General features: G+C 72.1%; 417 protein-coding genes, 13 tRNA genes, 1 other RNA gene, 3 pseudogenes and 2 riboswitches (1 of these 436 running past the window's edge). Of the genes and pseudogenes, 238 read left to right on the forward strand and 196 right to left on the reverse strand.

The window, feature by feature from the left end:
- Positions 1–74: 74 nt before the first annotated feature.
- Positions 75–929: a hypothetical protein gene (locus ACIRNI_RS03315; RefSeq protein WP_355352627.1), complete on the reverse strand. Its 855-nt coding sequence runs from the start codon at positions 927–929 to the stop codon at positions 75–77.
- Positions 930–1083: 154 nt separating this feature from the next.
- On the opposite strand from ACIRNI_RS03315, the gene ACIRNI_RS03320 reads away from it, so the two are divergent.
- On the forward strand, positions 1084–2166 hold the full coding sequence (locus ACIRNI_RS03320) for a Leu/Phe/Val dehydrogenase (protein WP_403547888.1): 1083 nt from the start codon (positions 1084–1086) through the stop codon (positions 2164–2166).
- A 331-nt stretch (positions 2167–2497) separates the two neighbouring features.
- Entirely contained in the window at positions 2498–2746 is a 249-nt protein-coding gene (locus ACIRNI_RS03325) for a DUF3073 domain-containing protein (RefSeq protein WP_361423838.1), read from the forward strand.
- 140 nt (positions 2747–2886) lie between these two features.
- On the opposite strand, the gene purM is transcribed toward ACIRNI_RS03325, so the two are convergent.
- From purM to purS, 9 genes are all read right to left on the reverse strand, one after another.
- A complete protein-coding gene (gene purM / locus ACIRNI_RS03330) occupies positions 2887–3963 on the reverse strand; it encodes a phosphoribosylformylglycinamidine cyclo-ligase (protein WP_403547890.1) in 1077 nt (358 codons plus the stop codon).
- Between the two features lie 46 nt (positions 3964–4009).
- Complete coding sequence (purF, locus tag ACIRNI_RS03335) at positions 4010–5536, reverse strand: amidophosphoribosyltransferase (RefSeq protein WP_356648344.1); 1527 nt, start codon at positions 5534–5536, stop codon at positions 4010–4012.
- Positions 5537–5706: 170 nt separating this feature from the next.
- The gene (locus ACIRNI_RS03340) at positions 5707–6573 is read right to left on the reverse strand and encodes an META domain-containing protein (RefSeq protein ID WP_403547892.1); all 867 of its coding nucleotides are present in this window, start codon (positions 6571–6573) and stop codon (positions 5707–5709) included.
- Positions 6574–6639: 66 nt separating this feature from the next.
- Positions 6640–7446 (reverse strand): sterol carrier family protein, encoded by an 807-nt coding sequence (locus ACIRNI_RS03345; protein ID WP_403547893.1) that lies wholly within the window; start codon positions 7444–7446, stop codon positions 6640–6642.
- Entirely contained in the window at positions 7418–8278 is an 861-nt protein-coding gene (locus ACIRNI_RS03350) for a M23 family metallopeptidase (RefSeq protein ID WP_403547895.1), read from the reverse strand. The genes ACIRNI_RS03345 and ACIRNI_RS03350 overlap by 29 nt, the downstream gene beginning before the upstream one ends.
- Positions 8279–8306: 28 nt before the next feature.
- Complete coding sequence (locus ACIRNI_RS03355; RefSeq protein WP_403547897.1) at positions 8307–8810, reverse strand: ArsR/SmtB family transcription factor; 504 nt, start codon at positions 8808–8810, stop codon at positions 8307–8309.
- A gap of 176 nt (positions 8811–8986) precedes the next feature.
- Positions 8987–11236 carry a phosphoribosylformylglycinamidine synthase subunit PurL gene (gene purL / locus ACIRNI_RS03360; RefSeq protein WP_403547898.1) on the reverse strand — a complete coding sequence of 750 codons (2250 nt, stop codon included), beginning with the start codon at positions 11234–11236 and terminating at the stop codon, positions 8987–8989.
- Positions 11233–11916, reverse strand: coding sequence for a phosphoribosylformylglycinamidine synthase subunit PurQ (gene purQ / locus ACIRNI_RS03365; RefSeq protein ID WP_403547900.1), 684 nt, complete (start codon positions 11914–11916; stop codon positions 11233–11235). The genes purL and purQ overlap by 4 nt, the downstream gene beginning before the upstream one ends.
- Positions 11913–12158: a phosphoribosylformylglycinamidine synthase subunit PurS gene (gene purS / locus ACIRNI_RS03370; RefSeq protein WP_215092426.1), complete on the reverse strand. Its 246-nt coding sequence runs from the start codon at positions 12156–12158 to the stop codon at positions 11913–11915. Before purS ends, purQ begins: the two co-directional genes overlap by 4 nt.
- 334 nt (positions 12159–12492) lie before the next feature.
- Here purS and ACIRNI_RS03375 point away from each other — a divergent pair, with 334 nt between their 5' ends.
- The 8 genes from ACIRNI_RS03375 to ACIRNI_RS03410 all read left to right on the forward strand — a co-directional run bounded on the left by ACIRNI_RS03375 (position 12493) and on the right by ACIRNI_RS03410 (position 17138).
- Positions 12493–12861, forward strand: a complete 369-nt coding sequence (locus tag ACIRNI_RS03375) for an Lsr2 family protein (protein ID WP_403547902.1) — start codon at positions 12493–12495, stop codon at positions 12859–12861.
- 102 nt (positions 12862–12963) lie between these two features.
- Positions 12964–13035, forward strand: a tRNA-Gly gene (locus ACIRNI_RS03380).
- Between the two features lie 117 nt (positions 13036–13152).
- Positions 13153–13225, forward strand: a tRNA-Gly gene (locus tag ACIRNI_RS03385).
- A 139-nt stretch (positions 13226–13364) separates the two neighbouring features.
- On the forward strand, positions 13365–14315 hold the full coding sequence (locus tag ACIRNI_RS03390; RefSeq protein ID WP_403547904.1) for an ABC transporter ATP-binding protein: 951 nt from the start codon (positions 13365–13367) through the stop codon (positions 14313–14315).
- Between the two features lies 1 nt (position 14316).
- The gene (locus ACIRNI_RS03395; RefSeq protein ID WP_403547905.1) at positions 14317–15081 is read left to right on the forward strand and encodes an ABC transporter permease; all 765 of its coding nucleotides are present in this window, start codon (positions 14317–14319) and stop codon (positions 15079–15081) included.
- Between the two features lie 14 nt (positions 15082–15095).
- Complete coding sequence (locus ACIRNI_RS03400; protein ID WP_403547907.1) at positions 15096–16367, forward strand: sensor histidine kinase; 1272 nt, start codon at positions 15096–15098, stop codon at positions 16365–16367.
- A 59-nt stretch (positions 16368–16426) separates the two neighbouring features.
- Complete coding sequence (locus tag ACIRNI_RS03405; RefSeq protein WP_403547909.1) at positions 16427–17041, forward strand: response regulator; 615 nt, start codon at positions 16427–16429, stop codon at positions 17039–17041.
- Between the two features lie 21 nt (positions 17042–17062).
- Positions 17063–17138, forward strand: a tRNA-Gly gene (locus tag ACIRNI_RS03410).
- Positions 17139–17186: 48 nt separating this feature from the next.
- On the opposite strand, the gene ACIRNI_RS03415 is transcribed toward ACIRNI_RS03410, so the two are convergent.
- From ACIRNI_RS03415 to ffs, 6 genes are all read right to left on the reverse strand, one after another.
- Positions 17187–18089, reverse strand: coding sequence for a phosphoribosylaminoimidazolesuccinocarboxamide synthase (locus ACIRNI_RS03415; RefSeq protein ID WP_403547910.1), 903 nt, complete (start codon positions 18087–18089; stop codon positions 17187–17189).
- A gap of 85 nt (positions 18090–18174) precedes the next feature.
- Positions 18175–19638 carry a N,N-dimethylformamidase beta subunit family domain-containing protein gene (locus ACIRNI_RS03420; protein WP_403547912.1) on the reverse strand — a complete coding sequence of 488 codons (1464 nt, stop codon included), beginning with the start codon at positions 19636–19638 and terminating at the stop codon, positions 18175–18177.
- Between the two features lie 212 nt (positions 19639–19850).
- Positions 19851–21710 carry a hypothetical protein gene (locus tag ACIRNI_RS03425; RefSeq protein ID WP_403547914.1) on the reverse strand — a complete coding sequence of 620 codons (1860 nt, stop codon included), beginning with the start codon at positions 21708–21710 and terminating at the stop codon, positions 19851–19853.
- Positions 21711–21966: 256 nt separating this feature from the next.
- Positions 21967–23229, reverse strand: coding sequence for a phosphoribosylamine--glycine ligase (purD, locus tag ACIRNI_RS03430; protein WP_403547916.1), 1263 nt, complete (start codon positions 23227–23229; stop codon positions 21967–21969).
- 61 nt (positions 23230–23290) lie between these two features.
- Positions 23291–25522, reverse strand: a complete 2232-nt coding sequence (locus ACIRNI_RS03435; protein WP_403547917.1) for a DNA polymerase III subunit gamma and tau — start codon at positions 25520–25522, stop codon at positions 23291–23293.
- Between the two features lie 61 nt (positions 25523–25583).
- Positions 25584–25682, reverse strand: an RNA gene (gene ffs / locus ACIRNI_RS03440) — signal recognition particle sRNA small type.
- A gap of 108 nt (positions 25683–25790) precedes the next feature.
- Between ffs and ACIRNI_RS03445 the strand changes: the two genes are divergently transcribed.
- Positions 25791–25878 (forward strand) — tRNA-Ser (locus ACIRNI_RS03445).
- A 66-nt stretch (positions 25879–25944) separates the two neighbouring features.
- Here ACIRNI_RS03445 and ACIRNI_RS03450 read toward each other — a convergent pair.
- Positions 25945–26100, reverse strand: a complete 156-nt coding sequence (locus tag ACIRNI_RS03450) for a hypothetical protein (RefSeq protein ID WP_403547919.1) — start codon at positions 26098–26100, stop codon at positions 25945–25947.
- Between ACIRNI_RS03450 and ACIRNI_RS03455 the strand changes: the two genes are divergently transcribed.
- The gene (locus ACIRNI_RS03455; protein WP_403547921.1) at positions 26081–26347 is read left to right on the forward strand and encodes a hypothetical protein; all 267 of its coding nucleotides are present in this window, start codon (positions 26081–26083) and stop codon (positions 26345–26347) included. The genes ACIRNI_RS03450 and ACIRNI_RS03455 overlap by 20 nt on opposite strands.
- Positions 26348–26438: 91 nt before the next feature.
- Here ACIRNI_RS03455 and ACIRNI_RS03460 read toward each other — a convergent pair whose 3' ends face one another.
- Positions 26439–27734: a peptidase gene (locus tag ACIRNI_RS03460; RefSeq protein WP_403547923.1), complete on the reverse strand. Its 1296-nt coding sequence runs from the start codon at positions 27732–27734 to the stop codon at positions 26439–26441.
- 338 nt (positions 27735–28072) lie between these two features.
- On the opposite strand from ACIRNI_RS03460, the gene ACIRNI_RS03465 reads away from it, so the two are divergent.
- Positions 28073–28486, forward strand: coding sequence for a YciI family protein (locus ACIRNI_RS03465; protein ID WP_403547924.1), 414 nt, complete (start codon positions 28073–28075; stop codon positions 28484–28486).
- Positions 28487–28496: 10 nt separating this feature from the next.
- Here ACIRNI_RS03465 and ACIRNI_RS03470 read toward each other — a convergent pair whose 3' ends face one another.
- Entirely contained in the window at positions 28497–29948 is a 1452-nt protein-coding gene (locus tag ACIRNI_RS03470) for a DHA2 family efflux MFS transporter permease subunit (RefSeq protein WP_403547926.1), read from the reverse strand.
- 84 nt (positions 29949–30032) lie between these two features.
- Between ACIRNI_RS03470 and ACIRNI_RS03475 the strand changes: the two genes are divergently transcribed.
- From ACIRNI_RS03475 to ACIRNI_RS03495, 5 genes are all read left to right on the forward strand, one after another.
- Positions 30033–30740, forward strand: coding sequence for a TetR/AcrR family transcriptional regulator (locus ACIRNI_RS03475; protein ID WP_403547928.1), 708 nt, complete (start codon positions 30033–30035; stop codon positions 30738–30740).
- A gap of 91 nt (positions 30741–30831) precedes the next feature.
- Positions 30832–31491 carry an HhH-GPD-type base excision DNA repair protein gene (locus ACIRNI_RS03480; protein ID WP_403547930.1) on the forward strand — a complete coding sequence of 220 codons (660 nt, stop codon included), beginning with the start codon at positions 30832–30834 and terminating at the stop codon, positions 31489–31491.
- A gap of 138 nt (positions 31492–31629) precedes the next feature.
- Entirely contained in the window at positions 31630–33186 is a 1557-nt protein-coding gene (locus ACIRNI_RS03485) for a M28 family metallopeptidase (RefSeq protein ID WP_403547932.1), read from the forward strand.
- Positions 33187–33351: 165 nt separating this feature from the next.
- Complete coding sequence (locus ACIRNI_RS03490; protein WP_289921192.1) at positions 33352–33648, forward strand: type II toxin-antitoxin system VapB family antitoxin; 297 nt, start codon at positions 33352–33354, stop codon at positions 33646–33648.
- A gap of 118 nt (positions 33649–33766) precedes the next feature.
- On the forward strand, positions 33767–34408 hold the full coding sequence (locus tag ACIRNI_RS03495) for a LytR C-terminal domain-containing protein (protein ID WP_403547934.1): 642 nt from the start codon (positions 33767–33769) through the stop codon (positions 34406–34408).
- Positions 34409–34436: 28 nt separating this feature from the next.
- On the opposite strand, the gene upp is transcribed toward ACIRNI_RS03495, so the two are convergent.
- Complete coding sequence (gene upp, locus ACIRNI_RS03500; RefSeq protein WP_355352541.1) at positions 34437–35072, reverse strand: uracil phosphoribosyltransferase; 636 nt, start codon at positions 35070–35072, stop codon at positions 34437–34439.
- A gap of 92 nt (positions 35073–35164) precedes the next feature.
- Here upp and ACIRNI_RS03505 point away from each other — a divergent pair, with 92 nt between their 5' ends.
- From ACIRNI_RS03505 to ACIRNI_RS03540, 8 genes are all read left to right on the forward strand, one after another.
- Positions 35165–35416, forward strand: a complete 252-nt coding sequence (locus tag ACIRNI_RS03505; RefSeq protein ID WP_403547937.1) for a hypothetical protein — start codon at positions 35165–35167, stop codon at positions 35414–35416.
- Between the two features lie 170 nt (positions 35417–35586).
- Positions 35587–36117 carry a hypothetical protein gene (locus ACIRNI_RS03510; protein ID WP_403547939.1) on the forward strand — a complete coding sequence of 177 codons (531 nt, stop codon included), beginning with the start codon at positions 35587–35589 and terminating at the stop codon, positions 36115–36117.
- A gap of 47 nt (positions 36118–36164) precedes the next feature.
- On the forward strand, positions 36165–36674 hold the full coding sequence (gene tadA / locus ACIRNI_RS03515) for a tRNA adenosine(34) deaminase TadA (protein ID WP_403547941.1): 510 nt from the start codon (positions 36165–36167) through the stop codon (positions 36672–36674).
- A gap of 101 nt (positions 36675–36775) precedes the next feature.
- Positions 36776–36860 (forward strand) — tRNA-Ser (locus ACIRNI_RS03520).
- A gap of 137 nt (positions 36861–36997) precedes the next feature.
- Complete coding sequence (locus ACIRNI_RS03525; RefSeq protein WP_403547943.1) at positions 36998–37162, forward strand: hypothetical protein; 165 nt, start codon at positions 36998–37000, stop codon at positions 37160–37162.
- A 9-nt stretch (positions 37163–37171) separates the two neighbouring features.
- Positions 37172–37465, forward strand: a complete 294-nt coding sequence (locus tag ACIRNI_RS03530; protein ID WP_355352526.1) for a Dabb family protein — start codon at positions 37172–37174, stop codon at positions 37463–37465.
- Between the two features lie 200 nt (positions 37466–37665).
- On the forward strand, positions 37666–38505 hold the full coding sequence (locus ACIRNI_RS03535; protein ID WP_403547945.1) for an RNA polymerase sigma factor SigF: 840 nt from the start codon (positions 37666–37668) through the stop codon (positions 38503–38505).
- 234 nt (positions 38506–38739) lie between these two features.
- Positions 38740–39729, forward strand: coding sequence for an RNA polymerase sigma factor SigF (locus tag ACIRNI_RS03540; protein ID WP_403547947.1), 990 nt, complete (start codon positions 38740–38742; stop codon positions 39727–39729).
- An 83-nt stretch (positions 39730–39812) separates the two neighbouring features.
- On the opposite strand, the gene ACIRNI_RS03545 is transcribed toward ACIRNI_RS03540, so the two are convergent.
- Positions 39813–40031, reverse strand: a complete 219-nt coding sequence (locus ACIRNI_RS03545; protein WP_403547948.1) for a hypothetical protein — start codon at positions 40029–40031, stop codon at positions 39813–39815.
- A 196-nt stretch (positions 40032–40227) separates the two neighbouring features.
- On the opposite strand from ACIRNI_RS03545, the gene ACIRNI_RS03550 reads away from it, so the two are divergent.
- From ACIRNI_RS03550 to ACIRNI_RS03560, 3 genes are all read left to right on the forward strand, one after another.
- The gene (locus tag ACIRNI_RS03550) at positions 40228–40683 is read left to right on the forward strand and encodes a MarR family transcriptional regulator (protein WP_355352517.1); all 456 of its coding nucleotides are present in this window, start codon (positions 40228–40230) and stop codon (positions 40681–40683) included.
- An 8-nt stretch (positions 40684–40691) separates the two neighbouring features.
- Positions 40692–43136, forward strand: coding sequence for an MFS transporter (locus ACIRNI_RS03555; RefSeq protein WP_403547950.1), 2445 nt, complete (start codon positions 40692–40694; stop codon positions 43134–43136).
- Between the two features lie 98 nt (positions 43137–43234).
- Positions 43235–44053, forward strand: coding sequence for a YceI family protein (locus ACIRNI_RS03560; RefSeq protein WP_403547952.1), 819 nt, complete (start codon positions 43235–43237; stop codon positions 44051–44053).
- A 12-nt stretch (positions 44054–44065) separates the two neighbouring features.
- On the opposite strand, the gene ACIRNI_RS03565 is transcribed toward ACIRNI_RS03560, so the two are convergent.
- The 5 genes and pseudogenes from ACIRNI_RS03565 to ACIRNI_RS03585 all read right to left on the reverse strand — a co-directional run bounded on the left by ACIRNI_RS03565 (position 44066) and on the right by ACIRNI_RS03585 (position 48646).
- The gene (locus ACIRNI_RS03565) at positions 44066–44869 is read right to left on the reverse strand and encodes a TetR/AcrR family transcriptional regulator (protein WP_403547954.1); all 804 of its coding nucleotides are present in this window, start codon (positions 44867–44869) and stop codon (positions 44066–44068) included.
- 35 nt (positions 44870–44904) lie between these two features.
- A complete protein-coding gene (locus ACIRNI_RS03570) occupies positions 44905–46422 on the reverse strand; it encodes an MFS transporter (RefSeq protein ID WP_403547956.1) in 1518 nt (505 codons plus the stop codon).
- A 129-nt stretch (positions 46423–46551) separates the two neighbouring features.
- Positions 46552–46845, reverse strand: a pseudogene (locus ACIRNI_RS03575) (winged helix-turn-helix domain-containing protein); the annotation flags it as partial.
- A gap of 107 nt (positions 46846–46952) precedes the next feature.
- Positions 46953–47810: a DUF2797 domain-containing protein gene (locus ACIRNI_RS03580; protein WP_403547958.1), complete on the reverse strand. Its 858-nt coding sequence runs from the start codon at positions 47808–47810 to the stop codon at positions 46953–46955.
- Positions 47807–48646, reverse strand: coding sequence for a carbon-nitrogen hydrolase family protein (locus ACIRNI_RS03585; RefSeq protein ID WP_403547960.1), 840 nt, complete (start codon positions 48644–48646; stop codon positions 47807–47809). Before ACIRNI_RS03585 ends, ACIRNI_RS03580 begins: the two co-directional genes overlap by 4 nt.
- A 53-nt stretch (positions 48647–48699) precedes the next feature.
- On the opposite strand from ACIRNI_RS03585, the gene ACIRNI_RS03590 reads away from it, so the two are divergent.
- A complete protein-coding gene (locus ACIRNI_RS03590) occupies positions 48700–48969 on the forward strand; it encodes an SMI1/KNR4 family protein (RefSeq protein WP_403547962.1) in 270 nt (89 codons plus the stop codon).
- Positions 48970–49123: 154 nt separating this feature from the next.
- Complete coding sequence (locus ACIRNI_RS03595; RefSeq protein ID WP_403547964.1) at positions 49124–49396, forward strand: hypothetical protein; 273 nt, start codon at positions 49124–49126, stop codon at positions 49394–49396.
- Between the two features lie 53 nt (positions 49397–49449).
- Here the strand turns inward: ACIRNI_RS03595 and ACIRNI_RS03600 are convergent, their stop codons facing one another.
- Positions 49450–49962 carry a hypothetical protein gene (locus ACIRNI_RS03600; protein ID WP_403547966.1) on the reverse strand — a complete coding sequence of 171 codons (513 nt, stop codon included), beginning with the start codon at positions 49960–49962 and terminating at the stop codon, positions 49450–49452.
- A 312-nt stretch (positions 49963–50274) separates the two neighbouring features.
- Between ACIRNI_RS03600 and ACIRNI_RS03605 the strand changes: the two genes are divergently transcribed.
- Positions 50275–50781: a hypothetical protein gene (locus ACIRNI_RS03605; RefSeq protein ID WP_403547968.1), complete on the forward strand. Its 507-nt coding sequence runs from the start codon at positions 50275–50277 to the stop codon at positions 50779–50781.
- A 1333-nt stretch (positions 50782–52114) separates the two neighbouring features.
- Here ACIRNI_RS03605 and ACIRNI_RS03610 read toward each other — a convergent pair.
- Positions 52115–52187: transfer RNA gene (locus tag ACIRNI_RS03610), tRNA-Arg, on the reverse strand.
- A gap of 342 nt (positions 52188–52529) precedes the next feature.
- Positions 52530–52623, reverse strand: a tRNA-Ser gene (locus ACIRNI_RS03615).
- Between the two features lie 245 nt (positions 52624–52868).
- Between ACIRNI_RS03615 and ACIRNI_RS03620 the strand changes: the two genes are divergently transcribed.
- Both ACIRNI_RS03620 and ACIRNI_RS03625 read left to right on the forward strand, forming a co-directional pair.
- Positions 52869–53336 carry an SSI family serine proteinase inhibitor gene (locus ACIRNI_RS03620; protein ID WP_403547970.1) on the forward strand — a complete coding sequence of 156 codons (468 nt, stop codon included), beginning with the start codon at positions 52869–52871 and terminating at the stop codon, positions 53334–53336.
- A gap of 147 nt (positions 53337–53483) precedes the next feature.
- Positions 53484–57098, forward strand: coding sequence for a PAS domain-containing protein (locus ACIRNI_RS03625; RefSeq protein WP_403547972.1), 3615 nt, complete (start codon positions 53484–53486; stop codon positions 57096–57098).
- A 232-nt stretch (positions 57099–57330) separates the two neighbouring features.
- Here ACIRNI_RS03625 and ACIRNI_RS03630 read toward each other — a convergent pair whose 3' ends face one another.
- The 5 genes from ACIRNI_RS03630 to ACIRNI_RS03650 all read right to left on the reverse strand — a co-directional run bounded on the left by ACIRNI_RS03630 (position 57331) and on the right by ACIRNI_RS03650 (position 61526).
- Entirely contained in the window at positions 57331–58986 is a 1656-nt protein-coding gene (locus ACIRNI_RS03630; RefSeq protein WP_403547974.1) for a long-chain fatty acid--CoA ligase, read from the reverse strand.
- A 112-nt stretch (positions 58987–59098) separates the two neighbouring features.
- The gene (locus ACIRNI_RS03635) at positions 59099–59644 is read right to left on the reverse strand and encodes a SigE family RNA polymerase sigma factor (protein WP_403547976.1); all 546 of its coding nucleotides are present in this window, start codon (positions 59642–59644) and stop codon (positions 59099–59101) included.
- Positions 59645–59818: 174 nt separating this feature from the next.
- Positions 59819–59893, reverse strand: a tRNA-Trp gene (locus tag ACIRNI_RS03640).
- 102 nt (positions 59894–59995) lie between these two features.
- Positions 59996–60082, reverse strand: a tRNA-Ser gene (locus tag ACIRNI_RS03645).
- A 79-nt stretch (positions 60083–60161) separates the two neighbouring features.
- A complete protein-coding gene (locus ACIRNI_RS03650) occupies positions 60162–61526 on the reverse strand; it encodes a S1C family serine protease (RefSeq protein ID WP_403547977.1) in 1365 nt (454 codons plus the stop codon).
- A gap of 177 nt (positions 61527–61703) precedes the next feature.
- Between ACIRNI_RS03650 and ACIRNI_RS03655 the strand changes: the two genes are divergently transcribed.
- The 3 genes from ACIRNI_RS03655 (at position 61704) to ACIRNI_RS03665 (ending at position 64311) form a co-directional block, all read left to right on the forward strand.
- On the forward strand, positions 61704–62507 hold the full coding sequence (locus tag ACIRNI_RS03655) for a glycerophosphodiester phosphodiesterase (RefSeq protein ID WP_403547979.1): 804 nt from the start codon (positions 61704–61706) through the stop codon (positions 62505–62507).
- A gap of 62 nt (positions 62508–62569) precedes the next feature.
- Complete coding sequence (locus ACIRNI_RS03660) at positions 62570–63196, forward strand: ATP-binding protein (protein WP_403547981.1); 627 nt, start codon at positions 62570–62572, stop codon at positions 63194–63196.
- Between the two features lie 140 nt (positions 63197–63336).
- Entirely contained in the window at positions 63337–64311 is a 975-nt protein-coding gene (locus tag ACIRNI_RS03665; protein WP_403547983.1) for a DUF5926 family protein, read from the forward strand.
- A 223-nt stretch (positions 64312–64534) separates the two neighbouring features.
- On the opposite strand, the gene ACIRNI_RS03670 is transcribed toward ACIRNI_RS03665, so the two are convergent.
- Together ACIRNI_RS03670 and ACIRNI_RS03675 are read right to left on the reverse strand one after the other, a co-directional pair.
- Complete coding sequence (locus tag ACIRNI_RS03670; protein ID WP_403547985.1) at positions 64535–65041, reverse strand: hypothetical protein; 507 nt, start codon at positions 65039–65041, stop codon at positions 64535–64537.
- Positions 65042–65180: 139 nt separating this feature from the next.
- Complete coding sequence (locus tag ACIRNI_RS03675) at positions 65181–65870, reverse strand: bifunctional DNA primase/polymerase (protein WP_403547986.1); 690 nt, start codon at positions 65868–65870, stop codon at positions 65181–65183.
- A 587-nt stretch (positions 65871–66457) separates the two neighbouring features.
- Here ACIRNI_RS03675 and ACIRNI_RS03680 point away from each other — a divergent pair.
- Both ACIRNI_RS03680 and ACIRNI_RS03685 read left to right on the forward strand, forming a co-directional pair.
- Positions 66458–68017 (forward strand): PP2C family protein-serine/threonine phosphatase, encoded by a 1560-nt coding sequence (locus tag ACIRNI_RS03680; RefSeq protein ID WP_403548797.1) that lies wholly within the window; start codon positions 66458–66460, stop codon positions 68015–68017.
- Between the two features lie 88 nt (positions 68018–68105).
- Entirely contained in the window at positions 68106–69566 is a 1461-nt protein-coding gene (locus tag ACIRNI_RS03685; RefSeq protein WP_403547988.1) for an aminopeptidase P family protein, read from the forward strand.
- 54 nt (positions 69567–69620) lie between these two features.
- On the opposite strand, the gene ACIRNI_RS03690 is transcribed toward ACIRNI_RS03685, so the two are convergent.
- Positions 69621–70061 (reverse strand): ATP-binding protein, encoded by a 441-nt coding sequence (locus tag ACIRNI_RS03690; protein WP_403547990.1) that lies wholly within the window; start codon positions 70059–70061, stop codon positions 69621–69623.
- A 191-nt stretch (positions 70062–70252) separates the two neighbouring features.
- Between ACIRNI_RS03690 and ACIRNI_RS03695 the strand changes: the two genes are divergently transcribed.
- From ACIRNI_RS03695 to ACIRNI_RS03735, 9 genes are all read left to right on the forward strand, one after another.
- Entirely contained in the window at positions 70253–71050 is a 798-nt protein-coding gene (locus tag ACIRNI_RS03695; protein ID WP_403547992.1) for a hypothetical protein, read from the forward strand.
- Positions 71051–71135: 85 nt separating this feature from the next.
- Complete coding sequence (locus tag ACIRNI_RS03700) at positions 71136–71906, forward strand: YcnI family protein (protein WP_403547994.1); 771 nt, start codon at positions 71136–71138, stop codon at positions 71904–71906.
- 42 nt (positions 71907–71948) lie between these two features.
- Positions 71949–72656: an SCO family protein gene (locus ACIRNI_RS03705; RefSeq protein ID WP_355352373.1), complete on the forward strand. Its 708-nt coding sequence runs from the start codon at positions 71949–71951 to the stop codon at positions 72654–72656.
- The gene (locus ACIRNI_RS03710; RefSeq protein WP_403547996.1) at positions 72653–73147 is read left to right on the forward strand and encodes a copper chaperone PCu(A)C; all 495 of its coding nucleotides are present in this window, start codon (positions 72653–72655) and stop codon (positions 73145–73147) included. Before ACIRNI_RS03705 ends, ACIRNI_RS03710 begins: the two co-directional genes overlap by 4 nt.
- Positions 73148–73168: 21 nt before the next feature.
- Entirely contained in the window at positions 73169–75055 is a 1887-nt protein-coding gene (locus ACIRNI_RS03715) for a copper resistance protein CopC (protein ID WP_403547998.1), read from the forward strand.
- A 2-nt stretch (positions 75056–75057) separates the two neighbouring features.
- Positions 75058–76299 (forward strand): iron uptake transporter deferrochelatase/peroxidase subunit, encoded by a 1242-nt coding sequence (gene efeB, locus ACIRNI_RS03720; protein ID WP_403548000.1) that lies wholly within the window; start codon positions 75058–75060, stop codon positions 76297–76299.
- 55 nt (positions 76300–76354) lie between these two features.
- On the forward strand, positions 76355–77290 hold the full coding sequence (gene pheA / locus ACIRNI_RS03725; protein ID WP_355352361.1) for a prephenate dehydratase: 936 nt from the start codon (positions 76355–76357) through the stop codon (positions 77288–77290).
- 539 nt (positions 77291–77829) lie between these two features.
- Positions 77830–79107 carry a serine--tRNA ligase gene (gene serS, locus ACIRNI_RS03730; RefSeq protein ID WP_403548002.1) on the forward strand — a complete coding sequence of 426 codons (1278 nt, stop codon included), beginning with the start codon at positions 77830–77832 and terminating at the stop codon, positions 79105–79107.
- Positions 79104–79931 carry an HAD family hydrolase gene (locus ACIRNI_RS03735; protein ID WP_403548004.1) on the forward strand — a complete coding sequence of 276 codons (828 nt, stop codon included), beginning with the start codon at positions 79104–79106 and terminating at the stop codon, positions 79929–79931. Before serS ends, ACIRNI_RS03735 begins: the two co-directional genes overlap by 4 nt.
- A gap of 172 nt (positions 79932–80103) precedes the next feature.
- Here the strand turns inward: ACIRNI_RS03735 and lpdA are convergent, their stop codons facing one another.
- The 5 genes from lpdA to ACIRNI_RS03760 form a co-directional block, all read right to left on the reverse strand.
- Positions 80104–81507, reverse strand: a complete 1404-nt coding sequence (gene lpdA / locus ACIRNI_RS03740; protein WP_403548006.1) for a dihydrolipoyl dehydrogenase — start codon at positions 81505–81507, stop codon at positions 80104–80106.
- Positions 81508–81598: 91 nt separating this feature from the next.
- Positions 81599–82318 (reverse strand): ABC transporter permease subunit, encoded by a 720-nt coding sequence (locus ACIRNI_RS03745; protein ID WP_403548008.1) that lies wholly within the window; start codon positions 82316–82318, stop codon positions 81599–81601.
- Between the two features lie 16 nt (positions 82319–82334).
- Positions 82335–83246: an ABC transporter ATP-binding protein gene (locus ACIRNI_RS03750; protein ID WP_403548009.1), complete on the reverse strand. Its 912-nt coding sequence runs from the start codon at positions 83244–83246 to the stop codon at positions 82335–82337.
- Positions 83243–84151 carry an ABC transporter permease gene (locus ACIRNI_RS03755; protein ID WP_403548011.1) on the reverse strand — a complete coding sequence of 303 codons (909 nt, stop codon included), beginning with the start codon at positions 84149–84151 and terminating at the stop codon, positions 83243–83245. The genes ACIRNI_RS03750 and ACIRNI_RS03755 overlap by 4 nt, the downstream gene beginning before the upstream one ends.
- The gene (locus ACIRNI_RS03760) at positions 84148–85116 is read right to left on the reverse strand and encodes an ABC transporter ATP-binding protein (RefSeq protein ID WP_403548799.1); all 969 of its coding nucleotides are present in this window, start codon (positions 85114–85116) and stop codon (positions 84148–84150) included. Before ACIRNI_RS03760 ends, ACIRNI_RS03755 begins: the two co-directional genes overlap by 4 nt.
- Positions 85117–85357: 241 nt before the next feature.
- On the opposite strand from ACIRNI_RS03760, the gene ACIRNI_RS03765 reads away from it, so the two are divergent.
- The 4 genes from ACIRNI_RS03765 (at position 85358) to ACIRNI_RS03780 (ending at position 89686) form a co-directional block, all read left to right on the forward strand.
- Positions 85358–86200 (forward strand): M24 family metallopeptidase, encoded by an 843-nt coding sequence (locus ACIRNI_RS03765; RefSeq protein WP_403548013.1) that lies wholly within the window; start codon positions 85358–85360, stop codon positions 86198–86200.
- Positions 86200–87972, forward strand: coding sequence for an SDR family oxidoreductase (locus ACIRNI_RS03770; RefSeq protein ID WP_403548015.1), 1773 nt, complete (start codon positions 86200–86202; stop codon positions 87970–87972). Before ACIRNI_RS03765 ends, ACIRNI_RS03770 begins: the two co-directional genes overlap by 1 nt.
- Positions 87973–88043: 71 nt before the next feature.
- Positions 88044–88991, forward strand: a complete 948-nt coding sequence (locus ACIRNI_RS03775; protein ID WP_403548017.1) for a MerR family transcriptional regulator — start codon at positions 88044–88046, stop codon at positions 88989–88991.
- Between the two features lie 146 nt (positions 88992–89137).
- Positions 89138–89686 carry an RNA 2'-phosphotransferase gene (locus ACIRNI_RS03780; protein ID WP_403548800.1) on the forward strand — a complete coding sequence of 183 codons (549 nt, stop codon included), beginning with the start codon at positions 89138–89140 and terminating at the stop codon, positions 89684–89686.
- A 50-nt stretch (positions 89687–89736) separates the two neighbouring features.
- On the opposite strand, the gene ACIRNI_RS03785 is transcribed toward ACIRNI_RS03780, so the two are convergent.
- Positions 89737–90636: an LLM class flavin-dependent oxidoreductase gene (locus ACIRNI_RS03785; protein ID WP_403548019.1), complete on the reverse strand. Its 900-nt coding sequence runs from the start codon at positions 90634–90636 to the stop codon at positions 89737–89739.
- A 164-nt stretch (positions 90637–90800) separates the two neighbouring features.
- Between ACIRNI_RS03785 and ACIRNI_RS03790 the strand changes: the two genes are divergently transcribed.
- A complete protein-coding gene (locus ACIRNI_RS03790; protein ID WP_403548021.1) occupies positions 90801–91661 on the forward strand; it encodes an HAD family hydrolase in 861 nt (286 codons plus the stop codon).
- 45 nt (positions 91662–91706) lie between these two features.
- On the opposite strand, the gene ACIRNI_RS03795 is transcribed toward ACIRNI_RS03790, so the two are convergent.
- The 5 genes from ACIRNI_RS03795 to ACIRNI_RS03815 all read right to left on the reverse strand — a co-directional run bounded on the left by ACIRNI_RS03795 (position 91707) and on the right by ACIRNI_RS03815 (position 100787).
- Entirely contained in the window at positions 91707–92798 is a 1092-nt protein-coding gene (locus ACIRNI_RS03795) for a M23 family metallopeptidase (RefSeq protein WP_403548023.1), read from the reverse strand.
- 173 nt (positions 92799–92971) lie between these two features.
- Positions 92972–94501, reverse strand: a complete 1530-nt coding sequence (locus ACIRNI_RS03800; protein ID WP_403548024.1) for a GAF domain-containing sensor histidine kinase — start codon at positions 94499–94501, stop codon at positions 92972–92974.
- 37 nt (positions 94502–94538) lie between these two features.
- Positions 94539–98201 carry a thiol reductant ABC exporter subunit CydD gene (cydD, locus tag ACIRNI_RS03805; RefSeq protein WP_403548026.1) on the reverse strand — a complete coding sequence of 1221 codons (3663 nt, stop codon included), beginning with the start codon at positions 98199–98201 and terminating at the stop codon, positions 94539–94541.
- A gap of 31 nt (positions 98202–98232) precedes the next feature.
- Positions 98233–99237 (reverse strand): cytochrome d ubiquinol oxidase subunit II, encoded by a 1005-nt coding sequence (cydB, locus tag ACIRNI_RS03810; protein ID WP_403548028.1) that lies wholly within the window; start codon positions 99235–99237, stop codon positions 98233–98235.
- Positions 99238–99269: 32 nt separating this feature from the next.
- Positions 99270–100787 (reverse strand): cytochrome ubiquinol oxidase subunit I, encoded by a 1518-nt coding sequence (locus ACIRNI_RS03815; RefSeq protein ID WP_403548030.1) that lies wholly within the window; start codon positions 100785–100787, stop codon positions 99270–99272.
- Between the two features lie 196 nt (positions 100788–100983).
- Between ACIRNI_RS03815 and ACIRNI_RS03820 the strand changes: the two genes are divergently transcribed.
- On the forward strand, positions 100984–101358 hold the full coding sequence (locus tag ACIRNI_RS03820) for a cyclophilin-like fold protein (RefSeq protein ID WP_403548032.1): 375 nt from the start codon (positions 100984–100986) through the stop codon (positions 101356–101358).
- A 25-nt stretch (positions 101359–101383) separates the two neighbouring features.
- Here ACIRNI_RS03820 and hisC read toward each other — a convergent pair whose 3' ends face one another.
- Positions 101384–102457: a histidinol-phosphate transaminase gene (gene hisC / locus ACIRNI_RS03825; RefSeq protein ID WP_403548802.1), complete on the reverse strand. Its 1074-nt coding sequence runs from the start codon at positions 102455–102457 to the stop codon at positions 101384–101386.
- A gap of 437 nt (positions 102458–102894) precedes the next feature.
- Here hisC and ACIRNI_RS03830 point away from each other — a divergent pair, with 437 nt between their 5' ends.
- From ACIRNI_RS03830 to ACIRNI_RS03840, 3 genes are all read left to right on the forward strand, one after another.
- Positions 102895–104001 carry a LacI family DNA-binding transcriptional regulator gene (locus ACIRNI_RS03830; RefSeq protein ID WP_403548034.1) on the forward strand — a complete coding sequence of 369 codons (1107 nt, stop codon included), beginning with the start codon at positions 102895–102897 and terminating at the stop codon, positions 103999–104001.
- Positions 104002–104194: 193 nt separating this feature from the next.
- Positions 104195–105292: a metallophosphoesterase gene (locus ACIRNI_RS03835; protein WP_403548036.1), complete on the forward strand. Its 1098-nt coding sequence runs from the start codon at positions 104195–104197 to the stop codon at positions 105290–105292.
- Positions 105293–105451: 159 nt separating this feature from the next.
- Positions 105452–106306 carry a hypothetical protein gene (locus ACIRNI_RS03840; RefSeq protein ID WP_403548038.1) on the forward strand — a complete coding sequence of 285 codons (855 nt, stop codon included), beginning with the start codon at positions 105452–105454 and terminating at the stop codon, positions 106304–106306.
- Positions 106307–106375: 69 nt separating this feature from the next.
- Here ACIRNI_RS03840 and thiC read toward each other — a convergent pair whose 3' ends face one another.
- Positions 106376–108157 (reverse strand): phosphomethylpyrimidine synthase ThiC, encoded by a 1782-nt coding sequence (gene thiC / locus ACIRNI_RS03845; protein ID WP_355352302.1) that lies wholly within the window; start codon positions 108155–108157, stop codon positions 106376–106378.
- Positions 108151–108285, reverse strand: a riboswitch (TPP riboswitch). Its footprint overlaps the gene before it by 7 nt.
- Before the next feature lie 72 nt (positions 108286–108357).
- Between thiC and ACIRNI_RS03850 the strand changes: the two genes are divergently transcribed.
- Positions 108358–109713: a YibE/F family protein gene (locus tag ACIRNI_RS03850; RefSeq protein WP_403548040.1), complete on the forward strand. Its 1356-nt coding sequence runs from the start codon at positions 108358–108360 to the stop codon at positions 109711–109713.
- A gap of 14 nt (positions 109714–109727) precedes the next feature.
- Here ACIRNI_RS03850 and ACIRNI_RS03855 read toward each other — a convergent pair whose 3' ends face one another.
- The 3 genes from ACIRNI_RS03855 to ACIRNI_RS03865 all read right to left on the reverse strand — a co-directional run bounded on the left by ACIRNI_RS03855 (position 109728) and on the right by ACIRNI_RS03865 (position 111141).
- A complete protein-coding gene (locus ACIRNI_RS03855; RefSeq protein ID WP_356646343.1) occupies positions 109728–110162 on the reverse strand; it encodes an SsgA family sporulation/cell division regulator in 435 nt (144 codons plus the stop codon).
- 280 nt (positions 110163–110442) lie between these two features.
- Complete coding sequence (locus tag ACIRNI_RS03860) at positions 110443–110661, reverse strand: DUF5326 family protein (RefSeq protein WP_403548042.1); 219 nt, start codon at positions 110659–110661, stop codon at positions 110443–110445.
- 162 nt (positions 110662–110823) lie between these two features.
- A complete protein-coding gene (locus ACIRNI_RS03865) occupies positions 110824–111141 on the reverse strand; it encodes a cupin domain-containing protein (protein ID WP_355352293.1) in 318 nt (105 codons plus the stop codon).
- Between the two features lie 52 nt (positions 111142–111193).
- Here ACIRNI_RS03865 and ACIRNI_RS03870 point away from each other — a divergent pair, with 52 nt between their 5' ends.
- The 4 genes from ACIRNI_RS03870 to ACIRNI_RS03885 all read left to right on the forward strand — a co-directional run bounded on the left by ACIRNI_RS03870 (position 111194) and on the right by ACIRNI_RS03885 (position 114370).
- Entirely contained in the window at positions 111194–111574 is a 381-nt protein-coding gene (locus ACIRNI_RS03870) for a phage holin family protein (protein WP_403548044.1), read from the forward strand.
- Complete coding sequence (locus ACIRNI_RS03875; RefSeq protein ID WP_403548046.1) at positions 111574–112719, forward strand: cystathionine gamma-lyase; 1146 nt, start codon at positions 111574–111576, stop codon at positions 112717–112719. The genes ACIRNI_RS03870 and ACIRNI_RS03875 overlap by 1 nt, the downstream gene beginning before the upstream one ends.
- Positions 112720–112952: 233 nt before the next feature.
- A complete protein-coding gene (locus ACIRNI_RS03880; protein ID WP_403548048.1) occupies positions 112953–113849 on the forward strand; it encodes a LysR family transcriptional regulator in 897 nt (298 codons plus the stop codon).
- Positions 113850–113890: 41 nt separating this feature from the next.
- On the forward strand, positions 113891–114370 hold the full coding sequence (locus ACIRNI_RS03885; RefSeq protein WP_403548050.1) for an NUDIX domain-containing protein: 480 nt from the start codon (positions 113891–113893) through the stop codon (positions 114368–114370).
- A gap of 11 nt (positions 114371–114381) precedes the next feature.
- Here ACIRNI_RS03885 and ACIRNI_RS03890 read toward each other — a convergent pair whose 3' ends face one another.
- The 3 genes and pseudogenes from ACIRNI_RS03890 to ACIRNI_RS03900 all read right to left on the reverse strand — a co-directional run bounded on the left by ACIRNI_RS03890 (position 114382) and on the right by ACIRNI_RS03900 (position 117655).
- Complete coding sequence (locus ACIRNI_RS03890; RefSeq protein ID WP_403548052.1) at positions 114382–115956, reverse strand: globin domain-containing protein; 1575 nt, start codon at positions 115954–115956, stop codon at positions 114382–114384.
- 280 nt (positions 115957–116236) lie between these two features.
- Positions 116237–116338 (reverse strand): annotated as a pseudogene (locus ACIRNI_RS03895) (hydrolase); the annotation flags it as partial.
- 102 nt (positions 116339–116440) lie between these two features.
- Positions 116441–117655 carry an MFS transporter gene (locus ACIRNI_RS03900; protein ID WP_403548054.1) on the reverse strand — a complete coding sequence of 405 codons (1215 nt, stop codon included), beginning with the start codon at positions 117653–117655 and terminating at the stop codon, positions 116441–116443.
- A gap of 141 nt (positions 117656–117796) precedes the next feature.
- On the opposite strand from ACIRNI_RS03900, the gene ACIRNI_RS03905 reads away from it, so the two are divergent.
- On the forward strand, positions 117797–118264 hold the full coding sequence (locus ACIRNI_RS03905; RefSeq protein ID WP_403548056.1) for a MarR family winged helix-turn-helix transcriptional regulator: 468 nt from the start codon (positions 117797–117799) through the stop codon (positions 118262–118264).
- A 9-nt stretch (positions 118265–118273) separates the two neighbouring features.
- Positions 118274–118726 (forward strand): GNAT family N-acetyltransferase, encoded by a 453-nt coding sequence (locus ACIRNI_RS03910; protein ID WP_403548057.1) that lies wholly within the window; start codon positions 118274–118276, stop codon positions 118724–118726.
- A 54-nt stretch (positions 118727–118780) separates the two neighbouring features.
- On the opposite strand, the gene ACIRNI_RS03915 is transcribed toward ACIRNI_RS03910, so the two are convergent.
- On the reverse strand, positions 118781–120157 hold the full coding sequence (locus ACIRNI_RS03915; RefSeq protein ID WP_403548059.1) for a serine hydrolase domain-containing protein: 1377 nt from the start codon (positions 120155–120157) through the stop codon (positions 118781–118783).
- Between the two features lie 491 nt (positions 120158–120648).
- On the opposite strand from ACIRNI_RS03915, the gene ACIRNI_RS03920 reads away from it, so the two are divergent.
- The 3 genes from ACIRNI_RS03920 (at position 120649) to ACIRNI_RS03930 (ending at position 123131) form a co-directional block, all read left to right on the forward strand.
- Complete coding sequence (locus ACIRNI_RS03920) at positions 120649–121377, forward strand: dienelactone hydrolase family protein (protein ID WP_403548061.1); 729 nt, start codon at positions 120649–120651, stop codon at positions 121375–121377.
- Positions 121378–121451: 74 nt separating this feature from the next.
- On the forward strand, positions 121452–122123 hold the full coding sequence (locus ACIRNI_RS03925) for a HEAT repeat domain-containing protein (RefSeq protein WP_403548063.1): 672 nt from the start codon (positions 121452–121454) through the stop codon (positions 122121–122123).
- A gap of 3 nt (positions 122124–122126) precedes the next feature.
- Positions 122127–123131, forward strand: coding sequence for a MerR family transcriptional regulator (locus ACIRNI_RS03930; protein WP_403548065.1), 1005 nt, complete (start codon positions 122127–122129; stop codon positions 123129–123131).
- A 13-nt stretch (positions 123132–123144) separates the two neighbouring features.
- Here the strand turns inward: ACIRNI_RS03930 and dnaB are convergent, their stop codons facing one another.
- The gene (gene dnaB, locus ACIRNI_RS03935) at positions 123145–124635 is read right to left on the reverse strand and encodes a replicative DNA helicase (RefSeq protein WP_403548067.1); all 1491 of its coding nucleotides are present in this window, start codon (positions 124633–124635) and stop codon (positions 123145–123147) included.
- Positions 124636–125058: 423 nt separating this feature from the next.
- Here dnaB and ACIRNI_RS03940 point away from each other — a divergent pair, with 423 nt between their 5' ends.
- Positions 125059–126396 carry an MATE family efflux transporter gene (locus ACIRNI_RS03940; RefSeq protein WP_403548069.1) on the forward strand — a complete coding sequence of 446 codons (1338 nt, stop codon included), beginning with the start codon at positions 125059–125061 and terminating at the stop codon, positions 126394–126396.
- A 110-nt stretch (positions 126397–126506) separates the two neighbouring features.
- Here the strand turns inward: ACIRNI_RS03940 and rplI are convergent, their stop codons facing one another.
- The 4 genes from rplI to rpsF all read right to left on the reverse strand — a co-directional run bounded on the left by rplI (position 126507) and on the right by rpsF (position 128226).
- The gene (gene rplI, locus ACIRNI_RS03945) at positions 126507–126953 is read right to left on the reverse strand and encodes a 50S ribosomal protein L9 (RefSeq protein WP_355352246.1); all 447 of its coding nucleotides are present in this window, start codon (positions 126951–126953) and stop codon (positions 126507–126509) included.
- 18 nt (positions 126954–126971) lie between these two features.
- Positions 126972–127208, reverse strand: a complete 237-nt coding sequence (gene rpsR / locus ACIRNI_RS03950; protein WP_005315025.1) for a 30S ribosomal protein S18 — start codon at positions 127206–127208, stop codon at positions 126972–126974.
- Between the two features lie 77 nt (positions 127209–127285).
- Entirely contained in the window at positions 127286–127864 is a 579-nt protein-coding gene (locus ACIRNI_RS03955) for a single-stranded DNA-binding protein (RefSeq protein WP_355352243.1), read from the reverse strand.
- A 71-nt stretch (positions 127865–127935) separates the two neighbouring features.
- A complete protein-coding gene (gene rpsF, locus ACIRNI_RS03960) occupies positions 127936–128226 on the reverse strand; it encodes a 30S ribosomal protein S6 (protein WP_003956532.1) in 291 nt (96 codons plus the stop codon).
- Between the two features lie 271 nt (positions 128227–128497).
- On the opposite strand from rpsF, the gene ACIRNI_RS03965 reads away from it, so the two are divergent.
- The 3 genes from ACIRNI_RS03965 (at position 128498) to ACIRNI_RS03975 (ending at position 131147) form a co-directional block, all read left to right on the forward strand.
- Positions 128498–128812: a hypothetical protein gene (locus tag ACIRNI_RS03965; protein ID WP_403548071.1), complete on the forward strand. Its 315-nt coding sequence runs from the start codon at positions 128498–128500 to the stop codon at positions 128810–128812.
- Positions 128813–128924: 112 nt separating this feature from the next.
- Positions 128925–130043, forward strand: a complete 1119-nt coding sequence (locus tag ACIRNI_RS03970; protein ID WP_355352237.1) for a peptidoglycan bridge formation glycyltransferase FemA/FemB family protein — start codon at positions 128925–128927, stop codon at positions 130041–130043.
- Positions 130044–130115: 72 nt separating this feature from the next.
- Positions 130116–131147 (forward strand): alanine racemase, encoded by a 1032-nt coding sequence (locus tag ACIRNI_RS03975; protein ID WP_403548073.1) that lies wholly within the window; start codon positions 130116–130118, stop codon positions 131145–131147.
- Between the two features lie 48 nt (positions 131148–131195).
- Here the strand turns inward: ACIRNI_RS03975 and ACIRNI_RS03980 are convergent, their stop codons facing one another.
- Positions 131196–132716, reverse strand: a complete 1521-nt coding sequence (locus tag ACIRNI_RS03980; protein WP_403548075.1) for a glycosyltransferase family 87 protein — start codon at positions 132714–132716, stop codon at positions 131196–131198.
- Positions 132717–132909: 193 nt separating this feature from the next.
- Positions 132910–135300 carry a transglycosylase domain-containing protein gene (locus tag ACIRNI_RS03985; protein ID WP_403548077.1) on the reverse strand — a complete coding sequence of 797 codons (2391 nt, stop codon included), beginning with the start codon at positions 135298–135300 and terminating at the stop codon, positions 132910–132912.
- 24 nt (positions 135301–135324) lie between these two features.
- On the opposite strand from ACIRNI_RS03985, the gene ACIRNI_RS03990 reads away from it, so the two are divergent.
- The 4 genes from ACIRNI_RS03990 (at position 135325) to ACIRNI_RS04005 (ending at position 139184) form a co-directional block, all read left to right on the forward strand.
- On the forward strand, positions 135325–135474 hold the full coding sequence (locus ACIRNI_RS03990) for a hypothetical protein (RefSeq protein ID WP_403548079.1): 150 nt from the start codon (positions 135325–135327) through the stop codon (positions 135472–135474).
- 509 nt (positions 135475–135983) lie between these two features.
- On the forward strand, positions 135984–136676 hold the full coding sequence (locus ACIRNI_RS03995; RefSeq protein WP_355352222.1) for a helix-turn-helix transcriptional regulator: 693 nt from the start codon (positions 135984–135986) through the stop codon (positions 136674–136676).
- Between the two features lie 50 nt (positions 136677–136726).
- Positions 136727–137809 carry an inositol-3-phosphate synthase gene (locus ACIRNI_RS04000; RefSeq protein WP_355352219.1) on the forward strand — a complete coding sequence of 361 codons (1083 nt, stop codon included), beginning with the start codon at positions 136727–136729 and terminating at the stop codon, positions 137807–137809.
- 88 nt (positions 137810–137897) lie between these two features.
- Positions 137898–139184 carry an MFS transporter gene (locus ACIRNI_RS04005; protein WP_403548081.1) on the forward strand — a complete coding sequence of 429 codons (1287 nt, stop codon included), beginning with the start codon at positions 137898–137900 and terminating at the stop codon, positions 139182–139184.
- Positions 139185–139266: 82 nt separating this feature from the next.
- Here ACIRNI_RS04005 and ACIRNI_RS04010 read toward each other — a convergent pair whose 3' ends face one another.
- On the reverse strand, positions 139267–140748 hold the full coding sequence (locus tag ACIRNI_RS04010) for a CCA tRNA nucleotidyltransferase (RefSeq protein ID WP_403548083.1): 1482 nt from the start codon (positions 140746–140748) through the stop codon (positions 139267–139269).
- Positions 140749–140910: 162 nt separating this feature from the next.
- On the opposite strand from ACIRNI_RS04010, the gene ACIRNI_RS04015 reads away from it, so the two are divergent.
- The 7 genes from ACIRNI_RS04015 to trxA all read left to right on the forward strand — a co-directional run bounded on the left by ACIRNI_RS04015 (position 140911) and on the right by trxA (position 150512).
- A complete protein-coding gene (locus ACIRNI_RS04015) occupies positions 140911–143190 on the forward strand; it encodes a DUF6049 family protein (protein WP_403548085.1) in 2280 nt (759 codons plus the stop codon).
- 46 nt (positions 143191–143236) lie between these two features.
- On the forward strand, positions 143237–145486 hold the full coding sequence (gene murJ / locus ACIRNI_RS04020; RefSeq protein ID WP_403548087.1) for a murein biosynthesis integral membrane protein MurJ: 2250 nt from the start codon (positions 143237–143239) through the stop codon (positions 145484–145486).
- 129 nt (positions 145487–145615) lie between these two features.
- Complete coding sequence (locus ACIRNI_RS04025; RefSeq protein WP_403548089.1) at positions 145616–147343, forward strand: protein kinase family protein; 1728 nt, start codon at positions 145616–145618, stop codon at positions 147341–147343.
- 27 nt (positions 147344–147370) lie between these two features.
- Entirely contained in the window at positions 147371–148075 is a 705-nt protein-coding gene (gene sigM / locus ACIRNI_RS04030; protein ID WP_403548092.1) for an RNA polymerase sigma factor SigM, read from the forward strand.
- A gap of 473 nt (positions 148076–148548) precedes the next feature.
- Positions 148549–149016: a hypothetical protein gene (locus ACIRNI_RS04035; RefSeq protein WP_403548094.1), complete on the forward strand. Its 468-nt coding sequence runs from the start codon at positions 148549–148551 to the stop codon at positions 149014–149016.
- A 126-nt stretch (positions 149017–149142) separates the two neighbouring features.
- Positions 149143–150117 carry a thioredoxin-disulfide reductase gene (trxB, locus tag ACIRNI_RS04040; protein ID WP_403548095.1) on the forward strand — a complete coding sequence of 325 codons (975 nt, stop codon included), beginning with the start codon at positions 149143–149145 and terminating at the stop codon, positions 150115–150117.
- Between the two features lie 50 nt (positions 150118–150167).
- Entirely contained in the window at positions 150168–150512 is a 345-nt protein-coding gene (trxA, locus tag ACIRNI_RS04045; protein ID WP_403548096.1) for a thioredoxin, read from the forward strand.
- Between the two features lie 62 nt (positions 150513–150574).
- Here trxA and ACIRNI_RS04050 read toward each other — a convergent pair whose 3' ends face one another.
- The 9 genes from ACIRNI_RS04050 to rpmH all read right to left on the reverse strand — a co-directional run bounded on the left by ACIRNI_RS04050 (position 150575) and on the right by rpmH (position 157379).
- Entirely contained in the window at positions 150575–151192 is a 618-nt protein-coding gene (locus ACIRNI_RS04050; RefSeq protein ID WP_355352189.1) for a GNAT family N-acetyltransferase, read from the reverse strand.
- 304 nt (positions 151193–151496) lie between these two features.
- Positions 151497–152609 carry a ParB/RepB/Spo0J family partition protein gene (locus ACIRNI_RS04055; RefSeq protein ID WP_403548098.1) on the reverse strand — a complete coding sequence of 371 codons (1113 nt, stop codon included), beginning with the start codon at positions 152607–152609 and terminating at the stop codon, positions 151497–151499.
- On the reverse strand, positions 152606–153682 hold the full coding sequence (locus ACIRNI_RS04060) for a ParA family protein (protein WP_355352714.1): 1077 nt from the start codon (positions 153680–153682) through the stop codon (positions 152606–152608). Before ACIRNI_RS04060 ends, ACIRNI_RS04055 begins: the two co-directional genes overlap by 4 nt.
- Positions 153683–153936: 254 nt before the next feature.
- Positions 153937–154647, reverse strand: coding sequence for a 16S rRNA (guanine(527)-N(7))-methyltransferase RsmG (rsmG, locus tag ACIRNI_RS04065; RefSeq protein ID WP_355352183.1), 711 nt, complete (start codon positions 154645–154647; stop codon positions 153937–153939).
- Between the two features lie 122 nt (positions 154648–154769).
- A complete protein-coding gene (locus tag ACIRNI_RS04070; protein ID WP_355352180.1) occupies positions 154770–155279 on the reverse strand; it encodes a R3H domain-containing nucleic acid-binding protein in 510 nt (169 codons plus the stop codon).
- Between the two features lie 14 nt (positions 155280–155293).
- Positions 155294–156523 carry a membrane protein insertase YidC gene (yidC, locus tag ACIRNI_RS04075; protein WP_403548101.1) on the reverse strand — a complete coding sequence of 410 codons (1230 nt, stop codon included), beginning with the start codon at positions 156521–156523 and terminating at the stop codon, positions 155294–155296.
- A 3-nt stretch (positions 156524–156526) separates the two neighbouring features.
- Positions 156527–156853 carry a membrane protein insertion efficiency factor YidD gene (gene yidD / locus ACIRNI_RS04080; RefSeq protein ID WP_355352174.1) on the reverse strand — a complete coding sequence of 109 codons (327 nt, stop codon included), beginning with the start codon at positions 156851–156853 and terminating at the stop codon, positions 156527–156529.
- Positions 156850–157221, reverse strand: a complete 372-nt coding sequence (gene rnpA / locus ACIRNI_RS04085) for a ribonuclease P protein component (protein ID WP_403548102.1) — start codon at positions 157219–157221, stop codon at positions 156850–156852. The genes yidD and rnpA overlap by 4 nt, the downstream gene beginning before the upstream one ends.
- Positions 157222–157241: 20 nt before the next feature.
- Complete coding sequence (gene rpmH, locus ACIRNI_RS04090) at positions 157242–157379, reverse strand: 50S ribosomal protein L34 (protein WP_018846094.1); 138 nt, start codon at positions 157377–157379, stop codon at positions 157242–157244.
- A 370-nt stretch (positions 157380–157749) separates the two neighbouring features.
- On the opposite strand from rpmH, the gene dnaA reads away from it, so the two are divergent.
- The 11 genes from dnaA to ACIRNI_RS04145 all read left to right on the forward strand — a co-directional run bounded on the left by dnaA (position 157750) and on the right by ACIRNI_RS04145 (position 171957).
- Positions 157750–159495 carry a chromosomal replication initiator protein DnaA gene (gene dnaA / locus ACIRNI_RS04095; protein WP_403548104.1) on the forward strand — a complete coding sequence of 582 codons (1746 nt, stop codon included), beginning with the start codon at positions 157750–157752 and terminating at the stop codon, positions 159493–159495.
- A gap of 875 nt (positions 159496–160370) precedes the next feature.
- A complete protein-coding gene (gene dnaN / locus ACIRNI_RS04100; RefSeq protein WP_355352164.1) occupies positions 160371–161501 on the forward strand; it encodes a DNA polymerase III subunit beta in 1131 nt (376 codons plus the stop codon).
- Positions 161502–161637: 136 nt separating this feature from the next.
- Positions 161638–162516: a phosphogluconate dehydrogenase (NAD(+)-dependent, decarboxylating) gene (gene gnd / locus ACIRNI_RS04105; RefSeq protein ID WP_403548107.1), complete on the forward strand. Its 879-nt coding sequence runs from the start codon at positions 161638–161640 to the stop codon at positions 162514–162516.
- A gap of 69 nt (positions 162517–162585) precedes the next feature.
- Positions 162586–163707 (forward strand): DNA replication/repair protein RecF, encoded by a 1122-nt coding sequence (gene recF / locus ACIRNI_RS04110; protein ID WP_403548109.1) that lies wholly within the window; start codon positions 162586–162588, stop codon positions 163705–163707.
- Between the two features lie 11 nt (positions 163708–163718).
- A complete protein-coding gene (locus ACIRNI_RS04115) occupies positions 163719–164306 on the forward strand; it encodes a DUF721 domain-containing protein (protein WP_403548111.1) in 588 nt (195 codons plus the stop codon).
- 303 nt (positions 164307–164609) lie between these two features.
- A complete protein-coding gene (gene gyrB, locus ACIRNI_RS04120) occupies positions 164610–166682 on the forward strand; it encodes a DNA topoisomerase (ATP-hydrolyzing) subunit B (protein ID WP_403548803.1) in 2073 nt (690 codons plus the stop codon).
- Between the two features lie 41 nt (positions 166683–166723).
- Positions 166724–169390 carry a DNA gyrase subunit A gene (gene gyrA, locus ACIRNI_RS04125; protein WP_403548113.1) on the forward strand — a complete coding sequence of 889 codons (2667 nt, stop codon included), beginning with the start codon at positions 166724–166726 and terminating at the stop codon, positions 169388–169390.
- 3 nt (positions 169391–169393) lie between these two features.
- Complete coding sequence (locus ACIRNI_RS04130; RefSeq protein WP_403548115.1) at positions 169394–169978, forward strand: DUF3566 domain-containing protein; 585 nt, start codon at positions 169394–169396, stop codon at positions 169976–169978.
- A 93-nt stretch (positions 169979–170071) separates the two neighbouring features.
- A tRNA-Ile gene (locus tag ACIRNI_RS04135) sits at positions 170072–170145 on the forward strand.
- A 167-nt stretch (positions 170146–170312) separates the two neighbouring features.
- Positions 170313–170447 carry a DLW-39 family protein gene (locus ACIRNI_RS04140; RefSeq protein ID WP_003958712.1) on the forward strand — a complete coding sequence of 45 codons (135 nt, stop codon included), beginning with the start codon at positions 170313–170315 and terminating at the stop codon, positions 170445–170447.
- Positions 170448–170631: 184 nt separating this feature from the next.
- Entirely contained in the window at positions 170632–171957 is a 1326-nt protein-coding gene (locus ACIRNI_RS04145; RefSeq protein WP_403548117.1) for a hypothetical protein, read from the forward strand.
- On the opposite strand, the gene ACIRNI_RS04150 is transcribed toward ACIRNI_RS04145, so the two are convergent.
- Entirely contained in the window at positions 171958–173160 is a 1203-nt protein-coding gene (locus ACIRNI_RS04150) for a serine/threonine-protein kinase (RefSeq protein WP_403548119.1), read from the reverse strand. It lies immediately after the preceding gene.
- Between the two features lie 59 nt (positions 173161–173219).
- A complete protein-coding gene (locus ACIRNI_RS04155) occupies positions 173220–173768 on the reverse strand; it encodes a DNA-binding protein (protein ID WP_355352137.1) in 549 nt (182 codons plus the stop codon).
- 150 nt (positions 173769–173918) lie between these two features.
- Here ACIRNI_RS04155 and ACIRNI_RS04160 point away from each other — a divergent pair.
- Positions 173919–173991, forward strand: a tRNA-Ala gene (locus tag ACIRNI_RS04160).
- A 55-nt stretch (positions 173992–174046) separates the two neighbouring features.
- Here the strand turns inward: ACIRNI_RS04160 and ACIRNI_RS04165 are convergent.
- From ACIRNI_RS04165 to ACIRNI_RS04185, 5 genes are all read right to left on the reverse strand, one after another.
- The gene (locus tag ACIRNI_RS04165; RefSeq protein ID WP_403548121.1) at positions 174047–175348 is read right to left on the reverse strand and encodes an MFS transporter; all 1302 of its coding nucleotides are present in this window, start codon (positions 175346–175348) and stop codon (positions 174047–174049) included.
- A 41-nt stretch (positions 175349–175389) separates the two neighbouring features.
- Entirely contained in the window at positions 175390–177297 is a 1908-nt protein-coding gene (locus ACIRNI_RS04170) for a carbamoyltransferase C-terminal domain-containing protein (RefSeq protein ID WP_403548123.1), read from the reverse strand.
- A complete protein-coding gene (locus ACIRNI_RS04175; RefSeq protein ID WP_355352128.1) occupies positions 177294–178019 on the reverse strand; it encodes a hypothetical protein in 726 nt (241 codons plus the stop codon). Before ACIRNI_RS04175 ends, ACIRNI_RS04170 begins: the two co-directional genes overlap by 4 nt.
- A complete protein-coding gene (locus tag ACIRNI_RS04180) occupies positions 178012–178746 on the reverse strand; it encodes a hypothetical protein (protein WP_403548125.1) in 735 nt (244 codons plus the stop codon). Before ACIRNI_RS04180 ends, ACIRNI_RS04175 begins: the two co-directional genes overlap by 8 nt.
- 72 nt (positions 178747–178818) lie before the next feature.
- Positions 178819–179133 carry a hypothetical protein gene (locus ACIRNI_RS04185; protein ID WP_355352122.1) on the reverse strand — a complete coding sequence of 105 codons (315 nt, stop codon included), beginning with the start codon at positions 179131–179133 and terminating at the stop codon, positions 178819–178821.
- Between the two features lie 198 nt (positions 179134–179331).
- Here ACIRNI_RS04185 and ACIRNI_RS04190 point away from each other — a divergent pair, with 198 nt between their 5' ends.
- On the forward strand, positions 179332–179895 hold the full coding sequence (locus ACIRNI_RS04190) for a GNAT family N-acetyltransferase (protein ID WP_403548805.1): 564 nt from the start codon (positions 179332–179334) through the stop codon (positions 179893–179895).
- A 524-nt stretch (positions 179896–180419) separates the two neighbouring features.
- Here the strand turns inward: ACIRNI_RS04190 and ACIRNI_RS04195 are convergent.
- Positions 180420–180851, reverse strand: a complete 432-nt coding sequence (locus ACIRNI_RS04195) for an arsenate reductase ArsC (protein WP_403548127.1) — start codon at positions 180849–180851, stop codon at positions 180420–180422.
- Positions 180852–180903: 52 nt separating this feature from the next.
- On the opposite strand from ACIRNI_RS04195, the gene ACIRNI_RS04200 reads away from it, so the two are divergent.
- From ACIRNI_RS04200 to ACIRNI_RS04210, 3 genes are all read left to right on the forward strand, one after another.
- Positions 180904–181212 (forward strand): metalloregulator ArsR/SmtB family transcription factor, encoded by a 309-nt coding sequence (locus ACIRNI_RS04200; RefSeq protein ID WP_366128215.1) that lies wholly within the window; start codon positions 180904–180906, stop codon positions 181210–181212.
- A complete protein-coding gene (gene arsB / locus ACIRNI_RS04205; RefSeq protein WP_403548129.1) occupies positions 181209–182291 on the forward strand; it encodes an ACR3 family arsenite efflux transporter in 1083 nt (360 codons plus the stop codon). The genes ACIRNI_RS04200 and arsB overlap by 4 nt, the downstream gene beginning before the upstream one ends.
- Before the next feature lie 151 nt (positions 182292–182442).
- Positions 182443–182778 carry a DUF6344 domain-containing protein gene (locus ACIRNI_RS04210; protein WP_403548131.1) on the forward strand — a complete coding sequence of 112 codons (336 nt, stop codon included), beginning with the start codon at positions 182443–182445 and terminating at the stop codon, positions 182776–182778.
- 10 nt (positions 182779–182788) lie between these two features.
- Here the strand turns inward: ACIRNI_RS04210 and ACIRNI_RS04215 are convergent, their stop codons facing one another.
- Positions 182789–183481, reverse strand: a complete 693-nt coding sequence (locus ACIRNI_RS04215; RefSeq protein ID WP_403548132.1) for a DUF5324 family protein — start codon at positions 183479–183481, stop codon at positions 182789–182791.
- Positions 183482–183644: 163 nt separating this feature from the next.
- On the opposite strand from ACIRNI_RS04215, the gene ACIRNI_RS04220 reads away from it, so the two are divergent.
- Complete coding sequence (locus ACIRNI_RS04220) at positions 183645–184178, forward strand: peptidylprolyl isomerase (protein ID WP_403548134.1); 534 nt, start codon at positions 183645–183647, stop codon at positions 184176–184178.
- 77 nt (positions 184179–184255) lie between these two features.
- The gene (locus ACIRNI_RS04225) at positions 184256–185119 is read left to right on the forward strand and encodes a rhomboid family intramembrane serine protease (protein WP_403548136.1); all 864 of its coding nucleotides are present in this window, start codon (positions 184256–184258) and stop codon (positions 185117–185119) included.
- A 244-nt stretch (positions 185120–185363) separates the two neighbouring features.
- On the opposite strand, the gene crgA is transcribed toward ACIRNI_RS04225, so the two are convergent.
- Entirely contained in the window at positions 185364–185621 is a 258-nt protein-coding gene (crgA, locus tag ACIRNI_RS04230; protein ID WP_355352097.1) for a cell division protein CrgA, read from the reverse strand.
- A gap of 151 nt (positions 185622–185772) precedes the next feature.
- Here crgA and ACIRNI_RS04235 point away from each other — a divergent pair, with 151 nt between their 5' ends.
- The 5 genes from ACIRNI_RS04235 (at position 185773) to ACIRNI_RS04255 (ending at position 189240) form a co-directional block, all read left to right on the forward strand.
- Positions 185773–186540, forward strand: a complete 768-nt coding sequence (locus ACIRNI_RS04235) for a DUF881 domain-containing protein (RefSeq protein ID WP_356646225.1) — start codon at positions 185773–185775, stop codon at positions 186538–186540.
- A gap of 113 nt (positions 186541–186653) precedes the next feature.
- A complete protein-coding gene (locus ACIRNI_RS04240; protein WP_355352091.1) occupies positions 186654–186815 on the forward strand; it encodes a hypothetical protein in 162 nt (53 codons plus the stop codon).
- Positions 186812–187450 (forward strand): aminodeoxychorismate/anthranilate synthase component II, encoded by a 639-nt coding sequence (locus ACIRNI_RS04245; RefSeq protein WP_355352088.1) that lies wholly within the window; start codon positions 186812–186814, stop codon positions 187448–187450. The genes ACIRNI_RS04240 and ACIRNI_RS04245 overlap by 4 nt, the downstream gene beginning before the upstream one ends.
- Entirely contained in the window at positions 187369–188526 is a 1158-nt protein-coding gene (locus ACIRNI_RS04250; protein WP_403548807.1) for a class E sortase, read from the forward strand. The genes ACIRNI_RS04245 and ACIRNI_RS04250 overlap by 82 nt, the downstream gene beginning before the upstream one ends.
- Positions 188527–188562: 36 nt before the next feature.
- Positions 188563–189240 (forward strand): class E sortase, encoded by a 678-nt coding sequence (locus ACIRNI_RS04255; RefSeq protein ID WP_403548138.1) that lies wholly within the window; start codon positions 188563–188565, stop codon positions 189238–189240.
- 90 nt (positions 189241–189330) lie between these two features.
- Here the strand turns inward: ACIRNI_RS04255 and pknB are convergent, their stop codons facing one another.
- The 6 genes from pknB to ACIRNI_RS04285 all read right to left on the reverse strand — a co-directional run bounded on the left by pknB (position 189331) and on the right by ACIRNI_RS04285 (position 197410).
- Positions 189331–191328 carry a Stk1 family PASTA domain-containing Ser/Thr kinase gene (gene pknB, locus ACIRNI_RS04260; protein WP_403548140.1) on the reverse strand — a complete coding sequence of 666 codons (1998 nt, stop codon included), beginning with the start codon at positions 191326–191328 and terminating at the stop codon, positions 189331–189333.
- A gap of 145 nt (positions 191329–191473) precedes the next feature.
- Positions 191474–192934: a peptidoglycan D,D-transpeptidase FtsI family protein gene (locus ACIRNI_RS04265; RefSeq protein WP_403548142.1), complete on the reverse strand. Its 1461-nt coding sequence runs from the start codon at positions 192932–192934 to the stop codon at positions 191474–191476.
- On the reverse strand, positions 192931–194361 hold the full coding sequence (locus tag ACIRNI_RS04270; protein ID WP_403548144.1) for an FtsW/RodA/SpoVE family cell cycle protein: 1431 nt from the start codon (positions 194359–194361) through the stop codon (positions 192931–192933). Before ACIRNI_RS04270 ends, ACIRNI_RS04265 begins: the two co-directional genes overlap by 4 nt.
- Positions 194362–194388: 27 nt before the next feature.
- Entirely contained in the window at positions 194389–195882 is a 1494-nt protein-coding gene (locus tag ACIRNI_RS04275; protein ID WP_403548146.1) for a Stp1/IreP family PP2C-type Ser/Thr phosphatase, read from the reverse strand.
- 138 nt (positions 195883–196020) lie between these two features.
- Positions 196021–196530 carry an FHA domain-containing protein gene (locus ACIRNI_RS04280; RefSeq protein ID WP_355352067.1) on the reverse strand — a complete coding sequence of 170 codons (510 nt, stop codon included), beginning with the start codon at positions 196528–196530 and terminating at the stop codon, positions 196021–196023.
- Positions 196531–196540: 10 nt separating this feature from the next.
- Positions 196541–197410, reverse strand: a complete 870-nt coding sequence (locus ACIRNI_RS04285; RefSeq protein WP_403548148.1) for an FhaA domain-containing protein — start codon at positions 197408–197410, stop codon at positions 196541–196543.
- Positions 197411–197765: 355 nt separating this feature from the next.
- On the opposite strand from ACIRNI_RS04285, the gene ACIRNI_RS04290 reads away from it, so the two are divergent.
- Positions 197766–197852, forward strand: a tRNA-Leu gene (locus ACIRNI_RS04290).
- Positions 197853–197968: 116 nt separating this feature from the next.
- Here ACIRNI_RS04290 and nhaA read toward each other — a convergent pair.
- Entirely contained in the window at positions 197969–199267 is a 1299-nt protein-coding gene (gene nhaA, locus ACIRNI_RS04295; RefSeq protein ID WP_403548150.1) for a Na+/H+ antiporter NhaA, read from the reverse strand.
- A 262-nt stretch (positions 199268–199529) separates the two neighbouring features.
- Positions 199530–201074: an alanine/glycine:cation symporter family protein gene (locus ACIRNI_RS04300; RefSeq protein WP_403548152.1), complete on the reverse strand. Its 1545-nt coding sequence runs from the start codon at positions 201072–201074 to the stop codon at positions 199530–199532.
- 416 nt (positions 201075–201490) lie between these two features.
- Between ACIRNI_RS04300 and ACIRNI_RS04305 the strand changes: the two genes are divergently transcribed.
- Positions 201491–203401: an NAD-binding protein gene (locus ACIRNI_RS04305; RefSeq protein ID WP_403548809.1), complete on the forward strand. Its 1911-nt coding sequence runs from the start codon at positions 201491–201493 to the stop codon at positions 203399–203401.
- Here ACIRNI_RS04305 and ACIRNI_RS04310 read toward each other — a convergent pair.
- Complete coding sequence (locus tag ACIRNI_RS04310) at positions 203393–204454, reverse strand: PucR family transcriptional regulator (protein ID WP_403548154.1); 1062 nt, start codon at positions 204452–204454, stop codon at positions 203393–203395. The two genes, ACIRNI_RS04305 and ACIRNI_RS04310, sit on opposite strands and share 9 nt — an antisense overlap.
- 262 nt (positions 204455–204716) lie before the next feature.
- On the opposite strand from ACIRNI_RS04310, the gene ACIRNI_RS04315 reads away from it, so the two are divergent.
- The 3 genes from ACIRNI_RS04315 to ACIRNI_RS04325 all read left to right on the forward strand — a co-directional run bounded on the left by ACIRNI_RS04315 (position 204717) and on the right by ACIRNI_RS04325 (position 212363).
- Positions 204717–205322 (forward strand): hypothetical protein, encoded by a 606-nt coding sequence (locus ACIRNI_RS04315; protein WP_403548156.1) that lies wholly within the window; start codon positions 204717–204719, stop codon positions 205320–205322.
- Between the two features lie 66 nt (positions 205323–205388).
- Positions 205389–207368 (forward strand): SPFH domain-containing protein, encoded by a 1980-nt coding sequence (locus tag ACIRNI_RS04320; RefSeq protein ID WP_403548157.1) that lies wholly within the window; start codon positions 205389–205391, stop codon positions 207366–207368.
- 114 nt (positions 207369–207482) lie between these two features.
- Positions 207483–212363 carry a DNA repair ATPase gene (locus ACIRNI_RS04325; protein WP_403548158.1) on the forward strand — a complete coding sequence of 1627 codons (4881 nt, stop codon included), beginning with the start codon at positions 207483–207485 and terminating at the stop codon, positions 212361–212363.
- Positions 212364–212493: 130 nt separating this feature from the next.
- On the opposite strand, the gene ACIRNI_RS04330 is transcribed toward ACIRNI_RS04325, so the two are convergent.
- Complete coding sequence (locus tag ACIRNI_RS04330) at positions 212494–212820, reverse strand: hypothetical protein (RefSeq protein WP_403548160.1); 327 nt, start codon at positions 212818–212820, stop codon at positions 212494–212496.
- A 92-nt stretch (positions 212821–212912) separates the two neighbouring features.
- Here ACIRNI_RS04330 and ACIRNI_RS04335 point away from each other — a divergent pair, with 92 nt between their 5' ends.
- Positions 212913–213953, forward strand: a complete 1041-nt coding sequence (locus tag ACIRNI_RS04335; RefSeq protein WP_403548162.1) for a LuxR C-terminal-related transcriptional regulator — start codon at positions 212913–212915, stop codon at positions 213951–213953.
- A gap of 4 nt (positions 213954–213957) precedes the next feature.
- Here the strand turns inward: ACIRNI_RS04335 and ACIRNI_RS04340 are convergent, their stop codons facing one another.
- The 14 genes from ACIRNI_RS04340 to ACIRNI_RS04405 form a co-directional block, all read right to left on the reverse strand.
- Entirely contained in the window at positions 213958–214413 is a 456-nt protein-coding gene (locus ACIRNI_RS04340; RefSeq protein ID WP_403548811.1) for a YbaK/EbsC family protein, read from the reverse strand.
- Between the two features lie 110 nt (positions 214414–214523).
- Positions 214524–217187, reverse strand: coding sequence for an alanine--tRNA ligase (alaS, locus tag ACIRNI_RS04345; RefSeq protein ID WP_403548164.1), 2664 nt, complete (start codon positions 217185–217187; stop codon positions 214524–214526).
- A gap of 93 nt (positions 217188–217280) precedes the next feature.
- Positions 217281–218498, reverse strand: a complete 1218-nt coding sequence (locus ACIRNI_RS04350; RefSeq protein ID WP_403548166.1) for a cytochrome P450 — start codon at positions 218496–218498, stop codon at positions 217281–217283.
- A 5-nt stretch (positions 218499–218503) separates the two neighbouring features.
- Entirely contained in the window at positions 218504–219679 is a 1176-nt protein-coding gene (locus tag ACIRNI_RS04355; RefSeq protein ID WP_403548168.1) for a hypothetical protein, read from the reverse strand.
- 49 nt (positions 219680–219728) lie between these two features.
- On the reverse strand, positions 219729–221048 hold the full coding sequence (locus ACIRNI_RS04360; protein WP_403548170.1) for an MFS transporter: 1320 nt from the start codon (positions 221046–221048) through the stop codon (positions 219729–219731).
- On the reverse strand, positions 221036–222130 hold the full coding sequence (locus ACIRNI_RS04365) for a S66 peptidase family protein (RefSeq protein ID WP_403548171.1): 1095 nt from the start codon (positions 222128–222130) through the stop codon (positions 221036–221038). The genes ACIRNI_RS04360 and ACIRNI_RS04365 overlap by 13 nt, the downstream gene beginning before the upstream one ends.
- Positions 222127–223704, reverse strand: coding sequence for a GNAT family N-acetyltransferase (locus tag ACIRNI_RS04370; protein WP_403548173.1), 1578 nt, complete (start codon positions 223702–223704; stop codon positions 222127–222129). Before ACIRNI_RS04370 ends, ACIRNI_RS04365 begins: the two co-directional genes overlap by 4 nt.
- Before the next feature lie 52 nt (positions 223705–223756).
- The gene (locus ACIRNI_RS04375; protein WP_403548175.1) at positions 223757–225181 is read right to left on the reverse strand and encodes a His/Gly/Thr/Pro-type tRNA ligase C-terminal domain-containing protein; all 1425 of its coding nucleotides are present in this window, start codon (positions 225179–225181) and stop codon (positions 223757–223759) included.
- Positions 225178–225987 (reverse strand): hypothetical protein, encoded by an 810-nt coding sequence (locus tag ACIRNI_RS04380; RefSeq protein WP_403548177.1) that lies wholly within the window; start codon positions 225985–225987, stop codon positions 225178–225180. Before ACIRNI_RS04380 ends, ACIRNI_RS04375 begins: the two co-directional genes overlap by 4 nt.
- 145 nt (positions 225988–226132) lie before the next feature.
- Positions 226133–227149, reverse strand: a complete 1017-nt coding sequence (locus tag ACIRNI_RS04385; RefSeq protein ID WP_403548178.1) for an amino acid--tRNA ligase-related protein — start codon at positions 227147–227149, stop codon at positions 226133–226135.
- Between the two features lie 302 nt (positions 227150–227451).
- Positions 227452–228510: a branched-chain amino acid aminotransferase gene (locus ACIRNI_RS04390; RefSeq protein ID WP_403548180.1), complete on the reverse strand. Its 1059-nt coding sequence runs from the start codon at positions 228508–228510 to the stop codon at positions 227452–227454.
- Positions 228507–229757, reverse strand: a complete 1251-nt coding sequence (locus ACIRNI_RS04395; protein ID WP_403548182.1) for an ATP-grasp domain-containing protein — start codon at positions 229755–229757, stop codon at positions 228507–228509. The genes ACIRNI_RS04390 and ACIRNI_RS04395 overlap by 4 nt, the downstream gene beginning before the upstream one ends.
- 52 nt (positions 229758–229809) lie before the next feature.
- Positions 229810–229986, reverse strand: a complete 177-nt coding sequence (locus ACIRNI_RS04400) for a hypothetical protein (protein WP_403548184.1) — start codon at positions 229984–229986, stop codon at positions 229810–229812.
- A 157-nt stretch (positions 229987–230143) separates the two neighbouring features.
- On the reverse strand, positions 230144–231526 hold the full coding sequence (locus ACIRNI_RS04405) for an NAD(P)-binding domain-containing protein (protein WP_403548185.1): 1383 nt from the start codon (positions 231524–231526) through the stop codon (positions 230144–230146).
- Positions 231527–231605: 79 nt separating this feature from the next.
- Between ACIRNI_RS04405 and ACIRNI_RS04410 the strand changes: the two genes are divergently transcribed.
- The gene (locus ACIRNI_RS04410) at positions 231606–231992 is read left to right on the forward strand and encodes an ArsR/SmtB family transcription factor (RefSeq protein ID WP_403548187.1); all 387 of its coding nucleotides are present in this window, start codon (positions 231606–231608) and stop codon (positions 231990–231992) included.
- A gap of 33 nt (positions 231993–232025) precedes the next feature.
- Here ACIRNI_RS04410 and ACIRNI_RS04415 read toward each other — a convergent pair whose 3' ends face one another.
- A complete protein-coding gene (locus ACIRNI_RS04415; RefSeq protein WP_403548189.1) occupies positions 232026–232520 on the reverse strand; it encodes a MarR family winged helix-turn-helix transcriptional regulator in 495 nt (164 codons plus the stop codon).
- A gap of 168 nt (positions 232521–232688) precedes the next feature.
- Here ACIRNI_RS04415 and ACIRNI_RS04420 point away from each other — a divergent pair, with 168 nt between their 5' ends.
- The 3 genes from ACIRNI_RS04420 to ACIRNI_RS04430 all read left to right on the forward strand — a co-directional run bounded on the left by ACIRNI_RS04420 (position 232689) and on the right by ACIRNI_RS04430 (position 235492).
- The gene (locus ACIRNI_RS04420; RefSeq protein WP_403548191.1) at positions 232689–234140 is read left to right on the forward strand and encodes a DUF2252 domain-containing protein; all 1452 of its coding nucleotides are present in this window, start codon (positions 232689–232691) and stop codon (positions 234138–234140) included.
- 55 nt (positions 234141–234195) lie between these two features.
- Positions 234196–235062: a hypothetical protein gene (locus ACIRNI_RS04425; protein WP_403548813.1), complete on the forward strand. Its 867-nt coding sequence runs from the start codon at positions 234196–234198 to the stop codon at positions 235060–235062.
- Between the two features lie 85 nt (positions 235063–235147).
- Complete coding sequence (locus ACIRNI_RS04430; RefSeq protein WP_403548193.1) at positions 235148–235492, forward strand: rhodanese-like domain-containing protein; 345 nt, start codon at positions 235148–235150, stop codon at positions 235490–235492.
- Between the two features lie 95 nt (positions 235493–235587).
- On the opposite strand, the gene ACIRNI_RS04435 is transcribed toward ACIRNI_RS04430, so the two are convergent.
- From ACIRNI_RS04435 to paaA, 5 genes are read right to left on the reverse strand one after another with little or no spacing between them, the layout of a single operon-like run.
- A complete protein-coding gene (locus ACIRNI_RS04435) occupies positions 235588–236649 on the reverse strand; it encodes a 2Fe-2S iron-sulfur cluster-binding protein (protein WP_403548195.1) in 1062 nt (353 codons plus the stop codon).
- Complete coding sequence (gene paaD / locus ACIRNI_RS04440; protein WP_403548197.1) at positions 236650–237174, reverse strand: 1,2-phenylacetyl-CoA epoxidase subunit PaaD; 525 nt, start codon at positions 237172–237174, stop codon at positions 236650–236652. It abuts the gene before it with no gap.
- Positions 237168–237893: a 1,2-phenylacetyl-CoA epoxidase subunit PaaC gene (paaC, locus tag ACIRNI_RS04445; protein ID WP_403548199.1), complete on the reverse strand. Its 726-nt coding sequence runs from the start codon at positions 237891–237893 to the stop codon at positions 237168–237170. Before paaC ends, paaD begins: the two co-directional genes overlap by 7 nt.
- On the reverse strand, positions 237890–238177 hold the full coding sequence (paaB, locus tag ACIRNI_RS04450; protein WP_355352013.1) for a 1,2-phenylacetyl-CoA epoxidase subunit PaaB: 288 nt from the start codon (positions 238175–238177) through the stop codon (positions 237890–237892). The genes paaC and paaB overlap by 4 nt, the downstream gene beginning before the upstream one ends.
- Positions 238174–239190: a 1,2-phenylacetyl-CoA epoxidase subunit PaaA gene (gene paaA, locus ACIRNI_RS04455; RefSeq protein ID WP_403548202.1), complete on the reverse strand. Its 1017-nt coding sequence runs from the start codon at positions 239188–239190 to the stop codon at positions 238174–238176. The genes paaB and paaA overlap by 4 nt, the downstream gene beginning before the upstream one ends.
- Positions 239191–239291: 101 nt before the next feature.
- Here paaA and ACIRNI_RS04460 point away from each other — a divergent pair, with 101 nt between their 5' ends.
- Genes ACIRNI_RS04460 through ACIRNI_RS04470 form a run of 3 tightly spaced genes read left to right on the forward strand, consistent with a single transcriptional unit; the run spans position 239292 to position 242091 of the window.
- Positions 239292–240185 carry a DUF5819 family protein gene (locus tag ACIRNI_RS04460; protein ID WP_403548204.1) on the forward strand — a complete coding sequence of 298 codons (894 nt, stop codon included), beginning with the start codon at positions 239292–239294 and terminating at the stop codon, positions 240183–240185.
- Positions 240182–241435: an HTTM domain-containing protein gene (locus ACIRNI_RS04465; protein ID WP_403548206.1), complete on the forward strand. Its 1254-nt coding sequence runs from the start codon at positions 240182–240184 to the stop codon at positions 241433–241435. The genes ACIRNI_RS04460 and ACIRNI_RS04465 overlap by 4 nt, the downstream gene beginning before the upstream one ends.
- Positions 241432–242091: a TrmH family RNA methyltransferase gene (locus tag ACIRNI_RS04470; RefSeq protein ID WP_403548208.1), complete on the forward strand. Its 660-nt coding sequence runs from the start codon at positions 241432–241434 to the stop codon at positions 242089–242091. The genes ACIRNI_RS04465 and ACIRNI_RS04470 overlap by 4 nt, the downstream gene beginning before the upstream one ends.
- A gap of 9 nt (positions 242092–242100) precedes the next feature.
- On the opposite strand, the gene paaN is transcribed toward ACIRNI_RS04470, so the two are convergent.
- Positions 242101–243795, reverse strand: a complete 1695-nt coding sequence (gene paaN, locus ACIRNI_RS04475; RefSeq protein ID WP_403548210.1) for a phenylacetic acid degradation protein PaaN — start codon at positions 243793–243795, stop codon at positions 242101–242103.
- Positions 243796–243918: 123 nt separating this feature from the next.
- Here paaN and ACIRNI_RS04480 point away from each other — a divergent pair, with 123 nt between their 5' ends.
- Positions 243919–245451 carry a 3-hydroxyacyl-CoA dehydrogenase gene (locus ACIRNI_RS04480; protein WP_403548212.1) on the forward strand — a complete coding sequence of 511 codons (1533 nt, stop codon included), beginning with the start codon at positions 243919–243921 and terminating at the stop codon, positions 245449–245451.
- The gene (locus ACIRNI_RS04485; RefSeq protein WP_403548214.1) at positions 245448–246038 is read left to right on the forward strand and encodes a TetR/AcrR family transcriptional regulator; all 591 of its coding nucleotides are present in this window, start codon (positions 245448–245450) and stop codon (positions 246036–246038) included. The genes ACIRNI_RS04480 and ACIRNI_RS04485 overlap by 4 nt, the downstream gene beginning before the upstream one ends.
- Positions 246039–246055: 17 nt before the next feature.
- Here the strand turns inward: ACIRNI_RS04485 and ACIRNI_RS04490 are convergent, their stop codons facing one another.
- On the reverse strand, positions 246056–246607 hold the full coding sequence (locus ACIRNI_RS04490; protein ID WP_403548216.1) for an Lrp/AsnC family transcriptional regulator: 552 nt from the start codon (positions 246605–246607) through the stop codon (positions 246056–246058).
- Positions 246608–246790: 183 nt separating this feature from the next.
- On the opposite strand from ACIRNI_RS04490, the gene pdhA (ACIRNI_RS04495) reads away from it, so the two are divergent.
- The 7 genes from pdhA (ACIRNI_RS04495) (at position 246791) to ACIRNI_RS04525 (ending at position 254553) form a co-directional block, all read left to right on the forward strand.
- Positions 246791–247924: a pyruvate dehydrogenase (acetyl-transferring) E1 component subunit alpha gene (gene pdhA, locus ACIRNI_RS04495; protein WP_403548218.1), complete on the forward strand. Its 1134-nt coding sequence runs from the start codon at positions 246791–246793 to the stop codon at positions 247922–247924.
- Positions 247924–248949, forward strand: coding sequence for an alpha-ketoacid dehydrogenase subunit beta (locus ACIRNI_RS04500; RefSeq protein WP_403548220.1), 1026 nt, complete (start codon positions 247924–247926; stop codon positions 248947–248949). The genes pdhA (ACIRNI_RS04495) and ACIRNI_RS04500 overlap by 1 nt, the downstream gene beginning before the upstream one ends.
- Complete coding sequence (locus tag ACIRNI_RS04505; protein WP_403548223.1) at positions 248949–250271, forward strand: dihydrolipoamide acetyltransferase family protein; 1323 nt, start codon at positions 248949–248951, stop codon at positions 250269–250271. Before ACIRNI_RS04500 ends, ACIRNI_RS04505 begins: the two co-directional genes overlap by 1 nt.
- Before the next feature lie 91 nt (positions 250272–250362).
- Entirely contained in the window at positions 250363–251205 is an 843-nt protein-coding gene (locus ACIRNI_RS04510; protein WP_403548224.1) for an NTP transferase domain-containing protein, read from the forward strand.
- Positions 251202–252431, forward strand: a complete 1230-nt coding sequence (locus tag ACIRNI_RS04515; RefSeq protein WP_403548226.1) for a molybdopterin molybdotransferase MoeA — start codon at positions 251202–251204, stop codon at positions 252429–252431. Before ACIRNI_RS04510 ends, ACIRNI_RS04515 begins: the two co-directional genes overlap by 4 nt.
- A 20-nt stretch (positions 252432–252451) precedes the next feature.
- Positions 252452–253510, forward strand: coding sequence for a potassium channel family protein (locus tag ACIRNI_RS04520; RefSeq protein ID WP_403548228.1), 1059 nt, complete (start codon positions 252452–252454; stop codon positions 253508–253510).
- Positions 253511–253563: 53 nt separating this feature from the next.
- Entirely contained in the window at positions 253564–254553 is a 990-nt protein-coding gene (locus tag ACIRNI_RS04525; protein ID WP_403548230.1) for an NAD(P)H-quinone oxidoreductase, read from the forward strand.
- A gap of 76 nt (positions 254554–254629) precedes the next feature.
- On the opposite strand, the gene ACIRNI_RS04530 is transcribed toward ACIRNI_RS04525, so the two are convergent.
- The 6 genes from ACIRNI_RS04530 to ACIRNI_RS04555 all read right to left on the reverse strand — a co-directional run bounded on the left by ACIRNI_RS04530 (position 254630) and on the right by ACIRNI_RS04555 (position 262299).
- On the reverse strand, positions 254630–255172 hold the full coding sequence (locus tag ACIRNI_RS04530; protein WP_403548232.1) for a bacterial proteasome activator family protein: 543 nt from the start codon (positions 255170–255172) through the stop codon (positions 254630–254632).
- 88 nt (positions 255173–255260) lie between these two features.
- Positions 255261–258113 (reverse strand): FtsX-like permease family protein, encoded by a 2853-nt coding sequence (locus ACIRNI_RS04535; protein WP_403548234.1) that lies wholly within the window; start codon positions 258111–258113, stop codon positions 255261–255263.
- Positions 258110–258853, reverse strand: a complete 744-nt coding sequence (locus ACIRNI_RS04540) for an ABC transporter ATP-binding protein (protein ID WP_355351960.1) — start codon at positions 258851–258853, stop codon at positions 258110–258112. Before ACIRNI_RS04540 ends, ACIRNI_RS04535 begins: the two co-directional genes overlap by 4 nt.
- Before the next feature lie 103 nt (positions 258854–258956).
- Positions 258957–259604 (reverse strand): PadR family transcriptional regulator, encoded by a 648-nt coding sequence (locus tag ACIRNI_RS04545; RefSeq protein WP_403548236.1) that lies wholly within the window; start codon positions 259602–259604, stop codon positions 258957–258959.
- Positions 259605–259720: 116 nt separating this feature from the next.
- Complete coding sequence (locus ACIRNI_RS04550; RefSeq protein WP_403548238.1) at positions 259721–260479, reverse strand: hypothetical protein; 759 nt, start codon at positions 260477–260479, stop codon at positions 259721–259723.
- Positions 260480–260661: 182 nt separating this feature from the next.
- Complete coding sequence (locus ACIRNI_RS04555) at positions 260662–262299, reverse strand: protein kinase (RefSeq protein ID WP_403548240.1); 1638 nt, start codon at positions 262297–262299, stop codon at positions 260662–260664.
- 501 nt (positions 262300–262800) lie between these two features.
- Here ACIRNI_RS04555 and ACIRNI_RS04560 point away from each other — a divergent pair.
- Positions 262801–264450: a protein kinase gene (locus tag ACIRNI_RS04560; protein WP_403548815.1), complete on the forward strand. Its 1650-nt coding sequence runs from the start codon at positions 262801–262803 to the stop codon at positions 264448–264450.
- Between the two features lie 11 nt (positions 264451–264461).
- Here ACIRNI_RS04560 and ACIRNI_RS04565 read toward each other — a convergent pair whose 3' ends face one another.
- The 3 genes from ACIRNI_RS04565 to ACIRNI_RS04575 all read right to left on the reverse strand — a co-directional run bounded on the left by ACIRNI_RS04565 (position 264462) and on the right by ACIRNI_RS04575 (position 266666).
- On the reverse strand, positions 264462–265490 hold the full coding sequence (locus ACIRNI_RS04565) for a phosphotransferase (RefSeq protein ID WP_403548242.1): 1029 nt from the start codon (positions 265488–265490) through the stop codon (positions 264462–264464).
- A 15-nt stretch (positions 265491–265505) separates the two neighbouring features.
- The gene (locus ACIRNI_RS04570) at positions 265506–265895 is read right to left on the reverse strand and encodes a pyridoxamine 5'-phosphate oxidase family protein (RefSeq protein WP_403548245.1); all 390 of its coding nucleotides are present in this window, start codon (positions 265893–265895) and stop codon (positions 265506–265508) included.
- Positions 265896–266009: 114 nt separating this feature from the next.
- On the reverse strand, positions 266010–266666 hold the full coding sequence (locus tag ACIRNI_RS04575; RefSeq protein ID WP_355351942.1) for a response regulator transcription factor: 657 nt from the start codon (positions 266664–266666) through the stop codon (positions 266010–266012).
- Positions 266667–267005: 339 nt separating this feature from the next.
- Between ACIRNI_RS04575 and pdhA (ACIRNI_RS04580) the strand changes: the two genes are divergently transcribed.
- From pdhA (ACIRNI_RS04580) to ACIRNI_RS04600, 5 genes are all read left to right on the forward strand, one after another.
- Positions 267006–268175, forward strand: coding sequence for a pyruvate dehydrogenase (acetyl-transferring) E1 component subunit alpha (gene pdhA, locus ACIRNI_RS04580; protein ID WP_355351939.1), 1170 nt, complete (start codon positions 267006–267008; stop codon positions 268173–268175).
- Positions 268176–268177: 2 nt separating this feature from the next.
- Positions 268178–269158 carry an alpha-ketoacid dehydrogenase subunit beta gene (locus ACIRNI_RS04585; protein WP_403548247.1) on the forward strand — a complete coding sequence of 327 codons (981 nt, stop codon included), beginning with the start codon at positions 268178–268180 and terminating at the stop codon, positions 269156–269158.
- 29 nt (positions 269159–269187) lie between these two features.
- A complete protein-coding gene (locus ACIRNI_RS04590; RefSeq protein ID WP_403548817.1) occupies positions 269188–270633 on the forward strand; it encodes a dihydrolipoamide acetyltransferase family protein in 1446 nt (481 codons plus the stop codon).
- A 97-nt stretch (positions 270634–270730) separates the two neighbouring features.
- Complete coding sequence (locus ACIRNI_RS04595; RefSeq protein WP_403548249.1) at positions 270731–271384, forward strand: GntR family transcriptional regulator; 654 nt, start codon at positions 270731–270733, stop codon at positions 271382–271384.
- Positions 271381–272691, forward strand: a complete 1311-nt coding sequence (locus ACIRNI_RS04600) for a nitrate/nitrite transporter (RefSeq protein WP_403548251.1) — start codon at positions 271381–271383, stop codon at positions 272689–272691. The genes ACIRNI_RS04595 and ACIRNI_RS04600 overlap by 4 nt, the downstream gene beginning before the upstream one ends.
- Before the next feature lie 23 nt (positions 272692–272714).
- Here the strand turns inward: ACIRNI_RS04600 and ACIRNI_RS04605 are convergent, their stop codons facing one another.
- The gene (locus ACIRNI_RS04605) at positions 272715–273539 is read right to left on the reverse strand and encodes a maleylpyruvate isomerase family mycothiol-dependent enzyme (protein ID WP_355351928.1); all 825 of its coding nucleotides are present in this window, start codon (positions 273537–273539) and stop codon (positions 272715–272717) included.
- Positions 273540–273675: 136 nt separating this feature from the next.
- Between ACIRNI_RS04605 and ACIRNI_RS04610 the strand changes: the two genes are divergently transcribed.
- The gene (locus ACIRNI_RS04610) at positions 273676–274461 is read left to right on the forward strand and encodes a carbon-nitrogen family hydrolase (protein WP_355351925.1); all 786 of its coding nucleotides are present in this window, start codon (positions 273676–273678) and stop codon (positions 274459–274461) included.
- 66 nt (positions 274462–274527) lie between these two features.
- The gene (locus ACIRNI_RS04615) at positions 274528–276357 is read left to right on the forward strand and encodes an NHL domain-containing thioredoxin family protein (RefSeq protein ID WP_403548253.1); all 1830 of its coding nucleotides are present in this window, start codon (positions 274528–274530) and stop codon (positions 276355–276357) included.
- A 21-nt stretch (positions 276358–276378) separates the two neighbouring features.
- Here ACIRNI_RS04615 and ACIRNI_RS04620 read toward each other — a convergent pair whose 3' ends face one another.
- Both ACIRNI_RS04620 and ACIRNI_RS04625 read right to left on the reverse strand, forming a co-directional pair.
- Positions 276379–276609, reverse strand: coding sequence for a hypothetical protein (locus ACIRNI_RS04620; RefSeq protein ID WP_355351920.1), 231 nt, complete (start codon positions 276607–276609; stop codon positions 276379–276381).
- Positions 276610–276687: 78 nt separating this feature from the next.
- Positions 276688–277986 carry a M18 family aminopeptidase gene (locus ACIRNI_RS04625; RefSeq protein ID WP_403548255.1) on the reverse strand — a complete coding sequence of 433 codons (1299 nt, stop codon included), beginning with the start codon at positions 277984–277986 and terminating at the stop codon, positions 276688–276690.
- A gap of 157 nt (positions 277987–278143) precedes the next feature.
- On the opposite strand from ACIRNI_RS04625, the gene ACIRNI_RS04630 reads away from it, so the two are divergent.
- Positions 278144–278398, forward strand: coding sequence for a hypothetical protein (locus tag ACIRNI_RS04630; RefSeq protein WP_356645043.1), 255 nt, complete (start codon positions 278144–278146; stop codon positions 278396–278398).
- Between the two features lie 124 nt (positions 278399–278522).
- Here ACIRNI_RS04630 and ACIRNI_RS04635 read toward each other — a convergent pair whose 3' ends face one another.
- On the reverse strand, positions 278523–280349 hold the full coding sequence (locus ACIRNI_RS04635) for an acyl-CoA dehydrogenase (RefSeq protein ID WP_403548258.1): 1827 nt from the start codon (positions 280347–280349) through the stop codon (positions 278523–278525).
- Positions 280350–280601: 252 nt separating this feature from the next.
- Here ACIRNI_RS04635 and ACIRNI_RS04640 point away from each other — a divergent pair, with 252 nt between their 5' ends.
- The 3 genes from ACIRNI_RS04640 (at position 280602) to ACIRNI_RS04650 (ending at position 282291) form a co-directional block, all read left to right on the forward strand.
- A complete protein-coding gene (locus tag ACIRNI_RS04640; protein WP_031072101.1) occupies positions 280602–281054 on the forward strand; it encodes an SseB family protein in 453 nt (150 codons plus the stop codon).
- A 90-nt stretch (positions 281055–281144) separates the two neighbouring features.
- Complete coding sequence (locus ACIRNI_RS04645; RefSeq protein ID WP_403548260.1) at positions 281145–281726, forward strand: hypothetical protein; 582 nt, start codon at positions 281145–281147, stop codon at positions 281724–281726.
- 67 nt (positions 281727–281793) lie between these two features.
- Entirely contained in the window at positions 281794–282291 is a 498-nt protein-coding gene (locus ACIRNI_RS04650; RefSeq protein ID WP_403548262.1) for a GNAT family N-acetyltransferase, read from the forward strand.
- On the opposite strand, the gene ACIRNI_RS04655 is transcribed toward ACIRNI_RS04650, so the two are convergent.
- Positions 282263–283558: a DUF4241 domain-containing protein gene (locus ACIRNI_RS04655; RefSeq protein WP_403548264.1), complete on the reverse strand. Its 1296-nt coding sequence runs from the start codon at positions 283556–283558 to the stop codon at positions 282263–282265. The genes ACIRNI_RS04650 and ACIRNI_RS04655 overlap by 29 nt on opposite strands.
- A 180-nt stretch (positions 283559–283738) precedes the next feature.
- Here ACIRNI_RS04655 and ACIRNI_RS04660 point away from each other — a divergent pair, with 180 nt between their 5' ends.
- Positions 283739–284719, forward strand: coding sequence for a pirin family protein (locus ACIRNI_RS04660; protein ID WP_403548265.1), 981 nt, complete (start codon positions 283739–283741; stop codon positions 284717–284719).
- A gap of 96 nt (positions 284720–284815) precedes the next feature.
- Positions 284816–285862 carry an AI-2E family transporter gene (locus ACIRNI_RS04665; RefSeq protein ID WP_403548267.1) on the forward strand — a complete coding sequence of 349 codons (1047 nt, stop codon included), beginning with the start codon at positions 284816–284818 and terminating at the stop codon, positions 285860–285862.
- Here the strand turns inward: ACIRNI_RS04665 and ACIRNI_RS04670 are convergent.
- Entirely contained in the window at positions 285835–287970 is a 2136-nt protein-coding gene (locus ACIRNI_RS04670; protein WP_403548269.1) for a SpoIIE family protein phosphatase, read from the reverse strand. The two genes, ACIRNI_RS04665 and ACIRNI_RS04670, sit on opposite strands and share 28 nt — an antisense overlap.
- Positions 287971–288090: 120 nt before the next feature.
- On the opposite strand from ACIRNI_RS04670, the gene aspS reads away from it, so the two are divergent.
- Positions 288091–289857, forward strand: a complete 1767-nt coding sequence (aspS, locus tag ACIRNI_RS04675) for an aspartate--tRNA ligase (protein WP_403548271.1) — start codon at positions 288091–288093, stop codon at positions 289855–289857.
- A 128-nt stretch (positions 289858–289985) separates the two neighbouring features.
- Here aspS and ACIRNI_RS04680 read toward each other — a convergent pair whose 3' ends face one another.
- The 3 genes from ACIRNI_RS04680 to ACIRNI_RS04690 form a co-directional block, all read right to left on the reverse strand.
- Positions 289986–290756, reverse strand: coding sequence for a hypothetical protein (locus ACIRNI_RS04680; protein ID WP_403548273.1), 771 nt, complete (start codon positions 290754–290756; stop codon positions 289986–289988).
- Positions 290757–290760: 4 nt separating this feature from the next.
- The gene (gene metG, locus ACIRNI_RS04685) at positions 290761–292368 is read right to left on the reverse strand and encodes a methionine--tRNA ligase (RefSeq protein ID WP_403548275.1); all 1608 of its coding nucleotides are present in this window, start codon (positions 292366–292368) and stop codon (positions 290761–290763) included.
- Positions 292369–292455: 87 nt separating this feature from the next.
- On the reverse strand, positions 292456–293289 hold the full coding sequence (locus ACIRNI_RS04690; RefSeq protein WP_403548277.1) for a VWA domain-containing protein: 834 nt from the start codon (positions 293287–293289) through the stop codon (positions 292456–292458).
- Positions 293290–294018: 729 nt separating this feature from the next.
- Between ACIRNI_RS04690 and ACIRNI_RS04695 the strand changes: the two genes are divergently transcribed.
- A complete protein-coding gene (locus tag ACIRNI_RS04695) occupies positions 294019–296067 on the forward strand; it encodes a PhoX family protein (RefSeq protein WP_403548279.1) in 2049 nt (682 codons plus the stop codon).
- Positions 296068–296086: 19 nt separating this feature from the next.
- On the opposite strand, the gene ACIRNI_RS04700 is transcribed toward ACIRNI_RS04695, so the two are convergent.
- The 5 genes from ACIRNI_RS04700 to ACIRNI_RS04720 form a co-directional block, all read right to left on the reverse strand.
- Entirely contained in the window at positions 296087–297097 is a 1011-nt protein-coding gene (locus tag ACIRNI_RS04700; RefSeq protein ID WP_403548281.1) for a hypothetical protein, read from the reverse strand.
- Positions 297097–298575, reverse strand: coding sequence for an APC family permease (locus ACIRNI_RS04705; protein ID WP_403548283.1), 1479 nt, complete (start codon positions 298573–298575; stop codon positions 297097–297099). The genes ACIRNI_RS04700 and ACIRNI_RS04705 overlap by 1 nt, the downstream gene beginning before the upstream one ends.
- 57 nt (positions 298576–298632) lie before the next feature.
- Positions 298633–300591 (reverse strand): FUSC family protein, encoded by a 1959-nt coding sequence (locus tag ACIRNI_RS04710; RefSeq protein ID WP_403548818.1) that lies wholly within the window; start codon positions 300589–300591, stop codon positions 298633–298635.
- A gap of 64 nt (positions 300592–300655) precedes the next feature.
- Complete coding sequence (locus ACIRNI_RS04715) at positions 300656–300883, reverse strand: DUF2630 family protein (protein WP_403548285.1); 228 nt, start codon at positions 300881–300883, stop codon at positions 300656–300658.
- An 18-nt stretch (positions 300884–300901) separates the two neighbouring features.
- Positions 300902–301915 (reverse strand): endonuclease/exonuclease/phosphatase family protein, encoded by a 1014-nt coding sequence (locus tag ACIRNI_RS04720; protein ID WP_403548287.1) that lies wholly within the window; start codon positions 301913–301915, stop codon positions 300902–300904.
- Positions 301916–302051: 136 nt separating this feature from the next.
- Between ACIRNI_RS04720 and ACIRNI_RS04725 the strand changes: the two genes are divergently transcribed.
- On the forward strand, positions 302052–302447 hold the full coding sequence (locus tag ACIRNI_RS04725; protein ID WP_403548289.1) for a hypothetical protein: 396 nt from the start codon (positions 302052–302054) through the stop codon (positions 302445–302447).
- A gap of 25 nt (positions 302448–302472) precedes the next feature.
- Here ACIRNI_RS04725 and ACIRNI_RS04730 read toward each other — a convergent pair whose 3' ends face one another.
- Positions 302473–303540: an LLM class flavin-dependent oxidoreductase gene (locus ACIRNI_RS04730; protein WP_403548291.1), complete on the reverse strand. Its 1068-nt coding sequence runs from the start codon at positions 303538–303540 to the stop codon at positions 302473–302475.
- A 109-nt stretch (positions 303541–303649) separates the two neighbouring features.
- Between ACIRNI_RS04730 and cbiE the strand changes: the two genes are divergently transcribed.
- Both cbiE and cobM read left to right on the forward strand, forming a co-directional pair.
- On the forward strand, positions 303650–304918 hold the full coding sequence (gene cbiE, locus ACIRNI_RS04735) for a precorrin-6y C5,15-methyltransferase (decarboxylating) subunit CbiE (RefSeq protein WP_403548293.1): 1269 nt from the start codon (positions 303650–303652) through the stop codon (positions 304916–304918).
- The gene (gene cobM / locus ACIRNI_RS04740; RefSeq protein ID WP_403548295.1) at positions 304915–305664 is read left to right on the forward strand and encodes a precorrin-4 C(11)-methyltransferase; all 750 of its coding nucleotides are present in this window, start codon (positions 304915–304917) and stop codon (positions 305662–305664) included. The genes cbiE and cobM overlap by 4 nt, the downstream gene beginning before the upstream one ends.
- A gap of 9 nt (positions 305665–305673) precedes the next feature.
- On the opposite strand, the gene ACIRNI_RS04745 is transcribed toward cobM, so the two are convergent.
- Positions 305674–306789 carry a cobalt-precorrin-5B (C(1))-methyltransferase gene (locus tag ACIRNI_RS04745; RefSeq protein WP_403548297.1) on the reverse strand — a complete coding sequence of 372 codons (1116 nt, stop codon included), beginning with the start codon at positions 306787–306789 and terminating at the stop codon, positions 305674–305676.
- A 12-nt stretch (positions 306790–306801) separates the two neighbouring features.
- Between ACIRNI_RS04745 and ACIRNI_RS04750 the strand changes: the two genes are divergently transcribed.
- Complete coding sequence (locus ACIRNI_RS04750; RefSeq protein WP_403548299.1) at positions 306802–307560, forward strand: cobalt-precorrin-6A reductase; 759 nt, start codon at positions 306802–306804, stop codon at positions 307558–307560.
- A 49-nt stretch (positions 307561–307609) separates the two neighbouring features.
- On the opposite strand, the gene ACIRNI_RS04755 is transcribed toward ACIRNI_RS04750, so the two are convergent.
- The 3 genes from ACIRNI_RS04755 to ACIRNI_RS04765 form a co-directional block, all read right to left on the reverse strand.
- Positions 307610–308662, reverse strand: a complete 1053-nt coding sequence (locus tag ACIRNI_RS04755) for an HTTM domain-containing protein (RefSeq protein WP_403548820.1) — start codon at positions 308660–308662, stop codon at positions 307610–307612.
- A gap of 88 nt (positions 308663–308750) precedes the next feature.
- A complete protein-coding gene (locus ACIRNI_RS04760) occupies positions 308751–309404 on the reverse strand; it encodes a DUF5819 family protein (RefSeq protein WP_403548301.1) in 654 nt (217 codons plus the stop codon).
- A gap of 182 nt (positions 309405–309586) precedes the next feature.
- Complete coding sequence (locus tag ACIRNI_RS04765) at positions 309587–310738, reverse strand: ice-binding family protein (RefSeq protein WP_403548303.1); 1152 nt, start codon at positions 310736–310738, stop codon at positions 309587–309589.
- Positions 310739–311111: 373 nt separating this feature from the next.
- Between ACIRNI_RS04765 and ACIRNI_RS04770 the strand changes: the two genes are divergently transcribed.
- A complete protein-coding gene (locus ACIRNI_RS04770) occupies positions 311112–311633 on the forward strand; it encodes a DUF5994 family protein (protein WP_403548305.1) in 522 nt (173 codons plus the stop codon).
- Between the two features lie 28 nt (positions 311634–311661).
- On the opposite strand, the gene ACIRNI_RS04775 is transcribed toward ACIRNI_RS04770, so the two are convergent.
- The 4 genes from ACIRNI_RS04775 to ACIRNI_RS04790 form a co-directional block, all read right to left on the reverse strand.
- Positions 311662–313155 carry an alpha/beta hydrolase gene (locus tag ACIRNI_RS04775; protein WP_403548307.1) on the reverse strand — a complete coding sequence of 498 codons (1494 nt, stop codon included), beginning with the start codon at positions 313153–313155 and terminating at the stop codon, positions 311662–311664.
- A gap of 279 nt (positions 313156–313434) precedes the next feature.
- Positions 313435–314946, reverse strand: coding sequence for a precorrin-2 C(20)-methyltransferase (locus ACIRNI_RS04780; RefSeq protein ID WP_403548308.1), 1512 nt, complete (start codon positions 314944–314946; stop codon positions 313435–313437).
- Positions 314943–315590, reverse strand: coding sequence for a precorrin-8X methylmutase (locus ACIRNI_RS04785; protein ID WP_403548310.1), 648 nt, complete (start codon positions 315588–315590; stop codon positions 314943–314945). The genes ACIRNI_RS04780 and ACIRNI_RS04785 overlap by 4 nt, the downstream gene beginning before the upstream one ends.
- Positions 315587–316630 carry a cobalamin biosynthesis protein CobG gene (locus tag ACIRNI_RS04790; protein WP_403548311.1) on the reverse strand — a complete coding sequence of 348 codons (1044 nt, stop codon included), beginning with the start codon at positions 316628–316630 and terminating at the stop codon, positions 315587–315589. Before ACIRNI_RS04790 ends, ACIRNI_RS04785 begins: the two co-directional genes overlap by 4 nt.
- Between ACIRNI_RS04790 and ACIRNI_RS04795 the strand changes: the two genes are divergently transcribed.
- The 4 genes from ACIRNI_RS04795 (at position 316619) to ACIRNI_RS04810 (ending at position 322605) form a co-directional block, all read left to right on the forward strand.
- Entirely contained in the window at positions 316619–316780 is a 162-nt protein-coding gene (locus tag ACIRNI_RS04795) for a hypothetical protein (protein WP_403548313.1), read from the forward strand. The two genes, ACIRNI_RS04790 and ACIRNI_RS04795, sit on opposite strands and share 12 nt — an antisense overlap.
- Before the next feature lie 36 nt (positions 316781–316816).
- Positions 316817–316952: riboswitch (cobalamin riboswitch) on the forward strand.
- Positions 316953–316987: 35 nt separating this feature from the next.
- Positions 316988–320581, forward strand: a complete 3594-nt coding sequence (cobN, locus tag ACIRNI_RS04800; RefSeq protein ID WP_403548315.1) for a cobaltochelatase subunit CobN — start codon at positions 316988–316990, stop codon at positions 320579–320581.
- Positions 320578–321291: a GNAT family N-acetyltransferase gene (locus tag ACIRNI_RS04805; protein ID WP_403548317.1), complete on the forward strand. Its 714-nt coding sequence runs from the start codon at positions 320578–320580 to the stop codon at positions 321289–321291. The genes cobN and ACIRNI_RS04805 overlap by 4 nt, the downstream gene beginning before the upstream one ends.
- A gap of 138 nt (positions 321292–321429) precedes the next feature.
- A complete protein-coding gene (locus ACIRNI_RS04810) occupies positions 321430–322605 on the forward strand; it encodes a DUF418 domain-containing protein (protein ID WP_403548319.1) in 1176 nt (391 codons plus the stop codon).
- Here ACIRNI_RS04810 and ACIRNI_RS04815 read toward each other — a convergent pair whose 3' ends face one another.
- The 3 genes from ACIRNI_RS04815 to ACIRNI_RS04825 form a co-directional block, all read right to left on the reverse strand.
- On the reverse strand, positions 322606–323544 hold the full coding sequence (locus tag ACIRNI_RS04815) for a nucleoside hydrolase (RefSeq protein ID WP_403548321.1): 939 nt from the start codon (positions 323542–323544) through the stop codon (positions 322606–322608).
- An 84-nt stretch (positions 323545–323628) separates the two neighbouring features.
- The gene (locus tag ACIRNI_RS04820) at positions 323629–324015 is read right to left on the reverse strand and encodes a hypothetical protein (RefSeq protein WP_403548323.1); all 387 of its coding nucleotides are present in this window, start codon (positions 324013–324015) and stop codon (positions 323629–323631) included.
- Between the two features lie 62 nt (positions 324016–324077).
- Entirely contained in the window at positions 324078–325283 is a 1206-nt protein-coding gene (locus ACIRNI_RS04825; protein ID WP_403548325.1) for a D-alanyl-D-alanine carboxypeptidase family protein, read from the reverse strand.
- A gap of 210 nt (positions 325284–325493) precedes the next feature.
- Here ACIRNI_RS04825 and ACIRNI_RS04830 point away from each other — a divergent pair, with 210 nt between their 5' ends.
- The 4 genes from ACIRNI_RS04830 to ACIRNI_RS04845 all read left to right on the forward strand — a co-directional run bounded on the left by ACIRNI_RS04830 (position 325494) and on the right by ACIRNI_RS04845 (position 327611).
- Positions 325494–325916, forward strand: a complete 423-nt coding sequence (locus tag ACIRNI_RS04830; RefSeq protein ID WP_403548327.1) for an SsgA family sporulation/cell division regulator — start codon at positions 325494–325496, stop codon at positions 325914–325916.
- 20 nt (positions 325917–325936) lie between these two features.
- A complete protein-coding gene (crcB, locus tag ACIRNI_RS04835; RefSeq protein WP_403548328.1) occupies positions 325937–326371 on the forward strand; it encodes a fluoride efflux transporter CrcB in 435 nt (144 codons plus the stop codon).
- Entirely contained in the window at positions 326368–326712 is a 345-nt protein-coding gene (crcB, locus tag ACIRNI_RS04840) for a fluoride efflux transporter CrcB (protein WP_403548330.1), read from the forward strand. The genes crcB (ACIRNI_RS04835) and crcB (ACIRNI_RS04840) overlap by 4 nt, the downstream gene beginning before the upstream one ends.
- Positions 326713–326828: 116 nt before the next feature.
- Complete coding sequence (locus tag ACIRNI_RS04845; RefSeq protein WP_403548332.1) at positions 326829–327611, forward strand: (2Fe-2S)-binding protein; 783 nt, start codon at positions 326829–326831, stop codon at positions 327609–327611.
- Positions 327612–327614: 3 nt separating this feature from the next.
- Here ACIRNI_RS04845 and ACIRNI_RS04850 read toward each other — a convergent pair whose 3' ends face one another.
- The 4 genes from ACIRNI_RS04850 to ACIRNI_RS04865 form a co-directional block, all read right to left on the reverse strand.
- A complete protein-coding gene (locus ACIRNI_RS04850) occupies positions 327615–328205 on the reverse strand; it encodes a hypothetical protein (protein WP_403548334.1) in 591 nt (196 codons plus the stop codon).
- Positions 328202–329431: an MAB_1171c family putative transporter gene (locus ACIRNI_RS04855; RefSeq protein ID WP_403548336.1), complete on the reverse strand. Its 1230-nt coding sequence runs from the start codon at positions 329429–329431 to the stop codon at positions 328202–328204. Before ACIRNI_RS04855 ends, ACIRNI_RS04850 begins: the two co-directional genes overlap by 4 nt.
- Entirely contained in the window at positions 329428–329997 is a 570-nt protein-coding gene (locus ACIRNI_RS04860) for a toxin (protein WP_403548338.1), read from the reverse strand. Before ACIRNI_RS04860 ends, ACIRNI_RS04855 begins: the two co-directional genes overlap by 4 nt.
- 75 nt (positions 329998–330072) lie before the next feature.
- The gene (locus ACIRNI_RS04865; protein WP_403548340.1) at positions 330073–330516 is read right to left on the reverse strand and encodes a hypothetical protein; all 444 of its coding nucleotides are present in this window, start codon (positions 330514–330516) and stop codon (positions 330073–330075) included.
- A 448-nt stretch (positions 330517–330964) separates the two neighbouring features.
- On the opposite strand from ACIRNI_RS04865, the gene ACIRNI_RS04870 reads away from it, so the two are divergent.
- A complete protein-coding gene (locus ACIRNI_RS04870) occupies positions 330965–331774 on the forward strand; it encodes a VOC family protein (RefSeq protein WP_403548341.1) in 810 nt (269 codons plus the stop codon).
- 21 nt (positions 331775–331795) lie between these two features.
- Here ACIRNI_RS04870 and ACIRNI_RS04875 read toward each other — a convergent pair whose 3' ends face one another.
- Positions 331796–332974: a serine/threonine-protein kinase gene (locus ACIRNI_RS04875; RefSeq protein ID WP_403548343.1), complete on the reverse strand. Its 1179-nt coding sequence runs from the start codon at positions 332972–332974 to the stop codon at positions 331796–331798.
- A 260-nt stretch (positions 332975–333234) separates the two neighbouring features.
- On the opposite strand from ACIRNI_RS04875, the gene ACIRNI_RS04880 reads away from it, so the two are divergent.
- The 5 genes from ACIRNI_RS04880 to ACIRNI_RS04900 all read left to right on the forward strand — a co-directional run bounded on the left by ACIRNI_RS04880 (position 333235) and on the right by ACIRNI_RS04900 (position 339410).
- Positions 333235–335211, forward strand: a complete 1977-nt coding sequence (locus ACIRNI_RS04880) for a hypothetical protein (RefSeq protein WP_403548344.1) — start codon at positions 333235–333237, stop codon at positions 335209–335211.
- A gap of 37 nt (positions 335212–335248) precedes the next feature.
- The gene (locus tag ACIRNI_RS04885) at positions 335249–336025 is read left to right on the forward strand and encodes a hypothetical protein (RefSeq protein ID WP_403548346.1); all 777 of its coding nucleotides are present in this window, start codon (positions 335249–335251) and stop codon (positions 336023–336025) included.
- A gap of 21 nt (positions 336026–336046) precedes the next feature.
- Entirely contained in the window at positions 336047–336541 is a 495-nt protein-coding gene (locus ACIRNI_RS04890; protein ID WP_403548348.1) for a flavoprotein, read from the forward strand.
- 67 nt (positions 336542–336608) lie between these two features.
- Complete coding sequence (locus tag ACIRNI_RS04895) at positions 336609–338747, forward strand: SpoIIE family protein phosphatase (RefSeq protein WP_403548350.1); 2139 nt, start codon at positions 336609–336611, stop codon at positions 338745–338747.
- 39 nt (positions 338748–338786) lie between these two features.
- Positions 338787–339410 carry a DUF1326 domain-containing protein gene (locus ACIRNI_RS04900; RefSeq protein ID WP_403548352.1) on the forward strand — a complete coding sequence of 208 codons (624 nt, stop codon included), beginning with the start codon at positions 338787–338789 and terminating at the stop codon, positions 339408–339410.
- A gap of 64 nt (positions 339411–339474) precedes the next feature.
- On the opposite strand, the gene ACIRNI_RS04905 is transcribed toward ACIRNI_RS04900, so the two are convergent.
- The 4 genes from ACIRNI_RS04905 to ACIRNI_RS04920 all read right to left on the reverse strand — a co-directional run bounded on the left by ACIRNI_RS04905 (position 339475) and on the right by ACIRNI_RS04920 (position 343569).
- Entirely contained in the window at positions 339475–341442 is a 1968-nt protein-coding gene (locus ACIRNI_RS04905; RefSeq protein ID WP_403548353.1) for a protein-arginine deiminase domain-containing protein, read from the reverse strand.
- Between the two features lie 148 nt (positions 341443–341590).
- The gene (locus ACIRNI_RS04910; RefSeq protein ID WP_403548355.1) at positions 341591–342241 is read right to left on the reverse strand and encodes an NADPH-dependent F420 reductase; all 651 of its coding nucleotides are present in this window, start codon (positions 342239–342241) and stop codon (positions 341591–341593) included.
- Between the two features lie 57 nt (positions 342242–342298).
- Positions 342299–343099, reverse strand: coding sequence for a DUF72 domain-containing protein (locus ACIRNI_RS04915; protein ID WP_403548357.1), 801 nt, complete (start codon positions 343097–343099; stop codon positions 342299–342301).
- Between the two features lie 41 nt (positions 343100–343140).
- Positions 343141–343569, reverse strand: coding sequence for an ATP-binding protein (locus ACIRNI_RS04920; protein ID WP_403548359.1), 429 nt, complete (start codon positions 343567–343569; stop codon positions 343141–343143).
- Positions 343570–343770: 201 nt separating this feature from the next.
- On the opposite strand from ACIRNI_RS04920, the gene ACIRNI_RS04925 reads away from it, so the two are divergent.
- The 3 genes from ACIRNI_RS04925 (at position 343771) to ACIRNI_RS04935 (ending at position 345659) form a co-directional block, all read left to right on the forward strand.
- Positions 343771–344622 (forward strand): helix-turn-helix domain-containing protein, encoded by an 852-nt coding sequence (locus tag ACIRNI_RS04925; RefSeq protein ID WP_403548361.1) that lies wholly within the window; start codon positions 343771–343773, stop codon positions 344620–344622.
- 10 nt (positions 344623–344632) lie between these two features.
- Positions 344633–345001 (forward strand): DUF397 domain-containing protein, encoded by a 369-nt coding sequence (locus ACIRNI_RS04930; protein WP_403548363.1) that lies wholly within the window; start codon positions 344633–344635, stop codon positions 344999–345001.
- Between the two features lie 133 nt (positions 345002–345134).
- Positions 345135–345659 carry a GNAT family N-acetyltransferase gene (locus ACIRNI_RS04935; RefSeq protein ID WP_403548822.1) on the forward strand — a complete coding sequence of 175 codons (525 nt, stop codon included), beginning with the start codon at positions 345135–345137 and terminating at the stop codon, positions 345657–345659.
- Between the two features lie 45 nt (positions 345660–345704).
- Here the strand turns inward: ACIRNI_RS04935 and ACIRNI_RS04940 are convergent, their stop codons facing one another.
- Positions 345705–346391, reverse strand: a complete 687-nt coding sequence (locus ACIRNI_RS04940; RefSeq protein ID WP_403548365.1) for a DUF4232 domain-containing protein — start codon at positions 346389–346391, stop codon at positions 345705–345707.
- A gap of 373 nt (positions 346392–346764) precedes the next feature.
- Between ACIRNI_RS04940 and ACIRNI_RS04945 the strand changes: the two genes are divergently transcribed.
- Positions 346765–348045: an extracellular solute-binding protein gene (locus ACIRNI_RS04945; protein ID WP_403548367.1), complete on the forward strand. Its 1281-nt coding sequence runs from the start codon at positions 346765–346767 to the stop codon at positions 348043–348045.
- 106 nt (positions 348046–348151) lie between these two features.
- On the opposite strand, the gene ACIRNI_RS04950 is transcribed toward ACIRNI_RS04945, so the two are convergent.
- A complete protein-coding gene (locus tag ACIRNI_RS04950; protein ID WP_355363645.1) occupies positions 348152–348517 on the reverse strand; it encodes a PH domain-containing protein in 366 nt (121 codons plus the stop codon).
- A gap of 150 nt (positions 348518–348667) precedes the next feature.
- Here ACIRNI_RS04950 and ACIRNI_RS04955 point away from each other — a divergent pair, with 150 nt between their 5' ends.
- From ACIRNI_RS04955 to ACIRNI_RS05000, 10 genes are all read left to right on the forward strand, one after another.
- The gene (locus ACIRNI_RS04955) at positions 348668–349114 is read left to right on the forward strand and encodes a MarR family winged helix-turn-helix transcriptional regulator (RefSeq protein WP_403548369.1); all 447 of its coding nucleotides are present in this window, start codon (positions 348668–348670) and stop codon (positions 349112–349114) included.
- Positions 349101–349604, forward strand: coding sequence for an aspartate carbamoyltransferase (locus ACIRNI_RS04960; RefSeq protein ID WP_403548371.1), 504 nt, complete (start codon positions 349101–349103; stop codon positions 349602–349604). Before ACIRNI_RS04955 ends, ACIRNI_RS04960 begins: the two co-directional genes overlap by 14 nt.
- 8 nt (positions 349605–349612) lie before the next feature.
- Positions 349613–350671: a saccharopine dehydrogenase family protein gene (locus ACIRNI_RS04965; protein WP_403548373.1), complete on the forward strand. Its 1059-nt coding sequence runs from the start codon at positions 349613–349615 to the stop codon at positions 350669–350671.
- A gap of 54 nt (positions 350672–350725) precedes the next feature.
- Positions 350726–350971 carry a hypothetical protein gene (locus ACIRNI_RS04970; RefSeq protein WP_403548375.1) on the forward strand — a complete coding sequence of 82 codons (246 nt, stop codon included), beginning with the start codon at positions 350726–350728 and terminating at the stop codon, positions 350969–350971.
- 95 nt (positions 350972–351066) lie between these two features.
- Positions 351067–351924 carry a GNAT family N-acetyltransferase gene (locus ACIRNI_RS04975; protein WP_403548377.1) on the forward strand — a complete coding sequence of 286 codons (858 nt, stop codon included), beginning with the start codon at positions 351067–351069 and terminating at the stop codon, positions 351922–351924.
- Positions 351925–351944: 20 nt separating this feature from the next.
- Positions 351945–353300: a TrkH family potassium uptake protein gene (locus ACIRNI_RS04980; RefSeq protein WP_403548379.1), complete on the forward strand. Its 1356-nt coding sequence runs from the start codon at positions 351945–351947 to the stop codon at positions 353298–353300.
- Positions 353293–354063 (forward strand): potassium channel family protein, encoded by a 771-nt coding sequence (locus tag ACIRNI_RS04985; RefSeq protein WP_403548381.1) that lies wholly within the window; start codon positions 353293–353295, stop codon positions 354061–354063. Before ACIRNI_RS04980 ends, ACIRNI_RS04985 begins: the two co-directional genes overlap by 8 nt.
- Positions 354064–354082: 19 nt before the next feature.
- Complete coding sequence (locus tag ACIRNI_RS04990) at positions 354083–355480, forward strand: dihydrolipoyl dehydrogenase family protein (RefSeq protein ID WP_403548383.1); 1398 nt, start codon at positions 354083–354085, stop codon at positions 355478–355480.
- Between the two features lie 44 nt (positions 355481–355524).
- Positions 355525–356106 (forward strand): YdeI family protein, encoded by a 582-nt coding sequence (locus ACIRNI_RS04995; RefSeq protein ID WP_403548385.1) that lies wholly within the window; start codon positions 355525–355527, stop codon positions 356104–356106.
- Positions 356107–356280: 174 nt separating this feature from the next.
- Positions 356281–357165, forward strand: coding sequence for a universal stress protein (locus ACIRNI_RS05000; RefSeq protein ID WP_403548387.1), 885 nt, complete (start codon positions 356281–356283; stop codon positions 357163–357165).
- 7 nt (positions 357166–357172) lie between these two features.
- Here the strand turns inward: ACIRNI_RS05000 and ACIRNI_RS05005 are convergent, their stop codons facing one another.
- The 4 genes from ACIRNI_RS05005 to ACIRNI_RS05020 form a co-directional block, all read right to left on the reverse strand.
- A complete protein-coding gene (locus tag ACIRNI_RS05005) occupies positions 357173–357613 on the reverse strand; it encodes a hypothetical protein (protein ID WP_403548389.1) in 441 nt (146 codons plus the stop codon).
- A gap of 48 nt (positions 357614–357661) precedes the next feature.
- Positions 357662–357832: a hypothetical protein gene (locus ACIRNI_RS05010; protein WP_403548390.1), complete on the reverse strand. Its 171-nt coding sequence runs from the start codon at positions 357830–357832 to the stop codon at positions 357662–357664.
- Between the two features lie 33 nt (positions 357833–357865).
- Positions 357866–358222 carry a PRC-barrel domain-containing protein gene (locus tag ACIRNI_RS05015; protein ID WP_403548392.1) on the reverse strand — a complete coding sequence of 119 codons (357 nt, stop codon included), beginning with the start codon at positions 358220–358222 and terminating at the stop codon, positions 357866–357868.
- 162 nt (positions 358223–358384) lie between these two features.
- A complete protein-coding gene (locus tag ACIRNI_RS05020; protein WP_403548394.1) occupies positions 358385–358816 on the reverse strand; it encodes a hypothetical protein in 432 nt (143 codons plus the stop codon).
- Positions 358817–359068: 252 nt separating this feature from the next.
- On the opposite strand from ACIRNI_RS05020, the gene ACIRNI_RS05025 reads away from it, so the two are divergent.
- The 5 genes and pseudogenes from ACIRNI_RS05025 (at position 359069) to ACIRNI_RS05045 (ending at position 364054) form a co-directional block, all read left to right on the forward strand.
- Positions 359069–359887, forward strand: a complete 819-nt coding sequence (locus ACIRNI_RS05025; RefSeq protein WP_403548396.1) for an ABC transporter ATP-binding protein — start codon at positions 359069–359071, stop codon at positions 359885–359887.
- Between the two features lie 61 nt (positions 359888–359948).
- The gene (locus ACIRNI_RS05030) at positions 359949–360953 is read left to right on the forward strand and encodes an ABC transporter substrate-binding protein (protein ID WP_403548398.1); all 1005 of its coding nucleotides are present in this window, start codon (positions 359949–359951) and stop codon (positions 360951–360953) included.
- Positions 360953–363052 carry an iron ABC transporter permease gene (locus ACIRNI_RS05035; protein ID WP_403548400.1) on the forward strand — a complete coding sequence of 700 codons (2100 nt, stop codon included), beginning with the start codon at positions 360953–360955 and terminating at the stop codon, positions 363050–363052. The genes ACIRNI_RS05030 and ACIRNI_RS05035 overlap by 1 nt, the downstream gene beginning before the upstream one ends.
- A gap of 123 nt (positions 363053–363175) precedes the next feature.
- A pseudogene (locus ACIRNI_RS05040) lies at positions 363176–363738 on the forward strand (DinB family protein).
- 1 nt (position 363739) lies between these two features.
- Positions 363740–364054 (forward strand): hypothetical protein, encoded by a 315-nt coding sequence (locus tag ACIRNI_RS05045; RefSeq protein ID WP_403548402.1) that lies wholly within the window; start codon positions 363740–363742, stop codon positions 364052–364054.
- 47 nt (positions 364055–364101) lie between these two features.
- Here ACIRNI_RS05045 and ACIRNI_RS05050 read toward each other — a convergent pair whose 3' ends face one another.
- Both ACIRNI_RS05050 and ACIRNI_RS05055 read right to left on the reverse strand, forming a co-directional pair.
- Entirely contained in the window at positions 364102–364686 is a 585-nt protein-coding gene (locus ACIRNI_RS05050; protein ID WP_403548404.1) for an HD family hydrolase, read from the reverse strand.
- A gap of 13 nt (positions 364687–364699) precedes the next feature.
- The gene (locus tag ACIRNI_RS05055; protein ID WP_403548824.1) at positions 364700–365806 is read right to left on the reverse strand and encodes a helix-turn-helix domain-containing protein; all 1107 of its coding nucleotides are present in this window, start codon (positions 365804–365806) and stop codon (positions 364700–364702) included.
- Between the two features lie 352 nt (positions 365807–366158).
- On the opposite strand from ACIRNI_RS05055, the gene ACIRNI_RS05060 reads away from it, so the two are divergent.
- The 4 genes from ACIRNI_RS05060 to ACIRNI_RS05075 all read left to right on the forward strand — a co-directional run bounded on the left by ACIRNI_RS05060 (position 366159) and on the right by ACIRNI_RS05075 (position 367510).
- Complete coding sequence (locus tag ACIRNI_RS05060) at positions 366159–366620, forward strand: hypothetical protein (RefSeq protein WP_403548406.1); 462 nt, start codon at positions 366159–366161, stop codon at positions 366618–366620.
- Entirely contained in the window at positions 366617–366787 is a 171-nt protein-coding gene (locus ACIRNI_RS05065; protein ID WP_403548408.1) for a hypothetical protein, read from the forward strand. Before ACIRNI_RS05060 ends, ACIRNI_RS05065 begins: the two co-directional genes overlap by 4 nt.
- Before the next feature lie 150 nt (positions 366788–366937).
- Complete coding sequence (locus ACIRNI_RS05070) at positions 366938–367081, forward strand: hypothetical protein (protein WP_403548410.1); 144 nt, start codon at positions 366938–366940, stop codon at positions 367079–367081.
- 60 nt (positions 367082–367141) lie between these two features.
- Positions 367142–367510, forward strand: coding sequence for a hypothetical protein (locus tag ACIRNI_RS05075; protein WP_403548412.1), 369 nt, complete (start codon positions 367142–367144; stop codon positions 367508–367510).
- On the opposite strand, the gene ACIRNI_RS05080 is transcribed toward ACIRNI_RS05075, so the two are convergent.
- Positions 367511–369028, reverse strand: a complete 1518-nt coding sequence (locus ACIRNI_RS05080; protein WP_403548414.1) for an MFS transporter — start codon at positions 369026–369028, stop codon at positions 367511–367513. It abuts the gene before it with no gap.
- A 211-nt stretch (positions 369029–369239) separates the two neighbouring features.
- Here ACIRNI_RS05080 and ACIRNI_RS05085 point away from each other — a divergent pair, with 211 nt between their 5' ends.
- From ACIRNI_RS05085 to ACIRNI_RS05105, 5 genes are read left to right on the forward strand one after another with little or no spacing between them, the layout of a single operon-like run.
- Entirely contained in the window at positions 369240–371063 is a 1824-nt protein-coding gene (locus ACIRNI_RS05085; RefSeq protein ID WP_403548416.1) for an IucA/IucC family protein, read from the forward strand.
- A 9-nt stretch (positions 371064–371072) separates the two neighbouring features.
- A complete protein-coding gene (locus ACIRNI_RS05090; RefSeq protein ID WP_403548418.1) occupies positions 371073–372611 on the forward strand; it encodes a pyridoxal phosphate-dependent decarboxylase family protein in 1539 nt (512 codons plus the stop codon).
- A complete protein-coding gene (locus ACIRNI_RS05095; RefSeq protein WP_403548420.1) occupies positions 372608–374392 on the forward strand; it encodes an IucA/IucC family protein in 1785 nt (594 codons plus the stop codon). Before ACIRNI_RS05090 ends, ACIRNI_RS05095 begins: the two co-directional genes overlap by 4 nt.
- Positions 374389–374976, forward strand: a complete 588-nt coding sequence (locus ACIRNI_RS05100; RefSeq protein ID WP_403548422.1) for a GNAT family N-acetyltransferase — start codon at positions 374389–374391, stop codon at positions 374974–374976. The genes ACIRNI_RS05095 and ACIRNI_RS05100 overlap by 4 nt, the downstream gene beginning before the upstream one ends.
- Positions 374973–376292, forward strand: coding sequence for a lysine N(6)-hydroxylase/L-ornithine N(5)-oxygenase family protein (locus tag ACIRNI_RS05105; RefSeq protein ID WP_403548423.1), 1320 nt, complete (start codon positions 374973–374975; stop codon positions 376290–376292). Before ACIRNI_RS05100 ends, ACIRNI_RS05105 begins: the two co-directional genes overlap by 4 nt.
- A gap of 29 nt (positions 376293–376321) precedes the next feature.
- On the opposite strand, the gene ACIRNI_RS05110 is transcribed toward ACIRNI_RS05105, so the two are convergent.
- On the reverse strand, positions 376322–377839 hold the full coding sequence (locus ACIRNI_RS05110) for a SulP family inorganic anion transporter (RefSeq protein ID WP_403548425.1): 1518 nt from the start codon (positions 377837–377839) through the stop codon (positions 376322–376324).
- 140 nt (positions 377840–377979) lie between these two features.
- Here ACIRNI_RS05110 and ACIRNI_RS05115 point away from each other — a divergent pair, with 140 nt between their 5' ends.
- Complete coding sequence (locus ACIRNI_RS05115; RefSeq protein WP_403548427.1) at positions 377980–379116, forward strand: hypothetical protein; 1137 nt, start codon at positions 377980–377982, stop codon at positions 379114–379116.
- A 28-nt stretch (positions 379117–379144) separates the two neighbouring features.
- Here ACIRNI_RS05115 and ACIRNI_RS05120 read toward each other — a convergent pair whose 3' ends face one another.
- Positions 379145–379267 (reverse strand): hypothetical protein, encoded by a 123-nt coding sequence (locus tag ACIRNI_RS05120; protein ID WP_403548429.1) that lies wholly within the window; start codon positions 379265–379267, stop codon positions 379145–379147.
- A gap of 182 nt (positions 379268–379449) precedes the next feature.
- Between ACIRNI_RS05120 and ACIRNI_RS05125 the strand changes: the two genes are divergently transcribed.
- The 3 genes from ACIRNI_RS05125 (at position 379450) to ACIRNI_RS05135 (ending at position 383555) form a co-directional block, all read left to right on the forward strand.
- Positions 379450–380385, forward strand: a complete 936-nt coding sequence (locus ACIRNI_RS05125; RefSeq protein WP_403548431.1) for a F510_1955 family glycosylhydrolase — start codon at positions 379450–379452, stop codon at positions 380383–380385.
- Positions 380386–380646: 261 nt separating this feature from the next.
- Positions 380647–382092, forward strand: coding sequence for an MFS transporter (locus ACIRNI_RS05130; protein WP_403548433.1), 1446 nt, complete (start codon positions 380647–380649; stop codon positions 382090–382092).
- Between the two features lie 164 nt (positions 382093–382256).
- Positions 382257–383555 (forward strand): MFS transporter, encoded by a 1299-nt coding sequence (locus ACIRNI_RS05135; protein WP_403548826.1) that lies wholly within the window; start codon positions 382257–382259, stop codon positions 383553–383555.
- A gap of 94 nt (positions 383556–383649) precedes the next feature.
- Here ACIRNI_RS05135 and ACIRNI_RS05140 read toward each other — a convergent pair whose 3' ends face one another.
- The 3 genes from ACIRNI_RS05140 to ACIRNI_RS05150 all read right to left on the reverse strand — a co-directional run bounded on the left by ACIRNI_RS05140 (position 383650) and on the right by ACIRNI_RS05150 (position 386334).
- A complete protein-coding gene (locus ACIRNI_RS05140; protein WP_403548435.1) occupies positions 383650–384378 on the reverse strand; it encodes a DUF2470 domain-containing protein in 729 nt (242 codons plus the stop codon).
- Between the two features lie 209 nt (positions 384379–384587).
- Positions 384588–385370, reverse strand: coding sequence for a YhjD/YihY/BrkB family envelope integrity protein (locus ACIRNI_RS05145; protein WP_403548437.1), 783 nt, complete (start codon positions 385368–385370; stop codon positions 384588–384590).
- Between the two features lie 49 nt (positions 385371–385419).
- Complete coding sequence (locus ACIRNI_RS05150; protein WP_403548439.1) at positions 385420–386334, reverse strand: DUF1206 domain-containing protein; 915 nt, start codon at positions 386332–386334, stop codon at positions 385420–385422.
- 478 nt (positions 386335–386812) lie between these two features.
- Between ACIRNI_RS05150 and ACIRNI_RS05155 the strand changes: the two genes are divergently transcribed.
- Positions 386813–387562 (forward strand): hemolysin III family protein, encoded by a 750-nt coding sequence (locus tag ACIRNI_RS05155; RefSeq protein WP_403548441.1) that lies wholly within the window; start codon positions 386813–386815, stop codon positions 387560–387562.
- A gap of 192 nt (positions 387563–387754) precedes the next feature.
- On the opposite strand, the gene ACIRNI_RS05160 is transcribed toward ACIRNI_RS05155, so the two are convergent.
- Both ACIRNI_RS05160 and ACIRNI_RS05165 read right to left on the reverse strand, forming a co-directional pair.
- Complete coding sequence (locus tag ACIRNI_RS05160; RefSeq protein ID WP_252547627.1) at positions 387755–387910, reverse strand: DUF6131 family protein; 156 nt, start codon at positions 387908–387910, stop codon at positions 387755–387757.
- 337 nt (positions 387911–388247) lie between these two features.
- Positions 388248–388321 (reverse strand) — tRNA-Gly (locus ACIRNI_RS05165).
- Between the two features lie 487 nt (positions 388322–388808).
- On the opposite strand from ACIRNI_RS05165, the gene dcd reads away from it, so the two are divergent.
- Positions 388809–389384 carry a dCTP deaminase gene (dcd, locus tag ACIRNI_RS05170; protein WP_355359988.1) on the forward strand — a complete coding sequence of 192 codons (576 nt, stop codon included), beginning with the start codon at positions 388809–388811 and terminating at the stop codon, positions 389382–389384.
- 2 nt (positions 389385–389386) lie between these two features.
- Complete coding sequence (locus ACIRNI_RS05175; protein ID WP_355359986.1) at positions 389387–389884, forward strand: phosphoribosyltransferase; 498 nt, start codon at positions 389387–389389, stop codon at positions 389882–389884.
- Positions 389885–389950: 66 nt separating this feature from the next.
- Here ACIRNI_RS05175 and ACIRNI_RS05180 read toward each other — a convergent pair whose 3' ends face one another.
- The 3 genes from ACIRNI_RS05180 to ACIRNI_RS05190 form a co-directional block, all read right to left on the reverse strand.
- Positions 389951–390835, reverse strand: a complete 885-nt coding sequence (locus ACIRNI_RS05180; protein ID WP_403548444.1) for a YIP1 family protein — start codon at positions 390833–390835, stop codon at positions 389951–389953.
- Between the two features lie 173 nt (positions 390836–391008).
- A complete protein-coding gene (locus ACIRNI_RS05185; RefSeq protein WP_403548446.1) occupies positions 391009–393264 on the reverse strand; it encodes a heterodisulfide reductase-related iron-sulfur binding cluster in 2256 nt (751 codons plus the stop codon).
- A gap of 83 nt (positions 393265–393347) precedes the next feature.
- The gene (locus ACIRNI_RS05190; RefSeq protein WP_403548448.1) at positions 393348–393893 is read right to left on the reverse strand and encodes a sugar transferase; all 546 of its coding nucleotides are present in this window, start codon (positions 393891–393893) and stop codon (positions 393348–393350) included.
- Between the two features lie 250 nt (positions 393894–394143).
- Between ACIRNI_RS05190 and dnaK the strand changes: the two genes are divergently transcribed.
- The 5 genes from dnaK (at position 394144) to ACIRNI_RS05215 (ending at position 399041) form a co-directional block, all read left to right on the forward strand.
- A complete protein-coding gene (dnaK, locus tag ACIRNI_RS05195; protein ID WP_403548450.1) occupies positions 394144–395991 on the forward strand; it encodes a molecular chaperone DnaK in 1848 nt (615 codons plus the stop codon).
- Positions 395988–396725: a nucleotide exchange factor GrpE gene (gene grpE, locus ACIRNI_RS05200; RefSeq protein ID WP_403548452.1), complete on the forward strand. Its 738-nt coding sequence runs from the start codon at positions 395988–395990 to the stop codon at positions 396723–396725. The genes dnaK and grpE overlap by 4 nt, the downstream gene beginning before the upstream one ends.
- Before the next feature lie 30 nt (positions 396726–396755).
- Positions 396756–397940, forward strand: a complete 1185-nt coding sequence (gene dnaJ / locus ACIRNI_RS05205) for a molecular chaperone DnaJ (RefSeq protein WP_403548454.1) — start codon at positions 396756–396758, stop codon at positions 397938–397940.
- Positions 397941–397947: 7 nt separating this feature from the next.
- Positions 397948–398400 (forward strand): heat shock protein transcriptional repressor HspR, encoded by a 453-nt coding sequence (locus tag ACIRNI_RS05210; protein ID WP_355359965.1) that lies wholly within the window; start codon positions 397948–397950, stop codon positions 398398–398400.
- A gap of 68 nt (positions 398401–398468) precedes the next feature.
- Positions 398469–399041, forward strand: coding sequence for a DUF4232 domain-containing protein (locus ACIRNI_RS05215; protein WP_403548456.1), 573 nt, complete (start codon positions 398469–398471; stop codon positions 399039–399041).
- Positions 399042–399054: 13 nt separating this feature from the next.
- Here ACIRNI_RS05215 and ACIRNI_RS05220 read toward each other — a convergent pair whose 3' ends face one another.
- Positions 399055–400071, reverse strand: a complete 1017-nt coding sequence (locus tag ACIRNI_RS05220) for a helix-turn-helix transcriptional regulator (RefSeq protein WP_403548458.1) — start codon at positions 400069–400071, stop codon at positions 399055–399057.
- Positions 400072–400166: 95 nt separating this feature from the next.
- On the opposite strand from ACIRNI_RS05220, the gene ACIRNI_RS05225 reads away from it, so the two are divergent.
- Together ACIRNI_RS05225 and ACIRNI_RS05230 are read left to right on the forward strand one after the other, a co-directional pair.
- Positions 400167–400448, forward strand: coding sequence for a hypothetical protein (locus tag ACIRNI_RS05225; protein ID WP_355359959.1), 282 nt, complete (start codon positions 400167–400169; stop codon positions 400446–400448).
- Positions 400445–400762, forward strand: a complete 318-nt coding sequence (locus tag ACIRNI_RS05230) for a (2Fe-2S)-binding protein (RefSeq protein ID WP_073756807.1) — start codon at positions 400445–400447, stop codon at positions 400760–400762. The genes ACIRNI_RS05225 and ACIRNI_RS05230 overlap by 4 nt, the downstream gene beginning before the upstream one ends.
- A 105-nt stretch (positions 400763–400867) precedes the next feature.
- On the opposite strand, the gene ACIRNI_RS05235 is transcribed toward ACIRNI_RS05230, so the two are convergent.
- Complete coding sequence (locus ACIRNI_RS05235; RefSeq protein WP_403548461.1) at positions 400868–401281, reverse strand: pyridoxamine 5'-phosphate oxidase family protein; 414 nt, start codon at positions 401279–401281, stop codon at positions 400868–400870.
- A 115-nt stretch (positions 401282–401396) separates the two neighbouring features.
- Here ACIRNI_RS05235 and clpB point away from each other — a divergent pair, with 115 nt between their 5' ends.
- Positions 401397–403997 carry an ATP-dependent chaperone ClpB gene (clpB, locus tag ACIRNI_RS05240; RefSeq protein ID WP_403548463.1) on the forward strand — a complete coding sequence of 867 codons (2601 nt, stop codon included), beginning with the start codon at positions 401397–401399 and terminating at the stop codon, positions 403995–403997.
- A gap of 39 nt (positions 403998–404036) precedes the next feature.
- Here the strand turns inward: clpB and ACIRNI_RS05245 are convergent, their stop codons facing one another.
- Complete coding sequence (locus tag ACIRNI_RS05245; RefSeq protein WP_403548465.1) at positions 404037–404489, reverse strand: hypothetical protein; 453 nt, start codon at positions 404487–404489, stop codon at positions 404037–404039.
- 106 nt (positions 404490–404595) lie between these two features.
- Here ACIRNI_RS05245 and ACIRNI_RS05250 point away from each other — a divergent pair, with 106 nt between their 5' ends.
- Entirely contained in the window at positions 404596–405147 is a 552-nt protein-coding gene (locus ACIRNI_RS05250; RefSeq protein WP_403548467.1) for a YbjN domain-containing protein, read from the forward strand.
- 9 nt (positions 405148–405156) lie between these two features.
- Here ACIRNI_RS05250 and ACIRNI_RS05255 read toward each other — a convergent pair whose 3' ends face one another.
- Together ACIRNI_RS05255 and ACIRNI_RS05260 are read right to left on the reverse strand one after the other, a co-directional pair.
- Positions 405157–406335 (reverse strand): hypothetical protein, encoded by a 1179-nt coding sequence (locus ACIRNI_RS05255; protein WP_403548828.1) that lies wholly within the window; start codon positions 406333–406335, stop codon positions 405157–405159.
- 150 nt (positions 406336–406485) lie between these two features.
- Positions 406486–407691, reverse strand: a complete 1206-nt coding sequence (locus ACIRNI_RS05260) for a pyridoxal phosphate-dependent aminotransferase (RefSeq protein WP_403548469.1) — start codon at positions 407689–407691, stop codon at positions 406486–406488.
- A gap of 68 nt (positions 407692–407759) precedes the next feature.
- Here ACIRNI_RS05260 and ACIRNI_RS05265 point away from each other — a divergent pair, with 68 nt between their 5' ends.
- The 15 genes from ACIRNI_RS05265 (at position 407760) to ACIRNI_RS05335 (ending at position 422466) form a co-directional block, all read left to right on the forward strand.
- Positions 407760–408062, forward strand: a complete 303-nt coding sequence (locus ACIRNI_RS05265; protein WP_403548471.1) for a hypothetical protein — start codon at positions 407760–407762, stop codon at positions 408060–408062.
- A 651-nt stretch (positions 408063–408713) separates the two neighbouring features.
- Complete coding sequence (locus tag ACIRNI_RS05270; RefSeq protein WP_403548472.1) at positions 408714–409232, forward strand: DUF2617 family protein; 519 nt, start codon at positions 408714–408716, stop codon at positions 409230–409232.
- Between the two features lie 53 nt (positions 409233–409285).
- Entirely contained in the window at positions 409286–410869 is a 1584-nt protein-coding gene (locus tag ACIRNI_RS05275) for a polyamine aminopropyltransferase (protein WP_403548474.1), read from the forward strand.
- Positions 410870–410902: 33 nt separating this feature from the next.
- The gene (locus ACIRNI_RS05280) at positions 410903–411709 is read left to right on the forward strand and encodes an SRPBCC family protein (protein ID WP_403548476.1); all 807 of its coding nucleotides are present in this window, start codon (positions 410903–410905) and stop codon (positions 411707–411709) included.
- Positions 411710–411728: 19 nt separating this feature from the next.
- On the forward strand, positions 411729–412535 hold the full coding sequence (locus ACIRNI_RS05285; RefSeq protein ID WP_403548478.1) for an aldose 1-epimerase: 807 nt from the start codon (positions 411729–411731) through the stop codon (positions 412533–412535).
- 34 nt (positions 412536–412569) lie between these two features.
- Complete coding sequence (gene pyrE / locus ACIRNI_RS05290; protein WP_355359927.1) at positions 412570–413118, forward strand: orotate phosphoribosyltransferase; 549 nt, start codon at positions 412570–412572, stop codon at positions 413116–413118.
- 194 nt (positions 413119–413312) lie between these two features.
- Entirely contained in the window at positions 413313–414335 is a 1023-nt protein-coding gene (gene fbaA, locus ACIRNI_RS05295; RefSeq protein WP_403548480.1) for a class II fructose-bisphosphate aldolase, read from the forward strand.
- A gap of 65 nt (positions 414336–414400) precedes the next feature.
- Positions 414401–414814, forward strand: coding sequence for a DUF3151 domain-containing protein (locus ACIRNI_RS05300; protein ID WP_403548482.1), 414 nt, complete (start codon positions 414401–414403; stop codon positions 414812–414814).
- A 134-nt stretch (positions 414815–414948) separates the two neighbouring features.
- A complete protein-coding gene (locus ACIRNI_RS05305; protein WP_403548483.1) occupies positions 414949–415926 on the forward strand; it encodes a DUF3152 domain-containing protein in 978 nt (325 codons plus the stop codon).
- 280 nt (positions 415927–416206) lie between these two features.
- Entirely contained in the window at positions 416207–417052 is an 846-nt protein-coding gene (gene kynA / locus ACIRNI_RS05310; RefSeq protein WP_403548485.1) for a tryptophan 2,3-dioxygenase, read from the forward strand.
- The gene (gene kynU / locus ACIRNI_RS05315) at positions 417045–418241 is read left to right on the forward strand and encodes a kynureninase (RefSeq protein WP_403548487.1); all 1197 of its coding nucleotides are present in this window, start codon (positions 417045–417047) and stop codon (positions 418239–418241) included. The genes kynA and kynU overlap by 8 nt, the downstream gene beginning before the upstream one ends.
- A 90-nt stretch (positions 418242–418331) precedes the next feature.
- Positions 418332–419207 carry an alpha/beta hydrolase family protein gene (locus ACIRNI_RS05320; protein ID WP_403548488.1) on the forward strand — a complete coding sequence of 292 codons (876 nt, stop codon included), beginning with the start codon at positions 418332–418334 and terminating at the stop codon, positions 419205–419207.
- 138 nt (positions 419208–419345) lie between these two features.
- Entirely contained in the window at positions 419346–420590 is a 1245-nt protein-coding gene (locus ACIRNI_RS05325; protein ID WP_403548830.1) for a sensor histidine kinase, read from the forward strand.
- Positions 420587–421246, forward strand: coding sequence for a response regulator (locus tag ACIRNI_RS05330; RefSeq protein ID WP_403548490.1), 660 nt, complete (start codon positions 420587–420589; stop codon positions 421244–421246). Before ACIRNI_RS05325 ends, ACIRNI_RS05330 begins: the two co-directional genes overlap by 4 nt.
- A gap of 20 nt (positions 421247–421266) precedes the next feature.
- Positions 421267–422466: a cytochrome P450 gene (locus tag ACIRNI_RS05335; protein WP_403548492.1), complete on the forward strand. Its 1200-nt coding sequence runs from the start codon at positions 421267–421269 to the stop codon at positions 422464–422466.
- Positions 422467–422470: 4 nt separating this feature from the next.
- Here ACIRNI_RS05335 and ACIRNI_RS05340 read toward each other — a convergent pair whose 3' ends face one another.
- Both ACIRNI_RS05340 and ACIRNI_RS05345 read right to left on the reverse strand, forming a co-directional pair.
- Positions 422471–424030, reverse strand: a complete 1560-nt coding sequence (locus tag ACIRNI_RS05340; RefSeq protein ID WP_403548494.1) for an ABC transporter permease — start codon at positions 424028–424030, stop codon at positions 422471–422473.
- Positions 424027–424917 (reverse strand): ATP-binding cassette domain-containing protein, encoded by an 891-nt coding sequence (locus ACIRNI_RS05345; RefSeq protein ID WP_403548496.1) that lies wholly within the window; start codon positions 424915–424917, stop codon positions 424027–424029. The genes ACIRNI_RS05340 and ACIRNI_RS05345 overlap by 4 nt, the downstream gene beginning before the upstream one ends.
- 63 nt (positions 424918–424980) lie before the next feature.
- Between ACIRNI_RS05345 and ACIRNI_RS05350 the strand changes: the two genes are divergently transcribed.
- Positions 424981–425466 (forward strand): GbsR/MarR family transcriptional regulator, encoded by a 486-nt coding sequence (locus ACIRNI_RS05350; protein WP_403548498.1) that lies wholly within the window; start codon positions 424981–424983, stop codon positions 425464–425466.
- A 12-nt stretch (positions 425467–425478) separates the two neighbouring features.
- A complete protein-coding gene (locus ACIRNI_RS05355; RefSeq protein ID WP_403548500.1) occupies positions 425479–425730 on the forward strand; it encodes a hypothetical protein in 252 nt (83 codons plus the stop codon).
- A 15-nt stretch (positions 425731–425745) separates the two neighbouring features.
- Here ACIRNI_RS05355 and ACIRNI_RS05360 read toward each other — a convergent pair whose 3' ends face one another.
- The gene (locus tag ACIRNI_RS05360; RefSeq protein ID WP_403548501.1) at positions 425746–426567 is read right to left on the reverse strand and encodes a diacylglycerol kinase; all 822 of its coding nucleotides are present in this window, start codon (positions 426565–426567) and stop codon (positions 425746–425748) included.
- 144 nt (positions 426568–426711) lie between these two features.
- Between ACIRNI_RS05360 and ACIRNI_RS05365 the strand changes: the two genes are divergently transcribed.
- Positions 426712–427995 (forward strand): adenylosuccinate synthase, encoded by a 1284-nt coding sequence (locus ACIRNI_RS05365; RefSeq protein ID WP_403548503.1) that lies wholly within the window; start codon positions 426712–426714, stop codon positions 427993–427995.
- Between the two features lie 43 nt (positions 427996–428038).
- Here the strand turns inward: ACIRNI_RS05365 and ACIRNI_RS05370 are convergent, their stop codons facing one another.
- Positions 428039–429865, reverse strand: a complete 1827-nt coding sequence (locus tag ACIRNI_RS05370; protein WP_403548505.1) for a serine/threonine-protein kinase — start codon at positions 429863–429865, stop codon at positions 428039–428041.
- Between the two features lie 115 nt (positions 429866–429980).
- Here ACIRNI_RS05370 and ACIRNI_RS05375 point away from each other — a divergent pair, with 115 nt between their 5' ends.
- The 4 genes from ACIRNI_RS05375 to ACIRNI_RS05390 all read left to right on the forward strand — a co-directional run bounded on the left by ACIRNI_RS05375 (position 429981) and on the right by ACIRNI_RS05390 (position 432804).
- Positions 429981–430871 (forward strand): glycoside hydrolase family 19 protein, encoded by an 891-nt coding sequence (locus ACIRNI_RS05375; protein WP_403548506.1) that lies wholly within the window; start codon positions 429981–429983, stop codon positions 430869–430871.
- Between the two features lie 300 nt (positions 430872–431171).
- Complete coding sequence (locus tag ACIRNI_RS05380; protein WP_403548508.1) at positions 431172–432020, forward strand: hypothetical protein; 849 nt, start codon at positions 431172–431174, stop codon at positions 432018–432020.
- A 56-nt stretch (positions 432021–432076) separates the two neighbouring features.
- A complete protein-coding gene (locus ACIRNI_RS05385) occupies positions 432077–432397 on the forward strand; it encodes a hypothetical protein (RefSeq protein ID WP_403548510.1) in 321 nt (106 codons plus the stop codon).
- Positions 432394–432804: a hypothetical protein gene (locus ACIRNI_RS05390; protein WP_403548512.1), complete on the forward strand. Its 411-nt coding sequence runs from the start codon at positions 432394–432396 to the stop codon at positions 432802–432804. The genes ACIRNI_RS05385 and ACIRNI_RS05390 overlap by 4 nt, the downstream gene beginning before the upstream one ends.
- Before the next feature lie 306 nt (positions 432805–433110).
- Here the strand turns inward: ACIRNI_RS05390 and ACIRNI_RS05395 are convergent, their stop codons facing one another.
- Positions 433111–433929, reverse strand: coding sequence for a DUF2182 domain-containing protein (locus tag ACIRNI_RS05395; protein ID WP_403548832.1), 819 nt, complete (start codon positions 433927–433929; stop codon positions 433111–433113).
- Between the two features lie 122 nt (positions 433930–434051).
- Between ACIRNI_RS05395 and ACIRNI_RS05400 the strand changes: the two genes are divergently transcribed.
- Positions 434052–434726 carry a DUF1326 domain-containing protein gene (locus tag ACIRNI_RS05400; protein WP_403548514.1) on the forward strand — a complete coding sequence of 225 codons (675 nt, stop codon included), beginning with the start codon at positions 434052–434054 and terminating at the stop codon, positions 434724–434726.
- A 33-nt stretch (positions 434727–434759) separates the two neighbouring features.
- Here ACIRNI_RS05400 and ACIRNI_RS05405 read toward each other — a convergent pair whose 3' ends face one another.
- The gene (locus ACIRNI_RS05405) at positions 434760–435200 is read right to left on the reverse strand and encodes an SRPBCC family protein (protein WP_355359868.1); all 441 of its coding nucleotides are present in this window, start codon (positions 435198–435200) and stop codon (positions 434760–434762) included.
- 37 nt (positions 435201–435237) lie between these two features.
- The gene (locus tag ACIRNI_RS05410; RefSeq protein ID WP_403548516.1) at positions 435238–435363 is read right to left on the reverse strand and encodes a hypothetical protein; all 126 of its coding nucleotides are present in this window, start codon (positions 435361–435363) and stop codon (positions 435238–435240) included.
- A gap of 56 nt (positions 435364–435419) precedes the next feature.
- Here ACIRNI_RS05410 and ACIRNI_RS05415 point away from each other — a divergent pair, with 56 nt between their 5' ends.
- Positions 435420–436700 carry a hypothetical protein gene (locus ACIRNI_RS05415; RefSeq protein ID WP_403548518.1) on the forward strand — a complete coding sequence of 427 codons (1281 nt, stop codon included), beginning with the start codon at positions 435420–435422 and terminating at the stop codon, positions 436698–436700.
- Positions 436701–436737: 37 nt separating this feature from the next.
- Here ACIRNI_RS05415 and ACIRNI_RS05420 read toward each other — a convergent pair whose 3' ends face one another.
- From ACIRNI_RS05420 to ACIRNI_RS05430, 3 genes are all read right to left on the reverse strand, one after another.
- Positions 436738–437568, reverse strand: a complete 831-nt coding sequence (locus ACIRNI_RS05420; protein WP_403548520.1) for a putative protein N(5)-glutamine methyltransferase — start codon at positions 437566–437568, stop codon at positions 436738–436740.
- 154 nt (positions 437569–437722) lie between these two features.
- Positions 437723–438214: a MarR family winged helix-turn-helix transcriptional regulator gene (locus ACIRNI_RS05425; protein ID WP_403548522.1), complete on the reverse strand. Its 492-nt coding sequence runs from the start codon at positions 438212–438214 to the stop codon at positions 437723–437725.
- Positions 438211–438837 (reverse strand): type 1 glutamine amidotransferase family protein, encoded by a 627-nt coding sequence (locus ACIRNI_RS05430; protein ID WP_403548524.1) that lies wholly within the window; start codon positions 438835–438837, stop codon positions 438211–438213. Before ACIRNI_RS05430 ends, ACIRNI_RS05425 begins: the two co-directional genes overlap by 4 nt.
- Positions 438838–439035: 198 nt before the next feature.
- Here ACIRNI_RS05430 and ACIRNI_RS05435 point away from each other — a divergent pair, with 198 nt between their 5' ends.
- From ACIRNI_RS05435 to ACIRNI_RS05450, 4 genes are all read left to right on the forward strand, one after another.
- Positions 439036–440418, forward strand: a complete 1383-nt coding sequence (locus ACIRNI_RS05435) for an aspartate aminotransferase family protein (protein ID WP_403548526.1) — start codon at positions 439036–439038, stop codon at positions 440416–440418.
- Positions 440419–440484: 66 nt separating this feature from the next.
- On the forward strand, positions 440485–441207 hold the full coding sequence (locus tag ACIRNI_RS05440) for a GntR family transcriptional regulator (protein ID WP_403548528.1): 723 nt from the start codon (positions 440485–440487) through the stop codon (positions 441205–441207).
- Complete coding sequence (locus tag ACIRNI_RS05445; protein ID WP_403548530.1) at positions 441204–443609, forward strand: dolichyl-phosphate beta-glucosyltransferase; 2406 nt, start codon at positions 441204–441206, stop codon at positions 443607–443609. Before ACIRNI_RS05440 ends, ACIRNI_RS05445 begins: the two co-directional genes overlap by 4 nt.
- A gap of 54 nt (positions 443610–443663) precedes the next feature.
- Positions 443664–444314, forward strand: coding sequence for a hypothetical protein (locus tag ACIRNI_RS05450; protein ID WP_355359835.1), 651 nt, complete (start codon positions 443664–443666; stop codon positions 444312–444314).
- 42 nt (positions 444315–444356) lie between these two features.
- On the opposite strand, the gene ACIRNI_RS05455 is transcribed toward ACIRNI_RS05450, so the two are convergent.
- Positions 444357–445073 (reverse strand): SLATT domain-containing protein, encoded by a 717-nt coding sequence (locus ACIRNI_RS05455; protein ID WP_403548532.1) that lies wholly within the window; start codon positions 445071–445073, stop codon positions 444357–444359.
- A gap of 296 nt (positions 445074–445369) precedes the next feature.
- Here ACIRNI_RS05455 and ACIRNI_RS05460 point away from each other — a divergent pair, with 296 nt between their 5' ends.
- The 3 genes from ACIRNI_RS05460 (at position 445370) to ACIRNI_RS05470 (ending at position 447038) form a co-directional block, all read left to right on the forward strand.
- Positions 445370–445705 (forward strand): YbaB/EbfC family nucleoid-associated protein, encoded by a 336-nt coding sequence (locus ACIRNI_RS05460; protein ID WP_355359829.1) that lies wholly within the window; start codon positions 445370–445372, stop codon positions 445703–445705.
- Positions 445706–445786: 81 nt separating this feature from the next.
- Positions 445787–446386, forward strand: coding sequence for a recombination mediator RecR (recR, locus tag ACIRNI_RS05465; RefSeq protein WP_403548534.1), 600 nt, complete (start codon positions 445787–445789; stop codon positions 446384–446386).
- The gene (locus ACIRNI_RS05470) at positions 446379–447038 is read left to right on the forward strand and encodes a DUF5063 domain-containing protein (RefSeq protein WP_355359825.1); all 660 of its coding nucleotides are present in this window, start codon (positions 446379–446381) and stop codon (positions 447036–447038) included. Before recR ends, ACIRNI_RS05470 begins: the two co-directional genes overlap by 8 nt.
- Positions 447039–447063: 25 nt before the next feature.
- Here the strand turns inward: ACIRNI_RS05470 and ACIRNI_RS05475 are convergent, their stop codons facing one another.
- On the reverse strand, positions 447064–447960 hold the full coding sequence (locus ACIRNI_RS05475; protein WP_403548536.1) for a LysR family transcriptional regulator: 897 nt from the start codon (positions 447958–447960) through the stop codon (positions 447064–447066).
- Between the two features lie 152 nt (positions 447961–448112).
- Between ACIRNI_RS05475 and ACIRNI_RS05480 the strand changes: the two genes are divergently transcribed.
- Positions 448113–448814, forward strand: the 5' portion of a protein-coding gene (locus ACIRNI_RS05480; RefSeq protein ID WP_403548538.1) for a YncE family protein. 330 nt of this gene lie beyond the right edge of the window; the window shows 702 of its 1032 coding nt (coding positions 1–702); the start codon lies at positions 448113–448115; its stop codon lies beyond the right edge, outside the window.

The following is a 448814-nucleotide window of genomic DNA, read 5'->3' on the forward strand; positions in this document are numbered from 1 at the left end:
ATCGGGACCTAGGGCCCGATCGGCCCGCACGACCGGTCAGTCGACGGTCGGCCGACCGGTCGGCCGAGATCATCTCAGTTGGCGAACTGCCGGTCGCGCACCGACCGCCACCGCTCCATCAGCCGCTCGTACGCCGCACCCGCGCCCGCCGCGTCGTCGGCCCGCAGCGCCGCGATGCCCTCGGCCACATCCGCCGCCGACCGGTCCGAGGCGAGCTGCTCGGCGGAGAGGGCGTGCACCAGCCCGCCGTAGTCGAGCTCCACCAGCGAGCGCGGGTGGAACTCCTCCAGCCACCGCCCCACGTCCACCAGGCCCTCGATCAGCGGGCCCTCGTCGATCGACTCGCGCAGGGTCTTCAGCGCCCGCGCCACCCGCCGCCGCGCCTGCACCATCGGCGTCCGGTAGCGCAGCACCGGCGCCTTGTCGGGACCGGCGGCCGCCGCGTACTCCCGCTCCTCGTCGGAGAAGAGCGCGAACCAGCGCACCGGCACCTGCCACACCGAGGTGCGGATCCACGGCCGCGCGTCCGGGTTCTGCTCGCGCCACCGCTCGTGGTCGGCCTCCGCCTGCCCGCGCACCACCGGCGGCAGCGCCGCGTCCAGGACCACCGCCGGCAGCAGGCCCGGCAGCTCCTCCAGCGCCAGCCATCCGCGCATCCGCGTGCGCCACGGGCACACGCACACCACGCCGTCCACCTCCACCACGAAGGCGTCGGCGCTCTCGTGCACCGGCACCGGGACCGGCGGCGTGCCCACGAGCCCGGCCAGCGAGCGGCGCAGCTCGTCCTGCGCCGTCGGGGCGGTCCCGTCGGCGACACGGCGCGCGTAGTGGGCCCAATGGCCCCGCTCCGGCTCCGGGAAGGCCGCCAACGGCTCGTACACGCGCAGGTAGGAGGCGTACGGGACGAGGACCGAAGTGACCGCTGGCATGTCGCAAATCCTTCCACGCCGGTACTCCGGGAGGGGGTGATCCTCGGCACTGGGTCCCCTCTACGCACAGGTAGGACTTACTCTCTTGCCGTCAAGGCCCTCCCCCACCCGCCGGGGGGCCTCCTTCGCCGCTTCGTACTTGGGAGTCACCACCGTGACCGATGTGACCGACGGCGTCCTGCACACCCTGTTCCACTCGGAGCAGGGGGGCCACGAACAAGTCGTGATCTGCCAGGACCGTGCCACCGGCCTCAAGGCCGTCATCGCCCTCCACTCGACCGCCCTGGGCCCGGCCCTCGGCGGTACCCGTTTCTACCCGTACGCCTCCGAGGCCGAGGCCGTCGCCGACGCGCTCAACCTCTCCCGGGGGATGTCGTACAAGAACGCCATGGCCGGTCTGGAGCACGGCGGTGGCAAGGCCGTGATCATCGGCGACCCGGAGAAGATCAAGACCGAGCAGCTGCTGCTGGCGTACGGCCGGTTCGTCGCCTCGCTCGGCGGCCGGTACGTCACGGCCTGCGACGTCGGCACCTACGTGGCCGACATGGACGTCGTCGCGCGGGAGTGCCGCTGGACCACCGGCCGCTCCCCCGAGAACGGCGGCGCCGGCGACTCCTCCGTCCTCACCGCCTTCGGCGTCTTCCAGGGCATGCGCGCCTCCGCCCAGCACCTGTGGGGCGACCCGACGCTGCGCGGCCGCAAGGTCGGCGTCGCGGGCGTCGGCAAGGTCGGCCACTACCTGGTCGAGCACCTGCTGGAGGACGGCGCCGAGGTCGTCATCACGGACGTGCGCGCGGAGTCGCTGCGCCGCGTCACCGACAAGTTCCCGCAGGTCACCGTGGCCACGGACACGGACGCGCTGATCCGTACCGAGGGCCTGGACATCTACGCGCCGTGCGCGCTCGGCGGCGCGCTCAACGACGACACCGTGCCCGCCCTGACGGCGAAGGTGGTGTGCGGCGCGGCCAACAACCAGCTCGCGCACCCCGGCGTCGAGAAGGACCTCGCCGACCGCGGGATCCTCTACGCGCCGGACTACGTCGTCAACGCGGGCGGCGTGATCCAGGTCGCCGACGAGCTGCACGGCTTCGACTTCGACCGGTGCAAGGCGAAGGCCACGAAGATCTTCGACACCACGCTGGCAATATTCGCACGTGCGAAGGAAGACGGTATTCCGCCGGCCGCGGCGGCCGACCGGATCGCCGAGCAGCGGATGGCCGAGGCGCGCCGCCGGTAAGGCCGGAATTCCCGCGTTCATGTGAGTTGACAGGGGTGCCCCGCCGACGGGGCGTGAGCCGCTCGCCGGGAGGACCGGAGAGAGACAAGACTCACGCCGGTCGGCGGGTCGCCCGCCGCGAAGAGGTTAAAATCGCAGCTGACCAGCGAGGACAGGGCACCTCGTCGGTCCGGCTCCGAGGCGCCTCGTGCGGGCGACGTACCGTATGGCGGCGGAAGCAGGTACCGTTGAAGCCCTACGGGCCGGTCTCTCCACGGAGAGCCCGTTCCGAATCATGAACGCGTGTCAAGACTCTGGGGCCGTCGAGCCCCGTCACCGAGGGGGTCGAGCCATGGGGCGCGGCCGGGCCAAGGCCAAGCAGACGAAGGTCGCCCGCCAGCTGAAGTACAACAGCGGTGGGACGGACCTCGCACGCCTGGCCAGCGAGCTGGGCGCATCTTCGAGTCAGCCACCGAACGGCGAGCCGTTCGAGGACGACGACGAGGAAGACGACCCGTACGCCCGCTACGCGGAGTTGTACAACGACGACGAGGACGAGGACGAAGAGTCCGGTCCGTCGTCCCAGCGTCGCGGCGCTTGACGCCTGCACTCTTCTTCACCCGGTCCGGGACCCTGTCCCGGACCGGGTTCTGTGCTGTCCGCCGTCTGAGACGTCTCGGCTGACCGGCGACTCCGAGCTCGGCCGCCCGAGGGAGTCGCCGGTCCACAGCCGTGCCGCCGTCAGGCCGTGGCGTACTCCCCGACCAGCTCGGCGCCGGTCGCGCGGTCACCGCGGTCGGTGATCTCGCCGGCGACCCAGGCGTCGACGCCCCGGTCCGCCAGGGTGGTCAGCGCCACGTCGACGGAGTCGGCGGGGACGACGGCCATCATGCCGACGCCCATGTTCAGCGTCTTCTCCAGCTCCAGCCGCTCCACCTGCCCGGCCTTGCCGACCAGGTCGAAGATCGCGTCCGGGGTCCAGGTCGCGCGGTCCACCGTGGCGTGCAGCGCGTCCGGGATCACCCGGGCCAGGTTGGCGGCGAGACCGCCACCGGTGATGTGGCTGAAGGCGTGCACCTCGGTGGTGCGGGTGAGCGCGAGGCAGTCCAGCGAGTAGATCTTGGTGGGCTCCAGCAGCTCCTCGCCGAGCGTCCGGCCGAGCTCCTCGACCCGCTGGTCCAGGCTCATGCCCGCGCGGTCGAAGAGCACATGGCGGACGAGCGAGTACCCGTTGGAGTGAAGGCCGGAGGACGCCATGGCGATGACGGCGTCACCCGTACGGATGCGATCGGGGCCGAGCAGCCGGTCCGCCTCGACCACGCCCGTACCGGCGCCGGCGACGTCGAAGTCGTCCGGGCCCAGCAGGCCGGGGTGCTCGGCGGTCTCGCCGCCGACCAGGGCGCAGCCGGCCAGGACGCAGCCTTCGGCGATGCCCTTGACGATGGCGGCGACCCGCTCGGGGTGCACCTTGCCGACGCAGATGTAGTCGGTCATGAAGAGCGGCTCGGCGCCGCAGACGACGATGTCGTCCATGACCATCGCGACCAGGTCGTGGCCGATCGTGTCGTACACGCCCATCTGACGGGCGATGTCGACCTTCGTGCCGACGCCGTCGGTGGCGGAGGCGAGGAGCGGTCGCTCGTAGCGCTTGAGGGCGGAGGCGTCGAAGAGGCCGGCGAAGCCGCCCAGGCCGCCGAGAACCTCGGGGCGCTGCGTCTTCTTCACCCACTCCTTCATCAGCTCGACGGCGCGGTCGCCCGCTTCGATGTCGACGCCCGCGGCTGCGTAGCTGGCACCGGTGGTCTCAGTCTCAGACATGACTGTGAGAGCTTTCGTGTCGTACTGCAGGGATTGCGGGGTGCTGTTACGGGCGGCGGAGGGCATCGGCCGCGGCCGTGGCGGCGGGGCCGGCGGCCAGCTCGGTCTCCAGCAGCTGCTTGCCGAGCAGCTCGGGGTCCGGCAGCTCCATCGGGTACTCACCGTCGAAGCAGGCGCGGCAGAGCTTCTGCTTCGGGATGGTGGTGGCCTCGATCATGGCGTCGATGGAGATGTACGAGAGGGAGTCGGCGCCCAGCGACGTGCCGATCTCCTCGACCGACATGCCGTTGGCGATCAGCTCCGCGCGGGTGGCGAAGTCGATGCCGAAGAAGCAGGGCCACTTCACCGGCGGCGACGAGATCCGGATGTGGACCTCGGCGGCGCCCGCCTCGCGGAGCATCCGGACGAGTGCGCGCTGGGTGTTGCCGCGGACGATCGAGTCGTCGACGACCACCAGGCGCTTGCCCTTGATGACTTCCTTGAGCGGGTTCAGCTTCAGGCGGATGCCCAGCTGGCGGATGGTCTGCGAGGGCTGGATGAAGGTCCGGCCGACGTAGGCGTTCTTGACCAGGCCCGCGCCGAAGGGGATGCCGCTGGCCTCCGCGTACCCGATGGCGGCGGGGGTGCCGGACTCCGGGGTCGCTATGACCAGGTCGGCGTCGACCGGGGCTTCCTTGGCCAGGCGTCGGCCCATCTCCACGCGGGAGAGGTAGACGTTCCGGCCGGCGATGTCGGTGTCGGGGCGCGCCAGGTAGACGTACTCGAAGACACAGCCCTTGGGCTTCGCTTCTGCGAATCGCGAGGTGCGGATGCCGTTCTCGTCGATGGCGATCATCTCGCCCGGCTCGACCTCGCGGACGTACGCGGCGCCGCAGATGTCGAGGGCGGCGGACTCGGAGGCGACGACCCAGCCCCGCTCCAGGCGGCCGAGGACCAGCGGGCGGATGCCCTGCGGGTCACGGGCTGCGTAGAGGGTGCCCTCGTCCATGAAGACGAGCGAGAAGGCGCCCCGGACCTCGGGGAGCACCTTGGCGGCGGCTTCCTCGATGGTCAGCGGCTTGCCGTCGTCGTCGACCTGGCCCGCGAGCAGTGCGGTGACGAGGTCGGTGTCGTTGGTGGCCGCCACCTGCGTGGCGCGGCCGTCCATCTTGGGGAGGTCGGCGACCATCTCGGCGAGCTGCGCCGTGTTCACCAGGTTGCCGTTGTGGCCGAGCGCGATGGAGCCGTGGGCCGTGGCCCGGAAGGTCGGCTGCGCGTTCTCCCACACGGAGGCACCGGTGGTCGAGTAGCGGGCGTGTCCGACCGCGATGTGGCCCTGGAGGGAGCCGAGGGAGGTCTCGTCGAAGACCTGGGAGACCAGGCCCATGTCCTTGAAGACGAGGATCTGGGAGCCGTTGCTGACCGCGATTCCCGCGGATTCCTGACCCCGATGCTGGAGGGCGTAGAGCCCGAAGTACGTGAGCTTTGCGACCTCTTCACCCGGAGCCCAGACACCGAAGACGCCACAAGCGTCCTGGGGGCCTTTTTCGCCGGGAAGCAGATCGTGATTGAGTCGACCGTCACCACGTGGCACGCCTCCGAGTGTAGGCGAGATCGACCACTGGTCCGAATTGGTGAAGGGGCCGCCGGCCCGAAGCGGAGCCCGGGGTTTCGGCGGGCACCGCGCTGACCAGCGGGCTTTGCCGGATGGCGCGGCGCACGGGGTGTGACGGACCTCGCAGTCGGCCCCGCAGTCGGCCCGAGCTACTTCTCGCTCGCCCGAGCGGCGAAGCCCGTGCCGTCAGGGGCGGTGAGGGTCAGGGTGCGGTGGTCGATCGTGTACGTGGCCGTCCCTTCCATCACCTTGAGCAGGGCACGTTCGACGTCCATCGCGGGTCCGGGGCAGAGCTTGCGGGTGGAGGTCACGCGGCCGAAAGTGATCGTCTGGCCCTCGGTGGTGACGGTCGCGGTGAAGCTGTTGCAGCCCAGGTTGCCGCGGATGGAGCCCTCCTTGCCGCGCACCCTGCCCCCGTTCGTGCCGCCGTCCTTGCCGCCGTCCTCCGTCACGGTGAAATGGGCCTTGCCCTCGGCGCCGGCGGGCAGGGAGGAGGCCGCCTGGCCCGAGGTGAGGGATTCGACGGTCCAGGTGGTGCCGGTGAGCGGCGCCGGCCGCCGCTCGGACAGCACCACGGTGTCGCCCTGAGCGGTGGTGAGGGTCAGCCGGCCCTTGTCGAGCGCGGCCTTGAGCGGCCCGTCGAGCGCGGACCTGAGGGCGTCCTCGAAGCTTTGGACGTTCCCCTCGCAGGCCATCTCGGTCATGCCGGGGTCGCTGATGGTGATGGTGTCGCCGTCGATGTCGGCCCTGGCGTTGAAGTGGTTGCAGCCGTAGTTGCCCGTGACCTTGCCCTTGGCGTCGACCTGGACGTGCGCCCGGGCCGGGGCGGTGTGCTCGCGGCCGTCGACGGTGACGCTGTCGACGGCCCAGTGCACGCCGGTGACCGGCACGTCCGGACGCCCGGAGCCGCCGCCGTCACTCGCGCCGGACCCCGGTTCGGTGCCGCAGGCGGTGAGGGCGAGGAGCGCGACGAGCGCGGCTGACGCGGTGAGGTTGTGCTTGTGCGTGGTCGGCATGCCTCTGGGACGGGCCAGGCCCCGGACCGGTTCCGCTCCGGCGCCCTCCACCGCCGGCGCCCCTGCTCAGCCCAGGAGCGGCAGCAGCGCCGCCAGGTCCGCGCGCTCGCCACTGGCCCGCACCTGGGCGGCCGAGAGGGCCTCCTGCCAGGTCGTACGGCCCGTGGCCAGGCGGATCCAGGTCAGCGGGTCGGTCTCCACGACGTTCGGCGGGGTGCCCCGGGTGTGCCGGGGACCCTCGACGCACTGCACCACCGCGTACGGAGGCACCCTCACCTCCACGGAGCCGCCCGGGGCCTTCACCGCGAGCGCGTCGGCGAGCAGCCGGGTGCAGGCGGCCAGGGCCTGGCGGTCGAACGGGACGGCGAGTCCGGTGGCGTCGTTGAGGTCGTCGGTGTGAACGACCAGCTCGACGGTGCGGGTGACCAGGAAGTCCGCGAGGCGCACCCCGCCGAACCGCGTCTCGATCAGCCGCTCGTCCGGGGCCGCCGCCAGCGCGTCCGCGAACTTCCGCCCGGCCTCCTCGTACAGCGCCGCGAGCCCGGCCGGGTCGACCGCCGCCGCCTCGGCGATCTCGCGCGCGGCCGCGTCGACGTCCTCGGCGTACTGCCGGGTGGCGGGCGCCCACTCCATCAGCTCCAGATCGCGGCTGGCGGGCTCGGGCGCCGCCACGCCCCGGATGATGGAGCCCAGCCCCATGCTGATGTGCGCGGCGAGCTCCCGTACGGTCCACTCCCCGAGCCGGGTCGGCAGGGCGAGCTGCTCGGGCGTGAGGGTGAGGACCGCGTCCCGGACGTGGCCGAACTGCGCGAGGACGGCGGCGCGGGTCTTGGCGGGGTCGTAACTACGGGTGCGCTTCTTGGCAGTTGGCATGGGCCGAGGTTAGTTCAGGGCCGACGGTGAAGACCTCGCCGTTTTTGGGCACGCCCACGCCCCGCCAGGTCCAGGGCACACCCCGCGCGGTGCGCGCGTCGGGACCGTCCATGAGCTGGAAGTGGAGGTGCGGCTCGGTGGAGTTGCCGGAGTTGCCGCAGCGGGCGAGCTCCTGCCCCGCGGTGACCCGGTCGCCCGCGCGGACCGCGAGCGAGCCGCGCCGCAGGTGCGCGTAGACCGCGTACGTACCGTCACCGAGGTCCAGCACCAGGTGGTTGCCCACGATGCGGCGGGCGCCGCCCAGGGAGCGGAACAGGCCCTCGACCACTATGAAGTACAGGAGCGCGGGCAGGGAGGTACGGCTCAGATGGTCGCGCTGGCCGTCCTCGGCGTGCACCACCGTCCCGTCCGCCACCGCGCGGAGCGGCGCCCCGAAGGCCGGGAAGTCGCGGTTGGCCCGGGCGACTGGCCACAGCCACGCGAACCCCGGGCGGGGTCGCTGCTCCGACTCGGCCACGATGTCGATGGCGTACGTCTGGCCCAGCTGGTGGGTGCCGTGGCTGGGCACCGTGTCGGCGGGGCTGTTCAGCGCGGTCCAGCTCCCGGTCACGGGCGGCTCGACCTCGACCGCCTCGCGGCCCTCGGCGGCGAGGCGGCCCGTCTCCGTGCGGTGCAGCGCGACCCGGAGGGCGATCGCCGCGACGGCCGGCAGCCAGCCCAGCCAGTAGTTGTACGGAAGCTCCACCCAGATCGACGCCAGCGCCTGGACGATGAAAGCGAGCCACAGCAGGCGCACGAGCGCCGCGGCCCCCCTGCGGGTGCGTACGGACATGGTTGTTCCCCCCGATGGTCGTGGTCGGTTACGGTCGCGCCGCGGCCAGCGCCACCAGCAGCGGCACCACGCGGCCCGCCGGGACCTCGTAGCGGCCGCGTCCGGCGGTGTGCAGCCAGCCGGCGCCGGTGAGCTGGCGCAGGTGGTGGTAGATCTGGCCGGTCGTGCCGATCTCCTCCAGGAGGGCCAGCTCGGCGGCGGTGCGCCGGCCCCCGACGATCTCGCGCAGCAGCCGGAGCCGTAGCGGATGGCCCAGCGCCGCGAAGGACTCGGCCGCCTCCGTCCAGTCCTCCCCCAGCTGGCGCTCGGTCAGGGCGCCGTCCTGCCACTCGTACTGCTCCCCCGTCGGCAGCCGTATGGCCCCGGTGAACAGCACCCCGCCATCGGGCGCGCCCGCCTCCGCGAGCTGCGCCTTGAGCCCCTCCAGGGCCCAGAAGTCGCTCTCTTGCGGCGGTCGCGGTGACGGCGGGTCGGTGCGCTCGAGGGCGGCGAGCCGCCGTTCGAGCGCGGTGAGGCGTTCCTCCAGCTCCATGCCGTCCATTGTTACGTAATTACGTAATCCCGTGCAAGAGCTTGGCGCGCGGGAATTTCCGTACGCGCGGACACCCGGACAAGACAAAGCCCCCGACCGGAACCCTCAGGGGTCCGGTCGGGGGCTTCGCGCGGACGCGGCGAACGTCAGGCCGGCAGGTTGGCAGACCGTCAGACTCAGGCCAGCAGACCCGGGATCGTCGCCTCGTGGGCCGTGCGGAGCTCACTCAGCGGGATGCTGAACTCGCCCTGGACGTCGACCTCTTCGCCGTCCACCACACCGATGCGGGTCGCGGGCAGCCCCCGCGCGCCGCACATGTCCGTGAAGCGGAGCTCCTCGCTGCGCGGGACGGCCACGACCGCACGGCCGGCCGACTCGCTGAACAGGAAGGTGAAGGCGTCCAAGCCGTCCGGGACGATCAGCCGCGCCCCCTTCCCGCCGCGCAGGCAGGACTCGACGACCGCCTGGATCAGGCCGCCGTCGGACAGGTCGTGCGCCGCGTCGATCATGCCGTCGCGGGAGGCCGAGATCAGGATCTCGCCCAGCAGCTTCTCGCGGTCCAGGTCCACCGCCGGCGGCAGACCGCCCAGGTGGCCGTGCACGACCTCGGACCACGCCGAGCCGCCGAACTCCTCACGCGTGTCGCCCAGCAGGTAGAGGAGCTGGCCCTCTTCCGCGAAGGCGATCGGCGTGCGGCGCGTGACGTCGTCGATCACGCCGAGCACCGCGACCACGGGCGTCGGGTGGATGGCCACGTCACCGGTCTGGTTGTAGAGGGAGACGTTGCCGCCCGTCACCGGCGTACCCAGCTGCAGGCAGCCGTCCGCCAGACCGCGCGTGGCCTCGGCGAACTGCCACATCACACCCGGGTCCTCCGGCGAACCGAAGTTCAGGCAGTCGGAGATGGCGAGCGGCTTGGCGCCCGAGGCGGCGACGTTGCGGTACGCCTCCGCCAGCGCCAGCTGCGCGCCCGTGTACGGGTCGAGCTTGGCGTACCGGCCGTTGCCGTCCGTGGCGATCGCGACGCCGAGGTTGGTCTCCTCGTCGATGCGGATCATGCCGGAGTCCTCGGGCTGCGCGAGGACGGTGTTGCCCTGCACGAAGCGGTCGTACTGGTCGGTGACCCACGCCTTGGAGGCCTGGTTCGGGTGCGCGACCAGCCGGAGGACCTGCTCGCGCAGCTCGTCGGCGGAGGACGGCCGGGGCAGCTTGTTCGCGTCGTCGGCCTGGAGGGCGTCCTGCCACTCGGGGCGCGCGTACGGCCGGTGGTAGACCGGGCCCTCGTGCGCGACCGTGCGCGGCGGCACGTCCACGATCTGCTCGCCGTGCCAGAAGATCTCCAGCCGTTCGCCGTCCGTCACCTCACCGATGACGGTGGCGATGACGTCCCACTTCTCGCAGATCTCCATGAAGCGGTCGACGTGCTGCGGCTCGACGATCGCGCACATGCGTTCCTGCGACTCGCTCATGAGGATCTCCTCGGGCGAGAGCGAGGAGTCGCGCAGCGGCACGGTGTCCAGCTCGACGCGCATGCCGCCGGTGCCGGCGGAGGCGAGCTCGCTGGTCGCGCAGGACAGGCCCGCGCCACCGAGGTCCTGGATGCCCGCGACGAGCTTCTCCTTGAAGATCTCAAGGGTGCACTCGATGAGGAGCTTCTCCTGGAACGGGTCGCCGACCTGGACCGCCGGGCGCTTCGTCGGCTTCGTGTCGTCGAAGGTCTCCGAGGCCAGCACGGACACGCCGCCGATGCCGTCGCCGCCCGTCCGGGCGCCGTACAGGATGACCTTGTTGCCGGGGCCGGACGCCTTCGCGAGGTGGATGTCCTCGTGCTTCATCACGCCGATGCAGCCGGCGTTGACCAGCGGGTTGCCCTGGTAGCAGGAGTCGAACACGACCTCGCCGCCGATGTTCGGCAGGCCCAGGCAGTTGCCGTAGCCGCCGATGCCCGCGACGACGCCCGGCAGGACGCGCTTGGTGTCGGGGTGGTCGGCCGCGCCGAAGCGCAGCGGGTCGACGACCGCCACCGGACGGGCGCCCATGGCGAGGATGTCACGGACGATGCCGCCGACGCCGGTGGCCGCGCCCTGGTAGGGCTCGATGTACGAGGGGTGGTTGTGCGACTCGACCTTGAAGGTCACCGCGTACCCCTGGCCGACGTCCACGACGCCGGCGTTCTCGCCGATGCCGACGAGCAGGGCGTCGTTCTCGGGGGCCTTCTCGCCGAACTGCTTCAGGTGGACCTTGCTGCTCTTGTACGAGCAGTGCTCGGACCACATGACGGAGTACATGGCGAGCTCGGCGCCGGTCGGCCGGCGCCCGAGGATCTCGCGGATGCGCTCGTACTCGTCCTGCTTCAGGCCGAGCTCGGCCCACGGCTGCTCGACGTCCGGCGTCTCGCCGGCGTGCTTGACGGTGTCGAGGGTCATGAGGCGCTGACCAACTTCTTGAGGATCGAGGTGAAGAAACCGAGGCCGTCGGTGCGGCCGGTGCCGACGAGCGGCTCCACGGCGTGCTCGGGATGCGGCATGAGGCCCACGACGTTCCCGGCGGCGTTGGTGATGCCGGCGATGTCGCGCAGCGAGCCGTTGGGGTTGCCGTCCAGGTAGCGGAAGGCGACCCGGCCCTCGGCCTCCAGCTCGTCGAGCACGCGCTCGTCGGCGACGTACCGGCCGTCGATGTTCTTGAGGGGGACGGAGATCTCCTGGCCCTCGGTGTAGTCGCTGGTCCAGGCCGTCCCGGCGTTCTCCACCCGCAGCTTCTGGTCGCGGCAGATGAAGTGCAGGTGGTTGTTGCGCAGCATCGCGCCCGGCAGCAGGTGCGACTCGGTGAGGATCTGGAAGCCGTTGCAGATTCCCAGGACCGGCATACCGGCCTTCGCCTGCTCGACGATCGTCTCCATCACCGGCGAGAACCGCGAGATGGCTCCGGCGCGCAGATAGTCGCCGTAACTGAAGCCGCCCGCGAGAACGACCGCGTCGACCTGCTTGAGGTCCTTGTCGCGGTGCCAGAGTGAAACGGGCTCGGCGCCCGCGAGCCGGGCGGCGCGCAGCGCGTCCCGGTCGTCGAGCGTGCCGGGGAAAGTGACGACTCCAATACGAGAGGTCACGACTCCACCTTTACGACGAAGTCCTCGATGACGGTGTTGGCGAGGAAGGTTTCGGCCATCTCGTGGATGCGGGCGAGGGCGGCGTCATCGACCGGCCCCTCCACTTCGAGCTCGAAGCGCTTTCCCTGGCGGACGTCGGCGATCCCGTCGAAACCGAGGCGGGGCAGTGCACGCTGCACCGCCTGTCCCTGCGGGTCGAGGATCTCCGGCTTGAGCATGACGTCGACTACGACGCGTGCCACTGGCACTCCCGGTGGTGTGTTGCGTGGGCGGTTCCCTCAGCGTACCTGTCTCCAAATTCTACGCGGGTAGAAGTCTGGAGGACCCTACAAGCGCGCCACTCCGGCACACCCCGCGACACCCTCACAACACCGACGCATCAGCGCGGAAAAATCCCGGAAAAGAAACGTCCACGACATTGCGGCCAACACGCTGATGCAATTGGCTGGGCTTCACAATGTGACACCTTTCGCTGTACAAAGGAAACCAGAGGAAAGCGGCATTGCCTCTCAACAGCCGTAAAGTCGGTATCGCCGCACGTCAGCGCGGCGATACCGCAGGAAAGGACCGATATCCGTGGCTCAGCGCGTAGTGGTCACGCTCTTCGACGACATCGACGGAGGCGAAGCGACGGAAACGGTCATGTTCGGCGTCGACGGTAAGACGTACGAGATCGACCTCAATGCAGCCAACGCAAAGAAACTGCGCAAGGCGCTCGCCCCGTACGTCGCGGCCGGCCGCAAGCACTCGGGCGGCGGCGGAGCCGGTGCGGGCGCGGGGGGCTCGGGCAAGGCGAGGGCCGCGCGCTCCGCCTCGTACACGCACACCTCCCTCGAACCCGACCCGGCGGCCGTACGCGCCTGGGCGCAGGCCCACAAGATGGACGTGCCGGCCCGGGGCCGGATCCCCAAGCGGGTGTACGAGGCCTTCCGCGAGGCCAGCTGAGGCCGCCCGACGATCTTCGACTTGCGCGACACCCCGGGTGATCCGCTAGAGTCTGGATCACGCCGAGGGGCGAGGCCGGAAAGGCCCCACCTCACGGAGCGTGCGGGTGTAGTTCAGTAGTAGAACATCCCCCTTCCAGGGGGAAGGCGCAGTGTGCGATTCCTGTCACCCGCTCTACATCACTTACCGACCTCTTTGGGGTCCCCCCAGCTCGAGACGGAGTCGAGAGCCAGGGGAAGGATCAGGTACAGTGGTGTTCGCACCGCCCGGTGAAAGCCGGTCGGGAGCACTGCGGACGTGGCTCAGTTGGTAGAGCATCACCTTGCCAAGGTGAGGGTCGCGAGTTCGAATCTCGTCGTCCGCTCAGACTACGAAGGCCCCGGTCATCACGACCGGGGCCTTCGGCGTATATCTGCCCGCGGCCCGGCCCGATGACATTTGTCATCGAGGACCGGTGACAGCGCGGCCTGACCGCGCGCGCCCGGCGGCGACAGCCTTGAGGCATGACCACCCACGTGATTGAGGCGGCGGACCTCCAACGCCGGTACACCGGCGGCTTCGAGGCTGTGAAGGGGATCACCTTCTCCGTGGCGCGCGGCGAGATCTTCGCCCTGCTCGGAACGAACGGCGCCGGCAAGACCTCCACCGTCGAGCTGCTGGAGGGCCTCGCCGCCCCGAGCGGCGGCCGGGTGCGGGTCCTCGGCCACGACCCGTACCGCGAACGGCCCGCCGTACGGCCCCGGATCGGCATGATGCTCCAGGAAGGCGGCTTCCCCTCCGACCTGACGGTCGCCGAGACCGTACGGATGTGGTCGGGCTGCACCAGCGGGGCCCGGCCCGCCGGGGAGGCGCTGGAGATGGTGGGCCTGTCCGCCCGCTCCCGCGTACGCGTCAAGCAGCTGTCGGGCGGTGAGCGGCGGCGGCTGGACCTGGCGCTGGCGCTGCTCGGGCGGCCCGAGGTGCTGTTCCTGGACGAGCCGACGACCGGGCTCGACGCCGAAGGGCGCCGCGACACCTGGGAGTTGGTACGGGCGCTGCGCGAGGACGGTACGACCGTGCTGCTGACCACGCACTACCTGGAGGAGGCGGAGACGCTGGCGGACCGGCTGGCGATCCTGCACCAGGGGCGGATCGTGACGGCCGGCACCCCGGCGGAGGTCACCGCCTCCCGCCCGGCCCGCATCCGCTTCGTCCTGCCCCACGGCGTGCCCGCCGGGCGGCTCCCGCTGTCCCTGCTCGCGGCCGCCGACGGGCGCCGCGTCGAGATCCGGACGCATTCCTTGCAGGACGCGCTCGGCGAACTGCTGCTGTGGGCGCGGGAGCACGACGTACGGCTGGAGGGACTGGACGCCCGGTCGGCCTCGCTCGAAGAGGCCTTCCTCGAGATCGCTTCCCAGAACGCCTCGCAGGACGCCTCACAGAGCGTCGCTTCCGCGGAAAAGGTAGGTGCGTGACATGACCACGATGACCGATCGCATGGGCGCGCTGGGCCGCGCCGAGCTGACCCTCCTCGTACGCAACCGGTACGCCCTCTTCGTCGCGCTCGGCATGCCGCTGCTCATGGTCGGCTTCATGCGCAGCTCGCTCGACCAGGTCGGCCTCGAGAAGACCGGCATGAGCGCGCTCGAAGCCTCCCTGAGCGGCGGCATCGTGATGGCGCTGCTGCTCGTCGTGTATCTCAACCTCGTCTCGGCGTACGTGGCGCGGCGCGAGGAGCTGGTGCTCAAGCGGCTGCGTACGGGCGAGGCGTCGGACCGGGAGATCCTCGCCGGGACCGCGCTGCCGGCGGCGGTGCTCGCGGTGGCGCAGTGCGCGCTGATGGTGGCGGCGGGGACGGCGTTCCTCGACGTACGGGCCCCGCAGCGGCCCGATCTGCTGGTGCTCGGCACGGTGTTGGGGGTGGTGCTGCTGACGGGGCTCGCGGCGGCGACGGCAGGGTTCACCCGGACCGTGGAGAGCGCGCAGATCACGACGATGCCGCTGTTCGTGGTGACGTCGATCGGGTCCGGGCTCTTCCTGCCGCTGGAGGTCTTCCCGGAGAAGGTGGCCTCGGTGTGCGAACTGCTGCCGCTTACCGGCGTGATGACGCTCGTACGCGCCGGGTGGCTGGGCGGCGGCGACGCGGGCGAGCTGGCCGGCGCGGCCGCCACCGCGCTGGTCTGGATCGCCGTCTCGGTGTTTGCTGTGCGGCGGTGGTTCCGCTGGGAGCCGCGTCGCTGAGGGGGCGAGGACATATGAAGCTGACGGGGTGGTGGAGCCGGCGCAGCAATCCGGAGAAGGTCGAGCTCTACACCCGTTGGTCGTACCACGCCTTCGCGGTGATCGAGGTCCTGTCGATCGGGCTTGGGGTGATGGGCGGGGCGCCGCGGCCGCTGGGCGGGTGGCTGTTCCTGCTGGTGTGCGGGCATTCCGCACTGGGCGGGGTGCTCGCCTCGCGGGCCTTCGACTGGACCGTGGGGCGGCGGGCGCGCCCGTACCGGCTGATGGTGGCGCACGGGGTGGCGTCGTGCCTGCTCGCCGCGGGTGGGTTGGCGCTGCGGCGGTTCGGCGCGCTGGACGACGTGGGGGCCACCGCGTATCTGGTGGTGGGAATGCTGGGCTTCGGCATCGGCGGCGTGGTGCTGGGCCTGACGAAGGTCCGGCACATGCTGTACCTGGTGCTGGCGGCCGCCGTCGGCGCCGGGCTCGTCGCGTCCGCGCTCGGGATGCCGCTCCCGGACGTCGTCGGCTTCTCGGTCGGGAGCGCGATCGGGGGACTGCTGCTGGCCTTCACCAGCGGCTTCTCGGGGTGGCTGCTGCGCGCGGTGTGGGAGCTCGACGCGGCGCGTGAGCTCCAGGCCCGGCTGGCGGTGGCGGAGGAGCGGCTGCGCTTTGGGCGGGACCTGCACGACGTGATGGGGCGCAACCTGGCGGTGATCGCGCTCAAGAGCGAGCTGGCGGTGCAGTTGGCGCGGCGGGGCGTGACCGAGCACGCGGTGGAGCAGATGGCGGAGGTCCAGCGGATCGCGCAGGACTCCCAGCGGGAGGTGCGGGACGTGGTGCGCGGCTACCGGGAGGCGGACCTGCACACCGAACTGGACGGCGCGCGGAGCGTGTTGGCGGCGGCCGGGATCGTGTGCCGGGTCGAGGCGGCGGACACGGCGCTTCCGGAGCTCCCGGTCCTTCCGGCGCGGGCGCAGTCGGCGCTGGCGTGGGTCGTACGGGAGGCCACGACGAACGTGCTGCGGCACGGGGACGCGCGCCACTGCACGGTGGTGGTGCGCGCGGAGGAGGGGTGCGCGGTGCTGGTGGTCGAGAACGACGGGGCGGGGACGGGGCCGGGGGCCATCCCGGGGGCCATCGCGGGAACCGGCTCGGCAGCCGGTTCGGGCCTGGCGGGGCTCCGGGAGCGGCTCGCGGCGCTGGACGGCACGCTGGACGCCGGCTGGGTGCGGGGCGGCCGGTTCCGGGTGACGGCCCGGGTCCCGGCGGTCGCGGGCGCCCCGGAGGAGGTGCCCTCACCGTGACAGGGACAGGTGCAGAGACAGGGACAGGTGCAGAGACAGGGACAGGGACAGGGACAGGGATGGGGTCGCCCGTGCGCGTGCTGCTCGCCGATGACGAGCACCTGATCCGGGGCGCGCTGGCCGCGCTGCTCGGGCTGGAGGACGATCTCGTGGTCGTCGCCGAGGCGGCCTCCGGTCCCGAGGCGCTCGCCATGGCGCTGGCCCACCGGCCCGACGTGGCGGTGCTGGACCTCCAGATGCCGGGCGCCGACGGTGTGAAGGTCGCCACATCACTGCGGACCGAGCTCCCGGCCTGCCGGACCATGATCGTGACGAGTCACGGCCGCCCGGGGCACCTGAAGCGGGCGCTCGCGGCGGGTGTGCGCGGCTTCGTGCCGAAGACCGTCAGCGCCCAGCGGCTCGCCGAGATCATCCGTACCGTCCACGCGGGAAACCGTTATGTGGACCCGGAATTGGCGGCCGACGCGATCTCCGCCGGGGACTCGCCGCTGACCGCGCGGGAGGCCGAGGTGCTGGAGCTCGCGGCGGACGGGGCGCCGGTCGCGGAGATCGCGGAGCGGGCGTCGCTGTCGCCGGGGACCGTACGGAACTACCTCTCCTCCGCCGCGTCGAAACTGGGTGCCGAGAACCGTCATACGGCGGTGCGTCTCGCACGCGAGCGAGGTTGGGTATAGTGGTTCCGCGCGACAGCGCATGCGGACGTAGCTCAGTTGGTAGAGCGCAACCTTGCCAAGGTTGAGGTCGCGAGTTCGAGCCTCGTCGTCCGCTCCAGTGAAACAGTGAAAGCCCCCGGCCGGTCGGCCGGGGGCTTTCGCGTGCTCACGCCCAGGTGGTGCCGGTCAGCCGCTCGTACGCCTCGACGTACTTGCCGCGCGTCGCCGCCACGACCTCCGCCGGAAGCGCGGGGGGCGGGCGCTCGCTCGTGCGGTCCCAGCCGGAGGCCGGGGAGGTCAGCCAGTCGCGTACGTACTGCTTGTCGTACGAGGGCTGGGCGTGGCCCGGCTCCCAGGTCTCGGCCGGCCAGAAGCGGGAGGAGTCCGGGGTCAGGACCTCGTCGGCGAGGACCAGGCCGCCGTTCGCGTCGTGGCCGAACTCGAACTTGGTGTCGGCGAGGATGATGCCCCGGTCGCGGGCGATGTCGCGGGCGCGGGAGTAGACGGCGAGCGTCGTCTGGCGCAGCTGGGCGGCGGTCTCCGCGCCGACCTGGCGGGCGACCTCCTCGTACGACACGTTCTCGTCGTGGTCACCGACGGCCGCCTTGGTGGCGGGCGTGAAGATCGGCGCGGGGAGCTCGGAACCGTCACTGAGGCCCTCGGGGAGCGCGAGGCCGCAGACCGTGCGGCTCTCGACGTACTCGGTGAGGCCCGAGCCGGTGAGGTAGCCGCGGGCCACGCACTCGACGGGGATCATGCGCAGCGAGGTACAGACCAGGGTGCGGCCGGCCCAGTCGGCGGGGGCGCCGGCGGGGAGCTCGGTCGACAGCACGTGGTTCGGGATCAGGTCGGCGAGCTGGTCGAACCACCACAGCGACAGCTGGGTGAGGACGCGGCCCTTGTCCGGGATCTCGGTGGGGAGCACCCAGTCGTACGCGGAGATGCGGTCGCTGGCGACCATGACGAGGTCGCCCGCCTCGTTCTGGTACAGGTCGCGCACCTTGCCGGTGTGCAGGTGCACCAGGCCCGGAACCTCGACTGGCTCGGGCTTTTCTACGAATCCGGACACGGTTCCTCCCCGTGGTTTGGTCCCAACGCTCCGATTGTCCCGCATGCGGAGGCGCCGGCCTCGGCCAGGGGGTTCAGGGGGCTGTTTAGTCCCGTTTGCAGATCCGGTCCAGGAGGTTGGCCGTGGCGCGCTGGACGCGGAGGTCGACATGACCCGGGCGGTCCAGGGCGGGTGACCAGGCGAAGGTGCCGGAGGCGAAGACGAGGGCGCCGGAGGGGGCGCGGTAGAGGGATGTCTCCTGGTGGCGCAGGGAGTCGTCCCTGTCGCGGTAGGGGGAGTGGGCGAGCAGGATGCGGCGCTGGTGCTCGGGAAGGGCGGTGCGCGGGAAGTAGCGGTCGGCCTCGCCGGCGACCAGGCCCGGCAGCTCGTCGCCCTCTCCGGCGCCGGTGGCCTCCCAGAGCCAGTGGTCGGCGTTGCGCACGACCATGGGGTGCGGCTCGGGGACGTGGCCCGCGTACTGGATGCCGAGGAGCTGCTGCTCGGGGCGGTCGACCTCGCGCCAGAGGGCCGGTTTGCCCGGGCCGCGGCGTTTTCGGCAGGTGAGGAGGCGGTCGGGGACTCCGGAGGGGGACGGGCCGAGCTCGACCTGCCAGTACATGGTGTTGGCGGAGAGGAAGACGAGCGAGGTGCCGTGGTCGCGGGCGGACTCGACGGTACGGCGCATGGGGACCGACCAGTACTCGTCGTGGCCCGGGAAGACCAGGCCGCGGTAGCGGGTCGGGTCGACGCGGCCGGCGTGCAGGTCGCGGGCGTCGGCGTAGGCGAGGTCGTAGCCGTACCGCTCGGCCCAGCGGATGAAGTCGTAGGCGTGGCCCACGTGGAGCGGGAGCCCGGCCCCGGCGTACGGGCGGTCGAAGGAGACCGTCGTCGCCGCGTCCTCCTCGCCGAGCAGGCGGCCGTCCTCGTCCCAGGCGTGGTAGAGGCTGGCGCCGGTGCGGCCGTCCTCGGGGTAGAGGTTGTAGGCCTGCCAGGTGATGTCGGGGAGGAGCAGGAGCAGGTCGGCGGGGTGCTGGTCGCGGACCGTGAAGGGGATGTGGGAGCGGTAGCGGCCGTCGACGGTGGTCAGGACGGCGACGTACGCGCCGACCGACCAGTACGACGGCACCTGGAGGCGCCAGGAGAGCCACCAGTGGTGGCAGGAGACCGTGCGGTCGGCGGTGAGCGGGTCGGGCTGGACGATGCCGGGCAGGCGCGGGCTGGTGATGATCTTCGAGGCGCCGTCCCCGGCGTAGTGCCCGATGCGATAGATGTCGACCGAGAACGGCTGGGGCGGGTCCACGGTGATGTGGAAGTCGATCGCCTCGCCGGGCGCCACGGCACCGGTGGAGGCGAAGCCCTTGATCTGGCGGTGTACGTCGTCGGCGGAGCGCGGTCCGCCGTGGCCGCCGCGCGCGAGGGCGGGGTCGGCGTACCAGGGAACGACCTGGCCGGTGTCCCCGATGTACTGCTCGCTGCCGCGCAGCCAGGGCAGCGGGCCCTGACCGAACGGATCGGTCACGGCGTGGGCGAGCGCTCCCGATTCCCACCGCCGAATCTGTTCCGCCCCCATGCTGCGCCCCTCCCTTGATTCCCCCGTGGTCCGATGATCGATTCGTGCACCGCTGGCGCGGTGGCTGTCAGTGCCGATCCCCAGCACATCACATACCGCACGCAGTCCGTCACCGTTCGTCGTTAATTGGCGGGAACGGAGCATGGCATTCCGGTCGTACGGGGGTGATCCGGGCGCCATCGGTGCTGTGGTGGGTGCCGTGGCCGCCGTCGTCAGGCGAGGCGGACGGGCTTTTCGGGGCGTACGCCGACGGCGGCGAGCCAGGCGCGCAGAGGCTCGGGGTCGGCGTCCTCGACGAGCGTGAGGACCGGCCCGGCGAGGTCGGCACGCCGCTTGCCGTCGACGAGCAGGGCGGGCCCGTCCAGCCAGTCGAGCCCGGGCGCGGCACCCGCCGTGTCGACGGCGGCGCAGCAGACCATGGCCGTGACGTGATCGACGAGCAGCTCACGCCCGCTGCGAGGCGGCTGGAGCGGGAACAGCGGCAGCTGTTCGCCGCCTGCCCCGGGCCAGCCGAGCGCGAGCTCGGCGGAGGCGGAGAGGGCGGGTGCGAGAGCGGGTGCGGCGGGCTCGGGGGCCACGACGGGTCCGGCGGGTCCGGGCTCCTCGGCGGGCCTGTCCGGCGCTTGTGCGCCGACGGGGGCCGCCGCGGCGCCGGAAGGGAGCGGGGAGTCGTCCGGTCCCGCAGCACCGGCGTGATCCGGCCACGCGGCTGCGGCGTCGGGCGCCGGGGGCTCCAGAGGCTCTTGGGGCGGCGCCTGAGGCGCGGTCTCCTCGGCGGTGAGGGCCGCGGTGATGGCCTCCGCCAGGGGATCGGCGGTCTGCGGGGCCGTCAGGTGGTCGAGGACGCGCGCCAGCGAGGGCTCGGTGGCACCGCGGCGGACGCCCAGGCCGTCCAGGGCGCGGTGCAGGCGGGCTGCCTCGGTGCGCCATTTCCGGTCGACGACCTCGTCCGGATACTGCTGCCAGTCCACCGGGGCCCAGTCGGGGCCCGGCACCGCCGGACCGCCGTGAAAGAGGCGGGCGGCGAGCAGCGAGGCGGCCTCGTCGACGAGCCCGGGCTCCTCCAGCAGGTCGCACGCGGGCCGCTCGCCCAGCCGGGAGGTGAACCCCTCCGCGAGCCGGTCGCGCCGGGACAGCTCGGTGAGCGCGGAGACCACGCCCGCGTCCAGCCGGCACGGCCAGCGGCCCATGCGCCAGGCGGGCAGCGCGACCCGCGTCAGCAGCCGGTCCCAGCCCGCGTACGCGAGCCCGACCTGCTCCTGGGCGACGATCCGCAGGCCGTAGTCCACCGCCTGTGCGCGCTCGGACGCGGCGGCCGCGACCCCGCGCTCCATCTCCGCGACATGCGCCTGGCAGCCCCGCAGCAGCAGCCGGGCGACCGCCCCCACGAACCGCGCCCCCGCCCTCCGTACCGGATCGAGCCCCGGCCGGGCCGCGACCGCGACGGCCGCGTCCAGGCCCCGTACGAAACGGCGCGCGGCGGCTATGTCGGGGTGGGCCGACGGCCCCGTACCGGCCACGACCGGCGCGAGCACCGCCCGCAGCTCGGCCACGCGCATCCACCACAGGAACGGCGAGCCGATGACGAGGACGGGGGCCGCGCCCGGGCGGTTGCCCTGACGGTTGCCCTGGCGGTGGGCGGTGGGTATGCCGTGCGCCCGGTGCGTGCGGTCCTCGAGCCAGCTGTCGCAGTCGGGGGTCAGCGCTATCGCCGACGGCACGGGCACGTCCAGCCGGGCGGCGAGGTCCTCGACCAGCCGGTACAGATCGGGCGCCGACTCCTCCGCGATCTCCACCGTCGGGCTCAGCGCGGGCCGGGCCCGGGCGATCACGGCGCCGACGGTCACGGCCGCGAGCAGCACGATCGCCGCGACGGCCGTCACTACCCACCGCACCGCGTCCCAGCCGCCGCCGGCCAGATGCCCGGTGGCGGCCCCGGACCACAGGACGACCGCGAGGGCCGCGGGCAGCAGCGCGACGGCCACGGCCCGGCCGCGCAGGCGCAGCACGGCGAGGGCACGGGCGCGTGCGGCCCGCGCACCCCGCTCCTCACCCATTCCGGCATCGGACATGGACATGGCCGTACGTCACCCCCTCCTGCCCTGCGGCGGACTGCCCTGCGGTGGCGTTGCTCATTCCCCCACTGTGGCACCCGCCACTGACATCGCAATGTCGGTGGGCCAAGTGCCGGAACGCCTGCGCGGCACCCTAGTTGGGGTGTCGGCAGGCGTCATCCGGATGGCCCCGCCGTCACTCGATGGAATGGCTTTGGGCAAAGGTGTGGACGGCTCGGGCCGTCCCGGGGTTCACTGCGCGGTTGCTCCCGGGCTACTGCCCGGCCGGGTGTTCGGCGGCCTTGCGTGCGATGTCCGTACGGTGCTGGGCGCCCTCCAGGCGGATGCGCCCGACCGCCGCGTACGCCCGCTCGCGCGCCTGCGCGAGGTCCTTGCCGGTCGCGGTGACCGACAGCACGCGCCCACCGGCGCTCACGACGGCGTCCCCGTCCCGCTTGGTCCCGGCGTGCAGGACGTACGCGTGCGGCGCGTCCTCGGCCGCGACCTCGTCCAGGCCCTCGATCACATCGCCGGTACGCGGCGTTCCGGGGTAGTTGTGCGCGGCGACGACCACGGTGACGGCGGCGTCGTCGCGCCAGTTCAGCGGCGGTTCGGTGTCGAGGGTGCCCTTGGCGGCGTTCAGCAGGACGCCCGCGAGCGGCGTCTTGAGGCGGGCGAGCACGACCTGCGTCTCGGGGTCGCCGAAGCGGGCGTTGAACTCGATGACCCGTACACCGCGCGAGGTGATGGCGAGCCCCGCGTACAGCAGCCCGCTGAAGGGCGTGCCGCGGCGGCGCAGCTCGTCGACGGTGGGCTGGAGGACGGTCGCCATGACGTCGTCGACCAGCTTGGGGTCGGCCCAGGGCAGCGGCGAGTACGCGCCCATGCCGCCGGTGTTCGGGCCCTCGTCGCCGTCGAGGGCGCGCTTGAAGTCCTGCGCCGGGGTGAGCGGCAGGACGGTGCGGCCGTCGGTGATCGCGAAGAGGGAGACCTCGGGGCCGTCGAGGTACTCCTCGATGACGACGCGGTCGCAGGAGAGCGCGTGCGCGCGGGCCTGCTCGATGTCGTCGGTCACGACGACGCCCTTGCCCGCCGCGAGGCCGTCGTCCTTGACGACGTACGGAGCGCCGAAGGCGTCGAGCGCCGCGTCGATCTCGTCGGGCGTGGTGCAGACGTACGAACGGGCCGTGGGCACACCCGCGGCGGCCATCACGTCCTTGGCGAACGCCTTGGAGCCCTCCAGCTCGGCGGCCTCCTTGGAGGGGCCGAAGCAGGGGATGCCGGCCGTCCGTACGGCGTCGGCGACGCCGGCGACGAGCGGCGCCTCCGGGCCGACGACGACCAGGTCGGCCGCCAGGCCGGTGGCGAGGCGGGCGACGGCGGCGCCGTCGAGGGCGTCCACCTGATGGAGCTCGGCGACCTCCGCGATTCCGGCGTTGCCGGGCGCGCAGTGCAGAGCGGTGACGTCGGGATCGAGGGAGAGGGAGCGGCACAGGGCGTGTTCGCGGGCGCCGCCGCCGATGACGAGGACCTTCACGCCAGCCAGGGTAGCCCGCGGGGGCGGGTGCCCCTTGTGCGGGATGCCGAGCCGCTCTCCCCTACTCGTTCGTATATTCCTCCACCACGGTGGCGCCGAGCTCGCGGACGATCAGCTCGTGGCCGGAGAGGGCCGAGTCGACGAGGTCGGGATCGTCGTCCTCCGGCATGTCGTCCTCGGGCGCGACCGACCGCGGCGCGGACGGGGGCGCGGCGGCCTGCTGCGGCGGGGGCGAGGAGGCCCGGCCCTGCGAGGCGGGCGCTCCGGTCCCCGCGGCCGGGGCCTGCGGCGACTGCTGTACGGGGCGGGGGGCCGAGGCCTGCGGGGCGGGCGCGGCGGGGCCCGGCGCCTGGGACGGGCGGCCGCCGTAGCCGCCGCCGGCGCCACCGCCGCTGCCGTACGCCGGCGGGGGCGCGGAGCCGCCCGACGGGTCGATGATCGCCTCGATCTTCCACTGGACGTGGAACTGCTCGGCGAGCGCCTGCTTGAGCACCTCCTCGCTGCCGCTGCTCGCGAAGTTGTCCCGGGCGCCGGCGTTGAGGAACCCGAGCTGGAGGGTGGTGCCGTCGAACCCGGCGACCTGGGCGTTCTGACTCAGGAGGATCCAGGTGAAGCGGCGGCGGTTCTTGACCGCTTCGAGGATGTCGGGCCACATGTTCCGCACCTGGGCGGCGCCCTGGGCCGTACCGACGGGCGCTGGAGCGGGAGCTCCTGGCGCGGGGGCGGGGGCGGCCGGGGCGGGGGCCTCGGGCTGCTGCTGGGCCGCCTGAGCGGTGGGCCAGCCGCCGGGGCGCCGGGCCTCGCCCTGCGAACCGGGCGCGGAGGCGGTCGGCCAGGCGCCGGGCCGCGAGCCGGACTCCCGGGAGCCGGGGGCCGCGGCGGAGGGCCAGGCGCCGGGGCGGGCCTCGGCGGGGGGCTGGGGCGCGGGGGCGTGCTCGGGCTCGACCGGCGCGGCGGGCGCGGGGGCATCCCCGCGTACCGCCGCGCGGGCAGCGGCCGGCCCGCCGCCCGGGGGGACGGAAGCGACCGGGGGTACGGGGGCGACCGGCGCGGCCTGCGCGTGGGCCTCGGGGCCGGGCACGTACCCCATGGCGGGTGCCGGTCCGCCCGGCTGGAAGGCGGTCGCGGGGACGACGGAGCCCCGCTCCAGCCGGTCGAGCCGGGCCATCATCGCGCGCTCGTCGCTGAACGCGGCGGGCAGCAGCACGCGCGCGCAGATCAGCTCCAGCTGCAGCCGCGGCGAGGTGGCGCCGCGCATCTCGGTCAGCCCGGTGTTGACGATGTCCGCCGCGCGGCTGAGCTCGGCAGCCCCGAAGACGGAGGCCTGCGCCTGCATGCGCTCGACCACGTCGGCGGGCCCGTCGATGAGCCCCTTCTCGGCGGCGTCCGGCACGGCGGCCAGGATCACCAGGTCGCGCAGCCGCTCCAGCAGGTCGGCGACGAACCGGCGGGGGTCGTTGCCACCCTCGATGACCCGGTCCACGATCTCGAACGCCGCCGCGCCGTCCCCGGACGCGAAGGCGTCCACGACCGCGTCGAGGAGCGAGGCGTCGGTGTAGCCGAGGAGGGCCGTCGCCATGGCATACGTCACACCCTCCTCGGTGGCCCCGGCCAGCAGCTGGTCCATGACGGACATCGAGTCACGCACCGACCCGGCCCCGGCCCGCACGACCAGCGGCAGGACGCCGTCCTCGACGGGAATCTGCTCCTTGCCGCACACCTCGGCGAGGTAGTCCCGCAGGGTGCCGGGCGGTACGAGCCGGAACGGATAGTGGTGCGTACGCGAGCGGATCGTCCCGATGACCTTCTCGGGCTCGGTCGTCGCGAAGATGAACTTGAGGTGCTCCGGAGGCTCCTCGACCACCTTCAGCAGGGCGTTGAAGCCCGCCGGGGTGACCATGTGGGCCTCGTCGATGATGTAGATCTTGTACCGGCTGCTCGCAGGGCCGAAGAAGGCCTTTTCCCGCAGGTCACGGGCGTCGTCCACGCCACCGTGCGAGGCGGCGTCGATCTCGATGACGTCGATCGACCCCGGCCCGTTCCGCGCGAGGTCCCGGCAGGACTGGCACTCGCCGCAGGGCATGGGCGTGGGCCCCTGCTCGCAGTTCAGACACCGGGCGAGGATGCGCGCACTGGTGGTCTTGCCACATCCCCGCGGCCCGCTGAACAGGTACGCGTGATTGACCCGGTTGTTCCGCAGGGCCTGCTGCAGCGGGTCAGTGACATGCTCCTGCCCGATGACCTCGGCGAAACTCTCGGGACGGTAGCGGCGGTACAGCGCAAGGGACGACACCCTTACGACGATATCGGGCCCCACCGACAACCGACCCGCCCCGCGAAGGCGAGGAACCGCACACGCAAGCGCCCCCCACGCACCCGCCAGAGCCGACCTACCCTTGCTGCCTTCCGGCCCTGGGGGAGTTCAGTCAGATAGCGCCACGTGAGGGGCTGCGCCCAGCGTACCCGATCCCACGGGCCCGCGGTCCACCCCGGGCGCCTCTCCGAGAGGGCCTCGGGATCGGGTTCGCGAGCACTCCTCAACGTCTTGTATTGTTTGCGGCGGAGGATTCGCCTAGAGGCCTAGGGCGCACGCTTGGAAAGCGTGTTGGGGGCAACCCCTCACGAGTTCGAATCTCGTATCCTCCGCCAGTGCCTCACCGGGCACGATGTCGAAGGGCCCCACCGTTCGCGGTGGGGCCCTTCGACGTTGTCCGCTCAGATCCCGGTGACGGCCAGGGCCGCCAGGGCCAGCGCGGAGGCGCCGAAGACGGTGACGTGGCGGACGGTCTGGAGCGTCCAGGTCCAGGCGGGGAAGCCGGCCTCGGCGGCCTTGAGCAGGGCCGGGACGTCGATGCGCGCCGACGTACGCACTCGGCAGCGCCCTCGCCGAGTCCGCGCCACCACACTGATCAAGCGCCTCACCCGTACCGGCAAGAACCCGGAGGAGGTCCTCCGGGACGCCGAGGCCAAGGCCGGCGAGGGCGCCGCGGGCTTCCCCCGTCTGCGGGCCTGCCTCGACACCCCGGCGGCCGCGGACAACGCCGCGCCCGACGGCACCTTCGTCCGCGGGCTGGAAGCGCTCCTCGACGGGCTCGCGGCCCGGCTGGAAACCGCGTGAGCGCCACGGCAAAAGACCGGCGGGGGGCCGGAGAGATCCGGCCCCCCGCCGGGGGGGTTCAGCTGGTACGCGTGCGGCTTGGCGTCAGCCGTCAGCCGTTCGCGTCGGCCTTGCGGCGGCGGACGATGATCATCGCGCCCGCGCCCAGGGCCACCGCGACGCCGCCCGCGAGGGCGATCTGCGGCACGGCCGAGGAGGAGCCGGTCGCGGCGAGGCTGCCCGTGGTGGCGTTCACCGGCTGGGTGGACGTCACACCCTGCGGCGTCGTGGCCGGGGTGCGCGGGGTGGTGCCGCCGGGCTTGGCGTCGTCGACCTTGCCCGGCTTCGTGCCCGCGGGGGCGATCGTGAAGGGGTACTCCTCGAGCTCCGGGGTGAACCCGCAGGTGTCGTCGTTGTAGTAGTCGCCGGCGGCCAGGGCGATGCCGTCACCGGCCGGGGCCTTGGCGTCGACGGTCAGGCGCAGCTTGATGTCGGCGTGGGCGCCGGCCTTCAGCGGGCTGATGGTGTCGAGGACGTCGAAGCCGTCGACGGTCTTCCACGCGGGGGACGTGGCGGAGGACCACTGCAGCCGCAGCAGGTCGTCGATCGACTCGAAGTCGGCCTTGTCCGTGGCGTGGACGCCGAGGAGCGGGTCCACCTCGTCCATCGTCTTGTCGGTGCCGTTGGTGACGCGCAGGGTGAAGTTCACCGTCGTACCGGCGACGACCTTGGACGGCAGACCGGTCACCACGGTGGTCAGCTTCGGCTCGGGGACGCAGTCGCCCAGGTCCTCGTCGTCACCCTCGTCGCCCTCGTCGCCCTCCTCCGCCTTGGCGTCGGCGAGCGCCTTGTCGGCGGCCTCCTTCGCCTTCAGGGCGTCGGCGGTGGCCTTCTGGGCCTGGCCGTAGGCGCGGAAGGCGGCGACGTGGGCGTCGCTCTCCGCCTTGCCGGCGTCCGCGGCCTTGGTGTCGGCGGCCGTCTTGGCCTCGGCGGCGGCCTTGGCCGCGGCCTCGGCGTCGTCGACGGCCTTCTGTGCGGCGGCCTTCTCCTCGTCCGTGGCGTCCGCGGGCAGCGCCTGCTGCTTGGCCTTCGCGGCGGCGAGCGCCTCGTCGGCGGCGGTCTGCGCGGCAGCGGCGTCCGCCGCCTCCTTCGCGGCGGCCTTGGCGGCGACGGTGTGCGGGGCGGTGTCGGACAGCGCCGCCTCCAGGGCGGCGTAGGCGGCCTTCTCCGCGACGACAGCGGCGTCGTACGCCTTCCGCGCCTCGGCGGCGGCCTTCTCCAGCTCCTTGATGGAAGCGTTGGAGGGCTTCGCAGCCTGGGCGGCCTTGGAGTCCTGGGGCTGCGACGCCGTCGGCTTGGTGTCGGCGTACGCGGGGGTGACGGACAGCATCACGACGGGCGTCGTCACGGCAGCGGCGACGGCCGTTGCGAGAATGCGTCGGATCTTCACTAGAGCCCTTTTCTGGGTCCGAAAGAGTGGGAGCGGCCACGGCGGGGTGGAGCTCACGCAACGCGGCCGACGATGGGGTGATCGTATGACCGCGATAAAGGCGCGGGAAGCTCAATTCCCTGGGGATGTACGGCCGGACGCGCCGCCGTCGACAGACAGAGAAGGACAACAGGGGCAGTTGCCCACAGTTTCTGCAAATTCTCTGTGACTCATGTCACAAAGTGCGCTCGCCGGAGCCGGGCTTCCCTGTGAGAGTGGCCCTGAGGGGGGCGGCACCGCATCCGAGGAGCGACGACATGAAGTACCTGGTCATGGTGCAGGGCTCGCAGGCCGACTACGACGCGATGAACGGCAAGGCCTCCGAGCGGTATCCCGCCTGGACCGAGGACGACGTGCAGGCGATGTTCGCCTTCATGGAGAAGATCAACGAAGGTCTCGTCCGCTCGGGCGAGATGCTGGACGGCCACGGCCTGGCCGAGCCCGCCCGCACCCGCTTCGTCACGGCGGGCGAAGACGGGCGGCCGGTGGTCGCCGACGCCCCGTACGACCGGACCGAGACGCTGATCGCCGGCTACTGGGTGCTCGACTGCGACAGCCTCGACCGCGTCACCGAGATCGCCGCGCGCATCGCGCAGTGCCCGGTGCCCGAGGGCTCGCCCGACTATCCGGTGGTCATCCGGCCCATCCTGGAGAGCGGCCGCGACATCTGAGCCCCGCGCGTCAGTGCGCGTGCACGCCCGTCATCCGCGGTTTCGCACGCGGTACGAGGACGAGGGCGACGGCCGCGCTCGCCGCGCCCACCGCCGCGCAGACGGCGAACGCGGTGGCGAAGCCTCCCGCCGCACCGCTCACCGCACCACCCGCCGTACCGCTCACCGCACCGCCCCCGATACCCGCCGCCGCGACGGTCGACAGCACCGCGACGCCGACCGAACCGCCCACCTCGTGGAAGGTGTTGACGACGCCCGACGCCAGCCCGGCCTCGTGAGGGGCCGTCAGCGCGAGTGCCGTGGCCGTGGCGGTGACGAAGACGGCCCCGATGCCGAACGACGCGACGACCAGCCCCGGCAGCAGCCCCGCGTACACGCTCGGACGGTCGCCGAGCCAGGTCAGCGGTACACACCCGGCGGCGGCGACCAGCAGCCCGGCGACCGCCGTCGGCCTGCTGCCGAGCCGCCCCACCAGCCGCGACCCGAGGTGCGCGCCCAGCCCGGTGGCGAGGGCGACCGGCAGGAAGACGAGCCCGGTGCGCAGGGCGCTGAAGCCCCGCACGTGCTGGAGGTAGACCGAGCCGAGGAAGAAGAACCCGATCAGCAGCGCGGTCGCGACCAGCATCAGGAACGCGCCCGCGACCACCGGGCGCCGCCCGAACATCCGCAGGTCCATCAGCGGCGCCCGGCTCGCCCGCTCGACCGCGGCGAACGCCCCGTACAGCACGAGCGCCCCGAGCAGCGGCACCAGCGTGGCGGCCGCGCCCCAGCCGGAGTCGCCCGCCTCGACCAGGCCGTAGATCAGGGCGCCGGTACCGGCGGTGACGAGCAGGGCGCCCGGCACGTCCACCCGCGCGGGCCGGGCCGGGCGCGGCGGTACGACGGCGGGCAGCGTCACCAGCAGCGCGAGGCCGACCGGGACGTTGACGTAGAAGACCCACGGCCAGCCCGGCCCGTCCGTCAGGGCGCCGCCGAGCAGCACCCCGGCGGCGGAGCCGGTGCCGCCGATCGCCGCCCACACGCCGAGCGCCTTGTTCCGCTCGGCGCCGTGGAAGGCGGTGGTGACGAGGGACAGCGCGGCGGGCGAGAGCACGGCCGCGCCGACGCCCTGCGCGACGCGCCCGCCGATCAGCGTCGCCGCGCTCTCCGCGAGCCCGGTGACCAGCGACGCGGCGGTGAAGAGCGCCAGCCCGGCGAGGAGCGTGCGGCGGGCGCCGAGCACGTCGGCGAGTCGGCCGCCGAGCAGCATGAGGCCGCCGAAGCACAGCGTGTACGCGGTGACGACCCAGGTCAGGGTCGTACGGTCCAGGCGCAGGTCGGCGGCCATGTCGGGGAGGGCGACGTTCACGACGGTGACGTCGAGGATCAGCATGAACTGCGCGAGGCAGATCAGCGCGAGGGCGGCCCAGCGGCGGGGGTGGGGCGGCGCGGCGGTGGGTGAAGGGGAGCAGGCATGCGTCATGAACTGAACTGTACGACCGAGTTCATCTGAACTCAATAGTTCAGATGAACTCGGTCGTACAGTTCCCGGTGCTAGCCTCACCGCATGCCACCCGCACCCGACGCGAAGCAGCCCCAGGCGAAGCAGCCCAAGACGAAGCCCGAGGCAAAGCAGCCCGACGCGAAGCAGCCCCCCACCGGCCCGCGCGCCGCCCGCAAGCGGCAGTCCATCGTCGAGGCCGCCCGCGCGCTCTTCCTGCGCGAGGGCTTCGGCGTCGGCATGGACGCCATCGCCGCCGAGGCGGGCGTGTCCAAGGTGACCGTCTACAACCACTTCGGCAGCAAGGAAGCGCTCTTCACCGCCGTCATCGCGGGCGCGCTCGACGAGACGCTCGACGACGACTCCTCCGCCGCCCTCGCCCGGCTGGCCGACACCGAGGACGCCGGCGACCTGCGCGCCGCCTTCCTCGACGCCGCGCGCGGCTGGGTCCACGCCGTCCGCGCCAACCAGGACGTCGCCGCCCTGCGCACTCTCGTCGCCACCGAGCTCCACCGCTTCCCGCAGCTCGGCGAGGCCTGGCGCACCCACGGCCCGGCGGGCCACCACCCCGCCGTCGCCGACGCCCTGCGCACGCTGGCCGACCGGGGCCGACTCGCCGTCCCGGACCTGGAGGCGGCGGTGGTCCAGCTGTACGCGCTGCTGGTCTTCCCGCACATGGTGTTCGGCCAGTACGGCGCCGACCTCGACGAGGACCTGACCGAACGGCTCCTCGCGAGCGGTGTCGACATGTTCCTGACGTACTACGGCACCTGACCGCGCTCCCGACGGCGCTCTCGCCCGTACGGCGTACGCCGTAAGCCGCCCCCGCCGTGCGGCCGCCACGCCCGGGCGCGATCATCGGGCCATGACGACCACCATCCGCCTCGCCCAGCAGCCGGAGGCCGACGCCCTGCTGGCCCGCAGCCCCCTCGCCGCACTCGTCGGGATGCTGCTCGACCAGCAGGTGCCCATGGAGTGGGCGTTCTCCGGCCCGTACACGATCGCCCAACGGCTGGGCGCCGACGACCTCGACGCGCACGAGATCGCCGCGTACGACCCGGAGGAGTTCGTCGCGCTGCTGTCCGCCAAGCCGGCCGTGCACCGCTACCCCGGCTCGATGGCCAAGCGCGTGCAGCAACTGTGCCAGTACCTGGTGGAGGAGTACGGCGGTGACGCGAGCGCCGTCTGGTCGGACGCCGCCACCGGCCGGGAGCTGCTCGACCGGCTCCTCGCGCTGCCCGGGTTCGGCAAGCAGAAGGCGCAGATCTTCCTGGCGCTGCTCGGCAAGCAGTACGGCGTACGGCCCGAGGGGTGGCGGGAGGCGGCGGGGGCGTACGGCGACGAGGGCTCGTACCGTTCGGCGGCCGACATCACCGGGCCGGAGTCGCTCGCCAAGGTCCGCGCGTACAAGCAGGAGGCGAAGCGCGCGGCCAAGACCGCCAAGAGTGCCAAGACCGCCGAATCCGCCGAATCCGCCGAGTCCGCCAAACCCGGCACGGCCGCCGGAAGTTCAGAGGCGGAGTGACATGTTCCGCAGCGAATCGTACGGAATAACCCGTGAGTTCTGGCACATCTGTTCACAGACGGGGCGGAGATCGCTAGCTTCCCTTCAACCTCGTTCCCACCGGGAAGGACCTCTGTGAAGGCAACCCATCGCAGAGCCGTGGCCACCCTGGCCGCAGCCGCACTCGCGACCCCGCTCCTGCTGGCCTCCGCCTCCCCCGCTTCCGCCGGCCGCCTCACGCCCGACGCGGGCGCCGGCGCGGCCAAGGACGCCGCCAAGCTCTCCAAGAAGCTGGTCCGGGAGGCGTCCGCCAAGGACGCCTACAAGCACCTGGAGATGTTCCAGCGCATAGCCGACTCGGCCGGGGGCCACCGCGCCGCCGGCTCGCTCGGGCACGACGCCTCGGCGGCGTACGTGTACCAGCAGCTGAAGAAGGCCGGATACCAGGTCGAGTACCAGAAGTTCGACTTCGTCTACACCGAGACCCAGGCCGAGAAGCTCGCGGTCGTCTCGCCCTCGCCCCGCGCCATCGACATCAAGGCGATGACGTACACCGCGTCCACGCCCGTCGGCGGCGTCAAGGCGGCCGTGGCCGCCGTCCCGGCCCCGGCGACCGACACGACGCCCGGGTGTGAGGCCACCGACTACGCGACCGGCGCCTTCACCGGAAAGATCGCCCTGATCAAGCGCGGCGGCTGCACCTTCGCCGACAAGCAGACCCAGGCCGCCGCCGCGGGCGCGATCGGCGCGATCATCTACAACAACACCGAGGGCGCCATGTCCGGCACCCTCGGCGACCCGGCCGTCGGCAAGATCCCGACCGGCGGCATCACCAAGGCGGACGGCGAGAAGCTCGCCGCCGACGCCGCGGCCGGGACGGTGGAGGTGAACTTCGAGATCCGCCAGCTCCGCGAGACGCGCTCCACCAACAACGTCATCGCCGAGACGCAGCGCGGCAACGCCGCCAACACCGTGATGCTCGGCGCCCACCTGGACTCCGTGACCGCCGGCCCCGGCATCAACGACAACGGCTCCGGCTCCGCCGGCCTGCTCGACGTCGCCCTGAAGTTCGCCAAGTCCAAGGAGAAGGACCGCACCACCAACAAGGTGCGCTTCGCCTGGTGGTCGGCCGAGGAGAACGGCCTGCTCGGCTCCGAGCACTACGTCGAGCAGCTCAGCGAGCTCGACCGCAAGGAGATCAGGCTCTACCTGAACTTCGACATGATCGCCTCGCCGAACTACGGCCTGTTCGTGTACGACGGCGACAACTCCGACGCCGTCGGCGCGCCCGCCGGCCCGACCGGCTCGGCGCAGATCGAGCGCGACATCACCACCTTCATGGACGCGCGCGGCCTGCCGCACGAGGGCACCGACTTCACCGGCCGCTCCGACTACGGCCCGTTCATCGCGGTCGGCATCCCCTCCGGCGGTACGTTCACGGGCGCCGAGGGCACCAAGACCGCCAAGCAGGCCGAGAAGTTCGGCGGCACGGCGGGGGTCGCGTACGACGCCTGCTACCACGCCGCGTGCGACGACATCGACAACATCAGCATGGCGGCGTTCGACGCGAACATCGACGTCATCGCCCACAGCGTGGGCACGTACGCCCACGACCTCAGCTCGCTGCGCAAGCCGGTCGAGTCCGTCCCGACCGACGGCGACGCGGGCAGCGGCGGCGGTCTGCACGAGGACCACGACCACGAGGTGACGGAGTAACCTCCATCGGATCCATCGGATCCAGCCGACGAGCCCCCGCGTGCGCGGGGGCTCGTTTTTCCGGCACCCGTTTTCCGGCACTCGTTTTTCCGGCACCCGTTTTTTGGGCACCACATCGGCCCCACGTGGCTGCGCCCGGCACCGCTCGCCCGGTAGGCTTTCCGTGTGATCTTCAAGCGCATCGGTAACGGGCGGCCGTACCCCGACCACGGCCGGGAATCCACCCGCGCGTGGGCGGACGTCGCGCCGCGCCCGGTCCGCCTCGACCAGCTCGTGACCACCAAGGGCCAGCTGGACCTGGAGACGCTCCTCGCCGAGGACTCGACGTTCTACGGCGACCTCTTCGCGCACGTCGTGAAGTGGCAGGGCGACCTCTACCTCGAGGACGGACTGCACCGCGCCGTACGCGCGGCCCTCCAGCAGCGGCAGGTCCTGCACGCGCGCGTGCTGGAGCTGGACTGAGCCTTCCGCCCCCGAACGGCCGCGGCGCCCTCAGCCTTTCGGGGGCAATCACACCCATCCGGCCGCATCGGTTGATCGTTTAGTAGGCATAGTCACCGGGCCGCATTACGCTGCGCCCATGAGCATGCTCACTCCCCCGGGTATGGGCGGAAAGTACCGCATCACGGGTAACGCCTACCCGCGCATGCGCCGCCCCCGTCGCCGCCGCCGGATCGTGCTCGCGGCGGTCGCCGCGGTGGTCACCCTCGGCCTGGCCGGCTGGGGGACGCTCCAGCTCATCGAGGTCTTCGGTGGTGGTGGCTCCGGCCCCGGCGGCACGAAGCGCACCACGGCCGCCGGCGCCGCCTGCAAGCCGCGCAAGAGCCCCGCCGCGGTGGTGCGAGTCCCGCTCCAGCCGGCCCAGATCACGGTGAACGTCTACAACGCGACCCCGCGTGCGGGCCTCGCCAAGACGACCGCGGACGAGCTGAAGAAGCGGGGCTTCGCCATCGGCAAGGTGGGCAACGCGCCGGCGGCGTACGACAAGAAGGTGCCGGGCGCGGGCCTCCTGCTGGGCGCCGCGGACGCCACCAAGGGCGCCTTCCCGGTCCTCGGTACGCAGCTGAAGGGCGCGGTGCTGAGGACGGACGCCCGCCAGACGGCGGACGTCGACCTCATCATCGGCACGGCGTTCACGGCGCTGACGCCCCCGCAGGACGCCACGGCCGCGCTCACCGCCCTGTCCCGCCCCGCCCCGGCGCCCTCCGGATGCCCGGCGTAGGAACTGCCCGGCGTAGGACCGGCGGACGTCAGTCGGCGGTGCCGTACATGCGGTCCCCGGCGTCGCCGAGGCCCGGCACGATGTAGCCGTGCTCGTTGAGCCGCTCGTCGACCGAGGCGGTGACGACGGTGACCGGCGTGCCCGCCAGCTCGCGCTCCATCACCTCGACGCCCTCCGGCGCCGCCAGCAGCACGACCGCCGTCACATCGTCGGCGCCGCGCTTGATCAGCTCCCGGATCGCGGCGACCAGCGTGCCGCCGGTGGCCAGCATCGGGTCGAGGACGTACACCTGGCGGCCGGAGAGGTCCTCCGGCATCCGGGTGGCGTACGTCGACGCCTCCAGCGTCTCCTCGTTGCGGATCATGCCGAGGAAGCCGACCTCGGCGGTGGGCAGCAGCCGCACCATGCCGTCGAGCATGCCCAGACCGGCCCGGAGGATCGGCACGACCAGCGGCTTGGGGCTCGACAGCTTGACGCCGGTCGTCCGGGTCACGGGGGTCTCGATGTCGACCTGCTCCGTGCGCACGTCCCGGGTGGCCTCGTACGCGAGCAGGGTGACCAGCTCGTCGGCGAGCCGCCGGAAGGTCGGGGAGTCGGTGCGCTTGTCGCGCAGCGTGGTGAGTTTGTGCGCCACCAGCGGGTGGTCGACGACGTGGATCCGCATGGACTCCACAGTAGCCCGCACTGGCATCAACCCCGTCCGTGGAGGGAAGGTGGGGAGGTCAGGACGTCAGACACCTGGGGGTGGTGGTCGCGATGCCGGACCCGGAAGAGCCGGAAGGACCGGAACAGCCCGACGCCCCGGACGGACGCGTGGACGGACGCGCGGGCCGACACCCGGACGGACGCGAGAGCAAGGGCGAGACCGACGCCGAGCGACGCCGCCGCCGCGCCCAGTTCCTCCGCGAACTGCACGAGGCCAAGGCCCTGCGCGACCGCGTCCAGCCGCGCCGCGCCAGGGCCGCCAGGATGCGCCAGGCGATGCGGATGCGGACCTTCCGCTGGTGATGCCCGGTGATGCCTGGTGACACGGACCGGCGATCGGGCTCAGACTGGTGCACGACGCAAGAGCGGAACACCTCTCCTGAAGCCCTCGCATCTGCCACGATGCCGAGTGGGCGGGGCATTCTGGAGCGTGCCGCCCGATCGTCACACCTCTGATCAGTGGGAGAGTCACGGTGTACTTCGCCGCACTGCTCGCGCGCACCGAAGACGGGTGGGAAGCGAGCGACACAGAGCTCGACGATGTGGAGACCTTGTCGGATCTGACCGAGCTTGCCCGCGAGGCCTCGGTGGACGACGACACAGTGCTCGTCTTCATCGAGCAGGAGGACGCATGGTTCGGCATCGTCCGCGTGGAGGGTGAGGACGACCCTCGCATCTTCATCTCGGACGGCGCGGCCGCCGCCCGCTCCTCGTACGGGGAGATCCTCACCAAGGAACTGCTCGGCGACGACCTGGACGACGACACCCCCGACCTGGACGCGCTGGACCTCGACGGCACCGAGGACGGCGAACCGGCCGAGGACGAGGACGAGGAGGAAACGGAGCCCGCGGGCGAGACCGTGCCGGCCGAGCCGCTCGGCGACCTGCTGATCCTGGACGATCTGGGCATGTCCGAGAAGGAGCTGCTGAAGCTCGACACCGACGCGCTGTCCGAGATCGCGGACGCGCTCGGCGCCGCGGAGGTCCTGGAGGCGGTCCGCTAGTGCGGCACCCGCACCACCCCGCGGAGCCCGCGAACCCCGCGACGACCATGACCGCCCTTCCCGACCCCGACCCCGACCCCGGCTTCGACCCCGGCCCCGATCCCGTACGGGATCCCTGGCGCAGCGCGATGCGCCGGGCGCTGGAGGAGGCCGAGCGCGCCGCGCTGGCCGGCGATGTGCCGGTCGGCGCGGTCGTGCTGTCCCCGGACGGCACGGAGCTCGCCGCAGGGCACAACGAGCGCGAGCTGACCGGCGATCCGACGGCGCACGCCGAAGTGGTGGCGCTGCGCCGGGCCGCCGAGCGGGTCGGAGAGTGGCGGCTGCCCGGGTGCACGCTCGTCGTCACGCTGGAGCCGTGCGTGATGTGCGCCGGCGCGCTGGTGCAGTCGCGCGTGGAGCGGGTGGTGTTCGGGGCGCTGGACGAGAAGGCCGGCGCGGTCGGCTCACTCTGGGACCTCGTACGCGACCGACGGCTCAACCACCGGCCCGAAGTGGTCCACGGGGTGCTGGCGGACGAGTGCTCGGAGCTGCTGACGCGCTTCTTCCGCGATCGCTGACGGGTCGCTGGCGGATCGCCGGCGGATCGCCGGCGGATCGCTGACGACGATCGCGACTATCGATTTCAGCGAACCGGCACCCTTGGGCTAAGCTCTCTCTCGGTAGCGTGTCCGAGCGGCCGAAGGAGCTCGCCTCGAAAGCGAGTGTGGCGCAAGTCACCGAGGGTTCAAATCCCTCCGCTACCGCTCTCTTGTGAAGGGCCCCGTGCGCAGGACGCGCCGGGGCCCTTCGCCATGCGCTCGGTTAGACTCACGCGACCACTGGGGCGATCACCTGAGGTCATCTGAAACGATCACAGAGGAAGACGGGGGAGACCGGGCCGATGGCGCAAGCGAAGAAGGTTACGCTCTACATCCTCGTCGTCTTCGTGCTGTACTCGATCATCAACTCCCCCCAGCGCTCGGGCGAACTCGTGAAGGTAGGGTTCGAAGGCATTTCGAGCGCCGCCCAAGGTGTCGGCGACTTCATGACCGAGCTCATCAAGTAGGAGTCCGCTGTGATCCGCCACCTGGTCCTCTTCAAGCTCAACGACGGCGTGCAGCGCGACGAGCCGCGCGTGGTCGAGGCCGTGAAGGCGTTCGAGGAGCTCGGCGGCCTCATCCCCGAGCTGAAGTTCTGGGAGTGCGCCTGGAACATCACCGACCGGCCGATCGCGTACGACTACGCCATCAACTCGGCGGTCGAGGACACGGACGCACTGAAGCGGTACATCGAGCACCCGGCCCACCAGGCGGCCGCCGGCCAGTGGCGCGAGTTCGCCACCTGGGTGATCGCCGACTACGAGTTCTGAGCCCGCCTCAGCCCCGGATCCCCGCATCCCCTGATCCACCGAGCCCCGTACCGGTCACTTCCGGTGCGGGGCTTGCCGTATGCCCCCGCCCGCGCGCTCAACACGGCGTTAGCGGGTGCTTGCACACAGTGGACATGTCTTGTGATGCTATGACCGCTTTTGACGGATCAGTTGACCGTACTTGATCGCGAAGGGGTGGCGTGAACGTGCCGGCCAGTACGACGCCTCACCAGGTGCCGCCCCAGAACGAGTCCGAGCCCCGCCCCCGGCCGTCGGGGCGGGCCGCCGACACCCGTGCGCTCACCCAGGTGCTCTTCGCCCAGCTGAAGGAGCTCCAGCCCGGCACACCGGAGCACAACCGGGTCCGCGGGGCGCTCATCGAGGCGAACCTCCCCCTGGTGCGCTACGCCGCCGCCCGCTTCCGGTCCCGCAACGAGCCCATGGAGGACGTCGTCCAGGTCGGCACGATCGGACTGATCAACGCGATCGACCGCTTCGACCCGGACCGGGGCGTGCAGTTCCCGACCTTCGCGATGCCCACCGTCGTCGGCGAGATCAAGCGGTACTTCCGCGACAACGTACGCACCGTCCACGTCCCGCGCCGACTGCACGAGCTGTGGGTGCAGGTGAACGGCGCGACCGAGGACCTGACGACCGCTCACGGACGCTCGCCGACGACCGCCGAGATCGCCGAGCGGCTGAAGATCTCCGAGGAGGAGGTCCTCTCCTGCATCGAGGCCGGGCGCTCGTACCACGCCACCTCGCTGGAGGCCGCCCAGGAGGGCGACGGGCTGCCGGGGCTGCTGGACCGGCTCGGGTACGAGGACCCCGCGCTGGCGGGCGTCGAGCACCGCGATCTCGTACGCCATCTGCTCGTACAACTGCCCGAGCGCGAGCAGCGGATCCTGATGCTCCGGTACTACAGCAACCTGACGCAGTCCCAGATCAGCCAGGAGCTCGGCGTCTCGCAGATGCACGTGTCAAGGCTCCTCGCACGGAGCTTCGCCCGATTGAGATCCGCAAACAGGATCGAGGCGTAGCTGAAACGGGTAGACCCTTTCAGCCCCACTTCAGGCGGCGGAAAAGCCGCACACCCCCTGTTTCCTGCGCAGATTTGCCCCCATCTTGTCGACAAGTCACTACAGCGTGTTGCCGACATGTGACATTCTGCTGGAACCGCGTTTGCCGCAGTCTCGGCTCCGGTATTCAGGTGGAGGCTGCGTTCCTCCGATGGTCGCGGCCCACGCGACCGTCCGCGACCTCAAGGGGGTGGCATGTCCGCAGAACAGGGCAGCTCGAAGGTGCTCACGCTCACGCCCGTGCCGGAGCTCATGTCCGTGCCCGAGCTCGCGTCGGTGCCCGCACAGGTCGGGATCGCCGAGATCGCCGAGATCACCGGCATCCCGGACGCTCCGGACGCCCCGCAGCCGGTCGCGGAGGTCGCCGACGCCGCCGAGGTCGCGGAGCTCGCCGCCGTCTCGCACGCCACGAGCGCGCCGGAGGCCATCGACACCCGCACGCTGTCCCGCTCCCTGTTCCAGCGGCTCGCCGTCCTCGGTCAGGACAGCCCCGAGCGCACGTACGTCCGCGACACGCTCATCGAGCTGAACCTGCCGCTCGTGCGCTACGCCGCCGCCCGCTTCCGCAGCCGCAACGAGCCGATGGAGGACATCGTCCAGGTCGGCACGATCGGCCTGATCAAGGCGATCGACCGGTTCGACTGCGAACGCGGCGTGGAGTTCCCGACGTTCGCGATGCCGACCGTCGTCGGCGAGATCAAGCGCTTCTTCCGCGACACCTCGTGGTCCGTGCGCGTACCGCGCCGGCTCCAGGAGCTGCGCCTGGCGCTAACGAAGGCGAGCGACGAGCTGGCGCAGAAGCTCGACCGCTCCCCGACCGTCCCCGAACTGGCCGCCGTGCTCGGCGTATCGGAGGAGGACGTGGTCGACGGCCTCGCGGTCGGCAACGCCTACACGGCCTCCTCGCTGGACTCCCCGTCCCCGGAGGACGACGGCGGCGAGGGCTCCCTCGCGGACCGCCTCGGGTACGAGGACACCGCCCTGGAGGGCGTCGAGTACCGGGAGTCGCTCAAGCCGCTCCTCGCCAAACTCCCGCCCCGCGAGCGGCAGATCATCATGCTGCGGTTCTTCGCCAACATGACGCAGTCGCAGATCGGCGAGGAGGTCGGCATCTCGCAGATGCACGTCTCGCGGCTGCTGACGCGCACGCTGGCGCAGCTGCGCGAGGGCCTCATCTCCGACTGAGCAAACCCGCCCGACGACGAAGGGGGCTCACCGGCGCCGAGCGCACCGGTGAGCCCCCTTCTCCATGCGTAGGGGTACGCGGATCAGGCCAGCGCCAGCCAGGCCACCGCCGCGACGACCACCACGACCGCCACGACGCCGGCGATCAGGCCGACCCGGGGGCCGGACGAGGTCGCCGCCGCCGCCGGCTGCTGCCGCTGCGGCGTGCCCTCGTCGACGAAGGCGCGGAACATCTGGGTGGAGCCCGCCGGGTCGTAATTGCCCTCGGGGCTGCCCTGCGGGGCGTGGGGGTTGTGTGCCATGGGGCAGGACCCTAGCGAACCGGAGCCCGCCGCCCAACCTCCGCCCGGCCAACGCCCCACCTCCGCCCGGCGTCCGTGCCGGAGCCGCTCGCCTTTGCCAGGACTTTAGGCGCCTTCGCCCCTTTTTAGTTTGCCTGTAGCAACCAACCTTGTTTATGGTTGCTCTAAGCAACAAGATGTTCGGGGGTGCCTGCCCATGGCCGAGTGGAGTCAGTACGAGGAACTGGCCCGGCAACTGAGCGCCATCGGCGCGGTCAAGCGCGGACTCTCGCGGCTTCTGCCCGCCGAGTGCCCCGCCGGCTCCGCCGCCGTCCTGGCGCTGCTCGACCGGTACGGAGAGATGCGGATGAGCCGCTTGGCCGAGCTGCTCGCCGTCGACATGTCGGTGACCAGCCGCCATGTGGCCCACGTCGCCGACCGCGGCTGGATCGAGCGGCTGCCCGACCCGGGCGACCGGCGCTCCCGCATCCTGCGGCTGACGGGCCCGGGCAAGGAGCTGCTCGACGACCTCGGCCGACGGTCGGCGGACCTGTTCGCCCACCACCTCAAGGACTGGTCCGACGACGAGGTCGGACAGCTCAACGCGATGCTGGCCCGCCTCCGGAGCTCCTTCGGAGACTGCCGGCCCCACGCCACTCGTACACAAGCGTAAGGAAGTTCATGGCTACGACCACACCACCCGGTGTGCGGGGCGGCCACCACGCCAAGACCCGAGACGGTGGCGGCGACGGCACGCCCATGACGCACCGGCAGATCATGGAGGCGCTGTCCGGGCTGCTGCTCGGCATGTTCGTCGCCATCCTGTCCTCGACGATCGTCTCCAACGCCCTGCCGGAGATCATCTCCGACCTCGGCGGCGGCCAGAGCGCGTACACCTGGGTCGTCACGGCGGCCCTGCTGTCGATGACCGCCACCACACCGCTCTGGGGCAAGCTCTCCGACCTCTTCTCCAAGAAGCTGCTGGTGCAGCTCGCCCTCGTCATCTACGTGGCGGGCTCGGTCGTGGCCGGTCTGTCCCAGAACACCGGCATGCTCATCGCCTGCCGCGTCGTCCAGGGCATCGGCGTCGGCGGTCTGACCGCCCTCGCCCAGATCATCATGGCCGCGATGATCTCCCCGCGGGAGCGCGGCCGTTACAGCGGCTACCTCGGCGCCACCTTCGCCGTCGCGACCGTCGGCGGCCCGCTGCTCGGCGGCGTGATCACCGACACCGACTGGCTCGGCTGGCGCTGGTGCTTCTACGTCGGCGTGCCCTTCGCCGTCATCGCGCTCATCGTGCTCCAGAAGACGCTGAAGCTGCCCGTGGTGAAGCGGCAGGTCAAGGTCGACTGGGCGGGCGCCCTCTTCATCAGCGCGGCGGTCTCGCTGCTGCTGGTCTGGGTCACCTTCGCCGGTGACAAGTACGACTGGCTGTCGTGGCAGACGTACGTCATGGTCGTCGGCTCGGTCGTCCTCGGCGCGGTCTTCCTCTTCGTCGAGTCCCGCGCGAGCGAGCCGATCATCCCGCTGCGGCTGTTCCGCAACCGCACCATCGCGCTCGCCTCGCTCGCCTCGCTCTTCGTCGGCGTCGCGATGTTCGCGGGCACGGTCTTCTTCAGCCAGTACTTCCAGCTGGCGCGCGACAAGTCGCCGACGATGTCCGGCGTCATGACCATCCCGATGATCGCCGGCCTGTTCGTGTCGTCGACCGTCTCGGGCTGGATCATCACGCGGACCGGACGCTGGAAGGCGTGGCTGGTCAGCGGCGGTGTGCTGGTGACGGCGGGCCTCGGCCTGCTGGGCACCATCCGGTACGACACCGAGTACTGGCACATCGGGGTCTTCATGGCCGTCCTGGGCCTCGGCATCGGCATGATGATGCAGAACCTGGTCCTGTGCACCCAGAACCAGGTCGCCCCGGCGGACCTCGGCTCCGCGTCGTCCATGGTCACCTTCTTCCGCTCGCTGGGCGGTGCGGTCGGCGTCTCCGCGCTGGGCGCGGTCATGGCCAACCGGGTCACCCACTACGTCGAGGACGGCCTCGCCGACCTCGGCCCCAAGGCCGCGGCCCTCGGCCACGGCGGCACGGGCGGCGGCGGCATCCCGGACCTGGACGCGCTGCCCGCCCCCATCCGCACGGTCATGGAGAGCGCGTACGGACACGGCGTCGGCGACGTCTTCCTCTACGCGGCGCCCTTCGCGCTCATCGCGTTCCTCGTGACCCTGTTCATCAAGGAGGTCGCCCTGAAGAGCAACGCGACGCCGGCGCCCGAGCCGGCCGCTGCGACCGCCGCCGCGGCTCCGGCGCCCGAGGCCGCCGCTTCCCCGGCGGCCGCCGCCCCGGCCGCGGCCACCACCGGCGGGACCCCCGTCACCGGCACCGTCCGCACCGCCGACGGCACGGCCGTCGCCCGCGCCGCCGTCACCCTCATCTCCCTCGGGGGCCGGCAGCTGGGCCGCTCGGTCGCCCACGCCGACGGCACGTACGCCCTCGAGGCGCCGGGTTCCGGCTCGTACGTCCTGATCGCCTCCGCCGACGGCTACCAGCCGCAGGCGTCCACGGTCGTCGTCGGCGAGGAGCCGCTGGCCCACGACATCCTGCTCTCCGGTACGAGCGGCCTCGCCGGCGCGGTCCGGGCCGCCGAGGGCGGGGAGCCCGTCGAGGGCGCGATGGTCATCGTCACCGACGTACGCGGCGACGTCCTCGCCTCCGGTACGTCGGCGCAGGACGGCTCCTTCGCCTTCGGCGAGCTGGTGCCCGGCACGGTGACCGTGGCGGTGAACGCCGACGGCTACCGGCCGCTCGCCCTGCCGGCCGAGATCGGCGGCCAGGGCGTGACCCGCGTCGAGGCGCTGCTGGAGGCGGGCGCCCGGCTCCAGGGCACCGTACGGGCCGGGGCGGACCGCCGCCCGCTGGCCGACGCGCGCGTGACGCTCGTCGACGCGGCCGGCAACGTCGTCGCCACGGCCACGACCGGCGAGGACGGCGCGTACGGCTTCGCCGACCTGAACGCGGGCGAGTACACGCTCATCGCGACCGGCTACCCGCCGGTGGCCGGCGCCCTCACCGTGACCGGCCGCGGCCTCGACGGCCACGACATAGAGCTCGCCCACCCCGGCGAGTGACCCACAGCTCGGGTGGATCGAGCGGAGACACCCGATGAAGGGGGCGGCAGGCAGGGGACGGCCTGCCGCCCCGCTTTTCGTACGAGGAGAGAAACCGCATGCCACTGCACGCACACGTACGCACCCGCGACGGCTGGCCGGTCCAGCACGCGGTGGTGACCGTGACCGACATGACGGGCGCCCAGGTGCTGCGGGCCGACGCCGACCCGGACGGAGCCGTCGTCTCCGAGGCGCCGCTCGCGCCGGGCCCGTACACCGTGGTCGTCACGGCGCTCGGCTATGCCCCGGCCGCGCGCACCGCGCTGGTCGCCGGGCACGGCCGGGCCGAGCTCGGCACGGTGGTCCTGGCCCGCGCGGGCGGCGTGGAGCTGCCGCCGCCGGGTGCCTGGACCCTGGACCCGGCGCATTCGTCGGTCGGCGCGGTGGCGCAGCACCTGGGCATCTCCAGCGTGCACGGCCGCTTCACCGACTTCGGCGGCCGTGTCGAGATCGCACCGGACCTGGCGGCGTCGCGCGTGGACGCGGTGATCTCGGCGGCCTCCATCGACACGGGCAACGGCCTGCGCGACAAGCACCTGAAGTCGCCCGACTTCCTGGACGTGGAGACGTACCCGGAGATCACCTACCGCAGCCACGGCCTGACCCCGGCGGGCCCGGACCGCTGGACCGTCCACGGCTCCCTCACCCTGCGCGGCATCGCCCGTGAGGTGGACCTGTCGCTGACGTACCTGGGCACGGGCCCGGACCCGTGGGGCGGCACGCGCGCGGCCTTCCACGCGACGGCGGAGCTGCGGCGCGAGGACTTCGCGATGAACTACAACCAGGTGGTGCAGGCGGGCATCGCGGCGATCGGCACGACGGTGCGGGTGGAGCTCGACATCCAGGCGGTACGCGGCGAGCAGTTGCCCCAGGCCTAGCCAGGGCTGGGGCTAGGCCTGGGTGCCGGGCGTGGCGGTCATCGCCTCGATGCCGGCGATCAGGAGCTTGAGCGCGAAGTCGAAGTCGCGCTCGCGCATCTCGTCGACGGTGTCGCCGCCACGGGCCTCCATCAGCTCGGTGGCCGTCCGGAAGTCCTCCTCCAGGCCGGGCTGTTCCTGGATCGCGGCCAGCGCCTCGCGGTAGTACTCGTCCTGGCTCATGCCCGCGCTCGCGCACCGCTGCATGAACTGGCCCTCGACCGTGCCGAATCCGTACACGAACTGGAAGACCGCCTGCGTCGCGCCCGTCTGGGCGTACGGGGGCAGGCCGGTGCTGCCGATGAGGCGCTGGACGCGGAGGGCGAAGGCGGTCGAGTGCGGGCCGATGTTGAGGAACCGGCCGACCAGCGGCGACACCCAGGGGTGGCGGACCAGCAGGGCGCGGTAGCCGGCGGCGAGAGCGCGCAGCTCGCCGCGCCAGTCCTCGCCGCCGGCCGGGTCGGGGAGCTCCAGCTCGCCGAAGACCGCGTCGATCGCGAGCTCCAGCAGGTCGTCCTTGGTGTCGACGTACCAGTAGACCGACATCGCCGTGACGTTCAACTCCGCCGCGAGCCGCCGCATGGAGAACTTCGCGAGGCCCTCGGCGTCCAGCAGCCGGACCGCCGCGGCCGTGATGCGGTCCCGGTCGAGCCCGGAGGGCTGCTCGGCCTCGGTCTTGCGGGCCGCCTTGCGCCCGGCCGCCCGCGCGGTCCTGCCGCCCTCCAGCCACACGCTCGCACGGGCCGGGTGCTTCGCGCGGTCGGCTGCCGACACCATGGGCGTTCTCCTCCTCGGTTTCCGGGCCCTTGATGCTATGCCCGGTCCCGTTCGGCCCGGTGCAGCAGCACCGCCGCCAGCAGGCCGCCCGCCAGCACCGCGGCCGCGCCCACCAGCTGGCTTGTCTCGAGGCTGGCGGCGAACGCGTCCGCGATGCGCGCCCGGTCAGCCGGTCCGTCGGCCGCCGCGAGCGCCGCCGGGAGCGAGACGGCCGTGACGCCCGTGACGCCCGCCACGGCGACCGCCGACGTGAACCGCGCGTTGAGGACGGCCCCGAGGACCGCGACGCCGAGCCCGTTGCCGAACTCGCCGAGGGTGCCGTTGATGCCGGCGCCCACGCCCGCCTTCTCGGGCGGTATCGCGCTCATGATGGCGTTGGCCATGGCAGGCATCGAGACCGCGACGCCCGCGCCCATGACCACGAGCCCGAGCAGCATGCCACCGTACCCGTGTGCCCCGCCCAGGACGGCGATCGCGGCGAGCCCGGCCGCGACCATGGCCATGCCGAGCGCGATGGTCACCGGCGTACCGAGCTTCGACAGCAGCCGGGCGCCGACGCCGGTCAGGTTGAGGACGACGATGGTCAGCGCGAGCGGCGCGGTCCGCAGGCCCGCGTCGAGCGGCCCGTACCCGAGGACGAACTGCAGGTGCTGCGTCAGCAGGAAGAGTGAGCCGGTCATGCCGAAGGCGACGAGGATCGCGCCCGCGATGGCGCCGACGAAGCGCTGGTTGCGGAAGAAGTGCATGTCGAGCATGGGGTGCGGGGTGCGCAGCTCCCACACCGCGAAGACGCCCAGGACGACCGCACCGAGCCCGGCGGCGGCCAGGACGCGGCCGGAGGCCCAGCCGTGCTCGGGCCCGGCGATGATCGCGTACACGATCGCGGTCATGCCGATGGTGGACAGCACGGCGCCGAGCACATCGGGCCGGTCGCCCTGCTTGTGCTTCGACTCCGGTACGAGCGCGGCGACGGCGGCGAGCCCGAGGACCGCGACCGGGATGTTCACGAGGAAGATCGCGCCCCACCAGAAGTGGTCGAGCATGAACCCGCCGATCAGCGGCCCGGCGGCGAAGCCGAGCGAACTGACCGTCGACCACAGGGCGATGGCCTTGACCCGCTCGCCCTCGTCGAAGATCTGCACGACGACGGCGAGGGTCGTGGTCATCAGCAGCGCTCCGCCGACGCCCATGCCCGCGCGGGCGGCGATCAGCTGGGCGGACGACTGCGCGAGCCCGGCGGCGAGCGAGCCGACGCCGAAGAGGGCGAGGCCGATGAGGAGCATCTTCTTGCGGCCGTAGCGGTCGGCGGCGTTGCCGGCGGTGAGGAGCAGGCCGGACTGGACGAGGGAGTACGCGTTGATCATCCACTGCACGTCGGAGGTCGAGGCGTCGAGCTCGGCGGTGAGGGAGGGGATCGCGACGTTGAGGACGGTGTTGTCGAGCAGCACGGTGAGCTGGGCGAGGCAGATGACGCCGAGGATCAGCCAGCGCTGCGGGTGGCCGCCGCCGACGGGCGGCGCGGTGGAGGAGTGATCGGCGCTTGTCGCCGTCATCGCGGGTACTCCTTGTACGGTGTATGGGAGTGGCTTCCGGTGCACCGTACAAGCCGCTCCTATACGGCGTACAACGATTTACGCCCGCGGACACGCCCCCGTGCCCACCCCCAGGTCGGCCGCCGGGTCGGCCGCCGGCTTGATGAGGTATCCCGCCCCCCGCCGGGTGTGGATCATCGGCGGGCGCCCGGCGTCGATCTTCTTGCGCAGGTAGGAGATGTAGAGCTCCACGACGTTGGCGTGTCCGCGGAAGTCGTAGCTCCAGACCTGGTCGAGGATCTGCGCCTTGCCCAGCACGCGCCGCGGATTGCGCATCAGGTAGCGCAGCAGCTCCAACTCGGTGCCGGTCAGGTGGATGGCCTGACCGCCGCGTGACACCTCGCGGCTGTCCTCGTCCAGGACCAGGTCCCCGACGACGAGGACCCTGAGTCCGGTCTCGGTAGGCATGAGTCCACGATCGCGACCGCGCCTGAGAGGAACCTTGCCCGTCCCTGTGATTTCCCTGAGAAAGGACCTGAGCGGTACGCCCTTTAGAACAGCCCGCCCTGCTCCCCCCGCGGCATCCACACGACGGGCATCGTCACATCGTCCTCGGCACCGCCCGGCACGAGGTCCCACCCACTGGTCAGCCGGGTGTCGAGCACCACGCGGCGCCCGTCCCCCGTCAGGAGGTGCAGGTCCGGCCCCGCGACGGCCACGACGGCCCCGCGCACGCTCCCTCCGGCGACGAACTCGCTGACGACGCCGTCCACGGCGTCCACCCGTTCCAGGCCGAACACCTCCGCGTGGTCGACGACCCGCGGCTCGGCCGCCCGTTCCAGCGTCTCGCCCCAGCCGGGCACCTCCGCGGCACGCCGGTACAGCGCCACCACCTCCGCCGCCCGCTCGGACGCGTCCGGCAGCCGTACGCGCGCGGCGCGCTTGGCGGCGTACGGGATCCGGTCGGGCACCCCCAGCGCCGTACCGAGCACCTCCTCGGTCCGCCGCGCCGCCATCAACGGCCCGCGCCCGAGCCAGGTGTACGCCACGGCCCCCTGCTCCAGCAGCCGCGCGTCGCCCCGCTCCTCCGCGGTGATGCCGACCTTGACCATGCCGGGCCCGAACCACGCGAGGTACACGCGGTACGTCCTCGGGTCCTCCACCGCGGTGTCCGCCGCCACGGAGTGCGCCCGGTCCAGGCGCGCGCACTCGGCGCAGCGGCCCCCGGTACTGCGCCCGGCCACGACGGCCCCCACGACACACGGCCGCCCGCGCGCCCCCACGCACCGCCGCTCCCCGACGGCCCGGAAACCGATCTCGCGCCCGTACGACAGCGGACTGACCCGCCCCCGCTCCCACACGAGCACGGGCCGGCGCTCCTGCCACCGCAGCCCGACGGCCCTGGTCACCCCCGGTACCGCAGGCGCGGCGCCGACCCGGTGTCGTGCAGGTCCCGCAGCACGGGGCGCGCCTCCCGCGCCTCGCGCAGCACCTCCGGATCGAGGTCCGCCGCGACGATCTCCCGCTTCTCGGGCCCGGCCTCGGCCACCAGCCGCCCGTCGGGCCCCCACACTCCGCTGCCGCCGCAGGTGTGCCAGCCGCCCGTCACTCCCACGTGGTTGGCGAGCACCGTGTACATGGTGTTGTCGAACGCCCTGGCCGGGAACCACATGCGCGACTCGTGGTACCCGTTCCCCACCCCGAACAGCGCCCCGACGACGTACGCGTGACATCCGTCGAGCGCGGCGGCCCTGGCGTGTTCCGGGAACCCGGAGTCGTAACAGACCCCGATCCCGAGCCGCCACCCGTCCACCTCGACCGTGCACCCGGCCGCCCCCTGCCGGTACACGTCCCGCTCCCCGGCGAACAGCGTCTGCTTGTCGTACCGCCCGGCGAGCCGCCCCTGGTCGTCGACGACGAGCGCCGACACGTACAGCTCCCCCGCCTCGTACACGGCGGCCCCCACCACCCCCACGACCCCAGCGTCCCGACAGGCCTCCCGCACCGGCTCCAGCCGACCGTCCTCCCTCTGCACGGCGCAACGCCCCGGCTCGGCGGCGATCAGCCCGGGCTCGTACCCGGTCAGAAACTTCTCCGGAAACACCACCACCCGCGCCCCGCTCTCGGCGGCCTCCCGCACCATGTCCGCGACGACCGCGGCATTCGCCTCGACATCCCCGGCGACGGGGCACGCCTGCGCGGCGGCGACACGCAGGACCTGGGACGGCAGCTGATCACTTCGCATGCCGGCCAACCTAACCGCCTGAGCTGTCACACCCCTCCCTTAGGCTGCGCCCCATGTGGAAGGAAGCCGCTGCCGCATCCCTGCCCGACGCCCGGTTCCGGCCACCCGTCGAGCCGCCGGCCCTCGCCGAGGCGGAGCGGCGCCTGGGGCGGAGCCTGCCGCCGCGGCTGATCGCGCTGTTGAGCGAAACGGACAGGATCACCGATCCGCAGGGAACGGACGTCGTCTGGGACCACGAAACCGACAGCCGCATGTGGGCGGCCGGAGGGCTGAAGGACTACGTGGGCCGCGCTCTCGCGGGCGCGGGTGATCGGTGGCGGTAGTACCGCCCCTGACGACACCAGAGGCCCCGGACTTTCGTCCGGCGGCGCCTCCGGATGGCCCAGCTGCACGGGTTGACGCAGTCCAGGCCATGATCCTACGGTCCGCCTTGCGCGTGGTCGCGGCCGACAGCAACGAAAGTAAGTGAGGGTGGTCGTGGGGGTGCTGCTCTCGTACCTGCTTCTTTTCCTGATTGCCTGCGGCTTGATGGTGTTGCAGCTCGTCGGCGCGTTCCTGCTCATGTTGAGTGCCGCTCTGTTCATCCGGCGCTTCGCGACTGCGCGCAAGCGTCGACCCGGCCGCTTCCCCAGAACGATGCGCGTGGCGCCCTATGTGCTCGGCGGCATCGGCATGTGCTTGCTGGTTCCTGCTTCGGCAGCGCTCTTCATCGGCCGGAAGTGGGGCATTTTTGAAGCCTGGGCGATATAGGCCGACCCCGTGTCCGCGACCGCACCCGACTGACCGCGACTTTGCCGGCGCCTCTAGTCAGCCATGGGGCCGCTCGGCATCTCACCTCGGTACGGTATCCAGCGGTATCCGGGCTGGAACGGCACGTAAGCGTCACCGAGGCCGAGCTCGCCGTGGAGCGTGTCGCTGACCACGAGCCCGTGCAGGCTGCCCTCGACCAGCTCCTCCGACCACTCGGCCTTGAGCTCGGCCGGGTCCACGAACGCTTCGGGCTCCCAGCCGACCTGTGCCGCGACGTATCCGTCGAACTTCGCGAGCAGTGCGTACAGCTGGTGCCCCAGGTCCGTGAGCTCTGCTCCGGTGAGTTCGAGCTTGGGGAGGCCGCGATCCGCGGGAACGCCCCAGCCGACGGCTACCGGCACGATGGACAGCTGGGTGTACGCGCCCACCGTTCTCGGCATCGACCGGTGGAGAGGGACGCGATGGTCGCCCGCACGCAGAACCCATCGGATGGATTCGGCAGCCGCGTCCCGTGCGGCCTGGATGTTGTCGCCGAAGTTCACCACGAGCTCGAAGTAGATCGCCACGGTTCGGCCCTCCCCCCTGACATCAGCGCTTCGACCCTCTGCGGTCCAGGGTCGTCCCCGCGCACTGCCCGTACGGATCAACGCGAGAGGCCCCGGACTTTCGTCCGGGGCCTCTCGCCTGCTGTGCACTCGGCAGGATTCGAACCTGCAACCTTCTGATCCGTAGCTCAATGTAGGTCGGTCAGCCTCAGTCATTCCGGGCAGTAGACGGCCACTCCGGACGCCTACAGTCCATGGATGGTCAGCATGGTTGCTGTGCTTCTCTGCTGTACCGCATCTCCGTCTGTCAGTGCTGCATGGCACTGTGCCGCCATGACGACCACGACAGATCTCACCCTCTTCGCCGACTACTTCCAGATACACGTATCCGATGCGGATTCGGACGGTGATCTGAGCGACGCATGGACGGCCCAGGCCGTTGCCGATCACCTCGCAGTGGCACAGGATGCGCTGGGCATCGGCACGGCTGTCAATGTCAACGTATCCGTCACGGTTGTCGTCCTGCCCCAGGAGCCGGGTGATGACAGCTCAGAGTTTGATCACGTGGTTGAGGCCAGCCTCGATGTGTCGTTGGGTCGCATGGTGGTTCTGGGCTGCACGGATTACGCCCCCGACGCAGCTACGTTCGAGGTCCCGGCAGGCTGGAACCGCGTCCGCGTTTCCCGGAGCAACTTGGCTCGGGCAGTTCAGGCCGACATCGACTCTGACGAGAGCCCCGACACCATTGAGAAGATCCGCATCCAGGTGTGGCCAGCCCCGGAATTTCCAGCAAAGATCATCAAGCGGTGGTCGCAGCCCGACGACGAGCTCGACGCATAGGCCGGCGGAGTCTTTGACGGCTGGCTCGTGCGCCCGTCCTTCGAGCCGCACTGTCACCACGATCCGTTACCCATCACCCTCCCCAACTCCCATCCCGTGTGCCGTCGACCCACACGTATGTGAAGCGGGCGCGGTGCCGGGCGTCCAGGTGGAGCGCGCCACTGTACGAACGACCTGGACGCCCGGTGCCGTGTCTGCTCGGCTTGTCCTGGGTCGATGGCGGACGGGATGGGAGTTCCCCGCCTCAGCACCCCACCGGCCGGCGCCCGCGAACGGTCCCCCCTCCCGGAGTCGGAGCGCCCCCGCCGGAGGCATGTCGGTGACAGAGGGAACCGCGGCGGTTGGGGCTCGACTCATGCCCTTGGGCCTATCCCGCCAGGAGGGGCGGGCGTCGGCGCAGCGCGCGCGGAGCGGAGCCGGGAAGCCCGCCCGGCGGAGCGGAGCGCAGCCGGGTGCTTGATGAAGTAGAGAAAGTTCTACCGCGCCAGCTTCCGAACGGGCCGCTCTCCAACGACAGATGCCCCCTGACCAGCGCGTTTGCGTGCGTCCCAGACTGGCACATGCGTCTTGTGCGGGACTACTTGTCTCACATGAGACGGATCGGGAACATGAATGCATGGCCAGTCGACGGAACAGGACCCGGAGCAAGAGCACAGCATCACCCCGCCACGGGCAGACGACACCCCAGAGGCAAGCCCCCCCGGTCACGCCCGAAGATGCCCGAGCAAAAGCCGTGCAGCAGCTTCTGGCCCCTGGCGCAGAGCGGACGCGCATCGCTTCCGAACTGGAGCGGCTGGATACCGCACTCCGCCCCCTCGTCCTCTCCGCTGTCGAGGCTGGGGTTCCGTACCGCCGCATCGCCGAACTGACCAGCCTTTCACGGGCCACGGTGGCCCGCTGGAGTAAGTCCGAAGCCCCACTCGCCCAAGAGACAGCGCGGGCCGCACCCGAGAGCAGCGGGCACGGCCCTGCCGATCCGGAGGAGTCGACGACATGACGAATCGGCTTACCACCATCCTGCCCGAGACTGTCTGCATGGACTGTGACGGGACGGAACGAACAAGGGACGACGGATCAATCAGCGGGGTCCCGGGAGCCGACATCCCGTGCGGATGCACTGCACCATGCCCATGTGGGGGAACCGGGTGGATCACGCTTTGGGGGCCCGACCCTGAGAGCACGGTGCGCCACACCCTGCTACTGCGAGAAGGGCAAGCGCCAGGCCATGGCCCACCGGATGTTCCGGCACGACGCCTGACGGTTGCTGTACTTCGCTGCTGTACACCCCGGCAACGCAAGAGGCCCCGGATCTCTCCGGGGCCTCTCACCTGTGTGCACTCGGCAGGATTCGAACCTGCAACCTTCTGATCCGTAGTCAGATGCTCTATCCGTTAAGCTACGAGTGCTTGTGCTTCCCGGGTTTTTCTTCCCGGTCGGCGTTGCGGGAACAACATTACATGACCTGCGCCGTGACGCGAAATCCATTACCCAAACCGCCTCTGACCTGGGCAAATCACCCCGCCCCAAGATCCACAGGGCTGTAGATCGGGGGTCCGCGCGCCCGGGATCGGGGGCGAAGAGGGCCGCACGGGCGCTCCCCGCGGCCACCCGGCCGACAGGCGATCGGGTGAACCGGTCGCGAGCCGGGCGCGAGCCCGTCGCGAACCGGGGTGTCGCCGGGAAAGCCGGTGATCAGGGGCCGGGAACGGCCGAAGCCCCGGCCGTGGGGCCGGGGCTTCGGGTGGAGCTGGCGGAGGCGGAGGGATTTGAACCCTCGATGGGCTTTAAGGCCCAAACCGCATTAGCAGTGCGGCGCCATAGACCGGACTAGGCGACGCCTCCATAGCTGCACACCCACGCGAGCGCGAGTGGTGCGTGCGTGCAGATGATGACACAGCCCAGGGGGGTGTCACCAATCGCTCCTCACGGTACTAGGCGCGCAGGGCGCAGAGCAAAGGCTTACGGGTTGCGCAACGCGCGGTGTGGTGGAGCGTTAGTGACGTGAGGGATGCCAGGGCTTCCGGACCTCCGGGTGCCGTGGGCCGGGCATCCCGACGGTCTCGTGGTTCCGTACCCCTGGAGTTCGTATGCTGCGCCGTCTCGTCCTCACCACCGCCGCGTCCCTCGCCGCCCTCGGCGCCGCCGCGCCCGCCGCACTGGCCGGTACGACCGGGCCCCTGGTCCCCGACCTGCCGACGGTGCCGCTGCTCGCGGCGGCGACCGACAAGCTCACCGTCACCGTGGCCGACTCCGGGAACGCCGCGCTGGACGGCACCTTCGAGCTGGAGTGCGGCACGCGCACCGCCAGCGGCACCCACCCCAAGGTGCAGGGCGCCTGCAACCGGCTGGAGGAGCTGTCACAGGAGGGCAAGGACCCGTTCGCGCCCGTCGGCAAGGGCCAGATGTGCACGATGCAGCACGGCGGCGACGCGACCGCGCACATCACCGGCACCTGGCGCGGAGAGCAGGTGGACGCCCACTTCCGGCGGACCGACGGCTGCGAGATCCAGCGGTGGGACGCCCTCGAACCCGTACTGCCGAAGCCCGGCGCATAAGGGCGTTATAGGGGCGACAATCGTGCCGGTCCTGGCCGGAACCCGCACAGAACCTCCGCCGCGCCCGTCGCGCCTGCCTTTAGACTCCCTCCAGTGACAGGCCCCGGCCCGGGGGGTGGCAGTAGGTCAGTGGGAGGAAGCGTCGTCGTGAGCAGCAGGCCATCCCGAGGCGCTGCTCGCCTCGCAGCCATACTCGACGCGCTGCCGGACGGGCTCGTGCTCGTCAACGCGAACGGCACGGTCGTCAACGCCAACACCATCGCCCTGGAGATGTTCGAGACCCCGGGGACCGCGCTGGTGGGGCGCGGGTTGCTGGACCTGCTGCCCGCCTTCGACTCCCGGCTCATCCCCGGATCCATGCGCCGCCCGGAGGCCGCCGACGCGCGCGGACGGACCAAGCCGGCCCGCATGATCGCGCGGCGTACGGACGGGAGCGAGTTCCCGGTCGAGGTCACCAGCGCGAACCTCGAGGACGGGCGCGAGGCGTACGACTCGTACGGCGCCAACCCGCGGCCGTACACGGGCGACGAGCTGCTCATGCTCGTCGTCCGCGACCTGTCCGGGACCGTCGACACCGAGGCCGAGCTGGCCCGTTCGCAGCGCCAGACCGAGATGATCCTGCGCGCCGCGTCCGAGGGCGTCGTCGGCACGGACACCGACGGGCGGATCGTGCTCGTCAACCCGGCCGCCGCGCAGATCCTCGGCTGGCGCGCCAGCGACCTGGGCGGCAAGGAGCTGCACCCGCTGATGCTGCACTCGCGTGCGGACGGCGAGCCGTTCCCGTACGACGAGTCGCCGCTCGCCGACACGCTCCGCTCCGGGCGCAAGCACCGGGTGCGCGGCCAGGTGGTGTGGGCGAAGGACGGTTCGCCGGTGCCGGTGGACCTGACGACGGCGCCGGTGCGGGACGGGGACCAGCTCGTCGGCGCGGTGATGACCTTCACCGACCGGCGGCCGTACGAGGAGCTCGTCGAGCAGCACACGGCCGAGGTCACCGAGCTGACCGAGAAGCACGCCACCGAAATGGCCAATCTCAGCGAGCGGCTCTCCGTCGAGGTCGAGCGGCGCGAGGAGCGGTACGCGGCGCTGGCCGCCCGCCACGCCCAGCTGGCCGCCGTGCTCGGCGAGTCGCTGCGCGGGCCGCTGGAGGAGCTGCGCACCGAGCTGGGCACGCTCGCCGCCGACCCGGCCGGGCAGCTGTGGCCGGAGGCCAACCAGATCCTGCACCACCTGGCCGCCGGGTACGCCCGGATGACGACCCTGGTCGACAACGTGCTGGGCTACCAGCGGCTGGACGTCGGCGACGAGGAGCTGCGCAAGGACAAGGCGCTGCTCGACGCGGTCGTCGCGGCCGGTGTCGAGGGCGCGGTGGAGCTCATCGGCCCCGGGCGCGTGCAGTTCGCCGTGCACGCGCCGCCCATCGAGGCCGAGGTCGACGGCGTACGCATCTCCACGGCGCTCGCGCACCTGATCGCGGACGTGGCCGGGGTCGACTCCACCGGCAAGGCCCGGGTCCTGCCGGGCTCGGGCGGCGGTTACGTCGACTCGACGATCGTCGTCGCCGCCGCTCAGCGCGGTGATGTCGTACGCATCGAGGTGCGCGGGCCGTACGCCGGGGGCGACCCGGTGCACGAGCCGATCGTGCGCGGGATCGTCCGGGCGCACGGCGGTGTGCTCCAGACGCACGACGTGCCGGGGATGAGCGGGCACGCGTACGTGCTGGAGGTGCCGCTGGGGGCCGGGGCCGGGGCGGTGAAGCCGACGTCGTCTGCGCTGGCGATCGCGGGGCCCGAACCCGCGGAGACGGGCCCTGCGGAGGCCGAACCCGCCGAAACCGAAGCCGACACCAAGGCCACGGCGGAGGCCGGGGCCGAGACCGCGCCGACTGGTCCGGCACCCGCGCCCGCTCCCGTCCTGCCGGCTCAGCAGTCCGGTGACACTTCCGCGGGCGGTGCCTCCGGCGGCGGGCGGCGGCGGGCTCGGCGCGCTTCGACGGACGCGTTCCTGGAGAGTCCGGTGCGCGCCGAGGATCCGGTGGCCGGGCAGCCGACCGGACGGCGGCGCGGGAAGCCGAGCCCGGCGGAGGCCGAGGCCCCGGCCGAGGGCGCGGTCATGACGGCCGCCGAGAGCGCCCAGGGGCGCGCGGCGCGCGGGCAGACCGTGCCGCCGCAGGGCGTGCCCGTGGAGGCGGCGCCGGTCCCGGCGGCGGGGCTCCCGGCCCTGCCCGCGCCCGGCGGCACCCAGCCCGCCCAGCACCCGCAGGCCCCGCAGGCCGCTCCGACCGGGCGCCGTGCCCGGCGGGCGCTCGGCACCGCGCAGGAGCGTCCGGCGACGCCGCCCGAGGGCGCGCGCGCGGCGTTCGCGCTGCCGCCCGCCCAGGCGGACCGCCGCGCCCACGACGAAGGCCGCCACGACGCGGTGCGCGACGCCGCCGACGTCGACGCCGCCGCGCCCGTACGGACCGCACCGGACGCCGCACCGGACGCCGACCACACGCCGCCGCAGCCGCACCCGGTGCAGCCCCCGGCGCCCGCGCCGTCGGGTCGGCGCCGCGCGGCGCCGGAGACGGCCCCCGGGACGGCGACGGGAACCGGCACCGGTTCCGTACCGCTGCCGCCTGAGGCGCCGACCGGTGCTTCCGGTGCTTCCGGTCCTGCGGCCGGTCCTGCCGGCGAGGACAGCGGCAGCTCGACGCTGGGGCGCGCGTTCAGCGTGCGCACGCTCGGGCAGGGCGTGCCGTTCGCGCAGCAGATCGCCCAGCCGCAGGGCAACGCCCAGCCCGCCGCCACCCCCGCCACTCCGTCCGGGCGCCGCCGCAAGCTGGCGACGCCGCCTCCGGAGGGCGAACGCCCCGTACCCCCGCAGCCGCAGCCGCAGGCCCAGCCGCAGCCGTTGCTGTCCCCGCCCGCCGAGGGCCGCGCCTACGAGATAGGAGCGCCCGACGCGAACGCGGCCGAGGGCCCCGAGCCGCTCGACGGCCCTGGTGGTGCGGTCGAGGTGGCCAACCAGCCCGTCCCGCAGCCCGTCGACGACGAGTTGCCGCCCGAGCCGCTGGACAACCCGCGCCGGCTGCTGGTCTGGCCCGCGCCGGACGTCTCCACGCAGGAGGCGCTGAGCGAGCGCGGCTACCGGCCGGTGATCGTGCACTCGCGCGAGGAGGTCGACGCGCAGATCGCCGCGTTCCCGGCGGCGCTGTTCGTGGACCCGCTGACCGGGCCGATCACGCGCACAGCCCTGCAGTCGCTGCGCCAGGCGGCGGTGGCGGCCGAGGTGCCGGTGCTGCTCGCCGCGGGGCTCGGGCAGGCGACGCGGGAGGCGGCGTACGGCGCCGATCCGGCCGTACTGCTCAAGGCCCTGGCTCCGCGCGACAGCGAACAGCATCCGTCGCGCGTCCTGCTGATCGAGCAGCAGGAGGAGATCGCGCTCGCGCTGACGGCGGCGCTGGAACGGCGCGGGATGCAGGTGGCCCGGGCGGACGCCGACACCGACGCGGTCACGCTCGCCGCGCAGATGCGGCCGAACCTGGTCGTGATGGACCTGATGCAGGTACGTCGCCGGCGCGCCGGGATCATCGACTGGCTGCGCGCGAACGGGCAGCTGAACCGCACCCCGCTCGTCGTCTACACCTCGGCCGGTCTGGACGAGGCCGAACTGCCGAAGCTGGCCTCCGGCGAGACGGTGCTGTTCCTCGCGGAGCGCTCGACGAGCCCCGAGGTGCAGTCGCGGATCGTGGACCTGCTGGCGAAGATCGGTACGAACTAGGGGGTGTCTTGCCGATCAGGCCGGATCAGCGAGCGGGGTCTGGTGCGTGCGATCGCAAGGCGGAGGAGGGAGCCACTGCGGAGCATTGGCGACCGACGACAACGCGGCTGGGGGCACCCCCAGGCGAAGCTCTGGGGGAGCGCGTGCCAGGCGTCGCGAGCCCGGCAAGATCGGCAAGACACCCCCTAGAGCCAGGGGCGCCCCCCCCGAGTGGGGGCGCCCGGTTCGTGCGTCAGAGCTCGGTGACGTCCAGTTCCCCGGCCGCGTACTGGCGGCGGATGACCTTCTTGTCGAACTTCCCGACGCTCGTCTTCGGGACCGCGGGGACCGTCGCCCACCGCTCCGGCAGCTGCCACTTGGCGATCGCCATCTCGTCGGCGAGGAAGGCGCGGAGCGCCGCGTAGTCCGCGCTCGCGCCGTCCTTCAGGACCACCGTCGCCAGCGGGCGCTCGCCCCACTTCTCGTCCGGTACGGCGACGACGGCCGCCTCGGCGATCTCCGGGTGGGCCATGAGGGCGTTCTCCAGCTCGACCGACGAGATCCACTCGCCGCCCGACTTGATGACGTCCTTGGCGCGGTCGGTGAGCGTGAGGAAGCCCTCCGGGCTGATGACCCCGACGTCACCGGTCTTCAGCCAGCCGTCCGCGCTGAACTTGTCGTCCGGGCGGAGCGGTTCGCCGGACGGGCCGCCGTAGTACGCGCCCGCGATCCAGGGGCCGCGTACCTCCAGCTCCCCCGCCGACTCGCCGTCCCAGGGCAGGATGTCGCCGCCGGGGCCGACGAGCCGGGCCTCGACGCCGGCCGGGAAGCGGCCCTGGGTGACGCGGTACGGCCACTCCTCCTCGGCGGAGAGGCCGGCCGGCGGGTTCGCCGTGGTGCCGAGGGGCGAGGTCTCCGTCATGCCCCAGTTCTGGCAGAGGCGTACGCCGAGCTTGTCGTACGCCTCCATGAGGGCGGGCGGGCAGGCGGCGCCGCCGATGGTGACGCGGGCCATGGAGGAGAGGTCGCGGGGGCGGGCGGTGACCTCGGCGAGCAGGCCCTGCCAGATGGTGGGGACGGCGGCGGCGTGCGTGGGCTTCTCGCGCTCGATCATGTCGGCGAGCGGGGCGGGCTGGAGGAAGCGGTCGGGCATCAGCATGTTGACGCCGGTCATGAAGGTCGCATGGGGCAAGCCCCAGGCGTTGACGTGGAATTGGGGCACGACGACCAGGGTCGTGTCCTTGTTGGTGAGGCCCATGGACTCCGTCATGTTGACCTGCATGGAGTGCAGGTAGACGGAGCGGTGGGAGTACACGACGCCCTTGGGGTCGCCCGTGGTGCCGGAGGTGTAGCACATGACGGCGGCGGCCCGCTCGTCCAGCTCGGGCCAGTCGAAGGTGTCGGGGCGGTCCGCGATCAGCTCCTCGTAGTCGTGGACCCGGGGCGCCGCGTCGTCGAGGAGGGAGCGGTCGCCGGGGCCGGCGACGACGACGTGCTCGACCGTGGGGAGGTGCGGGAGCAGCGGGGCGAGGAGCGGGAGCAGGCTGCCGTTGACGATGACGACGCGGTCTTCGGCGTGGTTGACGATCCAGACCAACTGCTCGGCGGGCAGGCGCAGGTTGAGGGTGTGGAGGACGGCTCCCATGGAGGGAATCGCCAGGTATGCCTCGATATGCTCTGAGTTGTTCCACATCAGAGTGGCAATGCGCTCGTCGCCCGTGACGCCGAGCTCGTCGCGCAGGGCGCCCGCCAGCCGGGCGGCGCGCGCACCGGCCTCCGCGAAGCTGCGGCGGTGGGGCGCGGCGGGGTCGCCGGTCCAGGTGGTGATCTGCGACGCTCCGTGGATCGTCATCCCGTGGTGCAGGATGCGGGTCACCGTCAGCGGTACGTCCTGCATGGTGCTCAGCACGGCGTCCTCCCGTTGGGCGCAACGTGGCGTTAAGGGTGTGCAGATTCTGCGCACATACCACGTGGTATGTCACTACCCGGGAGCTACTCGGCGGTAGAAGATCCGGCGGGGCTCACCGCACGGGCGCCAGCTCCGGGTCCTCGCGGAGCTTGCCCAGCGCCCGCGAGACGGCGCTCTTGACGGTGCCGACCGACACCCCGAGCACCTCCGCCGTCTGCGCCTCGCTGAGGTCCTCGTAGTACCGGAGCACCACCATCGCGCGCTGGCGGTCGGGCAGCCTCACCACCGCCCGCCACATCGCGTCGCGCAGCGCCTGCTGCTCGGCCGGGTCGGGCTCGGGCAGCCCGTGCGGCTCCGGCAGCTCGTCGCAGGCGAACTCCTCGACCCTGCGCTTGCGCCACTGCGAGGTACGGGTGTTGATGAGGGCTCGGCGCACGTAGCCGTCGAGGGCGCGGTGGTCCTCGATGCGCTCCCACGCGACGTACGTCTTGGTGAGCGCGGTCTGCAGCAGGTCCTCGGCGTCGTTCGGGTTCGCGGTCAGCGACCGCGCGGTGCGCAGCAGCACGGGGCCCCGGGCCCGTACGTACGAGGAGAACGACGGGTATCCGGTGGCGGCGGTGGAGGCTCCGGTGCAGACGGGGCCGGCGGTCGCGGTCATGGGTCCACGCTAGGTTCGGGTACTACCCCGCAGGATCGCCCGCAGGTCCCGAACCGGGCTCCGCCTCAAGTTGTAGGGGCGCGGCGGCCCCCACCTCCTGAGGGTGGAGGAACGGCGCTCCGGCATCAGGGTCCGCCCGCGCACCCCGACCGCCCCGGCGACGGGAGGAAGGGGCGAAACCGGCCGGATTCGAACCGGCGTCCTCGCAGTTTTGGAGACCGCGCGCGACGACCTCTGCGCTACGGCTCCGCCCCGACGGGCATCTTAGGCACGCGCGTCCCCCGGAACGACGGAGGGCGAGCCCCTTCACTGGGGCCCGCCCTCCGGCCGGGTCGTTCTGGCGAACCGCTGCGGTGGGTGTGGGATTTGAACCCACGGTGACATCGCTGCCACGACGGTTTTCAAGACCGTTCCCTTAGGCCGCTCGGGCAACCCACCATGCTCCGCCCCAGCCGCCGGTAAGCGGCTGCGGAGCCGGCTACAGCCTACCGGCTGGCGGGGGTTCGGTGGTGAGGTGTCAGCTGTCGCCCTCGCGTTCGCCGAGGGTGACCTGGACCGTGGTCTCCTTGCCGCCGCGCTGGTACGTCAGCGGGATCGTGTCGCCCGGCTTGTGCGTCCAGATCTCGCTGATCAGGGTGGGGCCGCTGTCGATCACGCGGTTGCCGAACTTGGTGATCACGTCGCCCGGCTTCAGGCCCGCCTTCGCCGCCGGGCCGCCCGGGGTGACCGCCGGGGTGCCGCCGGCGCCCTGTTCGGCGATGGTGGCGCCCTCGCCCTCGTCCGTCATGTTCACGGTCGCGCCGATGACCGGGTAGACCGGGCGGCCGGTCTTGATGAGCTGTTCGGCGACGTTCTTGGCCTGGTTGACGGGGATCGCGAAGCCGAGGCCGACCGAGCCCGCCTGGGAGGAGCCGAGGCCGCCGCTGCCCGGGGACTGGATCGCGGAGTTGATGCCGATCACCGCGCCGCGGGCGTCCAGGAGCGGGCCGCCGGAGTTGCCCGGGTTGATCGAGGCGTCGGTCTGCAGGGCGCTCATGTACGAGTTCTTGCCGCTGGAGCCGTCGCCGGAGGCGACCGGGCGGTTCTTGGCGCTGATGATGCCCGTCGTGACCGTGTTGGACAGGCCGAAGGGCGCGCCGATCGCGATCGTCGAGTCGCCGACCGCCACCTGGTCGGAGTTGCCGAGGGGGAGCGGGGTCAGGCCGGAGGGGGCGTTCTTGAGCTTGAGGACCGCCACGTCGTAGCCCTGGGCGCGGCCGACGACCTCGGCGTCGTACTTCTTGCCGTTCGAGAACGTCGCGGAGACCGTGCCGCCCTCCGCCGCCGAGGCGACCACGTGGTTGTTGGTGAGGATGTGGCCTTCCTTGTCGTACACGAAGCCGGTGCCCGTGCCGCCCTCGCCGTCCGAGCCGCCGGCCTTGGCCTCGATGGTCACGACGCTCGGCAGCGCCTTGTTCGCCACCGCGGCGACCGTGCCCGGGTCCCGCTTGAAGGCGGGCGCGTCACCGGCGGCGACGGTGGTGGAGGTGACGGAGCTGTCGTTGCGCTCCGCCGCCCAGTAGCCGATGCCTCCGCCGACACCGCCCGCCACCAGGGCCGCCACCAGCACGGCCGCGACCAGGCCGCCCCGGCCGCCGCGGCCCGACCGGGCGGCCGGGGCGGGGGCCGGAGGGACCGGGGAGCCCCAGCCGCCGGTGGTGGGCGCGGCGGGCGGGGCGGGCGGCGGCGGGGGCAGGGGCGCGCCCGCGGCGGGCACGGCGGTGGTGGTCTCCGTCGCGGCCGACGCGGGCGCCGGGTCGGACGGCGTGGACACGGAAGGCGCGGAGGGCGGGGACGGCGGCACGGGAGGTGTGGACGCAGTGCCCTCGTTCTCGGTGCTCACAGCTCGGTCTCCTTGGTTTCCACGTCGTCTTCGGGCAAGGTTCCAGGGTTCCAGTCAGCTTTTCCCACGGGCCGTCAGGCCACTGTAAGCCGGACCTGTGTGTTGCGCCCCCCTCCTTTACTTAGGGAGAAATCGGGCACCCGCCCGGCGTCCGGCGCCATCTGGCACCATGACGCGGTGACCCACGCACGGCAGCAGCCCCCGATCCAGGTCGTCGCTCACCGAGGCGCCTCCGAGGACGCACCGGAGCACACGCTCGCCGCGTACATCAAGGCCATCGAGGATGGTGCGGACGCCCTCGAGTGCGATGTGCGGCTCACCGCCGACGGCCACCTCGTCTGCGTCCACGACCGCCGCGTCAACCGGGTCTCCAACGGCCGCGGCGCCGTCTCCGCCCTGGAGCTCGCCGACCTCGCCGCCCTCGACTTCGGCGCCTGGAAGGACATGGAGGAGAGCCCGGACTGGCGCGACCCCCAGTTCACCTCCGTCCTCACCCTCGAACGGCTCCTGGAGCTGGTCGCCGACGCCGGCCGCCCCGTCGAGCTGGCCATCGAGACCAAGCACCCCACGCGCTGGGCCGGCCAGGTCGAGGAGCGGCTGATCGAGCTGCTCCGCCGCTTCGGGCTGACCCAGCCCCGGCCGGGCACGACCTCTCCCGTACGGGTCATGAGCTTCTCCGCCCGCTCGCTGCAGCGGGTCGCGGCGGCCGCGCCCGCCCTGCCGACCGTGTACCTGATGCAGTTCCTGTCGCCCCGGATGCGCGACGGGCGGCTGCCGGCCGGTTCGCGGATCGCCGGGCCGTCCATCCGGATCCTGCGCAACAACCCCGCGTACATCTCGCGGCTCCACCGCGCCGGGAACCGTGTCCACGTCTGGACGGTGGACGAGCCGCAGGACGTCGAGCTGTGCGTGGCGCTCGGCGTGGAGGCGATCATCACCAACCGCCCGAAGCACGTGCTGTCCCAGCTGGGCCGGCTGTAACGGCAGCCACTCCCGTTACGGGGAGTGCTCCGGCGCGTTCGGAACGTGAGTGCGCGTGGCGAGTGCGTCACCGTATCCGGACTGGCCGGTTTCCGGTCCAGGCCATTGGGGCATCCACAACGTGGCGTGGGGCGAAGGAGGTCTCGGGGGTGGCGTTGGTGGTGGCACAGGAAGTGCCCACGTCGTCGAGCATGGCCGTGCCCCATGGCCCTGCGGGCGTGGGTGAGGCGCGACACCGGATGCGGCGGGAACTGCGCCGCAGCGGGATGTCCGAATCGGTCGTCGACGACGCCGTACTCGTCCTATCCGAACTTCTCAGCAACTCCTGCCGGCACGGCAGGCCGCTCGACCGGCGGGAGGTCGGGGACGGTGACGTCCTCGCCGCCTGGCGCGTCGACGCGAGCGGCGCGCTGACGGTCGAGGTGACGGACGGGGGCGGTCCCACCCGGCCGGTTCCGGCCACGCCCTCGGTCACCGCGCGCGGCGGCCGCGGGCTGAACATCATCAGCGCCCTCGCCCAGGACTGGGGCGTACGCGACGGCGCCGCCGGCGAGGTCACCGTGTGGGTCCTGCTCACCGAAGGGCATCGCCGCGACGACTTCGCTACGCGCGTCACCGGGCCGTCCACCGCGACGACCGGACCCGGTTTCGATTTCCTGGACGCGTACGACGCGTACGACCCGCTGTGAGCCGTAGCTCCGACCCCGTACCCGTGTGGACGGCTGCGGTCGACGGACGAGTCGGTCGCTGAGCGTCCCGGCCGCCGCATGCGGCTAGGCTCGCGGCCGACACAGGACTGCCGCACCGCCACCACGGGAGAAGCCACACCATGGGCAAGAAGCGACCCCAGACCAAGGCCGGGAAGCCACAGGCTCAGCTGACCGACGGGGAGATTCCGGTCGTCGGGGCCCGCGAGCCCTGCCCGTGCGGTTCCGGGCGCCGTTACAAGGCCTGCCACGGCCGCGCCGCCGCGCACGCGGTGACCGAGCTCGTCCAGCGGCCCTTCGAGGGTCTGCCCGGCGAGTGCGACTGGGTGGCCCTGCGCGAGCTGGTTCCGGCCGCGACCGCCGCGCTGCGCCTCAAGGGCGGGCTGCCGGAGGGCGTGCCGTCCGTGACGCTCGCGACCGTCCTGCCCATGGCCTGGCCTGCGCTGCGCCGCGACGACGGCTCGGTGCTCCTCGCGCTGCAGAACGACACCTCCTCCGGTGACCTGAGCCGGGACCTCGCCGACACCCTCCAGCGCGCGCTGGCCGCCCAGCCGGGCACGCCGGTCGCCGCACAGAGGGTTTCGGCCGAAGGCCCGCGCCTCCAGGACCTGCTGGATCCGGACGCTTCCTTCGAGCCGGCCGTCCACACGGGCTTCGAGTTCTGGGTGCCGGACTCCGAGCAGAGCGCGTCGCCCGAGGTGGCCGCGTCCCTGGAGCGGGCCAACGCCGCCGCCATCCCCACGGTCCGGCTCTCCGGCGTGGACGCGGCCTACTGGTGCGAGACGCCCGAGAAGAACCACCTGCGCTGGGTCATGCCGCACCCGGAGGAGCAGCTCCTCGACGCGCTCGCCCGGCTGCACGCCGCCGGTACGTCCTCGCTGGGCGAAGACACCCGCCTGGTGGGCTCGTTCCGCGCGCACGGCCTGGTCGTCCCGGTGTGGGATCTGCCGAGCACGATGGGCGCGAAGGAGTGCGAGCAGCCGGCCGCCGAGTTCGCCGAGCGGCTGGCGGGGGCGCTCACGGTGGACGCGCCGCTGAGCCCGGAGGAGCGCCGGGCACGCGGCGGTCTCACCAACCGCCAGGTGACGCTGAGCTGAACGGCGGGTGGCCGCCGCCACATCCCGACCGGTCGGTGACCTCCGCCACAATTTCCTCTATCGCGGGTAAATACCTGACCGAATAAGAGAGATCGAATTTGCGAACAGCCGATCTCTTGTTACGGTGCTGGAAGCCCGGTCGCTGGTGCATCCCCCGTCGCCAGCGACCGGGCGCTTCACTTTCTGCGGAATGCAGCCTTCCGCTTCTCCGCCGCCGGACGCGTCAACCGGCGGACCGCGCGGGCGAGTTGGCCATCGCGCTCCCCGATCGCAGCAGCAGCGGACTCGTCTCCGCGTCACCGCTCGCCGCGAACTCCGCCACCGCCGCGTATTCACCGGGCATTCCCCGCCGCGGCGCCCTCGGCGTCTCGCACGCGCCCGGCTCATCGTCCGCCGGCACCGCGCAATGCGTTTGCAGAGTGCGGCCGCCCGGCCCCATCAGCGCCAGCACCGCCGCCAGTTCGCCGCCCGTCGCATTGCGGTAGTACGTCCGCGCCCACGTCTCGCGCCCCTCGGCGAGGACGCACGTCTGGGCCTCCACGCCGTCCGGCGAGACCAGCTCGGGGCCGCACCGCGCGGTGGCGCCCCGTACGGCCGCACCGCCGTGCGCGGAGGAGTGGGAGAAGTCGGGGCCGGGGCCCGGAGACCCGGCCGGGCCCGCGGACGCCGCCAGCGGCAGCGACGCGGCGAACACCACGACGGCCCCGATCCCGATCGTACGGAGATTCATGGCGGCCCCTTCTCGACGGTGCGCCGGCGCACGCCGACGATAGCGACGGACGGCGGCCGTCCGGCGGGGCGCGCACCCGATTCCCGTACAACTGGGCCCGGCTCGCACCCGTACGAGTGAAGCCATCCGGTCGCGCGGGTCAGTACCGCAGCCGGCTTCCGCCGTCGGGCGTGCTCGTGCTCGCCTCGACCAGCGCGTCCACCACCGCCTCCACGTCCGGCAGCCATGGCGACGCCGACCCGGCGAGCGGGGCCCGCTCCCAGCGCACCTGGCCCGTCCCGGTGTCGGACGGCGGCAGCAGCAGATAGCCGCCCTCCCCGTGGAAGCGCAGCGAGCTCGGCACCCGGTCCTTGGCGTAGAGCAGCTCACCGAGCTGTTCGAGCGTGTACGGGGCGACCAGCAGCGACCACCGCGTGGGCGTCGCCACCACCGGGCCGAGCCGGATGCCCATCGCGTCCAGCGCCGCCAGGGCGCGCGCCCCCGCGACCGCGGGCAGGCTCAGCGCGCACGGCGCGCGGCCCCCGGTGGCGAGCACGACCGGGGCGTCGGGGCGGTTCGCCCACCACCAGCGCACCAAGCGCGCGTCCGTGGAGGCCGCGAGGAGCTCCGGGTCGAAGGGGTGTGCGCCGGGTACGACGCACTCGGGGTCCGGGCAGGCGCAGACGAGGCCGCGCTGCCGCTCACCGCGTCCGCCGGCCGCCGCGAGTCCCACGCCGGGGAGTACGGGCCAGCGCCATTCGGTGGCGTACAGCAGTGCCGCGTCCACGTGGGCAGGCCTCCTCTTGCGCCGGAACCGGAGCCTGCGTCGCCTTCCGAGGATCTCGCGCATGAGCGCTCGTTCCTTTCCGTTGAACGCCGAGGTCCACATCATCACGTGCGTGCGTCGTGCTTCGTGCGTGCGTGACAGCACGTGAGCGTTACTTCACCGTGCGTACGAGCCGTTGTCCCGCCATCCGGCCTGGTGCTCCTGCCGGTGGCATACGCCGGCCCCTCTTCGCCTGCGGCAAGCAACACCGCTGGGGGCCGAGCGGGGGCTGTCATCCCCCCGGGCCGTCGTCCCGTGGGCTGTCGTCCGTTTCGCGCGTGGCGAGGGTGGCACGCTCATGGCGCTCGCTGCCGCCCCGTTCGGCTCCGCCCCGCACCCGGGGACGGGGCGAGGCCTCTGGTGGTAAGGACGCCAGGGCTTCCCTCGAAGGTTCCGAGCCCGCCCCAACTGCCCCTGGCCGTCACCGTTTACGTACCCAGCCCGCTCGGAATGACGCTCGGCCCGGACCGTCGTCCCCCGACTCGGGTCCCGGGCAGGGCCCCTTTCGAACGGGCTCAGTCGACCGCAAAAGCCGCCCACAGGGGGCATTTTTGAGCCAAGTTCGGCCTCTTGTAAATACGTCGGTGAACACCGCGCGTCCCGCCGGGACAATGCTGGACATCCCCTTACTTCTGCGTGTACATGTGGTTGCAGTGATAGCGGCGCAGAATGACATGGGGGTTTGCGATGCTATTGAGCGAAACGCACCAGCCGGAAAGCCGGCTGCCATGAGCGCCCCTCACGTGCCGAAAGTGGCTGGAATCGATCCAACGGTCCCCGCCCCCGCGCACACTGCGACGCCCTCCCTGCCGGGCATCCCGCCCCCGCCGGCCGCCCCCGGCGCGGCCACGGGCCCGCCGCCCGGTCCCCCGCCCGCCGCGCTGATCCAGGACCGCCTGGCGGGCTGGGTCTCCGACCTGACCACCCTCCACGAACTCACCGAGCGGCTCACCCGCACCGCCACCCTCGACGACGCCCTGCACGAACTGCTCCGCGCCGGTGCCGCCCTCGTCGGCGCCCGCCGCGGCATGGCCGTCCTCGAACCGGCCGACGGCCTCGGCCCCGCCACCACCGTCGGGCTCGGCCTCGCCCACGCCGACCTCGGCACCATCGAAACCGTGCCGCGCAGCGCCACCTCGTACGGCCGCATCCTGGAGGGCCTGCCCGACGGGCGGCCGCCGGACCCGGTCGCCGTGCCCGACCTGCTCGGCGAGGAGGACCTCGACCCCCGCCACCGCGAGGTCGCCGCCCGCCTCGGCTTCGCCGCCAGCTACGCCGTCCCGCTCGCCACCCGGACCGCCGGGAAGCTCGGCGCCGCCGTCTGGCTCTACGACGAGCCCGCCGAACCGCCCGAGCGCGCCCGCCACCTCGTCGGCCTCTACGGCCGGCACGCCTCCGAGCACCTCGCCCGCCTCCTCGAACTGGAACGCGCCCGCGCCACCGTGGCCACGCTCACCGAGGAGCTGCTGCCCAGCCGGCTCCCTCGCGTTCCGGGCGTCCGGCTCGCCGCGCGGCGCCGCACCTCCGCCCGCGGCGGCGGCGAGTGGTACGACGCGCTGCCCCTGCCCGAGGGCGGCCTGGGCCTGGCCGTCGGCTCCGTCTCCGGCACCGGGCCGAGCGCCCTGGCCGCGACCGGGCGGCTGCGCGCCTCGCTGCGGGCGTACGCCGTGATGGAGGGCGAGGACCCCGTCGCCGTCCTCTCCGACCTGGAGCTGCTGCTGCGGCTGACCGAGCCGGCCCGCTCCGCCACCGCGCTGTTCGCGTACGCCGAGCCGGCGCGGAGGAAGCTCCTGCTGGCCGGGGCCGGGCACACACCGCCGCTGATCGTGGGCGAGCGGCGCACCGAGTACGTCGAGACCTCGCTCTCCGCGCCGCTGGGCATGCTCGCCTGCTGGGAGGCGCCGAGCGTGGAGATCACCGTCGAGCCCGGCGAGACCGTGCTCCTCTACACGGACGGCCTGCTGCGGCGCACCGGCGAGTCCGGCGAAGCCGAGTCCATGGACCGGGCCTTCGCGCGGCTGCACGCCGCGGCCGCGTCCGTACCGAGGGCCGACCGGGCCGACCCGGGCGCGATCGCGGACCACGTGCTGCGGACGCTGCTGCCGGAGGAGGCCGGGGCGGTGGCCGGGGAGGCGGAGGACGTGGTGCTGCTGGCGGCCCGTTTCGAGTGATCCGGACGGGTGACTTACGGCCCTGGGGGCGGCCTGCGCACAACCGTACGATGGGGATAGTTCAGCGTCGTACAACAGGAGGCGGACCGTGGCCGAAGAGCTCACCCCGGAGACCCCGGAAGAGGCCGAAGAGCCCATCAAGCAGCGGAAGAACGGACTGTACCCGGGCGTGTCCGACGAGCTCGCGGAGAACATGAGGAGCGGCTGGGCCGACACCGAGCTGCGTGACCTGGAGCCGATCCCCCAGGCCGACCGGACCGCCGAGCGGCGTGCCGCGCTCTCGCGGCACTTCCCCGGCGAGCGGCTCGTCATCCCGTCCGGCAACCTGAAGACGCGGTCCAACGACACCGAGTACGCCTTCCGGCCGTCGACCGAGTACGCGTACCTCACCGGCGACGACACCCACGACAGCGTCCTGGTGCTGGAGCCCCGGCGCGGTGAGGGCCACGACGCCACGCTCTACCTGCTGCCCCGCTCCAACCGCGAGAACGGCGAGTTCTGGCTGGACGGCCAGGGCGAGCTGTGGGTCGGCCGCCGGCACTCGCTGAGCGAGGCCGAGCAGCGGCTCGGCATCCCCGCCAAGGACGTCCGCGAGCTGGCGGCCGCCCTCAAGGAGGCCACCGGCCCGGTGCGCGTCGTGCGCGGGCACGACGCCGGCATCGAGGCCGCCCTGACCGACAAGGTCACCGCCGAGCGCGACGAGGAGCTGCGCGGCTACCTCTCCGAGGCCCGCCTGGTGAAGGACGCCTTCGAGATCGGTGAGCTGGAGCGCGCCTGCGCGTCCACCGCACGCGGCTTCGAGGACGTCGTACGCGTCCTGGACAAGGCGCAGGCGACCAGCGAGCGGTACATCGAGGGCACCTTCTTCCTGCGCGCCCGCGTCGAGGGCAACGACGTCGGCTACGGCTCCATCTGCGCGTCCGGACCGCACGCCACCACGCTGCACTGGGTGCGCAACGACGGCCCCGTGCGGGCGGGAGACCTCCTGCTGCTCGACGCCGGCGTGGAGACGACCACCTTCTACACCGCGGACGTCACGCGCACGCTGCCCGTCAGCGGCCGCTTCACCGACCTCCAGCGGAAGATCTACGACGCCGTGTACGAGGCCCAGGAGGCCGGCATCGCGGCGGTGAAGCCGGGCGCCAAGTACCGCGACTTCCACGACGCGGCGCAGCGCGTGCTCGCGGAGCGGCTCGTCGAGTGGGGCCTGGTCGAGGGCCCGGTCGAGCGCGTCCTGGAGCTGGGCCTCCAGCGCCGCTGGACCCTGCACGGCACCGGCCACATGCTCGGCATGGACGTCCACGACTGCGCGGTCGCGCGGACGGAGACGTACGTCGACGGCGTGCTGGAGCCGGGCATGTGCCTGACCGTCGAGCCGGGCCTGTACTTCCAGGCCGACGACCTGACGGTGCCGGAGGAGTACCGCGGCATCGGTGTCCGGATCGAGGACGACATCCTCGTCACGGAGGACGGCAACCGGAACCTCTCCGCCGCGCTGCCGCGCCGCTCGGACGAGGTCGAGGCGTGGATGGCGGAGCTCCAGGGCTGAGCCCGTCGCCCTGACCGGCCGGGTGCGGTTGCCCGGCCGGTCGGTCCAGGCCGGTCAGGACGCCACCAGCGGCGCGTCCGGCTTCCACTTGATGATCTTGTCGAAGCTGACCACCGCGCCGCCCCGTCCCGATCTGTTCCCGATGTGGACGTGGTCCGCCAGCTCCTCGATGAGGCTCAGGCCCCGGCCGTGCTCGGCCTCCGGGGTCGCCCTGCGGGGTGGGCGCAGGGGGCCCGTGGGGAAGCCCGGACCCGAGTCGGCCACCTCGATGCGGCACTTCTCGCCGTCCAGATACGCGGTCACCCGGTACTCGGCGGAGCCGTCCCCGCAGCCGTGCTCGACCGCGTTCGCGCAGGCTTCGCTGAGCGCGAGCGACAGGTCGTACGAGATCTCCGGATCGACGCCCGCGGTTTCCATGGTGCCCAGGAGGAGGCGACGGGCGAGCGGCACGCTCGCAGCCTCGCGCCGCAAGTGGAGAGACCACCAGATGCTCATGCTCCAGCCTCCTGGCTGCGGCTCGACATATCGATTCGTATTGCCCCCACTTGTCGGTCGTAAGCGCCGCGTTGACGCGCAAACCCTCATTCGGCGGATGTGCGTAGCCCGTACGCCGTTGTATGTCGCAAAGGGAATCTTCCGGACCTGCCGTGTGGGCGCGCGGGGCGCGGTGCGATGATGGCCCGGCCATGTCTGCCCTTCCCGCCGCGCCACGGCTGCTGAGGGCCGCGGTGTTCGCCGCGGTCTGCGTCGTGCTGTCCGGGGTGGGGCACGCGCTCGCCGCCTGCGCGGCCGTCCCGTGGTGGACGCTGGCCGTCGGGTTCGCCGGCGTCTTCGCCGCCGTCGCGCCCTTCGCCGGGCGGCAGCGGTCCCTGCCCGTGATCGCGGGCTCGCTGGCGGGCGGCCAGCTGGCGCTGCACACGCTCTTCGGGCTCGGACAGGGCCGGCACCTCGCGCTCGGCGGCGCCCAGGCGGACGAGGCCCTCATCCGGACCGCCGCCAAGCTGGTGTGCGGGGCCGGAGCCTCCTCGCTCAGCCCCGCCGACGCCCGGCGGATCGTCACCCTGGCCGGTATCGACCCGGCGACCGCCGCCGCGGCGCACACGGGGCACGCGGGGTACGTCGGCCATGCCGCCGAGCCCGCCGCCGGGCTGTGGCCCAGCCTGCCCATGGTCCTCGGCCACCTGCTGGCGGCCCTGGTGACCGGCTGGCTGCTGCGCCGCGGTGACCTCGCGCTGCTGAAGCTCGGCCGGCTCTCCGCGCACGGCGCCGCCGAGGTCGCCGACGCGGCCCTCGTACGCGGCCTGCGCGCCGCCCTCGTCCTCGTACGCGCCCTGGTCTCCGGGCTGCCCGCGCTGCCCGCGGGCGGGCCGCGTCCGCCGCGTACCGACGACGACCGGCCGGCGCCCGCCGCGGCGGAGGCACTTCTCCACACGGTGATCAGGCGCGGCCCCCCGGCCGTATCCACCTGCGTCCTCGCAGCCTGACACGGCCCACTCGACGGGAGCGGGCCGTGGTGCGCGCCCGCGCGCACGCCGCCTACCTCTCACCGCATGTGGAGTGTGTTCCCCCATGAACGTTTCGCGTACGAACGTGTCCCGCGTCGCCCTCGCCGCCGGCGTCGCCGTCTCCTCCGTCGTCCTGCTCTCCGGCACCGCCTTCGCGCACGTCAGCGTGCAGCCGCAGGGCGAGGCGGCGAAGGGCGGGTACGCCACCGTCAGCTTCAAGGTCCCGAACGAGCGCGACAACGCCTCGACCGTGAAGCTGGAGGTCTCCCTCCCCGCCGCGTACCCGCTGGCCTCCGTGTCGACGCAGCCCGTGCCGGGCTGGAAGGCCGAGGTCACCAAGACCAAGCTGGCCACGCCGCTGGAGGTGCACGGCAAGAAGATCACCGAGGCCGCCACGAAGATCACCTGGACCGCGGCCGGCTCGAAGATCGCACCCGGCGAGTTCCAGCAGTTCACGGTCTCGATGGGCCGGCTCCCCGAGAACACCGACCAGCTCGTCTTCAAGGCCCTCCAGACGTACGACAACAAGGAGGTCGTCCGCTGGATCGAGGAGCCGAAGGAAGGCGCGGCGGAGCCGGAGAGCCCCGCGCCCGTCCTGAAGCTGTCCGCCGCGACGGACGACCACCACGGGGGCGGCGCGGCCGCCACGGCCTCCGACGACGAGAAGGCGAAGGGCCACGGCACGGAGACGAAGGCCTCCGACGCCGACTCCGCCGGCTCCTCCGACACCACCGCCCGGGTCCTGGGCATCGTCGGCATCCTGGTCGGTGCCGCCGGTGTCGCCTTCGGCGTCCTGGCCGGGCGGCGCCGTACCGACGCCGACGCGTCGGCCTGACGACGTGGCCCGCAACGCCCGCACCTCCCGAGAGAGAACCTGATGCACCTCCAGAAGTCCGACGTGCAGGCCCGTCCTCGCCGGCGCACCCCGCTCATCGCGGCGGTCGCCGGCGTGGCGGCGCTCGCCCTCGCCGGCGGCTGCGCCTCCGGCGGAGGCGACGAGTCCGACCCGTCCGCCAACGGGCCCGTCGTCGTCTCCGGCGGGCAGTCGCAGCAGAAGGCCGCGACCGTCCTCGACCGGCCGTTCACCAAGCCGAACCTCGTCCTCACGGACACCAAGGGGCAGCCGTACGACCTGCGCGAGCGCACCAAGGGCAAGCCGACGCTGATCTACTTCGGCTACACGCACTGCCCCGACGTGTGCCCGATGACGATGAGCAACATCGCCCTCGCCAAGAAGAAGCTCCCCAAGGCGGACCAGGACAAGCTCCAGGTCGTCTTCGTCACCACCGACCCCGAGCGGGACACCGTCGCCGAGCTCGCCAAGTGGCTGCCCGGCGCCGGTGACCCGTCCTTCACCGGGCTCACCGGCGACTTCCCGACCATCCAGGCGGGCGCGCGCCAGCTCGGCATCGGCATCGACCCGCCGAAGAAGGAGAAGGACGGCTCGGTCGTCTCCATGCACGGCGCGCAGGTCGTCGCCTTCTCCCCCACGACCGACCAGGGTTACGTCCTGTACGGCGAGAACACCACGTGGCAGGAGTACGCCAAGGACCTGCCGAAGATCATCAAGGGGGAGACCCCGTGAGCGCCGCAAGCGCCGGGACCGCTGCGGCCCCGCGAACACGGCCCCGTACCGCCGTGGCCGCCGTCATATCCCTGGCGGCGGCCCTCACCCTCGGCGGCTGCTCCACCCCATACGTCGAGGAGAAGCCGGAGCTGAAGGTCAGCGGTGCCTTCATGCCGCAGCCCGTCGGCGACATGGCCGCCGGCTTCCTCACCATCGGCAACAGCGGCACCGGGCCGGACAAGCTGACCTCCGTCACCAGCCCGCTCTCCGACGACGTCCAGATCCATGAGGTGAAGGACCAGAAGATGAAGCGGGTGGCGTCCTTCGAGATCCCCGCGAACGGCGAGCTCCGCCTCGAACGCGGCGGCAACCACCTCATGTTCATGGACATCAAGCGGGAGCCGAAGCAGGGCGACAAGGTCGCCGTCGAGCTGCACTTCGAGAGGTCCGGCCCGATCACGGTCGACCTGCCGGTGGAAGCGGCCAGCCACAATCCGGCGCACCACTAGGGATCCGGGGGACACACCACCATGACAGCCACCACCGCCCTGTCCCGGCCACGCGGGTTGTCCCGGCTGCTGCTCGTCGCGGCCGTGCTGCTCGGCGCGCTGTTCACCGGCGCGGCGCCCGCGTCCGCGCACGCGGCGCTGACCGGGAGCGACCCGAAGGACGGGGCGGTGGTCGCCACCGCGCCCAAGGGCGTCACGCTCACCTTCTCCGAGCAGGTCGCCATGGACGACGACTCGATCCGGGTGCTCGAACCGAGCGGCAAGCGCGCCGACACCAAGAAGCTGCGCGACCTGAGCACCGGAGCGGTCGTCAGGTACGGCGTCGACCTGCACGCCGGGCTGCCGAACGGCACGTACACCGTCGCCTGGCGCGCCGTCTCCGCCGACAGCCATCCGATCGCCGGCGCGTTCACCTTCTCCATCGGAGCGCCGTCGGAGACGAGCGTGGCGCTGCCGCGGCAGGAGGCGGGCGGTGGCGCCGTCGGCATCCTGTACGACATCGCACGCTATGCCTCGTACGCCGGTTTCATCCTGCTGGCGGGTGGCGCCGCCTTCATCCTGGCCTGCTGGCCGCGTGGCGCGTCCCTGCGGCCGCTGCAGCGGCTCGTCGTACGCGGCTGGGTGACGCTGACCGCCGCCACGCTCGCGCTGTTGCTGCTGCGCGCGCCGTACACGGCGTCGGGGACGCTCGGCGACGCCTTCGACCTGGCGGCGCTCGGCTCCGTCCTGGAGACCAAGACGGGCGCGGCGCTCGTCTCGCGGCTGCTGCTGCTCGGCGCGGCGGCGCTCTTCGTGGCCGTGCTCTTCGGCGCGTACACGCGGCGCGAGGACGACGGCGCCGAAGACGCCGACCGGCACAAGGACCTGACCTTCGGGCTCGCGATCGGCGGCACGGTGATCGCCGCCGGCATCGCGGGCACCTGGGCACTCTCCGAGCACGCCTCCGCCGGGCTCCAGCCGGGCATCGCGATGCCCGTCGACGTCCTGCACCTGCTGGCGATGGCCGCCTGGCTGGGCGGGCTCGCCGCACTGCTCGTCACGCTGTACCGCGACCCGTCGATCGAGCGGGAGGCGGTACGGCGGTTCTCGCGGATCGCGTTCGGGTCCGTGGTGGTCCTCGCCGCGACCGGGATCTACCAGTCCTGGCGGCAGGTCGGCTCCTGGTCGGCGCTGACCGGCACCTCGTACGGGCGGCTGCTGCTGGTCAAGGTCGCGCTGGTCGCCGTGCTCGTCGGGGTCGCGTGGACCTCGCGCCGCTGGACGGAGCGGCTGACGGAGGCGCCGGCCGCCCTGCCCGAAGAGGAAGAGGAGCAGCCGGTCACCGTCCCGGAGGACGACGAGCGGGCCGCCCAGCTCGCCCGCCAGCGGGCCGCCGTGGCGGCCGCCCGCGCCAAGCGGTCGCGCGACGCCGATCCCGGGCGCGCGGGGCTGCGCCGCTCCGTCCTCGCCGAGGCGGCCATCGCCGTCGTCCTGCTCGCCGTCACGACCGTACTGACGACGACCGAGCCGGGCCGTACGGAGGAGGCGGGCCGTACGCAGTCGGCGGCGTCCACCCCCGTACCGAACCGGCCCGTCGATCTGCGGCTGCCCTTCGACACGGGCGGCGCGAACGGAAAGGGCACCGTACGGCTCAGCCTCACGCCCGCCCGTTCCGGTGCGAACGCCCTGCACGTCTTCGTGGACGGCGCGAACGGCCGGCCCCTCGACGTGCCCGAGCTGAAGGTGTCCTTCACCCTGGACGCCCAGCAGATCGGCCCGCTGCCCGTCACGCCGGACCGGATCGCGGCGGGACACTGGAGCGCCGAGGGCGTACAGATCCCGATGCCCGGCGAGTGGCGGCTCCAGGTCACCGTCCGCACCTCGGACATCGACCAGACGACCATCGACAAGAACGTGAAGATCGGCTGACCGTGAACGACCACCTGGAACTTTCGAGGCGACGGCTGCTCGGCACCGTCGGGGCGGCCGGCGCGACCGGGCTCGTGCTCGGCGCGGCCGGTGGCGGCGCCGCCACGTACGCCGCCACATCGGGCGCCGAGCCGGGCACGCCGCTCGCGGCGGTGGGCCGGACGGCCGTGCCGTTCCGGGGCGCGCACCAGGCGGGCATCGTCCAGCCGCTGCAGGCGCGCGGCCACCTCGTCGCCTTCGACCTGGCGCCGGGCGCGGGGCGCAGGGAGGCGGCCGCGCTGATGCGCCGCTGGTCGGCGGCGGCCGAGCTGCTGATGGCGGGCGAGCCGGTGGGCGACGGGGACAGCGGCGTGGCCCTGGACGCGGGGCCCTGCTCCCTGACCGTCACCTTCGGCTTCGGCGCCTCCTTCTTCGACCGTACGGGGCTGGTGGCGCGACGCCCGGCGGAGCTGGACCCGCTGCCCGCCTTCTCCTCCGACCGGCTGGACCCGAAGCGGTCGAACGGCGACCTGTGGGTGCAGATAGGCGCCGACGACGCGCTCGTCGCCTTCCACGCGCTGCGCGTGATCCAGCGGGAGGCGGGCGCGGCCGCGAAGGTGCGCTGGCAGATGAACGGCTTCAACCGCTCACCCGGCGCCACCGCCCACCCGATGACCGCCCGCAACCTGATGGGCCAGGTCGACGGCACCGGGAACCCGAAGCCGTCCGACCCGGACTTCGACGAGCGGGTCTTCGTCCCGGAGGGCGGCCCCCAGCCGTGGATGGCGGGCGGTTCGTACGCCGTCGTCCGCCGCATCCGGATGCTGCTGGACGACTGGGAGAAGCTGCCCCTGGCCCGGCAGGAGCGGGTCATCGGGCGCCGCAAGGCCGACGGAGCCCCGCTGACGGGCGGGAGCGAGACCACCGAGCCCGACCTCGACAAGACCGGGCCGGACGGCAAGCTGGTCATCCCCGACAACGCCCACGCCCGCATCTCGGCGCCGGAGCAGAACGGCGGCGCGGCGATGCTGCGGCGCCCGTTCTCCTTCCACGACGGGATCGGCCCGGACGGGACGCCGGACGCCGGGCTGCTGTTCATCGCCTGGCAGGCCGATCCGCAGACCGGCTTCGTCCCGGTGCAGCGCAAGCTGGACCGCGGGGACGCGCTGTCGCCCTTCATCCGCCACGAGTCCAGCGGCCTGTACGCGGTCCCGGGCGGCCCGGCCGAGGGGGAGTACGTGGGGCAGGGGCTGCTGGAGGGCTAGTCCTCCGGCACCCGGCCCTCGCGGCGCACTGGGCCGAGCGGACTATGGTGACGGTATGTCGGCCACGCGCTATACGTATCTCGGTCCCGAGGGCACCTTCACCGAAGCGGCCCTGCGTACGCTCCCGGAAGCCGCCACCCGGGAGCTCGTGCCGATGGTCTCCGTACCGGCGGCCCTGGACGCCGTGCGCAACGGGGAGGCCGCCGCCGCGCTCGTCCCGATCGAGAACTCGGTGGAGGGCGGGGTGACCGCGACCCTCGACGAGCTCGCGGCGGGCGAGCCGCTGATGATCTACCGCGAGGTGCTGCTGCCGATCGCGTTCGCGCTGCTGGTGCGGCCCGGCACGAAGCTGTCCGACGTCAAGACGGTGACCGGGCACCCGGTGGCCCAGCCGCAGGTGCGCAACTGGCTGCGGGCCCATCTGCCGGAGGCGGTGTGGGAGTCGGCCGCCTCCAACGCGGACGGGGCGCGGCTGGTGCAGGAGGGCCGCTACGACGCCGCCTTCGCGGGTGCGTTCGCGGCGGCGACGTACGGGCTGGAAGCCCTGGTCACCGAGATCCACGACGCCGAGAACGCGGAGACGCGGTTCGTGCTCGTGGGCCGCCCGGGCCGGCCCGCCGCGCCGACGGGCGCCGACAAGACCTCGATCGTCATCTGGCTGGGCGACGACCACCCGGGCGCGCTGCTGGAGCTGCTCCAGGAGTTCGCGGTACGGGGCGTGAACCTGATGCTCATCCAGTCGCGCCCGACCGGCGCCGGCATCGGCAACTACTGCTTCGCCATCGACGCCGAGGGCCACATCGCGGACCGGCGGGTCGGCGAGGCCCTGATGGGCCTGAAGCGCATCTGCCCGAAGGTGCGCTTCCTGGGGTCGTACCCCCGTGCGGGCATGACCCCCGAGGAGGTGGCCGCCCTGCGTCCCGGGACGTCCGACCACGACTTCACGGCCGCCTCGGACTGGCTGGCCCGCTGCTTGGACGGCCGGGCCTGAGGCCTGATCCGCTACGCACGCCTCGCGCCACGCGACACCGGCGTAAAAGTTATCCACAGGGCCGCGTCTCGACCTGGGGACAAGTCGACACGGCCAAGCCGACACACACCGACAACGTCGACAAATCGCCCCAGTCGCCGTAGGTGCCCCCAGGTACCCCCACGGGGTGCCATGTCGCCCCTCGTCACCCCCATTCCCTTGATCGCCCCCTTAGGGGGTGGAATTCCCACCCGAATGAGTGCTGGAACGGGGTTTGACCAAGGAATCCTGTGGTCCGATTGCGGCATTCGCCGTGATCTTTTCCTGAGTCCACAGAACTTCCGCACAGTCTGTGGATAACTCAGCATGCGGACACCCCCCTGTGGACAACACCCGTCCCCGCACGGCCGCGTGACGCCTCCATCCTCCGGACCCGTTCCGGGAGTCGCCCCTTCCGGAGAAGGAAATCCACCTTTATCGCCCGACGCCCACCCCCCGCGTTTGTTCATTCCGGCGATATCGGGTGGGGTGGCACGAGCACGCGACGGTAGCCTGGGGGGGTGATTGACCTTCGCCTGCTCCGTGAGGACCCCGACCGTGTTCGCGCCTCCCAGCGCGCCCGTGGAGAGGACGTCGGCCTCGTCGACGCCCTGCTCTCCGCCGATGAGCGGCGCAGGTCGTCCGGCGTCCGCTTCGACGAACTCCGCTCCGAGCAGAGGGCGCTCGGCAAGCTGATCCCCAAGGCCTCCTCCGAGGAGCGCGCCGAGCTCCTGTCGAAGGCCGAGAAGCTCAAGACGGACGTCAAGGCCGCCGAGGCCGAGCAGAACGAGGCCGACGAGGAGACCCGCCGGCTCCTGCTCCGGCTCGGCAACCTCGTCCACCCCGACGTGCCCGTCGGCGGCGAGGAGGACTTCGTCGTCCTGGAGACGCACGGCACGATCCGCGACTTCGGCGCCGAGGGCTTCGCGCCCAAGGACCACCTGGAGCTCGGCGAGGCGCTCGGCGCCATCGACGTCGAGCGCGGCGCGAAGGTCTCCGGCTCGCGCTTCTACTACCTGACGGGCGTCGGCGCCCTGCTGGAGCTCGCCCTCGTCAACGCCGCGATCGCGCAGGCGACGGCGGCCGGCTTCACCCCGATGCTGACGCCGGCGCTGGTGCGCCCGCGCGCCATGGAGGGCACCGGCTTCCTCGGCCAGGCCGCCGAGAACGTGTACCACCTGGAGAAGGACGACTACTACCTCGTGGGTACGTCCGAGGTGCCCCTCGCCGCGTACCACATGGACGAGATCATCGACGCCGGCAAGCTGCCGCTGCGCTACGCCGGCTTCTCGCCGTGCTTCCGCCGCGAGGCCGGCACGTACGGCAAGGACACGCGCGGCATCTTCCGCGTGCACCAGTTCGACAAGGTCGAGATGTTCTCGTACGTCGCGCCCGAGGAGGCCGAGGCCGAGCACAAGCGGCTCCTGGAGTGGGAGAAGCAGTGGCTGACCTCGCTGGAGCTGCCGTTCCAGGTGATCGACGTCGCCACCGGTGACCTCGGCGCCTCCGCCTCGCGCAAGTACGACTGCGAGGCGTGGATCCCGACGCAGGGCAAGTACCGCGAGCTGACGTCCGCCTCCAACTGCGACGGCTTCCAGGCGCGCCGCCTGTCGGTGCGCATGCGCGACGGCAAGAAGGTCCAGCCGCTGGCGACCCTGAACGGCACGCTGTGCGCGGTCCCGCGCACGATCGTCGCCCTCCTGGAGAACCACCAGCTGGCGGACGGCTCCGTGCGGGTTCCGGAGGTCCTCCGCCCGTACCTCGGCGGCCGCGAGATCCTGGAGCCGGTCGCCAAGTGACCTCCCGTCCGTACGGCTTCCCGTACAAACTCGTCGCGACCGACCTCGACGGAACGCTGCTGCGCTCCGACGAGTCGATCTCGGCCCGTACGCGTGACGCGCTCGCCGCCGTGACGGCGGCGGGCGCCGCGCACATCGTCGTCACCGGGCGGGCCGTGCCGTGGACCCGCCACATACTGGACGACCTCGGCTACGACGGTCTCGCGGTGTGCGGCCAGGGCGCGCAGGTCTACCACGCCGGCGAGCACCGCCTGCTGACCTCCGTGACCCTCGACCGCCAGCTCGCGGGCCTCGCCCTCTCCAAGCTGGAGGCGGAGGTCGGCCCCCTGGCGCTCGCCGCGAGCCGCGACGGCCTCGACGGCGAGGTCCTCGTCGGCCCCGGCTACCGCGTCCAGGAGGGCCCGCTGCCCTACGTCGCCTACGACGACCTCACCGAGGTCTGGTCGGCCCCGCTGACCAAGGTCTACATCCAGCACCCGGAGCTCGACGACGACGCCCTCGCCCGCGCCGCCCGCGAGACGGTCGGCGGTCTGGTCGACGTCGTCATGGCGGGCCCCGGCGTGGTGGAGATCCTCCCCCTGGGCCTCAGCAAGGCGACCGGTCTCTCCCTGGCGGCCCGCCGCCTGGGCGTGAAGGCCGCGGACACGATCGCCTTCGGCGACATGCCGAACGACATCCCGATGTTCGCCTGGGCCGCGCACGGCGTCGCCATGGCCAACGCCCACGAGGACCTCAAGGCCGTGGCCGACGAGATCACCGCCTCGAACGAGGCGGACGGCATCGCGGTGACGCTGGAAGCGCTGCTGGCCGGCGCCGGCGCCTGAGGCGAACGGAGCCCCGGGAGGGGGCGGCCCGCGCGGCCCGCATCGCGGGACGCGCGCTCGAAGCGGCCGCCCCCGGTCTCGGTGGCCTGCCCCACCAATGTCCCCCGCACACGCGCCGCGGCGCCACCGGATTAACCACCGGTGACGCCGCGGGATCCCAGGCCGTACAGGCTCAGAAGTTGATCATGTGGCCCGCGAGGCCGTGCACGGCCTCCTTGACCGCCTCGCCCAGCGTCGGGTGCGCGTGGACGTTGCGCGCCACCTCGTGGACCGTCAGGTCCCACTGCTGCGCCAGCGTCAGCTCGGGCAGCAGCTCCGTGACGTCCGGCCCGATCAGGTGGGCGCCGATGATCTCGCCGTACTTCGCGTCGCTGATCAGCTTCACGAAACCGGTGGTGTCGCCCAGCCCGTGCGCCTTGCCGTTCGCCATGAAGGGGAACTTCGCGACCTTGACGTCGAAGCCCTTCTCCCGCGCCTGCTCCTCCGTCCAGCCGAAGCTGGCGATCTGCGGCTGGCAGTACGTGGCGCGCGGGATCATCGGGTAGTCGAGCTCCATCGTCTCCGCGCCCGCGATGGTCTCGGCCGCCACGACACCCATCGCCTCGGCGGTGTGCGCGAGCATCAGCTTCGCCGTCACGTCGCCGATCGCGTAGATGTGCGGCACCGACGTGCGCGAGCGCCCGTCGACGTCGATCGCGCCGCGCTCGGTGAGCCGCACGCCCGTGTTCTCCAGGCCGTACCCCTCGACGTTCGGCGCGAAGCCGATCGCCTGGAGCACCTTGTCCGCCTCCAGGACCTGCTGCTTGCCGTCCTTGCCGGTCACGGTGACCCGTACCTGCGGACCCGACTCGTCGATCGACTCGACCCGCGTGGAGGTCAGGACGTCGATCCCGAGCTTGCGGTACTGCTTCGCCAGCTCCGCCGAGACGTCCTTGTCCTCCAGCGGCGCGATCCGGTCCAGGAACTCGACGATGGTGACCTTCACGCCGTAGTTGTGGAGCACGTACGCGAACTCGATGCCGATCGCGCCCGCGCCCGCGATCACGATCGAGCGCGGCAGCTCCTCGCTGAGGATCTGCTCCTCGTACGTCACGACCCGCTCGCTGCGGCGCGTGCCCGGCAGCAGGCGCGGGGTGGCGCCGGTCGCGATGATGCAGTGGTCGAACGAGATGGTGGTCGTGGTGCCGTCGGTCAGCGCGACCTGCATCGTGTTCGCGTCCAGGAAGGTGCCCCGGCCGCCGAACTCGGTGATCTTGTTCTTCTTCATCAGGAAGTGGACGCCCTTGACCCGGCCGTCGGCGACCGTGCGGCTGCGCCGGAAGGCCTCGCCGTAGTCGAAGGACACTTCCCCGTCCACCTTGATGCCGTACGTCTTCGCCTCGTGCGTGAAGAGGTGCGCCAGCTCGGCGTTGCGCAGCAGCGCCTTGGTGGGGATGCAGCCGACGTTCAGGCAGACACCGCCCCAGTACTTCTCCTCGACCACCGCGACCCGCTTGCCCAGCTGGGCGGCGCGGATGGCGGCGACGTATCCGCCGGGGCCTGCTCCGAGTACGACGACGTCGAAGCGGTCTGACATGGCTTGCTCCCCAGGTTGTGAGTGCGTGCGAGTCGTTCGGCCCCACAGTAATCCCGGGGAGAAGCGGCCACCCGCCGTTGAGACGTACGCCCTACTCGTCGCCGGCCAGGGTGAGCGTCCGCAGCTTCTGCCCGGCGTACCACGTCGCCGCCACCGTCACCCCGGCCAGCAGCAACGCCGCCACCGGCAGGGCGACGTCCGAGGCGATGAGCCCCGCGCCGCTGACCTCCTCGGCCACGGCGAGCGCCCACTGCTGCACGCTCAGCGTGCGCGCCCCGGCGATCAGCGAGCCGAACAGCGCCTCCCACAGCAGCGCGTACACGAGCCCGATGACCACCGCGTGGCGGCTGACCGTGCCGAGGAGCAGGAAGAGCGCGCTGTACGCGATCGAGGCGACGAGCGCGGCGACGGTGTAGGCGACCGCCACCTGCCCGCCGTTGCCGTTGAGGATCAGCCCGGCGAGGAACGTCGGCACGGCCGAGAAGACCATGGTCACGGCGATGGCCACGATGAGCTTGGTGAAGATGATGGTGGGCCGCTTCACCGGCTTGGCGAGCAGGTAGACGATCGAGCCGTCGTCGATCTCCGGCCCGATCGCGCCGGTTCCGGCGATGACGCCGATCAGCGGCACCATGGTGGCGAGCGCGAACCCGCCCAGGACGTCGGCGGCGATCTGGTCGTCGGCGCCGTTGAAGGTGCGGACGGCGGCCGCGATGAGCAGCAGCAGCGCGGGCAGCACGAAGAGGATCGCGGCCCGGCGGCGGCCGAGCAGGGCCCGGTAGGTGAGCCGGGCGACAGTGGGGTCGTACATGGTCGTGAGGCTCCCTTCAGGCCGTGACGAGGTACGAGAAGACCGACTCGAGGGACTCGTCCGAGGGCGAGACCGTCAGCAGCCGGATGGAGTGCGCGCGGGCGACCTTCGGCAGCAGTTCCGTGAACCGGCCGAAGTCCACCGCCTGGACGTGCAGGGCGCCTTCCGCCGTGTCCACCTCGATGCCGGCGGTCGACGGGTCGGCGATCAGCGCGGCCGCGAGCGCCCGGTCGTCGCTGGAGCGGACCAGGTAGCGGTGCGGGCGGTCCGTCATCAGGCGGCGGATGCGGCGGAAGTCGCCGCTCGCGGCGTGCCGTCCGGCGACGATGACCTCGATGTGGGAGGCGAGCTGCTCGACCTCCTCCAGGATGTGCGACGAGAACAGGACCGTGCGTCCCTCGGCTCCCATCCGCCGCAGCAGCTCCATGAGTTGCATGCGCTGGCGCGGGTCCATGCCGTTGAACGGCTCGTCCAGCAGCAGCACGGACGGCTCGTGGACGAGGGCCGAGGCCATCTTCACGCGCTGCCGCATGCCCTTGCTGTACGTCGCGATCTTGCGGTCCTGCGCGTACTCCATCTCCACCGTGGCCAGGGCCTTCTGGGCCTCGGCCGCGCCCAGTCCGTGCAACTCGGCGTTGGCGACGACGAATTCGCGGCCGGTGAGGAAGTCGTACATCGCCTCCCGCTCCGGTACGACGCCGATCCGGCGGTAGACGGACTCGTTGCGCCAGATCTGCTCCCCGTCGAGGGTGACCGATCCGGTGGAGGGGGCGAGGAAGCCACCCATCATGTTGATCAGGGTGGACTTGCCGGCGCCGTTCGGGCCGAGCAGTCCGGTCACCCCCGGCCCGATGGTCATGCTGACGTCGTTGACGGCCACGACATTGCCGAACCAGCGGGAGGCGTGGTCGATGTGGAGCGTTGTCACAGCCCGGCCTTTCGGTAGCGGCGCATCAGGACGCCGTACGAACCGGCGATGAGCGCGAGGACGACCAGCAGGTACACCGCACCGGCACCGGCGCCCGGCCCCGCCTCGGCGGGGAAGGACGATGTGGCACCGAGGAAGGCGGTCTGTACGCCGTCGATGAGGGTGATGGGCGAGAACAGGCCCAGCCACGGGATGGCGTCCAAGGAGTCCGTGCCCCAGGCGATGGCCTGGAGCGTGGAGACGGCCCCGTACGAGATGGTCAGCGCGGCGATGACGGCGGCGACGCCGAAGCCGCGGCGCGGTGTCAGCGCGGCCAGGACGAGCCCGATGCCGCCGAAGAGCAGGGACAGCAGCGCCACGGAGACCAACCCCTGTGCGAAGCCCTTGGTCTGGTCGGCGAAGTCCATCTTCGCCAGCAGAGACCCGATGTAGAGGATGAGCAGCGGCGAGGCGGTGAGGATGAACAGCGCCGACGCCATCGCGCCGTACTTGGCGAGCACGTAGTCGACGCGCTCGATCGGGCGGGAGAAGTACAGCGGGACGGTCTTGAACCGCAGGTCCCGGGAGACGGACTGGGGCGCCTGGGCCGCCAGGTAGAGCCCGATGAGCGCCTGTGTGAAGATCGCGTACCGGGTGTACTCCATGGGGAGTTGCGTCATCTTGGTGGCGACGGCCACGGCGACGACGACCAGCGCCGGGATGCACATCACCGCGAAGAGGATCATCGGCAGGACCTTGGACTTGGCGCTGCGGCCGAGTCCGTACGCGCCGCGCAGCGACTGCGAGAAGAGCGAGCGGCGCGCGTACGCCCGGCCGAGGCGCGGCCCGTCGTAGCCGCGGTAGCCGATGTTGTGGATTTGGGTCGGGGTCTGGGACGGGTTCTGGTTGTGGGTCTCGGTGCTCATCGGGGCTGCGCCTCCAGGGACGGGGCCTTGGCGGTCTCCGGCCGGAACACCTCGGCGATGTGGTGGCGGCGCTGTTCCATCCGTACGAGGCCGAGGCCGAGCTCGGCGACGGTGTCGCGCACGGTGTCGTACGTCTCCTCGCCGGTCGCCTCCAGGAGCAGGATGTGCCCGGCGCCCGGCAGACCGTCCTCCACGCGCGCGTGGAGGCTGATTCCGGCGGCCGTGAGCGCCGCGCGCAGCGCCGCCGTGCCGTCGGGGTGCGTGTCGGAGTCGGTGACCTCGACCGCGAGGGTGGTGGTGACCTGGGTGAAGTCGCTGGTGGAGCTGGAGCGCAGCAGTCGGCCGCCGTCGATGACGACGACGTGGTCACACGTGCGTTCCAGCTCGCCGAGGAGGTGGGAGGTGACCAGGACCGAGATGCCGAAGTCGGTGTACACGCGGCGGATCAGGCCGAGCATCTCGTCGCGGCCGACCGGGTCCAGGCCGTTGGTCGGCTCGTCGAGCAGGACCAGTTTCGGGTCGTGGACGAGGGCCTGGGCGAGCTTCACGCGCTGCTTCATGCCGGTGGAGTAGCCGCCGATGGGGCGGTAGCGCTCCTCGTACAGGCCGACGTGGCGCAGGGTGTCGGCGGTGCGCTCGCGGGCGGCGGTGGGCGGCAGGCCGGACATGCGGGCCATGTGCACGACGAACTCGGTGGCCGAGACGTCGGGCGGCAGGCAGTCGTGCTCGGGCATGTAGCCGACCTGCTCGCGGATGGCGGCGCCGCTGGTGGCGACGTCGAGGCCGAGGACCTCGGCGCGGCCCTCGGTGGCGGGGGACAGGCCCAGCAAGATTTTGATCATGGTGGACTTGCCGGCTCCGTTGGCACCCACCAGTCCGGTCACACCGGGCCCGATGTCCAGGGAGAGCCGGTCGAGAGCGGTCACCCTGGGGAACCGCTTGCTGAGGCTTTCGGTCGCGATCACAGTCACGCTTCGACGGTAGTGGCGCACACCACAACGGGCGTCAGACCTGGCGGCTGGATCGGTGTCCGACTCAAGGCGTACGGGCCCGTAGGGGCCGGGCACCGGAGGCCGACCCGGAGTCCGGGTTTTCCACAGGCGGTGCACGACCCTTGACGCAGCCGCCGGGCATTGTCACATTCATCAGTGTCAAGTTACGGACGGGTAGCGCGCATCCAGCACCGCACACGGGACGGACGGTGGCATGACATCGGTAGGGGCAGTCGAACGCGGCGCGGAGTTGCGCGGCTTCAGGGAAGTGCAGCGCCTGGCGTACGAGTGCGCCGAGGCGGTCGCCGCGCGGCTCGAACCGGGCGTGACCGAGCGCGAGGCGGCGCGGATGCAGCGCGCGTGGTTGCGCGAGCGGGACGTGCGGGACTGGTTCCACCTCCCCTTCGCCTGGTTCGGCGACCGCACGGCGTTCGTGAACTTCCGCATACCGCTGCAGTTCTTCCCGACGAACCGGCGGCTGGAGCCGGGGATGCCGTTCATCCTCGACATGGCCCCGGTGTACAAGGGCTTCACCGCCGACATCGGCTACTCGGGCTGCCTCGGCCCCAACCCGGTCCACGACAAGCTCCTGGCGGACCTGCGCGAGCACCGGGAGCTGATCCTGCGCGAGGTGCGGGAGCGGCGCCCCCTGCGGGAGATCTACGAGGACGTCGACCGGCTCATGGTGCGGCAGGGGTACGCCAACCGGCACCGCGCCTATCCCTTCGGCGTGATCGCCCACAAGGTCGACCGGGTCGCGCAGCGCCGCTGGTCGCCGACGCTCTTCGGCTTCGGTACGCAGGCGCTGAAGGGGCTGGCGAGCGACGCCCTGCACGGCCACCGCGAGGGCTGGTCGCCGCTGTGGTCGCCGTACGCCTTCTCCGACCACCCGCCGCGGCCGGGGCTGTGGGCGGTCGAGCCGCACCTCGGCTTCCGGGGGACGGGCGCGAAGTTCGAGGAGCTCCTGGTGGTCACGGACTCGCGGGACCCGGAAGAGAGCGCGTTCTGGCTGGACGACGATCTGCCGCACGTGCGGCGCTGGGCGGAGGGTGTGTGATGACGTCGCTGGACGCGCGCGAGCGCCGGATTCGTACGGGCGGGATCGAGCTGTGCGTCGCCGAGCTGGGGGACGCGTCACGGCCCACGGTCGTGCTCGTCCACGGCTACCCGGACTCCAAGGAGGTGTGGTCCGAGGTCGCGTCCCGGCTCGCCGACGACTTCCACGTGGTGCTGTACGACGTACGCGGTCACGGCCGGTCGAGCGCGCCCAAGCCGCTGCGCGGCGGGTTCACGCTGGAGAAGCTGACGGACGACTTCCTGGCCGTCGTGGACGCGGTCAGCCCGGACCGGCCGGTGCACCTGGTCGGGCACGACTGGGGCTCGGTGCAGTCGTGGGAGTTCGTCACGGTGCAGCGCACCGAGGGCCGGATCGCCTCCTTCACCTCGATGTCCGGCCCGTCCCTGGACCACTTCGGGCACTGGATCAAGCAGCGCGTGACCCGGCCCACTCCGCGCGGGATCGGCCACCTCCTCGGCCAGGGCGCCAAGTCCTGGTACGTGTACCTGCTGCACACGCCGAAGCTTCCGGAGCTGGCCTGGCGCGGGCCGCTCGGCAAGCAGTGGCCGGCGCTCATGCGCCGCGTCGAGAAGCTGCCGGACACCGGCTATCCGACCGGGTCCCTGCCCTCGGACGCGGCGCACGGCGCCTGGCTGTACCGGGACAACGTCCGGGCCCGGCTGCGGCACCCCCGCTCCGACGCGTACGCCCACGCGCCCGTGCAGCTGATCGTGCCGACCGGTGACGTGTTCCTGTCGGAGCGGCTCTACGACGACCTCGGCGCGTGGGTCCCCCGGCTGGTGCGGCGCACCCTCCCCGCGAAGCACTGGGTGCCGCGGACCCGGCCCGACCAGCTGGCCGCCTGGATCACCGAGTTCGTGACGGCCCACGAGGAGCGGGACCAGGGCGCCGAGCTGCCCGGCCCGGTGGCCTCCGGGCGGCCGTACGCCGACCGGTTCGGGGGGCAGCTGGTGCTGGTCACCGGCGCGGCGGGCGGCATCGGGCGGGCCACCGCCTTCGCGTTCGCCGAGGCGGGCGCGCGGGTCGTGGCGGTCGACCGGGACGCGGAGGGCGCGGCGCGCACGGCCGAGCTGGCACGGCTGATCGGTGCGCCGCAGGCCTGGGCGGAGGTGGTGGACGTGAGCGACGAGCAGGCCATGGAGAAGCTCGCCGAGAAGGTCGCCGCCGAGTACGGCGTCGTGGACGTGCTCGTGAACAACGCCGGGATCGGCATGGCCGGTTCCTTCTTCGACACGACGAGCGAGGACTGGAAGAAGGTCCTCGACGTCAATCTGTGGGGTGTCGTCCACGGCTGCCGGCTGTTCGGCGGGCAGATGGCCGAGCGGGGCCAGGGCGGCCACATCGTCAACATCGCGTCGGCGGCCGCCTTCCAGCCCTCCCGGGAGCTGCCCGCGTACAGCGCCTCCAAGGCCGCGGTGCTGATGCTCAGCGAGTGCCTGCGCGCCGAGCTGGCCGGGCAGGGCATCGGGGTCACGGCGATCTGCCCGGGCATCGTGAACACCAACATCACCTCCACCGCGCGCTTCGCCGGGGTGTCGGGGGACGAGGAGAAGCGCCGGCAGAAGAGGACGGCCAGGCTCTACGGGCTGCGCAACTACCCGCCGGAGAAGGTCGCCGACGCGATCCTGCGCGCCGTCGCCGGGAACCAGGCGGTGGTGCCGGTCACCCCGGAGGCCCGGGGCGCCCACCTGCTGTCCCGCCTCGCGCCCCGCGCGCTGCGGGCGCTGGCCAGGGTGAAGCCCCCGGTGTAGGCCGGGTGGGGACGTACGATCCCTCGCACGGACGCCCGGGCGTCGGGACAGCAGGCAGGCAGGGAGCGGGTGTGGACGAGCGGACCGAGAACCGGGCCGAGTACCGGATCGAGGATCTGGCGCATCGCAGCGGTGCGACGGTCCGCACCATCCGCGCCTACCAGGACCGGGGGCTGCTGCCGAAGCCGGAACGGCGCGGGCGGTCCAACGTCTACGGCGAAGCCCACCTGGCCCGGCTCCGCCAGATAGCCGACCTGCTGGAGCGCGGCTACACCCTCGCCTCCATCAAGGAGCTGCTGGAGGCGTGGGACGCGGGCCGGGGCCTCGGCGGGGTGCTGGGGCTGGTCGCGGAGGTGAACGGCCCGTGGACCGACGAGAAGGCCGACCGCATCACGCGCGCCGAGCTGGACGCCGCCTTCGGCGGCACGCCGGACGAGCGGGCCGTGGAGGAGGCGATCGAGCTCGGCGTGCTCGAACGCGTCCCGGGGCGCGACGACGAGTTCCTCGTCCCGAGCCCCCAGGAGCTCGCCGTGGCGGCCGAGTTGTACGCCGCCGGGGTCCCGCTCCTGGCAATCGCCGGTCACCTGCGGGAACTTCGCGGACAGGTGGAGCACATAGCGCACCGATTCCTGGAGTTCACGACGGAGCACGTCTTCGCGCGGTATCTGGAGCACCGGCCGCCGACGGACGCGGACGCGGCGGAGGCGGCGGCGCTGGTGCGGCGGCTGCGCCCGCTCGCTCAGCAGACGGTCGACGCCGAACTGGCCCGCGCCATGCGGACGTTCGCCACCCGGCACCTCCAGCAGCATCTCGCGCCTGAGGCCTCGCTCCCGCAGGACGTCGAGTCGAGGGCGGTACCTCTTCCCGCCGACACGATTCGCGCCGTACACCGGCTCGTCGGCCCCGAGAACGCTTCGGCCTTCATCGCGGCTGCGGCCGAACGAGAGGTGCGGGCACGGACGTTGGACGCCCTCGCCTCACACCACCGCAAGAGCCGTGAAGTTGATCAAATGCCCTGACAGGCGTGGGCGGTTGTCCACAGATTCGTCAAATCCTCTGTGGATAACCGGGGTTGGCTGTGGACCAAACCTACCGACCGTAATTTCTATGGCAAGACATGCGTGATCCCTGACACGCTGCGCACATGAACGCGATGAGCGGCGACATGGACGACAGGCGCACCGTGAAGGTGTCGAAGTACCTGTCGAAGCACCTGCGCCACCAACCCGAGAGGATCGGCCTCTCCCTCGACCCGCACGGCTGGGTCGCGATCGACGACCTGTTGCGGGCGGCCGCCGAACACGGCGTACGGATCAGCCGGGCCGAGCTGGAGCACGTCGTCGCCGTCAACGACAAGCAGCGCTTCACTATCGACGTCGAGCACGACCGGATCCGCGCCAACCAGGGCCACACGGTCGACGTGGACCTCGACCTGCCGCCGGCGACTCCGCCCGCGTACCTCTACCACGGCACGGTCGCCCGCGCGCTGCCCGCGATCCGCGCCGAGGGCCTGCGCCCCATGGCCCGGCACCACGTCCACCTGTCGCCGGACCGGGAGACCGCCACGCGCGTGGGGGCCCGGCGCGGCCGGCCCGTCGTCCTCGCCGTGGACGCCGGGGCCATGGCGCGCGACGGCCATGTCTTCCACGTGACGGCCAACGGCGTCTGGCTCACCGACGCCGTGCCCCCGGCGTACCTGCGCTTCCCCGGCTGATCGGCCGCTGGGCGGACGCCGGCCGAGCCGCGCGTCAGTCCAGCCGCGCGTCAGCCCAGTTGCGCGGGTGCCTCGGCCGCGATGCGCTCGAAGACCGCCGGGTCGGCGGCGAACCGGGTGTCCGGGATCGGCGTGTGGAGGACGATCTCGGTGAACCCCAGCTCCCGGTGGCGCCCCGCGAAGTCCACGAAGGCGTCGACCGACTCCAGCACCGCGCTGCCCTCCGGTGTGAACCCGGTCAGCAGGACCTTGTCCAGCTCCACCGGCTCGCGCCCGACATCCGCGCACGCCTTGGCGAGCCGCTCCAGCTGCCCGCGTATCGCCTCCCGTGACTCCTCGGGCGTGCCCGTCTCCGAAACCTTGGGGTCACCGGTCGTCACCCAGGCCTGTCCGTGCCGCGCCGCGAGCTTCAGCCCGCGCGGTCCGGTCGCCGCCACGGTGAACGGCAGCCGGGGCCGCTGCACGCACCCGGGGATGTTCTGCGCCTCGCGCGCCGAGTAGAACCGGCCCTCGTGCGTGACCGTGTCCTCGCTCAGCAGCCGGTCCAGCAGCGGCAGGAACTCCCCGAACCGGTCGGCGCGCTCACGCGGCGACCACGCCTCCTGGCCAAGCGCCGTCGCGTCGAACCCGATGCCGCCCGCGCCGATGCCCAGCGTGACCCGGCCTCCGGAGAGGTCGTCGAGGGTGATCAGCTCCTTGGCGAGCGTGACCGGATGCCGGAAGTTCGGCGAGGTGACCAGCGTGCCGAGCCGTATCCGCTCGGTCGCGCCGGCCGCCGCGGTCAGCGTCGGTATCGCGCCGAACCAGGGACCGTCGCGGAACGGCACCCGCCAGGACAGGTGGTCGTAGCTGTACGCCGCGTGGAAACCGAGCTGCTCGGCCCGCAGCCACGCGTCGCGGCCGCCTTCGTGCCATCGGCGGTACGGAAGGATCACGGTACTCAGACGCATACGACGACCCTACGCGGCGCCACTGACAACCCCATCGGCCGTCGCCAGCGGGCGCTCCCCCTCCAGGCAACACCTGTCACCATCCGGTCACTCTCGGCCAATCCCGGTGGCTCACATGTGCATATGCCTGCACGACCGTGCATTCGGTACGGGACAATGGAACGGTGACCTCCTCAGCGACCTCCCCCCGACTGCGGCCGACGGCTCACAGACGTCCCCGCCTGATCGCCACCGACCTGGACGGCACGCTTCTGCGCGACGACAAGTCGGTTTCCGACCGTACGGTCGCGGCCCTCGCCGCCGCCGAGGAGGCGGGGATCGAGGTCTTCTTCGTCACCGGCCGCCAGGCCCGCTGGATGGACGTCGTCGCCGACCACGTCCACGGCCACGGCCTGGCGATCTGCGCCAACGGCGCGGCCGTCGTCGACCTGCACGCCGGCGGCAGGCTGCTGAAGGTCCGCCCGCTGGAGCGGGACGCCGCCCTCCACGTCGTCCAGGCCCTGCGCCGGGAGGCGCCCGGCACGGCGTTCGCCGTCGAGCTCACCACCGGCTTCCACCACGAGCCGCAGTACACCCCCGTCTTCATCGACTCGGGCGCCACCGTCGCCGAGGTGGAGAAGCTGTTGCACGAGGACGAGCCCGGCACCGGCGCTCCCATCCTGAAGATGCTCGCCCACCACGACGAGCTCACCCCGGACGGCTTCCTCGCCCTCGCCCGCGCCGCCGCCGGCCACCGCGCCGCCATCACCCGCTCCAGCACCACCGCGCTGCTGGAGGTCAGCGGCCTCGGCGTCTCCAAGGCCAGCACCCTCGCCCTGTGCTGCGCCGAGCGCGGCATCTCCGCCGACGAGGTCGTCGCGTTCGGCGACATGCCCAACGACATCGAGATGCTGACGTGGGCGGGCCGCTCGTACGCGATGGGCAACGCCCATCCGGACGTCGTCGCCGCCGCCTCCGGCCGTACCGTCGCCAACAACGAGGACGGCGTCGCCGTCGTCATCGAGTCCCTCCTCGCGGGCGCCTGACCCGCTCGCCCGGGCTCACCGGGCGCCTGGCGCCCTCGCCCGGGCTCACTCGCGCAGCCGCACCCCGTGCTCGCGCAGCCAGCGCACCGGGTCGACGGCGGAGCCGTACTGCGGAGTGAGCCGCACCTCGAAGTGCAGGTGCGGCCCCGTCGAGTTGCCCGTGGTGCCGGCCTGCCCGATCCACTGGCCCGCCCGCACCCGCTCGCCCTTGCCCACGCCGGGCGCGGACAGGTGCGCGTACTGCGAGTACCAGCCGTTCTCGTGCCGTACGACCACCTCGATCCCGAAGGCGCCCCCACACGACACCGACTGCACCCGCCCCGCGCCGATCGACCGCACCGGTGCGCCGAGGTCCACCGCGAAGTCCTGGCCCGTGTGCCGGTGGGACCAGCGCCCGCCCGCGCTGTCGAACCGGGCCGACAGCCGGTAGTCCGTCACCGGCGCCACCCAGGCGGGGCCCCTGCCGCCCGCTCCGCGACCTTCGGCGGTCTTTCCGTCGCGCCGGCCGATCCGTACCACGCCCCGGCACCGCCCTGCCGCCACGCTGCGCTGCGCCTCGGCGTGCAGCCGCTGCTGGGCGCTCACCAGCCGGGCCTCGATGCCCCGCTTGATCGCCGCGAGCCGGGAGGTGCGCAGGTCCAGCGCGTGCCACGCCGCCCGCGCGTTCTGCTCGGCGACCGTCAGGCGCCGTTCCGCCGTGCGGGCCTGCTCCATGAGCCGGTTGACGGACCGGGCCGCCTGTCCGGCGAGCCGCTGCGCCCTCATCACCTCGTTCGGGTCGTCGGCCAGCAGCAGCCGCGCGGTCATCGCGAGGGAGCCGCCCGTGCGGTACTGCACCCGGGCGACCTCGCCCACCCGGTCGTACAGGAGCGCCACCTCGCGCCGCTTCTCGCCGAGCTCCTCCTGGAGCCGGGCGGCCGTCGCCCGCTGCGATGCGGCCGCGCGCCTGCCCTGCTCGTACGCGTCGGTGGCCCGCGCCGCCTCGTCGTACAGCCGCGCCACCTCGGCCCCCACGGCGACGGGGCCGTCGTGCCGCTCGTGCCCGGCGGCCTGCGGGGGCGACGGCAGCAGGACCAGCACGGCCACCACCAGCACGAGCAACGGCCGGCCGGCGGACGCGCGGGGACGGAGAACCATGCAGGGATGGTGACGCCGTGCCCGCCGGTTCTCGTGGACCCGAAGGGCCCCGTACCGCCGACCGGCCTACGCCCGTACGCCCGGCCGGCCTACTCCGCCCCCCTCACCGACGTACAGCGGTGCGCTGAGGCAGCGCACCACAGTGGGCGCTGCAGCAGTGCCCTACGGCGTGCCTACAGCGGGGCTTCCCACACCACCGCGGTGCCGCCGCCACCCGCCCCCAGGCCCGGTTCGAGGCGGCTGGACCCGCCCAGCGACTCCGCTCGCCGGGCCAGGTTCCGCAGGCCGCTGCGCCGCCCGCCCTCCGGGACGCCCACCCCGTCGTCGGCGACGGTCAGCCGTACGCCCTCGGTGCCGTCCGCCAGCCGCGCGGTCGCGTCCACGACCACCTCGATCCGCCGCGCCCGCGCGTGCCGGAAGGCGTTGGACAGCGCCTCGCGCAGCGCGGCGATGAGGTTCTTGCCGGTCAGCTCGCCGACCGCCGAGTCCACCGGACCGACGAAGCGGTACGAGGGCTTGAAGCCGAGCGGTACGGCCGCCATGTTGATCTCCCGCAGCACGCGCGTGCACAGCCCGGCCGGCGCCTCACCCGGCCCCTCCTGGAGCGCGAAGACGGCGGTACGCACCTCCTGGATGGTCGTGTCCAGCTCCTCCACGGCCTTCGCCACACCGTCCCGGACGGCGGGCACCGCCGAACCGCGCTGGACGCTCTCCAGCGTCATTCCCGTCGCGAAGAGCCGCTGGATGACCAGGTCGTGCAAGTCACGGGCGATCCTGTCCCGGTCCTCGTACACCGCGAGCCGCTCCCGGTCGCGCTGCGCCTCCGCCACCATCAGCGCCAGCGCGGCCTGGGAGGCGAACCGCGCCGCCAGCGCGCGCTCCGCCCCCGTGAACGGGCGGGCGCCCGGCGCGCGCGGGGTGGCGAGCGCGCCGAGAACCCGGCCGCCGCTCCACAGCGGCAGCAGCATGCCGGGCCCGTACGGCCGCGCCAGCGCGGCGTTCACCTCCCGCATGCGCGGGTCGCCGGCCGCGTCCCCGACGTGGACGGCCTCCCCGGCCAGGAGCCGCTCCACGACCGGGCTCGCGCGCGGGACGACCACCCCCAGCGCCTTGCCCGCCTCGGGATCGTCGGAGTCGACGGCGACGATCTCCAGGCCCTCGTCCGCCGGCAGCAGCACGACTCCGGCGGCCGCGTCGGCGAGCCGCCGGGCCTGCTCGGCGACGACCGTGAGCGCGTCGTCGGTGTCCCCGCCCGACAGCAGCGCCGTGGTGACGGCGACCGATCCGTCGATCCACCGCTCGCGCCGGCGGGCGGCCTCGTAGAGCCGGGCGTTGCCGATCGCGATCCCCGCCTCCGCGGCCAGGACCCGCACCATGCGCAGATCGGATGCGCTGAACTCGCCGCCGCCGTGCTTTCCCGCCAGGTACAGGGTGCCGAAGGCCTCGCCCTGGACGCGGACCGGAACCCGGACGAAGCTCCGCGTGGGCGCATGCGCCGGCGGGGGACCATCCGGGGCGCTGTACGTGACGGAGGCGGACACCCCGCCCCCGCCTTCCTCGTCGAGCACCCGGAGCGCGGCGTAACGCGCGCCGGCGAGCTCGGCGGCGGTCCGGCAGATCCGCTCCAGGGTGGCGTCCAGCTCCAGCCCGGTGCCGACGGACCGCATCGCCTCCAGCAGCCGCGGCACGCGAGGATCCGTCATGGACCTGAGCGTAATAAGTCCCTTTTAGGGGCGAAAGTCAGGCGCGTGCCGCCGCGTGCAGCACATCGGCGGCCTGCTCCCGCTCCCGCATGCGCCGCAGCGGCCCCTCGGTGGCGGCCAGTTCGGCGTACGGGCCCCGCTGCACGATCCGGCCGCCCTCCAGGACGACGACCTCGTCGACCGCCTCCAGGCCGTGCAGCCGGTGCGTGATCAGCACGGTCGTGCGGCCCTCGGTGGCCCGCAGCAGATCGTCGGTGAGCGCGTCGGCGGTGGCCAGGTCGAGGTGCTCGGCGGGCTCGTCCAGCACGAGCACGGGGAAGTCGGCCAGCAGCGCGCGGGCGAGCGCGAGCCGCTGGCGCTGACCGCCCGAGAGCCGGGCGCCGTGCTCGCCGACGAGCGTGTCCAGGCCGTCCGGCAGCGCGTCGGCCCACTCCAGCAGCCGGGCCCGGTCCAGCGCGCGGCGCAACGCGTCGTCGCTCGCACCCGGCCGGGCCAGGCGCAGGTTCTCCCGGATCGTGCTGTCGAAGATGTGGGCGTCCTGGGCGCACAGCCCGACCATGCGGCGCACGTCGTCGCCGTCGAGCGCGCTCGCGTCCACGCCACCGATCCGGTACGTCCCCGAGCGGGCGTCCAGGAACCGCAGCAGCACCTGCGCGACGGTGGTCTTGCCCGCCCCGGACGCGCCGACGACGGCGACCCGCCGGCCGGCCTCCAGCCGCAGGTCGAAGCCGGCGAGGGCGTCCCGCTGCTGCCCGGCGTACCGTGCGGAAAGCCCGCGCACCTCCACCGGGAAGGGCCCCTCGGGCGCCGCCGCCGGCCGTTCCGGCTCCTGTACGGGGACGGGGGCGTCGAGCACCTCGTACACCCGCTCGGCGCTGCGCCGGACGCGCTGGCGGTACTGGACGGCGAGCGGAAGCCCGATGACGGCCTCGAACGCGGCGAGCGGGACGAGGACGACGACGGCGAGCGACACGCCGTCGAGCCGGCCGTCCCGTACCGCCTGCACGCCCACGAGCGCCGCCGCCGCCACCGTCACCCCGGTGAGCAGCGCGGAAAGCCCGCCGCCCAGCGCCGTGGCGGACGCCTGCCGCGACGCGATGCGCGTCAGCGCGGCATCGACCTCACGCACCCGGTCCGCACGCCCCTTGAGGGCTCCGGCCACCGTGAGCTCGGCGCAGCCGCGCAGCAGGTCGACGGCGGCCACGGCCAGGGCACCACGCGCGGGCGCGAGCCGTCCCTCGGCCCGCCGGGCGGTCGCCCCGCTGACCAGCGGCACGCCCACCCCCGCGAGGAGGAGCCCGGCCGCCAGGACGGCTCCCGCCTCGGGCAGCAGCCACGCAGTGAACCCGACGGCCCCGGCGCCGACGACCACGGCGGTCCCGGCGGGCAGCAGCCACCGGAGCCAGTAGTCCTGGAGGGAGTCCACGTCGGAGACGAGCCGCGACAGCAGGTCACCCCGGCGGGCCGTCCGCAGCCCGGCGGGCGCGATCCGCTCCAGCCTGCGGTACACGGCGACCCTGACCTCGGCGAGCACCCGCAGCACGGTGTCATGCGCCACGAGCCGCTCGGCATACCGGAACACGGCCCGGCCGATCCCGAACGCCCGCGTCGCCGTCACGGCGACCATCAGGTACAGCACGGGCGGCTGCTCCGAGGCGCGCGAGATGAGCCACCCGGACACCCCCATGAGCCCGACGGCCGACCCCAGGGCCAGACTCCCCAACCCCAACGCCACCCACAACCGCGCCCGCCACTCCCCCGCCAACTCCCGCACCCACCGCAACGCGGCGGCACCCGGACCGGCGGCCGATCCTGCGCCTGAAGCCGGCGCACCCGCAGGCTTCGCACCCACGCGGGCGGTGGCCCCGGCACCCGCACCCGCAGGCCTCGCATCGGCGCGGCGCGCAGCGCCCGCGGCGAGATCCGCGCCCACAGCCTCCGCCGCCACGCGGCCCGAAGGGCCCGCGCCCGGGCCCGTGGGGGCGTCAGCCCCCACGAACGACTCCTCCCCCGGGGTCCGGGGCGGAGCCCCGGTTTCGGGAAGGGGAGGGGTGGGGGAAGAGCCGCGCAGCGCCACCACCCGATCCGCCACCTCCAGCAGCGCCGGCCGATGCACCACCAACAGCACCGTCCGCCCCGCCGCCAGCCGCCTCACCGCGGCCACCACCCCCGCCTCGGTCTCCCCGTCCAGCGCCGCCGTCGGCTCGTCGAGCAACAGCACGGGCCGGTCCGCCAGGAACGCCCGCGCCAGCGCCAGCCGCTGCCGCTGCCCCGCCGACAGCCCGGCGCCGTCCTCGCCCAGCACGGTCCCGGCCCCCGCCGGCAACGCGTCGACGAACTCCGCCGCCCCCGCGTCCCGCAGCGCCCGCGCGACCGCCGCGTCGTCCGCGTCCGGCCGGGCCAGGCGCACGTTCTCCGCGATGGTCCCGGCGAACAGGTACGGCCGCTGCGGCACCCACGCCACCTGCTCCCGCCACCGCTCCAGGTCCAGCGACCCGAGCTCGACGCCCCCGACCAGCACGCGGCCGCCGTCGGCCGCCGGCTCCGCGAAGCCCAGCACCACATCCAGCAGCGTCGACTTCCCGACTCCGCTCGGTCCGACGAGGGCCACGGTCTCGCCCTCCTCCACGACCAGGGAGGCCGCGTCGAGCGAGGGCTCGGCGCGCCCGGCGTGGCGTACGGTCACGGCGTCCAGCTCGAGGCGCACCGGCCCGGCGGGCACGGCACCGGTGCCGCCCGCCCGCACCGGGGTCTCCAGGACGTCGAAGATCTCCTCCGCGGCCGCGAGCCCCTCCGCCGCCGCGTGGTACTGCGCCCCGACCTGACGCAGCGGCAGGTACGCCTCGGGCGCGAGCACCAGGATCACGAGGCCGGTGTACAGATCCAGGTCCCCGTGGACGAGCCGCATGCCGACGCCGACGGCCACCAGCGCCACCGACAGCGTCGACAGCAGCTCCAGGGCGAACGACGACAGGAAGGCGATCCGCAGCGTCCGCACGGTCGCCTGCCGGTACTCCGAGGTGATCGCCCGGATCGACTCGGCCTGCGCCTTCGCGCGCCCGAAGACCTTCAGGGTCGGCAGCCCCGCGACCACGTCCAGGAAGTGCCCGGACAGCCGCGACAGGAGCTTCCACTGCCGGTCCATCCGAGCCTGGGTGGCCCAGCCGATGAGCACCATGAAGACGGGGATCAGCGGCAGCGTCCCCACGATGATCGCCGCCGACACCCAGTCCTCGGTGACGATCCGCGCGAGGACGGCCACCGGCACCACCACGGCCAGCCCCAGCTGCGGCAGGTACCGGGCGAAGTAGTCGTCGAGGGCGTCCACGCCCCGGGTGGCCAGGGCCACCAGCGACCCGACCCGCTGCCCGCTCAGCCACCCCGGCCCCAGCTCGGCCGCACGCTCCAGCAGCCGCCCCCGCAGCTCGGACTTGACCGCCGCGCCGGCCCGGTGGGCGGCGAGCTCGGTCAGCCACGACACGAGCCCCCGCCCCACGGCGACCGCCGCCAGCAGCAGCATCGGCGTCGCCAGGTCGGGCGCCCCCAGCTCCTGCTGGAAGGCGCCCACCACCACCTCGGCGATGAGCATCGCCTGGGCGACGACCAGACCCGCGCCGAGGAGACCGAGCACCACCACCGCCGCCAGGAAGAGGCGGGTGGCGCGGGCGTACCGGAGCAGGCGCGGGTCGATCGGTTTCACGTGAAACATCCCCTACTGATGAGCGGCATCACTAGTGAGCGGCGTCGGCGATGTGCTGCGTACCGATGCGCTTGCGGAACACCCAGTACGTCCAGCCCTGGTACAGCAGCACCAGCGGCGTGGCGATCGCCGCACACCAGCTCATGATCTTGAGCGTGTACGGGCTGGACGCCGCGTTGGTGACCGTGAGGCTCCACCGGGGGTCCAGCGAGGACGGCATGACGTTCGGGAAGAGGGTCAGGAAGAGCATCGCGACCGCGGCCGCGATCGTGACGCCGGACAGCGCGAACGACCAGCCCTCGCGCCCCGCCTTGATGGCCACGACCGCACCCATGAGCGACACCACAGCGACGACCATCACCACCAGGCTCGCCCCGTCGCCCCGCGCGACCTGCGTCCAGCTCAGGAAGGCGAGGACGAGGGCTGCGGTGATCAGGCCGAGGGTCAGTGCCAGCTTGCGCGCCCGCACCCGGATGTCCCCCACCGTCTTCAGCGCGGTGAATACCGTGCCGTGGAAGGTGAACAGGGTCAGGGTGACGAGCCCGCCCAGAAGAGCGTACGGGTTGAACAGGTCCGCGAGCGTGCCCACGTACTCCTTGGTGGCGTCGATCTTCACGCCGCGCACGATGTTCCCGAAGGCCACGCCCCACAGGAACGCGGGGATCAGCGAGGTCCAGAAGATCGCCTGCTCCCAGTTGTGCTGCCACCGCTCCTCGGGCCGCTTGGCGCGGTACTCGAAGGCGACGCCGCGCACGATCAGGCACACCAGGATGAGCAGCAGCGGCAGGTAGAAACCGGAGAAGAGCGTGGCGTACCAGTCCGGGAAGGCGGCGAAGGTCGCGCCGGCGGCGGTGAGCAGCCACACCTCGTTGCCGTCCCAGACGGGCCCGATGGTGTTGATGAGCACCCGCTTCTCGACCCGGTTGCGGGCGAGCAGCTTGGTCAGGACACCGACTCCGAAGTCGAATCCCTCCAGGAAGAAGTAGCCCGTCCACAGGACGGCGATGACAACGAACCAGACGTCGTGGAGTTCCATGCCTCAGCTCCCAGTCCTTGAGTGAAGGGCCATCAGTACGAGAAGGCCATCGGCCGGTCGGCGTCCTGACCGGCGCCCCGGTCGTGGCCGCCGATCTTCGTGGGCGGGTTCAGATCGGACTCGGTGAGCTCCGGCGGCCCGGCCTTGACGTACTTGACCAGCAGCTTCACCTCGACCACGGCGAGCACCGCGTACAGCGCGGTGAAGACGATCATCGAAATGAGGATCTCGGCCTGGGAGACACCGGGGGAGACGGCGTCACGGGTGCGCAGCACGCCGTACACCGCCCAGGGCTGGCGGCCCATCTCGGTGAAGATCCAGCCCCAGGAGTTGGCGATCAGCGGGAAGGCCAGCGTCCACAGGGCGACGAGCCAGTACAGCTTGGCGAACTTGGCGCTCAGCGGCTTGCGGAAGAGCACCAGGTTCGGCACCTCGTCGTCACCGGTCCGCAGCCGCTCGGGCAGCAGGAACCGCTTCCGGGTCAGCCACAGCCCGAGGAGGCCGAGCGAGAAGGACGCCATGCCGAAGCCGATCATCCAGCGGAAGCCCCAGTAGGCGACGGGGATGTTGGGCCGGTAGTCGCCGGGCCCGTACTTCTCCTGGAGCGCCTCCTGGGTGTCGTTGATCCCGGGGACGTACGACTCGAAGTCGCTGTGCGCGAGGAAGGACAGCAGGCCCGGGACCTCGATGGCGACCTTGTTGTGGCCCTTGTCGACGTCTCCGTACGCGAAGACCGAGAAGGGGGCCGGGCTCTCGCCGTCCCACAGGGCCTCGGCCGCGGCCATCTTCATCGGCTGCTGCTCGTACATGACCTTGCCGAGGAAGTCACCGCTGATCGCGGTGAGCATGCCGCCGAGGACGACGGTGACCAGGCCCAGGCGCAGCGAGGTGCGCATCACCGGCACGTGCTTCTTGCGGGCCAGGTGGAAGGCGGCGATGCCGACCATGAACGCGCCGCCGGTGAGGAAGGCCGCGGACATGGTGTGGAAGACCTGGGTGAGGGTGGTGTTCTGGGTGAGCACCAGCCAGAAGTCGGTGAGCTCGGCCCGCCCGGTGGTCTCGTTGATCTTGTACCCGACGGGGTGCTGCATCCAGGAGTTGGCCGCCAGGATGAAGTACGCGGACAGGATCGTGCCGATCGAGACCATCCATATGCAGGCCAGGTGGATCCGCTTGGGCAGCTTGTCCCAGCCGAAGATCCACAGGCCGATGAAGGTCGACTCGAAGAAGAACGCGATCAGCGCCTCGAAGGCGAGCGGCGCGCCGAAGACGTCACCGACGAACCGCGAGTAGTCGGACCAGTTCATGCCGAACTGGAACTCCTGCACGATGCCGGTGACGACACCCATCGCGATATTGATCAGGAAGAGCTTCCCCCAGAACTTCGTCGCCCTGAGGTACTTCTCCTTCTCGGTCCGCACCCAGGCGGTCTGAAGACCGGCGGTGAGGGCGGCGAGGGAGATCGTCAGCGGAACGAAGAGAAAGTGGTAGACGGTAGTGATACCGAACTGCCACCGCGCCAGGGTCTCTGGCGCCAGAGCCAGGTCCACGACATCTTCTCCTTACGGCCTTGCATCTACGGTCTTTGCGCCCTCACCCGCCCTCTGATTCCGGTCGATCTTGGGAGGAGCCAGGCGAGCTTGTGAATGCGTTCACAATCACAAGCAATTATGACTCACACGGAATCCGTAGCCACACCCGGGGGTGCCTCTTCCCTAGAACTTCAACATATTGTTGAATTTCCGTATGAAGATCCGCATCTCCTGGCCCGCCGGCCACACCACCGCGACCATCGAAGAAACCCCCACGAGCAAGGCGCTCGCAGGGGTTCTCCCGATCACTTCCACCGCCCGTACCTGGGGCGAGGAGGTCTACTTCGACACTCCCGTCTCCGCGCCCCGGGAGCCCGACGCCCGCCAGGTCGTGGAGCCGGGCACCGTCGCCTTCTGGACCGACGGCGACGCGCTGGCCCTCCCGTACGGGCCCACACCGATCTCGCGCGGCGACGAATGCCGCCTCGCGAGCCCGTGCAACCTGCTCGGCAGCCTCGACGGCGACCCGCGCGTCCTCGCCACCGTCCGTGACGGCGACCCGATCCGCGTCGAGCTCGCCGGCGACTAGCCCGCGGCCTCCGTCTCCGGTTCCGTCAGAACCGCTCTTTGCGGAACGACTCCGCCACCCGCAGGAAGATGTCGTTCCCCTCGCTCTCGCCGATCGTCACCCGCACACCCTCGCCGGGGAACGGCCGCACGACCACGCCCGCCTCGTCGCAGGCCTCCGCGAAGGCCACGGTCGCCTCACCCAGGCGCAGCCAGACGAAGTTCGCCTGCGTCTCGGGCACCGTCCACCCCTGGGCCACGAGCCCCTCGTACACCCGCGTGCGCTCGCACACCAGCGAGCCCACCCGCCCCAGCAGCTCATCCTCGGCGCGCAGCGAGGCCACCGCCGCGTCCTGCGCCAGCTGGCTGACGCAGAAGGGGAGCGCCGTCTTGCGCAGGGCCGCGGCGACCGGCTCGTGGGCGATGGCGAAGCCCACCCGCAGCCCGGCCAGGCCGTACGCCTTCGAGAACGTCCGCAGCACGCAGACGTTCGGCCGGTCACGGTAGAGCTCGATCCCGTCGGGCACGTCGCTGTCGCGGATGAACTCGCGGTACGCCTCGTCCAGTACCACCAGCACACCGGCCGGCACCCGGTCCAGGAACCGCTCCAGCTCCGCCCGCCGCACCACCGTGCCGGTGGGGTTGTTGGGGTTGCAGACGAAGATCAGCCGCGTCCGGTCGGTGATCGCTTCCGCCATCGCGTCCAGGTCGTGCACATCGCCGTCGGTGAGCGGGACCTGCACCGGCGTGGCACCGCTGATCCGGGTGATGATCGGGTACGCCTCGAAGGAGCGCCACGCGTACAGCACCTCGTCGCCGGGGCCGGCCGTCGCCTGCACCAGCTGCTGGGCCACGCCCACCGAGCCGGTGCCCGTCGCCAGGTGGGACACGGGCACCCCGAACCGCTCGGAGATCTCGGCCATCAGGCCGGCGCACGTCGCGTCCGGGTAGCGGTTGAAACCGGACGCGGCGGCGACCGCGGCCTCCATCACGCCCGGCAGCGGGGGGTACGGGTTCTCGTTCGAGGACAGCTTGTACGCGACCGGGCCACCAGGGACGGGCGCCGCGGCGGGCTTGCCCGGCTTGTAGGTGGGGATGTCGTCCAGCGCGGCCCGCAGCATCGGGCCCGTACCGCTCGCGCCGCTCGTCCCGCTCGTCTCGCTCACCGTGATCCTCCTCGACCGTCCGTACCACCAATACTGCTCACCTTATGAGGATTCCGCCGCCCTGCGAATGCCCTGTGGGCAACCGTCGTGACACACGGGCGGAGAGGGGGAGGGAGACGCGAGGGAAGCCGGGAGGGGCGCACGGCAGGGTGGCGCGCGCCGGTGGCTCACGCCGTGGCGCGCATCCCCCGTAGTGGTGAGTTGAGCCCGCTCCCGGACCTCGGGCATGTGGCAGGCTCATACGCACCGGAAAGTTGCGGAGCCATGCCTACCGGCCGAACAGCCTTGGTTTTCAAGGGTGTTGGGGGTCCAGACCATGCAGAAACGTCCCTGTCAACGGGTGAATATGCGACCGGCTCGACCGGCCGCCCTCGCCCTACTATCGGCTCGCCATGACAGCAGCAGGGAAGCACCAGGTGAGCCGGGCACAGACCCGGGGAAGCCGGCAGGGGCGAGCGGGCATCCGGGACGTGGCCGCCGCAGCCGGGGTCTCCATTACGACTGTCTCCGACGCGCTCAACGGCAAGGGCCGGCTCCCGGACGCCACCCGCCGCCATGTCCGCGAGGTCGCCGAGCGACTGGGTTACCGCCCGTCCGCCGCGGCCCGCACGCTCCGTACCGGCAAGTCCGGCCTCATCGGCCTGACCGTGACCACCTACGGGGATGAACCTTTCACCTTCACCGAATTCGCGTACTTCGCCGAGATGGCCAGGGCCGCCACCTCCGCCGCGCTCGCCCGCGGCTACGCCCTGGTCATCCTGCCCGCCACCTCCCGCCATGACGTCTGGTCGAACGTCGCCCTCGACGGCACCGTCGTCATCGACCCCTCCGACCACGACCCGGTCGTCACCGAGCTCGTCCGCCAGGGCCTGCCGGTCGTCTCCGACGGCCGCCCCGCGGGCACCCTCCCGGTGACCGCCTGGGTCGACAACGACCACGAAGCCGCCGTCCTCGACCTGCTCGACCACCTCGCCGCCGCCGGCGCCCGCCGGATCGGCCTGCTCACCGGCACCAGCACCGACACCTACACCCGGCTCTCCACCACCGCGTACCTCAACTGGTGCGAGCGGGTCGGACAGGACCCCGTCTACGAGGCGTACCCGGCCCACGACCCGTGCGCCGGCGCCGTCGCGGCCGACCGGCTGCTCGCCCGCCCGGACCGCCCCGACGCCGTCTACGGCCTCTTCGACCCCAACGGCACCGACCTGCTCGCGGCGGCGCGGCGCTACGGGCTGCGCGTCCCCGACGACCTGCTCCTGGTGTGCTGCAGCGAGTCCACCGTGTACGCCGCCACCGAGCCGCCCGTCACCACGCTCTCCCTCAAGCCGCGCCGGATCGGCACCGCGGTCGTGCAGCTCCTCATCGACGCCATCGAGGGCATCGACTCCGACCGCCCGCTCGAGCAGGTCATACCGACCGAGCTGATCGTGCGGACGTCGTCCCAGCGGCGCTCCACCCGTACGACCGTCAGCCCTCCCCGATCGCCCTCCCAGGAGTGAACGCGGACCTGCCCCGCGCCAAGACCAGGGGCAGATCTTCCCAATTGGGGCGAAACAGCCAGTAGCTCAGGGGTGGACCCGGATTCACCACCCCTGGTGCGTCACACAGCTGGGGCCTCATTCCTATGATGGGCGGACGACACCGCGGGCCGCCCCGACCAGGCCGGTCTGCCAGGTGTAGGGCGTCGCGACGGTGGTGGAGGGGTCGATGACTCAGGGGGCCGGTCAAGGACCCGTGGTGCGGACGGCGACGTTGCGTGACTTCCGCGTGCCGCCGTATGCGCAGGTGCCGGTGCAGGGTCACGCCGGGCACCCCGGCAACGCCTTCCCGGAGGGGGAGTTCCCGGAGGGGTACACGCCCACCGAGCGCGACCTCCCGGTGATCAACCGAGGCGACACCGTGCAGGTCGCCACCGCCCCGCCGCCGGCCCCGGCCGCCCTCCCCGAGCAGGCCCCGGCCCCCGTCCCGGGCCCCGGCCCGCTGTACGTGGTCGGAGACGTCCACGGGTACCTCGACGAGCTGATCGCCGCGCTGCGCGAGCAGGGGCTCATCGACGCCGACGGGCACTGGGCCGCGGGCAACGCCCGCCTCTGGTTCCTCGGCGACTTCACCGACCGGGGCCCCGACGGCATCGGCGTCATCGACCTCGTCATGCGGCTGTCCGCCGAGGCCGCGGCGGCCGGCGGCTACTGCAAGGCCCTGATGGGCAACCACGAGCTGCTGCTGATCGGCGCCAAGCGGTTCGGCGACACCCCGGTCAACTCCGGCGCGGGCACCGCCACCTTCCAGGCCGCCTGGCTCCTCAACGGCGGCCAGAAGAGCGACATGGACCGGCTCCAGGACGTCCACCTCCAGTGGATGTCCCGGCTGGACGCGATCGTCGAGGAGGACGGCCACCTGCTGCTCCACTCCGACACCACCGCCTACCTGGAGTACGGCTCCACCATCGAGGACGTCAACGACACCGTTCACGAGATCCTCACCCGCAACGACGCCGACGAGTGCTGGGACCTGTTCCGCAAGCTCACCAAGCGCTTCGCCTTCCGGGACGAGGGCGGCCCCATGGCCGTACGCGAGCTGCTGGCGGCCTACGGCGGACAGCGCATCGTCCACGGCCACAGCCCGATCCCGTACCTGCTCGGGGAAGTGGGATCCGAGGACGGCGAGGACGGCGGCGGCCCGTCCGTCGAGGGGCCGCACGTGTACGCGGACGGGCTCGCGATCGCCATGGACGGCGGGGTGACCATGGCCGGAAAGCTGCTGGTCGTGCAGCTCCCCTTGTACAACTGAGCCATAACTCGTCCCGAGCCGGGCCGGCGATTTCCGGAATTCCTCTGTCACCCCCCGCCATAACCGCTCTACCATCGGGTCATCCGTAGCAGGCTCTCCTCCGTTTCCGCCCAACTGCCCGTTCTACGCGGGCAAACCGGCCCTACGGAGCATCGGGGGATGCACATGAACAGCGCTCCGCACCTGCTGACCGAGGACCGCTCCGAGTACGAGCGCCTCCTCGACGAGGCACTGCGCAACGCGCACGAACGTCCGGAACTCGCCGCGATCGGGCAGCGGCTCAACGCCGAACAGCTGCGCACCATGGCCCTGAACGCGACGGCGCTCATCACCGCGGCCGCCGCCGCCGAGTACGACCACTTCGTAAAGGTGCGCGAGGAGTCGCGTACGCCCACGCGCCTGTCCGCCATCGACTCCCTGCTGTCCGGCTCCGGCGACGACTCGGCGGACGGCCCGGGCGCCGGGCTCGGTGTCGTCGTCACCGTGCTCGCACCGGTGCTCGCCGGCACCGCCGCGCTCATCTTCCTGCTCGTCGGCTATCTGCTCATGGCCCTCGACCCGGCGCCGTCGTTCGCGAAGCCGCTGCTGACCGCCGGGTGGTTCTTCGCCGGAGTCACGGCGCTCGGCATCCTGATCGCCGCCATCGGCCTGCTGATCACGGCCCTGCGCAACAGCTCGACGCAGGTGCCCGCCCAGGAGCCCGGAGGTGAACTGCCGGACGAGATCGGCCGGGCGCGAGAGGCATGGCGGCATGCCCTCTTGGAGCGGGGCATCCTGCCGTTCCTGCGCGACGCCCTGGCCGACCCGAGCGCAGACCCGACCTCCGGCGTCCCGCCGCGCCCGCTCGGGCGGATCCCGAAGGTCGGCTACAGCGGGCCGGACTTCTCCAGCCCGAGCGAGGGCGGTTCGGCGACGCGGCCGGCCTTCACCAGCCCGGACTTCACCAGCCCCGACTTCGCCGGTCCGGAGTTCGGGGGCCGGGACTTCGGCGGCCCCGAGCACCGGTCGGAATGACCGGTGCACCGGGGCGCGTGTTTCACGTGAAACATCCGTTCGCACCCGCGTGAGCGGGTCGCCGCGGGGTCAGTCCGCCAGCGGCAGGTAGACCCGGTTCCCGGCGGCGGCGAACTCCGCGGACTTCTCCGCCATACCGGCCTCGATCTCGTCCTGCTTGAGATCCCCGCCGTGCTCCCGCCGGATGTCCTGCGAGATCTTCATCGAGCAGAACTTCGGACCGCACATCGAGCAGAAGTGCGCGGTCTTCGCCGGCTCGGCGGGCAGCGTCTCGTCGTGGAACTCCCGCGCCGTGTCCGGGTCGAGGGCCAGGTTGAACTGGTCCTCCCAGCGGAACTCGAACCGCGCGTCCGACAGCGCGTCGTCCCACTCCTGCGCGCCCGGGTGCCCCTTGGCCAGGTCCGCCGCGTGCGCGGCGATCTTGTACGTGATGACGCCGGTCTTCACGTCGTCCCGGTTCGGCAGGCCGAGGTGCTCCTTCGGCGTGACGTAGCAGAGCATCGCGGTGCCCCACCAGGCGATCATCGCGGCGCCGATACCGGAGGTGATGTGGTCGTAGGCGGGCGCGACATCGGTGGTCAGCGGGCCGAGCGTGTAGAACGGCGCCTCCTCGCAGATCTCCTGCTGGAGGTCGATGTTCTCCTTGATCTTGTGCATCGGGACATGGCCCGGGCCCTCGATCATCGTCTGGACGTTGTGCCGCTTGGCGATCTGGTTCAGCTCGCCGAGCGTCCGCAGCTCCGCGAACTGCGCCTCGTCGTTGGCGTCCGCGATCGAGCCCGGCCGCAGGCCGTCACCGAGCGAGAACGTCACGTCGTACGCGGCGAGGATCTCGCAGAGCTCCTCGAAGTTCTCGTACAGGAACGACTCCTTGTGGTGCGCCAGGCACCACGCGGCCATGATGGAGCCGCCGCGCGAGACGATGCCGGTCTTGCGGCGCGCCGTCAGCGGCACGTACCGCAGGAGCACGCCGGCGTGGACGGTCATGTAGTCGACGCCCTGCTCGGCCTGCTCGATGACCGTGTCCTTGTAGATGTCCCAGGTCAGCTCCTCGGCCCTGCCGTCGACCTTCTCCAGCGCCTGGTAGAGCGGCACGGTGCCGATGGGGACGGGCGAGTTGCGCAGCACCCACTCGCGGGTGGTGTGGATGTTGCGGCCGGTGGAGAGGTCCATGACCGTGTCGGCGCCCCAGCGGGTGGCCCAGGTCATCTTCTCCACCTCCTCCTCGATGGACGAGGTGACCGCGGAGTTGCCGATGTTGGCGTTGACCTTCACCAGAAACCGCTTGCCGATGATCATCGGCTCGATCTCCGGGTGGTTGACGTTCGCCGGCAGCACCGCGCGGCCCGCCGCGATCTCCTCGCGGACGACCTCCGGGGAGACGTTCTCGCGGATCGCGACGTACTCCATCTCCGGCGTGATCTCGCCGCGGCGGGCGTACGCGAGCTGCGTCACCGCCTGTCCGTCACGGCCCCGGCGGGGCTGGCGCGGACGGCCCGGGAAGACGGCGTCGAGGTTGCGCAGCCCGCCGCGCGGCGAGGTGTGCTTGATCCCGTCGTCCTCGGGGCGGACCGGGCGGCCGGCGTACTCCTCGGTGTCGCCGCGCCCGATGATCCAGTTCTCCCGCAGCGGCGGCAGGCCGCGGCGTACGTCGGTCTCGACATTCGGATCGGTGTACGGCCCTGACGTGTCGTACAGCGTCACGTCCTTGCCGTTGGTGAGGTGCACCTTGCGGACCGGCACGCGGAGGTCGGGGCGCGAGCCCTCGAGGTATCCCTTGTGCCATCCGATGGACTTCCCGGCCTCGTCGTTCTGGTTCGAGGCAGGCGTGCGTGCGTCCTGAACGGTCATCGTGACCTACTCCCTACGCCGGCATTACCCGGTAACAGGTTCGGCGGTCGACGCAGCGTTTCCCGTACGTCTCGTACGGAGATCAGCGCCCTCTCAGCCCGGTGCTCCGAGCTCCCGCGTGTGCAAAAGGTGTCACCACGCTAGCGTCCTTGCGGCCGCGCTGAACAGAGGGGGCCCCACGTTCTTGCGATGATCGGTCCGTGACTTCCTCGCACGAGACACCTGAGCCGGACCGGCACGCACTCGGTCATGCGCACGGTCATGCGCACAGCCACGGCCCTGCCGCGCCGGTATCCCGGCATCTGCGCAAGGTCATCGCGGCCGTACTGATCCCCTTCGCCACGGCGGTCGTCGTCGGTCTCGCCATCCTGTGGCCGGGCGGCGCCCCGGCCCACGAACGCACCGGTGTGGGCTTCGACCGGCAGACCGAGCAGGGCACGGTCGTCCGCGTCGAGCGGGTGGACTGCAAGGACGTGAACGCCGCTCAGGTCCCCCCGACCGGCGACACGACGACGCCCCAGGGGCGCGAGGCGGTCAACGCCCAGCAGGGCAAGTGCGCGAAGGCGACGGTCGAGGTCACCACGGGCAAGGACAAGGGCCGCACGTTCGTCGAGGTGGTCCAGCCGGACTCGCCCCGCCAACTGGACGAGGGCCAGGGCGTCGTGGTGGCGTACGCGCCCGACGCGCCCCGCGACCTGCAGTACTCCGTCACGGACGTGGACCGCAGGATCCCGGTGGCACTGCTCGCCGGCGTCTTCGCGCTGGCAGTGGTGGCCGTCGGCCGGATGCGCGGCCTGATGGCGCTGACCGCCCTCGCCTTGAGCTTCCTCGTCCTGACGCTCTTCATCCTCCCGGCGATCCTGCAGGGGTCCAACCCGCTGGTCGTCGCGGTGGTGGGGTCGAGCGCGATCATGCTGATGGCGCTCTACCTGTGCCACGGCCTGACCGCGCGGACATCGGTGGCGGTGCTGGGCACGCTCATCTCGCTGCTTCTGATCGGCCTGCTGGGCTCCGCTTTCATCGGCTGGGCGTCGCTCACCGGCAACACCGACGACTACACCGGCCTGATTCACGGGCTCTACCCGAACATCGACATGTCGGGTCTTCTGCTGGCCGGCGTGATCATCGGTTCTCTGGGCGTGCTCGACGATGTGACGGTGACCCAGACGTCGGCCGTGTGGGAACTGCACCAGGCGGACCCGTCGATGGGCCCGCGGGCGCTGTACCGGGCCGGTATCCGCATCGGCCGCGACCACATCGCCTCGGTGGTCAACACGCTGGTGCTGGCGTACGCGGGCGCGGCGCTCCCGCTGCTGCTGCTCTTCTCCATCGCGCAGAGCAGCGTGGGGACGGTCGCCAACAGCGAGATCGTGGCCCAGGAGATCGTACGGACGCTCGTCGGCTCGATCGGGCTGGTCGCCTCGGTGCCGGTCACCACCGCACTGGCCGCGCTCGTCGTCTCCGCCGACCGGCCGGGCGACGCCGGAGCGCCGGGGCCCGCCGCCGCGACGGCCGCGACGGGCCGGGGCGGCCGGGGCCGCCGGCGCAAGAGGTGACCGGCCCTGGAGGGTCAGCCGGCGTTCTCCTCGGCGAGGATCCGGCCGAGCGCATCCTCCAGGTCCTGCTCGAAGTCACCGAGCGTGAGCTCCTGCCCCAGGGGCACCAGCTTGTCGGTGCGGTCCAGGAACGCCACCAGCGGCGGCGCGCTCGCACGGAAGAGCGCCCGGTCGGCGCCGACCTGCAAGCGGATGCTGACGTCCGACAGGTCCTCCGGCCCGGTCGGCGCGATGTGGACGTCTCCCTCGCCGCTCGGTGCGTTGATCCCGTCGAGCAGCAACTCGCGTCCGAACGCCCAGGTCACCGGGGCGTCCCCGGGCAGGTGGAAGGTCATCCGGACCGCGAAGGGATCCTTCGTCTCGTACCCGAGCTCGACCGGAATCCTGAAGCAGAGCTCCTCGGAAACGATGAAACTCATCAGGACCTCGGCCTGAACCGACTCGCGCATCATGTACCCCGCAGTGGATGAAGCAGTGGTGAACAACGCCCTCTTGGTTTAATCGTCATCGTCCTGGAGGGACTAGAGGATCACAAGGAGTGAGTTTTCTGGTACTGCGGGCGACTCGATCTTGCTGCGACGATTCTGCACAGCCGCGCCGTGTCGCCGAGGAAGGCTGCCACTCTATGGGCAGCCTCCTGCCGGGGCGGGGTTTCGCGGGGGCCGTTCCCCCGCCCGGGCTAACACCCGTGCAGATGGCCGGATACGGGGAATGGCGAGACCGCTGCCGTCACCAGTCGCTGCGGGACGACGAGGATGACGACGACGTGAACTTCCGTACGACGTAGATCAGTCCGCCGACGAGCGCGACGAAGACCAGCACCTTGAACAGCAACCCGACCAGCATGACGACCGCGCTCGCGATCAGACCACCGAAGACCAGCACCGCGATGAGGGGTATGGCAACCCACTTCACCCACCACGGCAGCCCCGCCAGAAGCTCCTTCACCGCCATCGTCCCTGCCTCGTCTCTCTGCGCCGCCGGATCTGTGGACCTTGACGCCTTCGATGCTAGGCGCGCGGAGGCGGCCGGCGGGGGCTCCGCGCCCCTCGCTCTTCCCTGATCCTTCCCCTAGGGACTGACGGATTCAGGGCGACTTCGCGGCCGGGCTCAGCTCTCGGGCGGAGAGAACACCACCAGCACCCGCAGGTCCTCGGTGATGTGGTGGAACTTGTGCGGCACACCGGCCGGGACGTACACCACACTGCCCCGCCCCACCTGCGTCGTCTCCAGCCCCACCGTGATCGACGCCCGGCCACTGACGATGACGTACACCTCGTCCTCGTTGTGCGGCTTCTGCGGGTCGAGATCGCCGGCGTCGAGCGCGTACAGGCCGACCGACATGTTCCGCTCACGCAGGAACTGCAGATACGCACCGTCGTTGGCGGCGCGCTCCGCCTCCAGCTCGTCCAGTCGGAATGCCTTCATCGCCCGTCCCGCCCCTGCGCTCGCTCCGGTCCTGTCTGCCACGATCAGACACATGATGAATTTCGTAGTCAAGACGATCGCGAACGCGGCCGCCCTGGCGGTGGCGATCTGGCTGCTCCAGGACATCACGCTGACCGGTGACAGCACTGGCAAGAAGACGCTGACGCTGGTCCTGGTCGCCCTGGTCTTCGGCGTGGTGAACTTCCTCGTCAAGCCGGTGGTGAAGCTGCTCACCCTGCCGCTGTTCATCCTCACGCTCGGCCTGTTCACCCTGGTCGTGAACGCGCTGATGCTGCTGCTGACGTCCTGGCTCGCCGACGAGCTCGACCTGAGCTTCCACGTCGAGGGCTTCTGGACCGCCGTCCTGGGCGGCCTGATCATCTCGATCGTGTCGTGGGCCCTCAACGTCATCCTTCCCGACGGCAGGGACTGATGGACGGCACCCGCATCGGAGACGGAACCAGAGCGGTACGGGCCGGGCTGCCCGAGCCGCGGAAGTACGAGCCGACCCTGCCCGGGCCGGTGTTCGCCGCCCACTACCACCTCCCGGGCGAGCCGACCGGCCCGTACACGTACGGGCGGGACGAGAACCCGACCTGGACGCTGCTGGAGCGGGCCATCGGTGAACTGGAGGCGCCCGAGGACCCGGACGGCGTCGAGACCGTGGCCTTCGCCTCCGGCATGGCCGCCATCTCGGCGGTGCTGTTCTCGCAGCTCAAGGCCGGGGACGCGGTCGTCCTGCCGGCCGACGGCTACCAGGCGCTGCCCCTGGTGCGCGAGCAGCTGGAGGCGTACGGGATCGAGGTACGCACCGCGCCGACCGGCGGTGACGCGCAGCTGACCGTCCTGGAGGGCGCGCGGCTGCTGTGGATCGAGACGCCGTCGAACCCGGGCCTGGACGTGTGCGACATCCGGCGGCTGGTGCGGGAGGCGCACGCCGGGGGCGCGCTCGTCGCGGTCGACAACACCCTCGCCACCCCGCTCGGGCAGCGTCCGCTGGAGCTCGGCGCGGACTTCTCCGTGGCCAGCGACACCAAGGGCATGACCGGTCACGGTGACGTCCTGCTCGGCCATGTGGCCTGCCGCGACGCGCGGCTGGCCGCGTCGGTACGGCGCTGGCGCAAGATCGTCGGCGCGATTCCGGGCCCCATGGAAGCGTGGCTCGCCCACCGCTCCCTGGCCACGCTGGCGCTGCGCGTCGACCGCCAGTGCGCGAACGCGCTGGCGCTCGCCGAAGCCCTGGTCGGTCGCGACGACGTCACCGGGCTGCGCTACCCCGGCCTGCCGGAGGACCCGTCCCACAAGGTGGCCGCGGCTCAGATGCGGCGCTACGGGTCGGTCGTCTCGTTCGTCCTGCCCGACCGGGCATGGGCGGAGCGCTTCCTCGACGCGCTGCGGATCGTGGACGACGCCACCAGCTTCGGCGGAGTGCGCTCCACGGCGGAGCGACGCGCGCGGTGGGGCGGGGACGCGGTGCCGGAGGGCTTCATCCGCTTCTCCGTCGGCGCGGAGGACGCCGGCGACCTGGTGGCCGATGTGCTGCGGGCACTGGACGAGGCGGCGCCTCGGCCGGCATGACCAGGGACGACGGTACGCGGAAAGGGCGGTCCGAGCCTCCCCCCTCGTGGCTCGGACCACCCTCCCCTTTACGCGCGGAGATTCCGCGTGGACAAGGCTAGTTGACTCTGCGTCAGTGTCCAATCACAGTAGAGACAGCGACCTATCGACTTATTTATAGGTGGACGGTCCTGAGGAACCGTCAGGCAAGCGCCGTCCTGCCGACGCGCCGGGAAGGTGGGAGGGGGTCGGGCATGGACCTTGCCCTGCTGCGCACGTTCGTCACGGTGCACCGGGCCGGCTCCTTCACCCGCGCCGCCGCCCTGCTGGGGCTCTCCCAGCCTGCCGTGACCAGCCAGATCCGCAGCCTCGAGCGGCAGCTGGGCCGCCCGCTGTTCCTGCGCCAGGCCCGCGGCGTCACGCCCACCACCATCGGCGACGAGCTCGCCCACCGGGCGGCCCCGCACCTGGACGCGCTGGTCGAGATCGTGGAGACGGGCCTCGACGAACAGACCGGCGTACGCACCCTCCATCTCGCCGGGCCGCCGGAGTTCACCGCCGCACGCGCCCTGCCCGCCCTCACGCCGCTGATCTCGCAGGGGCTCACGCTGCGGACATCCCTGGTCGGGGCCGCGGAGGAGCTGCTGGAGGGGCTGGCCGCCGGGCATCACGATCTCGCTCTCACCACGGCCCGGCCGCGCGGCGGCCTGCTCACCGCCACCCCGCTCTGCGACGAGGAGCACGTGCTGGTGGCCTCCCCGCGCTGGGCCGCCCGGCTCGGTCCCGGCGTCCTGCTGCGCAAGGGCGCGGTCGTCCTGGAGCAGCTGCCGGTGGTCGAGGTCCACGAGTCACTGCCGTTCGTGACCCGCTACTGGGCTGCCGTCTTCGACTCCAAACCGGCGGCCGCAGCCACCGTGATCGCGCCGGACCTGCGCGCCGTCCTGGAGTCGGCCGCCTCGGGCGCGGGACTCGCCGTACTGCCCCGCTACCTGTGCGAGGACGCTCTGGAGCGCGGTCGGCTGGTGGCGCTGCTCGACCCGCCCGTGCCCCCGCTGCGCACCTACTTCCTCGTGGTGCGCACCGGAACGCTGGGCCTGCCGTACATCGCACGGGCGCACGAGTCGCTGCTGCGCGCCGCCGCCGACTGGTGAGAAGGAGTTTCAGGAGGGTCGTCGCGGGCCATTTTCAAGCCATGACCGAACGTCCAGTGGTCAAGCGCACCGCACGCGCCATCCTCCTCGACGGCGACGACCTGATCCTGATCAAGCGCACGAAGCCCGGTATGGACCCGTACTGGCTGACACCGGGCGGGGGCGTCGAGCCGGAGGACTCCACGGTCGTCGACGCGCTGCACCGCGAAGTCCACGAGGAGCTCGGCGCGAAGATCACCGACGTGGTGCCCTGTTTCGTCGACACCGTCGAGCACATCGTGGACGGCGGTGTCTCCGGTGTTAAGGTGCAGCACTTCTTCGTCTGCCGACTGGAGTCGATGGACCTGGGCCAGCGGCACGGCCCCGAGGTGGACGAGCCGCAGGGCGAGTACGAGGTCGTCCGGGTACCGTTCAGCCGCGTCGGCATCGCCGCCGTCAATCTCGTACCGCTGTCGCTGCGGCACTACCTGGACGGCAACATCGAGGGCGTGCGCGCGATGCACGCCCCCGACCTGGGGTAGCCGGGCCCCGGTCAGCCCGCCGCGGCGACCAGCTCGTCCAGGGAGTCGTGCCGGATGCGCTCGTACGGCATGCCGACGCCCCGCAGCGCGTCGACGCCGCTGCGGATCATGCCGGGCGGACCGGAGAGGTACGCGTCGTACTCGTTCCACGGGCCGTACTCGCGCACCATGTCGGGCAGCTGCGTTTTGCCGTCGATGACGGCGCGGACCTCCAGCCACGGGTGCGACTGCTGGAGCCGCAGCATCGTGTCGATCTCGTACAGGTCGTGGTCGGTGCGCGCACCGTAGAAGACCTCGACGGGGCGCCGCTCCCCGTGCTCGGCGACGTCCTCGACCAGCGCCTTGATGGGCGCGATTCCGGTGCCGCCGCCCACGCAGAGCAGGCCGTTGTCGGTGGTGTGGTCGACGGTCATCGAGCCGGCGGGCGGGCCCAGGCGCAGGACGTCACCGGGGCGGGCGTGATGGACGAGCGCGTTGGACACCCAGCCGGCCGGGACGGCCTTGACGTGGAAGGTGAGCAGGCCGTCCGCGCGCGGGGCGGAGGCGAACGAGTAGTTCCGCCAGATCCGGGGCCACCACGGCGTCTCCACGCTCGTGTACTGCCCGGCGAGGAAGGGGTAGGGCTGGTCCGGGCGGACCGTGATGACGGCGATGCCCGGCGTTCTCAGGTCGTGCGAGACCACCTCGGCGTGCCACCAGGCGGGGGCGTGCTTCTCGTTCTCGGCGGCGGCGTCGATCATGATCTGGGAGATGGTGGTGTACGTCCGGACCCAGGCGGCCTCGGTCTCGTCGTCCCAGGTCGTCGGCGCGTACCGGCTCAGCGCTCCGAGGAGGGCCTCGCCGACGGCCGGGTAGTGCGACGCCTCCGTGCCGTACTTGCGGTGGCCGCGCCCCAGGTGCTGGAGGTACTCGGTGAGCACCGCGGGGTTGTCCATGTGCTCGGCTGCGGTCAGCAGCGCCTTGAGGAGCCGGTCGCGCTGGGTGTCCATGGCGGCGGGGAAGAGGGACCGCAGCTCGGGGTGGCGCGTGAAGAGCAGGGCGTAGAAGTACGAGGTGACCTTGTCGGCCAGGGGGCCCACCTCGGCGAGCGTGCGCCGTACGCGTCGGGCGTCGGGAGAGCCGGTCTCGGGTGCTTCCGGCTGGAGGGCTTCCGACTGATGGGCCTCCGGCTGGGCGGCTTCGGACTCCTGAGAGCTCGCCTCGGGTGCTACCTCGGGTGCTGCGGTGGGCACCGGGGCCGGGTGGTCCTCGGCGGCCGGCGGGTGCCCGGCGGGCCGGTCCTGCCCCGGCCGGCTGCCGGGGGCGGCGGGCTCGTCGGCGGGGTGCGCGCTGGGCCCGGGTGGACGGGTCGCGGTGTCGCGCACCATCCGTATCGACGTCAGCGGGCGGCGGGGGCCGCCTATTCGCTCCTGGGTAGCGCCGTCCTCCCGCGCGGGCTCGGCGTGAGGCGCGGCCGGGCCGGCCGCACCAGCCCCACCGGCCGCGCTTCCGGCCGTGACAGGTTTGCGCGGTGTGAACCAGCCGCCGCCCCCGCCGCTGTCACCGGAAGTGCCGTTGTCGGCCGACGTGGTGGTCGGAGCGTCCATAGAGTGCCTCGCCTCGAACATCTTTCGGTCGGTGTCCGGACTTCCGCGGGTCCGGAACGTGGCTGAATCCCCGCTCTGCCCGTCATCTCATCGCTGCCCGCCGCCACAGTAGCCTCGGCGCACTACGGACTGGGATGACCGTCACCCTTTGTGACGTTGACCGCAGCTGCTGTCGTCGCAGCATGGCACCAGTCGCCGGTTCGCCGGAGTAGGTGTGGAAAGCCCGGATTTTCGCACCCGTCTCCCGTTAGGCTCCATTGCCTCCATGTCCTGCCAACCGGATCTCCGCGTCGGACATGGAATCACCGTATGCAACACACCCGTCCAGCTCTACCCCCAACTCTGCACAGAGCCGGTCCCTGATCTTCACTTTTGCGGCGGACAAGGGCGATGTTTCACGTGAAACCTCGCCCACACGCGCGTCCTCCCGGCCTGGGTGGCACCCGGGCTGGGAGGACGGAGGTGGAGGAACCCGACCAACGCCTCAGACGGCCGCGGTCTCGGCGGCCGGCTCCGGGCTCGCGGCACCGGCGACGACCCGGCTCGCCCGGTGACCGGCCCGGCGCTCCAGGGCACTGGACAGGACGGCCAGAGCGAGGGCGGAGGCGGCGAGCACGGCACCGACCCAGTTCGGAGCGGTGAAGCCGAAGCCTGCGGCGATCACGATGCCGCCGAGCCAGGCGGAGAGCGCGTTGCCGAGGTTGAAGGCGCCGATGTTGACGGCGGAGGCGAGGGTGGGCGCGCCGGAGGCCTGGTCCAGGACCCTCTTCTGCAGCGGCGGTACGGTCGCGAATCCGAGGGCGCCGATCAGGAAGATCGTGACCGCGGCGGCGATCCGGTGGTGCGCGGTCACGGTGAAGAGGGCGAGCACCAGGGCGAGGGCGCCCAGCGACCCGTACAGCAACGGCATGAGCGCGCGGTCGGCCAGCTTGCCGCCGATCAGGTTGCCGCCGACCATGCCCAGGCCGAAGAGGACGAGCAGCCAGGTGACGGAGGACTCCGCGAAACCGGCGGCCTCGGTCATCATCGGCGTGATGTAGGTGATCGCGGCGAAGACGCCACCGAAGCCGAGCACGGTCATCGCCATGGCGAGCAGCACCTGCACGTTGCGGAACGCGGCGAGCTCATGGCGCAGCCGTACGCCTTCGGGCTTGGGCTGCTCGGGCACCAGCTTGGCGACGCCCAGCAGGCCGAGCACGCCGAGGGCGGCGACGACGAAGAAGGTCGCGCGCCAGCCGACCGTCTGGCCGATGAACGTGCCGGCCGGCACACCGACGACATTGGCCACGGTCAGACCGGTGAACATCATCGCGATCGCGCCGGCCTTCCGCTCCGGGGCGACCAGGTCGGCCGCGACGACGGAGCCGATGCCGAAGAACGCGCCGTGGGCGAGGGAGGCGACGACCCGTCCGAGGAGCATCAGGCCGAAGGCGGGGGCGAGGGCGGACAGCACATTGCCGACGATGAAGAGCCCCATCAGCAGCATGAGCATGCGCTTGCGGGAGACCCGGGTGCCCAGGACCGTCATCACCGGGGCACCGAGGACGACGCCGAGGGCGTAGCCGGTGACGAGGTAACCGGCCGTGGGGATCGACACTCCGTAGTCGCCGGCGACTTGGGGCAGGAGTCCCATGATCACAAACTCGGTGGTTCCGATACCGAACGCCCCGATGGCCAGGGCGAGGAGCGCTAGCGGCATGGGTTCTGCCTTCCAGACGATTGCGTGTGCGCCTTACAAGCGTCGACAATAATTGCAGACGCTGGTTAATTGCAAGCGCGGGCAATTGCAGACGTCGTCTATCCTGGTGGGCAAGCCGCTCCGGGACGGAGGAGAGACCCCATGACAGCGACAGACCCGGCCCTCACCGCCCTCTCGCAGGGCTGGTGCGCCCTCTCTCTGCTGCACGGGAAGATCGAGGCCCATATCGAGCGGGCACTCGAGGGGCAGCACGGCCTGAGCGTGCGCGAGTACTCCCTGCTCGACGTCCTCAGCCGCCAGCACAACGGCCCGGGCGGCCACCTGCAGATGAAGCAGGTGGCCGACGCCGTCGTACTGAGCCAGAGCGCGACCACCCGTCTGGTCACCCGCCTCGAGGACCGAGGCCTGCTCACGCGCTATCTGTGTGACACAGACCGGCGCGGCATCTACACGGATGTCACACCGGCCGGCCTGGACCTCCTCGAGAAGGCCCGGCCCACCAACGACGCCGCCCTGCGCGAGGCGCTCGACGAGGCCGCGAAGAACCCGGACCTCGCCCCCCTGGTCAAGGCGGTGGAGGAGCTGCGCGCCCCCGCCCCCCTGGCTTAGCGTGCGCCCATGAGCGTTCTCGACATCAGGCCGGCCCGTTTGACCGATCTCCCCGCGATCGTGGCGATGCTCGCCGACGACCCGCTGGGAGCCGAGCGCGAGTCGCCGGACGACCTCTCCCCGTACACAGCCGCCTTCGAGCGCCTGGCCGCCGACCCCCACCAGCACTTGGTCGTCGCCCTACGCCACGGCCGTGTGGTCGGCACCCTGCAACTGACGATCGTCCCGGGGCTCTCGCGGCGGGGTTCCACCCGTTCGATCATCGAGGGCGTACGGATCCACGCCGACGAACGGGGCAGCGGCCTCGGCACCCAGCTCATCGAATGGGCCGTGGCGGAATCACGGCGCCAGAACTGCCGGCTGGTCCAGCTCACCTCAGACGCCTCTCGCACCGACGCCCACCGCTTCTACGAGCGGCTCGGCTTCGCAGCCTCCCACGTCGGCTTCAAGATGGCCCTCTAGAGGGTCCGGCCCTCATGTTTCACGTGAAACATGAGGGCGGAGCCGGGCAGGACTTCACAGGCCGCGCCAGCCGCCCTCGTCCACACCACCCGGCACCGCGTCACCCGCCTCGTACGGCTCCCGCGTGAACACGAACGACCCCAGGTCGAGATGGCTCACCGAGCCGTCCTCGCGCCGCACCACCCGCAGCGTCTCCCCCGCGTAGTAGCCGTCGAGACCGATCCAGGTGGAATCGCTCTCCGCCCGGAAGCGCGACGCACGTCCCTGGCCCCGCAGAGGGCGCAGCTCCACTCCCCGTCCGGCCACCACGGCGAGGCCGTAGGCGTACGTCCCCCAGTACCAGGGGCCTGTCAGCTCCAGCAGCCCCGGGGCGATCTCGGGCAGCGGGCGCCACGGCTGAGGGAGGCGTGGCTCGGCGTCCGCCACGATCCGTACGAGATCGGCGGCGACGACGCCGGGAACCGGCCCGGAGGTGGCGTTCGCCAGCACCACGGCGGCCAGCCCGTCCTCCACGCTCATCCACAGCCCGGCGAGGAATCCCGGCAGTGAACCGCTGTGCCCGACGAGCGTGCGGCCGTCCCTGCGGCCCAGCTGCAGTCCAAGCCCGTAGCCGCTGTCCCAGTCACCGCTCTCCGGCGGCGCGGCGGGCGTCCGCATCTCGTGCACCGACTCCGCACGCAGCACACGGTCGTCGCCCTCGGCGAGAAAGGCCGCGAACCGGCAGAGGTCACCGGCCGTCGACCAGAGCTGGCCGGCCGGCGCCATCAGCCCGAGGTCCTCAGCCGGTTCCGGCAGCATGACGTCGGCCCATGGGTGTACCGCCCATCCGCCCGCGTGTGGCGCGACAGGCTGCGTGCTCGTACGGAGGAGCCCCAGCGGTTCCAGGATCTCCGTACGCAGCGCCTCTTCCCACGACACCCCGCGCACCGCCTCCACCAGCGAACCGAGCAGCGTGTAGCCGGTGTTGGAGTAGTGGTGCCGACGGCCGGACGGGTGCAGGAGCGGGCGCTCGCCGAGTACATCGGCGAGCTCCGGCCGCAGCGTCCCCGGCGTCCGCTCCCACCAGGGTGCGGGGGACTCGGCAGCGAGGCCGGCGGTGTGACCGAGAAGCTGAGCGATCGTCACCTCGCCCACCCCCGTGCCGGGCAGGTGCTTCTCCAGCGGGTCCGCCAGATCGAGGAGCGCCTCGTCCCGCAGTCTCATCACCAGCACGGCCGTGAACGTCTTGGTGATGGAGCCGATGCGGTACTGCGTATCGGCGTCCGGCGCATGCCCGTCCACACAGCTGCGCGCGCCCGTCCACACCACCTCTCCGTCCCGGACGACGGCGCCGACGAGGGACGGCGTGCGCCCCTCGGTCTGCGCGGTGGCGACCCGGTGCAGAAGGGCGCGTTCGGTACTGGGCAGCAGTGCTTCGAAGGTTGAGGTCATGCCCCAGGTGTATCGGCCGGGGGCGTCGGGCGTCGACCGGCTTTCCGGAGGGGCACGATCCGACGTGAGGGGAACGGTGACCGGGCGTTCCGACCCGCCGGACCGCTCAGCTCTCCCAGTCCTCGTCGTCACCGCCGCGCATGGTGCGCCATGCCTTGACGGTGTGCGGCGCCGTGCGCGCCAACTGGGCGTACTGCACCGGGCACTCGCACGCGCGTGACGTGGCCGCAGGTCCGGGACGAGGCGAACAGCGACTTGCTGAAGACGCGTGCGGAGGCATACCAGCAGGTGGCATGGAGGAGGATCGTGTACCCGGTCCGCTCCCGGCGGCCCTCCGGGGTGCCGCTGCCGCCGACCGCCTCCACCGCATCGGAGACAAGCGGTTCCGGTGCGCGAGCGGCTGCTGCGCGAGAACGGCTGCCGCACCCCGCTGTTCCGCCGACAGTGAAGACCGGTCCGGCCGCGCCCGGCCCTCACTACAGTCCAACCGCATGACGACGGTCACCACACGCACGGTCGAATACCCCGCCGACGGCCTCACGATGGTCGGGCACCTCGCACTCCCCGCCGGCGACGACCGCCGGCCCGCGGTGCTGCTCGGACCAGAGGGCACAGGGCTCAGCGACGTCGAGCGCCGCCGGGCCGACGCCCTCGCCGAACTGGGATATATAGCGCTGGCCTTCGACCTTCACGGCGGGCGCTATCTGGGCGACCCCGAGGAGATGCGGGCCCGTTGCCTGCCGCTGCTCGCCGACCCCGACCGGATGCGCGGCATCGGCCATGCCGCACTCGACGTGCTGCGCGCCGAACCGCGGACCGACCCCGACCGGATCGCCGCCATCGGCTACGGCACCGGGGGCGCGATCGCGCTGGAACTCGGGCGCGACGGCGTCAGCCTGCGGGCGATCGGCACGGTCAACGCACTGACCACGGGCCGGCCGGGCGAGGCAGCGCGCATTCGCTGCCCGGTGTGGGCCGGCGTCGGGTCGCAAGACCCGATCATGGCGCCCGCACAACGGGACGCCTTCGCCGCCGAGATGCAGGCGGCAGGCGTCGACTGGCGCCTCGCGGTCTACGGTGGCGCCCTGCACGCCTTCCACCACCCGCCGGTCGACCACCCCACGGTCCCCGGCGTGGGGTACCACCCACAGCACGCACAGCGAGCCTGGCGCGACATCGTCGACCTGCTCGCCGAGTGCCTGCCCGTAAGTGGTGACTGACACCCCCGCGGCGGGCGGCGCTTGACCTTGACACGGTGACAAGCCCTTCACTGCTTGCCGAGGAGGTGGTCTCGATGGCGATCACACAGCGGGAAGCGGATGCGGCACGGGCGCTCCAGGGCTTGGAGGACGGTCGCTCGTCCGTGCGCCTGCGGGCCGCTCTGGCGGTCGGCACGACGCCTGACCCGCGCTTCGTCGACAGACTCGTCGAGCGATGCGCGACCGAGCCGGAGTTCTTCGTCCGGGACATGCTGACCTGGGCGCTCGCCCGCCACCCGGTGTCCCTCACGCTTCCCCGGCTGCTCAGCGAAGTCCGCTCGGAGCGGGCGCAGGCCCGGAGCCAGGCGCTGCACACGCTGTCCAAGATCGGGGATCGGCGGGCGTGGCCGGCGATCACCCGGGCGGTGCTGTCCGACTCCGACGACGAGGTGGCGCGGAGCGCCTGGCGGGCCGCGGTCGTGCTCGTACCGGAAGGCGAGGAGGCCGGCTTGGCCACGGCACTGGCGACGCAGCTCGGGCGCGGCGAGCGGGAGACGCAGCTGAGTCTCAGCCGGGCTCTGGTCGCGCTCGGTGAGGTGATGGTGCCGGCTCTGCTCGCCGCGACGACCGCCCCCGACCCGCGGGTGCGCGTGCACGCGCTCGCCACCCAGCGGCTGCTGCGCGACCCGGACACCGGATTCGAGTTCGCGATCGAGGAGGCGAAGCGCGTCGTGGCCCTCGGCGGGTCCGGCCAGGAGGGACTGTAGGACGTGTGGATCGGTGAGGTGGCGCGACGGTCCGGGGTCAGTGCCCGCATGCTCCGGCACTACGAGTCGCTCGGTCTCGTGCGTCCTTCGGGGCGTACCGGCTCCGGCTACCGGGAGTACTCCGGGGAGGACATCCAGCGGATCTTCCACATCGAGACCCTGCGGTCGCTGGGTCTGTCCCTACGGGAGATCGGGCGCGCGTTCGATGATCCCGGCTTCGCGCCCTCTGCGCTCGTGGACGACCTCATCCGTCAGACGCGCGCACGCATCGCCGCGCAGACCGAGCTGCTCACGCGGCTGCGCCGGATCGATGCCGCGGATCCCGCCGGGTGGGAGGACGTCCTCCAGGTCGTCGCGCTCCTCCAGGCATTGAAGTCGAAGAGCGCCAACGCCCGTCAGCGCGCGGCTCTCGCCTCGGTCGACGCGGTTCCGGTACCGACCGAGGCCCTGGTCGAGGCGGCCCTGGCCGAGACGGAGCCGAACGTCGCCGGGGCCCTTCACTGGGCGCTCGCGCGGTCTGGCGACCGCGGCTCGGCACTGCTGGCCGAGGGCCTCGGTTCACCGGTGGCCGCGGTGCGGGAGCGTGCCGCCCGGTCCCTCGCCGAGATGCCGGGGGACGAGGCGACCGCGCACCTGCGGGATGCCCTCGCGCACCCCGACGCCGTGGTGCGCGGGTGTGCCGCGTTGACGCTCGGGCCACGTGGTGCGGCCGACGCGGTCCCGACGCTCGTCGACATGATCGTGGAGGGAAGGAACGACGGCGATGCGGTCGATGCCCTGAGCATGCTGGCGAGCGACACGGCCACGGCGGACCAGATCACGACCCTGCTCCTCGACCGCCTCGTCCAGGACACCACCGACGCGCCTGCACGCGGACGGCTGACCCAGGCGCTGGCTGACATTCCCGGGACACGGGCGTCACACGCCCTCGCGGAGCTCTCACGCGATGTGGACCGCTACGTCGCGCTGACCGCGGCGTACCTTCTCCAGCTACGCGCCACGGGCTGACGGAGCCCTCCGATCACGTCTGGGCCATGTCCACGAAGCGGGAGTAGTGGCCCTGGAACGCCACCGTGATCGTCGCCGTCGGGCCGTTACGGTGCTTGGCCACGATCAGGTCCGCCTCGCCCGCGCGGGGCGACTCTTTCTCGTAGGCGTCCTCGCGGTGCAGCAGGATGACCATGTCCGCGTCCTGCTCGATCGAGCCGGACTCACGGAGGTCCGAGACCATCGGCTTCTTGTCCGTACGCTGCTCGGGGCCACGGTTCAGCTGGGAGAGGGCGATGACCGGGAGCTCCAGCTCCTTCGCCAGCAGCTTCAGGTTTCGCGACATGTCCGAGACCTCCTGCTGGCGGCTCTCGGCGCGCTTGGAGCCGCCCGACTGCATCAGCTGGAGGTAGTCGATGACGACGAGCTTCAAATTGTTGCGCTGCTTCAGGCGGCGGCACTTCGCCCGGATCTCCATCATCGACAGGTTCGGCGAGTCGTCGATGTAGAGCGGCGCCTGGGAGACGTCCGGCATGCGGCGCGCCAGGCGCGTCCAGTCCTCGTCCGTCATCGTGCCGGAACGCATGTGGTGCAGCGCCACGCGCGCCTCCGCCGACAGCAGACGCATGGCGATCTCGTTGCGGCCCATTTCGAGCGAGAAGATCACGCTCGGCAGGTTGTGCTTGATCGAGCACGCACGGGCGAAGTCGAGCGCGAGCGTCGACTTACCCATGGCGGGACGGGCCGCGATCACGATCATCTGGCCGGGGTGGAGGCCGTTCGTCAGGGCGTCGAAGTCGGTGAAGCCGGTGGGCACACCGGTCATCTCGCCGCTGCGCGAGCCGATCGCCTCGATCTCGTCGAGCGCCCCCTCCATGATGTCGCCGAGGGGGAGGTAGTCCTCGCTGGTGCGCTGCTCGGTGACGGCGTAGATCTCCGCTTGGGCCTGGTTGACGATCTCGTCGACGTCCCCGTCGGCCGCGTATCCCATCTGCGTGATCTTCGTGCCCGCCTGCACGAGACGGCGCAGCACCGCGCGCTCGTGGACGATCTCCGCGTAGTACGACGCGTTGGCCGCGGTCGGGACCGACTGGACCAGCGTGTGGAGATAGGGGGCGCCGCCGACCCGGTTGATCTCGCCGCGCTTGGTCAGCTCGGCGCCGACCGTGATGGGGTCGGCGGGCTCGCCCTTGGCGTACAGGTCGAGGATCGCGGTGTAGATGGTCTCGTGGGCCGGCTTGTAGAAGTCCTGGCCCTTGATGATCTCCACGACGTCCGCGATGGCGTCCTTGGAGAGCAGCATGCCGCCGAGCACCGACTGCTCGGCGTCCAGGTCCTGCGGCGGCACCCGCTCGAACCCACCGGCACCGCCGTCCCACGGACCGCCCTCGCTGCCGCGCTCGTGCTGCTCCTCGCGACTCCGGGCACGGCCGCGGGCATCGCTGCCGCGCTGGCGGGCGACGGGCAGACGGTCACCGGGACCGGCGTCGGCCCAGGGGTCGTCCAAGGGCTCGGGGATGTTCACCGGCCCACCTCCTCCCGTCCGCTCCGCGGACCTCGCCGTGCCACTCTTTCTACGGCACGGCACTGACAAAACGAGGCGCTCGACTCCGCTTTTCGCGTGGCGAGCGCCGGACCACGTTAGGCCCGCGGGCACCGTCAGCCAATCTGGTTATCCACAGGGCCTGTGGGTGAAGAGCCAGATGCTGTGGAGAACTCCACGGAACCTGTGCACGGAGCGGGGGACAGCCGTGTGGACAAACTCATAGCCGCGCCGCAACACCGCCCCTGACCTGCTCTTTTTCCATCCACCGGCTGTGGGGGAGAAAAACTTTCCCGACGCCGACAAGATCAGAACAAACGGCCCACAGCCGAGGCACCCGCACAGCTAGAGGTAAGGATCACTAGCCCATTGCATCTCTTACCTGTGGACGATTAGATTGAACCCATGACCCAGGCCCCCGCGCCACCGCGAAGCGCCCGCCGCCGACACGACCGCGAGATCATCGCGCTCGCCGTCCCCGCGTTCGGAGCACTCGTCGCCGAACCGCTCTTCCTGATGGTCGACAGCGCCATCGTCGGCCACCTCGGCACGCCGCAGCTCGCCGGCCTCGGCATCGCGGCGGCCCTGCTGGCCACCGCCGTGAGCGTCTTCGTCTTCCTCGCATACGCCACCACGGCCGCCGTCGCCCGCCGCGTCGGCGCCGGAGACCTCCCGGCCGCCATCCGCCAGGGCATGGACGGCATCTGGCTCGCGCTGATCCTGGGCATCGCCGTCATCGCCGTCACCCTGCCGACGGCACCCGGGCTCGTCGACGTCTTCGGCGCCTCCGACACCGCGGCTCCGTACGCGGTCACCTATCTGCGCATCTCCAGCCTCGGCATACCGGCCATGCTCATGGTGCTGGCCGCCACCGGCGTCCTGCGCGGCCTCCAGGACACCCGGACGCCCCTGTACGTGGCCATCGGCGGCTTCGCCGCCAACGCGGTCCTCAACGCGGCCCTGGTCTACGGCGCCGACCTCGGCATCGCGGGCTCCGCCTGGGGCACGGTGATCGCCCAGTGCGGTATGGCCGTTGCCTATCTCGTCGTCGTCGTACGCGGAGCGCGCCGCCACGGCGCCTCCCTGCGGCCCGACGCCGCCGGCATACGCGCCAGCGCCCAGGCCGGAGTCCCGCTCCTGGTCCGGACGCTGTCACTGCGCGCGATCCTGATGATCGCCACGGCCGTCGCGGCACGCCTCGGCGACACGGAGGTCGCCGCTCACCAGATCATCCTCTCCCTGTGGAGCCTGACGGCCTTCGCGCTGGACGCCATCGCCATCGCCGGGCAGGCGATCATAGGGCGCTACCTCGGCGCCGGCGACGCCGAAGGGGCCCGCCAGGTGTGCCGGCGCATGGTGCAGTGGGGCATCGCCTCCGGCCTGGTCCTCGGCGCTCTGATCGTGTTGGCGCGGCCGCTGTTCATCCCGTTGTTCACGGGCGACGACACCGTGCAGGGCACGCTGCTGCCCGCGCTGCTCGTGGTGGCGCTGTCCCAGCCGGTCTCCGGGGTGGTCTTCATCCTCGACGGCGTCCTCATGGGCGCGGGCGACGGACCCTACCTGGCAGGGGCGATGGTGCTGACGCTGGCCGTCTTCGCACCGGTCGCCCTGCTGGTCCCCGTCCTGGGCGGCGGGCTGACCACGCTGTGGTGGGCGATGGCGCTGATGATGACCGTCCGCATGCTGACGCTCTGGCTGCGGACCCGCTCAGGGCGCTGGCTGGTCACCGGCGCCACCCGCTGAACCATCGCGGGGGCTGTCCACGGAAGGGCATGTTTCACGTGAAACACGACAGAAGGGCCGCACCCGGCTGGGTGCGGCCCTTCTGCACTGTTGAACGCTGAGCGCGACGCTTAGGCGGCGACGATCTCCACGTTGAGCTTCGCGACGACCTCGGCGTGCAGACGCACGGAGACCTGGTGCGAGCCCAGCGTCTTGATCGGCGAGCCGAGCTCGACACGGCGCTTGTCCACGTCCGGGCCACCGGCGGCCTTGATCGCCGAGGCGATGTCAGCCGGAGTCACGGAGCCGAAGAGACGACCGGAGTCACCGGCGCGCACGGCGTGACGCACCTGGACGCCCTCGAGGCGGGCCTTGACCTCGTTGGCCTGCTCGATGGTCGCGATCTCGTGGATCTTGCGGGCGCGGCGGATCTGCGCCACGTCCTTCTCGCCACCCTTGGTCCAGCGGATCGCGAAACCACGCGGGACCAGGTAGTTGCGAGCGTAGCCGTCCTTGACCTCGACGACATCGCCGGCGGTGCCGAGACCGGAAACCTCGTGCTTGAGGATGATCTTCATGATTCGGTCACCCTCTCCTTAGCGCGCGGTGGACGTGTAGGGCAGCAGCGCCATCTCACGGCTGTTCTTGACGGCCGTGGCGACGTCACGCTGGTGCTGCGTGCAGTTGCCGGTCACGCGGCGGGCACGGATCTTGCCGCGGTCGGAAATGAACTTCCGCAGCATGTTCGTGTCCTTGTAGTCCACGTAAGCGGTCTTGTCCTTGCAGAATGCGCAGACCTTCTTCTTCGGCTTGCGCACAGGCGGCTTCGCCATGATGTATCTCCTGTGTGATCAAGAAGTTGTGGTGCGAGCCATGGCCCGTGAAGGCCTGACCCCAAAGGCCCCGAGGCCTAGAAGGGGGGCTCGTCCGAGTAGCCGCCGCCGGAGCTTCCGCCCCAGCCGCCTCCGCCGCCACCGGCACCCTGCTGGCCGCCACCGGCCGGCGCGCTGGTCGCCCAGGGGTCGTCGGCGGGAGCGCCGCCACCCTGCTGGCCACCAGCCGGGGCTCCGCCCCAGTTGCCGCCGCCCTGCTGGCCACCGCCGTAGCCGCCCTGGCCACCGCGACCGGTGGTCTTGGTGACCTTGGCCGTGGCGTTCTTGAGACTGGGGCCGACTTCCTCGACGTCCAGCTCGAAGACCGTGCGCTTGACGCCCTCGCGGTCCTCGTAGGACCGCTGCTTCAGCCGGCCCTGCACGACGACGCGCATGCCGCGCTGGAGCGACTCGGCGACGTTCTCCGCCGCCTGGCGCCAGACCGAGCAGGTCAGGAAGAGGCTTTCGCCGTCCTTCCACTCATTGGTCTGGCGATCGAAGGTGCGGGGAGTGGACGCGACACGGAACTTCGCGACCGCCGCACCGGACGGGGTGAAGCGCAGCTCGGGGTCGTCGACAAGATTGCCGACGACCGTGATGACGGTCTCGCCTGCCATGGGGAACCTCTCGGCGGGATTGCTTCTGGCTGCTTGCTGCTACTCGAACCCGACGACCTCTGAGCGGAAGCTCAGTGGGTCTCGGGACGGAGGACCTTGGTCCGGAGGACCGACTCGTTCAGGTTCATCTGGCGGTCGAGCTCCTTGACGACCGCAGGCTCGGCCTGCAGGTCGATGACCGAGTAGATGCCCTCGGGCTTCTTCTTGATCTCGTAAGCGAGACGACGACGGCCCCAGGTGTCGACCTTCTCCACCTTTCCGTTGCCCTCACGGACGACGGAGAGGAAGTTCTCGATCAGGGGGGCGACAGCGCGCTCCTCCAGATCGGGGTCGAGGATGACCATCACCTCGTAGTGACGCATGTGGAACCCACCTCCTTTGGACTCAGCGGCCACGGTCGTTCCGTGGCAGGAGGGTCGTGATGCGTAAGCAACGCTATCCGCCGCCACTGACAATCGCCCTCAGTGAGTGAGAGCTCGTGATCAGGGCATGGGCAGACACCGCCGCAGACCGTACAGAGTACCCGCACAGCGGCTTCCGGTTGAAATCCTGTGGTGAGGGGACGCAATCTGTACACAACGGGTGCGTGCGGCGCTACGATGCGCCGCCTTCGGCACAGCCAGGAGGTACCTCATGGCTCAGGCATTTCACCGTCATCCCTCCTCGTCCCTCTTCGCCACGGACGGCAAGCCCCATCCGGTCCAGGACACGCTGATGGCCGTGACCCTGGTCCTGGGCGCTCTCGCCTTCATCACCGCGCAGTTCCACGGCCTCCACCTGGTGAGCTCCTGGGCGGGGCTGGTGGGCATCCTCACCGGCGCCTACGGCCAGTACATCTCCGAGACGACGCGTGAACGGACGCTGCTGATCATCGGTCTGGGAGCGTCGGCGGTCGGCTTCTTCCTCGGCATGGCGCACGGAGGCCTGTTCGGCGGTGTCCTCGGCTAGGGCCTGATCGAACCTCCAGCAATACGGGGCGCTCCCCGGTGCCAGTAGGCTTCGGCGCGAGAGCCGGAGCCCCTGATCCCATGGGGACACACCTGCCGAGGAGCGCCCCGCAATGAGCCTGACCATGAGGACCATCAGCCGTGAGCAGCATCTGGCGTACATCCAGAGCCTGCCGGCGGCGAGTCACTGCCAGGTCCCGGCGTGGGCGGATGTGAAGACGGAGTGGCGCTCGGAGAACCTGGGCTGGTTCGACGCCAGCGGTCAGCTCGTCGGTGCCGGCCTGGTGCTGTACCGCCAGCTCCCGAAGATCAAGCGGTACCTCGCGTACCTCCCCGAGGGCCCGGTGATCAACTGGTACGCGCCGAACCTCGACGACTGGCTGCAGCCGATGCTGGCGCACCTGAAGCACCAGGGCGCCTTCTCGGTGAAGATGGGCCCGCCGGTCGTCATCCGCCGCTGGGACGCGGCCGCGATCAAGTCCGGCATCCAGGACCCGGACGTCAAGCGCCTGCGCGACGTCGAGGCCACCCACATCGAGCCGCGCGCCTTCGAGGTGTCGGACCGGCTCCGCAAGATGGGCTGGCAGCAGGGCGAGGACGGCGGCGCCGGCTTCGGTGACGTACAGCCCCGCTACGTCTTCCAGGTCCCGCTGGCGAACCGTTCGCTCGACGACGTCCTCAAGGGCTTCAACCAGCTGTGGCGGCGCAACATCAAGAAGGCCGAGAAGGCCGGCGTCGAGGTCGTCCAGGGCGGTTACCAGGACCTGGAGGAGTGGCAGCGGCTGTACGAGATCACCGCCGTCCGCGACCGCTTCCGCCCGCGGCCGCTCTCCTACTTCCAGCGCATGTGGACCGTCCTGAACAACGAGGACCCCAACCGCATGCGGCTGTACTTCGCCCGCCACAACGGCGTGAACCTGTCGGCCGCGACCATGCTCGTCGTCGGCGGGCACGTCTGGTACTCCTACGGCGCGTCCGACAACATCGGCCGTGAGTTCCGGCCCTCGAACGCGATGCAGTGGCGCATGCTGCGCGACGCGTACGCGATGGGCGCGACCGTCTACGACCTGCGCGGCATCTCCGACTCGCTCGACGAGACCGACCACCTCTTCGGCCTGATCCAGTTCAAGGTGGGCACGGGCGGTGAGGCCGTCGAGTACATCGGTGAATGGGACTTCCCGCTGAACAAGCTGCTGCACAAGGCGCTCGACATCTACATGTCGCGCCGCTGAGGCTTGCGTAATCTCGTAAGCCTCGTACACACCTTTGATTCACCGCAGCCACAGAAAGGTTCCGGGCCGGCCATGGCGCTCTCCCTCTACGTCGACACCGCTCGCTGGCGGGCGCACCAGAAGACCGTGATCGACCAGTTCCCAGGTCTGGTCCCGGTCTGCAAGGGCAACGGCTACGGCTTCGGTCACGAGCGGCTGTCGGACGAGGCGTCCCGCTTCGGCGCCGACATGCTCGCCGTGGGCACGACGTACGAGGCGGCGCGCATCAAGGACTGGTTCGGCGGCGACCTGCTGGTCCTGACGCCGTTCCGGCGCGGTGAGGAGCCGGTGCCGCTGCCGGACCGGGTGATCCGGTCGGTGTCGTCGGTGGACGGCGTGCACGCGCTGGTCGGCGCCCGGGTCGTCATCGAGTGCATGAGCTCGATGAAGCGGCACGGCATCGGCGAGCACGAGCTGGGCCAGCTGCAGAGCGCCATCGAGGACGTACGCCTGGAGGGCTTTGCGCTGCACCTCCCGCTGGACCGCACGGACGGCACCGACGCCGTCGAGGAGGTCATCGGCTGGATGGACCGGCTGCGCGCGGCCCGTCTGCCGCTGCACACCATGTTCGTCAGCCACCTGAAGGCCGAGGAGCAGGCACGGCTCCAGCAGCAGTTCCCGCAGACCCGCTTCCGGGCGCGGATCGGTACGCGGCTGTGGCTCGGGGACCACGAGGCGACGCAGTACCGGGGCGCCGTCCTGGACGTGACGCGCGTGTCGAAGGGCGACCGCTTTGGCTACCGGCAGCAGAAGGCGGCGTCGGACGGCTGGCTGGTCGTCGTCGCGGGCGGTACGTCGCACGGGGTGGGCCTGGAGGCTCCCAAGGCGATGCACGGCGTGATGCCGCGCGCCAAGGGCGTGGCCCGCGCCGGCCTGGCGACGGTCAACCGCAACCTCTCGCCGTTCGTCTGGGCGGGCAAGCAGCGCTGGTTCGCGGAGCCGCCGCACATGCAGGTGTCGATCCTGTTCGTGCCGTCCGACGCGCAGGAGCCGAAGGTAGGCGACGAGCTGGTGGCCCACCTGCGGCACACCACCACCCAGTTCGACCGCCTGGTCGACCGCTAGCCGTCCTGGTCACCCTCGCGTCCGGGCGCGACCGCCCGGGCCGGGGGCTCAGTCGCGTACGGCATCCCGCCGTACGTCCCGGCCCACGCCCCGTCCCGTGCCCCACTCCACGCGCGGCCCCTCGACCGCGTGCGCCGCGTGCTGCGGCGGATGCGCACCGCGGCCCAGCGCGAAGACGTCCTCCGCGCCGTCCAGGACGCCGCCGGACGGGTCGTCGCTCCCGTCACGCCGTACCGCGTCCCGCTCCGGCAGCAGGATGTCGCGTACGACCATGGCGCACAGGAACAGCGTCCCGGCGAGGTGCAGGATGATCGCGAACTGGTAGCCCTCGGTCGGCAGCCCCTGCTTGTTGCCGCTGGTCGTGTACGCCAGGTACATCCAGATCCCGAGGAAGTACATGACCTCGCAGGCCTGCCAGATCAGGAAGTCCCGCCAGCGCGGGCGGGCGAGGGCGGCGAGCGGGATCAGCCACAGCACGTACTGCGGCGAGTAGACCTTGTTGGTGAGGATGAACGCCGCGACCACCAGGAACGCCAGCTGGGCGAAGCGCGGGCGGCGTGGCGCGGTGAGGGCCAGCGCGGCGATTCCGGCGCAGGCCAGCACCATCAGCAGGATCGCGTAGGTGTTGACCGCGTCGACGTCGATGTCCACGCCCGTGCGCTGCGTGATGATCAGCCAGAAGGACCCGAAGTCGATGCGCCGCTCCTGGCTGAAGGTGTAGAACTTCTTCCAGCCTTCGGGGGCCAGCAGCATCACCGGCAGGTTGACCACCAGCCAGGAGGCGGCCGTGCCCAGCAGGGCGGCCCCGAACTCCCGCCACTTCCAGGCCCGCCAGCACAGCAGGAACAGCGGCCCGAGCAGGAGGAACGGGTAGAACTTGGCGGCCGTGGCGAGGCCGAGAAGCAACCCGCACGCGAGCGCCCGACCGCGTGACCACATCAGCATGGCGGCGGCGGTCAGGGCCACGGCGAGCAGGTCCCAGTTGATGGTGGCGGTTAGCGCGAGCGCCGGTGCCAGGGCGACGAGCAGCGCGTCCCAGGGGCGGCGGCGGTGCGTGCGCGCGACGCAGACGGCGAGCACGGCGGCGCAGACCATCAGCATGCCTGCGTTGACCATCCAGTACGCCTGCTCGCGTGCCTGGACACCGTCTCCGAAGGGACCGGTGAGCCACGCCGCGACCTGCATGAACAGCCCGGTCAGGATGGGGTACTCGAGGTACTCCATGTCGCCGCCCAGCCGGTCGAAGTAGGGGATCAGGCCGTCGGCGAAGCCGCGCGCCAGGAACAGGTGCGGGATGTCGGAGTAACAGGCGTGGGTGTACTGCGAGCTGGTGCCCCGGAACCACGCCCAGTTGTAGCAGGGCAGCTTCTGGACCATGCCCAGCGCGAACATCCCGATCGCGACGAGCGCGACGACCCGCACGGGCGTGAGCGGACTGCTGCCGAACCGCGCCCAGCGGCCGAACGGCCCGCCGATCAGTTCGCTGCCGGCGGCCGCGACCTCGTCCCGCCGCGTCGGGGGCACGACGGACCGGTCCTGGTGCACGTGCGTCTCCTGTGGGCTCGGCATGGGGACATCCTGCCGTACGCCTCTGTGGATCCGTGCGGCCTGTGGACAACCGCGAGCAACGGCGAGGGCCGCCGCACCCGCCCGCGTACGTCGTGTACGCGGCAGGTGCGGCGGCCCTCATCCGGCTCATCCGGCTCGTGCGGCTCGTGTTGCTCCTGCGGCTCGTGTTGCTCGTCCGCGGGGCGGTCCGGCGCTAGCCGTCCACTCCGCCGAACCAGCCTCCTGCGTTGCCGTCACCGCCGTTGCCGTTGCCACCGTTGCCGTTTCCGCCGCCCCCGGTCGGCGGCGTCGGTGTGGGTGTCAGGCCTCCTGTGGTGCCCGCGTCGGCCGTTCCGCCCGTGTCCGTATCGCCGCCGCCGGTGTCCTCACCGCCGCCGGTCTGGCCGCCGCCGTTCTCTCCCTTGCAGTCCCAGTCGAGCGGGCCGCAGGAGTCGGACGGCTTGGGGCTCTCGGACGGCATCGTCTCCGACGGGGACGCGGACGGCGTCTCCGAGGGGCTCTGCGACGGCGTCGGGGTGGGCGAGGGCTTCGGGCTCTCGGCGCCACCGCCCCACACGGGCTCGGCGCCCAGGTCCTCGGGCTCCGGGAACTTCATGACCTTCTCGCCCTTGAGCGCCTCGGACATGTACTTCTGCCAGATCTCGGACGGGAACGACGAACCGTGGATCTTCTTCTGGCCACCGGTGCCGAACATCTTCAGGAACTCGCGGTTCTTGTTCGACGCGTTGTCGTCCATCCGGTACATGTCGATGGCGGTCGACAACTGAGGCGTGTAGCCCACGAACCAGGCCGACCGGTTGCCATCGGTGGTACCGGTCTTGCCGGCGACATGGCGGCCCGGGATGGCGGCGTTGTTACCGGTGCCGTCCGGGTGTTCGACGACGTCCCTCAGCACATCGGTGACATTGCTCGCGACGGCGGAGGAGAACTTCCGGGAAGCCTTGTCCTCGTGCTTGTAGACGGTGTGCCCGGCCTTCTTCACTTCCTTGACGGAGTACGGCTCGCGCTGCTCGCCGTTGGCCGCGAAGGTCGCGTACGCACCCGCCATACGGATGGCGCTCGGGTCGGAGATACCGATCGAGAACGACGGCACGTTGCCCTTGGCGAGGCTCTCCGGGCGCAGGCCGGCGTCGATGGCCGCCTGCCGCACCTGCGGGATGCCGACGTCCATGCCGAGCTGCACGAAGGGCGAGTTGGCAGAGTGGATCATGGCCTTGCGGAGGTTGATGTCGCCGTAGCTCTGGTCACCGTCGTTGACCTGCAGCCACTCCTTGCCCTCTTCGTTCTGCCAGACGCTGCCGTCGTAGTTCTTGATCTTGAGCTTGTTGTCACCGTTGTAGATCGCGGTGTCCGGGTCGATGATCCGGCGCTCGCTCTCGCCCTGCTCGGCCCCGAGTTCCGGGTTCCGCACGCCGTCGCGCATCGCCGCCGCCAGCACGAACGGCTTGAAGGTCGATCCGACCTGGGCACCGGTCTGGTCGGCGTTGTTGGTGAAGTGCTTGGTCGCGTCGGTGCCGCCGTAGATGGCGACGATCGCACCCGTCTTCGGGTCGACCGAGGCGCCGCCGAACTGGACGTGCGTGTCCGTGTCCGGGCGCTTCTTGGGGTCGATGTGCTTGTCGTGGACGCTCTTCACGGCCGTTTCGAGCTGCTTGACCTTCTCCTTGTCGAAGGTCGTGTAGATCTCGTAGCCGCCCTCGGCCAGCTTCTGCGCCGAGATGTTCTGCTCGTTGTTGTTGATGAAGTAGGCCTTGGCCAGGTCGACCAGGTAACCGGTCTGGCCGCCCAGCGTCGCGCTCTTCTTCGGCGGCTCGATCTGCGGCAGCTCGGTGAACTTGGCCCGCTCGGAGGCGTCGAGATGCCCGTCCTTGACCATCTCGTCGAGGATCCACTTCCACCGCTTGGTGGCGCGCTCGGTGTTGTCCTTCGCGTTCGCGGCCGGGTCGATCTCGGGGGCGCCGGCCGGGTCGTAGTACGTGGAGCCCTTCAGGAGCGTGGCGAGGAACGCGCACTGGCTGGCGTCGAGCTCGTTCGCGTTCTTGTTGAAGTACGTCCGGGCCGCGGCCTGGATGCCGTACGCCCCGCGGCCGTAGTACGAGGTGTTGAGGTAGCCCGCCATGATCTGGGGCTTTTCGACCTCGTTGCCGACCTTTATGGAGATGAACAGCTCCTTGGCCTTGCGGCTCAAGGTCTGCGACTGGTCGTTGAGCATGGCGTTCTTGACGTACTGCTGGGTGATGGTCGAGCCACCCTGCGTCTGCCCACCCATCGCCATGTTGACCACGGCGCGGCCGATACCCCTCGGATCGATACCTGAGTCGGTCCAGAAGGTCTTGTTCTCCGCCGAGATCACCGCGTTCCGCATGGCCTCGGGGATCTGGTCGTACGCGATGATCTGCCGGTTGACCTCACCACCGGTCGCGGCCATCTGCGTGCCGTCGGACCAGTAGTAGACGTTGTTCTGCGCCTTGGCGATCTTGTCCTCGTCGGGCAGATCGACCCACGCGTACGCGATCGTCGCAGCGCCCATCAGCGCTCCCGCGAACCCGAGGAACAGCCCGGCCACGAGCTTCCACGACGGCATCCAGCGGCGCCACCCGTACTTGTCGTGACGGGGGTAGTCGATCAGGCGCTTCTTGCCGGGCTGCCCCCCGGCACCACGGCCGCCCCCGCCACGGCCGCGCCCGCCACCGCGCTGGGCGGCGCGGCGGGCTTCGGCACGGCCACCGTAAGGGGCCTCCGTACCGTACGCGTCTGAGGGGGACCCCGTACTGGCTCCCCGTGCTTGAGCCGCCCGGCGGCCTGAGGGCTGCTGGGCGGCTCGCCTGGCCGCGGCACGCCCGCCACCCTGTGGCTGCGGCGGTTTGCGACGGTGCTCGCTCATCGAACGACTACTCCTCGGGCAGGCGAGTACGCCTGGAAGCGGCAGTGAGTTCCGGTCCCCCCGAAATGACTACGGACCAGCCCTGGCTCGAGCTCATCCGCCATGCACAGAGTGCACTCAGGACGAGGACGCCCCCTGACGCCGCTTGGTTCCCGGTGCTGTGCATGCCGCACAGACTACGCACGGTCAAAACCCACCTAGAGGCGAAGTTCACCCCAAATCAGGCAAGTCGTTTGCTGTGAATCGGTGATGTGACGCCGCTCACTATGACCTCACTTGTCGCGAGGAGATCACCGTTCTATCGTCTGGATGTATCGAGTCGATACATCAGCACGGCATAAGCAACGGCTGAGCACGCGTGACGGTGACGGAGGAGGCGACGCATGAGCAGGCGCTCCGGCATCCTCGAGTTCGCTGTTCTGGGCCTCCTCCGCGAGGCCCCGATGCACGGCTACGAGCTCCGCAAGCGGCTCAACACCTCGCTGGGGATCTTCCGGGCGTTCAGTTACGGGACGCTTTACCCCTGCCTCAAGACGCTGGTCGCAAACGGCTGGCTGGTCGAGGAGCCGGGCAGCGCGCCCGAGGACGCGCTCGCCGCCTCACTGGCGGGGCGCCGGGCGAAGATCGTCTACCGTCTGACGGCCGAAGGTAAGGAGCACTTCGAGGAGCTCCTCTCCCACACCGGCCCGGACGCGTGGGAGGACGAGCACTTCGCGGCGCGCTTCGCCTTCTTCGGGCAGACGGAGCGCGAAGTGCGGATGCGCGTGCTGGAGGGGCGCCGCAGCCGCCTGGAGGAGCGTCTGGAGAAGATGCGTGCCTCCCTGGCCCGGACGCGCGAGCGCCTGGACGACTACACGCTTGAGCTCCAGCGCCACGGCATGGAGTCCGTGGAGCGCGAAGTGCGCTGGCTGAACGAGCTCATCGAGAGCGAGCGGGCGGGGCGGGATCAGAGACGATCCGGCTCGCAGGCCCCGGGGGACGCCGCTCAGCAGGACAACACATCTGGAGAGACGGGCGGCCTGCCCCGGCACGGGGGCAGCACCCGGCCGGATCCGTCCGACGACACCGCCAAGTGAGGCCCTGCGACCCCGCAGGGCTTCGAAGATCAACACAGGGAGCAACCGGAATGGGTTCGGTTCGCGTAGCCATCGTCGGCGTGGGCAACTGCGCCGCCTCGCTGGTGCAGGGCGTCGAGTACTACAAGGACGCCGACCCGGCGGGCAAGGTGCCGGGTCTCATGCACGTCCAGTTCGGCGACTACCACGTCGGGGACGTCGAGTTCGTGGCCGCCTTCGACGTCGACGCGAAGAAGGTCGGCCTGGACCTCGCGGACGCCATCGGCGCCAGCGAGAACAACACCATCAAGATCTGCGACGTGCCGTCGACGGGCGTGACCGTCCAGCGCGGCCACACCCTGGACGGCCTGGGCAAGTACTACCGCCAGACCATCGAGGAGTCCTCCGAGGCGCCGGTCGACATCGTCCAGGTCCTCAAGGACAAGCAGGTCGACGTGCTCGTCTGCTACCTGCCGGTGGGTTCCGAGGAAGCCGCGAAGTTCTACGCCCAGTGCGCCATCGACGCCAAGGTCGCCTTCGTCAACGCCCTCCCGGTCTTCATCGCCGGCACCAAGGAGTGGGCGGACAAGTTCACCGAGGCCGGCGTCCCGATCGTCGGTGACGACATCAAGTCGCAGGTCGGCGCCACCATCACGCACCGCGTCATGGCGAAGCTGTTCGAGGACCGCGGTGTCCGTCTCGAGCGCACCATGCAGCTGAACGTCGGCGGCAACATGGACTTCAAGAACATGCTCGAGCGTGACCGCCTGGAGTCCAAGAAGATCTCCAAGACGCAGGCCGTCACCTCCCAGATCCCCGACCGTGACCTCGGTGACAACAACGTCCACATCGGCCCGTCGGACTACGTGGCCTGGCTGGACGACCGCAAGTGGGCGTACGTCCGCCTCGAGGGCCGTGCCTTCGGTGACGTCCCGCTGAACCTGGAGTACAAGCTCGAGGTCTGGGACTCCCCGAACTCCGCGGGTGTCATCATCGACGCCCTGCGCGCCGCGAAGATCGCCAAGGACCGGGGCATCGGCGGCCCGATCCTCTCCGCGTCCTCGTACTTCATGAAGTCCCCGCCGGTCCAGTACTTCGACGACGAGGCCTACGAGAACGTCGAGAAGTTCATCCGTGGCGAGGTCGAGCGCTAAGCCGCAGCCGAGCGCTGAGCAGCACCGCTCTGTCGAAGGTCCCCGTGGCATCTGCCCGGGGGCCTTCGCCGTATGTGACCCTTGGGCCATGCCTGTCGTACGTGATCTGCGCGTACTCCTCCGCCTCGCGGACTTCCGCCGCCTGCTCGCCGTACGACTGCTCTCCCAGTGCGCCGATGGCGTCTACCAGGTCGCCCTCGCCACCTACGTCGTCTTCTCGCCCGAGAAGCAGACCTCACCCGCGGCGATCGCCTCCGCCATGGCGGTCCTGCTGCTGCCCTACTCGCTCGTCGGCCCCTTCGCCGGCGTCCTGCTCGACCGCTGGCGCCGCCGCCAGGTCCTGCTGTACGGAAACCTGCTGCGCTCGCTGCTCGCCGTCGGAACCGCGTTCCTGGTCCTCGCCTCCGTGCCGGACTGGCTCTTCTACGCCTCGGCCCTCTCGGTCACCGCCGTCAACCGCTTCGTCCTGGCCGGGCTGTCCGCCTCGCTGCCCCGGGTCGTCGACGCGGAGCGGCTCGTGGTGGCCAACTCCCTGTCGCCCACCGCCGGAACACTGGCCGCGACCGCGGGTGGTGGCCTCGCCTTCGCCGTACGGCTGCTCATCGCCGACTCCGACGCCGCGGTGGTCGTACTGGGCGCGCTGCTCTACCTGTCCGCGGCGCTCGCTTCCCTGCGCATGGGACGCGGCCTGCTCGGGCCCGACCCCGATGTGGTGCAGCCGCGGCTCAAAGCGGCGCTCGCCTCGACCGTACGGGGCCTGGCGAGCGGGCTGCGGCATCTGGCGGAGCGACGGGACGCGGCACGGGCGCTGGCCGCGATGACCGTCATGCGCTTCTGCTACGGCGCGCTGACGGTGATGGTGCTCATGCTGTGCCGGTACGCCTGGGCCGCGACAGAGAAGGAAGGGCTCGCCCTGCTGGGGCTGGCCGTCGGGATCTCGGGCGCCGGGTTCTTCGCCGCCGCGGTGTGCACCCCTTGGGCGGTCGGGCGGCTGGGCCAGTACGGCTGGATGGCGGTGTGCGCCGGGGCGGCCGCGGTGCTGGAGCCTGCGCTGGCGCTGCCCTTCACGCTGGCACCGATGCTGATCGCCGCCTTCGTGCTGGGGCTCACCACTCAGGGGACGAAGATCGCCACGGACACGGTGGTCCAGAAGGCGGTGGACGACGCGTATCGGGGGCGCGTCTTCTCCCTCTATGACGTGCTCTTCAACGTCGCCTTCGTCGGGGCCGCGGGCATGGCGGCTCTGATGCTGCCACCCGACGGCCGCTCGGCCGCGCTGGTCATCATGGTCGCCGCGCTGTACGCGAGCGTCGCCGCCGTGCTGCTGCGCTGGAAGGCATCGGGACCGCGCGCCGGCGCCTCCCCCACCCCATGAGCGAGGGCGATGTTTCACGTGAAACATCGCCCTCGGCTTCCGGTCCCGACCGCCATGTTTCACGTGAAACATGGCGGTGCGGTCACGTACGGGCGGTCTGGCCCTGCGTGGTCCACCATTCCTTGAGCGCGGCAACGGCGGCGTCGTACCCCATCGGGCCGTTCTCGAGGCGCAGCTCCAGCAGGAACTTGTACGCCTGCCCCACGGCAGGCCCAGGACGGATGCCCAGCACGTCCTGAATCTGGTTGCCGTCCAGGTCCGGCCGGATCGCGTCCAGCTCCTCCTGCTCCTGAAGCTTGGCGATGCGCTCTTCGAGCCCGTCGTACGCCCGGGAGAGAGCCGCCGCCTTGCGCTTGTTCCGTGTCGTGCAGTCGGAGCGGGTCAGCTTGTGCAGCCGGTTCAGCAGCGGCCCGGCGTCGCGCACATAGCGGCGTACGGCAGAGTCGGTCCACTCGCCGGTCCCATAGCCATGGAAGCGCAGGTGGAGCTCCACCAGGCGCGCCACGTCCTTGACCATGTCGTTGGAGTACTTCAGCGCGGTCATGCGCTTCTTGACCATCTTCGCGCCGACCACCTCGTGGTGGTGGAACGAGACCCGTCCGTCCGGCTCGAAGCGCCGCGTGCGCGGCTTGCCGATGTCGTGCAGCAGCGCGGCCAGCCGCAGAACCAGGTCGGGGCCGTCCTCCTCCAGGTCGATGGCCTGCTCCAGCACGATCAGCGAGTGCTCGTAGACGTCCTTGTGCCGGTGGTGCTCGTCGCTCTCCAGGCGCAGCTCGGGCAGCTCGGGCAGCACCCGGTCGGCGAGACCGGTCACGACCAGCAGGCCCAGGCCCTTGCGCGGGTTCGCGGAGAGGATGAGCTTGTTGAGCTCGTCGCGCACACGCTCGGCGGAGACGATGTCGATCCGCTCCGCCATCTCCGTCATCGCGGTGATGACCTCGGGAGCCACCTCGAAGTCGAGCTGCGCGGCGAACCGCGCGGCGCGCATCATCCGTAGCGGATCGTCCGAGAAGGACTCCTCCGGTGTGCCGGGTGTCCGCAGGACACGCTCGGAGAGGTCCTGGAGACCACCGTGGGGGTCGATGAACTCCTTCTCCGGCAGCGCGACGGCCATCGCGTTGACCGTGAAGTCGCGACGCACGAGGTCGTCCTCGATGGAATCGCCGTACGAGACCTCGGGCTTGCGTGAGGTCCGGTCGTACGCCTCGGAGCGGTACGTCGTGATCTCGATCTGGAACTGCTGGACAGCATCTCCGACGCGGGCGCTCTTCTGGGCCCCGACCGTGCCGAACGCGATGCCGACGTCCCAGACGGACTCCGCCCACGGCCGCACGATCTTCAGCACGTCCTGGGGGCGGGCGTCGGTGGTGAAGTCCAGGTCGTTGCCGAGCCGCCCGAGCAGCGCGTCCCTCACCGAGCCGCCGACGAGGGCGAGGCTGAACCCGGCCTCCTTGAAGCGGCGGGCGAGATCGTCGGCGACGGGGGACACGCGCAGTAGTTCACTGACCGCGCGGCGTTGCGCCTGGCTCAGGGCGGTCGGGTTCTCTTCGTTGGGGTTCGGCACAGCAGAAAAGGTTACGTGCCCGGGCCCGCCGGGGCGTCCTCGTTTCGGCCCTGCCGTGTGGAGCACTCCGCGGCACTTAGCCCCAGCCGGTCTCGTTACCATGCGTGGACGCAGAATCCGACAACCACCAACGGCAACCAGACGACGAGGGACGGGCAGCGCGTGGCCGAGGCGGCAGACTTCCAGGGCACCCGCCCCTCCCCTGCCCGCCGGTGGCTGCGGCGTTCGGCCTCGGTGCTCGCCGGTGTGCCGCTGCTCGCCTCCCTGCTGTACGGCCCCCTCGCCCCCTCCGCGCACGCCGACGAGAAGGCTCCTGGATCACGGACCGTGGATGTGTCTCTGGACACGTTCGCCCCCAGCACCCCGACGGAGGGGGACACCCTCACCATCACCGGCTCGGTGACCAACGAGGGAAAGCAGACGGTCAGTGGGGCGACGGTGGATCTGCGGGTGGGCTCCGCGCTGCCCAACCGGGGAGCGATCGACGAGGTGGCCCGGCGCAAGGGCTTCACGCCGAGCAGTGACGGCACGGCGGTCGCCCCCACCTTCGCGTACCGGATCCCGACGCTCCCCGCCGGGACCACCGAGGACTTCCGGCTCACCGTGCCGGTGGACAAGCTGGGCCTCGGCAAGGCGGGCGTGTACCAGCTCGGGGTCTCTCTGACCGGACAGACGCCCAGCGATCCTTACAACCAGGTCCTCGGCATCGAGCGCACCTTCCTTCCGTGGCAGCCCGAGGGCACCAAGAAGAAGACCCAGCTCACCTATCTCTGGCCGCTGATCTCCTCGACGCGGCTGTCGGCGGAGACCGGCTCCGACGATCAGCAGACGCCGGTCTTCGAGAACGACGACCTGGCCGCCGAGCTCGCCCCCGGCGGGCGGCTGGAGCGTCTCGTCTCCCTCGGCGCCGAGCTGCCGGTCACCTGGGTCATCGACCCCGACCTGCTCGCCACCGTGGAGGCGATGACCCGGAACTACCGGGTCAAGGACGGGGACACCGACGTCCCCGGCCGCAACCAGGCCGTCGCCAAGCAGTGGCTGAACTCCCTGGAGAAGGCGGTGGAGGGCGGCAAGGTGGTGGCGCTGCCCTACGCCGACCCCGATCTGGCGTCGCTCGCCCACCGCGGCAAGGACGTCTCCGGCTCCCTCAGCCATCTGCAGCCGGCCACGGAGCTCGCCGAGACGACCGTGGAGACGATCCTCCACGTGAAGCCGTCCGTCGACTTCGCCTGGCCGGTCGACGGAGCCCTCGACCCGTCGATCGTCGACATCGCCACCTCCGCCGGTGCCGACAAGGTGATCGCGCGCAGCGACAGCGTGCGCGACACCCTGCCGTACACGCCGACGGCCGCTCGGCCCATCGGCGGCGGCACCACGGCCGTCGTGGCCGACGAGGCGCTGTCCACCGCCTTCCAGGGCGACATGACCAGGGCCGAGAACTCCACACTGGCGGTCCAGCGGTTCCTCGCCCACACCCTGACCGTGACGCAGCAGCAGCCGGGCAACGCGCGCAGCGTCGTCGTCGCACCGCAGCGCATGCCGACCGCCGCCCAGGCCCAGTCGATGGCGAGCGCGCTGCGGGGCCTGTCCCACGAGCGCTGGACGCAGGCCGCCGACCTGGTCACGGCGGCGGGCGCCAAGCCCGACCCGCGCGCCATCACCCAGGTCCCCAGCGCCTCCCACTACCCGAAGAAACTGGGCCGCCATGAGCTTCCCGTGCAGGCCTTCCAGGACATGAAGGCCACGCGGGAGACGCTGGACAACTTCAAGGTAATCCTCACCGCGGCCTACCGGGTGGTGAGCCCGGTGGGCAACGCGATCAACCGCGAGATGTCGACCTCCTGGCGCGGGCAGCCGGAGGCGGCGGCCGGATACCGCAGCGGCGTGCTGACGCACCTGAAGAGCCTGACCACCGAGGTCAAGCTGATCGAGAAGTCCGACCTGACCCTCTCCGGCCGCAGCGCCACGATCCCGGTGACCGTGCAGAACAAGCTGCTGCAGGGTGTCGACCACCTGGTACTACGACTGAAGTCCTCAAAGCCGACCCGCTTGAAGCTCAACGGGGGCGACACCGTCTCCGAGCAGCCGGTGAGGATCGACGGCGGCCACAGCCAGTCGGTGAAGTTCACCGCCTCCGCCAACGCCAACGGCCCGGTCCCCATGACGGCGCAGCTGTACACGGAGGACGGCAGGCCGTACGGCAAGCCGATGCACTTCACCGTGAAGGTCTCCGAGATCACGCCGACGGTGATGCTGGTCATCGCGGGTGGTGTACTGCTGCTGGTCCTCGCGGGCGTCAGGATGTACAGCCAGCGCAAGCGCGCCGCCGCCCGGGAGGCCGCCGCGGAGGATGACGATCCGCAGCAGCCGAGTGACCCGACGCCGGACACCCGAGCGCAAAGCACCGAGCCGTCCGGCCCGGGTGAGAAAGTGGACCGTTGAGCGATGTCGTGGCCGGCCGGCCGGGGACGATGAGGTGGGGTTATCCATGAACGCGCCGTACGACGGTGACCGCGGTCAGGGCGCGGGTGGCGGCGGTACGCCTCCCGGCGGGACGCACGCGGCGCCCCCGGCTGGCCACGTACCGCCACCGGCGTCGCCGCCTGCCCCGGATCCGTACGTCCCGGACCCCTACGTCCAGGACGCCTACGACCACGACCCGTACCGGGCGCACGATCTCTCCGCCCAGGACCCGGTGAACGAGGCGCTCTACGACCGCGCCGCGCACCCGCCTCCCCCGCCCGGCACGTATCCGGAGCCGCAGCCGCTCTACCAGCAGCCCACCGCTCCCGAGTACGCTCCCGATCCCCGCGTCTGGGCGCAGACCCCGCCGCCCGAGCCCGACGGCCCCTCCCGCCACCTTCCATACGGTGACGACCCGCGGACCGTTCAGTACACCGGCGTCGACGAGCTCGTCACCCGCGCCGGTGAGGACGCGCCCGCGCCGGACGCCTTCGCCCACCTCTACCGAGACCAGCAGGGCTACGCCCACCCGCCCGCCGCCGGTACGCCCGGCCCCGGCGAACCCGGCCCCGCGCCCAGCCCCGCACCCGAACCCGAAGCGGTCCCGGCAGCGCCGCCGGCTCCCGCCGCGCCGAAGAAGTCCGGCGGCCGGGCCTCCGGCCTGCTGAAGTCCAGCGCCGTGATGGCCGCCGGCACGCTGGTCTCCCGCCTGACCGGATTCATCCGCAGCCTCGTCATCACCGGTGCGCTGGGCGCCGCCCTGCTCGGCGACTCCTACACCGTCGCGGCCACCCTGCCGACGATGATCTACATCCTCACCGTCGGCGGTGGTCTGAACTCGGTCTTCGTCCCCCAGCTCGTCCGCTCCATGAAGGACGACGAGGACGGCGGCGAGGCCTACGCCAACCGGCTGCTGACCCTGGTCATGGTGGCACTCGGCGTAATCGTCGCCGTCGCCGTGTTCGGAGCTCCACTCCTGGTCCACGCGATGTCGCCGACCATCGCGAACGACGCGGCCGCCAACAGCGTCGCCGTCACCTTCGCCCGCTTCTGCCTGCCCACGATCTTCTTCATGGGCGTGCACGTGGTCATGGGCCAGATCCTCAACGCGCGCGGCAAGTTCGGCGCCATGATGTGGACCCCGGTCCTGAACAACATCGTCGTGATCTTCACGTTCGGCATGTTCATCTGGGTCTACGGCACATCCGCGGAGACCCGGATGGCCGTCACGACGATCCCGGACGAAGGCGTGCGCCTGCTGGGTATCGGCACCCTGCTCGGCCTGGTCGTCCAGGCGCTGGCGATGATCCCGTACCTGCGCGAGGCCGGCTTCCGCTTCCGGCCCCGGTTCGACTGGAAGGGCCAGGGGCTCGGCAAGACGGTCAAGCTCGCCAAGTGGACGGTTCTCTTCGTCCTGGCCAACCAGGCGGGCGTCGTCGTCGTCACGCAGCTCGCCACGGCGGCCGGCAAGGCCTCGGGCAAGGAAGGGGCGGGCATCCTCGCGTACTCCAACGCCCAGCTCATCTGGGGCATGCCGCAGGCCATCATCACCGTCTCCGTCATGGCCGCGCTGCTGCCGCGCATCTCCCGCGCCGCGCACGACAACGACCCGGGCGCCGTCCGCGACGACATCTCGCAAGGGCTGCGGAACTCGGCCGTCGCCATCGTGCCGATCGCGTTCACCTTCCTCGCGCTCGGCCTGCCGATGTGCACCCTGCTCTTCGCCTCCGCCTCCGACGAGGCCGCGCGCGGCATGGGCTACACGCTGATGGCCTTCGGCCTCGGCCTGATCCCGTACTCGGTGCAGTACGTGGTGCTGCGCGGCTTCTACGCGTACGAGGACACGCGCACGCCCTTCTACAACACCGTCATCGTGGCGGCCGTCAACGCGGCCGCGTCCGCGGCCTGCTACGTGGTGCTGCCGGCCCGGTGGGCCGTCGTCGGCATGGCCGCCTCGTACGGCCTCGCCTACGCCGTCGGTGTGGGCGTCGCCTGGCGCCGGCTGCGCAAGCGGCTCGGCGGCGACCTGGATGGCTCGCACGTCGTACGGACCTACGCGCGGCTGTGCATGGCGTCCGTCCCGGCGGCGATGGCCGGCGGCGCCGTCGGTCTCGTCGTCCTGAGGACGCTGGGCGAGGATGCCTTCGGTTCTCTGGTCGCGCTCGTCGCCGGTGGCGTGGTCCTGCTCGGCGTCTTCTACGTGGCGGCCAGGAAGATGCGGATCCAGGAGCTCAACGCCATGGTGGGCATGGTCCGCGGCCGCCTGGGCCGCTGACGGACCGGACCGATCGGGCCACCAGCGCAACCATCGTGGGCCACCGCGTGTCGTGCATGGCGGCGGACTGTGGGCACAATTGGCATGGCTGTTGGATATTGCGCAACGGATGGGGAGGCAGGAACGACGGTGGCGGAACGTAGCACGGCTGCCGTCGACGTGGCCGACAACAGCGGTGACGACCCGCTGACCGCGAAGGCGGACAAGGCCGCGGCCGACGGGGTGGCGGAAGCGCAGGACACGGCGGACACATCCGCCGAGAACACCGACGGCGAGCGGCGGACCGGCGGTCAGCCCTCCCGTGCGACACCCGAGCTGCACAGCGGCCACAAACTGGCCAGACGCTACCGGCTCGAGGAGTGCGTCACCCGTCTGGACGGCTTCAGCAGCTGGCGTGCCGTCGACGAGAAACTGCGCCGCGCGGTGGGGGTGCACGTACTGCCCGCGAACCACCCCAGGGCCCGCTCCGTGCTGGCCGCAGCGCGGTCCTCGGCGCTGCTCGGTGACCCGCGCTTCGTGCAGGTCCTGGACGCTGTCGAGGAGAACGAGCTCGTCTACGTCGTCCATGAGTGGCTGCCGGACGCCACCGAGCTCACCGCCCTCCTCGCGGCCGGGCCGCTGGAACCGCATGACGCGTACCAGCTCGTCAGCCAGATCTCACAGGCCATGGCGGCGGCCCATCGCGAGGGCCTCGCCCATCTCCGTCTCACTCCCAGCGCCGTCCTGCGCACCTCCAGCGGCCAGTGGCGCATCCGCGGGCTCGCCGTCAACGCCGCCCTGCGGGGCATCAGCGCCGAGCGTCCGCAGCGGACCGACACCGAGGCGATCGGCGCACTGTTGTACGCGGCCCTGACCCAGCGCTGGCCGTACGAGGACGACGCACACGGTCTGTCCGGGCTGCCCAAGGGCGTTGGGCTCATCGCCCCCGACCAGGTCCGGGCGGGGGTGCACCGCGGCCTGTCCGAGATCGCCATGCGTGCCCTCGCCAACGACGGAGCGACCGCCTCCCGCCAGGAGCCCGCCTGCACCACCCCCGACGAGCTCGCCAAGGCCGTCGCGGCGATGCCCCGCATCCGCCCGCCGGAGCCCGAGTTCCCCGCTCCGCCGGACTACCAGCGCACGACCTACCAGCAGGGCACCTACGGCCGGCCGAAGCCGCGCCCGGTCGCCGCGGCCACCCAGCCCACTCCCGTGCCGCCCCCGCCGCTGCAGAGCCGTACGGGCAAGGCCCTCAAGTGGGCCGTATCGGCGCTGCTCATCGCCGCGCTGGGCCTCGGCAGCTGGCAGGTGGCCGACAAACTGCTCGACCAGCCCAAGGCCGCCGAGGACCCGAAGCCCAGGCAGACCACCGCCACGTCCGGTGGCGAGCAGAAGACGAAGGTCCCCGTTCCGCTGAAGGTCCAGGACGCCAGGGAGTACGCCCCCGACGGCTCCCCGCAGAACGTCAACGACGTCCAGAAGACCTACGACAACGACAGCGGCAGCTACTGGCGGACGAAATACTTCCTCGACGGCCCGGAGCTCGAGCCCTCGATCAAGCAGGGGGTCGGCATCGTCTACGACCTCGGAGCGGACAAGGACGTCTCCAGCGTCTCCATAGGGCTGCGCTACGGCGGGCCCCACACGACGATCACGCTCTACGCCGCCGATTCGCTGTCGCCGTCCGGCTCCGTGGACACCATGAAGAAGATCGCTTCCGGACAGAGCAGCGGTACGAGCCTGCAGGTGTCCGCCAAGGAACCGGTGAAGAGCCGGTACGTGCTGCTGTGGATGACCGCGATGCCCTACGCGCCGCAGGACGGCTACAGCAGCGCGGGCTACAAGCAGGCCATCACGGACGTGAAGTTCACCGGCTGACAGAGAGACGCGGGAGGGGGCTCACCGTTGGACCATGCCGAGCTGGGCGGCACGAGCGACCAGGAACTACTGGCTCGCCATGTCGGCGGTGACCCGGACGCCTTCGGCGAGCTCGTGCGCCGCCACCGCGACCGGCTCTGGGCCGTCGCCCTGCGGACGCTGGGGGACAGGGAGGAAGCCGCCGACGCCGTTCAGGACGCCCTCGTCTCCGCCTTTCGGTCCGCCCACACCTTTCGCGGCCAGTCGGCCGTCACAACCTGGCTGCACCGCATCACCGTGAACGCGTGCCTGGACCGCGCCCGCAAGGCCGCGTCCCGCAAAACCTCGCCCGTCGAGGACACGGAGCGGCTGGAGCAGCTGCTGGAGCCACACGAGTCGGCCGAGGCGCCCGCCGAGCGGCACGACCTGCACCGGGAGCTCCTGGCGGCGCTGGCCAAGCTGCCCGCCGATCAGCGCGCCGCGCTGGTGCTGGTCGACATGCAGGGCTACCCCGTCGCCGAGGCGGCTCGCATCCTCGACGTACCCACCGGAACGGTGAAGAGCCGCTGTGCCCGGGGCCGGGCGAGACTGGTTCCCCTGCTCACTCATCTGCGCGGTGACACCGTGGGTAAGGGTGGGGCCGAAGGGGGAAGGAACCGGACGCCAGGGACATCCGTCCCACCTGCGTCGGGAGCAAGCCGTGATGCAGGACCTGATCCTGCTGCTGTGAAGGGCGGAGGTGGACGCACGTGACATCCACGGCCGACACGACTCAGCATCCGGATGTCTCGGAGATCTCCGACCTCACCGAGGGGCTTCTCTCACCGTCGCGCACCGCCGATCTGCGTCGGCATCTGAACGGCTGCGCACTGTGCGCCGATGTACGCACCTCGCTGGAGGAGATCCGCGGACTGCTGGGCACTCTGCCCGGACCCGCCCGTATGCCGGCCGATATCGCCGGGCGCATTGATGCCGCGCTGGCCGCCGAAGCGCTCCTGGACGCCACCGCTCCCGCCACGAGCGAGCATGTTTCACGTGAAACATCGACCCCGCCGACGTCGGCCGAGCCGGCCCCGGCGGCCGCGGTAGACCGTCCCACCGGGCACCCTGTCGGGCGGCCCGCCGGCCGGCCGAGCGCCGCCACGGGTCCCGGGCGCGCCGGTTCCACGAGGCAGCGGCGTCGGAGGGCGGTCCTCGGCGCGGTTTTCGGGGCCGCACTGCTCGCCGTGAGTGGGCTGCTCCTGCAGGGCATCCAGTCGTCGGGGGACCGCAGCGGCAACGCCCAGAAGGCCGACGCCCCCGTCACTGCCGCCGACACGGCGACCTTCTCCGGCGTCCCTCTCGAGGACCAGGTAGAGGCCCTCCTCGCCGCGGAGGGCGCGGAGAGCACAGAGACCACGGAGACCTTCACCACGACGCCGGGGAAGCAGGACCAGCGCAGCCTCGGGAACAACTCGGTGAAGCGCTCCGGAGAGGTGTCCGTCCCGGACTGCGTCCAGGCGGGAACCGGGCGTACCGAGCAGGCTCTCGCCGCTGAGCTGGGGGAATACCAGGGCAGGAAGGCTTTCCTCGTGGTCCTGCCGCACTCCGCGGACGCCCGACAGGTGGAGGCGTACGTGGTCGACGCGGCCTGCACCACGACGAAGGCCCCCAAGGGAAACGTGCTGCTCACGCACTCCTACCTCCGTTCCTGACGTCACGCTGCCGTGCTGCTTGGGCACTACGGGAATGCGAGCCCCGTAGGATCCGTTGGGTGGGGTGAGAGTCCTTGACCCGGCCCCGTAGGCAGTAGGCAGTCTGCAGAGACGAGGAAGAAACCCGTGAGCGACGTCCGTAACGTGATCATTATCGGCTCCGGGCCCGCCGGCTACACGGCAGCGCTCTACACCGCGCGCGCCTCGCTGAAGCCGCTGGTGTTCGAAGGTGCCGTCACCGCCGGTGGTGCGCTCATGAACACGACCGACGTGGAGAACTTCCCCGGCTTCCGTGACGGGATCATGGGCCCCGACCTCATGGACAACATGCGGGCCCAGGCCGAGCGCTTCGGTGCCGAGCTCATCCCGGACGACATCGTCGCCGTGGACCTCACCGGCGACATCAAGACCGTGACGGACACCGCCGGGACCGTCCACCGCGCCAAGGCCGTCATCGTCACGACCGGCTCTCAGCACCGCAAGCTCGGGCTGCCGAACGAGGACGCGCTGTCGGGTCGGGGCGTCTCGTGGTGCGCCACCTGCGACGGCTTCTTCTTCAAGGACCAGGACATCGCCGTGGTGGGCGGCGGCGACACCGCGATGGAGGAGGCAACCTTCCTCTCCCGGTTCGCCAAGTCCGTCACCATCGTCCACCGCCGGGACACCCTGCGGGCCTCCAAGGCCATGCAGGAGCGTGCCTTCGCCGACCCGAAGATCAAGTTCGCCTGGGACAGCGAGGTCGCCGAGATCCACGGCGAGCAGAAGCTGTCCGGTCTGACCCTGCGCAACACCAAGACGGGTGAGACGTCCGAGCTGGCGGCGACCGGTCTGTTCATCGCCGTGGGCCACGACCCGCGTACCGAGCTGTTCAAGGGCCAGCTGGAGCTGGACGACGAGGGCTACCTCAAGGTGGAGGCTCCGTCCACGCGCACGAACATCACGGGCGTCTTCGCCGCCGGTGATGTCGTGGACCACACCTACCGCCAGGCGATCACCGCCGCCGGCACGGGCTGCTCCGCCGCGCTGGACGCCGAGCGCTACCTCGCCGCGCTGGGCGACAGCGAGAAGGCCGCCGAGCCGGAGAAGACCCCGGTCGTCTGACCGCACCCTGTTTCCCCACTCCCACACCCCGTTGATTCAAGGAGGCTGCCGTGGCCGGCAACCTGCAGGACGTGACCGACGACTCCTTCGAGACTGAGGTCCTCAACAGCGACAAGCCCGTGCTGGTGGACTTCTGGGCCGCCTGGTGCGGTCCGTGCCGTCAGATCGCGCCGTCGCTGGAGGCCATCGCCGCCGAGCACGGCGACGACATCAAGGTCGTCAAGCTGAACATCGACGAGAACCCGGCCACCGCTGCCAAGTACGGCGTCATGTCGATCCCGACGCTGAACGTCTACCAGAACGGCGAGGTCGTGAAGACCATCGTCGGTGCCAAGCCGAAGGCCGCGATCGTCCGCGACCTCGACCCGTTCATCGGCGACGAGGTCAAGGGCTGACGCCTCACGTTTCACGTGAAACACGAGCGGCCCGTCCCGGTCAGGGATGGGCCGCTCACTGTTTACAGCGGGCGCAACACCGGGTCCTTCTGGACCGCTCCGAGGAGACGGTCGAGCGCCAGCTCGACGTCCTCCTTCCAGGAGAGCGTGGTGCGCAGCTCCAGCCGCAGCCGGGGATGGACCGGGTGGGGCCGGACGGTCTTGAACCCCACTGCCAGAAGGTGGTCGGCGGGCAGCACGCAGGCCGGCTCCTTCCAGCGGGCGTCCCCGAATGCCTCGATCGCCTTGAAGCCCCGGCGCAGCAGATCCTTCGCCACCGTCTGCACCATCACCCGGCCGAGCCCCTGGCCCTGGTACCCCGGCATGATCCAGGCCGTTATCAGCTGCACGGCGTCGGGCGACAGGGGACTCGTGGGAAAGGCGGTCGAACGCGGCACGTACGCGGGCGGCGCATAGAGCACGAACCCGACCGGGACCTCGTCCACATAGACGACGCGCCCGCAGGACCCCCAGTCCAGCAGGACCGCGGAGATCCAGGCCTCCTTCTCCAGCTCGGGAGTTCCGGCCTTTACCGCAGCCTCTCCGCTGACCGGGTCAAGTTCCCAGAAGACGCACGTTCGGCACCGCTTGGGGAGATCCGGGAGGTTGTCCAGCGTGAGCGGTACGAGCCGACGCCCCATGAAGGCTGTTCCTCACTTCCTTCGCGTGCCGCCCCGAGAGCGGCTGCCAGCGCGCTCCGTTCCCGGAGCAGGCTGCCGATGAACCCACCGACCGCACCGAGTCCCAGGCCTGCTGTCACCAGTCGGCCCCGGCTCACCTCTCGCATGCCCGGTTCTCCCTCCATAGTGGGTCAGGGGGATGCGCATACCAGAACGCATCGTATCGATCGGGTGATGACGCGCATACGGGAAGAGGGCAAAGGGCGGGCCGTGTTCCGGTGAACACCGGAACACGGCCCGCCCTGACGACTGCGCCGAACGGGCGTCAGTCCTGGTCGTCCTGTCCGTCCTGCTCCACCAGCCCCTGTGCCAGGACGCGTCCTTCACCAGGGGCGAGCGTCGAGAGGATACGGTCGAGATCCTCCATCGAGGCGAACTCGACGACGATCTTGCCCTTCTTCTGCCCGAGATCGACCTTCACGCGGGTCTCGAAGCGGTCCGACAGCCGGGTGGCGAGCTCGCTGAGCGCCGGCGCCACCCGGGCACCGGCCCGCGGCCCCTTCGGCTTGGCCGGAGCACTGCTGGGCTCCGAGTCCATCAGCTTCACGATCTCCTCGACCCCGCGCACCGAGAGGCCCTCGGCCACGATGCGGTACGCCAGCTTGTCCTGCGTCTCGGGGTCCTCCACCGACAGCAGCGCCCGGGCGTGCCCGGCCGACAGCACACCGGCGGCCACCCTGCGCTGAACGGGCGGCGACAGCCGCAGCAGCCGCAACGTGTTGGAGACCTGGGGACGGGAGCGCCCGATCCGGTCGGCCAGCTGGTCGTGGGTGCAGTTGAAGTCCTTCAGAAGCTGGTCGTAGGCGGCGGCCTCTTCCAGAGGGTTCAGCTGCGCCCGGTGCAGGTTCTCCAGCAGGGCGTCCAGCAGCAGCTTCTCGTCCTCGGTCGCCCGGACGATCGCCGGAATGCGCTCCAGTCCCGCTTCCCGGCAGGCTCGCCAGCGCCGCTCGCCCATGATGAGCTCATAGCGCTCGGGACCCAGCTGCCGTACGACCACCGGCTGGAGCAGGCCCACCTCCTTGATGGAGGTGACGAGCTCGGCGAGCGCGTCCTCGTCGAACACCTCGCGCGGCTGGCGCGGGTTTGGCGTGATCGCGTCCAGCGGGAGCTCGGCGAAATGCGCCCCGGCCGGCGTCTCGGCCTCGGGCACCCCCTCCGGCTCCGGCTCCGGCTGCGCTGAAAGCGCCGGCTCCGCCGGCCCGGGGGCGCTCGGCAGGGCCGCGACCTTGGCGGCCGCCACCCCCCGCTCCGCCGTCAGTGTGGGAATGGCCCCCGGAGAGGTGGACCCGACCCCCACCGAGGGCGCCTGCCTCTCTTGGGGAGCCGCGGGGATTAGCGCACCGAGCCCACGCCCCAGTCCCCTACGTCGCTCGCTCACTGGATCCCCTCCGACATGCTGTGCTTGCTGATCTGGCTGCCCACATGGGCGTGCTGCGGGTCGTAGTACACACCAGCCCCCCGCAGGGCGATCTCGCGGGCCGCCTCCAGGTACGACAGCGCACCGCTGGAGCCGGGGTCGTACGTCAGCACCGTCTGCCCATAGCTGGGCGCCTCCGAGATGCGGACGGACCGCGGAATGCTGGTCCGCAGCACCTCGTCACCGAAGTGGCTGCGTACCTCCTCGGCGACCTGCGAGGCGAGCCTGGTCCGGCCGTCGTACATGGTGAGCAGGATCGTCGAGACATGGAGCGTGGGGTTGAGGTGCCCACGCACCAGCTCGACGTTGCGCAGAAGCTGGCCCAGCCCCTCCAGCGCGTAGTACTCGCACTGGATGGGGATCAGGACCTCCGCGCCGGCCACCATGGCGTTGACCGTCAGCAGGCCAAGCGACGGCGGGCAATCGATGAGGATGTAATCCAGCGGCTGCTCATACGCCTGGATCGCCCGCTGGAGTCGACTCTCCCTCGCCACCAGCGACACCAGCTCGATCTCCGCCCCGGCGAGATCGATGGTGGCCGGGGCGCAGAAGAGGCCTTCGACGTCCATGACGGGCTGAACCACATCGGAGAGCGGCTTGCTCTCCACCAGGACGTCGTAGATCGACGGAACCTCGGCATGGTGGTCGATCCCGAGCGCCGTGGAGGCATTGCCCTGTGGGTCGAGGTCGATGACCAGCACCCGTGCGCCGTGCAGGGCCAGGGAGGCGGCGAGGTTGACCGTCGTGGTCGTCTTGCCTACCCCGCCCTTCTGATTGGCGACCACCATGATGCGGGTCTGCTGAGGGCGGGGAAGTCCCTCACCGGCACGGCCCAGCGCCTCCACCGCCAGTTGGGCAGCATGACCAATGGGGGTGTCGTCCATCGGAGGCGGTGTTTCACGTGAAACATCCTCCCCCGCCGATTCGGTACGGGGACCGGGGACCGGATCGGTCATCGGTCCCGCGATGTTGGCGTTGGACCGCAAGGATTCACTCTCCTCGGCTTCAGGCTCGCGATGGAGAGAGCCTGCCATGCTTTCGGGGTCGTGAACCAGCGAGGCCCGTGGTTCTGTGGAGAACTCCACCTCTGTGGACAACTCCGTACCCCCCACCGGGGGCCTACGGTCGCGCGGCGTGGCAGCCGCGCGACCGCGGCTGATGATTCCCTGCAGCAGTGAGCGACGTTTCACGTGAAACATTGATGCACCCGTCGCCCGAGGCAGGCATCACGACACTCCGAAATGCGTACGTATGAGGATCAACAGCCGGAAGACCCCCACCCACGGCCTCAGCGGCGACGACGGGATGTCCGCGCCGCCTTGGCGCGCTTCGCGGCGAACCGAACGCCGCCGGGGCTCTCGCCCACCTCTACCCGGACGACCGTCGACATCGGGTCGACGATGCCCTCGCCCACGTGCAGCACCGAGGTCTGGACGACGCCCAGCTTGCTGAGCGCGGCCCGGGCACCCTGGAGCTCTTCCTCCGCGGTGTCGCCCTTCAGCGCGAGCATCTCTCCGTACGGACGCAGCAGCGGCACACCCCAGCCCGCCAGCCGGTCGAGCGGCGCGACGGCACGGGCCGTCACCACGTGGACCGGCGGCAGCTTGCCCAGCATCTCCTCGGCACGGCCGCGCACCACGGTCACATGGTCCAGGCCGAGCAGCTCGACGACCTCCTGGAGGAAGTTCGTACGGCGCAGGAGCGGCTCGAGCAGCGTGATCTTCAGGTCGGGGCGGACCAGCGCCAGCGGGATACCCGGCAGGCCGGCACCGGAGCCGACGTCGCACACCGTGACACCCTCGGGCACGACCTCCGAAAGCACCGCGCAGTTCAGCAGGTGGCGCTCCCACAGCCGCGGCACCTCACGGGGCCCGATCAGGCCACGCTTGACCCCCGCGTCCGCGAGAAGCTCCGCGTACCGGACAGCTTCCGGGAAGAACTCGCCGAATACCGTCCGCGCTTCTTGAGGCGCATGGGGAAGCTCTTCTGCCTCCGTCACGGGAACCGTCCTTCCGTACCGCATTGGCGCACCGCAGTACCGACCGGCAGTGCAGTGCTGAGTATCAGGCTGACAAAGATCGGCCCCGCCTGCGAACAGACGGGGCCGACATGAAGAGGGGCTCAGGCAGGGAGCACGACGACGAAGCGCTGCGGCTCCTCGCCCTCGGACTCGCTGCGCAGGCCGGCGGCGGCCACCGCGTCGTGCACGACCTTCCGCTCGAACGGGGTCATCGGCTTGAGCTTCACCGGCTCTCCCGTGCTCTTGACGTCGGCCGCGGCCTGCGCGCCCAGCTCGGCGAGCTCGGTGCGCTTCTTGGCCCGGAAGCCGGCGATGTCGAGCATGAGACGGCTGCGGTCGCCGGTCTCCCGGTGCACGGCGAGCCGGGTCAGCTCCTGGAGCGCCTCCAGCACCTCACCGTCGCGCCCCACCAGCTTCTGGAGGTCGCGGCTGCCCGTGTCGCTGACGATCGAGACCGCGGCGCGGTCCGCCTCGACGTCCATGTCGATGTCGCCGTCGAGGTCGGCGATGTCGAGCAGACCCTCGAGGTAGTCAGCCGCGATCTCGCCCTCCTGCTCCAGGCGGGTCAGGGTGTCGCCACCCTCGGCGGCGGAGGTGGTGCCTTCCGTCACGGATGGACTCCTTCTTACTTCTTGGACGACGGGTGCTTGGGCCGCTGCTGGCCCTTGCGCTGTCCGGACTTGGCTTGGCGTGCGGAACCTCCGGCGGCCCCGCCCTCCTGCTTCGGCTCGTCGGCCTTCTTCTCCAGGGACGTCTTCGCCGGACCCTGCGGGGTGCCGGTAGCGGCCTGGCGCTTCGCCTTGGGCTGGCGCTTCGGCTGCTGACGGCGGGCGGCCGCGGCGCTCTGCGCCTCCGCGACGGCCGGGTCGACCTTGGCCACGGAGCCGTCCGCCTGGGCCGAGAACCCGGCCTTGGCCAGGGCACCGATGAAGCGGCGCTCGTTCTCGTTGCGGTCCGGGCCCTTGGCCACGATCGCCTGGACGACGCTGCGGCGGCGGCGACCACGGACCTCGCCGTGCGAGGTGACGCTCTTCAGCAGGCGCTGCAGGTACTGGTCCTGGGCCTTGCTGCCCGGCGTCGGGTTCTGGTTGATCACGTACATCTGCTGGCCCATGGTCCACACGTTGGTGGTCAGCCAGTAGACGAGGACACCGACCGGGAAGTTGATGCCCATGACGGCGAAGATCACCGGGAAGATGTACATCAGCATCTTCTGCTGCTGCATGTACGGGGTCTTCACCGTCAGGTCGACGTTCTTCTGCATCAGCTGGCGCTGGGTGAAGAACTGCGACAGCGACATCATGATGATCATGACCGCGGTGACGATGCGGACATCCGTCAGCGAAGCGTTGAGCGCGGTGACCTTGCCCGGGTCGTCCATGAACTTGGCGGCGATCGGAGCCCCGAAAATGTGGGCCTCACGCGCGCTCTTGACCAGCGAGTCGTTGAGGACGCCGATCTTGTCGCCCGAGGCGATCTCGCTCAGCACGTGGTACAGGGCGAAGAAGAACGGCGACTGCGCCAGGATGGGAAGGCACGAGGAGAGCGGGTTGGTGCCCGTCTCCTTGTACAGCTTCATCATCTCTTCGGACTGACGCTGCTTGTCGTTCTTGTAGCGCTCCTGGATCGCCTTCATCTTCGGCTGGAGCGCCTGCATGCCGCGCGTCGACTTGATCTGCTTGACGAAGAGCGGGATCAGGCAGATCCGGATGACCACCACGAGGGACACGATGGACAGACCCCAGGCCCAGCCGGTGTCCGGGCCGAAGATCGCCCCGTACAGCTTGTGGAACTGGACGATGATCCACGAGACAGGTGTGGTGATGAAGGCGAACAGACTGGCAATCGTGTCCACTAATCAGGCTCCTTGAGCATTGGGCGAGGTCTCTGCGGCCGGGCTCGTGTCGGCGGAGTGCCCGCCCTTGCCACCGCGCAGCGCGGCACGCAGTAGTTCGTGCCAGCGCGGGCGCTTGCGTGGAGGGACATGGTCCACACCGCCCGGCGACCACGGGTTGCACCGCAGGATCCGCCAGGCGGTCAGGGCCGTGCCCTTCACCGCGCCGTGCCGGTCGATCGCCGTATATCCGTAGTGGGAACACGACGGGTAGTACCGGCAGACGGGGCCGAGCAGTGGGCTGATCGTCCACTGGTACAGCTTGATCAGAGCCAGCAGCGGGTACTTCATCGCGCGCCCCCTCCCAGCAACCGCTGAAGGGCGGCGTCCAGGTCGCGGGCCAGCTGTGCGTGGTCGGCGTCGCCCGATCCGGGCAGCGCCCGTACTACCACCAGGCTACCGGGGGGCAGGACGGACAGCCGGTCGCGCATCAGGTGCCGCAGTCGGCGCTTCACCTGGTTACGGACGACCGCTCCACCCACGGCCTTGCTGACGACGAAACCCGCACGTGTCGGGGGAGCGCTCTCCCCTGACGCGTGCGGGTCCGTTGCACCGCTGCGTAGATGGACGACGAGGAGCGGGCGGCCGGCCCGGCGTCCTCGGCGTACCGCGGTCGCGAAGTCCTCGCGCCGCCTCAGCCGATTCTCGGTAGGCAGCACGTCATGACCTGTTTAAGCGATCAGGCGGACAGGTTGGCGCGACCCTTGCTGCGGCGGTTCGCCAGGATGGCGCGGCCGGCACGGGTGCGCATGCGCAGACGGAAGCCGTGGGTCTTGGCACGACGACGGTTGTTCGGCTGGAAGGTGCGCTTGCTCACTCGGGGGCTCCAGAAATGATTCGTTGGTGGCGGGACATCGCCTGGCTGTCACCGTGCGCCCACGAGTAGCTCGCAATACGCCCGAGTGCACCGCTTCACGATCACTGACCGTGATCTTTGCCCATCGGAGGCAGGCGGCAGCAGCCATCGACAACTCGACCTGGTTACGGTACGCGCGGCTACGCCATCCGGTCAAACCGGCACCGCGCCGGGGCCCGCTGTGCACAGGCTGTGGACAACAACTTGAACCACGTGAGCCGCCGCGACTACCGTGGCTGAACTCGGATTCTTTTCCGTTGTGTCCTTGCCTGTCCGTCCCGTCCCGTCCCGAGAACCACACATTCGTGGGACCTGTGAGAGAGCGTGCCTTGTGGCTGACGTACCTGCTGATCTTGCCGCAGTGTGGCCACGAGTGCTGGAGCAGCTCCTCGGTGAAGGCCAGCAGGGCATCGAGCCCAAGGACAAACAGTGGGTCGAGCGGTGCCAGCCGCTCGCACTGGTGGCCGACACGGCGCTCCTCGCCGTACCCAACGAGTGGGGCAAGCGGGTCCTGGAGGGCCGGCTCGCCCCGCTGATCAGCGACACCCTCAGCCGCGAGTGCGGGCGCCCCATCCGGATCGCGATCACCGTCGACGACTCCGCGGGCGAGCCGCCCGCGCCCCCGGCGCCCCCCGGCCGGCAGCAGCCGCGCTACGACGACTACGGCCACCGGCCGATGCCCGACGACGGGCTGCCGACCGCGCGCCCGGCCTACCCCGAGTACCAGCAGCACCGCCCCGAGCCCGGCGCCTGGCCGCGCACCCAGGAGGACCTCTCCTGGCAGCAGCAGCGCCTCGGCGGGTTCCAGGAGCGCGACCCGTACGCGACGGCCCGCCCGCAGCAGCCGCACCACGACTACCGCGGCCCGCAGCGCTCCGAGCACGGCGCGCCTTCGCCGTACGACCCGCAGCGCGACGGGCGGCACGAGCTGCCCGAGCCGCAGTCGCCGTCGCACCCGGGCTCCGGGGGCCCTGGCGGCGTGTCAGGCGCGGGCGGTGGCACCGGAGGCGGAGCGGGGACCGGAGGCGGGCGGCCCGGTGAACCGCACGCGCGGCTCAACCCCAAGTACCTCTTCGACACCTTCGTCATTGGCTCGTCGAACCGGTTCGCGCACGCGGCCGCCGTCGCGGTCGCGGAGGCGCCGGCCAAGGCGTACAACCCGCTCTTCATCTACGGCGAGTCGGGCCTCGGCAAGACGCACCTGCTGCACGCGATCGGCCACTACGCGCGGAGCCTGTACCCCGGTACGCGCGTGCGGTACGTGAGCTCGGAGGAGTTCACCAACGAGTTCATCAACTCCATCCGCGACGGCAAGGGCGACACCTTCCGCAAGCGCTACCGCGATGTGGACATCCTGCTCGTCGACGACATCCAGTTCCTGGCGAGCAAGGAGTCGACGCAGGAGGAGTTCTTCCACACCTTCAACACGCTCCACAACGCCAACAAGCAGATCGTGCTCTCCTCCGACCGGCCGCCCAAGCAGCTGATGACGCTGGAGGACCGGCTGCGCAACCGCTTCGAGTGGGGCCTGACCACCGACGTACAGCCGCCGGAGCTGGAGACGCGGATCGCGATCCTCCGCAAGAAGGCGGTGCAGGAGCAGCTCAACGCCCCGCCGGAGGTCCTCGAGTTCATCGCCTCCCGCATCTCGCGCAACATCCGCGAGCTGGAGGGCGCGCTGATCCGGGTGACGGCGTTCGCCAGCCTCAACCGGCAGCCGGTCGACCTGGTCCTGACCGAGAGCGTCCTCAAGGACCTCATCCCGGGCGGGGAGGACGCGGCGCCCGAGATCACCGCCGGCGCCATCATGGCGGCGACGGCCGACTACTTCGGCCTGACGGTGGAGGACCTGTGCGGCTCGTCGCGCAGCCGCGTGCTGGTGACCGCCCGGCAGATCGCCATGTACCTGTGCCGTGAGCTGACCGACCTGTCCCTGCCGAAGATCGGGGCCCAGTTCGGCGGCCGCGACCATACGACGGTGATGCACGCGGACCGCAAGATCCGCGCACTCATGGCGGAGCGGCGCTCGATCTACAACCAGGTCACCGAGCTCACCAACCGGATCAAGAACGGCTGACGAGCGGCCGGCGGCGACCGGCTGCTTCCCAAGGCTTTCAAGGGCTTCCAAGAGCCTTCCAAGAGCCTTCCACCGGCTTCCGAAGCCTTCCAGGGCGCTCCCGGGACACCTCTCGGGGGCGCCCTTCGTCATGCCCGCGCCCTCCGCGGACCCGTCGCTGTTCGAATACCTGCGGCGCCGAGCCCCTTCTCCACAGATTCGGGGGAGATCTTCGATCCACAGGGTGGGGACTGCCGAGTTGTCCAGACTGCGTCCACAGGCGAGCCTGTTGGTATCGCGTCACCCCAGGTCAGCGGGTTGTGGAATTGTGGTCGACCGCTCTCCACAGCCTGTGGACGAAGAGTTCGTCCACAGGGGGCCGGCTCGGTTGTCCACCGTCGGCCCACAGGCTGTGGTCCATGGTCCACAGCTTCTCCACACCGCTGTCCACTGTTCGGCAACGCAACACCCGAGCTCACCGGCCGGAGTGAAAGCGGTCACACGAAGATGCCGGATTGGGCTGTGGGGAAGCGGGGTAAAACTGGGGACAGCGCTGGGGAGAACCCGGCGTGGGCTGTGCATCGCGTGTGCACAACTTCCGCGCGTCCACAGAAAGCCCCGGTTGTCCACGGGCGCCGCCCACAGGGGCGGTGGACAAAAAACGCGGCCTGACCTGCGTGGACGACGTTATCCACGGTTTCCACAGGCCCTACTACTACTCCCACTAAGAGTTACCGGGGAATTCGCTTCGAAGAAGGCCCTGTGCACAACTCGGCACCGAAGCCCCAAGCGCCTCTTGGCTCGACTTGACCCCGAGCCGCACCGACTGTCCGCGGCGTGCGTCAGACTGGTTCTCGCAGTCGACGAAGAGCCAGCAACAGCAGGAGGCGGTTCCGGTGAAGATCCGGGTGGAGCGCGATGTACTCGCGGAGGCGGTGGCCTGGGTGGCCCGCAGCCTCCCGGCCCGTCCGCCGGCGCCCGTACTCGCGGGCCTTCTCCTGAAGGCCGAGGACGGTGCGCTCAGCTTCTCCAGCTTCGACTACGAGGTCTCCGCGCGAGTCTCCGTCGAGGCCGAGGTGGAGGAGGACGGCACCGTCCTGGTCTCCGGCCGTCTGCTCGCCGACATCTGCCGCGCCCTCCCCAACCGCCCGGTGGAGATTTCCACAGACGGTGTACGGGCGACCGTGGTCTGCGGCTCGTCCCGCTTCACCCTCCACACCCTCCCTGTGGAGGAGTACCCGGCGCTGCCGGAGATGCCGTCCGCGACCGGCACCGTCCCCGGCGAGGTCTTCGCCTCCGCCGCCGCCCAGGTCGCCATCGCCGCGGGCCGCGACGACACGCTGCCCGTCCTCACCGGCGTACGGATCGAGATCGAGGGCGACACGGTCACGCTGGCGTCCACCGACCGCTACCGCTTCGCCGTCCGCGAGTTCCTGTGGAAGCCGGAGTCGCCGGACGCCTCCGCGGTCGCCCTGGTGCCCGCCAAGACGCTGCTGGACACCGCCAAGTCGCTGACCAGCGGCGACACCGTCACGCTGGCGCTGTCGGGCTCCGGCAAGGGCGAGGGCCTGATCGGCTTCGAGGGCGCCGGCCGGCGGACCACCACCCGTCTCCTCGAGGGCGACCTGCCGAAGTACCGCACGCTCTTCCCGACGGAGTTCAACTCGGTCGCGGTGATCGAGACCGCGCCGTTCGTCGAGGCCGTCAAGCGTGTGGCCCTCGTCGCCGAGCGGAACACGCCGGTCCGGCTCACCTTCGAGCAGGGCGTCCTCATCCTGGAGGCCGGTTCCAGCGACGACGCACAGGCTGTGGAGCGCGTCGACGCGCAGCTGGAGGGCGACGACATCTCGATCGCCTTCAACCCGACCTTCCTGCTGGACGGCCTGAGCGCGATCGACTCCCCGGTCGCCCAGCTGTCCTTCACGACGTCGACCAAGCCCGCGCTGCTGAGCGGCAAGCCGGCCGTCGACGCCGAGGCGGACGAGGCGTACAAGTACCTGATCATGCCGGTGCGCCTGAGCGGCTGAGCGCGTCGAACCGGGGGGCGGGGGCCCTCGGCCGAGCGGCCGAGTGAGCGCCCGACCCCACAGGTGTGCGCCCGCGTCCGGGCGTAGTCTCGGACGCGGGTACGAACTCGGCACACAAACGATTGAGGAATGTCTGATGGAGCTCGGTCTCGTCGGTCTCGGCAAGATGGGCGGCAACATGCGCGAGCGCATCCGCCGCGCCGGTCACACCGTCATCGGGTACGACCGCAACCCGGACCTCGCCGATGTCCACAGCCTCGAGGAGCTTGTGAGCAAGCTCAAGGGCCCCCGCGTCGTCTGGGTCATGGTCCCCGCCGGCGCCGCGACGCAGTCCACGATCGACCAGCTCGCGGAGCTGCTCTCGCCCGGCGACGTCGTCGTCGACGGTGGCAACTCCCGCTGGACGGACGACGAGAAGCACGCCGAGGAGCTGGCCGCCAAGGGCATCGGCTTCGTCGACTGCGGCGTCTCCGGCGGCGTCTGGGGCCTGGAGAACGGCTACGCGCTGATGTACGGCGGCGACGCCGAGGACGTGGCGAAGGTCCAGCCGATCTTCGACGCGCTCAAGCCGGAGGGCGAGTTCGGGTCCGTCCACGCGGGCAAGGTCGGTGCCGGCCACTTCGCGAAGATGGTCCACAACGGCATCGAGTACGCCATGATGCAGGCCTACGCCGAGGGCTGGGAGCTGCTGGAGGCCGTCGACTCCGTCACGGACGTGCGCGAGGTCTTCCGCTCCTGGCAGCAGGGCACCGTCATCCGCTCCTGGCTGCTCGACCTCGCGGTCAACGCCCTGGACGAGGACGAGCACCTGGAGAAGCTGCGCGGCTACGCCCAGGACTCCGGCGAGGGCCGGTGGACGGTCGAGGCGGCCATCGACAACGCGGTGCCGCTGCCCGCGATCACGGCGTCGCTGTTCGCGCGGTTCGCGTCCCGGCAGGACGACTCGCCGCAGATGAAGATGATCGCCGCGCTGCGCAACCAGTTCGGTGGCCACGCGGTCGAGAAGAAGAACTAGCACAGAGGCATCCACAGGCTGTGCACACCTCGGTGTGCACGGCATGCCGGGGGAAGGTCGGCGCACACCATGCACGTCACGCATCTGTCGCTGGCCGACTTCCGCTCGTACGCCCGGGTCGAGGTCCCGCTCGATCCGGGCGTCGGCGTCTTCGTGGGCGCGAACGGCCAGGGCAAGACCAACCTCGTCGAGGCGGTGGGCTATCTCGCCACGCTCGGCAGCCACCGCGTCTCGTCCGACGCTCCCCTGGTACGGATGGGGGCCGAGCGCGCCGTCATCCGCGCGGCGGTCCGGCAGGGCGAGCGGTCCCAGCTGGTCGAGCTGGAGCTCAACCCGGGGCGGGCCAACCGCGCCCGGATCAACCGGTCCTCGCAGGTCAGGCCGCGCGATGTGCTGGGGATCGTACGGACCGTGCTCTTCGCGCCGGAGGACCTGGCGCTCGTCAAGGGTGATCCGGGAGAGCGGCGGCGCTTCCTCGACGAACTGATCACCGCGCGCTCGCCGCGCATGGCCGGGGTGCGCTCCGACTACGACCGGGTGCTCAAGCAGCGCAACACCCTGCTGAAGTCGGCGGCCATGGCGCGGCGGCACGGCGGGCGCTCCATGGACCTGTCCACGCTGGACGTGTGGGACCAGCACCTGGCGCGTACGGGTGCGGAGCTGCTGGCGCAGCGGCTCGACCTGGTGGCGACGCTGCAGCCGCTGGCCGACAAGGCGTACGAGCAGCTCGCTCCGGGCGGCGGCCCCGTGTCGCTGGAGTACCGGGGGCCGGTCGCCGCCGGCGTGCACGGGCGGGAGGCGCTGTTCGAGGGGCTCCTCGCGGCGCTGGCCGAGGTGCGCAAGCAGGAGATCGAGCGGGGCGTCACGCTGGTGGGACCCCACCGTGACGACTTGGTACTCAAACTTGGCGAGCTGCCCGCGAAGGGGTACGCCAGCCACGGCGAGTCCTGGTCGTACGCCCTGTCCCTGCGGCTGGCGTCGTACGACCTGCTGCGCGGAGAGGGCAACGAGCCGGTGCTCGTCCTCGACGACGTCTTCGCGGAGCTGGACGCGCGGCGGCGCGAGCGGCTGGCGGAGCTGGTCGCTCCGGGGGAGCAGGTGCTGGTGACGGCGGCGGTCGACGACGACGTGCCGGGGGTGCTGGCGGGTGTGCGGTATGCGGTGTCGGAGGGGACGGTGGAACGGCTGTGACGGGACCTTCGATGCCCGGCCCTTCCCTGCCGGGGACCAATCTGCCGGGGGCGAACCTGCCCGGTCCTTCCCTGCCCGGGCCCTCCGTGCCGGAGCCGTCGGGTGTCGACCTCGCGCGGGTCGCGCTGCGTGCGGCGAAGGAACAGGCGAGGGCGCGGGGCGCGGCGGCGCAGCAGAAGAAGCAGGCGCGCAGGGGCGGCGGTCTGCGCTCCGGTGCGCGGGCGGATGGGCGTGATCCGCTGCCGCTCGGCGCCGCGATCAACCGGCTCATCACCGAGCGCGGGTGGGAGACCCCGGCGGCGGTCGGCGGCGTGATGGGCCGGTGGCCGCAGATCGTGGGCGAGGACCTGGCGAAGCACTGCGTACCGCTGCGGTACGACGAGGACCCGGAGGAGCGGGTGCTCACGGTGCAGTGCGACTCCACGGCGTGGGCCACGCAGCTGCGGCTGCTGGCGCCGCGGCTGGTGGCGCGGTTGAACGAGGACCTGGGGCAGGGCACCGTGCGGATGATCAAGGTGCTCGGGCCCGGCGGGCCGCGGCGGGGGTACGGGCCGCTGCGGGCGCCGGGGAGTGTGGGGCCGGGGGACACATACGGCTGACCGGGCCCCGTGACCCCCGCGACGGAGGCGCCGGCGGACGCGACGGCGAACGCGAGGAGTGAGGTCCCCGTCACCGTCGCTGGAGGTTGACAGGTCGAAGCGCTGAGTGGCGGCGTGAGCCTCTTGGAGCCCCTTCCCGGATATGGGGAGTAGGTGGGCGCCGGTTCAGGGCGGCACATGCGTACTCAGGTACCGGCAAACCCCCATGAGTGTCGGCGTCACCGGTACACTGGTAAGTAATCCCGCCCACTGCGGAACATGTCGAATGACGCAGCCGCTCCCGGATACCCGGAGAGACGGCTTGTGCTGTGCCAGAAAGGGCGCTTCGTGGCCGATTCCGGCAACCCCAACGAGAACATTCCGTCCACTGCTGCCGGCGCGACGACGCCATCCTCGTCGTCGTACGACGCCAGCGCGATCACCGTCCTCGAGGGTCTGGACGCGGTCCGCAAGCGACCCGGCATGTACATCGGGTCGACCGGCGAGCGTGGACTGCACCACCTGGTGTACGAGGTGGTCGACAACTCCGTCGACGAGGCCCTGGCCGGGCACGCGGACACCATCGACGTCACCATCCTCGCGGACGGTGGCGTCAAGGTCGTGGACAACGGGCGCGGTATCCCCGTCGACATCCACCCCGTCGAGAAGAAGCCGGCCGTCGAGGTCGTGCTCACCGTGCTGCACGCGGGCGGCAAGTTCGGCGGCGGCGGGTACGCCGTCTCCGGTGGTCTGCACGGCGTGGGTGTGTCCGTCGTGAACGCGCTGTCCAGCAGGGTCTCCGTGGAGATCAAGCGGGACGGGTTCCGCTGGACCCAGGACTACAAGCTGGGCGTGCCCACCGCCCCGCTGGCCAAGCACGAGGCGGTCGAGGAGTCCGGGACGTCGGTGACGTTCTGGGCCGACCCGGACGTCTTCGAGACGACCGAGTACTCCTTCGAGACGCTTTCGCGCCGCTTCCAGGAGATGGCGTTCCTCAACAAGGGCCTGCGGATCTCGCTGACCGACGAGCGGGAGTCGGCCAAGGCGACGATGAACGCCGACGACCCGGACGCCGCCGAGTCGGTCGAGGAGGCGCCCGCGCGGACGGTCTCGTACTACTACGAGGGCGGCATCGTCGACTTCGTGAAGTACCTGAACTCGCGCAAGGGCGAGCTGATCCACCCGACCGTGATCTCGGTGGAGTCCGAGGACAAGGAGCGCATGCTCTCGGTCGAGATCGCCATGCAGTGGAACTCGCAGTACACCGAGGGCGTGTACTCCTTCGCGAACACCATCCACACGCACGAGGGCGGTACGCACGAAGAGGGCTTCCGCGCCGCGCTGACCGGTCTGGTGAACCGTTACGCGCGCGACAAGAAGCTGCTGCGCGAGAAGGACGACAACCTCACCGGTGAGGACATCCGCGAGGGTCTGACGGCGATCATCTCCGTCAAGCTCGGCGAGCCGCAGTTCGAGGGCCAGACCAAGACCAAGCTGGGCAACACCGAGGCGAAGACCTTCGTGCAGAAGGTCGTCAACGAGCACCTGACGGACTGGTTCGACCGCAACCCCAACGAGGCCGCGGACATCATCCGCAAGTCCATCCAGGCCGCCACCGCCCGCGTCGCCGCCCGCAAGGCGCGCGACCTGACGCGGCGCAAGGGCCTGCTGGAGTCGGCGTCCCTGCCGGGCAAGCTGTCCGACTGCCAGTCGAACGACCCGACCAAGTGCGAGATCTTCATCGTCGAGGGTGACTCCGCCGGCGGCTCGGCGAAGTCCGGCCGCAACCCGGAGTACCAGGCCATCCTGCCCATCCGCGGCAAGATCCTGAACGTCGAGAAGGCCCGGATCGACAAGATCCTGCAGAACACCGAGGTCCAGGCGCTGATCTCGGCCTTCGGCACCGGTGTGCACGAGGACTTCGACATCGAGAAGCTCCGCTATCACAAGATCATCCTGATGGCGGACGCCGACGTCGACGGCCAGCACATCAACACCCTGCTGCTGACCTTCCTCTTCCGCTTCATGCGGCCGCTGGTGGAGGCGGGGCACGTCTACCTCTCCCGCCCGCCGCTGTACAAGATCAAGTGGGGCCGGGACGACTTCGAGTACGCGTACTCGGACCGTGAGCGCGACGCGCTCGTGGAGCTCGGCAAGCAGAACGGCAAGCGCATCCGCGAGGACTCCATCCAGCGCTTCAAGGGTCTGGGCGAGATGAACGCCGAGGAGCTGCGCATCACCACCATGGACCAGGACCACCGGGTGCTCGGCCAGGTCACGCTGGACGACGCGGCCCAGGCCGACGACCTGTTCTCGGTGCTGATGGGCGAGGACGTGGAGGCGCGGCGCTCGTTCATCCAGCGCAACGCCAAGGACGTCCGCTTCCTCGACATCTGAGTCGGTCTCAGCTGACCGTACGAAAGGACTGAAGACCAGCAATGGCCGACGAGAACACCCCCGTGGTGATGCCCGAAGAGGAGCCCGCCGTTCCTGGTGTGGGCCTGCGTGTCGAGCCTGTCGGGCTCGAGACGGAGATGCAGCGCTCCTACCTGGACTACGCGATGTCCGTCATCGTGTCCCGCGCGCTGCCCGATGTACGGGACGGCCTCAAGCCCGTCCACCGCCGCGTGCTGTACGCGATGTACGACGGGGGTTACCGGCCCGAGAAGGGCTTCTACAAGTGCGCCCGCGTCGTCGGTGACGTCATGGGTACGTACCACCCGCACGGTGACACCTCGATCTACGACGCCCTGGTCCGCCTGGCCCAGCCGTGGTCGATGCGCATGCCGCTCGTGGACTCCAACGGCAACTTCGGTTCCCCGGGCAACGACCCGGCCGCCGCCATGCGGTACACCGAGTGCAAGATGATGCCGCTGGCCATGGAGATGCTCCGGGACATCGACGAGGAGACCGTCGACTTCCAGGACAACTACGACGGCCGCAACCAGGAGCCCACGGTCCTGCCGGCGCGCTTCCCGAACCTGCTGGTGAACGGGTCCGCGGGCATCGCGGTCGGCATGGCGACCAACATCCCGCCGCACAACCTGCGCGAGGTCGCCGCCGGTGCCCAGTGGGCGCTGGAGCACCCCGAGGCCACGCACGAGGAGCTCCTCGACGCGCTCATCGAGCGCATCAAGGGCCCGGACTTCCCGTCCGGCGCGCTCGTCGTCGGCCGCAAGGGCATCGAGGAGGCGTACCGCACCGGGCGCGGCTCCATCACCATGCGCGCGGTCGTCGAGGTCGAGGAGATCCAGAACCGCCAGTGCCTGGTGGTCACGGAGCTGCCGTACCAGGTCAACCCCGACAACCTCGCGCAGAAGATCGCCGACCTCGTCAAGGACGGCAAGATCGGCGGCATCGCCGACGTCCGCGACGAGACCTCGTCGCGCACCGGCCAGCGGCTGGTCATCGTCCTCAAGCGGGACGCGGTCGCCAAGGTCGTCCTCAACAACCTCTACAAGCACACCGACCTCCAGACGAACTTCGGCGCCAACATGCTGGCGCTCGTCGACGGTGTGCCGCGCACGCTCTCGCTCGACGCGTTCATCCGCCACTGGGTGACGCACCAGATCGAGGTCATCGTCCGGCGTACGCGCTTCCGCCTGCGCAAGGCGGAGGAGCGGGCGCACATCCTGCGCGGTCTGCTCAAGGCGCTCGACGCGATCGACGAGGTCATCGCGCTGATCCGGCGCAGCGACACCGTCGAGGTCGCGCGCGAGGGCCTGATGGGCCTGCTCGACATCGACGAGATCCAGGCCAACGCCATCCTCGAGATGCAGCTGCGCCGCCTCGCCGCCCTGGAGCGCCAGAAGATCATCCAGGAGCACGACGAGCTCCAGGCCAAGATCAACGAGTACAACCAGATCCTGGCCTCCGAGGCACGCCAGCGTCAGATCGTCAGCGAGGAGCTGGCCGCGCTCGTCGAGAAGTACGGCGACGACCGCCGCTCCAAGCTCGTGCCCTTCGACGGCGACATGTCCATGGAGGACCTGATCGCCGAGGAGGACATCGTCGTCACGATCACCCGCGGCGGCTACGTCAAGCGGACGAAGACGGACGACTACCGCTCGCAGAAGCGCGGCGGCAAGGGTGTGCGCGGCACGAAGCTGAAGGAAGACGACATCGTCGACCACTTCTTCGTCTCCACCACGCACCACTGGCTGCTCTTCTTCACCAACAAGGGCCGCGTCTACCGCGCCAAGGCGTACGAGCTCCCCGACGCCGGCCGTGACGCGCGCGGTCAGCACGTCGCGAACCTGCTGGCCTTCCAGCCGGACGAGCAGATCGCCGAGATCCTCGCGATCCGCGATTACGAGGCCGCGCCGTACCTGGTGCTCGCCACCAAGGGCGGCCTGGTGAAGAAGACCCCGCTGAAGGACTACGACTCCCCGCGCTCGGGTGGCGTCATCGCGATCAACCTCCGCGAGACGGAGGACGGCCGTGACGACGAGCTGATCGGCGCGGAGCTGGTGTCGGCCGAGGACGACCTGCTGCTGATCTCCAAGAAGGCGCAGTCGATCCGGTTCACCGCGACGGACGAGGCGCTGCGCCCGATGGGGCGCGCCACCTCCGGCGTGAAGGGCATGAGCTTCCGCGAGGGCGACGAGCTGCTGTCGATGAACGTGGTCCGGCCGGGTACGTTCGTGTTCACCGCGACGGACGGCGGGTACGCGAAGCGGACCCGTGTCGACGAGTACCGCGTCCAGGGACGTGGCGGCCTCGGCATCAAGGCTGCCAAGATCGTGGAGGACCGCGGTTCGCTCGTCGGCGCGCTGGTGGTCGAGGAGACGGACGAGATCCTCGCCATCACGTTGTCCGGTGGTGTGATTCGTACGCGAGTCAATGAAGTCAGGGAGACGGGCCGTGACACCATGGGCGTCCAACTGATCAATCTGGGCAAGCGCGATGCCGTCGTCGGTATCGCACGTAACGCCGAGGCGGGTCGCGAGGCCGAAGAGGTCGACGGGACCGACGTGATCGACGGGACCGAAGGCGCGGAAGGCGCCGAAGGTGCCGACGTGACCGAGGGTGCTGCCGCAGGCATCGAAGCGACGGCCGAGGCCGCCGGGGGTACGGAGCCGCCGGCCGGGGAGTGCGAGGAGTAAAGCGTGAGTGGAGCCACGGGCGCCGGATCGGCCGCTTCCGGAGCGAACGGTGCCCGTGGCCCTGCCACGGACTCCCAGGGGGTTTCGGTGACCACGTACGACAAGGGTCCACTGCCCGGCGAGCGGTCCGTCGACCCGAAGCAGGCCGCGCAGCCGTACCAGCCGCCGCAGGCGTACGCCACGGCGCAGCAGCGTCCCGGGGCGAAGACCGTGCCGCGGACGCGCAAGGCGAGGCTGCGGGTGGCCAAGGCCGACCCGTGGTCGGTGATGAAGGTGAGCTTCCTGCTCTCCATCGCGCTGGGCATCTGCACGGTGGTCGCGGCCGCGGTGCTGTGGATGGTCATGGACGCGATGGGCGTCTTCTCGACCGTCGGCGGCACGATCAGCGAGGCCACCGGCTCCAACGAGAGCAACGGCTTCGACCTCCAGGCCTTCCTCTCGCTGCCGCGCGTGCTCGTCTTCACGTCGGTGATCGCGGTCATCGACGTGGTGCTGGCCACGGCGCTGGCGACGCTGGGCGCCTTCATCTACAACCTCTCCGCGGGCTTCGTGGGGGGTGTGGAGCTCACCCTCGCCGAGGACGAGTGAGCGGGACCGTCGACGGGCGGGTGCGGATTTGGGAACTCGCCGCTCCGTGCGCTAATCTTCAGAGGTCAGCGCGGGCGGCGAGCCCGACGCGGAGGGGCTATAGCTCAGTTGGTTAGAGCGCATCCCTGATAAGGATGAGGCCACAGGTTCAAATCCTGTTAGCCCCACAGTGACGGTGATCGGCCCGGTCGGAGAAATCCGACCGGGCCGATCGCTTTTCCCGCCGCACTTTCGACGCCTTTTCCGGCGGACGTAGGTCACCGTATGGTCTCGACCGGTGTGTATAGTCGGGCGCCATAAGGATTCCCACGTCAACGAAAGACGAGGTCGCGCGGTGAAGAAGCTTCTCCTGGTCGCACTGGCCGCCATCGGCGGGCTCCTCGTGTACCGCCAGATCCAGGCGGATCGCGCCGAGCAGGACCTGTGGACGGAGGCGACCGACTCCGTGCCCGCAGGTTCCGGTGTGTGAGACGACACGCAGTCTGCGTACGGGCCCCGGCCGCTGAAGCGGTCGGGGCCTTGTGCTGTTTTCGTTAGCGAATATTTTGCTTGCTGTTGCAAAGCGAGTGGGGTGCGGCAGACAGCGCGCGGACGGGCGGGGCAGGATGGTCCCCGCTCGGAGCTGAGCTGGTACGCGTACGGAGGGGAAGAGCGTGACGAGGCGGCGGGGCGGCGGCAAGGCGGTGGCCGGGGCGGTGGCGATGAGCGCCGTGGTGGTGCTGGGCGCGCAGACATGGACGGCCGGCCAGGCGCGCGCGGCCGGGCAGCCGGCGCCGTACACCTTCGCCGAGGGGGCCCAGCGGACGAAGGGTGCCGCCAGCACCAGTGAGGCCCCGCGGCTGACCGCCGGCGCGACGTACCGGGACAGCATCGACCGCGGTGAGAAGCTGGTCTACCGGATCGACCTCGACGCGGAGCGGGACGCGTACGTCTCCGCCGTGGCCGTCCCCGAGCCGGGGACCAAGGTCGCCTTCGCCGACGGCCTGGAGGTGTCGCTCCAGGACCGCGACGGCTACGAGTGCAGCTCCAACGACAGCAAGTTCGGCTCCGCCGAGTTCCCGCGCCCGCTCGCCGCCTACGCGCACCGGACCATCGAGAAGGACCGCACCTCCTGCCAGAAGGCCGACTCGTACTATGTCGTCATCGAGCGTTCCGCGTCCGACGACAAGGAGGCGGCCGCTTCGCCCAAGCCCTGGGAGCTGGAGATCCGGCACCAGATCGAGCCCAAGGTGAAGGAGGTCGGCCCGACCGCCGCGCCGTCGGCCTGGCCCAGCGCCTCGCCCCCGCCCCCGGCCGGCGGCCCGCGCGAACGGCCCGGCGGCGCCGGCTTCTTCGACGCGACCGGCCTCACCCAGGGCGAGTGGACCGACCGCATCGAGCCCGGCCAGTCGCGCTTCTACCGGGTGCCGGTGGACTGGGGCCAGCAAATCTTCGCCAGCGCGGACCTCGGCAGCGCCGACCTCGGTAGTTCGGCGGGCCAGGGCTACGTCGGCAACGCGCTCTCCATGACGCTGTTCAACCCCATGCAGGGCGTGGTCGGCAGCGCCGACTCGGTCTCGTACGACGGCAAGCAGAAGGCGGCGGCGCTCGACCCGCTGCCGCCGGTGCGGTACGAGAACCGCTTCGACTCCAGCGCCAAGTTCGAGGACATGCGGTTCGCGGGCTGGTACTACCTGCGCGTCAGCCTCAGCCCGGAGGTGGGCGAGGAGTTCGGGAAGAAGCCGTACGGGCTGACGCTGCGCGTCAACGTCCGGGGGGAGGCACGGCCGGCGCCCGCGTACGACGGGCCGGCCGGGATCTTCGCCGTCACGCAGGACGACAAGGAGCAGGCGGCCAGCGGGCAGAGCGGCTCGGAGGCGGAGCGCAGCGACACGATGAAGGTCGTCGCGGCGGCCGGGATCGGCAGCGGGACCGTACTGCTGCTCGGCCTCGGGGTGTGGACGCTGCTGGCGCGCCGGCGCGCCGCCCCCACCGGCTGATCAGACCTGGGTCAGCGCCCAGATGCCGACCGCGAAACAGAGCAGCGCGGTCAGCAGCACCAAAACCGCCACCTTCGCCGGCGGGCCGGGGCGCTTCGGCGCGGGGCTCGGGGCGGGCGCCGCGGCGGTGTACGGGTGCGTCGGCGTGGCCTGGGACGGCGGGGCCAGGTGGAAGCTCCCCGTCTCGGACGGCGCGGGCGGCGCGGGTGGCGCGTACGCAGGGGCCGTCACGGGCGCGGGCGTGGCCACGGGTACGGGCGGCACCGGGACGGCTTCGGGCGCGGGCACCGGCGCAGGGGCCGGCACTGGTTCCGGAGCGGCCGTGACGGGGCCCTCCGGGCCGAAACCGGCCGGGAGCGGACCGAGTTGGTCGAAGACCTCGACGGGCTCCTCGGTGCCGTCGGCTTCGGGCAGCAGCTCGACCGCCGCCGACAGCGCCTTGCGCGCCCCCGTCGCCGTACGGAAACGCGCTTGCGGATCGGGCTGGAGCAGGCCCGCCAGGACCTGCCACAGCGCCTCCGGGATGCCCTGCGGGGCGCCGGGCGTGCCGTACGCGGTGAAGTACTCCACCAGGGCCTGCGAGTCCGGCTTCTGACCCTGCAGCAGGTACAGGGCGACCAGGCCGACCGCGAACAGGTCGGCCGGGAAGTCGGGCTCCGCGCCCATCAGCTGCTCGGGCGCGAAGTAACCCGGCGTGCCGACCACGTAGTTCGTCTCGGTCAGCCGGGGCTCGCCCTTGCGCATGGAGATGCCGAAGTCGGACAGCCGCAGATGCGGCCGCCCGGTCCCGGTCGCCTCCAGCAGGATGTTGGCCGGCTTGATGTCGCGGTGCACGACCCCCTCCGCGTGCACCGCGGCCAGTCCGGACAACAGCTGATCGAGCAGGGTGCAGACGAAACGGGGCGGCAACGGCCCGTAGTCCCCGATGACATGGGCCAGCGACCCGCCGCTCACCAGGTCCATGGTGAACAGCACCTTGTCGTCGTCCGCGGCCCAGCTGGCCGGGGCGAGGACGTGCGGGTGGTCGATCCTCAGCGCCTGTTCGCGGACGAAGCGCAGCAGCGTGTGCGCGTCGCTCTGCTGGAGCACCTTGGCCGCGACGTAACGGCGCCGGCGGTGGTCCCAGGCACGCCAGACGGCGCCCACACCACCACGCCCGATCGGGTCGATCAACTCGTACCGACCCGCGAAGACCTCACCCATCGCGCTGCGCCGCTCCCCGTCCGTCCGCTTCCGGCCGCTTGCCTCTGCCCGGCCCGCTGTCAGCTCTGGTGCGACTCGTAGTGGGCGACCGCGTCCGCGGTGCGCCCCGCGCCGTACACCCGGAGGAACTCTGCCAGCTCCGGGTGGGTCGGTGCGAGCGAGTCGGCCGCATCGATGATGTCGCCGGCCGCCGAGACCGAGCGCAGCAGCGACTGGATCTCCCGGACCACGCGCTTGACCGTCGGCGCCCCCGAGCTGGCGGTCGTCTGGCTGGATCCGGTGAGCACCGAGCCTCCCTGGGACTTCTTGATCTCGTCCATCCGGTCGGTGGCCTCGGCGGCGCTCACGCTGCCGTCGGCGACCTGGCTCGCCAGCTCCTGGAGGGCCTGGACGCGCTGCACCACGGCAGGATTGCCGATCTTGGCGCGCTGACCGCTCATCAGCTGGGAGAGCATGGGGGCCGACAGCCCGAGCACCGCCGCGAGACGTGCCTGGTTGAGGCCCAGATCGTCGATGAGCCGACGGAAGAGCGCCCCCAATGGCTCCCCATACCAACTGCGCTGGAGCTCTCTGGCTCTCGCGGTCGCTTCCTGCTGTGCTGTGTCCATTGCGTCTCCCCATCGCTGTGGTTCGCGGCTGCGAACCTGCCCAGCATCTTACGGAGAGTGGTCGTTCCGGGGGAGTCCCAATCCTTTTGCGGTACACCCCCCGGCACCCGGTACTCTGGTCTGCGGCACCGGCCACTCGTCGGCCGGCGCGGGGCCTTAGCTCAGTTGGTAGAGCGCTGTCTTTGCATGGCAGATGTCAGGGGTTCGACTCCCCTAGGCTCCACACCTTATGCACCCCCCTGACCTGCGGAAACGCTGTCAGGGGGGTGTTTTCGTGCTCACGCCGCGACAGGCTCCGACTCCCGGACCGGGCGGGACCAGATCAGGGCGGCCGGGACGACCATGAGGAGGCCGATGGCCAGCAGCAGCGTCGCGGAGCTCATCAGGACGCCGGCGATGCCGCCGACGGCGAGCCCGAGGGGGACCGCGGTGAGGTTCGCCGCGCGGTAGGAGGCGGTGGCCATGGGGCGTTCCGCGTCGGTGATGGCACGGGCGCGGAAGGTCTGGACCCGGACCAGGACGACGCCCGAGCAGAACTCGTCGATGACGAATCCCAGGAGCACCAGCAGCAGTCCCCTGGTGCCGCCGAGGTACGCCCCGAGCCCGATCACCGTGTAGGCGCCGACGGCACCGCAGCCGAACAGTGAGGTGCCCCAACCGCTGCGGAGCGCTCGCGGGAGGCGTTCGGCGAGGTAGGAGCCGAGGACGGCGAACAGGACGGAGCAGCTGCGGATGACGCCGTAGGTCGCCGCGGACAGGGGCGTCGTGTCGAGCAGCGTGATCAGCAGGACGGCCTCGATGACGCACTGCCCGAAGTTGTACGAGAGGGACCAGACGGTGACGGTCCGCAGCGCGGGGGTGCGGAAGTTGACGGCCAGGCCGCCGCGCAGCGTGCTCTTCCGGGGAGCAGCGGGCGGGCCTCCGGCGCCTTCTGCCGGGGCCGGGTCCGCCGGGTCTTTCGGGTCTTCCGGCGTGCTGCTCGGCACCCGTACGCGCGGGATGCCCAGCAGCAGCCCGCAGGCGGCCAGCGCCAGCGCCGCCGCCGTGCCGTACGTGGAGGCCAGGCCGAAGGTGGCCAGGGCCAGGCCGGTCAGGAAGGGCGCCGCGGCGTCGGCGGACGACTCGGCCATGCCGAGGCGGGAGTAGATCTTCGGCAGGGCTTCGTCGGTGAAGGTCCGCGGGATCAGTACCTGGGTGGAGATCGCGGTCAGAATGGAGCCGCAGGCCAGGGAGATGTTGGCCAGGCAGAAGACGCCGAGCGCCACACCGGGCGCGAAGGCGAGGCCGAGTGCCGCCAGGGCGAAGGCGGCCACGCGCAGCAGCTCCGAGCCGATCATCACGGCTCGCTGGTCGAACCGCTCGACCAGCCGGGCGGCCGGAGCGGCGAGCAGCACCTGCGGCGCGAAGCGGCAGATGCCGAGCAGGGCGACGATCGTCGCGTTGGCGCCGAGGGTGTCCACGGCGACGAACGGCACCGAGAACTCGACGGCGGCGATGGCGAAGAACGAGAGGAAGTTCGCCACTGGCAGGGACACCGCCAGCGAGTCGCTCCCTCTGAGCGGTTTGGTGGTGGACGTCATCCGTTCTCGGGCTCTTCTCGGGTTCTCGGACGGTCGGGTTCCTATGCTTCCGTCAGGACGCCGGTGCGCAGGGCCTCGGCGACGTCGGCGGCCGTGCCGTCGGTCAGTACGTACTCCTGCTCCAGCAGGGATACGAAGAGGTCGCGGCCGACCGTGACGTGGGCGCCGCCGTTGCTCAGTACGTAGCGGGTGGTGCTGCCCGCCCCGAAGACCGCCATCACGGTGGCGTCCGGGCGGCGGACGGGGATCTTCCGCGGTGTGGGCGAGGCGTACAGGCCGTCCTCGGTCAGGACGAACCCGATGTCCGCGTGCCGGGCGAAGGCCAGCACGTCCGGCGCGGACTCGATGATGGGCTGGGCGGGGCCGTTGAGGGACGTGTTGACCAGGACCGGGATCCGCCCCATCGCGGCGATGTGGGTGAGGAGGGCGTGGATCGCGGGGTTGTCGTCGGCCGTGACCGTCTGGACCCGTGCCGAGCCGTCGTCGTGGACGATCTCCTTCAGCACGGCGCGGTGTTCTCCGCGCACCTCGAAGTCGTAGTTCATGAACGGCGCTTCGCCCGGCCCGATGAAGTACGTGTCCAGGTCCTCGATCCGCACCATGGGGGCGACCGGACGCCACGGCTGCCGCTTCTTGATCCCGTTCAGCTTCGCCTTGGCGTTGCGGCAGGCGACCGGGTGGCACAGGATCGACCTGTTCCCGAGCGCCCGCGGACCGAACTCCGCCCGGCCCGCGTACCGGACCACGACCGCCCCGTCCAGCAGTACCTCGGCGGCCCGGCGGCTCAGATCCGCCGTCGCGGCGACGGCGTACCCCTGGTGCCGCGCCTCCCGCGGCGTGATCGGTTCGGCGGCGCGCCCCAGGAAGTCGGAGGTGACCTTCCGCGGGGAGACGGGTCGCGGCGTGCGCGACGCGCGCGCCGAGGCCTGTGCCCAGCCGAGGTAGGCGGCGCCGACGGAGATGCCCGCGTCGTGCGGGCAGGACGGCACGTACAGGTTGCGGACCTGCGGCAGCGCGCCGATGGCGGTGTTGCCCGACAGGTTCAGGAAGACGCCGCCCGCGCAGCACAGGTCCGGTAACCCGCTGAGGGCGACGGCGCGTGCGGCATGGGCGACGATGAGCCGGTTGAAGGCCTCCTGCACCGCGTGCGCGACGTCGGCGTTCCGGGTGATGTCGGTGGCCGCTTCCAGGATCTGCCAGCCGTTGCGCGGTCGGGGCTGCGGACCCGGGGTGACGATGTCGTCGGCGGTCAGCCGGGCGGGCCCCTCGAAGGGCAGGGCGGCCAGCGCCATCAGCTGGCCGTGGGCGTGCTCCTTGCGGAAGAGGAACCGGGCGACGTTGTCGTAGAGGCTCGCTTCGCTCTGGACGAAGACGTCCGGCTGGTTGTGCGGTTCGCTGAACGCCCGCTCCAGCAGCTCGAACCGGCCCTGCCGGAAGGCGTACAGGGAGCGCATCTCGGTGAGGATCCGCGAGACCGGGCCGGTCGGCGCGTCGCTGTAGTACGTGCGGAAGAACTCCCCGAACGGGACGTGGAAGTCCGCGCCGTCCCTTGACGAGGTGCCGGCACTGTCCGAGACCAGCACCGCCGCTTCCGCGAAGCCGGACGCGTACAGGGCGGACGCCGCGTGCGCCAGGTGGTGGGAGACCACGTGGTGGCGGGCGTCGAACGGGTCGAAGAGGTCGAAGGAGGGCGACACCAGGGGGCGTTGCAGGCCGACGCCGGACGGCCCCGCGGCCTGGAAGGAGCTGACGACGACGTCGACGTCCTCCAGAGCCAGGCCGGCCGCGGCCAGTACCTCGCGCACCGGGAGCCTGTTGGTCAGCGCCTCTTGGCCGTCGTACTTGCGCCGGGTGACCCGCTCCTGCTGGATCGCGGCCAGCAGGACGCCGTCCCGGACGACGGCGCAGGACGACTCGTGTCCGCAGTGGATTCCGAGGGCGACGGTCATTGCTTGTAGTTCTCCAGCGGGGCGCCTTCGGGCATGAAGCCGAACGTGAGGATGGAGACCCGCTCGTCCTGCCGGATCGGCGTGCGGCTGTGCGCCTGCGTCCCGGCCAGGAAGATGACGACCTCGCCGGGCTCCAGCTGGAAGCGCTCCTTGCTGCCGTCCGCGTAGTGCATGTGCAGCGCGGAAGGCTCCGGCGTCCCCTCGGGGATGTCGTGCGCGAGCATCATCAGCACGTTCAGCGAGAAGATGTCGGTGTCGATGTGCGGGATGATGCCCTGGCCGGCGTCGCGGTAGTAGAGGTAGCTCGCCACGCCGGTCGCCACCGCCTTCGGTACGACCGTGGCCACCAGGTCGGCCAGTTCCCGGCTGGTCGCCACGCGGCTCGCGAGGGGGCCGCCGTAGCCGAGGTAGTGCTCGTCGTAGGGCACCGCGGTCCTGCCGACGTGGTCGGACTCCTCGATCAGGGAGGCCAGCAGCTCGTCGGTGAGGAAGGCGGGGCGTCCCCGGTACTGCACCCCGCGCGGGTCCGGTACGTCGTAGGGGCAGAGCATCTCCAGCGCGTCGGTCACCGCGGCGCGGCCCGGTGCCGCCTCGGCCTCGGTCGCCGCCACCAGGCGTCCGGCGGACAGGCCCAGGATCAGCTTCAGGTTCGCCTGCTCGGCGGGCGTGAGCCGCTCGTGCAGGCCGGCGAGGCGTCGGCCCATGGTCGACGTGTCACTCATGTGTTCCCCCAAGCGTGCGGTAGCCGAAGGACACCAGGCGGATCGCCTCGTCCGCGACGGTCCTGGTGCGCTGGTGCGTGACGCTGTCCGCGAAGAAGACCAGGGACTCACCCGGCTGGAGGTGGAAGCGCATCGCTTCCCGGCCGGGCGGATGGAGGATGAGCTCGGACCGCTGCGGGCCGCTCGACCGGTGTTCGAGCATGGTGAGGATGTTGAGCGAGAACTCGTCCTTGTCGACGTGCGGGTCGATGCCGAGCCCGGGCTCGTCGTAATACAGGTAGTTCGCGCGGCGCGTCGGTGCGATGGGACCGACGCTCTCGGTGAGGAACGCGCGGATGGGCCCGGAGAGGGAGATGTCCCTGGCCACGGGGGCGCCGGAGGCCACGTAGTGGTCGAGAAAGCGTTCGGCCCGGGGGCGGCAGGAGCGCGATTCCCGGTCGAGCGCTTCGCGTTCCTCATCGGTCAGGAAAGGCCCCCGGCCGTGGAACACCACACCGGTGGGGAATTTCTCCCGCGCCCCGGCTATGAGTTTCGGCAGCGAATGCTGCGTGGCTCCGAGGGCGCTCTTCCGCAAGTCTTCCGGAATGTGTTGAGCATGGCCGCTGAGCACACCGCCCGCGGCCATGCTCAGGAGGAATTTCAGGTTCTCCCGTTCCGCGGCGGTCAGATCCGTCGACAGCTGAGACAACCGCTGCACCAACGCCGAAGCTTCCTCCGCAGATGCCATATTCGGATCCCCTGACCTTCTCCCGTGTGATGACTGTCCGTACGTGCGATCAGCGCCTATCCTGACGAGAGATCAGTCCCCGACGAACCCGAGCTCTCCGGGAAGGTCGATAAGGCGGTTCCGGATCTCCGGGGTGGCGGCCGCCGAGATCGGCTTGGCGAAGATGAACAGGGCCTCTTCGTTGCCCTTCTGCAGCTCCTGCAGGTGCATGCTGGCCGAGGTCACGATGGAGCTGAGTACGGCACGCTCGTCCGCGGTGAGCTCCGCGGAGAGAATGCCGAGCTTTTCGGCCAGCGTGGGCAGCGCGGCTTCCAGTGCTGCCGCGTCCAATTCGGCGTCGAGCAGAAGATCGGGGTTCGGGGTGGTGACTTCCGTTTCGTTCGCCATCCTTTTACCTCCTTTTCGGGCGGATCACGCCCGGGTTGCTCGCTCGGTTTCCTTGCTCGCTGTCCTTGCTCGCTACAACGGTCAAACAAGCTACCGGGTCGAACCCGTTTCTCCCAGAGGTCCCGCGCTGGATAATCATCGGACCGTGGCCGGGTGCGGGCCCTTGTCGCCGGGAGTTAAGATCCATCCATGTCCGAAATGAATTTATGGCCGGCCGCCGCTCCGCTCCAGGGGCCGCGTGTGCTATTGGAACCCCTGGCGATCACGCATGCCGAAGAGGCTGCGGAAATTCTCGGCGACGAGCGTTTGCACACGTGGATCGGCGGCACTCCCCCCACACGGGAGGAACTGGAGCGGCGCTATCGGCGGCAGGCCGTAGGGCATTCGCCCGACGGGCGGCAGGGTTGGCTGAATTGGATGCTGAGGAGGAGGATCGACGGGCAGCTGATCGGAACGGTCCAGGCGACGCTGTACCGGCCCTCCCCCGACGGCCTCGGACCCTCCCCCGACCGTGTCGAAGCCGAGCTCGCCTGGGTCGTCGGCCACGCCTTCCAGGGCGCCGGTTACGGCAAGGAGGGGGCCTCCACGATGGTCCTGTGGCTGCGTACCCAGGGGGTGGCCGGCTTCGTGGCCCACGTACACCCCGGTCACGGGGCGTCGGCAGGCATCGCGAGCGCCCTGGGCATGAAGCCGACCGGCGAGGTCCACGACTCCGAGGTGCTCTGGGCCGACTTCGACCCGCGGGAACGTTCCTCGGGGTGAGTAGTACTCGGGGTGACCCGAAGGATGCGACCCCGTGTGACGACCTCGCCCCCCTTCGCCCGCAGAGTCGTTCGCTTCCGACCCGAGGAGGCGTACGCATGAGGGCAGACCGGTCGACCGTCCCGGGACCGCGCTGGGAGGCCGCGTTATGGGTGGTGTGCGCGGGCGTTCTCCGGGCTCCTCGCCCTGGTGACGGCGCTCGGGACCCATCGGCTGTGGGGCACCGCGGCGCCCGTGGTGGCGGCGCACCCCGCCGCGTTCGTGGAGCAGCTCGTCCTCTTCCCACCGGGGAGGGGCGGAGCGGCCTCCCCAGCGGCGAGCCCCCTGCCCGGTCACCTGGTGGCCTCGTTCGTACCCGGCGGGTTCGTGCTCGCGACCGGAGCGCTGGTGCTCGGTGCCGTGGCGGTGGGCGTACGCCTCTTCAGGCGGCCGCCGCGTGACGCCCGCGCGGCGGCGGACCTCCTGGCCGTGGGGCCGGCCCTGGCGACGTGCCTGGCTCCGGCCACCCGCTTCGGCTGGCTGCTCTACCCGTTCGTGCCGGCCGGCTGGTTCCGGCTGGCGTCGATCTCCTCGATGAGCCCTTCGACGAGCTTCCTGATCGCGTCGCGGATGGGGCGTACGGCGTCGACGCCCTGGCCGGCCGGGTCGTCCAGCTTCCAGTCCAGGTAGCGCTTGCCGGGGAAGACCGGGCAGGTGTCGCCGCAGCCCATGGTGATGCAGACGTCGGACGCCTTGACCGCGTCGACGGTGAGGATCTTCGGGGTCTCGGCGGACATGTCGATGCCGACCTCGCGCATGGCTTCGACCGCGGCCGGGTTGACGGCGTCGACCGGGGCGGACCCGGCGGAGCGGACCTCGATCCGGTCCCCGGCGAGGTGGTTCAGCCAGGCGGCGGCCATCTGGGAGCGGCCGGCGTTGTGGACGCAGACGAACAGGACGGAGGGCTTGTCGGCCATCGAGGGCTCTCTTCGGGTATGTCAGCCAGGAGTGATGTGACAGTATCAGTCCATGATGACGTCAGTCGACACTGAACTGATCCGGGTCCTGGCCGACCCGCTGAGGCTCCGGATCGTGACCCTGCTCGCCCGCGAGACGCTCTGCACCACCCACCTCGTGGAGGAGACCGGTGCGCGTCAGACGAACCTCTCCAACCACCTGAGGGTGCTGCGCGAGGCCGGGGTCGTGGAGACCGAGCCGTGCGGCCGCTTCACGTACTACAAGCTCCGCCCGGACGTCATCGCACAACTCGCCGACCAGTTCGCCGAGCTGGCCGCCACCGCTCGTACCGCCGCCGACAACAAGAGGGCCTGTCCGTGACCCGCACCGAAGCACCCGCGACCACCACCGAGGAAGCGTCCGTCGTCGCGAAGCTCTCCACGCTCGACCGCTTCCTGGCCGTCTGGATCCTGCTGGCGATGGCGCTGGGACTCGGCCTCGGCCGCCTGGTTCCGGGCCTGAACGACGCCCTCGCGAAGGTGGAGATCGGCGGGGTCTCGCTGCCGATCGCCGTCGGTCTGCTGATCATGATGTACCCGGTCCTCGCGAAGGTCCGGTACGACAAGCTCGACGCCGTCACCGGCGACAAGAAGCTGATGGTGTCGTCGCTGGTCATCAACTGGGTCCTGGGCCCCGCGGTGATGTTCGCCCTCGCCTGGATCTTCCTGCCGGACCTGCCCGAGTACCGCACCGGCCTGATCATCGTGGGCCTCGCCCGCTGCATCGCCATGGTCATCATCTGGAACGACCTGGCCTGCGGCGACCGTGAGGCGGCCGCCGTCCTCGTCGCGCTGAACAGCGTGTTCCAGGTCCTCGCCTTCGGCCTGCTCGGCTGGTTCTACCTGGACCTGCTGCCCGGCCGGCTGGGCCTGGGCGATGGCGCGGCGCTCGACATCTCCATGTGGAAGATCGCGCTCAACGTCGTCGTCTTCCTCGGCGTCCCGCTCCTGGCGGGCTTCCTCACCCGCCGGATCGGCGAGAAGAAGCTCGGCCGGGAGTCGTACGAGTCCGGCTTCCTGCCGAAGATCGGCCCGTGGGCCCTCTACGGCCTGCTCTTCACCATCGTCATCCTCTTCGCCCTCCAGGGCAGGACCATCACCTCGCAGCCGCTGGACGTCGCCCGGATCGCGCTCCCGCTGCTCGTCTACTTCGCGGTGATGTGGTTCGGCACCTTCGCCCTCGGCAAGGCCATCGGCCTCGCGTACGACCGCACCGCGACGCTCGCCTTCACCGCCGCCGGCAACAACTTCGAGCTGGCCATCGCCGTCGCCATCGCCACCTTCGGCGTGACGTCCGGCCAGGCCCTCTCCGGGGTCGTCGGCCCGCTGATCGAGGTCCCGGTGCTGGTGGCGCTCGTGTACGTCTCCCTCGCCTGGCGCCGGAGGTTCACGGCCGCCTGAGCGGCCCGCCCTCGCGGGCCGCCACTTCTGTTACGCCGGACGAGTGCTGTTCATCGGAAGATCTGCCGGGGCGCGGCGCCGGTACTCGCGATCTCGACCCCCATACACATCATGAGAAAGGTATGCAAATCGCCCAAGAAAGCGAGGGGCCATGGCCGCCGTCAGGTTCACGTCGTACGTCCGGACGCTCATCTCTCCGCTGATCGCCCTGCTGTCCGCGCTCCTCGGCGCCCTGGGCTTCGGCCGCGCCACCGCGGCCAAGACGGCACCGGCGCCGGCGACGGCCCCGGCCGCCCCCGCCTCCGAGCCCGTATTCGTACCGGTGCAGCGCGGGGCGTCGCCCGGGCCCGTACGGCCCCGGGCCCTGCCGCCCACGATCAAACAGCGCATCCGCGCCGAGGCGCACGGGTCGTCGCCCTCCGTGCGCCATCTGCCGGCTGCCGCCCCCGCCGAGCCCGACCTGACGGACCTGGCCCTCGCGGCCTGACGAGCCCGGTTCAGGGACGGTCCTCGCGGTTCCGGTCGGACGACTCGCTCTCCGCCTGCTTGGCCTCCACCTCCGGGTCCAGCGGCCCCACACTGCCGTCCACCGACATCAGCGGACCCTCCGAGACCTCGGTCGCGGCCGGCGGCTCCACCAGCCAGTCCGGGTTGGCCTGCTTGTCCCACCACTTCCACGCGGCGAACGCGGCACCCGCCAGCATCCCGACGGCCGCCACCTTCTTGAACATCCGCCCGGTCCTCGCCCGGCGCTCGTGCTTGCGGATCAGCTGCTGGATCTCCTGGGCCGTCACCTGGCCCCGCAGCGCCGCCGCCGCGGCGGCGGAGCGGTTCATCGCCTCCGCCCCTACGGGCTGGGCCGCGGCCATCGCCTTCTGCACGCGCGGCGCCGTGTACCGCGCCGCCTCGCGAGCGGCCCGGCGGGTCTGCACCATCGCACGCTGCGCGGCCTGGTCGAGCTTCGGCGGCACGTGGGGCGCGACCATCGTGGCGTACTGGGCGCGGGCCTGCGTACGAGCCTGAAGGGCGGCGTTCGAGACCTTCGGCGCGACCCGTACGCGTGCTTCGGTCGCGTAGTGCACGGCCGAGTCCTTCGCCGTGCTCGCGTAGGGCGCCACCACTTCCGCGGCGTGCCGCACGCTGTCCATTGCCGAATCGGTCGCGGCGCGCACGCTGTCCTTGCGGGTCACGGGATCCTCCTCCTCGGTGGCGGGGTCGCTATTCGCCTTTCCGTCCTTTTTGAAATCATGCCTGCCGCCGTCGTGGTCGGCATGCGGTACGGGCATCCGGGGCATCGGCCTTCTCCCGTGGGAGGATCGGCAGACGTCAGACCAGACTTACGGAAGGCGCACCGTGGCCGAGCAGCTTTACGCCACCCTCAAGACCACCATGGGCGACATCGCGATCCGGCTCCTGCCGTTCCATGCCCCGAAGACGGTCAGGAACTTCGTGGAGCTCGCCAAGGGCGAGCGCGAGTGGACCAACCCGGAAACCGGCGTGAAGAGCACGGACCCGCTCTACAACGGCACGGTCTTCCACCGGGTCATCAGCGGCTTCATGATCCAGGGCGGCGACCCGCTCGGCAACGGCACCGGCGGCCCCGGGTACGAGTTCGCCGACGAGTTCCACCCGGAGCTGGCCTTCAACAAGCCGTACCTGCTGGCCATGGCCAACGCCGGCCCGGGCACCAACGGCTCGCAGTTCTTCATCACCGTCTCGCCGACCGTCTGGCTGACCGGCAAGCACACCATCTTCGGCGAGGTCGCCGACGACGCGAGCCGCCGCGTCGTGGACGCCATCGTCGGCGTCGAGACCAACGCGCGCACCGACCGTCCGCTGACGGACGTGGTCATCGAGTCCGTCGTGATCGAGTCCCGTAAGAGCTGAGGCCTGACCGGGCACTTTTCGCCCCGCCCCGTCCGTCCCTAAGGATGGACGGGGCGTCGCGTTGAGAGGGGAACCCCATGGAGCAGGCGCAGGCGCCGAGCTGCTATCGCCACCCGGGCGTGGAGACCGGTATCCGGTGCACCCGCTGCGAGCGGCCGATCTGCCCGGACTGCATGGTGGAGGCGTCGGTCGGCTTCCAGTGCCCCGAGTGCGTGCGGGGCGGGTCCGGCACGGGCCACGCGCCCTCGGCGAGCCGGCCGCGGACGGTCGCGGGCGGGGTGATCACGGCCGGCGACCCGCAGCTCATCACCAAGATCCTCATCGCCGTGAACCTGGCCGTGTTCCTGGCGGTACGGGCCAAGCCGGAGCTGCTGGACCGGCTGGACCTCATCGGGCTGGCGTTCGTCCCCCAGTTCGGCGAGGTGGTCGGCGTCGCGGACGGCGAGTGGTACCGGCTGCTGACGGCGGCGTTCCTGCACTGGGAGATCTGGCACATCGGCTTCAACATGCTCGGTGTGTGGTGGCTGGGCGGCCCCTTGGAGGCCGCGCTCGGGCGGGTGCGCTACCTCGCCCTCTATCTGCTCTCCGCGCTCGCGGGCAGCGCCTTCACCTACTTCGTCGCGGCGCAGAACCAGCCGTCGCTCGGGGCGTCCGGCGCGGTCTTCGGCCTGCTGGGGGCGACGGTGGTGCTCGTGCGGCGGCTCAAGTACGACATGCGGCCGGTGATGACCCTGCTCGTACTGAACCTGGTGCTGACCTTCTTCTGGGACAACATCGCCTGGCAGGCGCACATCGGCGGCCTGGTCGCCGGTGCGGTGATCGCGTACGGGATGGTCGGCGGCCCGCGCGAGCGGCGGAGGGTGACCCAGTGGGCGGCCTGCGGGCTGATCCTCGTGTTGACGCTCGCGACCGTGGTTCTGAGGACCCTTGCGCTCAGCTGAGCGGAAGCTTTCCCCATCGTTGTCCACAGCGTGTGGCGGATCTTGTGCGCCGGGTGGGGAACGCCTGTGCCCCTCACGGCTGACCTGCGGTTTTACGCGGCGGCGCGAGGGGCGGGCGCAGTCACATCGGCGTCAACACCATGGAGGTTATCCACAGATCGTCTGACCTTTTTCCACTGGCCTGTGCACAACGCTGTGGATAACCTCTGGGTACGGCTTGACGGCTAAGCCGAAGCGGCGGCCGTCACTTCCACTGGGTGGAGACGCCGAAGCCACCGGCGATGAAGCCGAAGCCGACGACGATGTTCCAGTTGGTGAGCGACTTGATGGGCAGCGAGCCGTCGGTGACGTAGAAGACGACGATCCAGGCGAGCCCGATGGCGAAGAGAGCCAGCATCACCGGCGCCACCCAGCTGCGGTTGGTCAGCTTGATGGTGGTCGCCTGCTTCGCGGCCGGCGGCGGCGTGAAGTCGGCCTTCTTGCGGATACGTGACTTCGGCACGAGGGACTCTCCTGTCGATGCGCTGCGTTACCGCGCAGGGAAACTGTGGCGTGTGCTGGTGTCGCCGGGGCTGAGACCGAGGGGGACCACTGCGTCGCCCGGGCGTCCGTTAGCGTAGTGCTTCCGCGGCGCTGAAGGAGATAAGGGTACGTTGAGCAATTCCGCCGACTCTCCAGCAGAGCCCGCCCGGCGCCGCACCTGGCGACCGGTACGGGTGCTCACCGCCGGCGTCTTCGCCCTCGCCGGCCTGATCTTCGTGACGAGCTTCAACACCGCCCAGGGCACCAACATCCGCGAGGACGCCTCGCTGCTGAAACTCTCCGACCTGATCCGCGAGCGCAGCCGGAAGAACGCCGAGCTCGACGAGTCCACCGCGGTGGTACGCGGTGAGGTCGACGCCCTCGCCCGCCGCGACGACGGCTCCACCAAGGCGGAGGACGAGAGGCTCGGCGCCCTGGAGAAGACGGCGGGCACGACGCCCGTCGCCGGCCGCGGCCTGACCGTCACCCTCAACGACGCCCCGCCCAATGCCCAGGCCGCCCCCGGCTACCCCGAGCCGCAGGCCAACGACCTGGTGATCCACCAGCAGGACCTCCAGGCGGTCGTCAACGCCCTGTGGAAGGGCGGCGCCGAGGGCATCCGCGTCATGGACCAGCGGCTGATCTCCACCAGCGCGGTCCGCTGCGTCGGCAACACCCTCATCCTCCAGGGCCGCGTCTACTCCCCGCCGTACAAGATCACGGCGGTGGGTGACACCGGAAGGCTCCAGCGCGCCCTGGAGGGCTCCACGGCCGTCCAGAACTACCTGCTGTACGTGAAGGCGTACGGCCTCGGCTGGAAGGTCGACGAGCACGACAAGGTCTCCCTCCCCGGCTACTCCGGCCCCGTGGACCTCCACTACGCCAAGCCCACCTCCTAGGGACACGACCTGGGGCGAACCACCTGCTTTGGACAGCTGACCCATCCGGGCGGTGCGGACCCGTACTCTGGGTGCGGTATCGAAGGGCATTCGAGGAAGGACCAGCAGACGTCATGTACGGCTGGATCTGGCGGCATCTGCCGGGCAACGCCTGGGTGCGGGCGGTCATTTCGCTCGTCCTGATCCTGGCGGTGGTCTACGTGCTCTTCCAGTACGTGTTCCCCTGGGCGGAGCCCCTGCTTCCGTTCAATGATGTGACGGTGGACGGTCAGTGAGCGCGCGCATCCTCGTCGTCGACAACTACGACAGCTTCGTCTTCAACCTGGTCCAGTACCTGTACCAGCTGGGCGCCGAGTGCGAGGTCCGGCGCAACGACCAGGTCGAGCTGAGCCACGCGCAGGACGGCTTCGACGGCGTCCTGCTGTCGCCCGGCCCCGGTACGCCCGAGGAGGCCGGGGTCTGCGTCGACATGGTCCGGCACTGCGCCGGCACCGGTGTCCCCGTCTTCGGCGTGTGCCTCGGCATGCAGTCGATGGCCGTGGCGTACGGCGGTGTCGTCGACCGCGCCCCCGAGCTGCTGCACGGCAAGACCTCGCTCGTCACGCACGAGGGGCGGGGCGTCTTCGCCGGGCTGCCGTCGCCCTTCACCGCGACCCGGTACCACTCGCTGGCCGCCGAGCCGGGCGACCTGCCCGACGAGCTCGAGGTCACGGCGTGGACGGAGGACGGCATCATCATGGGGCTGCGCCACCGCGACCTCGCGGTGGAGGGCGTCCAGTTCCACCCGGAGTCGGTGCTCACGGAGCACGGGCACCTGATGCTCGCCAACTGGCTGGAGCAGTGCGGCGACACCGGCGCGGTCGGCCGGTCGGCAGGGCTCGCGCCGGTGGTGGGCAAGGCCGTCGCGTGACCCCCGTGCGCCCGGAGCGCGAGCACGGTTCGCCGTGGTTCCGGGCCGCGAACCTACCGGCGGAACCCAATCCTCCGCTTGAGGTGCCGCCGGCGTACGAGGCGCCGACTTATGAGGCGCCGGCGTACGAGGCGCCGGGGTACGAGACCCCTCCGTACGAGGTTCCGGAAGCCCCCGACCCCGAGACGATGGCCCTGCGCACGGAGGACACCCGGCGCGTGGCGGCCGACCCTCCGCCGGACAGCCCCGCGACCGGCGGCCGCGCCGAGCGCCGCAGGGCCGCCAAGGGCCGCGGCCGCCGCCGCGCGGGCAAGCACGCCCCGGCGCCGGCCGCACCGGCCCCGGACGCCGGTTCCGACCGCCCGCTGTCGCGCGTCGAGGCCCGGCGGGCCGCCCGGGCCCGCAAGGACAGCGTCGGTGTGGTCGCGAGCCGCGTGGTGGGCGAGCTGTTCATCACCTTCGGCGTCGTGATGCTCCTCTTCGTCACGTACCAGCTGTGGTGGACCAACGTCCGCGCCGGCCTGGAGGCCGACCAGGCGAAGAAGGGGATCGAGGAAGCCTGGGCGGAGGGGCGCAAGCCCGGCGCGTTCGAGCCGGGTCAGGGCTTCGCGATCATGTACATCCCGAAGCTCGACGTCGTCGTGCCGATCGCCGAGGGCATCGACAAAGAGAAGGTCCTCGACCGCGGCATGGTCGGCCACTACGCCGAGGGCCCGCTGAAGACCGCCATGCCCTCCGACAAGCAGGGCAACTTCGCGGTCGCCGGGCACCGCAACACCCACGGCGAACCATTCCGCTACATCAACCGCCTCCAGCCGGGCGACCCCATCGTCGTCGAGACGCAGGACGCGTTCTACACGTACGAGATGACGAGCATCCTGCCGCAGACGCCGCCCTCCAACATCTCGGTGATCCAGCCGGTCCCCGACGGCTCCGGCTTCACGGGCCCGGGCCGCTACCTCACGCTCACCACCTGCACCCCCGAGTTCACCAGTACGTACCGCCTGATCGTGTGGGGCAAGATGGTCGAGGAACGCCCACGCAGCAAGGGGAAACCGGACGCGCTCGTAGGCTGACGACCGACTTCCAGACTTCTTGACGGGACAGATGCAGTGGCACGTGCGCGCAGCCGGATCGCCGGCGTCATCAGTGTCTTCGGTGAACTGCTGATCACCGGGGGCCTGGTGATGGGCCTGTTCGTCGTCTACTCCCTGTGGTGGACGAACGTGCTGGCCGACCGCGAGGCGGACAAGCAGGGCGACGACGTACGCCACGCGTGGGTGTCGGCGGCCCCGGGCGCGCTCGACACCAAGGGCGGCATCGGCTTCCTGCACGTACCGGCGATGAAGAACGGCGAGGTGCTGGTCAAGAAGGGCACCGACCCCGACACCCTCAACCACGGCGTCGCCGGCTACTACACAGACCCCATAGCGTCCGCGCTGCCCTCCGACAAGCAGGGCAACTTCACCCTGGCCGCGCACCGCGACGGCCACGGGGCGAAGTTCCACAACATCCACAAGCTGAAGCACGGCGACGCGATCGTCTTCGAGACGAAGGACCTCTGGTACGTCTACAAGGTCTACAAGACCCTCCCGGAGACGTCGAAGTTCAACGTCCGCGTCCTGGACCCGGTCCCGAAGGAGTCGGGCAAGACGAAGCCGGGACGCTACATCACGCTGACGACCTGCACGCCGGTCTACACCTCGGACTACCGCTACATCGTCTGGGGCGAGCTGGAGCGCACGGAGAAGGTCGACGCCCGGCGCACCCCGCCCGCGGAGCTGCGCTAGCCGTCCCCGTACGACGCCGCCTACGACGGAGCCCCGGCACCCTCACTGAGGTGAGTGCCGGGGCTCCGTCGTACGCGGGCGTGTCCTGTGTCAGTCCTTCGGGAGGATGGCTCCCGTGGGGCCGCCGAAGAAGCCGCCGTCCCCTTCGTCACCGTTGTTGCCGTTGCCGTTGCCGCCCATGGTCTTCACGTTGACCGGCTGGTTCGGCTGGGCCGGGGTGCCCGGCGGCGGGTCCTGGGCGACCACGAAGGCGGTGTCGTCCTTCGGGCCGTCGACGTTGCCGAGCTGGAGCCCCGCCTGCTGGAGCGCCTGCTTGGCCTGGCCGAGCTGCTGCCCGACCAGCTGCGGCACCTGCGCCTGCTGCTGCGGGCCCTTGGAGACCTTCAGGGTGATCTCGCTGCCCTTGGAGGCCTTGCTGTTGCCGGGCGGGTTCTGCTCCAGGACGGTGCCCGCGGGCTGGTCGGAGTCGACGTCCTCCCGCTTGACCTTGAACTCCAGCGTCTCCAGCTGGCTCTTCGCGGCGTCGAACTGCTGGCCGGTGACCGGAGGCACGTTCACCTGGGCCTGCTTGGAGACCGTGAGGGTGACCGTGGCGCCCTTCTCCTGCTGGGTGCCGCCCTCGGGGCTCTGCCGGATCACCTCGCCCGGCTGCTGCTCGGACTCCTCGTACTTCACGTCGACCTTGAAGCCCTTGTCCTGGAGCGCCTGCGTCGCGCTCTCCTCGGACTTCTCCGTGACGTCCGGCAGCTCGATCTTCGGGGCACCCTCGGAGAGCCACACCTGGATGGTGTCGCCCTGGTTCATCTGGGCGCCCGGGGCGGCAGCGGGCAGTTGCCGACAGATGCTGTTCTTGGGCTGGTCGCAGCGCTCGGTGCCGGCCTGGGTGACCTTGACGTCCGCGTTGGTTGCCTGGGTCTGTGCCTTCTCCAGCGTCTGGCCGACCATGTTCGGCACCGGGATCTGGGTGGCGCCGTCCTTGCTGTCGAAGACGGAGCGGCCGATCAGGATCGCGCCGACCAGCACCAGGATGCCCGCCAGGGCCAGCAGCACGGTCGAGGTGCTCGACTTTCGCTGGCGGCGGCGGCCTTGGCGGTCGTCGTAGCCGTAGCCGCCGTCGTCCGGGTTCACCGGCGGCAGCATCGACGTCTGCCCGGCCGGGTCGGCCTGGCGCAGCGCCGTCGTCGGCTGCTCGTCGGGGGCGTACCCGCCGTAGCCGACGGAGCCCATGGCGGCGGTCGCGGCGACCGGCTGGCCGTCGAGGCACGCCTCGATGTCGGCGCGCATCTCGTCGGCCGACTGGTAGCGGTAGTCCGGGTCCTTGACCAGCGCCTTCAGGACGATGGCGTCCATCTCGGGCGTGATCTCGGGGTCGAAGTTGCTCGGCGGCTGCGGCTCCTCGCGCACGTGCTGGTACGCCACCGCGACCGGCGAGTCGCCCACGAAGGGCGGGCGCACGGTCAGCAGCTCGTACAGCAGGCAGCCGGTGGAGTACAGGTCGGAGCGGGCGTCGACCTGCTCGCCCTTGGCCTGCTCCGGGGAGAGGTACTGGGCGGTGCCGATCACGGCGGCGGTCTGGGTCATGGTCATACCGGCGTCGCCCATGGCGCGGGCGATGCCGAAGTCCATGACCTTGACCTGGCCGGTGCGGGTCAGCATGACGTTGGCCGGCTTGATGTCGCGGTGGACGATGCCGGCGCGGTGCGAGTACTCCAGGGCCTGGAGGATGCCGACGGTCATCTCCAGCGTGCGCTCGGGCAGCAGCTTGCGCCCGGAGTGCAGCAGCTCACGCAGGGTGGAGCCGTCGACGTACTCCATCACGATGTACGGGATGGAGATGTTGTCGACGTAGTCCTCGCCGGTGTCGTAGACCGCGACGATCGCCGGGTGGTTGAGCGAGGCGGCCGACTGGGCCTCACGGCGGAACCGGGCCTGGAAGGACGGGTCACGGGCTAGGTCGGCCCGCAGCGTCTTCACGGCGACGGTGCGACCGAGCCGGGTGTCGTGGGCGAGGTAGACCTCCGCCATGCCACCGCGGCCGAGCACCGAGCCCAGCTCGTACCGGCCGCCGAGGCGACGCGGCTCTTCCATAACTGTTCCAGCCCTCTCCGTCAGTCCCGACCGCACCCCTCTGTGTGGTCCGGCGGTGTGCTGTCCGCGCATACGCTACCGGCCACGGCGAGCCGTGCGGACCGCGACCGCCAGCTGATACGCGACCGGTACACAGCCACAACCGTCACTTCTTGCTGTCCAGAACCGCCTTCATCACATCGCGCGCGATGGGTCCGGCCAGGCCGCCACCGCTGATGTCGTCGCGGGTCGCGTCGGAGTCTTCGACGATAACCGCTACGGCGACCGGAGAGCCGCTGTCGGTCTTCGCGTATGAGATGAACCACGCGTAGGGCCGGGCCTTGTTCTTCTCGCCGTGCTGCGCGGTACCCGTCTTGCCACCGACCGTGACGCCGTCGATGGCCGCCTTGCCGCCGGTGCCGTTCTTGACGACGTTCTCCATCATCTGCTGGACCAGCTGCGCGGTCTTGCCGGACATCGGCCGGCTCATCTCCTCGGGCTCGTGGCGCTCGAGGATGTCCAGGTCGGGGCCGGTGACGTGGTCGACCATGTACGGCTTCATCAGCTTGCCGTCATTGGCGATCGCCGCGGTGACCATGGCCATCTGGAGGGGGGTGGTGGCGGTGTTGAACTGGCCGATGGAGGAAAGCGCGTTGCCCGGGCGGTCCATCTGCGTGTCGTAGACCGACTTGGCGGCGCGGACGGGGGTGTCGATCTCCCCGTTGTTGAAGCCGAACTTCTCCGCCATCTTCACCATCTCGTCACGCCCGACCTCGTCACCGAGCTTGGCGAAGACCGAGTTGCAGGAGACCTCCATGGCCCGGTTGAGGGTGGCGTTCTCGCACCCCTGGGCGTGGTTCTTCATCGGCGTGCGCGTGTGGGGGAGGATGTACGGCTCCGGCGTGTCCGTCGGCGCGTTGATGTCGGTGACCTTGCCGGTCTCCAGGGCCGCGGCGGCGGTCAGCACCTTGAAGGTGGAGCCGGGAGGGTAGACCTCGCGCAGCGCGCGGTTCTGCTTCGGCTTGTCCTTGTCCTTCTCCAGCGCGACCCAGGCCTTCTCGTCCTTCGCGCTGTAGCCGGCGAAGGTGGAGGGGTCGTACGACGGCGTCGAGGCGAGCGCCAGGATCTTGCCGGTGGACGGCTCGATGGCGGCGACGGCGCCCTTCTTCTTGCCGAGGCCCTCGAAGGCGGCCTTCTGGGCGGCGCCGCTGAGGGTGGTGATCACGTCGCCGCCCCTCTTCTTGTCGCCCGTGAACATCGACATGGTGCGGTCGAAGAAGAGCCGGTCGTCGTTGCCGGTGAGGATGCCGTCCTCGAGCTTCTCGATCTGGTTGGCGTCGTACGCCTGCGACGCGTAGCCGGTGACCGGCGCCCACATGGGGCCGTCGATGTAGGTGCGCTTGTACTTGTAGAAGGGGTCCTTCGAGTCGACGGAGCCGGTGATCGGCTTGCCGTCGACGATGATGTTGCCGCGCGGGTTGGCGTACCGCTCGATCGTGACGCGCTTGTTGCGCTGGTGCGCGGACAGCTCTCCGGCGCGGACGTACTGGATCCAGTTGTCCCGGATGAGCAGGGCGAGCACCAGAAGTCCGCAGAAGATCGCGATATGGCGCAGGGGCTTGTTCACGGTCGGACCACCTGGGTCATCTCGGCGTCGGGGTTCGGGGCGGGGGCCGGGGCCGGGCGGCGCGCGGTGTCGCTGATCCGCAGCAGGATGGCGATCAGGGCCCAGTTCGCGATCACGGACGAGCCGCCGTACGCGAGGAACGGCATGGTCATACCGGTCAGCGGGACGAGGCCCATGACACCGCCGGCCACGACGAAGATCTGGAGGGCGAAGGCGCCGGACAGGCCGGTCGCGAGCAGCTTGCCGAACGGGTCGCGGGCGGCCAGCGCGGTGCGGATGCCGCGCTCGACGATCAGCGCGTACATGAGCAGGAACGCCATGACGCCCGCGAGGCCGAGTTCCTCGCCGACGGTGGCGAAGATGAAGTCGGAGTTGGCGGCGAAGCCGATGAGGTCGGAGTTGCCCTGGCCGAGCCCGGCGCCGAGGGTGCCGCCGGAGCCGAAGGACATCAGCACCTGGGACATCTGGTCGCAGGCGGCGGCCATGTTGGACCCCTCGGGCGCCGTCTTCAGGCACTCGAAAGGGTCGAGCCAGGCGGCTACACGGGACTTGACGTGGGTGGCGGTCGAGCCCACGACGACCGCGCCGCCCACGGCCATCAGCAGACCCATGATGATCCAGCTGGTCCGCTCGGTCGCCACGTACAGCATGATCACGAACATGCCGAAGAACAGCAGCGACGTACCGAGGTCGTTCTCGAAGACCAGGATGAGCAGGCTGACGGCCCAGATGGTGAGGATCGGGCCGAGGTCGCGGCCGCGCGGCAGGTACAGCCCCATGAAGCGGCGGCTGGCCAGCGCGAGCGCGTCGCGCTTCACCATCAGGTAGCCGGAGAAGAAGATCGCGATCACGATCTTCGCGAACTCACCGGGCTGGATGGAGAACGGGCCGACCCTGATCCAGATCTTGGCGCCGAAGACGTCGGCACCGAGACCGGGCACGAGCGGCAGCAGCAGCAGGATGATCGCCGCCACCATGGAGATGTACGTGTAGCGCTGCAGGACGCGGTGGTCCTTCAGGAACATCAGCACCAGCAGGAACAGCGCGACGCCGATCGCCGAGTACATCAGCTGCTTGGGCGCGTCCGGGGTGAAGGTGTCGTACCGCGCGATGAGGCGCGGCGACTGGTCCAGCCGCCAGATCAGCACCAGCCCCAGGCCGTTGAGCAGCGTCGCCAGCGGCAGCAGGATCGGGTCCGAGTACTTCGCGAACTTCCGCACCAGCAGGTGCGCGATACCCGCGAGCAGCGCCAGCCCGACGCCGTACCCGAGCATGCCCGCCGGGACCTTGCCGTCCAGGGCGAGGCCCACGTTGAGGTACGCGAACACCGGGATGGCGACGGCGAAGCCGAGCAGCGCCAGTTCGGTGTTGCGGCGGCTCGGCAGGTCGATCGCGCCGATGGTGGTCGTGTTGGTGACAACGCTCATGGTGGTGAAAGGCCCCCCTACGGGTCCTTACTGCTTGCCGCAGTTCGAGGCCAGCTTCTGCTCCTCCTCCGAGAGGCTGGGGCCCGGGGAAGGAGTGGCAGTGGCTGCGGTGGGCTTGGTGGTGGTGGGGACGCCGGTCGTGCCGCCGGCCTGGCCCTCACCGGGCGGAGCGGCGTTCGAGCGGTCCGCCGCCTCCCGGCGCTGCTCCAGCTTCTTGCAGGCGGAGGCCTGGGCGGCGAGCTCCGCGACCTTCGCCTGCGCCTTGGCGAGGCTGCCGCCGGTGATGGTCTCCTCGACCTGCTTGCGCCGGTACTCGGGGAGGTACTTGAGTTCGATCTCGGGGTGGTCCTTCTCGACCTCCGAGAGCGAGATCCACGCCAGGTCCTGGCTGATGCCGCGGTAGAGCGCGACGTGCTCGTCGTTGGCGCCGACGTAGTACTGCGTCTGCGTCCAGCGGTAGCCGCCGTACAGGCCGCCGCCGACCACGGCCAGCGCCAGCACGATGAAGAAGGAGCGCTTCAGCCAGGCGCGGCTCTTGCGGGGCTTGGTGAAGTCGTCGTCGCCGTACGCGCCGAAGGAGCCCTCGGGCGGCATGCCGGAGCCGTAGCCGAGGTCGCCGCCGCTGCCGGGCGGGCCGAAGCCCCCCTGCGGCGCCTGCGGGGCCGGGCGGCCGAGGCCGGAGGCGCGGCCCGCCGGGGTCTCCATGGCGCCGCCGTCGTTCAGCTGGGGCTGGTTCTCGGCGACCGCGCCGACGATGACCGGGGTGTCGCTGAGCTGACCGGCGAGGGTGTCGCCGCCGTCGACGTCGAGGACGTCCGCGACGATCACGGTGATGTTGTCCGGGCCGCCGCCGCGCAGCGCGAGCTGGATCAGGTCCTGGACGGTCTCCTGGGGGCCCTGGTAGCTGGCGAGGGTCTCCTCCATCGTCTGGTGGGAGACGACGCCGGACAGGCCGTCGGAGCAGATCAGATACCGGTCCCCGGCCCGCACCTCGCGGATCGACAGGTCCGGCTCGACGTGGTCGCCACTGCCCAGGGCGCGCATCAGCAGCGAGCGCTGCGGGTGGGTGGTGGCCTCCTCCTCGGTGATGCGGCCCTCGTCGACCAGCCGCTGCACCCAGGTGTGGTCCTGCGTGATCTGCGTCAGCACGCCGTCGCGCAGCAGGTACGCGCGCGAGTCGCCGACGTGGACCAGGCCGAGGCGCTGGCCCGTCCACAGCAGCGCGGTCAGGGTGGTGCCCATGCCCTCGAGCTGCGGGTCCTCCTCGACCATCATCCGCAGCTGCTCGTTGGCGCGCTGCACGGCCGTGCCGAGCGAGGTGAGGATGTCCGAGCCGGGCACGTCGTCGTCGAGGGTGACGATCGTGGAGATCACCTCGGAGGAGGCGACCTCGCCGGCGGCCTGGCCCCCCATGCCGTCGGCGATCGCGAGCAGGCGGGGACCGGCGTAACCCGAGTCCTCGTTGCCCTCGCGGATCATGCCCTTGTGCGATCCGGCGGCGAAGCGCAGTGAAAGGCTCATGCGCACCTGCCCTGTCGACTCTGCCTCGGGGTACAGCCGGTCTCGAGCCACACTGCCCACCCTCCGGTCGGGAGCCGGTGCCGGTCGCCTGTGGGCGCCACCGCTGCGGCTCGCTCGCTCCGCTCGCTCATTGTCGTACTACTTCCGCAGCTCGATGACGGTCTTGCCGATGCGGATCGGCGCGCCCAGCGGAATGGGGGTCGGGGTGGTGAGTCGGGTCCGGTCGAGATACGTGCCGTTGGTGGACCCGAGATCCTCGACGATCCACTGGCCGTCACGGTCCGGGTAGATCCTGGCATGCCTGCTGGAGGCGTAGTCGTCGTCCAGCACGATCGTGGAGTCGTGCGCCCGGCCCAGCGTGATGGTCTGGCCCTGGAGCGCGACCGTGGTGCCGGTCAGGCTGCCCTCGGACACGACCAGCTTGGTCGGCGCGCCACGGCGCTGGCGGCCGGCCTGCTGGCGCTGGGGCGGCGGGGCGGAACCCTGCCGTGCCGTCTGCTGCGGACGCGCGCCGTCACGGCGCGAACCGCGCTGCGTGACACGCGTACCGAACAGGTCGCTGCGGATGACCTGAACGGCCACGATGACGAACAGCCACAGTACGGCGAGGAAACCCAACCGCATGACCGTGAGGGTCAGCTCTGACATTGCCCCCGCTTCACCCTTCGGCTTGCCGGTAAACGATGGTGGTGCTGCCCACGACGATCCGCGAGCCGTCGCGGAGCGTAGCGCGGGTGGTGTGCTGCCCGTCCACCACGATGCCGTTGGTGGACCCGAGATCCTGGATCGTCGAGGGCGTTCCGGTCCGGATCTCGCAGTGGCGGCGCGATACGCCGGGGTCGTCGATCCGCACGTCGGCGTCGGTGCTGCGGCCCAGCACGAGCGTCGGGCGGGAGATCTGGTGGCGCGTGCCGTTGATCTCGATCCAGCGGCGCACCTGGGCGCCGGGCATGGGGCCCGGACCGGCCGGCGGGCGGCCGGCGGCGGGCGGACGGTTCATGCCGGGCGGCGGGGCCGCGGGCATGGGAGGAGCGCCGGCCGGCGGGTATCCGTAACCGCCGGGGCGACCGCTCGGTGCGGGTCCGGCCGGTGCGGCCGGGCCTGCGGGGCCCGCGAGGCCTGCCGGGCCCGCGGGAGCCTGCGACTGTGACGTACTCGACGCGAGGGTGCGGCTGCGCACCCGGTACAGCCCGGTGTCGAGGTCGTCCGCCTTCTCCAGGTGGACCTTGATCGGCCCCATGAAGGTGTACCGCTGCTGCTTGGCGTAGTCGCGGACCAGGCCGGACAGCTCGTCGCCGAGCTGGCCCGAGTACGGGCTGAGGCGCTCGTAGTCCGGCGTGCTCAGCTCGACGATGAAGTCGTTGGGGACGACGGTCCGCTCGCGGTTCCAGATCGTCGCGTTGTTGTCGCACTCCCGCTGGAGGGCGCCCGCGATCTCGACGGGCTGGACCTCGGACTTGAAGACCTTGGCGAAGGTGCCGTTGACCAGGCCTTCGAGTCGCTGCTCGAATCGCTTCAGGACTCCCATGGGGCACCTCCTCCGTCGTTGCCGTCCTGGTACTGCTTACTGATCGTATCCACGCGTCGGGAAATCGGCTGGTTCCCCTTCTCTGGCCTGTGGATGAGTGTCACCTCTCACACGGATCGTAGAGGGGGCCTCATGACAGTGTCCCGCACCCCGGGCGCACCGTGGAGGAGTGGGTACGGCGGGGTCCGGTTCGCCGTGTTCCCGTCGTCTTCTCCGTTCCTCCCTCCCTGTCTCTGTTCGCGGGCCAGGGCCCCGAAACAACGGATGTGAATCCACCCCCGACGACGTGCTAATCTTCTGATGTCGCCAGGCGCTCCGGCCGAAAAAACCGGGGCCCACAGCGGCAACACCCAATGCGCGGGTGGCGGAATAGGCAGACGCGCTGGATTCAGGTTCCAGTGCCCGCAAGGGCGTGGGGGTTCAACTCCCCCCTCGCGCACCAGCAGAGACGGGTCTCTGTCAGGACGAAGGTTCTGACAGGGGCCCGTCTCTCGTTTATGCGTGGATAGCGCGACGACACCCGACCCCCTCGGGAGAGGGCCGGGTGTCGCCGCCGGCTCAGTGCTCGGAGGCGGCGGTGCGCTGGTAGATGTCCGGGATGCCGTCGTGGTCCTCGTCGCGCTCCTCCTCCTCGTACAGGCGGCGGTAGATGCCGTTGCGGCGCCTGATGAGGAGGGCGGCCAGGCCGGCGGCGGCGAGGGAGCCGATCAGGACCGCGGCCTTGACGCGCTCCGCCATGGCCGGGTCGGGGAAGGCCAGTTCGCCGATCAGCAGCGCCACGGTGAAGCCGATCCCCGCGAGTACGGCGAGGGCGAAGACGTCCGCCCAGGCCAGTTCCGGGTTGAGCTGGGCGCGGGTGAAGCGGGCGGCCAGGTAGGTGCCGACGAAGATGCCGAGCGTCTTGCCGACGACCAGGCCCAGGACCACGCCCAGGGACTCCGGCCGCGTGAAGACCTCGGCCAGGGCCGCGCCCGAGATGCCGACGCCGGCGGCGAAGAGCGCGAACAGGGGCACCACGACCCCCGCCGAGAACGGGTGGACCCGGTGGGAAGTGCGCTCGGCCGGGGAGGCGGTCTCGCCCTCGTCGCGGGTGGTGCGCAGGATCAGGCCCATGGCGACGCCCGCGACGGTGGCGTGGACGCCGCTGTTGTACATCAGCGCCCAGGTGACGACGCCGAGGGGGACGTACCACCACCAGCCGCGGACGCGGAAACGCTGGAGCGCGTAGAAGAGGACCAGGCAGGCGACGGCCCCGCCGAGCGCGGCGAAGTTCAGGTCGCCGGTGAAGAAGATCGCGATGATGAGGATGGCGCCCAGGTCGTCGACGACGGCGAGGGTGAGCAGGAAGGCGCGCAGCGCGGACGGCAGGTGGCTGCTGAGGACCGCGAGGACGGCGAGGGCGAAGGCGATGTCGGTGGCCATGGGCACGGCCCAGCCGTCCAGGCTGCCCCCGCCCGCCGAGGCGGTGACGGCGTAGAGCGCGGCGGGCACGACCATGCCGCAGAGGGCGGCGATGACCGGCAGGGCGGCCGTGGCCGGGGTGCGCAGTTCGCCGACGACCAGCTCGCGCTTCAGCTCGATGCCGGCGACGAGGAAGAAGAGGGTGAGCAGGCCGTCGGAGGCCCAGTGCTCGACCGACAGGTCCAGGCCGAGGGCGGGTATGCCGAAGTGGGCGTCGCGTATCTGTTCGTAGGCGCCGCTCCACGGGGTGTTCGCCCACACCAGCGCGATGACGGCGGCCGCGAGGAGGACGAGCCCGCCGACGGTCTCCGTCCGCAGGGCCTGGACCACGGCGTTGCGCTCGGGCAGGGGCAGGAGCCCCAGGAAGGGGGAACGCTCGCGGGGTGCGGCAGCCATCGGGAAGTACCTCCAGGGGGATCGGCTTGAGGGCATACGAGCCCCTGGGACGCCGACCAGACTTCCCGGCACACCGCGCGTCCTTGGCAGCCGCTCGGAAGGCGGACGTTGACGCGTTCCTCACACCTAACCACGGCGGCTGCGATCCCGCCACCCCCTGTCTGACCTGCGGAAATGGTCACCTGGAGGCATGGCGAGCGGCCCGTACACACCAAGGCGCGAGGTGTGTACAGGCCGCTCGGGAGTCGGGCCGCGGGGGCGGTCAGACGGTGGTCTTCACCGACTCCCGGTCCTCGTCGGACTCGTCGTCCTCGGTGATCTCACCGGCGTCGCGGGCGCGGACGAACTCCAGGAAGGAGGCGAGCTCGCGCTTGACGACCGGGGCGAGGAGGTACAGGCCGATGATGTTGATGACCGCGAGCATGAACAGCACCGCGTCGGCCATGTCGATGAGGGTCTGCAGCGTCAGCAGCGAACCGGCGACCGCGAACAGGGTGTAGACGACCTTGTACGACAGCACGCTGGTCCGGCTGCGGCCGAAGAGGTACGTCCACGCCTTCTCGCCGTAGTAGCCCCAGGTCAGCACCGTCGAGATGGCGAAGAGCAGCACCGCGATGGTGAGGATGTACGGGAACCAGGGCATCACCGTGCCGAAGGCGTCCGAGGTGATAGTGACGCCGCCGATCGACTCGCCCTTGCGGGCCTCGGCGTAGCTGGCCGGGTTGGCGATGACGATGGTCAGCGCGGTCATCGTGCAGATGACGACCGTGTCGATGAACGGCTCCAGCAGGGCGACCAGGCCCTCGCTGGCGGGGTGCTTGGTCTTGACCGCGGAGTGGGCGATCGGCGCGGAGCCGAGACCGGCCTCGTTGGAGAACGCGGCCCGCTTGAATCCGATGATCAGCGCGCCGAGCACACCGCCGGCCACGCCCTGCGGGTTGAAGGCGCCCTCGACGATCGTGGCGATGGCGGCCGGGACGGCCGTGACGTGCACCAGGATGACGACCAGGCAGGCGGCGATGTAGATGCCGGCCATGGCGGGGACGAGCTTGCTGGTGACGTTGGCGATGGACCGGATGCCGCCCAGCAGCACGATGCCGACGAGCGCGGCCACGAGGATGCCGAAGAACAGCGCGCCGGCGGAGGAGCCCATCAGGCCGTCGTCGCCGCCGGTGACCGAGACCAGCTGCGCGTAGGACTGGTTGACCTGGAAGAGGTTGCCGCCGAAGAGGCCGAAGAACAGGACGAAGAAGGAGGCGAGGACCGCGAGGACCTTGCCCAGGGTCTTGCCGTTCTTGCCGAAGCGGTCGGCCAGGCCCTTGGGGAGGTAGTGCATCGGGCCGCCGGAGACGGTGCCGTCGGCGTGCACCTCGCGGTACTTCACGCCGAGCGTGACCTCGACGAACTTGGTGGCCATGCCCAGCAGGCCGCACAGGATCATCCAGAAGGTGGCACCGGGGCCGCCGATGGAGACGGCGACGGCCACACCGGCGATGTTGCCGAGGCCGACGGTCCCGGAGACGGCGGCGGTCAGGGCCTGGAAGTGGTTGACCTCGCCGGCCGACCCCTTCTCGTCGTACTTTCCGCGCACCACGTCGATGGCGAGCTTGAACTTGCGGACCTGGACGAGGCCGAACCAGGCGGTGAAGACCAGTCCGGCGACGACGAGCCAGACGACGATGAGCGGTACCTGCGTACCGCCGACCGGCTGGGAGTAGAAGACGACGTCCACAAGCCAGCTGGCTATGGGCTCGAAGAGTCCGCTGACGGCTTCGTCGACGGACGTGGTGAAGGAGTCGAGTGACACGGTGGCTACCTCGATGGCGCAGTACCGGCGCAGGGGAGGCTGCGTCGGGAAGATGTGCGGTCTTTGAGCGAACGCCGTTGTCCGATCGGCGACCCTGGGCGCATGGTCCGTGGACGCGGAACGTGATCACCCTGGTCGTGCAGTCGGCGCGTGTGCCGACGTGTCCGCGGCGGCGAGGGGTGGTGCGACCTGCGGAGTTGCGCAGTTCTACCACGACCTTTACGGATTCTTTAGTGATGCAAATCACATGACCGTCAGTAATCTTCGAAAATGCCAGCGAACGAAATAAGACCGTTATGCGGTCAGCTTGATCCGTTCATCGGACAGCTATCTGGTGGGGTCGCCGCGGCGGGCGGCATCCTGGGCGGGTGCCTTCACTCTCCGCGCAGCGCGCGCCCGCCGGCCCGTCCGGACACATGGTCGTCTGTGGTGACGACGCGCTCGCCCACCGCTTGGCGGCGGAGCTGCGGGAGGTCTACCGGGAGCGCGTCGTTCTCGTCGGCCCGGCCGGCGGGCCGGCGGCCGGGCCGCGGCTGACCGTTCCGGGGCAGGGACGGGCGTCGGCACTCCTCGGGCGGGTCTCCGCGGTCATGACGGGAGCGCCGCCCGCGACGGGAGGGCTCCCGGAGGTGGTGGAGGCCGACGAGCCCACGGAGGCGGTGCTGGCGTCGGCGGGTGTGGCGGGCGCGGCGGCTCTGGCGCTCGTATACGACGACGACGAGACCAACATCCGTGCCGCCCTGGCGGCGCGCCGCCTCAACCCGGGTCTGCGCCTGGTGATCCGGCTCTACAACCGCAAGCTGGGCCAGCACCTGGAGCAGCTGCTCGACCAGGCCGCCCTCGTGGCCCTGCCGGACCTGAGCCCCGGTGAGGTCGACGCGTCCACCACCGTGCTCTCCGACGCGGACACGGCGGCGCCGGCCCTGGCCGCGACCGCCGTCGCCGGCACGAGCAAGATCGTCCACGCCGACGGGCTGCTGTTGCGGGCCGTGGAGCGCACCCCGCCCGGCCGTGGCGACGTCGCCGATCCGGGGCTGTGCACTCTCGCCCTGCTCTCCGCCACCACCAACGATCCCGCCGGCGAGGAGGGATCGGACAGCAGCGGGACGGCCGGCCCCCGGCTGCTGCCCGACCCGAGCACCGTCACCGCCGCGACCGGACGCGGCACGGTCGTCCTGGAGGCGGTGACCCACACCGGCCCGGTGCTGCCGGCCGGGCGTCTGGCCGGCCGCGGCATTCCGGTCTCCGAGCTCTTCTCCCGCCGCCTTCGCTGGGCCGTCGCCGTCACGTGCCTGGCCGTGATCGGCCTGGCCGTCGCGTCCTGGCTGACCACGGGGGATCACCCGCTGCACGCCGCCTACGTCACGCTGCTGGACCTGTTCTCCATCAACGACCCCGCCGTCGGCGAGTCCACCGCCCGGCAGGTGCTCCAGCTGCTGTCGGGGCTGGTGGGCCTGGCGCTGCTGCCCCTCCTCGTCGCGGGCGCGCTGGAGGCGCTGGGCGCGTTCCGCAGCGCGTCCGCCCTGCGCCGTCCGCCGCGCGGGCTCTCCGGCCACGTCGTCCTGCTCGGGCTCGGCAAGATCGGCACCCGCGTGCTCGCCCGGCTGCGGGACCTCGGCATCCCGGTCGTGTGCGTCGAGGAGGATCCGGAGGCGCGCGGGGTCGCGCTGGCCCGCCGGCTGCGCGTACCGACCGTGATCGGTGACGTCACACAGGAGGGCGTCCTGGAGGCGGCCAAGATCCAGCGCGCGCACGCCCTGCTCGCGCTGACCAGCTCCGACACCACCAACCTGGAGGCCGCGCTCTACGCCCGTACGGTCAAGGCCGACCTGCGGGTGGCCCTGCGGCTGTACGACGACGACTTCGCCACGGCCGTCTACCGCACCCTGCGCGCCGCGCACCCCGACGCGCTCACCCGGAGCCGCAGCGTCTCGCACCTGGCCGCGCCCGCCTTCGCCGGGGCGATGATGGGCCGCCAGATCCTGGGTGCCATACCGGTCGAGCGCAAGGTGCTCGTCTTCGCCGCGCTCGTCGTCGCGGGCCACCCGCAGCTGGAGGGCCGCACCATCGAGGAAGCCTTCCGGCCCGGTGCCTGGCGCGTGCTCGCCCTCGACACCACCGCGCCCGCCGACCGGCGCCCCGACCTGGCCACCCCGCGCCCCGCCGACGGCGAGCGGCATGCCACCGGCCTCGTGTGGGACCTGCACCCCGGATACGTCCTGCGACCCGAGGACCGCGTCGTTCTGGCCGCCACGCGCCGCGGCCTGGCCGAGCTTCTCGGCCGGCACCCGCAGCCCGGGCCCGTCGGGCGGTGGCCCTCAGAGTGACTGCTCGGGCCAGTCGAGCAGCCGGGCGCCGATGACGGCGGTCTGGAGGGTGTAGCGGCTCACCGGGTCGCCGGGGTCGGCCCCGGTGAGCCGGTGGATGCGTTCCAGTCGGTAGGTCATGGCGCGGACGCTCAGGGAGAGCCGCCGGGCGGCCTCGGCGGCCACACAGCCGGTGTCGAAGTACGCGGTGAGGGTGTCGATGAGTGGCTGCGCTCCGCCGCGGGCCTGCTGCAGGGGGCCGAGGACCGTGCGTACGAGGTCGGCCATGGCCTGGCGGTCGCGTGTCAGGACCGGATAGACCAGGAGGTCCGCGGCGTGCAGCACCGGCTCGTCCAGGTCCATGCGCGCCGCGAGGTCCAGGGCGTTGAGCGCCTCCTCGTAGGAGTGGACGACCCCGCCGACGCCGGGGTGTGCCCGGCCGATGGCCACCTGGCCGCCGTCGGTGGCGGCGTAGGCCTGCTTGGCGAAGTAGGAGAGGACGTCGTCCTGGTCGGCCGGGGCGATGCAGATGAGGCGGCCGTTCTTGGTCGTCAGCAGGATGCGGCGGTCGCCGAAGCGGGCGGCGAGGGACGACTCGATGCCGCGCGTGACCGCGTAGCCGTCCTCGTACGGCTCAGCGCCCTGTGCCACGGCGACCGCGTGGGCGTGGGACAGCAACAGCCCGAACCGCTCGGCCCGTTCGGCCAGGCGCCCGGCGTCGCTGCGGCCGTGGAGCAGGTCGTCGACGAACTCGCGCCGGGCCGCCTCCTGCTGGCGGATGGCGAGCCGCTGGGCGCGTTCGTGCCCCTCGGCGAAGGCGTCCACGGCCTGCTCCACCGCCGCGAGCAGGTGGTCGGCGGCTGCCGCGCTCAGGCAGGTCCGTACGTCCTGGGCGGCGGACAGGTGGGCGCGCACCAGGAGTCGCAGCCCGATGCCGGCTTCCGCGGCGCGCTCGCCCTGGGCGCGCAGCGCCTCCACTTCGTCCCGGCTCAGGCGGCGGCCGGTGGCGCAGGCACCGGTGAGGATCCGGGCATAGCCCTCCAGGTACTCCCCGACCGTGTCCCGTTCCGTCATCGCCCCTCCCGTGTCCGGACGCGTCGATGACGACGTCCCGAATTCCCGAATTCCCGACGTCCCGACGTGCGGACGTCAAGGGTGGCACGCGTACGCCGAGGGGCGGCCACCGGCATCAAGGAGCAGTAAAGATTGCCGGGTGACGGCAATGCGCACACGCGTGCCGTGCTGTCACGATGAGTCCGCCGGGGGTAGAGACGTGAGTTCGATGCCGGATCCCGGAAATCAGCACGCCGTGCGGTGACACCAAGGGGGAAGAGTCATGGCCGAGTTCCTGCACGCCCTCGCCACCTTCCCCGCCGTGCTGTTCACCGCGGCCCTCGTGGTCGTCGTCGGCTTCTGGCTGCTGGTCCTGCTCGGTGCGGCCGACCACGACGGCTTCGACGCGGACGTGGACGCCGACGCCCTGAACCTGGGCGGGGTGCCCGTCGCGGTCTCCGCCTCCCTGCTGATCTCCTTCGCGTGGTTCTTCACCGTCACCGGGTCCGTGCTCCTCGCCCGTACGGGATGGTCCGACGCCCTGGTCCACCTGCTGAATGCCGCCCTGCTGTTCGCCTCCCTCTTCGCCTCCTGGCGACTGACCCGGGGGCTCGTACGCCCGCTGGCCAAGCTCTTCCCCGACGAACCCGGGCCGTCCCGCCACGACTTCGTCGGACTGACCTGCACCATTCGCACCGGGCGGGTGGACGCGGGCTTCGGTCAGGCGGAGGTCGCGGCCAGGGACGGGTCCACCGCGGTCGTACAGGTCCGTCAGAACGACGGCGCCCGGCTGGCGCTCGGCAGCACCGGGCTGCTGTACGCGTACGACGACGCCGGCGAGTTCTTCTGGGTCGCGCCCTTCGACGCGGCACTGGACCCGCGCGGCTGACCGCGCCGTCCCTCCCTCCCCCTCCCCTCCCACGTCAGATCCCACCCTTCGAACCGGGGATTGCTCATGGATGCCATCACTTGGGGCATCGGCGTGCTCGTCGCCGTTGTCCTGCTCATCGCCCTCGCCATGCTGTTCGTGATCAGCCGGCTGTTCCGCAAGGTGGAGCAGGGCAAGGCGCTGATCGTGTCGAAGATGCGGAAGGTCGACGTCACCTTCACCGGGCAGGTCGTCCTGCCGGTGCTGCACAAGGCCGAGGTGATGGACATCTCGGTGAAGACCATCGAGATCTCCCGTACCGGGCGGGACGGCCTGATCTGCCGGGACAACATCCGCGCCGACATCCGCATCTCGTTCTTCGTCCGCGTCAACAAGACCGTCGAGGACGTCGTCAAGGTCGCCCAGGCCATCGGCACCGCCCGCGCCAGCGACCAGGCGACCCTGCAGGAGCTGTTCAACGCCAAGTTCTCCGAGGCGCTGAAGACCGTCGGCAAGCAGCTCGACTTCACCGACCTCTACACCATGCGCGACGAGTTCCGGGACCGGATCATCCAGGTCATCGGCACCGATCTGAACGGCTACAGCCTGGAGGACGCGGCGATCGACTACCTGGAGCAGACCCCGCTCGCGCAGCTGGACGCCTCCAACATCCTCGACGCCCAGGGCATCCGGAAGATCACCGAGCTGACGGCCGTGGAGCACGTGCGCACCAACGAGTTCCGGCGCACGGAGGAGAAGGAGATCACCCGGCAGAACGTCGACGCCCGCGAGGCGATCCTGGAGCTGGAGCGCCGCCAGGCCGACGCCGAGATCAAGCAGAAGCGCGAGATCGAGACCGTACGGGCCCGGGAGGAGGCCGAGACGGCCCGGGTGGCCGAGGAGGAGCGGCTGCGGGCGCAGAGCGCCTTCCTGAAGACCGAGGAACAGCTCGGCATCCAGCGCGAGAACCAGGCCCGCGAGGTCGCCGTCGCGCAGAAGAACCGCGAGCGGGTCATCGCCATCGAGAACGAGCGCATCGAGAAGGACCGCCTGCTGGAGGTCATCGCCCGCGAGCGGGAGACCGAACTGACCCGCATCTCCGCGGAGAAGGAGGTCGAGACCGAGCGCCGCGAGATCGCCGAGGTGATCCGCGAGCGGGTCGCCGTGGACCGTACGGTCGCCGAGCAGGAGGAGTCCATCAAGCGGCTGCGCGCCGTCGAGGAGGCCGAGCGACAGCGGCAGGCCGTCGTCATCGCCGCCGAGGCGGAGGCGCAGGAGCGGCTGGTGAAGGACATCAAGGCCGCCGAGGCCGCCGAGCAGGCCGCGGTCCACCGCGCGGCCGAGGAGCTCACGCTGGCCGAGGCCCGCCACAAGGCCGCCGACCTGGACGCCCGCGCCAAGGTCCGCCTCGCCGAGGGCATCCAGGCCGAGTCGGCGGCCGAGGGCCTGGCCGCCGTCCAGGTCCGGGAGAAGGAGGCGGACGCCATCGAGAAGGCGGGCCGCGCCGAGGCCGAGGCGATGGCCGCCCGGATGAGGGCGGAGGCCGCGGGCCTGACCGAGAAGGCGGCCGCCATGGCCGCGCTGGACGAGGCGTCCCGTACGCACGAGGAGTACCGGCTGCGCCTGGAGGCGGAGAAGGACATCCGGCTCGCGGGGCTGGAGGTGCACCGGCAGGTCGCCGAGGCGCAGGCCGCCGTGCTCGCCACCGGCCTGGAGAACGCCGACATCAACATCGTCGGAGGGGAGTCGGTGTTCTTCGACCGGATCGTCGGGGCCATGTCCCTCGGCAAGAGCGTCGACGGGTTCATGGACAGCTCGCAGACCGCCCAGGCGCTGGCCGGGCCGTGGCTGGACGGTTCGGCCTCCTTCACCGAGGACCTGACGAAGGTGCTCGGGTCGGTCTCCACCGCCGACGTACAGAACCTGACCGTGTCCGCCCTGCTGATGAAGCTCATGCCGGCGGGGTCCGGCCGGCTCGACGAGCTCATCGGCAAGGCCCGGCAGCTGGGCCTGGCCGACATGCCGGTCGCCGAACTCGCGGGCCTGAACGGCACCGCGAAGAGCTGACGGCCGCCAAGGGACCAAGGGATTCCGGAGCTGCCGCGCGGGGGGCGGCAGCTCCGGAGGAGACGGCCGTCGCGGCCGCGGAACGACGATCACGTGGACGAGGGAGCGGGGCCGATGGAGACGACGGGGATGGACGCCGGCGCGTACGAGGTACTGCGCGACCGGCTCGGTGCCCGGGCCGGCGAGGTGGCACGGCGCGCCGACGCCCTCAACACCGCCCGTATCGAGGCCTTCGGCTCCACCGGGCTCGCCCTCCTCGGCACCGAGCGGATCCGCACCGATCGCACGGTCGTCCCCCGTGACGTCGTCGCCGTCGGCGACGCCCTGCTCGTGGGGTACGAGGCCCCGGCCGCGGACGTGTTCGCCGTCTACGACCGCGACCTGAACCGGCTGCCGGACGACGCGGTGCCCGGCCTGCTCGACGACCCCGCCTTCGTACGCGAACACGCCGCCCTGCACCGCTACTTCCAGGGGGCGCGGCTCCTGCGCCTGCGCACGGTCGACGGCAAGCTGCTGGCGGTCTTCCGGACCGGGGAGCAGGCCGAGGACCTCCGCGTGCTGCGCTGGTCGGTCGCGGCCTCCGGCGAGGTGCGGTTCCTGGACGCCCGGGGCGAGCGCGACCACGTCCTGCCCGCGCCGTACGACTTCCCGTGGGTCGAGACGACCCGGGACGACCACGTCCTGGGCCGGCACCCGCAGGTCTCCGTCGCCGGCGGCGCGGTCTTCGTCTCGACGGTCGGCGGCACGCTGACCGTGAAGACGGAGAACGACACGGAACCGGGCGAGGGCGTCCACAGCGAGCCGGTCGACGAGCCGCTGCAGTCGCTCGCCGACGCCGAGGTGGCGTACGCGGCCGTCGGCGCCCTGGTCCTGATCCGCGTCCGGCCGTACAAGGAGGAGAACCGGCGGTACCTGGTCCACAACACGCTCACGAAGTCCGTCGTCCGGCTGGACGGCATCGGGCAGTCGTGCCGGCGCCTGCCCGACGACCAGGGGATCGTCTTCCCCGGCGGTTACTGCCTCGCCACGGGGACGGTGAAGACCTTCGACGCGGAGCGGACCGAAGGCCTGGAGTTCGAGCGCGCCGTCCGCTCGCCCAACGGCGAGGACGTGCTGTTCGTCTTCCACGACCGGGCCGAGGGCCGCACCCTCCTCCTGCCGTACAACCTCATCCGCAAGGAGGCCGCCACCGCGCTGACCTGCCGCGGCTACGCCCTCTTCGACGACGGCACCCTCGCTCTGCTGCGCCCCGAGTCCGGCGAACCGGCGCGCGTCCACCCGGTGCAGGTGTGGCGCACGCCGTACGTCTCCGACACCCACGCCGTCCCCGTGGCGGACGGTCCGCTCGCCCGGATCGGCAACGCCGACCTCGTACGCGGCATCTCCGACTGCCTCGCCATCGCCCGCCAGGTCCGCGAGACCACCGCCACCACCGCCACCACCGAGCTGTACGAGACGCTGATCGCCGCCTGCGCGCGGGCCGTCGACCGCTTCCACTGGCTGGGCGACGCGGACGCCGGTGACCTGCGCACCCCGCTGGAGGAGCTGAAGGCCACCGCGGAGCAGGTGCTGGCGGAGTTCGCGTCCGTCCGGTCCCTGACCCGGCAGGCGGCCGAGGCGGTCGCGGAGAGCGCCGAGCACCTGCGGCGGCTCGTGCGGCGCGTCCAGGGGGAAGCCCCCGCCGACGCCGGCGAGTGGATCGAGCGCATCTCCGCGCTGCGCCGCGCCCAGGGGCGCCTGGTGACCCTGAAGGAGATGCGGTACGCGGACACGGACGCCATCGACGTGCTCGCCGAGGAGACCGAGCGGCACATCGCGTCCACCGCGCGGCGGGCGGTGGCCTTCCTCCGGCGCGACGACGCCTTCGCGGCCCACCACGCGGAGGTGGAGCGGCTCGCCGCCGAGGCGGGGGCGATCGCCACGACCGCCGCGGCGGACCCGGTCACGGAGAGGCTGGACGAGCAGGTCGCCGGCCTCCAGACCCTCACCGAGGTCGTCGCCGGCCTCGACATCGCCGACGCCACCGTGCGCACCGCGATCCTCGAGCGGATCGCGGAAGTGCTGGCCGGGCTGAACCGCGCCCGCGCGATCCTGGCCGCCCGCCGCCGCGACCTCGTCGAGCAGGAGGGGCGCGCGGAGTTCGCGGCGCGGTTCGCGCTGCTCGCGCAGTCCGTCACCGGAGCGCTGGCGGCGGCCGACACCCCGGAGGCCTGTGACGCGCAGCTGGCCCGGCTGCTCCTCCAACTGGACACCCTGGAGTCGCGGTTCGCCGACCACGACGGCTTCCTCGCCGAGATCGCCGACCAGCGCGCCGAGGTCCACGACGCCTTCGCCGCCCGCCGGCAGACCCTCCAGGACGACCGGGCCCGGCGCGCCGAACGCCTCGCCGAGTCCGCCGCGCGCGTCCTGGAGACGATCGCCCGCCGGGCGGCCGCCCTGGACAGCGCCGAAGCCGTCACCACGTACTTCGCCTCCGACCCGATGGCCGCCAAGGTCCGCCGTACCGCCGACGAGCTGCGCGCGCTCGGGGACCCGGCCCGCGCCGAGGAGCTGGAGGGGCGTCTCAAGGCCGCCCGCCAGGAGGCCGGCCGGGCCCTGCGGGACCGCACCGAGCTGTACGCGGACGGCGGCGACACCCTCCGCCTGGGCGCGCACCGCTTCGCCGTGAACACCCGGCCGCCGGAGCTCACCCTCGTACCCGACGGCGACGACGGGATGGCGTTCGCGCTGACCGGCACCGACTACCGGCGCCCGGTCACGGACCCCGCGTTCGCGGACACCCGCGCCCACTGGCACCAGCTGCTGCCCTCCGAGAACGCCGACGTCTACCGCGCGGAGTACCTGGCGGCGCGGCTGCTGGCCGAGCACGGCGCGGACGCCCTCACCGGCGCGGACCTGTCCGCCGTCACCCGGCGGGCGGCCGAGGCCGCGTACGACGAGGGGTACGAGCGCGGCGTCCACGACCACGACGCGGCGGCGATCCTCTCCGTGGTGCTGCGCCTGCGGGAGCGGGCCGGGCTGCTGCGGTACCCGGCCGCCGACCGCGCCGCCGCCCAGCTGTTCTGGGCGCACGGCACCACCTCCGGGGACCGCGACCTGTGGGCGCGGCAGGCCGCGTCGCTGGTACGGGCGCGGGAGACGTTCCGCACCGCCCCGGCCGCGCTGGACGCGCTGCGCGGCGAACTCGTCGACGCGGGCGCGGGCGCGCTGACCGCTCGCGCGGCGGAATACCTCGTCGAGGAGCTCGCCACCGGCGAGTCCTTCGTCGCCGGGCCGGCGGCGCGCACGCTGCTGGAGAAGTTCCGCCGGTCGGTGGACCCGACTCCGTACGCGCGGGACGTACGCGACCGGCTGGACGCCGGCGACACCGCGGCCGCGCGCCGGCTCGTCGAGGGCTGGCTCGCCTCGTACGCCGCCGCGAGCGGCGAGGAGCCGGACGCCGGCGACCTCGCCGAGGCCGTCGCGATCGAGGTCTGCCCCGCGCTCGTACGGCACGAGGCGGACGCCGCGCTCACGGCCGTGGTCGAGGGCCTGCTCGGGACGCACCCGAGGATCGTGCGGGGCACCCTGGCCCTGCGGCTCGACGAGTTCCTGGCCAGGACGGCCGACTTCACGTCCGGCGTGGTGCCCGGCTTCCGCGCCTACCAGCGGCGGAGGGCGGACCTGGTCGCCGCCGAGCGCCGGCGGCTGCGCCTGGACGCGTACCGGCCCCGCGTCATGTCGTCGTTCGTACGGGGCCGGCTGGTCGACGAGGTGTACCTGCCGCTCGTCGGGGACAACCTGGCCAAGCAGCTCGGCGCCGCCGGGGCCGGCAAGCGGACCGACAGCCACGGTCTGCTGCTGCTCGTCTCCCCGCCCGGCTACGGCAAGACCACCCTCATGGAGTACGTCGCCGATCGCCTCGGCCTGCTCCTGGTGAAGGTCGACGGGCCCGCTCTCGGGCACTCCACCACGTCCCTCGACCCGGCGGAGGCGCCGAACGCCACCGCGCGCCGGGAGGTCGAGAAGATCGACTTCGCGCTGGCGGCCGGGAACAACGTCCTGCTGTACCTCGACGACATCCAGCACACGTCCCCCGAGCTGCTGCAGAAGTTCATTCCGCTGTGCGACGCCACCCGCACCCTGAACGGCCACGACCTGCGCGGCAAGCGCTTCGCCGTCTGCATGGCCGGCAACCCCTACACCGAGTCCGGGGAGCGCTTCCACATCCCCGACATGCTCGCCAACCGCGCCGACGTCCGGAACCTCGGCGACGTCCTGACCGGCAAGGAGGACGCCTTCGCGTTCAGCTTCATCGAGAACGCCCTCACCTCCAACCCCGTGCTCGCTCCCCTCGCCGGGCGCGACCGCGCCGACCTGGAACTGCTCGTACGCCTTGCCGCCGGCGACCCGGCGGCCCACCCGTCACCCGGCCACCACCCCTCAACGAGCCGCTCCGCGGCACCCCCGCTCGTCGCGTCCGGGCTCACGCACCCCTACGCGGCGGCCGAACTCGACCGGATCCTCGCGGTGCTGCGGCACCTGCTCACCGCACGCGACACGGTCCTCGCCGTCAACCGGGCGTACATCGCATCCGCCGCCCAGTCGGACGCCACGCGCACCGAGCCGCCGTTCCGGCTCCAGGGCTCGTACCGCGACATGAACAAGATCGCGGCGCGTGTCTCCCCCGTCATGAACGACGCCGAGCTGGCCGCCGTCGTCGACGACCACTACGCGGGTGAGGCACAGACCCTCACCACCGGGGCCGAGGCCAACCTCCTCAAGCTGGCCGCCCTGCGGGGCACGCTCACCGCGGAAGGGGCGGCGCGCTGGGCGGCCGTCACCGCGGCGTACGTCCGCGCCCAGGCCCTCGGCGGCGGCTCCGGGGACGACGCCCTGGGCCGGGCGGTGGCCGCGCTGGGCCTGCTGGCCGACCGGATCGCCGCCGTCGAGACGGCGATCACCCGGGCCACGGACCCCCGCCACCTGCTGAGCCACCGGGAGCATGGCCGGTAATGTGCGGTCGGCGCCATGGGCGGTGGGAGGGTTTCGGCCACCGCCATTGCGGCAGCAGGGAGCGGCGGCGGGGACCGGCCGCGCCTGCCTGGCGAGACGCCTACTAACCGTGGTCGTGTCATGACTTATCTCACAGCATGTACGGATGTATGGGCTGTGAGCGATAATGAACGCGCCAAGGGCCTGCGGATTCCGGCAACTTCGCGCTGATGACCTCTGAAATGGCGCGGGTCTGCCTCAATGCTTCCGTCGGGCGGGCGGAGTTGAAGAAAAGGGCGACGGCGAAACCGTTCGCATGGGGGGTTACGTAGCTGTGCTGCAGATTACCGGCACGCCGTATGGAATGGCTCGCATTGCTCAGAATTTCGAGGATGAGTGAATGCGCGGCGCGCTCGGCGCCGGCGGGATCCTCGGTGTGGGCGGCGATCCGCTCCACCTTCAATGCGGTCATATGCATGGGTTCATTGTCCCGTGCAACTGTGCGTACCACCCAGTCGTCGATGCGGCAGCAAAGTGACTGGCCGGAAGATGTCATGCGGGGATGGACCGATGAAACTGGCGGCAGGGCAGTCTGATACCGAAATGCCCGGGATGCGCGACACGCACTTGTCGTGCCTGGGCATCGGCCCGCATGCCGGGATGATCTACAAGGCCATGATCCGGAACCACGAGTGGGGGGTCGACGACCTGGTCGGCCAACTCGGCCTGACCGAGGACGAGATCAGGCGCGGGCTGGACGAGCTCGCCGCCTCGGCGCTGATCCGCCCGTCCTGGGAGGACCCCGGGATGTTCAGCGTGGTGAAGCCCAGCGTGGCCATCGGCGCGCTGATATCGGCCCAGCAGCAGGAAATCCTGGAAATGCAGCGCCGGCTGGAGGAGGGCCGGGCCGCGATGGTCGACCTCATGGCCGAGTTCGAGCTCGGGCAGGGGGAATTCCAGGGCGGCGGGGGAATCGAGTGCCTGAGTGGCCTCGATTCCGTGCGACTCTTTCTGGAGGAGATTTCCCAGGAGGCGGCCAGTGAGGTGCTGGCGCTCATTCCGCGGGCTTCGCTGACTCCGGAGAGCATGGAGGCCAGCCGGGCGCTCGACGAGAAAGTAGTCGCGCGCGGCGTGGACGTCCGCACGGTTTATCTGGACAGTGTCCGAAACCATCCGGCGACCCGGCGGTACGCGGCGTGGCTGAATGAGCACGGTGGCGAAGTGCGGACCGCGCCGCTGCTGCCGATGCGGCTCATCCTGGTCGACCAGAAGGTGGCCCTGCTGCCGATGGACCTCCAGGATTCCGGCCGGGGCGCGCTGGTGGTGCGCCAGCCCAGCATCATCTCGGCGCTGCTGGCCCTCTTCGCCAGGATCTGGGACGACGCCCGCCCGCTGGGCACCTCCGAGCAGCCGGACGACCAGGGGCTCAGCCCCCAGGAGCGGGAGCTGCTGCGGCTGCTGGCGTGCGGGATGACGGACGAGGCGGCCGGGAAGCAGCTCGCGATCTCGGTGCGGAGCGTACGCCGCCTGATGTCCGACATCATGGCCCGCCTCGAGGCGCGCAGCCGGTTCGAGGCCGGGGTGCGCGCCGCGGAGCGGGGCTGGCTGTGACCCCTCAGCGGAGGGCGATGCGGGCCACCGAGGGGCGGGCCAGGCTCAGGTAGTCGGCGGTCGCCAGGGCCACCGACATGTCGAGCCGGCCCGTGTTGAAGAAGATCTCCTCGTACGCGGTGAGCTCCTCGTCGACCAGCACCTCCAGTTCGCCGGAGCACAGGGCGAAGGGGGCGATGGAGCCGCTGACGCTCCCCGTGAGCCGCTCGGCGACCTCGCGGGTGGCGAACGACGCCTCCGTGCCGCCGAGCAGGTCCGCGACCGCGGCGCGGTCCACCTTGCGGTGGCCCGGGACCACGGCCAGCACGTACCGGCGCCGGCGCTTGCCGAAGGCCACGCGCAGCACCAGGGTCTTCGCGGCCTGCTCCAGCGGGTGGCCGCGCAGCAGGCTCGACAGCTCGGTCCGCCCCTCCGGCGGGTGCGGGATGAACCGGTGCCGGGCGCCCGCCAGCCGGAACATCACCGTCAGCGTGGCGTGCACGTCCAGCCCGGTCCCGGCGGCCGCCGGAGCTTGTGCGGCTGCTTGTGGGGCCTGCGGGGCGCGTACGGCCAGGGCCTCCAGGGTGGGCGTCATCGGGTGCTCCGGTCCAGGATCGTCGCCGAGGCGGCGCGGGCGAGCGAGAGCGCGTCGCCGAGGCGGGCCGCGTGGCGGCCGCCGGCGCTCGCCAGGGCGCCCTTGCCGCCCGCGCCGCCGCCGATCGCGGCGGCCGCCTCCGTCAGCACCTCCTGGGCCTCGATGCCGCGCTCGCGCAGCCTGCTGCCGACCGCGGCCGCCAGCATCGCCTTGCCCTCGTGCACGGTGCCCAGGACCACGATCCCCGCGCCCGAGGCGAGCCGCAGGGCCACGGTCGAGGCCAGGCGGCGCAGCTCCTGCCCGGTGACGCCCTCCACCCGGGAGGCGACCAGCAGCCCGCCGGGGACGGCCTCGGCCTTCTCCGCGACGCCCGCCGCGATGGCGGTCAGTTCGGCGCTGCGCATCCGCTCCACCTCGCCCTGGGCCAGGGCCAGGAGCTTCAGCCGCTTCTCCAGCGCGGCCACCGCGTCCTCCGGGCGGCTGCCGAGCAGCCCGGTGAGCTCCCGCAGCAGCGTGCGCTCGCGCTGGGCGGACGCCAGGGCCTCGAAGCCCGTCCAGGCCTCGATGCGCCGCAGGTTGGCGCCCACCGAGGCGTCGCCGACCAGCCGTACCGTGCCGACCTGGGCGCCGTGGGCGACATGGGTGCCGCCGCACAGCTCGCGGGAGAAGTCGCCGATGTCCACGATGCGCACCGTGTCCTCGTACTTCTCCCCGAACAGGGCGAGGGCGCCGGCCCGTTCGGCCTCGGCGCGGTCCGCGTGCCAGACCCGCACCTCCGGGTCGGCGAGCACCCGCTCGTTCACGCGGGACTCGATCTCGTCCAACTGGCCCGGGGACAGGGCCGAGAAGTGCACGAAGTCGAAGCGCAGCCGTCCGTCGTCCACCAGCGAGCCGTGCTGGGCGGCGTGCTTGCCGAGGACCTCCCGGACCACCGCGTGCAGGATGTGGGTGGCGGAGTGGGATCGGGCCACCGAGGCGCGGCGGGCCGCGTCCACGGCCGCCTCGGCCGTCTGCCCGGTGCGGATCTCGCCCTCGGCGACCCGCGCCGTGTGGACGTGGAAGCCCGGCAGCCCGTTGCGGGTGTCGGTGATCTCCAGGACCGCGCCGTCCGCCGTGCGCAGCACGCCGGTGTCGCCGACCTGGCCGCCCCGCTCGGCGTAGAACGGCGTGGCGTCCAGGACCAGTTCGACCTGCCGGCCGGCCGACGCGGCGGGCACCGGGCGGCCCTCGTCCAGCAGGGCCAGCACGGTGCCCTCGCCGGTGGTGCGCTCGTAGCCGAGGAACTCGGTGCGGCCGTGCCGGGCCACCAGCTCGCGGTACGCCTCCTGGCGGCGCAGCGCGGCGGCGGTCTTCACCTTGCCGCCGCTCTTGGCGCGCTGCTGCTGGGCGGTGAGCAGGGCGGCGAACCGGTCCTCGTCGACGGTCAGGCCGGCGTCGTGCGCGGCCTCCAGGGTCAGTTCGACCGGGAAGCCGAAGGTGTCGTGCAGCTCGAAGGCGGTCTCGCCGGAGAGCGAGGGGGACTTCTGCTCCTTCGCCCGCCGCACGGCGGCGTCGAGGAGCTTGGCGCCCTGCCGCAGCGTGCGGCCGAAGGACTCCTCCTCGGCGCGGGTGACCTGCTCGATCAGCGAGGCCTGCTCGCCGAGCTCGGGCCAGGCGGAGCCCAGGTTGGCGATGACGCTGCCGGTCACCTCCGGCAGCAGCGGCCCCTCGATGCCCAGCAGCCGACCGTGCCGGACGGCGCGGCGCATCAGGCGGCGCAGCACGTAGCCCCGGCCCTCGTTGCCGGGCAGCACGCCGTCGGCGATGAGGAAGGCCATGGCGCGGGCGTGCTCGGTGACCACCTGGAACGACACCTTGTCGGCGCCGCTGCCCGGGTACTCCCGTCCGGACAGCTCCTGCACCCGGTGCAGGGTCGGGGCGAGGAGGTCGGTGAGGCAGACGTTCTCCACGTCCTGGAGCAGGACGGCGAGCCGCTCCAGGCCCATGCCGGTGTCGATGCCCTTCATCGGCAGCTCGCCGAGGATCGGGTAGTCGGTCTTGCCCTCGCCCTCGCCGCGGCCGTACTGCATGAAGACCAGGTTCCAGATCTCCATGTAGCGCTCGTCGTTGACGGCGGGGCCGCCCTCCGGGCCGAAGGCCGGGCCGCGGTCGTAGTACAGCTCCGAGTTGGGGCCGCAGGGGCCCGGCACGCCCATGGACCAGAAGTTGTCCTCCTTGCCCAGCCGCTGGACGCGGGAGGCGGGGATGCCGACGCGCTCCCAGCAGCGGATCGACTCGTCGTCGTCGAGGTAGACGGTCGCCCACAGCCGCTCGGGGGCCAGTCCGAACCCCTTCGTGACCAGCTCGTACGCGTAGGCGATCGTCTCCTGCTTGAAGTAGTCGCCGAACGAGAAGTTGCCGAGCATCTCGAAGAACGTGCCGTGCCGGGCGGTGCGGCCGACGTTCTCGATGTCCGAGGTCCGGGCGCACTTCTGCACGGAGACGGCGCGCGGGTACGGCGCGGCGGTCTCGCCGAGGTAGTACGGCTTGAACTGGTTCATGCCGGCGTTGGTGAGCAGCAGGGTCGGGTCGTCGGGGACCAGCGGGCTCGACCGGACCGGCTCGTGGCCGCGGTCGGTGAAGAAGTCGAGGAACGTGGAGCGGATCTGCTGGGAGTGCACGGGTTCACCTCGGTGCCAGGGGCGGGGCTGCGGAAGCTGTGGACTGCGGGCTGTGTGAGAAAGGCGGACGGGCGGGGCGGGGACGGAGCCGGCTCAGACCAGGCACGGGATGGCGGAGACGGAGGTCACCCCGAAGGCCGGCTCCCGCACCATGGCGGGGTGACCGCCGCGCAGCCCCGGACGGTGCTCGTCGACGGCCCGGAACAGGGCCTCGATCTCCATCCGGGCGAGCGCGGCGCCGAGGCAGAAGTGGCCACCGCGCCCGAAGGCCACGTGGCGGCCGCCGGTACGGCGGATGTCGAAGCGGTCCGGGTCGGCGAAGACCTCGGGGTCGCGATCGGCGGCCGCGAGGACCAGGACGACGCGGTCTCCCTTGGCGATGCGGCGCCCGGCGTACGCGAAGTCCTCCCGGGCGGTGCGGGGCGCGAAGTTGAACGGCGACGCGAACCGGACGGACTCCTCCACGGCCGCGCCGTACGGGACCTCGCCCGTGCGCAGCGCGCGGTGCTGCTCCGGGTCGGCGAGCAGGCACGCGAGGCCGACGGCGGCCGCGGTGGCCACCGGTTCGGCGCCGCCGGTGAGCAGCTGGGCGAAGAGCGCGGTGACCTCCTGCGCGTCGAGCTCCCCGGCGCCGTCGGCGTGGAGGGAAGCCAGCAGCGCGGCCATGGGACCGGCCGCGCGGGGCAGGACGGTTCCCGTGACGTAGGCGGTCAGCTCGCGGACGGCGAGGTCGGCGGCGAGCGCCGTCTCCTTCTCCAGGACCGGCATGCTCAGGTAGCGGATCAGAGCGTCGGACCAGCCCGTCACGGCGTCGCGTTCGCGGTCCTCGATGCCGAGGAAGGCGCAGATCGCGGTGAGCGCGTAGGGCCGGGCCACCTGCTGGAACAGGTCGCCCTCACCCGGCCGCAGGGCCTGGACGGCCTCCTCGGCGCAGGCGCGCAGGGTCTGCGCGAAGGGCGCGAGGCTGCGCGGGGTGAAGGCCCGCTGCAGCGCCTTGCGGGCCTTGAGCTGGTACGGAGGGTCGGCGAAGACCAGCCACTTGCCGAGGAACCGCTCGACGGGCGCGAAGGCCGCGCGCATGTCCTCGGTCATCGCGGCGAGCATGGCGGTCTTGTCGCGGGCGCCCAGGGCCGGTTCCAGCAGGAGCGTCTCGACGTCGGCGTGCCGGGTGACGTACCAGCTCCGGGTGGGCTCGTTCCAGTGGACCGGCTCGTGGGCGCGCAGCCGCGCGAAGAAGGGCGCCGGGTCGAGGGCGACCTCGGGCGCGAGGATCTCCTCGGGGGAGAAGGCCGCCAAGGTGTCGGCAGGCATGGGGGTCACCGGACTTCCTGGGTGTGCGCGGCGGCGGTGAGCCGCCGGGCCGTGGCCTCGACGGCGGCGGCCAGGTCGCGCAGGGCACGTGCGCCGAGCGCGGTGGGGTCGGAGGTCAGCCGCAGGTACCGCCGGCCGTCGGGGCGGGCCGGGTCGATGGCCTCGGCCAGCACGTCGCAGGCGACGGTGTGCGGGCGCAGCCGGGTGGGCACGAGGCGTGCCTCGCCGAGCCGCAGCGTGCGGGTGGCGCACAGCGGCCGGTCCGTGAACACCGCGCGCGGCCACGGGTCCTGATCGTGACCGTTGGGCTCGGTGGCGCCGGGCTCCTCGGGGCCGAGGGGCCGGCCGCGTACGGCGGAGACGGCGGCGAGCACGCTCCGGAAGGCGTCTCCCGGGTCGTCGAGGCCGCCTTCCGGGATCCGGACGCGGACCGGCGCCGGGGCGGCGCGGCCGGGCACGGCGAGGCCGGTGCGGAAGTCCCGCTGCCCGGTGACGCTGCCCAGGGCCAGCGCGTACACGGCGAAGAGCACGCAGGCCGGGGTGGCCGCGGGGTCGTCGGCCAGCGCCAGCAGCCGGTCGACGACGGGCCCGTCGAGGGTGATCTGGTGGTACGGGGGCGGCGGCGCCGCGCCGTCCGGCCCTACGGGCGCGGGGGTGGCGGTGGGGTGCGGCTCGGGCGCGGCGGCGGTGAGGTGCGACTGGGGCGCGGCGGCGGTGAGGTGCGACTGGGGCGCGGCGGTGGCGTCCGCGTAGCACCGTTCGATCTCCGCCTCCAGCAGCTCCAGTTCCCGTTCCAGCCCCGGCTGCGGATCAGGGCCCGGGCCCGGCTTCGGCGTGGAGGCGGATCGGTGCACCTGGACGACCAGGAGGCAGCCACCGCTCCAGCGGCGCAGCTCGGCGCGGACGGGTGCCGCGCCGCTTGCCAGGTCGAAGGGCCGGGGCGCGGCGGACTCGGCCGCCTTCAGGGCGGTGTCCACCGCCTCCCAGCCGAGGCCGGGGGTGTCGTGGACGGTCACCGCCGGGGCGGGGCGGCTGCCGGTGGCGCGGGCGAGCGAGACTCGCAGGCGGTCCGCGTCGACGGCTGCGCCGCTCGTGTCGAGGTACCCGAGGGTGACGGCGTCGGCGGGGCCGAAGCCCGTCAACCACCGAGGTCCGGCGCTTGGTTGCTGGGAACCTGTCATGGGAACACTCCTCTCCAGGGCTTCCGTGGGGGGCGGGTTTCAGGGGCGGTCAGGCGCGGGCGGGCTCGGCGACCGCGGCAGCGTTCGCCGTCGCGTCGGCCGGGTTCGCCGGGTCCGTCGCGTCCGTTGCCACCGCCGCCACCTGGGGGCGCTTGGCGCGGACGGCGAGAAGCAGCAGCGGGGCCACGGCGCACAGCGCGGCCATGCCGGCCGCGTACGGGGTCCCGGAACCGGAGGTGACCAGGGCCCCCGCGACCAGCGGGCCCGTCACGAAGCCGACCGAGGTCGACATGCCGTAGGCGGCGTTGAAGCGCCCCCGCAGCTCCGGGGAGGCCAGCGAGTTGACCAGCGACGGCATCCCGGTCGCGTACAGCGTCTCGGCGGTGGCGAACAGCACCATCGCCGTGATCAGCAGCGTGAGCTGCCCGGCCCCTCCGGGAAGCCCGGCGGCGACCAGCACCAGCGCCCAGTTGGCCGCCCACAGCACGCCGGCCAGGGCGACCGTGCGGGTGTGCCGCCACCGCTTGACCAGGTCGTGCAGGACCACCTGGGCGGCGATCACGCCGCCGGTGTTCACCGCGAACAGCACCGCGATCAGGGAGGTCCCGACCCCGGTGTGGGTCACCAGGAACGCCGGGTAGCCCGCCTCCAACTGCCCGTACGAGGCGAAGTAGAGGGCCGCGCCGACCACCATCACCACCAGGAACGAGCGGTGGGCGAACACCTGCCGGTAGCCGGCCGGGCGCGCGCCCGCCCCGGGCGCGGACGGCGCGGCGGCGGACGGCGCGGGGTCCAGCCCGCGCAGCACCAGCATGAGCACGGCCACCCCGAGATAGCTGACCGCGTCCACGGCGTACAGCAGCCGGAACGACAGCGGGTGCGCCGTGGCGGCCACCACGCCGCCCAGCAGGCCGCCGATGCCCATGGCGGCGTTGGCCAGGGTGAAGCTGGAGCCGAACACCACGGGGTGGGACGCGTCCGGCACCGAGGCGGCGAGCAGCGCGTTCCACGCCGACGAGCCGCCGAGGCCGATGCCCCACACCGCGGAGGCCAGCAGGAAGTGCCATCCCTGGGACGCGACCGCGTACCCCGCCACGCCCACCGCGCTCAGCGCCATGTGCGCGGCGGCGGCCCGGCGCGCTCCGACGCGGTCGGCGAGCCGTCCCGCGTGCAGACCGCCGACGATCACGGCGACCGAGGTCACGGAGACGGCGTGCATCGCGGTCGTGAGGCCGAGGCCGTTGACCTGGTGCACGTAGACGACGAGGAACGGCAGGACCAGGCCGGACCCGATGTTGTTGACCGCGCCGAGCGCCAGCAGCGTCCGCGCGGGGCGGGGCAGCGAGGCGAGGTCCTTCAGGAGGGACACGGGCTTTCCTTTCGGTCCGTTCGGGCGGCGGGGGCGGCGACGGTCGGGTTCAGGGTGCGGACGACGGGCCGGCCACCGTCCGCCTCGACGCGGACCGCGGCTCCGAGCGGGAGGGTGAGCATCGGGTCGGTGTGCCCGAACGGCAGGTCCAGGAGGATCGGTACGTCGCCGGGGAAGGCGTCCAGGAGGATCCGGTGCAGGGCGTCCGTGCGCTCCGGGCCGTACGGGCCGCCAGGAGTGCGCCCCACCACCACGGCGGTCGCACGCTCGGCGATGCCCAGGTGGCGCAGCTGGGTCAGGCTGCGCTGGAACGCCGGGACGGTCAGTCCGTCCTCCGTGCCCTCCAGACACAGCACGGTCGGCCCGTCCGGCGGGGCCAGCCAGCGCGTGCCCGCCAGGAAGCTCAGCGTCGGCACGTTCCCGCCGAACAGCACGCCCTCGGCGCGGCCGGGGCGCAGCACGTACGCGCCGCCCGGGTACCGGGGCCGCTCCTCCTCGTCGGCCGAGGCCCAGTCGCCGTACGGCTGGGTCCACCACGACGGCAGCGGCCAGACGCCGTCGGCGCCGCCGTCCGCGGTGCCCCCCTCACCCGTGAGAGTGCGGCGCAGGTGGTCCACGGTCTCCGGGAACGGCGCGGGCCACTCGCCGAACTGCGGCAGCAGGGCGGGGCCGTAGAAGACGGTGGTGCCGGTGATCGCCTGGCAGCCCAGCAGCAGCGCGGTGTTGTCGCTGTAGCCGACGAGGATCTTCGGCGGGAGCGAGGCCAGTTCGTCCAGGTGCTCCAGCAGGTCGTTGGAGTTGTTGCCACCGATGGTGGTGAGGACCGCGCCGACGTCGGGGTCGGCGTACAGGTCGAGCAGGGCGCGGGCCCGCTCCCGGCCGGTGCCGGCGATGGCGCCCGCGTACCGGCCCTCGGGGGCGAGCCGCACCGGGCTGCCCAGGGCGCGCTCCAGCGCGGCCACGGCCCGGCGGGTGCGGTGCGGGAACCGGCCGGCGGCCCAGGCGCTGGTCGCGGCGACGCCGACGACCGTGCCGGGCCGCAGCGGCGGCGGCGGGGTGGTGGTGGGCAGGCCGGCGCTCACGCGGACGGCCCGCCGAACAGATAGCGCAGCGCGTTGCCCGACAGCAGGCCCCGGGCGGCCGCGGCGCCGGCGCCGCCCAGCTCCAGGGAGCCGAGGATGCGGCGCACCGCGTCGGGCGTGTCGGCGCCCAGGATCCGGCCGTCGTCCCAGGGCTGGAGGTGCCAGGGGGTGTCCAGCGAGAACATCAGGCGCGGTCCGCACTCGGCGATCAGCTCGGCCAGCCGGGTGTCGGACCCGGCCGGGCCGGGGTCGCCGACGGTCCGCTCGCACACGGCTTCCCAGGGGCCGAGGTCGGCGTACACGCCGGGGTTGGCCAGGATCTCGGGGAGGCCCGGGTTGAGGAAGCCGAGGTGGGCGATGCTGACGCGGGCCCCGGCGGCGACGGCCGCGGGGACCACGTCGGCGCGGATCTCCGCGAGGTCGCCGAGGCGGCCCTCGGGGGAGCAGTGCAGCACGGTCGGGACGTTCCACCGGGCGCCGAGCGAGAGGTAGCCGCGGGCCACGTACGCGGCGAGCGGGGTCTCGGCGGCCGGCGGGTGCCACTTGAGGGCGAACACCTCGTCGAGGCGGCCCTCGTAGTCGGCGGCGAAGTCCTCCGCGTCGCGGAACGGGTCGGCCATCAGCGCGGGCATGGGCAGGCCGGCGGAGACCGGGTGGTCCTTGCGGAACCGGGCGCATTCGTCGAGGAGTTCGAGGTTGCGCTCGCGGATCACCCGGCTGCACGTCCCGGGGTCCACGGGGACGCCCGCCGGCTTGAAGCGCCGGTAGTACGGCATCGGCAGCACGAGCGCGCCGACGGTGGCGGGAGGCTCGGGCAGGTGCGCGCGCCCGAGCGTGCCCAGCAGCCGCATCAGCTGCTCCACGGACTGCCGGTAGGTGTGCTCCGAGGTCTCGTCGTGGTGGATCAGCTCGGCGCCGGCGTGCTCATGGGCACTGATCAGCACGGCGGCGTCGCCGCGTGCCAGGTGCTCCCGTACCTCCTCGCGCACCGGCCCCAGGGGGGCGGCGTGCGCCGCGGGCCGCGGGGGCGGGTCCGTGGGGAGCAGGCCGTAGGCGACGACGTCGACGCGGCCGGCGTGGGTCGTACCCGCCTCGCGCAGCACGCCCTCGCGGGTGAACCCGGCCTTCTCCGCGACGCGCTGGGAGCCGTGGTTGCCGGTCGCGGCGAGCAGCATGACGCGGCGTACGGGCGTGGCGTCGAACACCCAGGAGGCGACGGCGCGCACGGCCTCGGGGGCGAAGCCGCGGCCGCGGGCGGCCGGGACGGTCCAGTAGCCGATCTCGGTCGTCAGCTCGCGCCAGTCGGTCCGCTTCAGGCCGAAGCAGCCGACGAGTTCACCGGTCGCGGCGTCCTCCGCCGCGAACTGCACGCCGTCTCCGCTCGTCAGCGACTCGGGCGCGCCCTGGGTGCACCACCACCGGGCGTGCTCCTCGGTGTACGGGCTCGGCAGCGGCAGCCAGCGCTGGGTCGTGGCGTCGTCGCAGGCGGTCTGGACGCCGGGCACGTCCCGCTCGGCGAACGGGCGCAGCACGAGGCGCTCGGTCCGCAGGACCGCCTCGGGGAAACGATTCATCTCTCCTCTTCCTTTCTTCCTTCCGGCCGTTGCTTCTCGCCGTCTCGCGCCGTCACTTCTCGCCGCGGAACTTGCGCCCCAGCAGGACCGCCGAGCCGGTCGAGCGCCCGCAGCAGGCGCACGCGCGCGGCGGTGCCGCCGCCGCGTCGTCGCCGAACGGGACGCCGTTCTCACCGGTGAGCCGGCCGATCACGTCGAGTCCGGGGCGGTCCAGGGCCGCGCCGGCGCACGCGTCCCGGTGGCACAGCGGCACCCGGGCCGCCGCGGGCACGGCCGCCGGGCCGTCGGGCCCGGGGAAGGCGTCCAGGTCGAGGACGCGGGCCCGGTGCGCCGCGGCCCGGTCCCGGACCAGGTCCGCGCCGAGCGCCGCCAGCCGCTCGGACACCCGCTCCGCGAGGTCCCGCTCGCCGACCGGCTCGCCCTCGCCCGCGTCCGCGCCGAGCAGCAGCACCTCGCCGCGCGCCGGGCCCTCCGCGGTCAGGAAGAGGGGCACGCCGTGCGCCCGCGCCCGGCCGGCGCGGGCCTTGAGGCCGCGGTGGTCGTCGTACGCCTCGGCCCGGACGCCCCGCTCCCGCAGGGCCTGCGCCAGCCGGGCGGCCCGCTCGGCGCTCTCCAGGACGGCCGGCACGACGGCGACCTGCACCGGGGCGACCGAGGGGTGGTACACCGGCCGGTCGGGGTCGTCGTGCGAGTGGACCAGCAGGGCGAGCACGAGGCGGGCCGAGAAGCCGAAGTTGAGCATCGTCAGCGGCTCGGCCCCGTGGCGCACCCCGAACGTCTCGCTGAACCGGGTTCCCAGCTCGTACACGGACGTCAGCGTGGTCGAGGCGCCCTCTGGGAGCAGCGTGACCAGCTCGTGCCGGCGGTCGGCGTACGCGCCCTTCGCGCCGGGCTCCTTGAGCCGCTCGACCGCGAAGGTCGGCAGGCCCAGGGCCGCCGCGACCCGGCCCGGGCCGTGCAGCAGGAAGGCGACGTCGGCGGAGGAGTCGCCGGTGAAGGCGGCCTGCGCCTCGAAGAACGGCCACACGAACCGCTCCATCCACAGCGGCCGCATGCCGTGGCCCTCGTGGCGGCCCACGGTGCGCACGGTGCTGACCCGGAACGGCGGGGTGCGGCCCTCCCGCAGCCAGTCGGCCATCACCAGCGAGATCTGCGCCTCGATGGTCGAGGCGAGCACCAGTGGCTCGTCCCCGCCGCCGGGCGCGCCCTGCCCCTCGGCGTCCCGCAGCAGGTACACCCGGTCGAGGAAGCTCTTGATGGAGCCGGCCTGCCGCTCCAGAGCGGACAGCGGCACCGCCGAGGGCAGGCCGAGTTCCTCGTAGCCGCCGTCCTCGAACAGCGCGCGGAAGGCGTCCAGGACGCGGTCGCACAGGGCGTAGCCGTGGGGCAGCCAGCCGCTGGCCCCGGCGACGGGGTACTTGGCGTGGATGATGTGGGAGCGCTGGAGTGCCGCGGCGTCCCCGGCCCATGCGGTCACCGGGCAGTCTCCGTCCCGCGCAGCAGCGCGAACTGGGCGATGTGGAAGAAGGTCACGTTCAGCGGCCGCAGCCGGTTGCCGGCGTCGACGTAGCAGGCGCCGTACCGCTTGGCGGCCTCCGTGGGAAGCGAGGTCACCGAGGCGGTCACGCGGCCCGCGTGCCGCCACACCAGCGCCTCCCCGGTCAGGGCCCAGGGCTCCGGCGCGGGGCCGGCGCCACCGCCGACACCGAGCTCGTCGAGGACGCGGCCCACGGTCTCGACCAGGCCGGTGCCCTCGGGCCCCTCGGGCCCCGCGAGCAGCCCGTCCGCGCACACCAGGTCCTCGGCGTCCGTGCCGGTGGCCGTGTCGATGACGGGGGAGACGGCGGGGCCGCCGGACCAGAACCCGACCGGAAGCTCCCGCCAGCTGAAGCGCTGCTTGGAGACGAGCGGGAGCGCGCGCAGGCACAGCCCGGCGGTCGCGTACCAGCCGGTGGGCTGCTCCGAGTCGTGCGTGGTGAGCGCCGTGCGCCGCAGCCCGGGGCGGAGCAGGTCGCGCACCGGGCGGACGAGCGTCGGCGGCACGAGGACCGGGAGGTGGGTCCGGCGGACGGACGCGGCGCGCAGCAGCGGCTCGATCAGCCGCTGGGAGTCGCGCAGCAGGTCCATGGCCGGGCCGCTCAGCACGTAGTGCCCGGCGGGCCCGTGTCCGCGCCGGACCAGCTCGGCGGCGGTCGTCGGGGTGACGGCGGCGGGCGCCGTGACGGTGGCGCGCGCGGTGGCGGGCGCGGGCACGGGTGCCGTGGCGCCGGTGGTCAGGGGCATGGTGGGTCCAGTGCGGGATGCGAGCGCGGGCGTGGGCGTGGAGGCGGGCGTGCGCCTCGAGGCGGGCGCGGGTGGCGCGGTGGCCGCCCCGCCGGGCCCGGCGCCCCGGAGGGCGCCGGCCCGGCGATGAGCGGGTGTCACACGGTCACGGGGTGACGGAGACACCGTTCAGACGCGGCGCCAGCTGCAGTTCGCGGATGTCGTCCTGCTGGAGCACCCACATCAGCCAGCGCTCGATGCCGAGGCCGAAGCCGGAGGTGTGCTGCGGGCGCGCCTCCTTCATGCGGACGTACCAGTCGTAGTCCGCCTCCGGCACCTCGTGGTGGGCCAGCGCCTTGCGGGTCTGTTCGCCGTCCACGTGGCGCTCGCCGCAGCCGACCGTCTCGCCGATGCCGAAGAGCAGGTCGCCGTTGAGGGCGGTGCGGCCCTCCTCGTCGCCGTACGCCTGGTAGAAGGGCACCGACAGGTGGTCGTAGTGGGTGACCCACAGGATCGGGCTGATCTCGTCCATCAGGCGGCGCTCGCCGTGGCGCGAGAGGGTGCGCCAGCCGCCGTGGTGCTCGACGGCGTCCGGGTCGTCGCCGAGGTGGGCGACGGCCTCCTCGAACGTGATGCGCGGGAAGGACTCCAGGCCCGCCATGCGCTCCAGGTGCTCGGTGGTGCCGGCGATGGCGCGGACGTCGTCGGCGTAGCGGTCCAGGACGGACCGGGCCAGCCGGCGCATGTAGGCGTTGACGGCGTCGATGCACTCGTCCAGGCCGCCGGGCAGCTCCGCCTCGCTGTGGAAGAACTGGTTGAGGTGGGTCTCGTCGCAGTCCTCGCCGCGGAAGCTGGGCATCAGGTACCAGCTGCCCTGCGGGCTGAGGCGGCAGCCGTACTCCAGCATGAACTGCATGGAGTCGGCGAGGAAGGTGCGCTGGCCGAAGAGGTCGATCTCGACCGGCAGGGAGTCGCTGCCGAGGCCCATCGGGCTGGAGATGCTGTTGGTGGTGATGGGCAGGTGCACGGACTTGACGCCGCGCTCGCTCCAGAAGAGCGCGGTCTCCGTGGTCACGAGGTCCTGAAGGTCCACGAGCGTGCGGTACAGCGGCTGGTCGACGATCTCCAGGAAGCGGTCCGCGGAAGGACGCCAACCACCGTGCGTGTACGTGGGCGTGGCCAATGTATTCCCCTAAGTCCCCTAGAAATGGGCGATCCGATGCTCCGCGCCGTACGCGGCAGAGCCGAACGCGCCGGAAACCGGATCGGTTTCGTGTGTCCCATCCTGCGCGTCCGCGGCGCTCGCGTCATCGTTTTCCGCTGGCGCGAGGCTGCCTGGCATCCTCCTGCCCGGAGGCGCGAATTCCGGCGGAAAAGCGAAAAGGGCTGTTGCTGCCGGGAATCCCCGGCAGCAACAGCCCTATCACTTCTCGTGTTTTACGAAATGGCCTTCTACGAAATGGCCTGATGCGGAATGCTCTTCACCTACGGAACGGACACCGTGTGCATCCAGCCGAACCGGTCGTCCCGGTCTCCGTACTGGATCGCGGCGAGCTCGTCACGCAACCGCGTGGTGACCTCGCCGGGCCGGCCGTCGGCGATGACGCTGCGCCCGGAGGAGGTCGTCACGGCCCCGATGGGCACGACGGACGCGGCCGTGCCGCAGGCGAACGCCTCGGTCACGCGGCCGTCGCCCGCGGTCAGCTCCTCCAGGGAGATCGGACGCTGGACGGTGGGGATGCCCAGCGCGGAGGCCAGTTCGATCAGGCTGCCCCGCGTGTTGCCGGCCAGGATGGTCCCCGACAGGCGCGGGGTCGCCAGCACCGGGCCGCCGGCCTTGTCGCGGGTGACGCAGAAGAAGTTCATCGCCCCCAGCTCCTCGACCCAGCGGTGCTCCCGCGCGTCCAGCCACAGCACCTCGTGGCAGCCCCGTGCCAGGGCCTCCGCCTTGGCGGCGAGGCTGCCCGCGTAGTTGCCGGCGCACTTGGCGGCGCCCGTCCCGCCGGGCGCGGCGCGGATGTGGTCCGGCGCGCACCACACGTCGATGGCCTGGTAGCCGTCGGCGAAGAAGTAGTCCACCGGCGAGGCGATCACCGCGAACAGGTACTCCCGCGAGGGCCGCACGCCCAGGCTCGGCTCCACGGCGATCATGAACGGGCGGAGGTAGAGGCTCTGCCCCGGCCCCTGCGGCACCTCGCCGGCGTCCGCGCGCACCACCACCTCGCAGGCCTCGGTGAAGCGCTCGACCGGCAGGTGGGGCATGGCCAGGCGCTCGGCGCTGCGGTTGAACCGCTCGGCGTTGACGTCCGGCCGGAACAGCGCGAGCGAACCGTCCCGCCGCGGGTACGCCTTGAGCCCCTCGAACACGGCCTGGCCGTAGTGCAGCGCCATGGCGGCGGGCGACAGCTCGAGCGCCGCGTGCGGCGCCAGCTCCAGCGGCGACCAGCCGCTCTCCGGCGTCCACCGGGAGAGCACCATGTGCCGGGTGAAGCGGGCCCCGAACCCGAGCCGGGCGGACGCCGGAGCCTCGGTCAGCGCGGTCATGGCGCCACCGGGGACATCTCGTACGAGGGCAGCAGCGCGGCCTCCAACGCGGCGGCGCGCTCCCGGAACTGCTCCTCGTCGTCCGCGCCCAGCACGAGCAGCAGGCACCACACCGAGGGGTGCAGCTCGCCGATCTCGAAGCCGGCCGGGCGGGAGCGGATGGTGTCCAGGACGTACGGGAAGCGGCCGATCTCCTCGTCGGAGGGCTCCTTGACGATCCGTCCGGGCTCCGCGGGCGCGAGGTTGATCCAGCCGACGTACGGGTACGGCGGGGTGCGCAGCGACAGCGGCTCCGCCCCGGCGCCCATGATGGCCTCCACCCACAGCTCCCGCAGGTCGGCGCCGTACGGCCCGAAGCTCTCGGGGATGGCGCCACCGGCGAACCGGGTGGCGATCTCGGAGAACCACAGCCGGCCGTCGGCGCGGCGGAAGATCTCCAGGTGGGTGATGTCGTCGGTGATCTCGAACGCGGCGTTGATCCGCTCGTGCAACTCCTCGACCTCGGCGTACAGCTCCGGCTCGCGCTCGCGCGGCAGCAGGATCGAGCCGTTGTCCCGGCCCGGTGTGGTCACGGTCATGCGCGGCCGCAGGTAGCGGCTGACCCCGAGGATCTGGGCCTTGCCGTTCTCCCACACGGCGTCGACGTGGTACTCGTCGCCGTCGATGGGCTCCTCGGCGATCAGGAACTGGGCGACCGTCTCCCGGCCGGCGGCGCGCAGGATCCCCGCGAGCTCCTCCGGCTCCGTGACCAGCGAGGTGGCGACCGAGCCGAGGCCGGCGGCCGGCTTGACGACCACCGGGAAGCCCAGCGTGTCGGCCACCTTGCGCACCGAGCCCTCGACGTCCGCGGTGGAGAGCGAGACGTGCCGGGCGCAGGCGATCCCCGCCTCCCGGGCGCGGTCCTTCATCGCGCGCTTGTCGCGCATGAGGACGGACTTCTCGATCGACGGCTGCGGCAGACCCAGCAGCGTCGCCAGGTACGCGGCGCTGAACTGGCTGAACTCGGAGAGGCTCAGCACCCGGTCGATCTTCGTCCCGGTCGACCGGATGTCGACCGCGAGCTGGGCCATCTCGTCCAGGGCGTCGAAGCTCCGGATCACGTAGTGGCGGTCGACCCGGGCGATCAGCGCCGGGTCGATGGCCCGGTTGGCGGCCTCCCACTCGTCGTAGACGAGAGTCACCCGGGCGCCCCGGTCCAGCAATGCCTGCAGCGTCACCCGGTCCCACCGGCACACCAAGAGGTTCAATTCCCTCATCCCCTGCATCTCTTCCTGTTTCCGCGTCCGGCCCGCTTCGACATCAGTCCCAGTTGAGGCTTTCCGAGGTGGTCGGGACGGCGAGCACGGTCGTGTTCGCGGTCGTGGTCCCGTGCTGCGCGGAAACGGCGCTGTTCCCGCCGTGGATTCCGATTCCCCCGACGATCAGCGCGGCGGCGAGACCCGAAATACCTGCGGCAGCGCGAACGAGAAGTTCCATGATGTTTCCCCCTGTTGATGCGAAGCGGTAACGCGATTCTGCGCCGCCTGTCACCCCGGGGCCAAGCAATCCGCCTGGCAGCTTGCGGACTGGCAGGCAGGTGCCCAAGCGGCCCCGGCAGGGGCTGGGGCCGCGGGCCGGGCGGTCGTCATGGCCATCACGCGGGCTGCGGGCCCTTGCCGTGGTGTGTCGGGAGGAGGGTGACCGGGGCCGGGGCCGGTGCGCCGCAGCAGCCGCCCGCCTCTGCCTCGGGGGCGTTGGGCTCGTCGAAGAGGCCCGCGCCGCCGCAGACGCCGGTCTCGGGGAGGGTGAGTTCGACGCGTTCGGCGGCCTCGTGGTCGCCGGCGAGGGCGGCGGAGACGGAGCGGACCTGCTCGTAGCCGGTCATGGCGAGGAACGTCGGGGCGCGGCCGTAGGACTTCATGCCGACGAGGTAGACGTCCTTCTCCGGGTGCGCCAGCTCCCGTACGCCATGGGGGTAGACGGTGCCGCAGGAGTGGACGTTCGGGTCGATGAGGGGCGCCAGCGCGGTCGGGGCCTGGAGCCGTTCGTCGAGGCCGAGGCGGAGTTCGGTGAGGAAGGACAGGTCGGGGCGGAGGCCGGTCAGCACGATGACCTCGTCGACGGGGTCGAGGCGGCGGCCGTCCTCGCCGACGAGGACCAGGTGATCGCCGTCGCGCTCGACCGCCTCCGTACGGAAGCCGGTGACCGCGCTCGCGTACCCGGCCTCCACGGCCGCCTTGGCGCGCAGGCCCAGCGCGCCGCGGGCGGGCAGCTCGTCGGCCTCGCCGCCGCCGTACGTGGAGTCGGTCAGTCCGCGGCGCAGGACCCAGGCGGCGTGGGTGCCCGGCGCGCTCTCCGCCAGGTCGGCGAGGGCCGCGAGGGCGGTGAAGGCGGAGGCGCCGGAGCCGACGACGGCCGTGCGCCTGCCCGCGTAACGGGCCCGTACGGCGGGGTCCTGGAGGTCCGGCACGCGGTAGGCGACGCGGTCGCCGGCCGCGCGCTCGCCGAAGGCGGGCAGGCCGTCGCCGCCGAGCGGGCCGGGGGTGGACCAGGTGCCGGAGGCGTCGATCACCGCGCGGGCGAGGAGCCGCTCCTCGCGGCCGTCCGTCCCGGTGGTGTGGACGGTGCAGGGCTGCGCGTCGCGGTCGGCGTCCACGACCCGGTCGCGGCCCGCCCGGGAGACGCCGGTGACCCGCGCGCCGTACCGGACGCGGTCGCCGAGGGCGTCAGCCAGCGGCTGGAGGTACCGGTCCGCCCAGTCGCCGCCCGTCGGGTAGGCGGCGCCGTCGGGCTTCACCCAGCCGGTCGGTGCCAGCAGCTTCTCGGCGGCCGGGTCGACGAGCTCGGCCCAGCGGGAGAAGAGCCGCACGTGGGCCCACTCCCGTACGGCCGATCCGGCGGCCGGTCCCGCCTCCAGGACCAGCGGCTCCAGGCCGCGCGAGACGAGGTGGGCGGCGGCGGCCAGACCGACCGGGCCGGCCCCGATCACGACGACGGGCAGCTCGGACAGGACGGGCGGGGTGGTGGGCGCGTTCACGGCGGGCTCCTTGATTCGACGTATGTCGATGTCTTGTTCCCAGCCTTGCCTCTGATTCGACGTGTGTCAACATAGACGTATGTCGAATAACCAGCTGCTGCCGCTTCTGGAGCCCGACCGGGGCCCGGGCCGGGTCCCGGGCCCGGGCGTCGAGCCGTGCTGCCCGCCGCTGAACGAACGCCCGCTGACCGCCGACGAGGCGGTGCGGGCCGCCGCGATGTTCAAGGCGCTCGGCGATCCGGTGCGCCTGCGGCTGTTCTCCGCCGTCGCCTCTCATGAGGGCGGGGAGGCGTGCGTCTGCGACATCTCCGACGTCGGCGTCTCCCAGCCGACCGTGTCCCACCACTTGAAGAAGCTGAAGGAGGCGGGACTGCTCACCTCGGAGCGGCGCGGCACCTGGGTCTTCTACCGGGTGGAGCCGTCCGTCATGGCCGCCCTCGGGAAGGTGCTCACCAGCGGCGCGTGACGCGGTCGGCGGACGGCGGCTTGCAGACGACGGTCAGCAGGGGTGGGAACCGGGGTCGTCGGCGGCCGCGGCGTTGTAGCGCAGCAGGTACGCGGCGAAGCGGTCGAGGTCCTCGGTGGACCAGTCGGCGAGCCGGGCTTCGTAGGCGGCGCGGCGGCTGGCGTGGGTCGAGGACAGCAGCCGGCGGCCGGCCTCGGTGGGGTGCAGGACCTGGACGCGGTGGTCGCTGAGGTCGGGGCGGCGCTCGACGAGGCCCAGCTTCTCGAGCACGGCGATCTGGCGGCTGACGGTCGACTTGTCGAGCATGTAGTGGGCTGCGAGGTCGGTGGCGCGGCAGCCGTGGCGGTAGTCGATGTGCGCGAGGAGCGTGTACGAGACGAGGGGCAGCTCGGGGTGCAGCCGGGCGGCCGCGGCGCGGGCGCGGCGGGCGAACGCCGTGAGCTCGCGCTGGATGACGTCGACGGCCTCGTCGCGGACGGTGTGGACGTCGCGTACGTCGCGGAGGGACTCGTGGCGCGCCCCGGGCATCGTCGGCCTTTCCCTGGGGTGTGTGCGGTCGGGGGTGTGCACGAGGGCGGGTACCGCGTGCTGCGCGGGTTATCCACAGCGAGATGTCCACAGGGGGAGACGCGTGTGCGAAGGCGGCGGTACGGTCTGCGTCATTCGGGCGGCGGCGGTGTGCGGACGGGGGGTTTCATGTACGAGGAACACGAGAAGTACGAGGGGTACGAGGAGCGCGAGGGCGAGCGGATACCGGTGGTGCCGGGGTTCGCGCGGCGGACCGCGGGGGCGGTCGGCGCGGCTGCGCAGTCCGTGAAGGCGCGGGGCAAGGCGCTGCGCGACCGGGTGCCGAGGGCCTCGCACGCGACGTTGGCGCCGCCGGCCGGGGAGCGGCCGGACGCGGTGCGCGCGGTGGAGGAGTCCAACCGCGGGCGGGTGGAATCGCTGGTGCCGATCCGGGTGGGCAGGATGGTCGCGACGCCGTTCGCCTTCCTGCGCGGCGCCGCCGGGCTGATGGCGTACGACCTGGCGGGCACGCCCGTCACCGGCGTCGGCGCGCAGATATGCGGTGACGCGCACGCGGCCAACTTCGGCCTGTACGGCGACGCGCGGGGCCGGCTCGTCATCGACCTGAACGACTTCGACGAGACCGTGACCGGGCCCTGGGAGTGGGACGTCAAGCGGCTGGCGACGTCGCTGGTGCTCGCGGGGCGGGAGGCGGGCGCGGACGAGGACGTGTGCCGGGCGGCGGCGTTCGACACGGTGGGCGCCTACCGGCGGACCATGCGGCTGCTGGCCAGGATGCCGGCGCTGGACGCCTGGAACGCCATCGCCGACGAGGAGCTCGTCTCGTACACGGACGCGCGCGACCTGCTGGGCACGCTGGAGCGCGTCGAGGAGAAGGCCCGGGCCAACACCAGCGCCCGCTTCGCCGCCAAGTCGACGGAGGAGTGCGCGGACGGCGGGCGGCGGTTCGTGGACGCGCCGCCCGTCCTGAGCCGGGTGCCGGACGCGGAGGCGGCGGCGGTCGCCGCGTCCCTGGGGGAGTACCTGCGGACGCTGCCGGAGGACCGGCTGCCGCTGCTCGCCCGGTACGCCATCCACGATGTGGCGTTCCGGGTGGTGGGCACCGGCAGCGTGGGGACCCGCTCGTACGTGGTGCTGCTGCTCGACCACCGGGGTGAGCCGCTGGTGCTCCAGGTGAAGGAGGCGCGGCCCTCGGCGCTGCTGCCGCACCTGCCCCGGGCGGGATTCGAGGCGCCGGGCGTGGAGCACGAGGGGCGGCGCGTGGTCCTCGGGCAGAAGCGGATGCAGGTCGTCAGCGACAGTTTGCTGGGCTGGACGACGGTCGACGGCAGGCCGTACCAGGTGCGCCAGTTCCGCAACCGCAAGGGCAGCGTGGACCCGGCGGCCCTCGCGGCCGACCAGATCGACGACTACGGGCGGATGACCGGGGCCCTGCTGGCCCGGGCCCACGCCCACAGCGCGGACCCCCGGCTCATCGCCGGGTACTGCGGCAAGAACGACGAGCTGGAGGAGGCGGTCGCACGGTTCGCCGTGGCGTACGCGGACCGCACGGAAGCGGACCACACGGCCCTGGTGGCGGCGGTCAGGAGCGGGCGGATCCCCGCGGAGCCGGGGGTGTGACCGGCGAGGCGGCTTCCGCCCGTACGCTGGTCGGGTGACGACCCCGAGCGACGACATGACCGGCGAGCAGCACGGCGGCGAGCAGCCCCCCGCTGACCGGCACGGCGGCCGGCAGCAGGGCGCCTGGCAGCAGGGCGCCGAGCGGCCCGAGGCGCGGCTGGAGCGGGCGGTGCGCGCGGCCGAGCAGGCGCTGATCGAGTTCGAGATCGCGGTGGAGACCTTCCGGGTCGAGGTGGAGAACTTCTCCCGGCTCCACCACCAGAGGCTCGGCCCGATGTACGCCCGCCTGGACGAGCTGGACGCCCTCATCGCCGAGGCGCGGGCGGCCCGCACCGGAGACCCGGAGGACCTGCGCAAGGCGCGGGAGGCCCGGGCGATGGTGCTGCCCATGCCGGGTGTCGAGGAGCTCTTCCACCACTGGGTCGACTCCGACGGGCTGTCCCCCGAGGCCGCCGCGATGCTCACCGACCGGCCCGTGCAGCCCCCGAAGCGGGTGCGGGTCCGCGACGAGGTGCGCAAGCTCTACCGCGAGCTGGCCCGCAAGGCCCACCCGGACCTGGCGCGCGACGAGGAGGAGCGGCAGCGGCGCGAGGAGTTCATCACGCGTGTCAACGCCGCCTACGGCCGCGGTGACGAGGCGCTGCTGCGGGAGCTGTCCGAGGAGTGGGCGCGCGGCCCGGTGCCGGCGGCGGCCGAGCTGAGCGAGAGCGAGGAGCTCTACGCCCGGCTGGACTGGCTGGCGCGCCGCAAGGAGCTGCTGACGATCGTGGCGCAGGATCTGGAGGAGAGCGCGATCGGCGCGATGCTCCGGATGGCGCCCGACGACCCGGACCGGCTGCTGGACGAGGTCGCCGAGCAGCTGCTGGCGCAGGTCGCCGAGCGCGAGGAGGAGCTTGCCGCGCTCACGCGGCAGGTGCAGTAGGTTCGAGACGTACGTGACACGGGGTGTACGTGGTGTACGCGGTGTGCGTGACGTACATCCGATGCGACGAGAGAAGGCGTGAGCCATGAACTTCGCCCAGCTGCCCGCGGTGGACGCCGCGTCCGTCCCGGCCGACGGGCTGGTACTGGACGTCCGCGAGGCCGACGAGTGGGCGGCCGGACACGTCGAGGGCGCGCTGCACGTGCCGATGAGCGACTTCGTGGCGCGCTTCGGCGAGGTGACGGAGGCGGTGGCCGACGGGCGGCGCGCCTATGTGATGTGCCGGGTCGGCGGCCGGTCCGCCCAGGTCACGCAGTACCTGGTCCAGCAGGGCATCGACGCCGTGAACGTCGACGGCGGCATGCTCGCCTGGGACGGTGCCGGCCGCCCGATGGTCACGGACAACGGCACCGAGCCCTTCGTTCTGTAGGAGCCGGACGTGGTCGGGCCCGGCCGGACCGACCGGACCGACCGGCCGCGTGGACCGACCGAACCCCGCCAGTTCGGCCCGGCGCGACGCGGCCGTCAGCGGTCGAAGTCCAGCTCGACCTCCGACGTCGCGGGATGCGACTGGCAGGCCAGCACATAGCCCGCGTCGGTCTCCTCGGGCTCCAGCGCGTAGTTGCGGTCCATCCGCACCTCGCCGCTGACCAGGAACGCCCGGCAGGTCCCGCAGACACCGCCCTTGCACGCGTACGGCGCGTCCGCGCGGGCGCGCAGCACCGTGTCGAGGAGCGACTCCGCCTCCCGCACCGGCCAGGTGCCGGACCGGCCGTCCAGGGTCGCGGTCAGCGTGGCATGGGCGGGTATCGCGGCGGCCCGCACGGCGGCGGACGCCGTCCCGTCGTCCACGTGGAAGATCTCCTGGTGGACGCGGCCGCGCTCCACACCGAGTCCGCGCAGCGCGTGCTCGGCCGCCTGGACGAGCCCGAACGGCCCGCACAGGTACCAGCCGTCCACCTCGCCGACCGGCAGCAGCCGGGGCAGCAGCTCGGTGAGCCGCTCGCGGTCGAGCCGCCCGGACGGCAGCCCCGCCTGCTGCTCCTCCCGCGACAACACGGTGACCAGCTGAAACCGGCCGGGGAAGCGGTCCTTCAGCTCGGCGGCCTCGTCCACGAACATCGTCGAGGCGGCGGTGCGATCGCTGCGTATCAGGCAGAACCGCGCGTCGGGCTCCCGCTCCAGCACCGTCGCCGCCATCGACAGCACCGGCGTGATGCCGCTGCCGCCGACGATCGCCGCGAAGCGCCCCGGGCGCGGTTCCAGCAGAAACCGGCCCATCGGCTCCATGACGTCGACCGTGTCCCCGGCGGCGAGCTCCTTGAGCGCGTACGTCGAGAACTCGCCGCCGTCCACCAGCCGGATGCCGACCTTCAGCACGGGGCCGGCCCCTGGGGGCGCGGCGGGGGAGCAGATCGAGTACGTCCGGCGGATCTCCTCTCCCCGGGCCGTGGCGCGGCGCAGGGTGACGTGCTGGCCGGGCGTGTGCCGGAAGGTCTCGCGCAGCTCGGGCGGCACGTCGAAGGTGACCGCCACCGAGTCGTCCGTGAGCCGCTCGACCTCGCTCACCCGGAGCGGATGGAACATCTACAACTCCTTGAAGTGGTCGAACGGTTCGCGGCAGGCGGTGCAGCGGCGCAGCGCCTTGCAGGCGGTGGAGGAGAACCGGCTCAACAGCTCGGTGTCGGTCGAGCCGCAGTGCGGGCACCGGATCGCGAGCGACACCGGCACCGGCCCGGTCCCGCCACCGGTCCCGCCGCCGCCCTGGTGGCGGGGTGGCGCTATGCCGAACTCGGCGAGCTTGCGGCGCCCTTCCGCGCTGATGTCGTCGGTCGACCAGGCGGGGGAGAGCACCGTCACCACGGACACCTCCGGTACGCCGTGGTCGTGCAGCACCCGCTCGATGTCCGAGGACATCGCCTCGATGGCGGGGCAGCCGGTGTACGTGGGGGTCAGCTCGACCTCCACGCGGCCGGGGGCGAGGACACGCACCCCCCGCATCACACCGAGCTCCTCCAGCGTCAGTACGGGCAGCTCGGGGTCGGGGACCGAGCCGGCCAGCCGGCTCAGCTCCTCCTCCAGCGCCGTCGGGCGGGCCGTGCCGGTCACCATGACGCCCCCGGGTGGCTGCGGTGCAGGTGCTGCATCTCGGCGAGCATCCGGCCGAACGGCTCCGTGTGCAGGCCCTGCCGCCCGGCGCCCGCTCGCCACGCGCCGGTGCGCGGGCCGTCCGGCACGGTGAGCGTGGCCCGCTCCAGGACCCCCGTCACCGACGCCAGCCAGTCGGACTCCAGCTCCCGCCAGTCGACGTCGAGCCCCTCCACCGGCTGGAACAGCTCGCCCGTGAAGCGCCACAGCGCCGCGCAGGCCCGCTGCATCCGCTCGTGGCTCTCGGCGGTGCCGTCGCCGAGCCGCAGCGTCCACTGCTCGGCGTGGTCCTGGTGGTAGGCGACCTCCTTGACCGCCTTCGCCGCGAGACCGCAGAGGTCGCCCGCGTCCGCAGCCGCCGACAGTCGGCCGTACAGCAGCCGCTGATAGGTGGAGAAGTAGAGCTGGCGGGCGATGGTGTGGGCGAAGTCGCCGTTGGGCTGCTCCACCAGCTGGACGTTGCGGAAGGCCCGCTCCTCGCGCAGATAGGCGAGCTCGTCCTCGTCGCCGACGAGGGAGAGCAGCACCCGCGCCTGGCCGAGGAGGTCCAGCGCGATGTTGGCGAGGGCCACCTCCTCCTCGAGGACGGGGGCGTGGCCCGCCCACTCCCCCAGCCGGTGGGACAGCACGAGCGCGTCGTCGCCGAGGGCGAGCGCCGCTGCGGTGCTCACGGTGGCGGTCACAGGTTCTTCACCCCCTCCGGGACCTCGTAGAAGGTCGGGTGCCGGTACGGCTTGTCGGCGGCCGGCTCGAAGAACGGGTCCTTCTCGTCCGGCGAGGACGCGGTGATCGCCGAGGAGGGCACCACCCAGATCGACACGCCCTCGCTCCTGCGGGTGTACAGATCGCGGGCATTGCGCAGGGCGAGCTCCGCGTCCGGTGCGTGCAGGCTTCCCGCGTGGGTGTGGGACAGCCCGCGGCGCGAGCGCACGAACACCTCCCACAGCGGCCAGTCGCTGGTCGTCATGGAGTCGCCTTTCCGTGCTGCTGGTGGTTCGCGTGCTGGTTCGTGGGCTGGTGGGGGGCTTCGGGCCGGTGCTTCGCGGCGTAGGCCGCCGCGGCTTCCCTGACCCAGGCGCCCTCTTCGTGCGCCCGCCGCCGCTGGGTGATCCGCTGGTCGTTGCAGGGGCCGTTGCCCTTGAGGACCTCCCAGAACTCCGCCCAGTCGATCGGGCCGAAGTCGTAGTGCCCGCGCTCCTCGTTCCACCGCAGGTCCGGGTCCGGGAGCGTGAGCCCGAGGGCCTCGGCCTGCGGGACGCAGATGTCGACGAAGCGCTGGCGGAGCTCGTCGTTGGAGTGCCGCTTGATCTTCCAGGCCATGGACTGCGCCGAGTGCGCCGACTCGTCGTCCGGCGGGCCGAACATCATCAGCGAGGGCCACCACCAGCGGTTCACCGCGTCCTGCGCCATCGCGTGCTGCTCCGGCGTACCGCGCGAGAGGGCGAGCAGCGACTCGTACCCCTGCCGCTGGTGGAAGGACTCCTCCTTGCAGACCCGGACCATCGCGCGGGCGTACGGGCCATAGGAGCAGCGGCACAGCGGGACCTGGTTGGTGATCGCGGCGCCGTCCACGAGCCAGCCGATGGCGCCGACGTCGGCCCAGGTCAGCGTGGGGTAGTTGAAGATCGACGAATACTTCTGGCGGCCGGAGTGGAGCTTGTCGAGCAGCTCGTCCCGGCTGACGCCGAGCGTCTCGGCGGCGCTGTAGAGGTACAGGCCGTGACCGGCCTCGTCCTGCACCTTGGCCATGAGGATCGCCTTGCGCCGGAGGGAGGGGGCGCGTGTGATCCAGTTCGCCTCGGGCTGCATGCCGATGATCTCGGAGTGGGCGTGCTGCGCGATCTGCCGGATGAGTGAGGCGCGGTACGCCTCCGGCATCCAGTCGCGCGGCTCGATCCGCTCGTCGGCGGCCACGGCGGCGTCGAACGCCGCCTCGTACGCCTCCTGCGCGCCCTGCGTGTCCGCGGTCACTGCCGTCATCGGGCCCCCTACCGACCGATCGTTCGGTTGAATGACTTCAATGGTGAGTCGACGGCCCGTAAGGTGTCAACCCTGTGGATAACTGCGGTGGATCGATGCGGATGGATGCGGATCGGGGCGGGATGGACTCGTACGACAAGGAGCGCGGGCACGTCGAGCCCGCCGCGCACCCGGTGACCAGCACCGCGGCTGCCCCCCGGCCGACCGAACCGGCACCCGCCGAGCCCGCCACCGCCGCTGCCGGCGCGACCACTGCCGACGCCGCCCCCGCTGCCGGCGACCCCGACGCCACCGATCCCGACGCCGGTGCGCCCGGCGACGCGAACCGGCCCCGCGCGGGCATAGCCGGGCTCTCGCTGCCGTACCAAGTCGTCGCCTCCGTCGCCGTCGCGGTCGTCGCCGTCTTCGCCTGCTACCACGTGGCCATGGTGTTCCTGCACGTCGCGCCGTCGAACACGCTCACGAAGCAGCACGGCGAGGCGGTCGACGAGTGGGTCTTCCCCGAGTTCGAGCAGAACTGGAAGCTCTTCGCGCCCAACCCGCTCCAGCAGAACATCGCCGTCCACGCCCGCGCCGAGGTCATACGCGCCGACGGCAGCCGACGGACGACCGACTGGATCGATCTCAGCGCCGACGACGGCGAGGCCATCCGGGGCAACCTCGCCCCGAGCCATGTGGACCAGAACCAGCTGCGCCGCGGCTGGGACTTCTACGCCAACTCGCACACCGCCGACAACCGCGCCAACGGCATGCGGGGCCGGCTCTCCGAGCGCTACATCCGGCGCATCACGATGCTCCGTCTGGAGGCCCACGACCTCGGCGGCCGCGTCGACCGGATACAAGTGCGCAGCTCCACCCGGGCCGTCGGGGCCCCGCCCTGGAGCGAAGAGAAGACCGACACCCGCGCCTACTACCGCACCCTCCCCTGGTGGACGGTGACCGCCGCCGACCTGCCCGCCGGCGTCGACAACGGCCGTACGGAGGCGCAGCGGTGAACCAGACCCCCGCCCCGGCAGCGGTGAACCAGACCCCCGCCCCGGCCCCCCAGCCGCTCGACCGCCGGCTCGCCCGCGCCGTCCAGCGCGTCACCGCCACGGCCCTCGGCCCGTACCAGACCGCGATCGTCCGCATCGGCTTCGCCGCCACCTGGCTCTTCTTCCTCCTGCGCGAGTTCCCCCACCGCCACGAGCTGTACGGACCCGAGGGCCCCTGGGCCTGGGACATGGGCCAGCAGCTGATCGCGCAGAACCACTCCTTCACCGTCCTGATGTGGTCGGGCAGCACGGTCTGGTTCGAGATCGTGTACGCGGTCGCCATGCTCTCCAGCGTGCTGCTGCTGATCGGTTGGCGCACCCGCACCATGTCGGTGCTCTTCATGGCCGGGGTCCTGTCGCTGCAGAACCGGTCCATCTTCATGGGCGACGGCGGTGACAACGTCGTCCACCTCATGGCCATCTACCTGGTCCTCACCCGCTGCGCACAGGTCTGGTCCCTGGACGCCCGCCGCGCCCGCCGCGCCCCGCGCGGAACCGGCGGCCCGGGCTCCCGCCGCGACCTGGTCGGCCCCGCGCTCTGGACGGTCCTCGCCCTCCCCCTGGTCGCCGCGACGCTCCTCGGCGACCGCACCGGGGAGCCCTGGCTCCTCGCGCTGCTGTGGCTGCTGTGGGCGGCGCAGGGCGTGTGGTGGCTGGTGTGCCGGTACGCGCCCGGCGAGCCGCGCGTCCTGCTCGACACCTTCGCCAACCTGGCCCACAACGCCACCCTCGCCGTGATCATGGCCGAGGTGTGCCTGATCTACGCCACCGCCGGCTGGTACAAGATCCAGGGCTCGCGCTGGCAGGACGGCACCGCGCTGTACTACCCGCTCCAGCTGGACTACTTCACGCCCTGGCCGTTTCTCTCCGACCTCCTCGCCGGCAGCGGCGTGATCGTGATGGTCGTGACGTACGGCACGGTCATCGTGCAGGTGGCCTTCCCCTTCACCCTCTTCAACCGGCGCGTCAAGAACGTCCTGCTGGTGGCGATGATGCTGGAGCACGCGGGGATCGCGGTGCTGCTCGGGCTGCCGTTCTTCTCGCTCGCGATGATCGCCGCGGACGCCGTCTTCCTGCCGACCGTCTTCCTGGTCTGGCTGGGTGCCCGGGTCGGCCGGGGCCGCGAGCGGCTGCTGCGCCGGTCGAAGCGGCCGCAGGCCGAGCAGCGGCCCGCCGAGGAGTCACACGCCCCCCGTACCCTCGTGGGGTGACCAGCGAGACCCCCCTCCAGCCCCTCCAGTACGACGACGGCTACGGCCCCGAGGTCGGCGTCGGCCCGCACCCCCTGCCCTGGCCGCAGGGCGAGCGGTACGACCCCGAGCTGCTCGCCCACGGCGACCGGCGCAATGTCCTCGACCGCTACCGGTACTGGACGCGCGAGGCGATCGTGGCCGACCTGGACACCCGGCGCCATGACTTCCACGTTGCCGTGGAGAACTGGGGCCACGACTTCAACATCGGGTCGGTCGTGCGCACCGCCAACGCCTTCCTGGCGAAGGAGGTGCACATCGTCGGCCGCAGGCGCTGGAACCGGCGCGGTGCGATGGTCACCGACCGGTACCAGCACGTGCGCCACCACCCCGACACCGCGTCGCTGACGTCCTGGGCCGCCGCCGAGGGGCTGCCGGTCATCGGGATCGACAACCTCCCCGGGGCCGTGCCGCTGGAGCGGACCGAGCTGCCGCGCCGCTGCGTGCTGCTCTTCGGGCAGGAGGGGCCGGGCCTCACGGAGGAGGCCCGCGAGCACGCGGCGATGGTCTGCTCCATCGCGCAGTTCGGCTCGACCCGGTCGATCAACGCGGGAGCCGCCGCGGCGATCGCCATGCACGCCTGGGTGCAGCGGTACGCGGAGATCGACCAGCCGTAGGACCACGGTTCACGCCTGGCGGCGCACCTCCACCACCCGGAAGCGGTTCGCCACGAAGGCGCCGTCGCACAGCGCGGCGTTCGCCGCCGGGTTGCCGCCGGAGCCGTGGAAGTCGGAGAACGCCGCCGTCTGGTTGACGTACACCCCGCCCGTCAGGTTCAGCGACAGCTGGGCCGACTCCTCCAGGCAGACCTCCTCGACCGCGCGCTCGACGTCCGACGAGGTCGTGTACGCGCCGACCGTCATGGCGCCCTTCTCGCGCACCGTGCGCCGCAGCAGCTCCAGCGCGTCGGCGGTCGAGTCGACCGAGACCGCGAAGGCGACCGGGCCGAAGCACTCCGACATGTACGCCGCTTCCGCGTCCGGCTTGGAGCCGTCGAGCTTGACGATGACGGGCGTGCGGACGACGGCGTCCGGGAAGTCCGGGTTGGCGACCTCGCGGGAGGCCAGGGCCACCTCGCCGAGCCCGGCGGCCGCCTCCAGGCGGGCCTTCACGTCCGGGTTGACGATGGCGCCCAGCAGCGCGTTGGCCCGGGCGTCGTCACCGATCAGACCGTCGACCGCCGCCGCCAGGTCGGCCACGACCTCGTCGTACGTCTTCGGCCCGGCGTCCGTCGCGATGCCGTCGCGCGGGACGAGGAGGTTCTGCGGGGTGGTGCACATCTGGCCGCTGTACAGGGAGAGCGAGAAGGCCAGGTTGGACAGCATCCCCTTGTAGTCGTCGGTGGAGTCGACGACGACGGTGTTGACGCCCGCCTTCTCCGTGTACACCTGCGCCTGGCGTGCGTTGGCCTCCAGCCAGTCGCCGAAGGAGGTCGAGCCGGTGTAGTCGATGATCCGGATCTCGGGGCGGACGGCCAGCTCCTTGGCGATGCCCTCGCCGGGCCGCTCGGCGGCCAGCGCCACCAGGTTGGGGTCGAAGCCCGCCTCCGCCAGCACCTCGCGGGCGATCCGGACCGTCAGCGCCAGCGGCAGCACGGCGCGCGGGTGCGGCTTGACCAGGACGGGGTTGCCGGTGGCCAGGGAGGCGAACAGGCCCGGGTAGCCGTTCCACGTGGGGAAGGTGTTGCAGCCGATCAGCAGCGCGATGCCGCGCCCGACGGGCGTGAACGTCTTGCGCAGCTCCAGCGGGTCCCGCTTGCCCTGCGGCTTCGACCACTCCGCGTCCAGCGGCGTGCGCGTCTGCTCGGCGTACGCGTACGCCACCGCCTCCAGGCCGCGGTCCTGCGCGTGCGGCCCGCCCGCCTGGAACGCCATCATGAACGCCTGTCCGCTGGTGTGCATCACCGCGTGCGCGAACTCGTGCGTGCGGGCGCTGATGCGGGCCAGGACCTCCAGGCACACCAGGGCGCGGGTCTCGGCACCGGCGTCCCGCCAGGCCGCCGTGCCCGCGCGCATCGCCGGCAGCAGCACCTCGATGTCGGCGTGCGGATACTCCACGGCCAGCTCCGGCCCGTACGGAGAGACCTCGCCGCCCGTCCAGCCGTCCGTGCCCGGCTGGTCCAGCTCGAAGCGGGTGCCGAGCACCGCCTTGTGCGCCGCGAGGCCGTCGGCGGCGCTCAACGAGCCGCCTTCCCCGTACGCCTTCGGGTGCTCCGGGTGCGGCGACCAGTAGGCGCGGGTGCGGATCGCTTCCAGGGCCTGATCCAGCGTGGGCCGGTGCCTCTCGGACAGGTGGTCGGGGGTGAGCTGAGCGGCGGCCATGACGGACCAACTCCTCGTCGAGCTGGGCAGGGACAGGCGGACAGAGCTAGAGTAACCGAACGATCGGTCGGGACAAGGGGGCCTCCCGAACCTGTGGACAACTCATCGGGGAGGATCACTGTCATGACCGACACCATGGCCATCGAGCGCAGCCGCACCGTCGCTGTCGTCGGCACCGGCACCATGGGCCAGGGCATCGCCCAGGTCGCCCTGGTCGCCGGCCACCCCGTCCTCCTCCACGACACCGTGCCCGACCGCGCCCGGGAGGCCGCCGCGGCCATCGCCGACCGCCTCGACCGGCTCGTCGAGAAGGGCCGGATATCGACCGAGGACCGCGACGCCGCCGCCGGACGCCTGCGGGTGGCCGACGGTCTGGACGACCTCGCCGACGCCGCGCTCGTGATCGAGGCGATCGTCGAGCGGCTCGCGGTCAAGCAGGAGCTCTTCACCGCGCTGGAGAAGATCGTCTCCGACGACTGCCTCCTCGCCACCAACACCTCGTCCCTCTCCGTCACCGCCATCGCGGGGACGCTGCGCCTGCCGGGCCGCTTCGTCGGCATGCACTTCTTCAACCCCGCGCCCCTGCTCCCGCTGGTCGAGGTCGTCAGCGGCTTCGCCACCGACGACACCGCAGCCACGCGCGCGTACGCCACCGCCGAGGCGTGGGGCAAGACGCCGGTCCGCTGCGCCGACACCCCCGGCTTCATCGTCAACCGCATCGCCCGCCCCTTCTACGCGGAGGCGCTGCGCCTGTACGAGGAGCGGGCCGCGGACCCGGCCACCATCGACGCCGTCCTGCGCGAGAGCGGCGGCTTCCGCATGGGCCCCTTCGAGCTGACCGACCTGATCGGCCAGGACGTCAACGAAGCGGTCACCCGGTCCGTCTGGGAGGCCTTCTACCAGGACCCGAAGTTCACCCCGTCCCTCGCCCAGCGGCGCCTGGTCGAGTCGGGTCGCCTCGGCCGCAAGACGGGCCGGGGCTGGTACGCGTACGGCGAGGGCGCCGAGCGGCCCCAGCCCCGTACCGAGCCACCGGCGCCCGCACCCGCGCAGGTCACCGTGCACGGGAACCTCGGGCACGCGGAGCCGCTGGTCGGCCTGATGGAAGAGGCCGGGATCAAGGTCCGCCGTCGCAAGCACGGCTGCCACTTCGTCCTCCCCGGCGGCGGTCACCTGGGCCTCGCGGACGGCGAGACCGCCTTCGAGTACGTCGGCGACGAGATCATCTACTTCGACCTCGCCCACGACTACACGACCGCCACCCGCATCGCCCTCTCCACCGCGCGGGAGACCACGCCCGAGACCCTCCAGGAGGCCGTCGGCCTCTTCCAGGCGCTGGGCAAGCAGGTCACGGTGATCGCCGACACCCCCGGCATGATCGTCGCCCGCACGGTCGCGATGCTGGTCGATCTCGCCGTCGACGCGGTCGCGCGCGGCGTCGCCTCCGCGGAGGACGTCGACACGGCCATGCGGCTCGGCGTCAACTATCCGGCAGGCCCCTTCGAGTGGGCCGCCCTGCTCCGCTATGAGCACGTGACCGACCTGCTCGGCGCCCTGCACCAGCGCTACCCCGGCGGCCGCTACGCCCCCTGCCTCGACGTCGTGCGCCGGGCGCACGAGGAGCTGGCCGCGACGAAGGACCGGAAGAGCCGATGACCACCGCCAGGCGTGACACCTACACCCCCGAGACGCTGCTGTCCGTCGCCGTCCGCGTCTTCAACGAGCGCGGCTACGACGGCACCTCCATGGAGCACCTCTCCAAGGCGGCCGGCATCTCCAAGTCCTCGATCTACCACCACGTCACGGGCAAGGAGGAGCTGCTGCGGCGCGCGGTCAGCCGGGCCCTGGACGGGCTCTTCGCGGTCCTCGACGAGCCGGGGGCCGCGCGCGGACGGGCCATCGAGCGCGTCGAGTACGTGACCCGGCGCACCGTCGAGGTGCTGATGGACGAGCTGCCGTATGTGACGCTGCTGCTGCGCGTACGCGGCAACACCAAGACCGAGCGGTGGGCGCTGGAGCGGCGCCGCGAGTTCGACCACCGGGTCGCCGACCTGCTGAAGGCCGCCGCGGCCGACGGCGACCTCCGCGCCGACGTGGACATACGGCTCGCCACCCGGCTGCTCTTCGGAATGATCAACTCGCTGGTGGAGTGGTACCGGCCGCAGCCGGGCGGCGACGGCGACCGGCAGCAGTTCGCCGACACCGTCGTACGCCTCGCCTTCGACGGCCTGCGTACCGCTTAGGGGGTCCCGTCCGTCGGTCAGGTCCCGTCCGCCGGCAGCCGCCGGTTCAGGTCCGTCTCCTCGAAGACCAGCAGCGTCCGCGTCGACAGCACCTCCGGGATGGACTGGAGCCTGGTCAGGACCAGCTCGCGCAGGGTGCGGTTGTCCGGTGTGTGCACCAGCAGCAGGACGTCGAAATCGCCGCTGACCAGCGCGATGTGGGCGGCTCCGGGCAGCGCCTGGAGCTTCTCGCGGACCGTGCGCCAGGAGTTCTGCACGATCTTGAGCGTGATGTACGCGGACGCCCCCTGCCCGGCCCGTTCGTGGTCCACCCGGGCCGTGAAACCGCGGATCACCCCGTCGTCGATGAGCCGGTTGATCCGCGCGTAGGCGTTGGCACGCGACACATGGACCCGGTCGGCCACGGAGCGTATCGAGGCGCGGCCATCCGTTTGGAGGATCCGGAGGATGTCCCGGTCGATCGCGTCGAGCGGGCGCGGGGCGAGGTGCGGCGTGCCGCCGGCCGGCCGCAGCTCCCTGTCGTCGGGCCTCTCGTCGGGCCCGTCGGCGGCCATTTGTTCAGCTGCCATGTCCCCCCGCCTCTTCTCCATGGACGACCTGCCTCCATCCCAGGCTGTGGAGAACCGTTTGTCCACAGGCTGAAGGCGCCTGTAGCCAAAATGCATCCACGACCGAACAATCGGTAGGTGAGGCGCGTCACAGTCGCGTCCCCCTTCGGGTCTTATGCCCCGCTCCCACGAGGAGGTGCTGTCATGACGGTCCAAGAGCTGCCTGGTGCGGCCTCTTACCGGCCCGCCCCGCCCCCGGCGTGGCGGCCGCGCACCGACCCCGCACCGCTGCTCCCGGACCCCGAGCCCTACCGGGTGCTCGGCACGGACGCCGCGGCCGGCTTCGCGCCGGAGCTGCTGCGCAGGCTGTACGCCGAGCTGGTGCGCGGCCGCCGGTACAACGCCCAGGCGACGGCCCTCACCAAGCAGGGCAGGCTCGCGGTGTACCCGTCGACCACCGGCCAGGAGGCCTGCGAGGTCGCCGCCGCGCTCGTGCTGGAGGAGCGGGACTGGCTCTTCCCGTCGTACCGCGACACGCTCGCGGCGGTGGCGCGCGGTGTCGACCCCGTCGAGGCGCTGACCCTGCTGCGCGGCGACTGGCACACCGGGTACGACCCGCGCGAGCACCGCGTCGCGCCGCTGTGCACCCCGCTCGCCACCCAGCTGCCGCACGCCGTGGGCCTGGCGCACGCCGCCCGCCTCAAGGGCGACGACGTGGTGGCGCTCGCCATGGTCGGCGACGGCGGCACCAGCGAGGGCGACTTCCACGAGGCGCTGAACTTCGCGGCGGTCTGGCAGGCACCGGTCGTCTTCTTCGTGCAGAACAACGGCTTCGCCATCTCCGTCCCGCTGGCCAAGCAGACCGCGGCGCCGTCCCTGGCCCACAAGGCCGTCGGGTACGGCATGCCGGGCCGACTCGTCGACGGCAACGACGCGGCCGCCGTGCACCAGGTCCTCTCCGAGGCGGTGGCCCGCGCCCGCCGCGGCGGCGGCCCGACGCTCGTCGAGGCCGTGACGTACCGCATCGACGCCCACACCAACGCCGACGACGCCACCCGCTACCGCGGCGACGGCGAGGTCGAGGCGTGGCGCGCGCACGATCCGATCCGTCTTCTGGAGCGGGAGTTGACCGAGCGGGGCCTCCTCGACGAGGAGGGGATACGGCAGGCCGCCGAGGACGCCGAGGCCATGGCGGCGCGGCTGCGCGAGCGGATGAACGCCGACGCGGAGCTGGAGCCGATGGACCTCTTCGCGCACGTCTTCGCCGAGCAGACGGCACAACTGCGGGAGCAGGCGGCGCAGTTGCGTGCCGAGCTCGACGCCGAGGGAGAGGCGTGATGACGACGGCGGCGAAGACGGCGGCGAAGGTGGCGGCCAAGCCCGCCACCATGGCGCAGGCGCTCCAGCGCGCCATGCGCGACGCGATGGCCGAGGATCCGTCCGTCCACGTCATGGGCGAGGACGTCGGCACGCTCGGTGGCGTCTTCCGGGTGACGGACGGACTGGCCAAGGAGTTCGGCGAGGACCGCTGTACGGACACCCCCCTTGCCGAGGCGGGCATCCTGGGCACGGCCGTCGGCATGGCGATGTACGGGCTGCGGCCGGTGGTCGAGATGCAGTTCGACGCCTTCGCCTACCCGGCGTTCGAGCAGCTGATCAGCCATGTGGCGCGGATGCGCAACCGCACGCGGGGCGCGATGCCCCTCCCGATCGTGGTGCGCGTGCCGTACGGCGGCGGGATCGGCGGCGTCGAGCACCACAGCGACTCCTCCGAGGCGTACTACATGGCGACTCCGGGGCTCCATGTCGTCACGCCCGCGACGGTCGCCGACGCGTACGGGTTGCTGCGGGCGGCCATCGCCTCCGACGACCCAGTGGTCTTCCTGGAGCCGAAGCGGCTCTACTGGTCCAGGGCCGAGTGGTCGCCGGACGCGCCCGAGCCGGTGGAGCCGATCGGTCGCGCGGTCGTCCGGCGCACGGGGCGCAGCGCGACGCTCGTCACCTACGGGCCGTCCGTGCCGGTGTGCCTGGAGGCCGCCGATGCGGCGCGCGCGGAGGGCTGGGACCTGGAGGTCGTGGACCTGCGGTCGCTGGTGCCGTTCGACGACGAGACGGTCTGCGCGTCGGTACGGCGCACGGGGCGTGCGGTCGTCGTCCACGAGTCGACCGGCTTCGGCGGCCCGGGCGGGGAGATCGCCGCGCGCATCACGGAGCGGTGCTTCCACCACCTGGAGGCGCCCGTCCTGCGGGTGGCCGGCTTCGACATCCCGTACCCGCCGCCCATGCTGGAGCGGCACCACCTGCCCGGCGTGGACCGGGTGCTGGACGCGGTGGCGCGACTGCAGTGGGAGGCGGACAGCTGATGGCCCAGGTGCTGGAGTTCAAGCTGCCAGACCTCGGTGAGGGGCTCACCGAGGCGGAGATCGTGCGCTGGCTGGTGGAGGTCGGGGACGTCGTCGCCGTCGACCAGCCGGTCGTCGAGGTCGAGACGGCCAAGGCGATGGTGGAGGTGCCGTGCCCGTACGGCGGCGTGGTGACGGCGCGGTTCGGTGAGGAGGGGACGGAACTTCCCGTCGGGGCGCCGCTGTTGACGGTCGCGGTCGGCGCGGAGTCGGCCCAGACCGGGTCCTCCGGGTCCTCCGAGGCCCCCGCGGCTTCCGCCGAATCCTCCGGGAACGTCCTCGTCGGCTACGGGACGGGCGCACCGGCCGCGCGGAGGCGCCGCGTGCGGACGGCCTCCACCACGCCGTCCGCCGCCGTGCCTTCCGCCCCGGCGGCTCCCGCGCCCGCTGCCGCTCCGGCCCCGGCTCCGCCGGCTCCGGACGGCGGCCCGGTGCCGGTGATCTCGCCGCTCGTGCGGAAGCTGGCCCGGGAGCGCGGCCTCGACCTGCGCCAGGTGCGCGGGTCCGGCCCGGACGGGCTGATCCTGCGCGCGGACGTGGAGCGGGCGACCGCCGAGCGGACCCGCCCGACCCCGCCCGAGACGCCCCCCGCGACCGGTGAGCGGGTGCCGCTGCGCGGCGTGCGCGGAGCGGTCGCCGACAAGATGTCCCGCAGCCGGCGCGAGATCCCCGAGGCCACCTGCTGGGTCGACGCGGACGCGACGGAGCTCATGGCCGCGCGCGCCGCGATGAACGCCGCCGGGGGCCCGAAGATCTCCCTGCTGGCGCTGCTGGCCCGGATCTGTACGGCCGCGCTCGCCCGCTACCCGGAGCTGAACTCCACGGTGGACACCGAGGCGCGCGAGATCGTGCGCCTGCCCGAGGTGCACCTGGGCTTCGCCGCCCAGACCGACCGGGGCCTGGTCGTGCCCGTCGTACGGGACGCGCACCGCCGCACGGCCGAGTCGCTGTCGGCGGAGTTCGCCCGCCTGACGGACGCGGCGCGCGCCGGGACGCTGACCCCGGCGGACCTGACCGGCGGCACCTTCACGCTGAACAACTACGGGGTCTTCGGAGTGGACGGCTCGACGCCGATCATCAACCACCCGGAGGCGGCCATGCTCGGCGTGGGCCGGATCATCCCCAAGCCCTGGGTGCACCAGGGCGAGCTGGCCGTACGCCAGGTGGTCCAGCTGTCGCTGACCTTCGACCACCGCGTCTGCGACGGGGGCACGGCGGGCGGTTTCCTGCGGTACGTCGCCGACTGCGTGGAGGCGCCCGCGGTGCTGCTGCGCACCCTCTAGCACTCCGCCGCCGCGCTGGCAGGCCCTGGCCCCCGGATCGCCCCGCCGACCCGGGGGCCGGGGCCTGCGCGGCCCGGTTAATACTGAGGGCGTGACCCGATGTGACGTTGTCGTGCTTGCCGGGGGATCGGCCAAGCGGCTCGGTGGGGTGGACAAGCCCGGGGTGAGCGTGGGCGGACGCGCCCTCCTGGACCGCGTGTTGGCGGCCTGCCGCCAGGCCCCGCGGGTCGTGGTCGTCGGCGGTCGGCGGCCCACCGTACGGCCCGTGGTGTGGGCGCGGGAGGAGCCGCCCAGGGGCGGGCCCGTCGCCGCGCTCGCGGCCGGGCTGCGGCAGGTGGAGACCGACACCGTGCTCGTCCTGAGCGGGGACCTGCCGTTCCTGGAGGAGGGCAGCGTGCGGAAGTTGACCGAGGCGCTGCGGGCCGGGACCGCCGAGGGCGTGCTGTCCGTGGATGCCGAGGGCCGCGACCAACCGCTCGTCGCGGCGTACCGCACCGAACCGCTGCGACGCGAAGTCGCGCTGCTGGCAACGGAATACGGCAGCTTGTCCGGTTTGCCGCTGCGGCTGCTCACCCAGGAGCTGGACCTCGTACGGATCCCCCTCGGACCGCTCGCCTCCTTCGACTGCGACACCTGGGAGGACATCTCCACGGCCCGTGCCCGGATCAGGGAGCATGGGAACGTGCTGGACGAATGGATCACCGCAGTCAAGGCCGAACTCGGCATCGAGCTGGACGTCGACACCGGCGTCCTCCTCGACCTGGCCCGCGACGCCGCGCACGGCGTCGCCCGGCCCGCCGCGCCGCTCACCACCTTCCTGGTCGGCTACGCCGCGGCCAAGGCCGGCGATGGCGGCCCCGAAGCCGTCGCCGAGGCGGCGCGCAAGGCCGCCGCGCTCGCCGACCGCTGGGCGAAGGAAGCCGGCGAGGAATGACCGGTCAGGGAGCGCAGGAGCGGCACCGGGCCACGCCCTGGGGCGATGCCCGGGCCGTCGCCGCCCGCGAGGGGCGGGCCGGACCGACGCGGTCCCGCCGCGCGGCGCCGGAACACGCGCTCGGGCGGGTGCTCGCCGAGCCGCTCGTCGCGCTCACCGACCTGCCGTCGTTCGACACCTCCGCCATGGACGGCTGGGCCGTCGCCGGACCCGGCCCGTGGGCGGTGGCCGGGAGCGGCTCCGTGCTGGCGGGTCACGCCACGGCCGCCGAGCTGCCCGACGGCTCGGCGGTACGGATCGCCACCGGCGCCCGCGTCCCGCCGGGTGCCACCGCCGTGGTCCGCGCCGAGCACTCCCGTACGGAGGCCGACGGCGCCCGGCTGCACGCCGAGCGCGAGGTCCTGCCCGGCCAGGACATCCGCCCCCGGGGCCAGGAGTGCCGTTCCGGCGATGAACTGCTGCCCGCGGGCAGCCCCGTGACGCCTGCCGTGCTGGGCCTCGCCGCGGCCGCCGGATACGACGAGCTGCCGGTCGTGGAGCAGCCCCGCGTGGAGGTCCTCGTGCTGGGCGACGAGCTGCTCACCGCCGGGCTCCCGCACGACGGCCTCATCCGGGACGCCCTCGGGCCCATGCTCGGCCCCTGGCTGGCCGCCCTCGGCGCGGACGTGGTCGCCACCCGGCGCATCGGCGACGACGCCGAGGCGCTGTACGCGGCGGTCACCGGCTCCCCGGCCGATGTGGTGGTCACGACCGGGGGCACGGCCGCCGGGCCCGTCGACCACGTCCACCCGGTGCTGCGCAAGGCCGGCGCCGAGCTGCTGGTCGACGGCGTGAAGGTGCGGCCCGGGCATCCGATGCTGCTCGCCCGACTCGGCACCGGCACGCACCTGGTGGGGCTGCCCGGCAACCCACTGGCCGCCGTGTCCGGGCTGCTCACCCTCGCCGAGCCGTTGCTGCGCGGCCTGGCCGGCCGGCCCGCCCCGGAGCCGTACCGGCTGCCCGTACGCGACGAGGTGCACGGCCATCCGTACGACACACGGCTCGTGCCGGTGGTGCGCCGGGCCGGGCAGGCCGTGCCGCTGCACTACAACGGCCCCGCCATGCTGCGCGGCATAGCGGCAGCCGACGGGCTCGTGGTCGTCCCTCCGGGCGGCGCCGCGCCCGGTGACGTCCTGGAGATCCTGGGCCTGCCGTGGCCATCGACCACCGAAGGGTGTTTCACGTGAAACTTCCCGGCCAAGACGCGATGGCCAGACGGGCGGAGGAGCAGCTGATCACCTCGCGGATCAGACTGCCCCGCCAGGTCATGGAGCGTCCGCTGCGGCAGGTGGCCAAGCGGCTGCTGATGGCCCTGTGCGTCCTCGCGCTGACCGTCTTCATCGTCGTCGTGGACCGACACGGCTACCACGACAACGCCGACGGCGAGGTCGGCGTCCTCGACGCCATCTACTACGCCACCGTGACGCTGTCCACGACCGGATACGGCGACATCGTCCCGCACAGCGACAGCGCGCGGCTCGTCAACGTGCTGCTGGTGACGCCCCTGCGCGTGCTGTTCCTGATCATTCTCGTCGGCACCACTCTCGAGGTCCTCACCGAGCGCACCCGGGAGGAGTGGCGGCTGAACCGCTGGAGGTCCACGTTGCGCGACCACACCGTCGTCGTCGGATTCGGTACCAAGGGCCGCTCGGCGGTCCAGACGCTCTGCGCGACCGGCCTGAAGAAGGAGCGGATCGTCGTCGTCGATCCGAGCGACAAGGTGATCGAGACGGCCAACAGCGACGGGCTCGTCGGGGTCGTCGGTGACGCCACCCGCAGCGACGTCCTGCTGAGAGCCGAGGTGCAGCGGGCGCGCCAGATCGTGGTGGCGACGCAGCGCGACGACACGGCGGTGCTGGTCACCCTGACCGCGCGCCAGCTCAACCGCGGCGCCAAGATCGTCGCGACCGTCCGCGAGGAGGAGAACGCGCCGCTGCTGCGGCAGTCGGGTGCGGACGCCGTGATCACCAGCGCCAGCGCGGCGGGACGGCTCCTCGGCCTGTCGGTGCTGAGCCCGAGCGCGGGCACGGTGATGGAGGACCTGATCCAGTCGGGCAGCGGCCTCGACCTGGTCGAGCGGCCGGTGATAAAGGCCGAGGTCGGCAAGAGCGTGCGGGAGACCGACGACCTGGTGGTGAGCGTCCTGCGTGGGCACCGGCTGCTGGGGTACGACGACCCGGAGGCGAGCCCGCTCCAGCTGACGGACCGGGTGATCACGATCGTACGGGCCAAGCCGGTCACACCGCTGAGCACGCCGCCGGAGTAGCAGGGGACCAGGAGCAGGAGACCAGGAAGAGCAGCAGGAGTAGCGTCGCCGCCATGCATGCGATCACGATTCCGGAACCAGGTGGACCAGAGGCGCTCGTCTGGGCCGAGGTGCCCGATCCCGTGCCGGGCGAGGGCGAGATCCTCATCGAGGTGGCCGCCAGCGCCGTCAACCGCGCCGACCTGCTCCAGCGGCAGGGCTTCTACGACCCGCCGCCCGGGGCCTCCCCGTACCCGGGGCTCGAATGCTCCGGGCGCGTGGCGGCGCTCGGCCCCGGCGTCGCCGGGTGGAGCGTCGGTGACGAGGTGTGCGCCCTGCTGGGCGGGGGCGGCTACGCGGAGAAGGTCGTCGCGCCGGTGGGGCAGGTGCTGCCCGCGCCCAAGGGCGTCGACCTGGTGACGGCGGCGGCGCTGCCCGAGGTGACCGCGACGGTGTGGTCCAACGTGTTCATGGTGGCGCACCTGCGGCCGGGCGAGACGCTCCTCGTGCACGGCGGCGCCAGCGGCATCGGCACGATGGCGATCCAGCTCGCGAAGGCGGTGGGCGCGCGGGTCGCGGTCACGGCCGGCGGCCCCGAGAAGCTGGCGGCCTGCGCCGAGCTGGGCGCGGACATCCTGATCGACTACCGCGAGCAGGACTTCGTCGAGGAGATCAAGAAGGCCACGGACGGGGCGGGCGCGGACGTCATCCTCGACATCATGGGCGCCAAGTACCTGGACCGGAACATCAAGGCGCTCGCCGTGAACGGCCGCCTCGCGGTCATCGGGCTCCAGGGCGGCGTGAAGGGCGAGCTGAACCTGGGCGCGCTGCTGGCGAAGCGCGCGGCGGTGACCGCGACCTCGCTGCGGATGCGGCCGCTGGAGGAGAAGGCGGCGATCGTGGCGGCGGTGCGGGAGCACGTCTGGCCGCTGATCGCGGCGGGCACGGTCCGGCCGGTGGTGGACCGGGACTTCCCCATGCCGGAAGCACCGGAGGCGCACCGCACGCTGGAGTCGAGCACCCACATCGGCAAGGTCCTGCTGGTCACCCCTGACCGCACCTGACCGCCCCCCACTAGACGCACGGACGAGGCCCGGCCCCCCGAAGGGGACCGGGCCTCGAAACGCCTACGGACACGTCCTACAGGTACGGGCCCGAGCGGATGGCGCCGTGCGCGCGGTCGTCATCGTCGTGGTGCGCGGCGGCGGGCAGCGCCCGGCGCATCTGCTCCAGCTGGGCGCGGGCCGCCATCTGCTGGGCGAACAGCGCCGTCTGGATGCCATGGAACAGGCCTTCCAACCAGCCCACCAACTGGGCCTGCGCGATGCGCAGTTCCGCCTCCGACGGGACGGCCTCGTCCGTGAAGGGCAGGGACAGGCGCTCCAGCTCCTCGACCAGCTCCGGCGCCAGGCCGTCCTCCAGCTCCTTGACGGAGCTGGCGTGGATCTCCTTGAGGCGGACCCGGCTGGCCTCGTCCAGAGGAGCGGCGCGGACCTCTTCCAGCAGCTGCTTGATCATGCTGCCGATGCGCATGACCTTCGCGGGCTGCTCGACCATCTCGGTCACCGGGATCTCGCGCGGCTCGTCGTCGCCGTCACCGCCGCCGAGCGCCATCCCGTCCTGCCCCACTACGAGGATGTGGGGGTTGCTCTCCTGCGACCGTTCATTCCTCGGCATCTCCATGGCGCCCATTCTCTCGTACACGTGCGTCATCACACGGTCTGCCCCTGGAGGAGAGTGATCCACCCTCCTCCAGGGGCACACGTACGGCCTACGTGGCGGCGCGGCGGGCCAGCGCCCCCCGGGAGCGGGTCACCAGGGCCGCGAGCAGCGCCGCGCCCAGCGGGACGGCGACCAGCAGGGCGGCCAGCGTCTCCCACGGGATGATGATCGGCACGTGCGGTGCCGGGCCCATCGAGGCGCCCTGGTCCAGCGCCTCCTGATACCACTTCATCTCCTGGCGCCGCTCGGTGAGCCGGAGCCCGATCGCGGGCAGCACGCCCGCCGCCGAGCCCAGTACCACGCCCATCACGGCGACCACCCCGCACTGGAAGCCGCTGAGCGTCCGGCGCACCCGCGGCGGCGCGCCGACCGCGGCCAGCGTCTTGAGGTCGGCCTCCGCGTCGGCCTGGGCGAGGCCGGTCGCGATACCGGCCGCGCCGATGGTGATGAGGCCCGCGAAGATGGTCAGCGACAGCAGCACGATGCTGTCGTCGCTGACGAAGCCCTCCTCCACGTAGAGGTCGACGCCGACGCCCGTCTTGGCGAGTTCGTCGTCCAGCTTCTGGCGCTGCTCGCCGGTCGGCATGGTGCCGGTCGTGTAGTACGCGCCCAGCGGCTGCGTGGCCAGCCCGGCCGCCTTGGCCGTGGCCGGCGACATGATGCCCGCCACGCCGTACCCGTCGGTGCCCTCGGGCACCTGGTACGCCGGGAAGGACTTCACCTGGCCCGGCCGCTCCTTGCCGGCCAGGGCGGCCTCGTCGGCCGCCTGCTGGTCGGTGATCAGCCGGATGGAGAGGGCGCCGTTCTTGTCGACCATCGGCCGCGAGAAGGACACGATCTTCCCCTCGGCCAGGGCCTTCGCGGCCCCCGGGTCCTTGATCCCCAGCACCGTCAGCAGCTTGGCGTCGGCGACCACCAGCCCGGACTCGCTGTACGCCATGCCCTCCGTGCTCTGGCAGCGCCAGTCGCGCCCGAGCTTGCGGCGCTCCTCCTTGCTGAGCTTCTCCGCGGGGTCGGAGCCGTCCGGCGTGGAGACCCACAGCGGGCACTCGTTGGCCTTGGGGATGACGACCTCATGGGTGCCGCAGCCCTCGCCACTGCCGTACAGCTCGCAGCCGGCCCGGCCGACCACGATCCGGTCGACATCGGCCCGTACGTCGACGGGCAGGTTCTTCTGGACCGCGTCGCGCACCGTCGGCACGTCCCGGCCGGCGCCCTCCATCACCATCACGGAGACCGCGCCGTGCGGCAGTCGCGCCTCGTAGCGCGCCCGGTTCCCCGCGTCCTGGCTCACCGCGTACGTCGCCACGGCGACCGTGCCCGCGACCGCGGCGAGCACCGCGGCGACCGCCGGAGCCGTACGGCCCCGGTTGCGGACGGCGTCCCGCAGCGCCAGCCGCGGCGACAGCGGCAGCCAGCGGCCCATGCGCCCGAAGAGGCCCACCAGGGCGGGGGTCATCGCCACCGCGCCGAGCTCGGCGAGGGCGCTGCCGCCCGCGACGAGGGCGAACTGGTCGGAGAACACCGACCCGTACAGCGCGATCGCGGCGCCCAGTGCCACCGCGCCCAGCCCGATCAGGGGCAGCACCCGGCTGCTGCGGCGTACCCCGCGGCGGCCGGTGAGGGAGGCCAGCACCGTCTGGCGCGACGCCGTGACCGCCGGGACGATCGCGGCGAGGAGCCCGGTCAGCACCGCCAGCAGCCCGATGCCCAGCAGCTCCAGCGGGCGGACGTCGAAGCTGCCGAACCGCCGGCCGATGGTCTCCTCCAGCACCGGCTGGAGCGCGAAGGTCAGAGCGATGCCGAGCACCGTGCCGACCACGGCCGCCGCGGCGCCGATCACCAGGCCGCCCGCGAGGACGATGGCCCGGATGTGGTGGCGGTCGCCGCCGTTGGCACCGACCAGACCCAGCTGGCGGCGCGAGCGGCGGGCGCCGACGGCGAACGCGGGACCGGCCAGCAGGCAGATCTCCAGCATCGCCAGGCCCACGACCGTGCCGGCGGCGGCCAGGGCCGCGGCGTCGGCGGCTCCGCTCTGCTCGTACGGGGCCCAGCCCTCCTTGGCGTACAGCGGCACGTCGGACCGGGCGGGCGGGTCGAGGAGGACGGCGCGCGAGGTCACCGTCACGCCCTTGGCGTTGGCCTCCTTGACCATGTTCCACGTGAAACCACCGGGCACCCGGAGCAGATGCGTGGTGCTCTTGCTCGTGCCGGACAGCCCCTCCGCCTTGAGCGCCTTGTCCAGCGGGTCCAGCAGCGAGCCCGGAACGGCGATGACCTCGTCGCCCTTGAGCGCGTCCGGGACCTCGTACGAGCCGACGATGCGGTACTCGCGGTCCAGGCCGCGCGCGGTGAGCGCCGAGCCGACGCGCAGGCCGCTGGCCTCCAGGAAGTGGCTGGTCGCGGCCACCTCGCCGGCCTTCTTCGGGAACCGGCCGTCCAGCAGGGTGACCATGCCCTCGGCCAACGGGTCGTCGGCCTTGAACTCGCGGATCTGGGCGTGCAGCAGGCCGTACGCGGTGCGCAGCTTCCCGTAGCCGACCGAGTCCGGCAGGACCGTGGCGTTCGCCGGGAACGCCTTGGTGACGTCCGTCGTGCCTTCGGGGAACGGCTTGTCGTCGAAGTCCGCGACGGGCGAGGACTGGTCGCCCTGCGGGTTCTGGTACAGCGGCACTCCGCCGTATCCCGGGTCCGATATGAGCGCGTCCGCGGCCCCCAGCGTGCGCGCCAGCTTCTCCTCGGTGGACAGCTCCTGGGAGCGCAGGGTCAGGTCGGCGGCGCTGACACCCAGGATGGGCAGGGCGATCATCGCCAGGACGAGGAAGCTGCGCCCCTTGAAGCGCCAGGCGTCACGGCGGGCGATGCGCACCGCCGCGCGCCACGAGTGGAACCAGTTGTTCACTGTTCGGCCGCCTGGCCTGTGAGCAGGGAGTCGGCGTCGCTGCGGAGGGTCTGGTCGACGACCGCGCCGTCGCGCAGGAACACCACGCGGTCCGCCCAGGCGGCGAAGCGCGGCTCGTGGGTGACGAGGACACCGGCCGCGCCCGCGTCGCAGCGGGCCCGCAGCAGGGCCAGCACCGATTCGCCGGTCTCGGAGTCCAGGGCGCCGGTCGGCTCGTCGGCGAGGACCAGCCGCCGGTCGCCGACGAGCGCGCGGGCGATGGCCACGCGCTGCTGCTGGCCGCCGGACATCTCGTCGGGGAACCGGTCGGCGAGGTGGCCGAGGCCCATCTCCTCCAGGGCGGCGATGGCCTCGCCGCGCGCCTTGCGGGCGGAGGTGCCGTCGAGCTCCCGCGGCAGGGCGACGTTCTCGGCGGCGGTGAGCGCCGGGATGAGGTTGTAGTCCTGGAAGACGTACCCGATGCTGCGGCGGCGCAGGGCGGCGAGCGTCTTGCGGTCGGCGTTGGTGATGTCGGTGTTCTCGACGACGACCCGCCCGGAGGACGGGGTGTCGAGGCCGCCCGCGATGGTCAGCAGCGTGGACTTGCCGGAGCCGGACGGGCCCATGACGGCGACGAGTTCACCGGGGAAGACGTCGAGGTCGATGCCGCGCAGCGCGTGCACCTCGGTGGCGCCGGAGCCGTGGACCCGGGTGAGCCGCTGGAGTTGCAGCACCGGCTGCTCGGACTGACGTGGTGACATGGAGGGGTCCCCCCTTGGGCGTACGCGCGCGTGCGGGCGTACACAGCGGATGTTCGTACGAAAGTGAGTGCGAGAGCGCGAGAGTGAGAGAGCGCCGGAGTGGTCAGCGGTGGCGCTCAGCCGGTGCGGGTCGAGCCGCGGTCCTCGCCGCGGAGGCCGCGCCCGCCGCGGCGGAACCGCTCCCGGGAGCAGTGCCGCCCGCGACCGCGTGCGACAGCCGGATGAGCCGGGCCTCGCAGTGGTCCAGCCAGCGCGCCTCGGCCTCCGTCTGGAAGATCAGCTGCTCCAGCACGAGCAGCCAGGCCACGTCGTCGCGTTCCCGCGACGCCCCGCTCTCCAGGGCGCTGATCGCCTGGTGCTTGAGCCGGGTGTAGTCCTGCATCGCCCTGACGGTGTGGCGGCGCTGCGCCTGGATGACGGCCCGGATGTCGACGCCGGGGGCGCCGACCGCCATGGCCAGCTTGATGGCCAGCTCGTCGCGCGCCGGGCTGGTGCGGTCGACGGGCTTCTCGAACCAGGTCCTGAGCTCGTCGCGGCCCGCCTCGGTGATCGCGTAGAGCGCGTGCCCGGCCTCGTCCTCGCCGCCCTGCTCCACCATGCCGTCGCGCTCCAGGCGGCTCAGCGTGGTGTACACCTGGCCGACGTTGAGCGGCCAGGTGGACCCGGTGCGCGACTCGAACTCCGTACGGAGCTGGGAGCCGTAGCGCGGACCGTGTTCGAGGAGGGCGAGCAGCCCGTGGCGGATGGACATACTCAGTATGTATACCGAGTATGTCGGGCCCGGCAACCGTCCTCCGACGGACCCGCGGGGTCCCTCCCGAGGGGGACCCGGGCGGACACAGGAGGACCGAGGGCGCCCGCAGGGGCTCAGCGGCGGCGCATCCGCAGTCCCAGGAAGCCGAGCCCCAGGCCCATCATGGCGAGGCCCACACCCAGGGTGAGCACGGGAAGCTGCCGGTCAGCGGCGGTCTCGGCGGCGGTTTCGGCGGCCCGCGCGGCGGGCTCGTACGCGGCGGCGGGCGGCGTACGGGACGGCTCGCCGGGCACCGCGGCGTCCGTCTCCGGTACCTCGCCCTCCGGCTCCTCCTCGCCGGAGGCGTCCGGCGCTGTTGCCGTTTTGGTACGTGACGGGTCGCCCGAGCCGGATCCGGCGGGCGTCTTCGCGGCGGACTCCTGAGCCGACGGGTCCATCGACGGCGACGGCGGCAGAGGCCGTCCGGGCCGCTCCCGCCCCGCCCCGGCGGGCCGCCCGGCGAGCGACGGCGACGGCGACGGCGACGGCCGGTCCGGCACGAGCGCCGGGTTCAGCGCGGGGTTCAACCCTGGATTCGGCGCCCCGTCCGCGCCTCCCGAGAGCCCCGCGGACGTATCGGCCGAAGGGACGCCCACCGCGCCCACCGCGCCCGAACCGCTCGGAGCCGGGGCGACCGGGGCCGGGACCGGCGTGGCGGGCCGCGCCGCCGCGCTTCCGGCGGGCTTCAGCGGCCGGACGGCGGGCCTGCCCGCGCCCGGCGGCGTACCCGGGGCCGTGCTCTCGTCCGCGTACGCGGAGCCGACCGGCGCGAGCGCCCACACGAGCAGGATGAGGAACGCGCACCGCGACCGTGGGCCGAGTTTCGGAGTCACCGCGTGACCCCCTCCCGTGGCGAGCCACTTCGTACAGTGGGCTCAGCGTCACACGGGGCGGGGGCACCGGCATCCCGGGCGGCCCCACGGCCACCCGCAGGAGTTACCACCCGCGGGAGTCACCGGCGAAAGTCACCGGCCGCCGGCCGGCACCGGGGTCATGCCCGGGTCACCGGGCCGCGTCACTGACCGGGATCACCCGTCGCGACCCTCAGCTCGAAGGTCTGGTTGCCCGGCACCACGGCGGTCCCCTCCGTCGGGAACTGCGAGATCACCTGGTCCTCCGCGAACTGCGGGTCGTCCACTTCCTCGACCTTGTACTTCCAGCCCGCCGCCTGGAGGCACGACTTGACCGACAGCACGTCCTTGTAGGTGAAGCTCGGCGCCTGCACCTTCTGCGGGTCGTCGCTGTCCTCGCGCGCGTCCGTGCACTTCTCCGGGTCGATGGTGCGGTTGCGCTCCGGCGGCTTGTGCTCCGCCTGGGCCGACTCTCCGCTGGTCGCGCCGCCGCGGCCCGCCTCCGTGCCGGGCTCGTCCTCGCCGCCGGACAGCTTGACCGCCGTCACGACACCGCCGATGACGACGAGCACGGCGACGAGGCCGCCCACGATGAGGCCGGTGCTGCCGCGCTTGCCGCCGCCACCGCCGGACGCCGGGGCGGCCTGCGGCGTGATCGTGTACGGCGGCGGCGTCTGGTGGTACGGCGCCGGGGCCGGGGTGTGCGCCTGTTGCGGGTAGCCGTAGCTCGGCGGCGCGGGGGTCGGCGCGCCGTACGGGCCGGGCGCCGGGGTCGGGGCGGGGCCGGGCTGGTACGGGGTGTGGACGCCGTGCGGGCCGGGCGCCGGGGTCGTGTGGTCGACCGGCGGGAAGACCGCCGAACCCACGCCCGCGCCGCTGTTCACCGGCCCGCCACCGGCCACGATCACCGGCGCGCCGGTCTGCCCGGCCGACAGCAGCCGCAGGCACTCGTCGCGCATCGCGGCCGCGCTGGGGAAGCGCTCGTTCGGGTTCTTCTTCAGCGCCCGCGCCACCAATGCGTCCATCGCCGGCGTGACCGCCCGGTTGATGGAGGAGGGCGCGACCGGCTCCTCCTGTACGTGGGCGTACGCGATGGCCAGCGGCGAGTCCGCGTCGAAGGGGATGCGGCCGGTCAGCAGCTGGAAGAGCATGATGCCGACCGAGTACAGGTCGGAGCGGGCGTCGACGCCGCGCCCGAGGGCCTGCTCCGGCGACAGGTACTGCGGCGTGCCGACCACCATGCCGGTCTGCGTCATCGAGGTGACGCCCGACTGCATGGCGCGCGCGATGCCGAAGTCCATCACCTTGACCACGCCGCGCTTGGTCATCATCACGTTGCCGGGCTTGATGTCCCGGTGGACCAGGCCCATCTCGTGGCTGGTCTCCAGGGCGGCGAGCACGTCGGCCGTGACCTTGAGCGCCTTGTCGGCCGGCATCGCGCCGTACTGCTGGATGTCCGCCTGCAGGACGGAGCCGAGCGGCTGCCCCTCGACGTACTCCATGACGATGTACGGCATGAGCGAGCCGTCGAGCTCGTCCTCGCCCGTGTCGAACACCGAGACGATGTTGGTGTGCTGGAGCTTGGCGACGGCCTGCGCCTCGCGGCGGAAGCGCTCGCGGAAGGACTGCTCGCGCCCCAGCTCCGTGTGGAGCGTCTTGATGGCGACCTGGCGGTCGAGGGCCGTGTCGTACGCCAGGTACACGGACGCCATGCCGCCTTCGCCGAGCAGGTCGCGAAGCTGGTACCGGCCGCTCGCGACCGAGCCGCCCGCATAGCGGCCCCGTGCGCCGTCCTGGCTCATTTCTTGCTCCCCCGTGCGCGCGCGTGGCCGCGGTGATCCGGTTTTACGGGCCCAGTCTGCCCGAGGGCCGGGACACGTCAAGCCAGGTGCCCGTTCCGTGACCGTACGCACAAGAAGCGTCTCGGAAGCGTTACACGCCCACGACGCAATTTGCACAGGTGTACGTGGAACCGATTGGATGGCCGGTCCATCCGGAACCGGCCCGGCGCGCGGAGGCTGTAGCGTGACGGGGCGTAGTACCCCTTTGGAACACGGCGGCACACCGCAGGCACACCCAGCACGCGGGCACAGAAACGACGGCGAGGACTGATGGCACCCGGATCCGAAGCAGGCGGCGGCGGAGGAGTGTCGGATGGCGGCGGAGTCTCGGACGGCGAAGCGCGCGACTCCCGGGACGTGAGCGACTCGCCGGACCAGCGTGACCAGCGGGACCAGCCCGGTCAGCGCGACCAGCACCAGAACCAGGACCAGAGCGACGAAGCGTCGCGCGGCGCCCGCGAGATGCGCGACGACGCCTCCGACTGGGGCGTCGGCGGCCTCGTCGGCGACGGCCGCTACCGCCTGACCCACCGCCTCGGCCGCGGCGGCATGGCGGAGGTGTTCGCCGCCGAGGACGTACGCCTCGGACGCACGGTCGCCGTCAAGCTGCTGCGCGCGGACCTCGCCGAGGACCCCGTCTCCAAGGCCCGCTTCACCCGCGAGGCGCAGTCCGTCGCCGGGCTCAACCACCACGCGATCGTGGCGGTGTACGACTCCGGCGAGGACATCGTGGGCGGCCAGTCCGTCCCCTACATCGTGATGGAGCTGGTCGAGGGCCGCACCATCCGCGACCTGCTGCACAACGCCGAGGCGCCGCCGCCCGAGCAAGCGCTGATCATCGTCTCCGGTGTGCTGGAGGCGCTCGCGTACTCGCACCAGCACGGCATCGTGCACCGCGACATCAAGCCCGCGAACGTGATCATCACTCACAGCGGCGCGGTCAAGGTGATGGACTTCGGTATCGCCCGCGCCCTGCACGGGGCGTCCACCACCATGACGCAGACCGGCATGGTCATGGGCACCCCCCAGTACCTCTCGCCCGAGCAGGCGCTCGGCAAGGCGGTCGACCACCGTTCCGACCTGTACGCCACGGGCTGCCTGCTGTACGAGCTGCTCGCGCTGCGGCCGCCGTTCACCGGTGAGACACCGTTGTCCGTGGTCTACCAGCACGTCCAGGACATCCCGGTGCCGCCGTCGGAGGTCTCCGACGTCGCGCCTCCGGAGCTGGACGGGCTGGCGATGCGCGCGCTCGCCAAGGACCCGGACGACCGGTTCCAGAGCGCCGAGGAGATGCGCGGGCTGGTGCAGTACGGGCTCCAGATGCTGCAGCAGCAGGGCAGCCACTCGGGGACCTGGAACACCGGCCCCGTCGACACGCACGACGGCGCCCGCACCCCGGCCGGCGGCGTCGCCGCGACCTCGGTCATGGGCCGCCCCGTCCACGGCGAGACCTCGCAGGGCCCGATACTGCCGCCGATGAACCCCGACGACGGGGCGTACGCGTACGGGTACGACGGCGGCCACGGCGGCAAGGGCGGCTCCGGGCGCGGGAAGCTGTGGCTGTTCGTCGCCCTGGCGCTGATCGCGATGGTCGCGGGGGCGGTGTACGCGCTCGACAAGCCCAACACCCCCAAGGGCGGCCAGGACACGAAGACGCCGAAGACGACCGCGCCCTCCACGCCCGGCAAGGACGACAGCCCGTCGCCGAGCGACGACCCGTCGGAGGAGTCCCAGGAGCCCGACAGCTCCTCGGGCGGCGGCGGCAACTGGAACGACAACCCGCCGTCGTACCGTCCGCCGTCGGACCCGAAGACGGACGAGCCGTCACCGTCCGGCGGCATCCCCTCCTCCCCCGGCACGACCGACGGCGGCACGGACCAGGGGACGACGGACGGCGGCACCGACCAGGGGACGACCGACGGCGGCACCGACCAGGGGACGACGGACGGCGGCACGGACCAGGGGACGACCGACGGCGGCACCGATCAGGGCGCGACCAATGCCGGTGCCGACCAGGGCGCGACCAACGCCGGTGCCGACCAGGGCGCGACCAATGCCGGTGCCGACCAGGGCGCGACCACCGGGACGACGCAGAGCGGCGGCACGCAGTAGCCGGCCGCGGGTCACGCCGTGAAGGCGTCGCGCACCGCCTCATACTCCCGCGTCCACCACACCGCCAGGGCCGACGCCGCAGGAAACTGCGGGTCGGCCCTGCCGTCGTGCAGCTGGTAGCGCCAGCGCAGTATCCAGAAGTCGTTCAGCCGCTCCCACCACACCCGGTGCACCGCCGCCGCCAGCTCGGCCGCGTCCGCCCCGGCCGCCCGCCGGTAGGCGCGCGCGTACGCCCGTACCTTCGCCAGCTCCAGCTCACCCGCCGGCTGCACGAAGAAGATGACGGCAGCCCGTACGGCCTCCTCGGCGCGCGGCTGGACGCCCAGGCGGTCCCAGTCGATGATCGCGGCGGGCTCCGCGCCCCGGTAGAGCAGGTTCAGCGGGTGGAAGTCGCCGTGCACCCAGCCGCCCGCGTCGGCCCGCGGGGGGCGGCGGTGGGCGTGCTCGGCGAGGAGCCGGCGCCGTTCCAGCAGCCGGTGCTCGGCGAGCTCGTCGAAGGTGTCGCGGGGGCGGCGGGCGCGGGAGAGGGCCAGCAGCCGGTCGATGAGCCGGAAGGTGTCCTCGGGGTCCGCGCTGCGGTGGCCGTGGTCACCGTCCGTGTGCGGCTGGGGCTCCATCACCTGCTCCAGGCAGGTGTGGACGAGCCCGAGGAGCGCGCCGAGGCGCCGCGAGCCGGCCGTCGTCAGCTGCGCGCCGTCCCGGTGGCGGCCGTCGACCCACGGGTGGAGCGCGTAGCACCGGCCGCCGATCTCGGCGACGGTCCGGCCCTCGGTGTCGGCGAGCGGCGGGGCCACCGGGACGCCGAGGTGGTGCAGGCGCTGGGTGGCGCGGTGCTGGCGGACGATGGTGTCGCGGTCGGCGGTCGGGGCGTCGAGGTGCTGTTTGAGGAAGTACGCGCCGCGGGTGGTGGCGAGGCGGTAGCCGCGGTTCAGCAGGCCCTGGGTGACGGGGACGCAGGAGAGCGGCTCGCCGGGTCCGTCGTAGCGGCGCAGCAGCGCACTCAGGGGTGGGGCGGGGGGTGTTGCAGATGAGCGCGGCACTCCGCAGATGTTAGATCACGCAGCGTGGGGGGTGTGCACGGAGACGAATCCCGGCCGGACGCGCAGGTAGACCGGGTCGAGATGGTCCGGGGCCGCGCCCAGGAGGGCGAGCTCCCGGGGGGTGGGGTCGGCGAGGCGGGCGGTGCCGGTGAACTGGACGGACCACAGGACGTCGGCGCCGGAGTTGAAGTTGTCGGCGCCGTACGCGACGACGGTGCCGTGGCAGGCGTGGTGGTAGCCGAGGCGCCGGTCCATGCGCAGCAGGACCTCGTCGTCCTCGCCGTCGCCGCTCACGATGTGCCGCGCGGGCGCCACGGCGGGCAGGGCCCGCAGGCTGGTCGCGATGCGGCCGTACGGCACGCGCCCGAGCAGCTCGACGGCGAGCGGTTCGTCGGTGAGAGGCATGACCCCACCCTCCCGTGGCGTCGCGGGCGGGCAGAAGAGCCGCTCGACCCTACAGCGGCGGGCCGTAAGTCCCGCGTAAGCCCCGGGTAAGTCCCAGGTAAGCCCCGGGTTCCGTCAGCGGCGCTCGGCCTGGAGGCGGGCCACGTACGCGGCGGCCTGGCTGCGGCGCTCCATGCCCAGCTTGGAGAGCAGGCTGGAGACGTAGTTCTTGATGGTCTTCTCCGCCAGGTGCAGCCGCTCGCCGATCGCGCGGTTCGTCAGCCCCTCGCCGATGAGGTCGAGGATCCTGCGCTCCTGCTCCGACAGGGACGCGAGCTTCTCGTCGCCCTTCGGGGCGCCGTCGCGGAGGCGCTCCAGGACGCGGGCCGTGGCCACCGGGTCCAGGAGGGACCGGCCGGCGGCGACGTCGCGGACCGCCGTGAGCAGTTCGCTGCCGCGGATCGCCTTCAGGACGTACCCGGAGGCGCCCGCCATGATCGCGTCGAAGAGGGCCTCGTCGTCGGCGTACGACGTGAGCATCAGGCACTTCACGGAGTCGTCCCGGGAGCGGATCTCGCGGCAGACCTCGACGCCGCTGCCGTCCGGGAGGCGCACGTCGAGGATGGCGACGTCCGGGCGCGTCGCCGGAATGCGGGAGAGGGCCTCCGCCGCCGTGCCGGCCTCGCCGACGACCTCGATGTCCGGCTCGCCGGAGAGCAGCTCGTGCACGCCACGCCGTACGACTTCGTGGTCATCGAGCAGAAATACCGTGATTTTTCCGTCTTCGCGCACGGAATCAGTCTCACATACTCACTCTTCCCGTGCCCGGGGTCCGCGGGATAACGTGCCCGTGTTCCGGCGGCCTGCAAGGCTGTGACCTGTGCTCTTTTCGTTCCGCGTCCCCGCATTCTCGATTTACTTGGAAATCCAAGCAAAATCGCAGGTCAAATGGGGTTTCGCAGTAATGCTGCGCACTGGGTAACGTGCCTTTGGCAGGGTGCTCGCCGGGGCACCTGTCACGCCTGTTCCCGGCCGAGGGCACCCACCCCGTGCGCATACGTACGGAAACAGGCGGAGCCGACTGGCCTACCCGGCGGACCCCGGGGGCCGGACAGACGGAGGAGCACGCACGTGACCGTGGAAGGCACTGCCGCGCGCAAGCCGCGACGCAGCAGTAAGCGCACCAGCGCGAGCGGGACCAAGGCATCCGGCGCCGCGAGCGCCGAGCCCCAGCTCGTACAGCTGCTCACCCCCGAGGGTGAGCGCGTCCAGCACCCCGAGTACGACATCGACCTCAGCCCCGAGGAGCTCCGCGGTCTGTACCGCGACATGGTGCTGACCCGCCGCTTCGACGCGGAGGCCACCTCCCTCCAGCGCCAGGGCGAGCTGGGCCTGTGGGCCTCGCTCCTCGGCCAGGAGGCCGCCCAGATCGGCTCCGGCCGCGCCCTGCGCGACGACGACTACGTCTTCCCGACGTACCGTGAGCACGGCGTCGCCTGGTGCCGGGGGGTCGACCCGACCAACCTGCTCGGAATGTTCCGTGGCGTGAACCACGGTGGCTGGGACCCGAACAGCAACAATTTTCACCTGTACACGATCGTCATCGGGTCGCAAACCCTGCACGCCACCGGCTACGCCATGGGCGTCGCGAAGGACGGTGCGGACAGCGCGGTCATCGCCTATTTCGGTGACGGTGCCTCCAGCCAGGGTGACGTCGCCGAGGCCTTCACCTTCTCCGCGGTCTACAACGCCCCCGTCGTCTTCTTCTGCCAGAACAACCAGTGGGCGATCAGCGAGCCCACCGAGAAGCAGACCCGCGTCCCGCTCTACCAGCGCGCGCAGGGCTTCGGCTTCCCCGGCGTCCGCGTCGACGGCAACGACGTCCTCGCCTGCCTCGCCGTGACCCGCTCCGCCCTGGAGCGGGCGCGGCGCGGCGAGGGGCCGACGCTCGTCGAGGCGTTCACGTACCGCATGGGCGCGCACACCACCTCCGACGACCCGACCCGCTACCGCCACGACGACGAGCGGGCGGCCTGGGAGGCCAAGGACCCGATCCTGCGGCTGCGGGCGTACCTGGAGAAGCAGGGGCACGCCGACGCCGCCTGGTTCGAGGAGCTGGAGGCGGAGAGCGAGGCGCTCGGCAAGCGCGTCCGCGAGGCGGTGCGGGCCATGCCCGACCCCGACCACCTGGCGATCTTCGACAACGTGTACGCCGACGGGCACGCGCTCGTCGATGAGGAGCGCGCGCAGTTCGCCGCCTACCAGGCGTCGTTCGCCGACGCGGATGGCGAGGTCAAGTAACCATGGCTGTACAGAAACTCCCGCTCGCGAAGGCGCTCAACGAGTCGCTGCGCACGGCGCTCGAGAACGACCCCAAGGTCCTCATCATGGGCGAGGACGTCGGCAAGCTCGGCGGCGTCTTCCGCGTGACCGACGGCCTCCAGAAGGACTTCGGCGAGGAGCGGGTCATCGACACCCCGCTCGCCGAGTCCGGCATCGTCGGCACGGCCATCGGTCTCGCGCTGCGCGGCTACCGGCCGGTCGTCGAGATCCAGTTCGACGGCTTCGTCTTCCCCGCGTACGACCAGATCGTCACGCAGCTCGCCAAGATGCACGCCCGCTCGCTGGGCAAGGTCAAGCTGCCGGTCGTCGTCCGCATTCCGTACGGCGGCGGCATCGGTGCCGTCGAGCACCACAGCGAGTCGCCGGAGTCCCTCTTCGCCCATGTCGCCGGGTTGAAGATCGTCACGCCGTCGAACTCCTCGGACGCGTACTGGATGCTCCAGCAGGCCATCCAGAGCGACGACCCGGTGATCTTCTTCGAGCCGAAGCGCCGCTACTGGGACAAGGGCGAGGTCGACACCGAGGCCATCCCGGGCGAGCTGCACCGCGCGCGGACGGTCCGCGAGGGCACCGACCTGACGCTGGTCGCGTACGGGCCGATGGTCAAGGTGTGCCTGGAGGCGGCCGCGGTCGCGGCGGAGGAGGGCCGGTCGGTCGAGGTCCTCGACCTGCGCTCGGTCTCGCCGCTCGACTTCGACCATGTGCAGGCGTCCGTCGAGAAGACCGGGCGGCTGGTGGTCGTGCACGAGGCGCCGGTCTTCTTCGGCTCGGGTGCCGAGATCGCCGCGCGCATCACGGAGCGGTGCTTCTACCACCTGGAGGCGCCGGTCCTGCGGGTGGGCGGCTACCACGCGCCCTATCCGCCGGCCCGGCTCGAAGAGGAGTACCTGCCGGGTCTCGACCGAGTGCTCGACGCCGTCGACCGCTCGCTCGCGTACTGAGGAGGCCCGCTGTGATCCGCGAGTTCAAGATGCCGGACGTCGGCGAGGGCCTCACCGAGGCCGAGATTCTCAAGTGGTACGTCCAGCCCGGTGACACCGTCACGGACGGGCAGGTCGTCTGCGAGGTGGAGACCGCGAAGGCGGCGGTGGAGCTGCCGTGCCCGTACGACGGGGTGGTGCACGAGCTGCGCTTCCCGGAGGGGACGACGGTCGACGTCGGCGAGGTGATCATCTCGGTGGAGGTCGCCGGTGGCGCCGCCGCCGAGGAGCAGCCGCAGACGGCCCAGCCGGCGGCGGAGGAGCCCGCCGCGAAGGACGCGGCCGCCTCGGACGAGGCCGAGCCCCAGGGGCGTCAGCCCGTCCTGGTCGGGTACGGCGTCGCCGCGACGTCCACCAAGCGCCGCCCGCGCAAGCAGGCGCCCGGGGCCCCGGCCCAGGAGCCCGCGGCCGCGGCGATCCAGGGCGAGCTGAACGGGCACGGCACGGTGGCGGAGGCTCCCGCTCCGGTGGCCGCCCCTGCCTCCCCCACCGCGCCCGCCGGCCCCCGCCCGCTCGCCAAGCCGCCGGTGCGCAAGCTGGCCAAGGACCTCGGGGTCGACCTGGCGACGGTCACACCGACCGGGCCCGGCGGGACCGTCACCCGCGAGGACGTCCACGCGGCGGTCTCCCTGGCGGCCGCCTCGGTCGGCGCGCCCGCCGCCGTACCCGTACAGGCCCCGGCTCCGGCCCCGGCCGCGCAGCCGCGGCCGGAAGCGCCGGCGGTCCCGTCGGCCGGCCGCGAGACGCGCATCCCGATCAAGGGCGTGCGCAAGGCGACGGCCCAGGCGATGGTCGGCTCGGCCTTCACGGCGCCGCACGTCACCGAGTTCGTCACGGTCGACGTCACCCGCACCATGAAGCTCGTCGAGGAGCTCAAGTCCGACAAGGACATGGCCGGGCTGCGGGTGAACCCCCTGCTGCTGATCGCCAAGGCGCTGCTCGTGGCGATCAAGCGCAACCCGGAGATCAACGCCTCCTGGGACGAGGCCGCCCAGGAGATCGTGGTCAAGCACTACGTGAACCTCGGCATCGCGGCCGCCACGCCGCGCGGTCTGATCGTGCCGAACATCAAGGACGCCCACGCCAAGACCCTGCCGCAGCTGGCGGAGGCGCTCGGCGAGCTGGTGGCCACCGCCCGCGAGGGCAAGACCACCCCGGCGGCCATGCAGGGCGGCACCGTCACCATCACCAACGTCGGCGTCTTCGGCGTCGACACCGGTACGCCGATCCTGAACCCGGGCGAGTCCGCGATCCTCGCGGTCGGGGCGATCAAGCTCCAGCCGTGGGTCCACAAGGGCAAGGTGAAGCCCCGTCAGGTCACCACCCTGGCGCTCTCCTTCGACCACCGCCTGGTCGACGGCGAGCTCGGCTCCAAGGTGCTGGCGGACGTCGCCGCGATCCTGGAGCAGCCGAAGCGGCTCATCACCTGGGCGTAGCGCGCCTACGTCTCTTGGGTGAGGCGCGTCTGTGAGGCCCGTCCCATTTCCGGGGCGGGCCTCTCGCGTGCACCCTTCATGTATCTAAGCTGTACGCATGTCCCCAGCCCCTTCCGCGTCCCCTCCTGCCGCCGATCGCGTCTACACCCACGTCAAGCAGGCCGTCCTCGACCGCCGCTACCAGGGCGGCACTCTCCTCACCGAGGGCGAACTCGCCGAAGCCGTGGGGGTGTCCCGCACCCCGGTGCGGGAAGCGCTGCTCAAGCTGGAGATGGAAGGGCTGCTGAAGCTCTACCCCAAGAAGGGCGCCCTCGTCCTCGCCGTGTCGGCGCAGGAGATCTCGGACGTCGTCGAAACCCGGCTGCTGGTCGAGCAGTTCGCCGTCCGCAAGGCCGTACCGGCGTCGCCGCGGCTGATCGCGCGACTGGAGGAGCTGGTGGAGGAGCAGCGCCGGCGCGCCGAGGAGGGGGACCTCGCGGCCGTCGCACTGACGGACCGCACCTTCCACGCCGAGATCGTGGGCCACGCGGGCAACAAGATCCTCTCGCGCCTCTACGACCAACTGCGCGACCGCCAGCTGCGGATGGGCGTCGCCGTCATGGAGGCCCACCCCGACCGCATCGCCAAGAACATCGCCGAGCACGCCGAGATCCTCGCCGCCGTCCGCGACGGGGACGCCGAGCGCGCCGCGCAGTGCGTGCACCGGCACGTCAGCCGGGTCAAGGACCTGGTGCGGGGTGAGGAGCGGTGAGCCACGCCACTCCCGTGCCCGCGCTGCCGCACGATCCCCCGGGCGGCCGCCGCGCCGCCCTCGTCTGGGGCGTCGGCGTCTGCGTCTACCTGGTCGCCGTCATCTTCCGCACGTCCCTGGGCGTCGCGGGGCTGGACGCCGCCGACCGCTTCGGCATCAACGCCTCCGCCCTGTCCACCTTCTCCATACTCCAGCTGCTCGTCTACGCGGGCATGCAGATACCCGTCGGCCTGATGGTCGACCGGCTCGGCACGAAGAAGGTCCTCACGCTCGGCGTGGTGCTGTTCACCGTCGGCCAGCTGGGCTTCGCCCTCTCGCCGTCGTACGGCATGGCGCTGGCCTCCCGCGCGCTGCTCGGCTGCGGCGACGCGATGACGTTCATCTCCGTGCTGCGGCTGGGCACGCGCTGGTTCCCCGCGCGGCGCGGGCCGCTGATCGCGCAGGTCGCCGGGCTCTTCGGGGTCGTCGGCAACCTCGTCTCGACGATCGTGATCGCGCGGACGCTGGACGGGCTGGGGTGGACGGTGACGTTCGCCGGCAGCTCGCTCGCCGGTGTGGTCGTCCTCGTCCTCCTCGTGCTGTTCCTGAAGGACCACCCCGAGGGGTACGAGCCGGAGCCCGTGCGCCACGCGGGTGCGGCGTTCGTCCGCCGCCAGATCGCGCGGTCGTGGCGCGAGCCCGGCACCCGTCTCGGCATGTGGGTGCACTTCACCACCCAGTTCCCGGCGATGGTGTTCCTGCTGCTGTGGGGCCTGCCGTTCCTCGTGGAGGAGCAGGGCCTCGCCCGGGGCACGGCCGGCGACATGCTGACGCTGACGGTCCTCGCCAACATGGTGTTCGGCATGACCTACGGCCAGATCATCGCCCGCCACCACGGTGCCCGCGTGCCGCTCGCGCTCGGTACGGTCGCGGCGACGGCGGCCGTGTGGGCGGCCACCCTCGCCCACCCCGGTGACCACGCCCCGATGTGGCTGCTGGCCACCCTCTGCGTCGTCCTCGGCGCGTGCGGGCCCGCCTCGATGATCGGTTTCGACTTCGCGCGGCCCGCCAACCCGCCCGAGCGGCAGGGCACGGCCTCCGGGATCGTCAACATGGGCGGGTTCACCGCCTCGATCACGACGCTGCTCGCCGTCGGCCTGCTGCTGGACGCGACGGGCGACGACTACCGGATCGCCTTCTCGTCGGTCTTCGCGCTCCAGGCGCTGGGCGTCACCCAGATCCTGCGCCTGCGGGCCCGCACGGCCCGGCTGGAGCGGGAGCGGCTGGTGGCGAGCCGGGTGGAGACGGTGCACGTCCCGGCGGCGTGACGCCCTTCGGCCCTTCCCGGCGCTTACGGCGTCACGGCGAAGTGCGCGAGGATCGCGTCGGCCAGCTCCTGGTCGCCCTCGATCTTGACCCGGTCCGCCACGGCCGACGGCCGTACGCGCCCGCACGCCAGGCGCACGTACGTCTCCCAGTCCGTCGCGATGGTCACGGCGGGCCCGAGGGACGGCGCGCCGTCGATCGTGCCGCGCCCCTCCGCGTCGACCCGGACCGTACGGAGGAACTCGACCGGCCCGTGGATGTCGAAGACGACCGCGGTGTTCGGCGGCGCGCCCGCGTCCTTGGCGACGACCCGCGGCAGCACGTACAGGAAGTTGTCGCGGGCGACGTACGCGCCGGGGGAGTCGAGGTTGCCGGGCTTGCCGAGCGCGGTGCGCAGGTCCTGCTCGTGCACCCACACGTCGAAGGCGCGCATCCGGTAGGCCAGTTCCAGCGACTGCTGGGCGCCGAGCGGGGCGCGGATGAGGGTGTCGGGGGAGCGGTTCTCGTTGCGCAGCTGGCGGGCGCGGCGGATGAGGACGTACTCCAGTTCGGCCGTCATCTCCGGGGCGGTGTGGTGGCGGCGCGCGTCGACCTGCACCTCCATGTAGCGGGCGAAGTCGCCGCGGACGTGGAACAGGTCGCGGGGGAGGGAGTGGATCGGGCGCGGGTCGCCCAGCATCTCGCACTCCATGCCGATGACGTGCGACACGATGTCGCGCACCGACCAGCCCGGGCACGGTGTGGCGCGGTTCCACTCCCCCTCGGCGAGCGGCTGCACCAGCTCGGCTATCGCTTCGATGGAGTGGGTCCAGGCGTCGGCGTAATTCTGGAGGCTGGGATGGACGGTCACGGGACCCCTCGGGCGGTTGGTACGCGGGCTGGGTGCTGTGCAGTTAAGTTACGCTGCCGCGAGGCACCCCGGCAGTGCTTTCGTGTGACGATCGTAGGGCCGGAGTTGACGACTCGAATGCCAGGACGGTGGTAGTGTGCGCGCCTCGCTGATCCAGATCGCGGTAGACCCGGACGAATCGCCCCAAGACCGTCGTGCGCGCGTGGCGTCGCTCGTGGCCGGACAGCGCGGGGTCGCCGACCTCGTCGTCCTTCCCGAGCTGTGGCCCATCGGCGCCTTCGCGTACGAGTCGTTCGAGGCGGAGGCCGAGCCGGTGCCCGGCGGCCCGACGTACGAGGCGATGGCGAAGGCGGCGGCCGAGGCGGAGGTGTGGCTGCACGCCGGCTCTGTCGTGGAGCGCGGGCCCGACGGGCTCCTCTACAACACCTCGCTCGTCTTCTCCCCCTCCGGCGACCTGGCCGCGACGTACCGCAAGATCCACCGTTTCGGCTTCGACCAGGGCGAGGCCGTGCTGATGGCGGCGGGCTCCGAGCTCGTCACCGTCCCGGTCGGGGACTTCCCGCTCGGCGTCGCCACCTGCTACGACCTGCGCTTCCCCGAGCTGTTCCGGGGCCTGGTCGACGCGGGCGCGCTCGGGCTCGTCATCGCGGCCGGCTGGCCCGCGCGCCGCCGCGACCACTGGACGCTGCTGGCCCGGGCGCGCGCCGTCGAGAACCAGGCGTACGTCCTCGCCTGCGGTACGGCCGGCACGCACGCGGGCGTCGAGCAGGCGGGCCACAGCATCGTCGTCGACCCGTGGGGCGAGGTCCTCGCGGAGGCGGGCCCGGGAGAGGAGACCCTCACGGTCGAGCTCGACCCGGAGAAGGTGACCACCACGCGGGAGCGGTTCCCGGCCCTGAAGGACCGCGTCCTGGGCCGCTGAGGACCCGCGGGGGAGCGGCTGGAACCGCCGCTCCCCGGCAGTCCGCGCGGATGGCACCCTTGAACCATGAACGATTCCGCTCGCGCCTCCGCGCCCCGCCGTGCCCGTGTCCGCGCCCCCGAGCTCGTCGGCAAGGGCGGCTGGCTCAACACGGGCGGCAAGGACCTCACCCTCGCCGATCTGCGCGGCCGCATCGTCATCCTCGACTTCTGGACGTTCTGCTGCATCAACTGCCTCCACGTCCTCGACGAGTTGCGCGAGCTGGAGGAGAAGCACCGCGACACGGTGGTGATCATCGGCGTCCACTCGCCGAAGTTCGTGCACGAGGCCGAGCACCAGGCCGTCGTCGACGCGGTCGAGCGGTACGGCGTGCACCACCCGGTCCTGGACGACCCCGAGCTCGCCACCTGGAAGCAGTACGCCGTCCGGGCCTGGCCCACGCTCGTCGTCATCGACCCCGAGGGCTACGTCGTCGCCCAGCACGCGGGCGAGGGCCACGCCACGGCCATCGAGCGGCTCGTGGACGAGCTGGAGGCCGAGCACGAGGCCAAGGGCACCCTGCGGCGCGGCGACGGCCCGTACGTCCCGCCGGAGCCCGTCGCCACCCACCTCCGCTTCCCGGGCAAGGCGCTCCTGCTCGACGGCGGGAACTTCCTGGTCTCCGACACCACCCGCCACCAGCTGGTCGAGCTGGCGCCGGACGGCGAGAGCGTCGTACGTCGCTACGGCTCCGGCGAGCGCGGTCTCACGGACGGCACGGCCGACGCGGCGCGCTTCAACGAGCCGCAGGGCCTCGCGCTGCTGCCCGAGGGCCGCGTCGTCGTCGCCGACACCGTCAACCACGCCCTGCGGCTCCTGGACCTCGCCACCGGGGAGGTGTCCACCCTCGCCGGGACCGGCGCGCAGTGGTGGCAGGGCTCCCCCACCTCCGGGCCCGCCCGCGAGGTGGCGCTCTCCTCCCCCTGGGACGTGGCCTGGTGGCAGGGGAAGGTGTGGATCGCCATGGCGGGCGTCCACCAGCTGTGGGCGTACGACCCGGAGCACGGCACCGTCTCCGTAGCCGCCGGGACCACCAACGAGGGCCTGGTCGACGGACCCGCCGACGAGGCGTGGTTCGCCCAGCCGTCCGGGCTCGCGGCCGCCGGCGACCGCCTGTGGATCGCGGACTCGGAGACCAGCGCCCTGCGCTGGATCGACGCCGAGGGCACCGTGCACACGGCCGTCGGCACGGGCCTGTTCGACTTCGGCCACCGCGACGGCGAGGCCGGTCAGGCGCTGCTCCAGCACCCGCTGGGCGTCACCGCCCTGCCGGACGGCTCGGTCGCCGTCTCGGACACGTACAACCACGCCCTGCGCCGCTACGACCCCGCCTCCGGCGAGGTCACGACGCTCGCCACCGACCTGCGCGAGCCGAGCGACGCCGTGCTCGCCGGCGACGACATCGTGGTCGTCGAGTCGGCCCGGCACCGCCTGACCCGGCTGCGGCTCCCCGAGGAGGCCGTCCAGGTGGAGGCGGTGGCCCACCGCACGCAGCGCGAGGCGACCGAGGTCGCCCCCGGCACGCTCCGCCTGGACGTGGTCTTCCAGGCCCCGGCCGGCCAGAAGCTCGACGACCGGTACGGGCCCTCCACCCGGCTCCTGGTGTCCTCCACGCCGCCGGAGCTGCTCGCGTCCGGCGACGGCACGGGGACGGACCTGTTCCGGGAGCTGGAGCTCGATCCGGCGGTCACCGAGGGCGTGCTGCACGTGTCGGCGATGGCCGCCTCGTGCGACGACGACCCCGAGAACGAGTACCCGGCGTGCCACGTCCACCAGCAGGACTGGGGCGTGCCGGTGAAGGTCACGGACGGGGGCGCCACGCGCCTGCCGCTGATCCTCGCGGGACTCGACGCGTAGCACCCGGTACCGATCGGGGCGTCACAGCGGCGGGCGGCGGTCGTCACGGGGGTCGACCATCGGGTCGACCACCGGGGAGACGACCGCCCTGCGCCGCCGGTAGATGCTGGTGAAGGTCGCGACACCGATGAGACCGACCGCCATCAGGATCAGCCCCACCAGATCCAGGTTGACGCTCTCGGCTTCCCAGTCGGTCGCGAAGGTGAGGATCGCACCCACCCCTATCAGGATGATGCAGCCACCCAGGCCCATGATTTTCCGCCTCCTCGTCAACACAACGTAGGCGTTCCGGGTACCCGGACCCGGAACGCCTACGCGGTACGGGAGGTGTCAGTCCGTCAGGAACGCGGTGAGCGCGTTCGCGAGCATGAACGGGTCGTCGGCGCCGCACAGTTCACGGGCGCTGTGCATGGACAGGATCGCCACGCCGATGTCGACGGTGCGGATGCCGTGGCGCGCGGCGGTGATCGGGCCGATGGTCGTGCCGCACGGCATGTCGTTGTTGGAGACGAACGACTGCCACGGCACGCCCGCCTTCTCGCACGCCGCCGCGAACACGGCCCGCCCGCTGCCGTCCGTGGCGTACCGCTGGTTGACGTTCACCTTGAGGATGGGGCCGCCGTTCGCGCGCGGGTGGTGCGTCGGGTCGTGGCGCTCCGCGTAGTTGGGGTGCACGGCGTGGCCGGTGTCGGAGGACAGGCACACGGTGCCGGCGAAGGCGCGGGCCCGGTCCTCGTAGCCGCCGCCCCGCGCGAAGACCGAGCGCTCCAGGACCGTGCCGAGGAGGGGGCCCTGGGCGCCGGTGTCCGACTCGGAGCCGTTCTCCTCGTGGTCGAAGCCGGCGAGGACGGGGATGTACGCCAGGCCGTCGCCCGCGGCGGCCGCGGCGGCGAGCGCGGCGGCGCCCGCGTGCACGGACAGCAGGTTGTCCATGCGGGGCCCGGCGAGCAGCTCGCGGTCCCGCCCGAGGTAGGCGGGCGCCTCCAGGGCGTGCACCATCAGGTCCCAGCCGGCCACGTCGTCGGCGGCCACGCCCGCCTCCTTCGCCACGAAGGCGATCAGGTCGCCGTCGCGGACGTCGTCGCCGAGGCCCCAGATGGGCTGCATGTGCCGCTGGCGGTCCAGCTTCAGGCCGTCGTTGGCCTGCCGGTCCAGGTGGATGGCGAGCTGCGGCACGCGCAGCATCGGGCGGTCCACGTTGGCGAGGACGTGGCTGCCGTCGCGCAGGGTCAGCCGGCCGGCCAGGCCCAGGTCGCGGTCGAGCCACGTGTTGAGCAGCGTCCCGCCGTACGTCTCCACGGCGACCTGCCGCCAGCCGTGCGCGCCGGTGTCGGGGCGGGGCTTGACGCGCAGGTTCGGCGAGTCGGTGTGCGCGCCGATGATCCGGAAGGGGGTGTGCGGGGCGGCGCCCTCCGGCACGTACCAGGCGATGATCGCGCCACCGCGGATCACGTACTTGCCGCCGGCCGTCCCGTCCCAGGCGGCGGTCTCCTCCACCTGCTCGAAGCCGGCCTTCTCCAGCCGTTCGGCGGTGTTCGCGACGGCGTGGTACGGGGACGGGGAAGCCGCCAGGAAGGACATCAGGTCGTCGGTGTGGCCGCGGTCGAAGCGGGCGGGAGAGCTGGTCATGAGGTCACCTTACGGCGGGAAACCGGGCCTGGCCCGGGCGATTGGGGGGCCTGTTGCCGTGCGATGGCGGGGCCGTTGCCGGGCCGATTGTCAGTGGTGGCTGCGACGATCGGAACGAGTCCACCGCATTGGACCGAACGCGACCGGAGGTGTCCTGGTGACCACGACGACGACCGGCTCCACCCGCACCCTTTCCCTTGCCCCGACTTCCCTCGCCCCGGCCCCGGCCTGCGCCGCGTGCGCGGCCCCCGGCGCGCAGTGGCGCGCCCAGCTCCTGATGCCGCTGTGCGCGGCGTGCGCGGCCGCGGCGACGGGGACCCCGGACCGGGAGCCCGTGCGCCTCGGCGACCTCCTGCCGGTGACGGCGGCGGTGCTGGTCGCGCGGGCGTCGATACGGGCGTCGGCGGCATGACCCTCGCGGTCGCCGTGACATGACGGCGGCCCGCCCCCCGGGGAACCACGGGGGGCGGGCCGCCATAGGGACCAGGCCGCGTCGCTTGGGACTGAGAACGCGGACTCGTCCAGCTCTGCCGGAACTAGAACGCGGACTCGTCCAGCTCCATGAGGGAGTTGTCGACGCCCTCCGCGATGGCGCGCTCGGTCGAGACGCCCGGCAGGACGTTGGCGGCGAAGAACTTCGCGGCCGCGATCTTGCCCTCGTAGAACGCCTTGTCCTTCGCCGACGCCGTCTCCAGCTTCTCGGCGGCGACGGCGGCACCGCGCAGCAGCAGGTAGCCGACGACCACGTCACCGGAGGCCATCAGGAGGCGGGTGGTGTTGAGACCAACCTTGTAGATGTTCTTGACGTCCTCGCCGGTGGCGGTGAGGTCGGTCAGCATCGTGCCGACGATCGCCTCCAGGTCGACGGCCGCCTTGGCGAGCGCGTCGCGCGCCGGGGCGAGCTCCTCGCCGCCCGTGCCGACGGCCAGGAACTTCTTGATCTCCTCGGCGAGCGCGTTCAGCGAGGCGCCCTGGTCGCGGACGATCTTCCGGAAGAAGTAGTCCTGGCCCTGGATCGCCGTCGTACCCTCGTACAGCGTGTCGATCTTGGCGTCACGGATGTACTGCTCGATCGGGTACTCCTGGAGGTACCCGGAGCCGCCGAAGGTCTGGAGCGACTGGGCGAGCTGCTCGTACGACTTCTCGGAGCCGTAGCCCTTCACGATCGGGAGGAGCAGGTCGTTCAGGCCGATGAGCGCCTTGGCGTCCTCGCCGGCCGCCTCCTTGATCTGGATCTCGTCCTGGATCGCGGCGGTGTACATGACGAGGGCGCGCATGCCCTCCGCGTACGCCTTCTGCGTCATGAGCGAGCGGCGCACGTCGGGGTGGTGCGTGATGGTGACCTTGGGCGCGGTCTTGTCCATGAAGTTCGCCAGGTCCGGACCCTGCACGCGCTCCTTGGCGTACTCCAGCGCGTTCAGGTAGCCGGTGGAGAGGGTGGCGATCGCCTTCGTGCCGACCATCATGCGGGCGAACTCGATGATGCGGAACATCTGGCGGATGCCGTCGTGCTTGTCGCCGATCAGCCAGCCCTTGGCGGGGTGCTGGTCGCCGAAGGTCATCTCGCAGGTGTTGGACGCCTTGAGGCCCATCTTGTGCTCGACGTTCGTCGCGTACACGCCGTTGCGCTCGCCGAGCTCGCCGGTCTCCCAGTCGAAGTGGAACTTCGGCACGAGGAAGAGCGACAGGCCCTTGGTGCCCGGGCCGTGGCCCTCGGGGCGCGCCAGCACGTAGTGGAGGATGTTCTCCGACATGTCGTGCTCACCGGACGTGATGAACCGCTTCACGCCCTCGATGTGCCAGGAGCCGTCCTCCTGCTGGACGGCCTTGGTGCGCCCGGCGCCGACGTCCGAGCCCGCGTCGGGCTCGGTCAGCACCATCGTGGAGCCCCACTGCTTCTCGACGGCGATCGAGGCTATCTTCTTCTGCGCCTCGTTGCCCTCCTCGAAGAGGATGCCGGCGAACGCCGGGCCGGAGGAGTACATCCAGATCGCCGGGTTCGAGCCGAGGATCAGCTCCGCGTACGCCCAGATGAGCGAGCGCGGCGAGGTGGTCCCGCCGATCTCCTCGGGCAGGCCCAGGCGCCAGTACTCGGAGTCCATGAAGGCCTTGTAGGACTTCTTGAAGGTCTCCGGGATCGGCGCGGTGTTCGTCTCCGGGTCGAAGACCGGCGGGTTGCGGTCGGCGTCCGTGAAGGACTCGGCGAAGTCGTTCTCGGCGAGACGGCGCATCTCGTCGAGCACGCTCTTGGCGGTCTCGACGTCCATCTCCTCGAACGGACCGGTGCCGTACACCTTGTCGCGCCCGAGGACCTCGAAGAGGTTGAACTCGATGTCGCGGAGATTCGACTTGTAGTGCCCCATGGCGACGGCTCCGTAAGGCTCGGGGAGGCGGAATCCTCGTACACGTACCAGCAAGTAGCTACGATGATGCTACCCGTCGGTAATAAGAGCAACCCCTATCGGGCGATCTGTGACGAGCGACGCGCCCGCCGCAGGCCGACGGCGGCCCCTCCGCCGCGCGATGCTGCCGGCGCCGCCGACGGCTGTCCGAAACCGTGCCGGGGGCGGGTGGTGGGCCCACGAGCCCGCTTCGTACTCAGTACCCTGGTGGCCATGTACGGCTACGACCAGAACCAGGGCGCCCAGCAGCAGTACGCCCCGCCCCAGCAGGGGTACGCGCAGCAGCCGCCGCTGTACCCCGAGCCGTCGCCGCCCTCGCTCGCCGACGCCGTGCGGGCCTTCACCACCGGGTCGCTGTCCGCCGAGGACTTCCAGCAGATCTTCGCCACCTCGAAGGTCTACTGCCCGCGCGGTGACAACCCCGGCTTCCTCGCGCTGCACAACACCCAGCAGCCCGTCATCCCGATGTTCACCTCGCTGAAGGAGCTGCGGCGGTACGCGGGCAAGGAGTCCAAGTACTTCGTGATCACCGGCGCCGAGGTGATCGACCTGCTGCCCACCGGGTACGGCTTCGTCCTCGACATGGAGGGCGACCACCGGATCGTCTTCGACGCCAAGGCCGTCGAGCAGATGGTCGACTTCGCGATGCGGCGGATGTACGGCTAGGGCCCCTAGGGACACGACCCGGCGCCTCCGGGCCGGTCTCCGACCTGAGGATGAGGAAGCGGCCTCGCCGCGCCGCATAGCGTTCCGCGTATGCAGCAGATGAGTGAGTTCCTCATGACCCAGAAGGTCACCGCGCTCGTGAACCGCTATGTGATCACGAGCCCCGACGGTGGTCAGGTCGTCGCCTTCGCCGAGCAGAAGCGGATGAAGCTGAAGGAGGAGGTCACCCTCTGGACCGGCGAGGACCGCTCCACGGTGCTCGCCCGCTTCAAGGCGCAGAGCCTCATCGACTTCGGCGCGACGTACGACGTGACCGGCGCCGACGGCACCCCCGTCGGCAGCTTCCGCAAGGACGGCAAGGCCTCGCTGCTGCGGTCCACCTGGCACCTGACCCAGGGCGAGGAGCCGCCGGTCACCGGCAGGGAGCGGAGCCAGGGGATCGCGCTGGCCCGCCGTGCGGTGCAGCTGGCGGACGCGGTCCTGCCGATTCCGGTGCCGATCCCGTTCGTCTTCCACTTCGACTTCGCCCGGGAGGACGGCCGGCCCGTCATGGCGGTCGAGCGGAAGTGGGGCCTGCGCGACCGGTACGCGATACGCGTCGAGGACCCGTCCCTCGACCGCCGGCTCGCCCTGTGCCTGACCGTCGCCCTGGACGCCCTCCAGTCGCGCTGAGTTCCGCTCGGACGGCCCGGCGGAAAACCTCGTGACCAGCCGGGATGCGGCGCTTAGGGTGCCGGGCATGACAACAGCGCTCCGCCTGGAGAAGATCACCCCCGACAACGTCCTCGCCGCCTGCGAGCTCACCGTCCGCCCGGACCAGGAGCGCTTCGTCGCCCCGGTCGCGCGGTCGCTGGCCGAGGCGTACGCACGGCCCGACGCCGACACCGCCTGGCCGCGGCTGGTCTTCGACGGCGACCGCCTCGTGGGCTTCGTGATGGCCTTCTTCGACATCAGCTTCGCCCCCGAGTGCGAGGACCCCCGGCCGCGCTCCGGGCTGTGGCGGCTGGCCATAGCCGCCGACGAGCAGGGCAAGGGGTACGGGCGCTTCGCGGTCGAGGCGGTCTGCGAGGAGATCCGCAGGCGCGGCGGCACGCGCGCGACGGTGACGTGGGTGCCGGGGAAGGACGGGCCGGAGGGGTTCTACCTGGGGCTCGGCTTCCAGCCGACCGGCGAGAAGGCCGAGGACGAGATCATCGGCGAACTGGACCTCACGGCCGAAGGTCCGACAGGACTCTGAGGTCAGGCAGGTACCCCACCTGTATGTCCACGCAGGCGAGGTCACCGGAGGCCGCGCGGCCCAGCCAGACGGCGTAGGTGCCGTCCCCGCCGGTGGCGAAGGCCATCAGGTCGGCGCCCGTCGCCTCGTCCGACGTCCGCATGAGGAACATCGAGTCCCTGTTCCCCGAGAGGTCCTCTCCCGCGGTCTCGTCGTTCTCGAACAAGGCCCGGGCGTACAGCCGCTTGAGCGGCTCCCAGGCGGCGCCGTCCGCGAAGCACCCCGTCGCGCTGTCGGTGTCGAAGCCGTACGCCCCGCCGTCCGGCAGCAGCCGGGGGTCGTGGTCCTCCCCGAGGGCCATCTCCCACCGCACCGGCGGCGCGTCGCTCAGCCGGAGCCGTACGGCCGGAAGGTCGGTCGTGGTGACCCAGCGGCCCCGGAACTCGCAGTCGTAGCCGTACGAGAGCCGCGCCGTCTCCAGCGGGTACGTGCCCGGCGGGACCGGGATCGTGAAGGCCGGGCCGTCACCGTTGTCGGGGGCGTCGACGGCCAGGACGCCGCCGGGTATCCGGATCTGCAGGCTCCGGTCCGGTTCCAGCACCGTCATCTCGGGATGGTGACGCGTGGCCAGGCGCGTACCGGGCTGGAACAGCGCCCCGCGGTCGCCGTAGCCGCCGGGGCGCGGCGGGTGCCACTCCTCCCGGGGCTCCACGCCCGCGCCGGGCTCCACCTCGGCCTCGCGGAACGGAGCGTTCTCGAGGACCGCCGCCTGCGCCGCCTCCGCCGAGAACAGCGGCCACTCCCCGAAGGCCGGCCGCGCCAGCCACCGCTCCTCCTCCGCGAGGTCCGGCGTCGTCACGAGGGTGCCGCCGCCCGGCCCGGGCCGGCGGCGCTCCAGCGACCCCCGCCCGTCGGGGAACAGCTCCAGCGTCGTACGGGCGCAGCCGTCGTCGAACTCCGGGGTCCCGGCGTCGGCGTACTCCCAGTGCCGCGTGAGGCGGTGCAGCAGCCTGTCCCCGTCGAGCAGTCGCAGGTCCAGGTGGTGCGTACGCCGGCCCTCGGCGTCGTAGACCCACACCCCCGCGTAGTGGTCCCGCCAGGACACCAGCCGGACCTCGAGGGGCGCCTCGCGGCCCGGTATCCGCAGCGTCACGGCGTACGGCAGGCCCGCGCCGTCCCGCGCGAGCGCCGCCTCCCGGCTCAGGGGCCGTACCAGTGCGCGGGCCGCCAGGTCCCAGCCCTCGCCGTACGCCACCTCGATGACGACCGTTCCCGTCTCGCTCTCCATGCCGGGGATGATCGCAGGCGCCACTGACAACGGGACCACGGGGGAACGGGACTACGGGACTACGGGAGAACGGGGGGAACGGCGGAACGGGGGAATGCCGGAGCACGCGGCCGTGTTCCAGTGGCAGGAAGTTCAGGATTCAACTAATCTGGAACGCAGCCCCACCCCGAGGAGGACGCCATGCCTGCCGTGACCGTCGAGAACCCGCTCACCCTGCCGCGCGTCGCCGCACCGGCCCAGACGGCCGCGCGACCCGTGCTGGCCGTGACGACCGCGCCCAGCGGGTTCGAAGGGGAGGGCTTCCCGGTGCGGCGCGCGTTCGCCGGGATCAACTACCGGTACCTCGACCCGTTCATCATGATGGACCAGATGGGCGAGGTGGAGTACGCGCCCGGCGAGCCCAAGGGCACCCCCTGGCACCCGCACCGCGGCTTCGAGACCGTCACGTACCTCCTCGACGGAACCTTCGTCCACCAGGACTCCAACGGGGGCGGCGGCACCATCGCCAACGGCGACACCCAGTGGATGACCGCCGGGTCCGGCCTGCTGCACATCGAGGCGCCGCCGGAGGAGCTCGTCCTGTCCGGCGGCCTCTTCCACGGGCTCCAGCTGTGGGTGAACCTGCCCGCCAAGGACAAGATGAAGGACCCCCGCTACCAGGACATCCGCGGCGGCCAGGTCCAGCTCCTCACCTCGCCCGACGGCGGCGCGCTGCTGCGCGTCATCGCCGGCGAGCTCGACGGGCACCAGGGCCCCGGCATCACGCACACGCCGATCACCATGGTCCACGCCACCCTGCGCCCCGGCGCCGAGGTCGCCCTGCCCTGGCGCGAGGACTTCAACGGCCTCGCGTACGTGCTCGCCGGGCGCGGCTCCGTCGGCCGCGAGCGGCGGCCCGTCCACATGGGGCAGACCGCCGTCTTCGGTGACGGCGGAGCGCTGACCGTGCGCGCCGACGAGCGGCAGGACGGTCACACCCCCGACCTGGAGGTCGTCCTCCTCGGCGGGCAGCCCATCCGGGAGCCCATGGCGCACTACGGGCCGTTCGTGATGAACACCCGCGCCGAGCTCCAGCAGGCCTTCGAGGACTTCCAGGCCGGACGCCTCGGCCGCATCCCCGCCGTCCACGGCATGAAGCCCGGCGGCCTCCAGGCCGGCTGACGCCACCGGCCGACGGGCCGGGGCAGCTGACGCCGCGTCACCCGGCCGGGGCCCGTCCACGGGCGGCCCCCGGCCGGGCGTGGTGCGCTGGGGGGCGTGCACACCCTGCTGCCCGAGCCCGTCCGGCGCCTCGCCGCCTGGTGCGTCGTCGTCCTGCTCCTGACGGGCGTCGCGGCCGTCGGCGTCTGGCTGTGCGTCACCTTCCAGACCGCCGTGACCCCCGTCCTGCTCGCCCTCCTGGGCACGGCGCTCCTCGGACCGCTCCACCGGCGGCTCCTCGCCATGAAGGTCCAGCGGTCGCTGGCCGCCGGGCTGACCTGCGCAGCCGTCGTGGCGGTCGTCGGCGGGGCGACGTACGTCGTCGTCGCCGCGCTCATCGACACCGGCGACCAGATCCTCACCTCGCTGCGGCGCGCCGCGGACGGCCTCGCCCGGCACTTCGGCGCCGCCGGCACCTCGCTCGGCGACCTCGCCGCCAACGCCCGGGAGCTGCTGGGCAAGTTCGGCGGTACGGCGGCCTCCGGTGTGATCAGCGGGCTCAGCGTGGTCGGCGAGGTGATCGCCATGGCGGTCCTCGCCCTGCTCCTCGTCTTCTTCTTCCTCCGCGACTCCGGCCGCGCCATGCGGGCGCTGCGCTCGCTCGCGCCGCGCGACAGCGCCGACCACGTCGAGGCCATGGCCCGGCGCGCCTTCGGCGCCATGGAGGGGTTCATGCGGGGCACGACGTTCATCGCGCTGATCGACGGGGTGCTCATCGCCGTCGGCATGCTGATCCTGCGCGTGCCCGGCGCCCTGGGCCTCGGCGCGCTCGTTTTCGTCGGGGCGTACATCCCGTACCTCGGCGCCTTCATCTCCGGCGCCGTCGCCATCCTCGTCGCGCTCGCCGACCGGGGCTGGGTGATCGCGCTGTGGGCGGTCGGCGTCGTCCTCGCCGTACAGCTGCTGGAGGGGCACGTGCTCCAGCCGGTGATCCAGTCCCGCACCGTGCAGATGCACCCGGCCGTCGTCATGCTGGCCATCACGGCGGGCGCGTCGGTCGCCGGCATCCTCGGCATGCTGCTGGCGGTGCCGCTGACGGCGGCGGCCTTCGGGGTGCTCGGCGAACTGCGCAGGCGTTACGCGAGCGGGTCCTCCGCCTCGTAGAACGCCACGGGCCCCGCAGACTCCGCCGACTCCGTCGGCGCCGCCCCCTCGCGGAGCTCGAACCAGATCGACTTGCCCTCGCCCCGCGGGTCCACGCCCCAGGCCTGCGCCAGCATCTCCATCAGCAGCAGGCCCCGGCCCGACGACGCCATCTCGCCCGGGCGCCGCTTGTGCGGCAGTTCGTCGCTCGCGTCGGCGACCTCGACGCGCAGGAGGCGCTCCCCGTGCTCGCCCGTCGCCTCGGCGACCAGCAGCGCGTCGCCGTCCGTGTGGACGAGGACGTTCGTCAGCATCTCCGAGACCATCAGGACCGCCGCGTCCACCTGCTCCGGGTCCGCCCAGTCGTGCAGCAGCTCGCGCAGCTGCCGCCGGCCCGCCGCGATCCGCTCCGGCTCCGCCTGGGCGACGGTCAGCGCGGTGCGGCGGACCGCCACCCGCTGCGCCGCGCCCCCCGGGGTACGCGACAGCAGCAGCACCGCGATGTCGTCCTCGCGCCGGTCGGCGAACGGCCCCGTGGTGTAGTGCGAGCCGGGCCCGTGCACGGCCTGGACCAGACTGTCGGCCAGCACCTCCAGGCCGTCGGCGCCGTCGTGCTGTTCGAGCAGCTTGCGGATCCGGGCCCAGCCCGACTCCAGGTCGTGCCCGCCGGTCTCCAGCAGCCCGTCCGTGCAGATCATCAGCGTCTCACCGGGCTCCAGCGTGAGCCGCGTCGTCGGGTAGTCGGTGTCCGCGACGATGCCGAGCGGCAGCCCGCCGGCGGTGGGCCGCTGCACCACCGTCCCGTCGGCCATCCGGATCGCCGGGTCCGGGTGCCCGGCCCGCGCGATGTCCACCGCGCCCGTCGCCGGGTCGACCTCCAGGTACAGGCAGGTCGCGAAGCGCCCGCCGTGGTCGCCCTCCGCGCTGTCGGTGATCCCGTACAGGAAGCGGGACGCGCGCGACAGCACCGCGTCCGGCCGGTGGCCCTCGGAGGCGTACGCGCGCAGGGCGATCCGCAGCTGACCCATGAGCCCGGCGGCCCGTACGTCGTGTCCCTGTACGTCGCCGATGACGAGCGCGACGCGGCCGGCCGGCAGCTGGATCATGTCGTACCAGTCGCCGCCGACCTGGAGCCCGCCACCCGTGGGCACGTACCGCGCGGCCACCTCCATGCCGGGGATCGCCGGGCCGAGCACCGGCATCATCGTGCGCTGGAGTCCGAGCGACAGCTCGCGCTCGGACTCCGCGACCCCGGCGCGGGCGAGCGCCTGCGCCAGCATCCGCGCCACGGTCGTCAGCACCGACCGCTCGTCGGGCGTGAAGGCGACCCGGTGCTTGAACGCCGCCATCCAGGCGCCCATCGTGCGCCCCGCGACGATCAGCGGCAGGAAGGCCCAGGACTCCCTGCCGAAACGTTGCGCCAGAGGCCAGGTCGCCGGGAAGCGGGCGCGGTACTCCTCCGGCGACGGCAGGTAGATCGCCCGCCCCGACCGTACGACCTCGGCCGCCGGGTAGTCCGTGTCCAGCGGCATGTCCGCGAAGGGCCCGTCGTCGCCCGGGTTGTGCCCGTGGTGCCCGATGATCGTCAGCCGGTCGCCCGCCACCCCGAAGACCGCGAGGCCGTCCGGCGAGAAGCCGGGCATCGACAGCGACGCCGCCACCCGCAGCACCTCCGCCGTCGACCGCGCCTCCGCGAGCGCCCGCCCCGCGTCCAGCAGGAACGCCTCGCGCGAACGGCGCCAGTCACCCGTGACGGGAGTGCGGGCGGCGGTGCCGGCCGGCGGCTCCGCGACCTCCTGGAGGGTGCCGACGAGGTGGTAGTCGGTGCCGTCGACGAAGGGCCGGGAGCGGCTGCGTACGGTACGGAGCACCCGGCCGCTCTCGTCCACGATCCGCAGGCGCGCCTCGGCGAGGGTGCCCTCGGCGACGGCGAGGTTCACGATCCCGTCGATCTCGTTCCAGTCGACGGGGTGGAAGCGGGAGCGTACGGCGGCCTCCGTCAGCTCCGCCGGCTCGGCGGGCAGCCCGAGCAGCCGGGCGGCCTCCGCGTCGAGCGTGACGATCCCGGTCGCGTTGTCCCAGCGCCACAGGCCGGTCGCGATCGCGGCCAGGACGTCCTCGGTGCGCATTGACCCACTCTAAGAAGGCGGGGGTACCGCCCGCCACCGGCGATTCGGTACCCGGCTGGGTGCGGCCGGTACCCTTGACGCGTCGAGCCCTATCCCTATCCCGAGACTGGATGAACGACGATGCATCGGTACAGGTCCCACACCTGCGGCCAGCTCCGCGCCTCTGACGTCGGTACCGACGTCCGGCTGAGCGGCTGGCTGCACAATCGGCGCGACCTGGGCGGCATCCTCTTCATCGATCTGCGCGACCACTACGGCATCACGCAGCTGGTCGCCCGGCCCGGCACCGCCGCGTACGAGGCGCTGGACAAGCAGACGAAGGAGTCCGTCGTCCGCGTCGACGGCAAGGTCGTCTCGCGCGGCACCGAGAACATCAACCCCGACCTGCCGACCGGCGAGATCGAGGTCGAGGTCGCCGAGGTCGAGGTGCTGGGCGCCTCCGCCCCGCTGCCGTTCACGATCAACACGGACGACGGCGTCAACGAGGAGCGGCGCCTGGAGTACCGCTTCCTCGACCTGCGCCGCGAGCGCATGCACCGCAACATCATGCTGCGCTCGGCGGTCATCGCCGCGATCCGCTCCAAGATGGTGGCCCTCGGCTTCAACGAGATGGCGACCCCGATCCTCACCGCGACCTCGCCGGAGGGCGCGCGTGACTTCGTCGTGCCGTCCCGTCTGAACCCGGGCAAGTTCTACGCGCTGCCGCAGGCGCCGCAGCAGTTCAAGCAGCTGCTGATGATCTCCGGCTTCGACCGGTACTTCCAGATCGCGCCCTGCTTCCGCGACGAGGACGCGCGCGCGGACCGCTCGCCGGGCGAGTTCTACCAGCTCGACGTCGAGATGAGCTTCGTCGAGCAGGAGGACGTCTTCCAGCCGATCGAGAAGCTCATGACCGAGCTCTTCGAGGAGTTCGGCGGCGGGCGCCACGTCACGTCGCCGTTCCCGCGGATCCCGTTCCGCGAGGCGATGCTGAAGTACGGCAACGACAAGCCGGACCTGCGCGCCCAGCTGGAGCTCGTCGACATCACGGACGTCTTCGCCGACTCCGAGTTCAAGGCGTTCGCGGGCAAGCACGTGCGCGCGCTGCCGGTGCCGGACGTCGCGTCGCAGACCCGCAAGTTCTTCGACTCCCTCGGCGACTTCGCGGTCGAGCACGGCGCGAAGGGCCTGGCCTGGATCCGCGTCGGCGAGGACATGTCGTTCACCGGCCCGATCGCCAAGTTCCTCACCGAGGACAACGTCAAGACGCTGACCGAGCGCCTCTCCCTGGCCCCCGGCCACGCGGTCTTCTTCGGCGCCGGCGACTTCGACGAGGTCTCCAAGATCATGGGCGCGGTCCGCGTCGAGGCCGCGAAGCGCGCCGGCCACTTCGAGGAGAACGTCTTCCGCTTCTGCTGGATCGTCGACTTCCCGATGTACGAGAAGGACGAGGAGACCGGCAAGATCGACTTCTCCCACAACCCCTTCTCGATGCCGCAGGGCGGCATGAAGGACCTGGAGGAGAAGGACCCGCTGGACATCCTCGCCTGGCAGTACGACATCGTCTGCAACGGCGTGGAGCTCTCCTCCGGCGCGATCCGGAACCACGAGCCCGAGATCATGCTGAAGGCCTTCGAGATCGCGGGCTACGACCGCGACACCGTCGAGCACGAGTTCGCGGGCATGCTCCGCGCCCTCCGCTTCGGTGCCCCGCCCCACGGCGGCATCGCCCCGGGCGTGGACCGCATCGTCATGCTCCTCGCCGACGAGCCGAACATCCGCGAGACGATCTCCTTCCCGCTGAACGGCAACGCCCAGGACCTGATGATGGGCGCGCCGACGGAGCTGGACGAGTCGCGCCTGAAGGAACTGCACATCGCGGTGCGCAAGCCGCTGGGCGACAAGTAACCCCTTTTACGGCAAGGGCCCCGGGACCGTGCAGGTGCACGGCCCCGGGGCCCTTTCGGTCCGTCCTCTTCTTCAGGTACGACCCGCTTTCGGGAAGGAGCGGGACTGGGTGCACTGAACCCTGCGGTTCATCCAGGCCGTAGATCTGCTCCGCAGAAGACGCACACGAAGAACCCGTCCCGCACCACGTTCAGCTGCTCGCACTCGCCGCAGTGGCGGAAGACGAACTCGTGGGTGAAGCCGTCGGGCTGTCCGAGGCCCGTGCAGGAGAGGGCGGCGGACACCGTCGGCCAGGAGTCCGGGGCCGGGCAGTAGCCCGTCGACTGGTTGGTGAGGGACGTGACCGTCCAGCCGCCGCCGGTGCGGGCGAAGGCGACCTCGCCCGCGCCGAAGACCCAGCCCCGGGCCGCGCAGGCGACGTGTTCGCTGCGGCGGGGCGCCAGGCGGAGCAAGCCGTCGGCGTCGACGACGTAGGTGAAGGGTTCGGCGAGGTCGTCCGGTGTCTGCTCTGAGGCCCAGGCGGTGAAGTCCGCCGGTGTGCGGATCACGCGGCCCTCGGTGCCGGGGCGTACGGCGGCTCGGATCTCGGGGTCGCCGACGTAGCCGTAGAGGCGGGGGCCGGACGGGGAGATGGCGGTGCGGGGGCGCAGGGCTGCCGTGTGTCCGGTGAAGGTGACCTTGGCGGAGTGGGCCGTGTCGAGCACGTCGACGCGGCGCCGGTAGCGATCGATTCCGGTGACGGTCAGGCGGCCGTCCTCGAAAAGCTGGCCCACGCGCACGGGGCCCGACCAGCAGCGGACGACGCACTCCGGGCCGTCCACGGAGACGATCTCCAGGCGGGGTACGGCGAGGCCGCCGGCTCCCGGGGGGAGCGCGGCGGCTTCGGCGTCGGTGTGCACGGGGTCAGGCCTTCTTCGGCTCCTCCAGGCGGGGGAAGAGCACCGCGCCCTTGGTGACCGTCGCGCCGGCGGGGAGCTGCCCCCACGTGGCGGCGTCCTGGACGCGCTGGTCGGCCAGGGAGCCCAGGACGGGCTCGGCGCCCAGGGAGTCCCAGAGCTTGGCCGAGGTGTCCGGCATGACCGCGTTCAGCAGGACCGCGACCGCGCGCAGGGACTCCGCGGCGGTGTAGAGGATCGTCGCCAGGCGGGCGCGGCCCTCCTCGGAGTCGTCCTTGGCCACCTTCCACGGCTCCTGCTCCGTGATGTAGCCGTTGACCTGCTTCACGAAGTCGAAGATCGCCAGGATGCCGCCCTGGAAGTCCAGCTCCTCGCCGATCTTCCGGTCGGCCTCGGCGACGGCCGTGGCGAGGCCCGCCTGGACCGCCTCCTCCGCCGCGCCGGACGCGGTCGCGGCGGGCAGCGCGCCCTCGAAGTACTTGCCGACCATCGCCGCCACGCGCGAGGCGAGGTTGCCGTAGTCGTTGGCCAGCTCGGAGGTGTAGCGGGCGGTGAAGTCCTCCCACGAGAACGAGCCGTCGCTGCCGAACGCGATCGCCCGCAGGAAGTACCAGCGGTACGCGTCCACGCCGAAGTGCGAGGTGAGGTCCTGCGGCTTGATGCCCGTCAGGTTCGACTTCGACATCTTCTCGCCGCCGACCATCAGCCAGCCGTTCGCCGCGACCTTGCCCGGCACCGGCAGGCCCTGCGCCATCAGCATCGCGGGCCAGATCACCGCGTGGAAGCGCAGGATGTCCTTGCCGACCAGGTGTACGTTCGCCGGGAACGTCTCGTCGAACTTCGCCGGGTTCTCGTTGTAGCCGACGGCCGTCGCGTAATTCAGCAGCGCGTCGACCCACACGTAGATGACGTGCTTCTCGTCCCACGGGATCGGAATGCCCCAGTCGAACGTCGACCGCGAGATGGAAAGGTCCTGGAGGCCCTGCTTGACGAAGTTGACGACCTCGTTGCGGGCCGACTCCGGCTGGATGAAACCGGGGTTCTTCTCGTAGAAGTCGAGCAGCTTCGGGCCGTACTCGCTCAGCTTGAAGAAGTAGTTCTCCTCCTTGAGGATCTCCACCGGCTTCTTGTGGATCGGACACAGCTTCGTGCCGTCCTCCGCCTCGATGAGATCGCCCGGGAGCTTGTACTCCTCGCAGCCCACGCAGTACGGGCCCTCGTACCCGCCCTTGTAGATCTCGCCCTTGTCGTACAGGTCCTGCACGAATTCCTGGACGCGGTCCGTGTGCCGCTTCTCGGTGGTGCGGATGAAATCGTCGTTCGCGATCTCCAGGTGCTCCCAGAGGGGCTTCCAGGCCTCCTCGACGAGCTTGTCGCACCACTCCTGCGGAGTGACGTTGTTCGCGTCGGCCGTGCGCATGATCTTCTGACCGTGCTCGTCCGTGCCGGTGAGGTACCACACCTTCTCGCCACGCTGACGGTGCCAGCGGGTGAGCACGTCGCCTGCGACGGTCGTATAGGCGTGGCCCAGGTGAGGAGCGTCGTTGACGTAGTAAATGGGGGTCGTGACGTAGTACGCCTTCGTCCCCTGCTTCTCGGATCCAGTGGCCGCCATGGTCGAAATCCTATCCGCCGCCGCGCGCTGCCCTCACCTTCGTTTCAAGGGGGGAGACGGCCGGGGCCGTCTCCCCCCTCGGGCGTGTCAGACCGACCAGTCCCCGAGGATCTCGCGGTAGAAGGTCGCGTGCGGGACCTCCCGGGGCGTCGGGCCCGCGTGGAAGAAGCCCGCGTTCTCCGCCTGCAGCTTGCGCAGGTAGTCGAACGCCTTGGAGTCCTTCTCCCCGAACGCCACGAACCGCCACTGGATGCCGCCCGCGCGCGCCGCGGCGTCCGCCAGCGCCTGCGTCGCGGCCGTCTTCGACTCCGGCGCGCCGTCCGTCTGGAAGATGACCAGCGCCGGGCGGTCGGCCGCGCCGGACTTCTCGTGCCGGGCGAGCACCTCGGCGATCGCCCGGTCGTAGTTGGTCCGGCCCATGCGGCCGAGGCTGTCGTGCAGCGCCTCGATCTTGCCGTCGACGTCGTCCAGAGTCACCTCGCCGGTGCCGTCGACCTCCGTCGAGAAGAACACGACCGGGACGGTGGCGTCCTTGTCCTCGTCCAGGTGCGCGGCGAGCGCGAGCGCCTGCTCGGCGAGGTGCTGGGCGCTGCCGTCCTTGTAGTACGGGCGCATCGACCCGGACCGGTCCAGCACCAGGTACACGCTCGCCCGCGTCCCCGTGAGCCCGCGCTTCTTCAGCACGGACCCGGCGGCCTTGTACGCGTCCACGACCGCGCCCTGGGGCGCCCGCGCCTTGACGCGGGCGAGGGTGTGCGCGGGCTTGCCGACGGGCGCCGGCGGCGCCTCGGCCGGGACCGGCGCCTCGGCTGCGGGCTCGGGCTCGGCCTCCGGCTCGGGCTTCGGCTCGGCCTCCGGCTCGGGCTTCGGCTCGGGCGCCTCGGCGGCGGGCGCGGCCTCCGGCTCGGGGGCCTCCTCCACCCCAGGAGCAGCCTCCGGTTCCGGCGCCTTGGCAGCCTCCGGTTCCGGCTCAGCCGCAGGCGCAGGTACCTCAGGCACCTCGCGTGCCTCAGACACCTCCGACGCCTCGCCCGCTTCACGTGCCTCAGGCACCTCCGGTACCTCACGGGTCTCGCGTGCCTCCGGCACCGCAGGCGACGGCACCGCGGGCGAGGCGTCCCGGGCCGGCGGAATGGTGGTGCGGCGCTGGCGAGGCGCGTCGAAGGCGGCGGCCACCAGGTCCGCCGCCGCCTGTTCCGCACGGGAGGATTCCGCAGCGGACGATTCCGCGGCAGAGGACTCCGCGGCGGACGATTCCGCGGCGGAAGAAGGTGTCTGCGACGGAACCGTCGTCGCCGGGGGCACCGCCCGTTCCGTCTGGGGCGGGACGGAGGGGGCCGTGGCCGCCGACTCGTTACGCTCCGCACGGTCGCGTCCAAACACCTTGCGCAGCAAGCTCCGAATGCCCATGGGCGAGGCCTTTCGCATGTTGGGTGCCGTGTATGTCCGTACTGCGGGAATCATCCCCGGCCAGGGCGGACACGTAAGGTTAGCCGCCCCGTGTGGCGCCGAAAGGCAAGGGGCAATCGCGTCAACCCCGCTCCCGACGCCCCGGATTCATGCATCGTTCATCTTGTCGCCCCCGCCCTGCTCATATCCGCACTTAGCGTCACGCCGGACGGAATTCGCGATACGAGGAAGAGGAACGAAGTGCGCAGACTGCTGCCGCTGCTGAGCACCCACTCGCACGGGGGCGGTCGGTCCGCCCTCACCTGCCGCTACCGCTGCGGTGACGCCTGCTTCCACGAGGTGCCGAACACCAGCGACAACGAGTACGTCGGCGACGTCATAGCCGGCGCCCTCTCGCGCCGCTCCATGATGCGGGCCACCGCCGCCGTGACCGTCGCCGCCACCGCGGGCGGCGCCCTCGCCGTACAGGGCGGACAGGAGGCGGTCGCCGCCACCCCGACGGCCCGCCCGGCGGACAGGAGCGCCGGCGCCCGCGGGCTGCGCTTCACGCCCGTCGCGCCCAACACGGACGACAAGGTCACCGTCCCCGACGGCTACGCCCAGAGCGTCGTCATCCGCTGGGGCGAGCCCATCCTGCGCGGCGCGCCCGCCTTCGACGCCGACAAGCAGTCCGCGAAGGCGCAGGCCGGGCAGTTCGGCTACAACAACGACTTCCTGTCGCTGCTGCCCCTCCGCGGCGAGCGCGGGCGCCAGGTGATGGTCGCCAACCACGAGTACACGGACGAAGTCCTGATGTTCCGGGGGTACGACCCCGAGAACCCGACCCGCGAGCAGGTCGAGATCGCCTGGGCCGCGCACGGCCTCTCCGTGGTCGTCGTCCAGGAGGAGCACCGCTCCGGCCGGCTCACGCCCGTCACCCGCCACCCGCTCAACCGCCGCCTCACCGCCACCAGCGCGTTCGAGCTCACCGGCCCGGCGGCGGGCGGCGCGCTGCTGCGCACCTCCGCCGACCCCGCCGGCCGCACGGTCCTCGGCACCCTCAACAACTGCGCCGGCGGCACCACCCCGTGGGGCACCACGCTCCACGGCGAGGAGAACTTCAACCAGTACTTCGCCCACGGGTCTTCCCCGACCGACAAGCGGTACGGCATCGGATCCGGCGCGACCGAGCGCAAGTGGGAGCGGTTCGACAAGCGCTTCGACGTCAAGCAGGAGCCCAACGAGCCGCACCGCTTCGGCTGGGTCGTCGAGCTCGACCCGTACGACCCCGACTCCACGCCCCGCAAGCGCACCGCGCTGGGCCGCTTCAAGCACGAGGCCGCCCAGCCGCGCCTGACCGCCGACGGGCGGCCCGTCGTCTACATGGGCGACGACGAGCGGTTCGACTACTTCTACAAGTTCGTGTCGTCGAAGCGGATGATGAAGGGGTCCTCGCGCCGCGCCCGCGAGCACAACCTGACGCTGCTCGACGAGGGCACGCTGTACGTCGCCAAGCTGACCGGCGACTCCCCGGCCGACATCGACGGCACCGGCAAGCTGCCGAACGACGGCGAGTTCGACGGCAGCGGCCAGTGGATCCCCCTCGCGACGGGGACGACCAGCCACGTCCCCGGCATGACCGCCGAGGAGGTGTACGTCTTCACGCGCGTCGCCGCCGACAAGGTGGGCGCCACCAAGATGGACCGGCCCGAGGACGTCGAGCCGTCCCCCCGCACCGGCCGCGTGTACGTCGCGCTGACGAACAACAAGGACCGCGGCGCGGCCGGCAAGGCCGGTGCCGACGAGGCCAACCCGCGCACCACCAACAAGCACGGCCACGTGCTGGAGCTCGCCGAGCACTGGGACGACCCGGCCTCCGACGGCTTCGCGTGGCGGCTGTTCCTCGTCGCGGGCGACCCGGACGACCCGGCGACGTACTTCGCGGGCTACCCCAAGGACAAGGTCAGCCCCATCTCCTGCCCCGACAACGTCGCCTTCGACCCGTACGGCAACCTGTGGATCTCCACCGACGGCAACCAGCTCGGTTCGCACGACGGCTTGTTCGCCGTCGCCACGCAGGGCGAGCGGCGCGGTGAGCTCAAGCAGTTCCTGACCGTGCCGACCGGCGCCGAGACCTGCGGGCCGGTCATCCAGGAGCGGCGCGTGCTCGTCGCCGTCCAGCACCCCGGCGAGGTCGACGGCGCGTCCGTCGAGAAGCCCGCCTCGGCCTGGCCCGACGGACCCGGGAAGCTCGTCCGCCCGGCGGTCGTCGCCGTCTACCGCAAGGACGGCCGGAACATCGGCGTCTGACCCGGGGACCCACGGGGGGTCACGAGGTGGCGCGGGCCGTCCCCCCGCGCCACCTCGCGTACTGCTCCGCCGGGTCGCCCGTGTACGCCCACGGCATCCACGACGCCCGCGCCCCCAGCAGCCCGAACAGCTCCCCGTACACCTCCGGCAGCCCCGCGTGGCAGGCCGCGTGCGCCAGGCAGTTGAGCGGCTCGACCTCCTCCGGCCGGACCGGCCCGGGCGGGCGGCCGCCGATCCACCGGTCCCGGGTGCGCCGCACCTCCGTGGCCGCCAGCTCGTGCTTCCAGTGCTGGTCGAAGCCGCGCACCGGGCCCCGGCCGTGCGCGCCCTCGACGACGTACCGGTACTCCTCCACCCGCGCGATCTGCACCAGGACCGGCAGCGGCGAGCCGGGCGGCGCCGCGCCCGCCGCGTCCCGCGCGAAGTCGTACATCGCGCCGTGGGTGCCGTGCCACCGCGCCGACCAGTAGCGCAGCAGCTGGACGTGGCCCTCCAGGTTGTGCGGGTCGCGGCGCCGCAACTCGTCCCACCAGCCGCGCAGTTCACGGCGCCCGACGCCGCCCTCGTACAGCCGCGCCACCGTCAGCAGCGACACCCACGGCATCGGGTCGGCGGGCCGCGCGTCCGCCGCCGTCAGGCAGGCCAGGACCGTGGCGTCGAGGCGCGCCCGGTCCACGGCCGTTCCCGGCCCGGGCGGGGTGCCCGCCGCGATCGCGGTGGTGAAGAGCCGTACGACCTCGGTCGCGGCCCGCAGCACCGCCGCGTCCGGATGGTCCGGCTCGGCCGCCCGCCACGCCTCCACCACCGAGGAGCCGGCCGCCGCGTGGGCCAGCATCCGCAGCCGCAGCGTGCGCCGGGCCCACGCGCCGTCCCCGTCCGGCTCGGCCAGCAGGTCGCGCACGCCCTGCCAGCGGCCGATGACGATGTCGTGCCGGGCGGCGGTCAGCGCCCGGTCGCCGAAGTTGGGGTCGAAGTCGGGCGCGAAGCGGGCCGAACGGCGCTGCCCCGACCGCCGGTGCGAGGCCGCCATCAGAAGTCCGTCGCCAGCGGCTCGCCCGCGCCGCCGCGCCGCTGCCCCGGAACACCGCCGTACGGCTCCGCCGCCGCCAGCGCGCGCACCGCGTCGAGGCGGGCCGGACAGCGGTAGTACGCGCTGCCCTTGCGCCAGTACCAGAGCATCGGGACCACGCCGGCGCCCAGCCCGCCGAGGCCGACCGCGACGGAGGTGCGGCTGAGCTCGTCCAGCGCCGTGACGAACACCCAGAACATGTACGCCGAGCCGAGCAGCGGCCACACCCCGCCCAGGACGAAGTCCCGCACGGAGGCGAGCAGCGTCCCCCGGTAGGCCACGATCGCCGCGATGCCCGCCAGGCCGTAGTAGAACGCGATCTGCAGGCCCATGGCGTGGACCGCCTCGCCCAGGATGTCGCCCACCGAGCCGAGCGCCGTGGCCGCCGCGAACAGCCCCAGCGCCACCGCCCCCACCACGGTGACGGCCACCCACGGCGTGTTCCAGCGGCGGTGTACGGAACCGAGGGCGGCCGGCATCGTATGGTCCCGGCCCATCGCGAACAGCGAGCGCGTGACCTGGATCAGCGTGGTCTCCAGGGTCGCGACGGTGGACAGCATGACCGCCAGGATCAGCAGCTTGCCGCCCCAGCCGGGCCAGATCGCGCGGCCGAGCAGCGCGAGGACGCCCGTGCCGCCCTCCTGGATCTCGTGCGACGACAGGATGACGTTGACGGCGATCGTGAACGTCTCGAAGAGGAGGAAGACGATCCCGATGCCGACGAGCGCCGCGAGACCGGCGGTGCGGCGGCTGTCGCGGGTCTCCTCGCTGAGGTTGCCGGTGACGTCCCAGCCCCAGTAGCAGAAGGCGGCGATCAGCGCACCGGACGCGAAGCCCGAGACCCCGTCGAAGTGGCTGAAGCCGAGCCATGACCAGTCGAACGCGGTGGCCGCGCCGCGGTGCAGCAGCGCCCCGACCACGAAGAGCAGGAGAATGGCCAACTCGGCGCCGGTGATAAGCAGTTGCGCCCGTACGGTGAGCCGGGCCCCGCCCAGCACCACCAGCAGCATCGCCAGGAACCAGCCCGCTCCGACGGCGGTGGCGAGCGTGGTGTCCGCCGCGAGGTACGGGTCGAACAGCGCGAGGGTGAGCTGTCCGGCGGGCAGCGACCCGGCCACCATGAAGATCGTCGCGGCGACCACCAGCGCCCAGCCGGAGAGGAACCCCAGGAAGGGGTGGAGGGTGCGCCCCACCCAGGAGTAGCCGGCGCCCGCGTTGACGTCGATCCGGCCGAGGCGGCGATAAGCCAGCACGATGCCCAGCATCGGGATCGCGCAGTAGAGCAGCGCGGCGGGCGCCGCGAGGCCGACGGAGCCGACGAGGACGGCGGTGGTGGCGGCCAGCGAGTACGCGGGGGCGCTGCCGGCGACGGCCATCACGATCGTGTCGAACGTACCGAGGACATTGGGCTGGAGACCCCTGGGAGTGATGCTGCGCATGGCGAATGTCCTTGGAAGGCACGGCATATGACGGCATATAGCGGTAGGTGCGGTGGTTCAGGAGCGGTTCTGCACGCGTGGATCGTGCGCATCGTAGTCCGGCCCGGGCGAGGCGATCGCCCGGGCCGCCCGCACCTCCTGGCGCAGCGGCCCCAGCACGCCGGCCCCCTTTTCCCCGTCCCCGCCCCCGTCCCCGTCGTCGTCCGGTTCCGCCCGTACGCCCGCGACGACGTGGCTCGTGCGCAGCCCCGCCGCCAGCTCGCGCAACTGGCGCTCCACCTCGGCGGCCTCGGCGGGGTCGGGCGGCGGGGCGCCGTGGTCGACGCGCACGCGGGCGGCGGTCGTCGCGTCGATGACCCGCTCCACCGCGACGACCAGCGGCCACCAGGCGGCGGCGCGGGTGCCGGTGGGCGGGGGCTCGGTCAGCGCGCGCTGGAACTCGGCCCGCACCGCCGACAGGTCCCGGTACAGGCGGCGCCGGGCGCGCACCCGCGCGCCCGGGTCCCGCTCCGCGTCGGGGCCGAAGGCGCGGGACACATAGCGGGCGGTGTCGGCGACCGCGTCGGCGAGGCGGTCGCCGATGCGGGTGTGCCAGCTCTCCGGCCGCAGCAGGTAGCCCGCGACGAGCGTGATGGCGCAGCCGAGGAGCGAGTCGTACAGGCGCGGCAGGACCAGGTCGAAGCCCTGCCGGTTCAGCCAGTCGGAGAGGAGCAGGATGACGGGCGTGATGGCGGCCGTCTGGAAGGCGTACCCCTTCGCGGAGAAGGCCGGGATGAGCGCCGCCAGCACCACCATCACCGGCACGTCCCACCAGCCGCGCGGCACTTCGGCGAGGACGAGCGCGGCGACGGCGAGCCCGGCGACCGTGCCGAGGGCGCGCAGCACCGCGCGCGAGAAGACCGAGCCGAAGTCGGGCTTGAGGACGAAGGTGACGGTGAGCGCCACCCAGTACGAGCGCGGCACGGCGATCAGGGAGACGAGCGACTGCGCGAGGCCGATGCACACGGCCAGGCGCAGCCCGTAGCGCCACGACCCCTCGGAGACGAGCGCGTCGCGGGCGGCGCGCCGGGCGCGTACGGAGAGCGCGGCCGGGTGGTCCAAGCGGTCGAGGGATCCGGTCTCCGTGCCGTGGACGACGGTGGCGGCGTGGCGCAGGGCGTGGTCGACGGCGCGTTCGGACGGGGTGGCGGGGGCCGGGAGGCGCAGGTCGGCGGGTGCGGCGGGCCGGCCGGTCTCGACGGCCGTCGCGAGGGCCTCCACCGCCGCCGGGATCGCGGCGGGCAGCGGGCGGCCGCGCAGATGGGCCGCGGGTGCCGCCTCCACGATCGGGATCACGGCGTTGAGCTGCGCCAGCTGCCGCACCAGCGTCGGGTTGCGGCCGTGGTCGCGGGCGCGGCGGGCGAGGACGAGGTCGTACGCGGTGTTGAGGGCGCGGGTGACGGCGGGGCGACGGTCCTCGTACGCGGGGGTGCCCGCCGCCGCGAGGAGCGCGGCGACGGCGCGGTAGGTGGCGGCGACGGCCGCCCGTTCCGGTACGCCGCCGCGCAGGGGCCAGCCGAGCAGGGTGAGCGCGAGGACGACCGCGCCGCCGAGGGTGAGCAGCAGCGGCGCCTTCCACCAGGGGCTCGGCATGGGCAGTCCGGCGCCGACGACGGCGTTGAGGAGCAGGAGCAGCCCGGAGACGGAGGCGACCGCGCCGATCGACGAGATCATGCCGGAGGCGAGCGCGATGAGGGTGAGGACGGCGACGGCGGCCCAGCCCTCCCCGTACACGAGCGTGCCGAGGGTGACGCCGAGCGCGCCGAAGAGCTGCGGCACGGCGATGTTGAAGATCCGCATCCGGTACGCGTCGGCGGTGTCGCCGATGACTCCGGACAGGGCGCCCATCGACACCAGGGCCCCGTACAGCGGCTGTCCGAGGGCGAGGCCGACCGCGAGGGGCGCGGTGAGCGCGAGGGCGGCACGGGCGACGGCGGCCCACGGGATGGGCGCGGGCTGCGGGCGCAGGGCCCGCATCAGCCACTCGGGCGGGGCGAGCCGGACGGCCCGGCCGGCGCCTGCTCCGGTGGGGCCCGGCGTCTCAGTAGGCCTCGTCACCGGGCGGGCGGACCGTCGCCGTGTCGGGGTCCTTGCCGAACTCCTCCTTGGCGCGCCGCTGCCGCAGCAGATCCCAGCACTGGTCGAGCTGGGCCTCCAGGGACCGCAGGCGCGCCTTCTCGTCGCCGGTGAGGGCGCCGGCGCGGTCGTGCAGCGCCCGTTCCTCGCGGACGAGCGCTCCGATGTGGTCGAGGATCTGCTCGTTGTCCATGGACTCCACCTTCCCGGATCACGGTCGGGCACGCAGGTCGAGATCGACGAGCACCGCCCGGTGGTCGCTGCCCGGCACGTCGAGGACGCGGGCGCCGCGCACCGAGAAGTCGTCGCCGACGAGGACGTGGTCGATCTGGACGAACGGCGGCAGGGGCGGCCCCTCGCGCGGCCACGTAGGCGTGCGGGCGTGCCCCGCGAGGCGGGCGGCGTCGTGCAGGCCGCCGGCGTCGAGTACGGCGCGGAAGGCGGCGTGGTCCTGGGACGCGTTGAAGTCCCCGGCGAGGAGGAGCGGGTCGCCGGAGCGCGCCTGCCGGGCCGCGTCGTCGCGCAGCAGACCCAGCTCGCGCTTCCACGCGGCGACCTGCCCGGGCAGCGGCGGCAGCGGGTGCGCGAGCCGCAGCCGTACGTCCCGGCCACCGATGTGCGCGGTCGCGGCGGGCATGCCGAGCGACGACGGCAGCGCGGGACGGGGCGTGAGCGGGTACGCGCCCAGGATCACGGACCCGGCGGACCCGGGCCCCACCACCTGCGCGCGGTACGGGTACGCCGCGCTCAGGACGCGTACGCAGGCGGGGTCGCACTCGGAGACGAAGGCCAGGTCCGGCCGCTCGCGCCGCAGCACGCGCAGCAGCTCGCGCGTGGCCTCGCCGAACTCGACGTTCGCGGCGAGCACCCGGAGGCCGGCCGTCACGACGGGCCGGTCGCGGGCGCCGGTGGTGTCCGGGCCGTACGGCTGGACGTACCAGGTGGTGACGGCGAGCGTGGCGGCCCCCCAGCCGACGAGCACCGGGCGGCGCGCGGCGAGGGCGACGAGCAGGGCGCAGGCGGCGGGGGCGGTGAGCCAGGGGAGGAAGGAGAGCAGCTGCGGTACGGGAGTGACGGCGTCGGTGTCGAGAAGGCGGCACACGGCGACGAGGGTGGGTGCGGCGAGCAGCAGCGCGACGACCCAGGGGGCCCAGGCGGGCCGGGAGGACAGGTGAGTCCAGGGGGCCCGGGCGGCCCGGAGGGCGGCGGCACGGCGGCGGGGCACCACGGAATTCTGGCACGCTGCCGGGCCCGAACCCGCTCGCGTCGCGGGCCCCGCGCCCGCCCTCGGAGCGGTTGATCCACTTGCCGGACGGCTGCGGCAGGTGTGCTCTGAGGGAGTGACGTGAGAGGAGCCCGTTATGTCCGTACACATCGCACCCGGATACACCCGCCACCGCCACCGGGACCGGACCCGGGCCCGTACGGGCTGGAAGCTCCCCGTCGTGCTCGGCTTCCTCTTCGCCCTCTACGCCCAGCACATCGAACGCGACGGCCGCTCGATCACCTTCGGCATCGCGATGCTGGGCCTCGTCAGCGGCGTGGTGTTCGGCGGCCTGTACTACCTCCTGCGCCGCACCCGGGCGTCCCTGCCGCGCGAGCTGCGGGCGGCGGCGTACGGCGCGCTCGCCGGGCTGGGCGTCGGATGGCTGTACAGCCTGAGCGGCGCCAGCGTCCTGACGGCGGCGGGCGTGTCGCTGGTGGTGGCGGCGGGCGCGGGGCTCATCGCGTTCTACGTCTTCTACACGCACGAGTGAGCCGTCCGCGTCCGCGTCGCAGGCGCTAGCGGGCGGTCGCCGGATGCGGAGGTGCCGTCTCCGGCACGCCCGCCGGGCGCAGGGCCGCGAACTCCTCGCGCAGGACGGGGACGACCTCCTCGCCGAGCAGGTCCAGCTGCTCCAGCACCGTCTTGAGCGGCAGGCCCGCGTGGTCGAGGAGGAACAGCTGGCGCTGGTAGTCGCCCGCCGTGCGGCGGAAGGTGAGGGTCCGTTCGATGACCTGCTGCGGGGAGCCGACGGTCAGCGGCGTCTGGGCGGTGTACTCCTCCAGCGAGGCGCCGTGCCCGTACACCGGGGCGTTGTCGAAGTACGGCCGGAACTCCCGCACCGCGTCCTGCGCGTTGCGCCGCATGAAGACCTGGCCGCCCAGGCCCACGATGGCCTCTTCGGGGGCGCCGTGGCCGTAGTGCGCGTACCGCTCGCGGTAGAGGGCGACCATGCGCTTGGTGTGCTCCTGGGGCCAGAAGATGTTGTTGTGGAAGAAGCCGTCGCCGTAGTACGCGGCCTGCTCGGCAATCTCGGTGGACCGGATGGAGCCGTGCCAGACGAACGGCGGTACGCCGTCCAGCGGGCGCGGCGTGGCGGTGAACCCCTCCAGGGGCGTGCGGAAGTGGCCCGTCCAGTCGACGGACTCCTCCCTCCACAGCTTGTGGAGAAGTCCGTAGTTCTCGATGGCGAGCGGGATGCCCTGCCGGATGTCCTGCCCGAACCACGGATAGACGGGCGGGGTGTTGCCGCGCCCCAGCATCAGGTCGACGCGGCCGTCCGCGAGGTGCTGGAGCATCGCGTAGTCCTCGGCGATCTTCACCGGGTCGTTGGTGGTGATGAGGGTCGTGGACGTCGACAGCACCAGCCGGTGGGTGCGGGCGGCGACGTACCCGAGGAGGGTCGTCGGGGACGACGGCACGAAGGGCGGGTTGTGGTGCTCGCCGGTGGCGAAGACGTCGAGGCCGACCTCCTCGGCCTTCAGGGCGAGGGTCACCATGGCCGCGATCCGCTCGTGCTCGGTCGGGGCCCGGCCGGTGGTCGGGTCGGGGGTCACGTCGCCGACGGTGAAGATTCCGAACTGCATCGCCCTCACACCTCTCGCGCCTCTCGCAGCCTGGCTCCTGGCACGGGTACCCACCGGCCGTCCCGCCCAGAGGCGGCCGCCGCACGACCACCCGATAGGGTTCGGGCCCGTGAGCAGCAGCCCCATAGCCATCCCCCATCCGGTCACCGTCGTCGGCATCGGCGCGGACGGCTGGGCCGGGCTCGCGGACGCCTCCCGGGACGCCCTGCGCGCCGCCGAGGTCGTCATCGGCGGCGAACGGCAGCTCGCCCTGCTGCCGCCCGAGGAGTGCCGTGGCGAGCGCGTGGCCTGGCCCTCGCCGCTGCGGCCCGCCGTCCCCCGGCTGCTGGACGCGCACGGCCGCGCCGGGCGCCGCATCGCCGTGCTCGCCAGCGGGGACCCGATGTTCTACGGGATCGGCCGCGCCCTCGCCGAGACCGTCGGCCCCGAGCGGCTGCGCGTCCTGCCGCACCCGTCCTCGGTCTCGTACGCCTGCGCCCGCCTCGGCTGGCCCCTGGAGGAGACCGAGACCGTCACGCTGGTCGGCAGGCCCCTCGCCTCGCTGGCCGCCGCGCTGCACGACGGGCGGCGGGTGCTGGTGCTCAGCGCGGGCGCCGCGACGCCCGGCGAGGTCGCGGCCCTGCTGCGGGAGCGCGGCTTCGGACCGAGCGCCTTGCACGTACTGGAGCAGCTCGGCTCCCCGGAGAGCGAGCGCGTGCTGACCGGCACCGCCGACGACTGGCCCCACGCTCCCGGCGACCCGCTCAACGTCATCGCCGTCACGTGCGTACGCGCCGACGGCGCGTTGCGCCTGGGTGCCGTGCCCGGCCTGCCCGACGCGGCGTACGAGAACGACGGCCAGCTCACCAAGCGCCACGTGCGCGCCGCGACGCTCGCCGCGCTCGCGCCCGCGCCCGGCGAGCTGCTGTGGGACGTGGGCGGCGGCTCCGGCTCGATCGGCATCGAGTGGATGCGCACGCACCGCGGCTGCCGCGCGATCGCGGTCGAGCGCTCCGCCGAGCGCGCCTCCCGCATCACCCGCAACGCGGAGGCGCTGGGCGTCCCCGCCCTGCGCGTGGTCACCGGCCCCGCGCCCGAGGCCCTCGCCGGCCTGCCCGCGCCCGACGCGGTGTTCATCGGCGGCGGGCTGACCGCGCCGGGGCTCCTCGACGCCTGCTGGGACGCCCTGCGGCCGGGCGGGCGGCTCGTCGCCAACACCGTGACCCTCGAATCCGAGGCGCTGCTCGCCGACCGCTACCGGCGGTACGGCGGCGAGCTCGTCCGCCTCGCGGTCGCGCACGCCGTCCCGGTGGGCGGCTTCACCGGCTGGCGCCAGGCCATGCCGGTCACACAATGGTCCGTCACCAAGCCCGGAGCACCTGGAGCAGTTTCACGATGACCGTCTACTTCATCGGTGCGGGCCCCGGCGCCGCCGACCTGATCACCCTGCGCGGCGCGCGCACCCTGGCCTCCTGCCAGGTGTGCCTGTACGCGGGGTCGCTCGTGCCGCGCGAGCTGCTCGCCGAGTGCCCGCCCGGGGCCAGGCTCGTCGACACCGCGCGCCTCGACCTCGACGCCATCACGGCGGAGCTGGTCCGCGCCCACGAGGAGGGCCACGACGTCGCCCGCCTCCACTCCGGCGACCCGTCCGTCTTCAGCGCCGTCGCCGAGCAGATGCGGCGGCTGGACGCGGCAGGCATCCCGTACGAGGTCGTCCCCGGCGTACCGGCCTTCGCGGCCGCCGCCGCCGCGCTGAAGCGGGAACTGACCGTGCCGACCGTGGGCCAGACGGTCATCCTGACCCGGATCGCCGAGCAGGCCACGCCCATGCCGGACGGCGAGGACCTCGCGACCCTGGGCCGCAGCGGCGCGCTGCTGGTGCTGCACCTGGCGGCCCGGTACGTCGACCGCGTCGTCGCCGAGCTCGTGCCGCATTACGGCGAGGACTGCCCCGCCGCCGTCGTCGCCATGGCGTCCCGCCCGGACGAGGTCATCCTGCGCGGCACGCTCGCCGACATCGCGGCGGCGACGAAGGAGGCGGGCATCACGCGCACGGCGGTGATCCTGGTGGGCCGCACGCTGGGCGCGACGCAGTTCCGGGACAGCCACCTGTACTCGCCGGAGCGGGACCGGCACGTCTGCTAGAGGCGTCCGCTAGCCCTTGACCGCGCTGCGGCCGACGACCGTCCCGGCCCGGTCGATGCAGACGACGTCGACCGCGACCGGGGCGCCGCGCAGGACGGCGAGGGCCTGGTCGCGGGCGGTCTCGGCGACCAAATCGCCCAGCGGCACGCCGCGCGCGGCGCACAGCTGGAGCGCGGCGAGCCCGGTGTTCGCCTCGGCCACCTGCGCCGCCAGCTCCTCGTCGGCGCCGCCCGCGCGGGCCAGCTCCGCGAGGAACCCCTTGTCGACCTGGGAGCGCGCCGAGTGCAGGTCGAGGTGCCCGGCGGCCAGCTTGGACAGCTTGGCGAAGCCGCCGCAGATGGTCAGCCGCTCGACCGGGTGCCTGCGTACGTACTTGAGCACCGCGCCCGCGAAGTCGCCCATGTCCAGCAGCGCGTCCTCGGGCAGCCCGTAGAGGGACACGACGGTCTTCTCGGACGTCGAGCCCGTGCACCCGGCGACGTGCGTGCGTCCCGCCGCCCGGGCGACGTCCACGCCGCGCCGGATGGAGTCGATCCAGGCGGAGCACGAGTACGGCACCACGACGCCCGTGGTGCCGAGGATGGACAGCCCGCCCAGGATCCCGAGGCGGGGGTTCCACGTGGAACGGGCGATCTCCTCGCCGTGGTCGACCGCGACGGTGATCTCGACGTCGCCGGTGCCGCCGTGCGCGGCGGCGACGCGCGCGACGTGCTCGCGCATCAGCTGCCGCGGCACGGGGTTGATGGCCGGCTCGCCCACCTCCAGCGGCAGCCCGGGCCGCGTGACGGTCCCGACGCCGGGCCCGGCGCGGAAGACGACCCCGGCGCCGGGCGTCAGCTTCCTCACCGTGGCCCTGACCAGCGCCCCGTGCGTGACGTCCGGATCGTCCCCGGCGTCCTTGACGATCCCGGCCATGGCGGTCTCGCCCGTGAGCTCCTCGGCGGCGAGCGCGAAGGCGGGCGTCTGCCCCTTCGGCAGGCTGATCGTCACCGGGTCGGGGAACTCCCCGGTCAGCAGGGCGGTGTACGCGGCGGTCGTCGCCGCCGTGGCACAGGCCCCGGTGGTCCACCCGGACCGGAGACCGGTGTGCTTGAGTTGCGCACTACGCCCGCCAACCGCACTCATGGACGCCCCCCGATGCACATACTCCTCCTCGGCGGCACGACCGAGGCCCGCCGCCTGGCCGAGACCCTGCACGCGCACGCCACCGTGCGGGTGACCACCTCGCTCGCGGGCCGCGTGGCCGCGCCCCGGCTGCCCCCGGGCGAGGTCAGGATCGGGGGCTTCGGCGGAGCCGAGGGCCTCGCCCGCTGGCTGCGCGCACACCGGGTGGACGCGGTCATCGACGCCACTCATCCCTTCGCGGACACCATCAGCTCGAACGCGGCCCGGGCGGCCGCCGCAGCCCATGTTCCCCTGCTCGCCCTGCGCCGTCCCGGGTGGGCCCCCGTCGAGGGCGACGACTGGCACCCCGTGGACACCCTCCGCGAGGCGGCGGACACGGCCCGGAGCCTCGGCCGCCGCGTCTTCCTCACCACCGGCCGCATGGGCCTCGCGTCCTTCGCCCACGTCACGGACGCCTGGTTCCTCCTCCGCTCGGTCGACCCCCCGGAGCCTCCGTTCCCGCCCCACCTGGAGGTCCTCCTCGACCGCGGCCCCTTCACCCTGGAGGCCGAGCGCGACCTGCTGCGCCGCCACGCCATCGACGTCCTCGTGACCAAGGACAGCGGCTCCACCGCGACGGCCCCGAAGCTGGAGGCGGCCCGCGAGGCGGGCCTCCCGGTCGTCATCGTCCGCCGCCCCCCGGTCCCGGAGGGGGTCGCGGTGGTGGGGACGGTGGAGGAGGCGGTGGAGTGGGCGGGGGCGCTCGAAGCCCGCGGTTCCGGGAGGCCATAGCCCGGTCCCGGACCGCGTGCGGTGGTGGAGGCGTCCGGTGGTGGAGGCGTCAGCCGGCCGGTCCTGACTGCGCTGGTACGAGGCCGGCTTCCGGCCTGGGCGGTGCTTCCCGTCGGTCGGCACCGGTGTCCTGGACCGCACGCCGCCGCGCGGCTAGCCGGAGAGCTCCCAGCGAGCGGTAGAAGCGGTCCGGCAGGAAGACCGCGTCGGCGACGATCATCGCGGCGGAGAAGAGCGGCAGACCCAGGAGCACCGCGATGCCCACGTGCATGGTCAGCAGCATGCCCAGGACGGGGTACTTGAGCCTGCCGAACAGGACGAAGGGGAAGGCGACCTGCAACAGCACCGTCAGGTAGCAAGCGGCGGTGATCAGGACCTCGTGGGCGTCGAGCATGCGGGAGAGCTCGGGCCAGGGCTGGAACAGGTGCAGGTTGAGGGCGTAGTGGAGGGCGGTCCCGTTGCCCCAGGTGCCGCCCTGCACCTTGTACAGCCCCGCGGCTCCGTACAGGAAGCAGACCTGGGCGGCGATGACGAACATCCCGCAGTTGTGCAGGACGGTCACCACGCCCAGGCGGGCGTCACGGAGGTGGGGCCGCAGCCCGCCCGCGCCTCCCGGTGACAGTCGCGCCGCCGGCCCCGCGACCGAGCGGAGCCTGGCCCTGCGCGCGTCGAGGGACCAGCGTCGGCCGCACGCGGTGAAGACGAGGTAGACGGCCATGAGGAGGATGAGGTTGTCCCCGCCGTCCGTCATGAAGATCGCCCGGGCGTGGAACGAGGCCACCATGAGGGCGAACAGCACGGACATCGCCCTGGTCCGCCAGCCCAGCATGAACAACGCGGACGTGACGACGGCGGCCGCGTAGCAGGTTTCGAAGTACGCCCGGCTGTCGGACAGGGTGAGAACGCTCGCCCATCCCGACTGGTCGAAAAGCTGCCTGGCCAGCGCGGGGGTCCACGGCGAGCCGGGCCCCCAGATCTCGTCGCGGTGCGGAAACTCACGCAGCAGGAACACGAGGTAGAGCAGGCCGTAGCCGATGCGCAGTGCCGCCGCCGCGTAGAGGGAGATCGGTCGCTCGATCAGCAGGACGAAGAGCGCGGACATGTGATCGAGTACCCGCTGCGGCGCTGTGCGGGTGCCTGCGCTCTCGGTGTCGTACGTCGACGGCGTGGGTGCCGTGGTCGGGGTCGTCTCAGTCGGTGCCATGCGGGGCCACCTTCCACCAGGGCAGGTAACGGGTGTCCACGGGCGCGGGTTCGGCGGCGGCCGGACGGCTGTTCCCTGCCGGGCCGGGGGCGCCGACGGGCCGCGTGACCACCCGCAACTGGATGGAGTCGAAGGAGCCGCCGCGCTGGTCGGCGACGCGATCCGCCGCGATGTTGCGGAGATAGCGCTGGATCATCACGGCCCGCTCCGAGCGCGGTCGGTCGTCGCCGCCGAGCGTCTCCATGTAGGCGCTCCAGGCCCGGCGCAGCATGTTCTGCGCCGTGTGGCTCGGGAAGGGGTTGTGCCTGATCGCGGAATGGTCCACGCCGCTCAGGTCGAACCAGCCGCTCACCTGCGACGTGCCGTCCGGGGCGATCCGCATGGTCCTCGCCGAGATCTGCCGGTTGACCGACTCCGGGTCCGGGGCGAAAAGCCGCCAGTTCTGCTCGAACAGCGGAAAGACCCACGCATTGATTTGTCGGCTGTACCGCTGCGACACCGGATTCGCCGGCGCCACATGCAGAAAGACCAGGAGCACATGAACGAGCGTGACTGCCAGGCACAGGACCACGGCGACTCCCGTGGCCTCCCGCAGCGAGCGGCGCTGCCAACCCTTACCGGAGCTCTTCGATTCCTTCATCCATGGTGACTCGACGCCGCCCAGCACAGCCCCACCCCGCCTTCCCGTCCCGACCGTCCATTTCCGCTTCCTCCGGTTCCGCGCGTGGCGCGCGACGGAATCGATGACGATCCGCCGCGCGCCACGCTGTACTTGCGTGTGCCTGCCTGGTGGTCAGCCGGCCGCAGGGAGCTTCATCGAGCTCACTGCTTCGCCTCGTCTCCGTAACCACCGGGCTTTTCAGGCTTGCCGGGCTTGCCGTGTCCGGGCTTGCCGTCATGCCCGTCGCCGGGCTTACCAGGCTTGCCCGGTCCGGGCTTCCCGGGCTTCCCGGGCTTCCCGGGCTTGCCAGGGGGCTGGCCGCCTCCGCCCGTGATGCCGCCGCTGATGCCGCCGATCGTCGCGCCCGTGGTGCCACCTGTGGTGGTGCCCGCGATGACGCCCGCCGTGGACCCGCCGAGCACGCCGCCCAGGAGACCGCCCGTGGTGCCGCCGGTCGTGGTGCCGCCGGTCGTGGTGCCACCGTTCGAGGTGCCACCGTTCGTGGTGCCACCGGTCGTCGTGCCGGCGATCAGACCACCCGTGACGTCCCCGCCCGTGGTGCCGGCGATCACTCCACCCGTGGTCCCACCCGTGGTCCCGCCCGTGGTCCCGCCCGTGGTCCCGGCGTCGCACGAGGGCCGTGTGATCGTGTTGGTGTCCAGCGTCACGGAACCGTTCCGGGCCAGTGCCCGGCCGATGATGTCCGCTCCCGTGTTGGCGGTGATCGACGTCATCGCCATGATCGTGCCCACGAAGTCGGTCTCGGTCCCGAGGGTGGCCGAGCTGCCGATCTGCCAGAAGACATTGCACGGCGAGGCACCCCTGATGAGGCTCACGCTGCTGGCGGAGGCCGTCGTCAGCCCCGAACCGACTTGGAACACCCAGATGGCATCGGGGTTGTTCTCGCCGTCCAGGGTGAGCGTGCCCGTGAGGCCGAGGGTGGACGACGCGGTGTAGACGCCGGGGGCCAGCGTCAGACCGCCGGCGTCCGGGGGAAGCGCGGCGTCCGTGGACTGTCCGGCGGCGTTGTCGTATGCCAGGACAAGATCGCTCTTGGCCTGGGCCGCCAGGGCGTCCGCGGAGTGGAAGGTCCCGTTCACGGTGCCGGGCGGGAATCCGGAGATGGCCGTCCCGGGGTGGACCCCGACGTCTCCGGTAATGACCGAGGGACCGGTGTTGGTGACCGACTCGCCGGCGAGGACCGCGAAGCTGTCGGCGGTGCCCAGCGGTACGGGCTGGGCCAGCGCGGTTGCCCGCGTCGGCGTGACCGCCACGACGACAGCGGCGATCACCATGGCGAGCACCGCCGCCATCCAGGCCCATGTTCTTCGCCACTGAGGCGCGGCAGGGGAATTCATCGTCATCGAGACCAGCTCCTGAGGGAATGGTGGCGCGTTCAACGAATCCCGGATGTCCGGAATAGGCCACTTCTTCTGTTAGCTCGGCATATTACGCACGCAAATTTCTCAGAAGCGCGACCTGTCGGGGCGGTGTCGAAAGGCCCTCCATATGCGTCATGGAATATATGAAAAATTATTAAATGAGCGGGATGGGTCCCATGACCGCCGACCGGAGTAGGATGAAAAAACCGGGAGCACTTCGCACACCAGCTCCGATTGCTGGTGCCGTTCTCGGCGAGCGACAACACCGGGACGTCCACGACGCGCCCGGAGGCAGGTCCGCGTCATGACCGCGACCATCGAACGTGCAACCGTCACCGAGCGCTCCGTGCCGTCTCCGCCGGTCCGTCTGTCACTGGTCCCGGCGGGCTCGGTTCCAGGTCTCCTGGACGGTGCCTGGTGGCCCCGCTCCCGCGACCTCCACCGTGAACTCCCCGCCCTCACCGACGTGCTGGACGCACCTTGGGGTCGCGTCACCCGTGCCACGGTGAACCCCGCCCACTGGCCCGTGATCCCGCGCAAGGTGCGCGTGACCGGGCACACCGTGCACGTGGGCTGGTTCGCCCAGGAGCAGGACCAGAACAAACTGATCCTCCTCTCCTACACCACAGGCCGCATGGACCTTCTGGTGATCCCGCCGGAGACCGATGCGGCTACGGCCGCCCGGCTGATGTCCGCCGCTGCCGCTCCGGGAGGCTTCCTCACCGCCAGCAGACTGTTGGCCGACGAGGCGTCGGCTCGCGAAGGAACGGCGGTCCGAAGCCCGGCAGAACCCGCCGGAGCGCCCGCTGCCGGGGACCGCGGATGACAGTGGCCCCTCCGAGCAGGGACGAGGGTCAGCCGTTCGCGCAGAGGGCGTCCTGCGCCGGGCGCTTGCCCGTCAGCAGGAAGTCCGTCACCGCCGCGTCGCCGCAGGCGTTGCCGTGGGACAGGTAGGCGCCGTGGCCGCCTGCGTCGACCGTGACCAGGCGGGCGCGGGCGCCGAAGGACTCGCGCATCTCCAGGGCGCCGGAGTACGGGGTGGCGGGGTCGCGGAGGTTCTGGAGCATCAGGATGTTGGAGGGGCCCTCGTCGGTGATGCGGGTGGACCTGTCCGCGGGGGCGTCCTTCCAGAAGGCGCAGGGGGTGATGTTCACCGGCATGCCGGCCGTCAGCGGGTGGCGGGCGCGGTCGGCCGTCACGGCGCGTTCGTGGGCGGGTATCGAGGAGGGCCAGCGGACGTCGTTGCAGACGACCGCGAGGGTGACGGCCGCGTCGGCGTCGCCGAGGGGGCCTGCCACGTCGGGCGTGAGGGTCGGTATGGCCTGGGGGTCCCGGGCGGTGCGGATGAGGCCGGCGAGCCGGGTGAAGTCGTTGGTGTTGAGGGCGTTCTGGAGGGACTGGCGCAGACGGTTGCCGGTCAGGGGGACGCCCGCGGTGGTGGTCTCGCGGGGGGAGCGGTCCAGCTGCGCCGCCAGGGCTAGGAACAGCGGGCGTACGTCCTCCGGGCGGTCCGCGAGGCGGAGGTTCTCCGGGGTCGTGGGAGCCGAGGCCCAGGCCGCGAAGTCGGGGAAACGGTCCTCGGCGCCCCGCGCCATGTTCGCCAGCCAGCCGCGCGCCACCCGCGAGGGGTTGGGGTCGCCGCTGCTGTCCAGGACCCAGCGGTCCGTGCGGTGCGGGTACTTCTGCGCGTACACGGCGCCGACGTACGTCCCGTACGACAGGGCCCATGCCGACAGCCGCTGCTCGCCCAGCGCCTCGCGGAACCGGTCGATGTCGCGTACTTCGTTCGCCGTGGTGAGGCTGCGCAGCACCGGGCCGCCATGGCGGGCGCACGCCTCGGCGACGCGCCGGGAGCGGGCGACGTTCTCGGCGATCGAGCCGTCCGGGGAGGGCCACGAGCGCAGTGTCACCAGGTGACGGTCCTCCTCCGCGAGGCGGCAGCTCGCGGTGGTGCTGCCGCCCACGCCCCGCGGGTCGAGGCTGACGAGGTCGTACGCCCCGGACAGCTCCCTCCGGAGCGCCTCGCCCTTCTGGGACAGCATGCGCAACCCGGAGCCCCCCGGCCCGCCCGGTATCACCAGCAGCGTCCCGCGCCGCGCCTCGGGCCGCTCGCTGCGCAGGCGCGACACGGCGACGTCCATCGTCGGGCCGTCCGGGTCGCGGTAGTCGACCGGCACGGCGAGCGTGGCGCACTCCTGGCCGGGCAGTGCGCCCTTGTGCGCGCACGCGCCCCACGCGAGGGCGGGCGCCGCGGCCCCGGCGGCGGGAGCGGTGAGAGTGGTCAGGGTCGCGGCGACCGCCGAGGCGGCCAGGGCGAGGGCGAGGGTTCGTAACGTGCGAGTGGTCATGCGACGACGATCGCCGAGCGGCCCGGTCCTGCCCATCCGGCGGGCCCGACAGTCGGTCCGGGGGCCAGCACCAGTGCGGCCCGGTTCTTCGACTGCCAGGCTGGACGCATGACGAATGAAAACGGCTCAGCCCGCGGCATGCGGGACGAACTGGACAAGCTCATCGCCGACTTCGACCGGCTCCCCGGGCCTGCCGACGCCGCCGGCGTGGCCGACAAGCTTGCCAAGTTCACGGGCCCGGGGGAACGCCCGCCGTCAGGCGCTCCCCCAGCGCGCCGGTTATCCCTCCGGGTACCTCCGCGGCGTCCACGCCACCACGCCGCCCTCGCGCCGGACCGCCTGGGTCTGGGAGGAGCCGATCAGGAGCAGGGTCCGCATGTCGACCTCCGTCGGGTCGAGGTCCGCCAGGGGCAGGACGCGGACCGACTCCTCCGGGCCGCCGACGTCGCGGGCGACGACGACCGGGGTGTCCGGGGCACGGTGTTCCAGCAGCAGCTCGCGGGCCTTGGCGACCTGCCAGGTGCGGGAGCGGGAGCCGGGGTTGTAGAGGGCGAGCACCAGGTCGGCGGCGGCTGCCGAGGCGAGGCGCTGGGCGATGACCTCCCAGGGCTTGAGGCGGTCCGAGAGGGAGATCGTCGCGTAGTCGTGGCCCAGCGGGGCGCCCGCCTTCGCCGCGGCGGCGTTCGCGGCCGTGACGCCCGGCAGGACGCGGACCGGGACGTCCAGGTACGGGTCCTGGGAGGCGACCTCCAGGACCGCCGTCGCCATCGCGAAGACGCCCGGGTCGCCGCCCGAGACCACCGCGACGCGGCGTCCGCGCCGGGCCAGGTCCAGGGCGAACTCGGCGCGCTCGGACTCGACCTTGTTGTCGGAGCCGTGCCGCCGCTGGCCCGGCCGGAGCACCGGCACCCGGTCCAGGTAGGTGGTGTAGCCGACGAGGTCGTCGGCGTTGACGAGCGCGCCGCGCGACTCCGGCGTCAGCCACGGCGCGCCCGCCGGGCCGGTGCCGACGACCACGACCTCGCCGCCGGCCTCCCGCTCCTCGGGGACCTCCGCGTCAATACGGGACGGCAGGACCGCCACCGAGAAGTACGGCACCGTCGACGCGTCGACCGAGGCCAGCGCCTCCGTGCGCTCGCCGGCCATGAAGGCCCGCTCCACGTACCGGGCGTCCTCCAGCCGGCCCGCCCGCTCCAGCGCGCGGCGCACCGTCGGGAAGGTCCGTCCGAGCTTCATCACGACCGCCGAGTCCGTGGCCGCCAGCCGCGCCGTCAGCTCGTCCTCCGGCAGCGTGCCGGGGATGATCGTGAGGACCTCTTCGGCCTCGCACAGCGGCTCCCCGAGCCGCGCCGCCGCCGCGCTCACCGAGGTGACGCCCGGGATGACCTCGGTGTCGTAGCGGTGAGCCAGGCGCTTGTGCATGTGCTGGTACGAGCCGTAGAAGAGCGGGTCGCCCTCCGCCAGGACCGCGACCGTGCGGCCCGCGTCCAGGTGGGCGGCCAGCCGGGCCGACGCCTCCTCGTAGAAGTCGTTCAGCGCGCCCCGGTAACCACCCGGGTGGTCGGTGGTCTCCACCGTCAGCGGGTACATCAGGCGCTCTTCGATCTGGTCCTCGCGGATGTGCTCCGCCGCGATGGACCGGGCGATCGAACGGCCGTGGCGCGCGCAGTGGTACGCGATCACATCGGCGCCCGCGATGGCCTTGACCGCCGCCACCGTCATCAGGTTCGGGTCGCCGGGGCCGAGCCCGACCCCGTACAGCTTGCCGCTCATGCCCGTCGTGCCCGTCATGCCTGGATCTCCGCCTCGTGTGCGATCGCGTTGATCGCCGCCGCCGCCATCGCGCTGCCGCCACGCCGACCGCGCACCACCAGGTGCTCGATATCGGGCCGGTCCGCCAGCGCGTCCTTCGACTCGGCCGCGCCGATGAAGCCGACCGGGATGCCGAGCACCGCCGCCGGGCGCGGCGCGCCCGCGTCGATCATCTCCAGGAGCCGGAAGAGCGCGGTGGGCGCGTTGCCTATGGCGACGACCGAGCCCTCCAGGCGGTCGCGCCACAGCTCCAGCGCGGCCGCGCTGCGCGTGGTGCCCAGTTCGGCGGCGAGGGCCGGCACGGACGGGTCGGAGAGGGTGCAGACCACGTCGTTGTCGGCGGGCAGCCGCTTGCGCGTGACGCCGCTCGCGACCATCTGCGCGTCGCAGAGGATCGGCGCCCCGGCGCGCAGCGCCTCACGGGCGCGGGCGACGACGTCCGGCGTGTAGGCGAGGTCGCGGACGAGGTCGACCATGCCGCAGGCGTGGATCATCCGCACGGCGACCTGGCTGACGTCGGCGGGGAGACCCGCGAGATCCGCCTCGGCGCGGATCGTGGCAAAGGACTGGCGGTAGATCTCCGCCCCGTCCTTCTCGTAGTCGAACACTCTGCTCTCGCTCATCCTGTCGGTTTTTGTACGGTCGTCTGGTACGCGCCTTCGGCGGTCGCCACCACGTCCACCCACGCGCCCTGCGGGTGTCCGCACCGGCGCGCGCAGCCCGACCAGTGGACGGGCAGGCCGCCGTCCACCGCCATCGGGCGCGCGTCCGCCCGTACGTCGGCCAGGGACTTCGCGCAGCCGGGGCGGCCGGTGCAGGCGGTCACGCCGACCCACGGCGAGTCGGCGCGGGTGATGAATCCGGCGAGGTCCAGGGCGTGCAGCCGCTCCTCGGCCGCCGCCCGGTCCGGGAAGCCCGGCAGTACGAAGCCGCGCCACGGCGTGACGCGCACCTCCTCGGCCGGCAGCAGCGCGCGGAACTGCGCGGTCGTCACCCGGCCCAGCCGGGCCAGGACCGAGACTCCCGGCGGTGAGGCACCGATCAGCCCGGGGGCGAGCGCGCCACCCGCCGGAAGCACCGCATCCGGTACGTGCTCCGCAGCGATCGAAGCCCGCCGCACGTGTCCGGCCACGTCCACGTCCTGCCCCGCCGGCAGCTCCCGCACCCGCCACGCGCCCGTGCCCGCCTCCCGGGCCGCCGCGAGGAACGCCTCCGCCGCCGCCAGCGCGGCGCGCGGCGCGTCGGCCGCGGAGACGCGGTACGCAGCCGGGCCGGCCTGCACGAGAGCCGTGTCCGACGGCTCTGCGAGCAACGTCACATCCGGGGCCAGCGCCGCCACGTCCCCCCGGCCGTCGTCCACGGCGAACAGGAAGCGGCCGGACAGCTCCAGCGTCCACTCCTCGGCGCACAGCAGCGCGTCCAGGCGCGTGGCCCACGCCCGCACCTCCGCGCCCGCGAGCGGCGAGACGACCATGTTCCGTACGCGCTCGTGCCGTTCGGAGTCCGGCAGCAGCCCGGCGTCCCGCAGCAGCTCCGCCAGCCCGAGCCCGCAGCCCTCGCCGAGGCCCCGCAGTTCGAGGTTGCCGCGCGAGGTGAGGGAGAGGTGCCCGTCGCCGAGCCGGTCCGCCGTGTCGGCCAGCACCGACACCTGATGCGGCGTCAAGACACCTGTGGGAAGGCGGAGTCGGGCGAGCGCGCCGTCGTCGGCCCGGTGCAGCCGCAGCGCACCGGGGCACGCGTCACCACGGTCGCGGACGCGGTCGCGCGCGCTGTCCCGTATGTGAGCTTCGCCCCGGTCCTGAGGCATTGGTGAGCTGGGCGGCATGGCGGCGAGCATACGCGCAGCCTCTACTATGCAGACGGCACAGGGTCCCAGGGCCCTAGGGAGGAAGCCCGGTGGGAATCCGGCGCGGTCCCGCCACTGTGAGTCCGCCGGCAACGGAGACAACGGACGAGTCAGGAACTCCCGCCACCCACGACCACCCGGGGCGAGGACACCCCGAGGAAGGCCCGGCACGCTGTGATCCTGCTGCTGTCGCACTCCGACACCGACCTGCTGAGCGCCCGCGCGGCCGGAGGCCCGGTCGCGTACCGGTTCGCCAACCCCGCCCGGCTCCTGCTGGACGACCTCCCCGGCCTCCTCGACGGCGTGGACCTCGTCGTCGTACGCCTCCTCGGCGGCATCCGCGCCTGGGAGGACGGCCTTCAGACGCTGAGGGAGACCGGCAAGCCGCTGGTCGTGCTCACCGGCGAACAGGCCCCCGACGCCCAGCTGATGGAGACCTCCACCGTCCCCATCGGCATCGCGGCCGAGGCCCACGCCTACCTCGCCCACGGCGGCCCGGACAACCTGGAGCAGCTCGCCCGCTTCCTGTCCGACACGGTCCTCCTCACCGGCCACGGCTTCGAGCCGCCTGCCGCCGCGCCCACCTGGGGCCCCCTGGAGCGCGAGCACCGCACCACCACCGGCCCGACCGTCGCGGTGCTGTACTACCGCGCGCACCACATGAGCGGGAACACCACGTTCGTCCACACCCTGTGCGACGCCGTCGAGGACGCGGGCGGCCAGGCCCTCCCCCTCTACGTGGCGTCCCTGCGGGCCCCCGAGCCCGAGCTGCTGGACACCCTGCGCACCGCCGACGCCGTCGTCACCACCGTCCTCGCCGCCGGCGGCACCAAGCCCGCCGAGGCGCAGGCGGGCGGCGACGACGAGTCCTGGGACGCGGGCGCGCTCGCCGCGCTCGACGTCCCCATCCTCCAGGCCCTGTGCCTGACCGGCTCGCGCTCTGCCTGGGAGGAGAACGACGAGGGGCTCTCGCCGCTCGACGCCGCCAGCCAGGTCGCGGTCCCCGAGTTCGACGGGCGCCTCATCACCGTGCCGTTCTCCTTCAAGGAGATCGACGCCGACGGCCTGCCTGCGTACGTCGCCGACGCCGAGCGCGCCGCGCGCGTGGCCGGGATCGCCGTACGCCACGCCCGCCTGCGCCACATCCCGAACGCCGCCAAGCGCCTGGCGCTGGTCCTCTCCGCGTACCCCACCAAGCACTCCCGCATCGGCAACGCCGTCGGCCTCGACACCCCCGCCTCCGCCGTCGCGCTGCTGCGCCGCCTGCGCGAGGAGGGCTACGACTTCGGTACGGACGAAGTCCCCGGCCTCGCCTCCGGCGACGGCGACGAGCTGATCTACGCGCTCATCGAGGCGGGTGGCCACGACCAGGAGTGGCTCACCGAGGAGCAGCTCGCCCGCAACCCGGTGCGCATCCCGGCCGCCGACTACAAGCGCTGGTACGCCACCCTGCCGCAGGAACTCAGGGACGGCGTCGAGCAGCACTGGGGCCCGCCGCCCGGCGAGATGTTCCTGGACCGCTCCCGCAACCCCGAGGGCGACATCGTCCTCGCCGCCCTGCGGCGCGGGAACCTCCTCATCCTCATCCAGCCGCCGCGCGGCTTCGGCGAGAACCCGATCGCGATCTACCACGACCCCGATCTGCCGCCGTCGCACCACTACCTCGCCGCGTACCGCTGGATCGCCACGTCCGAGGACGACGGCGGTTTCGGGGCGGACGCCATGGTCCACCTCGGCAAGCACGGCAACCTGGAGTGGCTGCCCGGCAAGAACGCCGGCCTGTCCGCCGCCTGCGGCCCGGACGCCGCGCTCGGCGACCTGCCGCTGATCTACCCGTTCCTGGTGAACGACCCGGGCGAGGGCACCCAGGCCAAGCGCCGCGCCCACGCCACGCTCATCGACCACCTGGTGCCGCCGATGGCGCGCGCCGAGTCGTACGGCGACATCACGCGCCTGGAGCAGCTGCTCGACGAGTACGCGCAGATCTCCGCCATGGACCCGGCCAAGCTGCCCGCCATCCGCGCCCAGATCTGGACGCTGATCCAGGCCGCCCGGCTCGACCACGACCTGGGCCTGGAGGACCGGCCGGACGACGACGGCTTCGACGACTTCCTGCTTCACGTCGACGGCTGGCTCTGCGAGGTCAAGGACGCGCAGATCCGCGACGGCCTGCACGTGCTGGGCGGCGCCCCGACCGGCCCCGAGCGCGTGAACCTGGTCCTCTCCATCCTCCGCGCCCGCCAGATCTGGGGCGGTACGCAGTCCCTGCCCGGCCTGCGCGAGGCCCTGGGGCTCGACGAGTCGGCCGCCACCCGCACCACCGCCGACGAGGCGGAGGACAAGGCCCGCGCCCTGGTCGAGGCGATGGAGGCCGCCGACTGGAACCCGGCCGCCGTGCCGTCGGTCGCCGAGGGCCACGGCCCGGACGTGGCGCGGATCCTCGACTTCGCCGCCCGCCAGGTCGTCCCGCGCCTCGCCGCCACCACCGACGAGCTCGACCACGCCGTCCACGCCCTCAACGGCGGCTTCGTCCCGGCCGGCCCCTCCGGTTCACCCCTCCGGGGCCTGGTCAACGTCCTGCCGACGGGCCGCAACTTCTACTCCGTCGACCCCAAGGCCGTCCCCTCCCGCCTCGCCTGGGAGACCGGCCAGGCGCTCGCCGACTCCCTCCTCCAGCGCTACCGCGCCGACAACGGCGACTGGCCCACCTCCGTCGGCCTGTCCCTGTGGGGTACGAGCGCGATGCGCACCGCCGGCGACGACGTCGCCGAGGCGCTCGCCCTCCTCGGCATCCGCCCCGTCTGGGACGACGCCTCGCGCCGCGTCACCGGCCTGGAGCCCATCCCGCTCGCCGAGCTGGGCCGCCCGCGCATCGACGTGACGCTGCGCATCTCCGGCTTCTTCCGGGACGCCTTCCCGCACACCATCGGGCTGCTGGACGACGCCGTGCGCCTCGCGGCCTCCCTCGACGAGCCGGCCGAGGACAACTTCGTCCGCGCCCACGCGCAGGCCGACCTCGCCGAGCACGGCGACGAACGCCGCGCCACCACCCGCATCTTCGGCTCCCGGCCGGGCACGTACGGCGCGGGCATCCTCCAGCTGATCGACTCGCGCGACTGGCGCACCGACGCGGACCTCGCCGAGGTGTACACGGTCTGGGGCGGCTACGCGTACGGGCGCGGCCTGGAGGGCAAGCCCGCCCGCACCGAGATGGAGACGGCGTACAAGCGCATCGCGGTGGCGGCCAAGAACACCGACACCCGCGAGCACGACATCGCGGACTCCGACGACTACTTCCAGTACCACGGCGGCATGGTCGCGACCGTCCGCGCGCTCAAGGGCACGGCCCCGGAGGCGTACATCGGCGACTCCACCCGCCCGGAGAGCGTCCGCACCCGCACGCTCGTGGAGGAGACGTCGCGCGTCTTCCGCGCCCGCGTGGTCAACCCGCGCTGGATCGAGGCGATGCGCCGTCACGGCTACAAGGGCGCGTTCGAGCTGGCGGCGACGGTCGACTACCTCTTCGGGTACGACGCCACGACCGGCGTCGTCGCCGACTGGATGTACGACAAGCTCACCGAGGCGTACGTCCTCGACCCGGAGAACCGCGCCTTCCTCCAGGAGGCCAACCCCTGGGCCCTGCACGGCATCGCCGAGCGGCTCCTGGAGGCCGAGTCGCGCGGCATGTGGGCCAAGCCCGATCCGCAGGTCCTGGAGCAGTTGAAGCAGGTCTTCCTGGAGACCGAGGGCGAACTGGAGGACAAGTGAGCCGGGGAGTCGAGCTCACGGTCTCCACCGAGGACGAGGAGCTGGACAAGCTCCTCGACCGGGAGCTGACGGCGTTCAACACGGCGGCCACCGGCGCCGACGACCACACCGAGGTGTACATCCGCGCCACGGACGCCGAGTCCGGCGAGGTCGTCGGCGGGCTCACCGGCTGGACGTGGGGCGGCCTCGGCGCGGTCGACATGCTGTGGGTCCGCGAGGACCAGCGGGGCACCGGCCTCGGCAGCCGGCTGATGCGTGCCGCCGAGGACGAGGCGCGGCGGCGCGGCTGCGGCCGCATGACCGTCTCCTCGTACACCTTCCAGGCACCGCCCTTCTACCGGCGCCTCGGGTACGTCGAGACGGGCCGCGTCCGGGGTGTCCCGGGCGGCCACGTGGACGTGTACTTCGAGAAGCCGCTGGAGCCGTCGGCACCGGCCCCGCCGTTCCAGGTGGCCGTGGTGCTGGACTACCCGGCGGGCGCGGACGTCCTCGACGACGCCCTCGCCCACGAGGAGCGCACGCTCGCCCTGCTGCCCCGCCACGGCGGCCGGCTGGAGCGGCGGCTGCGCACGGCGGACGGCCGGTCGGAGGTGCACCTGCTGACCTTCCCGTCGGAGGACGCCTACCGCGCCTTCCTGGCGGACCCGGAGCGCACGCCGGACGGGCGCGTCACGGCGCGGGTGCTGGAGGTCGGCGAGGTGTACGACTGAGCCGAGGTGTACGGGGCCGAGGAGTACGACCGGGCCGAGGAGTACGACCGGTCCTCGGGCGGCTGCATCGTTCGATGTAGTGCCGGTTCGTCCGGCCTCACGACGATTCCGGCGGGCCGCGCCGGAACGATGGAACGCATGACCGACACACTGCGCGCTCCCGTGCGGACCGGCACGAAACGGCTCGCCCTCCTCGACGTCCTGCGCGGAGCGGCCATCCTCGGTACCCTCATGACCAACGTCTGGGTCTTCACGACCTGCGGCTCCGAGTGGGGCGTGCTGCAGGGCGCCCTCGGCCAGGTGACGTTCGGGTCCTTCCCCGAGGCCGCCGAGGGGGTGTTCCGGCTGCTGGCGGACGGGAAGTTCCTGTCGCTGCTGACGATCCTCTTCGGGGCCGGGCTCGCCATCCAGTACGCCTCGGCGGCGCGGCGCGGGCAGCCGTGGCCGGGGCGGTACAAGTGGCGGGCGCTGTTCCTCTTCGCCGAGGGCACCGTGCACTTCGTGCTGGTCTTCGCGTGGGACGTGCTCATGGGGTACGCGGTGACCGCGCTGCTGGTGGCGTGGCTGCTGACGCGCTCCGAGCGGGCGCGGCGCCGCGTGATGTGGTGGGCGGCCGGCGTGCACCTGACGGTCATGGGGCTGCTGACGGCGGTGCTGGCCACCGCCGACAACGACCCGGGCAGCGGCGACGGGGTCTCCCCGGCCGTCGTGGAGCTGTACGCCCACGGCGGCTACCTCGACCAGGTCGCCTTCCGGCTGGAGAACGCCATCGCGCTGCGCCTGGAGCCGGTGTTGAGCTTCTTCCTGCTGCTGTTCCTCTTCCTGCTGGGCGTACGGCTCTTCCGGGCGGGCGCCTTCGGCGCGGACGAGGCGGCGCGGCGGCTGCGGGCGCGGCTGCTGGGCTGGGGCCTCGGGCTCGGTGTGCCGCTCAACGTGGCGGTGGCGCTGGCCGGTCCGGACTACTTCCTGCTGGGCCGGTATGGCGCGGCGCCGCTCATGGCCGTCGGCTACATCGGCCTGATCGGCGCGCTGGTGGACCGGGTGCGCCGCCCCGGGCCGCTGATGACCGGGCTGACCTCCGTGGGCCGGACCGCCCTGTCCGGCTACGTCCTGCAGAACCTGCTGTGCATGCTCGCCTCGTACGGCATCGGCCTCGGCCTGGCCGCCCGGCTGGGCGACACCTGGCGGCCGTGGTGGGTGATGGGCCTGTGGGCGGTGGTGTGCGCGGTGCTGATGGTGGGCTCGACGCTGTGGCTGCGCCGCTTTGCCAACGGCCCGCTCGAATCCGTCCAGAAGTGGGCGCTGCGGCGCTGATCAGCGGGCGCCCAGGACGCGTACGGCGTCGACGATGAGGTCCCAGTAGGCGGGGACGTCCACGTCGACGCCGACGTACGCGTTGGGCGGGTCGCCCGTGACGCCGTCGAGGTCGACGACGGTCGCCCCGCGCGTGTGCGTGCCGGTGAGCTCGACGGCGACGGGCACGTGGACGAGCCTGATGAGGTCCGGGTCGATGAGGTGCGCGACGGTCAGCGGGTCGTGCAGCGGCGGGGCGGGGAAGCCGAAGACCGCGCGGTAGGTGGTGCCGAAGTACGTCAGCAGCTCGGTGCACAGGCGCGCGAGCGGTGTACCGAGGGCGTCGACGCGGGCGACGACGTCGGGGGTGGCGAGCGCCTTGTGGCTGACGTTCAGGCCGATCATGGTGACGGGCAGGCCGCTGCTGAAGACGATGTCGGCGGCCTCCGGGTCGGACAGGACGTTGAACTCGGCCGCCGGGGTCCTGTTGCCCCGCTCCGTCGATCCGCCCATCAGCACGATCCGCTCGATCCGCCCGCCCAGCTCGGGGTGGGCGAGCAGGAGCGCGGCGATGTTGCTGAGCGGGCCGGTCGGGACGAGCGTGACGGGCTCGGGGTGGGAGAGGAGCGTGTCGCGGAGGAACGTCACGGCGTCCCTTCCGTCGACCGGCACGGTCGGCTCCCCGAACCCGGGTCCGTCGAGCCCCGACTCGCCGTGGATGTTCCCGGCGACGATCCCCCTGCCGTGCAGCGGCCCCGCCAGCCCGGCGGCGATGGGCACGCCCTCGATCCCGGCGACGGTGCAGACGCGGCGGGCGTTGAGGGTGGTCTTCTCCACCGTCTGGTTCCCGGCGACGGTGGTGATGCCGAGCAGCCGGACCGCCGGGTGGGCGGCGGCGAGCATGATCGCGAAGGCGTCGTCGTGGCCGGGGTCGCAGTCCAGGATCACGGGGATGGGCATGGCGGCCTCCAGACGCGGGTGCGTACGGGACCACGCTCCCGCGTCCGGGGCCGCCGTGTCACGGACCCCGCGCGCCTGCGCCGCTCACTTCAGCGGCTTGCACACCTCGGTGACCGGCTTGGTGGAGCCGTCGGGGGTGTATGTGACCGTCTTGCCGTCGCGGTGGTAGGTCACCTTGTACTCGCGGTTGGTCTCGCCCGGCTTGTGGACGGCCTGGACGAAGTGCCCGGTGCCGTCCACGATGACCGCGCAGCCCTGGTCGATGATCACGAACGCGTTGCCCTTCCGCAGGCCGCAGAACGGCAGCCCCTTGACGCTCGTGATGGCCTCGCCGACGCGGTAGGTCGGCGAGGGCGTGGGAGTGGGCGCGTACGGGTCCGCCGGGGCGGCGGCGGCCGGGGCGGCGAACGCGGCGCCGAGGGCGAGCGCGCCGGCGCAGGCGGGGGTGATCAGGTGGCGGGACACACGCATGGCATCGGCCCTTCCATGGGGAGGCCCCCGAGCACGACATGTGTAGCCCGCCCCGCAGATCATTACTCCATCGGAGTGTCCAGCGCAGTGTCCACGCGCCGGCGTACCCACCACAGCGTCGCCGCCGCGAGGCACGCCGAGCCGACGAAGGTCAGCGGGAGGAAGAGCCTCGGGCCGTCGTCCCGTGCGGGGGCGGTGGCCGCGGTCCCGCCCCGGTCCTTCGGGGCGGCCGGCGCACCGGCCGCCGCGGGGACCGCGGGCACCGCGGAGGCGCCGGGGCGCTGCTTCGCCGGCGGCAGCAGGGAGCCGACGGGGTGGGCGCGCGGGGCGGCGGCGAAGCCCCAGTCGAGGAGCTTGCGCGCCTCCTCGTAGACGGCGTACGCGCCGCCCGCGCGCGGGTTCATCACCGTGACGACGAGCGTGCGCCCGTCCCGGCGGGCGGCGGCGACCAGGGTGTGGCCGGCGCCGCTGGTGTAGCCGTTCTTCACGCCGAGGATGCCGGGGTAGCGGGCGACGCCGTCGTCGCCGGTGAGGAGCCGGTTGGTGTTGCGGATGCCGTACGACCAGCCGCGCGCCGGGAACTTCGCGTACGGCGTCGCGCAGTACCGGGCGAAGTCCGGGTCGCGCAGGCCCGCGCGGGCGAAGACGGCGAGGTCGTACGCGGACGAGACCTGCCCCGGCGCGTCGTAGCCGTCGGGGGAGACGACGCGGGTGTCGCGGGCGCCGAGCGCCTCGGCGGTGGCCTGCATCTCGCGGACGGTGGCCGCCCAGCCGCCGTTGAGGCCCGCCAGCACGCGCACGGCGTCGTTGCCGGAGCTGAGGAACACCCCGCGCCACAGGTCCGCCACCCGGTAGGTGGTCTCCTCCTGGATGCCGACCAGGCTGCTGCCGTCGCCGATCCCGGTCAGCTCGTGCCTGCTGACCGTGTGCGGCCGCTCCGGCGACAGCCCCGGCAGCGCGGCCAGGGCGAAGAGGACCTTGAGCGTGGAGGCGGGCGGCAGCCGCTTGTGCGCGTCGTGCGCGGCGATCACCGCACCGCTGCGGGCGTCCGCGACCAGCCAGGAGCGGGCGCTCAGCACCGGCGGCCGCGCCACGCCCGGCGGCAGGCGCACCTGGGTGCCGGAGCGGTGCAGGACGGACGCGTCGACGGCCGCGGCGGGGCGCGGCGGGAGGGGCTCCACCGGGAAGGGGGGCGCGGAGGGCGGCAGGGCCGGAAGCAGGGAAGGCCCCAGGTAGAGGGCGGCGGCCGCGAGCGAGCTGACGATCATTCAGTCACGTTAAAAAGCTGCCGTCAGCACCGCAGGGCGAGTGCGCCGTACGGACGACAGCGTGCCCCGGCCGCATCAATCGACGCTGGGCGGGCACTGGGAAAGCTCGGGCACCCAACCGACCGGCACCCAACCGACCGGCACGGAACCGGCCGGCACCGAACCGACCGGGCACCCAGCCGACCGGACGAGCTCTCCCGGAGGGACGACATGCAAGCGGACGCGGTCCTGCGCGACAAGGTCTTCATGCGGCTGCTCCCGCAGACGGGCCAGGAGATCCCCGTACTGGCGCACATGGCGTACGACCCCCAGGATCCCTACGCCGTCACCGTGAACTTCACGCACGGCGGCTGGACCTACGCCGAGTGGCGCCTCGACCGCGACATGCTGCGCGACGCGCTGGAGGGCGTGCACGGCGGCGCGGTCGGCGAAGGGGACGTACGCGTGTGGCCGGAGGTGAACGGCACGCGCGAGGAGCTGTGCATCGAGCTGATGCACAGCGCGGTCTTCACCGTGTGGGCGCCGTCGCTGCGCGGCTTCCTGGACCGGACGTACGCGGCCGTGCCGGCGGGTGAGGAGCACGTCGAGCTGGACGCGTTCCTGGAGGAGGTGCTGAGCTCGGGCAGTCGGTGACCTCCTGACACCCTGGAGGCATGGGTGTCGTACGAGGTGAGGAGCGCACCGTCGTCGGAGCGGTGGCGGTCGGCGGCGCGCTGGGGGCCGCCGCGCGGTACGGGGTGTCGCTGGCGTGGGCCGCGCCGCCGGGCGGCTTCCCGTGGGCCACGCTGGGGGTCAACGGCGTGGGCTGCGCGCTCATCGGTGTCCTGATGGTGGTGCTCACGGAGGGCGGGGTCCCGGCGCACCGGCTGGTGCGGCCGTTCCTCGGTACGGGCGTGCTGGGCGGGTTCACGACGTTCTCGACGTACGCCGTGGACGTCGAGCGGCTGCTGCGGCGCGGTGAGACCGCGACCGCGCTGTCCTACCTGGCGGCGACGGTGCTGGTGGCGCTCGCGGCCGTCTGGTCGGCGGCCCGGCTGACGCGCGCGGCGCTGGCGCGGCGGGCCCCGGCGCGGAGGGCGGCGCCGTGAACTGGCTCCTCGTGATCGTCGGCGGCGCCGTCGGCGCACCGCTGCGGTACCTGACCGACCGGGCCGTGCGCGCCCGCCACGACGGGCTCTTCCCCTGGGGCACCTTCGCGGCCAACGTGACCGGCTGCCTGGTCCTCGGGCTGCTGACCGGCGCCGCGTCCCAGGTGCAGCTGCTTTTGGGGACGGGGCTGTGCGGGGCGCTGACGACGTACTCGACCTTCTCGTACGAGACGCTCCGGCTGGCCGAGACGGGCGTGAAGGGGTACGCGGCCCTCAACGTGGCCGCGAGCGTGGCGGCGGGACTGGCGGCGGCGTTCGCGGGGGCGGCGCTGGTGCGGTGACCGCCGCTGTGGGGCGTTCGGCGCGCGCACTCGTGTGACGCCTGGTAAGAATGAGGCAAGGCTTTCCTAACCCTGTCCGCCTGTCTGTGTGCCCGTCTGCCCGCCCGAGGACGCGTATGCCCGCCACCGCCGTACTGCCGCAGCGCCCCGCCCTGGCCCCGGTCGCCGACGCGTACCGCCGGATGGCCGCCGCCTCGCCGTACCTGCGGATGGAGGTCGCCGAGCGGCCCGGCCAGGGCGGCGACTGGGTCCGCGCCCGGCGGCTCGCCGAGGACCCCGACGCCGTGGCGACCCTCGTCGCGGCCGAGGAGCGGCGCATCCGCGAGACCTACGGCGTACGGCCCCGGCCCGACGTCGCGCCCACCTGGGTGCTGCACCGGTACGCCTTCACGGCCGCGCTCGCCATGAGCGGCCCCTGGTACCTGGAGCGCCGGGTGCCGCTCCTGACGGCCGACGGCGTGACGTACGGCTGGCGGACGCGCCGGCTCGTGGTGGCGCCGGGGACGGAGACCGTCGCCGCCTCGGCGGGGGCCGTCCTGGAGGCCGAGCTGCGCGCGGCGGTGGCCGCGCACCTGGCGCCGGTGCTGGAGGCCTTCCAGCCGCTCGTGCGGCGCGGCGAGCGCGGCATGTGGGCCCTGGTCACCGACGCGCTGGCGCAGGGCCTGTGGCACCTGGGGCGCGGGCTCGGCGACCCCTGGGCCGCGGCGCGCGCCGCCGACGCCCTGCTCCCCGGCGGCACGGCCCCGCTCCCCGGCGCGGCCGCCTTCCGCCCCGACCCGGCCCCGGAGGCGTGCGGCGAGCCGACGCGCACCCGGGTGAGCTGCTGCCTGCTGTACACGGTGCGGCCCGAGGAGGTCTGCGCGACCTGCCCGCGGCGCACGCGCCGAACCTCCGTGTAGGGCTCAGACCAGCAGGAACGCCGCCGCCGTCGCCGCGCCCAGGCTCGCGCCCGCCACGGTCTGGGCGACCGTGTGGTAGCCCAGCGCCACGCGGGACCAGCACACGGCGGTCGTCAGGGCGTAGGCCAGGAGCCACCAGGGGGAGTGGACCGCGGAGAGCAGAGCCACGACCGCCGAGGCGACGGCGGAGTCGACGGAGATCTTCCAGACCGTGTTGACCGCCAGCAGGCCGACCGTCATCGCCCACAGCGCCAGCATCGCGACGAGGATGCCGGTCGGCGCGTGGCCCACCGTCATGATCAGCGAACCGGTGCCGATGGAGCCGAGGATCACGAAGAAGATCGGCGCCCGCTTGGTCCGGTCGACGACGTGCCGGTCGCCCCAGGTGCCGCGCCCCCGCTCCCACTCGATGTACCCGGCCGGGACCAGGCCCGCGCAGAGCGCGCCCAGGAGGCCCCACAGCAGGCCGCTCCAGTGGCCCGCGGACGCGTAGCCGATGGCCGTCATGCCGATCAGCAGGACGTTGCGGGGCTGGAGGACGTCCGTGACGGTACGCGCCACCGCCCGCCGCTCGACCGGTTTCGTCGTGCTCACGCGCGCTCCCCCGCGAGTTCCAGGAGCCGGGCCGCCCGCTCCCCGTCGACCGTCCGGTACGCCGCCGCGACGCACACCAGCCACGCCACCTCGTCGTCCTGGTCGGCGGCGTGCTTCGCCTCGATGGCCGCGGCCTTCCCGGCGGGCGCGCCGCCCGCCTTCGCGGCGAGGGCCGCCTTGATCCAGTACGCGTCCGCCAGCGGGCCCGGCTCACCGCCCGCCGCGGCGCGCGCCGCGTCGACCAGGCCGTCGGGGACGTAGTGCCGCAGCTTCTCCACGGCGTCCGCGATGTCGGCGGCCCAGCGGTCCACCCGCAGGTCGGACGGGGTGCCGAAGCGGGTCAGCTCGCGCGCGAGCGAGGCAGGCGGCTCGAAGGGCTGGTCGGGGAAGGCGACCATCAACTCCCGCCACAGCGGGTGCAGCCTCGCCTGCGCCCGCCACAGCTTCACGCGCCGCCACCCCTTGCTGAACGCGGGGATGGACGCGCCGACCGCGAAGAAGGCGAAGAGCACGACCTGCGCGAGCTCCGTCACCTTGTCGAAGGTCTGCGCGAAGGCGTGGCTCGGCTGCTCGACGACGCTGATCCACAGGAACAGCGTCCGGCTGACGGTGTAGCCGACGCCGATGAACATGGCGAACGTCATCATGCCGAGCCCGACCCGCAGATGGCGCAGCGTGGCGCCCGCGGTCGCCAGGGCCCACTGGTAGGCGCAGACGGCGGACGCCGCGCCCAGGTAGAGGTAGAAGACGCTCATGTAGAGCGTGGCGCCCCACTGCCCGGCGTGGTCGGAGACGAAGCGGTCGGAGGGGACGGACCGGTCCACGACGGTGAAGAAGAGCACGGTCAGCAGGACCAGCGTGGCGACGGACGCCTTCGCCGCCACGTGCTGCACCATCCGCGCGAACCGCACGTGCCGCGGCACGGCCCCGCCCTCCGGGTAGTGGCCGTAGATGGCGACGATGTAGCTGAGGATGGCGAGGATCGCGATGGTCGCCGTGTAGTGCTTGATGAGGACGGCGAGGTCGACGACCGGGCTGTTGTTGAGGCCGATGCGTACGGCGTGGGTCTTGGTCCACAGGGCGGCGGCGAACCCGGCGTAGCACCCCCACAGGGCGCGGCGGCGCTTGTCCTCCTCGTCGCCCCACAGGGCGGCGGGCATGCGCCACAGCGCGACGGCGGTCATCAGCCCGGCTATGAGGTAGCCGGCGATGTCGAGGGCGGTCACGAAAAGTCCTTCGGGGTACGGGGGGCGCGGCGGAAGAGGCCGCGCCGCCGGTGGGCGACGGGCCGGGAGAGCGAGTTCGCGAGGCGCCCCACCATGTCGTCGCTCGTCACGTCCCGCGCCATGCGCGGGATGAGCGAGGCGCCGAACTCGGCCACCCGCTCGTCATGGGTGTCGTACTGCGCGCGCGCCTGCACGGTGGCGCCCGCGTCGAGGACGCGCGCGATCAGCGACGTGTCGAAGACGGGGAGGAGGCGGCGCAGCTGCTCGGCGTCGAGGGTGGTGCCGTGGTCGAACCACTCGTGGCACAGCTCGTGCAGGATGACGTGCTGCGTCTGGTACGCGGTGGGGCGGCGGCGGTAGAGGACGAAGCTGGTGTTCCCGGAGGTGAGGCGCAGCCCGCAGGCCGCGTTGACGCGGGCGAGGCGGTCGGGCAGTTCGCGCAGCACGATGGTGCGGCCCCGGGCCGCCTCCATGTTGGCGACGAGCGCCTCGATGGTGAAGGGGGCGGGGATGGGCAGGTCCGCCAGACCGGCTTCGCACTCTTTGCGCAGTTTGCGCAGGGACATGGATGCTGCCTCTTACGTCCGTCCGACTGTCCACGCGCCGGGGTCACGCGTGCGTGTGACATGCGGTCGGCGAGTTTACCGGCCCGGCTCGTCGCCCCCGTCCTCCCTCTTCTTCGTCTCCTCCAGGAGGGAGAGCGCGAACTCCAGGAGTTCCGCCGGGATTCCGTCCTCGTCGTTGCCGCGCGCCGCCACGCCGCTGATCTCCCCGGTGCGGCGCTTGGCGAGGAACTGCAGCCCGGCGACGACGTCGTCCACGACCTCGGACTCGTCCTTGAAGAAGCGCCAGTCCACGCCGAAGCCGAGGCCCAGGGCCTTGAGGATGTCCTCGGAGGGGTGCGTGACCTTCCCGGCCAGGATGTTGGAGAAGTAACTGTGCGACAGGGAACCGCCGCGCTGTTTGACGAGGTCCGCGAAGAAACGCCCCGAGACCTTCTGGCCGGGGAAGGTCTTCTCGACCATGTACTCGACCTTCTGCTGCAACGTCCGTAGCTCGGGCGTGCGTTCTTCGCCGTTGGTCATCCGGGTCCCCACGTTGAGCGATAGTCGAGTGCGGTCAACGGGCTCGTACTGTAACCGACCTGGAACGTTGGCGTCTTTGCATCAGCGACAAAGTGGAGCATCTTGCTTCCGCGTCGGATTCGGACTTGCGCAAGCACTCTACGTCACTGTTAACTCGAAAAAACACGGGCGGGGGACCGCGAGGGGAGTCCCTTGCCCGTGTTGACCGCTGCGCGCGTCGCCGGGGCCGGGGGAATATGCCCGGTACAAGGATGTAGCCCTTCGCGACGGGGGATGCACGAAGGGCTACATCCGCATTATGACACCTCGTCATGCGCGGAGGACAGGCACCCCGGCGGACAATTAGCGGCCGTTTACCTTCCGCCCCGGCGCGCGGCCCCGCGGATGCCTCGTTAGCGTGACAAAAAGGACCACGTTCGAGGTGTCGAGCCGGAGAGAGACCAAGACCATGGCGGTACTACCTGAAGGCACCCCCTGCTGGGCGGACGCGATGTTCACCGACCTGGAGGGCGCGAAGAGCTTCTACGGTGACGTGCTGGGCTGGACCTTCGCCGAGGCGTCGTCGGAGTACGGCGACTACACGGAGGCGTACGCGGACGGGAAGGCCGTCGCCGCCGTCGTACCGCCCATGCCGGGGCAGGAGGGCCAGACGGCCGTGTCGGCGTGGTGCCTGTACTTCGCGTCGCCGGACGCCGAGGCCACCGCGCGCAAGATCCGCGACAGCGGCGGCGAGGTGCTGATGGGGCCGATGGGGGTGGGCGACTTCGGCACGATGGTGCTGGCCCGCGACCCCGGTGGGGTCGTCTTCGGCGTCTGGCAGGCGGGCGTCCACGAGGGCTTCGCCGCGCGGGGCGTGCGCGGCGCGTACTGCTGGGCGGAGGTCTTCACGCGCGATCCGGAGAAGGCCGACGCCTTCTTCGCCTCCGTCTTCCCGTACCGGGTCAAGAGGATGGAGGCGCCCGAGGAGATCGACTTCGTCGTCTTCGACGTCGGCGACGACACCGTGCTCGGCCGGATGCGGATGACGAGCGACTTCCCGCCGGAGGTCCCGCCGTACATCAACGTGTACTTCGCCGTCGACGACTGCGACGCGACGGTGGCGAAGGCGACCGCGCGCGGCGGGGTGCTGCGGTGGGGGCCGATGGACACGCCGTTCGGGCGGTTCGCGACGCTGACCGACCCGCAGGGCGCGGCGTTCTCCATCATCGACATGGAGCGGACCGAGGGCGAGATGCCGCGGATGACCGAGGTCTCCTGACACCACGGCCCACCCCAGGCGTCAGTCCTCCGCGGCGCCGGCTTCCGGCGCGCCGGGTGTCATCGTCACCTGGCCCGGGGTCGTACCGCCGGAGCTGTCGTCGGGCGAGAACAGCGCCATGCCGGCCAGGACGGCCGCGACGAACGCCACCGCGCCCGCGATGGCACTCGCGACCCGGGGCCGCCGGCTGACGAACGCCCGCGCCTCGCCGAGCCGCTGCGGGGCGGGCGCGGCCCGGCGCCCCCGACCACCGCCGGGGCTGTTCCTGGGCAGCGCGTACGTGGTCGGCGCCTGCGCCGCGGCAGGAGCCGGACCCGGCATGGGGGTGGACACGGGCAGGGGCGCCGGCATGGGCGCGGCACCCCGCGCCGGGGCCGGTCTCCGCGCCGGGGCGGGAGCCGGTCCCGGCATCGGGGCGGGCGCGGGCATCGGCTGCGCGCGGACCTGCCAGGCGCCCGAGCCGAACCAGTCCGCGACCTGCTGCGCCGACGGCCGCTCCTCCGGCTGCTTGGCCAGCATCCCCAGCAGGTATGCCTCGAAGGCGGGCGGCACGTCCGCGCCCAGCCCGCGCGGCGGCACCGGGGGCGTGTCGATGTGCTGGTAGAGCGTGGCGGTGGCCGTGTCCGCCTGGAACGGCGGGCGGCCCGTCACCAGCTGGTAGAGCACGCAGCCCAACGAGTACACGTCGGACGCCGGGCCCGCCGGCCGCCCCAGCGCCCGCTCCGGGGCCAGGTAGAGGCTCGTGCCGACGATCTGCCCCGCCGTCGTGAGCGCGGCCGCCGGGTCGTCGACGAACCGGGCGATGCCGAAGTCGCCGAGCTTGACCGTGCCGTCCACGTCGGACATCAGGTTGCCGGGCTTGATGTCCCGGTGGACGATGCCCTGCCGGTGCGCCACGGCCAGGCCCGCCGCCGTCTGCGCGGCGATGGCCGCCACGCGCGGCGCCCGCAGCCGGCCCTCGGCGGCCAGCTCCTGCGCGAGGCTGCGGCCCTCGACGTACTCCATCACCAGATAGAAGCGGCCTTCCCAGGCCCCGAAGTCGAAGACGGCGACCACATGGGGGTGGCTGAGCCGGGCCGCCGTCTGGCCCTCCAGCCGGAAGCGGGCCGCCGCCTGCGAGTCGGCGTCGTCCCCGAGCATCAGCTTGACGGCCACCGGCCTGCCGAGCACCTCGTCCGTGGCCCGCCAGACCTCGCCCATTGCGCCACGGCCGATGGCTGACTCCAACCGGTACCGATCCGCCACCAGCACGTGCGCACCAACCTCTATCCCGATCAAACCCGATCGACCCTGGGAGCAGGGTACCGACCCCGGAGATGAGGGTCGGTCAGCAAGGTCGCCGTACCGAGCCGTTGCCGGTGCCGGTCGTGCTGGTCCATCGCGGTGCACCGGCCGCACGAACAGCGCAACCCGGGGCCGCCCCGCTTTCGGGGCTCCGGCATATGACGAACGCTGATGCCGTGACGGACGCCGCCCGGCCCAGACCCACCACGCGCGCCAGACCGCTGCTCTTCGCCGCCGGAGCCCTGCTCCTGGTGGCGCACGCGAGCGGGTGGCCCCTGGCGTCGCGGCCCCCGCGGGCGGCCGCGGACGGGGTGGGCAAGCACGCCCTCACGCTGTCGGTGACCGTCAACAAGCACCCGGTGCCGGAGGCGGAGCGCGTCGGCATCAGGATCGGCCACGTGGTGGTCAAGCGGTACCGGGTGACCAACCGCTCCGGTGCCGACCTGCACCGGGTGACCGTCCACGACCCCGCCGTACCGGCGGGCGCGGTCCGCTGCCCGGGCGGGCAGGGCTTCTGGATGCGCGGGCTGACGTCCGTCACCTGCATCTCGCGCGTGCCGGCCCCGCCGGGGCGGCACGCCTCCACCGTGCGCGCCCGTGCGCAGGTGCCGTCGGTGGGGATGCGCGTCGAGGCGTCCGCCGCGGCCGCCTACCAGGGGGTCGGCGGGGCGCTGACCCTCGCCGTCGGCGTCGCGGTACGGGACACGGGCACGGGGCCGCCGGGCGCGCTCGTCCGCTACACCGTCACGAATCCCGGCAACCGGCCCGTGTACGGCGCCCGCCTCACCGACGCGGCGCTCGGCAACCCGCCGGTGAGCTGCGGGGGCCGCCCTGCCCTGCCGGAGACGCTGCCGCCGGGGGGTGCCGCGGTGTGCGTGGCGCGGCTGGAGGGGCTGCGGCCCGGTACGTACCGGAGCGCGCCCGAGGTGCGGGGCAGCGACCGGCTGTTCACGCTGGGCCCGACGTGCGAGCGGCCGGTCCCGCCGCCGACGCTGGTGGCCCGCGCGGTGGCCCCGTTCACGGTACGGGCCCCCCGGCCGCGCCCGGTCCCGCCCGCGCCGGGGGCGCCGGGTGTGCCGGGGCCGCCGGGGCCTGCTCCGGGAGCGCCTGGGGTGCCGGGGGCTCCCGGGGTGCCTGGAGTGCCTGGAGTGCCCGTGCCTCCTGGTGTGGCGCCGGTTCCGGTGCCGGGAGCGCCGCCGCTGCCGCCGGGGGTACTGCTGCCGCCGGGAATCGCGGGGCTGGTGCCGGGTGCGGCGGGTGTGGCGGGTGTTCCGGCTGTGCCGGGGGCTGCCGCTGTCGGGGCCGGGGCGGCCGCGGGCGTGGTGGCGGCCGCCGGCACGGGGGTCGGTGCCCTCGCCGGTGCGACGGGCGCCGCCGCCGGTGCCGCCGCTGCCACGGGCGCGGGCTTCGGAGCGGCCGCACTCGCCGCTGCGGCTGCGGCTGCGGCTGCGGCGGAGGGCGAGGGCGCGGGTGCTGCGGGCGCTGCGGGCGCTGCGGGTGCGGGTGCGGCGGGCGCTGCGGGTGCGGGCGCCGCTGTGCCGGGAGCCGCTGCGGTACCCGGCGAGGCGGCGGCTGCCGCACCGGGCGCGGCGGTACCTCCGGGCGCGGCGGTGCCGCCTGGAGCAGCGGTCCCTCCGGGCGCGGCGGTGCCGCCTGGGGCAGCGGTGCCGCCCGGCGCGGCCGTACCGCCCGGGACCGCCGTCGCCCCCGGAGCCGTACCGCCTGGGGCAGCGGTGCCGCCCGGCGCGGCCGTACCGCCTGGAGCCGTACCGCCTGGAGCCGTACCGCCTGGAGCGGCGGTGCCGCCCGGCGCGGCCGTACCTCCGGATGCGGCGGTCCCGCCCGGAGCAGCCGTACCACCAGGAACAGCGGTCCCACCCGGCCTCACCCAGCAACAACAGGCGGAACAGCAACAGCAACAGCAGCAGCAAGCGGAACAGCAACAGCAACAGCAGCAGCAAGCGGAACAGCAACAGCAACAGCAGCAACAACAGCCCCCGGGGCAGCGGACCCAGCCGTCCACCGAGCAGGGGCTCATCGCGCGTGCCGGGGCGCTGCTGGCCGAGGACGAGGAGACGAGCCTCGCCGTGTTCCTGTTCCTGCTCTTCCTGCCCGTGGCGATCGTCGCCGTGATGGCGGGCCGGCGCCTGTGAGAGCGAGCGAGGAAACCGAAGAAACCGAGGAAGCCCTATGAACCATGTGGTGAGCACGCTGGCCGTCGGGCTGTTCGCCGCCCTCCTCGCCGCCGGCGGGGTCGTCCTCTGGCACCACTACCGGCCGGCCGGGGAGGGCGGCGAGGAGGAGGGCGGGGACGTCGTCGAGTACCTCTCGATGATGATCGCCCTCCTCTACGCGCTGCTGCTCGGACTCGCGCTCGTCTCCGTATGGGAGCTGCGGGGCGACGCCGGGTCGAACACGTCCACGGAAGCGGGCGCGCTGCACCAGATGACGATGCTCGCGGACGGCATGCCCCCGGCGCAGCAGAAGCGGATCGAGATCATGGCCGAGCGGTACGCCGTCCACGTGGTCCAGGACGAGTGGCCGCGCCTGGAGGCGCAGCAGCCGCTGGGTGAGCAGGGCTGGGTCCTGCTGCGGCAGCTGCGCGCGGTGTCGGAGGCGCCGCCCGACGCGACCCCGGCGCAGGAGGTGACGGCCCTGGAGATGCTCGGTCAGCTCAGCGTGCTGGACGAGGCGCGCCGGGGCCGGGAGTCGGCCGCCGGGGACTCGCTGTCACCGCTGCTGTGGGCGGGGCTCGCGGTGGGGGCGGTGCTCTCGTTCTGCATCGTGTTCTTCTACGGGGTGGGCCGCACCTGGAGCCATCTGGTGATGCTGATGGGCATGGTGGGGCTGACGGTCTTCCTCGCCGTGCTCATCCACCACCTCGCGACCCCCTTCGGGGACGTGATGGGCGTGGCACCGGACCCGTTCACGGAGTACTTCCCCCGGGCGGCCACGGCGGGCGCCTGACCGCCCGGCACACTGGCCCCCATGAGCGAGAAGCCCTTCCTCTACGTCGTCGTGTGCGCCGCCGGTATCGCCGGCGACGTCCGCAGGCTGATAGCCGTCGCCCGGCACGGCGGCTGGGACGTCGGTGTCATCGCCACGCCGCACGCCGTGCCCTTCCTCGACGTACCGGCGATCGAGGCGCAGACGGGCTACCCGATCCGGTCGGCCTGGCGCCGCCCCGGGGACCCGCGGCCGCTGCCGCCCGCCGACGCCATGGCCGTCGCCCCGGCGACGTTCAACACGATCAACAAGTGGGCGGCGGGCATCGCCGACACGCTGGCGCTGGGCACCCTGTGCGAGGCGTACGGCGCGGGCGTGCCCACCGCCGTCGTGCCGTGCGTGAGCGCGGAGCTGACCGCCCACCCGGCGTACCGGCAGAGCCTGGAGCGGCTGAGCGGGATGGGCGTGCGGATCGGGGAGGGCAGCGCCGCCGCCGGGGGCTTCCGGTGGGAGGAGGCGCTGGAGCTCCTCGCCTGACCGGGTGGGCCGGATGCCCGCCGGGCGGCGGCGCACCAGCTGCGGGTGCCGCCGTTGTGGAGGGACGATGGGTGGCATGGGCGGTGCGGATGGTGGGCTGCGGGCCGAGCGGGAAGCGGTCGACGGCGCGGAGGTGGGACCTTCGCCGGTCGGCGGCCTGCTCGACGTGCTCGGCGTGGCGGCGATCGTCATCGACGCGGACGGGCGCATCGTCCTGTGGTCCCCGCAGGCGGAGCAGCTGGTCGGGTACAGCGCGCACGAGGCGCTGGGCAAGTACGCGGCGCGGCTGCTGGTCGCGGAGGAGCACTTCGAGCTGGTGCTGCGCCTCTTCGACCAGGTGATGACGACGGGCCAGAGCTGGGCGGGCGTCTTCCCCGTACGGCGCAAGGACGGCACCCAGCGGCGGCTGGAGTTCCGCAACATGCGGCTCCTGGACGACCTCGGGGACTTCTACGCCCTCGGGCTCGCCACCGACCGGGAGAAGCTGCGCCAGGTGGAGCGCGACCTCGCGCTGTCGGTGCGGCTGGTGGACCAGTCGCCGATCGGGCTCGCGGTCCTCGGCCCCGACCTGCGGTACGTGGCGGTCAACGCCGCGCTGGAGCGGATCGACGGCCTGAGCTCCGAGGAGCACCTGGGACGCACGGTCGGCGAGGTGCTGCCGTACCTCGACGCCGACCGCACGGAGGCGGCGATGCGGCGCGTGCTGGAGACCGGCGTACCGCTGCTGGACCGGCAGGTGGTGGGGCGGGCCCCGGCCGACCCGGACCACGACCACGCCTGGTCGGTGTCGATGTACCGGCTGGAGGACGTGGCGGGCCGGGCCATCGGCCTGGCGATCTCGGTGGTCGACGTGACGGACCGGTACCGCGCCACCGCCGAGGCGGAGCGGGCGCGGGACCGGCTGGCCGTGGTCGCGGACGCGTCCGTACGGATCGGCACCACGCTCGACCTGGAGCAGACGGCGCGCGAGTTGGCGGACGTCGCCGTGCCGGAGCTCGCGGACATCGCCGCCGTCGACGTCCTGGACACGGTGCTGGAGGGCCGCCCGCACCGGATGGCGGCCATGGCCGACGAGGACGGCCCGGCGGTCTTCCGGGCGCTGGCGGTCTCGGCGGCGTACCCGACGCTCGCCGTGGAGGCGGCCGACCCGCCGGGCGAGCTGGCCCGCTACGGCGCCGACCGGCTCGTCACCCGCTGCGTGCGCACCGCCCGCCCGGTCCGCGAGGAGCGCCTGGACGAGCGGACCCTGTCGTGCGTGGCCCGCGACCGCCGGGCGGCGGACCTGCTCGCCGAGGCGGGCGTCCACTCGTACCTGGCGGTGCCGCTGATCGCGCGCGGCGAGGTGCTGGGCGCGCTCGACCTCAAGCGGGCCCGCAACCCGGTGCCGTTCAGCGAGGACGACACGCTGCTCGCGTGCGAGCTGGCCGCCCGCGCGGCGGTGTGCATCGACAACGCCCGCCTGTACCGGCAACAGCGGGAGACCGCGCTGACGCTCCAGCGCAGCATGCTGCCGGAGACGCCCCGCGACCTCGTCGGCCTGGACGTCGCCTCCCGCTACCAGCCGGCCGGGGCGCGCAGCGAGGTCGGCGGCGACTGGTTCGACATCATCCCGCTGTCCGGCGAGCGGACGGCCCTGGTGGTGGGCGACGTGATGGGCAGCGGCATCAACGCCGCGACCAGCATGGGCCGGCTGCGCACGGCGACGCAGACGCTGGCCCGGCTGGACCTGGAACCGGCCGAGGTGCTGCGGCACCTGGACGAGATCACCGCCGGCATGGAGCCGTCCCTCGCGACCTGCGTGTACGCGGTGTACGACCCGCACCGGGCGGAGTGCCGCCTGTGCACGGCGGGCCACCTCCCGCCGGTGGTGGTGCGCGGCGGGCACACCCCCGTGCTGGTCGACCTGCCCACCGCGCCCCCGCTGGGCGTCGGCGGCATCCCGTTCCGCGAGGTCACGGTGGACCTGAAACCCGGCGACCGGCTGGTCCTCTACACCGACGGGCTGATCGAGACGCGGGAGCACGACATCGACGTACGCCTGGACGCCCTGCTGGCGCTGCTCGCCACCCTGGGGGACCGGTCGCTGGAGGAGTCCTGCGACCGGCTGCTGCGGGAGCTGCGGCACCCGGGGGACCACGACGACGTGGCGCTGCTGATGGCGTGCCCTTCAGGAGGGCCGGCCCGCGGTTCTTCCCTCCGGGACTAGTCTGGAAGACAGGAAGCCCAGCCAGCATCAGGAGCAGTCATGACCTGGAGCATTTCGGGCAACTACCTGGCTGGTTGCTCGTGCGCGATCCTGTGCGGGTGTCCCGTCGACGCCCCGCCGCGCGACGCGGAAGGGCGTGAGCGCTGCGTCGGCTGCGCCGTCTTCCACGTGGCCGACGGGCGTCTGGACGACGTGGACCTGTCCGGGGTGGACTTCGCCTTCTACAACGAATTCCCCTCCCACCTGACCGCCGGCGACTGGAAGGTCGGCGTGGTGGTCGACTCGGGCGCGAGCGACGCGCAGGCCGACGCGCTCGACCGCATCCTGTCCGGCCGGGAAGGGGGCGCCTTCGGCGAGCTCTCGCAGTTCTACGGCGAGTACCTCGGCGTCGAACGGGCGGCCATCTCCCTGTCGGACGGGGACACCCCCGGGCTGGAGGTCGAGGGCAGGACCCGCATCGGCTTCGAGCCGCTGCGGGGGCCCGACGGCACGCCCACGACGATGAAGAACGCGATGTTCGGATTCGCCCCCGAGTTCACCCTGGGCCGCACGACCGGCGAGTCCAACGCCTTCGGGCTGTCCTTCGAGGCGTCGTACGGCGAGATGTCCGACTACACCTTCGCCGGCGATCAGCCCGAGGGCGCGCCCACCGGCCGCGGCTAGCCGCTCCGAGACGACACGGGAGGAGGCCGTCGGACCCCCTCCCGCGTCGCGGGTCACGCCTCGTTCACTGCTTCCACCACGCCCCGGAGGTGTCCCGCAGCGTGTTGGTGCCGCAGTGCACCTCGCCCATGCCGAGGTGGTAGGTGTCCCAGTCGTCGATGTACGACACCTTCAGCCCGGCGCGGGTGTACGCGGCGGTGACGGCGTCCGTGAAGACGTCCTTGCCGCCGATGACCGGGCCCCACTGCTTCGGGGCCAGGTACCGGTCACGCCCGAGGAGCACGCCGTTGACGGCGCCGGGGACGTACGCGCTGGTCATGACGGTCTCCTGACCGCCGGGGCCCGCGGCGCGCTCGCCCCCGGGCCGCCCCTCGCGCGGGATGCGCTTCTGCTGGCCGTACTCGTCGACCGCGTCGGGCACCTCGCCCGCGCCCAGCCGCTTCAGGCGCGGCACGCGCTCGCCGCGCTCGCCCTCCTCCGTGGCCTCCGCCTCCGTGCCGCGCGTGTAGAGCGCGGGGACGCGGACGACCTCGGCGTCGGTGACGCCGGTCTCGCGCTTGAGCGTCTCCAGGTTCGCCGCGATGCGCCGCGCGGCCATCGTGTTGTCGGCCACCAGCCACTTGGAGGCGAGCGCCTGCTCGATGGTCTCCTTCGGCGCGGGCAGGTCCGGGCTCCCCGGCACCGAGAACATCCGGGTCTTGCCGTGCCCGGCGTCCCGCGCGTCGCGCAGCAGCTTCAGCCCCGCCTCGGGGTCGGCGACGGCGATGGTCCAGCCGCGCGCGGTGCCCGGCGCCGGGAGGAACTGCACGAACTCGTCGACGTGGCCCACGTGCAGCCACGAGGTGTCCAGCAGCAGCGGATCCTGGAAGCCCTGCGACGCCAGCAGCGTGCGCATCGCGAGCGCCGGCTTGGAGCCGTTGTCCTTGCGCTCGCCCATGATGATGCGCCCGGCCGGGAAGGAGCGCCCGCCCTGCGCGTACGGCGGGATGGTCTCCAGGTTGCCCATGGAGTTGAGGGTCCACTCCTCCTCGTCGCGGACCCCCGAGACCTGGACGACGCCGACGCCCTTGCCCCGCAGCTTCTCGAACAGCTCCCGCCCGGACTCGCGGTCCGGCTGGGCCGAGCGCAGCATCACGCGGATCACCTGGCGCCCTCCGCCGGGCGCGGTCATGCTGACGTATCCGGGCTCGACGAAGTCCTGGGCCCAGATGTCCTGGTACTTGTCGAAGGTGACGACCGGCTTGGCGATCCCCGCCGCCTTCGCCTCCTTCGCCAGCCCCGCCACGAAGGTCTGCTGGCTGCGCGCGAACGGGTCGTCGCCGGGGACCTTGGTGACCAGCATCTGCTGGGCGTTCTGGAGGTGGTGGTGGGTGAGCAGCGGCGCCACGCGCAGCGTGATGTCGTCCGAGGTGCTCTTCTTGCCGGTGGTGACGGTGAGGCGCAGGACGGCGCGGCCGCCCCAACGGGTGTTGTCGCGGATCACGTCGGTGGCCTCGACGCCGAACTCGACCCCGGCGCGCAGCTCGGGCGCGGTCAGCCGGGTCGTGGCCGTCACCCGAACCCAGGCGGTGCCGCGCTTGACGAAGACGCGGGTGTTCTTGGCGCCGCTGACGACGCTCAGGGTGCCGGTCGCGCCGTTGGGCACCTGCCGCATGGGCGCGGACCGCACGCGCGCGAGGTCGGCGGCGTCGGCGGTGCCGTTCACGACGGTGTCGGCGGCGTCGTTGCAGGCGGCGAGCTTGGCGTCGGACAGCGGCTTGCCGCCGGGCCCGCTGGTCGCGCAGCGCTTGGTGTCGTCGTCGATGTTCGGCAGGACGACCGCGCCCCGGGCGGCGGTCCAGGTGTCCTCCCCGGCGTTGTCGCTCGCCCCGGTGACGTCCACCCGGCCGTCCCGGTTCACGTCCGCCCGCAGGTCGGCCCGGGACGGGGCCTCCGCCGCGAACACCGGCGCGGCGAGGGCGACGGGCGCCAGTACGGCGCCGATGACGGATATGGCGAGGCTCGCGCGTCTCGCGTGGCTCGTACGCACCATGCGTCCTTCCATGGGGGATGGCTTGTCGAGCCGGAAGAGGACGCACAGGGCCGGTGCGTTGCCTGAGATCGCCGGGTCTGGCCGGTTCCGACCGGAGGATGACCAGAGGATCCGCCTCGGGCACGATGACGGATCCCGACGCGCTGCTCTACGAGGTCGCCGGCCGGACCACCTTCACGCTGAAGCCGTACGACTTGAGGGCGCCCGCGAGGGCGATGAACATCAGGCTGTAGTGCTCCTGCCCCCGGGCGGTCCCGATGCCGCCGAGGTCGAGCAGCGCCTCCGGCGGCCAGCCCAGGTCGTGCAGCAGTCCGCTGACCGTGCGCTTGGCGTCGGCGTCGTCACCGGAGAGGAAGAGGGTGCTCGGCCCCTCCAGCGAGTCGGGCGCGATCATGACCGTCGAGTCGATGGTGCACAGCGTCTTGACGACCCTGGCCTCGGGAAACGTCCGCTGGATCTCCTCGCCGAGGCTCTCCACGAGGTGGGAGAGGCTGTTGTCCTCCCGGAACCCGACCGCCACGTCGAGCACCACCTTCCCCGCGAGGGCCGATGCCCCGACCGTCTCCAGCAGCGGCACGGACGCCGTGCCCGGCGTCGCGTTGACCACCACCTCGGCGGCCGCGACCGCCCCGGCCGGGTCCGCGACCGCGACCTCCCCGCCCACCGCGGTCACCAGTTCCGCCCGCAGCTCCGCGTCGTCCGCCCGTCGCGAACCGAACACGACGTCGTGGCCTGCCGCGGCCCATCCCGCGGCAAGTGCCTTGCCTACATTGCCTGTTCCGAGAACCCCGATCTTCATGGCGTCGACGCTACGGCGGGCCCGTCCCCAGAGCGTCGGCCTTCCGACCGGTCCGCGTTACCCCATCGGCCCTACGCCGGAGGGTCCGCCGAGAGCGATGGGGGGCGTACGACTGACCGTCCGCCCCAGTGCGGCGGCCGCCCGCGCGAACGTGGCCGCGTCGACGACGGCCGCGCCGCCGGGGTCGTTGTTGAAGTACACGTACACGTCCTCTTCGTCCGTCCAGGCGTCCGCGATGCGCCGCGCCCACGACGCGAGCGCCTGGCGCCCGTAGCGCGGCGGCGGATCGGCGAGACCGGCGTGGAAGCGTACGTACCCCCAGGGCGCCGTCCGCCACAGCGGCGTCACGGGCCTGGACAACCGGTCGGCCCAGCAGAGCGCGGCGCCGTACCGCTCCAGCACTCCCCGCAGCGCGGGCTCGTCCCGCCACCAGGACTCATGGCGCAGCTCGACGGCCACCCGTACGCCGCCGGGGAAGCGGCGCAGGCACGCGTCGAGCAGCTCCACGTCCGCCTGGAGGTTCGGCGGCAGCTGCACCAGTACGGGCCCCATCCGCTCCCCGAGCCCCGCCGCCCGCCCGAGGAGCCGCGCCACCGGCTCCTCGGGCTCCCGCAGCCGCTTGATGTGGGTGAGGTACCGGCTGGCCTTGACCGCCATGACGAACCCCTGCGGCGTCCGCTCCCGCCAGGAGCCGAAGACCTCCGTGCTGGGCAGCCGGTAGAAGGCGTTGTTGTTCTCGACGGTGGCGAAGTGGCGCGCGTACTCCTCCAGCCACAGCCGCTGCGGCAGCTTGTCGGGGTAGAGGACGCCGCGCCAGTCCTTGTACTGCCACCCCGAGGTTCCGACGAGCAGGGCCATGTCCCATCCCTGCCCGCCCGGCCCCGCTCCCTATCGGGTCCCTATCGCCCGCACTCCACCCAGAGCAGCTTCCCGGGCCTCCCGTGCAGCCCGCCCTGCAACTCGTAGGCCCCCCAGTTGTCGGCACACCTCTGCACGAGCTGCAGCCCGCGCCCGCGCTCGTCGTCCTCACGGGGGCTGGGCGCGGCTGCCCCTCTGAAGGGCGCCGGAATGTGCGGATTGGCGTCCCACACACTGAGCCTCAGCCGTACGGGCTCCTCGAGCGCGCGCAGACGCAGGGTGTAGGGCTCGGCGGAGTACCGGTGCGCGTTGGTGACGAGCTCACTGGCGAGCAGCTCGGCGGTGTCGAGGAGCCCGGCCATGCCGTGCGTGGCGAGGACGGTACGCAGGGTGTGGCGGGCCACGCGCGGGGCGCGGGGATCATGCGGGAGGTGGAGGGTGTAGGCCCAGGACGGCGATACGGTTGCCATGGAAGTCTCCGATCACGGAGGTGAGTTGGTTGGTGCCTGGTGGCTCTGTCGCCCCGTCGGGCGGTGCGCTTCCAGGTGGTAGGCCCGGCTTAGAGACTAGAACCTTCGCAAGGATTCCTTAAGCCCGCAGCAAAGAATCCGTGCATAGTTCAGTCGTGTGGGTGACCGCCCAACGAGCCCGTCGAACCGAGGAGTTGCGAGATGGCGAGCAGGCCCGCCCCCTCAGCCCGCCGCATGCGCCTGGGTGCCGAGCTGCGGAAACTGCGGGAACGCGCCGGTATGACGTCCACCGAAGCGGCACGCCTGGTCGGTACCAGTCCAGGGCAACTGAGCAACATCGAGACCGCCCGCTTCGGCGCCAGCCCGGACCGCGTCCGTGCCATGGCGCGCATTTACGACTGCGCGGACCAGGCGTTCATCGACGCGCTCGCGGACATGGCCGCCGACCGGAAACGCGGCTGGTGGGAGGAGTACCGGGAAACGCTGCCCGTGGGCATGCTCGACCTCGCCGAGCTGGAACACCACGCGCGCTCCCTGCGCACCGCGTACACGGCCCACATCCCGGGCCTGCTCCAGACTCCCGAGCACGCCCGCGAGGTCTTCCGCCAGGTCGTTCCCGAACTGTCCCCGCCGGAGATCGAGCACCGGGTCTCACACCGCATCAAGCGCCAGGACGTCATCTACCGAGCGGACCCCGTCCCCTACTCGGCGATCGTCCACGAGGCCGCCCTCCGGATGAAGTTCGGCGGCCCGGCCACGGCCCGGCGCCAGCTGGAGCACCTCCTCGTCATGAGCGAGCACCACCACGTCACGCTCCGGGTGATCTCCTTCGACGCCGGCGCGTTCCCCGGCTCGGGCCAGTCCCTCGCCTACGCCACCGGCCCGGTGCCGCAACTCGACACCGTGCACCTCGACCAGTCGCACGGCCCCGTCCTGCTCGACGCGGAAGCGCAGCTTCAGAAGTACCGCACCCTCCTCGACCGCATGGAGGCCGTCGCGCTGGACGAGCGAGCGTCGCGCGATGTCATCCAGGCGATCGCCAAGGAACTGTGAGAGGACCGGCATGAACGCTGTGAGCACCTGGCAGAAGTCGTCGTACTGCGGCGAGGGCGACGCCTGCATACATGTCGCCTCAACGGCGCAAGGCACCATCGCCCTCAGGGAGAGCGCCGACCCGAGCGGGTCCATATTCACGACCACAGCGGATGGCTTCCGCGAGCTGCTCCGCGCCCTGAGGGCGGGCGGTGACTCCGTACCGGGGTTCGAGTTGTCGTACGGCCCCGGGGACCAGGTCCGCCTGCGCGCGGCGGGCGGCGGCGCGGTCGTGACGACGAGCCGGGCGCGGTGGGACGCCTTCGTGAAGGGCGCGGTGGCGGGCGAGTTCGACCACTTCGCGGAGGAGCGGGGTTCCGGGGCGCGGGCGTCCGCGTGAGGTGAGGGCGCGGGGCCGCCCTGAGACGGGCCCGGGTCGGATAACCGGTGGCCGGTCCAGGCACTGGTGGCAAGATCGCCGCATGCATGTCTTCTCGCACCTGACGCAGCAGGGGACCCTCGCCATACAGCGCATGGACGGATCAGCCGCAGCGCGGGCCGAGGGCGCGTTCAGGCTGGTCTATGCCGAGGCGTTCGCCGAGCCTCCCTACAACGAGACCGAGGACGACGTCGCCGCCGCGTTCCAGCGCTTCCCCTCCCAGGCCGGGCGGCACGGCTTCCTCGCTGCCTTGGCCCGTACCGAGGACGGCGAGCCGGTCGGCATGGCGTACGGCTTCCCGCTCGCGCCCGACACGGGCTGGTGGGACGAACTGGCCGAGCCCGTGCCCGACGACATGCGACGGGAGGACGGGCGCCGCACCTTCGGGCTGATGGAGCTCGCCGTGCGCGACCCGTGGCGCGGGCAGGGCGTCGCGCGGCGTCTGCACGAGACGCTGCTCGACGGCGTGGAGGCCGAGCGGGTGCTGCTGAACGTCCACCCGGGCAGCGAGGCGGCGTCGGCCGCCTACCGGGCGTGGGGGTACCGCAAGGTCGGCGAGGCGCGGCCGTGGGGGACGGGCGCGGACCTCCATGACGTGATGCTGCTCGACCTGCGCTGAAGCAGTGCCCTGCGCGGGCCGTGCGCCGGAACGCGACGAGCCGGGTCAGTCCGAGAAGGGAACGGCATCAGCGGCGGAGGTGTGCCAGTTGGTGACGATCGGCTGGTCGACGACGAACGAGCCGACGTTCAGGGACACCGGGTGCGGGTCGTCGTTGGAGACGGAGACGATGAGGCTGGTCAGCTCCTTGCCGCCATCCTCCTTGGTGGTCTTCGGGTTCACACCGGCGTAGGCGGCGACTCCCTTGCGCAGCGTGATCTCCCCACCCACGGACTGTTCCGCGGGCTTGGCGGCCGTTCCGTCCGATCCGAAGGCCACGACCGGCAGCGCGGCGGGCAGGACGCAGGTGATGCCGGGCTTGGCCGTCGCCTTGATCAGGAAGTAGCCGCCTGCCTGGGACTGGGAGCTCACGCTCCAGGAGATGTCGTTGGTACCGCAGCTCTGCCCGTAGCCGCTCTTGTCCGCGGCCGTGTCGTCGCCGGTCGTACCGGAGCCGGCCGGTGAGCCGCTTCCCGCCGTCCCGCCGCCGGAAGGCTTCGAAGCGCCGGATCCGCTGCTTCCGCCGGCCTTGTTCCCACTCTCGCCGCCGCTGGACGCCGTCGGGCCGGCCTGGCCGGACGGCTTCGACGAGCCTCGCGCCGACGACGTGTCACCGCCCTCGCACGCGGTCATCAGCAGGCCCGCACTGAGTGCGGCGGTGGCGGCAAGAGTGGTGCGCAGACGGCGATTCATCACGGATGTTCCTTCCGGGGCGACAGCTGCGAGGGCGCCAGGTGCTCGGTACGGCGCGTTGACGATCGGGAAGACGTGCCGCTCCCGACCGGCGGTTCATGCCGTCTCACGCCCAGGACGGTCCCGTCACGCGCCTGTGACACAGCTCCGCGGACCCCGGCCGCGGCGGTCCGGTCAATGCTCCGTACGGGAGTCGCGTTGGACACCGCGGAAGGGTCTACGCGCGTCGCTTTTCGCGTCGCCCTAGGGGAAAACACCAGCCGCAACGGCCGCAGTTGGAGCAATGGCCACAACCGTTGAGCAGGGGGCGCAATACCTTCCGACCCGGGGGAGAATTCCGGCCGCACCGTCCAAAAAGCAAGAGGAAACTTCTGTGCGACCAAGATTCTTCGGCGCGACCGCCTCCGTGGCCGCACTCGGACTGCTGGGCTCCCTCGTCACCGCCTGCGGCTCGTCAGGGGGCGGCGACGGGAAGACGACGCTGCGCCTGGTGGCCGCCGAGTACGGGAACAGCCCGTCGACCAGCTCCAAGGCGTACTGGGACAAGCTGACCACCGCCTTCACCGCCGCGCACCCCGGCAAGAAGGTCGAGGTGACGCTCTACCCGTGGGCCGACGTCGACCGCGAGGTCACCCGCATGGTCAAGGAGGGCAACGCCCCGGACGTGGCCCTCATGGGTGCGTACTCCGACTTCGCCGCGCAGGGCCGCCTCTACGCCGCCAGTGAGGTGCTGCCGATCAGGACGGAGGCGAACTTCCTGCCGCCGCTCGCGGAGGCCGGTTCGGTCAACCACACCCTCTACGGCCTGCCCTTCGTGGCCAGCAGTCGGCTGCTCTTCTACAACGAGGAGCTGTTCGACAAGGCCGGGGCGAAGCCGCCGAAGACGTGGTCGGATCTGGAGGAGGCGGCCCGGGCGCTGAAGAGCGAGGGCGTGCGCTTCCCGTACGCGCTGCCGCTCGGCCCCGAGGAGGCGCACGCCGAGGCCCTGATCTGGGAGCTGAGCAACGGCGGCGGGTACGCCGACGACGGCGGTGGCTACAGCATCGCGTCGGAGGAGAACACGCAGACGTTCCGCTGGATCAAGGACAAGCTGGTCGCGCCCGGCCTGACCGGCCCGGTCCCGCCGGCCGAGCTCAACCGGCAGGAGGCCTTCGCGGCCTTCCTGCGCGGCGAGGTCGGCATGCTCAACGGCTACCCCTCGCTCCTCCACGAGGCGCGGGCGAAGGGCATCAAGGTCGGCACCCTGAACATGCCGGTGTCGGACACCCTGGGCGACGGGCGGGTACCGCCGTCGGTCGGCGTCGCCGACTGGATGATGGCGTTCAAGCACGAGGACAACCGCGAACTGGCCGGTGAATTCCTGGAGTTCGTGTACGAGGACAAGAACCTCAACGAGTTCGCCGGGCGCTACCACCTGCTGCCCTCGACGGTGTCCGCGACGCAGACCAACAAGGACGCGGCGGCGGACCCCAGCGGCGAGCAGTTCCTGACCGCGCTGCGCGGTGCCCGGCTCTACCCGGTCAACGAGCCGTCCTGGCTGCAGGTCAGCAACATCATCAAGCGGAACATCGGCAAGGCCGTCGCGCCGTCCGCCGACCCGAAGGCCGTGCTGGAGGACATCGCCCAGCAGGCCCGGGAGGCGGCGAAGCAGTAGGAGGGGTCAGGTCGTACGGCGTCGACCGGACGCCCGGCCGCCCGTCGCCCGCGGAGCGCTCACAAGGCGCGCGGGGCGACGGCCGTCCCCACCCCGTACCCAGGGCTCAGCGGGCCACGAACTGCGTCAGGATGGCCTGGACCTCGTAGATGTCGACGCCCTTGGTGAAGGTCTTCTGGATCGGGGTCGGGCTGCCCGAGACCCAGAGCTTGAGTTCCGCGTCGAGGTCGAAGGTGCCGGCGGTCTCGACGGCGAAGTGGGTGATGCTCCGGTACGGGATCGAGTGGTACTCGACCTTCTTGCCGGTGATGCCCTGCTTGTCGACGAGGATGAGGCGCCGATCCGTGAAGAGGATCGTGTCGCGGATCAGCAGGAACGCGGCGTGCACCTGCTCGCCGTTGCCCAGGAGGCGGGCGTAGTCCTGCTGCGCCGTCGTCGGGTCGATGGTGTGGGCGTTTCCGAACAGCGCCATGACAGGCCCCCCAGATGGTGATGTCGCGTGATCGTCGCACTGTATACCCGGCGCGCCGTTCACAGCAGGGTGCCCACCACCGGCGCGCGCGGGCGGCGGCCCACAGCAAAGTGGTTGCAGAATGGGAGTACATAGTTTTAGGTTGCAACCATGCCCGGTTCTCCCGACGACGCTTCCCCGGAAGCGTTCGCCGACGCCCTCGTCGACTTCGTACGGGCCTTCGGCCTCCTCGACCCCGATCGCACGCCGTGCGGCGCGCCCATGCCGACCGCCGAGGCGCATGCGCTCACCGTGCTGCGCCAAGGGCGGCTCGCCCAGCGCGTGTTGGGAGAGCGGCTGAGTCTGACCAAGTCCACCACCAGCCGGTTGGTGGACCAGCTCGTGGCGCGCGGGTGGGCCGACCGGGCGCCGGATCCCGGCGACGGGCGGGCGCAGCTCGTCGGGCTGACGGAGGAGGGCGTACGGGTCGCCGCCGATGTGGCGCGGCGGCGCGCCGACCGGCTGGGCCGGCTGCTCGACCGGGTGCCCAAGTCCCGGCGTCCCGGCGTGATCCGGGCGCTGCGCCTACTGGAGGAGGCCTCGCATGAGGAGAAGTAGCGTACGTCGGGGCGTGGTTCTCGCCGCCGTCGCGGTCGTGCTGGCCGGCGGCGCCGGGTGTCAGGCCGCGGCCGAGCCGTCCACGCAGGACCGGCAGCGCCAGGTCGCGCGCAACGGCGCCACCGTCATGCCCTTCGACCTGGAGCGGACCACGCACCGCTTCCGACCCGAGCCCCATGGGCTGCTGGAGGAGGTGCGCAGCGACGCACCCGAGGACGCGGAGCAGGTACGGCTGATCCGCGAGCACCTCGCGCACGAGGGAGAGCGCTTCCGCCGGGGCGACTACGGCGATCCCGCCCGCATCCACGGCGCGTCCATGCCGGGGCTCAAGGAGCTCGAGGCGGGCGCCGGGCGCGTCGAGATCACGTACGCCGACCGTCCCGACGGCGCGGCCCTGCGGTTCACGACCACCGACCCCGCCCTCGTCGACGCCCTGCACCGCTGGGCCGCGGCCCAGACCTCCGACCACGGCGACCACGCGGAGCACTGAGCCGGGCCATGAGGACACTCGTCATCGGGGGGTACGGCGCCGTCGGGGCGGCCGCGACGTCCGCGCTCGCGCGGTGGTTTCCGGGGCGCGTGGTCCCCGCCGGCCGCGACGAGGCCCGCGCCCGGCGGCTCGGCGGGGTACGGGTCGATGTGACCGCGCCGCCCGAGACGTTCGTACGGGAGACGCTGGAGCCGCTCGGCGACATCGGCGCGGTCGTCTTCTGCGTCGAGCCGCCGGACGCCGGTATCGCCCGCGCCTGCCTGGAGCGGGGCGTCCACGTCGTCGACGTCGGCGCGAGCCTCCGCCTGCTCGACGCGGTCGCCGCGCTGGACGCCCCGGCGCGGGAGGCCGGCGCCACCGGGGTGCTCAGCGTGGGCGTCGCGCCCGGGCTGACGAACCTGCTGGCCCGCCGCGCCCACGAGGCCGTCGGCGGCGCCGAGCGCCTCGACCTCACGCTGCTCCTCGGCTCCGGCGAACGCCACGGCGTCGACGCCCTGCGCTGGACGCTGGCGAACCTCGCCGAACCGGAACCCGCCGGCGCACGGCCGCTGCGCGTCACGCTGCCCGGCTACGGGGCCGCCCGCACCGCGCACCCGTTCCCCTTCTCGGACCAGTTCACGCTGGTCCGCACCCTCGGCGTCCCGTCGGTCACCACCCGCCTGTGCCTGGACTCGCGGCCGCTGACCGCCGCGCTGTTCGCCCTGCGCCGTACGGGGGCGGTACGGGCGGCGGCGCGACGCCCCGGCGCGCCGCGCGCGATGGCCGCCGCCCTGCACCGCGTACGCCTCGGCGGCGGGGACGGCTTCGCGGTACGCGTCGACGCGCGCGGGCACGGGCCGCACGCGCGGCGGGTGGCGTACGCCCTCACCGGGCGGGAGCAGAGCCGCGTCACCGGGCTCGTGGCCGCCCATGTCGCGCGCGAGCTGCTCACCGGCGGGCCGTCGGCGCCCGGGGTGCACCACATCGAGCAGCTGCCCGCCTTCGCCGGGCTTGTGGAAGCCGTGGCCGCCGATGCCGGTGATCTTGGGGGTGAAACTTCACCAGCTGCGATGATCATGACGATTTGATTGCGGTGGCGGGGATCCGCGTACTTTGCGTCGCCGCAGGTCGTTGCCGGGGGTGTGAGCGGTTTCGAGATGCGGGAGGGCGGCGGCGTGCCCGTCGCCCTCGCCCACGCGCTCCTGCGGGCGTGCGAGCGGTACAAGCGGAGGCTTCCCAGGCTCCCCAAGGTCCCCGGGCTGTCGTTGCGGCTGTCGTACCGGCCGTCATTCCGGGTGTCGGTTCCCGCCGCCTGGCGCACGGTGATGCTCGTGCTGGCCGTCGTCACCATCCTGTGGGGAGCGCTGATGGCCGTCGCGGCCGGGTGAAGCCCGATTGTGGGGTCGGCGGGCCCGGCGTTTGATGGGGAGAGGCAAGGACCGACCGCACCGCCCCCGAACCGCCTCTCCCGAGGAGACCAGCCGTGGATCTCGTACTGCGTCCCGGAAGGCCCGACGACGCCGCCGAATGCGGCCGGATCTGCTACGAGGCCTTCGCCGGAATCGCCCGCGAGCACGACTTCCCGCCCGACTTCCCCAGCGCCGAGATCGGCGTGGGCACCATGGAGATGCTGCTGAACCACCCCGGGTTCTACAGCGTCGTCGCCGAGCTCGACGGCCGGATCGTGGGCAGCAACTTCCTCGACGAGCGCTCCCCGGTCGTCGGCGTCGGTCCCATCACCGTCGACCCGCTGGGGCAGAACGGCGGCGTCGGCCGCCGCCTGATGCGCGACGTCATGGACCGGACCGCCGAGCGCGGCGCCCCCGGCATCCGGCTGCTCCAGAGCGGCTACCACTCCCGCTCGTTCGCGCTGTACGCCGGTCTCGGCTTCCAGTTCCGCGAGACGGTGGCCTGCCTCCAGGGCGCGCCGATCGGCGTCGCCGTGCCCGGCTACCTGGTGCGGCCCGCGCGCGAGGAGGACCGCCCCGCCTGCGACGACCTGTGCCGCCGGGTCCACGGCGTCGACCGCGGCGGCGAACTCGCCGACGCCGTCACCCAGGGCACCGCCCGCGTCGTCGAGCACGAGGGCCGCATCACCGGCTACGCCACCGACCTGGCCTTCTTCGCCCACGCCGTCGGCGAGACGACCGAGGACATCCGCGCGCTCATCGGCGCGGCCGAGGCCTTCGGCGGCCCCGGCATCCTCGTCCCCGCGCGCAACAGCGCGCTTCTCCAGTGGTGCCTGGGGCACAAACTGCGCGTGGTGCAGCTGATGACCCTGATGACCATCGGTCTCTACAACGAACCGGACGGCGCCTACCTCCCCTCCATCCTGTACTGACGGCGCCGACGACGACTCCCGTGTACCGGCGGCGCACCCTCACCAGGCACCCGGCCCGTACGGTCGTCGTGGCCTTCGCCGTCGCCGTCCTCGCAGGCACGGCGCTGCTGGCCCTGCCGCCCGCCACCCAGGACGGCCACGCCACGGACGCCGTCACCGCGCTGTTCACCGCCACCTCCGCCGTGTGCGTGACCGGGCTCGTGGTCGTCGACACCGGCACGTACTGGAGCGGCTTCGGCGAGGGCGTCATCCTGGCGCTCATCCAGGTCGGCGGCTTCGGCATCATGACCCTGGCCTCGCTGCTCGCCCTGCTCGTGTCGGGCCGACTGCGCCTGCGGATGCAGCTGACAGCGGCGGCGGAGACGAAGAGCCTCGGCATCGGCGACGTACGCCGCGTGCTGCTCGGCGTGGCGGTCTCCACGCTCGTCGTGGAGCTGGCGATCGGGGCCGTCCTGGCCCTGCGGCTGCGGTTCGGGTACGACCGGGGCGTCGGCGACGCGGTGTACTCGGGGTTCTTCCACGCGGTGTCAGCGTTCAACAACGCGGGGTTCGGGCTGCACGCCGACAACCTCACGCCGTACGCCCGCGATCCGTGGGTGACGCTGCCCGTCGCGGCCGCCGTCATCCTCGGCGGCCTCGGCTTCCCGGTGCTGCTGGAGGTGGCGCGCCACCGCCGCCGGCGGCGTACGACGGGGCGGCGCCGCTGGTCGCTGCACACCAAGCTGACGCTGCTCACCACGGCCCTGCTGCTGGTCGTCGGTACGGTGCTGACCTGCCTGCTGGAGTGGGACAACCCCGCGACGCTGGGGCCGCTCGACACGGGCGAGCGGGTGCTGAACGGCTTCTTCCACTCCGCGATGACCCGCACCGCGGGCTTCAACGCCCTCGACATCGGCGGCCTGAGTGCCTCCACGCTGCTGCTGAGCTGCATGCTGATGTTCATCGGCGGCGGCAGCGCGGGCACCGCCGGGGGCATCAAGGTGACCACCTTCGCGGTGCTCGGCGTGGCGATGCTCGCCGAGGTGCGCGGCGAGCCGCACTCCGAGGCGATGGGCCGCCGGCTCGCCCCGCACACGCTGCGCCAGGCGCTGACCGTGGCGCTGCTGGGCGTGGGGCTGGTCGTCGCCTCGGCGCTGGCCCTGGAGTCGCTGCATGCGGCGCCGCTGGAGGCGGTGCTCTTCGAGGCGGTGTCGGCGTTCGCGACCGTCGGGCTGACCACGGGCATCACGGCGGACTTCTCGACCCCGGGCCGGCTCATTCTCATCATGCTCATGTTCGTGGGGCGGCTCGGGCCCATCACGCTCGTCTCGGCCCTCGCCCTGCGCGAGCGCACCCGCCGCTACCAGCTACCGGAGGAGCGACCCGTCATTGGCTGACCACCGGCACTTCCTGCACCGGCGCCGACGGCGCCGCGAACGGCTCGGCACGCGCGACACCGCCGAAGCCCGGCACACCGCCGGGGCGGACCGGCGTCCGCCCGGGCCGCCGCGCGACCAGCGCGTGGCCGTGATCGGCCTCGGCCGCTTCGGCAGCTCGCTCGCGCACGAGCTGACGCGGCGCGGCTGGGACGTCCTCGGCGTCGACACCGACCCGCACCTGGTCCAGCAGCACAGCGACACCCTCACCCACGCCGCCGTCGCCGACTGCACCGACCCCGAGGTGCTGCACCAGCTCGGCATGGACGAGTTCCCCAGCGCGGTCGTCGCCATCGGCACCGACGTCGAGGCGAGCATCCTGGTGACCTCCAACCTCCTGGACGTCGGCGTGCCCAACCTGTGGGCCAAGGCGATCAGCCGCCTGCACGGCAAGATCCTCGAACGGCTCGGCGCCCACCATGTGGTGCTGCCGGAGCACGAGATGGGCGAGCGCGTCGCCCACCTCGTCACGGGTCGGATGCTCGACTTCATCCAGTTCGACGACGACTACGCGCTCGTCAAGACCGTGGCCCCCGCCGGCGCCACCGGGATCCCGCTGGGCGAGAGCCAGGTGCGCAGCCGGTACGGCGTCACGGTCGTCGGCATCAAGCGTCCGGGGCAGGACTTCACGTACGCCACCGCCGAGACGGTCATGGAGCGCGGCGACGTCATCGTCGTCACCGGCCGTACGCAGGCGGTGGAGACCTTCGCGGAACTGAGCTGAGCTGACTGGGAGGCATCGCATGGCGCGTGAGACGGACGTCGTGGTGATCGGGATGGGCGTGGGCGGCGAGCACGTCGCCGGGCGGCTGGCGGAGGCCGGGCTCGACGTCGTCGGCGTGGAGGCGGAGCTGGTCGGCGGGGAGTGCCCGTACTGGGCGTGCATCCCGAGCAAGATGATGATCCGCGCCGGGAACCTCCTCGCCGAGGCCGGCCGCGTCCCCGGCATGGCCGGAACGGCGTCGGCGGCCCCCGACTTCGGGCAGGTCGCGGCGCGCATCCGGGACGAGGCGACCGACGACTGGGACGACCGCGCGGCCGTGGACCGCTTCACCGGCAAGGGCGGCCGTTTCGTCCGTGGACGGGCCCGGCTCACCGCGCCGGGGCGGGTCGAGGTCGACGGCGAGACGTACACCGCCCGGCGCGGGGTCGTGGTGGCGACCGGCAGCCGCCCGCAGGCGCCGCCGGTGCCCGGACTGGACGCGGTCCCGTACTGGACCAACCGCGACGCCGTCTCCGCGAAGGAGGCCCCGGACTCCCTGCTGGTGCTCGGCGGCGGCGCCGTCGGCCTGGAGCTGGCGCAGGCGTTCGCCCGGTTCGGTACGGCGGTGACGGTGGTGGAGGCGGCGGACCGGCTGCTGCCGGCGGAGGAGCCGGAGGCGGGCGAGCTCGTCGCGGGGGTCCTGCGGGAGCAGGGGCTCACCGTGCGCACCGGGGCGCGTGCCACAGGCGTACGCCATGACGGGGACGGCTTCCGGCTCACGCTCGACGGCGGTGAGGATGGTGGTGAGGCCGGTGGTGAGGAGGTGGACGCGCGGCGGCTGCTGGTGGCCACCGGTCGGCGGGCCGTCCTGACGGGCCTCGGCCTGGAGACCGTCGGGATCGACACGGACGGCGCCCGCGCGCTGGAGGTCGACGGGCACATGCGGGCGGTCGGAGCCGACGGCGTGTGGGCCGTCGGCGACATCACCGGGCGCGGCGCCTTCACGCACGTGGCGATGTACCAGGCGGAGATCGCCGTACGCGACATCCTCGGCGAACCGGGCCCGGAGGCCGACTACCGCGCCGTGCCACGCGTGACGTTCACCGACCCCGAGGTCGGCTCGGTGGGGCTCACGGAGCACGCGGCGCGCGAGCGCGGCCTGCGGGTGCGTACGGGGACGGCGCGGGTGGAGTCGTCGACGCGCGGCTGGATCCACAAGGCGGGCAACGAAGGGCTCGTCAAGGTGGTGGCCGACGCCGACCGGGGCGTCCTGGTCGGCGCGACCTCTGCGGGCCCGGCGGGCGGCGAGGTGCTGTACGGCCTCGCGGTCGCGGTGCGGGCGGAGGTGGAGGTGGAGCGGCTGCGCCACATGATGTACGCGTACCCGACCTTCCACCGGGCGGTGGAGAGCGCGCTCGCCGACCTCGACAGGATCTGACGGGCCGTCACCACGACGGCGGACGGCCGGGGTTAGCCTGAGGCATGGAAGAAATAAACGGGGTCGAGATCATCGCGTGCGCGGACGGCGAGGCGTTCGAGCGCTGGCTGGCCGAGCACCACATGCGCCACGAAGGCGTGTGGATCAAGGTGGCGAAGAAGAACTCCGGCGTTCCGTCGGTCACCTCCGACGAGCTGGTCGACATCGGCCTCTGCTACGGCTGGATCTCCGGTCAGCGGCGGTCCCTCGACGCGCGCCACTACCTCCAGAAGTACGTGCCCCGCCGGTCCCGCAGCCTCTGGTCGCAGGTCAACGTCGAGAAGGTGGAAGCGCTGATCGCCGCCGGGCGGATGCGCGAGCCGGGCCTGGCGGAGGTGCGCAAGGCCCAGGCCGACGGGCGGTGGGAGGCGGCGTACGCGTCGCAGCGTACGGCCACCGTTCCGCCGGACCTCGCGGCCGCGCTCGACGCGGACCCCGACGCCCGGCGCGCCTTCGAGGCGCTCGACAAGACGGGCCGCTACCTGCTGATCCTGCCGCTGCTCCAGGCCGCCACCCCGGAGAGCCGGCGGGCCCGGCTCGACAAGGCGCTCGCCTCGCTGCGTACGGCGGGCGCCTCACCGGCCTGACCAGCCTCAGTCTCTTCGGCAGCCTCTTCGCCTGGCATCTGCACGCTCCCCCAGAGCTTCGCCCGGGGTGCCCCAACGCCGCCGGGTCCGCCCTTCGGGCGGACGACGCTACTTTGACGACGCTCCCTAGCGGGTACGCGTTCCGTCTCGTCCTCGATGGAGAACGGAGCAGACATGAACGACACGAACACCGTCGTCGTCGGCGTGGAGGACTCGCCCGGCCAGGAGGACCTCATACGGTTCGCGGCGGGCCAGGCGGTGCTGCACGGCGCCGCGCTGCGCGTCGTCCACGTGGTGCGGGCGGACGGCGACGCCGTCACCCGGGCGGAGGAGGAGCTCGTCCAGCGGTACGAGCGGACCGTGCGGTCCGAGTTCCCGGAGCTCACCGTGGCCGGTGAGCTGCCCCGCGGGCACGCCGCCGCCGTGCTGGTCGAGCGCTCCGCCGAGGCCGCGATGATCGTCATCGGCCACCGGGGCAGCGGCGGTTTCGCGAGGCTGCCCCTGGGGTCGGTCAGCTGGCAGGTCGCCACGCACGCCGAGTGCCCGGTCATCGTCGTACGCCCGGGAGAGGCGGGCGAGGCCGGGGGGTCCGGGGGCCTCGGGGGTCCTCGGGAGAACCGGGTCGTGGTCGGCGTGGACACCGAGGAGGCATCGCTGGCCGCGCTCGACCTGGCGTACGTGGAGGCGGAGTTGCGCGGTGCGCGGCTGGAGGTCGTGCACGGCGCGTACCACCCCGGCATGGTCCCGACCGGGCCGGTCGGCATGGTGCCGCCCGACTTCTCGGTCATGGACGACGGCGCCGAGGCCTTCCTCCGCAAGGAGACCGAGCTGCGCCGCGACCGCCACCCGGGGGTGGAGGTCGACGTGCGCATCGAGCACACCCGCCCCGCGAGCCTCCTGGTGGAGGCCGCGCGCGACGCCTCGCTGCTCGTCGTGGGCACCCGCGGCCGCACCGGGCTGCGCAGGCTGCTGCTCGGCTCGGTCAGCGCGGAGGTCCTGCACACGGCGCACTGCCCGGTGCTGGTGGTCCCGACGGCCGACGCCGACGCCGAGGTCTAGGGAGCTTTCAGCGCCGCAGGCGCCGGAGCGCGTGCCGGACCCCGCGCCGCACCGGCCGCAGGAGCCGCCGCACCCAGCGGTGCACCCGGCCGCGCACCCGCCGCAGCGGGTGGGCCGCGCCGGGTGTGCCGTACGGCGGCGGCTCGGGCAGCAGGGGCACGCGCGGCATCAGATAGCGAATGCCGCCGCGCACCATGACGCACAGGGGCGTGCCGTCCACGTCCTCCACGAGCACGGTGAAGGGCCGCGGCGGGTCGCCGGGCTGCTCGCCGGGGAGCTCGGCGGCCAGCTCGCGGACGCCCCGGCCGCCGAGGCCGTGCTCGTGCCGGGCGGCGACCACCTTGCCGTCGACCAGGACCTCGATGTCGTGCGCGGCCCGCCCGAGCAGGACGGTGATGGAGTGGCCCTCCTGGTCGAGGTGGAAGCGGTGGCGATGCGGCGCGGCCATCGCCCCGAGCCCTGCCTTTCCCTACCTGCCGTCCATGCCCTGCCCGCCCTATCTGAGGGGGCGCGTACGGCCCCGGCGGGACCAGCGGACGGCGAAGAAGATGACGTCGATGACGAGGACGACGATGCCGATGATCAGCAGCCACATCAGGCCTTCGACGACGACGCCGATGAGGCCCAGGATGATGGCGATCAGGATCAGGAACAGGAACAACGCCATGGGTGGAGCACCTCCTGGTGGAGATCGGCGGCGTCAGCGGCGGGCGAGTCTGCGTTCGCCGTTGGCGCCCGCCCGGTAGGGCAGGCCGTAGTGCTGGAAGATCGCTTCCTCGCCGTCGGCCGGGAGCACGCCGTCCATGTCGATGGACGGGGCCTTGCGGACCTCGCCCTTGGCGTACGGGACCTTCACGTAGTCCGGTCCGGCGATCGCCTCGTCGAGGGGGACGAACACCAGGCGCTGCCGGGTGGGCAGGCCGGTGCGTACGGTGGCCATGGCCGGTTCGTCGGTGCCGGTGTCCACGTAGACCGCCTCCAGCACACCGATCTTGTGGCCCTTGGGGTCGACGACGTCGTGGTTGCGCCACTCGCGGATGTCTGCTGACCGAATCATGCGTGCCGCCCTCTGCGCGGGTGCTGGGCCATGGGCGAGCGACCAGGCGACACGCGGGTGCCGGGCACCCGCTCGTGACGGCCGCTCTCTCCCTGTCCAGCCTGCCCCGGCACGCCGGGCGCCGCCACACGGAGCCCGGCGGCGCACGCCCGGAGCGCGCGTTCAGCCGTCGGTGTAGCTGAAGTCGCCCACCGTCCACGCGCTGACGTCCTCGATGGCCACCCGGTACATCCCGCCCGTCTCCGGGATGCCGACCGTGCCCTGGAGGATCCGGGCGACGTGGAAGTGCAGGTGCGAGGGGGTGGAGCCGCGGGAGCCGCCGGAGCCACCGGCACCATCGGTCTCGATCTCGGTCTCGGTCTCGGCCTCGGCTTCGGCGCGTGTGGCGCCCGCGTCGCCGAACACGCCGGCGAACGCGCCCAGCCGGTCCGAGTCCCGCAGAACCTCGGCAACGCGCTCGCGCCACACGGCCTCGGGGGCGAGCCGCCCCGTGATCACGGCGCCGTTCACCACGACGGTCAGCGACATCTGGTTGGACCGCTGGGACTCCACCGTGGCCGCGACGTCCACGAGCAGGTCATCAGGCTTCGTCATGCGGCCGACCCTACAATCCCGGCCGTCCCGGCGGCAGGCGCCCCGGTCTACGGCGGCTCGATCCGTCGCTCGCGTATACCCAAGTTCCGGGCGGGGCAAGCGTGGTGACGGGCGAGGAGGGGGCGCGTGGGGGTGCGGGAGATTTCGACATGGTCACAAGCGGCCGGATTCGTGTGACATCTCTAAGGTGTGCCTTACCTAAGTTGTATGGTGGCGCCGTTGGTCCGGCCGAGGGGAAGGGACGTGGAGTCCATGGGCGATGTCCGCCTGGTGGCGAAAAACCTTGAGGTCGGGCATGGTGGCGGCCGTCCCGTCCTGAAGCAGGTGGACCTCTCGCTGCGGGCCGGCGCGATCACCGTGCTCGTCGGGCCCAACGGTTGCGGAAAATCGACCCTGTTGCGCACCGTCGCCGGTCTGCTGCCGCCGCTCGCCGGCGAGATACGCATCGACGACGCGCCGCTCGGCTCGTTCGCGCGCCGCACCCTGTCCCAGCGCCTCGCCTTCCTGCCGCAGACCTCGCAGGCCCCCGCCGGAGTGACGGTCCGCGAGCTCGTACGGCACGGGCGGTACGCCCACCGGGGCGCCCTCGCCCGGCACACCGGCGAGGACACCGAGGCCATCGACTGGGCCCTGGAGGTCACGGACGCCGCGCCGCTCGTCGAGCGCCGGCTCGACGAACTGTCCGGCGGCGAGCGCCAGCGCGCCTGGCTGGCGATGGTGCTGGCCCAGCGGGCCGGGGTCCTGCTGCTGGACGAGCCGACCACGTACCTCGACATGCGCCACCAGTTCGAGGTGCTCGACGTGGTGCGGCGCCTCGCCCGCGACCACGGCATCGCCTGCGGCGTCGTGCTGCACGACCTGACGCAGGCGGCGGCGTACGCCGACGACGTCGTGGTGGTCGCGGACGGCGGCATCGCCGCGGCGGGCGCGGCCGACGACGTACTGACCCCGGACGTCATCGAGCGCGCCTTCGGGCTGCGCGTCAGCGTCGTACGCGATCCGGAGACCGGCTACCTCGCCTGCTTCCCGCAGCGGTCCGAGGCGTCCCTGGGCAAGTCCGCCGCGTCCTGAAGGCGCCGCTTCCTGAACCGCCCGCGTCATCCCTTACCCAAGGCACAAGGAGAGTTCGACCATGCAGAGAATGCTGCGCGCCCTCGCGACCGGCGGTACCGCCGTGGCCCTCATACTCACCGCGACCGGCTGCGGCGGCGGCACGGTCGGTGACACCGCGGGCGGAGACAAGAAGACCGGCGGGGCCGACAAGGCCGCCGGCGGCAAGATCACCGTCGACACCGCGCAGGGCAAGGTCACCCTCGACAAGCCCGCCACCAAGGTCGTGGCGCTGGAGTGGACGTACACCGAGGAGCTCGTCGCCCTCGGCGTCACCCCGGCCGGCAACGCCGACAACGCCGGCTACGGCACCTGGATCACCGCCAAGGGCGCGGCCCTCCCCGACAAGGTCACCGACGTCGGCAACCGCAACGAGCCCAGCCTGGAGAAGATCCGCGCCCTCCAGCCGGACCTCATCGTGATCGACAACGACCGGTCCAAGGCGAACCTCAAGCAGCTCCAGGACATCGCGCCGGTGCTGTCGTTCACGTACACCACCAAGCCGCAGCTCGAGACGATGAAGAAGAACTTCGGCGAGCTGGCGAAGGCGGTCGGCAAGGAGGACAAGGCCGCCGAGGTCACGAAGCAGATCGACACCAAGGCCGCCGACCTCAAGGCGCGTCTCGACAAGGCCGGCAAGGGCGGCCTGAAGTACGCGCTCGCGCAGGGCTTCACCGCCAACGGCACGGCCTCGATCCGCATGCTCACGGACGACGCCATCGCGCCGCAGGTGCTGGGCCTGGCCGGGATGAAGAACGGCTGGAAGGGCCAGCCGGACGCGTGGGGCATGACCACCGTCGGCGTCGAGGGCCTGACCCAGGTCGAGAAGGACGCCACCTTCCTGTACGTCGCCGCCGACAACGACAACCCCTTCACCGGCGCCTTCAAGGACAACGCCGTCTGGAAGGGCCTGCCGTTCGTCAAGGACGACAAGGCGCTGCCGCTCGACCCGGGCACCTGGCTCTTCGGTGGCCCGCTGTCGGCGCTGCACATCCTCGACGAGACCGGCAAGGCCCTGAAGGTCTGATGGCTCGGGAAGGACTGACGGCGGCCCCCGCGCCCGCCCGTCCGCGTCCGCGTCCGCTCGGCAGCCGCCGCCCACGGGCTCTGCTCGTGGGCGGCGCCCTGTCGCTGCTCCTGTGCCTGGTCGCCGTGGTCCACCTCGGTCTCGGGGTGTCCGGCGTGGGCATCGGCGACATCGTGGACCTGCTCCTCGGCCACGGCGACGCGCGCACCCGCGACGTGCTGATGGGCAGCCGCCTGCCGCGCACCCTGACCGGGCTCGTCGTCGGCGTCGCGCTCGGCGTCTCCGGCGTGCTCGTCCAGGGCGCCACCCGCAACCCGCTCGCCGCGCCCGACACGCTCGGCGTCAACGCGGGCGCGTACCTGGCCGTCGTACTCGTCGCCTTCACCGGCGTCAGCCTCGGCCCGCTGCCCGCCGGCGGGGCGGCGCTCCTTGGCGGGCTCGTCGCGGTCGCCGTCGTGTACGCGCTCAGCAGCGGCGGCGTGATGACGCCCGGCAAGGTGCTGCTCGCCGGGGCGACGGTGGCGCTGGCCGCGACCGCCGGGGCCGAGTTCCTCCAGATGCTCGACGTGAACGCCACGCGCGGGCTGTTCTTCTGGGGCAACGGCACCCTGATGCAGTCCGGCCTGGAGCGGCCGCTGGTCCTCGGCGCGGTCGTCCTCGCGGGCGCGCTGATCGCCCCGCTGCTGGCCCGGCCGCTGGACCTGCTGTCGCTCGGCGACGAGACCGCCCAGGCCATGGGCGTACGCGTCGAACGCATCCGCCCGGCGGCCTTCCTCGTCGCGGTGCTGCTGTCCGCGGCCGCCGTCTCGCTCGCCGGCCCGATCGGCTTCGTCGGGCTGATCGCGCCCGTCGTCGTACGGCAGTTGGGCGTCCGCGCGCACGCGGCGATGATGCCGATGGCGGCGCTGCTGGCGGCGGCGCTGGTGCTCGGCGCGGACGCGGCGGCGCAGCTGATCGTGCGGCCGTCCGCGACGCAGCCCGCCGAGATCCCGGTCGGCGTGGTCACGGCGCTCATCGGCGGCCCGGTCTTCATGCTGCTCGCGCGCCGGGTCAGCACCGGCGACGCCGACACGGGCGCGGCGGTCGCGGTCTCCGACCAGCGGCGCGCTCCGGCGTACGCCGTCGTCCTCGGCGGCGGGCTGGCCGCGCTGGCGCTGGCGATCGCGGTCTCGCTGCGCGTCGGTGACGTACAGATCAGCTGGGGCGGGCTCGTCACCGCGCTGTTCTCCACCGCCGACCAGATCACCGAGTCCGTGGTGGCCTACCGGCTGCCGCGCGTCCTGGTCGCCGCCCTGGCCGGGGCCTGCCTGGCCGTCGCCGGCGCCGCCGTCCAGGCCGTCGTCCGCAACCCGCTGGCGGAACCGGGACTCGTCGGCGTGACCGGCGGCGCCTCGCTGGGCGCGGTCGCCGTCATCCTCGTCGTACCGTCGGCGCCGCTGGTGGCGCTGCCGGCGGCGGCCGCGGTCGGCGGCGTGCTGATGCTCGCGGTCGTGCTGCTGGTGGCGCGGGGCAGCGCCAAGGGCGGCCGGGGCGGGCTCGACCCGACCCGGGTGGTGCTGGTCGGCCTGGGCGCGGCCGCCACCGCGATGGCCCTGGTCAACATCATGGTCGTCGGCGCGCAGATGAACATCTCCGCGGCGCTCGGCTGGCTCGCGGGCAGCACGTACGCCCGCGACTTCTCGGCGCTGGCCTGGCTCGCGGTGCCCGCGCTGGTCGCGGTGGGGCTGGTGGCCGCCGCGCGGCCGGTGAACCTGCTGTCGCTCGGCGACGAACTGCCGCGCGCCCTGGGCCTGGAGCTGGGCCGCGCCCGGCTGCTGGTCCTCGGCGCGGGCGCGGTCCTCGCGGCGGGCACGGCGGCGGCGGTCGGCGCGGTCGGCTTCGTCGGCCTGGTCGCCCCGCACCTGGCCCGCCGCGTCGTCGGCAGCGGCACGGCCCGCATGGTCCCGATGGCGGCGGTGCTCGGCTCCGTCCTGGTGGTCTCCTCGGACGCGTTGGGCCGCTGGCTGCTGGCCCCGACGGAGATCCCGGTGGGCATCGTCACCGCGCTGGTGGGGGCGCCGTACCTGGTGTGGCTGCTGCGGCGGACGCGGGAGGTGTGAGACCCGGCCCCCGGCGGAGTCACGCCGGGGGCAAGCCGGGAACCCTGTCGCGCCCCGCGCGGTGAGCCGCTACCTTCCGCCTGAGCGCGCCGAGCGCCGAGGCGGACCACGAAGGGGCGGGGCATGGGGACCGAGGGCGTACGAACCGACCGTCTGGGCATCCTGCTGGAGCAGTTCGACAAGGCCCGGGACATGGCCCGCGTCCGCACGCCGAGGTCGCCCGCCAGGCCTCAAGCGGCATGACCGTGGAGAAGATCGCCGAGGACTGGAGCGTCAGCGTCGCACGGGTCGAGGAGGTCCTCGCCCACACCGGCGAGCCCGAGCCCGACGAGACGCCGGTGACGACCATCGCGTGGCGTCTCGGGCATCTGCACCACCAGTTCGCCGGCGGCTGGGAATGGACCTTCGGCGAACGGCGGCAGGACCCGAAGCTGATGGTCGACTTCACCCCCTCGGCCACCGAGGCGGTGGAACGCTTCTGGACGACCGTCGACCGCTGGCGCGACAGCGTCGCCACGGTCACCGAGGAGCAGCTCGACACGGTGGGCCTCTCGCAGTACCCGTACGCCTCCGACGCCGACGACCCGTACATCGGCGTGCTGTCGGGGGCCAACCTGGAACTCATCCACCACATGGCGGAGATCGGACTGCTGCGGGACTTGTGGCGGGCGCGCAGGGATGGCTGACATGTTGTTCACCGGGGACACAGCCCGGCTGGTGCTCGGCAACGGCGGTGATTCGCCTCTGGAGCTGACCGTGGAGCCCTGGGCCGAAGTCCACCTGATCGAGCCGGGGCAGAGCCGTGTCGTTGTTACGCACTCGCCGTCGGGCGATCGCTCCTGGTCCGGGACGTTGCGCGGGGACGAGCCGTTCCGTGTCGACCACCGCCCCGACGCCGTCACGGTGTGGGCCAACGGCCACTGCTTCCATCTCACCGACGCGGAGGGCACCGCGCTGGACGCGGAAGCATCGCACTGCCCTGCGCAGGGCCTCACGTCCTGACGATGGTTACAGCGCCTGCAGAGGTGCCCCGGTACGCGGGCGTGGGATCAACCGTTCCGTTTCTCGCCCAGTGCGGCCCGAAGCCAGGTCAGTCCGTTCTGACCAAGGAGCTCCTCCGCCAGGCGCTTCGCTGTGTCGGTCACCAGGCGGTCGCGGCTGTTCTCGACCCAGCGCTGTGCGTTGCCGTACCCCTGTTCCTTGTACTCAAGGCCCTGGAGCATGCACTCCAGCTTGTCGGCGTCACGGGCGCACACCGCTTCGGGGCTTTTCTTGGCCTCGTACTCCGCGACAAGCTCCCGTACCGCCGAGGCGAGTACCTCCGGCATGCCGGCCACTTGGTCGGCCGTGACGGCTTCTGGGTCGGCCTGCGCCGCGTACTTCTTGCCGAGGTAGTTCACGTCGCCCGTGCGCGTCTCCTGAGAGTCGTGCCACACCGCGAGCAGCGCGGCGCGCGCAGGGTCGGCGCCTTCCAGCTTGGCGATGACCGAGGCGATGAGGGAGGTGCGCCAGGCGTGTTCCGCGACGCTCTCCGGGTCCCGCACGCCCGCCATCCACCATCCAGTGCGCCGTGTGTGCTTGAGTGTCCCCGCTTCGTACAGGAAGCGGGCCACCGCGGACAGGTCTTCAGCCACCGTCCGTCTCCTCTCACGCCTCGGCGAGGCGGATCGCGTACCGGATGCCGTCCAGCTCCCGGCGTGCCTGTGTCGAGAGCTCTCCGCTATCCAACATCATCGGCAGGCGTTCTCGAAGGGCCTGAGTAGCGTCTGTTGCGCCCCTCAGCAGGTGAGGCCGCGCTGTGAGCAGAGCCCACAAGGTGTGGACATTGAGATCGAAGAACCCATGCTCCGGGGTCAGCCCCCGGACAAGGTGGCGCATCAGTTTGTCCCCCGACCAAGGTCCAGGCCGAGGTGTGGCGATGAAGTCATCGCTCAGCTCGACGTGTACGGCTTCACCTACCCAGTAGGCCCAGTAGTTGAGGTTGGCGGCCTCGCTCGTGTCGTCATCGAGCAGCGTGCCGATGAAGTGCCCCATGCGGTCGCGGTCTCCTTGGCGCGCGGCGACCGCGGCGACCGACCGGCTGTTCAGCCAGCGAGTGAGCCAGTCGCCGGGCCGCTCGGTTCGTTGCTGGTGCCTGAGCCACTCAGATGTGTCGGCGGCTGTGTCGTACCCGGCCAGGTAGAGGGCCTGACGTCGGAGGAGGAAGTGCTCGGATCCCCGCGAACGCTCGGCGGCACGACGCATCTGGGCAAAGAAGTGACGGAGCTCGGCGGCGGGCATCTCCGGGGCGTTCGGAATGGGACCACGGCGGGGGCGCGGCGGCGGAGGCAGATTGCGGAGTGGCGACGGAGGGATGCCGTTGAGCGGCCAGGCAACGACCTCCACTAGGTCGCGCTGCATCACCCACGCCCCGATGGGGCTGTCCTCAGGCGCCAGATCGTCATCCAGAGCACTGGCCAGGAGGATGTCTGCCTCCATCGCCCGTTCAAGAGTGGAAAGCAGGGCTGGTGCCGCACCGAGCCGAAAGAGGCGGTGCCGGTGTACGAGGATCTGGCCGGTTGGCACAGCGGTAAGCGGCCGTCGTCCCGATTCCCACCCGGCGATGGTGTCGGCGGATACCCGCAGTTGCTCCGCAAGGGTCTCCTGCGTGTGTCCCAACTGCTCGCGAACGAGCCGCAACGTGTAGCCAGAAACAAGGCCGCTGCGACCACGCGAGGGCGATCCCTGACTGCTGGTCGGGGTGGAGCGCTGGATGCCGAGCACGCGGGCCCCCTTGCCTTTGGTACCGCAACGCCAACCCGTACTCACGGTCAGTTCAGGTCGACGCCGTCGATTTCTAACGTCTTAGTCAGTGACGAGTGGCAACTCAGCGTAGCGGAAGGGGTTGGATCGTGGAGGCTGTCGAGAAGGTTGGGAGGGTGGCCGTGCGCCGGGCTCAGGAGGAGCGGGGGTGCGTCTACTGCCCCGAAAGCGGGGCCGAGGTCTGTATTCGGGTCGTCGTCAGTAACCCTGGCCGTGACCGCCCTGTACTCGCGCACCGCTCATGCGCCGAGCAGCGCGGCATCAAGCCCCTGTACGAGGTGCTCCCCGCGCCGGAGCCCGCGCCGTGAGCGCCCCGGCACCGCCGGGCCGGGGCGGTGCGGGCGCGATGTGGCTCGCCTCCGTGATGGAGCCGCCGTCGATCATCCTGGCCGCATGGGCCGACAGCGCCTACGCCCTCGCCGAGGTACCGCTCGGTGTGCGGTTCGACGTCGTGCGGGCCACCGAGTGCCTGGGTGTGCGCGCCCTCGACGCCTTGGCGAACGCGTCCGTGTCGCTGGGGCCGGTGCTGTACTGCCGGCCGCGCCAGACCGTCGAGTTCCTCGTGCCGGTCGGTACCGCTGCCACCTGGGAGCCGTTGGGCGGCACCGTATGCGCCGGGCGCGGCGGCGCGCTGCTCTGCCCGGCGCCGGGTGGGACCCGCCGCGGCCGGACGTGGTTGTACCCGCCCGTCGGCGACGGCGTACTCACGGACGCCGAGCTGCTGCGCGCCCACCTGCTGCGGGCGTACGCGCGGGGGCGGTCATGACGGCGGCGTCCGGCCGGGTGTTCTGCGTGCACTGCGACCGCCCGATCTGGGGCGAGGCCGTCCGTATCGAGACAGTCGAGGCCGGGTCCGGTGCCCACCCGGACAACTACCGGCACGAGACCTGCGCCCCGCGCACGGGCGTCGCTCCGGGGCACCGGGCTGCGTAGCAGCCGCGCTGAGGCCCGCGCCAGCGCGCGGCCCCATGAACCCCGCCCCGGTCGACATTCCCTGGCAGGACCACGACCGGAGCGGGTCGGGCCACCCACAAGGAGGGCTGGCCCCACGCACGTGCGCACGACGACACGGAGACGGACTCCGTGCCGACAGCACACCCGGAGGTCACCATGCGATACCGCATCGACCAGGTCAAGGCCGACCCCAAGGACCGCGGCGACAGCGACGGCAAGGGCGGCAATCCGTCCGGCGGATGCGGCGACGGTCAGGGCTGCGGCCGCAAGTAGGCACGTCCGCACAGAGGCGGGGGCGGCTGAAAGGGCCGCTCCCGCCGGCGAGGAGGCGCGATGCACCACCACGGCTACCTGTGGCTCGGGTCCGGGCTGCACCAGGTGCCGGACGGGGTCCGCCGGGCCGGGCACCCGGACTTCCCAAGCAGCTCGTACCCGCCGTTGGAGCTGGCGCACTGGCTGCTGAAGCCAGCCTCCTTCGTACGGGGGACCTGGGACGACCCCAAGGAGGCCGCCGCGTGGTTCGCCGAGCAGGTGCGGCCGCACGTCGGTGCCTTCGGGTGCGATCACGACGCGCTCGCCGGTGGCCAGGACGTCGTCGGCGGCTGGTGGCTCAGCGGGCAGAGGTACCTCGGCGTGTACCTGATCGCCTGCTCGCCGCACCGGTTCCGCCCCGAGTACGGGTGTCCGGCCACGACGGGCTGATCAGGACGCCTCCGCCATCCGGGCCGACGGCGTCTCCTGGGCGGCGGCGTCCACGGGCGCCTCCGGCTCCGGCCGCAGCGTCCGCGCCGCCAGCACGCCCACCACGCAGACCAGCGCGGCGGCGAGGCACACCGCCGTGAAGGCGCCCGAGAAGGCGGAGCGGGCGAGTGGCTGGAGGGCGGGGGCGAGGAGCTCGAAGCGGCCGGTTTCGACGGCGGCGCGCGCGCCTGCCTCGGCGCCCAGGCCCTCGCCGACGCGCGCGGAGAAGAGGGCGCCGAAGAGGGCGATGCCGGTCGCGGTGCCGAGGGGGTAGCAGGCGTTGGTGAGGCCCGAGGCCATGCCGGCGCGGTCGGCGGGGACCGCGTCCACGGCCACACCCATCAGGGGCGGGAAGATGACCGCCCCGCCGATGCCGAGCAGCACCAGGCCGAGGGACGTGGCCGCGTCGGCCGCCGGGAGGCCCGCGCCCGCCGCCGCCAGCAGCACCAGCCCCGCGCCCTGCGCCGCGAAGCCTCCCGCCACCAGGGCGTCCGCCGCGAAGCGGCGTTGGAGGCGGGCCACGAAGAGGCCGGCGATCAGCAGGCTGCCGGTCAACGGCAGGAGGTGCAGGCCGACTTCGAGCGGGGTGTACGCGTGCGTCGACTGGAGCCACAGCGTGACGAAGGCGAGCACGCCGAGGCTCGTCAGCCGGGCGAGGAAGCCCAGCAGGGCCGCGCCCGAGAAGGCCCGTACCCGTAGCAGCGCCAGGTCGATGAGGCCGTCGCCGCGCCGCTGGCTGGCCACCAGCGCGAGCGCGAGCCCCACGCCGACGGCCGCCGAGAGCACGACCTCCGGCGCCGCCCAGCCCGCCTCCGGCCCGGCGACCAGCGGGTAGTGCAGCGCCAGCAGCGCCCCGACACCGAGGAGCGCGCCGAGCGGGTCGATGCGGCGCCGGGTGTCGCGTGGGGCGGCCGACTCGGGCATGCGGGCCAGCGCGCCGGCCACCACCAGTACCCCGATGGGCACGTTGACCAGGAAGATCCACCGCCAGCCGAGCAGGTCGACGAGGACCCCGCCGACCACGGGCCCGAGGGCCCCCGCCGCGGAGGCGATGGCGGCGAACGCCGCGATCGCGGCCTGACGGCGCGCCCCTTCGGGATAGGCGGCGGCGATCAGCGCCAGCGTGGGCGCGAAGACGAGCGCGCCGCCGAGTCCCTGCGCGGCGCGGGCGGCGATGAGCGTCCCGACGTCGGGCGCAAGACCACATCCGGCCGAAGCGAGGGTGAAAAGCGCCATCCCGGCGGTGAAGACGGTCCGGCGCCCGATGCGGTCGGACAGAGCGCCCGAGCTGAGCAGCAGGGCGCCGAAGGCCAGCGAGTACGCGGAGACGGTCCACTGGACCTGGCCGAGCCCGCTTTCCAGGTCGCGGGCGATACCGGACAGGGCGACGTTCACCACCGTCACGTCCAGGGTCATCATCACGCCACCCGCGCTGACGAGGGCGAAGGTCCATCGGGGCGTGCGTCGGCGGGAAGGCACCGCTGAGCACCTCCAAAATTCGGGTCCGGGCGGGGGGTGGAAGCCCACGTGGTGGCGGCAACGAACCAGACCTGACGGAACGTCAACTTCCGCGCGGGGACGTGTGGCTGAAAGTTGACCTTGTCCGTAAGGTAAGCCTAACCTAATCTAGCCCCGCCCGGACGTCCAGACGTTCGAGCGCAATGATCCGGCCAGACATCGGAGCTGCCTGATGCCCCTTTCCGCCGACCATCCCGTGCCCGCTCTGCCCGACGTGGCCCCCGCGGCCTGGCGCGAGGCCAACCGCCGCCTCCTCGCCAAAGCGCTCGGCGAGTGGTGTTTCGAGGACATGCTGAAAGCGGTCGAGACCGGCGAAGGCGGCTACCGCGTCGACCTCGACAGCGGCACCACGTACGCGTTCGACGCCACGCCCGGCGCCTTCGGCTGGCTGCGCGTCGACCCGGACTCGATCACCCGCACGGCCACCAGCATGCTCGGCAACTCCATCGCCCAACCGGCCTGGGACGCCCAGCAGTTCCTGTTGGAGGCGGCCTCCACCATCGGCAGCGACCCCTCCACCATCGCCACCTACTTCACCGAGCTCTCCGCCACCCTCGCCGTCGACGCCGCCCGCCTCACGCACGGCGGCGAGACCGTGGCCGAGCTGCGCGCCCTGGGCCACACGGAGCTGGAGTGCCGGATGACCGGCCACAACCTCCTCGTCGCCAACAAGGGCCGGATCGGCTTCTCCGCCACCGACGTACGCCAGTACGCCCCCGAGTCCGCGCAGCCGCTGACACTCCAGTGGGTCGCCGTCCACCGCGGCCTCGCCGAGTTCCGGGGCACCGCCGAGCTGTCCGAAACCACCATCCTGGAAGACGAGTTGGACCCGGAGACCCGGTCCCGGTTCACCGCCGTCCTTCAGGACACCGGCGTCGACCCGCAGGGCTACGTGTGGATGCCCGTGCACCCCTGGCAGTGGGACCACGCCGTGCAGATCACGCACGCCGCCGACGTCGCGCAGCGCCGCATCATCCCGCTGGGACAGAGCACGGACTCGTACCTGCCCGGCCAGTCGATCCGTACGATGGCCAACGCCACCACGCCCGAGCGGTACGACGTCAAACTGCCGCTGAAAATCCTCAACACCCTGGTCTGGCGCGGCATACCGCCGCACTGCACCATGGGCGCCCCGGTCGTCACGCAGTGGCTGCGCGGGCTCGTCGAGCGCGACCCGTTCCTGACCGAGACCTGCCGCACGGTCTTCCTCGGCGAGGTCGCCTCGGTCACCGTCCAGCACCCCTACCTGTCGAAGCTTCAGGACGCGCCCTACCAGCACCTGGAGACCCTCGGCTGCATCTGGCGCGACTCGGTGTCGGCGCGCAAGGACGAGGGCGAGCGGGTGCGCACCTTCGCCTCGCTGCTGCACGTCGACAGCGCGGGCGACGCGTTCGTCGCCGAGCTCGTCCGCGCCTCCGGCCTGGATCCGCAGGAGTGGCTGCGGCGCCTCTTCGACACGCTGCTCACGCCGATCCTGCACGTGCTGTACCGGTACGGCGTCACCTTCAACCCGCACGGCCAGAACACCCTGCTCGGGTACGACGAGAACGACGTCCCGGTCCGGCTCTACCTCAAGGACTTCGTGGACGACGTGTGCGTGTCGTTCACCGACGTGCCGGAGCGCGGCCCCGAGCCCGACGGGCACGACCACGTGCTGCCGCGCAAGCACCCCTCGATCATCAAGCAGCACGTCATGGACCAGGTCTTCGTCGGCCACTTCCGCTACCTCGCGCCGCTCTGCGCCGACCAGCTCGGCGTACCCGAGAAAACGTTCTGGCGGCTGGTCCGGCAGACGATCCTCGACTTCCAGGAGGAGTTCCGGAAGCGGTTCCCCGAGCTCGCCGGGCGGTTCGCCGAGTACGACCTGCTCACCCCGGAGATCCCCCGGTACGGCCTCAACCGCGACCGGATCGTGGTCACCCGGTACACCGACCGCGCGCTGCGCCACGCGCTGTACCCGAACGGCACGCACCCCAACCCGCTCGCCGAGGACTGAGGAGGCAGCGTGACCCCGTTGGCCCAGACCCGACCCCTGTTGTCTCCGTACCCGCCGTCCGTGCTCGCCGCCTCCCACGAGGGCTTCGCCGAGGTCCTCGCCACCCTCACCGAGGCGGTCGACGCCGCCGGCGCCGCCCGCCGCCCCGCGGGGCCCATCCCGGCGGGCGCCCCCGCCGACGTCCTCGCGGCGGCGGCCGAGGCCCTCGGCCCGGCCGAGCTGCCCGCCGAGGGGCTCGGCGCCAAGGCGGCGCTCCAGCTGCTCGCGACCGTGCTGCTGGAGCAGGGCATCGACCTCTCGCACCCGCGCGCCGCCGCCCACCTGCAAGCGCCGTCCCTGTCGGTCGCGGTCGCGGCGGACGCTCTGGCCGCCGCCGGGAACGCGTCGCTGGACACGTACGACTCCGGCCCCTCCGGCATCGCCGTCGAGCGCTGGCTCATCGGCGCCCTGATCCGCCTGGCCGGGCTCGGGGAGCGCGCCGACGGCGTCCTCACGCCCGGCGGGTCGCTGTCCAACCTGATGGGCCTGCTGCTCGCCCGCGACGCCGCCGCGCTGCGGCGCGGCGTCGACGCCCGCCGGCACGGCGTCGCGGCGCTGCCCGGCCCGGTGGTCTTCTGCTCCGAGCTCGCCCACTTCTCCACGCACCGGGCGTGCGCCGTGCTGGGCCTCGGCGAGGCCGCCGTGCACCCGGTGCCCGTCGACGAGCGCCGCCGCATGCGGCCCGAGGCGCTCGCCGCCGCGCTGGAGGCGCTCGGCCCGGACCGGACGCCGATCGCGGTGGTCGCCACCGCCGGGACCACGGACTTCGGCTCCATCGACCCGCTCCCGGAGATCGCCGAGATCGCCTCCGGGCACGGCATGTGGATGCACGTGGACGCGGCGTACGGCTTCGGCGCGCTCTTCTCCGACCGGCTGGCCGGCCGCCTCGCGGGCCTGGAGCTCGCCGACTCCGTCACCCTCGACCTGCACAAGATCGGCTGGCAGCCGGCGGCCGCGAGCGTGCTCCTGGTGTCGGACACCACCGCCTTCACCTCGCTCGACCGCGAGGTCGCCTACCTCAACCCCGCCGACGACTCCGAGGCCGGTTTCGACGGCCTGCTGGGCCGCAGCCTCCAGACCACCCGCCGCCCCGACGCGGTGAAGGCCGCCGCCACCCTGCTGACGTACGGGCGGGAAGGGCTCGGCCGCATGGTCGACGTCTGCCACGACCTGGCCCGCCACGCGGAGCGCCGCATCCTCACCGAGCCCGAGCTGGAGCTCGTCGCCCCGGCCGAGCTGACCACGGTGGTCTTCCGCTACCGGGGGGCGAACCCGGCGGCCGCCGACGCCCTCAACGGCGCCCTGCGCAGACGGCTGCTCGAATCCGGCGCCGCCCTCATCGGGCGTACGGAGGCGGAGACCGCCGGCCCCGGCTCCCCCAAGCGCGTGTGCCTGAAGTTCACGCTGCTCAACCCCACCGCCACCACCGACGACATCGACGGGCTCGTGGACACGGTCCTCGACGCCGGCCGCACCTGCGAACGACTCATCGAGGAGGGCGCCGCATGACCGTCACCAGCGCGGCGACAACGACGCACCCGGATCCGCTGCACGAGCTCGACGCGCGCGGAGCCGCCGAACACGCCCATGTCGAGGCCCTCCTGCGCTGCTGGCTGCGCGAGACCGGCACCCCCGTGACCCCCGGCCTGCTCCGCGTGGAGCTGCCCACCGCCGGGCTCGCCCTCGTCACCGAGGTCACGCACTGCTCGCCCACCGGCTGGCACCGCTTCGCCCCCGCCCGCCTGGAGGGCCCCGGCGGCCCGCTCGGCCCGACCGCCGACCCCGTCACCGCCGTGGCGCTGCTCTCCACGGAAGCGGCGGTACGCGGCGGAAGCCGTCCCGGCGGAGTCCCCTCCGGCGAGGTCGCCGACCTGGTGGAGCGCACCGCCGAGTCCGTACGCCGGGTCGCCGCCTTCATCGCCGACCGCCGCGCCCACCCGCAGCCGCCCCCGCAGGTCGACGGCTTCCTCGACGCCGAACAAGCCCTGCTGCTGGGCCACTTGAACCACCCGGCGCCCAAGAGCCGGGACGGCATCTCGGACCACGAGGCGCGGGCGTACTCGCCGGAGCTGCGCGGCTCCTTCCGGCTGCACTGGTTCGCCGCCGACGAGTCGGTCGTCTCCCACGACGCCGTCGACGGCGCGCCGTCGCTCGCCGGCCGCGACACCGTCGCGCTCCTCGCCGACCTCGCCGAACGGCGCCTGGACGACGGCCGGGTGCTGGTGCCCGCGCACCCCTGGCAGGCCCGCGACCTGCTGCACCGGCCGCGCATCAAGGCGCTCGTCGCCTCGGGCGCGCTGGAGCCGCTCGGCGAGCTGGGCCCCGAGTGGTGGCCCACCTCCAGCGTGCGGACCGTGTACCGGCCGGACGCCGACGTGATGCTGAAGCTCTCCCTGGGGCTGCGGCTGACCAACTCCCGTCGTGAGTCGACCCGTACGGAGCTGCGCCGGGGCCTGGAGATCAACCGGCTGCTCGACGCCGGGTACGCCGAGGCCACCTTCGCCGCCCACCCCGGCTTCGCGATCACCCGCGACCCCGCCTGGATCGCCGTCGACGAGCCGGGCCGCCCCGGGGGCCCGGACGTCACCGGCCTCGACGTCGCCGTGCGCGAGGTCCCGGACGGCATCGCCGACCTGCGCTGCCTGGTCGGCCTGGTGGCCCCGCGCCCCGGCCTCGGCCGCAGCGCGCTCGGCGACCTGGTCGCGGCGCTCGGCCCGGGCGCGGCCGAGCAGTGGACGGCCGACTACACCGACAAGGTGCTCGTGCCGATGCTGCACCTGTACGCGGCCACCGGCATCGGCCTGGAGGCCCACCAGCAGAACACCCTGGTCCGGCTGGACGCGACCGGACGCGTCACCGGCTCCACCTTCCGCGACAACCAGGGCTACTACCTGGCGACGTCGTACCTCCCCGGCCTGCTGAAGCGGCTCGGCGCCGACTCCTCCACGCTCGCCGTCGTCGACGACGCCCTCGTGGACGACCGCCTCTCCTACTACCTGCTGCGCAACCAGGCGCTGTCGGTCGTCGGCTGCCTCGCCGTCGACGGGCTCGCCGACGAGCGCGACCTCCTCGCCGTACTCGTCGACCGGCTGCGCGCGGCGCTCCCCGCGCTCGCCGAGGCCGGGCCCGAGGGCGACCGGCTGGCGCGCCGCTGGCTCGAGGCGGACACCCTGCCGTGCAAGGGCAACCTGCTGACCCGGCTGCACGGCATCGACGAGGTCCTCGCCCCGCTCGACGCCCAGTCCGTCTACCTCGACGCCCCGAACCCCCTCCAGGAGGCCACGGCATGACCTCGGTGGACCACGATCCGACCGCCACGATCCCCGGCCCGCCGCTCCCGGTCCTGAGCGGCCCCTGGTCGGCCCGGGTCGCCCGGGCGGAGGGCACCGACCTGGACGTGGTGCACGGCTGGATGCAGTCGCCGCACATCGACGCCTTCTGGCACCAGGCCTGGCCGCGTGAGCGCTGGTACGAGGAGATCGCCGGGCACCTGGCGGGGGACGCGATCCTGCCGGTTCTGGTCGACCTGGACGGCGAGCCGTTCGCGTACATCGAGGTGTACCGCGTCGTACGCGACCGCCTCGCCGGGCAGTACGCACAGCTGCCGCACGACCTGGGCGTGCACATCGCCATCGGCGACGCGGCCCGCACCGGTCAGGGGCTGGGCCGACGGCTGCTGCGCGCCCTCGCCGAGGGGCTGCTCGCCGCCGACCCGGCGTGCGTCCGGGTGGTCGCCGAGCCGGACGTGACCAACGCGCCGTCGCTCAGGGCGTTCGAGGCGGCCGGGTTCCGCCCCTGCGGCGAGGTCGTCTTCCCCGACAAGACCGCCGCCCTGCTCGTCCATCCGCGCAGCGAGGAGGACCTCCCGAAATGACGCAGCTCATCTCCGAACACGACGTGGTGGCCATCGGCTGCGGCCCCTTCAACCTGGGCCTGGCCGCGCTCGCCTCCACCGTCGACGACCTCGACCTCGTCGTCCTGGAGGAGCGGCCGGAACTCACCTGGCACCGGGGCATGATGTTCGGCGACGCCTCGATGCAGGTGAACTTCCTCGCCGACCTGGTCACGCTCGTCGCCCCCTGGCACCCGCTGTCGTTCCTGGCGTACCTCCACGACATGGACCGCCTCTACACCTTCACCGTGCGCGAGAACTTCTTCCCCTCGCGCCGTGAGTACGAGGACTACCTGCGCTGGGCGGCCGCCCGGCTGCCCTCGGTCCGCTTCTCGCACCGCGCCGAGGAGGTCCACTGGGACGCCGAGGCCGAGCGGTTCACCGTCGATGTCGTACGCGGGGACGGCACGCGGCTGCGGATGCTCGCCCGCAACCTCGTCCTCGGCATCGGCACGGCGCCGCACGTCCCCGAGGCGCTGGCGGACCTGCCCGAGTCGCTGCTGCTGCACACCTCGGACTACCTGTACCGGGCGGCCGACGTGGCGGCGGCCGGCAAGGTCACGGTCGTCGGCTCCGGGCAGTCCGGCGCCGAGGTCGCCGTCGACCTGCTGACCCGCAACCTCGACGGCGGCCCGGCGGTGAGCTGGCTGACCCGCACGTCGTCGTTCGCGCCGCTCGACTACACCAAGATGAACCTGGAGCTGACGACCCCGGCGTACATGCGGTACTTCCACTCCCTGCCGCAGGACGTCCGCGACCGGCTCGTCCGCGAGCAGTGGCAGTTCTACAAGGGCATCTCCACCGACACCCTGGAGGAGATCCACGAACTGCTCTACCGGCGGCAGCTGGAGCACGGCCTGGCCGACGTGGAGCTCCGCTTCGGCATCACCGTCGAGTCGGCGGCCGTGGACCCGACCGGCCGCGCGGCGGTCCTGACCTGCCGGCACCGCGACACGGACCGCGTCTTCGAGCACACCACCGGTCTCGTGGTCGCCGCCACCGGCTACCGCAACCGCACGCCCGCCTTCCTGGCCCCGGTGGACGAGCTGCTCCTGCGCGACGGGCACGGGCGTCCCCGCGTACGCCTGGACCATTCCGTCGAGCTCGCGGACGGTGTCACGGGCCGGGTCTTCGTCGCGAACGCCGAGATCCACGCGCACGGCGTCTCCTCGCCGAACCTCGACATCGGCGCCGTACGCAACGCCACCATCCTCAACGCGATCACCGGGCGCGAGACGTACCGGCTGCCGAAGCACAGCGCCTTCACGCGGTTCGAGCCGCCGGGCCACGTGGCGTAGGCGACGGATACCGGGCCGCGTCGCCGCCCTCAGTGGGCGCCGGTGAGCTCCCCGCTGAGGGCGGAGTGGAGGCGGGCACTGGGCTCGTTGAGCCCGGTGATCTCCACGCGCTTGCCGCGCTGGGCGTACTTGTTGCCGATGGCGTCCAGGGCGGCGACGGAGGAGGCGTCCCAGACGTGCGCCGCGCCGAGGTCGATGACGATCCGGTCGGGGTCGCCCGCGTAGTCGAACCGGCCCACCAGGTCGTTGGAGGAGGCGAAGAACAGCTCGCCCGTCACCCGGTAGACGACGGTGGTGCCGTCCGGGTCCCTGACGGCGGTGACCTCGGCGAGGCGCGCGACGCGCCGGGCGAAGACCACCATCGCCGTGACGGAGCCGACGACGACGCCGATGGCGAGGTTGTGCGTGGCCACGACGCACCCGACGGTGATCACCATGACGGCGATCTCCCCGGCCGGCATCCGCCGCAGCGTCTTCGGGGCGACGGAGTGCCAGTCGAACGTCGCGAACGACACCATGACCATGACCGTGACGAGCGCCGCCATCGGGATGTCGGAGACCACCGGCCCGAAGACGATGCACAGCACCATCAGGAACGCGCCCGCGAGGAAGGTGGACAGCCGCGTCCGGGCGCCCGACACCTTCACGTTGATCATCGTCTGGCCGATCATCGCGCAGCCGCCCATGCCGCCGAAGAAACCGGTGACGATGTTGGCGATGCCCTGCCCGATGGACTCGCGCGTCTTGCTGGAGCGGGTGTCGGTGATGTCGTCCACGAGCTTGGCCGTCATCAGCGACTCCATCAGCCCGACCAGCGCCATGGCGAAGGCGTACGGGGCGATCGTCGTCAGGGTGTCGAGGGTGAACGGCACGTCCGGCAGCCCCGGCACCGGCAGCGAGGACGGCAGGGCGCCCTTGTCCCCGACGGTCGGCACCGCGATCCCGGCCGCGACCGTGATGACCGTCAGGACGGCGATCGACACCAGCGGCGCCGGGACCACGGTCGTGACCCTCGGGAAGAACACCATCAGCGCGAGACCCGCCGCGATCAGCGGATACACGGCCCACGGTACGTCCCGCATCTCCGGCACCTGCGCCAGGAAGATCAGGATCGCCAGCGAGTTGACGAAGCCGACCATCACCGAGCGGGGCACGAACCGCATCAGCTTCGCCACCCCCAGCGCGCCGAGCGCGACCTGGAACACCCCGGCGAGGATCACCGCGGCCACCAGGTAGCCCAGGCCGTGCTCCCGGTTCAGCGGTGCGATCACCAGCGCGACGGCACCCGTCGCGGCGGAGATCATGGCCCGTCGGCCGCCGACGATCGCGATGGTCACGGCCATGGTGAACGAGGCGAACAGCCCGATCGCCGGCTCGACCCCGGCGATGATCGAGAACGAGATCGCCTCGGGGATCAGCGCGAGCGCGACCACCAGCCCGGCGAGCACCTCGGTGCGCCACACCTTCGGATCGGTCAGCCAGTCGGGCCGCAGCCGCGGCCGCGGCCACCGGCGTACCGGCACGGCGGAAGACGTGGAAGAGGACAACGGAACAGCACCTGCCAGAGAGAGGGGGGACGGAACAACCCTACGGGAGCCGGTGAGGGGCCCGGCCGTGGTGGGCGATCTCACTCCGGGCGCGGCACCGCGCGACCGTCACCGCCACCCGCGGCCGCCGTTGGACAGGCATGAACGTGATCTTGTCGACCTCCGCGCCGTGGCTCTTCTCCTCGGAGGAGACCTTCAGCATGCGCCCGTTGCACTCAGCCCAGTTCGGCAGCACCTGGATCGTGGACGTGCCGGCCAAGGCCCTCGCCCCGCTGGCCGCCGGGCCGGACGCCGCCCGCAGGCTCTGGGCGCGCCGCGGGTATCTGGAGGGCAGCCTGGCGAACCAGGAGCTGGCCCGGATGCTGCGGGGGCGGCCGGAGGACTTCGGCGCCATCGGGCACATCGTGCTCGGCGCGGACGCCGTGGAGGTCGAGCCCGGCGTCCGCAGCTTCAGCGGGCTGCTGCACGTCATCGCCCCGGAGTGCATCGACGGCCTGCAGCGGCTGAAGGTCGTCGCCGACGCGGCCGCGTACGGCGACGCCTCTGTGCTGGAGCGGTCGGTGATGCGGCTGGAGATCGTGTGCGGTGACGACCAGCGGGAGCGGATGCGCCGGCTCCACGGCTTCGCGGACGCGTACCTCAACCCCGCCACCGCGCAGGACCGCCTGGTCCGCTGCCCCGTCATCCGCCGCCTCATGGACGCCGACTGGGAACGCGAGGGCACCTTCGACCCGCGCCGGGGCCTGACGTCCACCGCGGGCCTCCCGGTCTTCGACATGGCCGAGGTGACGCGCGCCCTGGCCTGCGTATCCCCGTCCCCGCGACCCGACGCGGCGCACCTGACCGCGTCCGACGACGGCCTGGAGCTGCTGTGGAACGACCTCTCCGGGCCGCTCTACCGCGAGCTGTTCCACGGCCGCATGACCCCCGTCGGCATCTTGCGCGCGGTGGAGGCGCGGCGCGCGGCCCGCGCCGCACTCGACGCGCTCCCGAAGAGGCGCCTGGAGGGGTACGGCCACCTGATCCGGTACGCGCCCGAGCTCATCCAGTGGCAGGCGTGCCGCTTCCTGCCCGTGGACGAGCTGCACGACGCCCGCTCCACCTACGCCTGGCAGGACGCCATCGACCACCGCCTGCCGGCCGAGACGGTCGCGGCGGCGGACCGGCTGGTCGCGCGCTACGAGCGGGTGCGCCCGAGGCCGGGGGCGGGCGCGTACAAGCGGTACAAGCAGGAGACGTCGGAGTACGGCCTGTGGTGGGAGCTCCTCGGCGCCTGACGGCCCGCGCGGAGGCCCGGCCGCGGGATCACGCGAGGGGCGATGGCGGCGACGCGGTGTCCGGTCCGCGCAGCAGGCGCTCCTCGTAGCGGCCCAGCGCGAGCACGGCGCACAGGAGGAGGGGCGGTATCAGGAGGGCTATGAAGATCACGGCGGATCCTTCCGAAGGAAGCCTTCCTTTCCCGCGTTGCCGCGCAGAAGGGGCGAAAACCCTACTTCTGGCAAGAAGTCGGCGCAGCGGACGCAGCCCCTGAGGCCGGTGGAGGCACGGCCGGCGCCGGCGCGAGGTAGGGTCCCGCACGACCGCGACCAAGGACACGAGGTGCACCGCGCATGACCGTCTTCACGGACCCGTCCCGCCGCCCGCGTACCCGACGCCGCCCCGTCGCCGCCACGGGCGCACTCGCCGCCACGGCCCTGTTCCTGGCCGCGTGCGGCGGCGAAGGCTCCACCGGCGGCGACGCCTCGGCGGCGCCCGCCGACGGCCATGGCGCGGAACATGCCCCCGCGGTGCACAGCCACGTCCATGGTCTGGGGATCGACCCCGCCGACGGCCGGCTCTACGTGGCCACCCACGAAGGCGTCTTCACCGCCGATGACTCCGGGAAGCCGCGGCGCGTCGGGGACAGCAGGGACGACTTCATGGGTTTCACGGTGGCGGGGGACAGGACGTTCCTCGCCAGTGGCCACCCGGCCCCCGGCAGCGGCGAGCCGGCGAACCACGGGCTGATCAGGAGTACCGACGCGGGGAGGTCCTGGACCACCGCCTCCCTCAAGGGGGAGGCCGACTTCCACGCCCTGGACCACGTGAAGGGCACCGTCTACGGCTACGACAGCACGGGCGGAACCCTGCGCGTGAGCGAGGACGGCGGCGCCACCTGGAAGGACCGGGCCCGGCTGCAGGCCCTCGACATCGCGGTCAGCCCTACCGATCCGGACCGTCTCGTGGCCACCACGACGGAGGGCGTGGCGCGCAGCGCGGACGGAGGCAGGAACTTCGCCCGCGGTGAGCAGCCCGCGATGGAGTTCGTGTCCTGGGCCGCGCCGGACGCGCTGTACGGCATCGACTTCACGGGCACCCTGCACCTCAGTGGCGACGGCGGCACCACGTGGAAGAAGACGGCCACCGTGCCCGGCGGGCAGCCTCAGGCCCTGACGGCTGTCAGCGCCGGACACCTCCTCGCGGCCACTCAGGACGGCGTGTACGAGTCCAAGGACGCCGGCAAGACCTTCACCAAGCGCCTCACCGTGGCGAACGGCAGCCACTGACGCACCCACACCGTCCGACGCGCACCGCACCGACGCGCGCGCCGAGGGCGAGCCCCCGCGCCGTCACCAGCGCGCAGACCGTCACGGCGGAGCCGATGCCTCCTGCGCGTGGTGACGGTCGTGCTGGACCGCTGCAGACGAACGGGACCATCCGTTCCTGGTAAAGCCATCCCCCCTTCCGGGAATACCCCCTCCCCGTATATTGTCTTAGCCCTGCGAGATACCCCCAGGGGGTATAGGTCTCAGTGAAGGGGCAGAGTGATGTCAACCGCCAATCCGCGGCGCTGGTGGGCACTTCTCGTGCTGGCCACCGCCCAGTTCATGGTCATCATGGACACCTCCATCATCGGCGTGGCGCTCCCGGAGATGCAGCGTGACCTGGGCTTCTCCCCGGGCGATCTCCAGTGGGTGTTCAACGCCTACGTCATCGCCTTCGGCGGTCTGCTGCTCCTGGGTGGGCGGCTGTCCGACCTGCTGGGGGCCCGCCGCGTCTTCGTCTCCGGATGGGTCGTCCTGATCGCCGGCTCGGTGGTCGCCGCGGCCGCGAGCACCGCGTGGGTCGAGGTCGTCGGACGCGCGGTGCAGGGCGTCGGCGGGGCGCTGATCGCGCCGGCCTCGATGACGCTGCTGATGATGCTCTTCGGGCACGACCCCAAGGAGCTGGGCAAGGCGCTCGCCCTGTACGGCGCGGCGGCCCCGGCCGGCGGCACCGCCGGGGTGTTCCTCGGCGGCGTGTTCACCGAGTGGGCGAGCTGGCCCTGGGTCTTCGTCATCTACGTACCGATCGGCATCGCCACCCTGCTGGCCACCGGCCTCCTCCCGGCGGTCGCCGGACGGCGCGGCTCGGTGGACGTCCTCGGCGCGGCGGCCGTCACCGCCGGTCTCGCGCTCGCGGTGTTCGCGGTCGTACGCGCCCCCGAGGTCGGCTGGGGCGACGCGCAGACCGTCCTGGAACTCACCGGCGCGGCCCTGCTCCTGACGCTGTTCCTGGTCGTCCAGCGGTCGGTCAAGGCCCCACTGATGCCGCTCGGCGTCTGGCGCACCCCGGGCCTCGGCGTCTCCAACCTGGCGATGGCGCTGCTGGGCGCCGCGTGGATCCCCATGTGGTACTTCCTCAACCTCTACCTCCAGCAGGTGCTGGGGTACGGGGCGTTCGCCAGCGGCGCGGCGCTGCTGCCGATGACCGGGCTACTGATGATCTTCATGACACTCGTCACCGCCCGGCTGCTGGCCCGCTTCGGGGCCAAGCCGCTGATCGCGGGCGGTCTGCTGGTCCTCGCGGCGGGCCTGGTGTGGCTGTCGGCCGTCGAGCCGACCGGCACGTTCCTGGTCGACGTGCTGCCCGCGTCCCTGGTGGCGGCGACGGGCATGTCCCTCGCCTACATACCGGCCATGATGTCGGCGATCTCCGGTGTACCGCAGGAGCAGGCCGGTCTGGCCTCCGGCATCGTGAACACCACCTACCAGGTGGGCTCCGCCCTCGGCCTGGCCGCGCTCACCGCACTCGCCACCTCGCAGGGCGCGGGCGCGCTGGGCGACCTGCCGGCGCTGACCGACGGCTTCGCCTCCGCGTTCCTGGGCGCCGCCGCGGTCGCAGCGGCGGGTGGCGTCCTCACCCTCCTGCTGATGCGCGGCGCGAAGTCCCCGGCCCCGGCCCCGGCCGAGGCGGCGCCGGCGTCCGCGGCGGGCGAGCGGGTGGGCTCCTGACCCATGGACGGCTGCTGCCGCACCCCACCGAAGAACGAACCGGGGCCACCCGGCACCGCCACGGTGCCGGGTGGCCCTCCCGCGCGTACGACGCTTCCTCATTGACGGCGAATTGCCCCTCGCGCAAGGGTTGTTGCGTGCTCAAGGACGAATCGACACCACGCGTGGGCCCCACCGCCCCTCCCGCCGCCGACCCGCCGGAGAATCTGCGGCGCGTGGCCGTGGCCAGCTTCATCGGTACGGCCATCGAGTTCTACGACTTCTACATCTACGGCACCGCCGCCGCGCTCGTACTCAACGAAGCGTTCTTCCCCACGCTCTCGCCGCTCAACGCCACCCTCGCCTCCTTCTCCACCTACGCGGTGGCCTTCGTCGCGCGGCCGTTGGGTTCGGTGCTCTTCGGCCACTTCGGTGACCGGGTCGGCCGCAAGTCCGTGCTCGTGGCGTCCCTGCTGATGATGGGCCTGGCCACCGCGCTCGTCGGCCTGCTGCCCGGTTACGCCTCCTGGGGCGTGTGGGCCCCGGTGCTCCTGGTGCTGCTGCGCTTCGTGCAGGGCCTCGGCCTCGGGGGCGAGTGGGGCGGGGCGGCGCTGCTCGCGGTGGAGCACGCACCGCCCGGACGGCGCGGACTGTACGCGGCGTTCCCCCAACTCGGCCCGTCGGTCGGCTTCTTCGCCGCGACCGGCGCCTTCTGGCTGCTGTCGGCGGCGCTGGACGACACGGCGTTCCGCACCTGGGGCTGGCGCATCCCGTTCCTGTTCTCGTTCGTCCTGGTGGGGGTCGGCCTCTTCGTACGGCTGAAGATCAGTGAGACGCCGGTGTTCGCGCGGGTGGCGGCGGCGCGGGAGGCGAGCCGGGTGCCGTTCGTCGAGGTGCTGCGGCGGCATCCGCGCGAACTGCTGCTCGGCGCCGGCGGCATGGTGGTCGCGTACGGCCTCTTCTACACGGCCACGACGTACTGCCTCGCCTACGCGACCGCCGAGCTCGGCATGGACCGCGGCCTCGTGCTCGCGCTGTCCCTGGTCGCGTGCCTCTTCCTGGCCGCGGGCACGTGGGTGGCGGCGACCCGTTCCGACTCCGTGGGGCGACGCACGCTGGTGCTCGCCGGTACGGGCCTGGCCGGTCTGTGGGCCCTGGTCCTCTTCCCGCTGCTGGACACCGCGCAGCCCGTGCTGGTGGCGCTGGCCCTCGGCGTCGCGCTGTTCCTCATGGGGGTCGTGTACGGCCCGATGGGCGCGTACCTGCCGGAGCTCTTCCCCGCGCGGGTGCGCTACTCCGGGGCTTCGCTCGCGTACAGCCTCGGCGGGGTGCTGGGCGGGGCCGTCACCCCACTCGTGGCCACCCGGCTGCAGGCGTCCTTCGGGTCGGCGTCGGTGGGCTGGTACGTCGCGGCGATGGCCGTGGTGTCGGTGCTGTGCGTGCTCGCGCTCCCGGAGACCAGGGACCGCGAACTCGGCGCGTGACGCGGTGGCGGCGTGTACAGCGCGGCGGCGCGCGGCGCGGAGCGGATGATCGCCGCCACGACATCCCGGGCGGCGGGCGGCGTGGGCCCTCGCGTCATGGCCGCTGGAACATGCGGCGGCGGTGGGAGCAGGCGCGCGCGGTGGCCAGGAGCTCCTGGAGCCGGTCGCCCGCCTCGTCGGCGTTCCGCATCGGGCGGGGGAACGACAGGCGGGCGTCGTGGTGGCCGCGGGGGTGTTCGAGGCGGAGGGTGAGGGCGTACCGGTCGAGGGCGAGGGGGAGTACGCGTACGACGCCTTGGAGCCGGTGCGGGTCGATCAGGCGCGTCAGCCGCTCGACCGCCTCGGGGTGGGAGTCCGCGAGGTGGATGAGCATGGCGGGCTCGTGCGTGGCCAGCGGGTCCGGCGCGGTGAGGACGATCTCGTCGAGGCCGACGTGGAGGATTCCCTCGGCCGTCTCCAGGGTGGCGCGGGCCGCGTCCAGCCGGAGGCCCACCGTGCCGGCGTCCGGCGCCGGGGCGGCCGGGGTCAGCCAGCCCGAGAGGGTCACCCGGGCGCGCACCCGCTCCCGTACGGCGGTGGGGGCGATGTCCGTGAACTCCATGAGCGCGGCCAGACCGCCCCGGGGAGCCGCCGCGGCCCGCCCGGCGAGGCAGCTGCCCGCGGGCAGCCGGAGCCCGAGACGGCCGCGGTCGTCGACGTGGTGAACGTCCATCAGGGGGCAGCTGTGGCCGTCCGTGGTCACGGTCAGGGACGTCGCCGCGGCGAGGACGGATCGGACCCGTTCCGCGGGGGTCGGCTCGGCGGCGCGTACGTCGGCGCTCACGGTCTCCACCTCCAGTTAGGTAAGGCTAGCCTAAGCTAGCGTGGAGGTGCGGGTCGGCGCCAGTACGCGCGGGAGTTCTGGCCCTTACCGGGCCACCATCGTGACGTCGGTGGCCTTGGCGCTCGTGAACACCGTTGTGCCGTCGGCGAGTCCCAGCTCCGCGGCGGCCGGCGCCGATCAGAAGGTTTCCGACCTGCTGAAACGCCACTTCATCTTCGGCGTTTCAGGGCGTGCGCCAGGCGGAGGAGCTGCTCGTGGAGGAGACGGCCGGCCAGCGCGCCGCCGAAGAAGACGACGCCGACACCGACCAGCCAGGACTGGATGACCAGGACGGTTCCGATCGGGCCGTAGGTGACGGCGCTGGATGCGATCAGCGGTGAGAAGACGAGCCGGGAGAAGACGCGCAGGCCGAGCAGCCCGGCCATGGTGGTCACCGCACCGGGCAGCAGGGCGGGCCAGGGGACCCGGCCGCCGAGCAGCATCCGCTGGGACCACCAGAAGAACAGGACGCCGCTCAGCATGGTGATCACCTCGCGGGCCGGGGCCGCGCGCCACAGTGGGGTGATCGCGGACAGGAAGAGGACTCCGATGAGGACGGCGAGCCACACCACGTGCCGCCATCTGGCCCACCAGCGGGCCGGGGGAAGGTCCCAGACCTTCTCGTAGCCGCTCTGCACGGTCGCGCCGAACGACACCCCGAACACGGCGAGCACCGCGAGGCCGAACGCCGTCGTGGTGCGCAGGGTCTGGCGCGGCAGAGCGAACAACCGCTCGATGTCCTCCCTGGCGGCCTCCGACACGCCGAGCCCGTCCCCCAGCCACTGCGCGAACCCCCGTCCGCTCGCCGGATCCGCGGCGGACACGACGATCAGCAGGGGTACCAGGGTCAGGAAACCGAGGGCGGCGAAGCCCAGCGAGCGCTGCCACAGCTCGAGATCGACGACCTGCCCCCACCCGTGCCCGGCCCGCACACGGCGGATCGCGCGGCGCAACCGTCCGAACGGAGACGAACGGCCCGCGCCGCCGGACGAGTTCCTCTTCCTAGGGCGCACCGGGACGTGTCCCCGGTCCCGCAGCCCCGGCCGGCTGTTCCGCCGGAGTCCCGTGCTCGGCGGCCTTGCGCCAGCGGGCTTCGCAGAACGAGTACAGGCCGAACAGCAGGAGGCCCGCAGCGGCGGCGATCAGCAGGGCAGGCCCTGCGGGCGTGGCGGCGAACGAGCGCAAGGTCTCGTCCAGGCCCTTGGCCTGGCTGGGGTCGTACCGCACCGCGGCCAGCAGGATGGACAGGCCGGCCCCCGCCGCGACCACGCCGCACGTCACACCGCCGACGATGCCCAGGACCGTGACGACCCGCCGCGTCGTCGTGGGCATCTCGCCCGTCCGGAGATTCTTCACGAACTTCCGCATCAGGCTGCGCACCAGTGTCACGGCGCCCACCACGATCAGGACGGCCCCGAACACGCCGACGATCACCCGGCCGCCTGGCCAGTCCAGCACCCTGGCGGTGTACTCCTTCGACGTCTCGTCACCGGGGCGGCCCCCGGAGGATCCGCCGACCAGCGCCGTCTGCACCACGCCGACACAGATCACCGTGTAGAACACCGCCATGCCCAAGGAGCCCAGACGCCGGCTCCACTTGTCGCCGCCCTCCACCGTCTGCCCGAACGCCGCCTCGGCCAGCCGCCACAGCGCCATCGCCGCCAGCCCCACCACCAGTGCCCACAGCAGAACCCGGCCGAACGGCTGCTCGCCGAGGGTTCCCACCGCGCCGGACCGGTCGGCCTCCTGGCCGCTGTCGCTGCCGAGGCCGATCCGCACGGCCAGAATCCCCACCAGCACGTAGATCACTCCCCGGGCGCAGAGCCCGAGCCTGGAGGCGACCTCCACCGCACGACTGTCGGCCACACGCCGCCCCCGCGACTTGGGCTGAGCCGGACGGTCCTGACTGCGCTTCATGTCTGGCACCTCCATGTGCCGGACCCACTGAACAGTGCACCGTCGGCCGGGAGGGGCGTCGCGGGTCAGAGCCGGTGTCCGAAGGCGTCCTGGGCGCGCCCGCTGTCCGCGGACCGCGATGCCACGCCCGCCGAGTCCGGGTCTCCGAGGCTGACCGGCATGACACCACCCCTGGGTCTGTGCCCTGTCCTTCCACGGTAGGGCTGTCCCCTGTCGGAAGTCACCACCACATGCGGACCGTCCTGCACACAGGGACCTGGGATCACTCCGGGGGATCGGAGCACGTCTCCAAGTGTCCTCGAAACCATCCTGCGGGGCGACGGCTACGTCGCCGACTTCGCTCTCCTGCGGACCACCGGGATCACCTGGGTGGCGAGGCGCGATGAGGCGGGCCTCTGGGGCCCCGTTACGGTCGGGTCCCTAGCATGTGCACGTGGTTGCCCGTGATGCCCAGCAGTCCGATCCGGGAGGGAAAGCAGTGCCCCGAGAAGACGCCGAAGCCCCCGGTACCGGCCTTTCCTCGGGATCGCAGGGCGACGGGGCCGCCGAGGACTCCCGCCCGGTGGCCGACCTGGTCGAGCGGGCAGCCGATCTGGTGGACCCGATCAAGCCGAGGCTGCGCGGCTGGCTTCACGCCGGCATGGTCCCCGTGTCGCTGGCGGCGGGCATCGTCCTCATCTGCCTGGCAGGGACGCCACAGGCCGTGCTGGCCTGCACCGTGTACTCCGTCACGGCCTGGCTGCTGTTCGGGACGAGCGCCGTCTACCACCTCGGCACCTGGGGACCGCTCGGTGAGGCCGTTCTGCGCCGCCTCGATCACGCCAACATTTTCCTGATCATCGCCGGCACGTGTACCCCGCTCGCCGTGCTCCTGCTCTCGCCGGACCAGTGGTCCGTCCTGTTGTGGATCGTGTGGACGGGCGCGCTGGTCGGCATCGCCTTCCGTGTCCTGTGGATCGGAGCTCCCCGCTGGTTGTACACCCCTTGCTACCTGGCTCTGGGCTGGGCGCCCGTACGCTACCTGCCCGACTTCCTGCACAGGGGCGGGGTGGCCGTGGTCTCCCTGATAGTGGCCGGCGGGCTGCTCTACAGTGCGGGCGCGGTCGTCTACGCCCTTCAGCGCCCCAACCCCGCACCCCGCTGGTTCGGTTTCCACGAGGTCTTCCACGCGCTGACAGTGGCAGCCTTCACCGCCCACTACATCGCCGTCTTCCTTGCCGCTCGCTGAGCGGTCGAGGTGCGGGCCGACCCACCCACTCGCCGGCCGTCCGGAGGGCCGCGCGAGGGCCGGTGGTCCACCCCCGCGGAACGTGGTGGGCCGGCCCCCGCGGTCGGAACGCGGTGGGCCTGCCTCGGCGCGAGCACAGGACCGAGCGCATCACTCGACCACGGGGGCTGCGTCGGCTCGGAGCCGAACCGCCTACCAGTAGTGACGGCGTCCGCCGACCGCGTGACCGACCGCCCCGAGGATCCACAGGATGACCCCGATCACGACCAGGACGATTCCGATCGTCCACAAGATGGAAATGCTGGCCACGAACCCGATGACGAGCAGGATGACCCCGAGAATGATCATGGTGACCTCCAGCCTCGCAGGTACCTCTGTTCCAGCGTAGGCGCAACCCGTCGGGGTGGCCTGTCAGGCGGTTCCTGCCCTCCAAGCGGGCAGGAACAGAAGCCGTCCGACCGGCAAGCCGATCAGACGTCGAAACCCCGTCGGCGCAGCAGATCCAGCCCGCCCAGTACGAACAACCCGAGGCCGAGCGGCCCCAGCGGCACCCGGTTCACTGTCTTGGTCATAATCGGCGTCAGCCGCACAACTCTCTGTTGTGCGCTGACACTTTGAGGGCACGGCGACCCTGACCGGTCCAGACAACAAGAAAGCCCCGGGCCACTGGCCTGGGGCTTCACTCTGGAGCGGGTGACGGGAATCGAACCCGCGCTCTGAGCTTGGGAAGCTCATGTTCTACCATTAAACTACACCCGCGTAAACGGACCGGAGGACCGGTCTCGCATCGTCGCTCACTGTACCTCATCGAAGGCCCCCCGTGTATCGCGCCGTGGGGTCTTCGTGCTGCGTGGCGGGGTGGATCGGTGTGCGGGCGCGGTCAGTTGAGGCGTACCGTGGGGGTGCGGAGTGCCGCCTGGAGTGGTGTCCTGTTGATCCCCTAATGTGGCTTTCTCGTCCACGCATTGGTTGGGGAAGGGACTTGATGGACTCCATGGAGCGCACCGTCGTCCGCTGTGCCGAGGGGCACGTGTTCAGCACCGCTTCGTTCCCGATGCAGCAGCTCGGTGCCGGGCGGATCGGGCCCGGGCGGCTCATTCGGTGTCCGCGGTGCGCGCGGTTGCGGCATGCCGTGCCCGTCGTGCTCGAGCGGCGCTAGGGAAACACCCCTGGCGAGCGGGTGATCGGAGGCGCGCGGGGACCGGCCGGTTGGGGCGGGCCCGCGCGCTCTGCGTATCCTCGGGGAGTGCTTCTCTCAGACATGGACATCCGGACCGAGATCGACGCGGGAAGGGTGCGTATCGACCCGTTCGATGACTCGATGGTGCAGCCGTCGAGCATCGACGTGCGTCTCGACCGCTACTTCCGGGTGTTCGAGAACCACCGCTACCCGCACATCGACCCCGCGGTCGAGCAGGCGGACCTGACCCGGCTGGTCGAGCCCGAGGGGGACGAGGCGTTCATCCTCCACCCCGGCGAGTTCGTGCTCGCGTCGACGTACGAGGTCATCAGCCTGCCCGACGACATCGCCTCGCGGCTGGAGGGGAAGTCGAGCCTCGGGCGGCTGGGTCTGGTGACGCACTCGACCGCCGGGTTCATCGACCCCGGGTTCTCGGGGCACGTGACGCTGGAGCTGTCGAACCTCGCCACGCTGCCGATCAAGCTGTGGCCCGGGATGAAGATCGGGCAGCTGTGCATGTTCCGGCTCAGCTCGCCCGCGGAGCATCCGTACGGCTCGGAGAAGTACGGCTCGCGGTACCAGGGGCAGCGGGGGCCGACCGCCTCGCGGTCCTACCAGAACTTCCATCGGACGCAGGTGTGAGCATGAGTGACGTACGGGAGAACCTGACCTACGAGAAGTTCGGGACCGCGATCCGCGAGCTCGCGCAGACCATCGCCGACGACGGGTACGAGCCCGACATCGTGCTCTCCATCGCCCGCGGCGGCGTGTTCGTGGCGGGCGGTCTGGCGTACGCCCTGGACTGCAAGAACATCCATCTGGTCAACGTGGAGTTCTACACCGGTGTGGGCACCACGCTGGAAATGCCCGTGATGCTCGCGCCGGTTCCGAACGCGATCGACTTCAGCGACAAGAAGGTGCTCATCGCCGACGACGTCGCCGACACGGGCAAGACGCTGAAGCTCGTGCACGACTTCTGCCTCGGGCACGTCGCCGAGGTGCGCAGCGCGGTCATCTACGAGAAGCCGCACTCCCTCGTGAAGTGCGAGTACGTGTGGAAGAAGACCGACGAGTGGATCAACTTCCCCTGGAGCGTCGAGCCGCCCGTCGTGAAGCGTGAGGGCCAGGTCCTCGACGCGTGACGTCGCACAGCTGAGAAAGGCCCCCGCCGGACGGCGGGGGCCTTCGTGCGTCCGTACGTCAGAGGCTCAGAACGCGCCCAGCTTCAGCAGCGACAGCAGCGCCACCAGCTGGATCGCCGACGCGCCCAGCGCCTTCGGCCACGGCAGGTCGTGCGACGTGCGGACCATCGAGGTGAGCAGCGCGCCCGCCAGCAGCCAGGAGAGCCAGCCGATGACCTGGACCAGGGCGTTCTCGCCGCCCAGGAACATCGCGAACAGCAGCCGGGGCGCGTCCGTCATCGACATGATCAACATGGACATGCCGACCGTCGGCTGCCACGCCCCGTCGCCGCCCAGCTGGCGCGCCAGGGTGTGCGTCACGGCGCCCAGGATCAGGCCGCCGATGACGAAGATCACGCCGGTCACCAGGACGGACGGGATCGCCGTCGAGAGGGTGGCGTTGATCGCCTCCTCACGGGCCTGGTCGAAGCCGAACAGCGCCAGCAGGCCGTAGACGAAGGTGACGATGAGGGCCGGGGCCCAGACGGCGTGGTCGCGCATCTGCAGGAACGTCGGCCCCGGGCGCAGCACGATGCCGCTGAGCAGCTGCTTCCACGGCAGGCGCGGGCCCGCCGGGGCGGCGGCGGGGGCCGCTCCCGCCTGGTACGTGGCTCCGTCGCCGTACTCGCCGTACTGCGCGTACTCGGCGTCGTGGATGCTGAAGGCGCGCGTGTGGCCCGGCTGGTTCGCCGCGTACGGGTCGTGCGGGGCCTGTGGGGCGTGCGGGGCGGAGGGCGCCGCCTGCTGCGCGTAGGGGTCGCCGAAGTACTCCGGCTCCCCGTACGGCTGCGGCGCCTGCTGCTGCCCGTACGGGGGCGGCGGCGCGCTGCCGTACGGCGCCTGCTGCGGTGCCTGCGGGTGTTGTTGCGGGGTGCGGTTGTCCCGGCCGCGTCCGATCCTGAATCCAGCCACGTCACTGAACGTACCCGGTCCCGCCGGTTCCGGCGTCCGGGGTGGGGACGGAAGGCGCCTTTGCTGCGGAGCTGTGACATCCCCTAGGGGCTCTTCCAGGGCTTTTCCCCGAGGAAACGCGAACGGCCGGGCCCGCCCCGAGGCGGTCCGGCCGTTCCCTGCTTGCGTACCGGCTACTTCACCGGCTCCGGCTCCGTCGCCGGCTCCTCCGCGTCCTCCACGGGCTTCTTGACGGAGTCCAGCAGCAGCTGGGCCACGTCCACCACCTGGAGGGACTCCTTCGCCTTGCCGTCGTTCTTCTTGCCGTTCACGGAGTCCGTGAGCATGACGAGGCAGAAGGGACAGGCGGTGGAGACGATGTCCGGGTTGAGGGACAGCGCCTCGTCGACGCGCTCGGTGTTGATGCGCTTGCCGATCCGCTCCTCCATCCACATCCGCGCGCCGCCGGCGCCGCAGCAGAAGCCCCGCTCCTTGTGGCGGTGCATCTCCTGCTGGCGCAGGCCGGGGACGGCCGACATGATCTCGCGCGGCGGCGTGTAGACCTTGTTGTGGCGGCCCAGGTAGCACGGGTCGTGGTAGGTGATCAGGCCGTCGACCGGCGTCACCGGGAGCAGCTTGCCCTCGTCGATGAGGTGCTGGAGCAGCTGCGTGTGGTGGATGACCTCGAACTCGCCGCCCAGCTGCGGGTACTCGTTCGCGATCGTGTTGAAGCAGTGCGGGCAGGTCGCGACGATCTTCTTCGAAGCCTTGGGCTTCTTCGTCGACTCGTCCTCGTCGTCCTCGCCGAACGCCATGTTCAGCATCGCGACGTTCTCCTGGCCGAGCTGCTGGAACAGCGGCTCGTTGCCCAGGCGGCGGGCGGAGTCACCGGTGCACTTCTCGTCGCCGCCCATGATCGCGAACTTCACGCCCGCGATGTGCAGCAGCTCCGCGAAGGCCTTGGTCGTCTTCTTGGCCCGGTCCTCCAGGGCGCCGGCGCAGCCGACCCAGTAGAGGTAGTCGACCTCGGAGAGGTCCTCGACGTCCTTGCCGACGATCGGGACCTCGAAGTCGACCTCCTTGGTCCACTCGACGCGCTGCTTCTTGGCCAGGCCCCAGGGGTTGCCCTTCTTCTCCAGGTTCTTGAGCATCGTGCCGGCCTCGCTCGGGAAGGCGGACTCGATCATCACCTGGTAGCGGCGCATGTCGACGATGTGGTCGACGTGCTCGATGTCGACCGGGCACTGCTCCACGCACGCGCCGCAGGTGGTGCAGGACCACAGCACGTCCGGGTCGATGACGCCGTTCTCTTCGAGGGTGCCGATCAGCGGGCGCTCGGCCTCGGCGAGGGCGGCGGCGGGGACGTCCTTGAGCTGCTCCTCGGAGGCCTTCTCCTCGCCCTCCATCGTCTTGCCGCCGCCGGCCAGCAGGTACGGCGCCTTCGCGTGCGCGTGGTCGCGCAGCGACATGATCAGCAGCTTCGGCGAGAGGGGCTTGCCCGTGTTCCAGGCGGGGCACTGCGACTGGCAGCGGCCGCACTCGGTGCAGGTGGAGAAGTCGAGCAGGCCCTTCCAGGAGAAGTGCTCGACCTGGGAGACGCCGTAGACGTCGTCCTCGCCCGGGTCCTCGAAGTTGATCTCCTTGCCGCCGGACGTCATGGGCTGGAGCGCGCCGAGGGCGGTGGAGCCGTCGGCGTTGCGCTTGAACCAGATGTTCGGGAAGGCGAGGAAGCGGTGCCAGGCCACACCCATGTTGGTGTTGAGCGAGACCGTGATCATCCAGATCATGGTCGTGCTCAGCTTGATCATGGCGAAGAGGTAGACCAGGTTCTGCAGCGCGCCGACGCTCAGCCCCTTCAGGGCCAGGACCAGGGGATACGAGGCGAAGTACGCGGGCTCGTAGTGGTCCACGTGGTGCAGCGCGCCCTCGAGGCCGCGCAGCACGTAGATGGCGAGGCCGATGGTGAGGATGACGTACTCGACGAAGTACGCCTGGCCCATCTTCGAGCCGGCGAACCGGGACTTGCGGCCGGGGCGCGAGGGCAGGTTCAGCAGGCGGATGACCATCAGGACGGCGATGCCGAGGGTGGTCATCGCGCCGATGAACTCGATGTAGAGCTCGTACGGCAGGAAGCCGCCGAGGACCGGCAGCGTCCAGTCGGCCTGGAAGAGCTGGCCGTACGCGGTGACGATCGTCGGCGGCAGCGTCAGGAAGCCGACCGCCACGAACCAGTGGGCGATGCCCACGATGCCCCACCGGTTCATCCGCGTGTGGCCGAGGAACTCCTTCACCAGCGTCACACTGCGCTGGTAGGGGTTGTCGGTCCGGGTGCCGGCGGGGACCGGCTGGCCCAGCTTGAAGTGGCGGACGAACTGGCCGATGGCGCGGGCGAGCAGCGCAACGCCGACCACGGTCAGGGTCAGCGACACAATGATCGCGGCGAGTTGCATGGAGGCTCCTCGGGCCTGCGAGGGTGGGAGAACTTAGGTACTACTAAGCGGTAACTTATTCAGTTCGAGCTGAGCGTACCCACTTATTCCGCCGCACTGTAGCCGCGCGCGCGGTGATCTGCGTCGCTCGCCCGCCCCGTGGGCACAAGGGTCCGCAGCAGCAGTGCCAGGTCCAGTCCGAGCCAGTGGTGCTCGACGTAGTGCTGGTCGAGCAGGAGCGGTTCGTCCCACGGGAGCGCGGAGCGCTGCCGCTGCCGCAGCTGGGCGAGGCCGGTCAGGCCGGGGCGGACGGTCTGCCGCCAGGGGGCGGCCGCGCCGGGGGCGCCGGGCGGCAGCGGCGCGGGGCCCACGAGCGACATCTCGCCGCGTACGACGTGGGGCAGCTGGGACAGCAGGCACAGACGGCGGTGGCGCGTGGCCAGTCGGCGCAAAGTGAAGAGGCGGCCCGCGAGGCCGGTTCTGGTGTCCCGTACGAGGAGGCCGCCGGGGGGTCTTCGTACGGCGACGGTGAGGGCGGCCGCGGCGAGCAGCGGTGCCGCCAGGGCCAGCAGGGCGGAGCCGAGGGCCAGGTCCAGCAGGCGCTTGAGGCCCGGGTCCGGGAGGCGTGGGGGATGCAGGGGTCGTCGCATGGCGGGCACCCGACCGTTCCAGGAAAACGCGGCTAGCGCGGCTTTTGTCACCTTCCCTGAACAATCGCATGGTCCGGTAGGCCCTGGGTAGAGCATGCCGGTATGCGGCGGGTCGGGCTCCGGTCACGTACCGCGCTTGCGTATAAGCCCCCGATAAAAGTTGAGTGGGGCTGACTCAGGTCTGTTGACTCGGTCCTGCCGGTCGTGCATCCTTGAGCCTGTTCCACTCAAGTCAGCTGGAGGAATCGAAATGGCACGTGCGGTCGGCATCGACCTGGGCACGACTAACTCCGTCGTCAGCGTTCTGGAAGGCGGCGAGCCCACCGTCATCACCAACGCCGAGGGCGCCAGGACCACGCCGTCCGTCGTCGCCTTTGCCAAGAACGGCGAGGTGCTCGTCGGCGAGGTGGCCAAGCGTCAGGCGGTCACGAACGTCGACCGGACCATCCGGTCCGTCAAGCGTCACATGGGCACCGACTGGAAGATCGAGCTCGACGGGAAGAACTTCAACCCGCAGCAGATCTCCGCGTTCATCCTGCAGAAGCTGAAGCGGGACGCCGAGGCGTACCTGGGCGAGAAGGTCACCGACGCGGTGATCACCGTCCCGGCGTACTTCAACGACTCCGAGCGCCAGGCCACCAAGGAGGCCGGTGAGATCGCGGGCCTCAACGTCCTGCGCATCGTCAACGAGCCGACGGCCGCCGCCCTCGCGTACGGCCTCGACAAGGACGACCAGACCATCCTGGTCTTCGACCTCGGTGGCGGCACCTTCGACGTCTCGCTGCTGGAGATCGGCGACGGCGTCGTCGAGGTGAAGGCCACGAACGGCGACAACCACCTCGGTGGTGACGACTGGGACCAGCGCGTCGTCGACTACCTGGTCAAGCAGTTCCAGTCCGGCCACGGCGTGGACCTGTCCAAGGACAAGATGGCCCTCCAGCGCCTCCGCGAGGCCGCCGAGAAGGCCAAGATCGAGCTGTCCTCGTCCACCGAGACCTCGATCAACCTGCCCTACATCACGGCGTCCGCCGAGGGCCCGCTGCACCTGGACGAGAAGCTCACGCGCGCCCAGTTCCAGCAGCTGACCGCGGACCTGCTGGAGCGCTGCAAGGTTCCGTTCCACAACGTCATCAAGGACGCGGGCATCGCGCTGTCCGAGATCGACCACGTCGTTCTCGTCGGTGGCTCCACCCGTATGCCGGCCGTCGCCGAGCTCGTCAAGGAGCTGACCGGCGGCAAGGAGGCCAACAAGGGTGTGAACCCGGACGAGGTCGTCGCCATCGGCGCCTCGCTCCAGGCCGGTGTCCTCAAGGGCGAGGTCAAGGACGTCCTGCTGCTCGACGTCACCCCGCTGTCCCTCGGCATTGAGACCAAGGGCGGCATCATGACCAAGCTGATCGAGCGCAACACCACGATCCCGACCAAGCGCTCGGAGATCTTCACCACGGCCGAGGACAACCAGCCGTCGGTGCAGATCCAGGTCTACCAGGGCGAGCGCGAGATCGCGGCGTACAACAAGAAGCTCGGCATGTTCGAGCTGACGGGCCTGCCGCCGGCCCCGCGCGGCGTCCCGCAGATCGAGGTCTCCTTCGACATCGACGCCAACGGCATCATGCACGTGACCGCGAAGGACCTGGGCACGGGCAAGGAGCAGAAGATGACCGTCACCGGCGGCTCCTCGCTGCCGAAGGACGAGGTCGACCGGATGCGCCAGGAGGCGGAGCAGTACGCGGAGGAGGACCACCGCCGCCGCGAGGCCGCCGAGACCCGCAACCAGGGCGAGCAGCTCGTCTACCAGACCGAGAAGTTCCTCAAGGACAACGAGGACAAGGTCCCGGGTGACGTGAAGACCGAGGTCGAGTCCGCGCTCGAGGAGCTGAAGGAGAAGCTCAAGGGCGAGGACACCGCGGAGATCCGCACCGCCACCGAGAAGGTCGCGGCCGTCTCCCAGAAGCTCGGCCAGGCCATGTACGCCGACGCGCAGGCCGCGGGCGGGGCCGCCGGTGCCGGTGAGGCTCCGGGCGCCGCCCAGGGTGCCGACGACGACGTGGTCGACGCCGAGATCGTCGACGACGAGAAGCCGAAGGGGGCCGCATGACGGAGGAGACCCCGGGCTTCGAGGAGAAGCCCGACGTCCCCTCTGGCGCCGCCACTCCCGACGACGCCGCCGAAGCCGCCGACGCCACGTCCGCCGCGGGCTCCACGAGCCCCGCGGACGACGGCCCGGCGGCCCCGGCCGGGGACGTACACGCACAGCTGGCCGGCCTGACGGCCCAGCTGGACCAGACCCGCACCGCGCTCGGCGAGCGCACCGCGGACCTCCAGCGGCTCCAGGCCGAGTACCAGAACTACCGCCGCCGCGTCGAGCGCGACCGGGTCGCGGTCAAGGAGATCGCCGTCGCGAGCCTCCTGACCGAGCTCCTGCCCGTGCTCGACGACATCGGCCGCGCCCGTGAGCACGGCGAGCTGGTGGGCGGCTTCAAGTCGGTGGCCGAATCGCTGGAGACGGTCGCCGCCAAGATGGGCCTGCAGCAGTTCGGCAAGGAGGGCGAGCCCTTCGACCCGACGATCCACGAGGCGCTCATGCACTCGTACGCGCCGGACGTCACCGAGACGACCTGCGTCGCGATCCTGCAGCCCGGGTACCGGATCGGCGAGCGGACCATCCGGCCCGCGCGCGTCGCGGTCGCCGAGCCCCAGCCGGGCGCGGCGCCCAAGGAGGCCGACGCGGCCAAGGACGCCGACAAGGACGCCGCCAAGGGGTCCGGCCCGGAGTCCGCGCAGGAGAACAAGTCCGCCGACGAGGAGAGCGGTGGCCCCGAGGAGGGCTGACGCGATGATCGTCCGAGAGGAGGGACGTCGATGAGCACGAAGGACTTCGTCGAGAAGGACTACTACAAGGTTCTCGGCGTCCCCAAGGACGCCACCGAGGCGGAGATCAAGAAGGCGTACCGGAAGCTCGCCCGCGAGTTCCACCCGGACGCCAACAAGGGCGACGCCGCCGCCGAGGCGCGCTTCAAGGAGATCTCCGAGGCGAACGACGTCCTCGGCGACCCCAAGAAGCGCAAGGAGTACGACGAGGCCCGCGCCCTCTTCGGCAACGGCGGCTTCCGGCCCGGCCCCGGCGGCGCCGGCGGCACCTTCAACTTCGACCTGGGCGACCTCTTCGGCGGCGCCCAGGGCGGGGGCGGCGGTGCCGGCGGCTTCGGCGGCGGGCTCGGGGACGTCTTCGGCGGGCTCTTCGGCGGCGGCGGCCGGCCCGGTGCCGGCGCGCGGACGCAGCCGCGCCGGGGCCAGGACATCGAGACCGAGGTGACGCTCAGCTTCACCGAGGCGGTGGAGGGGGCCACGGTCCCGCTGCGGATGTCCAGCCAGCAGCCCTGCAAGGCCTGTTCGGGCACGGGCGACAAGAACGGCACCCCGCGCGTCTGCCCGACCTGCGTCGGCACCGGTCAGGTGTCGCGCGGCACGGGCGGCGGCTTCTCGCTCACCGACCCCTGCCGGGACTGCAAGGGCCGCGGCCTGATCGCGGAGAACCCCTGCGAGGTGTGCCACGGCAGCGGCCGCGCCAAGTCCTCGCGCACCATGCAGGTCCGCATCCCGGCGGGCGTCGCCGACGGGCAGCGGATCCGGCTGCGCGGCAAGGGCGCGCCCGGCGAGCGCGGCGGCCCGGCCGGCGACCTGTACGTGGCGGTCCACGTGGACGCCCACCCGGTCTTCGGCCGCAAGGGCGACAACCTCACCGTCACGGTGCCCGTCTCGTACGACGAGGCGGCGCTCGGCGGGGAGATCAGGGTCCCGACCCTCGGCGGGCCGCCGGTCACGCTGAAGATCCCGGCCGGTACGCCCAACGGCCGTACGATGCGCGCCCGCGGCAAGGGCGCGGTGCGCAAGGACGGTACGCGCGGGGACCTGCTCGTCACCGTCGAGGTGGCGGTGCCGAAGGACCTCAACGACAAGGCGCGCGAGGCGCTGGAGACGTACCGTCAGGCGATGGCGGGTGAGGATCCGCGAGCTGAGCTGTTCCAGGCCGCGAAGGGGGCTTGAGATGGTGATGGACGGACGTCGACGCAATCCGTACGAGCTGACCGATGACACGCCGGTCTACGTCATCTCGGTGGCGGCCCAGCTGAGCGGGCTGCACCCGCAGACGCTGCGGCAGTACGACCGGCTCGGTCTGGTCTCGCCGGACCGTACGGCGGGCCGCGGCCGGCGCTACTCCGCCCGCGACATCGAGCTGCTCCGCCAGGTGCAGCAGCTGTCGCAGGACGAGGGCATCAACCTGGCCGGCATCAAGCGGATCATCGAGCTGGAGAACCAGGTCGCCGCGCTCCAGGCCCGGGTCGCCGAGCTCAGCGCGGCGGTCGAGGGCGCGGCGGCGGCGATGCGCCAGCGCGAGGCCCAGGTGCACGCTTCCTACCGGCGCGACCTCGTGCCGTACCAGGATGTGCAGCAGGCGAGCGCGCTGGTGGTGTGGCGTCCGGCCACCAAGCGGGCCGAGCAGTAACCCCGAGCGGTAACGGCTGTTCCCAGGGGCCCCCTTCGGTGTACGGAGGGGGCCTTTAGGCTGTCCGGATGCGTACCCGAAGATGCCTGCCGACGGCGGTGCTGGTGGCTCTGGCGGCCCTCGTGGCGGGCTGCGACGACGAGACGGGCGCGGCGCCCCTGCCGGTCCGTACGACGGCGCCTGCGGTGCCCTCGGCGCCGCCCGAGGCCGCCGCGTGCCCGGACTCCGGCGTACGGGTCTCCACGGGCCTCGTGAACGCCGCCATGGGGGTGCGGGGCATGGGGGTGACGCTGCTCAACTGCGGTACGGAGCCGTTCGAGGTGAGCGGCTACCCCGCGCTCGAAGTCCTCGACGCGGAGCGGCGGAAGCTCGACGTCACCGTACGGCTCGGTTCGAACCTCGACACCAGGGCGCGGCCCTCGGCGTTCGTGCTGCGGCCCGGTGAGCGGGCCGAGGCGTCGGTGATGTGGCGCAACACCGTGACCCGTACGGACGTCGTGGCGACGAACGGCGCGTACCTGCGGGTGACGCCCGCGCCCGGCGTCGCGCCGCAGACCGTCGCGCCCGGCGACGGCGGCCCGCTGGACCTCGGCAACACCGACGCGGTCGAGACCACCGCGTGGGCGAGGCCTGCGGGCTGATCGGTCCGGTCGGTCAGTCGCCGTGCTCCAGGATGCCGGACTGGGCGATGAGGTAGCCGAGTTGCGCCCGGCTGCCGCTGCCGAGCGCGGAGGCCAGCTTGGCGATGTGCGCCCGGCAGGTGCGGACGTTCATGCCGAGGCGCCGCGCGATCGCCTCGTCCACGTGGCCCTCGACCAGCAGTTTGGCGATGGAGCGCTGGACGCCGCTGATGCCGTGGGGATGGGGCTCGTAGGTGACGGGTTTCTCCAGGGGGATGGCCTGGAGCCAGAACTGCTCGAAGACGCCCACCAGGTACTCCACGAGCCCCGGGTGGCGCAGCTCCAGGGCGACCTGGCGGTCGCGGCTGGCGGGGACGAAGGCGACCTTCCGGTCCACGATGATGAGCCGGTCGATGATCTCCTCCAGCGTGCGCACCTCCACCTCGGGCCCGATGCGCTCCAGGTAGGCCAGGGTGATGGGCTGGTGGCGCGCCGTGTGCTGGTAGAGGGTCCGCATCTTGATGCCCCGGCCCAGGAGCGGCCGTACCCGGCGCAGGGCCTCGCCGAAGGTGTGGGCGCTGCGGCCGCTGCCGGGCTGTACGGTCAGGAGCTCCACCGAGCAGTCGGCGACGGCGCGGTCGAGGCTGGCGTTGATGCGCTTCAGGCCCTCCAGCACGCTGATGGCGTGGGTGTTGGACGGCATCTGCGCGCTGACCGCCATGAATGGCTCGAAAGCGTCGGCGAGGGCGAGGGTGAGCCGTCTGCGCTCCTGTATCTCCTTCTCTATCGGCAGTATCAGGTGGGCCAGCGCGGTGGACGGCGGCACGGGCCGCAGCCACTGTGCGTCGTCGGGGTCCGGTCGCAGCAGGTCCAGGTCGAGGAGACACGGGGCCGGCGCGACCTCGGCACGCGCGATGCGCCCGGCGCGAAGAGCGTCCGCGTAGAGCTGGGAACCCGTCTCGCAGAGCTCAAAGTGACTATGGGGATGTCCGTGTCCATCCCGATCCGGTTGCATATGTACACCCCCAGGCTTTTTCCGATTCAGGAACATGATGCATTGAGCCAGTGGTGAAAGCGTGGGGAGTGAGTCATCGTCATGACTGCGGGGGAGCGGGATGAATTACCGTCAAGTGAGGTTGCTCGGTCATGGCCAAGAAGCTCATACACGCCGTCGCCGGCGTCGCGCTCTTCGCTGCTGCAGGGGTGGGAATCGCGGTGTCCGCCGAGGATCCCGGCTGGGGCGCGGGGACGACGCACGTCGCTGCGGCTCTGGATCCCGGTTGGGGTGGGGCGACTCCGCTCGCCGCCGAAGCCCTGGACCCCGGTTGGGGTGCGAAGGCTCCGCTCGCCGCCGAAGCCCTGGACCCGGGCTGGGGCGGTACCGCTCCGGCCGCCAACGATCCCGGCTGGGGGTCCGCGGGCGCATGAACGTTCCCGACGACTCGCGTTTCCGTCGCGAGATGGCGTCGGCCTACCGCTCCGGGTGGCATTTCATCGACCTCGTCACGGCCGTGCCGCACAGTGGCGATTCGTTGATGGTCACCCTCTTCGGTGAGCCCATCGTCATCACGCGAGGCGACGACGAGGACATCCGCGCCTACCGCTGCCTGCGCCGGCCCCGCGGGGCCCCACAGCCCGTCCGGTGCGCCATTCGCTACGGCATGATTTTCGTCAACCTCGACCAGCGTGACCACCAGCTCGTCGAGCCGGAGACCACCACCGCCACCCCCCGCAGCGCCTGAGCGGTTCCCCCGTCGTTGTAAATCGCTCAGGTGCTTCCCCCACACAGCGGCACCATCGTGACCTGAACACGATGGTGCCGCTGTGCTTTTTGCCCGGGACGGGGCTTACGCCCGGCCCATGGCGCGCGTGAGCGCGATCTCGATGACGACCCGGTCCGGGTTGGGCGAGGGCGTGCGGCCGTAGCGCTCCGCGTACCGGGCGACCGCGTCCGCGACGACGTCCGGCTCCGTACGGATCCGGGCCACGCCCTCCAGCGTCGCCCAGCGCCCCTTGTCGACCTGGCACACCGCCACCCGCGCCCCGTCGGCGCCCGCCGCGAGCACGTTGGCGACCTTGCGGCTGTGCTTGTTGGTGATCACCCGGGCGATGCCCTTCTCGCCGCCCTCGGGGTCGTACGTCACGCCCACCGCGACGACGTGCGGTGTGCCGTCCGGGCGGGGCGTGGTGAGGGTGGACATGTGGTACTCGCGCCAGAAGCCGAGGTACGAGTCGCCGGGGTTACGGGGGTCTATGGCCATGTGCCGGAACCTACCGGGGGTGGCTTCCGCGAGCCAGCTTGAGTGGAATAGACTCAACTTTGTGTACGTTGGATGAGTCAAACCAGGAATGGGAAGAAGAGGAGGAGACGTCGACGTGGACGCCGAGCTGACCAACCGGAGCCGGGACGCGCTCAACGCGGCCACCAGCCGCGCCGTGTCCGACGGGCACCCCGACCTGACCCCCGCGCACCTGCTGCTCGCGCTGCTGGAGGGCCAGGACAACGAGAACATCATCGACCTGCTCGCCGCCGTCGACGCCGACCAGGCCGCGCTGCGCTCGGGCGCCGAGCGGCTGCTCGCCGCCCAGCCCAGCGTCACCGGCTCCACCGTCGCCCCGCCCCAGCCCAACCGTGACCTGCTCGCCGTCGTCGCCGACGCCACGCAGCGCGCCAAGGAGCTCGGCGACGACTACGTATCGACCGAACACCTGCTCATCGGGGTCGCCGCCAAGGGCGGCCAGGCGGGCGAGCTGCTGGAGCGGCAAGGCGCCGGGGCGCGCAAGCTGCTGGACGCCTTCGAGAAGGCGAGGGGAGGACGCCGCGTGACCACACCGGACCCGGAGGGCCAGTACAAGGCCCTGGAGAAGTTCGGCACCGACTTCACCGCCGCGGCCCGCGAGGGGAAGCTGGACCCGGTCATCGGCCGGGACCAGGAGATCCGCCGCGTCGTGCAGGTGCTGTCCCGCCGCACCAAGAACAACCCCGTGCTCATCGGCGAGCCCGGCGTCGGCAAGACCGCCGTGGTGGAGGGCCTCGCCCAGCGCATCGTCAAGGGCGACGTCCCGGAGAGCCTGAAGAACAAGCGGCTGGTCGCGCTCGACCTCGGCGCGATGGTCGCGGGCGCGAAGTACCGCGGCGAGTTCGAGGAGCGGCTGAAGACCGTCCTGTCCGAGATCAAGGCGAGCGACGGCCAGATCATCACCTTCATCGACGAGCTGCACACGGTCGTCGGCGCGGGCGCCGGCGGCGACTCCGCCATGGACGCGGGCAACATGCTCAAGCCCATGCTGGCCCGCGGCGAGCTGCGCATGGTCGGCGCCACCACCCTCGACGAGTACCGCGAGCGCATCGAGAAGGACCCCGCCCTGGAGCGCCGCTTCCAGCAGGTCCTGGTCGCCGAGCCGAGCGTCGAGGACACCATCGCGATCCTGCGCGGCCTCAAGGGCCGGTACGAGGCCCACCACAAGGTCCAGATCGCCGACTCGGCGCTCGTCGCCGCGGCCACGCTCTCGGACCGCTACATCACCTCCCGCTTCCTGCCGGACAAGGCCATCGACCTCGTCGACGAGGCCGCGTCCCGGCTGCGCATGGAGATCGACTCCTCGCCCGTCGAGATCGACGAGCTCCAGCGCTCCGTCGACCGCCTGCGCATGGAGGAGCTCGCGCTCAAGAACGAGTCCGACCCCGCCTCCGTACAGCGCCTGGAGAAGCTGCGGCGCGACCTCGCCGACCGCGAGGAGGAGCTGCGCGGCCTGACCGCCCGCTGGGAGAAGGAGAAGCAGGGCCTCAACCGCGTCGGTGAGCTGAAGGAGAAGCTCGACGACCTGCGCGGCCAGGCCGAGCGCGCCCAGCGCGACGGCGACTTCGACACCGCGTCCAAGCTGCTGTACGGCGAGATCCCGGCCGTCGAGCGGGAGCTGGAGGCGGCCACCGAGGCCGAGCAGGAAGCGGCGAAGACCGGTGACCGGAAGAGCACGATGGTCAAGGACGAGGTCGGCGCAGACGACATCGCCGACGTCGTCGGCGCCTGGACCGGCATCCCGGCCGGGCGGCTGCTGGAGGGCGAGACCCAGAAGCTGCTGCGGATGGAGGACGAGCTCGGCCGCCGCCTGATCGGCCAGACCGAGGCCGTACAGGCGGTGTCGGACGCCGTCCGCCGCACCCGCGCCGGGATCTCCGACCCCGACCGGCCCACCGGATCGTTCCTCTTCCTCGGCCCCACCGGTGTCGGCAAGACCGAGCTGGCCAAGGCGCTCGCCGACTTCCTCTTCGACGACGAGCGGGCCATGGTGCGCATCGACATGAGCGAGTACGGCGAGAAGCACAGCGTCGCCCGGCTCGTCGGCGCGCCCCCCGGCTACGTCGGCTACGAGGAGGGCGGCCAGCTCACCGAGGCCGTACGCCGCCGCCCGTACAGCGTGGTGCTGCTGGACGAGGTGGAGAAGGCCCACCCGGAGGTCTTCGACATCCTGCTCCAGGTCCTGGACGACGGACGGCTGACCGACGGCCAGGGCCGTACGGTCGACTTCCGCAACACCATCCTCATCCTCACCTCCAACCTGGGCAGCCACTTCCTGATGGACCCGGTCGCCCCGGAGGAGCAGAAGAAGGAGCAGGTCCTGGAGGTCGTCCGCGCCTCCTTCAAGCCGGAGTTCCTCAACCGACTGGACGACATCGTCGTCTTCTCGGCCCTCGACCGCGAGCAGCTCGCCCACATCGCGAAGCTCCAGATCGCCCGCCTCGCGGCGCGCCTCGCCGAGCGGCGCCTCACCCTGGACGTCACCCCCGAGGCCCTGGACTGGATCGCCATCGAGGGCTTCGACCCGGCGTACGGCGCCCGCCCGCTGCGCCGCCTGGTCCAGACGGCGATCGGCGACAGCCTCGCCAAGGAGATCCTCGCGGGAGAGGTCAGGGACGGCGACACGGTCCGCGTCGACCGCGCCGACGACGGCCTGGTCGTGGGCGCGGTGCGGTAGCGCAAGGCCGGGCGGAAGATCCGGCGGAAGGCACCGGTGCTACGTGCCGTGGGCGAAGAGGCGTACGAGGGCGGTCTTCCCGTCCTCGTACGTCACCTCCAGGCCCACGGCCGAGAGGTCCGCGTCGCCGTACTCCGCGTGCAGGCACAGGTCCGTGCCGCAGGACCCGGCACGGGGCTCCGCCGTCGGCCAGGTCTTCGCGATCCACGCCTCCGCCCCGGCACCCTCCATCCGGAACTCGGCCCTGACGTAGGTGTCCTGCCAGTGGGCACCCGAGCAGCGGGCGTCCCGGGCGCCCTCGGGCAGGGCGCCCCGGGCGTAGGCCATCGCCTTGTCACAGGGCACCGGCTGCTCCCGGCCGGACTCGCTCAGGGAGTACGCGCCCCACGCGAGGCAGCCGGCCGGCAGTCCCAGGACCGCCAGCAGGGCCAGGCACATCCACCCCCAGCGCGTACCGCGCCGCTTCTCTTCTTTTCCGCTCTTCCCCGTCATGAGCACCGAATCATGTCAGCCCGCAGCGGATCGCCGCCGTCCGCGCTTGCCACGTCCGGGCGGGGATGGGAGAGGATGGCCGCAATCGTACGAAGGGAAATTCACGGTGAGCATCGACCCGTCCTCGATTCCGAATTTCGGGGGCCAGCCCCAGCCGCAGCAGGCCGCAGGACCGGCGGGCCCCGTCGTCCCGGACCAGGATCTCGTCAAGCAGCTCCTCGAGCAGATGGAGCTGAAGTACGTCGTCGACGACGAGGGCGACCTCGCGGCGCCCTGGGAGGAATTCCGCACGTACTTCATGTTCCGCGGCGAGGGTGACCAGCAGGTCTACTCGGTGCGGACCTTCTACGACCGGGCGCACCCGGTCGAGAACAAGGAGAAGATCCTCGAGACGATCGACGACTGGAACCGCCGCACCCTGTGGCCGAAGGTCTACTCGCACCTGCACGAGGACGAGCAGGGCGGCGCCACCGTCCGGCTCATCGGCGAGGCGCAGATGCTGATCGGCACCGGGGTCAACCTGGAGCACTTCGTGCAGTCGACGGTCAGCTGGGTGCGGGCGTCCATCGAGTTCGACAAGTGGCTCGTGGAGCAGTTCGGCCTGGAGGGCGCCGAGGGCGCCGAGGGCGCCGACGGCCCGGACGGGGACGCCGAATAGGCGGTCGGGTCACAGGGCCATGGTGGCGAGCGTGAGCACGTACGCCCCGTAGGCGAACGACAGCCCGGCCAGGGCGGCGGTCACCACGACCGCCGCCCCCGGCCGGGCTTTCCGCAGGGCGCACGCCACCGGCACCAGCAGCGGGAACGCCGGCAGCAGGAAGCGCGGCTTCGACTCGAAGAACCCGGAGCCGCCGACCGCGATGACCACCAGCACCGCCGTGTAGACGACCAGCGGCAGCGGCGGCCGGTCCAGCAGGAAGAGCGCGAGGAGCACCACCCCGACGGCCGTCAGCGCCAGCGACATGGTGAAGCCGAGGTCCATGGGGCGCGTGACGACGGTGCGGACGAAGCGCAGGGTGCCGGCCCCGAAGTCGAACCGCGACGTCCAGCCGGCCTGCACCGCGAAGTAGCCGCCCAGCAGGTCGCCCCGGCGCGCGCCCACCCACAGCACGTAGCCCGCCCAGCCCGCCGGGGCCAGCGCGGCCCCCGCCCACACCCGCCAGTCGGTCCGGCCGCGCGCGTCCCGCACCAGGGCGCAGGCGGCCGTCACCACCACCGCCGCCGCGACGGCCACCCCGTTCGGGCGCGCCGCGCCCGCCAGGGCCGCGAGCGCCCCCGCCCACAGCCAGTGCCGGGTCAGCACCGCGTACAGCGCCCAGGCCGCGAAGGCGGTCATCACCGGCTCCGTGTACGCCATCGACAGCACGATCGAGTGCGGCAGCAGCCCCCACAGCGCCACCAGCGCGGTCGCCACGCCCCGCCCGTAGAGCCGCTCGCCGATCCGGAAGATCCCCCAGGCGGCCGCGCCCGCCGCCGTCCAGGAGACCAGCAGCCCGGCGGTGCCGCCCGCGACCGGCAGGACCGCCGTCACCACGCGGACGAGCCCGGGGTAGAGCGGGAAGAACGCCAGGTCGGACTGGACGGCACCGTCCGGCCAGTACAGCGTCCTGCCGTAGCCGTGGGCGGCGATCCGCAGGTACCAGTCGGAGTCCCAGGAACCGGCGAGCAGCGCCCGCGGCGAGCGGCCGGTGTGCCAGGCCCACAGCGCCATCACCAGCATCCCGGTCAGCCGGGCGGCGGCGAACAGCCCCAGCGCGGGGGCGGCCCGGTGCAGCGTGGCGAGGGGCCGCCAGGCCGCGCTCGGCGCGCCGGGGCGGAAGGTCTCGGCGGACGTCTCGGCGGACAGGGTGCACCTCCGTGCGCGTGCGCGGGACGGTTCACCCCGACCCTGTGCGGAGCACGGCGGCGGCGCGAGCGCAGCGGATCCGCCCGGGTGGTCGCCGCCCCGGCCGGGTCCCCCGCGCGCGTGTCGCCGTGACAGCGGCGCGACGAGCGGCTACAGCGACTGCTGGAGCCCCCGCAGCCGGTCCGCCGCCTCGCGGAGCAGGCCCTCCGTCTTGCAGAAGGCGAACCGCACGTGGGCGCGGCCGGCCTCCGGGTCGTCGTAGAAGACCATCGTCGGCACCGCGACCACGCCGCACCGCTCCGGCAGGCTCCGGCAGAAGGCCAGGCCGTCCTTCTCGCCGAGCGGGGTGATGTCGGCGGTGATGAAGTACGTGCCCTGCGGCCGGAAGACCCCGAACCCCACCTCCGTGAGCGAGCCGGCGAGCAGGTCGCGCTTGGCGCGCAGGTCCTCGCGCAGCCCGGTGAAGTAGCTCTCCGGCAGGCGCAGGGCCTCGGCGACGGCGTACTGGAAGGGACCCGCGCTCACATAGGTGAGGTACTGCTTGGCGGTGCGGACGGCCGTCACGAGCGGGGCGGACGCGGTCACCCAGCCGACCTTCCAGCCCGTGTACGAGAACGTCTTGCCCGCGGAGGACAGGGTCACGGTCCGCTCGCGCATGCCGGGGAAGGTCGCGATGGGCACGTGCTCCGCGGTGTCGAAGACGAGGTGCTCGTACACCTCGTCGGTGACGACGAGCAGGTCGCGCTCGACGGCGAGCGCCGCGATGGCGGCGAGCTCCTCGCGGGTGAGGACGGTGCCGGTGGGGTTGTGCGGGGTGTTGAGCAGGATGAGGCGGGTGCGGTCGGTGACGGCGGCCCGCAGCTCGTCCAGGTCGAGGGTGAACCGGTCCTCGGACGGCCGCAGCGTGACCGGGACACGGGTGCCGCCCGCCATCGCGATGCAGGCCGCGTACGAGTCGTAGTACGGCTCCAGCGCGATCACCTCGTCGCCCGGCTCGACCAGCGCCAGCAGGGCCGCCGCGATGCCCTCCGTGGCGCCGGCCGTGACGAGGACCTCGGTGTCGGGGTCGTACGCCAGGCCGTAGCGGCTGCGCTGGTGCTCGGCGACGGCGGTGCGCAGCTCCGGGATGCCGGGGCCGGGCGGGTACTGGTTGCCGCGGCCGTCGCGCAGGGCGCGCACCGCCGCTTCCCGGACCTCCTCGGGGCCGTCGGTGTCGGGGAAGCCCTGGCCCAGGTTGATGGAGCCGGTGCGGACGGCCAGCGCGGACATCTCCGCGAAGATCGTCGTGCCGAAGGCGGCGAGGCGGCGGTTCAGCAGGGGGCGCGGCGGTCGCGGCGGCAGTGTCATGGCGGCCATCCTGAGCCGAACCTCTGGACTGGCTCAAGTCTGCTTTCACCCGGGTGTGGCCGGGGGATCCCCCCGCCATGGAAGCGATCCTGTATGCGGCGGCCGTCGTCGCCATCGTGGGTGGTGTGGTCCTGGCGGTCGTCAGGTCCGAGGAGAGGGTCCAGCAGATACGCGGCAGCGGGAGCGGCAGCTGGTGGGCGGGTGACAGCCCGTACGTGCCGAGGACACCGACGAAGAGGACGCCGGCGAAGCGGTCCTCCTCGGGCGGCTCGTCGTCCGGTTCCTCGTCCAGCTCCTCCGCCGACTCCTCGTGCTCCAGCACTTCGTCCTGTTCCAGCTCCTGCGGCTCGTCCTGCGGCGGCGGGGGCGGGTGCAGCTGAAACCTCTGGACTTGCTCAATTCCGATTAGCGCGCGTGACCGTGGGGGCATTCCCCAGTCACGTATGACGACGGGGGAAGGGGAAACCCATGGACATCGGTCCCGTATTGGTCGGGGCGGGGTTGGTGACCGCCTTGGTGATCCTGGTCAGCTCGGTCGGCGGTGGCGGCAGCGCACATCGGCCGCGGAGCTCGCGCCGGCGCGACAACAGCTGGTGGGCCGGCAGCGGGGGAGGGTCCTCGTGCGGCGGTGGCTCGTCCTGTGGCGGCAGCTCCTCCTGCGGCGGTGGTGGTGGCGGAGGGGGCGGATGCGGTGGCGGAGGCGGCTGACACGGGGCAGCCGGTCCGCGACACCACAGAGGGAGCCCGGCGCCACGCAACTCGCGCCGGGCTTCCCCGCGTTGGCCGTTTGTAGGGTCTACCGGTCCATTTATGTTGAACAGTTGAACCGTCAGGCCCTCTAAGGGATGGAAACCACGGCAAGTTGGGTAATACCGCTGTGAGCAACTCGCAGTTCGTGATTCCCTCGCTGTCGAAATCATCCAGTTCTCGGACCTCGTGCGTGGACCCCGAGGCGGAGATGTGCCGGTCCCTCTGAAGCCTTCCGGGACGCCCCCGGTCCACCCGTCAAACCGTGTTTGCGGAGACGACCCATGCTCACGACGCTCAACACCGCGTACACCGACACGCGCGCCGACGACCTGGCCTGGGCGCTGGGGCGCGAGGCGCTGCCCGCCCTCGCCGTGCTCGATCTCGAACTCGGCGGCGCCACGATCCAGTTGAGACTTCTCGGCGCCTCGCACCAGGTCCTGCTGGAGGAGGAGCGGGGCAGATGCTCGGAGACCGTGGCCTGCATGCCGGGCAGCAGCACGCCGCTGCCGCTGGGCGTGGCCGAGCGGATCGGCGCGTGGGAGTACGAGTTCGCCGCCCGCGTCGAGACGCTGTCCGAGGGGTCGTTCGCCGGGCGCGCGCAGGAGCTGCTCGCGCTCGTGGCGGACCACCCCCACGGCCTCGCCGGTACGTTCCCGGGCTCGCCGCACGCCTTCACGGCGATGCTGGCGCAGCGGCACGAAGACCAGGTGCGGTGGCGCACCTGGCACGCGTACCCGCAGGAGGGGCAGCTGGTCGTCACCAGGACGAGGGTCGGCGTCCGTATGCCTGCACCGCTGTAAGTCCACCCGTGTGGGTGACAAGTGGTCACCAGGGCGCGACGTAGCGTTATGGAGTGATCGAAGCGCCGTCCGCCTCCCGCCCCACCGTGCCGCCGCCCGCGCGGGCCGCGGCGGCCCTGCCCCTGCGGCAGCGCGCGGGACGGTTCCTGGTGCTGTTCGCGGTCTTCGTCTGCGCCGCCTGCGGGCTGGTGTACGAGCTGGAGCTGGTCGCCCTCGCGTCGTATCTCATCGGGGACTCGGTCACCCAGGCGTCCGTCGTGCTGTCCGTGATGGTCTTCGCGATGGGCGTGGGGGCGCTGCTCGCGAAGCGGCTGCGCTGCCGCGCGGCGGTCGGCTTCGGTCTCGTCGAGGCCGCGCTGGCGCTGGTCGGCGGCTGCTCGGCGCTGGTGCTGTACGCCGCGTTCGCGTGGGCGGGCGGGGCGCGGGAGGCGCTCGTCGCGTTCTCGCTCGCGATCGGCGTGCTGATCGGCGCCGAGATACCGCTGCTGATGACGCTGATCCAGCGGATCTCGCACCGCCCCGAGCAGGATCCGGGCGGCACGGTCGCGGACCTCTTCGCCGCGGACTACGTGGGAGCGCTCGTCGGCGGGCTCGCCTTCCCCTTCCTCCTGCTGCCGTGGCTGGGGCAGCTGACAAGTGCGTTGCTCACCGGGGCCGTCAACGTGGTCGCGGGCGGGGCGCTCGTGCTGTGGCTGTTCGGACGCGACCTGACGGGCCGTGAGCGGTGGCTCCTCGCCGTCGCCAATGTGGTGGTCCTGGGGGTGCTGGCGACCGCGGCCGTCCAGGTCGACGACTTCGAGGGGGCGGCGCGGCGGGCGGTGTACGGCGAGCGGGTGCGGGTCGCCGTCCAGACGAGCGTCCAGGAAGTGGTGCTCACGGGCGGGGCCGACGAGCCGCCGGAGCTGTTCCTGGACGGACGGCTGCGCGTCAGCGGGCACGACGAGCGGCGCTACCACGAGGCGCTGGTCCACCCGGCGATGCGCGGGCGGCACGGGCGCGTGCTGATCCTCGGCGGAGGCGACGGACTGGCGCTCCGCGAAGTCCTGCGGTACGCCGACGTCGAGGCGGTGACGGTGGTCGAGCTGGACCCCGGCGTGGTGCGCCTCGCCCGCACGGACCCGGCGCTCGCGCGGCTCAACGACCGCGCGTACGCCGACCCGAGGGTGCGGGTGGTGCACGCCGACGCGTTCCGCTGGCTGCGCGAGGCGGCGGAGCCGGGGGCGTATGACGTGGTGCTGTCGGACCTGCCGGACCCCGGCATCACCGCCTCCACCAAGCTGTACTCCCAGGAGTTCTACGGCCTGGCGGCGCGGGTGCTCGACGACGGCGGGCGGCTCGGCGTCCACGCGGGGCCGTCGGCGTCCCGGCCGCGCACCTACTGGACGGTCGATGCCACCCTGCGCGCGGCCGGCTTTGCGACCCGGGCGTACTGCGCCGAGGGGAGGCGCTCCGGCTTCGCCGCCGGGCCCGACCGCTCCACGGGCGGCGGGGCGGCGCCGGGCGACTGGGGGTTCCTCCTCGCCGCGTTGTCCGGTCCGCCGCCCTCGCCGGGCACGCCGCCCGGGCACTGCCGCGGGCCCGCCCCCGCGGGGGAGCTGCCGCCCTCCACGCTGGTACACCCGCGGTACGCCGAGTGACGTGAGCGCCGGGCGTCGGTAGGCTCGGCTCCCATGGAGCATGAGGTGTTCGTTCCGGTCACCGTGCAAGCCGTCCGCGAGGTGCTGGCGGACCCCGCCCGCGTCGCCCGCTGCGTCCCAGGGCTCCAACAGGACGCCGACGCGTCGGCCGGCCCGCTGTCGGGCCGCCTCAAGGTGCGCGCCGGCGGCCACTCGATCACCTACCGCGGCACCCTGCGCGTCACCGAGCAGGAGGACGGCGCGTACGCCGTCGAGGGCGAGGGCACGGAGGTGCGCGGCTCCGGTTCGGTGAAGCTGGCCATGACGGTACGTCCGGCGGAGGCCGAGGGCGGCACGACCCTCGCCGTCACCGCCACCCTCCGGGCGGACGGCCGCCTGGCGGAACTCCCGGCCGACGCGACGGCCGCCACGGCACACCGCCTGCTGGACCGTTTCGCCGAGTCCCTGGCGAACACCGCCACGGCCCCCGACTGGTCGGCCTCTCCGGACGAGGACGAGGACGACATCGACGACGACGGGGTCGACGAGGGTGCCGAGACGCGGCTGTACGACACCCCCGTGCCTCCCTCCGCCCTGGACTCCCCGGCGGACGAGGACGACGACGCGTTCGGGCCGGACGAGCCCCCCGCCGAGGCCGCGCACGCGCGGCGGACCATGATCGGGCGCAGCGCCGAGGAGGTCGACCACGCGCCGCCGCGCGGGCGTTACGCGCCCACGCCGGGTCCGGAGGCCGCGTCGGCCACCGCGACCCTGCGGTGGCTGGCCCCCGCCGCCGCGCTCGCGCTCGCGTCCGCCGTGGTCGCCGGGCGCGCGCTGCGGCGCCGGAACCGGCGGAAGTAGTGTCGGTGGTGTGACTGACGTGACCAGTAGCAGCGCCGAGAGCGCGCGCGTCCGGCTCGTGGCCGGAGACGCGGAGTTGACCGTCCGCCCGGACAACGGGTGCCGTATCGAGAGCCTCCGTATCGCCGGCACGGAACTGCTCCGGCAGGGCGAGCGGTACGGTTCCTTCCCGATGGTGCCGTGGTGCGGGCGGGTCGCGAACGGCCGGTTCCTGAACGGCGCGACGCGCCACCAGCTGCCCCTGAACGCGCCCCCGCACGCCATTCACGGCACCGGTCGCGACACCGCCTGGCACACCGCACGCGCCGACAAGGCGGAGGCGGCGTTCACGTACGACCTCGCCGAGCCGTGGCCGTACCCGGGGCGGGTCACCCAGACCTTCGAGCTGACCGAGGACGCGCTGACCCTGCGCCTCGGTATCGAGACGTACGGCGACTCCTTCCCGGCGCAGGCCGGCTGGCACCCGTGGTTCAACCGCGTCCTCAGTGAGGACGGCCCCGTACGGATCGACTTCACCGCCGCCTGGCAGGAGGAGCGCGGGGACGACCACCTGCCCACCGGGCGCCGGATCGACCCGCGGCCCGGCCCCTGGGACGACTGCTTCGGCATGCCCGACGGCGTGGACGTCACCCTCACCTGGCCCGGGCGCCTGGAGCTCAAGGTCACCAGCCGCGCCGAGTGGGTGGTCGTCTACGACGAGCAGGCCGAAGCCGTCTGCGTGGAGCCCCAGTCGGGCCCGCCCAACGGCCTCAACACCCACCCGCGCCTGGTCACGCCCATCGAGCCGCTGGAGATCGAGTCCACCTGGGCGTGGCGGCGGCTGTGAGCGGCTCGCACTGGCACCGCCTAAGCTCGTGGGCATGACTGACGTACGTGCCGAGCTGCTGCAGCAGATCAAGGACAAGGCCGTGGTGCACGGCAAGGTGACCCTCTCCTCGGGTCTGGAGGCCGACTACTACGTCGACCTGCGCCGTATCACCCTGGACGGCGCTGCCGCACCGCTCGTGGGTCAGGTCATGCTCGATCTGACCGCCGACCTCGACTACGACGCGGTGGGCGGCCTCACCCTCGGCGCCGACCCGGTCGCCACCTCGATGCTGCACGCCTCCGCCGCGCGCGGCCGGCAGCTCGACGCCTTCGTCGTCCGCAAGGCCGCCAAGGCGCACGGCATGCAGCGCCGTGTGGAGGGCCCGGACATCAAGGGCCGCCGCGTCCTCGTGGTGGAGGACACCTCCACCACCGGCGGTTCGCCGCTGACCGCCGTCGAGGCGGTCCGCGAGGCGGGCGCGGAGGTCGTCGCCGTGGCGACGATCGTCGACCGGGCCACGGGCGCGGCGGAGAAGATCAGCGAGACGGCGGGTGTGCCGTACCTCTACGCGTACGCCCTCGACGAGCTCGGTCTCGCCTGACGGGCCTGACAGAGCTGACGTATCTGACCTGCGGTGTTGCCGAGGGGCGGTCCGTTTCACGTGAAACGGACCGCCCCTCTTGGCACGCGCCGGTGGAGCCCGGGCCCCCGTCTGGGATGATGAGTGCGACGATGACGTCGCCCCCAGGTCAGGGATAGCAACGAACGCAACCGCACATCACAAGGAGCGGACAGATGCCCATCGCAACCCCCGAGGTCTACACCGAGATGCTCGACCGGGCGAAGGCAGGCAAGTTCGCCTACCCGGCCATCAACGTCACCTCGTCGCAGACTCTGCACGCGGCCCTGCGGGGCTTCGCGGAGGCGGAGAGCGACGGCATCATCCAGATCTCGACCGGTGGTGCGGAGTTCCTGGGCGGCCAGTACAGCAAGGACATGGTCACGGGCGCGGTCGCCCTGGCCGAGTTCGCGCACATCGTCGCCGCGAAGTACGACATCACCGTCGCGCTCCACACCGACCACTGCCCGAAGGACAAGCTGGACGGCTACGTGCGTCCGCTGCTCGCCCTGTCCGCCGAGCGCGTCGCCAAGGGTGAGAACCCGCTGTTCCAGTCGCACATGTGGGACGGCTCCGCCGAGACCCTCGCCGACAACCTGGCCATCGGCCAGGAGCTGCTCGCGCAGGCCGCCGCCGCCAAGATCATCCTCGAGGTCGAGATCACCCCGACCGGCGGCGAGGAGGACGGCGTCACCCACGAGATCAACGACGAGCTGTACACCACCGTCGACGACGCCATCCGCACCGCCGAGGCGCTCGGCCTGGGCGAGAAGGGCCGCTACCTGCTGGCCGCCTCCTTCGGCAACGTCCACGGCGTCTACAAGCCGGGCAACGTCGTGCTCCGCCCCGAGCTGCTCAAGGACCTCCAGCAGGGTGTCGCCGAGCGCTTCGGCAAGGCTAACCCCTTCGACTTCGTCTTCCACGGCGGCTCCGGCTCCACGCAGGAGGAGATCTCCACCGCGCTGGAGAACGGCGTCGTGAAGATGAACATCGACACGGACACCCAGTACGCCTTCACCCGTCCGGTCGCGGACCACATGTTCAAGAACTACGACGGCGTGCTGAAGGTCGACGGCGAGGTCGGCTCCAAGAAGACCTACGACCCGCGCACCTGGGGCAAGCTGGCCGAGGCGGGCATGGCCACGCGCGTCACCGAGGCGTGCGCGGCGCTGCGCTCCACCGGCACCAAGCTGAAGTAACGACCTGATCGTCCGACACAGGCCCGGCATCGCTCCCGCGGTGCCGGGCCTGTGACACTAGGGGCATGTCCCTTCACGAGAACCTGCTGGGCGGTCCGCCCCCCACGCACCTGCCCGACGACCCCGAGCCGCGCGAGCTGCTGGCCTCCGGTGCCGCGCCCTCCGACGTCGCCGCCAAGTACCCGTCGTCCTCGCTGGCGTGGGCCCAGCTCGCCGATGACGCGTTCCAGGCCGGCCGGGTCGTGGAGTCGTACGCGTACGCCAGGACCGGGTACCACCGCGGCCTGGACGCCCTCCGCCGCAACGGCTGGAAGGGCCACGGCCCGGTGCCGTGGGAGCACGAGCCGAACCGGGGCTTCCTGCGGGCCCTGCACGCCCTGGCGCGCGCCGCGCAGGCGATCGGCGAGCAGCAGGAGTACGAGCGCTGCTCGACGTTCCTGCGCGACTCCTCGCCCCTCGCGGCCGACACCCTCGGCTGACATCCTCGGCTGACCCGCCCCGAAGGCGCGGCCCGCCTTGACAGCGTGGCCCGCCTCCACGACGGGCCCCGCCCAGCCGTCTACCGCCCGGTACGATCGCACAAGCCAGCGAATCACCGGGGGGAAGATCACTCGTGGGCAAACGTGCCGCCGCACCCACAGGAGGCCGTCGCCGCAAGGGCGGCGGCGGCAGACGGCGCGGCGGCACCCGTCGTGCGGCCCGCGGTTCCGCCGTCCCGAGGGTGCTGCTCGTCCTCGGCCTGGTGACCCTCTGCCTCGGCGGCGCCGCCGCCGTCGCGCAGTGGCGGGACGGCGGCACGGACGAGTCGACCGCAGTGGGCCGCCCCGGAAACGCCGGCAGCCCCCTCGCGCCGCCCGTCGGCAGTCCGCTGGAGGAGCCGGTGCCGCCGGGCGCGTCGCCCGACCGGTCCGCCGCCTCGCCGCGCGCGAGCCGCAGCGCCTCGCCCCGCGCCCCGCAGCCCGGGAAGGACCGGCCCCCGGCGCAGACCCCGGCCGCGGTGCCGTCCTCCGTGCCGTCCTCCGGCGCCGGGACCTTCACCACCGCCCGCACCGGCGGCGACAAGGTCGGCACCGGCCCGCTGCGCCGCTACCGCGTCCAGGTCGAGGACGGCATCGACGGCGTCGGCGGCCTGGAGATCTCCGCCGCCCAGGCCGCCGAGGAGATCGAGCGGATCCTCGCGCACCCGCGGGGCTGGGCCGCGCACGGCCGCGGCTCCTTCCAGCTGGTGACGGAGGACGCCGACTTCGTCATCCGGATCGCCACCCCCGACACCGCCGACGCGCTGTGCGGGGCGCAGGGGCTCGACACGGGCGGCGAGCTGAACTGCGAGACCGTCGACGGCGTCGTCGTGAACCTCAAGCGCTGGATGCTCGGCTCGCCCACCTTCGCCGGTACCCCTGCCGAGTACCGGCACCTGATCATCAACCACGAGATCGGGCACGAGATAGGCATCCGGCAGCACATGGGCTGCCCGGGCCCCGGGCAGCCCGCCCCGGTGATGATGCAGCAGATCAAGGGCCTGGACGGCTGCGTCTCCAACGCCTGGCCGTACGCCGAGGACGGCCGGTACCTCACGGGGCCGATCGTGTGAGGAAGCCGGTCGTGTCATGATGCGACTGGGGTCGCACACAGACACCGTGCAGGCGCACGCGTGTGCGATCCCGAGGGGACCGGGGCCCTACCTGCCGGGACACTCGCGAGTGAGCCAAAGGGGCGCGCGGGCGTCGAAAGGGAGAACGCGCGGAGGTCGCGAGGTACGAGCGACCGAGCACGATCGACCGTCGACGCACGCTTGAGCGCCCCGAAGGCGAACCGAGCGCCCAAAAGGGGGGCAGACCGCTACCCGGTAGCACGCATTGATGGAGACAGCGATGTCTACTTCCCCCGACGCCTCCGCGGCCGGTTCGGACACCCCGAACCTCGACTTCGCAGGCACGACGCCGTACGAGGACTACGTCCAGGCGGACGTCCTCACCCACCTCCAGCATCCTCTCTCGGACGATCCGGGAGAGATGGTCTTCCTGGTCACCACCCAGGTCATGGAGCTGTGGTTCACCGTCATCGTCCACGAGTGGGAGACCGCGAGCCGCGCCCTGCGCGAGGACCGCATCCCCGTCGCGATGGACGCGCTGAAGCGCTCCGTGCGCGAGCTGGAGGCGCTGAACGCCTCCTGGACGCCGCTCGCCCAGCTGACCCCCGCGCAGTTCAACTCCTACCGCAGCGCCCTCGGCGAGGGCTCCGGCTTCCAGTCGGCGATGTACCGGCGGCTGGAGTTCCTGCTCGGTGAGAAGTCCGCGTCGATGCTGGTGCCGCACCGCGGCGCGCCGCGCGTCCACGCCGAGCTGGAGAAGGCGCTGTACGAGCCGAGCCTGTACGACGAGGTGCTGCGGCTCCTCGCGCGGCGCGGCCTGCCGGTGCCGGCGGAGGTCCTCGACCGCGACCTGTCGCAGAGGTACGAGCCGTCGCCGGCCGTGGAGGAGATCTGGGCGAGCGTCTACGCCGACCCCGACCAGAACGGCGAACTGGTACGCCTCGGCGAGGCGTTGACGGACGTCGCCGAGCTGGTGTGGCGGTGGCGCAACGACCATCTCGTGGCCACGCGCCGCGCGATGGGCTCCAAGACGGGCACGGGCGGCTCCGCCGGGGTGGCCTGGCTGGAGAAGCGGGCCCGCAAGAACGTGTTCCCCGAGCTGTGGACGGCGCGCAGTCATGTCTGAACTCCGGAACCGGGCGTCCCTGCTGGACGCCAAGGACGAACTGGCCAAGCATCGCGAGCTGTTCGCGCTCGACGGCGGTGTCTACCTCGACGGCAACTCGCTCGGCGCGCTGCCCCGCCATGTGCCCGACCGCGTGGCCGACGTCATCAACCGCCAGTGGGGCGAGCTGCGCATCCGCTCGTGGGACGAGAGCGGCTGGTGGACCGCGCCCGAGCGGATCGGCGACCGGATCGCGCCCCTCGTCGGCGCGGGGCCCGGCCAGGTGGTGGTCGGCGACTCGACGAGCGTCAACGTCTTCAAGGCGCTGGTCGGAGCCGTACGGCTGGCCGACGAGGACCGCGACGAGATCCTGGTCGACGCGACGACGTTCCCCACGGACGGCTACCTCGCCGAGTCGGCCGCCCGTATGACCGGCAAGCGGCTGGTGCCGGTCGCGCCCGGTGACGTGCCGGCCGCCGTCGGCCCGCGGACCGCCGCCGTACTGGTCAACCACGTCGACTACCGCACCGGACGCCTCCACGACCTGCCCGGCACGACGGCGGCGATCCACGCCGCCGGCGCCCTCGCCGTGTGGGACCTGTGCCACAGCGCGGGCGCGCTCCCCGTCGGCCTGGACGCGCACGGCGTGGACCTCGCCGTCGGCTGCACGTACAAGTACCTCAACGGCGGCCCCGGCGCGCCCGCGTACCTGTACGTCGCCGAGCGCCACCAGCCGCGCTTCGACTCCCCGCTGCCCGGCTGGACCTCGCACGCCGACCCCTTCGCCATGGAGCCGCGCTACGCGGCGGCCGAGGGCGCGGTGCGCGGGCGCGTCGGCACGCCCGACATCCTCTCCATGCTGGCGCTGGAGGCGGCGCTGGACGTGTGGGACGGGGTGTCCATCGAGGCCGTACGGGCCAAGAGTCTCGCGCTGACGGACTTCTTCCTGGAGTGCGTGCGCGCGTACGTCCCCGAGGGCCGGCTCACGTCCGTGACGCCCGAGGCGCACGCCGAGCGCGGCAGCCAGGTCGCGTTCCGCTGCCCGGACGCCCCCGCCGTGATGAAGGAGCTCATCGCCCGGGGCATCGTCGGCGACCTGCGCCGCCCTGACGTGCTGCGATTCGGCTTCACGCCGTTGTACGTCGGGTTCGCCGACACCGAGCGGGCGGCGCGCGTGCTCGCGGACGTTCTTTCGGAGCGTACGGGCTGATGTTCGGCCCTGATCTGCGGGGGCGCCAGTCCTGGTACCGTCCCCGCAGGTCAGGCCAATTCGGCCCCGTCACCGAAAGGTTGAGCAACCATGCCCGACCCTGCCGCACGCGCCGCTCGCGACGCCGCCGAGGAGGCGTCGGCCCTGTCGCATCCGGCCGTCGACCCGGACTCCACCGCCGCGTACGGTGACCACCCGGACCAGGTCGTGGACTTCTACGCCCCGCGCCAGGGTGAGTGCGCGCCGCTCGTCGTCGTGCTGCACGGCGGGGCGTGGCGGGCTCCGTACGACCGCCGCCACGTCACGCCCTTCGCGGACTTCCTGGCGCGCCGCGGTTTCGCCGTCGCCAACGTCGAGTACCGCCGGGGCGGCGAGATCCCCGCGCCCCGGGGCAACGGCCCGGTCGCCGGGCGGTGGCCGGAGACCTTCGACGACGTGGCCGCCGCGCTCGACGCCCTGCCCGGGCTCGTACGGACCCACCTGCCGCAGGCCGACCCGCGGCGCACGGTCGTCACCGGGCACTCGGCGGGCGGCCACCTGGCGCTGTGGGCGGCCGCCCGGCACGTCCTGCCCGCCGGTTCGCCCTGGCGCCTCGACGCGCCGCCCGAGCTGCGCGGCGTCGTGGCCCTCGCGCCCATCGCGCACTTCGAGCGCGCGGTGGAGCTGGACGTCTGCGGCGGCGCGGTGTCCCAGCTGCTCGGCGGCGAGGCGGAGTTCAAGGAGCGGGCGGCTGTGGCCGACCCGGCGGCCCTGCTGCCGACGGGCATCGCCACGGCCGTGGTGCAGGGCCGCGACGACACCGTCGTCCCGCAGGCCGTCGCCGAGGCGTACGTGGACGCGGCGGCCAGGGCGGGCGAGATGGTCGGGCTGACGCTGCTGGACGGCGTGGGCCACTTCCCGCTGATCGACCCGGCGGCGGACGCGTGCGCGGTGGTGGCGGAGGAGATCGCCCAGCTGGCCTGGTGAGGAGGACCCCTTGGTACCCGGCCGTAGTACCTGGGACGGACCCGGAAGGATCCGCACCGAAGGGGACGACCGCCTGCCGGGCGCGCGCCTACGGTGGACGGCGTGACCGACACCAAGACCCGCAGCCCGGAGTACCGGATGGCGCACGGCCTGCTCCAGGGCCTGCGCCGTGAGCTCCTCGACGACGCCCTGGCCTACCGGCTGCTCCCCCCGATGGGGACGGACGGACCGGTGACCAGGCGGCTGCCGCGCCTGATACGCGGCTACCTCGCGTGGTTCCCGCACGCCCTCGTGGTCGGGGCCGCCCTGGTGGTCCTCGGCCTCGGGTACACGGACGGCCAGCCGGTCACCGGGCTCGTCCCGGCCGCCGCCGTCCTGCTGACGCTCGTCCGGCCGGTCGCCGCCTTCTGGCTGTCGCTGCTGACCGCCCCGTTCGTCAGCGTCCTCTCCGGCTTCTGGGACGGCTGGCCCTGGGCCCCCACCAGTTTCGGCGCGCACCTCGTCGTGCTGACCGTGGCGGCGGCCCGGACCCGCCCGCGCGCCGCCGTGTGGATGTGGGCGCTGACCGGGATCTACGGGTTCTTCTGCGAGGCCGTCCTCAGCCACGGCGGCGGCAACCAGACCGCGCCCATGATGGTCATGTCCGCCCTCGTCCTGCTGGTCGTCGCCGTGCTGCACACCCGCCGCGAGGCCCGGCAGGAGATCACCGCCCAGCAGACCGTCACCGAGCGGGAGCGGTCCATGCGCACCCTGCTGGAGGAGCGCACCACCATCGCCCGCGAGCTGCACGACGTGGTCGCCCACCACATGTCGGTCGTCGCCATCCAGGCGGAGGCCGCGCCCTACCGGGTGGAGAACCCGCCGCCCGAGCTGGAGCAGGCGTTCGCGACGATCCGCGAGAACGCAGTCGCCGCGCTGACCGAGCTGCGCCGCGTCCTCGGTGTCGTACGGGCCCAGGACTACGAGGCCCCGGACGCCCCGCAGCCGACCCTCGCCGATCTCGGCGGGCTGGTCGCCAACGTCCGCGAGGCGGGCCTCGTCGTCGAGTCGGCGGTGACCGGCGCGGTGCGGGAGCTGCCGCAGGGCGTGGAGCTCTCCGCGTACCGGATCGTGCAGGAGGCGCTCAGCAACGTGCTGCGGCACGCGCCGGGCGCGGCGGCGAAGGTGGAGGTGGCGTACGTCCTCGGCGGCTTGGGCCTCAGAATCGTCAACGGCCCGGCGAAGGGCCTGGTCAAGCCCTCCCCCGGAGCGGGGCACGGGATCACGGGCATGAGGGAGCGGGTGGCGATGCTGGACGGCGAGATGACCGCCGGGGCGACGGACGACGGCGGCTACGAGGTCGCGGTGTTCCTGCCGGTGCCCGCGGTGAAGGATCCGGCATGACCATCCGCGTACTGATCGTCGACGACCAGATGATGGTCCGCGAGGGCTTCTCCGTCCTGCTGAACGCCATGCCCGGCATCGAGGTCGCGGGCGAGGCCGTCAACGGCCGCGAGGCCGTCGCGCGGGTCGCGGAGCTGCGCCCGGACGTCGTCCTGATGGACATCCGCATGCCGGAGATGAACGGCATCGACGCCACCCGCGAGATCGTCGCGGCGGACGGCGACGCGAAGGTGCTGGTGCTGACCACCTTCGACCTGGACGAGTACGTGTACCAGGCGCTGCGCGCCGGAGCGTCCGGCTTCCTGCTGAAGGACGCCTCGGCGCGGCAGCTGGCGGACGGCGTACGGGTCGTGGCGGCGGGCGAGGCGCTGCTGGCGCCGACCGTCACCAAGCGGTTGATCACCGAGTTCGCACAGCGGGCCGAGCCGCTGCGGGCGCCGGCGTCGGCGCAGGTCGGCGACCTGACCGAGCGCGAGACGGAGGTGCTGGTGCTGATCGCGCAGGGCCTGTCGAACGCCGAGATCGCGTCCCGTCTCGTCGTCGCCGAGTCCACGATCAAGACGCATGTGAGCCGGATCCTGGTAAAGCTGGGGCTGCGGGACCGGACGCAGGCGGCGGTGTTCGCGTACGAAGCGCGGCTGGTGACGCCGAGCTGAGCCGTGCGTAAGGTCGGCGCATGGACTTCGACCCGTGGTCCCCGCAGTTCGTCGCCGACCCCTACCCCGCCTACGCGGAGCTGCGCGCCCGTGGCCGGGCGCACTTCTTCGAGCCGACGCGGCAGTGGCTGGTGCCCCGTCACGCCGATGTCGCGGCCCTGCTGCGGGACCGGCGGCTGGGGCGGACGTACCGGCACCGCTTCACGGACGCGGACTTCGGCCGCACGCCGCCCCCGGCCGCGCACGAGCCGTTCCACACCCTCAACGACCACGGGATGCTGGACCTGGAGCCGCCGGACCACACGCGGATCCGGCGGCTGGTGTCGAAGGCGTTCACGCCGCGGACGGTGGAGCGGCTGCGGCCGTACGTCGACCGGCTCGCGGGCGAGCTGGTGGACGCCCTGGTGGCGGAGGGCGGGGGAGACCTGCTGACCGCCGTCGCCGAGCCGCTGCCGGTCGCGGTCATCGCGGAGATGCTCGGCATCCCGGAGTCGGACCGGGGGCTGCTGCGGCCGTGGTCGGCGGCGATCTGCGGGATGTTCGAGCTGAACCCGTCGGAGGAGACGGCGCGGGCGGCCGTCGCGGCGTCGGTCGAGTTCTCCGCGTACCTGCGGGGCCTGATCGCCGAGCGGCGTACGGCGCCGGGCGAGGACCTGATCAGCGCGCTGGTCGCCGCGTACGAGGAGGGCGACCGGCTCAGCGAGCAGGAGATGGTCTCCACGTGCGTGCTGCTGCTGAACGCGGGCCACGAGGCGACGGTCAACACCACCGTGAACGGCTGGTGGGCCCTCTTCCGCCACCCCGAGCAGCTCGCGGCCCTGCGGGCGGGTGAGGTCGAGTTGTCCACAGCTGTGGAGGAACTTCTCCGCTACGACACCCCGCTCCAGCTCTTCGAGCGCTGGGTGCTGGACGACATCGAGATCGACGGCACCACCATCCCGCGCGGCTCCGAGGTCGCCCTGCTCTTCGGCTCCGCCAACCGCGATCCGGCCGCCTTCGACCACCCCGACACGCTGGACCTGTCCCGCCGGGACAACCCCCACGTCTCCTTCGGCGCGGGCATCCACTACTGCCTCGGCGCCCCGCTGGCCCGCGTCGAGCTGGCCGCGTCGCTGGCGGCCCTGCTGGAGCGCGCGCCGACGCTGCGGCTCGCGAAGGCACCGGAGCGGGGTTCGCACTTCGTGATCCGGGGGCTGAACGGGCTGCTGGTGGAGGTTTGAGGCCCTACGCCAGTACGTCCCGGCGCCGCAGCCCCGCCAGGCCGGCCGCCACCAGGGCCGCCGCCAGGCCGGTCAGCACCAGCACCGGCGCCCAGGCCATCTCGGCGCCGGGCAGCTTCGGCAGGTGACCGTACGGCGACAAGTGCAGCGCCGCCTGGGGCAGGTCCAGCGCCGGGCCGATCCAGCCCAGGGCCAGGCACAGTCCCGCCACCCCCCACGCCGCCGGAGCCGCGTTCGGCAGCACGCCGTGCAGCAGCACCGTCAGACCGCCGAGCACCCAGACCGCCGGAAGCTGGGCGAGCGCGGCGCCCAGGATCGGGCCGCCGTCCTTGCCGTACGCGAGGGACAGCCCGGCCGCCGCCGCGACCGTCAGCGCTGCCGCGCCACCGAAGGCGATGACCAGGTGGCCCGCCGCCCAGCGCAGCCTGCCGACGGCGTTCGCCAGGACCGGTTCGGCGCGCTGAGAGGTCTCCTCCCCGTGCAGCCGGAGCACCGAGCCGACGACGTACAGGGCCGCGACCATCCCGAAGAGGCCAACCAAGGTGGCGAGGAAGGCGTTCTCCAGTCCGGACTGCCCGCCCATGCGCGCGAAGATCCGCTGGGCCTGCTCGTTGTCGCCCACCAGGTCGCTCGCGCCCTCGACCATGCCGCCGAAGACGACGCCCGCGATGAGGAAGCCGACCGTCCAGCCGAGGAGGCCGCCACGCTGGAGCCGCCACGCCAGGCCGCCCGCCTTGGCGATGCGGCCCTCCGCCGGACCGGGGCGGGTGGGCAGGAAGCTCATGCCGACGCCGCGGCGGTCGGCGAGCGCGTATGCCACCCCGCCCTGGGCGGCGACCGCCGCCGCCATCAGCAGCAGCACCCACCAGCGCTCGCCGGCGAAGGCGCGTACGTTCTGCGCCCAGCCGATGGGAGAGGCCCAGGTCAGCGCGCGCGAGTCACCGGCGTCACCGGCCGCGCGCAGTACGAAGGCGAGGCCCAGGAGCGCGGCCGTCATCCCCTTGGCGAGCCTGGTGCTTTCGGTGAACTGCGCGACGATCGCGGCCATGGTGGCGAAGACCATGCCGGTCCCGCCGACCGCGAGGCCGAGCGCGAGCGCCCCGGCCGCGCCCTCGCCGGACAGTCCGGCGGTGATGAAGAGGGCGACGGCGGCGTTGGCGGTGAGGGCGGTGAGCAGCGCGGCGGTCAGCGGCGCCCGGCGGCCCACCCGGGCGGACGACAGCATCTCCTGACGGCCCGTCTCCTCCTCCTCCCGTGTGTGCCGTACGACGATGACCAGGCTCATCACGGCGGCCAGCACCGCCGCGAACGTGGCGAACCGCCAGGCGACCAGCGCGCCGGTCGAGTCGCCGAACACCGGCCCGTACAGCGAGCGCATCGAGCTGTTGGCGGTCATCGACGCGGCGAGGTCGGCGCGCTTCGCGGGCGTGTCGTACAGGGCCTCCAGCGATCCGGCACCGCTCGCGACCATGCCGCCGACGACCACGGCCCACAGCGGCAGCATCAGTCGGTCGCGGCGCAGTGCGAGCCGGGTGAGGGCCCCCGTCCCGGTGAAGGCGGTCATCGTGCGGCTCCCTCGTAGTGCCGGAGGAACAGCTCCTCCAGGGTGGGCGGGGTGCTGGTCAGGGACCGCACTCCGCTCTCGGTCAGGGCCCTGAGCAGCGCGTCCAGCCGGTCGCTCTCCACCTGGAGCGTGACGCGGTTGCCCTGGACGTCGAGGTCGTGGACGCCGGGCAGGTGCGCGAGGCCGTTGGGCGGTCCGGCGAGCTCGGCCGTGACGCTGGTACGGGTGAGGTGGCGGAGCTCGGCGAGGGAACCGGTCTCCACGGTGCGGCCTTTGCGGATGATGCTGACGCGGTCGCAGAGGCTTTCCACCTCGCTGAGGATGTGGGAGGACAGCAGGACCGTCCGGCCGCGCTCCCGCTGCTCGGCGACGCACCGTTGGAAGACCTCCTCCATCAGCGGGTCGAGACCGCTCGTGGGCTCGTCCAGGATCAGCAGGTCCACGTCCGACGCGAAAGCCGCGACGAGGGCGACCTTCTGGCGGTTGCCCTTGGAGTACGTACGCCCCTTCTTCGTCGGATCCAGCTCGAACCGCTCGATGAGCTCGGTACGCCGTGCCTTGTCGAGACCGCCGCGGAGCCTGCCGTACAGGTCGATGACCTCGCCGCCGGAGAGGTTGCGCCACAGGGCCACGTCACCGGGGACGTACGCCACCCGCCGGTGCAGTGCGACGGCATCGCGCCAGGGGTCGCGGCCGAGGAGCCGGGCGGTACCGGAGTCGGCGCGCAGCAGGCCCAGCAGGACGCGGAGGGTGGTGGACTTGCCGGCGCCGTTGGGGCCGAGGAAGCCGTGGACCTCGCCGGCCCTGACGGTCAGATCGAGGCCGTCCAGTGCGTGCGTCCGCCCGAACGACTTCTGGAGTCCGGAGACGGTGATGGCGTTCATCATGCTTCGGAACATACGGTAGTTTCACAAATTTGTGAAGTTAAGGAATCGTATAAAGTTGAGGGCATGTCCATGGAGAACGAGGAACCACCGGCCAACCGCTTCGTGGAGCGCTTCGCTGCCGAGCTGACCGAGGCCGGCATGCAGCGGATGGCCTCCCGCGTCTTCGCCGCGCTGCTCGCTTCCGAGAGCGGCGCGCTGACTTCCGCCGAGCTCTCCGAGCGGCTGCGGATCAGTCCGGCGGCGGTCTCCGGCGCCGTCCGCTACCTCAACCAGGTCGGCATGGTCGGCCGCGAGCGCGAACCGGGCTCGCGGCGGGACCGGTACGTCCTGCACAACGAGCTCTGGTACGAGACCTTCACCCGCCGCGACCAGGTCCTCTCCCGTTGGGAGACGGTTCTGCGCGACGGCGCCGAGACGCTGGGCCCGGACTCGGCGGCAGGGGCGCGGGTGGCGGAGACGGCGGAGTTCTTCGCGTTCCTCCAGAAGGAGATGCACGAACTGCTGGACCGCTGGCGCGAATACCGGGCGGCGAACCGCAGGATCGGATGAAATCATGGGCGAATGTCAACTGCCTTGCGTCGTACCGCCGCTGTCCTCGTCCTGCTCGCCGGAGCCGCCCTCGGCTTCTGGGTCGTCTTCGGAGCGCCCCACGACTGGACGGGCGGCATGCGGCTGCTGAAGTTCGCCCTCGGCCTGACCTCCCTGGGACTGATATCCGGCAGCGCGTGGCTGATGTTCCCCGGCTCGGCGGACGACGACGAGGACAGCGACACGAACCCCCACCCGATGACGGGCCCGCTGGACGCGCTGTAAGCCGGCCGCCGAGCGTTACGCCGCCGGCAGCATCAGCGACCACGCCGACGGGCGCAGCGTCCACGTGCGCGTCCACACCGGGCCCGTGACCAGGGCGTCCGCGCGGTAGCGGAAGGAGGCGCCCGAGACGGTGACCGCGGCCGCCTCCGCGCGGACCGGGTCCGCCGCCCGGGGGCGTACGACCACCTCGGCGACCCCGTCCCGGGACCGCACCGTGACGTCCTCGACCAGGTCGTCGAGGTCGCACAGCACCCGCCCGTCGGCCTCCACCCGGAGCCGGTACGTCCGCGTCGCCGGCCCCGGGCGTGTCCCCGGCACGGCGGAGGGCGCGGGGCGGACCAGCGTCCGTACCAGCGACCGGCAGGCGTCCCACACCGACGGGGGCTCCCCCGCCGCCCTCGCGGGCCCCGCCGGGATGCGCAGGCCCCGCACCACCACGCCGTCGCTGTCGTCGACCAGCAGGTCCAGCCGCCGTGCCGACCCGTCCAGCACCGCCCGGGCCGCCGCCACCGTCCCCAGCGGCACGCCGAGCGCCCCGGCCAGCTCCACCGTCCCGCGCGGCCCCACCGGGATCACCGACAGGGCCTCCCCGGCCAGCTCGCGGCCCCGGTGCAAATGAGCCACCGCCCGCAGCAGCGCCCGGTCGTCCCCGACCACCACCGGGCGCCGGGCGCCGCGCCGGGCCAGGACGCGGGCGAACTCCTCGGGCCCGTCCGGAAGGCAGATTTTCGCTTCTGCGCCGGCGAGCAGTACATCTTTCGCGATCCGTACGGACTCGCCGTCACTTCGGCGGGCGACCGGGTCGATGACCACCAAGAGCTGGTCGTGAGCCGACACCTCGGTCCTTCCTCGGGTAGTCTCTTTGTGCAAGAGCCCCTTGCGCTATTGCGCCAGGGGCTTCGTCTATTCCGGGGCACACCAACAGGCGGCGTTCACGCCTCCTGACCTTGGACATGCCCCGCCCGGAAGGGGTGTACGCCTGTGCCCGCACTTGTGCTGCTCGGTGCTCAGTGGGGTGACGAGGGCAAGGGAAAGGCCACCGACCTGCTCGGTGGATCGGTTGATTATGTGGTGCGCTACCAGGGTGGCAACAACGCCGGCCACACGGTCGTCGTCGGCGACCAGAAGTACGCGCTGCATCTTCTGCCGTCCGGAATCCTCTCCCCGGGATGCACCCCGGTCATCGGAAACGGCGTCGTCGTCGACCCGGCGGTCCTGCTCTCCGAGCTGAGTGGGCTGAACGAGCGCGGCGTCGACACCTCCAAGCTCCTGATCAGCGGTAACGCCCACCTGATCACCCCGTACAACGTCACCCTCGACAAGGTGACGGAACGGTTCCTCGGCAAGCGGAAGATCGGCACCACCGGCCGCGGCATCGGCCCGACGTACGCCGACAAGATCAACCGCGTCGGCATCCGCGTCCAGGACCTCTACGACGAGTCGATCCTGACCCAGAAGGTCGAGGCGGCGCTGGAGAACAAGAACCAGCTGCTCGCCAAGGTCTTCAACCGCCGCGCGATCGAGGCCGACAAGATCGTCGAGGAGATGCTCGGCTACGCGGAGCAGATCAAGCCGTTCGTCGCGGACACCACGCTGATCCTGAACAACGCCATCGACGACGGCAAGGTCGTCCTCTTCGAGGGCGGCCAGGGCACGCTGCTCGACGTCGACCACGGCACGTACCCCTTCGTCACGTCCAGCAACCCGACCGCCGGTGGCGCCTGCACCGGCGCGGGTGTCGGCCCGACGAAGATCAGCCGGGTCATCGGCATCCTCAAGGCGTACACGACCCGCGTCGGCGCCGGCCCGTTCCCGACGGAGCTCTTCGACGAGGACGGCGAGGCGCTGCGCCGCATCGGCGGCGAGCGTGGCGTGACCACCGGCCGCGACCGCCGCTGCGGCTGGTTCGACGCGGTCATCGCCCGGTACGCCACCCGCGTCAACGGCCTGACGGACTTCTTCCTCACCAAGCTCGACGTGCTGACGGGCTGGGAGCAGATCCCGGTCTGCGTCGCGTACGAGATCGACGGCAAGCGCGTCGAGGAGCTGCCGTACTCGCAGACGGACTTCCACCACGCGAAGCCGGTCTACGAGTACCTGCCCGGCTGGTCCGAGGACATCAGCAAGGCGAAGACCTTCTCCGACCTGCCGAAGAACGCGCAGGCGTACGTGAAGGCGCTGGAGGAGATGTCCGGCGCGCCGATCTCGGCCATCGGTGTCGGCCCCGGCCGCACCGAGACGATCGAGATCAACTCCTTCCTGTAGGAACGCAGGCCGCAGGACCCAGGCCGCACGACGGGGAGCCCGGCTACTTCTCCTTGGAGAACTCGCCGGGCTCCCCGTCCGCGTCCATCCCGTACACCAGCAGCCGGTCCTTGCCGTCGACCCGCTGGATGCGCAGGTTGACCGAGGCGCCGGACGCCGTGCACTCCCGGTCGGACACTGCGGCGTCGACCGTGGCCGGGCCCAGCACCAGCAGGTCGCCCGCGCCGCCGAGGACGGCGGTTTCGGCGCAGTTCACCGACGTGCCGGCCAGCGGCTCGCCGGTCTCCTCGTCCGTGTGCGGGTAGCTCTGCTGGAACCGGACCAGGGGCGCCCCGACCGGCCCCTGCATGATGATCACCTCGTGGCTGTAGAGGTCCTGGTTCGGATCGGACACGTCCGGGTGCGGGACGTCCTTCCAGTGGCCGAGGAACTCCTCCGGCACCACCTGCGGCCCGGACCGCGCCTTGCGGAACGTGGCGGTCGCCGCGCCCGAGGTCCACTTCAGGACATCGGGGGAGGTGAGGGTGAGCGTCTGGTGGGCGGCCGGGGTACACGTCTTGGCGGGCACGCTCGTCGTCACGTCGCTCTCGCCGAAGACGACCTTGTCCTCGTCCGCCGAGACGAGCGCCGACCGCCCCATGCACAGCCGATCGCCGGTGACGTGGACGTACGTCCCCGCCTTCTCGCCGGGCACGCCGGTGCCGATCTCGATGCGGGCCGTCTCGTACGGGGCTTCCTGCGTGCCCTTGACCACGCCCTCCCAGGCGCCGCGGAAGGCGGCGGGGACGACGTTCTCACTCTTGTGCCCGCCCATCGGAGGCGGCGACGACGGGCGGAACCAGGAGGCGAGGCCCGACCCGGAGAGGGTGAGGGCGGTGAGGGCGACGCCGGTGAGGGCGGTGAGGACGATGCCGCCGACGAGCAGCGGGCGGCGCCTCCCGCGGGGCTTTCGGCGCGCGGTTTCCGGTACCGGCGTCGGCGCCCCGTCCTCGTCCAGCAGCCCGGCGGCGAGGCGGCCCAGCTGGGCCAGCAGCCCGCCCGGCAGCCACGGCTCGGCGGCCTCGACGTGCGCGGCCAGCCACGCGGCGGTCGGGCGGTCGGCCGGGTCCTTGGCCAGGCATCCGCGTACGAGCTCGTCGAGCTCGGCGGGCAGGCCGGTGAGGTCCGGCTCGTCGTGGGCGATGCGGAACATCATGGCGTGGACGCCGCTGTCGGCCGTGCCGAAGGGCGGGCAGCCGGTCGCCGCGTACGCGAGCACGGAGCCGAGGCAGAAGATGTCGGAGGCGGGGGTGAGCCGTTCGCCGCGCACCTGCTCGGGCGACATGTAGCCCGGTGATCCCACGACCGCGCCGGTGCTGGTCAGCCCGCCGTCGGTGAGGGTGTCGACGGCGCGCGCGATGCCGAAGTCGATGATCCGGGGCCCGTCGACCGTGAGCAGGATGTTGGCGGGTTTCAGGTCCCGGTGGACGAGCCCGGTCGCGTGGATGTGCTCCAGGGCGCGGGCCAGCCCGGCCGCCAGCGACCGCACGGACGCCGGGGGCAGCGGCCCGTACTCGTCGCCGACCACGGTGCGCAGGGACGGCCCGGCGACGTATCCGACGGCCACCCAGGGCGCCTCGGCCCCGGTGTCCGCGCCGAGTACGGGCGCGGTGCCGGCCCCGCCGACCCGCTCCAGCGCGGCGACCTCGCGCGCGAAGCGGCGCCGGAACTCGTCCTGCGCGGCCAGCTCGGCGTGCACGACCTTGACGGCGACGGTGCGCCCACCGGCCGACCGGGCGAGGTAGACGCGCCCCATGCCACCGGACCCGAGCCTGCCGAGCAGGCGGAACGGGCCGATCTGTACGGGGTCGTCACCAGTCAGAGGCTTCACGCGAACAGAGCATGCCAGAGGGTGGCCTGAGGCACCGTAACAAGGCTTGGTCCAGACCTTGACAGGTTCAGACCACTCGCGCTTCGTTGGTGGTCCCCCACGAAAGGGTTACCCCATGCTGCGACGCCTGTTGACTCTGTTCGCCGCTTTCGCCACGGTCGCCGGACTGACCGTGTTCCTCCTCCCCGCCGCCACTGCTTCGGCGGCGGAGTGCGCGGCCCCCTGGAGCGCCTCCGCCGTCTACACGGGCGGCGGGACCGCCTCGTACAACGGCCGCAACTGGCTGGCGAAGTGGTGGACCCAGAACGAACGCCCCGGCACCGCCGATGTCTGGTCCGACCAGGGCGCGTGCGGCTCCGGTTCCGGGAACCCCGGCCCGTCGCCGTCCGGGTTCGTGGTGAGCGAGGCGCAGTTCAACCAGATGTTCCCGAACCGGAACGCCTTCTACACGTACAGCGGCCTGACCGCCGCGCTGAGCGCGTACCCCGCCTTCGCCACCACCGGCGGCGACACGGTGAAGAAGCAGGAGGCGGCGGCCTTCCTCGCGAACGTCTCGCACGAGACGGGCGGCCTGGTCCACATCGTCGAGCAGAACACCGCCAACTACCCGCACTACTGCGACCGTGGCCAGCCCTACGGCTGCCCGGCCGGAACCGCCGCCTACTACGGCCGCGGCCCGATCCAGCTCAGCTGGAACTTCAACTACAAGGCGGCGGGCGACGCCCTCGGCATCGACCTCCTCAACCACCCGTACCGCGTCGAGCGCGAGGCGCCCATCGCCTGGAAGACGGGCCTCTGGTACTGGAACACCCAGAACGGCCCCGGCACGATGACCGCCCACAACGCGATGGTGACGGGTGCGGGCTTCGGCCACACCATCCGCGCGATCAACGGCGCCCTGGAGTGCGACGGCAAGAACCCGGCGCAGGTGCAGAGCCGCGTCAGCACCTACCAGCGCTTCGCGCAGATCCTGGGCGTGCCGACGGGCGGGAACCTGAGCTGCTGAAAGTCCTCGCCCGGGACTCACCCGGGACTTGCCCGGGACTTGCCCGGGGCTCACCCGGGAGGGTGAATTCGGCATATGACAAAGGGGTGGCCGGTGGTGGACGGCCACCCTTTTTCGCTGCGAAACCGCAGGTGGGACCGAAGACCGGTTTTCGGGCCTGCGGTATCTGAATGACCGTATGACAAACCGGAGTTGATTGCGTCAAAGGGGACGTGCGGCGCTACATTCGCGGCACATGAAACGTGATGCCCCCGCAGTGCTGGAACACCCGGGGGCTCGGCATCAGGAACGAGACTCCCAATGCGCATCCACCGTACAACGCACCCCCGCGCCTTCACCACGTTCGGTAACGCTCTCCTGCGCGATGACTCCATCTCGTGGTGCGCGGTCGGGCTGTTGACGTATCTGATCAGCCTCCCCGACGGTGCCAAGGCCTCCATCCGCAAGCTCGCCGAGAAGCGCAAGGAAGGCCGCGACCGCATCGGCGCCGCCCTCCACGAGCTGGAGGAGGCCCGCTATCTGCGCAGGCTCGTACGCCGGGACGGCAAGGGCCAGTTGCGCACGGAGTACGAGGTCTTCGACACCCCCTACGACCCTGATGCCCCCGCGCCCGAGCCCCCGGCTCCGGGTCCGGCTCCGGGGCCCGCCCCCGCGCCCGCTCCGGAAAGTGGCGGAAACCCGGCCCTCGGTGGCCCGGGCCACGCCGCGCCAGGTCCGCTCCCCAAGGGAGAAAGAACCAGGGAAGAAGAACCTCCCTCCCGGGCCGCCGCGCTGCTGACCTCCCTCGGCCGCACCGAACCGCGCCTCGCGATGGGGGCGGCCGAGGCCGCACCCCTGCGGGCGCTCGTCGAGGAGTGGTGGGCCGCGGGCGCCACCGACGCCGTGATCCGCGAGGCGCTGACCTCGGGCCTGCCCGCGCGCGTCCACGCCCCCGCCGCCCTCGTGGCGGACCGCCTGCGCCGCAAGAAGCCAGCACCGCGCCCGGCGGCGGCCCTGGAGGGCGCCGAGTGCGACCGGTGCCGCCGCCCCGTCCAGCCGGGTGAGCCCTGCTTCCAGTGCCATCCCGCCCCGGCCGCGCGCGCCTCCTTCCGCGAGGCGGCGGCCCGGCGCGGGGCGGGCCTGCGGGAGCTGGTGCGCGGCCGCCGCTGAACGCTCCCGGCCCTCCGCCCGGAGGGTCGGGTCCACCGAAAGAGAAACGGAGTGCAATGACCATCGCGCTCGTACGCCCAGAGGTGGTATACCGCCGGTATACTGTGGCTATGGCTGACACCACGATCAAGGTCGACCCCGCCGTTCGCGACCGCCTTCAGGAGCTCGCCCGGGATCGCGGTATCACCATGCGTGACCTCGTGGCGCAGCTTGCTGGAGCGACTCCGACAAAGGAGGAACTCGCCAAGCAGCGCGAGGAGACCAAGGCGTACGTCGAAGAGCACTTCCTCGGCGGGTCCTACACCGAGGAGGACGCGGTCGCCGGTCGCCAGCTCTGGGCCGACGTTGTCGCCGGGCGCATCGGGGAGGTCCAGTGACCAAGGACAAGTACCCGCTGCCGCGCGCCATCGTCTTCGACGACACCGCCGTCCTCGCGCTTGGGGGCGGCAACCGGATGGCCTCGCGCCTCGTCGTCGAGGCCGAGAACGACCCGACGCTGCGGATCTACATCCCCGCCGTGTGCCTGACGGCCGCCGAAGGCGAGCGTGCGGGCGTCGCGGAGCACGTGGGGGCGCTGCCGTCCGTGGACATCACCGAGCTGGACTTCGCCGGCGCTGCGGCCGTCGGCAAGCGCCTGCGGGTTCACGGCGATGACTGGAGCTGCGCGCACGCCGTCCACCTGGCGCAACCCTCGGTCGAGTGGCCCAGGGGGCGTCCGGTCCTCAGCGGTGACCCCCTGCGCTACCGGGGCACCGGCGTACGCGTGATCACGATCGAGAAGTAGCCGCTACGGCGGTGCCGGGCCCGGAGCGCGCCCGGGGCCCGCACCCGCCCGGGTGCGGCGGGTGCAGGACATCGCCTGACCTGAGTGCTGGTTACGGTCACCGACCAAGCACCTCGGCGGCCGCTCCGGTTGGCCCCGGCCGCCATGCGAGCCGGAAGGAGGTGTGTCACAACGGACGACCACACCGGTCAGCGCATGTTCTACATCCGGGACGTCGACGGGTACGTCATCGGCTTCAACGACAAGGCCGCACTCGAGGCGAGTGATCTGGGCAAGTACGCCGCCGAGTAGAACGCCTCGATCCCCTCAGTGCATGTCCATGTCCATGTCCATGGGCATCGGGTCCTCGGGCGCCTGGAGCCCCGGCAGCAGCCCGTCCTGGAAGGGCGCGAGCCCGGCGAGCACCAGGAACACCACCCCGACCGCCGTCGAGAACCACGGCCCCAGCCGCCACAGCTTCTCGATGAAGATCACGGCCGCGACCCCCGCCATCGCCGCGATGTTCATGACGCCGAGCGGTACGAGGATCACCATCAGCCCCCAGCAGCAGCCGACGCAGTACAGCCCGTGGTGCGCCCCCACCCGGAAGTCCCGCGCCCGGCGCCGGAACTGCGCGTACCGCATCAGCTGCCCCATCGGGCTCCGGCAGTGCCGCAGGCAGACGTTCTTCAGCGGCCCGAGCTGCTGGAGCCCCGCCAGCAGGAACGCCGTGAAGGCGATCCAGCGCCCCGCGCCCGGGTGGTCCCGGACCAGGTCCCCGGTCGCGGCCAGGGCCCCGTACGCGAGGAGCCCGAACGCCGTCCACACCAGCAGGTAGCCCGCGACGAACGCCGTCGTCCGGGCCGCCCGCGCCACGCCCGTCGACTGCCTGCCGATGCCCCGCGCCCAGGTGACCGCCACCGGCGCGACGGACGGCAGCATCATGGCGGCCATCATCAGCAGCCACAGCAGCAGGAAGAGGGGCAGGGCCATGCCCATGGTCCCGGGCTCGACGCCCATGTGACGGGCCTGCCCGACGGTCAGCACCCACGCGAGGACCGCGATCAGCACCAGCAGGGACCAGGCGATGGCGAGCGCCCGGGGCGGCAGGAGGTTCCCGCGCCGCAGCGGGGGCTCGGTGGCCATGCGGCGGTGCTGCGTAGCGGTGGTGGTCCTGGAGTGGTTCACGGTGGCGCTGCCCCTCCACGGGAGACCCTTCCAGGGTGCACCCTGGAAGGGTGGGGGCGCGCGCCCAAGGAGGTCCGCAGATGACCGACACCGAGATCGAGACCGACACCGAGACCGCCGTCCCACGCTGGCACGTCGTCGGCGACTGGTTCGACACCTGCAAGTGCGACATCCCGTGCCCGTGCTCCTTCGCGCAGCCGCCCACGACCGGCGAGTGCGAAGGGATCATGGTCTGGCACGTCCGTGAGGGCACCTACGGGGACGTGGTCCTCGACGACCTCAACGTCCTGGTCCTCGCGTCCTTCACCGGCAACGCCTGGGCCGAGCACTCCGACGCCTACGCCGCCTTCTTCGTCGACGAACGGGCCGACGCCGCGCAGCGTGACGCCCTCGAAATGGTCTTCGGCGGTCAGGCCGGCGGCTGGCCCGCCGTCTTCGTCAGCGGCGCCGCCCTGGAGATGCGGGGCATGGAGTTCGCCCCGATCGAGTTCTCGATCGAGGACGACCTGGCGTCCTGGAGCGCTGCCATCCCCGGCCGCGTCGAGGCCCGCGCCGAGGCGCTCACCGGCCCGACGACCCCGGAGGGCGCACGCGTGCAGGTCACCAACCTGCCGGGCTGCGAGACCGGGCCGGGCCAGCTCGCCACCTGGGGCCGCTCGACCGCCGACCGGGCGGACGCGTACGGCTTCCAGTGGAGCCGCGAGGGCCAGTCCAGCAAGCACATCACCTTCGACTGGACCGGCCCTGACGAGTAACCCGAGCAACCGTTGTGTCGCGCCTGGCGTTGCCTAGCGTTCCAGCAGCTCCTTGAGGTGCTGCTCGTTCTTCGGCATCTCCTTCTTCGCCTGGGGGCGTACGACGAGAGGCACGAGGACCTTGCCGATCCCGTGCGACTCGAAGTCCAGGTCGAGCGTCACACGCGACCGCCGGCCGTCGCCGACCGGCTCGACCGTGCCGCGCACGTGGCCACGGACCGGGCCGTCGACGCCGTCCATGCGGAAGCTCCTCGGCGCTTCGAACTCGCTCAACTCCATGGTCATCGGGATCCGCCGACGACCGACCTGCCGGGTCACCCGGACCCGCGACCCCACGCCCACGGGGGCGTCGCCGAGCGGGGTGGCCGATAGGGCGCTCTCCTGCCATTCGGGCAGGCGAGAGAGGTCGGTCAGGTAGGAGAAGACGTCCTCGGGACGGCGGGCGATCTCGACGCTTTCCTTGATCGAGGACATGTCGCCCCCTTTCGGGTCGTTTGTCCTACGGGCAACCCTACTCGGCCCACTCCAGGAAGGTGCTCACCTGACCGCTCGCCTGGCGGTGCCCGCCGCGCACGGCGGGCCGCTTCGTCCACCCGGTGCTGCTCCGCAGCACGCTCGTCGCGGCTGTCCGGGACATGTCCGGGACATGAGTTCCGGTCCCGCGGACGGCGTGGCAGCCCTACCGTCCGAGCCATGGACACCACACGCAGGACGTTACTCAGGGGCATGGCCGCGGCGCCCTTCGCCGCCGCGACCGGCGGGCTGCTCGTTCCGGAGAAGGCGTACGCGGCGGCCGGCCGGCAGCGGGTCGGCCTGGTGCGCGGGCCCGAGGGCGGGCCGACGTACGCGGAGGTCATCCGGCAGCTGAACGAGCGCGCCGCCGGGGAGCTGGGCCAGAGGCAGGGCCTCTGGCGGGTCCCGATGGGCACGCTGCTGGACTCGCCGCCGGAGCGGACGGGGGAGCGGATCACCCGCGTCTCCTATCCGGCCGCGAAGCTCCGGCCCCCGGCGACCCGTATCCCCCGGCTCGCACACGGGTTCCAGTGGCATCCCGACGACTTCCTCACCCAGAACTGGCGGCCGCAGGGCATCACCACCAACTACGACGCCGTGGGCGGCCGCCCCGCCCGCAGGGTCCTGATCGTCTCGTGGGACGCCCACAAGGCGGCGCGCCCCGAAGGCACGCGGCTGAGCGTCGTGGAGATCACCGCGTCCGGGGAGGCCAGGTACCGGCACGTGCTGCTGGCGGTACCGGCCCTCGGCGGCGAAAAGGGCAGGGACCCCAGCTTCAACCCTGTCCACACGCACGCGGGCGGCGTGGCCTGGTACCGCAACCTGCTGTACGTCGCCGAGAGCGCGGAGGGCCGGCGCGGGCTGCGCGTCTTCGACGTGGACAACATCTTCGGGGTGCGCACCGACGCCGCGAGCCAGGGCCGCTTCGGCTTCGAGGACGGCCGGTACAGCGCCGACGGGTACGCCTACGTCATCCCCCAGGTGGCCGCGTACCGCGACAGGGACCAGGAGGGCGCGGACGCCTTCACGTACTCCCAGGTCTCCCTGGACCGGTCCGGGGGTACGCACCGGCTCGTGGTGAGCGAGTACCGCGGGGGCGGCGGCAGGAAGCCGAGGCCGCGGATCGCCCGGTTCGACCTGGACCGGTCGACCGGGATGCTGGCCCGGCACACGTCCGGGGTGCCAAGGGTGTTCACGGGCCCCAAGTCGGTGCAGGGCGCGGTCTCCGTGGGCGGTACGTACTACGTGACCACGAGCCACGGCGTCGACGGCAACGGGATGCTGCACCGGTGGGCGGCGCGGCCCCGGACGTGGGAATTCCCGCCGGGCGTCGAGGACGTGAGCTACGACGCGCGGGACAAGGTGCTCTGGACGCTGTGCGAGTACGCGAAGGACGACCAGGAGCCCGGCGAGGCCCCGAGCGTCTACAACACCCGTTACGTGTACGGCATGCAGTTGTAGGTAGGACGGCAGGGAGCCAGGAAGGCAGCCGGGCCGGTCAGGCCCGGCTGCCCATGACCGCGCGGGTGCCTATGACCACCGTGGCGTACCGGTCGTCGCAGGTGACCACCTGCGGGGTGAGCCCGTCGGCGGCGACGATCCCGGCGGCGGTGTCGGCCTGCCGCTCGCTGGTCTCGAACAGCAGGCTGCCGCCCGGGGCCAGCCAGGCAGCCGCCTCGGCGGTCACGCGCCGCAGCACGTCCAGCCCGTCCGCGCCGCCGTCGAGCGCGACCCGCGCCTCGTGGACCCGCGCCTCGGCGGGCAGGAACGCGACCTCCTCGGTGGGTACGTACGGGACGTTGGCGAGCAGTACGTCGATCCGGCCCCGCAGCGCGGGCGGCAGCGGCGCGTACAGGTCTCCCTCATAGACCCGGCCCCCGGCCGCGGCGACGTTGCGGCGCGCGCACCGCACGGCGGCGGGGTCGATGTCGGCGGCGTGCAACTCCGCGCCGTCGAGCGCCGCGACGAGTGCCGCGCCCAGCGCACCGGAGCCGCAGCACAGGTCGACGACCACCGCGCCGGGCGGCGCGAGCGCCTCGGCCCGCTCGACGAGGAACTCGGTGCGGCGGCGCGGCACGAACACCCCCGCGTCCACGGCGAACCGCACGCCGCGGAACTCTGCCCAGCCGAGGACGTGTTCCAGCGGATGTCCGGCGACCCGCCGCTCGACCATCGCGTCGAGCTCCCGCGGTGTGCGGGCGGCGGAGCGGAGCAACTCGGCCTCGTCCTCCGCGAAGACGCATCCCGCGGCGCGGAGGGCGGCGACGACGGTGTCGAGGGGAGGCAGGGCAGGCGGGGGAGGCAGGGGAGGCAGGGGAGGTACAGCCATGGGGAAGCCTTTCGAGAGCTGGGGGCGCTCTCGCGGTGACTGTGTGGCTGTGTCCCTACGAGCCGTGAGAGGAGAGCACCCGGCCTGGCGTGGTGTTAACGGGTCTCACCTCCTCGGTCCGTACTGCTGACGAAGCCTCACCCTACAGGGGGGTTCACGCGGTGGACGAGCCGCCCGGGGCTGTCGCCGCCGGCTCGTCCACGACCCTGTCGAGCGCCCGGGACAGCCGCTCCAGCACCCGCGCGGTCTCGTCGAACGCCTCCTCGCCCAGCTCGGCGGCGAGGCGGGCCGCCAGGTCCGCGTGGCCCGGGTTTATGCGGGCGACCGACTCCCGGCCCAGCTCCGTGGGGGTGAGGAGCTTCGCGCGCCGGTGCGCCGGGTTCGGGAGGTACTCGGCGAGGCCCTCCGCGACCAGCAGGTCGGCGATCCGCTGGACGCTCTGGCGCGTGATGCCCATGGCGCGGGCGATCCCGGAGACGGGCAGCGGCTCTCGCAGTACGGCCCCGAGGACCTGCCACCACGCGGCGGTGAGCCCGGCGGGGCGGGCCAGCTTCTCCGAGACCGCGAGCAGCTGGCCGTTCAGCCGGAAGACACCGAGCGCGGTACGGCTGAGCAGCTCCTGGAGATGCCGTTCGACCGGGGTCACGCGTTCAGCTCCTCGAAGGCGGCGGCGTCCGAGTCGTGGAACAGCCGGTACCAGGCGTCGAGCTTCGTACCCCCGAACGCCCCCATCCTGCCGAGGACTTCCCGCGCGAAGGCCACCGGCTCGGTGGGCCCGGCCGTGATGAGGTCGCCGTCGGTGACGGCGTCCGCCTCGACGTAGTGCTCGGCTCCCTCGTAGCCGGTCGCCGCGAGGTAGAAGGGGGCCGCGCTGGTGTGGGGGCGCCCGTCGAGCAGTCCCTCGCGGGCGAGCCCGGCGGTCGCCCCGCATATCGCGGCCACCGGCACGCCCGCGTCCAGGAACGTGCGCGCCTTCGCCGCGAACGGCGCCAGATCGTCGCCCGCGTCCCACAGGTCGGCTCCGGTGAGGATGAGCAGCGCGCTGTCCTCGGGCCGCAGCTCCGCCAGCGCCAGGTCCGGCGCGATGCGCAGACCGCCGATGGTGGTCACGGGGTCGGTGGTGAGCCCGACCGTGCGGACGTCGAAGCCGCTGCGCGCGAGCCACGCGGTGGCGTGACCGGTCTCCCAGTCGGCGAACGTGTCGTACACCGCGAGATGGACGGTCTTGAGCGGGGTCCGGGATGCGGTGGATGTGGTGGTGCCGGACATGGTGGCCTCCCGTGGGTCGCACAAGCGTGCGCGTGATGACTATATGCTGTCATCTCGACAGGATGCTGTCAATAGTCGGGCGCGACCCTCACCGGCACGCTCGGAGCCGTGGCCCCCGACACCTTGCCGACCCCCGCGCCTTCCGCCATACAAGATGGCCATACCAACCTCCACCGGCACATCCTTACCCTGGGCCGCATGACCCCTCATGCCGATCTCGCCGCGCACGCCGATCCCCAGGCCGGCGCCGCCGTCAAAGCCGCCGACCGCGCGCACGTCTTCCACTCCTGGTCCGCCCAGGGCCTGATCGACCCGCTCGCCGTCGCCGGCGCCGAGGGGGCGTACTTCTGGGACTACGACGGCAACCGCTACCTCGACTTCACCAGCGGCCTCGTCTACACCAACATCGGCTACCAGCACCCCAAGGTCGTCGCGGCCATCCAGGAGCAGGCCGCGAAGATGACGACCTTCGCGCCCGCCTTCGCCATCGACGTACGCTCCGAGGCCGCACGCCTCATCGCCGAGCGCACCCCGGGCGACCTCGACAAGATCTTCTTCACCAACGGCGGCGCCGAGGCCGTCGAGAACGCCGCCCGCATGGCCCGGCTGCACACCGGCCGCCCCAAGATCATGAGCGCCTACCGCTCGTACCACGGCGCCACCTCCGCCGCGATCAACCTCACCGGCGACCCGCGCCGCTGGGCCTCCGACACCGCCACCGCCGGTGTGGTCCACTTCTGGGCGCCGTTCCTCTACCGCTCGCCGTTCTACGCCGAGACCGAGGCGCAGGAGTGCGAGCGCGCCCTCCAGCACCTGGAGGACACCATCGCCTTCGAGGGCCCGGCCGGCATCGCCGCGATCATCCTGGAGACCGTCCCCGGCACCGCCGGCATCATGGTCCCGCCGCCCGGCTACCTCGCCGGCGTCCGCGAGATCTGCGACCGGTACGGCATCGTCCTCATCTTCGACGAGGTCATGGCGGGCTTCGGCCGTACCGGCGCGTGGTTCGCCGCCGACCACTTCGGCGTCGTACCGGACCTGCTGACCTTCGCCAAGGGCGTCAACTCCGGTTACGTACCGCTCGGCGGCGTCGCCATCTCCGCCGAGATCGCCGCCACCTTCGACAAGCGGCCCTACCCCGGCGGCCTCACCTACTCCGGCCACCCGCTCGCGTGCGCGGCCGCCGTCGCCACCCTCCAGGTCATGGCCGACGAGAAGGTCGTCGAGAACGCCGCCCACCTCGGCGAGAACGTCCTCGGCCCCGGCCTGCGCGAGCTCGCCGAGCGCCACCCCTCCGTCGGCGAGGTGCGCGGCCTGGGCGTCTTCTGGGCGCTCGACCTCGTACGGAACAAGGAGACGCGCGAGCCGCTCGTCCCGTACAACGCGACCGGCGAGGCCAACGCGCCCATGGCCGCCTTCGGCGCCGCCGCGAAGAAGAACGGCCTGTGGCCCTTCATCAACATGAACCGCACCCACGCCGTCCCGGCCTGCACTCTCACCGAGGCGGAGGCCAAGGAGGGCCTCGCCGCCCTCGACGCGGCGCTCGCGGTGGCCGACGAGTACACCGAGCACGCACAGTAACCGTCTGGAGGCCGCCCCCTCCGGCTGGCTTAAGGTGTCCGGAACCGGACGGAGGGGGCCAGAACCATGCCCACGAGCGGAGGGGTGACCCGCAACACCCTGCGTCAGCAGATCGCGGACGCGCTGCGTGACGAGGTGCTCGCGGGGCGTCTGCAACCCGGGCAGGAGTTCACGGTCAAGCAGATCGCCGAGCAGTACGGCGTCTCCGCGACGCCCGTACGCGAAGCGCTCGTCGACCTGGCCGCGCAGGGCCTGCTCGACTCCGACCAGCACAAGGGCTTCCGCGTCCACCAGTTCTCGGTCGACGACTACCGGGGCATGGTCGAGGCCCGCGCGCTCATCGTGGACGGCGTCTTCAAGCGCCTCACCGCCCATGTGAAGGCCGTGCACGGCGCCCCCCTGGTGTCGGTACGGCGCCGGGCGGAGGAGGCGTCCCGCGCGGCGCGCGCCGGGGACCTGGACATCCTCATCGGCTACGACCTGCGCTTCTGGCGCGAGCTCAGCGGCTTCGTGGCCAACCGCTACATCGCCGACTTCCTGCACCGGCTGCGCGTGCAGGCCTGGGTGTTCACCGTGCCCCACCTGCGCGCCGACCGGCGGGCGTGCGACTGGCTGTGGAGCGGCCACGAGGAGCTCGTGAACGCGGTGACGCTCGGCGACCCGGACGCCGTCATGGCCGTCATCAACGCGTACAACGCGCACGCGCTGGCCTGGGCCGACCACCTGGAGCGCCTCGCGGGGGCGGACGGGCCGGAGCTCCCCGGCGGGCGAGAGCGGGCGTGCCCGTGACCGACCTCAGCGTCGTCGTCCCGGCGTACAACGAGGAAGCCCGTCTGCGCCCCACCCTCGACGCCATCCGCGCCCACCTGAGCGCCGACCCCGGCCGCTGGGGCGACTGGGAGGTCATCGTCGTCGACGACGGCTCGACGGACGCCACCGCGCGCGTGGCGCGGGATTTCGCCGCCGAGGAACCGCGCGTCCACGTCATCACCGGCCTCGACAACCGCGGCAAGGGCCACGCCCTGCGACGCGGCGTCCTCGCCTCCTACGGGCGCCGCGTGCTCGTCACCGACGCCGACCTGGCCACGCCCGTCGAGGAGCTGGACCGGCTCGACAAGGAGCTCACCGCCGAGGGCGCGGACGCCGCGATCGGCTCCCGCGCGCACCCGGACTCCCGCATAGAAGTCCACCAGCACCGCCTGCGCGAGTGGCTGGGCCGCCTCGGAAACCGGTTCATACGGGCCGTGGCCGTACCCGGCGTACGCGACACCCAGTGCGGCTTCAAGCTCTTCGACGGCGACAAGGCGCGGACCGCCTTCGCCGACTCCCGCCTGGACGGGTGGGGGATCGACGTCGAGATCCTGCGCTTCTTCCGGCAGGCCGGCTGGCCGGTGGCGGAGGTTCCGGTGCGCTGGTCCCACCAGGAGGGCTCCAAGGTGGCGCCCCTGGACTACGCGCGCGTGCTGGCCGAACTCGTGACGCTGCGCGCCCGCTCCGTCCGGCGGACGGACCTGGCCGTCGTCGGCCTCTTCGTCCTCGCCTCCGTCCTCCTCTACCGGGGACTGTGGGCGGACCTGGACCGCGCGTACCTCGCCGACGCCGGCCAGGACCAGAACCAGTGGGAGTGGTTCTTCGCGGTCACCGCCGACAACGTCACCCACCTGCGCAACCCGCTCTTCACCACCGTCCAGAACTATCCGGACGGCGTGAACCTCATGGCCAACACGGTCATGCTCGGCCTGTCCGTGCCCCTGACCCCCGTCACGCTCACCCTCGGCCCGACGGTCACCTGGGCCCTCGTCCTCACCCTGGGCCTGGCCGCCACGGCCTGCTCCTGGTACTGGCTGCTCGCGCGGAGGGTCGTACGCAACCGGTGGGCCGCCGCGACCGGCGCCGCCCTCGCCGCCTTCGCGCCGCCGATGATCTCCCACGGCAACGCCCACCCGAACTTCCTGCTCCTCTTCATGATGCCGGTCCTCATCGACCGGGCCCTGCGGCTGTGCGAGGGGAGGGCGGCCGTCCGGGACGGGGTGCTCCTCGGGCTCTTCACGACGTACCAGATCTTCCTCGGCGAGGAGCCGCTGCTGCTCGCCGCCGTCGGCATGCTGCTCTTCGCCCTCGCGTACGCGCTCGCGCACCGCGAGGTGGCACGGGCGGTGTGGCGGCCCCTGCTGAAGGGCCTGGGCGTGGCCCTGGCGGTCTGCCTTCCGCTGGTGGCCTTCCCGCTGTACTGGCAGTTCTTCGGCCCGCAGAGCTACCACAGCGTGCTGCACGGCTCGAACGCGGGAAACGGCCCGCTCGCCTTCCTGGAGTTCGCCGGACGGTCGCTCGCCGGAGACGAGGCCACGGCGGACAAGCTCGCCATGAACCGCACCGAGCAGAACGCCTTCTACGGCTGGCCGCTCGTGGCCCTCGCCTTCGCCATCGCCGTACGCCTGTGGCGCCGGCCCCTGGTGAAGGCGCTGACCGCCACGGCGGTCTGCGCGGCGCTGCTCTCCCTCGGCCCGCGCGTCCGCATCCCGTACACCGACGTCATCGTTCCCGGGCCGTGGCGGTTCCTCGCCGACAAGCCGCTCTTCGAGTCGGTCATCGAGTCGCGCGTGGCGATGATCTGCGCGCCGGTGCTCGGCATGCTGGTGGCCCTCGCCGTGGACCGGCTGGCGGCCTCCCGGAACCGTACGTACCGGGTCGCGGGCCTCGCGGCGGTGGCGCTCGCCCTGCTGCCGATCCTGCCCACGCCGTACCCGGTCCGCGAACGGGCCCCGGTGCCCGGCTTCGTCGCGTACGGCGCCTGGCGGCAGTACCTGGGGCCCGGCGAGTCGATCGTGCCGGTGCCGCTGCCGGACCCGGGCAGCGCGGACGCGCTGCACTGGCAGGCCGAGACCGGCTTCGGCTTCCCGGTGCCGGGCGGGTACTTCAACGGGCCGTACGGGCCCGAACGGATCGGCATCTACGGCGCGGTGCCGCGCCACACCTCCAACCTCCTGCGGGAGGTGCGCTGGAGCGGCCGCGTCCCGGCGATCGGCCCGCGCTGGCAGGAGCAGGCCCGGGCGGACCTGGAGCACTGGCGGGCGGGCGTGGTCGTCCTGCCGTCGCAGTACAACCAGGAGGCCCTTTACGAGACCGTGTCCAAGCTTCTGGGGCGTCCTGGTGAGCGGATCGCCGGTGCGTGGGTATGGGACCTGCACTGAACTAGGCTTCCGTGTCCGCTGCGTCGTGCCCTTCGTGAGGAGAGCGAGTGTCCCTTGGCTTGTGACCTGTGGTTGGTCCCGCTCGTCGACGTGCTGTGCCACAGCCCCGACAACCCCTTCGCGGAAGAGATCGCCGCCTACGACAAGGCGTTGCGCGAGGCGGGCCTGCCGGCCGTGCCCGTCTTCGCCTACATGCCCGGCCTGTCGGGCGACGTGGCGCCGGTCGCCGGGTTCGACTACGACGCCCTGCACTTCCTGCGCCGGGCGTACCTGCTGCAGATCTGCGGGCTCGCCGTCACCCCGGTCGACGAACTGGGCGGGGACTACGAACAGTTGCTGGAGATGTTCGAGTCGACGGCCCAGCAGTCGCACCTGGTCTGGCACTACGACCACGCGGGCGCGTACGTCCCCGTCGACTTCCCGGCGCCGCTGTCCACCGACGAGCTGCTCGCGGGCGGCGGGCCGCTCGGCTCGGCGCAGGGGTTGCTGCGGGAGCTGGAGTACGTCGCCCCCTCGATCGGCATCGACCCGGCGAACCCGCCCGCCGCGCCGCTGCCACCGGAGCGGCCCACCTCGCTGGAGGAACCGGCGGGGCCGATTCCGTACGACGACAGCCCCTTCGCGCGGGAACGGCACGTGTGGCTCGGGCTGCACGCGGCGGCGACGCGGAGCCTGGGGCAGGGCTCGATGATCATCTTCAGCTGAGCGACCGGGCCCCCGGTCCCGGCCCTGTGCCCGCCCCGGGGGCTACCGCGGCTCCGGCGGGCGCTGGCGCGGCATGTTCGGGCGGGTGCCCGGCGGCAGCGGGAACCGGCCCGGCAGGGGCGGTGCGTCCTGCCGGGCCGGGGTCGGAAGGGTGGACTGCAGGACCAGCGGCGCCGAGCCGGAGCGGAACTCCACCATCCACTCCGCCGTCTCCGTACGCACCAGCTCCGTCACGTCCTCGGCGAACCGCCGCAGCACCCCCAGGCACCGCTCCGCCGCCTCGCTCGCCGTGCCCTCCGTCGGGCCCAGCACCTCACGGACGGACTCGGAGGCCCAGTCGAACTGGAGCGCCTGGAGCCGGCGCTGCACCGCCTGCGCCGTCGCCACGTCCCGCATCCAGCCCGACGTCAGCCCGAAGTACCGGTCGCAGAGCACGCACGCCGCCGCGACCAGCAGGGAGACGTACCCCCACTGCCAGTGGCCCAGCAGCGGCAGCGCGGCGCCGACGACCGCGCCCAGCGCCGTGCCGACGCGCAGGGCCCGCGCGCAGCGGCGCTTCCAGACGCGGTCGGAGAGGTACCACTCGGCCGTGCGGAGCGCGTTCGCCTCGACCCACCGGTACAGCTCGTCCAGGCGCTGAGCCGGCTCGCCCCAGTCCCCCAGCGGAAACGGCCGTCCGGTCAGATCGCCGCCGTACCCCTCCGGGCTGTCGCCCTCCCCCCGGGCGGGGCCCCCGGGCTGCATCTCCGGCTGGCTCACCGGGGCACTCCTCTGCGCTCAACGTGACAGCTCAACGTGACATATCGATGACGTGACGTGCGGTGACCTACGGTGCGCGGGGTGCGCATGCCCTCTTCCTACCGCCGAATGGGGGGTCGACGGCCTGGAATCCCGGTATTTCCGCCCGCAAGAGGGTCTTGATCAGGTGGCGGGCACGCCCGTTTTTCACCCGAAGGAGTGGAGCCCTACGGATGAGGCACACCGTCCGGCGACCACGTAGGCTCGGCATACCGAATACTCATCGTCATACTCATCGCGACATGCCAGGAGTGCCCGTGATTCCCGGTGGCGGCCAGCCCAACATGCAGCAGATCCTCCAGCAGGCCCAGAAGATGCAGCAGGACCTCGCCCGCGCCCAGGAGGAGCTGGCGCGGACCGAGGTCGACGGTCAGGCGGGGGGCGGTCTGGTGAAGGCCACCGTCACCGGCTCCGGCGAGCTGCGCTCCCTGGTCATCGACCCCAAGGCGGTCGACCCCGAGGACACCGAGACCCTCGCGGACCTCGTCGTCGCCGCCGTCCAGGCCGCGAACGAGAACGCGCAGGCGCTGCAGCAGGCCAAGCTCGGACCGCTGGCCCAGGGCCTCGGCGGCATGCCGGGCCTGCCCTTCTGATCGTTTCGGGACTTCCGAGCCTTCTAAGTCGTCCGTCCAGCAACTACCGTAAGCATCACAGCACTCCAGGAGAGGCTTTCCGTGTACGAAGGCGTGGTTCAGGACCTCATCGACGAACTGGGCAGACTGCCCGGCGTCGGTCCCAAGAGCGCCCAGCGGATCGCCTTCCACATCCTGCAGGCCGAGCCCACCGACGTACGCCGCCTCGCCCATGCCCTCCTCGAGGTCAAGGACAAGGTGCGGTTCTGCGCGGTGTGCGGCAACGTCGCCCAGGAGGAGCGGTGCGGCATCTGCCGCGACCCGCGCCGGGACGACGCGGTCGTCTGCGTGGTGGAGGAGCCCAAGGACGTCGTCGCGATCGAGCGGACGCGCGAGTTCCGTGGGCGGTACCACGTCCTCGGCGGCGCGATCAGCCCGATCGAGGGCGTCGGGCCGGACGACCTGAGGATCCGGGAGCTGCTGGCGCGACTCGCCGACGGTACGGTCACCGAGCTGATCCTGGCGACCGACCCCAACCTGGAAGGGGAGGCCACCGCGACGTACCTGGCGCGGATGGTCAAACCGATGGGCCTGAAGGTCACGCGCCTCGCCAGCGGGCTGCCCGTTGGCGGAGACCTGGAATACGCCGACGAGGTCACGCTCGGGCGTGCGTTCGAAGGGAGACGACTCCTCGATGTCTGACGCCACTCTGCACGCGCACACCCTGGACCCGGACAGCTTCGCGGTCCAGATCGCCGACTCGATCGAGTCCTTCATCGTCGCCACCACGGAAGTGGCCAAGGGCGACGAACCCGACAGCGCGGTGCCCTTCCTGCTCCTGGAGGTGTCCCAGCTGCTGCTCGCCGGCGGCCGTCTGGGCGCCCACGAGGACATCGTCCCCGACGAGCGGTACGAACCGGACGCCGGCCCGGACATGGACGTGGACGAGCTGCGCGAGCGGTTCGCGACGATGCTGGACCCGGTGGACGTCTTCTCGGAGGTCTTCGACCCGTACGAGCCCCGCAAGGCGCCCGTGCCGTTCCGGATCTCCGACAACCTCGCCGCCATCATCATGGACCTGCGCCACGGGCTCGCCCACTACCGCGCGGGCCGCACCACCGAGGCGCTGTGGTGGTGGCAGTTCTCGTACTTCTCCAACTGGGGCCCGATGGCCTCGGCGACCCTGCGCGCCCTCCAGTCGCTCGTCTCCCACGTCCGCCTGGACCAGCCGCTGGAGGAGCTCGACGGGCTCGACACGGACGAGGACCTGGCGGAGGACGCCCTCGCGGAGGAGGCGGGCCGGGTGATGGCCCGGGAGATCGCGGGCCCGCTGGGCCTGCACACCAGCAAGTAGTCCGGCGGACGGCCCCGCGGGCCGATCAGGCTTTCCAGGTCGTACGGACCCGGTCGCGCAGCCAGCTGTGCGCCGGGTCCGCGTCGTTGCGCGGGTGCCAGGCCATGCCCAGCGCCACGGGCGGCAGGTCCAGCGGGACCTCGAACGTGTGCAGGCCGAAGGCGTCGGCCGCCCCGGCGGGGGCCAGGCACACCAGGTCGGTCTCGCGGCACAGGTGGAGCGCGGCGGTCCAGCTCGGGACGGTGGCGACGACCCGGCGCCGCAGGCCGCGTGCGGCGAGCGCCTCGTCGACCGGGCCGCGCGCCCGGCCCAGCCGGGAGACCCCGAGGTGGTCGGCGGCGGCGAAGGCGCGCGCGGAGACCTTCGTGCGACGGGCGGCCAGCGGATGGTCCCGGCGTACGGCCGCCAGCAGCCGCACCTCGCCCAGCGGCTCGACCAGCGTCTCCGGGTCCGCGTGCCCGATGACGCCGAGCTCCAGGTCCAGCCGGCCGTCGCGCAGCGCGGGGGTGCCCTCCAGGCTCTCCGGCAGGAAGCGCAGGGTGACGCCCGGCGCCTCGCGGGCCACGGTGGTGATCAGCCGGGCGGCGAACCCCGCCAGCAGCAGGTCGCTCGACTGGACGGCGAACGCGCGGATCATGGCCGCCGGGTCCGCCGTCGGCGCGGGGGCGAGCAGCCCGCGCGCCTGCCGTACGACGGCGCTCACGCGGGGCCGCAGCTCGACGGCGCGCGGCGTGGGGACGAGGTGCCGGCCGGCGCGTACGAGCACCGGGTCGCCGAGGGCGGCGCGGATGCGGCCCAGGGTGCGGCTCATGGCGGGCGCGGACACGTGGAGGCGGGCGGCGGCGCCGGTGACGCTCTCCTCTTCGAGGAGAGCGTCGAGGGCGACGAGCAGGTTCAGATCGAGGGATTCCACGGCTCTCATGGCTTCCACGGCTCTGATGGCTTCCACGGTGTGACTCCGATCACCGGCTCGGCCGCCGGTCCGCGACACGAGCTCGCGCTTTGCGTGCAACGCAAGGACACCTTGCCAGCATTGCACTGGAGTCAATCGCCCGGCCTTCGGAAGCTGAGTCCATGACCGAGATGAACGACGTCCTGGCGGTGGTGAGCCAGAGCGGCCCCACCGTCACCTTCTTCGACGCGGTGACGTACGAGCGGCTCGGCGAGGTCGCCGTACCGCGCGAACCGCACGAGCTGTGCTTCGACGCGGCACGGCGGCGGCTGTACTGCACGATCACCTACCGCTCCGGCTACTACCACGCCAACACCGGCCGGGCGCGCGAGCTCGTCGTGATCGACCCCGACGAGCGCCGGGTGGTCGACATCGTCGACCTGGCCCCCGAGTGGGCGCCGCACGGGGTGGCCCTGGACCCGGCGGGCGAGCTGCTGTGGCTGAGTGTCGAGGCGTACGGGAGCGAGGAGGGCGCACTCGTCGCGCTGGACGCGCAGTCCCTGAAGCCGGTGCGCCGGGTGCCGGTCGGGGCGCCGGGGCCGCACTGGTTCGTGCTCACGCCGGACGGCCGGCGAGCGTACACGGCGAACAAGGAGGCGCCCTTCGTCTCCGTCGTGGACGTCCGGTCGGGCGCGCTCGTGGACCGCGTCGAGGCGCCGGGCGGCAGCGAGGGCATCGCGGTGTCGGGGGACGGGCGGTATGTGTACGCGGCCGGGCCGAAGGGCACCTTCGGCGGGGAGCCGGCGGCGGACGCCGGAGTCCGCGTCATCGACACGTCGACCGGTGCCGTCGTCCGCACGCTGCCGGCCGAGGGGCTCGTCTTC

It is taken from the genome of Streptomyces sp. NPDC093546 (assembly GCF_044765045.1).
Classification (GTDB): domain Bacteria; phylum Actinomycetota; class Actinomycetes; order Streptomycetales; family Streptomycetaceae; genus Streptomyces.

What these genes read in the sequence shown, in the direction of transcription:
- ACIRNI_RS03315 (WP_355352627.1), bottom strand. Translation starts at nt 929, where the DNA reads ATGCCAGCGGTCACTTCGGTCCTCGTCCCGTACGCCTCCTACCTGCGC.
- ACIRNI_RS03325 (WP_361423838.1), top strand. Translation starts at nt 2,498, where the DNA reads ATGGGGCGCGGCCGGGCCAAGGCCAAGCAGACGAAGGTCGCCCGCCAG.
- purM (WP_403547890.1), bottom strand. Translation starts at nt 3,963, where the DNA reads ATGTCTGAGACTGAGACCACCGGTGCCAGCTACGCAGCCGCGGGCGTC.
- ACIRNI_RS03340 (WP_403547892.1), bottom strand. Translation starts at nt 6,573, where the DNA reads ATGCCGACCACGCACAAGCACAACCTCACCGCGTCAGCCGCGCTCGTC.
- ACIRNI_RS03345 (WP_403547893.1), bottom strand. Translation starts at nt 7,446, where the DNA reads ATGCCAACTGCCAAGAAGCGCACCCGTAGTTACGACCCCGCCAAGACC.
- ACIRNI_RS03350 (WP_403547895.1), bottom strand. Translation starts at nt 8,278, where the DNA reads ATGTCCGTACGCACCCGCAGGGGGGCCGCGGCGCTCGTGCGCCTGCTG.
- ACIRNI_RS03355 (WP_403547897.1), bottom strand. Translation starts at nt 8,810, where the DNA reads ATGGAGCTGGAGGAACGCCTCACCGCGCTCGAACGGCGGCTCGCCGCC.
- purL (WP_403547898.1), bottom strand. Translation starts at nt 11,236, where the DNA reads ATGACCCTCGACACCGTCAAGCACGCCGGCGAGACGCCGGACGTCGAG.
- ACIRNI_RS03390 (WP_403547904.1), top strand. Translation starts at nt 13,365, where the DNA reads ATGACCACCCACGTGATTGAGGCGGCGGACCTCCAACGCCGGTACACC.
- ACIRNI_RS03395 (WP_403547905.1), top strand. Translation starts at nt 14,317, where the DNA reads ATGACCACGATGACCGATCGCATGGGCGCGCTGGGCCGCGCCGAGCTG.
- ACIRNI_RS03400 (WP_403547907.1), top strand. Translation starts at nt 15,096, where the DNA reads ATGAAGCTGACGGGGTGGTGGAGCCGGCGCAGCAATCCGGAGAAGGTC.
- ACIRNI_RS03405 (WP_403547909.1), top strand. Translation starts at nt 16,427, where the DNA reads ATGGGGTCGCCCGTGCGCGTGCTGCTCGCCGATGACGAGCACCTGATC.
- ACIRNI_RS03420 (WP_403547912.1), bottom strand. Translation starts at nt 19,638, where the DNA reads ATGGGGGCGGAACAGATTCGGCGGTGGGAATCGGGAGCGCTCGCCCAC.
- ACIRNI_RS03425 (WP_403547914.1), bottom strand. Translation starts at nt 21,710, where the DNA reads ATGTCCGATGCCGGAATGGGTGAGGAGCGGGGTGCGCGGGCCGCACGC.
- ACIRNI_RS03455 (WP_403547921.1), top strand. Translation starts at nt 26,081, where the DNA reads ATGCGCGCCGACGTACGCACTCGGCAGCGCCCTCGCCGAGTCCGCGCC.
- ACIRNI_RS03465 (WP_403547924.1), top strand. Translation starts at nt 28,073, where the DNA reads ATGAAGTACCTGGTCATGGTGCAGGGCTCGCAGGCCGACTACGACGCG.
- ACIRNI_RS03470 (WP_403547926.1), bottom strand. Translation starts at nt 29,948, where the DNA reads ATGACGCATGCCTGCTCCCCTTCACCCACCGCCGCGCCGCCCCACCCC.
- ACIRNI_RS03475 (WP_403547928.1), top strand. Translation starts at nt 30,033, where the DNA reads ATGCCACCCGCACCCGACGCGAAGCAGCCCCAGGCGAAGCAGCCCAAG.
- ACIRNI_RS03480 (WP_403547930.1), top strand. Translation starts at nt 30,832, where the DNA reads ATGACGACCACCATCCGCCTCGCCCAGCAGCCGGAGGCCGACGCCCTG.
- ACIRNI_RS03495 (WP_403547934.1), top strand. Translation starts at nt 33,767, where the DNA reads ATGAGCATGCTCACTCCCCCGGGTATGGGCGGAAAGTACCGCATCACG.
- upp (WP_355352541.1), bottom strand. Translation starts at nt 35,072, where the DNA reads ATGCGGATCCACGTCGTCGACCACCCGCTGGTGGCGCACAAACTCACC.
- ACIRNI_RS03505 (WP_403547937.1), top strand. Translation starts at nt 35,165, where the DNA reads ATGCCGGACCCGGAAGAGCCGGAAGGACCGGAACAGCCCGACGCCCCG.
- tadA (WP_403547941.1), top strand. Translation starts at nt 36,165, where the DNA reads ATGACCGCCCTTCCCGACCCCGACCCCGACCCCGGCTTCGACCCCGGC.
- ACIRNI_RS03525 (WP_403547943.1), top strand. Translation starts at nt 36,998, where the DNA reads ATGGCGCAAGCGAAGAAGGTTACGCTCTACATCCTCGTCGTCTTCGTG.
- ACIRNI_RS03540 (WP_403547947.1), top strand. Translation starts at nt 38,740, where the DNA reads ATGTCCGCAGAACAGGGCAGCTCGAAGGTGCTCACGCTCACGCCCGTG.
- ACIRNI_RS03545 (WP_403547948.1), bottom strand. Translation starts at nt 40,031, where the DNA reads ATGGCACACAACCCCCACGCCCCGCAGGGCAGCCCCGAGGGCAATTAC.
- ACIRNI_RS03550 (WP_355352517.1), top strand. Translation starts at nt 40,228, where the DNA reads ATGGCCGAGTGGAGTCAGTACGAGGAACTGGCCCGGCAACTGAGCGCC.
- ACIRNI_RS03555 (WP_403547950.1), top strand. Translation starts at nt 40,692, where the DNA reads ATGGCTACGACCACACCACCCGGTGTGCGGGGCGGCCACCACGCCAAG.
- ACIRNI_RS03560 (WP_403547952.1), top strand. Translation starts at nt 43,235, where the DNA reads ATGCCACTGCACGCACACGTACGCACCCGCGACGGCTGGCCGGTCCAG.
- ACIRNI_RS03565 (WP_403547954.1), bottom strand. Translation starts at nt 44,869, where the DNA reads ATGGTGTCGGCAGCCGACCGCGCGAAGCACCCGGCCCGTGCGAGCGTG.
- ACIRNI_RS03570 (WP_403547956.1), bottom strand. Translation starts at nt 46,422, where the DNA reads ATGACGGCGACAAGCGCCGATCACTCCTCCACCGCGCCGCCCGTCGGC.
- ACIRNI_RS03585 (WP_403547960.1), bottom strand. Translation starts at nt 48,646, where the DNA reads ATGCGAAGTGATCAGCTGCCGTCCCAGGTCCTGCGTGTCGCCGCCGCG.
- ACIRNI_RS03590 (WP_403547962.1), top strand. Translation starts at nt 48,700, where the DNA reads ATGTGGAAGGAAGCCGCTGCCGCATCCCTGCCCGACGCCCGGTTCCGG.
- ACIRNI_RS03605 (WP_403547968.1), top strand. Translation starts at nt 50,275, where the DNA reads ATGACGACCACGACAGATCTCACCCTCTTCGCCGACTACTTCCAGATA.
- ACIRNI_RS03620 (WP_403547970.1), top strand. Translation starts at nt 52,869, where the DNA reads ATGCTGCGCCGTCTCGTCCTCACCACCGCCGCGTCCCTCGCCGCCCTC.
- ACIRNI_RS03635 (WP_403547976.1), bottom strand. Translation starts at nt 59,644, where the DNA reads ATGACCGCGACCGCCGGCCCCGTCTGCACCGGAGCCTCCACCGCCGCC.
- ACIRNI_RS03665 (WP_403547983.1), top strand. Translation starts at nt 63,337, where the DNA reads ATGGGCAAGAAGCGACCCCAGACCAAGGCCGGGAAGCCACAGGCTCAG.
- ACIRNI_RS03670 (WP_403547985.1), bottom strand. Translation starts at nt 65,041, where the DNA reads ATGAATCTCCGTACGATCGGGATCGGGGCCGTCGTGGTGTTCGCCGCG.
- ACIRNI_RS03675 (WP_403547986.1), bottom strand. Translation starts at nt 65,870, where the DNA reads ATGCGCGAGATCCTCGGAAGGCGACGCAGGCTCCGGTTCCGGCGCAAG.
- ACIRNI_RS03680 (WP_403548797.1), top strand. Translation starts at nt 66,458, where the DNA reads ATGCTGGACATCCCCTTACTTCTGCGTGTACATGTGGTTGCAGTGATA.
- ACIRNI_RS03690 (WP_403547990.1), bottom strand. Translation starts at nt 70,061, where the DNA reads ATGAGCATCTGGTGGTCTCTCCACTTGCGGCGCGAGGCTGCGAGCGTG.
- ACIRNI_RS03695 (WP_403547992.1), top strand. Translation starts at nt 70,253, where the DNA reads ATGTCTGCCCTTCCCGCCGCGCCACGGCTGCTGAGGGCCGCGGTGTTC.
- ACIRNI_RS03700 (WP_403547994.1), top strand. Translation starts at nt 71,136, where the DNA reads ATGAACGTTTCGCGTACGAACGTGTCCCGCGTCGCCCTCGCCGCCGGC.
- ACIRNI_RS03705 (WP_355352373.1), top strand. Translation starts at nt 71,949, where the DNA reads ATGCACCTCCAGAAGTCCGACGTGCAGGCCCGTCCTCGCCGGCGCACC.
- ACIRNI_RS03715 (WP_403547998.1), top strand. Translation starts at nt 73,169, where the DNA reads ATGACAGCCACCACCGCCCTGTCCCGGCCACGCGGGTTGTCCCGGCTG.
- pheA (WP_355352361.1), top strand. Translation starts at nt 76,355, where the DNA reads ATGTCGGCCACGCGCTATACGTATCTCGGTCCCGAGGGCACCTTCACC.
- lpdA (WP_403548006.1), bottom strand. Translation starts at nt 81,507, where the DNA reads ATGTCAGACCGCTTCGACGTCGTCGTACTCGGAGCAGGCCCCGGCGGA.
- ACIRNI_RS03745 (WP_403548008.1), bottom strand. Translation starts at nt 82,318, where the DNA reads ATGTACGACCCCACTGTCGCCCGGCTCACCTACCGGGCCCTGCTCGGC.
- ACIRNI_RS03755 (WP_403548011.1), bottom strand. Translation starts at nt 84,151, where the DNA reads ATGAGCACCGAGACCCACAACCAGAACCCGTCCCAGACCCCGACCCAA.
- ACIRNI_RS03765 (WP_403548013.1), top strand. Translation starts at nt 85,358, where the DNA reads ATGACATCGGTAGGGGCAGTCGAACGCGGCGCGGAGTTGCGCGGCTTC.
- ACIRNI_RS03770 (WP_403548015.1), top strand. Translation starts at nt 86,200, where the DNA reads ATGACGTCGCTGGACGCGCGCGAGCGCCGGATTCGTACGGGCGGGATC.
- ACIRNI_RS03780 (WP_403548800.1), top strand. Translation starts at nt 89,138, where the DNA reads ATGGACGACAGGCGCACCGTGAAGGTGTCGAAGTACCTGTCGAAGCAC.
- ACIRNI_RS03785 (WP_403548019.1), bottom strand. Translation starts at nt 90,636, where the DNA reads ATGCGTCTGAGTACCGTGATCCTTCCGTACCGCCGATGGCACGAAGGC.
- ACIRNI_RS03795 (WP_403548023.1), bottom strand. Translation starts at nt 92,798, where the DNA reads ATGGTTCTCCGTCCCCGCGCGTCCGCCGGCCGGCCGTTGCTCGTGCTG.
- ACIRNI_RS03800 (WP_403548024.1), bottom strand. Translation starts at nt 94,501, where the DNA reads ATGACGGATCCTCGCGTGCCGCGGCTGCTGGAGGCGATGCGGTCCGTC.
- cydB (WP_403548028.1), bottom strand. Translation starts at nt 99,237, where the DNA reads ATGGAACTCCACGACGTCTGGTTCGTTGTCATCGCCGTCCTGTGGACG.
- ACIRNI_RS03820 (WP_403548032.1), top strand. Translation starts at nt 100,984, where the DNA reads ATGAAGATCCGCATCTCCTGGCCCGCCGGCCACACCACCGCGACCATC.
- hisC (WP_403548802.1), bottom strand. Translation starts at nt 102,457, where the DNA reads ATGCTGCGGGCCGCGCTGGACGACATCCCCACCTACAAGCCGGGCAAG.
- ACIRNI_RS03830 (WP_403548034.1), top strand. Translation starts at nt 102,895, where the DNA reads ATGACAGCAGCAGGGAAGCACCAGGTGAGCCGGGCACAGACCCGGGGA.
- ACIRNI_RS03840 (WP_403548038.1), top strand. Translation starts at nt 105,452, where the DNA reads ATGCACATGAACAGCGCTCCGCACCTGCTGACCGAGGACCGCTCCGAG.
- thiC (WP_355352302.1), bottom strand. Translation starts at nt 108,157, where the DNA reads ATGACCGTTCAGGACGCACGCACGCCTGCCTCGAACCAGAACGACGAG.
- ACIRNI_RS03855 (WP_356646343.1), bottom strand. Translation starts at nt 110,162, where the DNA reads ATGCGCGAGTCGGTTCAGGCCGAGGTCCTGATGAGTTTCATCGTTTCC.
- ACIRNI_RS03865 (WP_355352293.1), bottom strand. Translation starts at nt 111,141, where the DNA reads ATGAAGGCATTCCGACTGGACGAGCTGGAGGCGGAGCGCGCCGCCAAC.
- ACIRNI_RS03870 (WP_403548044.1), top strand. Translation starts at nt 111,194, where the DNA reads ATGATGAATTTCGTAGTCAAGACGATCGCGAACGCGGCCGCCCTGGCG.
- ACIRNI_RS03875 (WP_403548046.1), top strand. Translation starts at nt 111,574, where the DNA reads ATGGACGGCACCCGCATCGGAGACGGAACCAGAGCGGTACGGGCCGGG.
- ACIRNI_RS03880 (WP_403548048.1), top strand. Translation starts at nt 112,953, where the DNA reads ATGGACCTTGCCCTGCTGCGCACGTTCGTCACGGTGCACCGGGCCGGC.
- ACIRNI_RS03885 (WP_403548050.1), top strand. Translation starts at nt 113,891, where the DNA reads ATGACCGAACGTCCAGTGGTCAAGCGCACCGCACGCGCCATCCTCCTC.
- ACIRNI_RS03890 (WP_403548052.1), bottom strand. Translation starts at nt 115,956, where the DNA reads ATGGACGCTCCGACCACCACGTCGGCCGACAACGGCACTTCCGGTGAC.
- ACIRNI_RS03900 (WP_403548054.1), bottom strand. Translation starts at nt 117,655, where the DNA reads ATGCCGCTAGCGCTCCTCGCCCTGGCCATCGGGGCGTTCGGTATCGGA.
- ACIRNI_RS03905 (WP_403548056.1), top strand. Translation starts at nt 117,797, where the DNA reads ATGACAGCGACAGACCCGGCCCTCACCGCCCTCTCGCAGGGCTGGTGC.
- ACIRNI_RS03910 (WP_403548057.1), top strand. Translation starts at nt 118,274, where the DNA reads ATGAGCGTTCTCGACATCAGGCCGGCCCGTTTGACCGATCTCCCCGCG.
- ACIRNI_RS03915 (WP_403548059.1), bottom strand. Translation starts at nt 120,157, where the DNA reads ATGACCTCAACCTTCGAAGCACTGCTGCCCAGTACCGAACGCGCCCTT.
- ACIRNI_RS03920 (WP_403548061.1), top strand. Translation starts at nt 120,649, where the DNA reads ATGACGACGGTCACCACACGCACGGTCGAATACCCCGCCGACGGCCTC.
- ACIRNI_RS03925 (WP_403548063.1), top strand. Translation starts at nt 121,452, where the DNA reads ATGGCGATCACACAGCGGGAAGCGGATGCGGCACGGGCGCTCCAGGGC.
- ACIRNI_RS03940 (WP_403548069.1), top strand. Translation starts at nt 125,059, where the DNA reads ATGACCCAGGCCCCCGCGCCACCGCGAAGCGCCCGCCGCCGACACGAC.
- rplI (WP_355352246.1), bottom strand. Translation starts at nt 126,953, where the DNA reads ATGAAGATCATCCTCAAGCACGAGGTTTCCGGTCTCGGCACCGCCGGC.
- rpsR (WP_005315025.1), bottom strand. Translation starts at nt 127,208, where the DNA reads ATGGCGAAGCCGCCTGTGCGCAAGCCGAAGAAGAAGGTCTGCGCATTC.
- ACIRNI_RS03955 (WP_355352243.1), bottom strand. Translation starts at nt 127,864, where the DNA reads ATGGCAGGCGAGACCGTCATCACGGTCGTCGGCAATCTTGTCGACGAC.
- rpsF (WP_003956532.1), bottom strand. Translation starts at nt 128,226, where the DNA reads ATGCGTCACTACGAGGTGATGGTCATCCTCGACCCCGATCTGGAGGAG.
- ACIRNI_RS03965 (WP_403548071.1), top strand. Translation starts at nt 128,498, where the DNA reads ATGGCTCAGGCATTTCACCGTCATCCCTCCTCGTCCCTCTTCGCCACG.
- ACIRNI_RS03970 (WP_355352237.1), top strand. Translation starts at nt 128,925, where the DNA reads ATGAGCCTGACCATGAGGACCATCAGCCGTGAGCAGCATCTGGCGTAC.
- ACIRNI_RS03975 (WP_403548073.1), top strand. Translation starts at nt 130,116, where the DNA reads ATGGCGCTCTCCCTCTACGTCGACACCGCTCGCTGGCGGGCGCACCAG.
- ACIRNI_RS03980 (WP_403548075.1), bottom strand. Translation starts at nt 132,716, where the DNA reads ATGCCGAGCCCACAGGAGACGCACGTGCACCAGGACCGGTCCGTCGTG.
- ACIRNI_RS03985 (WP_403548077.1), bottom strand. Translation starts at nt 135,300, where the DNA reads ATGCCGTCGTGGAAGCTCGTGGCCGGGCTGTTCCTCGGGTTCGCGGGA.
- ACIRNI_RS03995 (WP_355352222.1), top strand. Translation starts at nt 135,984, where the DNA reads ATGAGCAGGCGCTCCGGCATCCTCGAGTTCGCTGTTCTGGGCCTCCTC.
- ACIRNI_RS04000 (WP_355352219.1), top strand. Translation starts at nt 136,727, where the DNA reads ATGGGTTCGGTTCGCGTAGCCATCGTCGGCGTGGGCAACTGCGCCGCC.
- ACIRNI_RS04005 (WP_403548081.1), top strand. Translation starts at nt 137,898, where the DNA reads ATGCCTGTCGTACGTGATCTGCGCGTACTCCTCCGCCTCGCGGACTTC.
- murJ (WP_403548087.1), top strand. Translation starts at nt 143,237, where the DNA reads ATGAACGCGCCGTACGACGGTGACCGCGGTCAGGGCGCGGGTGGCGGC.
- ACIRNI_RS04050 (WP_355352189.1), bottom strand. Translation starts at nt 151,192, where the DNA reads ATGGGGCGTCGGCTCGTACCGCTCACGCTGGACAACCTCCCGGATCTC.
- ACIRNI_RS04060 (WP_355352714.1), bottom strand. Translation starts at nt 153,682, where the DNA reads ATGGCAGGCTCTCTCCATCGCGAGCCTGAAGCCGAGGAGAGTGAATCC.
- yidD (WP_355352174.1), bottom strand. Translation starts at nt 156,853, where the DNA reads ATGAAGTACCCGCTGCTGGCTCTGATCAAGCTGTACCAGTGGACGATC.
- gnd (WP_403548107.1), top strand. Translation starts at nt 161,638, where the DNA reads ATGGAGCTCGGTCTCGTCGGTCTCGGCAAGATGGGCGGCAACATGCGC.
- recF (WP_403548109.1), top strand. Translation starts at nt 162,586, where the DNA reads ATGCACGTCACGCATCTGTCGCTGGCCGACTTCCGCTCGTACGCCCGG.
- ACIRNI_RS04115 (WP_403548111.1), top strand. Translation starts at nt 163,719, where the DNA reads ATGCCCGGCCCTTCCCTGCCGGGGACCAATCTGCCGGGGGCGAACCTG.
- gyrA (WP_403548113.1), top strand. Translation starts at nt 166,724, where the DNA reads ATGGCCGACGAGAACACCCCCGTGGTGATGCCCGAAGAGGAGCCCGCC.
- ACIRNI_RS04150 (WP_403548119.1), bottom strand. Translation starts at nt 173,160, where the DNA reads ATGGGTGAGGTCTTCGCGGGTCGGTACGAGTTGATCGACCCGATCGGG.
- ACIRNI_RS04155 (WP_355352137.1), bottom strand. Translation starts at nt 173,768, where the DNA reads ATGGACACAGCACAGCAGGAAGCGACCGCGAGAGCCAGAGAGCTCCAG.
- ACIRNI_RS04165 (WP_403548121.1), bottom strand. Translation starts at nt 175,348, where the DNA reads ATGACGTCCACCACCAAACCGCTCAGAGGGAGCGACTCGCTGGCGGTG.
- ACIRNI_RS04170 (WP_403548123.1), bottom strand. Translation starts at nt 177,297, where the DNA reads ATGACCGTCGCCCTCGGAATCCACTGCGGACACGAGTCGTCCTGCGCC.
- ACIRNI_RS04175 (WP_355352128.1), bottom strand. Translation starts at nt 178,019, where the DNA reads ATGAGTGACACGTCGACCATGGGCCGACGCCTCGCCGGCCTGCACGAG.
- ACIRNI_RS04180 (WP_403548125.1), bottom strand. Translation starts at nt 178,746, where the DNA reads ATGGCATCTGCGGAGGAAGCTTCGGCGTTGGTGCAGCGGTTGTCTCAG.
- ACIRNI_RS04185 (WP_355352122.1), bottom strand. Translation starts at nt 179,133, where the DNA reads ATGGCGAACGAAACGGAAGTCACCACCCCGAACCCCGATCTTCTGCTC.
- ACIRNI_RS04190 (WP_403548805.1), top strand. Translation starts at nt 179,332, where the DNA reads ATGAATTTATGGCCGGCCGCCGCTCCGCTCCAGGGGCCGCGTGTGCTA.
- ACIRNI_RS04195 (WP_403548127.1), bottom strand. Translation starts at nt 180,851, where the DNA reads ATGGCCGACAAGCCCTCCGTCCTGTTCGTCTGCGTCCACAACGCCGGC.
- ACIRNI_RS04200 (WP_366128215.1), top strand. Translation starts at nt 180,904, where the DNA reads ATGATGACGTCAGTCGACACTGAACTGATCCGGGTCCTGGCCGACCCG.
- ACIRNI_RS04210 (WP_403548131.1), top strand. Translation starts at nt 182,443, where the DNA reads ATGGCCGCCGTCAGGTTCACGTCGTACGTCCGGACGCTCATCTCTCCG.
- ACIRNI_RS04225 (WP_403548136.1), top strand. Translation starts at nt 184,256, where the DNA reads ATGGAGCAGGCGCAGGCGCCGAGCTGCTATCGCCACCCGGGCGTGGAG.
- ACIRNI_RS04240 (WP_355352091.1), top strand. Translation starts at nt 186,654, where the DNA reads ATGTACGGCTGGATCTGGCGGCATCTGCCGGGCAACGCCTGGGTGCGG.
- pknB (WP_403548140.1), bottom strand. Translation starts at nt 191,328, where the DNA reads ATGGAAGAGCCGCGTCGCCTCGGCGGCCGGTACGAGCTGGGCTCGGTG.
- ACIRNI_RS04270 (WP_403548144.1), bottom strand. Translation starts at nt 194,361, where the DNA reads ATGAGCGTTGTCACCAACACGACCACCATCGGCGCGATCGACCTGCCG.
- ACIRNI_RS04275 (WP_403548146.1), bottom strand. Translation starts at nt 195,882, where the DNA reads ATGAGCCTTTCACTGCGCTTCGCCGCCGGATCGCACAAGGGCATGATC.
- ACIRNI_RS04280 (WP_355352067.1), bottom strand. Translation starts at nt 196,530, where the DNA reads ATGTCAGAGCTGACCCTCACGGTCATGCGGTTGGGTTTCCTCGCCGTA.
- ACIRNI_RS04285 (WP_403548148.1), bottom strand. Translation starts at nt 197,410, where the DNA reads ATGGGAGTCCTGAAGCGATTCGAGCAGCGACTCGAAGGCCTGGTCAAC.
- nhaA (WP_403548150.1), bottom strand. Translation starts at nt 199,267, where the DNA reads ATGGCTGCCGCACCCCGCGAGCGTTCCCCCTTCCTGGGGCTCCTGCCC.
- ACIRNI_RS04305 (WP_403548809.1), top strand. Translation starts at nt 201,491, where the DNA reads ATGGTCGTCTGTGGTGACGACGCGCTCGCCCACCGCTTGGCGGCGGAG.
- ACIRNI_RS04310 (WP_403548154.1), bottom strand. Translation starts at nt 204,454, where the DNA reads ATGACGGAACGGGACACGGTCGGGGAGTACCTGGAGGGCTATGCCCGG.
- ACIRNI_RS04315 (WP_403548156.1), top strand. Translation starts at nt 204,717, where the DNA reads ATGGCCGAGTTCCTGCACGCCCTCGCCACCTTCCCCGCCGTGCTGTTC.
- ACIRNI_RS04320 (WP_403548157.1), top strand. Translation starts at nt 205,389, where the DNA reads ATGGATGCCATCACTTGGGGCATCGGCGTGCTCGTCGCCGTTGTCCTG.
- ACIRNI_RS04325 (WP_403548158.1), top strand. Translation starts at nt 207,483, where the DNA reads ATGGAGACGACGGGGATGGACGCCGGCGCGTACGAGGTACTGCGCGAC.
- ACIRNI_RS04330 (WP_403548160.1), bottom strand. Translation starts at nt 212,820, where the DNA reads ATGCATATGACCGCATTGAAGGTGGAGCGGATCGCCGCCCACACCGAG.
- ACIRNI_RS04335 (WP_403548162.1), top strand. Translation starts at nt 212,913, where the DNA reads ATGAAACTGGCGGCAGGGCAGTCTGATACCGAAATGCCCGGGATGCGC.
- ACIRNI_RS04340 (WP_403548811.1), bottom strand. Translation starts at nt 214,413, where the DNA reads ATGTTCCGGCTGGCGGGCGCCCGGCACCGGTTCATCCCGCACCCGCCG.
- ACIRNI_RS04350 (WP_403548166.1), bottom strand. Translation starts at nt 218,498, where the DNA reads ATGCCTGCCGACACCTTGGCGGCCTTCTCCCCCGAGGAGATCCTCGCG.
- ACIRNI_RS04355 (WP_403548168.1), bottom strand. Translation starts at nt 219,679, where the DNA reads ATGACAGGTTCCCAGCAACCAAGCGCCGGACCTCGGTGGTTGACGGGC.
- ACIRNI_RS04370 (WP_403548173.1), bottom strand. Translation starts at nt 223,704, where the DNA reads ATGAATCGTTTCCCCGAGGCGGTCCTGCGGACCGAGCGCCTCGTGCTG.
- ACIRNI_RS04380 (WP_403548177.1), bottom strand. Translation starts at nt 225,987, where the DNA reads ATGCCCCTGACCACCGGCGCCACGGCACCCGTGCCCGCGCCCGCCACC.
- ACIRNI_RS04390 (WP_403548180.1), bottom strand. Translation starts at nt 228,510, where the DNA reads ATGACCGCGCTGACCGAGGCTCCGGCGTCCGCCCGGCTCGGGTTCGGG.
- ACIRNI_RS04400 (WP_403548184.1), bottom strand. Translation starts at nt 229,986, where the DNA reads ATGGAACTTCTCGTTCGCGCTGCCGCAGGTATTTCGGGTCTCGCCGCC.
- ACIRNI_RS04410 (WP_403548187.1), top strand. Translation starts at nt 231,606, where the DNA reads ATGTCGAATAACCAGCTGCTGCCGCTTCTGGAGCCCGACCGGGGCCCG.
- ACIRNI_RS04415 (WP_403548189.1), bottom strand. Translation starts at nt 232,520, where the DNA reads ATGCCCGGGGCGCGCCACGAGTCCCTCCGCGACGTACGCGACGTCCAC.
- ACIRNI_RS04420 (WP_403548191.1), top strand. Translation starts at nt 232,689, where the DNA reads ATGTACGAGGAACACGAGAAGTACGAGGGGTACGAGGAGCGCGAGGGC.
- ACIRNI_RS04425 (WP_403548813.1), top strand. Translation starts at nt 234,196, where the DNA reads ATGACCGGCGAGCAGCACGGCGGCGAGCAGCCCCCCGCTGACCGGCAC.
- ACIRNI_RS04430 (WP_403548193.1), top strand. Translation starts at nt 235,148, where the DNA reads ATGAACTTCGCCCAGCTGCCCGCGGTGGACGCCGCGTCCGTCCCGGCC.
- ACIRNI_RS04435 (WP_403548195.1), bottom strand. Translation starts at nt 236,649, where the DNA reads ATGTTCCATCCGCTCCGGGTGAGCGAGGTCGAGCGGCTCACGGACGAC.
- paaD (WP_403548197.1), bottom strand. Translation starts at nt 237,174, where the DNA reads ATGGTGACCGGCACGGCCCGCCCGACGGCGCTGGAGGAGGAGCTGAGC.
- paaB (WP_355352013.1), bottom strand. Translation starts at nt 238,177, where the DNA reads ATGACGACCAGCGACTGGCCGCTGTGGGAGGTGTTCGTGCGCTCGCGC.
- paaA (WP_403548202.1), bottom strand. Translation starts at nt 239,190, where the DNA reads ATGACGGCAGTGACCGCGGACACGCAGGGCGCGCAGGAGGCGTACGAG.
- ACIRNI_RS04460 (WP_403548204.1), top strand. Translation starts at nt 239,292, where the DNA reads ATGGATGCGGATCGGGGCGGGATGGACTCGTACGACAAGGAGCGCGGG.
- paaN (WP_403548210.1), bottom strand. Translation starts at nt 243,795, where the DNA reads ATGGCCGCCGCTCAGCTCACCCCCGACCACCTGTCCGAGAGGCACCGG.
- ACIRNI_RS04480 (WP_403548212.1), top strand. Translation starts at nt 243,919, where the DNA reads ATGACCGACACCATGGCCATCGAGCGCAGCCGCACCGTCGCTGTCGTC.
- ACIRNI_RS04485 (WP_403548214.1), top strand. Translation starts at nt 245,448, where the DNA reads ATGACCACCGCCAGGCGTGACACCTACACCCCCGAGACGCTGCTGTCC.
- ACIRNI_RS04490 (WP_403548216.1), bottom strand. Translation starts at nt 246,607, where the DNA reads ATGGCAGCTGAACAAATGGCCGCCGACGGGCCCGACGAGAGGCCCGAC.
- pdhA (WP_403548218.1), top strand. Translation starts at nt 246,791, where the DNA reads ATGACGGTCCAAGAGCTGCCTGGTGCGGCCTCTTACCGGCCCGCCCCG.
- ACIRNI_RS04500 (WP_403548220.1), top strand. Translation starts at nt 247,924, where the DNA reads ATGACGACGGCGGCGAAGACGGCGGCGAAGGTGGCGGCCAAGCCCGCC.
- ACIRNI_RS04505 (WP_403548223.1), top strand. Translation starts at nt 248,949, where the DNA reads ATGGCCCAGGTGCTGGAGTTCAAGCTGCCAGACCTCGGTGAGGGGCTC.
- ACIRNI_RS04515 (WP_403548226.1), top strand. Translation starts at nt 251,202, where the DNA reads ATGACCGGTCAGGGAGCGCAGGAGCGGCACCGGGCCACGCCCTGGGGC.
- ACIRNI_RS04520 (WP_403548228.1), top strand. Translation starts at nt 252,452, where the DNA reads ATGGCCAGACGGGCGGAGGAGCAGCTGATCACCTCGCGGATCAGACTG.
- ACIRNI_RS04525 (WP_403548230.1), top strand. Translation starts at nt 253,564, where the DNA reads ATGCATGCGATCACGATTCCGGAACCAGGTGGACCAGAGGCGCTCGTC.
- ACIRNI_RS04530 (WP_403548232.1), bottom strand. Translation starts at nt 255,172, where the DNA reads ATGGAGATGCCGAGGAATGAACGGTCGCAGGAGAGCAACCCCCACATC.
- ACIRNI_RS04540 (WP_355351960.1), bottom strand. Translation starts at nt 258,853, where the DNA reads ATGTCACCACGTCAGTCCGAGCAGCCGGTGCTGCAACTCCAGCGGCTC.
- ACIRNI_RS04545 (WP_403548236.1), bottom strand. Translation starts at nt 259,604, where the DNA reads ATGTCCATCCGCCACGGGCTGCTCGCCCTCCTCGAACACGGTCCGCGC.
- ACIRNI_RS04555 (WP_403548240.1), bottom strand. Translation starts at nt 262,299, where the DNA reads ATGAGCCAGGACGGCGCACGGGGCCGCTATGCGGGCGGCTCGGTCGCG.
- ACIRNI_RS04560 (WP_403548815.1), top strand. Translation starts at nt 262,801, where the DNA reads ATGCGCGACGACGCCTCCGACTGGGGCGTCGGCGGCCTCGTCGGCGAC.
- ACIRNI_RS04570 (WP_403548245.1), bottom strand. Translation starts at nt 265,895, where the DNA reads ATGCCTCTCACCGACGAACCGCTCGCCGTCGAGCTGCTCGGGCGCGTG.
- ACIRNI_RS04585 (WP_403548247.1), top strand. Translation starts at nt 268,178, where the DNA reads ATGGCTGTACAGAAACTCCCGCTCGCGAAGGCGCTCAACGAGTCGCTG.
- ACIRNI_RS04590 (WP_403548817.1), top strand. Translation starts at nt 269,188, where the DNA reads ATGCCGGACGTCGGCGAGGGCCTCACCGAGGCCGAGATTCTCAAGTGG.
- ACIRNI_RS04595 (WP_403548249.1), top strand. Translation starts at nt 270,731, where the DNA reads ATGTCCCCAGCCCCTTCCGCGTCCCCTCCTGCCGCCGATCGCGTCTAC.
- ACIRNI_RS04615 (WP_403548253.1), top strand. Translation starts at nt 274,528, where the DNA reads ATGAACGATTCCGCTCGCGCCTCCGCGCCCCGCCGTGCCCGTGTCCGC.
- ACIRNI_RS04620 (WP_355351920.1), bottom strand. Translation starts at nt 276,609, where the DNA reads ATGGGCCTGGGTGGCTGCATCATCCTGATAGGGGTGGGTGCGATCCTC.
- ACIRNI_RS04625 (WP_403548255.1), bottom strand. Translation starts at nt 277,986, where the DNA reads ATGACCAGCTCTCCCGCCCGCTTCGACCGCGGCCACACCGACGACCTG.
- ACIRNI_RS04635 (WP_403548258.1), bottom strand. Translation starts at nt 280,349, where the DNA reads ATGGGGCACTACAAGTCGAATCTCCGCGACATCGAGTTCAACCTCTTC.
- ACIRNI_RS04640 (WP_031072101.1), top strand. Translation starts at nt 280,602, where the DNA reads ATGTACGGCTACGACCAGAACCAGGGCGCCCAGCAGCAGTACGCCCCG.
- ACIRNI_RS04645 (WP_403548260.1), top strand. Translation starts at nt 281,145, where the DNA reads ATGCAGCAGATGAGTGAGTTCCTCATGACCCAGAAGGTCACCGCGCTC.
- ACIRNI_RS04650 (WP_403548262.1), top strand. Translation starts at nt 281,794, where the DNA reads ATGACAACAGCGCTCCGCCTGGAGAAGATCACCCCCGACAACGTCCTC.
- ACIRNI_RS04655 (WP_403548264.1), bottom strand. Translation starts at nt 283,558, where the DNA reads ATGGAGAGCGAGACGGGAACGGTCGTCATCGAGGTGGCGTACGGCGAG.
- ACIRNI_RS04660 (WP_403548265.1), top strand. Translation starts at nt 283,739, where the DNA reads ATGCCTGCCGTGACCGTCGAGAACCCGCTCACCCTGCCGCGCGTCGCC.
- ACIRNI_RS04670 (WP_403548269.1), bottom strand. Translation starts at nt 287,970, where the DNA reads ATGCGCACCGAGGACGTCCTGGCCGCGATCGCGACCGGCCTGTGGCGC.
- aspS (WP_403548271.1), top strand. Translation starts at nt 288,091, where the DNA reads ATGCATCGGTACAGGTCCCACACCTGCGGCCAGCTCCGCGCCTCTGAC.
- metG (WP_403548275.1), bottom strand. Translation starts at nt 292,368, where the DNA reads ATGGCGGCCACTGGATCCGAGAAGCAGGGGACGAAGGCGTACTACGTC.
- ACIRNI_RS04700 (WP_403548281.1), bottom strand. Translation starts at nt 297,097, where the DNA reads ATGGCGGCCTCGCACCGGCGGTCGGGGCAGCGCCGTTCGGCCCGCTTC.
- ACIRNI_RS04705 (WP_403548283.1), bottom strand. Translation starts at nt 298,575, where the DNA reads ATGCGCAGCATCACTCCCAGGGGTCTCCAGCCCAATGTCCTCGGTACG.
- ACIRNI_RS04710 (WP_403548818.1), bottom strand. Translation starts at nt 300,591, where the DNA reads ATGCGGGCCCTGCGCCCGCAGCCCGCGCCCATCCCGTGGGCCGCCGTC.
- ACIRNI_RS04715 (WP_403548285.1), bottom strand. Translation starts at nt 300,883, where the DNA reads ATGGACAACGAGCAGATCCTCGACCACATCGGAGCGCTCGTCCGCGAG.
- ACIRNI_RS04725 (WP_403548289.1), top strand. Translation starts at nt 302,052, where the DNA reads ATGTCCGTACACATCGCACCCGGATACACCCGCCACCGCCACCGGGAC.
- ACIRNI_RS04730 (WP_403548291.1), bottom strand. Translation starts at nt 303,540, where the DNA reads ATGCAGTTCGGAATCTTCACCGTCGGCGACGTGACCCCCGACCCGACC.
- cobM (WP_403548295.1), top strand. Translation starts at nt 304,915, where the DNA reads ATGACCGTCTACTTCATCGGTGCGGGCCCCGGCGCCGCCGACCTGATC.
- ACIRNI_RS04745 (WP_403548297.1), bottom strand. Translation starts at nt 306,789, where the DNA reads ATGAGTGCGGTTGGCGGGCGTAGTGCGCAACTCAAGCACACCGGTCTC.
- ACIRNI_RS04750 (WP_403548299.1), top strand. Translation starts at nt 306,802, where the DNA reads ATGCACATACTCCTCCTCGGCGGCACGACCGAGGCCCGCCGCCTGGCC.
- ACIRNI_RS04755 (WP_403548820.1), bottom strand. Translation starts at nt 308,662, where the DNA reads ATGTCCGCGCTCTTCGTCCTGCTGATCGAGCGACCGATCTCCCTCTAC.
- ACIRNI_RS04760 (WP_403548301.1), bottom strand. Translation starts at nt 309,404, where the DNA reads ATGAAGGAATCGAAGAGCTCCGGTAAGGGTTGGCAGCGCCGCTCGCTG.
- ACIRNI_RS04765 (WP_403548303.1), bottom strand. Translation starts at nt 310,738, where the DNA reads ATGGCGGCGGTGCTCGCCATGGTGATCGCCGCTGTCGTCGTGGCGGTC.
- ACIRNI_RS04770 (WP_403548305.1), top strand. Translation starts at nt 311,112, where the DNA reads ATGACCGCGACCATCGAACGTGCAACCGTCACCGAGCGCTCCGTGCCG.
- ACIRNI_RS04775 (WP_403548307.1), bottom strand. Translation starts at nt 313,155, where the DNA reads ATGACCACTCGCACGTTACGAACCCTCGCCCTCGCCCTGGCCGCCTCG.
- ACIRNI_RS04780 (WP_403548308.1), bottom strand. Translation starts at nt 314,946, where the DNA reads ATGACGGGCACGACGGGCATGAGCGGCAAGCTGTACGGGGTCGGGCTC.
- ACIRNI_RS04785 (WP_403548310.1), bottom strand. Translation starts at nt 315,590, where the DNA reads ATGAGCGAGAGCAGAGTGTTCGACTACGAGAAGGACGGGGCGGAGATC.
- ACIRNI_RS04795 (WP_403548313.1), top strand. Translation starts at nt 316,619, where the DNA reads ATGCGGCGTCAAGACACCTGTGGGAAGGCGGAGTCGGGCGAGCGCGCC.
- ACIRNI_RS04810 (WP_403548319.1), top strand. Translation starts at nt 321,430, where the DNA reads ATGACCGACACACTGCGCGCTCCCGTGCGGACCGGCACGAAACGGCTC.
- ACIRNI_RS04815 (WP_403548321.1), bottom strand. Translation starts at nt 323,544, where the DNA reads ATGCCCATCCCCGTGATCCTGGACTGCGACCCCGGCCACGACGACGCC.
- ACIRNI_RS04820 (WP_403548323.1), bottom strand. Translation starts at nt 324,015, where the DNA reads ATGCGTGTGTCCCGCCACCTGATCACCCCCGCCTGCGCCGGCGCGCTC.
- ACIRNI_RS04825 (WP_403548325.1), bottom strand. Translation starts at nt 325,283, where the DNA reads ATGATCGTCAGCTCGCTCGCGGCCGCCGCCCTCTACCTGGGGCCTTCC.
- ACIRNI_RS04830 (WP_403548327.1), top strand. Translation starts at nt 325,494, where the DNA reads ATGCAAGCGGACGCGGTCCTGCGCGACAAGGTCTTCATGCGGCTGCTC.
- crcB (WP_403548328.1), top strand. Translation starts at nt 325,937, where the DNA reads ATGGGTGTCGTACGAGGTGAGGAGCGCACCGTCGTCGGAGCGGTGGCG.
- ACIRNI_RS04845 (WP_403548332.1), top strand. Translation starts at nt 326,829, where the DNA reads ATGCCCGCCACCGCCGTACTGCCGCAGCGCCCCGCCCTGGCCCCGGTC.
- ACIRNI_RS04860 (WP_403548338.1), bottom strand. Translation starts at nt 329,997, where the DNA reads ATGTCCCTGCGCAAACTGCGCAAAGAGTGCGAAGCCGGTCTGGCGGAC.
- ACIRNI_RS04865 (WP_403548340.1), bottom strand. Translation starts at nt 330,516, where the DNA reads ATGACCAACGGCGAAGAACGCACGCCCGAGCTACGGACGTTGCAGCAG.
- ACIRNI_RS04870 (WP_403548341.1), top strand. Translation starts at nt 330,965, where the DNA reads ATGGCGGTACTACCTGAAGGCACCCCCTGCTGGGCGGACGCGATGTTC.
- ACIRNI_RS04875 (WP_403548343.1), bottom strand. Translation starts at nt 332,974, where the DNA reads ATGGGCGAGGTCTGGCGGGCCACGGACGAGGTGCTCGGCAGGCCGGTG.
- ACIRNI_RS04885 (WP_403548346.1), top strand. Translation starts at nt 335,249, where the DNA reads ATGAACCATGTGGTGAGCACGCTGGCCGTCGGGCTGTTCGCCGCCCTC.
- ACIRNI_RS04890 (WP_403548348.1), top strand. Translation starts at nt 336,047, where the DNA reads ATGAGCGAGAAGCCCTTCCTCTACGTCGTCGTGTGCGCCGCCGGTATC.
- ACIRNI_RS04895 (WP_403548350.1), top strand. Translation starts at nt 336,609, where the DNA reads ATGGGTGGCATGGGCGGTGCGGATGGTGGGCTGCGGGCCGAGCGGGAA.
- ACIRNI_RS04900 (WP_403548352.1), top strand. Translation starts at nt 338,787, where the DNA reads ATGACCTGGAGCATTTCGGGCAACTACCTGGCTGGTTGCTCGTGCGCG.
- ACIRNI_RS04905 (WP_403548353.1), bottom strand. Translation starts at nt 341,442, where the DNA reads ATGGTGCGTACGAGCCACGCGAGACGCGCGAGCCTCGCCATATCCGTC.
- ACIRNI_RS04910 (WP_403548355.1), bottom strand. Translation starts at nt 342,241, where the DNA reads ATGAAGATCGGGGTTCTCGGAACAGGCAATGTAGGCAAGGCACTTGCC.
- ACIRNI_RS04915 (WP_403548357.1), bottom strand. Translation starts at nt 343,099, where the DNA reads ATGGCCCTGCTCGTCGGAACCTCGGGGTGGCAGTACAAGGACTGGCGC.
- ACIRNI_RS04920 (WP_403548359.1), bottom strand. Translation starts at nt 343,569, where the DNA reads ATGGCAACCGTATCGCCGTCCTGGGCCTACACCCTCCACCTCCCGCAT.
- ACIRNI_RS04925 (WP_403548361.1), top strand. Translation starts at nt 343,771, where the DNA reads ATGGCGAGCAGGCCCGCCCCCTCAGCCCGCCGCATGCGCCTGGGTGCC.
- ACIRNI_RS04930 (WP_403548363.1), top strand. Translation starts at nt 344,633, where the DNA reads ATGAACGCTGTGAGCACCTGGCAGAAGTCGTCGTACTGCGGCGAGGGC.
- ACIRNI_RS04935 (WP_403548822.1), top strand. Translation starts at nt 345,135, where the DNA reads ATGGACGGATCAGCCGCAGCGCGGGCCGAGGGCGCGTTCAGGCTGGTC.
- ACIRNI_RS04940 (WP_403548365.1), bottom strand. Translation starts at nt 346,391, where the DNA reads ATGAATCGCCGTCTGCGCACCACTCTTGCCGCCACCGCCGCACTCAGT.
- ACIRNI_RS04950 (WP_355363645.1), bottom strand. Translation starts at nt 348,517, where the DNA reads ATGGCGCTGTTCGGAAACGCCCACACCATCGACCCGACGACGGCGCAG.
- ACIRNI_RS04955 (WP_403548369.1), top strand. Translation starts at nt 348,668, where the DNA reads ATGCCCGGTTCTCCCGACGACGCTTCCCCGGAAGCGTTCGCCGACGCC.
- ACIRNI_RS04960 (WP_403548371.1), top strand. Translation starts at nt 349,101, where the DNA reads ATGAGGAGAAGTAGCGTACGTCGGGGCGTGGTTCTCGCCGCCGTCGCG.
- ACIRNI_RS04965 (WP_403548373.1), top strand. Translation starts at nt 349,613, where the DNA reads ATGAGGACACTCGTCATCGGGGGGTACGGCGCCGTCGGGGCGGCCGCG.
- ACIRNI_RS04990 (WP_403548383.1), top strand. Translation starts at nt 354,083, where the DNA reads ATGGCGCGTGAGACGGACGTCGTGGTGATCGGGATGGGCGTGGGCGGC.
- ACIRNI_RS04995 (WP_403548385.1), top strand. Translation starts at nt 355,525, where the DNA reads ATGGAAGAAATAAACGGGGTCGAGATCATCGCGTGCGCGGACGGCGAG.
- ACIRNI_RS05000 (WP_403548387.1), top strand. Translation starts at nt 356,281, where the DNA reads ATGAACGACACGAACACCGTCGTCGTCGGCGTGGAGGACTCGCCCGGC.
- ACIRNI_RS05005 (WP_403548389.1), bottom strand. Translation starts at nt 357,613, where the DNA reads ATGGCCGCGCCGCATCGCCACCGCTTCCACCTCGACCAGGAGGGCCAC.
- ACIRNI_RS05010 (WP_403548390.1), bottom strand. Translation starts at nt 357,832, where the DNA reads ATGGCGTTGTTCCTGTTCCTGATCCTGATCGCCATCATCCTGGGCCTC.
- ACIRNI_RS05015 (WP_403548392.1), bottom strand. Translation starts at nt 358,222, where the DNA reads ATGATTCGGTCAGCAGACATCCGCGAGTGGCGCAACCACGACGTCGTC.
- ACIRNI_RS05020 (WP_403548394.1), bottom strand. Translation starts at nt 358,816, where the DNA reads ATGACGAAGCCTGATGACCTGCTCGTGGACGTCGCGGCCACGGTGGAG.
- ACIRNI_RS05025 (WP_403548396.1), top strand. Translation starts at nt 359,069, where the DNA reads ATGGGCGATGTCCGCCTGGTGGCGAAAAACCTTGAGGTCGGGCATGGT.
- ACIRNI_RS05030 (WP_403548398.1), top strand. Translation starts at nt 359,949, where the DNA reads ATGCAGAGAATGCTGCGCGCCCTCGCGACCGGCGGTACCGCCGTGGCC.
- ACIRNI_RS05035 (WP_403548400.1), top strand. Translation starts at nt 360,953, where the DNA reads ATGGCTCGGGAAGGACTGACGGCGGCCCCCGCGCCCGCCCGTCCGCGT.
- ACIRNI_RS05045 (WP_403548402.1), top strand. Translation starts at nt 363,740, where the DNA reads ATGTTGTTCACCGGGGACACAGCCCGGCTGGTGCTCGGCAACGGCGGT.
- ACIRNI_RS05065 (WP_403548408.1), top strand. Translation starts at nt 366,617, where the DNA reads ATGACGGCGGCGTCCGGCCGGGTGTTCTGCGTGCACTGCGACCGCCCG.
- ACIRNI_RS05075 (WP_403548412.1), top strand. Translation starts at nt 367,142, where the DNA reads ATGCACCACCACGGCTACCTGTGGCTCGGGTCCGGGCTGCACCAGGTG.
- ACIRNI_RS05085 (WP_403548416.1), top strand. Translation starts at nt 369,240, where the DNA reads ATGCCCCTTTCCGCCGACCATCCCGTGCCCGCTCTGCCCGACGTGGCC.
- ACIRNI_RS05095 (WP_403548420.1), top strand. Translation starts at nt 372,608, where the DNA reads ATGACCGTCACCAGCGCGGCGACAACGACGCACCCGGATCCGCTGCAC.
- ACIRNI_RS05100 (WP_403548422.1), top strand. Translation starts at nt 374,389, where the DNA reads ATGACCTCGGTGGACCACGATCCGACCGCCACGATCCCCGGCCCGCCG.
- ACIRNI_RS05105 (WP_403548423.1), top strand. Translation starts at nt 374,973, where the DNA reads ATGACGCAGCTCATCTCCGAACACGACGTGGTGGCCATCGGCTGCGGC.
- ACIRNI_RS05115 (WP_403548427.1), top strand. Translation starts at nt 377,980, where the DNA reads ATGAACGTGATCTTGTCGACCTCCGCGCCGTGGCTCTTCTCCTCGGAG.
- ACIRNI_RS05125 (WP_403548431.1), top strand. Translation starts at nt 379,450, where the DNA reads ATGACCGTCTTCACGGACCCGTCCCGCCGCCCGCGTACCCGACGCCGC.
- ACIRNI_RS05130 (WP_403548433.1), top strand. Translation starts at nt 380,647, where the DNA reads ATGTCAACCGCCAATCCGCGGCGCTGGTGGGCACTTCTCGTGCTGGCC.
- ACIRNI_RS05150 (WP_403548439.1), bottom strand. Translation starts at nt 386,334, where the DNA reads ATGAAGCGCAGTCAGGACCGTCCGGCTCAGCCCAAGTCGCGGGGGCGG.
- ACIRNI_RS05160 (WP_252547627.1), bottom strand. Translation starts at nt 387,910, where the DNA reads ATGATCATTCTCGGGGTCATCCTGCTCGTCATCGGGTTCGTGGCCAGC.
- ACIRNI_RS05175 (WP_355359986.1), top strand. Translation starts at nt 389,387, where the DNA reads ATGAGTGACGTACGGGAGAACCTGACCTACGAGAAGTTCGGGACCGCG.
- ACIRNI_RS05185 (WP_403548446.1), bottom strand. Translation starts at nt 393,264, where the DNA reads ATGCAACTCGCCGCGATCATTGTGTCGCTGACCCTGACCGTGGTCGGC.
- ACIRNI_RS05190 (WP_403548448.1), bottom strand. Translation starts at nt 393,893, where the DNA reads ATGCGACGACCCCTGCATCCCCCACGCCTCCCGGACCCGGGCCTCAAG.
- dnaK (WP_403548450.1), top strand. Translation starts at nt 394,144, where the DNA reads ATGGCACGTGCGGTCGGCATCGACCTGGGCACGACTAACTCCGTCGTC.
- grpE (WP_403548452.1), top strand. Translation starts at nt 395,988, where the DNA reads ATGACGGAGGAGACCCCGGGCTTCGAGGAGAAGCCCGACGTCCCCTCT.
- dnaJ (WP_403548454.1), top strand. Translation starts at nt 396,756, where the DNA reads ATGAGCACGAAGGACTTCGTCGAGAAGGACTACTACAAGGTTCTCGGC.
- ACIRNI_RS05210 (WP_355359965.1), top strand. Translation starts at nt 397,948, where the DNA reads ATGGACGGACGTCGACGCAATCCGTACGAGCTGACCGATGACACGCCG.
- ACIRNI_RS05215 (WP_403548456.1), top strand. Translation starts at nt 398,469, where the DNA reads ATGCGTACCCGAAGATGCCTGCCGACGGCGGTGCTGGTGGCTCTGGCG.
- ACIRNI_RS05220 (WP_403548458.1), bottom strand. Translation starts at nt 400,071, where the DNA reads ATGTTCCTGAATCGGAAAAAGCCTGGGGGTGTACATATGCAACCGGAT.
- ACIRNI_RS05225 (WP_355359959.1), top strand. Translation starts at nt 400,167, where the DNA reads ATGGCCAAGAAGCTCATACACGCCGTCGCCGGCGTCGCGCTCTTCGCT.
- ACIRNI_RS05230 (WP_073756807.1), top strand. Translation starts at nt 400,445, where the DNA reads ATGAACGTTCCCGACGACTCGCGTTTCCGTCGCGAGATGGCGTCGGCC.
- ACIRNI_RS05235 (WP_403548461.1), bottom strand. Translation starts at nt 401,281, where the DNA reads ATGGCCATAGACCCCCGTAACCCCGGCGACTCGTACCTCGGCTTCTGG.
- ACIRNI_RS05245 (WP_403548465.1), bottom strand. Translation starts at nt 404,489, where the DNA reads ATGACGGGGAAGAGCGGAAAAGAAGAGAAGCGGCGCGGTACGCGCTGG.
- ACIRNI_RS05260 (WP_403548469.1), bottom strand. Translation starts at nt 407,691, where the DNA reads ATGGCCGCCATGACACTGCCGCCGCGACCGCCGCGCCCCCTGCTGAAC.
- ACIRNI_RS05265 (WP_403548471.1), top strand. Translation starts at nt 407,760, where the DNA reads ATGGAAGCGATCCTGTATGCGGCGGCCGTCGTCGCCATCGTGGGTGGT.
- ACIRNI_RS05270 (WP_403548472.1), top strand. Translation starts at nt 408,714, where the DNA reads ATGCTCACGACGCTCAACACCGCGTACACCGACACGCGCGCCGACGAC.
- ACIRNI_RS05280 (WP_403548476.1), top strand. Translation starts at nt 410,903, where the DNA reads ATGGAGCATGAGGTGTTCGTTCCGGTCACCGTGCAAGCCGTCCGCGAG.
- pyrE (WP_355359927.1), top strand. Translation starts at nt 412,570, where the DNA reads ATGACTGACGTACGTGCCGAGCTGCTGCAGCAGATCAAGGACAAGGCC.
- fbaA (WP_403548480.1), top strand. Translation starts at nt 413,313, where the DNA reads ATGCCCATCGCAACCCCCGAGGTCTACACCGAGATGCTCGACCGGGCG.
- ACIRNI_RS05300 (WP_403548482.1), top strand. Translation starts at nt 414,401, where the DNA reads ATGTCCCTTCACGAGAACCTGCTGGGCGGTCCGCCCCCCACGCACCTG.
- kynA (WP_403548485.1), top strand. Translation starts at nt 416,207, where the DNA reads ATGTCTACTTCCCCCGACGCCTCCGCGGCCGGTTCGGACACCCCGAAC.
- kynU (WP_403548487.1), top strand. Translation starts at nt 417,045, where the DNA reads ATGTCTGAACTCCGGAACCGGGCGTCCCTGCTGGACGCCAAGGACGAA.
- ACIRNI_RS05320 (WP_403548488.1), top strand. Translation starts at nt 418,332, where the DNA reads ATGCCCGACCCTGCCGCACGCGCCGCTCGCGACGCCGCCGAGGAGGCG.
- ACIRNI_RS05325 (WP_403548830.1), top strand. Translation starts at nt 419,346, where the DNA reads ATGGCGCACGGCCTGCTCCAGGGCCTGCGCCGTGAGCTCCTCGACGAC.
- ACIRNI_RS05330 (WP_403548490.1), top strand. Translation starts at nt 420,587, where the DNA reads ATGACCATCCGCGTACTGATCGTCGACGACCAGATGATGGTCCGCGAG.
- ACIRNI_RS05335 (WP_403548492.1), top strand. Translation starts at nt 421,267, where the DNA reads ATGGACTTCGACCCGTGGTCCCCGCAGTTCGTCGCCGACCCCTACCCC.
- ACIRNI_RS05340 (WP_403548494.1), bottom strand. Translation starts at nt 424,030, where the DNA reads ATGACCGCCTTCACCGGGACGGGGGCCCTCACCCGGCTCGCACTGCGC.
- ACIRNI_RS05345 (WP_403548496.1), bottom strand. Translation starts at nt 424,917, where the DNA reads ATGATGAACGCCATCACCGTCTCCGGACTCCAGAAGTCGTTCGGGCGG.
- ACIRNI_RS05350 (WP_403548498.1), top strand. Translation starts at nt 424,981, where the DNA reads ATGTCCATGGAGAACGAGGAACCACCGGCCAACCGCTTCGTGGAGCGC.
- ACIRNI_RS05355 (WP_403548500.1), top strand. Translation starts at nt 425,479, where the DNA reads ATGTCAACTGCCTTGCGTCGTACCGCCGCTGTCCTCGTCCTGCTCGCC.
- ACIRNI_RS05375 (WP_403548506.1), top strand. Translation starts at nt 429,981, where the DNA reads ATGCTGCGACGCCTGTTGACTCTGTTCGCCGCTTTCGCCACGGTCGCC.
- ACIRNI_RS05380 (WP_403548508.1), top strand. Translation starts at nt 431,172, where the DNA reads ATGCGCATCCACCGTACAACGCACCCCCGCGCCTTCACCACGTTCGGT.
- ACIRNI_RS05385 (WP_403548510.1), top strand. Translation starts at nt 432,077, where the DNA reads ATGACCATCGCGCTCGTACGCCCAGAGGTGGTATACCGCCGGTATACT.
- ACIRNI_RS05395 (WP_403548832.1), bottom strand. Translation starts at nt 433,929, where the DNA reads ATGGCCACCGAGCCCCCGCTGCGGCGCGGGAACCTCCTGCCGCCCCGG.
- ACIRNI_RS05400 (WP_403548514.1), top strand. Translation starts at nt 434,052, where the DNA reads ATGACCGACACCGAGATCGAGACCGACACCGAGACCGCCGTCCCACGC.
- ACIRNI_RS05405 (WP_355359868.1), bottom strand. Translation starts at nt 435,200, where the DNA reads ATGTCCTCGATCAAGGAAAGCGTCGAGATCGCCCGCCGTCCCGAGGAC.
- ACIRNI_RS05410 (WP_403548516.1), bottom strand. Translation starts at nt 435,363, where the DNA reads ATGTCCCGGACAGCCGCGACGAGCGTGCTGCGGAGCAGCACCGGGTGG.
- ACIRNI_RS05415 (WP_403548518.1), top strand. Translation starts at nt 435,420, where the DNA reads ATGGACACCACACGCAGGACGTTACTCAGGGGCATGGCCGCGGCGCCC.
- ACIRNI_RS05420 (WP_403548520.1), bottom strand. Translation starts at nt 437,568, where the DNA reads ATGGCTGTACCTCCCCTGCCTCCCCTGCCTCCCCCGCCTGCCCTGCCT.
- ACIRNI_RS05430 (WP_403548524.1), bottom strand. Translation starts at nt 438,837, where the DNA reads ATGTCCGGCACCACCACATCCACCGCATCCCGGACCCCGCTCAAGACC.
- ACIRNI_RS05435 (WP_403548526.1), top strand. Translation starts at nt 439,036, where the DNA reads ATGACCCCTCATGCCGATCTCGCCGCGCACGCCGATCCCCAGGCCGGC.
- ACIRNI_RS05440 (WP_403548528.1), top strand. Translation starts at nt 440,485, where the DNA reads ATGCCCACGAGCGGAGGGGTGACCCGCAACACCCTGCGTCAGCAGATC.
- ACIRNI_RS05470 (WP_355359825.1), top strand. Translation starts at nt 446,379, where the DNA reads ATGTCTGACGCCACTCTGCACGCGCACACCCTGGACCCGGACAGCTTC.
- ACIRNI_RS05475 (WP_403548536.1), bottom strand. Translation starts at nt 447,960, where the DNA reads ATGAGAGCCGTGGAATCCCTCGATCTGAACCTGCTCGTCGCCCTCGAC.